Annotated in this window: 388 protein-coding genes, 12 tRNA genes, 7 pseudogenes and 2 riboswitches (2 of these 409 only partly in view); of the genes and pseudogenes, 239 read left to right on the forward strand and 168 right to left on the reverse strand. The window is 69.6% G+C overall.

Annotated features, from left to right (window positions below; genetic code table 11):
* Positions 1-8: the final stretch of a glutathione-disulfide reductase gene (gene gorA, locus WFQ05_RS00260; protein ID WP_130534763.1), read on the forward strand. Its footprint begins 1357 nt before the window's first position; the window shows 8 of its 1365 coding nt (coding positions 1358-1365); its start codon lies beyond the left edge, outside the window; the stop codon is at positions 6-8.
* Between the two features lie 12 nt (positions 9-20).
* Here the strand turns inward: gorA and WFQ05_RS00265 are convergent, their stop codons facing one another.
* Positions 21-896 (reverse strand): LysR family transcriptional regulator, encoded by an 876-nt coding sequence (locus tag WFQ05_RS00265; RefSeq protein ID WP_337052156.1) that lies wholly within the window; start codon positions 894-896, stop codon positions 21-23.
* A 218-nt stretch (positions 897-1114) separates the two neighbouring features.
* Here WFQ05_RS00265 and WFQ05_RS00270 point away from each other — a divergent pair, with 218 nt between their 5' ends.
* Positions 1115-1987 carry an alpha/beta hydrolase gene (locus WFQ05_RS00270; RefSeq protein WP_337052157.1) on the forward strand — a complete coding sequence of 291 codons (873 nt, stop codon included), beginning with the start codon at positions 1115-1117 and terminating at the stop codon, positions 1985-1987.
* A gap of 193 nt (positions 1988-2180) precedes the next feature.
* Here the strand turns inward: WFQ05_RS00270 and WFQ05_RS00275 are convergent, their stop codons facing one another.
* From WFQ05_RS00275 to ccsA, 5 genes are all read right to left on the reverse strand, one after another.
* On the reverse strand, positions 2181-3770 hold the full coding sequence (locus WFQ05_RS00275; RefSeq protein ID WP_130519042.1) for a DHA2 family efflux MFS transporter permease subunit: 1590 nt from the start codon (positions 3768-3770) through the stop codon (positions 2181-2183).
* A gap of 10 nt (positions 3771-3780) precedes the next feature.
* Complete coding sequence (locus tag WFQ05_RS00280) at positions 3781-4977, reverse strand: efflux RND transporter periplasmic adaptor subunit (RefSeq protein WP_130519040.1); 1197 nt, start codon at positions 4975-4977, stop codon at positions 3781-3783.
* Entirely contained in the window at positions 4974-6458 is a 1485-nt protein-coding gene (locus WFQ05_RS00285) for an efflux transporter outer membrane subunit (protein WP_337052158.1), read from the reverse strand. The genes WFQ05_RS00280 and WFQ05_RS00285 overlap by 4 nt, the downstream gene beginning before the upstream one ends.
* A gap of 2 nt (positions 6459-6460) precedes the next feature.
* Complete coding sequence (locus WFQ05_RS00290) at positions 6461-6922, reverse strand: MarR family transcriptional regulator (protein ID WP_130519036.1); 462 nt, start codon at positions 6920-6922, stop codon at positions 6461-6463.
* A gap of 99 nt (positions 6923-7021) precedes the next feature.
* Positions 7022-7813, reverse strand: coding sequence for a cytochrome c biogenesis protein CcsA (ccsA, locus tag WFQ05_RS00295; protein ID WP_130523671.1), 792 nt, complete (start codon positions 7811-7813; stop codon positions 7022-7024).
* Between the two features lie 190 nt (positions 7814-8003).
* On the opposite strand from ccsA, the gene ffh reads away from it, so the two are divergent.
* The 10 genes from ffh (at position 8004) to WFQ05_RS00345 (ending at position 14725) form a co-directional block, all read left to right on the forward strand.
* Complete coding sequence (gene ffh, locus WFQ05_RS00300) at positions 8004-9386, forward strand: signal recognition particle protein (RefSeq protein WP_130529504.1); 1383 nt, start codon at positions 8004-8006, stop codon at positions 9384-9386.
* A 7-nt stretch (positions 9387-9393) separates the two neighbouring features.
* Positions 9394-10464 (forward strand): nitronate monooxygenase, encoded by a 1071-nt coding sequence (locus WFQ05_RS00305; protein WP_337052162.1) that lies wholly within the window; start codon positions 9394-9396, stop codon positions 10462-10464.
* Positions 10461-11267, forward strand: a complete 807-nt coding sequence (locus tag WFQ05_RS00310; protein WP_337052164.1) for an aminotransferase class IV — start codon at positions 10461-10463, stop codon at positions 11265-11267. The genes WFQ05_RS00305 and WFQ05_RS00310 overlap by 4 nt, the downstream gene beginning before the upstream one ends.
* Positions 11268-11368: 101 nt before the next feature.
* Complete coding sequence (rpsP, locus tag WFQ05_RS00315; RefSeq protein ID WP_130519026.1) at positions 11369-11632, forward strand: 30S ribosomal protein S16; 264 nt, start codon at positions 11369-11371, stop codon at positions 11630-11632.
* Positions 11633-11672: 40 nt separating this feature from the next.
* Entirely contained in the window at positions 11673-12188 is a 516-nt protein-coding gene (rimM, locus tag WFQ05_RS00320; protein WP_130519024.1) for a ribosome maturation factor RimM, read from the forward strand.
* A 79-nt stretch (positions 12189-12267) separates the two neighbouring features.
* Positions 12268-13029 carry a tRNA (guanosine(37)-N1)-methyltransferase TrmD gene (gene trmD, locus WFQ05_RS00325; protein WP_337052165.1) on the forward strand — a complete coding sequence of 254 codons (762 nt, stop codon included), beginning with the start codon at positions 12268-12270 and terminating at the stop codon, positions 13027-13029.
* A 160-nt stretch (positions 13030-13189) separates the two neighbouring features.
* The gene (gene rplS / locus WFQ05_RS00330; protein ID WP_130519020.1) at positions 13190-13594 is read left to right on the forward strand and encodes a 50S ribosomal protein L19; all 405 of its coding nucleotides are present in this window, start codon (positions 13190-13192) and stop codon (positions 13592-13594) included.
* Between the two features lie 122 nt (positions 13595-13716).
* Positions 13717-14001: a hypothetical protein gene (locus tag WFQ05_RS00335; RefSeq protein ID WP_306992620.1), complete on the forward strand. Its 285-nt coding sequence runs from the start codon at positions 13717-13719 to the stop codon at positions 13999-14001.
* Positions 14002-14064: 63 nt separating this feature from the next.
* The gene (locus tag WFQ05_RS00340) at positions 14065-14328 is read left to right on the forward strand and encodes a hypothetical protein (RefSeq protein ID WP_337052168.1); all 264 of its coding nucleotides are present in this window, start codon (positions 14065-14067) and stop codon (positions 14326-14328) included.
* Positions 14321-14725: an RNA-binding S4 domain-containing protein gene (locus WFQ05_RS00345; RefSeq protein ID WP_306992616.1), complete on the forward strand. Its 405-nt coding sequence runs from the start codon at positions 14321-14323 to the stop codon at positions 14723-14725. The genes WFQ05_RS00340 and WFQ05_RS00345 overlap by 8 nt, the downstream gene beginning before the upstream one ends.
* A gap of 15 nt (positions 14726-14740) precedes the next feature.
* Here WFQ05_RS00345 and WFQ05_RS00350 read toward each other — a convergent pair whose 3' ends face one another.
* The 6 genes from WFQ05_RS00350 to WFQ05_RS00375 form a co-directional block, all read right to left on the reverse strand.
* Positions 14741-16228 (reverse strand): MATE family efflux transporter, encoded by a 1488-nt coding sequence (locus tag WFQ05_RS00350; protein ID WP_337052170.1) that lies wholly within the window; start codon positions 16226-16228, stop codon positions 14741-14743.
* Positions 16229-16286: 58 nt separating this feature from the next.
* A complete protein-coding gene (gene pnuC / locus WFQ05_RS00355) occupies positions 16287-16868 on the reverse strand; it encodes a nicotinamide riboside transporter PnuC (RefSeq protein WP_337052171.1) in 582 nt (193 codons plus the stop codon).
* On the reverse strand, positions 16865-19039 hold the full coding sequence (locus tag WFQ05_RS00360; RefSeq protein ID WP_337052172.1) for a TonB-dependent siderophore receptor: 2175 nt from the start codon (positions 19037-19039) through the stop codon (positions 16865-16867). Before WFQ05_RS00360 ends, pnuC begins: the two co-directional genes overlap by 4 nt.
* Positions 19040-19112: 73 nt before the next feature.
* Positions 19113-19208, reverse strand: a riboswitch (TPP riboswitch).
* A gap of 43 nt (positions 19209-19251) precedes the next feature.
* Positions 19252-20391 (reverse strand): phosphotransferase, encoded by a 1140-nt coding sequence (locus WFQ05_RS00365; protein ID WP_337052173.1) that lies wholly within the window; start codon positions 20389-20391, stop codon positions 19252-19254.
* A gap of 244 nt (positions 20392-20635) precedes the next feature.
* A complete protein-coding gene (gene katG, locus WFQ05_RS00370) occupies positions 20636-22831 on the reverse strand; it encodes a catalase/peroxidase HPI (protein ID WP_337052174.1) in 2196 nt (731 codons plus the stop codon).
* Between the two features lie 160 nt (positions 22832-22991).
* Positions 22992-23618: a DUF937 domain-containing protein gene (locus WFQ05_RS00375; protein ID WP_337052175.1), complete on the reverse strand. Its 627-nt coding sequence runs from the start codon at positions 23616-23618 to the stop codon at positions 22992-22994.
* Positions 23619-23729: 111 nt separating this feature from the next.
* Here WFQ05_RS00375 and WFQ05_RS00380 point away from each other — a divergent pair, with 111 nt between their 5' ends.
* Positions 23730-24425, forward strand: coding sequence for a YafY family protein (locus WFQ05_RS00380; RefSeq protein WP_337052176.1), 696 nt, complete (start codon positions 23730-23732; stop codon positions 24423-24425).
* Positions 24426-24619: 194 nt separating this feature from the next.
* On the opposite strand, the gene WFQ05_RS00385 is transcribed toward WFQ05_RS00380, so the two are convergent.
* Positions 24620-25327, reverse strand: coding sequence for a superoxide dismutase (locus WFQ05_RS00385; RefSeq protein ID WP_337052178.1), 708 nt, complete (start codon positions 25325-25327; stop codon positions 24620-24622).
* A 398-nt stretch (positions 25328-25725) separates the two neighbouring features.
* Between WFQ05_RS00385 and WFQ05_RS00390 the strand changes: the two genes are divergently transcribed.
* Positions 25726-26373: a glutathione S-transferase family protein gene (locus WFQ05_RS00390; RefSeq protein ID WP_337052181.1), complete on the forward strand. Its 648-nt coding sequence runs from the start codon at positions 25726-25728 to the stop codon at positions 26371-26373.
* A 172-nt stretch (positions 26374-26545) separates the two neighbouring features.
* Here the strand turns inward: WFQ05_RS00390 and mutS are convergent, their stop codons facing one another.
* Both mutS and WFQ05_RS00400 read right to left on the reverse strand, forming a co-directional pair.
* Positions 26546-29209, reverse strand: a complete 2664-nt coding sequence (mutS, locus tag WFQ05_RS00395) for a DNA mismatch repair protein MutS (RefSeq protein ID WP_337052182.1) — start codon at positions 29207-29209, stop codon at positions 26546-26548.
* A 276-nt stretch (positions 29210-29485) separates the two neighbouring features.
* A complete protein-coding gene (locus WFQ05_RS00400; RefSeq protein ID WP_337052730.1) occupies positions 29486-30487 on the reverse strand; it encodes an NAD-dependent epimerase/dehydratase family protein in 1002 nt (333 codons plus the stop codon).
* A 104-nt stretch (positions 30488-30591) separates the two neighbouring features.
* Between WFQ05_RS00400 and WFQ05_RS00405 the strand changes: the two genes are divergently transcribed.
* From WFQ05_RS00405 to WFQ05_RS00415, 3 genes are all read left to right on the forward strand, one after another.
* A complete protein-coding gene (locus tag WFQ05_RS00405) occupies positions 30592-31518 on the forward strand; it encodes a LysR family transcriptional regulator (protein WP_337052184.1) in 927 nt (308 codons plus the stop codon).
* A gap of 117 nt (positions 31519-31635) precedes the next feature.
* Positions 31636-32025 (forward strand): OsmC family protein, encoded by a 390-nt coding sequence (locus WFQ05_RS00410; RefSeq protein ID WP_337052185.1) that lies wholly within the window; start codon positions 31636-31638, stop codon positions 32023-32025.
* 155 nt (positions 32026-32180) lie between these two features.
* Positions 32181-33017 carry an aldo/keto reductase gene (locus WFQ05_RS00415; protein ID WP_337052186.1) on the forward strand — a complete coding sequence of 279 codons (837 nt, stop codon included), beginning with the start codon at positions 32181-32183 and terminating at the stop codon, positions 33015-33017.
* Positions 33018-33084: 67 nt separating this feature from the next.
* Here WFQ05_RS00415 and WFQ05_RS00420 read toward each other — a convergent pair whose 3' ends face one another.
* Positions 33085-34155 carry a transporter gene (locus WFQ05_RS00420; RefSeq protein ID WP_337052187.1) on the reverse strand — a complete coding sequence of 357 codons (1071 nt, stop codon included), beginning with the start codon at positions 34153-34155 and terminating at the stop codon, positions 33085-33087.
* Positions 34156-34229: 74 nt separating this feature from the next.
* The gene (locus tag WFQ05_RS00425; RefSeq protein ID WP_337052188.1) at positions 34230-36521 is read right to left on the reverse strand and encodes a glycoside hydrolase family 3 N-terminal domain-containing protein; all 2292 of its coding nucleotides are present in this window, start codon (positions 36519-36521) and stop codon (positions 34230-34232) included.
* Positions 36522-36694: 173 nt separating this feature from the next.
* On the opposite strand from WFQ05_RS00425, the gene WFQ05_RS00430 reads away from it, so the two are divergent.
* The 8 genes from WFQ05_RS00430 (at position 36695) to WFQ05_RS00465 (ending at position 44900) form a co-directional block, all read left to right on the forward strand.
* Positions 36695-37186, forward strand: a complete 492-nt coding sequence (locus tag WFQ05_RS00430) for a nicotinamide-nucleotide amidohydrolase family protein (protein WP_130518983.1) — start codon at positions 36695-36697, stop codon at positions 37184-37186.
* 17 nt (positions 37187-37203) lie between these two features.
* A complete protein-coding gene (locus WFQ05_RS00435) occupies positions 37204-38871 on the forward strand; it encodes an AarF/UbiB family protein (RefSeq protein WP_130519312.1) in 1668 nt (555 codons plus the stop codon).
* Between the two features lie 202 nt (positions 38872-39073).
* Positions 39074-39721 carry a transcriptional repressor LexA gene (gene lexA / locus WFQ05_RS00440; RefSeq protein WP_130522173.1) on the forward strand — a complete coding sequence of 216 codons (648 nt, stop codon included), beginning with the start codon at positions 39074-39076 and terminating at the stop codon, positions 39719-39721.
* A 173-nt stretch (positions 39722-39894) separates the two neighbouring features.
* Entirely contained in the window at positions 39895-40929 is a 1035-nt protein-coding gene (recA, locus tag WFQ05_RS00445) for a recombinase RecA (RefSeq protein WP_130518973.1), read from the forward strand.
* Positions 40930-41093: 164 nt separating this feature from the next.
* Positions 41094-41615: a recombination regulator RecX gene (recX, locus tag WFQ05_RS00450; RefSeq protein WP_286577321.1), complete on the forward strand. Its 522-nt coding sequence runs from the start codon at positions 41094-41096 to the stop codon at positions 41613-41615.
* 115 nt (positions 41616-41730) lie between these two features.
* The gene (gene alaS / locus WFQ05_RS00455) at positions 41731-44379 is read left to right on the forward strand and encodes an alanine--tRNA ligase (RefSeq protein WP_337052190.1); all 2649 of its coding nucleotides are present in this window, start codon (positions 41731-41733) and stop codon (positions 44377-44379) included.
* Between the two features lie 143 nt (positions 44380-44522).
* A complete protein-coding gene (gene csrA / locus WFQ05_RS00460) occupies positions 44523-44732 on the forward strand; it encodes a carbon storage regulator CsrA (RefSeq protein ID WP_130518967.1) in 210 nt (69 codons plus the stop codon).
* Between the two features lie 75 nt (positions 44733-44807).
* A tRNA-Ser gene (locus WFQ05_RS00465) sits at positions 44808-44900 on the forward strand.
* A gap of 419 nt (positions 44901-45319) precedes the next feature.
* Here the strand turns inward: WFQ05_RS00465 and WFQ05_RS00470 are convergent.
* From WFQ05_RS00470 to WFQ05_RS00500, 7 genes are all read right to left on the reverse strand, one after another.
* Positions 45320-45396: transfer RNA gene (locus WFQ05_RS00470), tRNA-Arg, on the reverse strand.
* Positions 45397-45539: 143 nt separating this feature from the next.
* Positions 45540-46547 (reverse strand): NAD-dependent epimerase, encoded by a 1008-nt coding sequence (locus WFQ05_RS00475; RefSeq protein WP_337052191.1) that lies wholly within the window; start codon positions 46545-46547, stop codon positions 45540-45542.
* 34 nt (positions 46548-46581) lie between these two features.
* Complete coding sequence (locus WFQ05_RS00480; RefSeq protein WP_337052192.1) at positions 46582-47865, reverse strand: nucleotide sugar dehydrogenase; 1284 nt, start codon at positions 47863-47865, stop codon at positions 46582-46584.
* A gap of 69 nt (positions 47866-47934) precedes the next feature.
* Entirely contained in the window at positions 47935-48783 is an 849-nt protein-coding gene (locus tag WFQ05_RS00485; protein WP_337052193.1) for an alpha/beta hydrolase, read from the reverse strand.
* A 60-nt stretch (positions 48784-48843) separates the two neighbouring features.
* A complete protein-coding gene (locus WFQ05_RS00490) occupies positions 48844-50247 on the reverse strand; it encodes a PhoH family protein (protein WP_130518959.1) in 1404 nt (467 codons plus the stop codon).
* 82 nt (positions 50248-50329) lie between these two features.
* Positions 50330-50812: a peroxiredoxin gene (locus tag WFQ05_RS00495; protein WP_130518957.1), complete on the reverse strand. Its 483-nt coding sequence runs from the start codon at positions 50810-50812 to the stop codon at positions 50330-50332.
* Between the two features lie 2 nt (positions 50813-50814).
* Positions 50815-51390, reverse strand: coding sequence for a glycine cleavage system protein R (locus WFQ05_RS00500; protein ID WP_130518955.1), 576 nt, complete (start codon positions 51388-51390; stop codon positions 50815-50817).
* Between the two features lie 135 nt (positions 51391-51525).
* Here WFQ05_RS00500 and dapA point away from each other — a divergent pair, with 135 nt between their 5' ends.
* Positions 51526-52434 (forward strand): 4-hydroxy-tetrahydrodipicolinate synthase, encoded by a 909-nt coding sequence (gene dapA / locus WFQ05_RS00505; protein WP_337052194.1) that lies wholly within the window; start codon positions 51526-51528, stop codon positions 52432-52434.
* Between the two features lie 22 nt (positions 52435-52456).
* Positions 52457-52978 carry a hypothetical protein gene (locus WFQ05_RS00510; protein WP_337052195.1) on the forward strand — a complete coding sequence of 174 codons (522 nt, stop codon included), beginning with the start codon at positions 52457-52459 and terminating at the stop codon, positions 52976-52978.
* A 92-nt stretch (positions 52979-53070) separates the two neighbouring features.
* Here WFQ05_RS00510 and fdxA read toward each other — a convergent pair whose 3' ends face one another.
* The gene (gene fdxA, locus WFQ05_RS00515) at positions 53071-53394 is read right to left on the reverse strand and encodes a ferredoxin FdxA (protein ID WP_130518949.1); all 324 of its coding nucleotides are present in this window, start codon (positions 53392-53394) and stop codon (positions 53071-53073) included.
* 137 nt (positions 53395-53531) lie between these two features.
* A tRNA-Glu gene (locus WFQ05_RS00520) sits at positions 53532-53606 on the reverse strand.
* A 56-nt stretch (positions 53607-53662) separates the two neighbouring features.
* Between WFQ05_RS00520 and pcnB the strand changes: the two genes are divergently transcribed.
* The 6 genes from pcnB to pgi all read left to right on the forward strand — a co-directional run bounded on the left by pcnB (position 53663) and on the right by pgi (position 59204).
* Positions 53663-55036 (forward strand): polynucleotide adenylyltransferase PcnB, encoded by a 1374-nt coding sequence (gene pcnB, locus WFQ05_RS00525; protein ID WP_235871729.1) that lies wholly within the window; start codon positions 53663-53665, stop codon positions 55034-55036.
* Positions 55033-55524: a 2-amino-4-hydroxy-6-hydroxymethyldihydropteridine diphosphokinase gene (gene folK / locus WFQ05_RS00530; protein WP_337052196.1), complete on the forward strand. Its 492-nt coding sequence runs from the start codon at positions 55033-55035 to the stop codon at positions 55522-55524. Before pcnB ends, folK begins: the two co-directional genes overlap by 4 nt.
* Before the next feature lie 17 nt (positions 55525-55541).
* Positions 55542-56354, forward strand: a complete 813-nt coding sequence (gene panB, locus WFQ05_RS00535; RefSeq protein ID WP_131660811.1) for a 3-methyl-2-oxobutanoate hydroxymethyltransferase — start codon at positions 55542-55544, stop codon at positions 56352-56354.
* A 44-nt stretch (positions 56355-56398) separates the two neighbouring features.
* Positions 56399-57241, forward strand: a complete 843-nt coding sequence (panC, locus tag WFQ05_RS00540; RefSeq protein ID WP_337052197.1) for a pantoate--beta-alanine ligase — start codon at positions 56399-56401, stop codon at positions 57239-57241.
* A gap of 80 nt (positions 57242-57321) precedes the next feature.
* Positions 57322-57702 carry an aspartate 1-decarboxylase gene (gene panD, locus WFQ05_RS00545; protein WP_130518939.1) on the forward strand — a complete coding sequence of 127 codons (381 nt, stop codon included), beginning with the start codon at positions 57322-57324 and terminating at the stop codon, positions 57700-57702.
* Positions 57702-59204, forward strand: a complete 1503-nt coding sequence (gene pgi, locus WFQ05_RS00550; protein ID WP_337052199.1) for a glucose-6-phosphate isomerase — start codon at positions 57702-57704, stop codon at positions 59202-59204. Before panD ends, pgi begins: the two co-directional genes overlap by 1 nt.
* Before the next feature lie 161 nt (positions 59205-59365).
* On the opposite strand, the gene queG is transcribed toward pgi, so the two are convergent.
* Complete coding sequence (gene queG, locus WFQ05_RS00555) at positions 59366-60436, reverse strand: tRNA epoxyqueuosine(34) reductase QueG (protein ID WP_337052200.1); 1071 nt, start codon at positions 60434-60436, stop codon at positions 59366-59368.
* Positions 60437-60461: 25 nt separating this feature from the next.
* On the opposite strand from queG, the gene WFQ05_RS00560 reads away from it, so the two are divergent.
* The 6 genes from WFQ05_RS00560 to WFQ05_RS00585 all read left to right on the forward strand — a co-directional run bounded on the left by WFQ05_RS00560 (position 60462) and on the right by WFQ05_RS00585 (position 67909).
* Entirely contained in the window at positions 60462-61949 is a 1488-nt protein-coding gene (locus WFQ05_RS00560) for an NAD(P)H-hydrate dehydratase (RefSeq protein WP_337052201.1), read from the forward strand.
* Positions 61946-62404: a tRNA (adenosine(37)-N6)-threonylcarbamoyltransferase complex ATPase subunit type 1 TsaE gene (gene tsaE, locus WFQ05_RS00565; RefSeq protein ID WP_337052731.1), complete on the forward strand. Its 459-nt coding sequence runs from the start codon at positions 61946-61948 to the stop codon at positions 62402-62404. The genes WFQ05_RS00560 and tsaE overlap by 4 nt, the downstream gene beginning before the upstream one ends.
* Before the next feature lie 112 nt (positions 62405-62516).
* Positions 62517-64082 (forward strand): N-acetylmuramoyl-L-alanine amidase, encoded by a 1566-nt coding sequence (locus WFQ05_RS00570; RefSeq protein WP_337052202.1) that lies wholly within the window; start codon positions 62517-62519, stop codon positions 64080-64082.
* A gap of 124 nt (positions 64083-64206) precedes the next feature.
* Positions 64207-66042, forward strand: a complete 1836-nt coding sequence (gene mutL, locus WFQ05_RS00575; protein ID WP_337052203.1) for a DNA mismatch repair endonuclease MutL — start codon at positions 64207-64209, stop codon at positions 66040-66042.
* Between the two features lie 8 nt (positions 66043-66050).
* A complete protein-coding gene (locus WFQ05_RS00580) occupies positions 66051-67001 on the forward strand; it encodes a DUF1684 domain-containing protein (RefSeq protein ID WP_337052204.1) in 951 nt (316 codons plus the stop codon).
* Positions 67001-67909 (forward strand): TraB/GumN family protein, encoded by a 909-nt coding sequence (locus WFQ05_RS00585; RefSeq protein WP_130522191.1) that lies wholly within the window; start codon positions 67001-67003, stop codon positions 67907-67909. The genes WFQ05_RS00580 and WFQ05_RS00585 overlap by 1 nt, the downstream gene beginning before the upstream one ends.
* 29 nt (positions 67910-67938) lie before the next feature.
* Here the strand turns inward: WFQ05_RS00585 and rnfB are convergent, their stop codons facing one another.
* The 6 genes from rnfB to WFQ05_RS00615 all read right to left on the reverse strand — a co-directional run bounded on the left by rnfB (position 67939) and on the right by WFQ05_RS00615 (position 74590).
* Positions 67939-68358, reverse strand: coding sequence for an Rnf electron transport complex subunit RnfB (gene rnfB / locus WFQ05_RS00590; RefSeq protein WP_130522192.1), 420 nt, complete (start codon positions 68356-68358; stop codon positions 67939-67941).
* Positions 68359-68395: 37 nt separating this feature from the next.
* A complete protein-coding gene (locus tag WFQ05_RS00595) occupies positions 68396-68986 on the reverse strand; it encodes an HAD-IB family hydrolase (RefSeq protein WP_131660802.1) in 591 nt (196 codons plus the stop codon).
* Between the two features lie 21 nt (positions 68987-69007).
* Positions 69008-70255, reverse strand: coding sequence for an arsenic transporter (locus tag WFQ05_RS00600; protein ID WP_337052205.1), 1248 nt, complete (start codon positions 70253-70255; stop codon positions 69008-69010).
* Positions 70252-71490 carry an MFS transporter gene (locus tag WFQ05_RS00605; protein ID WP_337052206.1) on the reverse strand — a complete coding sequence of 413 codons (1239 nt, stop codon included), beginning with the start codon at positions 71488-71490 and terminating at the stop codon, positions 70252-70254. The genes WFQ05_RS00600 and WFQ05_RS00605 overlap by 4 nt, the downstream gene beginning before the upstream one ends.
* Positions 71491-71573: 83 nt before the next feature.
* Complete coding sequence (gene metG / locus WFQ05_RS00610) at positions 71574-73652, reverse strand: methionine--tRNA ligase (RefSeq protein ID WP_337052207.1); 2079 nt, start codon at positions 73650-73652, stop codon at positions 71574-71576.
* A 497-nt stretch (positions 73653-74149) separates the two neighbouring features.
* Positions 74150-74590 (reverse strand): DUF2147 domain-containing protein, encoded by a 441-nt coding sequence (locus WFQ05_RS00615; RefSeq protein WP_337052208.1) that lies wholly within the window; start codon positions 74588-74590, stop codon positions 74150-74152.
* A gap of 391 nt (positions 74591-74981) precedes the next feature.
* Here WFQ05_RS00615 and WFQ05_RS00620 point away from each other — a divergent pair, with 391 nt between their 5' ends.
* On the forward strand, positions 74982-78020 hold the full coding sequence (locus WFQ05_RS00620; RefSeq protein ID WP_337052209.1) for a carboxypeptidase regulatory-like domain-containing protein: 3039 nt from the start codon (positions 74982-74984) through the stop codon (positions 78018-78020).
* Positions 78021-78134: 114 nt separating this feature from the next.
* Here the strand turns inward: WFQ05_RS00620 and WFQ05_RS00625 are convergent, their stop codons facing one another.
* Together WFQ05_RS00625 and WFQ05_RS00630 are read right to left on the reverse strand one after the other, a co-directional pair.
* Positions 78135-79733 carry a sulfotransferase gene (locus WFQ05_RS00625; protein ID WP_337052210.1) on the reverse strand — a complete coding sequence of 533 codons (1599 nt, stop codon included), beginning with the start codon at positions 79731-79733 and terminating at the stop codon, positions 78135-78137.
* 68 nt (positions 79734-79801) lie between these two features.
* The gene (locus WFQ05_RS00630; protein ID WP_337052211.1) at positions 79802-82576 is read right to left on the reverse strand and encodes a TonB-dependent receptor; all 2775 of its coding nucleotides are present in this window, start codon (positions 82574-82576) and stop codon (positions 79802-79804) included.
* Between the two features lie 298 nt (positions 82577-82874).
* Between WFQ05_RS00630 and apbC the strand changes: the two genes are divergently transcribed.
* Both apbC and dcd read left to right on the forward strand, forming a co-directional pair.
* Positions 82875-83714 (forward strand): iron-sulfur cluster carrier protein ApbC, encoded by an 840-nt coding sequence (gene apbC / locus WFQ05_RS00635; RefSeq protein ID WP_286577353.1) that lies wholly within the window; start codon positions 82875-82877, stop codon positions 83712-83714.
* A gap of 64 nt (positions 83715-83778) precedes the next feature.
* Positions 83779-84354 (forward strand): dCTP deaminase, encoded by a 576-nt coding sequence (gene dcd, locus WFQ05_RS00640; RefSeq protein WP_130518903.1) that lies wholly within the window; start codon positions 83779-83781, stop codon positions 84352-84354.
* A gap of 714 nt (positions 84355-85068) precedes the next feature.
* Here dcd and WFQ05_RS00645 read toward each other — a convergent pair.
* From WFQ05_RS00645 to WFQ05_RS00655, 3 genes are all read right to left on the reverse strand, one after another.
* The gene (locus WFQ05_RS00645) at positions 85069-85263 is read right to left on the reverse strand and encodes a DUF5668 domain-containing protein (protein ID WP_337052213.1); all 195 of its coding nucleotides are present in this window, start codon (positions 85261-85263) and stop codon (positions 85069-85071) included.
* Between the two features lie 224 nt (positions 85264-85487).
* A complete protein-coding gene (locus WFQ05_RS00650) occupies positions 85488-85904 on the reverse strand; it encodes an HIT family protein (RefSeq protein WP_337052214.1) in 417 nt (138 codons plus the stop codon).
* Positions 85901-86572, reverse strand: coding sequence for a dienelactone hydrolase family protein (locus tag WFQ05_RS00655; RefSeq protein WP_337052215.1), 672 nt, complete (start codon positions 86570-86572; stop codon positions 85901-85903). The genes WFQ05_RS00650 and WFQ05_RS00655 overlap by 4 nt, the downstream gene beginning before the upstream one ends.
* 166 nt (positions 86573-86738) lie before the next feature.
* Between WFQ05_RS00655 and rimO the strand changes: the two genes are divergently transcribed.
* Positions 86739-88112 carry a 30S ribosomal protein S12 methylthiotransferase RimO gene (gene rimO, locus WFQ05_RS00660; RefSeq protein ID WP_337052216.1) on the forward strand — a complete coding sequence of 458 codons (1374 nt, stop codon included), beginning with the start codon at positions 86739-86741 and terminating at the stop codon, positions 88110-88112.
* A gap of 182 nt (positions 88113-88294) precedes the next feature.
* On the opposite strand, the gene greB is transcribed toward rimO, so the two are convergent.
* The 3 genes from greB to WFQ05_RS00675 form a co-directional block, all read right to left on the reverse strand.
* Positions 88295-88801: a transcription elongation factor GreB gene (greB, locus tag WFQ05_RS00665; protein WP_337052217.1), complete on the reverse strand. Its 507-nt coding sequence runs from the start codon at positions 88799-88801 to the stop codon at positions 88295-88297.
* A gap of 51 nt (positions 88802-88852) precedes the next feature.
* Positions 88853-89284, reverse strand: a complete 432-nt coding sequence (locus WFQ05_RS00670) for a hypothetical protein (RefSeq protein ID WP_337052218.1) — start codon at positions 89282-89284, stop codon at positions 88853-88855.
* 95 nt (positions 89285-89379) lie between these two features.
* Complete coding sequence (locus WFQ05_RS00675) at positions 89380-90969, reverse strand: helicase HerA-like domain-containing protein (protein WP_337052219.1); 1590 nt, start codon at positions 90967-90969, stop codon at positions 89380-89382.
* Between the two features lie 90 nt (positions 90970-91059).
* On the opposite strand from WFQ05_RS00675, the gene WFQ05_RS00680 reads away from it, so the two are divergent.
* The 5 genes from WFQ05_RS00680 to WFQ05_RS00700 all read left to right on the forward strand — a co-directional run bounded on the left by WFQ05_RS00680 (position 91060) and on the right by WFQ05_RS00700 (position 101167).
* Positions 91060-92649, forward strand: coding sequence for a transglycosylase SLT domain-containing protein (locus WFQ05_RS00680; protein WP_131660792.1), 1590 nt, complete (start codon positions 91060-91062; stop codon positions 92647-92649).
* Between the two features lie 208 nt (positions 92650-92857).
* Entirely contained in the window at positions 92858-94084 is a 1227-nt protein-coding gene (locus WFQ05_RS00685) for an efflux RND transporter periplasmic adaptor subunit (protein ID WP_130522207.1), read from the forward strand.
* A 72-nt stretch (positions 94085-94156) separates the two neighbouring features.
* Positions 94157-97390 (forward strand): efflux RND transporter permease subunit, encoded by a 3234-nt coding sequence (locus tag WFQ05_RS00690; RefSeq protein WP_130522208.1) that lies wholly within the window; start codon positions 94157-94159, stop codon positions 97388-97390.
* Between the two features lie 39 nt (positions 97391-97429).
* On the forward strand, positions 97430-100576 hold the full coding sequence (locus WFQ05_RS00695) for an efflux RND transporter permease subunit (protein ID WP_337052221.1): 3147 nt from the start codon (positions 97430-97432) through the stop codon (positions 100574-100576).
* Positions 100577-100819: 243 nt separating this feature from the next.
* Positions 100820-101167 carry a hypothetical protein gene (locus WFQ05_RS00700; protein ID WP_337052222.1) on the forward strand — a complete coding sequence of 116 codons (348 nt, stop codon included), beginning with the start codon at positions 100820-100822 and terminating at the stop codon, positions 101165-101167.
* 203 nt (positions 101168-101370) lie between these two features.
* On the opposite strand, the gene asd is transcribed toward WFQ05_RS00700, so the two are convergent.
* Together asd and WFQ05_RS00710 are read right to left on the reverse strand one after the other, a co-directional pair.
* Positions 101371-102219, reverse strand: coding sequence for an archaetidylserine decarboxylase (asd, locus tag WFQ05_RS00705; RefSeq protein WP_337052223.1), 849 nt, complete (start codon positions 102217-102219; stop codon positions 101371-101373).
* Positions 102216-102872, reverse strand: coding sequence for an SCO family protein (locus WFQ05_RS00710; protein ID WP_130534076.1), 657 nt, complete (start codon positions 102870-102872; stop codon positions 102216-102218). The genes asd and WFQ05_RS00710 overlap by 4 nt, the downstream gene beginning before the upstream one ends.
* Before the next feature lie 85 nt (positions 102873-102957).
* Here WFQ05_RS00710 and prmB point away from each other — a divergent pair, with 85 nt between their 5' ends.
* The 9 genes from prmB (at position 102958) to WFQ05_RS00755 (ending at position 113112) form a co-directional block, all read left to right on the forward strand.
* A complete protein-coding gene (gene prmB, locus WFQ05_RS00715; protein ID WP_286577371.1) occupies positions 102958-103887 on the forward strand; it encodes a 50S ribosomal protein L3 N(5)-glutamine methyltransferase in 930 nt (309 codons plus the stop codon).
* 80 nt (positions 103888-103967) lie between these two features.
* A complete protein-coding gene (locus WFQ05_RS00720) occupies positions 103968-104258 on the forward strand; it encodes a GIY-YIG nuclease family protein (protein ID WP_165394477.1) in 291 nt (96 codons plus the stop codon).
* A gap of 74 nt (positions 104259-104332) precedes the next feature.
* Complete coding sequence (gene aroC, locus WFQ05_RS00725) at positions 104333-105430, forward strand: chorismate synthase (RefSeq protein ID WP_337052224.1); 1098 nt, start codon at positions 104333-104335, stop codon at positions 105428-105430.
* Positions 105423-106475, forward strand: a complete 1053-nt coding sequence (locus tag WFQ05_RS00730) for a D-glycerate dehydrogenase (protein WP_337052225.1) — start codon at positions 105423-105425, stop codon at positions 106473-106475. The genes aroC and WFQ05_RS00730 overlap by 8 nt, the downstream gene beginning before the upstream one ends.
* A 103-nt stretch (positions 106476-106578) precedes the next feature.
* Positions 106579-107604: an aspartate-semialdehyde dehydrogenase gene (locus WFQ05_RS00735; protein WP_130529623.1), complete on the forward strand. Its 1026-nt coding sequence runs from the start codon at positions 106579-106581 to the stop codon at positions 107602-107604.
* A 150-nt stretch (positions 107605-107754) separates the two neighbouring features.
* On the forward strand, positions 107755-109689 hold the full coding sequence (locus tag WFQ05_RS00740) for a FimV/HubP family polar landmark protein (RefSeq protein WP_337052226.1): 1935 nt from the start codon (positions 107755-107757) through the stop codon (positions 109687-109689).
* A gap of 26 nt (positions 109690-109715) precedes the next feature.
* On the forward strand, positions 109716-110510 hold the full coding sequence (gene truA / locus WFQ05_RS00745) for a tRNA pseudouridine(38-40) synthase TruA (RefSeq protein WP_337052227.1): 795 nt from the start codon (positions 109716-109718) through the stop codon (positions 110508-110510).
* Positions 110511-110590: 80 nt separating this feature from the next.
* Positions 110591-111226, forward strand: coding sequence for a phosphoribosylanthranilate isomerase (locus WFQ05_RS00750; protein WP_337052228.1), 636 nt, complete (start codon positions 110591-110593; stop codon positions 111224-111226).
* Positions 111227-111342: 116 nt separating this feature from the next.
* Positions 111343-113112 (forward strand): glucan ABC transporter ATP-binding protein/ permease, encoded by a 1770-nt coding sequence (locus tag WFQ05_RS00755; RefSeq protein WP_130518849.1) that lies wholly within the window; start codon positions 111343-111345, stop codon positions 113110-113112.
* A 10-nt stretch (positions 113113-113122) separates the two neighbouring features.
* Here the strand turns inward: WFQ05_RS00755 and WFQ05_RS00760 are convergent, their stop codons facing one another.
* A complete protein-coding gene (locus WFQ05_RS00760) occupies positions 113123-114022 on the reverse strand; it encodes a LysR family transcriptional regulator (RefSeq protein ID WP_337052230.1) in 900 nt (299 codons plus the stop codon).
* Positions 114023-114118: 96 nt separating this feature from the next.
* On the opposite strand from WFQ05_RS00760, the gene trpB reads away from it, so the two are divergent.
* The 6 genes from trpB (at position 114119) to WFQ05_RS00790 (ending at position 119955) form a co-directional block, all read left to right on the forward strand.
* Positions 114119-115336, forward strand: a complete 1218-nt coding sequence (trpB, locus tag WFQ05_RS00765; RefSeq protein ID WP_337052231.1) for a tryptophan synthase subunit beta — start codon at positions 114119-114121, stop codon at positions 115334-115336.
* Positions 115337-115384: 48 nt separating this feature from the next.
* Positions 115385-115759 (forward strand): DUF3144 domain-containing protein, encoded by a 375-nt coding sequence (locus tag WFQ05_RS00770; RefSeq protein WP_337052232.1) that lies wholly within the window; start codon positions 115385-115387, stop codon positions 115757-115759.
* Positions 115756-116568 (forward strand): tryptophan synthase subunit alpha, encoded by an 813-nt coding sequence (gene trpA / locus WFQ05_RS00775; protein WP_130518841.1) that lies wholly within the window; start codon positions 115756-115758, stop codon positions 116566-116568. Before WFQ05_RS00770 ends, trpA begins: the two co-directional genes overlap by 4 nt.
* 57 nt (positions 116569-116625) lie before the next feature.
* A complete protein-coding gene (accD, locus tag WFQ05_RS00780; protein ID WP_130518839.1) occupies positions 116626-117513 on the forward strand; it encodes an acetyl-CoA carboxylase, carboxyltransferase subunit beta in 888 nt (295 codons plus the stop codon).
* A complete protein-coding gene (glmM, locus tag WFQ05_RS00785; RefSeq protein WP_337052233.1) occupies positions 117513-118877 on the forward strand; it encodes a phosphoglucosamine mutase in 1365 nt (454 codons plus the stop codon). Before accD ends, glmM begins: the two co-directional genes overlap by 1 nt.
* A gap of 124 nt (positions 118878-119001) precedes the next feature.
* On the forward strand, positions 119002-119955 hold the full coding sequence (locus WFQ05_RS00790) for a 2-oxoglutarate and iron-dependent oxygenase domain-containing protein (RefSeq protein ID WP_130522225.1): 954 nt from the start codon (positions 119002-119004) through the stop codon (positions 119953-119955).
* Between the two features lie 450 nt (positions 119956-120405).
* Here WFQ05_RS00790 and WFQ05_RS00795 read toward each other — a convergent pair whose 3' ends face one another.
* Positions 120406-121224 carry an SDR family oxidoreductase gene (locus tag WFQ05_RS00795; RefSeq protein WP_337052234.1) on the reverse strand — a complete coding sequence of 273 codons (819 nt, stop codon included), beginning with the start codon at positions 121222-121224 and terminating at the stop codon, positions 120406-120408.
* Between the two features lie 168 nt (positions 121225-121392).
* On the opposite strand from WFQ05_RS00795, the gene tpiA reads away from it, so the two are divergent.
* The 26 genes and pseudogenes from tpiA (at position 121393) to WFQ05_RS00925 (ending at position 149901) form a co-directional block, all read left to right on the forward strand.
* Positions 121393-122145 (forward strand): triose-phosphate isomerase, encoded by a 753-nt coding sequence (tpiA, locus tag WFQ05_RS00800; protein WP_337052236.1) that lies wholly within the window; start codon positions 121393-121395, stop codon positions 122143-122145.
* Between the two features lie 68 nt (positions 122146-122213).
* Entirely contained in the window at positions 122214-122618 is a 405-nt protein-coding gene (gene secG / locus WFQ05_RS00805) for a preprotein translocase subunit SecG (protein WP_130519306.1), read from the forward strand.
* A gap of 46 nt (positions 122619-122664) precedes the next feature.
* A tRNA-Leu gene (locus tag WFQ05_RS00810) sits at positions 122665-122749 on the forward strand.
* 963 nt (positions 122750-123712) lie between these two features.
* A complete protein-coding gene (locus tag WFQ05_RS00815) occupies positions 123713-124069 on the forward strand; it encodes an NADH-quinone oxidoreductase subunit A (RefSeq protein WP_130521787.1) in 357 nt (118 codons plus the stop codon).
* Positions 124060-124614: an NADH-quinone oxidoreductase subunit B gene (locus WFQ05_RS00820; protein ID WP_130521786.1), complete on the forward strand. Its 555-nt coding sequence runs from the start codon at positions 124060-124062 to the stop codon at positions 124612-124614. The genes WFQ05_RS00815 and WFQ05_RS00820 overlap by 10 nt, the downstream gene beginning before the upstream one ends.
* Positions 124615-124644: 30 nt before the next feature.
* The gene (locus WFQ05_RS00825; protein WP_130521785.1) at positions 124645-125397 is read left to right on the forward strand and encodes an NADH-quinone oxidoreductase subunit C; all 753 of its coding nucleotides are present in this window, start codon (positions 124645-124647) and stop codon (positions 125395-125397) included.
* Positions 125394-126719, forward strand: a complete 1326-nt coding sequence (locus WFQ05_RS00830) for an NADH-quinone oxidoreductase subunit D (protein WP_130529639.1) — start codon at positions 125394-125396, stop codon at positions 126717-126719. The genes WFQ05_RS00825 and WFQ05_RS00830 overlap by 4 nt, the downstream gene beginning before the upstream one ends.
* Positions 126716-127243 (forward strand): NADH-quinone oxidoreductase subunit NuoE, encoded by a 528-nt coding sequence (gene nuoE / locus WFQ05_RS00835; protein ID WP_130521783.1) that lies wholly within the window; start codon positions 126716-126718, stop codon positions 127241-127243. Before WFQ05_RS00830 ends, nuoE begins: the two co-directional genes overlap by 4 nt.
* Positions 127244-127247: 4 nt before the next feature.
* Positions 127248-128585 (forward strand): NADH-quinone oxidoreductase subunit NuoF, encoded by a 1338-nt coding sequence (nuoF, locus tag WFQ05_RS00840; protein ID WP_130521782.1) that lies wholly within the window; start codon positions 127248-127250, stop codon positions 128583-128585.
* The gene (gene nuoG / locus WFQ05_RS00845; RefSeq protein ID WP_337052241.1) at positions 128582-130828 is read left to right on the forward strand and encodes an NADH-quinone oxidoreductase subunit NuoG; all 2247 of its coding nucleotides are present in this window, start codon (positions 128582-128584) and stop codon (positions 130826-130828) included. Before nuoF ends, nuoG begins: the two co-directional genes overlap by 4 nt.
* Positions 130825-131916, forward strand: a complete 1092-nt coding sequence (gene nuoH / locus WFQ05_RS00850; protein WP_130521780.1) for an NADH-quinone oxidoreductase subunit NuoH — start codon at positions 130825-130827, stop codon at positions 131914-131916. The genes nuoG and nuoH overlap by 4 nt, the downstream gene beginning before the upstream one ends.
* Positions 131917-131921: 5 nt before the next feature.
* On the forward strand, positions 131922-132410 hold the full coding sequence (gene nuoI / locus WFQ05_RS00855; RefSeq protein ID WP_130521779.1) for an NADH-quinone oxidoreductase subunit NuoI: 489 nt from the start codon (positions 131922-131924) through the stop codon (positions 132408-132410).
* Positions 132411-132417: 7 nt separating this feature from the next.
* Positions 132418-133077, forward strand: a complete 660-nt coding sequence (locus WFQ05_RS00860; protein ID WP_130529645.1) for an NADH-quinone oxidoreductase subunit J — start codon at positions 132418-132420, stop codon at positions 133075-133077.
* Positions 133074-133379 carry an NADH-quinone oxidoreductase subunit NuoK gene (nuoK, locus tag WFQ05_RS00865; RefSeq protein ID WP_130521777.1) on the forward strand — a complete coding sequence of 102 codons (306 nt, stop codon included), beginning with the start codon at positions 133074-133076 and terminating at the stop codon, positions 133377-133379. The genes WFQ05_RS00860 and nuoK overlap by 4 nt, the downstream gene beginning before the upstream one ends.
* Before the next feature lie 7 nt (positions 133380-133386).
* Positions 133387-135582 carry an NADH-quinone oxidoreductase subunit L gene (nuoL, locus tag WFQ05_RS00870; protein WP_337052242.1) on the forward strand — a complete coding sequence of 732 codons (2196 nt, stop codon included), beginning with the start codon at positions 133387-133389 and terminating at the stop codon, positions 135580-135582.
* Between the two features lie 19 nt (positions 135583-135601).
* Positions 135602-137122, forward strand: a complete 1521-nt coding sequence (locus tag WFQ05_RS00875) for an NADH-quinone oxidoreductase subunit M (RefSeq protein ID WP_130521775.1) — start codon at positions 135602-135604, stop codon at positions 137120-137122.
* Between the two features lie 12 nt (positions 137123-137134).
* Positions 137135-138604, forward strand: a complete 1470-nt coding sequence (nuoN, locus tag WFQ05_RS00880; RefSeq protein WP_306992481.1) for an NADH-quinone oxidoreductase subunit NuoN — start codon at positions 137135-137137, stop codon at positions 138602-138604.
* A 60-nt stretch (positions 138605-138664) separates the two neighbouring features.
* Positions 138665-138741 (forward strand) — tRNA-Met (locus tag WFQ05_RS00885).
* 149 nt (positions 138742-138890) lie between these two features.
* Positions 138891-139385, forward strand: a pseudogene (gene rimP / locus WFQ05_RS00890) (ribosome maturation factor RimP); the annotation flags it as partial.
* A gap of 118 nt (positions 139386-139503) precedes the next feature.
* Positions 139504-141015, forward strand: a complete 1512-nt coding sequence (gene nusA / locus WFQ05_RS00895; RefSeq protein ID WP_130529651.1) for a transcription termination factor NusA — start codon at positions 139504-139506, stop codon at positions 141013-141015.
* A gap of 95 nt (positions 141016-141110) precedes the next feature.
* Entirely contained in the window at positions 141111-143819 is a 2709-nt protein-coding gene (gene infB, locus WFQ05_RS00900) for a translation initiation factor IF-2 (RefSeq protein ID WP_165394487.1), read from the forward strand.
* An 81-nt stretch (positions 143820-143900) separates the two neighbouring features.
* The gene (rbfA, locus tag WFQ05_RS00905) at positions 143901-144275 is read left to right on the forward strand and encodes a 30S ribosome-binding factor RbfA (protein ID WP_165402894.1); all 375 of its coding nucleotides are present in this window, start codon (positions 143901-143903) and stop codon (positions 144273-144275) included.
* A complete protein-coding gene (truB, locus tag WFQ05_RS00910; RefSeq protein WP_337052243.1) occupies positions 144275-145321 on the forward strand; it encodes a tRNA pseudouridine(55) synthase TruB in 1047 nt (348 codons plus the stop codon). The genes rbfA and truB overlap by 1 nt, the downstream gene beginning before the upstream one ends.
* A gap of 160 nt (positions 145322-145481) precedes the next feature.
* A complete protein-coding gene (gene rpsO, locus WFQ05_RS00915; protein ID WP_130519451.1) occupies positions 145482-145742 on the forward strand; it encodes a 30S ribosomal protein S15 in 261 nt (86 codons plus the stop codon).
* A 157-nt stretch (positions 145743-145899) separates the two neighbouring features.
* Positions 145900-148005, forward strand: a complete 2106-nt coding sequence (gene pnp, locus WFQ05_RS00920) for a polyribonucleotide nucleotidyltransferase (RefSeq protein ID WP_130519453.1) — start codon at positions 145900-145902, stop codon at positions 148003-148005.
* Between the two features lie 792 nt (positions 148006-148797).
* The gene (locus WFQ05_RS00925; protein ID WP_337052246.1) at positions 148798-149901 is read left to right on the forward strand and encodes a DUF5671 domain-containing protein; all 1104 of its coding nucleotides are present in this window, start codon (positions 148798-148800) and stop codon (positions 149899-149901) included.
* A gap of 40 nt (positions 149902-149941) precedes the next feature.
* On the opposite strand, the gene WFQ05_RS00930 is transcribed toward WFQ05_RS00925, so the two are convergent.
* Positions 149942-151294, reverse strand: a complete 1353-nt coding sequence (locus WFQ05_RS00930; RefSeq protein WP_337052247.1) for a HAMP domain-containing sensor histidine kinase — start codon at positions 151292-151294, stop codon at positions 149942-149944.
* Positions 151291-151995: a response regulator gene (locus WFQ05_RS00935; RefSeq protein ID WP_337052248.1), complete on the reverse strand. Its 705-nt coding sequence runs from the start codon at positions 151993-151995 to the stop codon at positions 151291-151293. Before WFQ05_RS00935 ends, WFQ05_RS00930 begins: the two co-directional genes overlap by 4 nt.
* 142 nt (positions 151996-152137) lie before the next feature.
* Here WFQ05_RS00935 and WFQ05_RS00940 point away from each other — a divergent pair, with 142 nt between their 5' ends.
* Complete coding sequence (locus tag WFQ05_RS00940; RefSeq protein WP_337052249.1) at positions 152138-153454, forward strand: hypothetical protein; 1317 nt, start codon at positions 152138-152140, stop codon at positions 153452-153454.
* On the opposite strand, the gene WFQ05_RS00945 is transcribed toward WFQ05_RS00940, so the two are convergent.
* Positions 153438-154835, reverse strand: a complete 1398-nt coding sequence (locus WFQ05_RS00945; protein ID WP_337052250.1) for a GntP family permease — start codon at positions 154833-154835, stop codon at positions 153438-153440. The genes WFQ05_RS00940 and WFQ05_RS00945 overlap by 17 nt on opposite strands.
* Positions 154836-155011: 176 nt before the next feature.
* Here WFQ05_RS00945 and WFQ05_RS00950 point away from each other — a divergent pair, with 176 nt between their 5' ends.
* The 3 genes from WFQ05_RS00950 (at position 155012) to WFQ05_RS00960 (ending at position 161275) form a co-directional block, all read left to right on the forward strand.
* Positions 155012-157228, forward strand: a complete 2217-nt coding sequence (locus WFQ05_RS00950; protein ID WP_337052251.1) for a TonB-dependent receptor — start codon at positions 155012-155014, stop codon at positions 157226-157228.
* Between the two features lie 164 nt (positions 157229-157392).
* Positions 157393-160686 (forward strand): PAS-domain containing protein, encoded by a 3294-nt coding sequence (locus WFQ05_RS00955; protein WP_337052252.1) that lies wholly within the window; start codon positions 157393-157395, stop codon positions 160684-160686.
* A gap of 100 nt (positions 160687-160786) precedes the next feature.
* Positions 160787-161275, forward strand: a complete 489-nt coding sequence (locus tag WFQ05_RS00960; RefSeq protein ID WP_130519463.1) for an 8-oxo-dGTP diphosphatase — start codon at positions 160787-160789, stop codon at positions 161273-161275.
* 204 nt (positions 161276-161479) lie between these two features.
* On the opposite strand, the gene WFQ05_RS00965 is transcribed toward WFQ05_RS00960, so the two are convergent.
* Entirely contained in the window at positions 161480-162145 is a 666-nt protein-coding gene (locus tag WFQ05_RS00965; RefSeq protein ID WP_337052253.1) for a response regulator transcription factor, read from the reverse strand.
* A 212-nt stretch (positions 162146-162357) separates the two neighbouring features.
* Here WFQ05_RS00965 and WFQ05_RS00970 point away from each other — a divergent pair, with 212 nt between their 5' ends.
* Both WFQ05_RS00970 and WFQ05_RS00975 read left to right on the forward strand, forming a co-directional pair.
* Positions 162358-164100 carry a 3-hydroxybutyrate oligomer hydrolase family protein gene (locus WFQ05_RS00970; protein ID WP_337052254.1) on the forward strand — a complete coding sequence of 581 codons (1743 nt, stop codon included), beginning with the start codon at positions 162358-162360 and terminating at the stop codon, positions 164098-164100.
* A gap of 199 nt (positions 164101-164299) precedes the next feature.
* On the forward strand, positions 164300-164575 hold the full coding sequence (locus tag WFQ05_RS00975; protein ID WP_337052255.1) for a hypothetical protein: 276 nt from the start codon (positions 164300-164302) through the stop codon (positions 164573-164575).
* A 26-nt stretch (positions 164576-164601) separates the two neighbouring features.
* Here WFQ05_RS00975 and WFQ05_RS00980 read toward each other — a convergent pair whose 3' ends face one another.
* Both WFQ05_RS00980 and WFQ05_RS00985 read right to left on the reverse strand, forming a co-directional pair.
* The gene (locus WFQ05_RS00980) at positions 164602-165837 is read right to left on the reverse strand and encodes a beta-ketoacyl-[acyl-carrier-protein] synthase family protein (RefSeq protein WP_337052256.1); all 1236 of its coding nucleotides are present in this window, start codon (positions 165835-165837) and stop codon (positions 164602-164604) included.
* Positions 165838-165843: 6 nt separating this feature from the next.
* Positions 165844-166116 (reverse strand): acyl carrier protein, encoded by a 273-nt coding sequence (locus WFQ05_RS00985; RefSeq protein ID WP_130522312.1) that lies wholly within the window; start codon positions 166114-166116, stop codon positions 165844-165846.
* A gap of 651 nt (positions 166117-166767) precedes the next feature.
* On the opposite strand from WFQ05_RS00985, the gene pssA reads away from it, so the two are divergent.
* The 5 genes from pssA (at position 166768) to WFQ05_RS01010 (ending at position 170807) form a co-directional block, all read left to right on the forward strand.
* Positions 166768-167388: a CDP-diacylglycerol--serine O-phosphatidyltransferase gene (pssA, locus tag WFQ05_RS00990; RefSeq protein ID WP_130519473.1), complete on the forward strand. Its 621-nt coding sequence runs from the start codon at positions 166768-166770 to the stop codon at positions 167386-167388.
* A 92-nt stretch (positions 167389-167480) separates the two neighbouring features.
* Positions 167481-168608, forward strand: a complete 1128-nt coding sequence (locus WFQ05_RS00995; protein WP_337052257.1) for a poly(R)-hydroxyalkanoic acid synthase subunit PhaE — start codon at positions 167481-167483, stop codon at positions 168606-168608.
* Positions 168605-169672, forward strand: coding sequence for a class III poly(R)-hydroxyalkanoic acid synthase subunit PhaC (locus WFQ05_RS01000; protein WP_337052258.1), 1068 nt, complete (start codon positions 168605-168607; stop codon positions 169670-169672). Before WFQ05_RS00995 ends, WFQ05_RS01000 begins: the two co-directional genes overlap by 4 nt.
* Before the next feature lie 458 nt (positions 169673-170130).
* Positions 170131-170337 (forward strand): PspC domain-containing protein, encoded by a 207-nt coding sequence (locus WFQ05_RS01005; RefSeq protein WP_130519479.1) that lies wholly within the window; start codon positions 170131-170133, stop codon positions 170335-170337.
* On the forward strand, positions 170334-170807 hold the full coding sequence (locus WFQ05_RS01010) for a hypothetical protein (RefSeq protein WP_337052260.1): 474 nt from the start codon (positions 170334-170336) through the stop codon (positions 170805-170807). The genes WFQ05_RS01005 and WFQ05_RS01010 overlap by 4 nt, the downstream gene beginning before the upstream one ends.
* A gap of 7 nt (positions 170808-170814) precedes the next feature.
* On the opposite strand, the gene WFQ05_RS01015 is transcribed toward WFQ05_RS01010, so the two are convergent.
* Positions 170815-171438 (reverse strand): TetR/AcrR family transcriptional regulator, encoded by a 624-nt coding sequence (locus WFQ05_RS01015; protein WP_337052261.1) that lies wholly within the window; start codon positions 171436-171438, stop codon positions 170815-170817.
* 191 nt (positions 171439-171629) lie between these two features.
* On the opposite strand from WFQ05_RS01015, the gene WFQ05_RS01020 reads away from it, so the two are divergent.
* A tRNA-Leu gene (locus tag WFQ05_RS01020) sits at positions 171630-171712 on the forward strand.
* A gap of 251 nt (positions 171713-171963) precedes the next feature.
* Here WFQ05_RS01020 and WFQ05_RS01025 read toward each other — a convergent pair.
* Positions 171964-172971, reverse strand: a complete 1008-nt coding sequence (locus WFQ05_RS01025) for a LacI family DNA-binding transcriptional regulator (RefSeq protein WP_130519491.1) — start codon at positions 172969-172971, stop codon at positions 171964-171966.
* Between the two features lie 110 nt (positions 172972-173081).
* Between WFQ05_RS01025 and WFQ05_RS01030 the strand changes: the two genes are divergently transcribed.
* Together WFQ05_RS01030 and WFQ05_RS01035 are read left to right on the forward strand one after the other, a co-directional pair.
* Entirely contained in the window at positions 173082-175643 is a 2562-nt protein-coding gene (locus WFQ05_RS01030; RefSeq protein WP_337052262.1) for a glycoside hydrolase family 3 N-terminal domain-containing protein, read from the forward strand.
* Between the two features lie 519 nt (positions 175644-176162).
* A complete protein-coding gene (locus WFQ05_RS01035) occupies positions 176163-179261 on the forward strand; it encodes a TonB-dependent receptor (RefSeq protein ID WP_337052263.1) in 3099 nt (1032 codons plus the stop codon).
* Positions 179262-179605: 344 nt separating this feature from the next.
* Here the strand turns inward: WFQ05_RS01035 and WFQ05_RS01040 are convergent, their stop codons facing one another.
* The 12 genes from WFQ05_RS01040 to WFQ05_RS01095 all read right to left on the reverse strand — a co-directional run bounded on the left by WFQ05_RS01040 (position 179606) and on the right by WFQ05_RS01095 (position 189062).
* Positions 179606-180721 carry a homoserine O-acetyltransferase gene (locus tag WFQ05_RS01040; protein ID WP_337052265.1) on the reverse strand — a complete coding sequence of 372 codons (1116 nt, stop codon included), beginning with the start codon at positions 180719-180721 and terminating at the stop codon, positions 179606-179608.
* Positions 180722-180810: 89 nt separating this feature from the next.
* Positions 180811-181830, reverse strand: a complete 1020-nt coding sequence (locus WFQ05_RS01045) for a cytochrome C biogenesis protein (RefSeq protein WP_337052266.1) — start codon at positions 181828-181830, stop codon at positions 180811-180813.
* Complete coding sequence (locus tag WFQ05_RS01050) at positions 181830-182261, reverse strand: cytochrome c-type biogenesis protein (protein ID WP_286577705.1); 432 nt, start codon at positions 182259-182261, stop codon at positions 181830-181832. Before WFQ05_RS01050 ends, WFQ05_RS01045 begins: the two co-directional genes overlap by 1 nt.
* A 5-nt stretch (positions 182262-182266) precedes the next feature.
* A complete protein-coding gene (locus WFQ05_RS01055) occupies positions 182267-182842 on the reverse strand; it encodes a DsbE family thiol:disulfide interchange protein (protein WP_337052268.1) in 576 nt (191 codons plus the stop codon).
* The gene (locus tag WFQ05_RS01060) at positions 182839-184758 is read right to left on the reverse strand and encodes a heme lyase CcmF/NrfE family subunit (RefSeq protein WP_337052269.1); all 1920 of its coding nucleotides are present in this window, start codon (positions 184756-184758) and stop codon (positions 182839-182841) included. The genes WFQ05_RS01055 and WFQ05_RS01060 overlap by 4 nt, the downstream gene beginning before the upstream one ends.
* A 186-nt stretch (positions 184759-184944) precedes the next feature.
* Positions 184945-185388 (reverse strand): cytochrome c maturation protein CcmE, encoded by a 444-nt coding sequence (ccmE, locus tag WFQ05_RS01065; RefSeq protein ID WP_337052271.1) that lies wholly within the window; start codon positions 185386-185388, stop codon positions 184945-184947.
* The gene (locus tag WFQ05_RS01070; RefSeq protein ID WP_325052717.1) at positions 185385-185495 is read right to left on the reverse strand and encodes a hypothetical protein; all 111 of its coding nucleotides are present in this window, start codon (positions 185493-185495) and stop codon (positions 185385-185387) included. The genes ccmE and WFQ05_RS01070 overlap by 4 nt, the downstream gene beginning before the upstream one ends.
* Before the next feature lie 62 nt (positions 185496-185557).
* Positions 185558-186316: a heme ABC transporter permease CcmC gene (gene ccmC, locus WFQ05_RS01075; RefSeq protein ID WP_130522327.1), complete on the reverse strand. Its 759-nt coding sequence runs from the start codon at positions 186314-186316 to the stop codon at positions 185558-185560.
* Positions 186317-186506: 190 nt separating this feature from the next.
* Positions 186507-186965 (reverse strand): azurin, encoded by a 459-nt coding sequence (gene azu, locus WFQ05_RS01080; RefSeq protein ID WP_286577417.1) that lies wholly within the window; start codon positions 186963-186965, stop codon positions 186507-186509.
* 199 nt (positions 186966-187164) lie between these two features.
* Positions 187165-187848, reverse strand: a complete 684-nt coding sequence (gene ccmB / locus WFQ05_RS01085; protein ID WP_337052273.1) for a heme exporter protein CcmB — start codon at positions 187846-187848, stop codon at positions 187165-187167.
* Positions 187845-188498 (reverse strand): heme ABC exporter ATP-binding protein CcmA, encoded by a 654-nt coding sequence (gene ccmA / locus WFQ05_RS01090; protein WP_337052274.1) that lies wholly within the window; start codon positions 188496-188498, stop codon positions 187845-187847. The genes ccmB and ccmA overlap by 4 nt, the downstream gene beginning before the upstream one ends.
* A 72-nt stretch (positions 188499-188570) precedes the next feature.
* Positions 188571-189062, reverse strand: coding sequence for a DUF3293 domain-containing protein (locus tag WFQ05_RS01095; RefSeq protein ID WP_337052732.1), 492 nt, complete (start codon positions 189060-189062; stop codon positions 188571-188573).
* A 127-nt stretch (positions 189063-189189) separates the two neighbouring features.
* Between WFQ05_RS01095 and WFQ05_RS01100 the strand changes: the two genes are divergently transcribed.
* The 3 genes from WFQ05_RS01100 (at position 189190) to hemN (ending at position 193202) form a co-directional block, all read left to right on the forward strand.
* Entirely contained in the window at positions 189190-190338 is a 1149-nt protein-coding gene (locus WFQ05_RS01100) for a pyridoxal phosphate-dependent aminotransferase (RefSeq protein ID WP_337052275.1), read from the forward strand.
* 415 nt (positions 190339-190753) lie between these two features.
* A complete protein-coding gene (locus WFQ05_RS01105) occupies positions 190754-191551 on the forward strand; it encodes an amidohydrolase (RefSeq protein ID WP_130519524.1) in 798 nt (265 codons plus the stop codon).
* Between the two features lie 241 nt (positions 191552-191792).
* On the forward strand, positions 191793-193202 hold the full coding sequence (gene hemN, locus WFQ05_RS01110) for an oxygen-independent coproporphyrinogen III oxidase (protein WP_337052277.1): 1410 nt from the start codon (positions 191793-191795) through the stop codon (positions 193200-193202).
* Positions 193203-193269: 67 nt separating this feature from the next.
* On the opposite strand, the gene WFQ05_RS01115 is transcribed toward hemN, so the two are convergent.
* The 6 genes from WFQ05_RS01115 to WFQ05_RS01140 form a co-directional block, all read right to left on the reverse strand.
* Positions 193270-193764 (reverse strand): GNAT family N-acetyltransferase, encoded by a 495-nt coding sequence (locus tag WFQ05_RS01115; protein ID WP_337052278.1) that lies wholly within the window; start codon positions 193762-193764, stop codon positions 193270-193272.
* A complete protein-coding gene (locus WFQ05_RS01120; protein ID WP_235871755.1) occupies positions 193761-194177 on the reverse strand; it encodes a hypothetical protein in 417 nt (138 codons plus the stop codon). The genes WFQ05_RS01115 and WFQ05_RS01120 overlap by 4 nt, the downstream gene beginning before the upstream one ends.
* Before the next feature lie 23 nt (positions 194178-194200).
* Positions 194201-196066, reverse strand: coding sequence for an ABC transporter ATP-binding protein (locus tag WFQ05_RS01125; protein WP_337052280.1), 1866 nt, complete (start codon positions 196064-196066; stop codon positions 194201-194203).
* A 110-nt stretch (positions 196067-196176) separates the two neighbouring features.
* Positions 196177-196659 (reverse strand): peptidylprolyl isomerase, encoded by a 483-nt coding sequence (locus WFQ05_RS01130; RefSeq protein WP_130519530.1) that lies wholly within the window; start codon positions 196657-196659, stop codon positions 196177-196179.
* Positions 196660-196771: 112 nt separating this feature from the next.
* Positions 196772-197509 (reverse strand): DUF6491 family protein, encoded by a 738-nt coding sequence (locus tag WFQ05_RS01135; protein ID WP_337052281.1) that lies wholly within the window; start codon positions 197507-197509, stop codon positions 196772-196774.
* Between the two features lie 49 nt (positions 197510-197558).
* Entirely contained in the window at positions 197559-198512 is a 954-nt protein-coding gene (locus WFQ05_RS01140) for a cation diffusion facilitator family transporter (protein WP_130519534.1), read from the reverse strand.
* 165 nt (positions 198513-198677) lie between these two features.
* On the opposite strand from WFQ05_RS01140, the gene WFQ05_RS01145 reads away from it, so the two are divergent.
* Complete coding sequence (locus tag WFQ05_RS01145; protein WP_337052282.1) at positions 198678-199016, forward strand: zinc ribbon domain-containing protein YjdM; 339 nt, start codon at positions 198678-198680, stop codon at positions 199014-199016.
* Positions 199017-199375: 359 nt separating this feature from the next.
* On the opposite strand, the gene WFQ05_RS01150 is transcribed toward WFQ05_RS01145, so the two are convergent.
* Positions 199376-199558 carry a hypothetical protein gene (locus tag WFQ05_RS01150; protein ID WP_130519540.1) on the reverse strand — a complete coding sequence of 61 codons (183 nt, stop codon included), beginning with the start codon at positions 199556-199558 and terminating at the stop codon, positions 199376-199378.
* Positions 199559-199933: 375 nt separating this feature from the next.
* On the opposite strand from WFQ05_RS01150, the gene WFQ05_RS01155 reads away from it, so the two are divergent.
* Positions 199934-200275 carry a RidA family protein gene (locus WFQ05_RS01155; RefSeq protein ID WP_130531080.1) on the forward strand — a complete coding sequence of 114 codons (342 nt, stop codon included), beginning with the start codon at positions 199934-199936 and terminating at the stop codon, positions 200273-200275.
* A 48-nt stretch (positions 200276-200323) separates the two neighbouring features.
* On the forward strand, positions 200324-200881 hold the full coding sequence (locus tag WFQ05_RS01160; protein WP_337052283.1) for a 2'-5' RNA ligase family protein: 558 nt from the start codon (positions 200324-200326) through the stop codon (positions 200879-200881).
* Here WFQ05_RS01160 and WFQ05_RS01165 read toward each other — a convergent pair whose 3' ends face one another.
* Entirely contained in the window at positions 200882-202114 is a 1233-nt protein-coding gene (locus WFQ05_RS01165; protein ID WP_337052284.1) for a TCR/Tet family MFS transporter, read from the reverse strand.
* Positions 202115-202400: 286 nt separating this feature from the next.
* Between WFQ05_RS01165 and WFQ05_RS01170 the strand changes: the two are divergent.
* From WFQ05_RS01170 to WFQ05_RS01225, 12 genes and pseudogenes are all read left to right on the forward strand, one after another.
* Positions 202401-204739: pseudogene (locus WFQ05_RS01170) on the forward strand (DNA internalization-related competence protein ComEC/Rec2); the annotation flags it as partial.
* A gap of 37 nt (positions 204740-204776) precedes the next feature.
* Positions 204777-205400, forward strand: coding sequence for a MotA/TolQ/ExbB proton channel family protein (locus tag WFQ05_RS01175; RefSeq protein ID WP_130519548.1), 624 nt, complete (start codon positions 204777-204779; stop codon positions 205398-205400).
* A 12-nt stretch (positions 205401-205412) separates the two neighbouring features.
* Positions 205413-205841: a biopolymer transporter ExbD gene (locus WFQ05_RS01180; protein WP_130519550.1), complete on the forward strand. Its 429-nt coding sequence runs from the start codon at positions 205413-205415 to the stop codon at positions 205839-205841.
* Positions 205838-207595 carry a lipid A export permease/ATP-binding protein MsbA gene (gene msbA, locus WFQ05_RS01185; protein ID WP_286577707.1) on the forward strand — a complete coding sequence of 586 codons (1758 nt, stop codon included), beginning with the start codon at positions 205838-205840 and terminating at the stop codon, positions 207593-207595. Before WFQ05_RS01180 ends, msbA begins: the two co-directional genes overlap by 4 nt.
* Positions 207592-208602, forward strand: a complete 1011-nt coding sequence (gene lpxK, locus WFQ05_RS01190; protein ID WP_130534023.1) for a tetraacyldisaccharide 4'-kinase — start codon at positions 207592-207594, stop codon at positions 208600-208602. The genes msbA and lpxK overlap by 4 nt, the downstream gene beginning before the upstream one ends.
* Positions 208603-208730: 128 nt before the next feature.
* Positions 208731-209510: a 3-deoxy-manno-octulosonate cytidylyltransferase gene (gene kdsB, locus WFQ05_RS01195; RefSeq protein ID WP_337052285.1), complete on the forward strand. Its 780-nt coding sequence runs from the start codon at positions 208731-208733 to the stop codon at positions 209508-209510.
* 88 nt (positions 209511-209598) lie between these two features.
* Complete coding sequence (locus WFQ05_RS01200) at positions 209599-211017, forward strand: hypothetical protein (protein ID WP_337052286.1); 1419 nt, start codon at positions 209599-209601, stop codon at positions 211015-211017.
* The gene (gene uvrC / locus WFQ05_RS01205) at positions 211014-212966 is read left to right on the forward strand and encodes an excinuclease ABC subunit UvrC (RefSeq protein WP_337052287.1); all 1953 of its coding nucleotides are present in this window, start codon (positions 211014-211016) and stop codon (positions 212964-212966) included. The genes WFQ05_RS01200 and uvrC overlap by 4 nt, the downstream gene beginning before the upstream one ends.
* Complete coding sequence (gene pgsA, locus WFQ05_RS01210; protein WP_130519560.1) at positions 212963-213607, forward strand: CDP-diacylglycerol--glycerol-3-phosphate 3-phosphatidyltransferase; 645 nt, start codon at positions 212963-212965, stop codon at positions 213605-213607. Before uvrC ends, pgsA begins: the two co-directional genes overlap by 4 nt.
* A tRNA-Gly gene (locus tag WFQ05_RS01215) sits at positions 213598-213673 on the forward strand. Before pgsA ends, WFQ05_RS01215 begins: the two co-directional genes overlap by 10 nt.
* Before the next feature lie 108 nt (positions 213674-213781).
* Positions 213782-213855, forward strand: a tRNA-Cys gene (locus WFQ05_RS01220).
* A 47-nt stretch (positions 213856-213902) separates the two neighbouring features.
* Positions 213903-213978 (forward strand) — tRNA-Gly (locus tag WFQ05_RS01225).
* 190 nt (positions 213979-214168) lie between these two features.
* Here WFQ05_RS01225 and WFQ05_RS01230 read toward each other — a convergent pair.
* The 3 genes from WFQ05_RS01230 to WFQ05_RS01240 are packed head-to-tail and all read right to left on the reverse strand — an operon-like array spanning position 214169 to position 215651.
* On the reverse strand, positions 214169-214501 hold the full coding sequence (locus tag WFQ05_RS01230; protein WP_130534019.1) for a putative quinol monooxygenase: 333 nt from the start codon (positions 214499-214501) through the stop codon (positions 214169-214171).
* Positions 214498-215292, reverse strand: coding sequence for an alpha/beta hydrolase (locus WFQ05_RS01235; protein WP_337052288.1), 795 nt, complete (start codon positions 215290-215292; stop codon positions 214498-214500). Before WFQ05_RS01235 ends, WFQ05_RS01230 begins: the two co-directional genes overlap by 4 nt.
* Positions 215289-215651, reverse strand: a complete 363-nt coding sequence (locus tag WFQ05_RS01240) for a nuclear transport factor 2 family protein (protein WP_337052289.1) — start codon at positions 215649-215651, stop codon at positions 215289-215291. The genes WFQ05_RS01235 and WFQ05_RS01240 overlap by 4 nt, the downstream gene beginning before the upstream one ends.
* Positions 215652-215757: 106 nt before the next feature.
* On the opposite strand from WFQ05_RS01240, the gene WFQ05_RS01245 reads away from it, so the two are divergent.
* Complete coding sequence (locus tag WFQ05_RS01245; RefSeq protein WP_337052290.1) at positions 215758-216552, forward strand: helix-turn-helix transcriptional regulator; 795 nt, start codon at positions 215758-215760, stop codon at positions 216550-216552.
* Here WFQ05_RS01245 and WFQ05_RS01250 read toward each other — a convergent pair.
* The gene (locus WFQ05_RS01250; RefSeq protein WP_337052291.1) at positions 216533-217237 is read right to left on the reverse strand and encodes a hypothetical protein; all 705 of its coding nucleotides are present in this window, start codon (positions 217235-217237) and stop codon (positions 216533-216535) included. The genes WFQ05_RS01245 and WFQ05_RS01250 overlap by 20 nt on opposite strands.
* Positions 217238-217367: 130 nt before the next feature.
* Here WFQ05_RS01250 and WFQ05_RS01255 point away from each other — a divergent pair, with 130 nt between their 5' ends.
* The 8 genes from WFQ05_RS01255 (at position 217368) to WFQ05_RS01290 (ending at position 224356) form a co-directional block, all read left to right on the forward strand.
* Positions 217368-217985, forward strand: a complete 618-nt coding sequence (locus tag WFQ05_RS01255; RefSeq protein ID WP_337052292.1) for a M23 family metallopeptidase — start codon at positions 217368-217370, stop codon at positions 217983-217985.
* A gap of 128 nt (positions 217986-218113) precedes the next feature.
* Positions 218114-218200: transfer RNA gene (locus tag WFQ05_RS01260), tRNA-Leu, on the forward strand.
* Positions 218201-218617: 417 nt separating this feature from the next.
* Positions 218618-219016, forward strand: a complete 399-nt coding sequence (locus WFQ05_RS01265; protein WP_130519573.1) for a low affinity iron permease family protein — start codon at positions 218618-218620, stop codon at positions 219014-219016.
* Positions 219017-219305: 289 nt separating this feature from the next.
* Positions 219306-219623: a hypothetical protein gene (locus tag WFQ05_RS01270; protein WP_235871764.1), complete on the forward strand. Its 318-nt coding sequence runs from the start codon at positions 219306-219308 to the stop codon at positions 219621-219623.
* A gap of 324 nt (positions 219624-219947) precedes the next feature.
* Positions 219948-220598, forward strand: a complete 651-nt coding sequence (gene paoA, locus WFQ05_RS01275) for an aldehyde dehydrogenase iron-sulfur subunit PaoA (protein WP_130531111.1) — start codon at positions 219948-219950, stop codon at positions 220596-220598.
* Positions 220595-221545 (forward strand): xanthine dehydrogenase family protein subunit M, encoded by a 951-nt coding sequence (locus WFQ05_RS01280; RefSeq protein WP_337052293.1) that lies wholly within the window; start codon positions 220595-220597, stop codon positions 221543-221545. The genes paoA and WFQ05_RS01280 overlap by 4 nt, the downstream gene beginning before the upstream one ends.
* Positions 221546-221547: 2 nt before the next feature.
* Positions 221548-223755 (forward strand): aldehyde oxidoreductase molybdenum-binding subunit PaoC, encoded by a 2208-nt coding sequence (paoC, locus tag WFQ05_RS01285; protein ID WP_337052294.1) that lies wholly within the window; start codon positions 221548-221550, stop codon positions 223753-223755.
* Between the two features lie 526 nt (positions 223756-224281).
* A tRNA-Val gene (locus WFQ05_RS01290) sits at positions 224282-224356 on the forward strand.
* A 91-nt stretch (positions 224357-224447) separates the two neighbouring features.
* Here WFQ05_RS01290 and WFQ05_RS01295 read toward each other — a convergent pair.
* On the reverse strand, positions 224448-225458 hold the full coding sequence (locus tag WFQ05_RS01295) for a LysR substrate-binding domain-containing protein (protein ID WP_337052295.1): 1011 nt from the start codon (positions 225456-225458) through the stop codon (positions 224448-224450).
* A 130-nt stretch (positions 225459-225588) separates the two neighbouring features.
* Between WFQ05_RS01295 and WFQ05_RS01300 the strand changes: the two genes are divergently transcribed.
* From WFQ05_RS01300 to WFQ05_RS01325, 6 genes are all read left to right on the forward strand, one after another.
* Positions 225589-225804: a hypothetical protein gene (locus WFQ05_RS01300; RefSeq protein WP_130522355.1), complete on the forward strand. Its 216-nt coding sequence runs from the start codon at positions 225589-225591 to the stop codon at positions 225802-225804.
* On the forward strand, positions 225801-226604 hold the full coding sequence (locus tag WFQ05_RS01305; protein ID WP_337052296.1) for an SDR family oxidoreductase: 804 nt from the start codon (positions 225801-225803) through the stop codon (positions 226602-226604). Before WFQ05_RS01300 ends, WFQ05_RS01305 begins: the two co-directional genes overlap by 4 nt.
* A 49-nt stretch (positions 226605-226653) precedes the next feature.
* Entirely contained in the window at positions 226654-227871 is a 1218-nt protein-coding gene (locus WFQ05_RS01310; protein ID WP_337052297.1) for an efflux RND transporter periplasmic adaptor subunit, read from the forward strand.
* A 174-nt stretch (positions 227872-228045) separates the two neighbouring features.
* Positions 228046-231228: a multidrug efflux RND transporter permease subunit gene (locus WFQ05_RS01315; protein ID WP_337052298.1), complete on the forward strand. Its 3183-nt coding sequence runs from the start codon at positions 228046-228048 to the stop codon at positions 231226-231228.
* A gap of 39 nt (positions 231229-231267) precedes the next feature.
* Entirely contained in the window at positions 231268-232014 is a 747-nt protein-coding gene (locus tag WFQ05_RS01320) for an SDR family oxidoreductase (protein ID WP_130522358.1), read from the forward strand.
* A complete protein-coding gene (locus WFQ05_RS01325; RefSeq protein ID WP_337052299.1) occupies positions 232011-233501 on the forward strand; it encodes an efflux transporter outer membrane subunit in 1491 nt (496 codons plus the stop codon). The genes WFQ05_RS01320 and WFQ05_RS01325 overlap by 4 nt, the downstream gene beginning before the upstream one ends.
* Before the next feature lie 545 nt (positions 233502-234046).
* Here WFQ05_RS01325 and wrbA read toward each other — a convergent pair.
* The 4 genes from wrbA to WFQ05_RS01345 all read right to left on the reverse strand — a co-directional run bounded on the left by wrbA (position 234047) and on the right by WFQ05_RS01345 (position 236224).
* Positions 234047-234646: an NAD(P)H:quinone oxidoreductase gene (wrbA, locus tag WFQ05_RS01330; RefSeq protein ID WP_130531127.1), complete on the reverse strand. Its 600-nt coding sequence runs from the start codon at positions 234644-234646 to the stop codon at positions 234047-234049.
* A gap of 62 nt (positions 234647-234708) precedes the next feature.
* Positions 234709-234993 (reverse strand): acyl-CoA-binding protein, encoded by a 285-nt coding sequence (locus tag WFQ05_RS01335; protein ID WP_130519598.1) that lies wholly within the window; start codon positions 234991-234993, stop codon positions 234709-234711.
* Between the two features lie 84 nt (positions 234994-235077).
* Positions 235078-235470, reverse strand: coding sequence for a DUF3037 domain-containing protein (locus WFQ05_RS01340; RefSeq protein WP_130522361.1), 393 nt, complete (start codon positions 235468-235470; stop codon positions 235078-235080).
* A complete protein-coding gene (locus WFQ05_RS01345) occupies positions 235448-236224 on the reverse strand; it encodes a HipA family kinase (RefSeq protein ID WP_337052733.1) in 777 nt (258 codons plus the stop codon). Before WFQ05_RS01345 ends, WFQ05_RS01340 begins: the two co-directional genes overlap by 23 nt.
* A gap of 190 nt (positions 236225-236414) precedes the next feature.
* Here WFQ05_RS01345 and WFQ05_RS01350 point away from each other — a divergent pair, with 190 nt between their 5' ends.
* Positions 236415-238895 carry a prolyl oligopeptidase family serine peptidase gene (locus WFQ05_RS01350; RefSeq protein WP_337052300.1) on the forward strand — a complete coding sequence of 827 codons (2481 nt, stop codon included), beginning with the start codon at positions 236415-236417 and terminating at the stop codon, positions 238893-238895.
* Positions 238896-239785: 890 nt separating this feature from the next.
* Here the strand turns inward: WFQ05_RS01350 and WFQ05_RS01355 are convergent.
* Together WFQ05_RS01355 and WFQ05_RS01360 are read right to left on the reverse strand one after the other, a co-directional pair.
* Entirely contained in the window at positions 239786-241444 is a 1659-nt protein-coding gene (locus WFQ05_RS01355) for a DUF3300 domain-containing protein (RefSeq protein ID WP_337052301.1), read from the reverse strand.
* Positions 241445-241580: 136 nt separating this feature from the next.
* Positions 241581-241988 carry a RidA family protein gene (locus WFQ05_RS01360; protein ID WP_337052302.1) on the reverse strand — a complete coding sequence of 136 codons (408 nt, stop codon included), beginning with the start codon at positions 241986-241988 and terminating at the stop codon, positions 241581-241583.
* Between the two features lie 131 nt (positions 241989-242119).
* Here WFQ05_RS01360 and WFQ05_RS01365 point away from each other — a divergent pair, with 131 nt between their 5' ends.
* Positions 242120-243043: a LysR family transcriptional regulator gene (locus WFQ05_RS01365; protein ID WP_337052303.1), complete on the forward strand. Its 924-nt coding sequence runs from the start codon at positions 242120-242122 to the stop codon at positions 243041-243043.
* A 128-nt stretch (positions 243044-243171) separates the two neighbouring features.
* Positions 243172-244338 (forward strand): SGNH/GDSL hydrolase family protein, encoded by a 1167-nt coding sequence (locus WFQ05_RS01370; protein WP_337052305.1) that lies wholly within the window; start codon positions 243172-243174, stop codon positions 244336-244338.
* 12 nt (positions 244339-244350) lie between these two features.
* On the opposite strand, the gene WFQ05_RS01375 is transcribed toward WFQ05_RS01370, so the two are convergent.
* On the reverse strand, positions 244351-246492 hold the full coding sequence (locus tag WFQ05_RS01375; RefSeq protein WP_337052306.1) for a TonB-dependent receptor: 2142 nt from the start codon (positions 246490-246492) through the stop codon (positions 244351-244353).
* A 366-nt stretch (positions 246493-246858) separates the two neighbouring features.
* Between WFQ05_RS01375 and zigA the strand changes: the two genes are divergently transcribed.
* The 4 genes from zigA to WFQ05_RS01395 all read left to right on the forward strand — a co-directional run bounded on the left by zigA (position 246859) and on the right by WFQ05_RS01395 (position 252444).
* Entirely contained in the window at positions 246859-248079 is a 1221-nt protein-coding gene (gene zigA / locus WFQ05_RS01380; protein WP_337052308.1) for a zinc metallochaperone GTPase ZigA, read from the forward strand.
* A gap of 62 nt (positions 248080-248141) precedes the next feature.
* Entirely contained in the window at positions 248142-249056 is a 915-nt protein-coding gene (gene folE2, locus WFQ05_RS01385) for a GTP cyclohydrolase FolE2 (protein WP_337052310.1), read from the forward strand.
* Positions 249053-250189 (forward strand): GTP-binding protein, encoded by a 1137-nt coding sequence (locus WFQ05_RS01390; protein WP_337052311.1) that lies wholly within the window; start codon positions 249053-249055, stop codon positions 250187-250189. Before folE2 ends, WFQ05_RS01390 begins: the two co-directional genes overlap by 4 nt.
* A 92-nt stretch (positions 250190-250281) precedes the next feature.
* Entirely contained in the window at positions 250282-252444 is a 2163-nt protein-coding gene (locus WFQ05_RS01395; protein ID WP_337052312.1) for a S46 family peptidase, read from the forward strand.
* An 87-nt stretch (positions 252445-252531) separates the two neighbouring features.
* Here WFQ05_RS01395 and WFQ05_RS01400 read toward each other — a convergent pair whose 3' ends face one another.
* From WFQ05_RS01400 to hutI, 5 genes and pseudogenes are all read right to left on the reverse strand, one after another.
* Entirely contained in the window at positions 252532-252798 is a 267-nt protein-coding gene (locus WFQ05_RS01400) for a hypothetical protein (RefSeq protein WP_130519626.1), read from the reverse strand.
* 219 nt (positions 252799-253017) lie between these two features.
* On the reverse strand, positions 253018-254685 hold the full coding sequence (gene hutU / locus WFQ05_RS01405; protein WP_337052314.1) for a urocanate hydratase: 1668 nt from the start codon (positions 254683-254685) through the stop codon (positions 253018-253020).
* A gap of 19 nt (positions 254686-254704) precedes the next feature.
* Positions 254705-255563, reverse strand: a pseudogene (gene hutG / locus WFQ05_RS01410) (N-formylglutamate deformylase); the annotation flags it as partial.
* Positions 255564-255666: 103 nt separating this feature from the next.
* The gene (hutH, locus tag WFQ05_RS01415; RefSeq protein ID WP_337052315.1) at positions 255667-257217 is read right to left on the reverse strand and encodes a histidine ammonia-lyase; all 1551 of its coding nucleotides are present in this window, start codon (positions 257215-257217) and stop codon (positions 255667-255669) included.
* 40 nt (positions 257218-257257) lie between these two features.
* Positions 257258-258463, reverse strand: coding sequence for an imidazolonepropionase (gene hutI / locus WFQ05_RS01420; protein WP_337052735.1), 1206 nt, complete (start codon positions 258461-258463; stop codon positions 257258-257260).
* 79 nt (positions 258464-258542) lie between these two features.
* Between hutI and WFQ05_RS01425 the strand changes: the two genes are divergently transcribed.
* Together WFQ05_RS01425 and hutC are read left to right on the forward strand one after the other, a co-directional pair.
* Complete coding sequence (locus tag WFQ05_RS01425; protein WP_337052316.1) at positions 258543-259907, forward strand: formimidoylglutamate deiminase; 1365 nt, start codon at positions 258543-258545, stop codon at positions 259905-259907.
* Positions 259904-260647 (forward strand): histidine utilization repressor, encoded by a 744-nt coding sequence (hutC, locus tag WFQ05_RS01430; RefSeq protein WP_337052317.1) that lies wholly within the window; start codon positions 259904-259906, stop codon positions 260645-260647. Before WFQ05_RS01425 ends, hutC begins: the two co-directional genes overlap by 4 nt.
* A 550-nt stretch (positions 260648-261197) precedes the next feature.
* Here hutC and WFQ05_RS01435 read toward each other — a convergent pair.
* From WFQ05_RS01435 to WFQ05_RS01445, 3 genes are all read right to left on the reverse strand, one after another.
* On the reverse strand, positions 261198-262211 hold the full coding sequence (locus tag WFQ05_RS01435) for a restriction endonuclease (RefSeq protein WP_337052320.1): 1014 nt from the start codon (positions 262209-262211) through the stop codon (positions 261198-261200).
* A 133-nt stretch (positions 262212-262344) separates the two neighbouring features.
* Positions 262345-262920: a phasin family protein gene (locus WFQ05_RS01440; protein ID WP_337052321.1), complete on the reverse strand. Its 576-nt coding sequence runs from the start codon at positions 262918-262920 to the stop codon at positions 262345-262347.
* A gap of 87 nt (positions 262921-263007) precedes the next feature.
* On the reverse strand, positions 263008-263283 hold the full coding sequence (locus WFQ05_RS01445; protein ID WP_130519643.1) for a polyhydroxyalkanoic acid system family protein: 276 nt from the start codon (positions 263281-263283) through the stop codon (positions 263008-263010).
* 441 nt (positions 263284-263724) lie between these two features.
* Between WFQ05_RS01445 and WFQ05_RS01450 the strand changes: the two are divergent.
* Positions 263725-263940 (forward strand): annotated as a pseudogene (locus WFQ05_RS01450) (FHA domain-containing protein); the annotation flags it as partial.
* 139 nt (positions 263941-264079) lie between these two features.
* Here the strand turns inward: WFQ05_RS01450 and msrQ are convergent.
* Positions 264080-264790 (reverse strand): protein-methionine-sulfoxide reductase heme-binding subunit MsrQ, encoded by a 711-nt coding sequence (gene msrQ, locus WFQ05_RS01455; protein WP_337052322.1) that lies wholly within the window; start codon positions 264788-264790, stop codon positions 264080-264082.
* 419 nt (positions 264791-265209) lie between these two features.
* Positions 265210-266178: a protein-methionine-sulfoxide reductase catalytic subunit MsrP gene (gene msrP, locus WFQ05_RS01460; RefSeq protein ID WP_337052323.1), complete on the reverse strand. Its 969-nt coding sequence runs from the start codon at positions 266176-266178 to the stop codon at positions 265210-265212.
* Positions 266179-266378: 200 nt separating this feature from the next.
* Between msrP and serC the strand changes: the two genes are divergently transcribed.
* The 4 genes from serC to WFQ05_RS01480 all read left to right on the forward strand — a co-directional run bounded on the left by serC (position 266379) and on the right by WFQ05_RS01480 (position 271339).
* Positions 266379-267464 (forward strand): phosphoserine transaminase, encoded by a 1086-nt coding sequence (gene serC / locus WFQ05_RS01465; protein ID WP_337052324.1) that lies wholly within the window; start codon positions 266379-266381, stop codon positions 267462-267464.
* 140 nt (positions 267465-267604) lie between these two features.
* On the forward strand, positions 267605-268813 hold the full coding sequence (gene pheA / locus WFQ05_RS01470) for a prephenate dehydratase (protein ID WP_337052325.1): 1209 nt from the start codon (positions 267605-267607) through the stop codon (positions 268811-268813).
* Between the two features lie 454 nt (positions 268814-269267).
* Positions 269268-270578, forward strand: coding sequence for a 3-phosphoshikimate 1-carboxyvinyltransferase (aroA, locus tag WFQ05_RS01475; RefSeq protein WP_337052736.1), 1311 nt, complete (start codon positions 269268-269270; stop codon positions 270576-270578).
* Between the two features lie 119 nt (positions 270579-270697).
* Positions 270698-271339 (forward strand): hypothetical protein, encoded by a 642-nt coding sequence (locus WFQ05_RS01480; RefSeq protein WP_130531170.1) that lies wholly within the window; start codon positions 270698-270700, stop codon positions 271337-271339.
* 15 nt (positions 271340-271354) lie between these two features.
* On the opposite strand, the gene WFQ05_RS01485 is transcribed toward WFQ05_RS01480, so the two are convergent.
* The gene (locus WFQ05_RS01485) at positions 271355-272956 is read right to left on the reverse strand and encodes an alkaline phosphatase D family protein (RefSeq protein ID WP_337052326.1); all 1602 of its coding nucleotides are present in this window, start codon (positions 272954-272956) and stop codon (positions 271355-271357) included.
* Between the two features lie 7 nt (positions 272957-272963).
* Positions 272964-275756, reverse strand: coding sequence for a TonB-dependent receptor (locus WFQ05_RS01490; protein WP_337052327.1), 2793 nt, complete (start codon positions 275754-275756; stop codon positions 272964-272966).
* Between the two features lie 382 nt (positions 275757-276138).
* On the opposite strand from WFQ05_RS01490, the gene WFQ05_RS01495 reads away from it, so the two are divergent.
* From WFQ05_RS01495 to WFQ05_RS01510, 4 genes are read left to right on the forward strand one after another with little or no spacing between them, the layout of a single operon-like run.
* Positions 276139-277143 (forward strand): acyl-CoA dehydrogenase family protein, encoded by a 1005-nt coding sequence (locus WFQ05_RS01495; RefSeq protein WP_337052328.1) that lies wholly within the window; start codon positions 276139-276141, stop codon positions 277141-277143.
* Positions 277131-277889: a PIG-L family deacetylase gene (locus tag WFQ05_RS01500; protein ID WP_337052329.1), complete on the forward strand. Its 759-nt coding sequence runs from the start codon at positions 277131-277133 to the stop codon at positions 277887-277889. Before WFQ05_RS01495 ends, WFQ05_RS01500 begins: the two co-directional genes overlap by 13 nt.
* Complete coding sequence (locus WFQ05_RS01505) at positions 277886-278488, forward strand: class I SAM-dependent methyltransferase (protein ID WP_130519665.1); 603 nt, start codon at positions 277886-277888, stop codon at positions 278486-278488. The genes WFQ05_RS01500 and WFQ05_RS01505 overlap by 4 nt, the downstream gene beginning before the upstream one ends.
* The gene (locus WFQ05_RS01510; protein ID WP_337052330.1) at positions 278485-279213 is read left to right on the forward strand and encodes a glycosyltransferase; all 729 of its coding nucleotides are present in this window, start codon (positions 278485-278487) and stop codon (positions 279211-279213) included. Before WFQ05_RS01505 ends, WFQ05_RS01510 begins: the two co-directional genes overlap by 4 nt.
* 105 nt (positions 279214-279318) lie before the next feature.
* Here WFQ05_RS01510 and WFQ05_RS01515 read toward each other — a convergent pair whose 3' ends face one another.
* Positions 279319-279570: a hypothetical protein gene (locus WFQ05_RS01515; protein ID WP_337052331.1), complete on the reverse strand. Its 252-nt coding sequence runs from the start codon at positions 279568-279570 to the stop codon at positions 279319-279321.
* A 451-nt stretch (positions 279571-280021) separates the two neighbouring features.
* Positions 280022-280540 (reverse strand): phenolic acid decarboxylase, encoded by a 519-nt coding sequence (locus tag WFQ05_RS01520; protein WP_337052332.1) that lies wholly within the window; start codon positions 280538-280540, stop codon positions 280022-280024.
* A gap of 110 nt (positions 280541-280650) precedes the next feature.
* Here WFQ05_RS01520 and WFQ05_RS01525 point away from each other — a divergent pair, with 110 nt between their 5' ends.
* Complete coding sequence (locus WFQ05_RS01525) at positions 280651-281523, forward strand: LysR family transcriptional regulator (RefSeq protein ID WP_337052333.1); 873 nt, start codon at positions 280651-280653, stop codon at positions 281521-281523.
* A 110-nt stretch (positions 281524-281633) separates the two neighbouring features.
* Here WFQ05_RS01525 and WFQ05_RS01530 read toward each other — a convergent pair.
* Positions 281634-281710, reverse strand: a tRNA-Pro gene (locus WFQ05_RS01530).
* A 153-nt stretch (positions 281711-281863) separates the two neighbouring features.
* Here WFQ05_RS01530 and hisS point away from each other — a divergent pair.
* Positions 281864-283246 carry a histidine--tRNA ligase gene (gene hisS / locus WFQ05_RS01535; protein WP_130536161.1) on the forward strand — a complete coding sequence of 461 codons (1383 nt, stop codon included), beginning with the start codon at positions 281864-281866 and terminating at the stop codon, positions 283244-283246.
* A gap of 362 nt (positions 283247-283608) precedes the next feature.
* Here the strand turns inward: hisS and WFQ05_RS01540 are convergent, their stop codons facing one another.
* The gene (locus WFQ05_RS01540; protein ID WP_337052334.1) at positions 283609-284877 is read right to left on the reverse strand and encodes a hypothetical protein; all 1269 of its coding nucleotides are present in this window, start codon (positions 284875-284877) and stop codon (positions 283609-283611) included.
* 156 nt (positions 284878-285033) lie between these two features.
* On the opposite strand from WFQ05_RS01540, the gene WFQ05_RS01545 reads away from it, so the two are divergent.
* The 10 genes and pseudogenes from WFQ05_RS01545 (at position 285034) to WFQ05_RS01590 (ending at position 294644) form a co-directional block, all read left to right on the forward strand.
* Positions 285034-285357 (forward strand): YerC/YecD family TrpR-related protein, encoded by a 324-nt coding sequence (locus WFQ05_RS01545; protein WP_130519675.1) that lies wholly within the window; start codon positions 285034-285036, stop codon positions 285355-285357.
* A gap of 11 nt (positions 285358-285368) precedes the next feature.
* On the forward strand, positions 285369-286283 hold the full coding sequence (gene hisG, locus WFQ05_RS01550) for an ATP phosphoribosyltransferase (RefSeq protein WP_337052335.1): 915 nt from the start codon (positions 285369-285371) through the stop codon (positions 286281-286283).
* Positions 286280-287611 carry a histidinol dehydrogenase gene (gene hisD, locus WFQ05_RS01555; protein WP_337052337.1) on the forward strand — a complete coding sequence of 444 codons (1332 nt, stop codon included), beginning with the start codon at positions 286280-286282 and terminating at the stop codon, positions 287609-287611. The genes hisG and hisD overlap by 4 nt, the downstream gene beginning before the upstream one ends.
* Entirely contained in the window at positions 287608-288711 is a 1104-nt protein-coding gene (gene hisC, locus WFQ05_RS01560) for a histidinol-phosphate transaminase (RefSeq protein WP_337052338.1), read from the forward strand. Before hisD ends, hisC begins: the two co-directional genes overlap by 4 nt.
* Positions 288708-289784, forward strand: coding sequence for a bifunctional histidinol-phosphatase/imidazoleglycerol-phosphate dehydratase HisB (gene hisB / locus WFQ05_RS01565; protein WP_337052339.1), 1077 nt, complete (start codon positions 288708-288710; stop codon positions 289782-289784). Before hisC ends, hisB begins: the two co-directional genes overlap by 4 nt.
* Positions 289781-290383, forward strand: coding sequence for an imidazole glycerol phosphate synthase subunit HisH (gene hisH / locus WFQ05_RS01570; RefSeq protein WP_337052340.1), 603 nt, complete (start codon positions 289781-289783; stop codon positions 290381-290383). Before hisB ends, hisH begins: the two co-directional genes overlap by 4 nt.
* A gap of 23 nt (positions 290384-290406) precedes the next feature.
* On the forward strand, positions 290407-291165 hold the full coding sequence (gene hisA, locus WFQ05_RS01575; RefSeq protein WP_337052341.1) for a 1-(5-phosphoribosyl)-5-[(5-phosphoribosylamino)methylideneamino]imidazole-4-carboxamide isomerase: 759 nt from the start codon (positions 290407-290409) through the stop codon (positions 291163-291165).
* On the forward strand, positions 291159-291935 hold the full coding sequence (gene hisF / locus WFQ05_RS01580) for an imidazole glycerol phosphate synthase subunit HisF (protein WP_337052343.1): 777 nt from the start codon (positions 291159-291161) through the stop codon (positions 291933-291935). Before hisA ends, hisF begins: the two co-directional genes overlap by 7 nt.
* Before the next feature lie 41 nt (positions 291936-291976).
* Positions 291977-292666, forward strand: a pseudogene (gene hisIE, locus WFQ05_RS01585) (bifunctional phosphoribosyl-AMP cyclohydrolase/phosphoribosyl-ATP diphosphatase HisIE); the annotation flags it as partial.
* Between the two features lie 610 nt (positions 292667-293276).
* Positions 293277-294644 (forward strand): carbohydrate-binding protein, encoded by a 1368-nt coding sequence (locus tag WFQ05_RS01590; protein ID WP_337052344.1) that lies wholly within the window; start codon positions 293277-293279, stop codon positions 294642-294644.
* 280 nt (positions 294645-294924) lie between these two features.
* On the opposite strand, the gene uraD is transcribed toward WFQ05_RS01590, so the two are convergent.
* The 7 genes from uraD to WFQ05_RS01625 form a co-directional block, all read right to left on the reverse strand.
* Positions 294925-295434 carry a 2-oxo-4-hydroxy-4-carboxy-5-ureidoimidazoline decarboxylase gene (uraD, locus tag WFQ05_RS01595; RefSeq protein WP_337052345.1) on the reverse strand — a complete coding sequence of 170 codons (510 nt, stop codon included), beginning with the start codon at positions 295432-295434 and terminating at the stop codon, positions 294925-294927.
* Positions 295431-296369: an allantoinase PuuE gene (gene puuE / locus WFQ05_RS01600; RefSeq protein WP_337052346.1), complete on the reverse strand. Its 939-nt coding sequence runs from the start codon at positions 296367-296369 to the stop codon at positions 295431-295433. The genes uraD and puuE overlap by 4 nt, the downstream gene beginning before the upstream one ends.
* Before the next feature lie 73 nt (positions 296370-296442).
* Complete coding sequence (locus WFQ05_RS01605) at positions 296443-297171, reverse strand: PA1136 family autoinducer-binding transcriptional regulator (RefSeq protein ID WP_337052347.1); 729 nt, start codon at positions 297169-297171, stop codon at positions 296443-296445.
* Entirely contained in the window at positions 297168-298037 is an 870-nt protein-coding gene (gene hchA, locus WFQ05_RS01610; protein ID WP_337052348.1) for a glyoxalase III HchA, read from the reverse strand. Before hchA ends, WFQ05_RS01605 begins: the two co-directional genes overlap by 4 nt.
* A gap of 108 nt (positions 298038-298145) precedes the next feature.
* Entirely contained in the window at positions 298146-298640 is a 495-nt protein-coding gene (locus WFQ05_RS01615; protein ID WP_337052349.1) for a GNAT family N-acetyltransferase, read from the reverse strand.
* On the reverse strand, positions 298640-299992 hold the full coding sequence (locus WFQ05_RS01620; protein ID WP_337052350.1) for a nucleobase:cation symporter-2 family protein: 1353 nt from the start codon (positions 299990-299992) through the stop codon (positions 298640-298642). Before WFQ05_RS01620 ends, WFQ05_RS01615 begins: the two co-directional genes overlap by 1 nt.
* A 176-nt stretch (positions 299993-300168) precedes the next feature.
* Positions 300169-301122, reverse strand: coding sequence for a LysR family transcriptional regulator (locus WFQ05_RS01625; RefSeq protein WP_337052351.1), 954 nt, complete (start codon positions 301120-301122; stop codon positions 300169-300171).
* A 121-nt stretch (positions 301123-301243) separates the two neighbouring features.
* On the opposite strand from WFQ05_RS01625, the gene WFQ05_RS01630 reads away from it, so the two are divergent.
* From WFQ05_RS01630 to WFQ05_RS01680, 11 genes are all read left to right on the forward strand, one after another.
* A complete protein-coding gene (locus tag WFQ05_RS01630) occupies positions 301244-302305 on the forward strand; it encodes an aromatic ring-hydroxylating dioxygenase subunit alpha (protein WP_337052352.1) in 1062 nt (353 codons plus the stop codon).
* The gene (locus WFQ05_RS01635) at positions 302305-303270 is read left to right on the forward strand and encodes a PDR/VanB family oxidoreductase (protein WP_337052353.1); all 966 of its coding nucleotides are present in this window, start codon (positions 302305-302307) and stop codon (positions 303268-303270) included. The genes WFQ05_RS01630 and WFQ05_RS01635 overlap by 1 nt, the downstream gene beginning before the upstream one ends.
* A gap of 5 nt (positions 303271-303275) precedes the next feature.
* A complete protein-coding gene (locus tag WFQ05_RS01640) occupies positions 303276-304658 on the forward strand; it encodes an AtzE family amidohydrolase (RefSeq protein ID WP_337052354.1) in 1383 nt (460 codons plus the stop codon).
* Complete coding sequence (locus WFQ05_RS01645; RefSeq protein WP_337052355.1) at positions 304658-306238, forward strand: gamma-glutamyltransferase family protein; 1581 nt, start codon at positions 304658-304660, stop codon at positions 306236-306238. The genes WFQ05_RS01640 and WFQ05_RS01645 overlap by 1 nt, the downstream gene beginning before the upstream one ends.
* Positions 306235-307233, forward strand: coding sequence for a nucleoside hydrolase (locus tag WFQ05_RS01650; RefSeq protein ID WP_337052356.1), 999 nt, complete (start codon positions 306235-306237; stop codon positions 307231-307233). The genes WFQ05_RS01645 and WFQ05_RS01650 overlap by 4 nt, the downstream gene beginning before the upstream one ends.
* 38 nt (positions 307234-307271) lie before the next feature.
* Positions 307272-308495: an allantoate amidohydrolase gene (locus WFQ05_RS01655; protein ID WP_337052739.1), complete on the forward strand. Its 1224-nt coding sequence runs from the start codon at positions 307272-307274 to the stop codon at positions 308493-308495.
* A gap of 37 nt (positions 308496-308532) precedes the next feature.
* Positions 308533-309726 carry an alanine--glyoxylate aminotransferase family protein gene (locus tag WFQ05_RS01660; RefSeq protein ID WP_337052740.1) on the forward strand — a complete coding sequence of 398 codons (1194 nt, stop codon included), beginning with the start codon at positions 308533-308535 and terminating at the stop codon, positions 309724-309726.
* A complete protein-coding gene (gene hpxZ, locus WFQ05_RS01665; RefSeq protein ID WP_337052357.1) occupies positions 309723-310121 on the forward strand; it encodes an oxalurate catabolism protein HpxZ in 399 nt (132 codons plus the stop codon). The genes WFQ05_RS01660 and hpxZ overlap by 4 nt, the downstream gene beginning before the upstream one ends.
* The gene (locus tag WFQ05_RS01670; RefSeq protein WP_337052358.1) at positions 310118-311539 is read left to right on the forward strand and encodes an NAD(P)/FAD-dependent oxidoreductase; all 1422 of its coding nucleotides are present in this window, start codon (positions 310118-310120) and stop codon (positions 311537-311539) included. Before hpxZ ends, WFQ05_RS01670 begins: the two co-directional genes overlap by 4 nt.
* Positions 311536-311871, forward strand: a complete 336-nt coding sequence (gene uraH / locus WFQ05_RS01675) for a hydroxyisourate hydrolase (protein ID WP_337052360.1) — start codon at positions 311536-311538, stop codon at positions 311869-311871. Before WFQ05_RS01670 ends, uraH begins: the two co-directional genes overlap by 4 nt.
* Positions 311872-311949: 78 nt before the next feature.
* Positions 311950-312462 carry a hypothetical protein gene (locus WFQ05_RS01680; protein ID WP_337052361.1) on the forward strand — a complete coding sequence of 171 codons (513 nt, stop codon included), beginning with the start codon at positions 311950-311952 and terminating at the stop codon, positions 312460-312462.
* A gap of 367 nt (positions 312463-312829) precedes the next feature.
* Here WFQ05_RS01680 and mtnC read toward each other — a convergent pair whose 3' ends face one another.
* From mtnC to WFQ05_RS01705, 5 genes and pseudogenes are all read right to left on the reverse strand, one after another.
* Positions 312830-313534 (reverse strand): acireductone synthase, encoded by a 705-nt coding sequence (gene mtnC, locus WFQ05_RS01685; protein WP_337052363.1) that lies wholly within the window; start codon positions 313532-313534, stop codon positions 312830-312832.
* Positions 313534-314091 carry an acireductone dioxygenase gene (locus WFQ05_RS01690; protein WP_130519736.1) on the reverse strand — a complete coding sequence of 186 codons (558 nt, stop codon included), beginning with the start codon at positions 314089-314091 and terminating at the stop codon, positions 313534-313536. Before WFQ05_RS01690 ends, mtnC begins: the two co-directional genes overlap by 1 nt.
* 93 nt (positions 314092-314184) lie before the next feature.
* Positions 314185-314826, reverse strand: coding sequence for a methylthioribulose 1-phosphate dehydratase (locus WFQ05_RS01695; RefSeq protein ID WP_337052364.1), 642 nt, complete (start codon positions 314824-314826; stop codon positions 314185-314187).
* Between the two features lie 36 nt (positions 314827-314862).
* A pseudogene (locus WFQ05_RS01700) lies at positions 314863-316215 on the reverse strand (amino acid permease); the annotation flags it as partial.
* Between the two features lie 161 nt (positions 316216-316376).
* Entirely contained in the window at positions 316377-317894 is a 1518-nt protein-coding gene (locus WFQ05_RS01705) for an amino acid permease (protein WP_337052365.1), read from the reverse strand.
* A gap of 163 nt (positions 317895-318057) precedes the next feature.
* On the opposite strand from WFQ05_RS01705, the gene WFQ05_RS01710 reads away from it, so the two are divergent.
* Entirely contained in the window at positions 318058-318609 is a 552-nt protein-coding gene (locus WFQ05_RS01710) for an NUDIX hydrolase (protein WP_337052366.1), read from the forward strand.
* Positions 318610-318827: 218 nt separating this feature from the next.
* On the opposite strand, the gene serA is transcribed toward WFQ05_RS01710, so the two are convergent.
* Complete coding sequence (gene serA / locus WFQ05_RS01715; RefSeq protein ID WP_130519746.1) at positions 318828-320066, reverse strand: phosphoglycerate dehydrogenase; 1239 nt, start codon at positions 320064-320066, stop codon at positions 318828-318830.
* Between the two features lie 142 nt (positions 320067-320208).
* Here serA and WFQ05_RS01720 point away from each other — a divergent pair, with 142 nt between their 5' ends.
* The 3 genes from WFQ05_RS01720 (at position 320209) to WFQ05_RS01730 (ending at position 323866) form a co-directional block, all read left to right on the forward strand.
* Positions 320209-321597, forward strand: coding sequence for an FAD-binding oxidoreductase (locus WFQ05_RS01720; RefSeq protein WP_337052367.1), 1389 nt, complete (start codon positions 320209-320211; stop codon positions 321595-321597).
* A gap of 95 nt (positions 321598-321692) precedes the next feature.
* The gene (locus tag WFQ05_RS01725; RefSeq protein ID WP_130519749.1) at positions 321693-322004 is read left to right on the forward strand and encodes a DUF2388 domain-containing protein; all 312 of its coding nucleotides are present in this window, start codon (positions 321693-321695) and stop codon (positions 322002-322004) included.
* Positions 322005-322036: 32 nt separating this feature from the next.
* Positions 322037-323866, forward strand: a complete 1830-nt coding sequence (locus tag WFQ05_RS01730; protein ID WP_337052741.1) for a DUF4105 domain-containing protein — start codon at positions 322037-322039, stop codon at positions 323864-323866.
* Between the two features lie 42 nt (positions 323867-323908).
* Here WFQ05_RS01730 and yeiP read toward each other — a convergent pair whose 3' ends face one another.
* The 3 genes from yeiP to WFQ05_RS01745 form a co-directional block, all read right to left on the reverse strand.
* The gene (gene yeiP / locus WFQ05_RS01735) at positions 323909-324475 is read right to left on the reverse strand and encodes an elongation factor P-like protein YeiP (protein WP_130519751.1); all 567 of its coding nucleotides are present in this window, start codon (positions 324473-324475) and stop codon (positions 323909-323911) included.
* 119 nt (positions 324476-324594) lie between these two features.
* Positions 324595-325365: an SDR family NAD(P)-dependent oxidoreductase gene (locus tag WFQ05_RS01740; RefSeq protein ID WP_337052368.1), complete on the reverse strand. Its 771-nt coding sequence runs from the start codon at positions 325363-325365 to the stop codon at positions 324595-324597.
* Positions 325366-325446: 81 nt separating this feature from the next.
* Positions 325447-325935 carry a GNAT family N-acetyltransferase gene (locus tag WFQ05_RS01745; protein ID WP_130533006.1) on the reverse strand — a complete coding sequence of 163 codons (489 nt, stop codon included), beginning with the start codon at positions 325933-325935 and terminating at the stop codon, positions 325447-325449.
* Between the two features lie 140 nt (positions 325936-326075).
* Here WFQ05_RS01745 and WFQ05_RS01750 point away from each other — a divergent pair, with 140 nt between their 5' ends.
* Genes WFQ05_RS01750 through WFQ05_RS01760 form a run of 3 tightly spaced genes read left to right on the forward strand, consistent with a single transcriptional unit; the run spans position 326076 to position 328440 of the window.
* Positions 326076-326327, forward strand: coding sequence for a FeoA family protein (locus tag WFQ05_RS01750; RefSeq protein ID WP_130519757.1), 252 nt, complete (start codon positions 326076-326078; stop codon positions 326325-326327).
* Entirely contained in the window at positions 326324-328183 is a 1860-nt protein-coding gene (gene feoB / locus WFQ05_RS01755) for a ferrous iron transport protein B (protein WP_130522429.1), read from the forward strand. Before WFQ05_RS01750 ends, feoB begins: the two co-directional genes overlap by 4 nt.
* On the forward strand, positions 328183-328440 hold the full coding sequence (locus WFQ05_RS01760; protein ID WP_337052369.1) for a DUF6587 family protein: 258 nt from the start codon (positions 328183-328185) through the stop codon (positions 328438-328440). Before feoB ends, WFQ05_RS01760 begins: the two co-directional genes overlap by 1 nt.
* A gap of 43 nt (positions 328441-328483) precedes the next feature.
* On the opposite strand, the gene WFQ05_RS01765 is transcribed toward WFQ05_RS01760, so the two are convergent.
* The 5 genes from WFQ05_RS01765 to WFQ05_RS01785 form a co-directional block, all read right to left on the reverse strand.
* Positions 328484-328867 (reverse strand): hypothetical protein, encoded by a 384-nt coding sequence (locus tag WFQ05_RS01765; protein WP_130531268.1) that lies wholly within the window; start codon positions 328865-328867, stop codon positions 328484-328486.
* Positions 328864-329376: a polymer-forming cytoskeletal protein gene (locus WFQ05_RS01770; protein ID WP_337052370.1), complete on the reverse strand. Its 513-nt coding sequence runs from the start codon at positions 329374-329376 to the stop codon at positions 328864-328866. The genes WFQ05_RS01765 and WFQ05_RS01770 overlap by 4 nt, the downstream gene beginning before the upstream one ends.
* Positions 329377-330180: 804 nt before the next feature.
* A complete protein-coding gene (locus WFQ05_RS01775; RefSeq protein ID WP_130518719.1) occupies positions 330181-330555 on the reverse strand; it encodes a hypothetical protein in 375 nt (124 codons plus the stop codon).
* Positions 330556-331055: 500 nt separating this feature from the next.
* Positions 331056-331406 (reverse strand): hypothetical protein, encoded by a 351-nt coding sequence (locus WFQ05_RS01780; RefSeq protein ID WP_130518717.1) that lies wholly within the window; start codon positions 331404-331406, stop codon positions 331056-331058.
* A 137-nt stretch (positions 331407-331543) separates the two neighbouring features.
* Positions 331544-332719 carry a thiolase family protein gene (locus WFQ05_RS01785; RefSeq protein WP_337052371.1) on the reverse strand — a complete coding sequence of 392 codons (1176 nt, stop codon included), beginning with the start codon at positions 332717-332719 and terminating at the stop codon, positions 331544-331546.
* Between the two features lie 261 nt (positions 332720-332980).
* Between WFQ05_RS01785 and WFQ05_RS01790 the strand changes: the two genes are divergently transcribed.
* Complete coding sequence (locus WFQ05_RS01790) at positions 332981-335746, forward strand: S8 family serine peptidase (RefSeq protein ID WP_337052372.1); 2766 nt, start codon at positions 332981-332983, stop codon at positions 335744-335746.
* 102 nt (positions 335747-335848) lie between these two features.
* Here the strand turns inward: WFQ05_RS01790 and WFQ05_RS01795 are convergent, their stop codons facing one another.
* From WFQ05_RS01795 to WFQ05_RS01810, 4 genes are all read right to left on the reverse strand, one after another.
* Positions 335849-336949, reverse strand: coding sequence for a Glu/Leu/Phe/Val dehydrogenase dimerization domain-containing protein (locus WFQ05_RS01795; protein ID WP_337052373.1), 1101 nt, complete (start codon positions 336947-336949; stop codon positions 335849-335851).
* Between the two features lie 203 nt (positions 336950-337152).
* Positions 337153-337362 carry a hypothetical protein gene (locus WFQ05_RS01800; RefSeq protein WP_130522435.1) on the reverse strand — a complete coding sequence of 70 codons (210 nt, stop codon included), beginning with the start codon at positions 337360-337362 and terminating at the stop codon, positions 337153-337155.
* Positions 337363-337494: 132 nt separating this feature from the next.
* Positions 337495-337986 carry a pyridoxamine 5'-phosphate oxidase family protein gene (locus WFQ05_RS01805; protein WP_337052375.1) on the reverse strand — a complete coding sequence of 164 codons (492 nt, stop codon included), beginning with the start codon at positions 337984-337986 and terminating at the stop codon, positions 337495-337497.
* A 46-nt stretch (positions 337987-338032) separates the two neighbouring features.
* Positions 338033-339301, reverse strand: a complete 1269-nt coding sequence (locus WFQ05_RS01810) for an MFS transporter (RefSeq protein WP_337052377.1) — start codon at positions 339299-339301, stop codon at positions 338033-338035.
* 140 nt (positions 339302-339441) lie between these two features.
* On the opposite strand from WFQ05_RS01810, the gene WFQ05_RS01815 reads away from it, so the two are divergent.
* On the forward strand, positions 339442-340347 hold the full coding sequence (locus WFQ05_RS01815) for a LysR substrate-binding domain-containing protein (protein ID WP_306992229.1): 906 nt from the start codon (positions 339442-339444) through the stop codon (positions 340345-340347).
* Between the two features lie 155 nt (positions 340348-340502).
* Here the strand turns inward: WFQ05_RS01815 and WFQ05_RS01820 are convergent, their stop codons facing one another.
* Together WFQ05_RS01820 and WFQ05_RS01825 are read right to left on the reverse strand one after the other, a co-directional pair.
* Positions 340503-340940, reverse strand: coding sequence for an energy transducer TonB (locus WFQ05_RS01820; protein ID WP_337052380.1), 438 nt, complete (start codon positions 340938-340940; stop codon positions 340503-340505).
* Complete coding sequence (locus tag WFQ05_RS01825; RefSeq protein WP_130518700.1) at positions 340937-341284, reverse strand: 4a-hydroxytetrahydrobiopterin dehydratase; 348 nt, start codon at positions 341282-341284, stop codon at positions 340937-340939. The genes WFQ05_RS01820 and WFQ05_RS01825 overlap by 4 nt, the downstream gene beginning before the upstream one ends.
* Positions 341285-341379: 95 nt before the next feature.
* On the opposite strand from WFQ05_RS01825, the gene WFQ05_RS01830 reads away from it, so the two are divergent.
* Positions 341380-341973 (forward strand): NfuA family Fe-S biogenesis protein, encoded by a 594-nt coding sequence (locus tag WFQ05_RS01830; protein WP_337052381.1) that lies wholly within the window; start codon positions 341380-341382, stop codon positions 341971-341973.
* Positions 341974-341987: 14 nt separating this feature from the next.
* The gene (locus WFQ05_RS01835; RefSeq protein ID WP_337052382.1) at positions 341988-343772 is read left to right on the forward strand and encodes a transmembrane repetitive protein; all 1785 of its coding nucleotides are present in this window, start codon (positions 341988-341990) and stop codon (positions 343770-343772) included.
* A 575-nt stretch (positions 343773-344347) separates the two neighbouring features.
* Here the strand turns inward: WFQ05_RS01835 and WFQ05_RS01840 are convergent.
* Together WFQ05_RS01840 and WFQ05_RS01845 are read right to left on the reverse strand one after the other, a co-directional pair.
* Positions 344348-344800, reverse strand: coding sequence for a cytochrome c (locus tag WFQ05_RS01840; RefSeq protein ID WP_130518693.1), 453 nt, complete (start codon positions 344798-344800; stop codon positions 344348-344350).
* A gap of 7 nt (positions 344801-344807) precedes the next feature.
* Positions 344808-345194 carry a cytochrome c gene (locus WFQ05_RS01845; protein ID WP_130531287.1) on the reverse strand — a complete coding sequence of 129 codons (387 nt, stop codon included), beginning with the start codon at positions 345192-345194 and terminating at the stop codon, positions 344808-344810.
* 272 nt (positions 345195-345466) lie between these two features.
* Here WFQ05_RS01845 and WFQ05_RS01850 point away from each other — a divergent pair, with 272 nt between their 5' ends.
* The 4 genes and pseudogenes from WFQ05_RS01850 (at position 345467) to WFQ05_RS01865 (ending at position 354239) form a co-directional block, all read left to right on the forward strand.
* Positions 345467-346612 (forward strand): efflux RND transporter periplasmic adaptor subunit, encoded by a 1146-nt coding sequence (locus tag WFQ05_RS01850; RefSeq protein WP_337052383.1) that lies wholly within the window; start codon positions 345467-345469, stop codon positions 346610-346612.
* A 10-nt stretch (positions 346613-346622) separates the two neighbouring features.
* Positions 346623-350027: pseudogene (locus WFQ05_RS01855) on the forward strand (efflux RND transporter permease subunit); the annotation flags it as partial.
* A 122-nt stretch (positions 350028-350149) separates the two neighbouring features.
* Positions 350150-351076 (forward strand): aspartyl protease family protein, encoded by a 927-nt coding sequence (locus WFQ05_RS01860; RefSeq protein WP_337052384.1) that lies wholly within the window; start codon positions 350150-350152, stop codon positions 351074-351076.
* Positions 351077-351158: 82 nt separating this feature from the next.
* Positions 351159-354239: an efflux RND transporter permease subunit gene (locus tag WFQ05_RS01865; protein WP_337052385.1), complete on the forward strand. Its 3081-nt coding sequence runs from the start codon at positions 351159-351161 to the stop codon at positions 354237-354239.
* A gap of 37 nt (positions 354240-354276) precedes the next feature.
* Here WFQ05_RS01865 and WFQ05_RS01870 read toward each other — a convergent pair whose 3' ends face one another.
* From WFQ05_RS01870 to ykgO, 6 genes are all read right to left on the reverse strand, one after another.
* A complete protein-coding gene (locus WFQ05_RS01870; RefSeq protein WP_337052386.1) occupies positions 354277-355509 on the reverse strand; it encodes a TraB/GumN family protein in 1233 nt (410 codons plus the stop codon).
* A gap of 3 nt (positions 355510-355512) precedes the next feature.
* A complete protein-coding gene (locus WFQ05_RS01875; protein ID WP_337052387.1) occupies positions 355513-356052 on the reverse strand; it encodes an N-acetyltransferase family protein in 540 nt (179 codons plus the stop codon).
* A gap of 22 nt (positions 356053-356074) precedes the next feature.
* A complete protein-coding gene (locus tag WFQ05_RS01880) occupies positions 356075-356959 on the reverse strand; it encodes a carbon-nitrogen hydrolase (protein WP_130531300.1) in 885 nt (294 codons plus the stop codon).
* 110 nt (positions 356960-357069) lie between these two features.
* Positions 357070-358101: an agmatine deiminase family protein gene (locus WFQ05_RS01885; RefSeq protein WP_337052388.1), complete on the reverse strand. Its 1032-nt coding sequence runs from the start codon at positions 358099-358101 to the stop codon at positions 357070-357072.
* A gap of 122 nt (positions 358102-358223) precedes the next feature.
* The gene (locus tag WFQ05_RS01890) at positions 358224-358550 is read right to left on the reverse strand and encodes a hypothetical protein (protein WP_130531304.1); all 327 of its coding nucleotides are present in this window, start codon (positions 358548-358550) and stop codon (positions 358224-358226) included.
* A 101-nt stretch (positions 358551-358651) separates the two neighbouring features.
* Positions 358652-358777 carry a type B 50S ribosomal protein L36 gene (gene ykgO, locus WFQ05_RS01895; protein WP_010342887.1) on the reverse strand — a complete coding sequence of 42 codons (126 nt, stop codon included), beginning with the start codon at positions 358775-358777 and terminating at the stop codon, positions 358652-358654.
* Positions 358778-358954: 177 nt separating this feature from the next.
* Between ykgO and cmk the strand changes: the two genes are divergently transcribed.
* From cmk to galU, 8 genes are all read left to right on the forward strand, one after another.
* The gene (gene cmk, locus WFQ05_RS01900) at positions 358955-359635 is read left to right on the forward strand and encodes a (d)CMP kinase (protein ID WP_337052742.1); all 681 of its coding nucleotides are present in this window, start codon (positions 358955-358957) and stop codon (positions 359633-359635) included.
* 162 nt (positions 359636-359797) lie between these two features.
* Positions 359798-361489, forward strand: coding sequence for a 30S ribosomal protein S1 (gene rpsA / locus WFQ05_RS01905; RefSeq protein ID WP_131659981.1), 1692 nt, complete (start codon positions 359798-359800; stop codon positions 361487-361489).
* A gap of 81 nt (positions 361490-361570) precedes the next feature.
* On the forward strand, positions 361571-361879 hold the full coding sequence (locus WFQ05_RS01910; protein WP_130518672.1) for an integration host factor subunit beta: 309 nt from the start codon (positions 361571-361573) through the stop codon (positions 361877-361879).
* Positions 361880-361988: 109 nt separating this feature from the next.
* A complete protein-coding gene (locus WFQ05_RS01915; protein ID WP_337052400.1) occupies positions 361989-362270 on the forward strand; it encodes a LapA family protein in 282 nt (93 codons plus the stop codon).
* 6 nt (positions 362271-362276) lie between these two features.
* The gene (lapB, locus tag WFQ05_RS01920) at positions 362277-363455 is read left to right on the forward strand and encodes a lipopolysaccharide assembly protein LapB (protein ID WP_130518668.1); all 1179 of its coding nucleotides are present in this window, start codon (positions 362277-362279) and stop codon (positions 363453-363455) included.
* Positions 363455-364426 (forward strand): glycosyltransferase family 4 protein, encoded by a 972-nt coding sequence (locus tag WFQ05_RS01925; protein ID WP_337052401.1) that lies wholly within the window; start codon positions 363455-363457, stop codon positions 364424-364426. The genes lapB and WFQ05_RS01925 overlap by 1 nt, the downstream gene beginning before the upstream one ends.
* A gap of 7 nt (positions 364427-364433) precedes the next feature.
* Positions 364434-366344, forward strand: coding sequence for a nucleoside-diphosphate sugar epimerase/dehydratase (locus WFQ05_RS01930; RefSeq protein ID WP_130522451.1), 1911 nt, complete (start codon positions 364434-364436; stop codon positions 366342-366344).
* A complete protein-coding gene (galU, locus tag WFQ05_RS01935; RefSeq protein ID WP_130518664.1) occupies positions 366341-367240 on the forward strand; it encodes a UTP--glucose-1-phosphate uridylyltransferase GalU in 900 nt (299 codons plus the stop codon). The genes WFQ05_RS01930 and galU overlap by 4 nt, the downstream gene beginning before the upstream one ends.
* 276 nt (positions 367241-367516) lie before the next feature.
* Here the strand turns inward: galU and WFQ05_RS01940 are convergent, their stop codons facing one another.
* From WFQ05_RS01940 to WFQ05_RS01950, 3 genes are all read right to left on the reverse strand, one after another.
* Positions 367517-368725: an acetyl-CoA C-acyltransferase gene (locus WFQ05_RS01940; protein WP_337052402.1), complete on the reverse strand. Its 1209-nt coding sequence runs from the start codon at positions 368723-368725 to the stop codon at positions 367517-367519.
* Positions 368726-368889: 164 nt separating this feature from the next.
* A complete protein-coding gene (locus tag WFQ05_RS01945; protein ID WP_337052403.1) occupies positions 368890-371310 on the reverse strand; it encodes a 3-hydroxyacyl-CoA dehydrogenase/enoyl-CoA hydratase family protein in 2421 nt (806 codons plus the stop codon).
* A 28-nt stretch (positions 371311-371338) separates the two neighbouring features.
* Positions 371339-371971: a TetR family transcriptional regulator gene (locus tag WFQ05_RS01950; RefSeq protein WP_130518658.1), complete on the reverse strand. Its 633-nt coding sequence runs from the start codon at positions 371969-371971 to the stop codon at positions 371339-371341.
* A 217-nt stretch (positions 371972-372188) separates the two neighbouring features.
* Here WFQ05_RS01950 and ndk point away from each other — a divergent pair, with 217 nt between their 5' ends.
* From ndk to WFQ05_RS02035, 17 genes are all read left to right on the forward strand, one after another.
* On the forward strand, positions 372189-372614 hold the full coding sequence (gene ndk, locus WFQ05_RS01955) for a nucleoside-diphosphate kinase (RefSeq protein WP_130518656.1): 426 nt from the start codon (positions 372189-372191) through the stop codon (positions 372612-372614).
* Between the two features lie 7 nt (positions 372615-372621).
* On the forward strand, positions 372622-373833 hold the full coding sequence (rlmN, locus tag WFQ05_RS01960; protein ID WP_130518654.1) for a 23S rRNA (adenine(2503)-C(2))-methyltransferase RlmN: 1212 nt from the start codon (positions 372622-372624) through the stop codon (positions 373831-373833).
* Positions 373820-374638: a type IV pilus biogenesis/stability protein PilW gene (gene pilW, locus WFQ05_RS01965; RefSeq protein ID WP_130531312.1), complete on the forward strand. Its 819-nt coding sequence runs from the start codon at positions 373820-373822 to the stop codon at positions 374636-374638. The genes rlmN and pilW overlap by 14 nt, the downstream gene beginning before the upstream one ends.
* The gene (locus tag WFQ05_RS01970) at positions 374638-375504 is read left to right on the forward strand and encodes a RodZ domain-containing protein (RefSeq protein ID WP_337052404.1); all 867 of its coding nucleotides are present in this window, start codon (positions 374638-374640) and stop codon (positions 375502-375504) included. Before pilW ends, WFQ05_RS01970 begins: the two co-directional genes overlap by 1 nt.
* Before the next feature lie 61 nt (positions 375505-375565).
* Positions 375566-376207 (forward strand): tetratricopeptide repeat protein, encoded by a 642-nt coding sequence (locus WFQ05_RS01975; RefSeq protein WP_337052405.1) that lies wholly within the window; start codon positions 375566-375568, stop codon positions 376205-376207.
* Entirely contained in the window at positions 376207-377394 is a 1188-nt protein-coding gene (bamB, locus tag WFQ05_RS01980; protein ID WP_130522458.1) for an outer membrane protein assembly factor BamB, read from the forward strand. Before WFQ05_RS01975 ends, bamB begins: the two co-directional genes overlap by 1 nt.
* 163 nt (positions 377395-377557) lie before the next feature.
* Positions 377558-378958, forward strand: a complete 1401-nt coding sequence (gene der / locus WFQ05_RS01985) for a ribosome biogenesis GTPase Der (protein ID WP_130518646.1) — start codon at positions 377558-377560, stop codon at positions 378956-378958.
* Between the two features lie 4 nt (positions 378959-378962).
* A complete protein-coding gene (gene glp / locus WFQ05_RS01990; RefSeq protein WP_337052406.1) occupies positions 378963-380177 on the forward strand; it encodes a gephyrin-like molybdotransferase Glp in 1215 nt (404 codons plus the stop codon).
* Between the two features lie 213 nt (positions 380178-380390).
* A complete protein-coding gene (moeB, locus tag WFQ05_RS01995) occupies positions 380391-381485 on the forward strand; it encodes a molybdopterin-synthase adenylyltransferase MoeB (RefSeq protein ID WP_337052407.1) in 1095 nt (364 codons plus the stop codon).
* A gap of 82 nt (positions 381486-381567) precedes the next feature.
* Positions 381568-381831 carry a hypothetical protein gene (locus WFQ05_RS02000; RefSeq protein ID WP_337052408.1) on the forward strand — a complete coding sequence of 88 codons (264 nt, stop codon included), beginning with the start codon at positions 381568-381570 and terminating at the stop codon, positions 381829-381831.
* A complete protein-coding gene (locus WFQ05_RS02005) occupies positions 381828-383048 on the forward strand; it encodes a low temperature requirement protein A (protein WP_307184011.1) in 1221 nt (406 codons plus the stop codon). The genes WFQ05_RS02000 and WFQ05_RS02005 overlap by 4 nt, the downstream gene beginning before the upstream one ends.
* 50 nt (positions 383049-383098) lie before the next feature.
* Positions 383099-384925 carry a monovalent cation:proton antiporter-2 (CPA2) family protein gene (locus WFQ05_RS02010; RefSeq protein ID WP_130518636.1) on the forward strand — a complete coding sequence of 609 codons (1827 nt, stop codon included), beginning with the start codon at positions 383099-383101 and terminating at the stop codon, positions 384923-384925.
* A 127-nt stretch (positions 384926-385052) separates the two neighbouring features.
* Positions 385053-386438 (forward strand): FAD/NAD(P)-binding protein, encoded by a 1386-nt coding sequence (locus tag WFQ05_RS02015; protein WP_337052409.1) that lies wholly within the window; start codon positions 385053-385055, stop codon positions 386436-386438.
* A 539-nt stretch (positions 386439-386977) separates the two neighbouring features.
* A protein-coding gene (gene prfB / locus WFQ05_RS02020; protein WP_130518632.1) for a peptide chain release factor 2 occupies positions 386978-388103 on the forward strand; the annotation gives its coding sequence in 2 pieces (ribosomal slippage) (positions 386978-387052 and positions 387054-388103; 1125 coding nt in all).
* A gap of 125 nt (positions 388104-388228) precedes the next feature.
* Positions 388229-389746, forward strand: a complete 1518-nt coding sequence (gene lysS, locus WFQ05_RS02025; RefSeq protein WP_337052410.1) for a lysine--tRNA ligase — start codon at positions 388229-388231, stop codon at positions 389744-389746.
* Between the two features lie 303 nt (positions 389747-390049).
* A complete protein-coding gene (locus tag WFQ05_RS02030; protein WP_130518628.1) occupies positions 390050-391189 on the forward strand; it encodes a two-component system response regulator in 1140 nt (379 codons plus the stop codon).
* Positions 391190-391193: 4 nt separating this feature from the next.
* Complete coding sequence (locus WFQ05_RS02035) at positions 391194-393413, forward strand: ATP-binding protein (protein WP_337052411.1); 2220 nt, start codon at positions 391194-391196, stop codon at positions 393411-393413.
* Positions 393414-393509: 96 nt separating this feature from the next.
* Here the strand turns inward: WFQ05_RS02035 and WFQ05_RS02040 are convergent, their stop codons facing one another.
* The 3 genes from WFQ05_RS02040 to acnA form a co-directional block, all read right to left on the reverse strand.
* Positions 393510-394385, reverse strand: coding sequence for a crotonase/enoyl-CoA hydratase family protein (locus tag WFQ05_RS02040; protein ID WP_337052412.1), 876 nt, complete (start codon positions 394383-394385; stop codon positions 393510-393512).
* A gap of 272 nt (positions 394386-394657) precedes the next feature.
* The gene (locus WFQ05_RS02045) at positions 394658-396343 is read right to left on the reverse strand and encodes an AMP-binding protein (RefSeq protein WP_337052414.1); all 1686 of its coding nucleotides are present in this window, start codon (positions 396341-396343) and stop codon (positions 394658-394660) included.
* Between the two features lie 487 nt (positions 396344-396830).
* Complete coding sequence (gene acnA / locus WFQ05_RS02050; protein WP_337052415.1) at positions 396831-399599, reverse strand: aconitate hydratase AcnA; 2769 nt, start codon at positions 399597-399599, stop codon at positions 396831-396833.
* A 207-nt stretch (positions 399600-399806) separates the two neighbouring features.
* Between acnA and WFQ05_RS02055 the strand changes: the two genes are divergently transcribed.
* The 3 genes from WFQ05_RS02055 to WFQ05_RS02065 are packed head-to-tail and all read left to right on the forward strand — an operon-like array spanning position 399807 to position 403074.
* Positions 399807-400037: an AbrB/MazE/SpoVT family DNA-binding domain-containing protein gene (locus tag WFQ05_RS02055; protein WP_130518617.1), complete on the forward strand. Its 231-nt coding sequence runs from the start codon at positions 399807-399809 to the stop codon at positions 400035-400037.
* Positions 400038-400047: 10 nt separating this feature from the next.
* Positions 400048-400446: a type II toxin-antitoxin system VapC family toxin gene (locus WFQ05_RS02060; RefSeq protein WP_130518614.1), complete on the forward strand. Its 399-nt coding sequence runs from the start codon at positions 400048-400050 to the stop codon at positions 400444-400446.
* A 39-nt stretch (positions 400447-400485) separates the two neighbouring features.
* Complete coding sequence (locus WFQ05_RS02065; protein WP_337052416.1) at positions 400486-403074, forward strand: bifunctional aconitate hydratase 2/2-methylisocitrate dehydratase; 2589 nt, start codon at positions 400486-400488, stop codon at positions 403072-403074.
* A gap of 53 nt (positions 403075-403127) precedes the next feature.
* On the opposite strand, the gene WFQ05_RS02070 is transcribed toward WFQ05_RS02065, so the two are convergent.
* Entirely contained in the window at positions 403128-404102 is a 975-nt protein-coding gene (locus WFQ05_RS02070; RefSeq protein WP_337052417.1) for an alpha/beta hydrolase, read from the reverse strand.
* Between the two features lie 134 nt (positions 404103-404236).
* Here WFQ05_RS02070 and WFQ05_RS02075 point away from each other — a divergent pair, with 134 nt between their 5' ends.
* From WFQ05_RS02075 to WFQ05_RS02090, 4 genes are all read left to right on the forward strand, one after another.
* On the forward strand, positions 404237-405127 hold the full coding sequence (locus WFQ05_RS02075) for an AraC family transcriptional regulator (protein WP_337052418.1): 891 nt from the start codon (positions 404237-404239) through the stop codon (positions 405125-405127).
* Between the two features lie 448 nt (positions 405128-405575).
* Positions 405576-406586, forward strand: a complete 1011-nt coding sequence (locus WFQ05_RS02080; RefSeq protein WP_337052419.1) for a helix-turn-helix domain-containing protein — start codon at positions 405576-405578, stop codon at positions 406584-406586.
* A 404-nt stretch (positions 406587-406990) separates the two neighbouring features.
* The gene (locus WFQ05_RS02085; RefSeq protein WP_337052420.1) at positions 406991-411055 is read left to right on the forward strand and encodes a YadA-like family protein; all 4065 of its coding nucleotides are present in this window, start codon (positions 406991-406993) and stop codon (positions 411053-411055) included.
* A 203-nt stretch (positions 411056-411258) separates the two neighbouring features.
* Entirely contained in the window at positions 411259-411927 is a 669-nt protein-coding gene (locus WFQ05_RS02090) for an OmpA family protein (RefSeq protein ID WP_337052421.1), read from the forward strand.
* A gap of 34 nt (positions 411928-411961) precedes the next feature.
* On the opposite strand, the gene hflD is transcribed toward WFQ05_RS02090, so the two are convergent.
* From hflD to WFQ05_RS02105, 3 genes are read right to left on the reverse strand one after another with little or no spacing between them, the layout of a single operon-like run.
* The gene (gene hflD, locus WFQ05_RS02095; RefSeq protein WP_130522478.1) at positions 411962-412576 is read right to left on the reverse strand and encodes a high frequency lysogenization protein HflD; all 615 of its coding nucleotides are present in this window, start codon (positions 412574-412576) and stop codon (positions 411962-411964) included.
* On the reverse strand, positions 412573-413715 hold the full coding sequence (gene mnmA, locus WFQ05_RS02100; RefSeq protein WP_337052422.1) for a tRNA 2-thiouridine(34) synthase MnmA: 1143 nt from the start codon (positions 413713-413715) through the stop codon (positions 412573-412575). The genes hflD and mnmA overlap by 4 nt, the downstream gene beginning before the upstream one ends.
* Positions 413712-414173: an NUDIX hydrolase gene (locus WFQ05_RS02105; RefSeq protein WP_130518582.1), complete on the reverse strand. Its 462-nt coding sequence runs from the start codon at positions 414171-414173 to the stop codon at positions 413712-413714. Before WFQ05_RS02105 ends, mnmA begins: the two co-directional genes overlap by 4 nt.
* A 145-nt stretch (positions 414174-414318) precedes the next feature.
* On the opposite strand from WFQ05_RS02105, the gene clpS reads away from it, so the two are divergent.
* Together clpS and clpA are read left to right on the forward strand one after the other, a co-directional pair.
* Positions 414319-414639, forward strand: a complete 321-nt coding sequence (gene clpS, locus WFQ05_RS02110; RefSeq protein WP_130522480.1) for an ATP-dependent Clp protease adapter ClpS — start codon at positions 414319-414321, stop codon at positions 414637-414639.
* A 109-nt stretch (positions 414640-414748) separates the two neighbouring features.
* Entirely contained in the window at positions 414749-417034 is a 2286-nt protein-coding gene (gene clpA, locus WFQ05_RS02115; RefSeq protein WP_130518578.1) for an ATP-dependent Clp protease ATP-binding subunit ClpA, read from the forward strand.
* A 692-nt stretch (positions 417035-417726) separates the two neighbouring features.
* Here clpA and infA read toward each other — a convergent pair.
* The 5 genes from infA to trxB all read right to left on the reverse strand — a co-directional run bounded on the left by infA (position 417727) and on the right by trxB (position 421807).
* Positions 417727-417945 carry a translation initiation factor IF-1 gene (infA, locus tag WFQ05_RS02120; protein WP_130518576.1) on the reverse strand — a complete coding sequence of 73 codons (219 nt, stop codon included), beginning with the start codon at positions 417943-417945 and terminating at the stop codon, positions 417727-417729.
* 88 nt (positions 417946-418033) lie between these two features.
* Complete coding sequence (gene aat / locus WFQ05_RS02125) at positions 418034-418774, reverse strand: leucyl/phenylalanyl-tRNA--protein transferase (protein ID WP_337052424.1); 741 nt, start codon at positions 418772-418774, stop codon at positions 418034-418036.
* A 4-nt stretch (positions 418775-418778) separates the two neighbouring features.
* Positions 418779-419912, reverse strand: coding sequence for a GNAT family N-acetyltransferase (locus WFQ05_RS02130; protein ID WP_337052425.1), 1134 nt, complete (start codon positions 419910-419912; stop codon positions 418779-418781).
* Between the two features lie 12 nt (positions 419913-419924).
* A complete protein-coding gene (locus tag WFQ05_RS02135; RefSeq protein WP_337052426.1) occupies positions 419925-420824 on the reverse strand; it encodes a metallophosphoesterase in 900 nt (299 codons plus the stop codon).
* Positions 420825-420853: 29 nt separating this feature from the next.
* A complete protein-coding gene (gene trxB, locus WFQ05_RS02140; protein WP_130518568.1) occupies positions 420854-421807 on the reverse strand; it encodes a thioredoxin-disulfide reductase in 954 nt (317 codons plus the stop codon).
* A gap of 256 nt (positions 421808-422063) precedes the next feature.
* Here trxB and WFQ05_RS02145 point away from each other — a divergent pair, with 256 nt between their 5' ends.
* The 4 genes from WFQ05_RS02145 (at position 422064) to crcB (ending at position 427257) form a co-directional block, all read left to right on the forward strand.
* Positions 422064-424427, forward strand: coding sequence for a DNA translocase FtsK (locus WFQ05_RS02145; protein ID WP_130531358.1), 2364 nt, complete (start codon positions 422064-422066; stop codon positions 424425-424427).
* A gap of 186 nt (positions 424428-424613) precedes the next feature.
* Positions 424614-425243: an outer membrane lipoprotein chaperone LolA gene (lolA, locus tag WFQ05_RS02150; protein ID WP_130522485.1), complete on the forward strand. Its 630-nt coding sequence runs from the start codon at positions 424614-424616 to the stop codon at positions 425241-425243.
* 129 nt (positions 425244-425372) lie between these two features.
* On the forward strand, positions 425373-426650 hold the full coding sequence (locus WFQ05_RS02155; RefSeq protein WP_337052743.1) for a replication-associated recombination protein A: 1278 nt from the start codon (positions 425373-425375) through the stop codon (positions 426648-426650).
* 14 nt (positions 426651-426664) lie between these two features.
* Positions 426665-426738: riboswitch (Fluoride riboswitch) on the forward strand.
* Positions 426739-426852: 114 nt separating this feature from the next.
* Positions 426853-427257, forward strand: coding sequence for a fluoride efflux transporter CrcB (gene crcB / locus WFQ05_RS02160; RefSeq protein ID WP_337052427.1), 405 nt, complete (start codon positions 426853-426855; stop codon positions 427255-427257).
* A 15-nt stretch (positions 427258-427272) separates the two neighbouring features.
* On the opposite strand, the gene dbpA is transcribed toward crcB, so the two are convergent.
* The 4 genes from dbpA to WFQ05_RS02180 all read right to left on the reverse strand — a co-directional run bounded on the left by dbpA (position 427273) and on the right by WFQ05_RS02180 (position 431526).
* Positions 427273-428649 carry an ATP-dependent RNA helicase DbpA gene (dbpA, locus tag WFQ05_RS02165; protein WP_337052428.1) on the reverse strand — a complete coding sequence of 459 codons (1377 nt, stop codon included), beginning with the start codon at positions 428647-428649 and terminating at the stop codon, positions 427273-427275.
* 87 nt (positions 428650-428736) lie between these two features.
* Entirely contained in the window at positions 428737-429171 is a 435-nt protein-coding gene (locus WFQ05_RS02170; protein ID WP_130522489.1) for a barstar family protein, read from the reverse strand.
* Entirely contained in the window at positions 429168-429560 is a 393-nt protein-coding gene (locus WFQ05_RS02175; RefSeq protein ID WP_337052429.1) for a ribonuclease domain-containing protein, read from the reverse strand. The genes WFQ05_RS02170 and WFQ05_RS02175 overlap by 4 nt, the downstream gene beginning before the upstream one ends.
* 193 nt (positions 429561-429753) lie before the next feature.
* Positions 429754-431526, reverse strand: coding sequence for a M14 family metallopeptidase (locus tag WFQ05_RS02180; protein WP_337052430.1), 1773 nt, complete (start codon positions 431524-431526; stop codon positions 429754-429756).
* A gap of 157 nt (positions 431527-431683) precedes the next feature.
* Here WFQ05_RS02180 and WFQ05_RS02185 point away from each other — a divergent pair, with 157 nt between their 5' ends.
* Genes WFQ05_RS02185 through gpmA form a run of 3 tightly spaced genes read left to right on the forward strand, consistent with a single transcriptional unit; the run spans position 431684 to position 434708 of the window.
* Positions 431684-433258 carry an oligopeptide:H+ symporter gene (locus tag WFQ05_RS02185; RefSeq protein ID WP_337052431.1) on the forward strand — a complete coding sequence of 525 codons (1575 nt, stop codon included), beginning with the start codon at positions 431684-431686 and terminating at the stop codon, positions 433256-433258.
* 35 nt (positions 433259-433293) lie between these two features.
* Entirely contained in the window at positions 433294-433899 is a 606-nt protein-coding gene (locus WFQ05_RS02190) for a rhomboid family intramembrane serine protease (RefSeq protein WP_130518548.1), read from the forward strand.
* A 59-nt stretch (positions 433900-433958) separates the two neighbouring features.
* Positions 433959-434708, forward strand: a complete 750-nt coding sequence (gene gpmA / locus WFQ05_RS02195; RefSeq protein WP_130518546.1) for a 2,3-diphosphoglycerate-dependent phosphoglycerate mutase — start codon at positions 433959-433961, stop codon at positions 434706-434708.
* A 715-nt stretch (positions 434709-435423) separates the two neighbouring features.
* On the opposite strand, the gene WFQ05_RS02200 is transcribed toward gpmA, so the two are convergent.
* Positions 435424-435636, reverse strand: coding sequence for a hypothetical protein (locus WFQ05_RS02200; RefSeq protein ID WP_130522494.1), 213 nt, complete (start codon positions 435634-435636; stop codon positions 435424-435426).
* Between the two features lie 212 nt (positions 435637-435848).
* Between WFQ05_RS02200 and WFQ05_RS02205 the strand changes: the two genes are divergently transcribed.
* Complete coding sequence (locus tag WFQ05_RS02205) at positions 435849-436121, forward strand: GNAT family N-acetyltransferase (protein ID WP_337052432.1); 273 nt, start codon at positions 435849-435851, stop codon at positions 436119-436121.
* Positions 436122-436187: 66 nt separating this feature from the next.
* Positions 436188-437024 (forward strand): DUF4163 domain-containing protein, encoded by an 837-nt coding sequence (locus WFQ05_RS02210; protein ID WP_337052433.1) that lies wholly within the window; start codon positions 436188-436190, stop codon positions 437022-437024.
* A gap of 46 nt (positions 437025-437070) precedes the next feature.
* Here WFQ05_RS02210 and WFQ05_RS02215 read toward each other — a convergent pair whose 3' ends face one another.
* Positions 437071-437406, reverse strand: a complete 336-nt coding sequence (locus tag WFQ05_RS02215; protein ID WP_130518538.1) for a DUF3175 domain-containing protein — start codon at positions 437404-437406, stop codon at positions 437071-437073.
* 236 nt (positions 437407-437642) lie between these two features.
* Between WFQ05_RS02215 and WFQ05_RS02220 the strand changes: the two genes are divergently transcribed.
* Positions 437643-442151 carry a DEAD/DEAH box helicase gene (locus WFQ05_RS02220; protein WP_337052434.1) on the forward strand — a complete coding sequence of 1503 codons (4509 nt, stop codon included), beginning with the start codon at positions 437643-437645 and terminating at the stop codon, positions 442149-442151.
* Between the two features lie 65 nt (positions 442152-442216).
* On the opposite strand, the gene WFQ05_RS02225 is transcribed toward WFQ05_RS02220, so the two are convergent.
* From WFQ05_RS02225 to WFQ05_RS02250, 6 genes are all read right to left on the reverse strand, one after another.
* Positions 442217-442666, reverse strand: coding sequence for a GNAT family N-acetyltransferase (locus tag WFQ05_RS02225; protein WP_337052436.1), 450 nt, complete (start codon positions 442664-442666; stop codon positions 442217-442219).
* Between the two features lie 663 nt (positions 442667-443329).
* Positions 443330-443872, reverse strand: a complete 543-nt coding sequence (locus tag WFQ05_RS02230) for a hypothetical protein (RefSeq protein WP_337052437.1) — start codon at positions 443870-443872, stop codon at positions 443330-443332.
* A gap of 324 nt (positions 443873-444196) precedes the next feature.
* A complete protein-coding gene (locus tag WFQ05_RS02235) occupies positions 444197-445252 on the reverse strand; it encodes a RelA/SpoT domain-containing protein (RefSeq protein WP_337052438.1) in 1056 nt (351 codons plus the stop codon).
* A gap of 79 nt (positions 445253-445331) precedes the next feature.
* Positions 445332-446657 carry a hypothetical protein gene (locus tag WFQ05_RS02240; RefSeq protein ID WP_337052439.1) on the reverse strand — a complete coding sequence of 442 codons (1326 nt, stop codon included), beginning with the start codon at positions 446655-446657 and terminating at the stop codon, positions 445332-445334.
* 503 nt (positions 446658-447160) lie between these two features.
* Positions 447161-450652 carry a transcription-repair coupling factor gene (mfd, locus tag WFQ05_RS02245; protein ID WP_337052440.1) on the reverse strand — a complete coding sequence of 1164 codons (3492 nt, stop codon included), beginning with the start codon at positions 450650-450652 and terminating at the stop codon, positions 447161-447163.
* An 83-nt stretch (positions 450653-450735) separates the two neighbouring features.
* Positions 450736-451317, reverse strand: a complete 582-nt coding sequence (locus WFQ05_RS02250; RefSeq protein ID WP_130531402.1) for a GNAT family N-acetyltransferase — start codon at positions 451315-451317, stop codon at positions 450736-450738.
* 602 nt (positions 451318-451919) lie between these two features.
* Between WFQ05_RS02250 and WFQ05_RS02255 the strand changes: the two genes are divergently transcribed.
* On the forward strand, positions 451920-454211 hold the full coding sequence (locus WFQ05_RS02255; protein WP_337052441.1) for a TonB-dependent receptor: 2292 nt from the start codon (positions 451920-451922) through the stop codon (positions 454209-454211).
* A 3-nt stretch (positions 454212-454214) separates the two neighbouring features.
* Here WFQ05_RS02255 and rlmJ read toward each other — a convergent pair whose 3' ends face one another.
* Complete coding sequence (gene rlmJ / locus WFQ05_RS02260; RefSeq protein ID WP_130533070.1) at positions 454215-455072, reverse strand: 23S rRNA (adenine(2030)-N(6))-methyltransferase RlmJ; 858 nt, start codon at positions 455070-455072, stop codon at positions 454215-454217.
* Between the two features lie 35 nt (positions 455073-455107).
* Here rlmJ and creB point away from each other — a divergent pair, with 35 nt between their 5' ends.
* Together creB and creC are read left to right on the forward strand one after the other, a co-directional pair.
* Positions 455108-455791, forward strand: coding sequence for a two-component system response regulator CreB (gene creB, locus WFQ05_RS02265; protein WP_337052442.1), 684 nt, complete (start codon positions 455108-455110; stop codon positions 455789-455791).
* 3 nt (positions 455792-455794) lie between these two features.
* Positions 455795-457234, forward strand: coding sequence for a two-component system sensor histidine kinase CreC (creC, locus tag WFQ05_RS02270; protein WP_337052443.1), 1440 nt, complete (start codon positions 455795-455797; stop codon positions 457232-457234).
* A 133-nt stretch (positions 457235-457367) separates the two neighbouring features.
* Here the strand turns inward: creC and WFQ05_RS02275 are convergent, their stop codons facing one another.
* From WFQ05_RS02275 to WFQ05_RS02290, 4 genes are all read right to left on the reverse strand, one after another.
* A complete protein-coding gene (locus WFQ05_RS02275; RefSeq protein ID WP_130522508.1) occupies positions 457368-458447 on the reverse strand; it encodes a cyclopropane-fatty-acyl-phospholipid synthase family protein in 1080 nt (359 codons plus the stop codon).
* A gap of 253 nt (positions 458448-458700) precedes the next feature.
* Positions 458701-459483, reverse strand: coding sequence for a DUF1295 domain-containing protein (locus tag WFQ05_RS02280; RefSeq protein ID WP_337052444.1), 783 nt, complete (start codon positions 459481-459483; stop codon positions 458701-458703).
* Entirely contained in the window at positions 459480-460775 is a 1296-nt protein-coding gene (locus WFQ05_RS02285; RefSeq protein WP_337052445.1) for a cyclopropane-fatty-acyl-phospholipid synthase family protein, read from the reverse strand. Before WFQ05_RS02285 ends, WFQ05_RS02280 begins: the two co-directional genes overlap by 4 nt.
* On the reverse strand, positions 460772-461373 hold the 3' portion of the coding sequence (locus WFQ05_RS02290; protein ID WP_337052446.1) for a DUF1365 domain-containing protein. Its footprint extends 202 nt past the window's final position; the window shows 602 of its 804 coding nt (coding positions 203-804); its start codon lies off the right edge, out of view; its stop codon occupies positions 460772-460774. Before WFQ05_RS02290 ends, WFQ05_RS02285 begins: the two co-directional genes overlap by 4 nt.

A 461373-nucleotide genomic window follows, 5' to 3' on the forward strand; every position in this document is an offset into this window, starting at 1 on the left:
TGCGCTAGGCGGGCGCGCTGCTACGGTCCGGGCAGCTGCGCCTGCAGCCATCTTCTGAAGCTCGTCATCGCCGGAGTGAGCGGACGACGCTTCAACATGGTCAGCCAGTACGCGCCGGCGCTGACCACAACGGGGAACGGCTGGACCAGGCGCCCGCTTTCGAGGTCGCGCTCGAACATGCACGGCGGCACCAGGGCCACGCCATGTCCGTCGATCGCCGCGTGCGCCATCAGCGTCGAGGCATCGAAGACGGGGCCACGCAGCGGGATCGGCGCGCAGCCGGCGGCCTGGAACCAGGCCGGCCAGTCCTGCGGCCGGTAGGAACGCAGCAGCGGCACGTCCTTCAGGTCCGCCGGCGTCTGCAGGCGCGCCGCGGTCGCCGGCGAGCACAGCGGCGAGAGCGGCGCGTCCAGCAGGCATTCGGCCTGCAGCCCGTGCCAGGCGCCGTCGCCGAAGCGGATGGCGAAGTCCAGGCTCTCGCCGGCCACGTCCACGCGGTTGTTGTTGGTCAGCAGGCGCAGGTCGATCAACGGATGCTGCGCCTCGAAGTCGCGCAGGCGCGGCAACAGCCACCCCATCGCGAAGGTGCCCACGACGCTGACGGTCAACACCTCGCGCCGATGGCCGTGCTCGAACTGCTCCAGCAGCCGGCCCACGCGGGCGAAGGTATCGCTCAACGTCGGCACCAGGGCCAGGCCCTCGTCGGTGATGACCAGGCCCTTGGAAGTCCGCCGGAACAGGCGCACCCCGAGCCGATCCTCGAGCGACTTGACCTGGTGGCTGATGGCCGCGGGCGTGACCGAGAGTTCGTCGGCGGCCAGGGTGAAGGACAGATGCCGCGCCGCGCTTTCGAAGGCCTTGAGCGCGTTCAACGACACCGACGGCCCCATGGGCACATGAGATCTTCTTGAAGCTGCCAAGAGATAACATCCTTTGCGCGCGTACGGGGCGGATCAGACTATAGCGCCGACCTTTTTTCTCAGTCGGAAGGCGTCGGAACATGCATCGGATCGTGTATGGCGTGGTATGCGCAGCGGTTGTCTTTGGCTTGTCCGGCCGTGCGGCATTGGCCGCGCCGGCCGATCCTTCTTCGAAAGAAGTCGCACGTGTCGAGGTGTGGCAGGCGCCCGCAGGCACGACGCAGCTGCCGATCTGGCCGCATGCCGCGCCGGATCCGGAAGAGACCACGCGCAAGCCCGAGCGCGTGCTGACCAAGCGCACGCCGGATGCGCTCGGCGGCGATGTGTCGCAGGGCGTGTTCGATGTCAGCGTCCCCACCATGACGGTCTACCCGCCGAAAGGACGCAACACGGGCGCGGCCGTGGTGGTCTTTCCCGGCGGCGGCTTCGTGATGCTGGCCATCACCCTGGAAGGCACCGAGATCTGCGACTGGATCACCGCGCACGGCATGACCTGCATCCTGTCCAAGTACCGCGTGCCCGGCGGCAACCACCACTACGACAAGGACTGCGATTGCGAGATCACGCCCAAGACGCCGTTCGCCCTGCAGGACGCACAGCGCACCATCCGCTTGGTACGCGCGCACGCGGCGCAGTGGCACATCGATCCGGCCAAGGTCGGGGTGATCGGCTTCTCCGCCGGCGGCTATCTGGTGGCGCAGACCAGCAACATCTTCACTTCGACCTATGCGCCGGTGGACGCGGCCGACAAGCTCAGCAGCAGGCCGGACTTCGCGATCGCGGCCTATCCCGGGCACCTGTGCCGCGAGGGCAAGTTCGCGCCGGGCTTCAAGGTCACCGCGCGGACGACGCCGACCTTCCTGCTGCAGGACTGGGACGACCCGGTCGACGACATCTGCAACAGCACCGTCTACGCGCGCGCGCTGGAGCAGGCCGGCGTGCCGGCCGAGGTGCACCTATTCGCCAAGGGCGGCCATGCCTTCGGGCTGCGCCCGTCCAAGCATCCGGTGGTGAAGATGTGGCCGGTGCTGCTGGAGCAGTGGCTGAAGGAGATCGGGATCCTGTAAGCGCGGGGCGGGACGGCTGGGAACGGCCCGTCATTCCCGCGAACGCGGGAATCCAGTGCCTTGGCTGCCTGAGTGCGAAAATCGCTGGGTTCCCGCGTTCGCGGGAACGACGATGTGTGGCGGTTGGCAGTGACGCCAAAAGCAAAGGGCCGCATCGCTGCGGCCCTTTGTCTTTGCGCGGAAGGCGTAGACCTCAGTGGCCACCGGCCGCCGCGCCGCCGCCGGCCTTGGCCGCGAACGGCGGTTTGGCGAACCACACCACCACGATGATCGACAGGAAGACGATGCCCAGCAGGTGGAAGATCTCGTTGAAGCCGATCTGCGCGGCCTGCTGGCCGATCATCTGGTTCAACGCCACCGCGCCGGTCTGCAGATCGCCGCGGCCGAGCTGGTTCACGGTCTGCTGCATGGCCGGATCGTAGGCGTTGATGTGCTCGGTCAGCTGCGCATGGTGCACGGTGGTGCGCTGGTTCCAGGCCCAGGTGGTCAGCGAGGCGGCGAAGCTGCCGCCCAGCGTGCGCACGAAGGTGGCCAGGCCCGAGCCGGCGGCGATCTCATGCGGCTCCAGGTCCGAGAGCAGGATGGTCAGCACCGGCATGAAGAACAGCGCCACGCCCAGGCCCTGGATCAGCTGCACCTCGGCCACGCGGCCGAAGTTGACGTCCAGGTTGAAGCCCGAGCGCAGGAAGCTGGTGGAGGCCATGACGAAGAACGCGAAGCTGGCCAGCAGACGCAGGTCGAAGCGCGAGGCGTACTTGCCCACGAACGGCGTCAGCAGCACCGGCAGCACGCCCAGCGGTGCCGAGGCCAGGCCCGCCCACAGCGCGGTATAGCCCAGGTTGCGCTGCAGCCAAAGCGGCACCAGCAGGCCGATGGAGAAGAACGCCGCATAGCCCAGCACCATCGCCAGCGTGCCGGCGGTGAAGTTGCGGTGGCGGAACAGGCGCAGGTTGACGATCGGATCCTTCTCGGTCAGTTCCCAGATGACGAACACCGTCAGGGCGAGCACCGCCACGATGGTCAGCCATACGATCTTGGTCGAGTTGAACCAGTCCTCGTCGTTGCCCAGGTCCAGCATGATCTGCAGCGCGCCCACGCCCAGGATCAGCGTGGCCAGGCCGATGTAGTCCATCTTCGGCGACTGCAGCTGTTCGGGCCGCCCCTTCATCTGCCGGCCGACCACGAAGCTGGCGAAGATGCCGATGGGAATGTTGATGAAGAAGATCCATTCCCAGCTGTAGTTGTCGGTGATCCAGCCGCCCAGGATGGGGCCGGCGATCGGCGCGACCACCGTGACCATCGCCAGCAGGGCGATGGCCTGGCCGCGCTTGTGCGGCGGATAGATCGAGATCAGCAGCGCCTGGGTCACCGGATACATCGGGCCGGCGACGAAGCCCTGCAGCGCGCGGGCCACCACCAGCAGGCCCATCGAGTTGGCGATGCCGCACAGGAAGGAGGCGACCACGAAGGCCAGCGTGGCCAGGGTGAACAGCCGCACCTCGCCGTACTTGCGGGTCAGAAAGCCGGTCAGCGGCAGCGCGATGGCGTTGCTCACCGCGAACGAGGTGATGACCCAGGTGGCCTGGTTGGCGCTGGCGCCCAGGTTGCCCGAGATGGTGGGCAGGGAGACGTTGGCGATGGTCGTGTCCAGCACCTGCATGAACGATGCAAGCGCCAGGCCGATCGTGGTCAGCGCCATGTTCGGCGGGCGGAACGGCTGGGCCGCCGGCTTGGGGGCGGCCGGCGCGCCGCCGCCGCCCGCGTCTTCGGCGATGGTGGACATCAGTGCGCGCTCAGTTGGTCTTGGCCGACTCGGGCAGGTTCTGCTCGATGATCGAGGTGATCAGCTGGTTGGCGTCGGCCAACTGCTTGTTGTAGGCGGCCGTGGTCATCAGCGGCTTGGCATCGGCCGGGCGGGCCGGCGCCAGGACCGGGCCGTTCTGGTCCTTCAGGCTCACGTTGACGTCCGTGCTCAGGCCGATGCGCAGCGGATGGGACTGCAGCTGCTTGGGATCGAGCACGATCTTGACCGGCAGGCGCTGGACGATCTTGATCCAGTTGCCGCTGGCGTTCTGCGCCGGCAGCAGCGAGAACGCACTGCCGGTGCCCAGGCCCAGGCTGTCGACCTTGCCCTGGTAGGTGACGTCGTCGCCGTACAGGTCGGCATGCACCTCAACCGGCTGGCCGATGCGCATCTTGCCCAGCTGGGTTTCCTTGAAGTTGGCCTCGATCCACACCTGGTCGATCGGCACGATCGTCATCAGCGTGGTGCCCGGCTGGACCTGCTGGCCCAGCTGCACGCGGCGCTGGGCCACGTAGCCCGAGACCGGCGCGAGGATCGCGGTGCGCTGCAGGTTGAGATAGGCCTGGCGCAGCTGCGAGGACGCGGCCTGCACCTGCGGGGTCTTGGACACGGTGGTGGCATCGACCAGCGCGCGGGTGCGCTGCAGGTTGCCGCGCGCGCCGCCCAGGGCGGCCTCGGCCGAGGCCAGGATGTCGCGGGCGTGGGCCAGTTCCTCGCGCGAGACCGCGCCGGTGGCGACCAGGCCTTCGCGGCGCTTGACGTCGGCGCGCGCCTGATCGACGGCGACCTGGCGGGCGCGCAGGTCCGATTCGCTGGACTCCACGCTGCTGTACAGGCCGCGCACCTGGCGCACGGTGCCGGCCAGGTTGGCCACGGCCTGGTCGTAGCTGACCTGGGCATCGTTGGGATCCAGGTGCACCAGCGGCTGGCCCGCCTCGACCTTCATGCCGTTGTCGGCGTCGATGCTGACCACCGTGCCCATGGTCTGCGGCACGATCGAGACGATGTTGCCGGCGACGTAGGCGTCGTCGGTGCTCTGGTGCCAGCGGCCGTACAGCAGCTCGTAGGCGATCCAGCCCACGCCGGCCACGACGATCACCAGGAGCAGGATGAGCAGGGAACGCTTGCGGTTGCTCTTCTTCGGCGGCTGTGCGCCGGCCTGAGCGTTGGGAGTCTGCGAGTTCATGGCGTGGAGGTATCGGCGGTATTGGTGGAAGAGGGAGTCGGCGCGGTCAGCGGCAGGCCGCCGCCCAGGGCCTGGTCGAGATCGACCACGGCGACGTAGCGGCGGGCGTGGAGATCGGCCAGCTGCTGTTCCAGCTGCAGCAGCGGTCGCTGCGCGGAGAGCACGTCCAGCTGGGTGCCCAGACCCGCGTCGTAGCGGTTGGAGGCCAGGTCGTAGGCCTTCTGCGCCGCATCGCGCGCCGCGGTCAGCGAGGCGACCTGCGCATCGAGCGAGCGCGCCGACTGGACCGCATCGGCGACCTCGTGCATGGCACCGACCAAGGCACCGTTGTAGCTGGCCACGGCCAGGTCGTACTGGGCGTCGGCGTTGTCCAGGTTGGCGCGCAGACGGCCGCCATCGAAGATCGGCAGGCTGATCGCCGGCCCGCCCAGGCCCAGCACCGCGTCGCTGTCGAACAGGTCCGACAGGTTGGCCGAGGCCAGGCCGACGATGGCCGACAGGTTCACGCTCGGCTTGAAGGCGGCCTTGCGCGCGTCGATGCCGCGGTTGGCGGCCTCCACGCGCCAGCGCGCGGCGACCACGTCGGCGCGATGGCCGAGCAGTTCGCTGGGCAGCACGCCGGGCACCGACGGCGCGGGCGCGGCGAGCAGCTTGGGCTGGGCGATGGCCAGGCCGCGGTCCGGGCCCTTGCCGAGCAGGGCGGCCAGCGCGTTGCGCAGGGCGTCGATCTGCTGCTGGGCGGCCTGTTCCTGCTGGCGCGCGCTGGCGATGGTGCTCTCGGCCTGCCGCAGCTGCAGGTTGTTGTCCAGGCCGGCGTCGACGCGCTGCTGGCTCAGGTCGCGCAGGCGGCCCGAACGCTGCTGCTCGCGGCGCGCCACGTCCAGCGCCTCGTAGGCCTGCGACAGCGAGATGTAGGTGCGGGCGATGTTGGCCGACAAGGTCAGGCGGGCGGCCTGGGCGTCGACTTCGGCGGCGCGCGCCTGGCCGACGGCGGCCTCGTAGGCGGCGCGCTGGCCGCCCCACAGGTCCGGCGCCCACTTGAAGTCGAGCATCAGCACGTTGGCCCACATCACATCGCCGCCGATCTCCGGGCCGGCCAGGCCCTTGGGCAGCTGCACGCCGCTGTATTCGCCGGTGGCGTCGAGCGTGGGCTTGCGTTGTGCGTCGGCCAGGCCGGCCTGGGCCTTGGCCTGGCGCAGGCGCGCGTCGGCCGCGGCCAGCGACGGATTGCCCTGCAGGGCCTCGCGGATCAGGCCGTCCAGCTGCGGGTCGCCCAGCGCGTTCCACCAGTCCTGACGCGGGAAGGCGGCGGCGCTGAAGGCATCCGCGCCCAGGACCTGGCGCGCGCCGAGGGTGTCTGCGTCGAGCGGCTGGCCGCTGGTGGTCAGGCCGCGGCTGCTGGCGCAGCCGGCCAGCACCAGCGCGCAGGCCAGCGCCGCGGCGAGCCTGCCGTGCAGGCGTGGGGGAACGGACGTGGACATGGTCAATCGGTCTCGGAGGTGAGGTTGTCGCGCGCCTGCTCGAGCAGGCGCATCAGTTCGCTGGATTCGGCCTCGGACATGCCGCGCGTCGCGCGCTGCAGCACGCGCTGGCCGCACAGGTTGATGTCCTGCCAGATGGCGGTGCCGGCCTCGGTCAGGTGGATGTGCAGGGCGCGGCGATCGCCCGGATCGGCCTTGCGCGTGACCAGGCCGCGCGCCTCGAGGCGATCGAGCAGGCGCGTCATCGCGCCGGGGTGGACCTCGGCGGCGCGCGCCAGGTCGGTCACGCTGGCGATGCCGTCGGCCAGCTTCTTGATGGTGACGAACTGGCTGAAGGTCAGGTCGTGGCCGGCGGCGATCAGTTCGCGCTCCATCGCTTCCCAGATCGCGTCACGCGTCTGGCGGATCAGCAGGCCGAGCGAGGACCCGCTCGCGGGCGGGCAGATGGACGCAGGGGAGTTCATGGCGCGGCATGATCCGCGCGGGTGGGATATTTGTCAATGCAAATATTGTTTCAGCAATGGAATGCCGCGTCGCGGCATTCTGCTGACAGAACGGTCAGCTCATAAGGTGCGTTTCAGGATCAACTCCAGCACCGCCTTGCTGCCGAAAAACGCGAGCAGCAGCAGCGCCATGGCCACCAAGGTCCAGCGCACCGCGGTTGTGCCGCGCCAGCCGCGCCGCCAGCGGCCCAGCAGCAGGCCGCCGAAGACCAGCCAGGACAGCACGCTCAGCACGGTCTTGTGCACTAGGTGCTGGGCGAACAGGTTCTCCACGAACATCATTCCGGTCAGCAGCGTGGCGGTCAGCAGGGCGAAACCCACCGCGATTGTGCGGAACAGCAGCGTCTCCAGCTCGGTCAGCGGCGGCAGCGCGCGCAGCCAGGCGTGGAACTCGCGCCGGCGCAGGGCGCGCTCCTGCACCCACAGCATGATCGCCAGCAGCGCCGCCACCGCCAGCGTGGCGTAGGACAGCAGCGCCAGCCAGGCATGCAGCTGCAGGCGCCAGTCCAGGCCGGAGGAGGGCCGGTGGCCGTAACCGTGATAGACGGCCAGCAGCAGCGCGGCCAGCGGGAAGGACACCACGCCCACCGCCGCCATGCGGCCGCGCGCGACCAGAGCGGTCATCGCCGCCATGCCCAGGCTGACCAGCGACAGGGCCGCGAAGAAATGCATGTCCGGCCCGCCCGGCGTGCGCCAGGCCACCCACAGGTGGTAGCCGCCGTGCAGGGCGATGGCCAGCAGGGCCGGCAGGCGCCAGGCGCGGGTCGGCCCGGCGGCGTCGGGCGCGACGGCGCGCACCAGCAACAGGGTCGCCAGCAGGTACAGGACACAGGAAGGAAGGACGAACCCCATGGCGCGCAGTGTCGCATGCGGCTCCGCTTTTCGAGAACCATTCTTGTTGGATGGGCGGTGGGATGGGACCGCGCGCGGAGCGGCACAAGCCGCGCTGAGAAGGCTCAGCTCGCTCCTTATTCCCGCCCGGCCGCAAAACCCACCCGGATATACTGCGCGCCCGCTTCGCGTCCGCTTTCCGGTTGCCCCCATGTTCGAATCCCTGACCCAGCGCCTGTCCGGCACCATCGAGCGCCTGCGCGGCCGCGGCCGCCTGACCGAGGACAACATCCGCGAGGCCACACGCGAGGTGCGCATCGCCCTGCTGGAAGCCGACGTCGCCCTGCCGGTGGTCCAGGCCCTGGTCGAGCGCATCAAGGTGCGCGCGGTCGGCCAGGAGGTGCTGAAGTCGCTGACCCCCGGCCAGGCGCTGATCAAGGTCGTGCGCGACGAGCTGACCGCGGTGATGGGCTCCACCGCCCAGGACCTCAACCTCAACGTGCCGGCGCCTGCGGTGATCCTGATGGCCGGCCTGCAGGGCGCGGGCAAGACCACCACCGTGGGCAAGCTCGCCAAGCACCTGAAGGAGAAGCGCAAGAAGAAGGTCATGGTGGTCTCGGCCGACGTCTACCGCCCGGCCGCCATCGAGCAGCTCAAGGCGCTGGCCCAGCAGGTCGACGTGCCGTTCTTCCCCTCCGATGCCTCGCAGAAGCCCGAGGCCATCGTCCGCGCCGCGATCGAGGACGCGCGCAAGTCCTTCACCGATGTGCTGATCGTCGATACCGCCGGTCGCCTGGCCATCGACGAGGCGATGATGGCCGAGATCAAGGCGCTGCACGCCGCGGTCAAGCCGGTCGAGACGCTGTTCGTGGTCGATTCGATGACCGGCCAGGACGCGGCGACCACTGCCAAGGCCTTCTCCGAGGCGCTGCCGCTGACCGGCGTGGTGCTGACCAAGACCGACGGCGATGCCCGCGGCGGCGCGGCGCTGTCGGTGCGCTACATCACCGGCAAGCCGATCAAGTTCATCGGCGTGGGCGAGAAGCCCGACGGCCTGGACGTGTTCCATCCCGAGCGCGTGGCCAGCCGCATCCTGGACATGGGCGACGTGCTGTCGCTGGTGGAGCAGGTCGAGAGCCAGGTCGACAAGGACAAGGCGCAGAAGCTCGCCGAGAAGGTCGCCAAGGGCAAGAAGTTCGACCTCAACGACATGCGCGACCAGCTCGAGCAGATGCAGAACATGGGCGGCATCGGCGCGCTGATGGACAAGCTGCCTGGCCTGGGCCAGGTGCCCGAGCACCTCAAGGCGCAGGTCGCCGGCAACAAGGAAGTGCCGCGCATGATCGCGATCATCAATTCGATGACCAAGAAGGAGCGCCGCAACCCGGCGCTGCTCAACGGCTCGCGCCGCGCGCGCATCGCCAAGGGCTCGGGCACCCAGCCGGCCGACGTGAACAAGCTGATGAAGCAGTTCACGCAGATGGAAAAGATGATGGGCAAGCTCGGCCGCGGCGGCATGAAGGGCATGATGCGCGGCATGCGCGGCATGATGGGCGCCATGGGCGGTGGCCGCGGCGGCATGCCGTTCCGCTGATCGGCTGATGGCCTCGGCCGCGCGCCAGCGATCCGACGACTTCTGCGCGCGCTTCGGCGTGCGCGTGCCGATCCTGCTGGCGCCGATGGCCGGCGCCTGCCCGGTGCCGCTGTCGGCGGCGCTGGCCGACGCCGGCAGCCTGGGCGCGATGGGCGCGGTGCTGTCCACGCCGCAGGAGATCGGCGCGTGGATGGACGAGTTTCGTGCGCTTTCCAGCGGACCCGCACAGGTCAATCTGTGGGTGCCGGACGCGCCGCCTGCGCGCGATGCGCAGGCCGAAGCCGCCGTGCGTGCGTTGCTGGCGCAGTGGGGCCCCGAAGTGCCCGCCAGCGCGGGCGATGCGGTCCCCGCGGATTTCGACGCGCAGTTCGACGCCGTGCTGGCGGCGCGGCCGCAGGTGCTGTCCACGATCATGGGTGTGCTGCAACCGGCCCAGGTGCAGGCGCTGGGCCGCGCCGGCATCGCCTGGTTCGCCACCGCGACCACGCTGGCCGAAGCGCAGTGCGCGCAGGACGCCGGCGCCGATGCGGTGATCGCGCAGGGCTTCGAGGCCGGTGGGCATCGCGGGGCGTTCGATCCGGATGCCGCCGAGCGCCAGCTGGTCGGCCTGTTCGCGCTGGTGCCGCGCCTGGCCGATGCGCTGTCGGTGCCGGTGATCGCCGCCGGCGGCATCGCCGATGGCCGCGGGGTGGCCGCCGCGCTGATGCTGGGCGCGAGTGCGGCGATGGTCGGCACCGCCTTCCTGCGCACGCCGGAGGCCGCCATCGCGCCGGCCTGGGCGCAGGCCCTGGCCGGGACCGAGCCGCAGGACACCTGGCCGACGCGTGCGTTCTCCGGCCGGCTCGGGCGTTCGATCGCCACGGCCTATGTCCGCGCGGCCGCGAATCCTGAAGCGCCATCGCCCGCGCCGTATCCGGTGCAGCGCGGCCTGACCGCCGCGATGCGCAAGCAAGCCGTAGTCGAGGACCGGCTCGATGCGATGCAGGCCTGGGCCGGGCAATCGGCCTGGGCCGCGCAGGCCAGGCCCGCCGCCGCGCTGCTGCGGGACTGGTGGGCGCAGGCCGACGCCCTGCTGTGAGCGCGCCCCGCCTGAGCATCGCCGGCCGGCCCGCCACGCTCGACGACCTGCGTCCGCTGGCGCAGTCCAACTACGGCCACTTCACCGCCTTCCGCACGCGCGGCGGCGCGGTGCAGGGGCTCGATCTGCATCTGGCGCGGCTGCGCGAGGGTCATGCGTCGCTGTTCGACGGCCCGTTCGACGAGTCCACGCTGCTGGTGGAGCTGCGGCAGGCGCTGCACGGGGTGGAGGACGCGTCGGTGCGGATCACCGGCTTCGCGCGCGACTTCGACTATCGCGATCCGCTCAAGCCGGTGACGCCGCAATGGCTGATCTCCGTGGCGGATGCGCGGCCGGCGGCGCCGGCCGGGCCGTTGGCCCTGAAGTCCTACGCATTCGTGCGGCCGCTGCCGCAGATCAAGCACATCGCCACGCTGCCGCTGTTCCACTACCGGCGCCAGGCGCGGCTGGCCGGCGCCGACGACGCGCTATTCGTCGAAGCGGCGGGGCAGGGCGCGCGCGTGGTGGAAGGCTCGGTCTGGAACATCGGGTTCTGGGGCGGCGGCGAGGTGCTCTGGCCGCAGGGGCCGGCGCTGCGCGGCACCTGCGAGGCGCTGCTGCAGCGGGGGCTGGACGCGTTGGGCGTGCCGCAGCGGCACGAGGACGTCACGCTGGAACAGGCAGGCGCATTGGCCGCCTTCACCGCCAACGCGAACGGCTGCACGCCGGTGTCCGGGATCGATGGCAGACCTCTGCCGGCCGCGCCGGAACTGCCCGCCCTGCTGGCCCGGGCGCTGGACACGCAGCCCTGGGATCGCCCCTGAGCCCAGGCGGGAGAGTGGGGGCGGGTTTGCGTGGCGCGCGCGGCCAGCTATAATCGCCGGCTTACCTCGCCATCCTGGCGACTGGGCAACACGAGAGCACCATGGTCAAGATCCGCCTTACCCGCGGTGGCGCCAAGAAGCGCCCCTTCTACCACATCATCGTCACCGACGTGCGCAGCGCGCGCGACGGCCGCAACATCGAGCGTCTGGGTTACTACAACCCGGTCGCCCAGGGCGCCGAGCCGCGCGTGGTGCTGGACACCGCCCGCGTCGACCACTGGGTGAGCAACGGCGCCCAGCTGACCGACAAGGTCCGCAACCTGTACAAGGAAGCGGCCAAGGCCAACGCCCAGGCTTCGGCCTGATCGCGCTGCGGCCGCGCCTGGCGCGGCCGGTCTTCTCGCAATGAGTGAGAACGCAACGCGCCGCATCCTGCTGGGCAGGGTGGTCGGCGCGTTCGGCGTGCGTGGCCAGGTCAAGATCGAGTCCTGGACCGAGCCGCGCGAAGCCATCTTCCGCTACCAGCCCTGGACCCTGCGCGATGCGGCCGGCCGCGAGCGCGAGCTGTCCGGCGTGCGCGGCAAGCCTTCGGGCAAGCACCTGATCGCCAGCTTCCCCGGCGTCGAGGACCGCGATGCGGTCGAGGCGATGGTCGGGCTGGAGATCGCCGTGCCGCGCAGCGCGCTGCCGCCGCCCCAGCCCGACGAGTACTACTGGGTCGACCTGGAAGGGCTGCGCGTGATCAACGCCGACGGCCGCGACTTCGGCACGGTCTCGCACCTGTTCTCCACCGGCGCCAACGACGTGCTGGTGGCGCGGGGCGACAAGGACCGGCTGATCCCGTTCATCCAGCCGGACTTCGTGACGCGCGTGGACTTCGAGGCCGGCGTGGTGGGCGTGGACTGGGACCCGGAGTTCTAGGAACGAGTGGAGAGGAGTGAGGAATAAGCGTAGTGCTCTACTAGGCGCCATCCCACTCGTCTTGGCTCACTGCTCGCCCATGCGTATCGACGTCGTCAGCCTGTTTCCCGAGTTCATCGACCAGAGCGCCGGTTACGGTGTGGTCGGTCGTGCGCGCGAGCGTGGGCTGCTGGCCTTGCAGGGCTGGAATCCGCGCGACTATGCCGCCGGCAACTACCGCCGCGTGGACGACCGTCCGTTCGGCGGCGGTCCCGGCATGGTGATGCTGATCGAGCCGCTGCGCGCCTGCCTGGACGAGGTCCGTCAGGCCGATCCGGCGCCGGCGCCGGTGATCTACCTGAGCCCGCAGGGCCGGCCGCTGACTCAGGCACGCGTGCGCGAACTGGCCGCGTTGCCGCGGCTGGTGCTGCTGTGCGGCCGCTACGAGGGCGTGGACGAGCGCTTCCTGGCGCACGAGGTCGACGAAGAGATCTCCATCGGCGACTACGTGCTCTCCGGAGGTGAGCTGGCCGCGGCGGTGCTGATCGACGCGGTCACCCGCCTGCAGGACGGGGCGCTCAACGACGCCGAGTCCGCCGCCCAGGACAGCTTCGAAGGCGAGGCCGGGTTGCTGGACTGCCCGCACTACACGCACCCGGCCAGCCACGCCTGGGGCGAGGTGCCCGAGGTGCTGCGGTCGGGCAACCATGCCGCCATCGCGCGCTGGCGCCGGCAGCAGTCGCTGGGCCGGACCTGGCTGCGGCGGCCCGACCTGCTGGACGAGGCCGCGCTGTCCAAGGCCGATCGCAAGCTGCTGGAGGCCTTCCGGGCCGAGCACGCCGCCGAAGGCGAGGGGCCCTAGCCACGCGCCGGAAATCTCGTCTACAATGCGCAGTTCCCGCGGGCCGCTCGGCCTGGGCGGGCCGCAAGATCACGATAAACGTGCAGCGACTTCTCGCGACTGCATCAGCCCTTGTTGTCGAGACCCGACACACCCACCCGAACATTGAATCGGTGCCACCATGAGCAAGTTGAACAAGTCCATCATCGCGGAGTTCGAGTCCGCCCAGATTTCCCGCGAGCTGCCGCAGTTCAGCCAGGGTGACACCGTCGTCGTCAATGTGAAGGTGAAGGAAGGCAACCGCGAGCGCGTGCAGGCCTACGAAGGCGTGGTCATCGCCAAGAAGAACGCCGGCCTGAACTCCGCCTTCACCGTGCGCAAGATCTCGCACGGCTACGGCGTCGAGCGCGTGTTCCAGACCCACAGCGCGACCATCGACTCGGTTGAAGTCAAGCGCCGCGGCAAGGTCCGCGCCGGCAAGCTGTACTACCTGCGCGGTCTGCAGGGCAAGGCCGCCCGCATCAAGGAAGACCTGGCCGCCGCTGCCGCCGCCAAGGCTGCCCGCCAGGCTGCCGCTGCCGAGTAAGCCTTCGGCACATTCGCCCGGCTTGTGCCGCGCTAAGCTTGAAACCCGGCCCTCGTGCCGGGTTTCTTGTTTTCAGCGCCACGCACCCGTGCGACCCGGCGCGCCCACGGAAGGAGGATGGGATGTCACGCAGTCTCAATACCAAGTGGATCGCCGGCGTTGGCCTGGCGCTGGGGTTGGCCGGCTGCGCCAGCACCAACGGCCTGGACGGCCCGAACATCGCCTACGAATGCCAGCTGCAGGCGCGCGACGCCGCCAACCAGCCGCCGTTCCCGGACAAGATCCGCGACGGCAAGCATGGCCAGGCGTTCGAGCAGGGCGTGCGCGATGCGCATATGACGCAGGCCTGCCAGCGCGACACCGAATCGCACGCCGAGATTCGCTTTGGCAACAAGCCGGGCACGTGAGCTTCACGCACCGCGTCGCCCACTGGCACTTGGAAGAGCACACGCATGCACAGGAACACGAAGATGAAACTGCAGGGAACCTCGCTGGCCGCCGCGCTGTTGCTGCTGTCGGCCTGCGCCAGCCACCAGGCGCGCGACGACGCGACCGCGCTGCGTCCGGCCGACCGGCCCGAATGCCAGGTCGCCTCGTCCTCGGCGGCCGACACGCTGGCGCGATCCTCGGCGGGCACGATGGTGCGCGATCCCTGCCATCCGCAGGCCTGGGACGAGCCCGGCCCGCGCGTGAGCCAGCCGATCAAGCCGGACTTCTCGGGAAAGCATGACTGAGCCCGTCGTCCCGCAGGCGGTGCGCCTGGACGTGTGGCTGTGGGCCGCGCGCTTCTTCAAGACCCGCGCCCTGGCCAAGGACGCGGTAGGCCTGGGCAAGGTGGAGATCGGCGGACAGCGCGCCAAGCCCTCGCGCACGGTGCGGGTGGGCGATGCGCTGCGCGTGCAGCGCGGCGAGGAATGCTTCGAGATCGCCGTATGCGGACTGTCCGACCAGCGCGGCCCGGCGCCGGTGGCGCAGGCGCTGTATCAGGAAACCGAAGCATCGCGCCAGCGGCGCGTCGAGGCGCGCGCGCTGCGCGCGGCCGAGCGCAGCGGCTATCGGCCGCCGGAGAGCAAGCCGGACAAGCGCGCGCGCCGGCTGATTCAGGCGCTGGGCGACATCGACGCGCTCTGAGCGCGCGCGAGGCGATCAGGATTTCTGCAGGACATCGTCCGGCGCGCGGTCCGGATCGGCCGGATCGGCCACCGGCGAGGGCGGGCTCGCCGGTACCTCCGAGGGCACGGCGATGGTGCGCGTATCGGCCGCGCCCATGCGCGCCTTGCGCCAGCCGCCCCAGCGGTAATAGGCGATGGACATCAGCATCGAGCACAGCGAACTGGTCGGGAAGCTCCACCACACCGCATCGGCACCCAGCGTGGGCTGCAGCAGCTTGGCGAACGGCACGCGGATGCCCCACAGCGAGATCACCAGCATGATCAGCGGCGGGATCACCGCGCCGGTCGAGCGCACCACGCCGGACAGCACGAACATCACCCCGAAGAACAGGAACGACCAGATCGCGATGTGGTTGAGATGGCGCGCCGTGTCGAAGGCGGCGCTGCCCGGCGCCAGGAACAGGCCGAAGGTCCAGTGGTCGAGCAGGATCAGCGGCGCGATCAGCGCGCCGGTCATCAGGAAGTTGAACAGCACGCCGGTGCGCGCGATCGCCGAGACGCGGTCCCAGCGCTGCGCGCCCACGTTCTGCGCGGCCATCGAGGACACCGCCGCGGCGATGGCCATGGCCGGCATCTGCACATAGGCCCAGGTCTGCAGCGCCGCGCCGTAGGCGGCGGCCGTGTCGGTGCCGAAGCGGTTGACCAGGGTCATCATGGCGATCATCGCCAGCGACACCAGCACCATCTGCAGGCCCATCGGCACGCCCTTGGTGACCAGCGACTTGAGGATGGCCGGGTCGATGCGGAACAGGCCCAGATCCTTGCGCCCGAGCCACAGCACATGGCGCCGGCGGCGCAACGCGATCAGCATGGCCAGCAGCGCGATGGCCTGGGTGATCAGCGTCGACCAGGCCGCGCCGGCGATGCCCAGCTTCGGGAACGGCCCCAGGCCGAGCATCAGCACCGGGTCCAGCGCGCAGTCCAGCGCCACGGCCAGCAGCAGATAGCGGAACGGCGTCTTGGCATCGCCCGCGCCGCGCAGCGCCGCCGAGAGGAAGGCGAAGGCGTAGATCAGCGGTATCGCCAGGAAGATCACGCGCAGATAGCTTTCGGCCAGCGGCAGCGAATCGGCCGGCGTGCCCATCGCCGCCAGCAGATGGCGCGCGGTCCACACGCCGGTACAGGCGATCAGCACCGACAGGCCAATGAAGAAGCTCGCGCTGGTGCCGAACACCTGGCGCGCGCGGGCGATGTTGCCCGCGCCGATCGCCTGGCCGATCAGGATGGTGGCGGCCATGCCGATGCCGAACACCGAGCCGATCAGGAAGAACAGGATGCTGTTGGCGTTGGCCGTGGCGGTCAGCGCCGATTCGCCCAGGAACTTGCCGATCCACACCGCGTTGACCGAGCCGTTCAAGGACTGGGCCACGTTGCCGCCCAGGATCGGCAGCGAGAACAGCCACAGGTTGCGGCCGATCGGGCCTTCGGTCAGCGAACGCGGGGGGGCGGCAGGGGCGGGCATGGAGAAAGCGGGGCCGGCGAGGGTCCGGCACCCTACCATCGCCTGACCGTCGCGTCAGTCAAGCCGCCGGCAGCGGCGCGGCCTGGGCCGCCCGGCGCCACTGGCGCAGGCCCATCACCGCCAGGCCGACGAAGCCCAGGTACAGCGCCGCGGTCACCTCGAGCGACTTGAACAGGTACAGCCCGACGTAGATCAGATCCAGCACGATCCACAGCCACCACGCGGCCACGTGGCGGCGGCCCTGCCACCACTGCGCCACCAGGCTGAAGGCGGTCAGCGCCGCGTCCAGCCACGGCAGCGCCGCGTCGGTGTAGCGATGCATGCAAAAGCCCAGCAGCAGCGCGCCGAGCGCGCCCAGCCCCAGGTCGCGCAGCGCCGCGCCCGGCGCGAGCGCGGCCACGCGCACCAGGCCGTCATCGTCCAGGTTGGCCTTCCAGCGCCGCCAGCCGTAGACGATGAAGCCGGCGAAGGCGACCTGCAGCAGCGCATCGGAGTACAGCCGGGCATCGACGAACACCAGCGCATACAGCGCCACCGAGGCCAGGCCCACAGGCCAGCCCAGCATGTGGCGGCGCGCGGCCAGCCAGACCGCGGCCACGCTGACCACCGCGCCGATCCATTCCAGCGCGTCGATGTTCACAGCGCCCAGGTCACTGTCAGGCGCGCCAGCCGCGGCGCGCCGGGGAACAGGTAGTAGTCGCCGCCGCTGCTGCCCGTGTCGCGCCAGTAGAACTTGTCGAACACGTTGTCCACCGACAGCCGCCAGGTCAGCGCCTGGCCGCCGATCCGGCTGCGCAGGCGCAGCCCGGCGTCGAACACGTGATAGGCCGGCACGCGCAGCGCGCCATCGGGCGTGGCGACGTTGGCGGCGGCATAGCGCCAGCCGGCGTTGAGGCTCAGGGCGGGCAGCGACTGCAGCTGGTAGTCGAGGAATACGCTGGCACGCGCCTTGGGCACGTTGATCAGCTGATGGCCGTCGACCGCGGGCGTGCCGCTGTCGTCGGCGCGCGCGCGCAGCACGCTGGCGCTGGCGACGATGCGCAGCCGGTCGGTCAGCCTGCCGTTGGCGGTGAGCTCCAGGCCGGTGTGCACCTGCTGGCCGCGCTGAACGAAGGTGTAGCCGGCCTCGCTGGCGTCGGGCATCGCGTACTGGAACGGCTGGCGGATGCGGAACAGCGCCGCGCCCAGGTCCAGCGCATCGCTGGCGGCGAACTTCACGCCGGTCTCCCATTGGCGCGACTGCAGCGGCGGCAGGAAGCTGTCGGCGTTGGAGGTCCAGTACGGCGCCTCCTGGCCCAGCGACAGGCCTTCGCTGTAGCTGGCGTAGGCGTTGAGCCGCGGCGTGGCCTGCCACAGCAACGCGGTCTGCGGCAGGAAGGTGCTCAGCCGGGTGCGGCGCTCGCGCACGCCTTCGCTGTCGTTGGCCGTCTCGGTGAGCCGGACCCAGCGCCCGCCGGCCAGCCACTGCCAGCCCTCGCCCAGCGTGATGCGGTCCAGCGCGAACAGCGCGCGCTGCTTGTCGTCCAGCCGGCGCGCGGACGGGCCGGGCATGTTGGGCGAGGGCGCGAACACCGGCGTGTCCTCATCGATGTTGGCCGTGCCGACGTAGTCGTACACGTCCTGGCGGCGATCGACCGTGCGCCGATAGCCGTCCACGCCGACGGTCAGCTGATGCTGCAGCGCGCCGGTCTGGAACTTGCCCTGCAGCTGCGCGCGCAGCTGCTGGTTGTGGCGCGTGTCGTCCGGGCTGCGATAGTCGTAGACGTCGTAGTCGCCGTTGGGCGCGAAGTAGTTGCCGGGCACGCTGCCATCGGCGCACTGCGGCGCATAGAAGCAGCCGTAGGCGAAGGCCACGTTGTCGTCGATCACGCTGCGGCTGCTGCCGAGCGCCACGCTGCCTTGCCAGTCGGCGTTGAACTGGTAGCGATAGCGGGCGGTGAGATTGGTGGCCTGGATCGCCACCGGCTGCGCCCAGGGCTGGTAGCCGAGCAGCTTGGTCGCGCTGGGGTGCGGGGGCAGGGCATCGCCGCCCAGCAGCTGGTAGCCCGAGGCCGAGCGCTGCGAGCCGGTCTGGTAGTTGCCGTCCAGCTCCAGCTTGCCCTTGTCGCCGATCAGCCAGTCGGCGGCCAGCGAATAGAAATTGCGCCGGCCATCGAGGTGCTCGATATAGGAATGGGTGTCTTCCCAGGCCGCGTTGAAGCGCAGGCCGAAGCTCGGCGTCAGCCAGCGGCCCCAGTCCACGGCGGTGTAGCGCGAGCCATGCGAATCGGTGCCTAGGGTGAGCTCCTGCACGCGCTCGGGGCGCTTGGCCACGAAGTTGAGGATGCCGCCGGGCGCCATGATCCCGGCGGTCAGGCCGGCCTCGCCCTTGAGGATCTCCACCTGGGCGATGTTCTCCAGCGCCAGGCGCTGCTCGCCGGCGATGGACAGGTCGTTGAAGCGCAGGCCGGTGGCCAGATCCAGCGCGAAGCCACGGATCGACACGTCCTGGTAGTAGCCGGCCGCCGCGTAGCTGTCGCCCAGCGAGGCGTCGTTGTGCGCCAGCTCGCTCAGGCTGCGCGGCTGGCGCGCGTCGATCAGGGCGCGGGTCAGCACGTTGATCGACGCCGGTGTGTCGCGCCAGCTGCCGGGGCCGAAGCTGTTGGACTGGCTGGTCGGCGTGGCCTGGGTCTGGCCCTTGACCTGCACGGTCGCAAGGTCGGTGGCCTTGGCGGCGGAAGCGGATTCATCGGTCTGCTGTTGCGCGTGCAGCGGCAGCGCGGCGGAGGACAGCAGGCAGGACAGCAGCAGGGTGGAGCGTGGGCGGTTCATCGGTTCGTCACCAGGCAAGGGCTCAAGGACGAAGCGACGGCGCGCGCGGCGCACGCCGTTGCCGGGCGTGCCTGCCGTGCTGCTCAAAGCTCCCTACGCCGGTGCAAACCGGATCAGGTTCCAAGGGACTCTCTCAGCCCGGCAACGCCGGGCACCCCCGCTTCAGAGTGCGCATTGGACACCATTCGGCGTCGATTTGCACACCCTGCGTCTCAGGCGGCCGCGCGCAGCGCCTGCAGCAGGGCCTGGCCCGCCGCGCTGGCGAACCAGTCCGCATGGCCGAGCAGGAAGGTCGCGTAGGCCACCTGCGCGTTGTCGGGGGCGTGGGTGATGGCGTGGAAGTACTCGACCTCGGACAGGGCGAAATCCAGGTGCACCAGCGGCAGCAGATCGGCCAGCAAGCGCACCCGATCCGGCGCCAGGGGCGCCACCGTGCGATAGCCGGCGAGCAGGGCCAGCGCGGTGTCCACGTGCGCGGCGTCCAGGCCGTCTTCCAGCGACAGCCAGGCGATGGCGTTGCGTTCGATCGCGGTGGCTAGGTCGAACAGCGCGCCGGTCGGCGAGGCCAGGCCGAAGTCGAGCACGCTGCTGATGCGCGGCGCATCGGCCTGGCTCTGCCAGAGCAGATTGGAGACGTGCAGGTCGTTGTGCGCCCACAGGCGCGGCTCCCCGCGCAGGGCTTCGGCAAGGCCGGCATGCCAGGGCAGCAGGTGGCGTTCGAAGTCGGCCTGCCAGTGGCGTGTGCGCAGCCATTCGGCCAGCGCCGGGCGCTGTGCGAGCTGCGCCTGCAGCGCGGCGACCGGATCATCCGCGCGGATCAGGTCGTCGCGTGCGACCAGCAGATGCGTGCTGCGCTGGGGTGCGGTGTAGTCGGCCGCGGCCCGATGCAGCCGTGCGAGCATCGCGCCCAGCTGTCGCGCCTGTGCCAGGTCGGTCAGCGGCGTCCACGAGGTGGTCTCGCGATACAGGTCCGCGCCGATGCCGGCGCGGTGCACTTCATAGGTCCAGTCGCCGTGCGCATGCGCGGTGCGGCCGTGCGCGTCGGCGAACACCTCGACCACCGGCTGCCCGCGGTCGCGCAGATGCGCCATGAAGCGATGTTCCTCCTCCAGGCCATCGGCGCTGCGCACGCTGCGATGGTGTCGCTTGATGAAGAGTGGGCCGTGCGCGGTCTCCACCAGGGCGGCGGCCGACAGGGGACGCGGGCTATGCCAGGTGATGCGATGCGGGCCTGCGGCCAGCGGCGGGTAGGCGGCCAGGACGGTGTCGACTTCGTCGGCGCGCAGCGGCGGCCAGTCCGGCGCGGCGTCTTCGGGGCCCACGCCATGCACGCGGTGGGAGGCATCACTCATGGCGGGAACGGGCGCGTGGCATCGGCCCGGTATTGTGCGGCAAGGCGGGGAGTGTGCTGGTCGTTGTGGCTTGAGGCGCGTGGCGGCGGTGTCGCACCCGTGCGGCGAGAGAAATTTCGAGGTCGGGGGGATTCCCGCGAAGAGCACCCCCTCCCGGCCTCCCCCTTGCGCGTTGCGCAAAGGGGAGGGGCGAGGCGTGCGGGTACGCGCCGCGCAACGCGCGGCAGGTCCCGGCGCGCGACGCTTACTTCTTCAGGTCGAAGCGGTCCAGCTCCATCACCTTGGTCCACGCCGCCACGAAGTCGTGCACGAACTTCTGCCTGGCATCGTCGCTGGCATAGACCTCGGCCAGGGCGCGCAGCACGGCGTTGGAACCGAACACCAGGTCGGCGCGGCTGGCCGTCCACTGGATCTCGCCGGTGGCGCGGTCGCGGCCCTCGTAGGTCTCCTTGGAGGTCGGCTTCCACTCGGTGCCCATGTCCAGCAGGTGGACGAAGAAGTCGTTGCTCAGCACGCCGACCCGATCGGTCAGCACGCCGTGCGCGCAGTCGTCCACGTTGGCGCCCAGCACGCGCAGGCCACCGATCAGCACGGTCAGCTCCGGCGCGGTCAGGGTCAGCTGCTGGGCCTTGTCGATCAGCAGCGTCTCGGTGGTCGGGCCGCCGGGCAGGCGCCGGTAGTTGCGGAAGCCATCGGCGATGGGCTCCATCGCCTCGAAGGACGCCACGTCGGTCTGGTCCTGGCGCGCATCGACGCGGCCGGGGGTGAAGGGCACTTCGATCTGGACGCCGGCCGCGGCCGCCGCCTTCTCGATGCCGACCACGCCGGCCAGCACGATCACATCGGCCAGCGAGGCCTTGCCGGAGGCCTGCTGGATCGCCTGCAGGGTAGGCAGCGCGGCCACGGCGCCGGCGTTGACCGCCCAGACCTTCTGCGGGGCCAGGGCCAGACGCGCGCCGTTGGCGCCGCCGCGCTTGTCGCCGCCGCGGAAGGTCGAGGCCGAGGCCCAGGCCACCGACACCAACTCGCTCACCGACAGCCCGGACTGGGCGATCTGGTCCTTCAGCGCGGCGATGTCGGCCGCGCCGGGCTGGTGCACCGGCGCCGGCAGCGGGTCCTGCCAGATCAGGTCTTCGGCCGGCACTTCCGGGCCGAGGTAGCGCGCCTTCGGGCCCATGTCGCGGTGGGTCAGCTTGAACCAGGCGCGGGCGAAGGCTTCGTTGAAGGCCTGCGGATCGCCCAGGAAGCGGCGCGAGATCTTCTCGAACTCCGGATCGAAGCGCAGGGTCAGGTCGGTGACCAGCATGGTCGGCTTGCGCTTCTTCGACGGATCGAACGGGTCGGGAATCAGCGCGTCCGCGTCCTTGGCCTCGAACTGGATCGCCCCGGCCGGGCTGCGGGTCTGCACCCAGTCGAACTTGAACAGGTTCTCGAAGAAGTGGTTGCTCCACTGGGTCGGGGTCTGTGACCACACCACCTCCAGGCCGGAGGTGATCGCATCGGCGCCCACGCCGCTGCCGAACTTGCTGTGCCAGCCCAGGCCCTGGGCCTCCAGGTCGGCCGCTTCCGGGTCCAGGCCGACGTGGTCGGCGGCGCCGGCGCCGTGGGTCTTGCCCAGGGTGTGGCCGCCGGCGATCAGGGCGACGATCTCCTCATCGTCCATGGCCATGTTGCCGAAGGTGGCGCGGATGGCGGCCGCGGCCGAGGCCGGATCGCCGCTGGCGTTGGGGCCTTCGGGATTGACGTAGATCAGTCCCATCTCGGTGGCGGCCAGCGGGTTGCGCGCCAGGCTCTCGGGGTCGCGGTGGGCCAGCCAGGTGGTCTCATCGCCCCAGTTCACGTCCAGGTCCGGCTCCCACACGTCCTCGCGCCCGGCGCCGAAGCCGAAGGTGCGGAAGCTGCTGCTCTCCAGCGCGACGTTGCCGGCCAACACCATCAGGTCGGCCCAGGAAATCTGCTGGCCGTACTTGCGCTTGACCGGCCACAGCAGGCGCCGGGCCTTGTCCAGGCTGACGTTGTCCGGCCAGCTGTTGAGCGGGGCGAAGCGCTGCTGTCCGCGCCCGGCGCCGCCGCGGCCATCGACCATGCGATAGGTGCCGGCGCTATGCCAGGCCATGCGGATGAACAGGCCGGCGTAGGTGCCCCAGTCGGCCGGCCACCAGGCCTGCGAATCGGTCAGCACGCGGCGGATGTCGGCCTTGAGCGCGCTGTAGTCCAGCTTGGCGAACTCGGCGCGGTAGTCGAACGTCTCGCCCAGCGGGTTGGAGCGGTTGGAGTGCTGGTTGAGCAGGTCCACGCGCAGCTGCTTGGGCCACCAGTCGCGGTTGCCGGTGCCGCCGCCGGCCACCTGCAACGGCGCCTCGTGGAAGGGGCACTTGGCCGGAGCGGGGGTCGGGGCCTCGACCGGGGCGGGGGTGGCGTTGTCGCTGGGCGTGCTCATGGGCGCTGGCTCGTTGCGTGGAAGATGCGGCAACGGTATCGGCCCTTGATGACTATGAATAGTCAATAGATCTGAACCTTACGATAGGCAGTCGCTATCGTAAGAGCGCCGCGCGCTCGCCACGCGCGGCGCCTACCGGCTCAACGCCGGGTGCGTGCCCTCAGCGCGAGCCGCCGAACAGGCCGCCGCCGAGCTTCATCAGATCGCCCAGGTCCAGCTGGCCGTTGCCGTCCTGGTCGAGCACCTTGCCCAGCAGACCGCCGGCCAGGCCGCCGGACTGCTGCACCTGCGCGTGCTCCTGGCCCAGCGCCTGGCCCAGCTGCGAGGCGTCGCCCTGGCCGTTGCCGAGGAAACGCTGGGCCAGGTAGGACATCACGATCGGCGCCAGCAGCGCCAGCAGCTGGCTGGCCTTCTCGCCGCCCAGGCCGGTCGCCTGGCCCAGCCCGCTGGCCGCCGTCGGCGCGCTGCCGCCGAAGATGTGGCCGAGGATGCCGGCACCGTCGGTCTGCGGACCGGCGCCGCCGAGCACCGAGCCGAGCAGTCCGCCCAGGTCGAAGCCCGAGGCCGCCCCGGCGTGGTCGCGCTGCAGCGCGCCGAGCAGCGCTTCGGCGCCCTGCGGCTGCTGGGCGTTGCGGCCCAGCGCGCCGAGCAGCAGCGGCAGCGCGGTGGCGATGGCGCTCTGGGTCTGGGCCGGTGCGGTCCCCAGCTGCGCGGAGATCTGCTGCACGGGCGCGCCCTGCAGCTGCTGGAACAAGGCCTCGGCCATGCCGGAAAGGGAAGAGGTCATCGTGCGGCTCCGCCGTCAGGGATTGGGGCGTGGACGTTAGCCCAAAGCGGATTGCGCCGGGGTTAACGCGCGCGGCTGCCGGCGCGCGTGCCAGCCATCTATGCTGATGGGATGACCGCCCGCGCCACGCGCCTGCTGCACCTGCTCGACGCCCTCGGCGGCCGGCGCCACCCGGTGGCCGGCGCGCGCCTGGCCGAGCAGCTCGGCGTCAGCCTGCGCACGCTGTATCGCGACATCGCCACCCTGCGCGACCAGGGCGCCGACATCGCCGGCGACCCGGGCGTTGGCTATCTGCTGCGGCCCGGCTTCCTGCTGCCGCCGCTGAACTTCGGCGAGGAAGAACTCGAGGCGCTGGTGCTGGGCGCGCGCTGGGTCGCCGCGCATGCCGACCCGGAGCTGGCCGCCGCCGCGCAGCGCGCGATGGAGCGGGTCACCCGCGTGCTGCCGGCGCGACTGCGGCTGGAGGTGGAGACCAGCGGCCTGTTCGCCCCGGAGTGGACGCCGCCGCCGCCGGAGCCGTGGCTGCCGGCGCTGCGCCTGGCCATCCGCGCCGGGCATGCGGTGCGCGTGTGCTATCGCGACGGCGAGGGACGCGACAGCGAGCGCACGCTGTGGCCGTTCGCGATGGCCTTCCTCGACGACAGGCGTCTGCTGGCGGCCTGGTGCGAACTGCGCGGCGACTTCCGCCATTTCCGCGCCGACCGCATGCAGTGGCTGGTGGACACCGGTCAGCGCTATCCCGCCCAGCGCCACGCGCTGATCAAGCGCTGGCGTGCCCAGCTCAAGCCGGCGCCGGCTACGGGTTGATCGCCACGGACTGCGGCCGGCGAAGCTGACGGCGCATCGTAAATGTCCAGCAAGCGCGTGGCTTGGCGTGCTTCATCGTGGAGCAGCGCGTCGCAATCGCCCATGCGGAACGCCAGCAGGTCCGGATACTCGAGTCCGCGCGAACCGTGGCGCGTGCGGCGCGACCGCGGAAGGCCGCGCCGCATCGGACGGGGTCACTGCTCGTGCGTGGCTGCCTCGAAGCGCGCGTTCACCTGGGCCCAGTTGACCAGCGGCCACCAGGCCTTGATGTAGTCGGCGCGCTTGTTCTGGTACTTCAGGTAGTAGGCGTGTTCCCACACGTCCAGCGCCAGCAGCGGCGTGCCGCGTTCGGCCACCACGTCCATCAGCGGATTGTCCTGGTTCGCGGTGGTGGTGATCGCCAGCGCACCGTCAGGTTTGACGATCAGCCAGGCCCAGCCGGAGCCGAACAACTTCGTCGCCGCTTCCGTGAACTTGGCCTGGAACGCCTGCTCCGAGCCGAAGCTCTGGATCAGTTTGGCCTTGAGCGCGGGCGAGGGGCTGCCGCCCTTGCCGGCCGGCGCCATCAGGGTCCAGAACAGGCTGTGGTTGTAATGGCCGCCTGCGTTGTTGCGCACGGCCGCGTCGTAGCGCGAGACCTGCGCCTGGATGTCCTCCAGCGAGGTCGTGGCCAGCGCGGGGAAGTCCTTGACCTTGGCGTTGAGGTTGTCGACGTAGGCCTTGTGGTGGCGGTCGTGATGGATCTCCATCGTGCGCGCATCGATGGCCGGCTCGAGCGCATCGTTCGCGTAGGGCAGCGCCGGCAGCGAGAACGGCGGCTTGTCGGTCTGGCCTGCGCAGACGACGCTGGCCGCGGTCAGCAGGGCGGCCATGCAGAGGGTTTTCAAGGCGAAGCGTTTCATCTGTCCATACCTCCAGCGATGGGGAGCATGCTCCCGGGGTGCCCATGAGGGGGCGGTAATCCTTGCGATTCCTCACTGAGGGACGGGTCGAACGCGCGCCGCTACCACCCTGTGCCGACACGCGACGCCGACGATCGGCGCCCACGGGCGGGCGATGCGGTGCAGGAACTCGTCCTCGTCCATCGAGTCTGCGGACGATAAGCCTGAATCTGGTCGCGGCCGAGCGTATGCAAGTGCCCGTGCATGCGGCGGTTGGCGGCTGGTGGATGCCGGCCAGCGCTATCCGGCGCGGCGCCACGCGCTGTTCAAGCCGGAGCCCGCCAGCGCCGATCGCTGCTGACAGTGGCTGTCAGCAGGGGCTGAGGACACTGGCGGCTCATCCACAGCGGAGCGCCGTCATGCAAGAACCCCTGATCCTCTACACCCATCCGATGTCCCGTGGCCGCGTGGCGCGCTGGATGATCGAGGAGACCGGCCTGCCGTACGAAGCGAAGATCATCGACTTCGGCGCGCCGATGAAGTCGCCCGAATACCTGGCGATCAACCCGATGGGCAAGGTGCCGGCGCTGCGCCATGGCGAGGCCATCGTCACCGAGAACGCGGCCATCTGCGCCTACCTGGCCGAGCTGGTGCCCGAGCGCCGCCTGGCACCGCCGGAAGACTCGCCCGAACGCGCGGCCTACCTGCGCTGGCTGTTCTTCATGGCCGGTCCGTTCGAGGCCTTCCTGACCGCCAAGCACAGCGGGACGCTGGCGTCGGCGTTCGATGCCGGCTATGGCGAGGAGAGCGCGCTGCTGGACACGCTGGAGCAGGCCGTGGAGGGCCGCACCCACCTGGCGGGCGACCGCTTCACCGCGGCCGATCTGTATGTGGCCGCTTGCCTGGGTTACTACCTGCGCACCGGCGAGCTGGAGTCGCGCCCGGCCTTCGTCGCCTTCGCCAAGGCCCATACCGGGCGCCCGGCGGCGCTGCGCGCAGGCGAGCTCGACAACGCGCTCATCCCCCAGCATCCCAATCCGAACATGCCCGCGAGCGCGGCGGCCTGATCGGTTGTTGCCTGGTGGAGCCGCCATGTTCTTCGTGGCGGTCTAGCTTTCCAGGCAACTTCATTCCCTGTGGGAGCCGCCATGGCGGCGATGGGGCTTTACCGGGAAAGCCCATCGCCGCCATGGCGGCTCCCACCAAGCTGCTTTCCAAGCGGCTTTCGGTGTTCGCTCGCTACAGCAGCGCCTTCAGCCGGTACAGCGCCTCCAGCGCCTGCTTGGGGCTGAGTTCGTCCGGGTCGAGCGCGGCCAGGGCTTCCTGCGCCGCCGAGGGCGCGGCGGCGAACAGGCCGAACTGCTGCGGCGCGTCCAGCGCCTGCGGCGCCATCTTCGATGCGTGGGTGTCGCTGCCGCGCCGTTCCAGTTCGGCCAGGCGGCGGCGCGCCTGGTTCAACGTGCTGCGCGGCAGGCCGGCCAGCGCGGCGACCTGCAGGCCGAAGCTGCGGTTGGCCGCGCCGTCCTTGACCGCATGCATGAACACCAGCGATTCGCCGTGCTCGATCGCATCCAGATGCACGTTGGCGATGCCGCTGGGCCCGCCTTCCACGCTCTCGTCGGCCAGCGCGGTCAGCTCGAAGTAGTGCGTGGCGAACAGCGTGTAGCAGCGGTTGACCGCGGCCAGATGGCGCGCGACCGCATCGGCCAGCGCCAGGCCGTCGTAGGTCGAGGTGCCGCGGCCGATCTCGTCCATCAGCACCAGCGAGTGGCGCGTGGCGTGGTGCAGGATGTAGCTGGTCTCGGCCATTTCCACCATGAAGGTCGACTGGCCGCGGGCCAGGTCGTCGCCGGCGCCGATGCGGGTGAGGATGCGGTCGATCGGCCCGATCTGCGCGCGGCTGGCCGGCACGAAGCTGCCGATATGCGCCAGCAGCACGATCAGCGCGTTCTGGCGCATGTAGGTGCTCTTGCCGCCCATGTTCGGGCCGGTGATCACCAGCATCCGCCGCGCGGCGGCGGTGTCGCTGCCGTCCAGGCGCAGGTCGTTGGGCTCGAACGGCTCGTTGCGCACGGCCTCGACCACCGGATGGCGGCCGCGTTCGATCAGCAGGCAGGGCGCCTCGAGCAGTTCGGGTCGGGTCCAGTCCAGCGCCTGGGCGCGCTCGGCGAAGGCGCACAGCACGTCCAGTTCGCTCAGCGCCGCCGCGCAGCGCTTGAGCGGCTCGAGCACCTCGCCCAGCGCATCCAGCAGCTGTTCGTACAGCACCCGCTCGCGGGCCAGCGCGCGTTCGCGCGCGGACAGCACCTTGTCCTCGAAGGCCTTGAGTTCCTCGGTGATGTAGCGCTCGGCGTTGGTCAGGGTCTGGCGGCGGGTGTAGTGCACCGGCGCCTTGTCGGCCTGGCCCTTGCTGATCTCGATGTAGTAGCCGTGGACGCGGTTGTAGCCGACCTTCAGCGTGGCGATGCCGCTGGAGGCGCGTTCGCGCGCCTCCAGGTCGATCAGGAACTGGTCGGCGTTGGTCGACAGCTGGCGCAGTTCGTCCAGTTCGGCGTCGAAGCCTTCGGCCAGCACGCCGCCATCGGTGAGCTTGAGCGGCGGCTGCTCGGCCACGGCGCTGACCAGCAGATGCGCGGTGGCGTCGTGTTCGCCCATGGCCGCGGCCAGCGCCGCCAGGCGCGGCGAATCCAGCGGCGCGAGCAGTTCGCGCAGGCGCGGCAGCAGCGCCAGGCTGTTGCGCAGCGTGGACAGGTCGCGCGGGCGCGCCGAGCGCAGCGCCACGCGGGTGAGGATGCGTTCGACATCGCCGAAGGCGCGGAAGGCCTCGCGCAGCGCCTGGCCGACGCTGGTCGTGGGGTCGTTCGCGGTGCCGCGCTCGATCAGGGTCTCCACGGCGTGGTGGCGCTGGTTCAGCACGTCGTGCGCGCGCAGCGGGCGATGCAGCCAGCGGCGCAGCAGGCGCCCGCCCATCGGCGTGACCGTGCTGTCCAGGATGCCCAGCAGGGTGTGGCGCACATCGCCGTCCACGCGCGTGTCCAGCTCCAGGTGGCGGCGCGTGGCGGCGTTCATGGCGATCGCCTCGGCCGAGGGCTCCAGCGCGATGGCGCTCAGATGCGGCAGCTGCGACTTCTGCGTCTCCTCGACATAGCCCAGCAGCGCGCCGGCGGCGGCGATGGCCTGCGGCCGGTCCTGGATGCCGAAGCCGGTCAGGTCGTGCAGCTTGAAGAACTGCAGCAGCTGGCGCCGGCCGCTGTCGGCATCGAACAGCCACGGCGCGCGCCGGCGCACGCCGCTGCGCCCGGCCAGGAACGTCGGCCAGCCCTCCTCGTCGGGGACCAGCAGTTCGGCCGGCTCCAGGCGCGCCAGCTCGGCCTCCAGCGCGTCATCGGATTCGACCTCGTTGACCAGGAAGCGCCCGCCGGCCAGATCCGCCCACGCCAGCCCGTAGCCGGCCTTGCCGCGCGAGAGCGCCATCAGCAGCGTGTCGCGGCGCTCGTTGAGCAGCGCCTCGTCGGTGACCGTGCCCGGGGTGACGATGCGCACCACCTTGCGTTCGACCAGGCCCTTGGCCAGGGCCGGGTCGCCGATCTGCTCGCAGATCGCCACCGACTCGCCCAGCGCCACCAGCCGCGCCAGATAGCCCTCGTAGGCGTGCACCGGCACGCCGGCCATCGGGATCGGCGCGCCGCCCGAGCTGCCGCGCTGGGTCAGGGTGATGTCCAGCAGCCTCGCGGCCTTGCGCGCGTCGTCGTAGAACAGCTCGTAGAAGTCGCCCATGCGGAAGAACAGCAGCAGGTCCGGATACTCGGACTTGGCCGCGAAGAACTGCTTCATCAGGGGCGTGTGCTCGACGGCGCCCTTGCTGTTGCTCGGTTTGGCTGCTGAATCGGTGGACTGCAACATCGGGTTCTCGGTGGGGGAGCGGTCAGGCTGGGCGCGAGGCGAGGCGGCGGCTGGGGGCTGAGGCGCCCTTGGCATCAGGCGATGCGCCTGTCGCGGCGCCCGGCGTCGGCGGACACGCCGGGCGCCAAGTTTAGAACGGCTGACCGCACCCGTCCTTCCCCGCTGGGTGGGAACCGGGTGTCTGTGGGGGCTGATGTCGGCGCAGCGCTGCGTCTGGATTTGCGCGAGGGCTTCTTATGGGGCCGCTGCGCGGAGGACGAGCGGCAGGCATGTACATCAGCCGGCACGCGCCGACGCCGGCGACGCGCCCGTGCGGGGGATGCAGCCCATTCCGGCCAGCGTCGCCTCCACCGCGTCTTGCAGTGGCGTGTGCGGCTCCTCGCCCAGGACGGCCGCGAGGTGTCGGCCGTCCAGACGCACCGGCGCGTTCCAGAGGTACCGCATTTCCCGCAGCTCGCGCAGGGTCGGGACGAACGGCGCCAGCGCCCAGGTCAGCCACCAGGGGAAGGCCGCCACGGCCGGGTCCTGTCCGTGCTTGCGGGCGACGGTGCGGATCGCCTGTGCCATCCGGGTTCCATCCGCATCCCAGTGCCCGGCCATGTGGAAGCGGGCGAACGGCGCCAGGGTCTGGCCGCGACCGAGCAGCGACACCATCGTCCGCGCCACATCGGGCAAGTAAGCCCACTGGTGCCCGACGCCAGGTCTTCCGGGCAGCAGGATCTTCTTCACCGGCTGGCCCGGCTTGACCAGGCCCTGCGAGAACCAGCTGTTGCCCGCGCGCGGCCCGAAGAAGTCACCGGCGCGCACCACGATCACGCGCGCGCCCCGCGTGGTGGCAGCGTGCAGGCGGTCCTCCATCTCCACGCGGATGCCGCCCTTGCGGCTGGTCGGATGCTGCGGGGCGTCCTCGGCGATCAGGGGAAACGCGTCGGGGCCGTAGTTGTAGACCGTGCCTGGCAGGACGATCGTGGCGCGTTCGGCGATGGCGGCGGCGATGGTGTTGTCCACCATCGGCAGGACGCGCTGCGCCCAGTGGCGATAGCCCGGCGGATTGACCGCATGGACGATGGCCCGGCAGCCGCGCGCGGCGCTCATGACATCGTCGCGGTTCATCGCGTCGCCGCGCTGCCAAGTGATGCCATCGCGCTGCTCGGCCACCGTGTCCAGGCCGCGCTTGAGGGCCCGGACGCGCCAGCCCGCATCGCGCAGCTGGCGGGCGACTTCGCCGCCGATGCCGCCGCTGGCGCCCAGGACCAGCGCTTGTTTGTTCGAAGAGATATCCATGGAGCTGCTTCCTTCCTGCCGATGGGAGGCAGGAAGCGTCGGCCAGATCCGGATGGCTGTGAATTGCCGATCGCCATCGATCCGCTATACATTTTCGTATGGCCGAAAAGATCGGATGGGAGCACTACCGCAGCCTGCTGTCCGTCCTGACGGAAGGTTCGCTGTCCGGCGCCGCGCGTGCCCTGGGCATCACCCAGCCGACCGTCGGCCGACACATCACCGCCCTGGAAACCGCCTTCGGGCAGACCCTGTTCACCCGCACGCAGGCCGGCCTGGTGCCGACCGATGCCGCCGTCGCGCTGCGGGGGCATGCCGAGGCCATGCGCAACACCGCCGCCGCCCTGGAACGCGAAGCCCTCAGCCAGGGCGAGGGCATCCGCGGCACCGTGCGCATCTCGGCCAGCGAGGTCATCGGCATCGAAGTGCTGCCGCAGGCGCTGGCGCGCCTGCGCAACGAGCACCCCCTGCTGAAGATCGAACTGGTGCCGACCAATCGCGTGCAGGACCTGCTGCAGCGCGAGGCCGATATCGCCATCCGCATGACCCCGCCCCGGCAGCAGGCCCTGGTCGCACGCCGGATCGGCAGCATCGAGCTGGGGCTGTTCGCCCACACCGACTACCTGGCCCGGCACGGCACACCGTCCACGCTCGCCGATCTAAAGGGGCACGCCTTGATCGGCTTCGATCGCGAGACGCCGTTCCTGCGTGCCGCCACGGCGCGCTTCCCGTTCCTGGACCGCGACGCCTTCGCGCTGTGCAGCGACAGCGATGTGGCGCAGCTGGCCATGATCCGCGCAGGCTGCGGCATCGGCGCCTGCCAGGCGGCGCTGGCCGCGCGCGATGCCGACCTGGTCCGCGTGTTGCCCGACGCGTTCTCGTTTCCGCTCGAGGCCTGGGTCACGATGCACGGCGACCTGCGCGGCAGCCGGCGCTGCAAGGCGGTGTTCGACGCCCTGGTGGCCTGCATGGAGGCGCATGTCGCGTTGTCGCGTCCGCTTTCCGCTTCCGGCGGTGCCGGGCGATGAGCGGCGGGGATCAACGAGGGCGCACCGCAGCCAGCACGACCCGCATCGGCTCGCCCGTCCCGTTTGGCGGCGCGCTGGCACAGTCTTCCACCAGGCGATGAACCACAGGAGCGCCGCATGTCCCACGTCCGCATCCAGTCCACCGGCACCGACTACGCCCACCGCATTTCCACCGCGCACCACACGCTGGTCGCCGACGAGCCGGCCGCGCTGGGCGGGCAGGATCAGGGCATGGCGCCGTTCGACCTGTATCTGGCTTCGCTGGCCGCCTGCACCGCCATCACGCTGCGCATGTACGCGCAGAAGAAGGGCTGGGACCTGGGCGAATTCAGCGCTGAGCTGTCCTCCGAGCGCGACGCCGACGGCAAGCTGCACGTGCATCGCAAGCTGCACGCCTCGGCGGCGCTGAGCGATGCGCAGTGGGAACGTCTGCTCGACGTGGTCGCGCGCACGCCGGTCACCCTGGTGATGCGCGAGGGCGCCACCATCACCAGCGAGCGCGCTTGAGATTTACGCCCTGTCTGCCCTCGTGATGCTGCAGGGCGAGGGATGCATGTTCGCTGCTACACATATTGTCCGCGTGCCACTCACGCTTCGCTGAGCGCTCGAGCGTTACGTTCGCCCGCACGGCAAGTCTCGTCGTGCAGCGCAGGTGCTCCGCCATGTCCCCCATCCCCACCACCCGACTCGGCGGCCAGGAGGTCCCGGTTCTCGGCCAGGGCACCTGGAACATGGGCGACGATCCGGCGCGGCGCAAGGCGGAGATCGAAGCCCTGCAGCGCGGCATCGACCTGGGCCTGCGCCTGATCGATACGGCCGAGATGTACGGCGAAGGCGCGTCCGAGCGCCTGGTCGGCGAGGCGATCCAGGGCCGGCGCGACGACGTGTTCGTGGTCAGCAAGGCCTACCCCCAGAACGCCTCGCGCAGTCGCCTGCCGCAGGCCTGCGAGCGCAGCCTGCGCCACCTGGGCACCGATCATATCGACCTGTACCTGCTGCACTGGCGCGGCGCGGTGCCGCTGGCCGAGACCGTCGAGGCGATGCAGGCGTTGCGCCAGGCGGGCAAGATCCGCCACTGGGGCGTGAGCAACCTCGACGTGGACGACATGGAGGAACTCATCGACGCCGGCGGCACGCACTGCGCGACCGACCAGATCCTCTACAACCTCACCCGGCGCGGGCCCGAATACGACCTGCTGCCGTGGCTGGAAGAGCGTCAGATCGCGGCGATGGCCTACAGCCCGGTGGAGCAGGGCCGGCTCAAGGGCCACGCGGCGCTGCAGAAGGTCGCCCGGCGCCACAGCGCCAGCGACCTCCAGGTCGCGCTGGCCTGGGTGTTGCGCCGCCAGGGCGTCATCGCCATCCCCAAGGCCGCCAGCCGCGCGCATGTGGAGGACAACGCCGGCGCACTGTCGCTCACGCTGACCGACGAGGACCTGGCCGATCTGGACCGCGCCTTCCCGCCGCCAAGGGCCAAGCGCGCGCTGGAGATGCTCTGAGGCGGCTGGCCGCGCACCTTGAGTTCGTCGTCGAATTCCGTCGCTGTCAGCGAATCGTGGCGAACGCCTAATCCGCGCGCCGACCGAAGGCCAGCCAGGCCAGCACCGCGGTCAGCAGCACCAGGCCGGTCACCACCACGGCGAAGCCGTGCGCCGAGCTGGCCAGCGGCATGCCGCCCACGTTCATGCCGAACAGGCCGGCAATCAGGTTGACCGGCAGCGCCAATACGGTGACCACGGTCAGGATGAACAGCGTGCGGCTGCTCTGCTCGTTGACCAGTGCGGCCAGCTCTTCCTGGATCAGCTTGACCCGCTCGACCAGCGAGGCCGAATCGCCCACGGCCGTAGAGAACTCCTCGGCGGCCTGCTGCAGGTCGATCACGTCCTCGCGGCTGATCCAGGCCGGCGGCCGGTTCAACAGCCGGAACAGGGCGGTGGGCTCGGGCGCCAGCAGGCGCTGCAGCCGCACCAGCGAGCGGCGCAGCGCGCCCAGCTCCTTGCGGTCGGTGGCCACGCGGTTGTCCAGCAGCCGGTCCTCGATCTGGTCCACGCGCGCGGTCGACTTGCGCACGATGTCGCCCAGCACGCTGGCCTGGTCGCGCAGCAGATGCGCCAGCAGGTCCACCGGCGAGCGGAAGTCCTGGCCGTTGCGCACCGCCGTGCGCAGCTGCTCGACCGAACGCAGCGGCCGCAGCCGCGCGCTGACCACCAGCCGCGGTGCGATGCTCAGCGTGGTGGTGCCGACCTCGGACGCATCGAAGGTGGAGTCGAACAGCACGTCGTGGACCACCGCCACCAGCGCGCCCTCGTCCAGCTCCAGCCGGGTCGAGCCCACGCCGCTGCCGAGCGAATCGTGGAAGGCTTCCGGCAGGGTCAGGCGGTTGGCCAGGAAGCGCCGCGAGGCCTGGTTGGCCAGCGAAAAGTGCAGCCACAGGAACTCGCCGCGCGCACTGGCCTGCGGATCGGCCAGGAAGGCATCGACGGCCTCGCTGCCGAACGCCTCGGCCGGCTGGCCGGGCACGAACCGGTAGCCCCAGATCAAGCCGTCTTCGTTGGAACCGTAGTGCTCGAGTTGAGGCATGCGCGCGGGCGAGGGCAGGCGGAAAGGCCAAGCGTAGCCCAGCGAACCGATTCGCATGCGACAGCGCCAGCACACCCGCACCGGCTTTGTGGGAGCCGCCATGGCGGCTCCCACGAAAAGCGTCGGCCCGATCAGCCCAGCAGTTCGAACGTCCCGTGCAGCCCGTCCACCTCGGCCGACGGCGCCACCCAGACATCGAAGAGGCCCGGCTCGACCGTGGGCTTGAGGTCCTGGCCGATGAACAGCAGGTCGGCGCGGCGCAGGGTGAACTCGACCTGCGCGCTGGCGCCGGGCTCCAGGCGGATCTTGCGGAAGTCCTTCAGCTCCTGCACCGGCCGGGTGATGCTGGCCACGCGGTCGTGCACGTACAGCTGCACCACTTCCTCGGCCGCGCGGCTGCCGCGGTTGCTGATCGTGGCGCGCACGGTCAGCGCGCCGTCGGCCGGCAGCCGGCCATCGCCGATGTCCAGCCCGCCGTATTCGATCCGCCCGTAGGTCAGCCCATGGCCGAATGGGAACAGCGCCGAGTTGGGCGCGGTCATGTAGCGCGTCTTGAACGGGCTGAGCTTCTCCGGCTCCGGATCGGGCCGGCCGGTGGTCTTGTGGTCGTAGTAGTACGGCACCTGGCCGGACTCGCGCGGGAAGCTGACCGGCAGGCGCGCCGACGGCCCGTGCGCGCCGAACAGCACATCGCACAGCCCCAGGCCCGAACGCGAGCCCAGGTACCAGCCCACCAGCACCGCCTGCGCCTTGGGCGCCAGCTTGCCCAGCGCCAGCGCGCGGCCGTTGCCCAGCACCACCACCACCGGCTTGCCGGTGGCCGCGACCGCGTCGAGCAGGTCCTGCTGCACCTGGGGCACGGTGATCGAGGTGCGCGAACGCGCCTCGCCCGAGTCGTCGCGCGACTCGCCGATGGCCATCACCACCACGTCGGCCGCGCGCGCGGCGGCCACCGCCTCCTGCACGCCGCCGGCCAGCGGCTTCTGGTAGCCGCAGCCGGCCACCACCTGCAGCAGGGAAGGATCGGCCAGCGTCTGCTTCATGCCGGTGGCCAGGTCGCTGCCCGTATCGTCGCCCTCGAACAGCGTCCACGGGCCCTTGGTGCTGTCCCAGTCCTGCGCCAGCGGGCCGATCAGGGCGATGCGCTGGCCGCTGGTGCGCAGCGGCAGCACATCGTCCTCGTTCTTCAGCAGCACTACCGACTTGCGCGCGGCCTCGCGCGCCAGCTCCAGCGTCTCGGGCAGGCGCTGGCGCGAGGGCGCCGACGGCTTGATCCGGCGGCACGGATCGTCGAACAGGCCCAGCTGCGCCTTGAGCTGCAGCACGCGCCGCACCGAACGGTCGACCACCGCCAGCGGCACCTCGCCGCTTTCCACCAGCGAGGGCAGGTGCTTGAGGTAGAGCCCGCTCTGCATGCTCATGTCCACGCCGGCCAGGATCGCCAGCCGCGCCGCATCGCGCCCGTCGCGGGCGAAGCCATGGGCGATCAGTTCCTCATCGCCGGTGTAGTCGGAGACGACCACGCCGGTGAAGTCCCATTCCCCGCGCAGCACATCGTCGAGCAGCCAATGGTTGGCCGTGGCCGGGATGCCGGAGATCTCGTTGAACGAGGCCATCGTGGTCATGGCGCCGGCGTCGAAGCCGGCCTGGAACGGCGGGAAATAGGTCTGCCGCAGCACGCGTTCGGACACGTCGGTGGTGTTGTAGTCCAGGCCGCCCTCGGCCGCGCCGTAGGCGCAGAAGTGCTTGGGGCAGGCGACCACGGCCTCGGGGTCGGCCAGGCCGCGCTCGCCCTGGAAGCCGTGCACGCGCGCGGCCGCCATGCGCCGGCCCAGCAGCACGTCCTCGCCGCTGCCTTCCACGCCGCGGCCCCAGCGCGCGTCGCGGGCGATGTCCACCATCGGCGCGAAGGTCCAGTCGATGCCGACCGCCGATGCTTCCATCGCCGCCGCGCGCGCGGTGCGCCGGGCCAGCTCCGGTTCGAAGCTGGCCGCCTCGCCCAGCGGCACCGGGAACACCGTGGTGAAGCCATGGATGACATCGGCGGCGAACAGCATCGGGATCTTCAGCCGACTCTGCATGGCGGCCTTCTGCAGGCGCTCGTGCCAGAGCACGTTGGAGCTGTTGAACACGCCGGTCAGCTGGCCGGCCTTGACCGCGGCCACCTGCGCCGACACCGCCGAGGTGTTGCTGATCGGGTTGGCCGCCGCGGCCGCACCGTTCTGGCTGGCCGAGGCCATCAGGGTCAGCTGGCCGGCCTTCTCGACCAGGCTCATGCGGCCGATCAGGTCGTCGATGAAGGCCGGTGTCTTCGCGCCGTCGCGCGCGCGGCCCAGCGCAAGGCCCATCGGCAGCTGCGAGAGCAGGGTGGCCGCGCCCGCGGCGGTAAGCAGCTGTCGCCGCGTGATTCGGTGTTGGGTCATACCGCTCCCTCCAGGGCAGAGCGTGTTCGGGCCACTTGGGGTGGCGGGGTCAGGTGGTGAAATGTAATCGTTTACACGGAAAACGCACGCGGCATCGCACGATGCCGCGCCCGATCGGGCCGGGTCCGACGATCTGGGATACTGGAACGGACCTGCCTGACCCTGGACGCCCCATGCCGCCTTCCGATGCCGAACTGACCCAACTGGCCACCGCGGTCGGCCAGCGCCTGCACGAGCAGCGCGACCGCCTGGTCACCGCCGAGAGCTGCACCGGCGGCTGGATCGCCAAGGCCATGACCGACATCGCCGGCTCCTCGGCCTGGTTCGACTGCGGCATGGCCGCCTATAGCTACGAGGCCAAGCAGGCGATGCTGGGCGTGCGCCCGCAGACCCTGGAGACCTTCGGCGCGGTCAGCCGCGAGACGGTGATCGAGATGGTCTCCGGCGCGCTGGTCAATTCCGGCGCCAGCGTGGCCGTGGCGGTGACCGGCATCGCCGGCCCCGGCGGCGGCAGCGAGGACAAGCCGGTGGGCACGGTGTGGATCGGCTGGAAACGGCGCGGCGGCTACGCCCGCGCCCAGGTGTTCCACTTCGACGGCGACCGCGACGCGGTGCGCCGCCAGACCGTGGCCGCGGCGTTGAGCGGGCTGGGTCAGGCGCTGTGAACAAGCCCCACGGCGCGCTGTGGGAGACCCTGTCCACCGTGCGCGACCTGGGGCGCATCCAGGAGATCGCCACTGTGCTGGTGCGCTACGGCTTCGGCGACGTGGCCCGGCGTATCGGCATGACCGGCGCGCTGGAGAAGGCCGGCCGCCTGCTGCGCCTGGAGCACGCCGAGGAATACCTGACCATGTCCACGCCCGAGCGCCTGCGCCGGGCGCTGCAGGAGCTAGGACCGACCTTCATCAAGCTGGGCCAGATCCTGGCCACGCGCGTGGACCTGCTGGGGCCGGAGTTCCTGCGCGAGCTGGGCCAGCTGCAGAACAACGTGCCGGCGCTGGACTTCGAGCTGATCCGCGCGCAGGTGCGCGAGGACCTGGGCGCCGAGCCCGAGGCGGTGTTCGCCCGCATCGACACCACCGCGCTGGCCGCCGCCTCGCTGGCCCAGACCCACCGCGCCTGGCTCGCCGATGGCACCGCGGTGATCCTCAAGATCCGCCGGCCCGGCATCCGCGAGACGATCGAGGCCGACCTGCGCCTGCTGGCGCGGCTGGCCGAGATCGTCCAGGCGCGCGCGCCGGAGCTGCGCCGCTACCGCCCGCGCGAGATGGTGCGGCAGTTCACCGCCTCCCTGCGCAACGAGCTGGACTTCGCGGCCGAATGCCATAACGCCGAGCGCATCGCGGCCAACTTCGCCGGCCACCCGGAGATGGTCGTGCCCAAGGTCTACTGGGCCTGGACCAGCGAGCGGCTGAACGTGCAGGCCTTCGTCGAGGGCATCCCCGGCGCGGACATCGCCGGGGTGGAGGCCGCCGGCCTGGACCGGCGCGGCCTGGCCCAGGCCGGGGCGGACATCGTGATGAAGATGGTGCTGGAGGACGGCCTGTTCCACGCCGACCCGCACCCGGGCAACCTGTTCTATCTGCCCGACGGGCGCATCGCGGTGATCGACTTCGGCATGGTCGGTCACGTCAGCGCCCCGCGCCGGGCGCAGATCGCGCGGCTGCTCTACGGCATGGTGGCCCAGCAGCCGCAGGACGTGGCCGACATCCTGATCGACTGGGCCGGCGATGCCGAGGTGGACGAGGAACGCCTGCAGGCCGACATCGACGAGATGATCGACCAGTACCGCGGCCTGCCGCTCAAGGACCTGCGCATGGGCCGGATGCTGCTGGGCATCTCGGCGCTACTGCGCGAACATGGCCTGGTGCTGCCGGGCGACCTGGCGCTGATGGTCAAGGCCTTCCTGACCCTGGAGGGCCTGGGCCGCCTGCTGGACCCCGAATTCGACATGGCCGGCCAGGCGCGGCCGTTCCTGGAGCGGGCGATGCTGCGGCGCTATGCGCCGCGCCGGCTCGCCCGCCGCGGTCAGCGCGCCCTGGCCGGATCGCTGGACCTGCTCGAGGACCTGCCGCGCGAACTGCGCCGGCTGCTGCGCCGCTACGGCCGCGGCAACATCCAGCTGGAAGTCACAAGCCTGCGCCCGTTCGGCAACCAGTTCGCCCATGCGGTCAACCGGCTGACCATGGGCATCATCACCGCCGCGCTGATCGTGGGCTCCTCGATCGTGATCGACAGCGGTGGCGTGCCCAGCCGCTTCCGCACCGCCCTGGGACTGGCCGGCTTCATCGGCGCGGGCCTGTGCGGCGTGGTGTTGCTGGTGTGGACGGTGCGCAGCGGACGGCGCTGAAAGCGCGCCGAATCAAGCGCTGCACGAGGCAGGCCGAGTTCGACAAGGCGCGGGTGCCGGCGTGGCCTGGTTTGAGCGGGGCAGTAGCGATGGCGCAGGGGCCCACTGTCGGGTATGCGCCTGGCTCGTCTGCGCCACGCCGCCATCATCGGAGCGACCGCGCGCTTGCAAGGGTGATTTGTTAGTAGTATTACTACTAACCATGGAGCTCACCGACACCCAGCAGACCATCCTGGCCTTGATCGCCGAGCGGCTCGAGGCCGATGGCATGCCGCCCTCGCAGACCGAGATCGCCCGCGCGCTGGGCTTCAAGGGCGTGCGCGCCGCGCAGTATCACCTGGAGGCCCTGGAGGCCGCCGGTGCCATCGAGCGCATCCCCGGCCGGGCACGCGGCATCCGCCTGCTGCACGCGCCGCAGCCGGCCCAGGCCGCGATGCAGTTCGCGCCGGCCAACGACGATGCCTCCGCCTTGCGCTTGCCGGTGCTGGGCCGGGTCGCGGCCGGCGCGCCGATCGGCGCCGACGCCGACCATCACGACTACGTGGTGCTGGACCGGGTGTTCTTCTCGCCCTCGCCGGACTACCTGCTCAAGGTCAAGGGCGATTCGATGCGCGATGAGGGCATCTTCGACGGCGACTTGATCGGCGTGCACCGCACCGGCGAGGCGCGCAGCGGCCAGATCGTGGTGGCGCGCATCGATGAGGAGATCACCGTCAAGCTGCTGAAGATCGGCCGCGACTCGATCCGCCTGCTGCCGCGCAACCCGGACTACTCGCCCATCGACGTGCGCCCGGACCAGGACTTCGCCATCGAAGGCCTGTACTGCGGCCTGGTGCGGCCGAACCGGTGATGTCCCACGTTTCGGTCCGGACTTTTCCGACCCGCGACGGCGGCATCGCCCGCTGCCCCCGGCCAGGCGCACGGCGCACCGTTGCAGCACGGCTCGCCGATGTCTCAATCCGTGCGATCCACCTGCTCTAGATTGCTCCCATCACCTCACCACACCTTCCAAGGACACTGACAATGGACGAGAACAAGAAGCGCGCCCTGGCCGCGGCCCTGACCCAGATCGAGCGCCAGTTCGGCAAGGGCTCGGTGATGCGCATGGGCGACCGCGTCATCGAGGCCACCGAGGTGATCCCGACCGGGTCGCTGATGCTGGACATCGCGCTGGGCATCGGCGGCCTGCCCAAGGGCCGCGTGGTCGAGATCTACGGGCCCGAGTCCTCCGGCAAGACCACCCTGACCCTGCAGGCCATCGCCGAGTGCCAGAAGCAGGGCGGCACGGCCGCCTTCATCGACGCCGAGCACGCGCTGGACCCGATCTATGCCGGCAAGCTGGGCGTCAACGTCGACGACCTGCTGCTGTCCCAGCCCGACACCGGCGAGCAGGCGCTGGAAATCGCCGACATGCTGGTGCGCTCGAATTCGGTGGACATCGTGGTCATCGACTCGGTCGCCGCGCTGACGCCCAAGGCCGAAATCGAAGGCGAGATGGGCGACCAGCTGCCTGGCCTGCAGGCCCGCCTGATGAGCCAGGCCCTGCGCAAGCTGACCGGCAACATCAAGCGCTCCAACACCTTGGTGATCTTCATCAACCAGCTGCGCATGAAGATCGGCGTGATGATGCCCGGCCAGAGCCCGGAAACCACCACCGGCGGCAACGCCCTGAAGTTCTACGCCTCGGTGCGCCTGGACATCCGCCGCATCGGCGCGATCAAGAAGGGCGACGAGATCATCGGCAACCAGACCCGCATCAAGGTCGTCAAGAACAAGATGGCCCCGCCGTTCAAGCAGGTCGTCACCGAGATCCTGTACGGCGAGGGCATCAGCCGCGAGGGCGAGCTGATCGACATGGGCGTGGAGGCCAAGATCGTGGACAAGGCCGGCGCCTGGTACAGCTACGGCTCCGAGCGCATCGGCCAGGGCAAGGACAACTCGCGCACCTACCTGCGCGAGAACCCCGAGGTGGCCGCCAAGCTGGAAGCCGAGCTGCGCGAGAAGTTCCAGCCGGCCGAGGTGGCCGGTCGTGAGAACGACGAAGGCGATGACGCCTGATTGCATCCGTTCCTCGCAGGTCGGCGCTGCTGTCAGTGGCGGCGCCGGCCTGCGCGGGGCGACCTTTCAAGACCGAGTACGACGGCGGCGCCCTCGCGGGCGGCGCCGTTCTGCGTTCGGGTTGGGACGGATCGGCCCCGACGCCGGCGTCCGGGTGTCCGGCCATGGATGAGCACGACGCGCCCGATGTGTCCGACGCGGCCGCGGCAGAGCAGGGCACCAGGCCGCGCCGTCGCCGGCCCGAGCCCACGCCGGTCCAGCGCGCCCTGTCGCTGCTGGTCCGCCGCGAGCACTCGCGCAAGGAGCTGACCCGCAAGCTGACCGCGCGCGGCGTCCAGGCCGAGGAGGCCAGGGCTGCCGTCGAGCGCCTGGCCGGGGAGGGCTGGCAGGACGACGCCCGGTTCGCCGAGTCCCTGGTCCGCAGCCGCGTAGCCGCCGGCTACGGCCCGCGCTACATCCAGGTCGAGCTGGAAACCCATGGCCTGGACGCGGCCCAGGTGGACAAGGCCCTGGCCAGTTTCGAGGGCGACTGGCGCGAGCTGGCCCGCGACCTGGTCGCCCGGCGCTTCGGCCCCGAGCGGCTGGAAGACCTGTCCGCCCAGCGCAAGGCGGCCGACCTGCTGCTGCGGCGCGGCTTCGACGGCGAGGCGGTGCGTGCGGTCCTGCGCGGGCTGCCGGAGGACTGAGCCGCCCGGCTTTGTTACCCTTTGCGGTTCAAGGTTGTCTCAAGGGCAGGTCGCATCCATCTAGAGGGGATCCGCGGCCTGTTTTGCCAGCCGCTCGCCCATTGCCCGCGCCCACATGACCGCCCCCACTTTCAGCAGCAGCCAGGTCCGTCAGGACTTCCTCGATTTCTTCCGCGCCAAGGGCCACACCATCGTGCCCTCGGCTCCGCTGGTGCCGGGCAACGACCCGACCCTGCTGTTCACCAATTCGGGCATGGTCCAGTTCAAGGACGTGTTCCTCGGCGCGGAGAAGCGCAGCTACGTGCGCGCGGCCGACGTCCAGCGCTGCCTGCGCGCCGGCGGCAAGCACAACGACCTGGATTCGGTCGGCTATACCGCGCGCCACCACACCTTCTTCGAAATGCTGGGCAACTGGTCCTTCGGCGACTACTTCAAGAAGGAGGCCATCGCCTGGGCCTGGGAGCTGCTGACCCAGGTCTGGAAGCTGCCGGCCGAGCGCCTGCTGGTCACCGTCTACCACACCGACGATGAGGCCTACGGCCTGTGGCACGACGTGATCGGCGTGCCCGCCGAGCGCATCGTCCGTATCGGCGACAACAAGGGCGCGCCCTACGCCTCGGATAACTTCTGGCAGATGGCCGACACCGGCCCGTGCGGGCCGTGCACCGAGATCTTCTACGACCACGGCGCGCACATCGCCGGCGGCCCGCCGGGCTCGCCGGACGAGGACGGCGACCGCTTCATCGAGATCTGGAACCTGGTGTTCATGCAGTTCGACCGCCAGCCCGACGGCACCCTGGTGCCGCTGCCGGCCCCGTGCGTGGACACCGGCATGGGCCTGGAGCGGCTGGTGGCGGTGCTGCAGCACGTGCACAGCAACTACGAGATCGACCTGTTCCAGACGCTGATTCGCAAGGCCGCCGAGCTCACCGGCACCGCCGACCTGGAGAACAAGTCGCTGCGCGTGATCGCCGATCACATCCGCGCCTGTTCGTTCCTGATCGTGGACGGCGTGCTGCCCTCCAACGAAGGCCGCGGCTACGTGCTGCGCCGGATCATCCGCCGCGCCCTGCGCCATGGCTGGATGCTGGGCGTGCGCCAGCCGTTCTTCAGCCAGCTGGTGCCGACCCTGGTGGCGCTGATGGGCGAGGCTTACCCGGAGTTGGCGCAGAAGCAGGACTTCGTCGAGCGCGCGCTGCGCGCCGAGGAAGAGCGCTTCGCCGAGACCCTCGACGCCGGCATGCGCATCTTCGAGGACGTGGCCGCGCGCGCGCAGGGCAGCATTCCCGGCGCCGACGCGTTCCGCCTGTACGACACCTACGGCTTCCCGGTCGACCTGACCGCCGACATCGCCCGCGAGCGCGGCATGGACGTGGACATGGCCGGCTTCGAGGCGGCCATGGAGCAGCAGCGCCAGACCGCGCGCGCGGCCGGCAAGTTCTCCGGCGGCACCGCGCTGCCGGCCGAACTGGTCGCACAGCTTACGCCGACCGAGTTCCTGGGCTACGAGCAGCTGCAGGCTGATGACCTGAAGATCGTGGCCCTCCTGCACGACGGTCGCCCGGTGCAGCGCCTGGAGGCCGGCCAGTCCGGTCTGGTGCTGCTGGATCGCACCCCGTTCTACGCCGAGTCCGGCGGCCAGGTCGGCGACACCGGCCGGCTGCAGGGCGCCGGTGGCGCGTTCGCGGTCAGCGACACGCTCAAGCTGGCCGGCCAGTTCCACGGTCACCTGGGCCAGGTCGAGCACGGCGCGCTGGCGGTCGGCGATGTCGTCGCCGGCGAGATCGACGCCCAGCGCCGCGGCGCGACCATCCTCAACCATTCGGCCACCCACCTGCTGCACGCCGCGCTGCGCTCGCTGCTGGGCACCCACGTGCAGCAGAAGGGCTCGCTGGTGGCGCCGGACCGGCTGCGCTTCGACTTCTCTCACTTCCAGCCGGTGAGCCCGGCGGAGCTGGCCGAGATCGAACGCCGGGTCAACGCCGAGGTCCGCGCCAACCACCAGGCCGAGATCCACAACATGGGCATGCAGGAGGCCCTGGACTTCGGCGCGATGGCGCTGTTCGGCGAGAAGTACGGCGAGCGCGTGCGCGTGCTGCGCATGGGCGATACCTCGACCGAGCTGTGCGGCGGCACCCATGTGCAGCGCACCGGCGACATCGGCTTGTTCAAGATCGTCAGCGAAAGCGGCGTGTCCGCCGGCGTGCGCCGCATCGAGGCGGTGACCGGGCAGGGCGCGCTGGACTATGTCGATGGCGAGGAGCGTCGCCTGAGCGAGGCCGCCGGCCTGCTCGGCGGCAGCGCGGCCGAGGTGGTCGAGCGCATCCGCCAGCTCACCGAGCGCCAGCGCAAGCTGGAGCGCGAGCTGGAAAGCCTCAAGGCCAAGGCCGCTTCCGGCGCCACCGCGGACCTGGCCGGCCAGGCGGTCGAGGTGGACGGCATCAAGGTCCTGGCGGCGCGTCTGGAAGGCTTCGACGCCAAGGCCCTGCGCGATGCAGTGGACCGCCTCAAGCAGCAGTTGGGCGACACCGTGATCCTGCTGGCCGGCACCGAGGGCGGCAAGGCGGCCCTGGTGGCCGGCGTGAACGGTGCCGCAATGGGCCGGGTCAAGGCGGGGGAACTGCTGGGTCACGTCGCCGGTCTGATTGGCGGCAAGGGCGGCGGTCGCCCGGACCTGGCCCAGGGTGGTGGCGAGGACGGGCCCGCCCTTGCTTCTGCGCTGGCTGGGGTCACTTCTTGGGTGGCGCAGCGCCTGGCGGCATAAGCCCGACGCCTTTTCCCTTGCGGCTGGAGGTGACCGGCCGCTACCATGTTTCACGTCCATGAACTTATCTGGAAGCGTTTTTGGCACTACGCGGGCCAAATGCTTCCACCGGCTATACGCTAGCCGGCCTACGGAGAATTGAAATGCTGATCTTGACTCGCCGTGTCGGCGAAACCCTGATGATCGGAGATTCGGTCTCAGTCACCGTCCTCGGCGTGAAAGGCAACCAGGTGCGCATCGGGATCACCGCGCCAAAGGACGTTGCCGTGCATCGCGAGGAGATCTACCAGCGCATCCAGCGTGGCGATGAGGCCGGCGCCGACGATCGCGTAGAAGGCAACAGCTCCAACTGACAGAATGTTTGCCGTGGAGGCGCTCAGCCGGTATCCTTGCCGGCCGTCGCGCAATGCCACGGCACGATGTTGTTCGGAGTGATGCCCGAGAGGCCGAAGGGGCTCCCCTGCTAAGGGAGTATAGGGTCAAAAGCTCTATCGAGGGTTCGAATCCCTCTCACTCCGCCAGTCCTTGAAACCCGCCTTCCGGCGGGTTTTTCGTATGCGCGATTCGATCGCCGAAGTGCGGAATCGAATGCATGCCTGGCCTTCCATTGCCGCGCGTGTGGCGCGCATTCGCGCCTAAGCGCGGCGTGCGATCGCGATGGCATTCGGCGTGCGCCGTGCGAGGGGCCAGGCGCATGCGCCTCGACGATTCACCGTGAGGGCTCCTGTAGTGCAATGGCGTAAGTAGCGACTACTGGACCACGCAAAGCGCAGCGACTCGGCTATCGCAACGACGCGCACAGACGGTCCGCGCGTTGTGCCGTGACATCGGCTCGGAAGTGCCGAAGAGAAGCCGGGGTGCCCCGGAACCGCGCCATGGATCGGCGGAAAACAGGCAACAAAAAAGCCAGTGGAGTCCACTGGCTTTCTTGTCTTTGTAGTGGCGCGCCCGGAGAGATTCGAACTCCCGACCGCCTGGTTCGTAGCCAGGTACTCTATCCAGCTGAGCTACGGGCGCGCTGCGAAGGAGCGAGATTATTCGGGTTTCGGGCCATCGCGTCAACACCTTTTCTCAACTTTTGTAGCGTGCCGCCGCCGATGCTGTCTCGGCGCCGTCGCCAGGCGGGCTGCATGCAGTCGGTGCGCGCGATCCGCCGCGCTTTAGACCCCGTAATACGCCCGGTACCACGCCACGAACGCGGCGATGCCGGTCTGGATGGTCGTGGACGGCGCGTAGCCCACGTCGCGCTGCAGGGCGCTGACGTCGGCGAAGGTATCGGGCACATCGCCAGGCTGCAGCGGCAGCAGCTTGCGCACGGCCTTGACGCCGAGCGCGCGCTCCAGGGTGTCGATGTAGTCCAGCAGCTGCACCGGCGCGCTGTTGCCGATGTTGTAGACCCGGTACGGCGCATCCGAGGTGGCGGGGTTGGGCTGCAGCGGGTCGTAGTGCGGATCGGGCCCGGGAACATGATCGAGCGTGCGGATCACGCCTTCGACGATGTCGTCGATGTAGGTGAAGTCGCGCGTGTGCTGGCCGTTGTTGAACAGCTCGATCGGCTCACCGGCCAGGATGCGCCGGGTGAACTGGAACAGCGCCATGTCCGGCCGACCCCAGGGGCCGTAGACGGTGAAGAAGCGCAGGCCCGTGGTCGGCAGGCGATACAGATGGCTGTAGGTGTGCGCCATCAGCTCGTTGGCCTTCTTGCTGGCCGCGTACAGGCTCAAGGGATGATCGACGCTGTCCTCCACGGCGAACGGCAGCTTGCGGTTGCCGCCGTAGACCGAACTGGACGAGGCGTAGACCAGGTGCCCGACCTCGCGATGGCGGCAGGCCTCCAGGATGTTCATGAAGCCGACCAGATTGCTTTCCACATAGGCGTGCGGATTGACCAGCGAATAGCGCACGCCGGCCTGCGCGGCGAGGTTGACCACCCGCTCGGGCTTGAACGCGTCGAACGCCGCCTCCAGCGCCGGCCTGTCTTCCAGCGCGCCATGGACAAACTCGAAACCCGGCTGCCCGGTCAGGCGCGCCAGGCGCGCCTGCTTGAGCGTGGGGTCGTAGTAGTCGTTGAGGTTGTCGTAGCCCAGCACGCTGTCGCCGCGCGCCAGCAGGCGCTCGCTCAGGCGCGCGCCGATGAAACCGGCCGCGCCGGTGACCAGGATCTTCATAGTGTGGATCTCGTCTTCGAAATCATGGGAAGCGTCACAGGCGCGCATCGACCAGGCTGCGGTCCAGCACGCGCTGCACGTCGAACAGCACGCCGTCCTGGCGCAGCAGCGCGCGGATGCCGGCGGCGCCCAGGGCGATGAACTCGCGGTGCGCCACGGCCAGGATCACCGCGTCGTAGTGCGCCGCCGCAGGTGCGTCCAGCAGGGTCAGGCCGTATTCGTGGCGCGCCTGCTGCGCACCGACCCAGGGATCGTGGATGTCAGGCGCGATGCCGAACTGGCCCAGCTCGGCCACGATGTCCACCACGCGCGTGTTGCGCAGGTCCGGGCAGTCCTGCTTGAACGCCAGGCCCAGCACCAGCACCCGCGCGCCGGCCACGGCCAGGCCGCGTTGGGCCATCAGCTTGATCGTGCGCTGGGCCACGTGCGCGCCCATGCCGTCGTTGATGCGGCGTCCGGCCAGGATCACTTCCGGGTGATGGCCGACCTGCTGCGCCTTGTGGGTGAGGTAGTACGGGTCCACGCCGATGCAGTGGCCGCCGACCAGGCCGGGCTTGAAGCCGAGGAAGTTCCACTTGGTGCCGGCCGCGGCCAGCACGTCGCCGGTATCGATCCCCAAGCGATGGAACAGCAGGGCCAGTTCGTTGACCAAGGCGATGTTGACGTCGCGCTGGGTGTTCTCGATCACCTTGGCCGCCTCGGCCACGCGGATGCTCGGCGCGCAGTGCGTTCCGGCCGGCACGATCGCGCGGTAGAGCGCGTCCACGCGCGCGGCCGCCTCCGGGGTCGAGCCGGAGGTCACCTTGACGATGGTCTCCAGCCGATGGGCGCGGTCGCCCGGGTTGATGCGCTCGGGGCTGTAGCCGGCATGGAAGTCGCGGTTGAACACCAGGCCCGATTCGGCCTCGATGATCGGCACGCAGATCTCTTCGGTCGCGCCGGGGTAGACGGTGGATTCGAAGATCGCCAGACCTCCGCGGCGGATCGCGCGTCCCACCGTGCGGCTGGCCGCCTCCAAGGCGCTCATGTCGGGGCGCTTGTAAGCATCGACCGGCGTGGGCACGGTGACGATGAAGACCTCGCAGCCGGCCAGGTCGGCCGCATCGTCGCTGCAGCGCAGGCCGGTGGCCGCGCGCAGCGCCTCGCTCGAGGTCTCCAGCGTGCGGTCGTGGCCCGTCTGCAGTTCGGCCACGCGCGTGGCATCCAGGTCGTAGCCGATCGTGGCGGTCTGCCTGCCGAAGGCCACCGCCAGCGGCAGGCCGACATAGCCCAGGCCGATGATGGCGATCTTCGGTGCCGGGGAAAGCGTGAGGGACATGCGCGTGTCGTTGGAAGGGGTCCGGCGCATAGCATCGCATCGCGCCGCCATCGGCGCGACGGACGCAGCTCAGTCGAGCGAAGCCGCCAGTCGCTGCGCGACCGGATCCGGTTTGCGCATCCAGGCGAAGTGATCGGGCGTGGTCCCAAGCGCCTGACGGTCCAGCACGTCCACGCTGCGTGGACTGGCGTGCGTGAACTTCTCCATCAGTGCGCGCAGCGAGGCCGGCGGCCCCAGCCAGTCCTGCGCGAACAGCAGTCCGGTCATCGGGATCGTGCATGCGGCCATGGCGGCGTCAATGTCCATGTCCATGCCTTGACCGGCGTAGCGCCCGCCCAGGCCCACGCGGCTCCAGTCCTCGATCAGGCCGCGCGCCTCGTTGCCGCCGAAGCCGATGCGATGGCCGGGCAGGGCGCCGCGACGGCGCGCAAGCCAAGGCAGGAACCGGTACGCCAGCGGCAGCAACGGTCCGCGCGGCAGCGGGAAGGTGCGCCAGTACGGCGTGCCGCTGGCGACCAGCCACAGCGCGTCGAAGGGCGTGTCGGTCAGTGCCGCGTGGCAGCCGGCCAGTTGTCCGCCCAGGCTGTGGCCGCCGATCAGGCACGGCAGGCCGGGCTGGGCCTCGCGCATCGCCTGCGCGCTGACGGGGAGATCGAGCGTCAGCAGCTGGCGATAGCCCCAGTCCACCTCGCGCGAGGCACGCCAGCTGCTGCTGCCATGGCCGCGCGCCTCATGCAGGAACACGGAGATGCCGCGTTCGGCCAGGGCCTCGGCCAGCGGCACATAGTGGCGTGCCGCCACGCCCAGCGCCGGCAGCCACAGCAGGCTGGCCCGCGGCTGGGCCGGGACGCGGCGCAGCAGCGTCCAGCGATGGCCGTCGCTGGCCTGCAGCGGCAGGCCCTCGTGCGCCTCAGCCATGGCCCCGCGCCTCGTGCCGCCTGCGCCGTGGCCCAGACCGGCGCGCGCCGGCCGCTATCGTCACAGCACTTCCGAGGCGAAGTCGGCCAGGCGCGAGCGCTCGCCGCGACGCAGGGTGATGTGCGCGCTGTGCGCCCAGCCCTTGAAGCGGTCCACCGCGTAGGTCAGGCCCGAGGTGGTCTCGGTCAGGTACGGGGTGTCGATCTGCTCGACGTTGCCCAGGCACACGATCTTGGTGCCAGGACCTGCGCGGGTGATCAGCGTCTTCATCTGCTTGGGCGTGAGGTTCTGCGCCTCGTCGATGATCAGGTAGCGGCTGAGGAAGGTGCGGCCGCGCATGAAGTTCATCGAACGGATCTTGATGCGGCTGGCGAGCAGGTCGTTGGTCGCCTGCCGGCCCCAGGCGCCGCCTTCCTGGTTATGCGTGAGCACTTCCAGGTTGTCGGTCAGCGCGCCCATCCACGGCGTCATCTTTTCTTCCTCGGTGCCGGGCAGGAAGCCGATGTCCTCGCCCACGCTGACCGTGGCGCGGGTCATGATGATCTCGCGGTAGCGCTGCTGGTCCATGGTCTGGGCCAGGCCCGCGGCCAGCGCCAACAGCGTCTTGCCGGTGCCGGCGGTGCCGAGCAGGCTGACGAAATCGATCTCCGGGTCCATCAGCGCGTTGAGCGCGAAGTTCTGCTCGCGGTTGCGCGCGCTGATGCCCCATACCGCATGCTGGCCGCCGCGGAAGTCGTCGACCAGCGTCAGCGTGGCCTTGCCGTCCGGGTTGACCTTGACCACGCGCAGCTCGACTTCGTCCTCGCCCGGCAGGTAGAGGTACTGGTTGGGGAACCAGTCCTCCTCATCGGCCATGGTCACCTCGTAGCTGGTGCGCCCGCCCTTGTCGCTCCAGGACTTCAGGTCGCCCTGGTGGCGATGCCAGAAGTCCTCCGGCAGCTGCGTGGCGCCGGTGTAGAGCAGGCTGAAGTCGTCCAGCGCGCGGTCGTTCTCGTAGTCCTCGGCGACCAGGCCGCTGATCGAGGCCTTGATGCGCAGGTTGATGTCCTTGGACACCAGGATCACCGGCGTGCCCGGATGCTCCTCGCGCAGCTGCAGCACCGCGGCCAGGATCTTGTTGTCCGGCGCGATGGTGCCGAAGGTGCGGCCCGGGTCGACCGGCTTGAGCTGGAAGTGCAGCTGGCCGATCTGCGAGGGCTGGCGCAGGCTCAGGCCCTGCGGATGGACCAGCGTGATGCCCAGCTGGATCTGCTGGGCGTCGGCGCCGACGATGAGCTCATTGAGGAAGCGGCTGACCTGGCGCGCGTTGCGGCTGACTTCGGACATGCCCTTCTTGGCATTGTCCAGTTCCTCGATCACCTGCATGGGCAGGAACACATCGTGTTCCTCGAACTTGAACAGCGCGGTCGGGTCGTGCATCAAGACGTTGGTGTCCAGCACGTAGATGCGCTTGCTTCGGGTCATCGGCGGTTCCTGTTGGACGGACAGCAGCAGGCCACCACGGCCCGCGGGGCGGGGTGGTGGGGGTAAAGGAAAACAGTGGGGGTCACTGGGATCGGGCGGCCTTGAGCGCGTCGAGCACGGCCTGGGCGTGGCCGGCGACCTTGACCTTGCGCCATGCCTGCACGATGCGCGCGTCGGGCGAGATCAGAAAGGTGCTGCGTTCGATCCCCAGCACCTGGCGGCCGTACATGTTCTTCTCGCGGATCACGTCGAAGGCCTTGCACAGTGCCTCGTCGGCATCGCTGACCAGCGGGAAGTCGAATCCCTGCTTGGCGCAGAAGTTGTCGTGCGACTTGACCGAATCGCGCGAGACGCCCAGCACCGTGGCGTCCAGCTGCCGGAACTGCGGCAGCAGCGCGTTGAACTCCAGCCCCTCGGTGGTGCAGCCCGGCGTGCTGTCTTTCGGATAGAAGTACAGCACCAGCCAGTGGCCGGCGAAATCGGCAAGCGTGGTGGAGGTGCCGCCGGACAGGGCGAGCGGCAGTTTCAGGGTGGACTTGGACAGGGCCTGGGCGGCAGGTGCCATCGTCAGAACTTCATGGGGTCCATGATCGCGTCCAGGTTCAGATGGTCGCAGAATTCGAGGAAATCGTCGCGCAGCGCGGCGATGTGCATGTTGGCCGGCACGCCGATGGTGACCTGCGCCGAGAACATCTCCGCACCGGTCTGCATCGCGCGATAGCGCGTGGACTGCAGGTTCTCGATGGTGATGCCTTGGCGGTCGAAGAAATCGGCCAGCTGGAACAGGATGCCCGGCTTGTCGGCGGCCACCACCTCGACGATGTAGGGCAGCAGGTTGGACTGCACGACCTTGGCGGCGGTGCGGTACCAGATCAGCTTGAGGCCTTCCTCGCGCTCGAGGCGGGTCAGCATGGCCTCCAGCTTGGCTACCGCGTCCCAGGAACCGGTGGCCAGCGCCGTCACCGACACGTCCCGCCCGACCGTGGACAGCCGCGCATCGACCAGGTTGCAGCCCGAATCGGCGATCCGACGCGTCACACCCAGCAGGGGCGACTCCGGATGCGTCGTGTAGGCGTTGATCAGGAGGTGGTTTTCGTTCGGCGAAGGCCGGGGCGTGGTGTCAGTCAAAGGGGCTTCCGGCATTGCAACGAGTCTGAATGGCGCCCGGGAGGGGCCGGTGAAGCGCGGCCAGCATACTTGCCCGTCCTTTCGCGCCGCAAGTAACATCGCTGCCCGTGCGCGGCGTTCCGTGCGTATCACTCCCTACAGGCGAAGCGCTTGTTCCTTTCCGGTTGTATCACCGCCCTGGCCACGCCGTTTTCCGGCGCCGGCGACCTCGATCTGGATGCCTGGCGCGCGCTGCTTTCCCAGCAGCTGCGCGGCGGCGTGCAGGGCGTGGTGGTGGCGGGCTCGACCGGCGAGGCGGCCACGCTGTCCGAAGATGAATACGCCCAGCTGATCCGCGCGGCGGTCGAGCAGATCGGCGATCAGGTCCCGGTCCTGGCCGGCACCGGCCAGTCCGGCACCGCCAGAACCATCGCCCAGACCCGCCTGGCGGCCGCGGCCGGCGCGCACGCCGCGCTGGTGGTGACCCCGCCGTATGTGCGCCCGACCCAGGCCGGCCTGGTCGCCCATTACCGCGCGGTGGCCGAGCAGGGCGGGCTGCCGGTGGTGCTCTACAACGTCCCCGGCCGCACTGGCTGCGACCTGTTGCCCGAGACCGTGGCCGAGCTGGCCGCTCACCCGGGCATCATCGGCATCAAGGAGGCGGTGGCCGACCCGACGCGCATGCAGGCACTGCTGCCGCTGCGCACCGAGGCGTTCGCCGTCCTCGGCGGCGACGACGCCAGCGCCTGCCGCGCGCTGCTGGCCGGCGCCGACGGGCTGATCTCGGTCGGCGCCAACGCGCTGCCCGGCGCCTATCGCCGCCTGTGCGATCTGGCGCGCGCCGGCGACGCCGCCCGGGCCGACGCCTGGGACGCGCAACTGGCAGAATTCCATGCCTTCTTCGGCATCGAGTCCAATCCGATCCCGGTCAAGGCGCTGCTGCAGCGCGCCGGCATCGGCCAGGGCCTGCGCCTGCCGCTGCTGCCGCTGTCGGCCGCCCACACCGGGTTGGCCGATCGTCTGGCCGCACGGCGGGCCGTGCTCGAAGAACAATCCAGCCGCGAACCGCTCGCGGCCTGAATCAACAACGGAGAGTCATTCAATGCGTGTTTCCCGTCTTTCGCGTGTGGTCGTGCCGGTGGTGCTGGCGATGTCGATCGCCGGCCTGTCCGGCTGCAAGTGGTTCCACAAGGGGCCCAAGGGCGACTACGCGCTGAGCGAGCAGGCCCGCCCGCTGGAGGTCCCGCCGGACCTCAACCTGCCCAACACCGCCGGCGCCATGCAGGTGCCGACCGTGGCCAGCGGCAGCGCCGAGGGCCGTGGCCAGCAGGCCGCCCCGGCGGCCAGCAACACCTCCGGCTTCAACGTCCCCGGCAAGCGCGACGAGGTGTTCGCCAAGGTCGGCGACGCGCTGGGCACGGTCGATGGCCTGACCATCGCCAGCCGCGCGCAGCTGCTGGGCAGCTTCGATGTGACCTACCAGGGCGCCAGCTTCCTGGTGCGCGTGGCCGAGACCAGCTCGGGCGTGTACGTCTCGGCGGTGGATCCGCGCGGCCTGCCGGCCAACGGCCCGGAGGCCACGCGCCTGATGGCCGAGCTGAAGAACAAGCTGGGCGGCACCTGATCCTCGGGTCCATGCGGTCCACGAAAAAGGCGCCTTGCGGCGCCTTTTTTGTTGGCTGGGTCGCGCCGGGCCTGGACGGCAGCGCGGCGTCCTCAGCGCTGCAGCAGCGGCAGCTTGTCCGGCTTGCCTTCCCAGTCGCCCGCGTCGGGCAGCGGCTCCTTGCGCACGGTGATCACCGGCCAGGCCTTGGCCAGCTCGGCGTTGAGCGCCACGAAGCCTTCCTGCCCGGCCGGCACGTCGTCCTCGGGGTAGATGGCGTTGATCGGGCATTCCGGCTCGCACAGCGTGCAGTCGATGCACTCGTCCGGGTCGATCACTAGGAAGTTGGGGCCTTCATGGAAACAGTCCACCGGGCACACCTCCACGCAGTCGGTGTACTTGCACTTGATGCAGTTCTCGGTGACGACGAAGGGCATGGGCGTTTCCGGTATGACGTACGAGGAAGGCTGCGCATTCTATAGGAATGCGCTTCCATCCCCGCCTGCACGCCAGGGCGGCACAAACGAAAAGACCCGGCATCGGCCGGGTCTGATCGGGTCTCGCATTGCCACGGTGGCGCTCCCTAGGGGACTCGAACCCCTGTTTTAGCCTTGAGAGGGCCACGTCCTAACCACTAGACGAAGGGAGCGTTTTGGCCGTGACGGCTTGAGCTGGTTAGTATATTCGCAGCTTGGGCTCCCGGCAATCGGGTCAGCCGCCACATCAACGGACGCCGCAATCATCACCTCCGAACTTCAGCCCACCGTCATCCCGCGCGAAGCACACACCATCTCGCGCCGGGACATCAGCCCCAACGCTTTGCGCGTGCTCTACCGCCTGCGTGATGCGGGTTTTTCGGCCTATCTGGTCGGCGGCGCCGTGCGCGACCTGCTGGTCGGACATCACCCGAAGGACTTCGACGTGGCCACCGACGCCACGCCCGAGCAGGTCAAGCAGCAGTTCCGCAACTGCCGCCTGATCGGCCGCCGCTTCCGGCTGGCGCACGTGGTCTTCGGCCGCGAGATCATCGAGGTCGCCACCTTCCGCGCCAACAGCGACGACGGCAGCGGCGACCGCGAGCTGCACGAGGACGGCCGCCTGCTGCGCGACAACGTCTATGGCACCATCGAGGACGACGCGGTCCGCCGCGACTTCACCGCCAACGCGCTGTACTACGCCATCGAGGACTTCTCGGTGCGCGACTACTGCGGCGGCTTCGAGGACGTGCAGGCGCGCCGGCTGAGGCTGATCGGCGATCCGGAGCAGCGCTATCGCGAGGACCCGGTGCGCATGCTGCGCGCGGTGCGCCTGGCGGCCAAGCTGGGCTTCACCATCGACGGGCCGACCGCCGCGCCGATCCCCGAGCTGGCCCCGCTGCTGGCCGAGGCCGCGCCGGCGCGGCTGTTCGAGGAAGTGCTCAAGCTGTTCCTGTCCGGCCATGCCGTGGCCAGCTTCGAGGGCCTGGAGCGCACCGGCCTTTTGACCGTGCTGCTGCCCGAGAGCGCGGCGGCGCTGAAGTCCAACCGCAGCGGCGCGCTGCGCGCCATGGTGCTCGAAGGCCTGGCAGGCACCGATGCGCGCGTGGCGGCCGATGAGCCGGTCTCGCCGGCCTTCCTGTTCGCCCTGCTGCTGTGGCCGGCCTACTGCCGCGCCCTGATCGGCCTGCAGGCGCAGGGCACGCATCCGGAAGAGGCCGCGCGTCGCGCCGCCGACCGGGTCACCCTGCACCAGCTGACCACCATCGCGCTGCCGCGTCGATTCTCCCTGCCGATGCAGGAGATCTGGCTGCTGCAGTCGCGCTTCTCCCAGCGCCAGCGCAAGCGCGTGGTGCGCCTGCTGAGCCATCCGCGCTTCCGCGCGGCGTTCGACTTCCTGGTGCTGCGCCAGTCGGCCTCGCCCGAGCACGCCGCCGATGTCGCCTTCTGGACCCAGGCCCAGACCCAGTCCAACGAGGAACTGTCGGCCAGCCTGGGCCTGGAGCCGGCCATCGACAGCTATACCGACGAGGACGCGCCGCCGTCCAAGCGTCGCCGTCGCCGGCGTCGGCGCAGCGGCGCGGCCGGCGCCAGCGGGGAATGACCGCCCCGGTCACCGCCTGCATCGGCCTGGGTGCCAACCTGGGCGATGCGGCGGGCACGCTGCGCGCGGCCTTCGCGGCGATCGGCGCGCTGCCGGAGACCGTGCTGGTGGCGGCCTCGCCGCTGTACGTGACGCCGGCCTGGGGCGTGGAAGACCAGCCGGACTTCGTCAACGCTGCCGCGCGCGTGACCACCACGCTGCCGGCGCCGGCCCTGCTGGCGGCGCTGCTGGAGATCGAGCGCCGCTTCGGCCGCGACCGCAGCCGCGAACAGCGCTGGGGCCCGCGCACGCTGGACCTGGATCTGCTGCTCTATGGCGACGCGGTGATCGATGTGCCTGGTCTGCAGGTGCCGCATCCGCGCCTGCACGAGCGCGCCTTCGCCCTGGTGCCGCTGGCCGATGTGGCCCCGGAGCTGCGCATCGCCGGCCACGGCAGCGTGCGGGAAGCAGCTTTCCGCATCGACCGTGGCGCTATCGCGGCGTTATGAGTGGATAATGATCGGCTATGAGTACGCATGCCGACAGCAAGCCCTGGACCGTTCCCGCCCTGCGCCAGGCCAAGCAGGCCGGGCAGAAGCTGGTGATGCTGACCTGCTACGACTACGGTTTCGCCCGCACGCTCGACGCGGCGGGCGTGGACCTGGTGCTGATTGGCGACTCGCTGGGCATGGTGGTGCAGGGGCATGACTCGACCCTGCCGGTGACCGTGGAGGACATGGTCTACCACACGCGCATCGTCGCCCGCGGGCTGCAGCGCGCGCTGCTGGTGTCCGATTTGTCCTTCCAGTCCGACGCCACGCCAGAGCGCGCGCTCGAGGCGGCGACGCGCCTGCTGCAGGCCGGCGCGGAGATGGTCAAGCTGGAGGGCGCCGGCCACAAGCTGGAGGTCATCGCCTTCCTGAGCGAGCGCGATATCCCCGTGTGCTCGCACCTGGGGCTGACGCCGCAGTCGGTGCTGTCCTTCGGCGGCTACAAGGTGCAGGGGCGCGAGGACGCCGCGGCCGAGAAGCTGCTGGCCGACGCCATCGCGGTGGCCCAGGCCGGCGCCAGCCTGCTGGTGCTCGAATGCGTGCCCTCCACGCTGGCCGCGCGCATCACCGCGGCGGTGGACATCCCGACCATCGGCATCGGCGCCGGCGCGCAGTGCGACGGCCAGGTGCTGGTGCTGCACGACCTGCTGGGCCTGGAGATGGGCCACCGCCGGCCGAAGTTCGTCAAGGACTTCCTGGAGCAGGGCGGCTCGATCGCCGGCGCGGTGCGCGCCTATGCCGACGCCGTGCGCGAAGGCCAATTTCCCGATGCCGCCCATGCGTACTGACGCACGTCTGACCCCATCGACTCCGACGCGCGGGTAGGGCGCACATGATCGAAACCATCACTGAACTCGACGCACTGCGCGCACGCGTGGCCGGCTGGAAGCGCCAGGGCCTGAAGGTGGGCTTCGTGCCGACCATGGGCAACCTGCACGCCGGACACTATTCGCTGGTGATGCTGGCGCGCCAGTACGCCGACCGCGTGGTGTCCAGCGTGTTCGTCAACCCGACCCAGTTCGGCCCCAACGAGGACTACACGCGCTATCCGCGCACGCCCGATGCGGACACCACCGGGCTGGAAGGCGCTGGCTGCGACGTGCTGTGGCTGCCCACGGTCGAGTCGATGTATCCGTTCGGCATCGAGCTGGCCGCCAAGGTTCACGTGCCCGGCGTCAGCGGGGTGCTGGAAGGCGAGTGCCGGCCCGGCCACTTCGACGGCGTGTGCACGGTGGTCAGCCGCCTGTTCAACCAGGTCACCCCGGACCTGGCCGCCTTCGGCAAGAAGGACTACCAGCAGCTGGCGGTGATCCGGCAGATGGTCACCGACCTGGCCTTCCCGGTGGAGATCCTGGGCGGCAGCATCGTGCGCGAGGCCGACGGCCTGGCGATGAGCTCGCGCAACCAGTACCTCTCCGACGAGCAGCGCCCCATCGCGGCCGAGATCCGCCGCACCCTGCTGCAGATGCGCGACGACCTGACCGCCGGCGCCCCGCGCGCCCAGGTCGAACAGGCCGCCGCGACGCGCCTGGCGCAGGTCGGCTACGTGGTGGACTACACCGTGGTGCGCCGCCCGGACCTGTCCGAGCCGGTCGACGGCGAGACGGGCCCCAAGGTGGCGCTGATCGCCGCCCGCCTGGGTACCACCCGGCTGATCGACAACCTGGAATTCTGAAAGTCGCGCAGGTTGGCCGATCGGACACGCCGTGCGCTGCTAGACTCGCCGGCCTGCTTTCCTGTCGCTGTCCTACGCCGATGCACCTGAGCCTGCTCAAGACCAAGATCCACCGCGCCACCGTCACCCATTCCGAGCTGAACTACGAAGGCTCGATCGCCATCGACGGCGACCTGCTCGACGCCAGCGGCATCCGCGAGTTCGAGCAGGTGCACATCTGGGACGTCACCAACGGTGCGCGCTTCAGCACCTATGCCCTGCGCGCCGACGAAGGCAGCGGCATCATCTCGCTCAATGGCGGCGCCGCGCGCCATGTGCAGGTGGGCGACATCATCATCATCGCCGCCTTTGCGAGCATGTCCGAAGCCGAGGCCGACGCGTTCAAGCCCACGCTGATCTACGTGGACGGGCAGAACCGCATCACCCACACCAACCAATCGATTCCCAAGCAGGCCGCCTGATGACGAACTTCGACGCGTTGCAGTCCCACGCCAACCGCCTGCGCGGCACCCGCGCGCCGGCCTTGCTGGAACAGGATCCTGCCCGCGCGTCGGAGCTGGCGCTGCGGGTCGGGCCGGTGTACGCCAGCTTCGCCCGCCAGGGCTACGACCGCCAGGCGCTGGACGCGCTGCATGCGCTGGCCTCGGACCTCGATCTCAAGGCGGCCTACCAGCGCCTGTTCCGCGGCGAGATCGTCAACCCGACCGAGGGCCGCTCGGCCCTGCACACCGCGCTGCGCAGCAACCTGACCGACGCCAAGGTCGCCCAGGACGCCTATGCCGAGGCGGCCGGCGTGCGCGAGCGCATGGGCAAGCTGGTGGCCGAGCTGGAGGCCAGCGAGGTCACTGACATCGTCAGCGTCGGCATCGGCGGCTCGGACCTGGGGCCGCGCCACGTCTCCGATGCGCTGCGCCCGCTGCAGCCGAAGTTGCGCGTGCACTTCCTGTCCAACGTCGACGGCGCCGCGGCGCAGCGCGTGCTGGCCGGCCTGAACCCGGCGACCACCGCCGCGATCCTGATCTCCAAGACCTTCGGCACCCAGGAGACGCTGCTCAACGGCAAGATCCTGGCCGACTGGCTGGGCGGCAGCGAGCGCCTGTACGCGGTCAGCGCCAATCCCGAGCGCGCCGCCAAGACCTTCGACATCCCCGATGCGCGCGTGCTGCCGATGTGGGACTGGGTGGGCGGGCGGTACTCGCTATGGTCGGCGGTGGGCTTCCCGATCGCCCTGGCGATCGGCTTCGACAACTTCTGCGCGCTGCTCGACGGTGCCGCGCTGATGGACCAGCACGTGCTGGAGACCCCGGCCGAGTCCAACCTGGCCATCCGCCACGCGCTGACCGCCATCTGGAACCGCAACGTGCTCGGCCACGCCGCGCACGGCGTGATGACCTACGACCAGCGCCTGGCGCTGCTGCCCAACTATCTGCAGCAGCTGGTGATGGAGAGCCTGGGCAAGTCGGTGCGCATCAACGGCACGCCGGTGGACTGCGAGACCGTGCCGGTGTGGTGGGGCGGGGCGGGCACCGATGTGCAGCACAGCTTCTTCCAGGCGCTGCACCAGGGCACGCAGATCGTGCCGCTGGATTTCGTCGGCACCATCCACAACGACGACCCCTACGCCGAGAACCACATCGCGCTGCTGTCCAATCTGCTGGCGCAGTCCGAGGCGCTGGCCAACGGCCAGTCCAGCGACGACCCGCACCGCAGTTACGCCGGCGGCCGGCCGAGCACGATGATCCTGCTCGACGCGCTCACCCCGCAGTCGCTGGGCGCGCTGATCGCCATGTACGAGCACAGCGTGTACGCGCAGTCGCTGGCCTGGGGCATCAACGCCTTCGACCAGTTCGGCGTCGAGCTGGGCAAGCAGCTGGCCAACGGCCTGCTGCCGGCGCTCAAGGGCCAGGCCCAGGCCGACGATCCGGTCACCCAGGCGCTGCTGGAGCAGATCCGCACGCGCTGAAAAGCTAAGGTGGGTTTTTGCGCATATGTAGAGCGGAGCTTGCTCCGCTGAGGCTTTACATGTGCGCTGTCCGAAGAGCAGCGGAGCGAGCTCCGCTCTACACAATGCGGCTTGTTCGAAGAGCAGCGGAGCAAGCTCCGCTCTACCGGCTTCCGACGCCTTCAGGCGCCGTGCTGCGCCAAGGCCCAGCCGACATGCTCGCGCACCAGCGCGGAAGGCGCGTCGCGGCGCGAGGCCAGGGCGTCGAGGATCTCCGGCGTGGTCGGCGCATTGCCTAACGCCACGGCGATGTTGCGCAGCCAGCGCTCGTAGCCGCTGCGGCGGATCGCCGAGCCCTCGGTGCGGCGCAGGAATTCGTCCTCGTCCCAGGCGAACAGCTGCGGCAGCGTGGCCGTATCCAGGTCGTTGCGCGCACGGAAGTCCGGCTCGTCGGTGCGCTTGGCGAACTTGTTCCAGGGGCAGACCAGCTGGCAGTCGTCGCAGCCGAAGATGCGGTTGCCGATTGGCTTGCGTAGTTCGATCGGAATCGCGCCGTCGTGCTCGATGGTCAGATAGGCGATGCAGCGCCGCGCATCGAGCCGGTGCGGGGCGACGATGGCCTGGGTGGGGCAGACCTCGATGCAGCGCACGCAGGTGCCGCAGTGCGCGCTGGCCGGTGCGTCGATGGGCAGCGGGATGTCGACATAGATCTCGCCGAGGAAGAACCACGAGCCGCCCTGCTTGTCGATCAGACAGGTGTGCTTGCCGATCCAGCCCAGCCCGGCGTTGCGCGCCAGCGCGCGCTCGAGCACCGGTGCCGAATCGACGAAGACGCGATGGCCGAACGCGCCCACTTCCTCCTGCAGCTTCAGCGCCAGCTTCTGCAGGCGGTTGCGCATGAGCTTGTGGTAGTCGCGCCCCAGTGCGTAGCGCGCCACATAGGCGCGCGTGCCATCGCCCAGCGTGGTCCACGCGTCGTCGCTGTCGTTGCGCCCGTAGTCCAGGCCGACCGAGATCACGCGCAGGGTGCCGGGAATCAGCTCGGCGGGCCGCGCGCGCAGCTGGCCGTGCCGCGCCATCCAGTCCATCGAGCCGTACAGGCCTTCGGCCAGCCAGCTGCGCAGGTGGTCTTCGTCCTGGCCCAGCTCGATGCCGGCGATGCCGCAGCGCTGGAAACCGGCCGCGCGCGCCAGCGCACGGATCCGCGCGGCCAGCGCGTGCGGATCGGGCGATGTCGCAGACGAAGCAGTCATGGACGCAAGTATAGAATCGCGCGCCATGACGGCCCTTCTCCCCTTGTTCGGCACCGCCGCGGCACGTGCCCTGGACCAGCAAGCCAGCGCGCGCCTGGCAGGCGGCGCGTTCGCACTGATGCAGCAGGCGGGGCAGGGCGCGTGGCGGGTGCTGGAACGCGACTGGCCCCGCGCCGAGCGCATCACGGTGGTGTGCGGGCCGGGCAACAACGGCGGCGACGGCTACGTGCTGGCCCTGTGCGCGCTGCGCGCGCGACGGCAGGTGGTGGTGCTGCATCTGGAAGACCACACGCCGCGCACCGACTTGGCCCAGCGCGCATGTACCGATTACATCGCCGCCGGTGGACAGGTGGCCCTGTTCCCCGAGCAGTTCCCGCCGGCCGACGTGGTGGTCGATGCGCTGTTCGGCATCGGCCTGGCGCGCGCGCCGGAAGGCCAGGCGCAGGCGCTGATCGAGGCGATCAATGCGCAGCCGGCGCCGGTGTTCGCGCTCGATGTGCCCAGCGGCATCGATACGGGGCAGGGGACCGCGCCGGGCGCGGCGGTGCGCGCGCGGCGCACGCTGCAGTTCATCGTGCGCCACCACGGCCTGCACACCGGCGCCGGGCTCGAACATGCCGGCGAACTGCTGCTCGATCCGCTCGAGGTCCCTGACGAATTGCTGCGCATGACCGCCCCCAAGGCGCAACTGCTGCAGGCCGAGCATCTGGCGACCTGGCTCAAGCCGCGCCGCCTGGACACGCACAAGGGCGAGAACGGCCGCGTGCTGTGCATCGGCGGCGATCTGGGCCACGGCGGTTCGATCATGATGACCACCGAGGCCGCGCTGCGCAGCGGTGCGGGCCTGGTCACGGTGGCCACGCGCCAGGCGCATGTCGGCGCGCTGCTGACGCGGCGCCCGGAGGCGATGGTGCACGCGGTGGAATCCGGCAGCGATCTGCAGCCGCTGCTCGAGGCGGCCGACGTCATCGCCATCGGCCCCGGGCTGGGCCAGGGCGGCTGGGGCCGCGCGCTGCTGCGGCTGGCGCTGGAAGCCGGCAAGCCGCTGGTGCTCGACGCCGACGCGCTCAATCTGATCGCACAGCAGCCGCGCGCGCTGGGCGACGCCATCCTGACCCCGCATCCGGGCGAAGCCGGGCGCCTGCTCGGGCGTTCGACCGCCGAGATCCAGGCCGACCGGTTCGGCGCGGCGGCCGAGCTGGCGGCACGCTGGCAGGCCACGGTCGTGCTCAAGGGCGCGGGCACGCTGATCGCGCAGGACGGCCAGTTGCCGCGCGTGATCACCACCGGCAATCCGGGCATGGCCACCGGTGGCATGGGCGATGTGCTCACCGGCGTGATCGCCGGGCTGCGCGGGCAACGGCTGGATGCGTTCGCCGCGGCCAGCGCGGGTGCGCTGCTGCACGGGCTGGCCGGCGATGCGGCGGCCGCGCGCCGCGGCCAGCGCGGCCTGCTGGCCAGCGATCTGTTCGACTGCCTGCCGACGCTGGCCAATCCGCAGGTGGCCGGCTGATGCGGCTGCACCTGGCGCAGGTCGAGGACACCGCGCGGTTGGGTAGCGCGCTGGCGTCCACCAGGCCGCTTCAGGCGGCCGTGCATCTGCATGGCGACCTGGGCGCCGGCAAGTCCACCCTGGCGCGCGCGCTGCTGCGCGGGCTGGGCGTGACCGGTTCGGTGCGCAGCCCCACCTACACGCTGATCGAGCGTTACCCCGTCGACGGCGGCGAGGCCTGGCACCTGGACCTGTATCGGCTGGGCGATGCCGGCGAGCTGGATTTCCTCGGCCTGGACGAGGCCGTGGCCACGCTGTGGCTGATCGAATGGCCGGAAAAGGGCCGCGGCGGGCTGCCGCGCGCGGACCTGGAGATCTTCCTGGAGATCTCGGGCCAGGGCCGGGACGCGCGCCTGGTAGCGGGGACCGAGACCGGGCAGGCCTGGCTGGCCCGTCTGGCGGAAATCGTCAGTTAGGGGCGACTTATGCCGGGCGAGGCGAGAAAGTTTCGGCAGGTCACGGATTATTAAGGGAAAAGGGGTTGCCTTTACGCTTGGGCAGTGCTTGAATCGCCGCATGCCGAAGGGGATGACCGCATTTGCGATCGCATGGGGGGGCGCCGCGCTTCTGGCCAGCGTCATGCCTGTTGCCCATGCCGGCGAAGTGCGCGCCATCGACCTGGTCAACGGCCCGACCGGCACCCGCGCCGAGATCCAGCTGCAGGGCGCGGGCAGCTACAAGACCATTTCCCTGACCAATCCCAACCGCCTGGTCGTCGACCTGCCGGCCTCCACCGCGCTGAAATCCCTCAAGCTGCCCGCGCCCAGTGGCGTGGTCACCGCCGTGCGCACCGGGCAGCCGGTGCCGGGGACGTTCCGCGTGGTGTTCGACCTGGCCGGGCCGATCACGGCCGTCAATCCGCACATGGAAGGCGCCGGCGCGCTGTCGCGGCTGGTGATCGAGTGGCCCGGCGACGGCCCGGCGACCGCCAGTGCTCCCGCGCCCACGCCCAGCGCGACGGCGGCCGCCGTGCCGGCCAGCGTCGCCGCCGCGCAGGCCACCTCCGCGCTGGTCGCCCAGGCCACGCGCCCGATGCCCGCCACCCCGGCGCCCGTCGTCCAGGCGCCCGTGACCACGCCCGCCCCGTCGGCGCCTTCGCCGCAGCAGCAGGCGCCCGTCACGCCGGCGTCCAGCACGCTGTCGCCGGCGGCGATCCTGGCCGGCCAGCCCGTGCCCGGCGTCGTGGTGCCCACGCCGGCCGCGACGAACGTGCCGGAGACCATCGCGCCCGGCGTGACCATCGCCACCGGTCGCCCCGCGCCGGTCGAACCCAAGTCCGTCGTCGCCGACGCCCCGGCCACGGTGCTGCCGCAGCCCAAGCTGGCCATGCGCGCCGGCATGCGTCCGCTGGTGATCGCCATCGATGCTGGCCACGGCGGCCAGGACTCCGGCGCTATCGGCCCGACCGGCAAGTATGAGAAGAACGTCACCCTGGCCATCGCCCGCCAGCTGGCCAGGCAGATCGACGCCACGCCGGGCCTGAAGTCCTACCTGACCCGCGACGGCGATTACTTCATCCCGCTCAACCAGCGCGCGGTCAAGGCGCGCGCGGCGCATGCGGACATGTTCATTTCCATCCACGCCGACGCCGCCGAGAACCGCAGCGCCAGCGGCTCGTCGGTCTATGTGCTCTCGCTCAAGGGCGCGACCTCGCAGCGCGCGCGCTGGCTGGCCGACAAGGAAAACGCCTCAGACCTGATCGGCGGCGTCAAGCTGCAGACCGTGGACAGTACGCTCGGCTCGGTCCTGATCGACCTGGCCCAGAGCGGCCACATGAAGGCCTCCGAGAACGCCGCCGGCCACGTGCTGGCCGGGCTGAAGGACGTGGGCAACGCGCACAAGGCCACGCTGGAAAAGGCCAACTTCGCCGTGCTGCGCACCTCGGACATGCCGGCGATGCTGGTGGAGACCGCCTTCATCTCCAACTACACCGAAGAGAAGCAGCTGACCGATCCGGCCTTCCAGGCCCAGATCGCCGGCGCGATCCTGCAGGGCGTGGAGACCTATTTCAGCCGCGAGCCGCCGCCGGGCACGCTGTTCGCCGCGCGCGCGCAGGCCGCTGCGGGCGGCAGTTCGGGCGGCGGGGCGCCTTGAGCCGGGAGTGAGTGGGGCGCAGTGAGGCGTGGGCAAAGCAAGCGCGGCTCGGTGATTTAGACTGACCGCGGATTTGCTTCTGCCTTTCCGCACTCCTCACTTCTTTCGCGCTCATTCCTCGCCCGTGCCCATTCGCCAGCTTCCTGACACCCTGATCAACCAGATCGCCGCCGGCGAGGTGGTCGAACGGCCTGCCTCGGTCGTCAAGGAACTGGTCGAGAACGCGCTGGACGCCGGCGCGCAGCGGGTGGACATCGACCTGGAGGAGGGCGGCATCCGCCTGATCCGCATCCGCGACGACGGCGGTGGCATCGCGCCGGAGGAGCTGCCGCTGGCCGTCTCGCGCCATGCCACCAGCAAGATCGCCTCGCTGGACGATCTGGAGACCGTGGCCACGCTCGGTTTCCGCGGCGAGGCGCTGCCCTCGATCGCCTCGGTCAGCCGCTTCAGCCTCAGCTCGCGGCGCGCGCACGATGCGCACGGCGCCTGCCTGCAGGTGGACGGCGGGCGCGTGGGCGAGGTCACGCCGCGCCAGCATGCGCAGGGCACCACGGTCGAGGTGCGCGAGCTGTTCTACAACGTGCCGGCGCGGCGCAAGTTCCTGCGCGCCGAGCGTACCGAGTTGGGTCACATCGAGGAGTGGCTGCGTTCGCTGGCGCTGGCGCGCCCGGACGTGGAGCTGCGCGTGTCGCACAACGGCCGGCCGTCGCGCCGCTACAAGGGCGGCGGTCAGCTGGAGCCCAGCCTGCGCCTGCACGAGACGCTGGGCGAGGAATTCGCCCGGCACGCGCTGCGCATCGATCACAGCGGCGCCGGCCTGCGCCTGCACGGCTGGATCGCGCAGCCGGCGTATTCGCGCGCCAGCGCCGACCAGCAATACCTCTACGTCAACGGCCGCGCCGTGCGCGACCGCAACATCGCCCATGCGGTGAAGCTCGCCTACCAGGACGTGATGTATCACGGCCGCCAGCCGGCCTACGTGCTGTTCCTGGAGCTGGATCCGGCGCGGGTGGACGTCAACGTGCATCCGGCCAAGCACGAGGTGCGCTTCCGCGAATCGCGGATGATCCATGACTTCGTCTTCCGCACCCTGCAGGAGGCGCTGGCCGGCACGCGCGCGGGCGTGGCCGCCGACGGTGCCGGCGAGATGGCCGCCGTGCCGATGCCGATGGCGCAGGCCGCCTACGGCGCCCCCGGGCTGGCAGCGGGGCAGGTGCCGCAGCACCTGCAGTGGACCGGCGCGCAGCAGTCGCCGCTGGGGCTGCGCGTGGCCGATGCGCCGGGGGCCTATGCGGCGCTGTACAGCAGCCCGTCGATCCGCAGTCCGCAGCCAAGCCCGGCCATGCCGCTGCCCGCCAACGACGCGCAGGATGTCATTCCTCCGCTGGGCTATGCCATCGCCCAGCTGCACGGCATCTACATCCTGGCCGAGAACGCCGACGGCCTGATCGTGGTGGACATGCACGCCGCGCACGAGCGCATCGGCTATGAGCGCCTGAAGACCGCGCACGACGGCATCGGCCTGACCGCCCAGCCGCTGCTGGTGCCGATGACGCTGGCGGTGGCCGAGCGCGAGGCCGACGTGGCCGAGCGCGAGGCCGCCACCCTGACCGAGCTGGGATTCGATGTGACCCGCAGCGGCCCGCAGAGCCTGAGCGTGCGCAGCGTGCCGGCCCTGCTGGCCCATGCCGAACCCGGCGCGCTGCTGCGCGACGTGCTGGCCGACCTGCGCGAACACGGCCAGAGCCGGCGCGTGGCCGCCGCGCGCGACGAGCTGCTGTCGACCATGGCCTGCCACGGCGCGGTCCGCGCCAACCGCCGGCTCACGATCCCGGAAATGAACGCTCTGCTGCGCGACATGGAGATCACCGAGCGCTCGGGGCAGTGCAACCACGGACGCCCGACCTGGGCGCATTTCAATCTGGCCGAGATCGACAAATGGTTCCTGCGCGGGCGTTGAGGCAGTCGATGGGCAAGACCGGGGCGTTTTTCGGGTGTCTGGCGCTGGCGTCGCTGCTGACGGCCTGCAGCGACCGCGCGGGGGCGCCGCAGGCCGGTCCGGCGGTGACCTCGGACACCACCTTCCTCGCCGACAACGCGATCTGGCGCACCGAGCGCCGTCAGGCGCTGCTGGCGCCCGACGGCTGGACCAGCCTGGTCGGGCTGCACTGGCTCACGCTCAAGGCGCATTACATCGGCCGCAGCGAGGCCAGCGGCATCAAGCTGGAAGTCGGTCCGCCCAAGCTGGGCCTGGTCCAGGTGGACGGCGACAAGGTGTTCTTCACCCCCGAGCGTGGCGTGGCGGTGACCGCCGACGGCCAGCCGCTGAAAGGGCGCATCCGCCTGGTCGACGACCAGTCCGGGCCGGCGACGGTGATCGGCTTCGACGACGGCGCCGACCGGATGACCCTGATCCACCGTGGCCCGCGTTACGGTCTGCGCTTCAAGAGCGCCAACGCGCCGGCGCGCGTGGGCTTCACCGAGCTCGAGTACTGGACGCCCGATCCGGCCTGGCGCATCGAGGGCAGGTTCGTGCCGGGTCCGGCCGGCGCCACGCTGACCTATGCCGACATGGTCGGCAACACCATCGCCGCGCCCAGCCCGGGCAAGGTGGAGTTCGAACGCGACGGCAAGCGCTACGCGCTCACCGCGATGGAAGGCGACAACGGCGGGCTGTTCCTGGTGCTGGCCGACCGCACCAGCGGGCATGGCTCGTATCCGGCCGGCCGCTTCATCGACACCGACGCGCCCGACGCGCAGGGCCGCGTGGTGGTGGACTTCAACCGCGCCTACAATCCGCCCTGCGTGTTCACCGTCTATGCGACCTGTCCGCTGCCGCCGGCGGAGAACCGGCTGGATCTGCTGGTCGATGCTGGCGAGAAGATGTACACCGGGCCGGTCGGCGGCGGCACGCACTGATGTCGGCGCTGCGCCGCCTCCTGCTGGCCGCGCTGCTGCTGGTCGTGGCCGCACCGGCCTGGGCCGCGCCGCCCGTGCCGCTGCTGTGGAAGGTCAGCAAGGGCGAGCACACGCTTTACCTGCTGGGCTCGTTCCATCTGCTCACAGCGCAGGACTATCCGCTCTCGCCGGACGTCGATGCGGCCTTCGCCGATGCCGAGCAAGTGGTGCTGGAACTCTCCGGCGATGAGCTGCAATCGCCGGCGCTGGGTCAGGCGATGCTGGCCGCCGCGCAGCTGCCCGCCGGGCAGACCCTGCAGCAGCGCATCGATGCCAAGACCTGGGCGAAGCTGCAGGCCTATGCGCGGGCGCACAACCTGCCTATCGACCTGTTCGCGCATCTGGAACCGTGGCTGGTGGCGACCACCCTCAGCGTGCAGGAAATGACCGCGCAGGGACTGGACCCGCAGCTGGGCCTGGACCTGCACTTCATCCAGCTGGCCCGCCAGGCCGGCAAGCCGGTCAGCGGGCTGGAGCGCGGGCAGGATCAGGTCGCCATGCTCGATGGCATGAGCGCCGAGGAGCAGCGCCAGTACCTGGCCGAGACCCTCGACGATGCCGGTGCCACCGGCGAGCGCGAAGCCCAGCGCCTGCATGCCGCCTGGCGCGCCGGCGACGTGCAGACGCTGCGCGACGGACTGGCCGCGGACATGAAGCGCGAGTACCCCGCGCTGTACCAGCGCATCAACGTGGCGCGCAACGACGCCTGGCTGCCCAAGCTCGAGGCGCGTCTGCAGGGCCCGGGCGGAGACGACACGCTGGTGGTGGTCGGCGCGCTGCACCTGCTCGGGCCCGACGGCGTGGTCGAGAAACTGCGCGCCAAGGGCTATGCGGTGGAGCGCGTCTGCAGCGCGTGCGCCGCGCACTGAGGCAGCCCTGACGGGTTAGGCGTGCGGCTTTAAGCCGCCGGCTCCATCACGATGCAGTCCACCGGACACGGCGGCACGCACAGCGCGCAGCCGGTGCACAGGTCCTCCAGCACGGTATGCATGAACTTGGCTCCGCCGACGATTGCATCGACCGGACAGGCCTGGATGCACTTGGTGCAGCCGATGCAGTCGGCCTCGACGATCAGCGCCACGCGCGGCGGCAGATGCGCACCGCGGCTGCGATCGAACGGCTGCGCCGGCACGCCCAGCACCTGCGCCAGTGCCCGCGCACCTGCATCGCCGCCGGGTGGGCAGCGCTCGACCCCGGCCTCGCCGCGCGCCATCGCCTGCGCGTAGGGGCGACAGCCGTCGAACCCGCACTGCCCGCACTGGGTCTGCGGCAGCAGGCGGTCGAGGCGTTCGATGAGGGAAGGGGAAAGATCGGTCATGCGTGGCGGTTGGGCTGCGCGGGGGTGTGCGGATCGGTCAGGAGCAGGGCCGGCCGCGGTACCAGCGTGCGTGGGCCAGGGCGAGCATCGGCTTGTCTTCGCCGCTGTCGCCGTAGGCGTGGATGCGTTCGAAGCTGGCCATATCGTACTCGGCCGTGATGCGCGCCACCTTGTGCCGGCCCACGTCGCGCCCGGCATAGCGGCCGGTGCAGCGGCCGTCGACGTGCTCGAGCGCATTGCAGATCAGCGCCACGCCCTGGGCCTGGCACCACGGGCGCAGGTAAGCATCGAGCGAGGCGGAGACCACGACCACGGTATGCCCACGCGCCAGGTGCTGGTCGAAGCGCTGATACATGTCCGCCCGCAGCACGCCGGGCAGGACGTCGCGCGCGTAGTGTTCGCCGGCTGCCAGCACCTCGTCATGCGGCCGTCCTTCGAACGCGATCCGGGTCACGCGCGCCCGCAGCGCGCCGGCCGACACCAGCCGCGCTCGGTATGCCAGCAGCCACGGCGCGATGTTCCAGCGCGCCCGCGCCAACTGCTCGGGCGTGGCGATGCGGCGCAGGAACCCGGCATAGGTGTCCCGCGTGGTCAGCGTGTGGTCGAAGTCGAACAGCGCCAGCTGCATCGGATGGCCCGGTCGTCGCCTTCAGCCCAGCGCCAGCCGCAGCGCGATCGCCGCGGCCAGGGCGGGCAGGGTCACCACCAGGCCCAGGCGCAGGAACTGGAAGAAGCCGACGTGCTCGCCCTCGCGGCGCAGGATCGACAGCCACAGCAGCGTCGCCAGCGAACCGCTGACGGCGATGTTGGGCCCCAGGTCCACCCCGATCAGCGCGGCATCGCGCACCACTTCCGGTGGCGCGGCCTGGGCCAGCGTGGCGCTGGTCAGCAGCCCCACCGGCAGGTTGTTGGCGACGTTGCCCGCCACCGTCGTGGCGGCGGCCACCACCCAGGTGGCCTGAACCGTGCCGGCCTGCAGCTGGTCGCGCAGCAGGCCTGCCAGGGTCGCGACCAGGCCGGTCTGGCGCAGCGCCTCGACCAGCACGAACAGCCCGGCCACCAGCGGCAGCACGCCCCAGTTCACGCCGGCCAGCACCGGCCACGGCGCGCTGCGTCCGCGCAGCGAGACGGCCAGCACGGCCAGCGCCGCCATCACCGCCGTCGGCCAGCCCAGCGACCAGTCCTGCCACGAGGCCAGCATCAGCACCAGCGCGGTCGCGGCCAGGGCGAACAGCGTCAGCCGGGCATGGGCGTTGATCGGCGTCATCGGCACTTCGGCGGACACCGCGCCGGCCAGCGCGCGTCGCTGGCTCCAGGCCAGCACCGCATAGGTCAGCAAGATGGCTGCCAGCGACGGCAGCCCGAACCGCGCCAGCCACTGCGGCAAGGGCGGCATATGCGTGCCGAACATCACCAGGTTGGCCGGGTTGGAGATCGGCAGCACGAAGCTGGCCGCATTGGCGACGAAGGCGCAGGCAAACAGCAGCGGCAGCATCGGCGCGCGCGCCTTGCGCGCCACCGCGATCACCGCCGGGGTCAGCACCACGGCGGTGGCATCGTTGGACAGGAAGGTGGTCACCACCACGCCGGTGGCGAACACTAGCGCGAACAGGCGCCGCCCCGAGCCGCGCGCATGCTGCGCGGCCAGCTGTGCGACCCAGTCGAACAGGCCTTCGCGGCGCGCCAGCTCGGACAGCAGCAGCATGCCGGCCAGGAACAGATACACGTCCAGGCCTTCGCCCACTGCATGGCCCACGCCCGCCCAGGGCAGGGCGCCGGACAGCGCCACGACCAGCGCGCCGGCCACGGCGTAGACCCATTCGGGCAGGCGCCCCGGGCGCGTCACCACGCACACCACTGTCGCCGCGGTCGTGGCCCACACCAGCCAGGGCGTCATGCGATCGCGTCTCGCACAGCGGCCCGCCGGCCGTGCAGCAGCCAGGGGACCAGGGACAGCACGGCCACGCTGCCGAGTGCGAGGAATGCGATGCGATAGCTCCAGTGCTGCGCGATCCAGCCGCCCAGCGCCGGGCTGAGCGAGGCGCCCACGCCCTGCAACGTCATCACCAGGCCCTGCGCGGCGTTGGTGCGCCCGGTGCCGTGCATCAGGCTGGCGACCGTGGCCGGCACCGCCACGCTCTGCAGGCCGGCGCCGATGCCGTCCAGCGCCTGCACCGGCAGCACGCCCCAGAGCGAGCCCAGCGTGCCGGCCGCGACCAGTCCACGCAGCGGCAGGGCGACAAAGGTCAACAGCAACACCCACCAATGCCCATAGCGTGGCAGCAGCCGCATCGCCGCCAGCGCGGCCAGCACCATCACCAGCTGCGCGATGATCACCGTGGCGGCGGTGAACACCGCCGGATTGGCCGCATGCGTGGCCACCGCCGCCTGGCCGTACAGCGGCAGCATGGCGGCATTGCCCAGGTGGAAGAACAGCAGCGCCATGCCCAGCAACAGCAGCGGACGCTGCCGCAGCAGATCGCGCCAGCGCACCGCCTGCGCGGGCGGCGCCGTGTCGCTGCCCGGCTCGCTGCCGCGCGCGGCCTGGTGGTCGATCTGGCGCGGGTCGATCCGCCACAGGCTGGCGGTGGCCAGCAGGGCAAAGCCGCCCAGCAGCGCGAACACCGCCACCAGCCCGAACTTCCAGCCCAGATAGCCGGCCGCGGCGGCCGCCACGACGTTGCCGGCATGATTCGCCACCTGGTTGCGCGCCATCTGCCGCTCGAACCCGGCCTGCCGCACCAGGCCCAGCGTCAGCCCGGTCAGCGCCGGGCCGATGATCGCTCCGCACAGGCCGCTGGCCACCTGCGAGGCGACCACCACGGGGAAGGCGTGCGAGGCCAGCACCAGGCAACTGCTCGCCACCGTGAGCAGGCAGGCGAGCGCCACGACCGCGCGCTTGCGCCGGGTCGCGTCCACCAGCGCACCGGCCGGGACGGTGCCGAGCAGGCCGGCGATGCCGCCGGCGGTCATCGCCAGACCGATGGCGCCGGCCTGCCAGCCGAGCGACTGCAGTTGGACGCCCAGGAACGGGCCAAGCCCGTCCTGCACATCGGCGACGAAGAAGTTCAGCCCGGTCAGGGCGCGTCGGGAGCGCGGGCTGGCGTCGGGAGTCGGAGGCGCTGGGGACATGGACGCGGGGCGCGATGTGCTCGGCCGACTGTACGCGGTTCGCGCCCGGCCGAGATGTGAAGGAACGTGCCGCAGTGTGGCGGTCAGCGCACCGGCATGCCGGGCTGCGCGCCCGCGTCGGCATCCAGCAGCGCCAGCGCGCCGCCGTCGAAGCCGGCCGACAGGATCATTCCCTCGCTGACGCCGAAGCGCATCTTGCGCGGCGCCAGGTTGGCGATGAACACCACGCTGCGGCCGACCAGCTGGTCCGGCTCGCCGTAGCTGGCGCGGATGCCGGAGAAGATCTGCCGGGTGCCCAGTTCGCCGGCATCGAGTTCGAAGCGCAGCAGCTTGTCCGAGCCTTCGACGAACGCGCAGGCGGTCACCTTGCCGATGCGCAGGTCGAGCTTGGCGAAGTCGTCGATGCTGATGAGGCCGGGATTGGGGAGTGGGGATTCGGGAGTCGTGGGCGCCTTCGTTTCGGTTTTGGCGGGCGCGGGCTTGGTCGCGGCGGGTGCGGCGGGTGCGGCGGCCAGGGTGTCCTTGGAGGCGTCGGTCATGGCGTCGATGCGCTTGGGGTCGATTCGGGTGAACAGTGGGGTGTAGGGCTGGATGACGTGCGCGGTCAGCGGCTGGGCCAGTTCCTCCCAGCCCAGCACCGGCGCGGACAGGAAGGCCTCGGCCTCGGCCGCGGTGCGCGGCAGCACCGGCTTGAGGCCGGCGGCCAGCACGCGGAACAGGTTCAGCCCCTGCGTGCAGACCGACTGCAGCTGGGCATCGGCGCCCTCCTGCTTGGCGATGACCCAGGGCTTGGTCTCGTCGACGTACTTGTTGGCTTCGTCGGCCAGCGCCATCACCTGACGGATCGCCGCGGCCGGGTCGTTGCGCTCGTAGGCCTCGCGCACCGGACCCAGCGCCTCGACGAAGCGCTGGTACTGCGCCGCGTCCGGCAGCGCATCGGCCAGCCGGCCCTCGAAGCGCTTGTTGATGAAGCCGGCGCAGCGGCTGGCCAGGTTGACGAACTTGCCGACCAGGTCCGCGTTGACCCGCGCGACGAAGTCGCCCAGGTTGAGGTCCAGGTCGTCCACGCCGCCGGAGGACTTGGCCGCGAAGTAGTAGCGCAGCGCCTCCGGCTCCAGGCCGACGTCCAGGTAGGTGCGCGCCATGATGAAGGTGCCGCGCGACTTGGACATCTTGGCGCCATCGACGGTCAGGTAGCCGTTGACGTGCAGGCGCGTGGGCGCGCGATGGCCGGTACCGTGCAGCACCGCCGGCCAGAACAGGCCGTGGAAGTTGACGATGTCCTTGCCGATGAAGTGGTGCAGCTCGGTCTGGGTGCCGGCGGCCAGGTGCGGCGCGAAGTCCTCGCCCAGGCGCGCACACAGGTTCTGGAAGCTGGACAGGTAGCCGATCGGCGCGTCCAGCCAGACGTAGAAGTACTTGCCCGGCTGGCCGGGGATCTGGAAGCCGAAGTAGGGCGCATCGCGCGAGATGTCCCACGCGCGCAGGCCGCCTTCGGCATCCAGCCATTCGCGCAGCTTGGCTTTGACGCCGGGCAGGGCGACATCGCCGGCCAGCCACTCGCGCAGGAAGCCGTCGAAGTGGCCGACCTCAAAGAAGAAATGCTCCGAGTCGCGCAGCTCCGGCGTGGCGCCGGAGATCACCGACTTGGGTTCCTTCAGGTCGGTCGGCGAGTACGTGGCGCCGCAGACCTCGCAGTTGTCGCCATACTGGTCCGGGCTGCCGCAGTTGGGGCAGATGCCCTTGATGTAGCGGTCCGGCAGGAACATGCCCTTGGCCGGGTCGTAGAACTGGGCGACGTTGCGCCGGCTGATGTGGCCGGCCTGTTCCAACGCCACGTAGAACTGCTCCGTCAGCGCGCGGTTGGCGTCGCTGTTGGTCGAGTCATAGTGGTCGAAGGCCACGCCGAAGGCGGCGAAGTCGCGCTCGTGGCTGGCCTGGATGTTGGCGATGAAGGCCTCGGGCGTGACCCCGGCCTTCTCGGCCGCCAGCATGATCGGCGTGCCATGGGTGTCGTCGGCGCAGACGTAGAATACGTTGTCGCCGCGCATGCGCCGCGCCCGCACCCAGATGTCGGCCTGGATGTAGCCCACCAGGTGGCCCAGGTGCAGGGGGCCGTTGGCGTAGGGCAGGGCGTTGGAGACGAGCGCGGTGCGGGTCATGGCGATGGCGGACCAGAGGGGTCGGCGATTATCGCATGGCCGTCCGGTTGGGCTTTGGACTCCTGGAAAGGGTCTTCTCCCGATCCAGGGAACGTGGTCTTGGGCGTTGTGGCTTCGGGTGGGCAGCGGTCCGGCGGGCGGTGTCCGCTTGTCCCTCGATCAGGGCATCCTGCCCTGATTCGGGCGCTCGGCTTTCTGCCTCGCTCGTCACGCTATTCGATTCCGGGTCGAACGAAGTTCTGATCCAACTGTCGAAGTGCCCAACTCGGCTGGGGCTACCGAGAGCGGCCCACGGGGCTGCAGCGACAAGCCAGTGATGGATGGCTGATTTACCCGAGAACCCGCACCGAGTGGATCGAGGCGAGCGCGCGACGTGTGCGCATCGATACGGCAGGCAAGTCGCTGACAGGCCCCGTCCCTGCATGCTGGAGAAGGGCCACAAAAAAAGCCCGGCGCGATGCCGGGCTGGTCGGGTGTTGGCGGAGGCGCGACTGGCGCTACTCGCGCAGCCAGGTCTGCGCGCGGCAGATGAAGGCGATGCAGCCGGAGACGTCGAGCTTCTTGCCGCCCGGCTGCAGCTCCATCTTGGACTTGTAGGTCTTGCCGTTGGCCGGATCGAGGATGGTGCCGCCGGCCCACTCGTTGGCGCCATCGGGCTTGAGGTCCCACAGGATGGTCATGCCCTTGATCGGCTTGTTCTTGCGCTCGCCCGAGCAGCCGTCGCAGACCGGGTTGGGGCCCTTGTCCGACTTGAGGATCTCCACGACCTTGCCGGTCAGGCTGCCGTTGGCCGCCTCGCTGATCTCGACGATGGATTTCACTTCGCCGGTGTTGTCGTCGATGGTCTTCCAGCGTCCCACCGCCCCGTCGGCCGCCATCGCGCTGGACGCGGCGCCGGCCAGCACGGCCAGGGACAACATCAGGATCGTCTTGTGCATCGCTCCCCTCCCAGGGATGTGGTCTTGCGCCCTTATACCGTACTGCGGCGTGTGGTGGGGGAGCCGGTCGCTCTTGGTCGTGATGTGTCGTGTGTGACAACAAAGTCATCCGATGGTCGTGTCGTCCGTGTGCGTAGGCAGGACAACGGGTCCGCAACCCCCGTTCATCACGCAGAAGCGAACTTTTACGCACTTGTAATTTTTGTCAGCTTGCGACAAATAAAACGCGAGTTAATCTCGGGTCAACCTTCCGTTAAGCCACTGATGGCGCCAAGTCGCGACGTGTACGACTCTGTCACGTATCGACACATCCGGTGCGCGCCATCGGCGGAGGGGACTACTTCTGGCGGGGCCGCCACCGGCCTGCGTCGCACTTATCTGAGAGAGAGATATGGCAACTCGTGGAGTTCGTGGAAGGCTGTCCAGCAACATCCGGCGCAGCGCGCTCAGCGTGGCGCTGGGCATGTGCGTGGCCGGCGGCGTGCAGGCGCAGAGCGCCGTGGGTTCGATCTTCGGCAGCAGTCAGCCGGGCAGCACCATCACCATCCAGAGCCCGCAGACGGGCTTTACCCGCTCCATCGTCGCCGACGGCTCGGGCCGTTTCACCTTCAGCCAGCTGCCGCCGGGCAACTACGCGATCACGGCCGATGGCCAGACGCGCGATGTCGTGGTCAAGGTCGGTAGCGGTTCGCAGGTGACCTTCGGTGGCGACGCCACCACGCTGGACTCGGTGACCGTGGTCGGCGCGCGTGCCTACAACCCCATCGACGTGTCCTCGGTCGAGTCGACCTCGGTCTTCACCGCCGACCAGATCGCCGCGCTGCCGGTGTCCAGCGACGTGACCTCCGTCGCGCTGCTCGCGCCGGGCACCGTGCGCGGCGATACCGGCTTCGGCAACCTTGCCTCGTTCGGCGGCTCCTCGGTCGCCGAGAACGGCTACTACATCAACGGCTTCGACGTCACCAACATGCGCAACATGCTGTCCTTCGCGCGCATGCCGTTCCAGGCCATCGCGCAGCAGCAGGTCAAGACCGGCGGCTACAGCGCCGAGTACGGCCGCTCGCTGGGTGGCATCGTGAGCATCGTGACCAAGTCCGGCTCCAACGACTGGCACTTCGGCGGCAGCGTCGAGTGGGAGCCGGAGTGGGGCAAGGCCTCGGGCAAGGACGTCTGGGAGCGCGATCCGGATGCCGCCGATCCGCTCTACCAGTATCGCAGCGACAACACCTCGAGCAGCCTGATCTATTCGGCCTACGCGAGCGGCCCGATCATCAAGGATCGGCTGTTCTTCTTCGCCCTGGCCGAAGGGCGTGACAACCAGACCGACGACTACTACTCGTTGAACAGCCGCAAGACCAGCGATACCACCCCGCAGGGCTTCCTGAAGCTGGACTGGTACATCACCGACAACAACCTGCTGGAGTTCACCGGGCTCTACAACAAGCGCAAGACCAAGTACCACACCTACGATTACAACCTCACCGCCGACGGCGAGAACCGCTACAACGTCGGTCGCCACGAGGCGCCGATCGAGCAGTACGAGATCGAGAACGGCGGCAAGCTGGGTATCCTGAAGTACACCGGCTATGTCACCGACAACTTCACCCTGTCGGCCCAGTACGGCTACCTCAGCAACCTGATCGACTCGCGCCTGCCCGCCAACCCGCCTGGCAGCGAGTGCCCCTGGGCCTACAGCTTCGGCCTGACCACCAGCGTCGTCGACCGCTACATCGGTTGCAATCCGGGCACGATCAGCACGATCGCCGACCCGGATGTGGCGCCGGACGAGGATGTGCGCAAGGCCTACCGCGTCGACGCGGAGTGGATCCTGGGCGATCACAAGCTGCGTTTCGGCGTGGACCAGGAAAAGTACGACTCCAGCCACCGCGGCACCACCTATGCCGGCGGCATCAACTGGGCGTACTACACCGTGCCCGGCAACGCGGTCGCGACCGGCGCCTACGCCGGGCAGCCGGGCCGCACCGTCAATGGCCAGCTCGTCCCGCGTGGCGCGGTCTATGCCCGCTCGCGCGTGCGTGAGACCAGCAGCGCCAGCTACGAGAACGTCAACAGCGCGATCTACCTGGAAGACAACTGGCAGATCACCGATAACTTCATGGTGCAGTTGGGTGTGCGTGGCGAGAAGTTCGAGAACGAGAACGGCGACGGCATCGCCTGGGTCGAGTCCGACTACAAGATCGCGCCGCGTCTGGGCTTCTCCTGGGACGTGGTGGGCGACGCCAGCCTGAAGTTCTTCGGTACCGCCGGTCGTTACTACATCCCCGTCGCCAGCAATTCGAGCATCCGCGCCACCGGCTCTGAGTACACCGAATTCAACTGGTACTACGTCAACGGCTGGAACGAAGCCGACGGCCGGCCCGTCGGCCAGGGTGCCCAGATCGGCCCGACCCAGGTCAACGGTTCGCGCGAGGCGCCCAATCCGGCCTCCGTCGCCTCGACCAGCCTGACCCCGATGTACCAGGACGAAGTCATCCTGGGCGCGCAGGTGCAGCTGACCGACGCCTGGATGGTCGGCACGCGCCTGACCTATCGCGAGGTGAAGTCCGGTATGGACGACACCTGCACGACCAACCCGTGGATCGACTGGGCCGCCGACAACGGCTACGACGATTTCGACTACACCTCGGTGCCCAACTGCTACTTCCTGAACCCGGGCGACGACGTGACCATCAACGTCGATCTCAACGGCGACGGCGAAGTCGAACTGGCCACGCTGCCGGCGTCCTACCTGGGCCTGCCCAAGTACAAGCGCAAGTACAGCGGTCTGGAGCTGTTCTTCGAGCGCACCGGCGAGAAGCTCAACCTGCAGGGTTCCTACACCTACGCCAAGAGCAAGGGCAACATCGAAGGCTACGTCAACTCGACGCTGGAGCAGGGCGATCCTGGCCTGACCCAGGACTTCGACCACAGGCTGTTCATGGACGGCAGCTACGGCTTCCTGCCCAACGATCGCCGCCATACGTTGAAGGTGTTCGGCGTGTATTCGCTGACCCCGGAGTGGCAGTTCGGCGGTAATCTGATCGTGCAATCCGGCCGTCCGGTCAACTGCCAGGGTTACATCCCGCTGGAAGGCATCGCCCAGCCCGACGCCGGCACGCTCAACGCCTACAGCGGGTCGAGCTTCTACTGCCTCAACGACGATGGCACGCGCGAATTGCGCCAGCGCGGCGACGCCGGTCGCACGCCGTGGTCCTGGACGCTGGACATGTCGGCCGCCTATGTGCCGTCGTGGGCGGACAACAAGCTGAAGTTCAAGATCGACGTGTTCAACGTGTTCAACAACGGCAAGGTCACCGAGTACAACGAGTTCAAGGAAGCCTCGCGCGACGTGATCAGCCCGAACTACCTCAACGATGTGAACTACCAGACGCCGCGGTCGCTCCGTTTCACGGTCCGCTACGACTACTGATCGATTCGATCGGGTTCGATGCAACAGGAGGGCCGGTCCGAAAGGACCGGCCCTTTGCTTTGGGTGTTCTTCATTCCTCGCGTACACAACCGAGTCGGCGCGCGGCTTGTTGTTTCAGCTGTGCTCGACGCGGTTGCGCGGGCCGTTCATCAGGCCTGCTTGAGCCAGGAGTTCGCGAAGCGGGGCCAATGCCTCGCCATAGCGTTTCGAGCGTCCCAGCGAACTGCGGTAGATCGGCGAGCGCACCTGCACCGCGCTCGCCGTCGACACCGGCGCGGTGTTGCGCTCGAACGACAGGCACGCGTCCTCCCAGTCCAGTCCGCAGAATGCGAGCAGCCTGCGCGTGCTGTCCGCCTGGTGCTCGACGATGTCCTCGTAGTCGATTTCCAGGATGCGACCCGGCAGCAGACGGTTCCAGTGCGCCATGAGCCGGTCGAATCCGATGTAGTAACGGCCTACATCAAGAAGGTCGAACGAGTAGTTGTACTGCGGGGTCGGTGCGAACAGCTGCCGGAAGTTGGCAACGCAGGTGTCCATGGGATCGCGTCGCAGGCAGACGACCTTCGCTTCGGGCAAGGCCTGGGCGATCCAGCCGACGTAGAGGAAGTTTTGCGGCAGCTTGTCGATGAAGAACGCCTTGCTTCCCGCGACCGAGCGTGCCATCTGCAGGTAATCCTCTCCCAGGGCGCGCCAGTTGATGCGCTGTGCTGCAGCCAGCGTCTCGGGATCCAGAATCCAGGGAGAGAGAATGCCGGTGGCCTTCTTGAACGCCACCGGGAAGTGTTGAAGCTCGCCGGCCGAGTGGACCAGGGAATGGGAGGACAGGATGCGTTCGACCAGGGTCGTGCCGCTTCTGGGCATCCCGACGATGAAAATGGGCTTCGGTGGCGCGCCGCGGTAGCCTGAGCAAGCCGAATTAAGGACCTGGCTGGCCTGCTCGATGGCTTGGAAGACGGAGGCATCGCTCGGCCCGGACCGATTCAGCTGCGGCCGCCACGCCGCCTTGCCGGCGATCAGATGGGCCATGGCGCGCTGCGGCTCGCCCAGGTCATCGAGCTCCTTCTCCAGCGCAAGATTGAGGTGGAGCTGCGCCGAAGGGGTGGCGTGCTGGGCGAGCAGTTCCTGCAGGCGTTCGACGTGATTGTGCTCGGGTGTCTGCCTGGAAAGTTGCGCCAAAGTGAGATGCGCGCGCCAGTAGTCCGGCTGCAGACGGATGCAGGCCTCGCATGCCTCGGTGGCGCCCGCGAGATCCCCTATCGCCGTCAGCGCGGTGGCCAGGTTGAAATGCAGGCTCGCCTCTTGCGGGGCCTGCTCGACCGCGGCCTTGAAAGCGTTCGCAGCACGCGCATGCGCGCCGCAGCGGGTCAACACCACCGCCAAGGTATTGAGCGTCATCGGGTCGGAGGGCTGCAGCGCCATCGCCCGTTCTGCTTGTGCCAGCGCATCGCCTGGCTGCTGGCATTCCAGCAGGAGCCGCGCAAACTGCGCCGCGTAGTCGGGGCGCTGCGGGTTGAGTTGGGTTGCCATTACCAGATGACGGAATGCGTCCTTCCAGGTGCCCTGTTCCAGCGCGGCCACGCCAATGACGAAATGCAGGCCGGCGTGATCAGGCCAGTGCTGCAACAACGGCTCGCCCAGTTGTCTGGCCTGGGTCCATGCCCGACGATTCAGGGCATCCACGGCCGTGGCGTATTGGCGTTGGAGCTTCTCCATCGTCTCTCCTGCAACGAAAAAGGAAGCCCCCTTGCGGGGGCCTCCAGACAGCATGCCTCAGACGCGGCTTACCTGCCGAAGTCGTAGCGCATCTGAGCGTACACCGCGCGACCGTAGACGCTATACAGATAGTTGTTGTACGGCGTGGTGGACGTGCCGGGATAGTTGTAGGCCTGTCCGTCGGGCAGCTTGTTGCCGATGTTGTTGACCTGCAGCGACAGCCGCAGATTGTCTTCCACCTGATAGTCCACGCCCAGGTTGAACGTGGTGTAGGTGCCCCACTTGCCGGCCTTGGCACCGGCCGAGTTGGTGTAGTCCATGCTGCCCGAGGCGTAGGCCAGATAGTTGGGCGTCGCGCCCAGCATGTTGGCGTACAGCGTCGTGGTCCACTTGGAGATCGCCCAGCCCACGGACGCGTCGGCCTTCCACTTCGGGCCTGCGTCGTAGGTCCAGTTGGCGGTCGGGTCGCTGATCAGGTTGAGGTAGGGCTGGGTCTGGTCGGACTGCAGCTCATGCTTGCGCTTGTTGGTGTAGTTGGCGGCGAACATCAGCTCGCCGAAGCGGCCGATGTCCTGCAGGTACTTGCTGTTGACGGTGAACAGCTCCAGCTTCTGCCGCGACACGTTGATGCGCGGGGTGTAGACCTCCTGGAGCGTACCGTCCTGGCCGCGCGTCACCCAGGCGTAGGCCTGGTCGCAGGACACGATTCCGGCACCGGCCTGGTTGTTGCGGCAGTAGTACTCCTGCAGGAGGATCTGGTCGCTGTCCAGCTGCGCGACCTCATTCTTGATGTCCCAGCTGTAGTAGTCCACGCCCAGCGAGAAGCGCGCGGTCGGTGCCCACACCGCGCCGACGCTCCAGGTGTCGGCCGTGATCGGCTCCAGATCCTTGTTGCCTTCCTTGGTGCCGAAGTACTGGGCATTGGAATAGCGCGTCGAGCAGCCCTCGGTGTCGTCCGGGCTGTAGCCTTCAAGTCCGCAGTTGTAGTAGTCCGTCGCATAGGAGTACGAACCGCTCAACCCCTGGAACTGGTCGGGTAGCGTCGGCGACTTGAACGCGGTGCCGTACTTGCCGCGGATCAGCAGGCTTTCGATCGGACGGAATTCCAGGCTGCCGCTCCAGGTGGCCTTGTCGATCTTCTTGCCGTATGCGTCGTAGGCGTCATAGCGACCGGACAGCGACGCCGTGAGCATGTCCACGATCGGCAGGCGCAACTCGGCCATGGCGGCGTATTTGGTGCGATGACCCGCGCCGGCCACGTCGGTCAGGCCCCAGACCGCGCCGTCCATGATTCCCGGGATCGGCTCATAGTTCCAGCCTTCGTTGCCGGCTTCCACCGCGAAAGCCAGACCGGCCGAGCCGCCCGGCAGCGCGAACAGATCCGTATTGGTCAACTGGGCACGGAAGGTGTCGTCCCAGGTCTTGGCCCGCGCCGTGCCATAGCCGGTGAAGCTGGCGAAATCCTGAGACGGCATGACGGTGTAGAACGCCGCATAGTCCGGACGGAAGACCGGATAGGCACCGAAATAGGGATCCACCCCAAGCTGCGGACCCAGGATCTTGTCCTCGAAGTAGGCGTTGATCTTGTCGGCCCAGCGCACGAAGGTGCGCGAGTCCAGTCGGGTCTCGTTGCGGGTGAAGCCCACATCGTAGTCCCAGGCCTCACCGAAGGAGCCGTTGCCGCCCAGCGTGATGGTGTAGCTCTTGGTGGTGTCCTTGTTCATGATGTTCTTGTAGCTGCCGCCGACGTCCTCGGGCGAGAACGCGCGCTGCAGGTTCAGCAGGCTGTCGTAGTCCGGGTCGTAGTAGTACCCGTACTTCACGCCCGTGCCCCACCAGGTGTAGTTGCTGCCGGAGGCGAACTCGGCCGCGTCATGGCTGTAAAGCACTTCGCCATAGAGATCGAAGTGGTCGTTGACGTTGAACGTGGTGCGGTTGTAGAGCTGCAGCGAGTCCTTGCCGTTCTTGATGGTGCGATAGCCCGGGGCGTAGTTGGAGCCGCAGTAGCTGCCGTAGCCCGCGCGCGTCTGGAAGCCTTCGGTGCCCGCGAACTGCGATGTGACCGCCGAGCAGTCCACGCCGTCGGGGAACAGATAGCCGTTGCTGCCGAGGCCGTTCTGGCTGATCTGGCGGTAGCCGTAGACCAGGTAGTCGCGCGAAGCAGGCGAGGCGCTGTAGCCCTTGGTGTTGGTCGAGTCGGTGAGATCGCGCTGGTATCCCCAGATCGGATCGGAGGTCTCGTACTGGAGCGAGGTCACCGAATGCAGCCGGCCATCGAACGCGTTGAAGCCGTTGGTCAGGCTGAAGCGGACCGAGTTGCCGCCGCCTTCGGTATAGGTGCCGCCGCGCACGTTCAGCGTGGTGCCTTCGTAGTCCTTCTTGAGGATGAAGTTGATCACGCCGGCCAGGGCGTCCGAGCCGTAAAGCGACGAGGCGCCGCCCGGCAGGATCTCCACGCGCTCGATCGCGTCGATCGGAATGCCGCTGACGCTGTTGAAGGCGTCGGTGCCGTTATACAGGGCCGGGTAATTGCCCATCGGCCGGCCGTTGATCAGGAACTTGGTATAGGACGGCTTGAGGCCGAACATGCTCACCGTTTCGGCGCCCTGGGTGAAGCTGCCGGAGGTCTCGCCGCCCTGGACGCCGCCGCTGGCGAAGCTGCTGGAACGCAGGATGTCGATCACGCTGTTGAAGCCGCGCGCATGGATGTCCTCTGCGCTGATGGTAATGACCTGGGTGGCAGTCTCGATCTGCGACTGCGGGATCAACGAGCCCGTGACAGTCACCTTGTCCAGATTGGTGGCGCTCTGGCCGTCCTGTGCGTACGCAACGGCGGTTGGCATCAGCAAAGCGGAGAAGACAGCGGCAGTCAGGCGACTGCGCGAGAGTGGCTTGCAAGTCATAGTGGGGTTCCCAAAAAAAGAGGCATGTACGCGCTGGAGGCCTTCCTGGCCATCGCACATGCGTTGATTCTTCCTTTCAACGGAAACCTAACATGGCGGAGTTTGGCGTCACCGCCGAAATTTGCGAGAAGCCGTGACGAAACCATCAGGATTTGGGTATTCCGGGTGAATTCTTGGACGATTTCTCGCCAAGTGAAGCCGCTTCGCCCGTGTCGCGCTGCTCGGCGACAATAGGCACATGACCATTCCCGCACATCGGCCCCAGGGCGGCCTGCAGCCCCATCCCCGCGTCCGCAACGTCATCGCCGTGGCTTCCGGCAAGGGCGGGGTGGGCAAGTCGACCACGGCAGTGAACCTAGCGCTGGCCCTGGCGGCCGGCGGGGCCAAGGTGGGCGTGCTGGACGCGGACATCTACGGGCCGAGCGTGCCGGCGATGCTGGGGCTGTCGGGCCGGCCGGAGAGCCCGGACAACAAGTCGATCGAGCCGATGCGCGCGTTCGGCCTGGAGGCGATGTCGATCGGGTTGCTGATCGAGGCCGACACGCCGATGGTGTGGCGTGGGCCGATGGCCACAGGGGCGCTGACCCAGCTGTTCAACGACACGCTCTGGGGCGACCTGGACTATCTGCTGGTCGACCTGCCGCCGGGGACGGGCGATATCCAGCTCACGCTGTCGCAGAAGATCCCGGTCGCCGGCGCGGTGATCGTGACTACGCCGCAGGACATCGCGACGCTGGACGCGCGCAAGGCGCTGAAGATGTTCGAGAAGGTCGAGATCGCCGTGCTCGGTGTCGTGGAGAACATGGCCCAGCACGTGTGCAGCCAGTGCGGCCACGTCGAGCATCTGTTCGGCCAGGGGGGCGGTGCGGCGATGGCGGCGCACTATGGCGTGCCGCTGCTGGGCTCGCTGCCGCTGGACGTGCGCATCCGCGAGCAGGGCGATCTGGGCACGCCGGTGGTGGTGGCAGCGCCGGATTCGCCGGTGGCCCAGGCCTACCGCCAGGTGGCCGAGGCGCTGGTGGCGGCGCTGGACCAGCGTCCGCGCGCCAGCATGTCCATCGCCTCCTCGCTGGTCTAACAGCATCCTGCCGCTGGCCTACAATGCGGCCTCCCGCACGCCGCCTTTCAGGAACACGCCCCGCATGAGCATCAAGTCCGACCGCTGGATCAAGCGCATGGCCGAGCAGCACGGCATGATCGAGCCGTTCGAGCCGGGCCAGGTCAAGCAGGACGCCGGTGGCCATCGCATCGTCAGCTATGGCACCTCCAGCTACGGCTACGACGTGCGCTGCTCGCGCGAGTTCAAGGTGTTCACCAACATCAACTCGACCATCGTCGACCCGAAGCACTTCGACAGCGGCAGCTTCGTGGATATCGAGTCGGACGTGTGCATCATCCCGCCCAACAGCTTCGCGCTGGCGCGCACGGTCGAGTACTTCCGCATCCCGCGCGACACGCTGGTGGTGTGCCTGGGCAAGAGCACCTATGCGCGCTGCGGGATCATCGTCAACGTCACGCCCCTCGAGCCGGAATGGGAAGGCCATGTGACGCTGGAGTTCTCCAACACCACGCCGCTGCCGGCGCGCATCTACGCCAACGAGGGCGTGGCGCAGATGCTGTTCTTCCAGGCCGATGCGGACGATGTGTGCGAGACCTCGTATCGCGACCGCGGCGGCAAGTATCAGGGACAGACCGGCGTGACCCTGCCGCGCACCTGAGGTCGGTGGGCCGGCCTTGTCCGGCCGCCATCAGCGCACGAAAGCCGCACTTCGGGTGCGGCTTTTTTTGTGGTTCTTCCTGATCGAGGGCTCTGGGCGTGCGCAGTGCTGCTTCGGAATGGCCGCTGTGCGGCGGCCGCTTTTTTTCTCGGTCAGGGCATCCTGCCCGCCTCAAGGCGCTCGGCTTCCTGACTCGCCAGGCGCGGCCACTGCCCGCCGAACCGGTGCCTCGCGGGTTGAGCTAATCGGCTTCGGCTCTGAACAAATTCCGATCCATCCGCAACGGGGTCTCCACCGGTCGGGTGCGCGCCTATTGCGTGGAAGCAACTCTCCTCAAACCCGGCAGCCGCACGTCTGTAGCGCGGAGCTTGTGGCAATCCCCTTGGGGACTCGGCTGCGCTTCGTTCGGTCCGTGGGGAAGGCCCCAGCGGAGCGAGCTCCGCTCTACAGGTGGGATCCGCCCTTGTGGCCTTTTTGGCCAATGGCGGCGATGAGGCTTTACCGGGAAGGCTCCATCGCCGCCATGGCGGCTCCTACAGAATCATGAAACGTCGTCGGTTCATTCCCGTCCCAGAAGCCGCCGTGGATGCCTGCCGAGCTGAAGCGCGTGCTCAATCGGGTCGAGGGTAGGCGGCGAAGTGAGCTCGCCGGCCTGCGGGCACTCGTTAACAGGCTTACGCTCCCGCGCTCCGGCGGAGCCTGCCTCTGTTGGGGTCAGGAAACGTCGCGGCAGCGCGCCTGCTGGCCGCTGGCGCGGCGCAGCAGCAGGTTGATGCCGCCCAGGATCAGCAGCAGTGGCCACCAGGTGGAGATGAGTTCGCGCACGTCCAAGCCAGGGAAGCCCAGGTTGTCCAGCAGGAACAGCGTGCCCAGCACGATCAGGATCAGGGCGGGGATCAGGTGGCGCATGGTGGGGCATCCGTTCGGAAGGTGAGGCCATCGTGCGCCTGCGACCGCGCCGGATCAGGTGCCACAAGTCAACTTTCGTCGTGCCAGAAGGCATGCGATGTCTAGGACTTCTCTGCTAGGTTCATTCCTGCGGCTGTCGAGCCATTGATGCAATGATCGGGATCGCAGGGCGCCATGTGCTTCACGGCCGCTGCAGTAGAGCCTGGCCGGTCACGCCAACATGGCTACCCCAGCAGCCTGCGCCAGTATGCGATACGCGCCTGCAGTGTGTCGGGCGCATGGCGCTGGGCGGGGCCGCTGCCCCAGACCGGGCCGGGCCAGGCGGCGTCGCCTTCGTGGCGGCCGACCAGGTGCACGTGCAGCTGGCGCACGATATTGCCCAGCGCGCCGATATTGAGTTTGGTCACGCCCGGCTCGGCGCGCACGCAGGCGCCGGCGCGGTTGACTTCGGCCAGGAGCAGGCGTTGCTGGCCGCCGTCCAGTTCGATCCATTCGCTGGCGCCGGCGACGCGCGGCACAAGCAGCAGCCAGGGGAAGCGCGTGTCGTCCATCAGGCGAACCTGCGAGAGCGGGCCGTCGGCGATGAAGGCGCTGTCGGCCGCAAGACGCGGGTCCAGCGCGAAGGTGTACGTCGCGCTCAACCGATGTTTTCCTGCAGGAACGCCACCGCGCGGCCGAAGGCCTGCTTCGCGCTGGCCTCGTCGTACACCGCCGGGCTGGCCTCGCGGTTGAAGCCGTGGTCGGCCGGGTAGGTGAACACGTCCATGTCGGGCCAGGCCTGGCGCTGGGCCTCCACGACCTCGGCGGTGATGTGCTTGTCGCGCTCGCCGAAGTGGAACTGCACCGGCGCCTTGAGCGGCTGGTCCAGGAACTGCGCGTTGCGCCCGCCGTAGTAGCTCACGCTGGGCAGGCCCAGGCGCTGGGCGCAGAGCAGGGCGACGGTGCCGCCCCAGCAGTAGCCGACGGTGGCGACCTTCTCGTTGGCCGCGGCAGTGCGCGCGGCGTGGGCGGCGATCTCCACCACGTCCACGGCGGCGTCCAGGCCGATGGCGCCGACTAGTTCCAGGCCACGCTTGGTGCCGTCCTGGTCGTAGGGCAGCTCCAGGCCGGGTTCGACCAGGTCGAAGAACGCCGGCGCGATCGCCAGGTAGCCCTGCGCGGCGTACTGCTCGGCCACGCCGCGGATGTGTTCGTTCACGCCGAAGATCTCCTGGATCACGATCACGCTGCCGCGCGTAGCGCCGGCCGGTTCGGCCTGCCAGGCAGCGACCGGCCCCTTGGAAGTGGAAAGCGTGATCCATTGGCCCATGGCGGGAACTCCTGTCTGGCGAGGGGGAGGGCCAGTCTAGGCGCTGCCGCGTTCAGGAAAGGCAAGCCCGCCGGTCCGCACCGTTGCCGCCGTGGTGTTGCAGCGGCGCGGCGGGCGGACCCGGTGCGCGGCGTATAATCGCCGGCCGCTCATCCCTGTGTCGCCCATGCCAGCTGCCGCCCCCAAGGTCGGCTTCGTCAGCCTCGGCTGCCCGAAAGCCCTCGTCGATTCCGAACGCATCCTCACCCAGCTGCGCGTGGAGGGCTATCAGCTGTCCGGCAGCTACGACGATGCCGACGTGGTGGTGGTCAACACCTGCGGCTTCATCGACGCGGCCGTGACCGAGTCGCTGGAGGCCATCGGCGAGGCCATGGCCGAGAACGGCAAGGTCATCGTCACCGGCTGCCTGGGCAAGCGCGCGGACATGATCCGGCAGGCGCACCCGGGCGTGCTGTCCATCAGCGGCCCGGCCGACTACGGCAGCGTGATGTCGGCCGTGCACACCGCCGTGCCGCCGCAGCACAATCCTTATCTGGACCTGATCCCGGCCCCGCGCCTGACCGGCGAGGACTTCGCCGCCGGGGTCAAGCTCACCCCCAAGCACTACGCCTATCTGAAGATCTCCGAGGGCTGCAACCACCGCTGCAGCTTCTGCATCATTCCCTCGATGCGCGGCGATCTGGTCTCGCGGCCGGTGGACGAGGTGCTGCGCGAGGCCGAGAAGCTGGTCAAGGGCGGGGTCAAGGAGCTGCTGGTGGTCTCGCAGGACACCAGCGCCTACGGCGTGGACCTGAAGTACGCCGCGCGCACCTGGCAAGGCCGCGAGTACCAGACCCGCATGAAGGCCTTGTGCGAGGGCCTGGGCGAGCTGGACGCCTGGAGCCGCCTGCACTACGTCTACCCGTATCCGCACGTGGACGAGATCATTCCGCTAATGGCCCAGGGCAAGGTGCTGCCGTATCTGGACATCCCGCTGCAGCACGCCAGCCCGCGCATCCTCAGGCTGATGAAGCGCCCGGGCGCGATCGACAAGACCCGCGAGCGCATCGCCCGCTGGCGTGAGCTGTGTCCGGACATCACCCTGCGCAGCACCTTCATCGTCGGCTTCCCGGGCGAGACGGAGGCCGAGTTCGAAGACCTGCTGGACTTCCTGCGCGAGGCGCGGCTGGACCGCGTCGGCGCGTTCGCCTATTCGCCGGTGGACGGCGCCGGTGCCAACGCGCTGCCCGATCCGGTGCCGGAAGAGGTCAAGCAGGAGCGCCTGGCGCGCTTCATGGCAGTCCAGGCGGAGATCTCGGCCGAGAAGCTGGAGGCCAAGATCGGCAGCGTGCAGCGCTGCCTGGTCGACCTGATCGAGGACGGCATCGCGGTGGCGCGCTCGGCCGCCGACGCGCCGGAGATCGACGGCCTGGTGCATATCCAGGATGGCGAGCAGGCCGGCCTCAAGCCCGGCCAGTTCGTCGATGTGAGCATCGTGGACAGCGACGAGCACGACCTGTTCGCCGAAGTCCTGCGACGCGAGTTGCCGGTCCTGTCCTGATCGGCGGGATTTCAAGGTGGGGCGCCTCCTCCTGTAGAGCGGAGCTTGCTCTGCTGGGGCCTGCCGAAGATCCGGCCGGAAGGCAGCGGAGTCCCCAAGAGGGGATTGCCACAAGCTCCGCTCTACAGGTAAGACGCGATGTGATCGGAAGCGACTGCTGCTTCCACCGTGCGCTTGAGGCCTCAGCCTGCGCCGTAATCCACATCCACGATCACATAGCGCTGCATGCCGCCGGGCAGCTGCGCCTCGAACTCGTCGTCCATCCGCTTCTTCAGCATCGCCCGCGCCAGCGGCGAGTCGATGCTGATATGGCCAAGCGCCGCGTCGGTCTCGTCCGGGCCGACGATGCGGTAGCGCGCCGTTTCGCCGGTGGCGACGTGCTCGACCTCGATGCGCGCGCCGAAGAACACCGCCTGCGGATCGCTGGGCCGGGTGTCGACCACGCGCAGCGCTTCCAGTCGCTTGCTCAGATAGCGCACGCGCCGGTCGATCTCGCCCAGCTGCTTCTTGCGATAGGTGTACTCGGCGTTCTCCGAGCGGTCGCCTTCGGCGGCCGCCGCGGCCAGCGCCTTGACCACCTCGGGCCGGCGCACGCGCCACAACTCGTCCAGCTCGGCCTTCAGGCGCGCATGGCCTTCGGGCGTGATCAGGGCGGTGCTCTTCTCGGCGGGCGGACGCCAGCGGCTCATGCGGACAATGCGGTCATGCGGCGGCGCGGCGACGGCGCGCCGCGCGGGCGGTCAGTGGACGCGCTTGAAGACATAGGCGCCGTCCTGGCTGCGCAGCTCGTCGGCGCTGATCACGTCGAAACGCACGGCCTGGGCGGCCTTGTCGGTGGGCGTCAGCAGCATCACGCCGGTGCCGGCGGGCGACCAGGTGCCGCTGCTGGTCAGCTCGGCGCCGCCGGCCTTGAGGGTCTGCCGGTATTCGCCGTCGGCGTCGATCACCAGGGTCGAGGCGTTGCCCTCGAAATCCCCGGCCAGGGCGCTCGCAGCGATGACCACGCCTTGCTTGTCGCTGATCTCCGCCGGGGCGCCGGTGGCAGGCGGCGCCATCTGGACCGGCGGCGTGGACGCCGGCGCGGGCGTGGTGGCCTGCGGGGTCTGCGCGGGCTTGCAGGCGGCGAGCCCCACGGCGAGAAGGGCACAGCACAGCAGGCGCGATCGTGTCATGGCAATTCCTGAGGTCTTCTTGGGGCAGGCGGAGCCTGCGCAGGGGCGAGCTTGGCAAAAAGCGACGGCGAGTTGAAGCGCGCGGCCGCGCGCGTTCAGCGCCGACGGCCGCCGAACAGGCCGCCCAGCACGCCGCGCAGGATCTGCCGGCCGACCTGATTGCCCACGGTGCGGGCGGTCTGCTTGGCCATGGCCTCGACCACGCCCTGGCGGCGGCCGGTGCCGAACAGGATGTCCTTGGCCATCTGGCCGAAGCCGCCGCCGTCCTCGTCCTTGGCGCCGGCCTTGCCCACCGGCGGCGCCTGGGCCTGTTCGGCCGCGGTCTGCGCGCGCTGGAGCAACAGCTCGGCGGCCGATTCGCGGTTGACGGCGGTGTCGTACTTCATGCCGACCGGGCTGCCGGCGCGGACCTGGCTGCGCTCGGCCTCGCTGATGGCGCCCATGCGGCAGCGTGGCGGGGCGATCAGGGTCTGCTCGACCGGCATCGGCACGCCCTTGTCCTGCAGCGTGGACACCAGGGCCTCGCCGGTGCCCAGTGAGGACAGGGTGCGCGCCACGTCCAGCTTGGGATTGGGCACGAAGGTCTCGGCCGCGGTCTTGACCGCCTTCTGGTCGCGCGGGGTGAAGGCGCGCAGCGCGTGCTGCACGCGGTTGCCCAGCTGGCCCAGGATGTTGTCTGGCACGTCGTCGGGGAACTGCGAGCAGAAGTACACGCCCACGCCCTTGGAGCGGATCAGCCGGACCACCTGTTCGATGCGCTGCTGCAGCGCCGGCGGCGCGTCGTCGAACAGCAGGTGCGCCTCGTCGAACACGAACACCAGCTTGGGCTTGTCCAGATCGCCCACCTCGGGCAGGGTCTCGAACAGCTCGCTCAGCAGCCACAGCAGGAAGGACGAATACAGCCGCGGCTTGAGCACGAGCTGGTTGGCGGCCAGGATGCCGATCACGCCGCGGCCATCGGGCCCCACGCGCATTAGGTCGGACAGCTCCAGCGCCGGCTCGCCGAAGAAGCCGTCGCCGCCGTCCTGCTCCAGGCGCAGCAGGGCGCGCTGGATCGCCGCCACCGAGGTCGCGCTGACCAGGCCGTACTGGGTGGAGACCGCGCTGCGCTCCTCGACCACCAGGTTGAGCAGGGCGCGCAGGTCGGGCAGGTCGAGCAGCAGCAGGCCGCGGTCGTCGGCCAGCTTGAACACGATGTCCAGCACGCCGGACTGGGTGTCGTTGAGCTCCAGGATGCGGCCGAGCAGGGTCGGTCCCATCTCGCTCACCGTGGTGCGCACCGGATGGCCGAGCTTGCCGTACAGGTCCCAGAAAATGGTCGGCGAGGCTGCCGGTGCGTAGCCGGGTACGCCGATCTGCGCGGCGCGGGAGGCGACCTTCTCGTTGCCGTCGCCGGCCACGGCCAGCCCGGCCACATCGCCCTTCACGTCGGCCATGAACACCGGCACGCCCAGGCGCGAGAAGCCCTCGGCCAGCGTCATCAGGGTCACGGTCTTGCCTGTGCCTGTGGCGCCGGCGACCAGGCCATGGCGGTTGCCGAACTTCGGCAGCAGGTGGACGGGGATGTCGTCGGTGAGGCCCTTGCCCAGCAGGATCGGATCCATGGATGTTCTCGCGTCAGGTGCCGCTGATTTTAGGCACAAGCCAAGCCCGGCTCGCGAACGCGCGCGAGCGCCTGCATGCATGGCGGCCAACGCGGTGCCGCGCGCGACCTTGCCGCTGCGGCGCGCGCGCGGCTACCCTGCCGGGCCGCTTTTCGCCCGTTCGTGTGCCTGATGCCCTTCCTGTCCCGCGTGGTGCCGCTGTCGTTCCTGTTGCTGCCGCTGCTGGCGGCGCCCGCGCAGGCGCGCGTGTCGGCCCGCGACCAGGCCGCCGCCGACGCGCTGACCCAGCGCATGGCGGCCGCCGAGAAGCGCTACACCGACGCGCTGGTGCTGACCGCCAACGCCGATCCCAAGGGCCAGGCCCAGGGCGACGCGGCGCTGGAGGACATGGAGGACGTGCTGGACGCCTGCACCAAGCAGAAGGGCTGCCAGATGCACACGCTGCTGGCCACCTACAAGCGCCTGCTCAAGGCCCAGGTGGATGCGCGGGGCGAGGACGACAGCGATGACCTGGTCGGCGAGGCCGGCAGCAACGATCCGCTCGACGACGGCACCGACCACAGCGCGCCGGCCAGCGCCGATGTGCCCGATTCGACCCGCACCGCGCGTCTGCTCGACGACGAGCGCCATCCCTTCGACAGCATGGTCGAGTACAACCCGGCCGTGCAGGCGGGCATCCGTCGCTGGCTGACGGACATGCGCGGGCCGCTGATCGATAGCTACGAGAACTACATGAATCTGCGCTCGCAGATGCTGCCGGCCTGGCAGATCACCGGTCTGCCCGAGGCGCTGCTGTTCGGGATCATGGCCAAGGAGTCCTACGGTCGGGTGCACGTGTCCTCGCGCGCGGGCGCGGCCGGGCTGCTGCAGTTCATGCCGGCCACGGGCAGCCGCTTCGGGCTGGGCATGGACGGTTCGGGCTTCGATACGCGCTTCGACCCGTACGCGGCGACCGAGGCGGCCGCCGCGTACATGAACGAGCGCATGGGCGAGCTGGGCCGCAACATCGAATTCGCGCTGGCCGCCTACAACGGCGGGGAAGGGCGCGCGGTGCGCATCTACCGCGAGCATCCGGGCAGTTTCTGGAACGCGGCGGCCTACAACCAGTTCCCGGCCGAGACCCAGGACTACGTGCCGATGGTGATCGCCGCGGCCTGGCTGTTCCTGCATCCCAAGCAGTACGGGCTGCAGTTCCCCAAGGTCGATGCGACCCCGGCGCCGCTGAAGCTGCAGCGCACCGCCTCGATCTACGAGCTGACCATCTGTCTGGGCACCGGCCGCACGCGCGAGGGCTTCATGCGTGCCCTGCGCAACCTCAATCCGCGCTACCAAGCCGAGACCTGGATCCCGGCCGGCACCGTGATCAACGCCAACCAGCACATGGTGAGCCTGTACAACCGCCTGTGCGTCAAGGGGCCGACCGCCGAGCTGGCGCACACGCTGGTGACCGCCACGGTCGATTCGGCGATCAAGTACGACGGCCCGCGCAGCACGCGTGTGGCGGTGGGAGATGTCAGCGGCGTGGCGGTGGAGGCGCCGGCCGGCGTGCCGACCACCGTGGCCACCGGCAGCCCCAGGCCGGCCAAGCCCAAGGCCCGGCAGGTGCGCAGCTACAAGGTGGCCCGCGGCGACACGCTGGGCAAGGTGGCCGGCAAGTTCCAGTGCGAGCTGGGCGATCTGGCCAAGGCCAACAAGCTGCGTGCGCCGGCCTACGCGCTCAAGCCGGGACAGACCATCCAGCTGGTCGGCTGCGACCGCTGAGCCCGGCCCGATGGCCGCGCCGCTCGACCTGGTCGGGAGGCGGGCGGGCATGTCCGCTGGATGACATCCAGCCTGCTGGTGGCTGAACGAAGCCGCCTGCGGGCGTGCTGCCCCTGTCATCAGTCATGCAGGCACGCGCGTTACCAACCGCTAACCTTGCATGTCGTAGGCGGGGAACACGCCGTCCCCCATCCCGGAGAATCGTTGCATGTCGCGTAAATGGAAGATCGTCCTGTGGACGGTCGTGGTGGTGGTCGTGGTGGTGTTGGGCCTGCGCGCCTGCGGCAAGCGGGGTTCGGGCGATGCGGAGATGCGCCAGGGCGGCCAGGACAGCGACAAACCGGTCCCGGTGACGGTCGAGCCGGTCACCACCCAGGACGTGCCGGTCTACCGCAGCACCACGGGGACCGTGACCGCCCTCAACACGGTGACGATCAATCCGCAGACCGGCGGGCGCCTGATGAGCCTGGACTTCACCGAAGGCCAGCCGGTCAAGAAGGGCCAGCTGCTGGCGCGCATCGACCCGCGCGAGCTGCAGGCGACCTACGACCAGGCCGCGGCCTCGCGCAAGCAGAACCTGGCCCAGCTGCAGACCGCGCGCGACACCAATGCGCGCCTGACCGATCCCAAGTACAGCCAGTACGTGGCACGCACCGACCTGGACACCCAGAAGAACCTGGTCGCCCAGTACACAGCCGGCGTGGCCGCGGCCGAGGCGCAGATGCAGGCGGCCGCGGTGCAGCTGGGCTATACCCGCATCGTCTCGCCGATCGACGGCATCGCCGGCATCCGCGGTGTGGACGTGGGCAATGTGGTGACCACCAGCTCCTCGATCGTGACCATCACCCAGGTCGAGCCGATCTACGCCTCCTTCAGCCTTCCGGCGCAGGACCTGGACGTGGTGCGCGCGGCCCAGGCGCGCGGCAATGCCCCGGTCGCCGCGCTGGATGCCACCGACCAGCATGTGATCGTCGCCGATGGCGTGCTGGACGTGGTCGACAACCAGGTCAGCGCCGACAGCAACACCTTCCGCCTGCGCGCGCGCTTCCCCAACGCCGACCACGTGCTGTGGCCGGGCCAGTTCGTCAACGTGCGCCTGCAGGTGGACACGCTCAAGCAGGGCATGGTCGTGCCGACCCAGGCCGTGCAGCGTGGTCCGGACGGCGACTACGTCTATGCGCTGGACAGCGACAATACGGTCAAGATGACGCCGGTCACCACCGGGGTGGAGGTCGGCTCGACCCACATCGTGGTGACCAAGGGCCTGACCGCCGGGCAGCGCGTGGTGACCGAGGGCCAGTTCCGCCTCAAGCCCAACGCCAAGGTCAATCCGCTCAAGCCCGGCCAGGCGCCGCCCGAGCCCACCGCCGCCGAGTTGCAGCAGGCCATGCAGGGCCAGCGCGGCGGCGGCCGCCGCGGCCCGCCCGGTCGCTGATCCAATCGATCCACGGCCCGCGCAGCTCCACGCGCGGGCCGCCGCACGACGCTTCGACAGGACGGACTTCCCTTGGGCTTCTCCAGCATCTTCATCCGCCGCCCCATCGCCACCACGCTGCTGATGATCGGCGTGATGCTGCTGGGCATCATGGGCTACCGCAGCCTGCCGGTGTCGGCGCTGCCCGAGATCGATTCGCCCAGCCTGGTGGTGACCACGCAGTACCCCGGCGCCAGCGCGGCGACGATGGCCGCGCTGGTGACCACGCCGCTGGAGCGCCAGCTGGGCCAGATCTCCGGCCTGGACATGATGACCTCCGACTCCTCGGCCGGCCTGTCCACGATCGTGCTGCAGTTCGCGATGGACCGCGACATCGACGTGGCCTCGCAGGACGTGCAGTCGGCCTTGCGCCAGGCCACGCTGCCCAGCGGCCTGCCGTACCAGCCCACCTACAACCGGGTGAACCCGGCCGATGCGGCCATCGTCACCCTCAAGCTGACCTCCGACACACTGCCGCTGCGCGAGGTCAACCGCTACGCCGACTCCATCCTGGCCCAGCGCCTGTCGCAGGTGCCGGGCGTGGGCCTGGTCTCCATCGCCGGCAACGTGCGCCCGGCCGTGCGCATCCAGGTCAATCCGGCGCAGCTGTCCAACATGGGCATGACCCTGGAGACGCTGCGCAGCGCGCTGACCCAGGCCAACGTCAACGCGCCCAAGGGCTCGCTCAACGGCGCCACCCAGACCTACAGCATCGGCACCAACGACCAGATCGACGACGCCCAGGGCTACAACGACACCATCATCAGCTACAAGAACGGCGCCCCGGTGCGCTTGGGCGATGTGGCCAAGGTGGTGGACGGGGTCGAGAACGACCAGCTCTCGGCGTGGGCCGACGGCAAGCAGGCGGTGCTGCTGGAGATCCGCCGCCAGCCCGGCGCCAACATCGTCCAGACCGTGGCCGCCATCCGCGCGCTGCTGCCGCAGCTGCGCACGGTGCTGCCCTCGGAAGTGAAGCTGGACGTGTTCTCCGATCGCACCGAGACCATTCGGGCCTCGGTGCACGAGGTGCAGTTCACCCTGGTGCTGACCATCGGCCTGGTGGTGGCGGTGATCTTCGTGTTCCTGCGCCGGCTGTGGGCCACGGTGATCCCCTCGGTGGCGGTACCGCTGTCGCTGGTGGGCACCTTCGGCGTGATGGCCTTCGCCGGGATGTCGCTGGACAACCTGTCGCTGATGGCGCTGGTGGTGGCCACCGGCTTCGTGGTGGACGACGCGATCGTGATGATCGAGAACATCGTGCGCTACATCGAGCAAGGCCGAAGCGGTCCGGAGGCGGCCGAGGAGGGCGCGCGCGAGATCGGCTTCACCGTGCTGTCGCTGACCATCTCGCTGGTGGCCGTGTTCCTGCCGCTGCTGCTGATGCCGGGCGTGACCGGGCGGCTGTTCCACGAGTTCGCCTGGGTGCTGTCCATCGCGGTGGTCATCTCGATGCTGGTGTCGCTGACGCTGACGCCGATGATGTGCGCCTACCTGCTCAAGCCCGACGCGCTGCCCGAGGGCGACGACGCGCACGAGCGCGCCGCGGCCGCCGGCAAACGCAACCTGTGGACGCGCACGGTCGGCCTGTACGAGCGCACCCTGGACTGGGTGCTGGCGCGGCAGAAGCTCACCCTGATCGTGGCCCTGGCCACGGTGGTGGTGACTGTGCTGCTGTACATCGCCATCCCCAAGGGGCTGCTGCCCGAGCAGGACACCGGTCTGATCACCGGTGTGGTCGAGGCCGACCAGACCGTGGCCTTCGAGCAGATGCAGGCACGCGTCCAGGCCGTGGCCGAGGCGCTGCGCCGCGATCCGGCGGTGACCGGCGTGGCCGCCTTCATCGGCACCGGCACCATGAACCCGACCCTCAACCAGGGCCAGGTCAGCATCGTGCTCAAGGAGCGCGGCCAGCGCGAAGCGCTGGAGACCGTCGTGCCGCGCCTGCAGAAGGCCGTGGCCGCCATTCCCGGCGTGGCCCTGTACCTGAAGCCGGTGCAGGACGTGACCCTGGACACGCGCGTGGCCGCCACCGAGTACCAGTTCTCCCTGTCCGATGTGGACACCGCCGAACTGCAGACCCAGGCCGACCGCATGACCGCCGCGCTGCGCCAGCGGCCGGAGCTGTCGGATGTGGGCAACAACGCGGCCAACGCCGGCCGCGCGCTGCTGGTGGACGTCAACCGCGACACCGCCAGCGCCCTGGGCGTGCCGATGCAGAGCATCGACGACACCTTGTACGACGCCTACGGCCAGCGCCAGATCTCCACCATCTTTACCTCGCTCAACCAGTACCGCGTGGTGCTGGAGGTCGCACCGGAGTTCCGCACCCAGGACGCGCTGATGAACAAGCTGGCCATCGCCAGCAACGGCAGTGGCGCGCTGACCGGCACCAACGCGACCGTGCTGGGCCAGGTGACCTCGTCCAACTCGGCCACCGCCACCGGCATCGGCAACGCCAACACCGGCATCACCGTGGGCAGCGGCGGGGCGATCCCGCTCTCGGCCCTGGCCACCGCCAAGGTCGGCACCACGCCGCTGGTGATCAGCCACCAGCAGCAGCTGCCGGCTACCACGATCTCCTTCAACGTCAGCCCCGGCTATTCGCTGTCGCAGGCGGTGGCGGCGATCAACGAGGTGCGCGATCAGCTGGACCTGCCGCAGACCATCCGCACCGAGTTCATCGGCAAGGCGGCCGAGTACTCGACCAGCCAGTCCGACGTGGTCTGGCTGCTGATCGCCGCGGTGGTGGTGATCTACATCGTGCTGGGCGTGCTCTACGAGAGCTACATCCACCCGCTGACCATCATCTCCACGCTGCCGCCGGCCGGCGTCGGCGCGCTGCTGGCGCTGTGGCTGTGCGGCTTCAGCCTGTCGGTGGACGGCATCGTCGGCATCGTGCTGCTGATCGGCATCGTCAAGAAGAACGCGATCATGATGATCGACTTCGCCATCGAGGCCCGGCGCACGGGCCTGAGCGCGCACGATGCGATCCGCCGCGCCTGCCTGCTGCGCTTCCGTCCGATCATGATGACCACCGCCTGCGCGCTGCTGGGCGCGCTGCCGCTGGCGCTGGGCGACGGCATCGGCTCGGAGCTGCGCAAGCCGCTGGGCGTGTCGATCGTCGGCGGCCTGCTGCTGTCGCAGCTGGTGACGCTGTACACCACGCCGGTGATCTACCTGTACATGGAACGCGCCTCCGAGCGCGTCCAGCGCTGGCGCGATGCGCGCGCCGCGCGTCATGGCGCCCCGGCGCCGGAGGCCGGCTGACGCTCGCCGCAAGGCGATCGTCCGTCGAGTAGCGCGCCCATGGTCCGTCGCGTCAGCCTGTCCTCCATCTTCATCCGCCGCCCGATCGGCACCTCGCTGCTGGCCGCAGGCGTGTTCGTCATCGGCCTGATGTGCTACCTGCGTCTGGGCGTGGCGGCGCTGCCGTCGTTGAGCATTCCGGTGGTGTTCGTCGGCGCCAGCCAGTCCGGCGCCGATGCCAGCACGATGGCCTCCACGGTGACCGCGCCGCTGGAGCGGCGCCTGGGCCAGGTGCCCGGCGTGGACACGATGCGTTCGAACAGCTCGGAAGGGCGCTCGAACATCTTCCTGAGCTTCAATTCGAGCCGCGATATCGATTCGGCCGCGCAGGACGTGGCCGCCGCGCTCAGCGCCGCCAGCGCGGACCTGCCCTCGGGCATGGGCACGCCCGGCTACCAGAAGGCCAATCCCAACAACGATCCGCTGATCGCCATCGCGCTGGTCTCCAGCACCCAGTCCACGGCCGAGCTGTACAACCTGGCCGACTCGCTGCTGGCCCAGCGCCTGCGCCAGATCACCGGCGTGGCCTCGGTGGACATCGCCGGCGCATCCACCCCGGCGGTGCGCGTGGACGTCAACCTGCGCGCGCTGAACGCGCTGGGACTGACACCGGACAGCCTGCGCAACGCCATGCGCGCGGCCAACGTGGTCTCGCCCACGGGCTTCCTGTCCGACGGCAAGCAGACCGTGGCGATCATCGTCAACGACTCGGTGCGCAAGGCCGCCGACTTCGCCAACCTGGCCATCGCCAACCAGAATGGCGTGATCGTGCGCCTCAAGGACGTGGCCCGGGTCTACGACGGCCAGCAGGACGCCTACCAGGCGGCCTGGTTCAACAAGCAGCCGGCGGTGGTGATGTATGCGCAGATCCGCAGCGGCGCCAACACGGTCGAGACGGTGGACCGCATCCGCGCGCAGATTCCGCTGCTGCGCGAGTACCTGCCGCCCGGCACGACGCTGACCCCGTACTACGACCGCACCCCGACCATCCGCTCCTCGCTGCACGAGGTGGAGATCACCCTGCTGATCAGCCTGGCGATGGTGGTGCTGGTCATGGCGCTGTTCATGCGCCGCCTGGCGCCGACCCTGATCGCCACCATCACCGTGCCGCTTTCGCTGGCCGGCGCGGCGGTGGTGATGTATGTGCTGGGCTATACGCTCAACAACCTGAGCCTGCTGGCGCTGGTGATCGCGATCGGCTTCGTCGTCGACGATGCGATCGTGGTGATCGAGAACATCATGCGCCACCTCGATGCGGGCATGTCGCGCATGGAGGCGGCGGTCACCGGCGCGCGCGAGATCGGCTTCACCATCGTCTCGATCACCGCTTCACTGATCGCGGTGTTCATCCCGGTCATGTTCGCCCCGGGGATGATGGGCGCGTTCTTCCGCGAGTTCACCGTCACCCTGGTGGCGGCCATCGGCGTATCGGCCATCGTCTCGCTGACCCTGACCCCGACCCTGTGCAGCCGCTTCCTGTCGGCCCACCCGGTCGAGGAGAAGCCCTCGCGGCTGGGCCGCACCATCGAGGCCGGGCATGCGCTGATGCTGCGCATCTACGTCAAGTGCCTGGACTTCAGCCTGCGCCACGCGCTGCTGCTGGCGCTGACGCCGCTGATCCTGATCGGCCTGACGATCTTCCTGTTCGGCAAGGTCAAGTCCGGCAGCTTCCCGCCGCAGGACACCGGCCTGATCTGGGGCCGCGCCAGCTCCAGCGCCACGGTGTCCTTCGCCGACATGAAGGAACGCCAGGCGCGCATCACCGACATGCTGATGGACGACCCGGCGGTGAAGATCGTCGGCGTGCGCCTGGGCAGCGGCTGGTCCGGCCAGCGCGCGCAGTTCAACATCGAGCTCAAGACCCGCGCCGAAGGCCGCAAGGACACCACTGCCCAGGTGCTGGCGCGGCTGAGCCTGAAGGCCGACAGGTACCCCGACCTGGACCTGCGTCTGCGCGCGGTGCAGGACCTGCCCAGCGATGGCGGCGGCACCGGCAACCAAGGCGCGCAGTACCAGAAATCGCTGCAGGGCAACGACCAGGCCGAGCTGGCGCTGTGGCTGCCCCGCGTGGTGGCCGAGCTGAAGAAGAACCCCAAGTTCCGCGACGTCTCCAGCGACGTGGACGAGGGCGGCCTGCGCCAGAACATCGTGATCGACCGCGCCCAGGCCGCGCGTCTGGGCATCACCATCGGCGCCATCGACGGCGCGCTGTATGGCGCCTTCGGCCAGCGCTCGGTGTCGACCATCTATTCCGAGCTCAACCAGTACTCGGTGGTGGTCAACGCGCTGCCCAACCAGACCGACACGCCGGCGCAGCTGGACACGGTCAAGCTCAAGGCGCGCGACGGGCAGATGGTGCCGCTGAGCGCGCTGGCCAAGCAGGTCGATGGCCTGGCGCCGGCGCAGATCACCCATCTGAACCAGTACACGGTGATGGACCTCAGCTACAACCTCGCCCCGGGCGTGAGCAGCGGCGAGGCCGATGCGATCTTCAAGTCGGTGGTGGAGGGCATGCGCATGCCCGGCGACATCAAGATCGCCGAGGACAGCGGCTGGCAGATCGCCATGCAGCCCAACTCGATGCTGATGCTGGTGTTCGCCGCCATCCTCACGGTCTACATCGTGCTGGGCATGCTCTACGAGAACCTGGTCCACCCGGTGACCATTCTGTCCACGCTGCCGGCCGCGGGCGTGGGCGCGCTGCTGGCGCTGGTGGCGACCAACACCGAGCTGTCGGTGATCTCGATGATCGCGCTGGTGCTGCTGATCGGCATCGTCAAGAAGAACGCGATCATGATGATCGACTTCGCCCTGGTGGCCCAGCGCGAGCATGGGCTGACCCCGGCCCAGGCCGCGCGCGAGGCTTCGATCGTGCGCTTCCGCCCGATCATGATGACCACCATGGTCGCGCTGCTGGCCGCGGTGCCGATCGCGATAGGCCTGGGTGAGGGCTCCGAGCTGCGCCGGCCGCTGGGCATCGCGATGATCGGCGGCCTGCTGTTCTCGCAGAGCCTGACCCTGCTGAGCACGCCGGCGCTGTACGTGATCTTCTCCTGCCTGCAGCAGCACTGGCGCAACTGGCGCGCGCGCCGTCGCGAGAAGAAGCTGGCGCGCCGCCGCCAGCGCCTGGCGCAGCAGGCGGGCTGAGCGCGTGGGCGCAGAGGCGGGCGATCCCGCCTCTCTTGCTCCGGCAAGCCCGTCGCTCACGCATCGAGGGCGCGCGGCGATGTCCGCGCCAGCCGGGTCTGTTGCGCGACCGCAGCGCCTGCCCGCTGAAAACGCTTCAAGCGTGAACCACGCCGCGCTTTGCGCTTTTCGCGCGGCGAGCTTCAAGCGACTGCAATCTGCGGCGCGCACAGTGGCTCGCACAGGGCGCACGAGGAGCCAGCCATGCAGACGATTCCATGCGGCAGCCGCCTGCCGCGGATCTTCATCGATCTCCAGGCCGAGCAGGCGTACTGGCAGGACTGGTACCTCAACCTGCCGCGCGCCGGCGACGCGCGCGATTTCGCCGGCTACTGGCCGGTGATCGGCGCGGTCTACGACATTTATCTCGACGCTCCCGGCTGGGACTCGGATCGCGCGCAGGCGCGCTATGCGCGCTGCGCGGCCGTGCAGCGGCGCGGCCTGAGCGAGCGCGAGGCCAGTGAGGTGTTCTCGCAGGTGTGGGGCCGCATCAGCGGCGAGCGCCTGGGCCGCGCGGCGCTGGATCGCGGCGCCCGCCGCTACGCGGGCTAGCGGGCGCGATCATTGAAGCTGGCGGTGTACCGCAGGGCGGCTCCCGCTTGTAGAGCGGAGCTTGCTCCGCTGCTCTTCGTTCGGTTCGTGGGGAAGGCCCCAGCGGAGCAAGCTCCGCTCTACAGGCGGGCGGCTGCTGGATTTGAGGAGATCGTCGCTCCCCCCAAGCGAGCGTGTCTCTTGGACGGGCGCGCCGCCTTGAATCAGGGGCCTGTCCGCCTGGCCAGCGCCTGTCCCAGCCGTACCGGCGTCTCGGCGCCCAGGTTGGGCGCCAGTTCGGCCACGCCCGGCGGCAGCAGCACGATCACGGTCGAGCCGTAGTTGAAGCGCGCCATCTCGCCGAAGCGCTCCAGCACGATGCCGCGGCCGCGCCAGTCCTTGCGCGTGATCGAGGTGGCGTACTCGGGGATCTCCACGCCGCTCCACACCGTTTCCACGCCCGAGACCAGCATCGCGCCGACCATCACGCAGGCCATCGGCCCGAAGTCGGTGTCGAAGTGGCACACCAGCCGCTCGTTGCGCGCGAACAGGCCCTGCACCCTGGCCACCGCATCGGTGCCGACGCTGAACAGGCGGCCGGGCACGTGCACCGTCTCGCGCAGTGTGCCGGTCCAGGGCATGTGCACGCGGTGGTAGTCGCGTGGGGACAGGTAGACGGTGGCGTAGCGGCCGTGTTCGAACGGGGCCGCGTCGGCCTCGCTGCCCAGCAGCGCGGCGGCGGTGAAGTGCCGGCCCTTGGCCTGGAAGATGCGGCCCGATTCGATCGGTCCGCACTGGCTGATGTGGCCGTCGGCCGGCATCAGCAGGCTGCGCGGATCCGGATCGGGCGTGCGCGCGCCGGGCTTCAGGGCGCGGGTGAAGAAGGCATTGAAGGTGGGGTAGGCGGTCGGGTCGGGCTGCGCGGCCTCGGCCAGATTCACGTTGAACCTGGCGACCACCGTGTCGATCAGCCGCTGCTTGATCGCCGGGTTGTCCGAATACGCCAGCTTGCGCGCGGCCGAGGACAGCAGCCGGTGCGGCAGCGCGTAGGTGAGGGTGGTGACCAGGCTCACGGGGTCATGGCCCGGGTCAGCTTGAGCATGTCCGCGGCGATCGGCGCGGGGGCGAACGGCGGCTGGATGATGCCGGCCATGCGGGCCTGCGGGTCGAGCACGACGATCTGTGCGGAATGGTCCATCGAATAGTCCTGCGGGTTGTCCTTGTAGTGTTCGCCCGGCACCTTGACGAACAACAGGCTCAGCGACTTGGCGAAGGCCTCCAGCGTGGGCACGTCGGCGGTCGCGGCCAGGGTGTCCTTGTGGAAGGCGTGGGCATATTCGCCGGTCTTGATCGGCGTGTCGCGCTCGGGATCGACCGAGACGAACAGCACGCGCGGCCGCGTACTCTCCGGCAGGCCGGCCCACTGCTTCTGCGCCTGCGCCAGCTGGGCCAGCGTGGTCGGGCAGACGTCGGGGCAGAAGGTGAATCCCAGGAACACCAGAGTCCAATGACCGCGCAGCTCGCCCTGGGTCAGCTGGGTGCCGTCGGACTGGCGCAGCGAGAACTCCGGCAGCGGCCGCGGCGTGGGCAGCAGGGTCACCGCCTGCGTGGCCGGCCATTGCGCATTGCCGGCGGTGGAGGGCCCCAACAGCTTGTTGGCCGCCAGCACGCCGAGCACGCCGGCCACCACGATCAACACCAGGACGCCGAAGCTGCGTTTGGACATCTCGATACGTTTCCCGTGCAACGAAGGGGCATGATACCGGGCCGGCCGCCTTATAATCGGCGACCGCCTTCAGCCGTTGTTGTCCATGACTGCCAGCGCAGCCGACGCCCTGCATACCATCATCGACCTGATCCGCTACGGCGCCAGCCGGTTCAACGCGGCCGGGTTGACCTTCGGGCATAGCCACGACAACGCGCTGGACGAGGCCACCGCGCTGGTCCTGCACACCCTGCACCTGCCGCCCGACCTGGGCCCGGCCTATGGCCAGGCGCGGCTGCTGCCGGAGGAGAAGCAGGCCATCCTGGCGCTGATCGAGCGCCGCGTGGTCGAGCGCGTGCCGGTGGCTTACCTGACCGGCGAGGCCTGGTTCGCGGGCCTGAGCTTCAAGACCGATGCGCGCGCGCTGGTGCCGCGCTCGCCAATCGCCGAGCTGATCGAGTCGGGCTTCGAGCCTTGGCTGGCCGGGCGCGAAGTGCAGCGCGCGCTGGACCTGTGCACCGGCTCGGGCTGCATCGCCATCGCCATGGCCCACTACAACCCGGACTGGCAGGTCGACGGCGTGGACATCAGCGACGACGCGCTGGCGCTGGCCGCCGAGAACAAGGCGCGCCTGCTCGCCGACAACGTGACCCTGCTCAAGTCCGACCTGTTCGCCGGCCTGTCCGGGCGCCATTACGACCTGATCGTCACCAATCCGCCCTATGTCACCAACGCCGAGACCGACGCGCTGCCGCGCGAGTACGGCTACGAGCCCGAGCTGGGCCTGCGCGCCGGCGACGACGGCCTGGACCTGGTGCTGAAGATCCTGCGCGACGCGCCGATCCACCTGTCCGAGGACGGCCTGCTGATCTGCGAGGTCGGCGAGTCCGAGCAGCACCTGGTCCGGCTGCTGCCGGAGGTGGACTTCGCGTGGATCGAGTTCAAGGTCGGCCAGATGGGCATCTTCGCGGTCGAGTGCCGCGAGCTGATCGCGCACAGCGCCCGCATCACCGAGCTTGCAGCCAGCCGCCCATGAGCGCCATTCGTGCTCGTCATTCCCGCGAAGGCGGGGCTTTCCACAGCCGAATGGCTGGTCATCCATGCCGATGAAGGCCGGTGAAGCAGCCTGCCGTCTATCTCATGGCAAGCGAGCGCAATGGCACGTTGTACGTGGGCGTCACCAGCAACTTGGTGGCGCGGGTTTGGCAACATCGCAACCATGTGGTGGAGGGATTCACCGATCGATACGACATCGGCATGCTGGTCTGGTATGAACTGCATGGGACGATGGAGTCGGCGATTTTGCGCGAGAAGCAGATCAAGAAGTGGAACCGGGCCTGGAAGCTCCGGTTGATTCAGGAAGGGAATCCGCAGTGGTTGGACTTGTGGGATTCGATTGTCGGATAGCGGTCCGGCATGGATTCCCGCCTTCGCGGGAATGACGGCAACAAAGCACATCACAGACATCGGCAACACATTCAGTGAACACCTTCGGACAGCTGTTACGCGTCACCACCTTCGGCGAATCGCACGGGCCGGCGATCGGCTGCGTGGTCGATGGCTGCCCGCCGGGGCTGGAGCTCGGCGCCGAGGAGTTCGCCCACGACCTGCAGCGCCGCGCCACCGGCAAGAGCCGGCACACCTCGGCGCGGCACGAGGCCGACCAGGTCGAGATCCTCTCCGGCGTGTACGAGGGCCGCACCACCGGCACGCCGATCGGCCTGCTGATCCGCAACACCGACCAGCGCAGCAAGGACTACGCGAACATCGCCGCGCAGTTCCGCCCCGGTCATGCCGACTACAGCTACTGGCAGAAGTACGGCATCCGCGATCCGCGCGGCGGCGGGCGCTCGTCCGCGCGCGAGACGACCATGCGCGTGGCCGCCGGCGTGATCGCCAAGAAGTGGCTCAGGCAGCGCTACGGCGTGACCGTGCGCGGCTTCCTTTCGCAGCTGGGCGAGATCAGGCCGGCGGGCTTCGACTGGAGCGCGGTGGAGGACAACCCGTTCTTCTGGCCGCATGCGCCGCAGGTCGCCGAGCTGGAGGCCTACATGGACGCGCTGCGCAAGTCCGGCGATTCGGTCGGCGCGCGCGTGGACGTGGTGGCCGACGGCGTGCCGCCGGGCTGGGGCGAGCCGATCTACGGCAAGCTCGACGGCGACCTGGCCGCCGCGCTGATGAGCATCAACGCGGTCAAGGGCGTGGAGATCGGCGACGGTTTCGCCGCCGCCGCGCAGAAGGGCACGCAGCACCGCGACCTGATCACCCCGCAGGGCTTCCTGAGCAACCATGCCGGCGGCATCCTCGGCGGCATCTCCACCGGCCAGCCGGTGACCGCCTCGATCGTGCTGAAGCCGACTTCCAGCCTGCGCCTGCCGGGCCAGACGGTGGACGTGAATGGCGAGTCGGTCGAGGTCATCACCACCGGCCGCCACGATCCCTGCGTGGGCATCCGCGCCACGCCCATCGCCGAGGCGATGGTGGCCCTGGTGCTGATGGACCAGGCACTGCGGCATCGCGCGCAATGCGGCGATGTGGGCGAGGTCTCGCCGCGCGTGCCCGGGCAGGTCGATGGCTGAGTCGCGGCCCCGCGTCTGGGTGAGCCAGCCGCTGTTCGACGACCTCGTCGATCAGCTGCGGGCGCATTGCGACGTGGAGACCACCCAGGCCGTGACGACCTACACGTCCGAGCAGCTGGCGCAGAAGCTGGCGCCGCTGGACGGTGCGCTGATCACGCTCAACGAGCGCATCGGCGCCGCCGAGATCGCCCAGGCGCCGCGACTGCGCGCGCTGGCCAATGTCGCGGTCGGTTACAACAATCTGGACATCGCCGCGCTCAGTGCCGCCGGCGTCGCGGTCACCAACACGCCCGACGTGCTGACCGAGACCACCGCCGACCTGGGCTTCGCCCTGCTGATGGCCACCGCGCGCCGCATCACCGAGGCCGAGGCCTTGCTGCGCGAGGGCAGGTGGGGCAAGTGGTCCTTCACCACGCTGCTCGGCGCGGACCTGCACGGCAGCACGCTGGGCATCCTCGGCATGGGCCGCATCGGCCAGGCCATCGCCCGGCGCGCGCGCGGCTTCGGCATGCGCGTGCTGTATCACAACCGTTCGCGCCTGGCGGCCGAGGTCGAGACCGATGTCGGCGCGTCCTACGTGCCCTTCGACGACCTGCTGCGCAGCAGCGATCACCTGGTGCTGGTGCTGCCGTACACGCCGGCCTCGCACCACCTGATCGACGCCGCCGCGCTGGCGAAGATGAAATCGACCGCCACCCTGGTCAACATCGCCCGTGGCGGCATCGTCGACGAGCTCGCGCTGGCCGACGCGCTGGCCCACGGCCGCCTGGCCGGTGCCGGGCTGGACGTGTTCGAAGGCGAGCCGACGGTGCGCCCGGAACTGCTGGCGCTGAAGAACGTCGTGCTGACCCCGCATATCGGCAGCGCCAGCCTGGCCACGCGCCGGGCGATGGTGCAGCTGGCGGTGCACAACCTGCTCGCCGCGCTGGGCTTCGGGCCCGATGCCGGCAACCCGCCCAGCCTGATCAACGCCGACGCGCTCAAAGCCGCCAAAACCGGCGGCGCGATCGTGGGCGCGACCACCATCACCGCGACCAAACGATAGGGAACCTTCCGCGCATGCAACGCCGGTGAGGTTCCCCGAACCCAAGGCTCTTCGTCTGTCGCGTTCGTCCTTCCCCTATCCATCCTCTTCAAGAAGACACCCCATGAGCAATGCAACCCGCAGCTTCACCGTCGCCGTCGTGGGCGCCACCGGCGCCGTCGGCGAGACCATGCTGTCCATCCTGGCCGAGCGCGACTTCCCGGTCGGCAAGCTGATCGCGCTGGCCTCCGAGCGCTCGGCCGGCGGCCAGATCGACTACCGCGGCGGCAAGGTCACCGTGCAGGACCTGGCAACTTTCGACCCGACCGGCGTGGACATCGCGCTGTTCTCGGCCGGCGGCAGCATCTCCAAGGAATACGCGCCCAAGTTCGCCGCGGCCGGCGCGGTGGTGATCGACAACTCCTCGGCCTTCCGCTACGACGACGACGTGCCGCTGGTGGTGTCCGAGGTGAACCCGGAAGCCGCCAAGGACCGCCCGCGCGGCATCATCGCCAACCCCAACTGCTCGACCATGCAGCTGATGCCGGTGCTGGCGCCGATCCACAAGGAATACGGCATCGAGCGCGTCAACATCGCCACCTACCAGTCGGTGTCCGGCGGCGGCCGCTCGGCGCTGGAGGAACTGGGCAAGCAGACCGCGCAGCTGCTGGCGTTCCAGGAGATCGATCCGCAGCGCTTCCCGGTGCAGATCGCCTTCAACCTGATCCCGCACATCGACGACTTCCAGCCCAACGGCTACACCAAGGAAGAGATGAAGCTGGTCTGGGAGACGCAGAAGATCCTGGGCGACAAGTCCATCCAGGTGAACCCGACCGCGGTGCGCGTGCCGGTGTTCTACGGCCACTCCGAGGCGGTCAACATCGAGACCAGGAAGAAGATCACCCCGGAGGCCGCGCGCGAACTGCTGGCCAGCGCGCCGGGCGTGGAAGTGGTCGACAGGCACGAGGCCGGCGGCTATCCGACCCCGGTGACCCATGCCTCGGGCAAGGACCCGGTGTTCGTCGGCCGCATCCGCGAGGACTTCTCGCATCCGCGCGGCCTCAACCTGTGGGTCGTCGCCGACAACATCCGCAAGGGCGCGGCGCTGAACGCCGTGCAGCTGGCCGAACTGGTTGCGGCCGGCGGCTGAGAGGCCGGCAGTGGGCGAGGAACGAGATGGCCCGTTGCGGGCCTTCTCGCTCTTGGTTCTCGCTTGCTCCTCTGCGCTTGGCCGACCCGGGCAGGGGCAAGCGCGGGCCAAACGCTCTATAGTCGCGGCGGTGTTCCACAGGGGATGTCCTTGAAACAGGCCTTCTTCAAACCCGCCGCACGCAGTGCGCTGGCGCTGGCCCTGCTGGCCGCCAGCCATGCGGCCTGCGCATTGGGCCTGGGCGAGATCCGGGTCATGTCGCAACCCGGCCAGCCGCTGCTGGCCGAGATTCCGGTCATTTCCAGCGAGCCCGGCGAGCTGGAGCAGCTGCGCGCGCGCCTGGCCTCGCCGGTCATCTTCGAACGCGTCGGCTTGGCGCGCCCGAGCGGGCTGGTCAGCCAGCTCGACTTCGCCGTGGCGATGTCCAGCGATGGCAAGCCGGTCATCCGCGTGACCAGCGCCGCGCCGGTCGACATGCCGGCGGTGAACTTCCTGATCGAGGTGGACTGGGGCCAGGGCCGCCTGGTGCGCGAGTACTCGGCGCTGGTCGGCGCCCCCGGCGCGGTCGCCGCCGCCGGACAGCCGCAGATCCAGGCGCCGGCCCCGGTGCCGTCGGACCGGATCGCGCCGCCCCCGTCGCGGGCCGAGCAGCTGCCGGCCGAGGTCGCCCAGGCCCCGGCCGCGCCCGAGCCGCAGGCCGAAACCGCGCCATCGCCAGCCGTGGCCGCAGCGCCGGCTCCGCCGCCGCCGGAGCCCGCGCCGCAGCCGGTCGCGGTGCCGCGCGCCGAGCCGACGATCGCCGCGCCGCAGGCTGCCGCGTCCGGCACGGTCACCGTCGCCCGCGGGCAGACCCTGTCGCAGATCGCGCGCGAACTGCAGCAGTCCGGCACGCTGGACCAGACCATGATCGCGCTGCTGCAGGCCAACCCCGAGGCCTTCATCGGCAACAACATCAACCGCCTGCGCGCCGGCGCCACGCTGCGCATGCCCAGCGCCGAGGAGACCGCCGCGCTGGCCGCCGCGGAGGCCTCGGCGATGGTGCGCCGGCAGATCTCGGACTGGCGCCAGGTGCGCGCGCCGGTGCCGCAGCCGGCCAGCAACGCACCTACCGCGCCGCTGGCCGCCGGCGCCGCCAAGCCGGCGCGCGCGGCCGACGCACGACTGGAAATCGCCCCGCCCGTGGCCAACGCCACGCGGCGCGCGGGCACCACATCCGGCACCCAGGCCGGAGGCGAGGGAGACATGCTGGCAGAACAACAGCTTCGGCAGACCCGCGAGGACCTGGCCGCGCGCAGCGCCGAGGTCGATGAACTCAAGACCCGCGTGGCCGACCTGGAGAAGCTCAAGGATCAGCAGGCCAAGCTGATCGTGATGAAGGACAGCGACCTGGCCGCCGCGCAGAAGCGCCTGGCCGACAGCCAGGGCGCGGCCGCCGCCGGCGCGCCGGCCTGGTGGTGGATCGGCCTGGCGCTGGTCGTGGGCGGGCTGCTGGCCTGGGTCGGCCTGCGCGGTCGCCGCGCGCCGCGTCCGGCGCCGGTCTACCGCGGTCCGCTCGACGCCCCGGCGCCGGATCCCGCTCCGCCCGAGCCGGTGGCTGAAGTAGACCTGGCACCGCAGGCGCCGCCGGTCCAGGCGCCGGCCCCCGAGCCCGAATCCGAACCCGCCGCGCCTCGCTACACACCGGTCTATGTCGGTGGCCAATCCCGCCCAGGTCCGGTGGACACGCCCCAGCCGGCGCCGTCCTCGCCGGCCTGGCTGAGCGCCACCGCCAAGCCGACCTGGCACACCGTCGACGGCCCGCATCCGACCGCCACGCGCGTGCCGTCCACCGTGGTGCCGATCTCCACCGCCACCCAGCCGCGCCCGGTGGCCCGGCCGACGCCGGTGCCCGCGCCGGCACCGTCCGAGCCGGTCGTGCCGATCGCGCCGCCGGCCGCCAGCGGGCGCGAGCGCCTGGAGCTGGCCATCGCCTATCTGGACCTGGGCGACACCGAGGCGGCGCGTGCGCTGCTGCAGCAGGTCAGCGCCAGCGACGATCCGCACGCCCGCGAGGAAGCCGGCCGCCTGCTGCGCGCGCTGGGCTGATCGACGCGCAAGGCGGACTGCAGGCGATGCGCTACGCGCTTGGCGTCGAATACGACGGCGGCGACTTCCAGGGCTGGCAGCGGCTGGAGAAGCCCGGCGCGCCCGTGCACACGCCCAGCGTGCAGTCCGCCCTGGAGGCGGCGCTGGCGGCCGTGGCCAACGCGCCCATCGACACGGTCTGCGCCGGCCGCACCGACGCCGGCGTGCACGGCCAGTGCCAGGTGGTGCACTTCGACACCGAGGTGGTGCGCACACCGCGCGGCTGGACGCTGGGCGCCACGGCCAACCTGCCGCCATCGATCTGCGTGCGCTGGTGCGTGCCGGTGGCCGAGGACTTCCACGCCCGCTTCTCGGCGCGCGCGCGCCGCTATCGCTATGTGCTGTTGAACCGCGCGGTGCGTCCGGCGCTGGGCCGCCAGCTGCTGTCCTGGGAGCGCCTGCCGCTGGACGCGGTGGCCATGCATCGCGCCGCGCAGGCGCTGCTGGGCGAGAACGACTTCTCCGCCTTCCGCACCGTGCACTGCCAGGCCCGCCACCCGATGCGCGAGCTGCAGTCCATCGCGGTCACCCGGCAGGGCGAGCAGGTGATCGTGGAGGTGCAGGCCAATGCGTTCCTGCATCACATGGTGCGCAACATCGTCGGCTCGCTGCTGCTGGTCGGCCGCGGCGAACAGCCCGAGGGCTGGATCGCCGAGCTGCTGGCCGGACGCGACCGCACCCTGGCCGGCCCGACCGCGCCGCCGCAGGGCCTGGTGTTCGTCGGCCCGCTGTATCCGGCCGGCTGGGGCCTGCCGGATGAAGTGACCTTGCGCGAGGCGTGAGCGATGAGCGGCCGCCCCAGGCGTGCCGTATCCTGCCGAGCCACGCCCACGCCTCACTTCGCTCCGCTCACTCTTCGCCCATGCGTACCCGCATCAAGCTCTGCGGCATGACCCGCCCCCAGGACGTGCGCCTGGCGGTGGAGCTGGGCGTGGACTACATCGGCTTCATCTACGGCGGCGGTCCGCGCCAGCTGACGCTCGAACAAGGTGCCGCGCTGCGTGCGCTGGTGCCGGCCGAAGTGGCCGCGGTGGTCCTGGTGCGCGATGCGCCGCGCGCGCAGGTCGAGGCGATCATCGACGCGGTGGCGCCGGACGTGCTGCAGTTCCATGGCGGCGAGGACGACGCCTTCTGTGCGTCCTTCGGGCTTCCGTTCCTCAAGGCCGTGGCAATGACCGGCGTGACCGAGGCCTGGCAGGCGCGCGCCGCGCTGCAGGCCTGGCCGTCCGCGGCGGGCTTCGTGCTCGACAGCCATGCGCCAGGGCAGGGTGGCGGCACCGGCAAGTCCTTCGACTGGACGCTGTGGCCGGGCGATGTGGGCACGCCGTGTCTGCTGGCCGGCGGCCTCAACGCCGACAACGTCGCCGAGGCGGTGCGTCGCGTGCGGCCCTGGGGCGTGGACGTGTCCAGCGGCATCGAGTCGGCGCCGGGCATCAAGGATGCCGAGGCGATGCGGCGTTTCGTCGCGCAGGTGCGCGGCGCCAGCACCGCGGCGTAGCCCGGGCTTCGAACCGTTCGCATCGCGCGCCTTGAGCGCGCGATCGCGACAGCATTGATGGACCCTGCACGCGGGCCGCCCCTACACTGGGCGTGAGACCGACCGGAGAACTGCGCATGTCGTTGTGGCGTGTCTATCTGCGCGTGCTGCAGTTGCTCGCGCCCGAGAAACGGCTCGCCGTGACCCTGGTCCTGGCCAATCTGGCCCTGTCCGGCGTGGCCTTCCTGGAGCCGGTGCTGTTCGGCAAGGTCATCGATGCGCTGGCCGCGCAGGGCAAGGGACGCAGCGCCTGGCACTACATCGCCATGTGGGCCGGCGTGGGCTTCGGCGGCATCGCCGCCGGTGTGTTCGTCTCGCTGTTCGCCGACCGCCTGGCGCATCGACGCCGGCTGGCGGTGATCGCCCAGTACTTCGAGCACGCCATCGCGCTGCCGCTGTCGTATCACGGCCAGCACCACACCGGCCGGCTGCTGCGCATCATGCATACCGGCAGCAACAACCTGTTCGGCCTGTGGCTGGGGTTCTTCCGCGACCACCTGACCACGCTGCTGTCGATCCTGCTGATGATCCCCTGGTCGCTGTACGTCAACTGGAAGCTCGGCCTGCTGATGGTCGGGCTGATGGTGACCTTCGCCACCTTCAACGCCATCGCCATGCGCCGCACGCATCGCGCGCAGGGCCAGATCGAGCAGCTGCACAGCGCCATCTCCGAGCGCGCCGGCGACGTGCTGGGCAACGTGCCGGTGGTGCAGGTCTATACGCGCCTGCAGGCCGAGGTCGAGGCGATTCGTGAAATGTCCCGGCGCGCGCTGGACGCGCAGTACCCGGTGCTGCGCGGCTGGGCCTGGCTGTCGGTGGCCAACCGCGCGGCCTCCACGCTGACCATCGTGGCGATCTTCGCCCTCGGCGCGCAGCTCAACGCCAAGGGCGAGGTGACCGTCGGCGGCATCGTCACCTTCGTCAACTTCGCGCTGCTGCAGATCGGGCGGCTGGAGGCCTTCGCCGGCTTCATCTCCAACCTGTTCTTCCAGACGCCGTCGCTGAGCGACTTCTTCGCCGTGCTCGATACCGATGCCACGGTCAAGGAGGATCCCAAGGCGCCGCCGCTGCCGGACAAGGTGCGCGGCGAGGTGCGCTTCGAGGACGTGTCCTTCGGGTACGACGCCTCGCACCCGGCGCTGCGCGCGCTGAACTTCACCGCCGCCGCCGGCAGCACCGTGGCCCTGGTCGGGCCGACCGGGGCGGGCAAGTCGACCGCGCTGAGCCTGCTATATCGCGCCTACGACCCGGATCGCGGCCGGATCACCATCGACGGCATCGACATCCGCACGGTCAAGCTGACCTCGCTGCGCGAGCACATCGCCGTGGTGTTCCAGGACCCGGGCCTGCTGTACCGCTCGGTGGCCGACAACCTGCGCGTGGGCAAGCCAGACGCCAGCGCGCTGGAGATGGAGGAGGCCGCGCGCGCGGCCGAGGCGCACAACTTCGTGGTGGTCAAGCCGGAGGGCTATTCGACCCTGGTGGCCGAGCGCGGCGTGTCGCTGTCCGGCGGCGAGCGCCAGCGCCTGTCCATCGCCCGGGCGATGCTGAAGAACGCGCCGATCCTGATCCTGGACGAGGCCACCAGCGCGCTGGACAACGCCACCGAGGCGCGCATCCAGCGCGCCCTCAACCGGCTCACGCGCGATCGCACCACCTTCGTTATCGCCCACCGCCTGAGCACCGTGCGCAATGCCGATCTGATCCTGGTGATGAAGGACGGGGAGATCGTGGAGCAGGGCCGCTTCGACGCGCTGGTCGCCCAGGGCGGGCTGTTCGCCCAGCTGGAGGCGGGCGGGCAGTTCGTGGCCGATGCCGAAGAGGAAGTGGTGGCGGTGGCCGAGTAAAACCGGCGGCTCAGCTAGGCTCGGCAGCGCCGAGTTCCGCGTGCAGCCAGCCCGCCAGCCGGGTCAGGCGTGGATCGCTGCGGCCGCCCGCCGAGCACAGCGCCCAGCGCCCGGGCGTGGGCGCGAACCCCCACGGCGCCAGCAGCCGGCCGCTGGCCAGGTCCGCTTCCACCAGCGGCCGTGGCGCGATGGCCACGCCGAGGCCAGAGGCGGCCGCCTCGAGCAGGTAGTACAGGTGTGGGAAGCCTTCGCCGTACTGCAGCGCCTGCGGATCCAGCCCGTGCGCGGCGGCCCACTGCGGCCAGGCCTGCGGGCGCGAGGCGGTGTGCAGCAGGCGCTCGCCCAGCAGCGCCGTCGGCGGCTGGGCCTGCAGCGCCGGCAGGCCGGGATAGCGCGCGCCCACGACCGGCCCGATCGTCTCGCCGGCCAGTTCGGCCACCTGCCAGCCGGCCGGCCAGGGTGCCTGGCCGAGCAGCAGCAGGGCGTCGACCTCGCCCAGGGCGCGATCCGGCGATTCCTGCGCGGAGAAGTGCAGCGACACGCCGGGCAGCGCCTGCTGCATGCGTTCCAGCCGGGGAATCACCCAGCGCGCCAGGACGCTGGCCGAACAGCCCAGCACCAGCGTGTCGCCGGCCGGCCCGCGCCGCAGTTCGCGCCAGGCCTGGCCCAGCTGGGTGAAGGCCTGGCCGCAGGCGTCGCGCAGCCGGCGGCCGGCGGGGGTCAGCACCAGGCCGCGCCCGACGCGGTCGAACAGCGGCTGGCCCAGCGCGTCCTCCAGCGCCCGGATCTGCCGGCTGACCGCACCGTGGGTCACATGCAGCTCGTCGGCGGCGCGGCTGACGCTTTCCAGCCGGGCCGCGGCCTCGAAGGCGCGCAGCGCGCCCAGCGGGGGCAGGGCAGGGGAGGCCATGTGTGAGATTTCCTGACAGGTCGCGGCGATCTTATCGCTATTGCCACCCGTCCCGCTGGGCTAGGATGGCGGCCTTCGTTCAATGCCGGTGCCCCCATGTCCGCTCCCGCCATCCGTGACTTCCACGCCTATCCCGACGCCGCCGGACACTTCGGCCGCCACGGCGGGCGCTTCGTCGCCGAGACCCTGATCGGGCCGCTGCAGGAACTGGCCGCCGCCTACGACACGGCCCGCGCCGATCCGGCCTTCACCGACGCGTTCTACGACGACCTCAAGCACTACGTGGGCCGCCCCAGCCCGATCTACCACGCCCGGCGCCTGAGCCGCGAGGTGGGCGGCGCGCAGATCCTGCTCAAGCGCGAGGACCTCAACCACACCGGCGCGCACAAGATCAACAACGCCATCGGCCAGGCCCTGCTGGCCAGCCGCATGGGCAAGACCCGGATCATCGCCGAGACCGGCGCCGGCCAGCACGGCGTGGCCAGCGCCACCGTGGCCGCGCGCCTGGGGCTGGAATGCGTGGTCTACATGGGCTCCACCGACATCGAGCGGCAGAAGGCCAACGTCTACCGCATGCGCCTGCTCGGCGCCACGGTGGTGCCGGTCACCAGTGGCTCGGCCACGCTCAAGGACGCGCTCAACGAGGCCATGCGCGACTGGGTGACCAACGTGACCGACACCTTCTACATCATCGGCACCGTGGCCGGCCCCGACCCGTATCCGCGCATGGTGCGCGACTTCAACGCCATCGTCGGCCGCGAGGCGCGCGCGCAGATGCTCAAACAGTTCGGCCGCCTGCCCGATGCGATCACCGCCTGCGTCGGCGGCGGCAGCAACGCCATCGGCATCTTCCACGCCTTCCTCAACGATGCGAACGTGCGCCTCTACGGCGCCGAGCCGGCCGGCGATGGCCTGGAGACCGGCCGCCACGCGGCCTCCATCGCCGGCGGGCGGGTCGGCGTGCTGCACGGCAACCGCACCTATGTGCTGTGCGACGACGACGGCCAGATCATCGAGACCCATTCGATCTCCGCCGGCCTGGACTACCCGGGCGTGGGCCCGGAGCACGCCTTCCTGGCCGATTCGGGCCGTGCCACGTACCTGGGCATCACCGACGAGGAGGCGCTGGCCGCGTTCCACACCCTGGCGCGCACCGAGGGCATCCTGGCGGCGCTGGAATCCAGCCATGCCGTGGCCCAGGCGATCAAGCTGGCGCGCGATCTGCCCTCCGACCAGCTGGTGCTGTGCAACCTCTCCGGCCGCGGCGACAAGGATGTGCACACCATCGCCGCGCGCGAGAACATCCAGATCTGACGGCGCCCGCGCCGCGCTTTCCCTCTACGCAATCGCTAAGGAATCCTCATGGCCGACGACACCCAGGCGCCGCCGAGCATCGACGCTCCGCTGGACCCGCAGTTCTTCGATGTGGTCAACAAGTTCGTGCAGCTGGCCAACCGCCAGGGCGGCATCCACGGCAGCAAGCGCACCAGCTTCGCCGCGCTCTACGGCGTGGCCCGCTACAACGCACACGTCTACCTGACGGTCGAGCCGACCCCGGCCGAGTCGCGCCAGGGCTTCCTGGACTACATGACCGGCCTGTACCGGCGCATGCTCAACGAGCACCTGGACATCCTCGGCGCCGAGCGCGGCGTGGACGTGGGCGCCTCGGAGCTGGCCGCCGCCTATGCCGCCGCCCAGCAGGCCGAGCAGGCCTCGCGCGACAGCCAGCCCGAATGAACCGCCTGGACACCGCGCTGGCCGCGCGCAAGGCCGAGGGGCGCAAGGCGCTGGTCCCGTTCATCACCGCCGGCGATCCCTCGCTGGAGGCGACCGTGCCGGTCATGCACGCGCTGGTCGCCGCCGGCGCCGACGTGATCGAGCTGGGCGTGCCGTTCTCCGATCCGATGGCCGATGGCCCGACCATCCAACGCAGTTCCGAGCGCGCGCTGGGGCGCGGGGCCGGCCTGCGCTTCGTGCTCGAGGTGGTGCGCGCGTTCCGCCAGACCGATGCGACCACGCCGGTGGTGCTGATGGGCTACCTCAACCCGGTCGAGATCCACGGCGCCGAGCGCTTCGCGCGCGAGGCCACCGAGGCCGGCGTGGACGGCGCGCTGCTGGTCGACCTGCCGCCGGAAGAGGCGGCCCAGACCCGCGCCACCTTCAATGCCTACGGCCTGCAGTTGATCGCCCTGGCGGCGCCGACCACCAGCCCCGAGCGCATGGCGCTGCTGTGCGAGCAGGGCCAGGGCTATCTGTACTACGTCAGCTTCGCCGGCGTGACCGGCGCCTCGGACCGGCTGGACACCCAGGCCGCCGGCGAGCGCCTGCGCACCCTGCGTGCGGCCGCCAGCGTGCCGGTGGTGGTGGGCTTCGGCATCAAGGACGCGGCCAGCGCGGCGGCCATGGCGCCGGCGGCCGACGGGGTCGTGGTCGGCAGCGCCCTGGTCGAGGCCATTGCTGCGGCGCAAAACCCGGCGCAGGCGGCTGAACTGGCCGGAACCTTCCTGCGGCCGCTGCGTGAGGCGCTGGATCAGGCGCTGGGCTAAACTGCCGCGCTTGATCCCGCGCCCCCGGGGCGCGCCGTACCAGGTTTCCAAACACGCATGAGCTGGCTGAGCAAACTGATGCCCTCGGGCATCCGCACCGACGCGGCGACCCGCAAACCCAAGCGCAGCGTCCCCGAGGGGCTCTGGGAGAAGTGCGACAACTGCGGCGCGGTGCTGTACCGGCCCGAGCTCGAGGAAAACCTCGAGGTCTGCCCCAAGTGCGGCCACCACATGGCCATCCGCGCCCGCGCGCGACTGGCGGCGCTGTTCGACGCCGGCAGCACCACCGAGCTGGGCGCCGCGCTGGGCCCGACCGACGTGCTCAAGTTCCGCGACCAGAAGAAGTACTCCGACCGGATCAAGGCCGCGCAGAAGGCCACCGGCGAGCGCGACGCGCTGATCACCCTGCAGGGCCAGGTCAAGGGCCGCGCGCTGGTCGCCAGCGCCTTCGATTTCGCCTACATGGGCGGCTCGATGGGTTCGGTGGTGGGCGAGCGCTTCACCCTGGGCGCGGAGAAGGCGCTGGAGCTGGGCTGCCCGTTCGTGTGCTTCTCGGCCTCGGGCGGCGCGCGCATGCAGGAGAGCCTGTTCTCGCTGCTGCAGATGGCCAAGACCTCGGCCGCGCTGGGGCGCCTGCGCGCGGCCGGCCTGCCGTACATCTCGGTGCTGACCCATCCCACCACCGGCGGCGTGTCGGCCAGCTTCGCCATGCTGGGCGACATCAACATCGCCGAGCCCAAGGCGCTGATCGGCTTCGCCGGTCCGCGCGTGATCGAGCAGACCGTGCGCGAGACGCTGCCGGAGGGCTTCCAGCGCTCCGAGTTCTTGCTCGACCACGGCGCCATCGACCAGATCTGCGACCGCCGCGAACTGCGCGACCGCCTGGCCGACCTGTGCGCGCTGATGATGAAGCAGACCCGGCCGGTCGAACCCGAGGTCGCCTGATGGTCGCCAGCCGGAAGTACTTCGGCACCGACGGGATCCGCGGGCGCGTCGGCCAGGGGCCGATCTCGGCCGACTTCATGCTGCGCCTGGGCAATGCCTATGGCCATGCCCTGGCCGCGCGCGTGCGCCGCGCCGGCGCGGGCAAGCCGGTGGTGATCATCGGCAAGGACACGCGCATCTCCAACTACATGTTCGAGGCCGCGCTCGAGGCCGGGCTGGTCGCCGCCGGCGTGGACGTGCAGCTGATGGGGCCGATGCCCACGCCGGCCGTCTCACACCTGACCCGTGCGCTGCGCGCCTCCGGCGGCATCGTCATCTCCGCCTCGCACAACCCGCATTACGACAACGGCATCAAGTTCTTCTCTGCCGAGGGCGAGAAGCTCGACGACGCCACTGAGCTGGCGATCGAGGCCGCGCTGGACCAGCCGTTCCGCACCGTCGCCTCCGAGGCGCTGGGCAAGGCCGTGCGCACCCGCGACGCGGTCGGCCGCTACGTGGAAAGCTGCAAGAACTCGGTCCCGCGCGAGTTCGACCTGACCGGCATGAAGATCGTGGTCGACTGCGCCAACGGTGCCACCTACCAGGTCGCACCGATCGTGCTGCGCGAACTCGGCGCGCGCGTGGAGGTCATCGGCGATGCGCCCAACGGCCTGAACATCAACGACGGCGTCGGCTCGACCCATCCCGAGGGCCTGGCCCGGCGCGTGGTGCTGTCCGGCGCCGACCTGGGCATCGCCTTCGACGGCGACGGCGATCGCGTGCTGTTCGTCGATGGCCATGGCCGCGTGATCGATGGCGACGGCCTGCTGTACGTGCTGGCCAGCGACTGGAAGCGGTCCGGGCGCCTGCATGGCGCGGTGGTCGGCACGCTGATGACCAACTACGGGCTGGAGCGGGCGCTGGGCGAGCAGGGCATCGCCTTCACCCGCGCCAAGGTCGGCGACCGCTACGTACACCAGGCCCTGGTCGATGGCGGCGGCGTGCTCGGCGGCGAAGCTTCCGGTCACATCCTGTGCCTGGACCGGGCCAACACCGGCGATGGCATCGTCAGCGCGCTGCAGGTGCTGGAAGTCCTGCACCGCACCGGCCGCCGCCTGGACCAGGCCCTGGCCGGCCTGACCATGCTGCCGCAGCGCACCACCAACGTGCGCCTGGACGGCGTGGCCGCCAAAGCCGTGGTCGAGGCGCAGACCGTTCAGACCGCGCTCCACCAGGCCCAGGCCGCCGTGGCCGGGCGCGGGCGCGCGTTCCTGCGCCCGTCCGGCACCGAGCCGGTGGTGCGCGTGACGGTGGAAGCCGACGACGACGCGCTGATGCAGGCCACGCTCGACACCCTGGCCGGGGCGGTGCGTGCCGCGGCATGAGAAAGTGCTGATCGCCCTGGGCGTGGCCGTCGTCAAGGCGCTCACGCTCTGGGCCCTGTACCTGCTGCTGCGTTAGGGCCCGAGGCGATAAACTGGAAGGCCACGTTCACCTTCCGGTTTGCCCATGAGCAGCGCCATTCCCACCCTCGACATCGCCCGCTTCATCTCGCCCGTCAGCGCCGCCGACCGCGAGGCGTTCGTGGCCGAACTGGGCGCCGCCTATCGCGAGTGGGGCTTCGCCGGCATCCGCAACCACGGCATCCCGCAGGCCGACATCGACGCGGCCTACGAGGTGTTCAAGAACTTCTTCGCGCTGCCGGACGAGGCCAAGCTAAAGTACCGCGTGCCCGGCATCGGCGGCGCGCGCGGCTACACCGCCTTCGGCGTGGAGACGGCGAAGGATTCCAAGCATTTCGACCTGAAGGAGTTCTGGCACGTCGGCCGCGAACTCCCCGCCGACTCCAAGTACGCCGGCGTCATGCCCGCCAACCTGTGGCCGGACGAGGTGCCCAACTTCCGCGAGCACGCCTACGGCCTGTACCGGCAGCTCGATGCGCTGGGCAGCCACGTGCTGGCCGCGCTGGCGCTGCACATCGGCCTGCCGGAGGACTACTTCGCCGACAAGACCGATGCGGGCAACTCGATCCTGCGCCCGATCCACTATCCGCCGATCACCAGCGACGACATCCCGAACGTGCGCGCCGGCGCGCACGAGGACATCAACCTGATCACGCTGCTGGTCGGCGCCAGCGCCGCCGGCCTGGAAGTGAAGTCGCGCGAGGGCCAGTGGGTGCCCTTCACCAGCGACGCGGACACCATCGTGGTCAACATCGGCGACATGCTGCAGCGCCTGACCAACCATGTGTATCCCTCCACCACGCACCGGGTCACCAACCCGCCGGGCGAGGAGGCGCGCAAGCCGCGCTATTCGGTGCCGTTCTTCCTGCACCCCAATCCGGACTTCCTGATCGACGTGCTGCCTTCGACGATCACTCCGGACAACCCCAAGCGCTATCCCCAGGCCATCACCGCCCAGGACTACCTGGACGAGCGCCTGCGCGAGATCAAGCTGAAGTAAGCCGCGTCGCCGACGCGCACGGCTCCTGGGCTCGTCAGCCCTAACCGGTTGACGCTCAGTTGGGACAGCGCGTCACGCTTCTGTGGGAGCGACTCTCTCCCCGCCACGTCGCGGCCATTTTTGTAGAGCGGAGCTTGTGGCAATCCCCTTTTGGGGACTCCGCTGCGTTTGGGCCGGATCATTGGGAAAGCCCCAGCGGAGCAAGCTCCGCTCTACAGGTGGAGGCCTTCAGGCGCTACGTGCGAGGCGGCGGGCCGGCGGGCGGTGGTCGCGACGAGCGAGGCAGCAAGCCGAGTGCCTTAAGGCAGGGCAGGATGCCCTGACCGAGGGAAAAGCGGGTACCGCCCGCCGGACCGCAGCCCCTCCGAAGCCGGAGCGCTCCCGCTCGAGCGCCGGAACGCACGAGCCGCTGTGAGAAGCGCTTGAAGTGAGGCCGGGTGCGCGAAAGCCTCAAACCTGCGCACGCACCTTGCGCGAGCTGCGCGCCATCAGCGCCAGCAGCCACGATTGCGGCAGGTGGCGCACCACGTGGTACAGCAGCCGCCAGCGCCAGCCCGGGATCACCAGCACCTGGCCGCGCTCCACCCCCGCGATGCCCTCGCGCACGACCTCCTCGGCGCTCAGCCAGATCCACCGTGGCAGGCGCGACATCTGCTCGCGCGTGCCCGTGACATCGTGGAACTCCGACCAGGTGAAGCCCGGGCACAGCGCGCAGACCCGCACGCCGCGGTCGGCATACTCCAGCGACAGCGACTGACTCATCGCCACCAGCCAGGCCTTGGCCGGCGCATACAGCGTCTGCCCGTCGGCCCCGGGCACCAGTGCGGCGAACGAGGCCACATTGATGATCCGCCCCGATCCACTGGCGGCGATCTGCGGCAACAGGCGCCAGGTCAGCTCGCACAGCGCAGTCACCATCAGCTGGATGAAACGCGCATGCACGCTCCAGTCGCGCGTGAGGTAGCGGCCCGGCACCCCGTAGCCCGCGTTGTTGACGAGCATCTGGACCCGCAGCCCGCGCCGCGCGATCTCCTCGGCGATCCGGGCGGGCGCGGCCGGATCCTCCAGATCGGCGGCGATCACCTGCACGTCCACCTGCGCCCCCAGTGCAGTGGCCAGCGCCTGCAGCCGTTCGGCGCGGCGCGCGGTGAGGATCAGCGGCACGCCGCGCGCGGCGTACTGACGGGCGAATTCGGCCCCGATGCCGGCCGAGGCGCCCGTGATCAGTGCATAGCCGGGGTGTTGCGCAGGAACGGCGGTCGAGGACATGGCGGGCGCGAGACGGGAAGAGGGCGCCAGTGTGCATCCCCGGGCAGCGCCCGCGCACGGACGCCGCAAGGGCAGGGCGGCCGCCCGCGGGTGTGTGGGGCGGCTTCGTCAGCGAGCCACCACGGACGAGGCGGTATGCTGCCCCGCCTGATGTTCATAGGAGTTGTCATGCGCCGCAGGATCGTCGCCGGAAACTGGAAGCTGCACGGCAGCCGCGATTTCGCCACGGCTCTGGTCGGAGAACTGGCAGAAGCCCTGCCCGTGCCGGGTGTCGAAGTGGTGGTGCTGCCGCCGCTGCCTTACCTGGGCGATCTGATCGAGGACTTCGAGGGCAGGCCCATCGCCTTCGGCGCGCAGGACGTCAGCGCCAACGAGAAGGGCGCCTACACCGGCGAGGTCTCCGCCGCGATGCTGGTCGATGTCGGCGCCACCTACGGCCTGGTCGGGCATTCCGAGCGCCGCCAGTACCACCACGAGAGCAGCCAGCTGGTCGCGCGCAAGTTCATGGCCGCGCGCAATGCCGGCCTGGTGCCGGTGCTGTGCGTGGGCGAGACCCTGGAGCAGCGCGAGGCCGGCCAGACCGAGCAGGTCATCGCCGCCCAGCTCGAGCCCGTGCTGGCGCTGGCCGGCAGCGCCGGCTTCGACGGTGCGGTGGTGGCCTACGAGCCGGTCTGGGCGATCGGCACCGGCCGCACCGCGACCCCGCAGCAGGCCCAGGACGTCCACGCCTTCATCCGTGGCGTGGTGGCGCGCGTGGATGCTAGAATCGCCGATTCGTTGCCCCTGCTGTACGGCGGCAGCGTCAAGCCCGACAACGCCGCCGAGCTGTTCGCCCAGCCCGATGTCGACGGCGGGCTGGTCGGAGGCGCCTCGCTGGTGGCCGCCGACTTCCTGGCCATCGCCCGCGCGGCGGCCGAGTAGACACAGACTTCATGGCGCCGTCGCTGCCAAGCGGCGGGGCCTTTCAACGAGAAACACGATCCATGTCGATGTTGATGCTGATCCTCAATGTGGTCTACGTGCTGGTGGCGGTGGCCATCATCGGCCTGGTGCTGATGCAGCGCGGGACCGGCGCCCAGGCCGGGTCCGGCTTCGGTGCGGGCGCTTCGGGCACCGTGTTCGGTGCGCGCGGCGCGTCCAACTTCCTGTCCAAGAGCACCAAGTGGCTGGCCGTGGCGTTCTTCGCCATCAGCCTGTTCATGGCCTGGAGCGCCTCGCGCACCGCGCACACCGGCAGCGCGCAGCAGGATCTGGGCATCATGTCGCAGCAGCCGGTCGCCCCGGCGCCGGCCGACACGGTCGCGCCCGCCGCTTCCGCGCCGGCCGCCCAGCCCGCGCCTTCGGCCCCGGCGCAGCCCGAGGCCACCAAGCCGGCTCCCACTCCGGCCCAGTGACACGTACAATGCCGGCCCGCGCGATGCGAGCCGGCAGGCAAGCTTTGCCCAGGTGGCGGAATTGGTAGACGCACTACCTTGAGGTGGTAGCGGCGAAAGTCGTAGGGGTTCGAGTCCCCTCTTGGGCACCACACAACGCGGTAAACGAAAAGGGCCTTGTCGGGCCCTTTTTCGTTGGATGCCTTCCGATCAAGAGCTGCGTTGCCTTCGCGCTCTGGCTTCGACAGGGGCAGCGGTCCGGCGGGCAGTGGTCGCTTTTCCCTCGGTCAGGGCATCCTGCCCCGCCCTAAGGCGCTCGGCATCCTGCCTCGCTAGGCGCGGCCACCGCCCGCCGGCCGCTGCCTCGCGCGTCAGGTCACAGGGCTTCGGTTTGAGCCCCCTCCCTTGCGCGCAGCGCAGGGGAGGGATGGGGAGGGGTCGGGGCTTTACCGGAAGCCACCGAAGCGAAGAGCAAAAGCATGCCGCCCCGGCCCTCCCCTTCGCCTGCGGCGAAAGGGAGGGGGCAAAGCGCTTGCTCGACGCCTTTGAGTTGGAAGATTCGCCGCAGAGCCTCGACCCGGTCGGGCGCGCGGAGAGCCGGCCTTAGGATGACCCGCGACGGCAAGTCCACCGTCGAGGGCGGACCGAGCCAAGGAGTCGCGCCCGGCGGGGTCGAGGCTGGGCGGCGGAGTGCGCTTTTCGCCGTCGAAGCGCGTCATGAGCCGCTTCGCGTCCCCGTGCTCTGATGAAGAGCCCTTCCGTCGCCGTCGCCGCGGGAGCGCCGGCCAGGCGCTGCGGGCCTGTCGCGGCGCCGGCAAGGATGGCGAATTCGCGGCACGATCCAAAACCGCGAAATCGTTTACTCGGCAGTTCAGTGACCGCTACAATTGTCAGGTTCGCAGCAGTGTCCGGTACGAGAAGCGGAAGGACACGCGGCGAAGCGCCCGGCCATGCCGGGCCGGATCGGGATGGCAGGGCACTGCCGAGGTCCCGCGCCCGGCCCGTCAACACGGTGGATCCGCAAGGCTGGACCCGTCAGCGACCTCTGCACGCTTCTGCCGCACTGCGGCAGTAGACTGTGCCCCGGTCGCGGGAATTAAAAGAGAGAACTGCGAGTGCTGGCCAATTACCTGCCGAACCTGCTTTTCCTGATCGTCGCCACCGGCATCGGCATCGCGCTGATGATCATCGGTCGCCTCATCGGCCCGCGTCGCCCCGACGCCGAGAAACTCTCCCCCTACGAATGCGGCTTCGAGGCATTCGAGGACGCGCGCATGAAGTTCGATGTGCGCTACTACCTGATCGCCATCCAGTTCATCGTCTTCGACCTGGAAATCATCTTCATCGTGCCGTGGACCCAGGTGTTCATGGACATCGGTGCGCGCTCCCTGGTCACCATGGGCCTGTTCGTGGGCATGCTGTTCCTGGGCTTCATTTACGTCTGGAAGAAGGGAGCGCTCGAATGGGAGTGATCCAAACCATCGACAAGCTGATGACCAACCCGATCCCGGAAGGGCGGGTGGACGACATCCTGCGGCCGGAAGGCGACAACCCGCTGCTGGAAAAAGGCTATGTCACCACCAGCGTCGACGCGCTGATGAACTGGGCCCGCACCGGCTCGATGTGGCCGATGACCTTCGGCCTGGCCTGCTGCGCGGTGGAGATGATGCATGCCGGCGCCGCGCGCCTGGACCTGGACCGCTACGGGGTCGTGTTCCGCCCCAGCCCGCGCCAGTCCGACGTGATGATCGTGGCCGGCACCCTGGTCAACAAGATGGCCCCGGCGCTGCGCAAGGTCTACGACCAGATGCCGGACCCGAAGTGGGTCATCTCGATGGGCAGCTGCGCCAACGGCGGCGGCTACTACCACTATTCCTACTCGGTGGTGCGCGGCTGCGACCGCATCGTGCCGGTCGACGTCTATGTGCCGGGCTGCCCGCCCACGGCCGAGGCGCTGGTCTACGGCATCCTGCAGCTGCAGAAGAAGATCTGGCGCACCCAGACCATCGCCCGCTGATCCACTCCTTTCAGAGCACGCAAAGCCCCCATGGCAGAGCAAGCCCTTTATACCGACACGCTGCGCGCCCGTTTCCCGGACGCGGCCGTGACCGTTTCGCCCTCGGGCGAGACCACCATCGAGGTTCCGCACGCGCTGTGGCACGAGCTGTGCCTGGCGCTGCGCGACGACTTCGGCTTCGAGCAGCTCACCGACCTGTGCGGCGTGGACTACCTCGGCTACGGCAGCGATGAGTGGGATACCTCGGACGTTTCCTCGCAGGGCTTCTCGCGCGGCGTGGAAGGCAAGGCCGTCGGCCGCTTCGCCTGGGGCGAGTTCCCCACCCGCGAGAACGGCAACGCCGGCGGCATCGGTGAGGTGCCGGTGCCGACCAACCGCTTCGCCGCGGTGGCGCACCTGATCTCCTACCAGCACAACCGCCGCGTGCGCCTGCGCTGCTTCGCGCCCAACGACGACGTGCCGGTGGTGGCCTCGGTCACCGACATCTGGCCGGGCGCCAACTGGTTCGAGCGCGAGGCCTTCGACCTGTTCGGCATCGTCTTCTCCGGCCATCCGGACCTGCGCCGCATCCTCACCGACTACGGCTTCGTGGGCCATCCGTTCCGCAAGGATTTCCCGCTGATCGGCAACGTCGAGGTGCGCTACGACGAAGAGCGCAAGCGCGTGGTCTACGAGCCGGTGACCTCGGTCGAGCCGCGCGTGGGCGTGCCGCGCGTGATCCGTGAGGACGCGCGCTACCAGACCGCCGCCGGCGAAGCCGCGGCGCGGGAGTCGAAGTCATGAGCGCACAGATCCAGCCATCGCACGTCAACCAGGCCCATGCGCCTTTCGCGAGCAATCCCGCCGAGGCCCGGCAGGAGATCCGCAACTACACGATGAACTTCGGTCCGCAGCATCCTGCGGCCCACGGCGTGCTGCGCCTGATCCTGGAAATGGACGGCGAGACGGTGGTGCGCGCCGATCCGCATATCGGCCTGCTGCACCGGGGCACCGAGAAGCTGGCCGAGTCCAAGCCATTCAACCAGTCGATCGGCTACATGGATCGCCTGGACTACGTGTCGATGATGTGCAACGAGCACGCCTACGTGCGCGCCATCGAGACCCTGATGGGCATCGAGGCGCCGGTGCGTGCGCAGTACATCCGCACGATGTTCGACGAGATCACGCGCATCCTGAACCACCTGATGTGGGTCGGTTCCAACGCGCTGGACCTCGGCGCGATGGCGGTGATGCTGTACGCCTTCCGCGAGCGCGAGGAGCTGATGGACTGCTACGAGGCGGTCTCCGGCGCGCGCATGCACGCGACCTACTACCGTCCGGGCGGCGTCTACCGCGACCTGCCGGGGCAGATGCCCAAGTACAAGGAGTCGCCCTGGCACAAGGGTCAGGCGCTCAAGCACCTCAACGCCGCGCGCGAGGGTTCGCTGCTGGACTTCCTGGAGGAGTTCACCAAGACCTTCCCCTCGCGCGTGGACGAATACGAGACCCTGCTGACCGACAACCGCATCTGGAAGCAGCGCACCGTCGGCATCGGCGTGATCTCGCCCGAGCAGGCGCGCGCCTGGGGCATGACCGGCGTGATGCTGCGCGGCTCGGGCATCGAGTGGGACCTGCGCAAGAAGCAGCCCTACGCCAAGTACGACGCGGTGGATTTCGATATCCCGATCGGCCTCAACGGCGACTGCTACGACCGTTACCTGGTGCGCATCGCCGAGATGCGCGAGTCCAACCGCATCATCGCCCAGTGCGTGAAGTGGCTGAAGGCCAACCCGGGCCCGGTGATGATCGAGAACTTCAAGGTCGCCCCGCCCAGCCGCGAGTCCATGAAGGACGACATGGAAGCGCTGATCCACCACTTCAAGCTGTTCTCCGAAGGCTATTGCGTGCCGGCCGGCGAGACCTACAGCGCGGTGGAAGCGCCCAAGGGCGAATTCGGCTGCTACCTGGTCTCCGACGGCGCCAACAAGCCCTTCCGCGTGCACCTGCGCGCGCCAGGCTTCGTGCACCTTTCTTCGATGGACGCGATCGTGGTCGGGCACATGCTGCCCGACGTGGTGGCGATGATCGGTACCTATGATCTTGTCTTTGGTGAGGTGGACCGATGAGGGCCACAGGTAATTTCGAGAACGCGCGCCACGTCGACCCGATGGTCGTGCTGAGCGACGCCACGCGCGCCCACATCGACCACTGGTTGACCAAGTTCCCGCCGGATCGCAAGCGCTCGGCCGTGCTGCAGGGCCTGCACGCCGCGCAGGAGCAGAACGGCGGCTGGCTGACCGACGAGCTGATCGCCGGCGTGGCCAAGTACCTGGAGCTGCCGCCGGTGTGGGCCTACGAGGTCGCCAGCTTCTATTCGATGTTCGAGCTGGAGAAGGTCGGCCGCCACAACGTCGCCTTCTGCACCAACATCAGCTGCTGGCTCAATGGCGGTGAGGAACTGGCGCAGTACGCCGAGAAGAAGCTCGGCTGCAAGCGCGGCCAGTCCACCGCCGACGGCCGCATCTTCCTCAAGCGCGAGGAGGAGTGCCTGGCCGCATGTTCGGCCGCGCCGATGATGGTGATCAACGGCCACTACCACGAGCACCTCACGCCCGAAAAGGTCGATGAGCTGCTGGACGGCCTGGAGTAAGCGCATGGCACATTCCCACCCAGCTTCCACTGGCCCGGTCGGTCCCGCCCCGCAGCCGCATCAGGTGTGCCTGACCACGCTGCACTACGACACCCCGTGGTCGTACGAGAACTACCTCAAGACCGGCGGCTACGCCGCGCTGCGCAAGATCCTCGAAGAGAAGATCAGCCCGGCCGACGTGGTCGAGATGGTCAAGGCCTCCAACCTGCGCGGCCGCGGCGGCGCCGGCTTCCCGACCGGCCTGAAGTGGTCCTTCATGCCCAAGGGCGACATGCAGAAGTACATCCTCTGCAACTCGGACGAGTCCGAGCCGGGCACCTGCAAGGATCGCGACATCCTGCGTTACAACCCGCACTCGGTGGTGGAGGGCATGGCCATCGCCTGCTACGCCACCGGTTCGACCGTGGGCTACAACTATCTGCGCGGCGAGTTCCACCACGAGCCCTTCGAGCATTTCGAGCAGGCCCTGGCCGATGCCTACAAGCACGGCTGGCTGGGCAAGAACGTGCTCGGCTCGGGCGTGGACATCGACATCTACGCCGCGCTGGGCGCCGGCGCCTACATCTGCGGTGAGGAAACCGCGCTGATGGAGTCGCTGGAAGGCAAGAAGGGCCAGCCGCGCTACAAGCCGCCGTTCCCGGCCAACTTCGGCCTGTACGGCAAGCCCTCGACGATCAACAACACCGAGACCTACGCCTCGGTGCCGGCGATCATCCGCAACGGTCCGGAATGGTTCCTGGGCCTGTCCAAGACCAAGAACGGCGGTCCGAAGATCTTCTCGGTGTCCGGCTGCGTGGCCAAGGGCGGCAACTTCGAGGTGCCGCTGGGCACCACGTTCGATGAGCTGCTGGAAATGGCCGGCGGTCTCAAGCCGGGCCGCAAGCTCAAGGCCGCCGTCCCCGGCGGCGTGTCGATGCCGGTGCTCAAGGCCGACCAGCTCAAGGGCCTGCAGATGGACTACGACACGCTGCGCGCGCTGGGCACCGGCCTGGGCTCGGGCGCCATCGTGGTGCTGGACGACAGCGTGTGCTGCGTGCGCTTCGCCTGCCGCATCAGCCAGTTCTTCCACAAGGAATCCTGCGGCCAGTGCACGCCGTGCCGCGAAGGCACCGGCTGGATGCACCGGGTGCTGGAGCGCATCGTCGCCGGCAAGGGCACGATGGAAGACCTGCACCAGCTCAAGGCCGTGGCCGGCCAGATCGAAGGCCACACCATCTGCGCGTTCGGCGAGGCGGCGGCGTGGCCCATCCAGGGCTTCCTGCGCCAGTTCTGGGACGAGTTCGAGTACTACATCGTCAACGGTCGCTCGATCGTCGACGTCCAGCTGGAGGCCGCCGCATGAGCGCCCAACCGGTCGATCCCAACGTCCCGCCCGATCACGTCACCATCGAGATCGATGGCCGCGTCCTGTACGCGCCCAAGGGCTCGATGATCATCCAGGCCGCCGACAAGGCCGGCATCCCGATCCCGCGCTTCTGCTATCACGACAAGCTGTCCATCGCGGCCAACTGCCGCATGTGCCTGGTCGATACCGAAGTCGGCGGCCGCCCCGCGCCCAAGCCTTCGCCGGCCTGCGCCACGCCGGTCGGCGACGGGCTCAAGGTGTTCACGCGCAACGAGAAGGCGCTCAAGTACCAGCGCAGCGTGATGGAGTTCCTGCTGATCAACCATCCGCTGGACTGCCCGATCTGCGATCAGGGCGGCGAGTGCGAACTGCAGGACGTCTCGCTGGGCTATGGCCGCTCGGTCAGCCGCTTCAACGAACGCAAGCGCGTGGTGCCCGACGAGGACATCGGTCCGCTGGTCGCCACCGAGATGACCCGCTGCATCCAGTGCACGCGCTGCGTGCGCTTCACCGCGGAAGTGGCCGGCACCTACGAGCTGGGCGGCATGTACCGCGGCGAGAACCTGCAGATCGGCACCTACGACGGCAAGCCGCTGACCACCGAGCTGTCGGGCAATGTGGTCGACGTGTGCCCGGTCGGCGCGCTGACCAACAAGGTGTTCCAGTTCCGCGCCCGTCCGTGGGAGCTGCAGGCGCGCGAGTCGCTGGGCTTCCACGACGCGATGGGTTCCAACCTGTACGTGCACGTGCGTCGCGGCGAAGTGCTGCGCACCGTGCCGCGCGACAACGAGGCGGTCAACGAGTGCTGGCTGTCCGACCGCGACCGCTATTCGCACCAGGGCCTGTACGCCGCCGACCGCGCGGTCAAGCCGCTGCAGAAGGTCGATGGCGAGTGGAAGGAAGTGAGCTGGGCCGAGGGCCTGGCCGCCGCCGCCGAGATCCTCAAGGCCCACGCCGGCGATGAGCTCGGCGTGCTGGTCCACCCGGCCACCTCGAACGAGGAGGGCGGCCTGGTGGCGCGCCTGGCCGCGGGCCTGGGCAGCGGCAACCTCGACCATCGCATCTTGGCCAACGACCTGTCCGATGCCGCCGTCGCGCAGCCGTTCGGGCTGCCGCTGGCGCAGATCGAGAAGGCCGGGGCGATCGTGGTGTTCGGCAGCAATGTGCGCCACGAGCTGCCGCTGCTGCACCAGCGCATCCGCAAGGCGGTGCGCAACGGCGCCAAGGTGCACCTGGTCAATCCGGTGGACTTCGACTTCACCTTCAGCGCGGCCAGCAAGACCATCGTGCCGCCGTCGCAGCTGGCCGATGCGCTGGGCGCTTCGGCGCTGCGCGAGGCGGTGCAGGGCGCCAGCTCGGCGGTGGTGATCGTCGGTGCGCTGGCCGAGAACCATCCGCAGGCCGCCGCGCTGCGCAAGGCCGCCGCCGACTTCGCCGCGGCGACCGGCGCGGCGCTGTGCCGCATCCCGCAGGGCGCCAACGCCGTGGGCCTGGCCCGCGCCGGCGTGCTGCCGAGCGCGCGCGACGCGGCCGACATGGTCGCCCAGCCGCGCGCCGCCTATGTGATCTACGGCATCGAGCCGGGCCTGGATTTCGCCCATGGCTTCGCCACGCAGAAGGCGCTGACCGCGGCCAAGGTCGTGGCGTTCAGCCACTTCGCCTGCGCCTCCACCCGGCGCATGGCCGATGTGATCCTGCCGATCGGCGCGCTGCCGGAAATCGAGGCCACGCTGACCAATCTCGATGGCATCGAGCAGCGCACCCAGGCCGGCGGCAAGCTGCCGGGCGAGGCGCGCGAGGGCTGGAAGGTGCTGCGCGCCCTGGGCGGCGTGCTGGGTCTGCCGGGCTTCGACTTCACCGATCTGGCCGGCGCGCGCGCCAGCCTGGCCAACCCGGCCGCGGTGACGCCCAAGGCCTCGGCCGCGCCGTCGCTGGCCGGCGAGGGGCTGGAGGTGGTCGCCACCTGCGGCATCTACCGCACCGATGGCTTCGTGCGCCGCGCGCAAGCGCTGCAGGCCCACCCGCTCAACACCGCGCCCGGCATCAGCCTGCATCCGCAGGATGCGCAGGCGCTGGGGCTGGGCGAAGGGCAGGTGGCCAAGGTGCAGGCCGCCGATGGAACGGCCACCTTGCCGGTGGCGATCAATGACCGTGTCGCGCCGGGGTCGGCGTGGATCGAGTCGGGCCACGGCGCCACCGCGCCGATCGGCGCCGGCCGGGTGAAGGTGGTGGCTGCATGAACGAGCTGTTGATCAATGGCGTCAGCCCCCTGCGCGACTGGCTGCTCAGCCTGGGCGCGGGCGGCCTGATCGTATGGATCGTGCTGAAGATCCTGGTGATCACCATGCCGGTGATCATCACGGTGGCCTTCTACGTGGTCTGGGAGCGCAAGCTGATCGGCTGGATGCACGTGCGCCACGGGCCGATGTACGTGGGCATGGGCATCCTCCAGGCCTTCGCCGACGTGTTCAAGCTGCTGTTCAAGGAGATCATCCAGCCGGCCAGCGCGCAGAAGACGATCTACGTCCTGGCGCCGCTGATCACGCTGGCGCCGGCCTTCGCGGCCTGGGCGGTGATTCCCTTCGACGCGCAGCTGGTGCTGTCCAACGCCAACGCCGGCCTGCTGTACCTGCTGGCGATGACCTCGCTGGGTGTGTACGGCATCATCCTGGCCGGCTGGGCGTCCAACTCCAAGTACGCCTTCCTGGGCGCGCTGCGTTCGGCCGCGCAGGTGGTCAGCTACGAGATCGCGATGGGCTTCGCCCTGGTCGGCGTGATGATCGCGGCCGGCAGTCTCAACCTGTCCAGCATCGTCGAGGCCCAGCGCGGCAACGCCGGCTTGTTCGAGTGGTACTGGCTGCCGCTGTTCCCGTTGTTCATTGTGTACTGGGTGTCCGGCGTGGCCGAGACCAACCGCGCGCCGTTCGACGTGGTGGAAGGCGAATCGGAAATCGTCGCCGGCCACATGGTGGAGTACTCCGGCTCGGCGTTCGCGCTGTTCTTCCTGGCCGAATACGCCAACATGATCCTGGTCAGCTTCCTGGTCTCGATCTTCTTCATGGGCGGCTGGCTGAGCCCGATCCAGGGCTGGGTCACCGCCGATGTCTCGCCGTGGATCGACTGGGTCTGGAAGGGCGGCTGGCCGTGGCTGTTCGCCAAGGTCGTGTTCTTCATGAGCGCCTACATCTGGTTCCGCGCCAGCTTCCCGCGCTACCGCTATGACCAGATCATGCGGCTGGGCTGGAAGATCTTCATTCCCCTGACCATCGTGTGGATCGCCGTGACCGCGCTGATGGTGTTCTACGGCGTCATCCAGCGAGGCGCCTGACCGACATGAACAAGATCACCCATTACTTCAAGAGCCTGCTGCTGCTCGAACTGCTGCAGGGCCTGTGGCTGACGTTCAAGTACACGTTCAAGCCCAAGTACACGATGATGTACCCGATGGAGAAGTTCCCGCAGTCGCCGCGGTTCCGCGGGCTGCACGCGCTGCGCCGCTATCCCAACGGGGAAGAGCGCTGCATCGCCTGCAAGCTGTGCGAGGCGGTCTGCCCGGCGCTGGCCATCACCATCGATTCGACCAAGCGCGAGGACGGCACCCGCCGCACCACGCGCTACGACATCGACCTGTTCAAGTGCATCTACTGCGGCTTCTGCGAGGAAAGCTGCCCGGTGGACTCCATCGTGGAAACCCACGTGCTGGAGTACCACTTCGAGAACCGTGGCGAGAACGTCGTCACCAAGCCGCAGCTGCTGGCCATCGGCGACCGACTCGAGTCGGAAATCGCCGAACGCCGCGCCGCCGACGCCGCTTTCCGCTGAGGACGAGATGGACTGGATCAACATCAGCTTCTGGATCTTCGCCGCCGTCGCCGCTGTCTCGGGCGCCGCGGTGATCAGCGTGCGCAACCCCGTGCACGCGGTCCTGTTCCTCATCCTGACCTTCTTCAGCGTCGCCTGCGTCTGGCTGCTGGTCGGCGCCGAGTTCCTCGGCGTGGCCTTGATCCTGGTGTACGTCGGCGCGGTGATGGTGCTGTTCCTGTTCGTGGTGATGATGCTGGACATCGACGTGGCCCAGCTGCGCCAGGGCTGGGTCAGGTTCCTGCCGGTGGGCCTGCTGGTGGCCGTGGTCATGCTGGTGCAGATGCTGGTGCTGATCGGGGTCAAGGCCAAGGCCGGCGCCGCGCTGCCGGACAACGCCGCCGCCGCGGCCGCCGAGACCTCCAACATCACCTGGCTGGCGCGCTCGCTATTCACCGAGTTCCTGCTGCCGTTCGAGTTCGCCGCGGTGATCCTGACCGTGGCGGTGATCGCCGCGGTGATGCTGACCCTGCGCAAGCGCGAGGGCGTCAAGACGCAGGACCCGTCCGAACAGACCCGGGTCAAGGCGCGCGACCGCTTCCGCATGGTGCGCATGGAACCCGTGCGCCCGGTGGCGCCGGTCGTCGAAACCCCGGCCCAAGACGGTGCCCAGGAGGCCAAGTCGTGATCACCCTCGGACACCTGCTTGCGCTCGGCGCGGTGCTGTTCTGCATCTCGCTGGCCGGCATCTTCCTCAACCGCAAGAACGTGATCGTGCTGCTGATGTCGATCGAGCTGATGCTGCTGTCGGTCAACATCAACTTCGTGGCCTTCTCGCGCCAGCTGGGCGACACGGCCGGCCAGCTGTTCGTGTTCTTCATCCTCACCGTGGCCGCGGCCGAGGCCGCGATCGGCCTGGCGATCCTGGTCGCGCTGTTCCGCAGCCGGCGCACGATCAACGTGGCCGAAGTCGACTCCCTCAAGGGCTGATGTACTGATGACGGGCCAACTTCTCCTTTCCAAGTCCGTGCTGCTGGCCGTGGTGCTCGCGCCATTGCTGGGCAGCATCATCGCCGGCCTGTTCGGGCGGCAGGTCGGCCGTGCCGGCGCGCATACCGTCACCATTCTGGGCGTGGCCGTCAGCTGCGCGCTGTCGTGCTGGACGCTGTACCAGCTGGTGTGGGGCGGGGCGTCGCCGTTCAACGAGAACCTGTACACCTTCTTCGACGTCGGCAGCTTCCAGGGCCATGTCGGCTTCATGGTCGACCGCCTGACCGCGATGATGATGGTGGTGGTGACCTTCGTCTCCCTGCTGGTGCACGTCTACACCATCGGCTACATGGCCGACGATCCGGGCTACCAGCGCTTCTTCAGCTACATCTCGCTGTTCACCTTCTCGATGTTGATGCTCGTGATGAGCAACAACTTCCTGCAGCTGTTCTTCGGCTGGGAAGCGGTGGGCCTGGTCTCCTACCTGCTGATCGGCTTCTGGTTCAAGCGCCCCACGGCCGTGTTCGCCAACCTCAAGGCCTTCCTGGTCAACCGCGTGGGCGACTTCGGCTTCCTGCTCGGCATCGCCGCGGTGCTGATGGCCTTCCGCACGCTGGACTACGCCACCGTGTTCTCCTACGCGCCGCTGGCCGCCAACGCCAAGCTCGCCCAGGTCTGGCCGCAGGTCGAAGGCCTGCAGCAGGCGTTCGAGTGGATCGGCGGCTGGTCGCTGATGACGGTCATCTGCATCGGGCTGTTCATCGGCGCGATGGGCAAGTCGGCCCAGGTGCCGCTGCACGTGTGGCTGCCTGATTCGATGGAAGGCCCGACCCCGATCTCGGCGCTGATCCACGCCGCGACGATGGTCACCGCGGGCATCTTCATGGTGGCGCGCATGTCGCCGCTGTTCGAGCTGTCGCAGACCGCGCTGAACTTCATCCTGTTCATCGGTGCGACCACGGCCTTCTTCACCGGCCTGATCGGCATCGTGCAGAACGACATCAAGCGCGTGGTCGCGTATTCCACGCTGTCCCAGCTGGGCTACATGACCGTGGCCCTGGGCGTGTCGGCCTACAGCGCCGGCGTGTTCCACCTGATGACCCACGCCTTCTTCAAGGCGCTGCTGTTCCTGGGCGCCGGCTCGGTGATCATCGGCATGCACCACGAGCAGGACATGCGCAAGATGGGCGGCCTGCGCAAGTACATGCCGATCACCTACGTGACCATGATCATCGGCACGCTGGCCCTGGTCGGGACGCCGTTCTTCTCCGGCTTCTATTCCAAGGACACCATCATCGAGGCCGCCGCGCACCACGCGCATGTCTCGCACAACTGGATCGCCACCTACGGCTACTGGGCGGTGCTGGGCGGCGTGCTGATCACCAGCTTCTACAGCTTCCGTCTGCTGTTCCTGACCTTCCACGGCGCCGAGCGCTTCCGCGATGTGGCGCACGACGATCACGGCCATGGCCATGACCACGCGCATCACGACGCGCACGGCGATGCCGAGCACACCGATGCCGAGGCCCAGGTCCACGGTCATGACGATCACGGCCACCACGGTCCGCACATCCCGCACGAGTCGCCCTGGGTGGTGACCTTGCCGCTGATCCTGCTGGCCATCCCCTCGGTGCTGATCGGCTTCTTCACCATCGGGCCGATGCTGTTCGGCACCGACTGGGCCGGCCACCACGCCGAAGGCGGCGTGCCGGGCCAGGCCGTGAAGTTCTTCACCGGCATCATCGATTTCTACGATCCCGCGCGCGACACCGTCGGCGCCCTGGCCGAGGAGTTCCATGGTCCGGTGGCCTTCGCGCTGCACGGCTTCCTGGGCGTGCCGTTCTGGCTGACCCTGGCCGGCTTCGCCCTGGCCGCGGTGCTGTACCTGGTGCTCTCGCCGGAATGGCCGGCCAAGCTGCGCCAGCGCTTCTCCGGTCTGGTCAAGATCCTGGAGGCCAAGTACGGCTTCGACATCCTGTGGATCGACGGCTTCGCCGGCGGCGGTCTGCAGCTGGGCAGGATCTCGCGCTGGATCGACACCCGCATCATCGATGGCGTCTTCGTCAACGGCAGCGCTCGCGTGGTCGAGCTGGCCTCGCAGCTGCTGCGCCGCACCCAATCCGGTTTCCTCTACCACTATGCGTTCGCCATGATCATCGGCCTGGTTGCACTGCTGGCCGTCGTGTCTTGGGCCTGGCGCTGATCTGTACGGATACGAACACGTGTCGAACTTGCTGAGCATTCTGATCTGGCTGCCGATCCTCGGCGGTGCCCTGGCACTGGCGATGGGCACCGGCCGCGCCCAGGCCGCCCGCTGGCTGGCGCTGGTCGTGGCCCTGCTGACCTTCCTGGCGAGCCTGCCGCTGCTGATCCACTTCCAGTGGGGCAGTGCGGACATGCAGTTCGTCGAGAAGCACGCCTGGGTGCCGGCCTTCGACATCTGGTACGCGCTGGGCGCCGACGGCATCTCGGTCTCGCTGATCGTGCTGACCACGCTGACCACGGTGCTGGCGCTGATCGGCGCCTGGACGGCGGTGGACAAGCGCGTCAACCAGTACGTGGCCGCCTTCCTGATGCTCGAGGGCATGATGGTCGGCGTGTTCTGCGCCACCGACGCGATGCTGTTCTACGTGTTCTTCGAGGCGATGCTGATCCCGATGTTCCTGATCATCGGTGTCTGGGGCGGCCCGCGCCGCATCTACGCCTCGGTCAAGTTCTTCCTGTACACCTTCCTCGGCTCGGTGCTGATGCTGGTCGGCCTGGTCTACCTGTACATCAAGGGTGGCCAGCTGGGTCATGCCAGCTTCCAGTTCGCCGACCTGTACGTGCTGCCGCTGACCGCCAAGGAGCAGACCTGGTTGTTCTTCGCCTTCCTGATCGCCTTCGCGGTCAAGGTGCCGATGTTCCCGGTCCACACCTGGCTGCCGGACGCGCACGTGGAAGCGCCGACCGCCGGCTCGGTGATCCTGGCGGCGATCATGCTGAAAATCGGTGGCTACGGCTTCCTGCGCTTCTCGCTGCCCATCACGCCCGATGCGGCGCACGAGTGGGGCACGCTGGTCATCGTGCTGTCGCTGATCGGCGTGGTCTACGTCGGCCTGGTGGCGCTGGTCCAGGAGGACATGAAGAAGCTGATCGCCTATTCGTCGGTCTCGCACATGGGCTTCGTGACCCTGGGCACCTTCATCGCCTCGGGCCTGCTGCGCGACTATGACAACGTCGATGCGGCGCGCCTGGGCCTGCAGGGCGCGATGGTGCAGATGATCTCGCACGGCTTCGTCTCCGGCGCGATGTTCTCCTGCGTGGGCGTGGTCTACGACCGCATGCACACGCGCATGATCAAGGACTACGGCGGCGTGGCCAATGTGATGCCGTGGTTCGCGGTGTTCTTTGTGTTCTTCGGCATGGCCAACTCCGGCCTGCCGGGCACCAGCGGCTTCGTCGGCGAGTTCATGGTCATCCTGGCCAGCTTCCAGAAGCACCCCTACATCGCCTTCATCGCCGCGCTGACCCTGATCATCGGCGCCGGCTACACGCTGTGGCTGGTCAAGCGCGTGCTGTACGGAGAGGTCGCCAACAGCCACGTGGCCGAGCTGACCGACATCAACTGGCGCGAGGCGCTGGTGCTGGGGGTGTTCGCGGCCGGCACGCTGGCGCTGGGTGTCTATCCCAAGCCGCTGACCGACCTGCTGGAACCCTCGATCGCGCAACTGGCGATGCAGCTCGCCACCAGCAAGCTGTAAGGACTTCACGCCATGGCCGCTCCAATGCTTCCTTCCGCCCCCGTCACCGACCTGTTGCCGATCATCCCGGAACTGGTCGTCGTCGCCGGCGCCTTCGCGCTGCTGATCCTGGACGTGTTCCTGGACGCGCGCCGCCGCGCCATCACCCATGGCCTGACGCTGCTGGTGCTGGCGGTGACCTTCGTCCTGCTGGTCAGCCACACCGGCGTGGACCTCTCGCAGGGCCCGGCCCACGTCTTCCACGACATGTTCGTGCGCGATGCTCTGGCCGATGTGACCAAGGCCGCGATCGTGCTGGTCTCGGGCCTGTCGCTGATCTACGGCTGGCCTTACCTGCGCGAGCGCAATCTCTATCCGGGCGAGCTGCCGGTGCTGGTGCTGTTCGCCACCGCCGGCATGATGATGCTGGTCTCGGCCGGCAGCCTGGTCATGGTCTACCTGGGCCTGGAGCTGCTGTCGCTGTGCTCGTACGCGATGGTCGGCATGAACCGCGACAACGGCCTGTCCACCGAAGCGGCGATGAAGTACATCGTGCTCGGCTCGATCGCCTCGGGTCTGCTGCTGTACGGCATGTCGCTGGTGTACGGCGCCACCGGTTCGCTGGACCTGGCCCAGATCAACGGCGCGATCGCCGGCATCACCGATCGCCCGATGCTGCTGACCGGCATGGTGTTCATGGTCTGCGGCATCGCTTTCAAGCTGGGCGCCGCGCCGTTCCACATGTGGCTGCCGGACGTCTACCAGGGCGCGCCGACCCCGATCACGCTGTTCATCAGCTCCGGTCCCAAGCTGGCGGCCTTCGCCATGGCCTACCGCGTGCTGGAGCAGGGCGTCGGCCCGACCCAGCCGCAGTGGCATCTGCTAATGGCCGCCCTGGCGACGCTGTCGCTGGTGATCGGCAACGTGGTGGCCATCGCCCAGACCAACCTCAAGCGCATGCTGGCGTATTCGACCGTGTCGCACGTGGGCTTCCTGATCCTGGGCCTGGCCGGCGGCGGCGCGGAAGGCTATGCGGCGGCGCTGTTCTACGGCATCGCTTATGCGCTGATGTCGGCGGCCTCGTTCGGCGCGATCCTGGTGCTCTCGCGCGCCGGCTTCGAGGCCGACACGATCGACGACTTCAAGGGCCTGAGCGCGCGCAGTCCGTGGATGGCCGGCATGGTGCTGTGCGTGATGGCCTCGCTGGCCGGCGTGCCGCCGTTCCTGGGCTTCTGGGCCAAGCTGGTGGTGCTGCGCGCCGCGGTCAACGGCGACCTGATGTGGCTGGCGCTGGTGGGCGTGGTGTGCGCGGTGATCGGCGCGTTCTACTACCTGCGCGTGATCAAGGTGATGTATTTCGATGAGCCGGTGGGTTCCCTTCCGGTGCCGCGTTCAGGTAAACTGGTCCCCGTGGTGTTTGGTGTCAATGCACTGGGTCTGCTGGTGCTGGGAATCGCCTGGAATCCGGTGATGACCTGGTGCAAAGCCGCTTTCGGCATTTGATACAAAAGAAGTTTCAGGGCTTGCATAAATCCCGCTGATTCTTCATAATTCCGCTTCTGCTGCGGGGTGGAGCAGTCTGGCAGCTCGTCGGGCTCATAACCCGAAGGTCGCAGGTTCAAATCCTGCCCCCGCTACCAAGTTTCCGGCATCGAAGTCCGCTTCGATCGCCAGGAGCCTGGGCTCGTAGAAACGCTTGTTCCCGTTTCTACATCCAGCGTCATCGGAAAAGGGCCCATTGGGCCCTTTTCCGTTTCTGAAAAACGCATTACGACGAGACTTCCGCCACGTGAGCGACAAGGCCACCGAGATCGCACAGCTGCTGCAGCCCACCGTTCAGGCCTTGGGTCTCGAGCTGCTGGGCGTGGAATACCTGCCGGCCACCGGCAACGCCACGCTGCGCCTGTACATCGACGTGCTCGAGGCCGAGCGCGAGACGCGCGTGGTCAACATCGACGACTGCGAGGCGGTCAGCCGCGAGGTCTCGGCCCAGCTGGACGTGGAGGATCCGATCAGCGGTAACTACACGCTGGAAGTGTCCTCGCCCGGCGTGGACCGTCCGCTGTTCACCGCGGCGCAGTTCGCGCGCTTCATCGGCGAGGAGGCCAAGGTCGTGCTGAAGCTGCCGCAGGACGGACGCCGCCGGCTGCAGGGCCGCATCGTGTCGGTCGAGGGCGAGGCGATCACGCTGGCCTTCGACAACCAGCAGCTGACCATCGCCGGCGACAACCTGGACAAGGCCCGGCTGATGCCCGACTGGGTCGCGCTGGGCCTGGCGCCGCAGCCGAAGAAGAAAGACGTGGGTGCCGGCAAGGGCAAGAAGAAGCCCGCCGCGCCCAAGCAAGTGCATTGATACCAACCCAACCCAACGACGGCCCGCGTGGTCGCGCTCGGAGTGATAGATGAGTAAGGAATTGTTGCTGGTGGTGGATGCGGTCGCCAACGAAAAAGGCGTGCCGCGTGAGGTGATCTTCGAGGCCATCGAGGCCGCGTTGGCGTCCGCCGCCAAGAAGCGCTATCCCGACCAGGACGTGCTGGTCCGCGTGTCCATCGACCAGAAGGACGGCACCTACGAGACCTTCCGCCGCTGGGAAGTGGTGGCCGACGACGTGGTCATGGAGTCGCCCGATCGCCAGATCCGCCTGATGGACGCGGTCGACGAGGCCGAAGGCGTCGAGGTGGGCGACTACATCGAAGAGCAGATCGAGAACCCCGATTTCGGCCGCATCGCCGCCCAGGCCGCCAAGCAGGTCATCGTGCAGCGCGTGCGCGAGGCCGAGCGCGCCCAGGTGGTCGATGCGTGGAAGGATCGCGTCGGCGAGCTGGTCACCGGCATCGTCAAGCGCGCCGAGCGCGGCAACATCTACGTGGACCTGGGCGGCAACGCCGAGGCCTTCATCGCCAAGGACAAGGGCATCCCGCGCGACGTGCTGCGCGCCGGCGACCGTGTGCGCGGCTACCTGTTCGATGTGCGTTCCGAGCCGCGTGGCCCGCAGCTGTTCATCAGCCGCGCCGCGCCGGAATTCATGATGGAGCTGTTCAAGCTGGAAGTGCCGGAAGTGGGCCAGGGCCTGGTCGAGATCAAGGCCTGCGCGCGCGATCCGGGCGACCGCGCCAAGATCGCCGTGCTGGCCCACGACACCCGCACCGATCCGATCGGCGCGTGCATCGGCATGCGCGGTTCGCGCGTGCAGGCGGTGAGCAACGAGCTCAACGGCGAGCGCGTGGACATCGTGCTGTGGAACGACAACCCGGCCAACTTCGTCATCAACGCGATGGCGCCGGCCGAGGTGCAGTCGATCATCGTCGACGAGGACCGCCATTCGATGGATCTGGCCGTGGCCGAGGACCGCCTGGCCCAGGCCATCGGCAAGGGCGGGCAGAACGTGCGCCTGGCCAGCCGCCTGACCGGCTGGCAGCTCAACGTGATGACCCAGGACCAGGTCGCGGCCAAGTCCGAGGCCGAGCAGGGCGTGGCCCGCCAGCTGTTCATGGACAAGCTGGAAGTGGACGAGGAGATCGCGCAGATCCTGGTCGCCGAAGGGTTCAGCACGGTCGAGGAGATCGCCTACGTCCCGGTCGGCGAGCTGCTGGCCGTGGAAGGCTTCGACGAGGACATCGTCGAGGAATTGCGCGCCCGCGCCCGCGACGCGCTGCTCAACGAGGCGCTGGCCGCCGAGGAGAGCGCCGAGGGCGACGGCCCGTCCGCCGACCTGCTGGCCCTGGACGGCATGGACGAGGCCACCGCCTACGCCCTGGCCTCGCACGGAGTGCGGACCAGCGAGGACCTGTCGGACCTGGCGGCCGACGAGGTGATGGAGTTCGGCATCGATGGGCTAGACGAGGCCCACGCCGCCGCGCTGATCCTGGCCGCCCGCGCCGAGGAGATCGCCCGCCTGGAGCGTGGCGAATGAGCCGGCCATGAACATCGCCCTGAATCCTTCAGGGTTTAGAATTCGCGTTTCCCTTGCTCTGGGCGAGGGGGCGCCAACCAGATCATAGGATCCGAATGTCGCAGCAAACCACCATCCGCAAGCTCGCCGAACTGGTCAACACGCCGGTCGACAAACTGATCGAACAGCTGGCCGAGGCCGGCATGAAGTTCAGTGGCCCCGACCAGGAAGTGTCCAGCACCGAAAAGATGAAGCTGCTCGGCTTCCTGCGTCGCACCCACGGCAAGGCCGACGGTGAGACCGAGGAGGCCGCGGCCTCGCGGAAGATCACCCTGGCACGCCGCAAGGTGCAGGAAGTGACGGTCAAGTCCGGCCGCAGCAACTCCACCGTGGCCGTGGAGGTGCGTCAGAAGCGCACCTACGTCAAGCCGACCGAGGCCCAGGCCAGCGAGGCGCGCCGCGCCGGCAGCGCCGCGGCCGCCAACGGCGGCGACGAGCGCGCCGAGATCCTGCGCAAGCTGGAAGAATCGCGCCAGCGCAACCTGGCCGAACAGCAGCGCCTGGCCGAGGTCGACCGCGCGCGCGCCGAGGAAATCGAGCGCAAGCGCCAGGAAGAGCTCGCCGCGCGCGCCGCCGCCGAGGCCGAGGCCCGCGCCGAGGCGCAGTCCGAGGACGAGGAGGCGGTCGCCGAGGAACCGGCGGCGCCGTCGGCCCCGCCGGCGCGCACGCCCATCGACGAGCGCAACGGCCCGATCGCCGGCATGTCCTCGATCCGCGTCCCGGCCAAGCCCGCCGCCCCGCGCAGCACGCCGGCCCCCGCGCGCAAGGAGCCCGAGCGTGGCGCCGGCGCGGCCGCGGCCAAGCACAAGACCCGCGGCTCGCACGCGATGGTCGCCGGCGTCGAGGACGACGACAGCACCCAGCGCTTCGCCGGGCAGCTGCACCTGTCGGCCGCCGACCGCGCCCGTCGTGGCGCCGCGCGCGGCAAGCCCAAGGCGCGTCGCCAGCTCGAGCAGAGCCGCGGCGGTTCGGGCAGCCACCAGTTCGAGCGCCCGACCGCGCCGGTCGTGCGCGAAGTGGCCATCGGCGATGCGATCAGCGTGGGCGACCTGGCGCAGAAGCTCGCGCTCAAGGGCGGCGATGTGGTCAAGGCGCTGTTCAAGATGGGCGTGATGGCCACCATCACCCAGACCATCGACCACGACACCGCCGCGCTGGTCACCGAGGAACTGGGCCACAAGGTGGTCAAGGCCAATACCGATTCGGCCGAGGACGCGCTGCTGGCCCACACCGAGGAAGTGCAGGGCGATCAGGCCCCGCGTCCGCCGGTGGTCACCATCATGGGCCACGTCGACCACGGCAAGACCTCGCTGCTGGACTACATCCGCCGCACCAAGGTCGCCACCGGCGAGGCCGGCGGCATCACCCAGCACATCGGCGCCTACCACGTCGAAACCGCCAACGGCGTCATCAGCTTCCTGGATACCCCGGGCCATGCGGCGTTCACCGCCATGCGTGCGCGCGGCGCCAAGCTGACCGACATCGTGGTCCTGGTCGTGGCCGCCGACGATGGCGTGATGCCGCAGACGATCGAGTCGGTACAGCAGGCCAAGGCGGCCGGCGTGCCGCTGATCGTGGCGATCAACAAGATGGACAAGTCCGACGCCGACCCGCTGCGCGTGAAGAACGAGCTGCTGGCCCACGACGTGGTCGCCGAGGAATTCGGCGGCGACACCCAGTTCATCGAGCTGTCGGCCAAGACCGGCCAGGGCGTGGATGCGCTGCTGGACGCGATCAGCCTGCAGGCCGAGGTGCTGGAACTGCGCGCCGTGCCCGAGGGCCGCGCCACCGGTACGGTCATCGAGTCCTCGCTGGACAAGGGCCGTGGCCCGGTCGCCACCGTGCTGGTCCAGCAGGGCCTGCTCAAGAAGGGCGATTACCTGGTCTGCGGCATCCAGTACGGCCGCGTGCGCGCGCTGTTCGACGAGACCGGCGGCCAGCCGGCCTCGGCCGGCCCGTCGATCCCGGTGCAGGTCCTGGGCCTGTCCGGCGTGCCCGATGCGGGCGACGACTTCGTGGTCGTCGACGACGAGCGCCTGGCCAAGGACGTGGCCCAGCAGCGCGATGCCAAGCGCCGCGAGTCGCGCCTGGTGGCCTCGGCCGGCAGCCGCATGGAAGACATCATGGCCCAGCTGGGCAAGGGCGAGGGCCAGCTGAGCCTCAACTTGATCGTCAAGGCCGACGTGCAGGGCTCGGTGGAAGCGCTGCGCCACTCGCTGGTGGCGCTGTCCAACGAAGACATCCGCATCAACATCATCAGCTCCGGCGTGGGCGGCATCACCGAGTCGGACGCCAACTCGGCGGTCGCCTCCAAGGCCACGATCATCGGCTTCAACGTGCGTGCCGACGCCTCGGCCCGCCGCATCGTCGAAGCCAATGGCGTGGACATGCGCTACTTCTCGATCATCTATGACGTGATCGACCAGGTGAAGCAGGTGGCGTCCGGTCTGCTGGGCGTGGAGATCCGCGAGGAGATCATCGGTATCGCCCAGGTGCGCGACGTGTTCCGCAGCTCCAAGTTCGGCGCGGTGGCCGGCTGTATGGTCATCGAGGGCGTGGTCAAGCGCTCCAAGCCGATCCGCGTGCTGCGCGACAACACGGTCATCTTCGAGGGCGAGCTGGAATCGCTGCGCCGCTTCAAGGAGAACGTGGACGAAGTGCGCAACGGCACCGAGTGCGGCATCGGCGTGAAGGCCTACAACGACGTCAAGGCCGGCGACCAGATCGAGTGCTTCGAGCGCATCGAGGTGCAGCGCACGCTGTGATCGCGCCCGTCTGCGCCGCGGCGGTTCCTTCAGGAATCGCCGCCGGCGCAGGCGCCGTGATCGCCGCATCGCTCGATTGCCATGCCGACCAAATCCTTCCATCGCACCGACCGCGTCTCCGCCCAGCTCCGCCGTGAGTTGGGCACGCTGGTGCACGAAGCCGTGCGCGAGCACGGCCTGCCGTCGGTCAGCGTGTCCGACGTCGAGGTCACCCGCGACCTGGCCCACGCCAAGGTGTTCGTCACCGCCCTGATGCCCGAGCGCTCCACCGAGGCGGTCAAGGGCCTGAAGGAACTAGCGCCGCAGATCCGCTACGCCCTGGCGCGTGCGGTGAAGATGCGCCACGTGCCTGAACTGCATTTCCACTACGACGATTCGGTGGACCGTGGCGAGCGCATCGAGACGCTGCTGCGCGAGAATCCGCTGCCGCCCGAATCCGGGTCCGACCAGGACTGATGACCGCCACCGACGCCGCCGCGATGCCGGACGCCGACGGTGCCGGACGCGGCGGTTCGGCGCGCGCCGACCAGCCGCGCGGAAAGCGCCCGCAGCGCCCGCGCACCAAGTTCCGCCGCGTCGACGGCATCCTGCTGCTGGACAAGCCCGGCGGCATGAGCTCCAACCAGGCCCTGCAGCGGGCCCGGCACCTGTTCGGCGCGGAGAAGGGCGGCCATACCGGCGCGCTCGATCCGCTGGCCACCGGCCTGCTGCCGCTGTGCTTCGGCGAGGCGACCAAGATCGCCGGCAGCCTGCTGGGCTCCGCCAAGGCCTACGACACCGTGGCCCGGCTGGGCCAGGTCACCGACACCGACGATGCCGAGGGCCAGGTGCTGCGCGAGCGGCCGGTCAAGGCCTATCCGATCGACCGCCTCGATGCGGCCCTGCGCGCGCTGACCGGGCACCTGCAGCAGCGCCCGCCGATCTATTCGGCGCTCAAGCGCGGCGGTGAGCCGCTGTACGCCAAGGCCCGGCGCGGCGAGGTGGTGGAGGTCGAGACTCGCCCGGTCTACGTGCGCGCCTTCGAACTGCAGTCGGCCGCCGACCTGCTCGACGCCGGCCAGCCGCTGCTGCGTCTGCATGTCGAATGCGGCTCGGGCACGTATGTGCGCAGCCTGGTGCGCGACCTCGGCGAGGCGCTGGGCTGCGGCGCGCACGTGGCCCAGCTGCGCCGGCTGTGGGTCGACCCGTTCCGCGAGCCGCGCATGTGGACCCTGGAGCAGCTCGAGGCCCTGGCCGAGCGCGACCCGCGCAGCCTGCAGGCCTGCCTGCTGCCGGTCGAGGCCGGCATGGTCGGCCTGCCGCGCATCGACCTGACCGACGAAGCCGCCGCGCGCCTGCGGCAGGGCCAGCGCCTGACCGGCGTGCCCGGCCCGGCCGGGACCGTGGCCGTGTTCGCCGAGTCCGGCCAGGTGCTGGGAATGGGACAGCTGTCCAAGGATGGGCTGCTTTCGCCCCAGCGGCTGTTCAACTGGCCGACCGGCGGCGCGGTGTCACCGGCCTGAAACCTTGTGCCACCGGGTGCTGGCCCCTACAATACCGCGGCCTTTTCAGGCCCTTGGCCGATCCCGGCCTTCACTCACCATTGCAAGCGGCGGACCAGGCGGTGCGCGCGGAGGACAGCCCGCGTTCCTGCAGGTCGCGCATCAACCAAGAGAAATCGACATGTCCATCGACACCCAGAAAGTCATTGAAGACAACAAGCGCGGCGCCAACGACACCGGCTCGCCGGAAGTCCAGGTCGCCCTGCTGACCGCCCGCATCGAGATGCTGACCGAGCACTTCAAGACCCACAAGAAGGATCACCACAGCCGTCGCGGCCTGCTGCAGCTGGTCAACCGCCGCCGCAGCCTGCTCGACTACCTGCACCGCAAGGATGCCCCGCGTTACAAGGCCCTGATCGAGAAGCTGGGCCTGCGTCGCTAAAACCAGATGACCGACCGCGGCGCAGTGATGCGCCGCGGTTCGTTTTTTCCGGCGTCGGAAAAAGATGCACTGCAACATGGCCGCATACGGTGGCCGCCCGGGCACGGCAGGGGCCGTCGCCCGGGACAACCAGATTCGAGACTCTTAGGAAACCCACGTGGCAAAAATCACCAAGACCTTCCAGTACGGCAAACACACCGTCACCCTCGAGACCGGCGAGATCGCCCGTCAGGCCAGCGGTGCCGTCATCGTCAAGATGGACGACACCGTACTGCTGGTCAGCGCCGTCGCCGCCAAGAGCGCGCGCGAGGGCCAGGACTTCTTCCCGCTGACGGTGGACTACCAGGAGAAGTTCTACGCCGGCGGCCGCATCCCCGGTGGCTTCTTCAAGCGCGAAGGCCGCGCCACGGAGAAGGAGACGCTGATCTCGCGCCTGATCGACCGGCCGATCCGTCCGCTGTTCCCCGAGGACTACAAGAACGAAGTCCAGATCATCGCCACGGTGATGTCGCTGAACCCGGAGATCGACGGCGACATCGCCGCCCTGATCGGCGCCTCGGCCGCGCTGTCGCTGGCCGGTACCCCGTTCAAGGGCCCGATCGGCGCCGCCAAGGTCGGCTACAAGAACGGCGAGTACATCCTCAACCCGACCGTGTCGGAGCTGAAGGACTCGCAGCTGGAGCTGGTCGTGGCCGGTACCGCCAACGCGGTGCTGATGGTCGAGTCCGAGGCCGCGCTGCTGTCCGAGGAAGTGATGCTGGGCGCGGTGACCTTCGGCCATCGCGAGATGCAGAAGGTGATCAACGCGATCAACGAGCTGACCGTCGAAGCCGGCACCAAGCCCTCCAGCTGGGTCGCCCCGGCCAAGAACGAGGCGCTGATCTCGGCGCTGAAGGAAGCCGTGGGCAGCAAGCTGGCCGAGGCCTTCCAGGTGCGCGACAAGCTGCAGCGCCGCGACGCCATCGCCGCGATCAAGAAGGACGTCATCGAAGCCCTGGCCGGTCGTGTCGAGGCCGAAGGCTGGGACAAGGCCGAGCTGTCCAAGGAGTTCGGCGAGCTCGAGTACCGCACCATGCGCGACTCGGTGCTGGACACCAAGATCCGCATCGACGGCCGTGCGCTGGATACGGTGCGCCCGATCTCCGTGCAGGCCGGCGTGCTGCCGCGCACCCACGGCTCGGCGCTGTTCACCCGCGGCGAGACCCAGGCGATCGTGGTCACCACGCTGGGCACCGCGCGCGATGGCCAGGTGATCGACGCGGTCAGCGGCGAGTACAAGGACAACTTCCTGTTCCATTACAACTTCCCGCCGTACTCGGTGGGTGAGTGCGGCCGCTTCGGCGCGCCGAAGCGTCGCGAGATCGGCCACGGCCGTCTGGCCAAGCGCGGCGTGCTGGCCGTGATGCCGACCCTGGAAGAGTTCCCGTACACCATCCGCGTGGTCTCGGAGATCACCGAGTCCAACGGCTCCTCGTCGATGGCCTCGGTGTGCGGCTCGTCGCTGGCGCTGATGGACGCCGGCGTGCCGGTCAAGGCGCCGGTCGCCGGTATCGCGATGGGCCTGGTGAAGGAGGACGACCGCTTCGTGGTGCTGTCCGACATCCTGGGCGACGAGGATCACCTGGGCGACATGGACTTCAAGGTCGCCGGTACCTCCGAGGGCGTGTCCGCGCTGCAGATGGACATCAAGATCGAAGGCATCACCGAAGAGATCATGAAGCAGGCGCTGGAGCAGGCCAAGGCCGGCCGTCTGCACATCCTCGGCGAGATGTCCAAGGCCCTGACCAGCCCGCGCGCCGAGCTGTCGGACTACGCGCCGCGCCTGATCACCATCAAGATCCACCCCGACAAGATCCGCGAAGTGATCGGCAAGGGCGGCTCGGTGATCCAGGCGATCACCAAGGAGACCGGCACGCAGATCGACATCCAGGACGACGGCACGATCACCATCGCCTCGGTCAACGGCGCTGCCGGCCAGGCCGCCAAGTCGCGCATCGAGCAGATCACCTCGGACATCGAGCCGGGCCGCATCTACGAGGGCAAGGTCGCCAAGCTGATGGACTTCGGCGCGTTCGTGACCATCGCCCCGGGCAAGGACGGTCTGGTGCACGTCTCGCAGATTTCCTCCGAGCGCGTGGAGAAGGTCTCCGACAAGCTCAAGGAAGGTGACGTGGTCAAGGTCAAGGTGCTGGAAGTGGACAAGCAGGGCCGCATCCGCCTGTCCATGAAGGCCGTGGAAGAAGGCGAGGGCGTGACCGAGTAATCGGTTGGCTATCGCTTGATTAGAAAAAGGCGGGCTTTGGCCCGCCTTTTTCTTTGGAGGTGTTTCCCGCTTGATCGAGGGATCACGGCGCGCGGGCGGTCATGGGCTTCGGAGGGGCAGCGTTTCGGCGGACGGGGGCCGCTTTTCCCTCAATCAGGGCATCCTGCCCTGATTTAAGGCGCTCGGCTTCCTGCCTCGCGAGGCGCGGCCCCCGCCCGCCGGAACGCTGCCTCACGCGTCAGGTCACAGGACTTCGGTTTGAGCCCCCTCCCTTGCGCGCAGCGCAGGGGAGGGATGGGGAGGGGTCGGGGCTTTACCGGTCAAGCCACCTAAGCAAGAGCAACAGCACCCCACCCCGGCCCTCCCCTTCGCCTGCGGCGAAAGGGAGGGGGCAAAGCGCTGCTCGATGCCTTCGAGTGGGAAGAAGTCCTGATCTATTCGCCGCAGCGCCTCGACCCGGGCGGGCGCGCGGAGATCGGGCCAGGGATGGCTCGCGGTGGTGAGTCCGTAGATGGCGGACCGAGCCGAGGAGCCACGCCTGGCCGGGTCGAGGCTGGTTGGCGAAGTCAGCGCACCGCCGCCGCACGCATGTCTCAACTGGTTCACGCACCCCCGCACCGCCGCACTCCGCACTCCGCACTCCGTACCCACACCCACACCCACACCCACACCCACACCCACACCCACATCCACATCCACATCCACATCCACATCCAAGCGAAGCGCTTTTTTGTGGGCGCAGGACGCCCTGCTAGAGTGCGGCGACATTCGCGCAGGGAAGGGAGGAGCGTCGTGGGGACATCGACCGATCTGGATCGCTTCGTGCGCGATGCGCTGTTGGCGGGGCAGTCGCGGCAGGCCATCCGCGCGGTGCTGCTGCAGGCGGGCTGGTCGCCCGAGCAGCTGGCCAATGTGCTGGACGACTATGCCGAGGTCGATTTCCCCGTGCCGGTGCCGCGCCCGCGGGCGTCGCTGTCGGCGCGCGACGCCTTCATGTATCTGGTGCTGTTCTCGCTGCTGTATTTCCTCTGCTATCACCTGGGCAGCCTGCTGTTCGACATGATCAATGCCGCGTTGCCGGATCCGGCCGACGACGGGGCGCGCCTGGATTTCTTCGCGTGCACGCGCTTTTCGACTGCTGCGCTGCTGATCGCCTTCCCGGCCTTCGCCTGGCTGGCCGGGCGGCTGCACCGCGAGATCCGCCAGGCGCCGATCAAGCGGCTCTCGCCGGTGCGGCGCTGGCTGACCTATCTGACCTTGTTCGTCAGCACGCTGACCCTGATCGGCGACATGACGGCCCTGGTCTACAACCTGCTGTCGGGTGAGATCACCTGGCGCTTCCTGCTGAAGGTGCTGGTGGTGGCGGCGATCGCGGGCAGCGTGTTCGGCTACTACCTGCGCGATCTGCGCAGCGACGAGGCCAGCGCCGCATCGGCGCTGCCGCTGGGGCGTCGCCTGCTGCTGATCGGCGGCCTGCTGGCGATCGGCGCGGTGGTCGGGGGTTTCGTCCTGACCGGCGGTCCGGTGCATCAGCGCGCTCTACGCATGGATCAGCGCCGGGTGAGCGATCTGCAGGACATCGTCACCGCCGTCCAGGCCTATGCGACGGAACATCGCCGCTTGCCGGCCAGCCTGGCTGACATGGCGGCGCAGCCTGGCGTCGGGCTCGCCACCCAGGATCCAGTGAGTGCCGCGCCCTACAGCTATACCACGCTGGGGCCGAAGCGCGTGCGCCTCTGCGCGGCGTTCGAGACCGATACCGCCGGCAAGCGCCCGCGTCGGCCCTGGATGATCGAGGCGCAGTGGGCGCACGGCGTGGGCCGCACCTGCTTCGAGCGCGACATCGAACTGCCCAAGCCCGAGGACGCGCAAGGCCAGGCAGCGGCGCAGCCGTAGCGCCCGATGGTGGCGACGGACGCGACGGCGTGTCCGGGCTTCACCGCAGCGGCAGGCTGAGCGTGGCGCGCAATCCCTTTGGGTGGCGGTTGGCCAGGAGCAGCCGGCCGCCGTGCGCTTCGGCGATGCGCTCGGCGATGGCCAGGCCAAGGCCGGCGCCGCCGGTTGCGCGGCTGCGTGAGCTTTCCAGGCGCTTGAACGGGGTGGTGATGCCGGCCAGCTGGTCTTCCGGGATGCCGGGGCCTTCGTCGTCGATGTGCAGGTCGATCCGGTCGACGTGCGCTTCGATGCTAAGGCGCGCGCTGCCGGCGAAGCGCAGCGCGTTGTCGAGCAGGTTGTCTATGGCGCGGTGCAGGGTGGTGGGGTCGGCCTGGAGGCGTGTATCCCGGTTCGCCGGGACGGAGGCGACGGCCTGACCCAGCGAGACCCGGTCCGCCGCGATGCCCGCGACCAGGGCGTCGAGATCGACCGGCTGCAGCCGCGCCGGCTGCGCCTGGGCATGCGCGTAGGCGAGCATCTGCTCGATCATGGCGGCCATGCGGTCCAGGTCGCCGATCATGCGCTGGCGGTCGGCGCCGGGGACGAGCTCGGCGCGGATGCGCAGGCCGGTCAGCGGCGTGCGCAGGTCGTGGGCGATGGCGGCGAAGGCCTGCAGGCGTTCGCCGGCATGCCGGGCCAGGCGGGCGTGCATGGCGTTCATCGCCTCGCCGACCGCGCGCAGCTCCGGGGGGCCGTCGAGCGGGAAGCCCGCGCCACTGTCCAGGTCGCTGATCGCCGCCGCCCGCGCCAGGCGCTGGATCGGCCGGGAGAGCCGCCTGGCCGCGAACCACACCGGCAGCGCCAGCAGCGCCATCGCCACGCCGAACGCCGCCGTCATCCGCAGCCGCCAGCCCGCCAGCCGCTGGTCGATGGGCGTCAGCGTGCGCCAGCGTCCGTCGCTGCCCTGTATCGCCGCGGTGAAGGCGGGCAGCGAGGTGTCCATGCCGACCCGCGCATCGGCGTCGTAGCGCATCTGGAAGCCGCGCGCGTCGCTGTCCACCAGCAGGGTGCGGTCGCCGATCAGGACCACGCTCTGCCCGTTGCCGCTGGCCTTGCCCGCGCCCGCCGCGTCCAGCCAGCACGCCCGTACGCGCCCCGGCTGGGTACGTGCGGCCTGCGCCAGCGTCGCCTCCACCGGCGCGACGCGGGGACAGCCGGGCGGCGCAGCAAGCGGCTCGATCCTGAAGCGGCCGCCGTGCTGCCCTTCGAGGGCGGCCGCGGCCTCGCGCACGCTCATGCGGATGGGCGCGGGCGTGGGCGTGGCCAGGACGATGCCGAAGCACAGGGCGAAGGCCAGCAGCAGGGTGACCAGCGCCAGCGCCGCCACCTGCACCAGGATGGGTGGCGGCCTCATCCCCGCGTCACCGGTGCCTGGAAGCGATAGCCGAGGCTGCGCACGGTCTCGATCAGGGCAGCGCCCCCGGCCGCGGCCAGGCGCCGGCGCAGGCGGCTGACGGCCAGGTCGATCGCGCGGTCGAACGGCCCTTCCGCCGCCTCGTGGGTCAGGTCCAGCAGCCGGTCGCGGCTGAGTACGCGGCTGGGATGCCGGACGAAGGCCAGCAGCATCCGGGATTCCCCGGCGGTCAGTGCGAGCGTCGCGCCGTCGGGCGTGGTCAGGCGGTGGGCATCGGCCTCGAACACCCATCCGGAGAACAGATAGGGACTGGTCGGCGGAGCGGCGCGCGGCGCCTGCCGGCGCAGGATGGCGCGCACCCGGGCCAGCAGTTCGCGCGGGTCGAAGGGCTTGCCGAGGTAGTCGAACGCGCCGACCTCCAGGCCGACGACGCGGTCGGTCACCTCGACCAGCGCGCTGAGCAGCAGGACCGGTGGGCCGTCCTGGCTCAGGCGCCGGCAGATCGACAGCCCGTCCTCGCCCGGCAGCATGATGTCCAGGATCACCAGATCGGCCGGCTGGCGCTGAAGCAGCGCGTCCAGGCCGGCGGCATCGTCGGTGCCGCGCACCTCGAAGCCATGCCGGCCCAGGTAGGCGACGATGGCCTCGCGCACGCTGTCGTCGTCCTCGACCACGACGATCCGGTTGTCCTTGCCTGCCATGCGCCTTTCATAAAGCGGAGACGTATCGGGATTGTGTCGCCATCGGCGCTGGCGATACAGGCCGGGCATCGAGGCGATACGGCGCGGCGCTGGAATGGCGGCCTTGTCCACTTCCCTGGAGTCACCGATGCATCTGCGTGCGATGTTCCGTTCCCTTTGCTGGCTGGGCGTTGGCGGCGTTGGCGGCGTCTTCCCCGTACAGGCGTTGCCGATCACCGCGGACGGTCATGACGATCCGGCAGCGACCGCCGCGGCGGCCATCGCCGAATACCGGGTGCTGTGCCAGCGCGACCATGCGCGGCTGTGGGGCCAGAACCTGTGCGGCCCGATCATGCTGGTCGAGCGCGACACGCGCACGCTGTTCGTGGACCGCGATGTGCCCGGGCAGGGCCTGCAGCGGCGGCGCGGCGTGTTCGTGGGCCAGTTGCCGGCGGACATCGGCATCGCCAACACCGCGACCGACTGGGCCGGGCAGCGCTGGACGATGCTGCAGCTGCCGCTCCCGCAGGACCGGCAGGCCCGGGCCGAACTGCTGATGCACGAGGCGTTCCATCGCATCCAGCCCGCGCGCCTGCCACCGCCCGTCGCGCCGCTGCCCGAGCACCTGGACCAGTTCGACGGGCGCGTCGGCCTGCGGCTGGAATGGCGCGCGCTGGCGCAGGCGCTGCGCAGCCGCAGCGCGCAGCGCCAGGCGGCCATCGCCGATGCGCTGGCGTTCCGCGCCTGGCGGCGGCAACGCTTCCAGGACGCGGCCTTGCGCGAGAACGCGCTGGAGATCAACGAGGGGCTGGCCGAATACACCGGCCGCCGCCTCGGCGACGCGGACGATCCCGCCGTGTCGGCCATCGCCACGCTGGACGACTACGACCACCGGCGCGGCTATGTGCGCAGCTTCGCCTATGCGTCCGGGCCGGCCTATGGCCTGCTGCTGGACGCGCTGGCGCCGGGCTGGCGCCAGGGCCTGCGGCCCGACAGCGACCTGGGAACCCTGCTGCAGCACGCCGCCGGTGACCCGCCGCTGCCCGATCCCACCGTGGCCGGCCGGCGCTACGGTGAGGAGGCGATCCGCCGCGAGGAAACCACGATCCGCGAGGCGCACGACCAGCAGGCCGCGCAGTGGCGCGCGCAGCTGGTGGACGGCCCGCTGCTGCGGCTGCCGCTGGTGCACATGAGCATCGAGTTCGACCCGCGCACCGTGTTCCCCCTGCCGCCGCAGGGCACGGTCTATCCGCACGCGATCATCCGCGACGACTGGGGCACGCTGACGGTCGAGCGCGGCGTGCTGCTCGCCGGCGACTGGAAGTCCGCGACGGTGGCCGGACCGGCCAGCGCGGTGGACGGCCGCAACCAGGGGCCGGGCTGGACGCTGGAGCTGGCGGCGGACTGGGTGCTGGCCGACGGGGTGGTACGTCGTCGATCCGAGGCGCAGCCGCCGGCGCCGGCTACACCCAGCCGGTGAGGTAATACGCGGCGATCACCACGAACACCGCCAGCGTCTTGACCAGGGTGATGGCGAACACGTCCTTGTAGGACTGGCGGTGGCTCAGGCCGGTGACCGCCAGCAGGGTGATCACCGCGCCGTTGTGCGGCAGGGTGTCCATGCCGCCGGAGGCCATCGCGGCCACGCGGTGCAGCACCTCCATCGAGATGCCGGCCGCCTGCGCGTTGGCGATGAAGCTGTCGGCCATTGCCGCCAGGGCGATGCTCATGCCGCCGCTGGCCGAGCCGGTGATGCCGGCCAGCGCGGTGACCGAGACGGCCTCGTTGACCAGCGGGTTGGGGATCGCGCCCAGCCCGTGGGCCACCACCAGGAAGCCCGGCAGCGCCGCGATCACCGCGCCGAAGCCGTATTCGGATGCGGTGTTCATCGAGGCCAGCAGCGCGCCGCCGATCGCCGAGCGGGTGCCCTCGGCGAAGCTGGCCAGCACCGGCCTCCAGGCGAAGGCGATCACGCAGGCGATGCCGCACAGCAGCGCGGCCTGCACGGCCCAGATCGCGGCGACCTTGGAGACCTCCTGCACCACCGGCGCCGGGTTGCCGATCACCGCCGGCACGAACGAGGCGCTGCTGCCGTACCACTGCGGGATCCAGCGGGTGAAGGCGAAGTTGGCCACGCCCACCACCAGCAGCGGCAGGATCGCCAGCAGGGGGTGGGCCAGGCGATCGCCCCTGAAGGGTTCGGGTTCGTTGCGCAGTTCGCCGCCGTAGCCCTCGCCGGCGCGCGCGGCGGCGCGGCGGCGCCATTCCAGATAGCTCATGCCCAGCACCAGGATGAACACCGCGCCCAGCGTGCCCAGCACCGGCGCGGCCCAGGCCGTGGTGCCGAAGAACGCGGTGGGGATGATGTTCTGGATCTGCGGCGTGCCGGGCAGCGCGTCCATGGTGAAGGTGAAGGCGCCCAGCGCGATGGTGCCGGGGATCAGCCGCTTGGGGATGTCGCTCTGGCGGAACAGCTCGGCGGCGAAGGGATACACGGCGAACACCACCACGAACAGCGACACCCCGCCGTAGGTCAGCAGCGCGCACACCAGCACGATCGACAGCATTGCCCGCTGCGCGCCGACCACGCGGATGGTGGCCGCCACGATCGACTTGGAGAAGCCGGAGATCTCGATCAGCTTGCCGAACACCGCGCCCAGCAGGAACACCGGAAAGTACAGCTTGAGGAAACCGACCATCTTCTCCATGAACAGGCCGGTGAACATCGGCGCCACCAACGAGGCGTCGGTGAGCAGCACCGCGCCGAGCGCGGCCACCGGTGCGAACAGGATGACGCTGTAGCCGCGGTAGGCCACGAACATCAGAAAGCACAGCGCGGCCAGCACGATCAGGAACGACATGGCACCACTCTCCAGCCGCCAGGACACGGCTTGCGCGGGGCGAGTATCGGCAGCGGCCGCATGGACGCGCTCCTGTACCAAGGTACAAGTGATGGCCCTGCGGCCGGTGCCTAGAGTTGCGCCCAACTTGCGGCGATCCCGCCGCGAGGTCGTACCCGGGGAGGAGGGGAATGACCATGAAGCGCAAGCACCTGTGCCTGGCGATCGCCGGCTTGTTGATGACGCCGGCCAGCGGCGCGTGGGCCCAGCAAACCGAACCTGGCCAGGCGAGCGAGGGCGCCAAGGCCACCACGCTCGACGCGGTCACCGTCACCGCGCGCAAGCGCGAGGAGACCCTGCAGGAAGTGCCGGTGGCGGTGACCGCCTTCACCCCGCAGGCGCTGGACAAGCTCAACATCCAGGACATCGGCGATCTCGATGCGCAGGTGCCCAACCTGACCATCTATGCCGCGCGCGGTTCCACCAGCACCGCGACCGTGTACATCCGCGGCGTGGGTCAGGCCGATCCGCTGTGGGGCGTGGATCCGGGCGTGGGCATCTACCTGGACGATGTCTACATCGCCCGACCGCAGGGCGCGCTGCTGGACGTGTTCGACGTCGGCCGCATCGAGGTGCTGCGCGGCCCGCAGGGCACGCTCTACGGCAAGAACACCATCGGCGGCGCCATCAAGTACATCAGCCGCGAGCTGCCCAAGCAGCTGGACGGCTACGCCCAGCTGACCGTGGGCAACTACGACCAGCTCGACTTCAAGGGCGGCATCGGCGGCCCGATCGGCGGCAGCGAGGCGCTGCGCGCGCGGCTGTCGGTGGCCAGCATGAACCGCGACGGCTTCGGCAAGAACCTCGTCAACGACCAGGAGGTCAGCGACAAGGAGATCAACGCCGCGCGCTTCCAGCTGGGCGCCTTCGCCAACGAGCAGTTCGATGCGCAGTTCGCGGTGGACTGGCTGGACGACCAGTCCGGCGTGCGCGGCGCCAAGCTGCTCAAGGCCAATCCGCTGGCGCCGGCCTATCCGCCGCTGTCCGGCCGCTACGACATCCGCAGCGGCATGCCCAACGTCAACGACACCACGGTCAAGGGCGCCTCGGCCACGCTCAACTGGCGGCCCAGCGCCGACTGGGCGGTCAAGTACGTGATCGCCAAGCGCGAGTCGGATACCGATACCAATATCGACTTCGACGAGACCCCGCTGAAGCTGGTCGACGTGCATGCCGACTATTACGACCAGCAGGTCAGCCACGAGCTGCAGGCCAACTACGATGGCGGCGGTCGCGCGCGTGGGGTCATGGGCCTGTACTACTTCGACGGCGAGGCCGGTGGCCAGGTCCGCAACTACTTCTCCAATCCCTACCTGCCCAGGTCGCTGACCAATCCGCTGTTCGGCGACACCCAGGGCAAGGTGCTGACCAAGAGCGTGGCGCTGTATGCGGACTGGACCTTCGATCTGACCGACAAGCTCAAGCTGGACGTCGGCGCGCGCTACACCGACGAGGACAAGCACGCCATCGCCCTCAACCGCTTCTACACCAGCGACAGCTACACCACCTCCTGGGGCACGGCGGCCAACTTCGACAAGACGGTCAACTTCAAGAACGTCTCGCCCAAGCTGTCGGTCGATTACCAGTTCACGCCCGACCTGATGGCTTACGTGTCGGCCTCGCGCGGCTTCAAGTCCGGCGGCTACAACATTCGCGCCAACACCACCGCAGTGCCGCGCTCGGGCCAGCCCTTCGACGACGAGCAGGTGGACAGCTACGAGATCGGCAGCAAGATGGGGCTGCTGGACGGCCGCGCCTTCCTCAACCTGGCCTACTTCTACAACAAGTACAAGGATATCCAGCTCTCGGTCTTCACCCAGTACCAGTTGCCCAACGGCAGCTATAGCTTCTTCGGCGACTTCACCAACGCCGGCAAGGGCACGGTGCAGGGCGTGGAGGTGGAGTACCAGTTCCTGCCGACCCGGCACTGGCTGATCAGCGGCAACCTGGCCTGGCTGGATGCCAAGTACGACGAGTTCATGAGCGGCGGCGTCAACATCGCCAAGACCCAGTACTTCACCAACGCGCCCAAGTACTCCGGCGCGCTGAACGTGGAGTGGCGCACCGATCTGGCCGGCGGCGGCAACCTGTCCGCGCGCGCCACCTACAGCTACCAGAGCGAGGTCTGGCCCACCACCGACCTGTCCAAGGAGATCCGCCAGGATGGTTACGGCCTGCTGTCGGCCGGCGTGATCTGGAAGCTCGACGACGCCTGGAGCCTGTCGCTGCAGGGCACCAACCTGACCGACAAGGCCTACCGCACCACCGGCTACAACATCGCCGCCTACGGCGTGCTGACCGGCTTCTATGGCGCGCCCCGCCAGGTGCAGGCCAGCGTGCGCTACGACTTCTGACCGCCGCGTGGTCAGGGTCGAACGACGGGCCCGGCGCAAGCCGGGCCTCGTCCATCCGGGGCAGGGCGCTGGCGGTATGCTCGGCCAATGGGGAGGCAGGACACATCGCAGGCGCGCGCCGCACGGCGCTGGTGCGGGCAGGGTGCGTCGGCTGAGCGGTGCCCATGCGCCTGGGTGAGGCGCCCATGCTGAGCATGTGGATGGTCGCGCTGGCCGGGCTGGCGTGGCTGGCGCTGATGTTCGGCACCGCACTTTATGGAGAGCGCCATCCGGCGGTGCTGGCGCGGCGCTGGCGCCACGTCTACGCGCTGTCGCTGGCCGTGCATTGCACCTCGTGGACGTTCTACGGCACGGTGACCCAGGCCGCGCGCTACGGTTGGCCGCTGCCGCCGACCTTCCTCGGGGCGATCCTGCTGTACGCGCTGGCGGTGGCCTTCATGGTGCGCCTGGTGCGGCTGGCGCGCGAGACCAATGCCACCTCGCTGGCCGATCTGATCGCCACCCGCCTGGGCAAGGATGCGTGGCTGGCGGCGGTCGTGACCGGCGTGGCCGTGCTCGGGCTGGTGCCCTACGTGGCCCTGCAGCTGCGCGCGGTGACGATGAGCGTGTCCACGCTCACCGGCAATGTGGCCCATGCCGACCAGGTGCCCGCGCCGCTGCGCGACGGCGCCCTGTACGTGGCGCTGGCGATGGCGGTGTTCGCGATGCTGTTCGGCACGCGCCGGGCGAATGCGGCCGAGCACAACCGCGGACTGGTGCTGGCGATGGCGTTCGAGTCGCTGTTCAAGCTGGCGGCGATGCTGGCCCTGGGCGCGTTCGTCTGGCTGGGGCTGGACGTGGACTGGACGCGTGCGGCCAGCGCCGCACCGGTGCCGGCTGCCGATGGCTTCGTGCCGCTGGTGCTGCTGGGCGCACTGGCCATGTTCATCCTGCCGCACCAGTTCCATGTGGCGGTGGTCGAATGCCGCGACGAGCGCGACGTGGCCACCGCGCGCTGGCTGTTCCCGCTGTACCTGCTGCTGATCGCGCTGCCGGCGCTGCCGCTGGCGCGCGCCGGCAGCCTGCTGCTGGGCGGGCATGTGCCCTCGGACATGTACGCGCTGGCGCTGCCGTTCGCGGCCGGGCACGCGGGCCTGGGGCTGTTCGCCTTCCTGGGCGGGCTGAGCGCCGCGACCGGCATGGTGGTGATCAGCACGCTGACCTTGAGTCTGATGATCGGCAACCATTGGTTCGCGCCCGGCCTGCTGCGCGGCGCCTGGCTGCGCGGGCAGGGCGAGGATCGCCGCGGCGAACTGCTGACCCTGCGCCGGCTGGGCATCGTGGCGATCATGCTGCTGGCCTGGGCCTACAACCGGCTGATCGGCGGCAACGACGCGCTGGCCGACGTGGGCGCGGTGTCCTTCTCCGCGCTGGCCACCCTGGTGCCGGCGCTGTGCTTCGCGGTGTGGCGCCCGCAGACGCCGCCGCGCGCGGCGCTGCTGGGCCTGCTGGCGGCGTTCGCCACCTGGGCGTGGGTGATGCTGGTGCCGATGCTGTGGCCGGTGGAGGCGCCGCTCTGGCGGCATGTGCCGCGCGTGCTCGCTCCGGCCGGGCTGTTCGGCCTGACCGGCTGGAGCGCGCTGGGCCGCGCGGTCGGCGCCAGCCTGTTCCTGGGCGCGCTGGTCACGCTTGCGGCGACCGGCTGGCGCCAGGCGCCGCGCGGCAGCGCGCGCCGGCTGGACCGCGCCGCGCTGCGCGAGGCCGGGCGGCGCTTCCTCGGCCACGAGCGCATCGAACACCTGCTCGCCGGCGCGCCCGACGCCGGGCCGGTGCGGCTGGCCACCGAGCAGCGCATCGAACGCGAGCTCTCCGCGGTGTTGGGCTCGGCCTCCACGCGCCTGCTGCTCAACGCCGCGCGCAGCCAGGCCGGCGAGCTGGACACCGTGGCGGCCATCGTCGGCGAGGCCTCGGCCGACCTGCGCTTCAACCAGCAGGTGCTGGAGGCGGCGCTGCGCAACATGAGCCAGGGCATCAGCGTGGTCGATCGCGAACAGCGGCTGGTGGCCTGGAACCCGCGCTATGCGCAGCTGTTCGGCTTCCCGCCGGAGCTGCTCCAGGTCGGCCGGCCGATCGCCGATCTCACCGCCTGGGCCTTGCAGCGCATGCCCCACCGCAACAGCGCCGAGCATGCGCTGGACCGGCGTCTGGCGTTCATGCGCGCCGGCACCGCGCACCTGACCGAGCGCGTGTTCCCCGACGGCACCATCGTCGAGATCCGCGGCAACCCGATGCCCGGCGGCGGCTTCGTGGCCACCTACACCGATGTGACCGACTCGCGCCGCGCCGAGGCCGGGCTCAAGCGTGCCAACGAGACCCTGGAGCAGCGCGTGGCCGAGCGCACCGCGCTGCTGGAGCGCGCCAAGGCCGAGGCCGAGCATGCCAACGATGCCAAGAGCCGCTTCCTGGCCGCCATCGGCCACGACCTGATGCAGCCGCTGCACGCCGCGCAGCTGTTCACCGACGCACTGGCCCAGCGCACGCCCGCGCAGGACCACGACACGCTGCGCCAGTTGGCCGGCTCGCTGGAATCCACCCACGACCTGCTCAGCGGCCTGCTGGACATGTCGCGGCTGGAGGCCGGCGGCCTGGTGCCGGCGCCGCGCGATTTCCCGCTGTCCGAACTGCTCGATCCGCTGGCCGCGCAGGTGCGCGCGATGGCGGCCGAGAAGGGCCTGCGCTTCGGCTATGTGCCCAGCCGCGCCTGGGTGCGCAGCGACCCGCAGCTGCTGCGTCGGATCGTGCAGAACTTCCTGGTCAACGCGGTGCGCTACACCGCGCGCGGCGGGGTGCTGCTGGGCACGCGGCGCGTCGGCGCGCGGCTGCGCATCGTGGTGTACGACAGCGGGCCGGGCATCGCGCCGGAGCAGCAGCGGCTGATCTTCGAGGAGTTCCGGCGCGGCCAGGACGCCGGCGGCCAGGGCCTGGGGCTGGGCCTGGCCATCGCCGAACGCATCGCCGGGCTGCTGGACACGCCGCTCTCGCTGCGCAGCGCGCCGGGCCGCGGCACCGCCTTCGGCGTCGAACTTGCGCGTCTGCCGGCGCCGCGCGCCGCACGCGCCGCGGTGCGCGGACAGGGCGCCCTGCCGCTGGCCGGCCTGCGCGTGCTGGCGGTGGACAACGACGAGGCCGCGCTGGCCGCCCTGGCGGCGTTGCTGCAGGGCTGGGGCTGCGAAGTGGCCACCGCCGCCGACGAGGCGCAGGCGCTTGCGGCGTTGGCGCATGCGCCGGCCGCGCTGTGGCTGTTCGACTATCACCTGGATCGGGGCGACACGGGTGTGGCCCTGCATGCGCGCCTGTCCGATGCATTCGGCGCGCGCCCGTGCGTGCTGCTCTCGGCCGACGCCTCCGGCGCGGTGCGCGACGCCGCGCGCGCGGCCGACCTGCCGCTGCTGGCCAAGCCGCTGCGGCCGCGGCGCTGAAGTCCGTGCTCGACCGGCTGCTGGCCGCGCGCGCGGGTTGAACACCGCGGCGCCGGTGCGGGGGCGACTACAATGGGCGTTTGACCGCCACGCCCTCGCCATGCCCTATACCCCGATCACCGGAACGCTCGGCTACGTGCTTTCGCCCGACGGCACGCAGGTGCTGATGATCCACCGCAACGCGCGGCCCGAGGACGAGCACCTGGGCAAGTACAACGGGCTGGGCGGCAAGCTGGAGAACGACGAGGACATCGCCGCCGGCATGGTGCGCGAGATCGCCGAGGAGGCCGGCATCGAATGCACGGCGATGGAGCTGCGCGGCACCATCAGCTGGCCCGGCTTCGGCCGCAATGGCGAGGACTGGCTGTGCTTCATCTTCCTCATCACCGCCTGGACCGGTACACCGCTGACCTCCAACCCGGAGGGCACGCTGGAGTGGGCGCCGATCGAGCGCCTGGGCGAGCTGCCCATGTGGGAGGGCGACCGCCACTTCCTGCCGCTGGTGTTCGATGGCGATCCGAGGCCGTTCCACGGTGTGATGCCGTATCGCAATGGGCGCATGGTGTCGTGGAGCTTCAGCCGCTTCTGAAGCGGGCGGTGCGCCCGGCGGCGGAGGTGGTTGAAGCGTCGTGCTAGCGGCTGAGGGGGAGGGGTGCTCTTCGTGGGGAAGTCAAAAGCAAAAGCACCTCCTCCCAGCCTCCTCCTTCGCAGCGCGAAAGGGGAGGGGCCGTATTCCGCCTTCGTGGAGGCGGCGGTGTGATCAGCTTGGTCGGCGGCGCTTGGCTGGCGCCGCTCAGCCCTCGAGCTGGCGCGCGGGGTCGGTGAGTTCCAGTTCGCGCAGGATCACTCCGGCCTGGGTGCGGTTGCGCACGCCCAGGCGCTCGAAGATCGAGGACACGTGCGCCTTGACCGTGCGCTCCTGCACGTCCAGGCGGTCGGCGATCTGTTTGTTGAGCAGCCCCTGGGCGACATAGCCCAGCACGCGGAACTGCTGCGGCGACAGGCTGGCCAGGCGCGCGGCCAGCGCCGTGTCGTGCGCGGAGGATTGCGCGCGCGTCACCGCCGTGCGCAGCGAGGCCGGCAGCCACTGTTCGCAGGCCAGCACGCAGCGGATGGCCTCGCGCAGTTCCTCCAGCCCGGCGCTCTTGGGCAGGTAGCCGGCCGCGCCGTGGTCCAGCGCGCGCCGGACCACACGCGGGTCGTCGTTGGCCGAGACCACGACCACCGCCACCGCCGGGAACTGCGCGCGGATCGCGGCCAGCCCGGCCAGGCCGTGGTTGCCGGGCATGTGCAGGTCCAACAGCACCAGATCGATCTCCGGATGCGTTTCCAGCGCCTGCAGCACCGCGTCGAGCGAATCGGCTTCCAGCATCTCCAAGGCGGCCACCGCATCGGCCGCCGCGCCGCGCAACGCGGCGCGGAACAGGGGATGGTCGTCGGCGATCAGCAGGGTGGGCATGGCGGCGGCGGTCGGTGGGTGACGAGGGCTAACGTTAGCAAGCCGCGTCCGCCGGCGGCTGGTACCAAAGTACGATGCGGCCGGCCTGCAGCCGCAGGTAGCGTGGCGCCATGCATGGAACCCGATCCGCCAGCCGCCTGTCGGCATTGCTCTTATCCGGCGCGCTTGCCGCGTGCGCCACGCCGCAGGCCCGCCCGCACGCGGAGGCCGGCGTGACCGGAGCCCTGCAGGTCACGGTGCACCGCAACGGCGATGATCTGCTGACCGCCGGTCTCGGGCTGGCCGGGCTGCAGGCTCCGACGCCGCCGGCCTTCGCCAGGCCCGACGCGCCCACGCCGACCGAACTGCGCAGGCGTGCGATCTGGTCCAACTGGCGCGGCATCGCCGATCTCTCGCCCACCGGCGGCTACGGCACGCTGTACGGCAGCGTGGCGCGCGTGCCGGGCCGCGAGTACGCCGCGCTGGCCACGGTGCCCGGCGCGCGCCAACCGCATCGCGTGCTGGTCCAGGTGCCCGACGCTTTCGATCAGCGGCGGCGCTGCGTCGTGGTGGCGCCGTCGTCGGGCTCGCGCGGGGTGTATGGCGCCATCGCCGTGGGCGGCGCCTGGGCACTGCCGCGTGGCTGCGCGGTGGCCTATACGGACAAGGGCACCGGCACCGACTATTTCGATCTGGATGCCGGGCGCGGCTTTGCGCTGGACGGCAGCTCGGCCGCGCCGGACGAACAGGCGTTGGCCTTCGCTCCCCAGCCCGCGGCCGGGGCGGGCGGCGTGGCGTTCAAGCACGCGCATTCGCAGGACAACCCGGAAGCCGACTGGGGCCGGCACGTGCAGCAGGCCGCGCGCTTCGCGCTGCAGGCGCTGGATGCGGCGTTCCCGCAGGCGGCGCCGTTCACTGCGGACAATACGCGCGTGATCGCGGTCGGCATCTCCAACGGCGGCGGCGCGGTGCTGCGCGCGGCCGAACTGGACGACGCGCTCATCGATGCCGTCGTCGCCGGCGAACCCAACGTCTACGTCGAAGGCGCACCCGGCGCGCGTGCGCTGTACGACTTCGCCAGCGAGGCGGCGCTGCTGATGCCTTGCGCCTTGCTCGACCTGCCGTCGGCGGCGCTGCCGCAGCCGCCGCTGCGCGCCCAGGTCGAACCGCTGTGGACCGCGCGCTGCGCCGCGCTCCAGGCGCAGGGGCTGGTCGAGGGCGCTACGCCTGCGGCGCAGGCCGCCTCGGCCCACGCGCAGCTGCGGGCCAGCGGCTGGAGCGAAGCGGCGTTGGCCTCCGGCGCGGCCAGCGTAGGTTTCGACCTGTGGCGCGCGATCCTGGCGACCTACGCCTCGGCCTACGGCCGCTATGCGCCGGGCGAGCACCCGTGCGGCTATCGCTGGTCGGCGCAGAACGCGGACCTCTCCCCGCGCGCGGCCACGGCCGTCGAACGCGCGGCGTGGTGGTCCGACGCCAGCGGCATCCCGCCCGGCAACGGCGTAGGCCTGATCGATGCCAGGCTGGCCGCGCCCGACCCGACGCTGCCGGGGCTGCTGTGCCTGCGCGCGCTGTGGGACGGGCAGGGCCCGGACGCCCAACGCGTGCGCGCCGGCATCGCGGGCACCCATGCCGGACTGCCGCGGGCCGGGCTGCCGGTGCTGGTGGTGCATGGCACCGACGACGGCCTGATCCCGCCGGCGTTCACCAGCGCGCCCTATGTCGCCGCCGCACGCGCGGCCGGCCGACCGGTGCGCTACTGGCAGGTGCGCAACGGCGAGCACTTCGACGCCTTCCTCGCCCTGCCGGCGTACGGCGCGCGCTACACGCCGATGCTGCCGCACGTCTATGCCGCATTGGATCGCGTGGCCGATGTGCTCGATGGCAAGGCCGCGCTGCCGGCCGATGCGACGATCGAGGCGCGCGGCCGCGGCACCGGTGCGGTGGAGGCCGCGCAGTTCGGCGCGGCGGTGAAGTAAGGCAGCTGGCAGCAGGCGTGATCCACGCGAAAGCGGGGTCAGCGCCTTGGCCATTCAAGAACGAAGGTCAACGGGCCTGGCCTTCGCGGGGCGACGGCGCTGGTGCGGCAGGGGGGCTTCAACCAGGTTGCGTGACGCGCATCGCCCGCCCGGATTGCTGGAGGCGACACGCTGTCGCCGTAGAGCCAGGCGGAGTGCCGTGGAACCGTGCCGTTGGCGGCCGATGCGACCTGCGCGGTTCTCCACAGCCGGTGTGGATGAGTGCTGGGGCAAGCATGTGGATAAGCCGCGCGCGCCCAGTCGTGGCAAGGCGGCGCGCGAAGATGGCGAAAAGATGACCAGCGCGCGGCAGTTCATCCACAGGACCTGTGGATGGAAGCTGGACAAGGATGTGGATAAGCGCGTGAGCGCGTTGCAGAGCGGGCGTGTCAAGCGGATTGGCACAAAAATGACCAGGCCGCATCGCGCCGCATGACGCGCTGCGTGGAACCTTGCGAGGCTTCAATCCGCCGCGCGCAGCGCGATCACCGCATTGAGTCCGCCGAAGGCGAAGGAGTTGCTCAGCACCGCGCGCACCGGGCGGGCACGCGCCTGGTTGGGCACGTAGTCCAGGTCGCATTCCGGATCGGGATCGAGGAAGTTGGCGGTCGGCGGCACCACCTGCTCGCGCAGTGCGCCGATCGCGGCCACCAGTTCCAGCGCACCGGCCGCGCCGAGCGCGTGGCCGTGCACGGCCTTGGTCGAGCTCACCGCCAGCGCCTCGGCGTGCGCGCCGAACACCTGCCGCAGCGCCCGGGTCTCGCAGCGATCGTTGGCCTGGGTGCCGGTGCCATGGGCGTTGACGTAGTCGATCTGTTCCGGCGAAAGGCCCGCGTCCTGCAGCGCCTGGCGCATGGCCGCGGCCGCACCGTCGATGCTGGGCGCGACGATGTCGCCGGCGTCGGCGCTCATGCCGAATCCGGCCAGCTCGGCCAGCGGCCGCGCGCCGCGGGCGGCGGCGTGTTCGGCGCTTTCCAGCACGAACAACCCGGCGCCTTCGCCCAGCACCAGGCCGCTGCGCTGTGCGCAGAACGGCCTGCAGGTATCGTCGCTGACCACGCGCATCGCTTCCCAGGCGCGGATCAGGGCCAGGCTCAGGCAGGCCTCGCTGCCGCCGGCGATGGCCACGTCGGCCAGGCCGTGGCGCACCATCAGCGCGGCCTGGGCCAGCGCGTGATTGGCCGAGGCGCAGGCGCTGGAGACGGCGAAGGCCGGCCCGCGCAGGCCGAAGGCGATGCTGATCTGGCTGGCCGCGGCGTTGTTCATGCTGCGCACGATGGTCAGCGGGTGCAGGCGCTCGGCCTGGTCGCGGTAGAGCCGGCGCGACTGCTCGTCGCGGCTGAGCTCGGCGCCCACGCCGGTGCCGACCACCACCGCGCAGCGCGCGCCGAGCGCGGACTCTGCGCTCAGGCCGGCCTGGGTCATCGCCTCCTGGGCGGCGACCAGCGCCATCTGGGTCATGCGGTCGAGCTGGCCGGGGGCGATGCCGCCGGTCTGCGTCGCGTCCGGGGCGAACCCGGGCAGGGTCGCCGCCATCCGCATCTTCAGCGTGCTGTGCGGATCGGGCGAGGCCAGGGGCGCGATGCCGCTGCGACCGTCGCGCATCGCGCTCCACAGCGCCGGCGCGCCCAGTCCGAGCGCGCTGACCGCGCCCATGCCGGTGATCACCACGCGCCGCGCCTGCACGGAGGCGTCCATGGCGCGTCAGTGCGCCGGCTGCGCTGCGGTGGCCGCCTTGGTCGCCAGCGCGTCCTCGACGGCCAGGACCAGCTTGCCGAGCGAGCCGTCGTCCAGCTTCGGATCGCGCTGCGGGAAGGTGATGTCAAAGTGCTCTTCGATGTCGAACAGGATCTCGATGGCCTCGAGCGAATCCACGCCCAGCTCCTGCAGCTTGGTGTCCGGGGTCAAGGTGGCGGGGTCGATCTCGGCGTGCTGGGCGACGATGGTCTGGATCTGCGATTCGATGGACGGGGTCATGGCAGTGCTCCGCGAGTGAGAGGCCACCGCACGGCACCGGCCGCCGGTGGAGCGCACGCTGCAGCCTCGGCCGCAGCAGCCAGGCGCCACGCTAGACCGCCAATCTTCCAGAGGCCTTTCGTCAAGCCGGTCCAGGCGCGGGCCTTCAGCGGCGGTCCAGCGCCCACCGCGGGGGTGTCCCGCCTCGTCCGCTGGCGCCGGGACGGGCAGGTCGGCTGCCGTGGAACCGCGCCCGCCGGTGTGCCGAGCCGCCGTCGCGGTTCTCCACAGCCGGTGTGGATGAGTGCTGGGGCAAGCATGTGGATAAGCCACGCGCGCCCAGCAACGGCGCGGCCTCGCTCGAAGATGGCGAAAAAATGACCGGCGCGCGTAAGTTCGTCCACAGGGGCTGTGGATGGCGCGCGGACAAAGGTGTGGATAAGCGCGCGAGCGCCTTGCAGGGCAGGCGTGTCAAGCGAATTGGCACAAAAATGACTAGGCGGAATCGCGGCGCGTCGGGCCTGCGCGTGGAACATCGCGGCCCGCTACGCGGCTGGCCGCGTGGCGCTGACAGGTGCCATCTATTCGAGCCCTATGGCCCGGCCTTGATTGCCGCGCGACGCCGCCCTTGGCAGGCTGGCGGCCCGTTCTTCCGTCGCGAGCGCGCGCACCATGTCACGACCCCGCCATTTCTCGATGCTGCGCGACTTCCAGCTGGCCGACTGGTTCACCCTGGGCAACGCCTTCTGCGGCAGCGGCGCGGTGTTCGCCGCGCTGCACTACATGCAGCAGGGCCGGGTGGGGGTGCTGCTGGCCGGCATGGCGCTGATCCCGCTGGCCTTCATCTTCGACGCCCTGGACGGCCGGGTGGCGCGCTGGCGCAAGTCGGCCTCCACCCTGGGGCGCGAGCTGGATTCGCTGGCCGACGTGATCTCCTTCGGCGTGGCGCCGGCGGCGCTGGCCTACGCCTGCGGCCTGCAGGGCGGCTGGGACTGGCTGATCCTGAGCTACTTCGTGTGCTGCGGCGTCAGCCGGCTGGCGCGCTACAACGTCACCGCCGAGGCGCTCTCGGGCGATGAGGGCAAGGTGACCTACTTCGAGGGCACGCCCATCCCGACCAGCCTGGCGCTGGTGGTGCTGCTGGCGGTGGCGGCGGTGCAGGGCCGCCTCGGTGCGCAGGTGTGGTGGGGCCAGTGGCAGCTGGGGCCGTGGCAGCTGCATCCGCTGGTGCTGCTGTTCGCGCTGTCCGGCTCACTGATGATCAGCAAGACACTGCATATTCCCAAGCCGTAGGGCAGCTGCCGGCAGGTTGCTATCATCCAGACGCAAGTCGGGAGCGCGTAATGTCGGGTGCACAAGGCGGGTGGGGCGAAGGGGCGGACGCGATGGCGCGCCAGGTCTGGGAGACCTGGGGCGAGGCGCTGCGCAAGTTCGCCTCGGTGCCGCTGGAGACCGCCGCGCCGGCCTGGCAGCAGGTGCCTGGCGGCTGGCCGGGCTGGACGCCGCCCAAGGGCGGGGCGCCGGGCGATGTGATGGAGCGCTTCGACGGGCTGGCCCGGCACTGGTTCGGGCGCATGCAGCACGTGGCCGCCCAGTTCGCCGACCGCGACAACACCCCGGCCGACATCGTCGCCGCCTGGCGCCAGGCGCTGGGCGCGACCGAGGCCAATCCATATCCGGACCTGTTCGGCAGCCTGTTCGGTCAGGCCACCGGGCTGGACGATCTGGGCGAGCAGTGGCTGCCCTGGCTGGAATCGCTGCGCGGGCCGCTGGAGGAATGGTCCAGGACGCCGGCCTTCGGCCCTGCGCGCGAGCACCAGCAGCGCTGGAAGGGCCTGTTGCAGGCCCAGCATGCGCTGCGCGAGGCGGCCGAGGCCTACCGCACCCTGCTGGAGGACGCCTCGCGCCAGGCCTATGCGATGTTCGAGGAGAAATTGAACCAGCGCGCGGGCGAGGGCAGTGCGCTGGACAGCGCGCGGGCCCTGTTCGACGAGTGGATCGACGCGGCCGAGGATGCCTACGCGCGCATGGCGCTGTCCGAGGAGTTCAGCGAGGTCTACGGTGCGCTGGCCAACGCGCAGATGCGCATGCGCGCCGGCGTGCAGCGCGAGGTCGAGCAGCTCGGCAGCCTGCTGGGTCTGCCCACGCGCACCGAAGTCGATGCCGCGCACCGCAAGATCGCCGAACTCGAGCGCATCCTGCGCCGCATGATGCGCGGCCAAGCCGCCGAGCGGCCCGCGGCCGCGCCTGAAACGCCTCGCCAGGCCCCGTCGCCAGCGCGACCGGTCAAGGCGGCGAAGAAGACCGCCGCTTCGAAGCCTTCCGCGGCGTCGAAGGCGCCGACGAAGAAGTCGGCCAAGACCGCAGCGAAGAAGATCGGCGAGAAGCCGACGGCGAAGAAGGCAGCAGCGAAGAAAGCCACAGCGAAGAAGGCCGGCCGCACCAACGCGCCCACCGAGCCCGTCTCGAAGACCTCCGCCAGGCGCACCACACGCGGCAAGGCGCCGGCATGAGCAGCAGCCCGTTCCGCGCCACCGCCGATGCGCTGGCCGCCGAAGCGATCGCCCTGCAGGAGAAGCTGGGCGCCGGCCTGCGCACGCTGCCCGAGGTCGGCGATGTGCATTACGGCGTGACCCCGCGCGAGGAAGTCTGGCGCGATGGCAAGGTGGTGCTGTATCGCTTCATCGGCGACACCGCGCCCACCGCCAAGGTGCCGCTGCTCATCACCTATGCGCTGGTCAACCGGCCCTACATGGTCGACCTGCAGGAAGACCGTTCGCTGGTCCGTGGCCTGCTGGCGCAGGGCCAGGACGTCTACCTGATCGACTGGGGTTATCCGGATCGCTCGGACCGTTTCGCGCTGCTGGACGATTACGTCAACCGCTACATCGACGGCGCCGTCGACCATCTGCGCCAGACCAGCGGCGAGGACGCGATCAACGTACTCGGCATCTGCCAGGGTGGCGCGCTCTCGCTGTGCCATGCCGCGCTGCATCCGGCCAAGCTGCGCAACCTGATCACGATGGTCACCCCGGTGGACTTCCACACCCCGGACAACATGCTGTCCAACTGGATCCGCATGGTCGATGTGGATCTGCTGGTGGACACGCTGGGCAACGTGCCGGCCGACCTGATGAATCTGAGCTACCTCATGCTCAAGCCGTTCCGCCTGAACGTGCAGAAGTATGTCGGCCTGCTCGACATCCTGGACGACCGGCGCGCGGTGCAGGACTTCCTGCGCATGGAGAAGTGGATCTTCGACTCGCCCGACCAGGTGGGCGAGGCCTTCCGCCAGTTCGCCAAGCAGTTCTACCAGGCCAACGGCTTCGTCGAAGGCGGCATCGCCCTGGACGGCGAAGCGGTGGACCTGTCGCGCCTGCAGATGCCGATCCTCAACATCTACGCCGAGCAGGATCACCTGGTGCCCCCAGATGCCTCCAAGGCGCTGCGTGGGCTGGTCGGCAGCCAGGACTATTCCGAACTGAGCTTCCGCGGCGGCCATATCGGCATCTACGTCTCCAGCCGCGCCCAGCGCGAAGTCCCCAGCGCCATCGCAGGCTGGCTGTCGGCGCGCTGATCGGGTCTGCCGGCCCCGCTGTTTGGCGACTTGGTCCAAGCGCCGCCAACCGCCCCGCCAAACTGACCGTCTCCACATGATCCGCCCCCTCCCTTGCGCGCAGCGCAGGGAAGGGCTGGGGAGGGGTGCTTTTCGCGGCCAACTAAGAAGCGAAAGCAGCGGCAACGGCGAGCCTTAGAAGCAACAGCAACAGCAACAGCAACTGCAACAGCAACTGCAACAGCAACTGCCAACCCCTCCCCAACCCTCCCCTGCGCTGCGCGCAAGGGAGGGGGCAGATCACCTGCGCTCGTGCTTCCTGCGATCCCGAATCCCGAATCCCCAATCCCGGATCCCCAATCCCGGATCCCCAATCCCGGATCCCCAATCCCGAATCCCCAATCCCCAATCCCCAACCCGCCCTTGACCCCCACACCGCTAGACTCCCCACCATCCACCGCCGCTCGCAGAGTGCCGCCATGAACACGCCCACCGCTCCCCGTCCGCTGGCCCGCTCGCTGGACGACCGCATGATCGCCGGCGTCATGGGCGGCATCGCCCGTCGCTTCGGCTGGAACGCCACGCTGGTGCGGGTGGTGTTCGTCATCGTCTCGCTGGCCTCGGCCGCGTTCCCCGGCATCCTGGTCTACCTGCTGCTGTGGCTGCTGATGCCCAACGAGGCGTGAGCGATCGCGCCCGCGTGCGCGCGCCGCATCCGTTGCTGCTGGCGCTGGGGGCGCTGTGGACTTCGCCCAATACGCTGATCGGTCTGCTGCTCGGCGCGGCCGGCCTGCTGCGCGGCGCGCGGGTGCACCTGAGCACGCGCGAGCACGCGCTGGTGTTCGCGCGCTGGCCCTGGGGACCGGGCGGGGCGATCACCTTCGGCAACACCATTCTGCACACTGGGGCCGACCTGGACGTCGCCTGCCACACCTACGGCCATCGGGCAGGGCACTGCATCGACGCGCCGATCCGCCTGGGCGATCACGAACGCGCGCACGTGCTGCAGTACATGGCGCTGGGGCCGCTGTTCCTGCCGCTCTATCTGCTGTGTGGCGGGATCAGCGTGCGCAACCGCTTCGAGCGCGCCGCCGATCGCTATGCGTTGACAGGGGCAGGCTGGTGGCCGTTCGCCAGCCCGCGTTCGCTGCGATGAAGCGGCTTCAGCGCGGCAGCGCGCCGTGCAGGAACTGCTCGACCGAGGTGTCCACGTAGGCCGCCAGCTCCTCCGGATCGGAGTTGGCCATGTAGCCGCAGGCGGTGCGGATGGTCAGCTCGCCGAACAGCATCATGAAGAACTGGCCCGCCGCCTGATAGGGCGTGGTATGCAGCACCAGCCTGCCGGCGGCGACCTGCTGTTCGAAGTAATGGCCCAGGCAGCCGCGCGTGTCGGCGATGGCGTTGTCGAAGAAGAAGTCGCGCAGCTGCGGGAAGGCGCGGCCTTCGCCGATCACGATGCGGTTGACCAGCAGCGCATCGGGCGTGGTCAGGCTGGCTGCGATCTCGCGGCCGGCCTTGCGCAGCGCCTCTTGCGGCGGCAAGCCGTCCAGTTCCATCGCGCGCAGCCGGTCGGCCATGTCCTGCAGGCGGCGCTCGATGATGGCGAAGGCCAGGCCTTCCTTGTCGCCGAAGGCCCGGTACAGCGTGGCCAGCGATCCGCCGGCGCGCGCCACGATCTCGCTCAGGCGGGCCTGCTGGTAGCCCTTCTCGGCGAACACCTCGGCGGCCGCGTCGAGGAACTTCTCCACGCGCAGTTCGCCGCGGCGGCACAGTTCGACCTGGGGCATCGGCCGCACGCTCGGGAGGCGCGGTCTGGAAGCGAGCATGGGCATGGGGGGAATCGGAGCTGGCCTGTTTCCGCCAATCTAGCAAGGAATATCGCCAGACGAGTGATGCACCGCGGGAGAGCGCCATGCGCGCAACGCCGCGCGCCGCAGGCTTACCGGCACCGCCCCGGGCCGCTATACTGCGCGGCCGCGCCGAAGTGGCGGAATGGTAGACGCAGCGGACTCAAAATCCGCCGCCCTTAAAAGCGTGTGGGTTCGAGTCCCACCTTCGGCATGATGGGAAGGCAAAGGCCGGCATTGCCGGCCTTTGTGCCGTCTGGGGAATGACAAGCCCGCCAGATTGATGCGGCGCAGAATGCCAAGGCGGGGTCGGGCTTCGTATGGTGACAGCGCTGTCACCGGACGGGGTCGTGGGTGGTGGCGCTTCCTTGCCTTGTTGCCCGGCTTGTCTCCCTTATGCGCCTGCCTGACCTGCGTTTCGTCCATGCACTGCGGGGCCGCCCTGGCGCGGCGCGCATGCGTGCGTCAGGTCGAGGGGGCCGCGGTCGACTCGCGCAGCTGCAGGGCGTAGGGCATCTGCACCATCGCACCGCTGTCGGGGGTGTGGATGGTCTTGATCAGTTCGAGTGTCGCGGTGCGGCCCATGTCGCGCGTGGGCTGCCGCACGGTAGTGAGCGAGGGGAAGATGTGGCGCGAGATCGGCGTGTCGTCGAAGCCGCAGACCGAGAGCTGCTGCGGGATGCGCAGGCCGCGCTCGCCGGCCACGCGGATCACACCGGCGGCCATGTCGTCGTTGCCGGCGAAGATGGCGGTGGGCGGCTCGGGCAGGTCGAGCAACTGGTTGGCCGCGGCCACGCCCGATTCGAAGGTGAACTCGCCCTTGGCCACCAGCGCCGGGTCGTAGGCGATGCCGGCCTCGCGCAGGGTCTCGCGGTAGCCGGCGTGTCGCCACTCGGCCGCGCCGTGGGTCGGCGGCCCCTTGATGTGGCCGATGCGGCGATGGCCGAGCGCGAGCAGGTGGTGCATCAGCTCGCACACCGCGGCGTGTTCGTCCACGGTCACGCCGATGCGGCCACGATGCGTGCGTGGGGCGATGCTGGCGAAGGGCAGGGCCGCATCGTCCAGAAAGCCGAGCAGCTCCATGTCGTCGGTCAGCGGCGGGGTGAGCACGAAACCGTCCACGCCGTGCTGGTTGGCCAGTTCGCGCAGTTCGGCGATCGCGCGGCCCTCGCCGTAGGTCACCGGCGCCAGCACCAGGGTGTAGTGGCGCTCGCGGCAGGCCTCGAGCACGCCGCCCTGGATCTGCATGAGGTAGTTGCGCGAGGGGTTGTCGTAGGCCAGCGCGACCACGAAGGTGCGCCTGCTGGCCAGGCTGCGCGCGGAGAGGTTGGGCTTGTAGTGCAGCCGGTCGACCACTTCCTGCACGCGGCGGCGGGTCTGTTCGCTCACGCGCGGCTCCTGGTTGAGCACGCGCGAGACCGTCTTCATCGATACGCCGGCCGCCTCGGCCACGTCCTCCAGTCTCACCCGCATCGTCTGCCATCCCCTGTCGCCGTCGCCGCATCTTGCCAAAACCCGCGGCCGACGCCTGCTGCAACCGCAGCACACCCGGCGCGCGCATCCCTTTCCCAGGAGTTCTCTGCATGAAGCAACGTCCTTTCCGCGCCGCCCGTGGCCCCCTTTCCCTCACGCTGCTGGCGACGCTGTCGGCCGGCGTGCTGAGCGGCGGCGCGGCCATCGCGCTCGACCAACAGGCGGGCACCGCGCATCCGGCGCTGTGGCCGCAGCTGCGCTCGCCGCTCAAGCCCGATCCCAAGCTGGAGGCGCGCATCGATGCGCTGCTGGCCAGGATGTCGCCGGAAGAGAAGGTCGGACAGGTGGTCCAGGCCGACATCGCCAGCGTCACCCCGGATGATCTGAAGACCTACCGCCTGGGCTCGATCCTGGCCGGCGGCAGCTCGGACCCGGGCGGCCAGTACAACGCGCCGGCCAGCGCCTGGCTGGCGTTGGCCGATGACTTCTACGCCGCCTCGATCGACACCAGCGGCGGCAAGTACAACGCCATCCCGGTGATCTTCGGCGTCGATGCCGTGCACGGCCACAACAACGTGGTGGGCGCGACGCTGTTCCCGCACAACATCGGCCTGGGTGCGACCCACGACCCGGCGCTGATGGGCCAGATCGCGCAGGCCACCGCCGCGGAGATGCGTGCCACCGGCATCGACTGGACCTTCGCCCCGACCCTGGCGGTGCCGCAGGACGATCGCTGGGGCCGCACCTACGAGGGCTATTCGGAGAATCCGGACGTGGTGCGCGCCTATGCCGGTCCGCTGATCCAGGGCCTGCAGGGCAAGCCGGGCAGCAAGGACTTCCTCAAGGGCGCGCACGTGGTGGCCACCGCCAAGCACTTCCTGGCCGATGGCGGCACCTTCGAAGGCCGCGACCAGGGCGATGCGCGCATCGACGAGGCCACGCTGCGCGACGTGCACGGCGCCGGCTATCCGCCGGCGCTGAAGGCCGGCGTGCAGGCGGCGATGGTGTCGTTCTCCAGCTGGAACGGGGTCAAGATGAGCGGCAACGCCTCGCTGCTGGATGCGGTGCTGAAGCAGCGCATGGGCTTCGATGGCTTCGTGGTCAGCGACTGGAACGGCCATGCCGGCGTGCCCGGCGGCAGTCGCGAGAACTGCGTGCCGGCCTTCGTCGCCGGCGTGGACATGATCATGGCGCCGGACACCTGGAAGGGCTGCTACGAGCATCTGCTGGCGGCCGAGAAGGGCCATGCGCTGCCGGCCGGGCGCCTGGACGAGGCGGTGCGCCGCATCCTGCGGGTCAAGTTCCGCGCCGGCATGTTCGAGGCCGGCAAGCCCTCCACGCGCGGGGTGGCGGGCCGGTTCGACCTGCTGGGCAGCGCCGAGCATCGCGCCATCGCGCGCCGCGCGGTGCGCGAGTCGCTGGTGCTGCTGAAGAACAACGGCGGCGTGCTGCCGCTGGATCCGCGCGCGAAGCTGCTGGTGGCCGGCGACGGCGCCGACGACATGATGATGCAGTCCGGCGGCTGGACCCTGAGCTGGCAGGGCACCGGCCTGAAGCCGGAGGACTTCCCGCATGCGCAGACCATCGCCGCGGCCCTGCGCGAGCAGGTGGCGCGCGCCGGCGGCCAGGTCGAGCTGGCCGCCGACGGCCACTACACGCACAAGCCCGACGCGGCGGTGGTGGTGTTCGGCGAGACGCCGTACGCCGAGTTCCAGGGCGACCTGAAGGTGCTGGCCTATCGCCCGGGCGACGACCGCGACCTGAAGCTGCTGCGCAAGCTCAAGGCGGAAGGCATCCCGGTCGTGGCGGTGTTCCTGTCCGGCCGTCCGCTGTGGATGAATCGTGAGATCAACTCGGCCGACGCCTTCGTGGCCGCCTGGCTGCCGGGTTCGGAAGGTGGCGGCGTGGCTGATGTGCTGTTGCGCGATGCTGCGGGCAAGGTGCAGCACGATTTCCGCGGCACGCTGTCCTATTCGTGGCCGCGCACCGCGGTGCAGACGCCCTTGAACGTCGGCCAGCCCGGTTACGACCCGCAGTTCGCCTACGGCTACGGCCTGACCTACGCCAAGCCGGCATCCGTGCCGGCGCTGTCCGAGGATGCGGGCATGGACCTGGCCTCGCTGGGCGCGCAGACCTTCTTCGAGCGCGGAACGCCGGCCACCGGCTGGACGCTGCGCGTGCAGTCGGTAGTGGGCAAGCCGCGCACGCTGTCCCAGCCTTCCGGCCAGCGCGACGCGCCGGACGTGGCGATCGCGCCGGTGGACTACAAGGCGCAGGAAGACGCGTGGAAGATCACCTGGAAGCAGGCCGGCGAGATCGCGCTGCTCGCACCGCGCCCACTGGACCTGGTGCGCGAGACCAACGGCAACGTGATGCTGCGCGTCACCCTTCGCGTGGACGCCGCGCCGTCGCAGCCGGGCGCCGAACTGTTCCTGGAATGCGGCCCGGGCTGCAGCGCGTCCCTGCCGATCGACACCGCGCTGGCCCAGGCGCCGCGCGGCACCTGGGGCACGCTGGGCATCCCGTTGAAATGCTTCGCCGCGCGCAACGCGCAGATGGGCCAGGTCACCGCGCCGCTGGGCTGGCGTATGCCGGCCGGCACGGTGCTGTCGGTCCACGAAGTCGGCCTGGGCACCGAGGCGCAGCACGTGCTCGATTGCGCGGCGAAATGAGGGCGGGCGGGCCCTGCCTCGGTCAAGAGGACAGCGGCCCGCCTTGACACCTTGGGCGGACACGAGGCCGGCGGTGGTGACATCGCCGGCCTCGCTTTTGTGCGTCTGACGCGCTCGGCCTGGTTGCTTGGATGGACATGGCGCGTTGGTCGCTTTGAGCGCAGTCGAGGCGTCGGCAGACTGCGGCAGAGAACGTCCTCCGTGCCCTCAGTGGACTTCAAGAGGAGAGGGTCAATAAGGGGAACGGTCGGTGTCGAATGGGCCAGATGCCGTCATCCAGGACAAATGAAACCATGTCGATTGCATGACGCGACTTATCCGACAAATTCTTGAAAAACACTGTCAAATGTAGCTAAAACAGGCACAAAAAAAAGATGACCAATTTGTAATTTTTTGTGAGTTTCTCGTTACTCTCGTGTTGCGGAGGTTGTCCCAAGACCCACGCATTCCCGGCTGGGGAGCAGTACGAAAGACAGCCGGATGGCCTTGCTCCTACCTGTCAACCAGAGAGATCTTTCGATGAAATTCGCCAAGACCATGAAGCGCACGGCGTTGAGTGCGGCGCTGGGTATGTGCTTTGCCGGCGTCGTCCACGCGCAGAGCACCAGCGGCAGCATCCGCGGCACCGTGCAGCCGGGTTCCACCGTGACCATCAGCAACAACAGCGGCTTCAGTCGCACGGTCACGGCCGATGCCGATGGCCGTTACAGCCTGAGCTCGCTCCCGGTGGGGTCCTACACCGTGACCTCGCAGGAGGGCGGCAGCAAGTCGGTGATCGTTACGGTCGGCAGTGCGGTCGACGCGTCCTTCGGCGGCAACGCCGCGACGCTGCAAACGGTCCGGGTCACCGGCGCGTCGGCGCCGAAGATCGACGTGACCGCCACCGATACCCATACGGTGATCACCGCCGAGCAGCTCAAGCGCCTGCCGATCCCGCGTTCGGCCGAGGCCATCGCGCTGCTGGCGCCGGGGACCGCGTCGGGCAACGGCTACTACTTCGGCAACAGCGTGTCCTTTGGCGGCGCGTCGGTGGCGGAGAACGCCTACTACATCAACGGCTTCTTCACCGGCAACCCGATGACCAATGTCGGTGGCTATACGCTGCCCTATGGGTCGATCGCCCAGCAGGAGACCTACACCGGTGGCTACAGCGCCAAGTACGGTCGTTCCGACGGCGGCGTGATCAACGGCATCGGCATGAGCGGCAGCAACGATCTGCATTTCGGCGGCCAGATCACGTTCTCGCCCAAGGGCCTGCGCTCCAACAATCCGGATCGCTACTACCCGAACATGGATTTCAGCGCGGCCAATGCCAATCCGAACATCCCGGTCAATCCCGACACCGGCAAGCCCTATCAGTACGGCTACGAATCGCCGCAGCTGGCGGGCACGATCTACGACAAGGGCAATCAGCACGAGCGCTGGGAGAGCACCTACAGCGGCTACGTCAGCGGTCCGCTGATCCGCGACACCTTGTTCGGCTTCATTTCCGCAGAAACCGACAAGGTCGACACCGCGACCGGGTCGCCCAGCCAGGCCGCGCCGGCGACCTACGAGCGCTACAGCAGCACCAATCCCAAGCTGTACGCCAAGTTGAACTGGAACATCAACGACAGCAACCTGCTCGAATACACCTATCTGCACGAGAAGACCAACGAGCGCGGCACCGATTACGGCTACGACTTCGATACCCAGGCCATCGGCAACGTGCTCAATTCGATCACGCCGACCTACCTGACCAACGACCTGTCGGTGCTCAAGTACACCGGCTATCTCACCGACAGCCTGACCTTCGACGCCACCTACGGCCGCACGCGCCAGGCCTACAAGGCGATCAATCCGCAGGTGTCGGCCGGCATCGACATGGTCACCGCCTCGCAGGCCACGGTGAATCCGGCCGTGGGCGACATCAGCGGCGTCACCATTCCCAACACGCTCACCGCCGGCGGTACCAACGCCATCGATCGCAGCCACGGCCTGCGCGCCGACCTGCAGTGGGTGGTGGGCGACCACACCCTGACCCTGGGCGTGGACAACATGAAGTTCTCGTCGGACAACGAGGGCATCACCCAGTACGTCAACAACTGGCGTTACTCCCACACCAACAACATGGGCGCGCTGGCCGCCTACGGTATTCCCAGTCTGGCCGCGTCCAATGGCTACTACGTCAGCAACACGTTCTACACCGACGCCAGCAGCATGTCCCTCAAGCAGGACGCCTTTTACCTGGAAGACAAGTGGCAGGTCGTGGACAACCTGCTGCTGACCGTGGGTCTGCGCAACGACAAGTTCACCAACTACAACAACGTCGGCAAGCCCTACGTGGACAGCGGTAACCAGTGGGCACCGCGGATCGGTGCGGCATGGGATGTGTTCGGGGATTCTTCGTTCAAGCTGTTCGCCAACGCGGGTCGCTACTTCCTGGCGCTGCCCAATGCGGTGGCGCTGCGTGGCGCTTCGCCCTCCACCTTCACCCGCCAGTACTTCACCTACACCGGCATCAATCCCAACACCGGCGCCCCGGTGACCGATCAGGCCAGTACGGTGCTGGTGCTCAACGGTGAGGACGGCAAGCCCGTCGATCCCAATACGATCGCGCCCACCAACCTCAAGAGCGAGTACCAGGACGAATACATCCTGGGCTTCGAGAAGACGCTCGGTGCGTCCTGGGCCTTCGGCGCCAAGGTCACCTATCGCGACCTGAAGTCGGCCGTGGACGACATCTGCGATCCGGGCACGATGTACAACAAGCTCGCCGCGACCCAGGGCCAGAGCGTGGCCGATGGCGTCGACATCCCGGGCTGCTTCCTGGGCAACCCCAGCGCCAGCAACACCTTCAACCTGCAGAACATCGACGCCAACGGCAATCCCACCGGCACCTACACCAAGCTGACCATGAACCCCAGCGACTGGGGCTGGCCGTCGCCGATGAAGCGCACCTACAAGGCCATCGATCTGTTCCTGGAGCATCCGTTCGACGGCAAGTGGGAGTTCCGCGTGGACTACACCTACTCCAAGCTGCAGGGCAACACCGAGGGTCCGGCCAATTCGGATACCGGGCAGGGCAGCGACAGCCACGACAATGGTGTGTCCACGTCGGAGAACTGGGATATCGCGGCGATCATGAAGTACGCCGATGGCTATCTGGCCAACGACCATCGCCATCAGATCAAGCTGCATGGCAGCTACGCCTTCAACGACGACTGGTCGGTGGGCGTCAGTGCGCGCCTGATGGCGGGTGCGCCGGCCAACTGCTTCGGCTACTACAACCCGGATGGCAGCATCGACGAGAACGATAATGCCGACGGCGGTCCAGCAGATCCGGCGGGCAACTATGGCGCGGCCTACCATACCTGCTTCGGCAAGTCGGCTTCTCCCGGCACCAAGTTCCTGCCGTGGACGCACGATTGGGATCTGGGCGTGGTGTATGCGCCGGGCTACTTCGATCACAAGCTGCGCCTGGGTCTGAACGCGTTCAACGTGTTCAATTCCCACGGCATCACCTCGCAGGGCTGGACCTCGGAAACGGCGGCCTACACCGTTTCCAACACCTACGGCCTGCCGTACGCGTTCCAGTCCCCGCGCTACGTGCAGTTCTCGGCGGCCTACGACTGGTAAGCCGACGCGACTGCGGCAGCTGCACCAAGAGCCGGCTCCGTGAGGAGCCGGTTTTCTTTTGGGCTCTTCACAGGCGTGCGGATTCGGTGAGCGGACTTCGCCAACCAGCCTCGACCCGGCCGGACGCTGCGCTTCGTGTCCGTCCGCCCTGTAGAGCGGAGCTTGCTCCGCTGGGGCTTAACCCACGAACCAAACCAAGAGCAGCGGAGCAAGCTCCGCTCTACGAGGAGGTCGCGACGTGAGGGGAAGAACCAGTTCCTCCCATCGGGATCATCCGCAAGGACTGATTGCAACTGCCGCCGCAGCGGGCCGTCCTTTCCTCAAGCGTGCGTTTCCCGTCCGGCTCACAGCCCCGCCAGAAACCCCCGCACCGCCGGGTCGAAGCGGGCGAAGTCGACCAGAAAGGCGTCGTGGCCCTGCGGCGAGGGCAGGGGGACGAAGCTGCTGTCGGCGCCGCCGGCGCGCAGGCCCGAGGCGATCTGTTCCTGCTGCTGCAGCGGGAACAGGATGTCGGTGGTGGCGCCGATGGCCATCGCCTTGTCCAGCTCGATGGTGGCCAGCGCCTGCAGGACGTCGCCGCCCGCGGCGTATTCGGCCAGGTCGAACCAGTCCATCGAGCGGCTCAGATACAGATAGCAGTTGGGGTCGAAGCGGCGCACGAAGCGGCGCGCGTGGCCTTCTAGATAGCTTTCCACCTGGAATTCCAGGCCGAACGGCTCCTCGTCCGGGCGGTCGGATTCCAGCCGCACCCGGCCGAAGCGGCCGTCCCACTCCAGCGCCGAGCGGTAGGTGATCACGCCCAGCTTGCGCGCCATGCGCATGCCGCTTTCCGGATAGGCGTGCTCGCTGTAGTCGCCGCCATTCCACAGCGGGTCCAGGCGGATCGCCTCGCGCTGCAGCGAGCGGATGGCGATGGAGAAGGGCAGGGCCTGCGCGCTGCCGGAGATGTTGATATGGCTGCGCGCGATACCGGGGTTGGCGTGCAGCAGGGCCAGGGCGGTCATGCCGCCCATCGAGTTGCCGACCACGCAGGCCAGCCGCTCGATGCCGAGCGCCCGCACCACTTCCACGGCAGCGGCCGCGCCGTCCTCGATCGACAGGTCGGGGAAGGTGAGGCGATACGGCTGGCCGGTGGCCGGGTCGATCGACGCAGGTCCGGTCGAGCCCTTGCAGCTGCCCAGCGAGTTGACGCACACCACGAACCAGCGCGTGGTGTCGATCGCCTTGCCCGGGCCGAGCATCGCCTCCCACCAGCCCGGCGTGTCGTCCAACGCGCTGGAGGCGGCATGCGCATCGGGCGAGAGGCCGGTGACGATCAGGATGGCATTGTCGCGCGCCAGCGACAGCGTGCCCCAGGTCTCGTAGGCGATGCGCGCGCTGTGCAGGGCGCCGCCGCGCTTCATCGGGAAGGGCGAGAACAGCGCGTGCCAGCGCGTGCCGGGGGGGATGAATTCGGTCATCGCGTCAGTGTAGCCGGTGGGCAAATCGCGACGCGTCGCGCCGGTTGCGTCGATCTGGCGACGCAGCGTACCGATGATCCAGGGCGCCTTCAGCGCGCGCCGCTGCCGATCACCAGCGTCACTGGCGCCTGGGCCGGCAGGCGCACGCGCACCGGCGCCGATTCCAGATCGCCTGCGCTGCGTTGGGCATTGCCGCTGGCCGAGACGCGGGCGATGAGTTCGACCTCGCGCAGTGCGGAGAGCTTCTGCGTGGGCATTGGGCTGTCCGCATCGCTCAGGCGGATCTCCAGCGGCAGCTGGCCGAGCCTGTGTTTCTGTACGGCCACCGGCATCGGCGGGCCATCCGGGATGCGCGCGATTACGAACACCGTGGCGTCGGCCGGCGGGCGTGCGGCGGCCGGAAGCGCGGGGTCCAGCGTTACCCGCACGCGCACCGCGTTGGCCTCGTCCGCGGCGGCAGGCGCGCTCGTCGGGGCGGTCAGCGGCGGCTGGCCGGCCTCGGCGCGGGCCGCGTTGATCTGCTCGCGCAGGCTGTTGGCCGTGGCGGTGTCGACCTGGGCCAGCAGCGGCTCCCAGGTGGCGGCGGCCTGCGCGGCGGCGCCGCGCTGGCGCTGGGCCACGCCGAGGAACCAGCGCGCGCGCTGCTGCGTCGGATCGATGCGCAGCGCATGCTCGAGCATCGCCACGGCCTGATCGTCCAGGCGCCGCTGCGGATCGGCCAGGCTGCGCGACTGCGCAGCTTCGACCAGCGCGTTGGCATCCTCGGGCAGCAGCGCCGCGGCGCGGGCGAAGGCCTCGCGCGCTTCGACGGCCTTGCCCTGCGCGGCCAGCGTGCGGCCCAGCAGCTGCCAGCCTTCGGCGGCCTGCGGGTCGCGCCGCAGCTGCTCCTTGAGTAGGGCGATGGCGTCCTCCATCGTCGTCGGCGCCTGGCTGGCCTGCGGCACCAGGGCGGCGGGCGTGCCGAGCAGCCGGTACAGCGCGAACGCGCACACGCCCAGGGCGACCACCAGCCCGGTGGCCAGCTTCGGCGCGCCGCGCCACAGCGGCCACAGCGCGCCGCCCAGCACAAGCAGGGTCAGCACGGCGGCGGCGATCACGAAGCCGGCCATCACCACTCCTGCCCGTCGTCAGCCGGCGGCGGGCCGCTCGCGCTGCGCCGGCGCACTACGCGCACGACGATCAGCATGCCGACCACCAGCAGCAGCAAGGGCCCGAACCACAGCGGCCATGTGCTGCGTTCGACCTGCGGGCGATACAGCACGAACTCGCCGTAGCGCGAGACCAGATAAGTCTTGATCTGCGCATCGCTCTGGCCGGCGTTCATCAGCTGCAGCACTTCGCGGCGCAGGTCGTGGGCGATCTGCGCATTGGAATCGGCCAGCGACTGGTTCTGGCACATCACGCAGCGCAGCTCGTGGGTGAGCGCGTTGAAGCGCGCCTCCTGCGCCGGATCGCGGAACTGCAGCGGCGTGGGATCGCTGACCTGGGCCCAGGCCAGCAGCGGCGCGGCCAGGACGATCAGCAGCAGGGCGCGCAGCAGGGCCTTCATCGCGCCCGCTCCGCGGCGGCCAGCGCCGGCAGCAGTTCGCGCTCGACGATGGTCTGGTCGAGCGGGCCGACATGCTTCCAGCGCACGATGCCGCCGGCGTCGACCAGAAAGGTCTCCGGCGCGCCGTAGATGCCCCAGTTCAGCGAGGCCTTGCCTTCCACGTCGCTGACCACGGCCTCGTAGGGGTTGCCGAACTGCTGCAGCCAGCGCAGCGAATCGGCCGGATCATCCTTCAACGCATAGCCGATCACGCGCACCTTGCCCGAGCGCGCCAGCGCGCTGACGGTGGGGTGTTCGACCCGGCACTCCGGGCACCAGCTGCCCCAGACGTTGAGCACGTAGGGCCGGCCGCGCAGCGTGGCCAGATCCAGGGTGCTGCCCGGCGCGTGCAGCAGCGGCAGCACCGTGGCCGGCGCCGGGCGGCCGATCAGCGCCGAGGGCAAGGCCTGGCGGTCGGGGCGGTCGGAGCGCTGCACGGCCACCAGCAGCAGCGCGAACAGCGCGGCCAGGCACAGCGCGCCGATGATCAGCGCGCCGCGCGAGATGCCGCGACGCTCGGCCGATGCGCTCACGGCGTGGCCTCCGGACGGCGACGGAAGCGGCGATCGCTGGCGCTGACCAGCCCCCCCAAGGCCATCAACACCGCGCCGGCCCAGATCCAGCGCACCATCGGCTTGACCTGGATGCGCACCGCCCAGGCGCCGTTGCCCAGCGGTTCGCCCAGCGCCACGTACACATCGCCCAGCACGCCAGGACGCACGGCCGATTCGGTCATGACCTGACCGCCGCTGGCATAGGCGCGCTTCTCCGGATGCAGGGTCTGCAGCGGCGTATCGCGCCGGGTCAGCTGCAGCGTGCCGCGGTCGGCGACATAGTTGGGGCCGCGGCTTTCCTGCACGCCTTCGAAGGTGAAGCCGTAGTGGCCGACCTCGACCGTCTGGCCGGGGCGTAGCGCCACTTCGCGCTGCACGTTGAGCGCCTCGACCAGCAGCGCGCCGACCAGGAAGACCGCGATGCCCAGATGCGCCAGGCTCATGCCGAGCATCTCGGCGGTCAGCCGCCCCTGCGCGCGCAGCCGCTGCCAGACGAAGCGCAGCGTGCCGGCGGCCACCCACAGCGCCCCGGCGATGCCGGCGGCGGTCTTCCACTGGCCCTGCGGCGCGATGAAGTACGCGATGCCGCCGCCGATCAACGCCAGCACCGCCCACGGCGCCAGCAGCGCGGCCACGCGCGAGGCCTGCTCGCGCTGCCATTTGAACAACGGCCCAAACGGCAGCAGCAGCACCAGCGGCGCCATCAGCAGCAGGAACAGCAGGCTGAAGTAGGGCGGGCCGACCGAGATCTTGCCCAGGTCCAGCGCATCGGCCAGCAGCGGATACAGCGTGCCCAGCGCGACCATCGCGCAGGCGCAGGCCAGCAGCACGTTGTTGGCCAGCAGCAGGGTCTCGCGCGAGCTGGCCGCGAACGGCTTGCCGTCGCCCATCTGCGGCGCGCGCAGCGCGTACAGCAGCAGCGAGCCGCCGAGCACGATGCCAAGGAATACCAGCACGAACAGCCCGCGCGTGGGATCGGCCGCGAACGCATGCACGCTGGTCAGCACGCCCGAGCGCACCAGGAAGGTGCCCAGCAGCGACAGCGAGAACGCGGCGATGGCCAGCAGCAGCGTCCAGCCGCGGAAAGACCCGCGCTTCTCGGTCACCGCCTGCGAATGGATCAGCGCCGCGCCGGCCAGCCAGGGCATGAAGCTGGCGTTCTCCACCGGGTCCCAGAACCACCAGCCGCCCCAGCCCAGCTCCGAATACGCCCACCAGCTGCCCAGCGCGATGCCGCCGGTCAGGAACGCCCAGGCCACATTGGTCCACGGCCGCGTCCAGCGCAGCCAGCGTGCATCCAGCGTGCCGTCCAGCAGCGCGGCCACGGCGAAGGCGAAGGGCACCGCGAAGCCCACATAGCCCATGTAGAGCATCGGCGGATGGATGATCATCCCCGGGTCCTGCAGCAGCGGATTGAGATCGCGCCCCTCGCCGGGCGAGGGCAGCAGCCGCACGAAGGGATCGGAGGTGAGCAGCAGGAAGGACAAAAAGCCCACCGCCACCACGCCCATCACCGCCAGCACGCGCGCCACCACCACCTGCGGCAGATGCGTGGAGAAGCAGGCCACCGCCGCGCTCCAGCCGGCCAGCACCAGCGCCCACAGCAGCAGCGAGCCTTCGTGCGAGCCCCACACGGCGGTGTAGCGATAGACCAGCGGCAGCAGCGAATTGGAGTTCTCGGCCACGTAGCGCACCGAGAAGTCCTGCTGCACGAACGCGGCGGTGAGCGCCGCGAACGCGATGAACACCGCGGCCAGCTGCGCGATCGCCGCCGGCCGCGCGATCGCCATCCACGCCACGCGACCGCGCTGCGCCCCCAGCGCCGGCAGCACCGCCTGCACGAGGGCCACCAGCAGCGCGAGGATGAGGGCGAACTGGCCGAGCTCAGGAAGCATGGTGGAGCCGGGACCGGGAACCCGGGACCCGGGCCCCGGAAAAAGAGAAGGGCGAAAGCTCGATGCCGTGTGGACGCATCGAAGCGCGCAACCGCGATCGCTCAGGGCGCGCAGCCGCTTCAGACCTTGGGATGCCGCTTTCCCGGGTCCCGGGTCCCCGGTCCCCGGTCCCGCACCTGCCAGACCTCACTGCTTCACCTGATGCTTCTGATGCGCCTTGCCCATCTTGTCGGCGACTTCCTTGGGCATGTAGGTCTCATCGTGCTTGGCCAGCACCTCGGTGGCGACGAACTGGCCGCCCTGCATCGAGCCGGTGGCGACCACCGCCTGATCCTCGCGGAACAGGTCCGGCAGGATGCCGGTATAGACCACCGGCAGCTGCGCATCGCCGTCGGTGACGCGGAAATGCGCCTCCATCGAGCCCTGCGCGCGCTTGAACGAGCCGCGCTCGACCATCCCGCCCAGGCGGAAGCGCGCATGCTCACCGGCCTGGCCGGAGAGCACCTCGGCCGGGGTGAACAGATAGTTGGCATTGCGCGACAGCGCCGCGGCGACCAGGGCGGTGGCCAGGCCCGCGGCCACCAGCAGCGCGCAGACCAGCAGCAGACGGCGACGGCGGACCGGATTCATCGCGGCAGCTCGGTCTGCGCGGGCGCGGCCACGCGCCGGGCCTGGGCGCGGGCCTGGCGCTGGCGCGCGCTGCGCAGCAGCTGACGCAGCTGCAGGCGCGGCAGCAGGAAGTCCCAGGCCAGCACGATCACGAACACCGCATAGGCGCCGATGACGTAGGGCAGATAGCTCACGGACGTGCCTCCGCCAGCCGCAGCACCCAGTCCTTGCCGGCCTCGCGGCGCAGGTTGTCCAGGCGCGCGCGCTGCAGCAGCGAGCCGGCGAACCAGGCCTTGGTCGCCAGCACCATGATCCACAGTGGCGTGATCATGCTGGCGTCCATGTGCGAGGGGCCCATCAGGCTGATGGTCTGGCCCTGGTGCAGCGAGTTCCACCACACCACCGAATAGCGGATCACCGGCAGCAGCGCCACCCCGACGATGGCCAGCAGCCCGGCGGCGCGGGCGGCGGCGCGGCGGTCCTCGATGGCCCCGTACAGGCCCATCACGCCCAGGTAGAGGAACAGCAGGATCAGCTCGGTGGTCAGGCGCGGGTCCCAGTCCCACCAGGTGCCCCACATCGGCTTGCCCCAGATCGAGCCGGTGGCCAGGGTGATGACGGTGAAGGCCGCGCCGATCGGCGCGCAGGCCATGGCCAGGATCTCGCACAGCTTGATGCGCCAGATCAGGGCGATGGCCGCGTACAGCGCCATCAGCCCGAACACGAACAGGCTCATCCACGCGGCGGGCACGTGGATGTAGAGGATGCGGAAGCTGTCGCCCTGCTGGTAGTCGGCCGGCACCACGAACAAGGCCTGCCACAGCCCCACCAGCATGGCGACCAGGCCGATGCCGAAGCACCACGGCGCCCAGCGCGCGGCGAAGCGATCGAACACCGGCGGCGAACCGAGCCGATGGAACCACAGCACTAGCGCATTCTTCTGGGACATCGAGACTCGTGGGGCTTGCGGAAAGACGCCAGCTGGCACCCGTCGGGCGAAGGCAATGCCGAGGCCGCGCCAGGCAGGGTGGGCGGCGCGGCGGTGCCCGGATTGTCCACCAAAAGCAAGGACGGCCGCCACGCTGCGCCGCACACCGCGGCCGCCTCGGCCCGGGGACGCCCGGGCCGCGCGCGCCGGCTTACTTGACCGTCAGCGTGCCCTTCATCAGGGTCGAGTGGCCGGGGAAGCTGCAGAAGAACGAATACGGGCCGCCGCTGGCGATCTTGGCCACCGGGAAGCTGACCGAGGTGCTCTCGCCGCCGCCGATCAGCTTGCTGTGGGCCACCACGCGCGCATCGCCCGCCTTGACGTAGTCCGCCGGCGCGCCGGCCTTCATGCCGTCGCTGTCGATGCCGGCCATGTCGGCCGTCTTGCCGATTACCACGTTGTGACCCATCACGGTCTTGGCCAGCTTGCCGGTGTGCTTGAGGTTGATGGTGAAGTTGGCGCAGCTCTTGGGCACATCGATATTGGTCAGGCTGTACTTCATCATGTCGTTGCCTTCCAGGTCGGCCGAGCAGGTGGCGGCGCGCGCGCCGAAGGACGCACAGGACGCGGACGCGGCGAGGATGGCGGCGGCGATCAGGTAGGGACGCATGTTTCGAACTCCGGTGAGGGTTGGGACGTGGAAGCGGGCGAAGGCTTGAGGGCTGGACCGCGCGAGGCGCCGTGCAGGTGTGGGGCACAGGATCGCGCGATCACTGTAATGGGTGGAACTGGCCGATGGTCTGACAGTCGGGGCCGGAAAGGGAAGCGCCGCGGCGGGTGGGGCGCGCTCGGGCAGGTGGAAGCGAGGCCTACTCGGTGGCGATGCGCAGCGCCGCGGCCGCCGCCAGCGGCGCCAGCACGATGGCCAGCGCCAGGCCGGCCGCCAGCATCAGCAGGGCGAAGCCCGGGTCCAGCCCTTCCGCGGCCCGGGCCACCGCGCCGGCGCCGAACACCAGCACCGGCACGTACAGCGGCAGCGCCAGCAGGGCCAGCAGCACCCCGGCCCGGCGCATGCCCACGGTCAGCGCGGCCACCACCGCGCCGAGCAGGCTCAGCAGCGGCGTGCCCAGGGCCAGCGAGGCCATCAGCACCGGCAGCAGCGGGCGCGGCAGGTACAGCAGTTCGGCCAGCAGCGGGGTGGCGATCAGCACCGGGCCGGCGGTCGCCAGCCAGTGCGCCAGCACCCGCACCGCCACCAGCCAGGCCAGCGGCACCGGCGCCAGGATCCACTGCTCCAGCGAGCCGTCCTCGGCATCGCCGCGGAACAGGCTGTCCAGGGTCAGCAGCCCGGCCAGCAGCGCGGCCAGCCACAGCACCGCCGCCGCGACCCGCGCCAGCAGCTGCGGGTTGGCGCCCAGCGCCAGGGCGAACAGCACCACCACCAGCAGCGCGAACAGGGCCGGCTGCAGGGCGTCGCCGCGCCGGCGCCACAGCAGGCGCAGGTCGCGGCGCAGCAGCGCGGCGGCGGTGCCGGGCAGGGTGGGCGGACTCACGCGGCGACCTGCTCGCGCCCGGCGAGCAGCAGCTGCCGGGTGCGCACCGGCGGGGCGGCGTAGGCGCCGTGGGTGGTGACCAGGGCCGCGCCGCCCTGCGCCAGATGCGCCGAGATCATCCGGTTGACCAGGGTGATGCCGTCCAGGTCGAGGTTGGCGTAGGGCTCGTCGAGCAGCCATAAGGGCGCCGGGGAGAGCCACAGCCGGGCCAGCGACAGGCGCTTCTTCTGCCCGGCCGACAGCTGCCGGGCCAGGGTGTCCTCGTAGCCGGCCAGGCCGGTGGCGGCCATCGCCTGGGCCGGGCTGAGCGTGGCGCGGCGGCCGTGCAGGCCGCACAGGAACTCCAGGTTCTCCAGCGCGCCCAGGTCGCCCTTCAGCGCCGGCAGGTGCCCCAGGTAGGCCATCGCCAGCGAACGCGCGTGCGCATCGGCGCTGCGCCCTTCCAGCGCGATGGTCCCGGCGTCGGCGCGCAGCAGGCCGGCCAGCACGCGCAGCAGCGTGGTCTTGCCGGCGCCGTTGCCGCCCTGGACCAGCAGCGCCTCGCCGGCGTCGAGCTGGAACGCCAGCGGCCCGAATACCGGCTCCTCGTTGCGGCTGAAGGCCAGCGCCTGGACGGACAGCAGGGGCGGGCGCGGGGCATCGGACGTCATCGGCCGCATTCTAGGGGAGGTCGTCGATCGCGGCCTGCCGGGGAACTTGGGACCGTGGGGCGCGCGCGCCGCTCAGCCCGTCCAGTCGGTGAACATGTCGTCGGGCGCATCGTGCGGGCGCGGGGCCTGCATGCGCAGGCGCACCGGTTCGCCGGCCAGCCAGTACAGCGTGCCGGCCTGGCCGAAGTCGCGCGCCAGCGCGTCGGCCTGGTCCCAGCCCACGTCCAGCACCAGCCAGCCGTGCTCGACCGCGCCGCCCTGCGCATTGCAGCCCAGGGCGCGGTGGATGCTCAGGCTGGTCTCGCGCAGGCGCTGTTCCAGGACCTGGGCGGCCTCCAGGTTGCGCGCCTCGCCGGCCGGGCAGGAGCGCGGATTCCAGGCGGTGACGAACTGGTAGCTGCGCGCGCCGAGCTGGCGCTCCACGTCGGCGGCCGACTGGCCGACCTGGAACAGCCATTCCTTGCGCCCCACCACCACGAAGTAGTGCGCGGCGGCATACAGCCGGGCCAGGTCGCCCAGCGCCGGTGGTGTCTGTTCCAGTTCCCCGTCCATGGCGCGGATCATGGGCACGGCGCGGCGCCGGCGCCAGTCAGACCAAGGTCGTGGGGGCCCCGGCCCGGGCCGGGTCACCGGCGTGCCCGACGCCATTGCGTACACTTGCGGCCCCCACCGACCGCCCTCTTCCGGACCGATGCAGCCGCAGACCAAGTTGCCCCGCGTGGGCACCACCATCTTCACCGTGATGTCGCAGCTGGCCGCCGAGCACGGCGCGGTCAACCTCGGCCAGGGCTTCCCTGATTTCCCGGTCCCGCAGCGGCTGGTGGACGAGCTGGACCGCGCCATGCGCGCCGGCCACAACCAGTACCCGCCGATGACCGGCGTGGCGCCGCTGCGCCAGGCCATCGCCGCCAAGGTGCTGCGCTGCTACGGCGCCCAGGTGAACGCGGACACCGAGATCACCGTGACCAGCGGCGCCACCGAGGCGCTGTTCAACGCCATCCACGCGGTGGTGCGCCCGGGCGAGGAGGTGATCGTGCTCGACCCGGCCTACGACAGCTACGAGCCGGCGATCGAACTGGCCGGCGCGCGCGCCGTGCACGTGGCGCTGGACCCGCAGACCTTCGCGGTGGACTGGGACCAGGTGCGCGCGGCGATCACGCCGGCCACGCGCCTGATCATGGTCAACAGCCCGCACAACCCCTCCGGCGCCATGTTCGGCAAGGCCGACCTGCAGGCCTTGAGCGACCTGCTGGAAGGCACCGACATCTTCCTGGTGTCCGACGAGGTCTACGAGCACATCGTCTTCGACGGCCGCGTGCATGAGTCCGTGCTGCGCTGGCCGCAGCTGGCGCGGCGCGCCTTCGTGGTGTCCAGCTTCGGCAAGACCTACCACTGCACCGGCTGGAAGATCGGCTACGCCATCGCCCCGCCGGCGCTGACCGCCGAGTTCCGCAAGGTCCACCAGTACAACACCTTCACCAGCTTCGCCCCGGCCCAGCACGCCTTCGCCGCGATGCTGCAGGCCGAGCCGGAACACGATGAGCAGCTCGGCGCGTTCTACCAGGCCAAGCGCGACCGTTTCCGCGAGCAGCTGCTGGGCACCCGGCTCAAGCCGCTGCCGGTGCCGGGCGGGTATTTCCAGCTGGTGGACTATTCGGCGGTCAGCGACCTGCCGGACATCGAGTTCGTGAAATGGCTGACGATCGAGCACGGCGTCACCGCGATCCCGCTGTCGCCGTTCTACGAGACCCCGCCGGCCGGCCAGCGCCTGGCGCGGCTGTGCTTCGCCAAGAACGCCGCCACGCTGGATGCGGCGATCGAGCGGCTGGTGAAGCTCTGAGGGCAGGGACGGCGCACTCGTCGTCTCCGTTCTTCCAGAAGTGTGGAGACGGCTCCTCCCCTTTCGCGAAGCGAAGGGGGAGGTTGGGAGGGGGTGCTTTTTGCTTTTGCCTTTGCTTTGGCCTTCCCCGCGAAGAGCGACCCCTCCCCAGCCCTCCCCTTGGCCTGCGGCCAAAGGGAGGGGGCAAAGGCGGGCGCCGCCTCGGGAACGCCTCAACCATCGTTCCCGAGCAGGTGGAAACCCAGGGGCTTTCGGGCAAGCGTCCCGGACGCTGGATTCTCGCGTTCGCGGGAATGACGGGGGAGGAATTCTTGAACGGTGAGGCATCGAAGCGGTCGACGCGTGATCGCGTCGTCCGGGTTGAGCGTAATCTTCAGGTCCAGACTCCCAAGCCCCCGTTCCGAAGAGCACGCCCATGCAAGACCTCCGCATTGCCCTGGTCCAGGGCGCGACCCGCTGGCACGACCCGGCCGGCAACCGCAGCTACTACGGCGAGCTGATCGCGCCGGCGGCCGGCAAGGCCGACCTGGTGATCCTGCCGGAGACCTTCACCAGCGGCTTCTCCAACGACGCCATCGATCGCGCCGAAGGCATGGACGGGCCGACCGTGGCCTGGATCGTCGAGCAGGCGCGGCAGCTCGACGCGGCGGTCACCGGCAGCGTGCAGCTGCGCACCGAGGAGGGCGTGTTCAACCGCCTGCTGTGGGCCACGCCCGATGGCGGGCTGTCCTGGTACGACAAGCGCCACCTGTTCCGCTATGCCGGCGAGCATCAGCGCTATGCGCCGGGCCGCGATCGCCTGAGCGTGGAATGGAAGGGCTGGCGGATCAATCCGCAGGTCTGCTACGACCTGCGCTTCCCGGTGTTCTGCCGCAACCGCTTCGATGTCGAGCGCCCGGGGCAGCTGGACTTCGACCTGCAGCTGTTCGTCGCCAACTGGCCCTCGCCGCGCCGCTATGCGTGGCAGACGCTGCTGCGCGCGCGGGCGATCGAGAACCTGTGCGTGGTGGCCGCGGTCAACCGCGTCGGCACCGACGGCAACAACCTCAGCTACGCCGGCGACAGCGTGGTGCTCGATGCCCTGGGCCAGCCGCTGGCCGAGGCCGACGCCGCCGAGGGGCTGACCTACGCCGCGGTCTCGGCGCAGGCGCTGTTGGCGCACCGTGCGCATTTCCCGGCGATGCTCGACGCGGACCGCTTCGAGCTGGCTTGAGGTGTGGGTTGTCCTTCGCCTGCGGGCAGTTCGGTAGATCGAAGCGACAACCCAGCGCGCGTTGCCTTGCCCGCAAGCGCGGTTCGATTTCATCGCCCGACCGCGTAAGGAGATCCACTTCTGCACGCGTCCGCATCCTGAGTTCGGGTAGGAGCGGCGACCTGCCAGGTTTGAGGCACAACCCCGAACCGGGTTGATCCAAGTCAAGGCGGCCCGCGCGCCGGGCCGCGACCATGGGCGCATGTATCCCGCCCTTCCCGAATCCGGCGACTGGTCCTTCGACGCCGACCTGCTGCGGCGCTACGGCGTCAATGGCCCGCGCTACACCTCCTATCCCAGTGCGCTGCAGTTCGATGCGGCGTTCGGGCCGACGCAGTTCGCCGAGCAGGCGCGGCAGAGCAACGTGGGCCACTACTCGCGGCAGCTCTCGCTGTACGTGCACGTGCCGTTCTGCGCCAGTCCGTGCTTCTACTGCGGCTGCAACCGGGTGATCACGCGCAGCCCGCTGGCCGGCGATCGCTACGTGCGCCACCTGGAGCGCGAGATCGCGCAGGTGGCGGCGCTGTTCGAGCCCGACCGCGAGGTGGTGCAGCTGCACTTCGGCGGCGGCACGCCCAACTTCCTCGACGCGGCGCAGCTGACGCGCGTGGTGGACGGCCTGCGCCGCCATTTCCGCTTCAGCCAGGCGCCCGACCGCGACATCTCCATCGAGCTGGACCCGCGCACCACCACGCCGGCGCATCTGGCCGCGCTGGGCGCCTGCGGCTTCACCCGCGCCAGCCTGGGCGTGCAGGACTTCTCGCCCGGCGTGCAGCACGCGATCAACCGCGTGCAGAGTTTCGAGCAGACCTATGCGGTGGTCGCCGGCTGCCGCGCCCACGGCATCGGGTCGATCAATCTGGACCTGGTCTACGGCCTGCCGCACCAGACCTTGGAGGGCTTCGCCCGCACGCTGGACCAGACCCTGGAACTGCGTCCGGATCGGCTGGCGGTGTACGGCTATGCGCACATGCCCGCGCTGTTCCGCGCGCAGCGGCAGATCGACGAGGACGCGCTGCCCGATGCCGAAGGCCGGCTGGCGCTGCTGGAACTGGCGGTGCGCAGGCTGCGCGCGGCCGGTTACGAATACATCGGCCTGGACCACTTCGCCCTGCCCAGCGATGCGCTGTCGGTGGCGCTGCGCTGCGGCAGCCTGCACCGCAACTTCATGGGCTATACCACCCATGCGCAGACCGATCTGCTGGGCTTCGGCGTCAGCGCCATCAGCCATGTCGGCGACAGCTACAGCCAGAATCCGCGCGAGCTGCCGGCCTGGGAGGCGGCGCTGGATGCGGGCCGGCTGCCGACGATGCGCGGCGTGCTGCTGGACGAGGACGACGCCATCCGCGCCGATGTGATCCAGCGGCTGATGTGTGGCGGGCGGGTGGAGGCAGAACAGGTCGAGCGCGCCTGGAGCATCCGCTTCGACGACTACTTCCGCGACGAGATCGATGCGCTGGCGCCGCTGGTGCGCGACGGCCTGGTGCAGGTCGCACCCGAGGCCATCCAGGTCACCGCGCGCGGGCGCGGTCTGCTGCGCCTGGTGGCGATGCGCTTCGACCGCTACCTGGCCCAGGGTGGCCTGGAGGGGCGGCACTCGCGCGCGGTGTGAGGCCGGGCAGGGCGGTCTTCAACGCCGCCCGCACCGTTGTCCAGCGGCAACCTGCGCGCGACGTAATTCAGGTCGCTTCGGACGGCGCGCGCGTCACCACGAAGCACTTCTGCACGATGCCCGCCGGTTCCCGATAGGTGCGGAACCCCATGGCCTCGTAGTAGCGCAGGCCCGCGGGATTGTCGGCGCCGATGTAGGCATCGATCTTCTCCAGCCCTGCCGCGATGGCCGCCTGCCGGCTGGCTGCGAACAGCGCCTTGCCGATCCCGAGCCGATGCGCCCGGGGGCTGATATGCGTGCCGATGATGCCCCAGCCCTCAGGGACGTCGTACGGATTGCCCGCCGTGGCCCGGATCAGCGACTGGAAGCCGAGCACGCGCCCCTGCGCGTCCTGCGCGAGGCTGCACTGGAGGCGCGCCGGGTGCTGGATGTAGCGGGCCAGCACCGTCTCCCGGTCGCTCGGACGCTCGCGGTCGGTGACGGCGATGATCTGCCGCAGCACCGCGCTCATGGCCTCGGCGTCCTCGACGCGCGCAGGCCGGATGCGCACCGGATCGGTCACGGCGTGAAGCTGAGCTCGAAGGACACGAAGAACGGTGCGCGCGGCGGGGCCAGCAGCACGCGTCCGCGCAGGAAGCGGTCCAGGCAGATCGCCAGCGGCGTATCGCCCTTGCGCCAGGTGCGGGCTATGCCGCCGCGCGCATCCAGCCGGGCGACGATCACGAACGGGGTGGTGTCGGCCTTCGGCGAGGCGCAGGCGGCGACGCCGCGTTCGAGCGTGTCCTGCTGCGCCGCGCGCATGGCCTGGCTCAGAGCGGGCGGCAGCGAGGCCTCGTCGCGATCGGCCTGGGCCTTGGCCTGGGCGATGTCGGCGGGGTTCCAGCCCTCGCTGCCCGGCGCCGGGGTCTGCGCCAGGGCGGGCAGGCACAGCAGGCAGGCCAGCAGGGCGGCGGTGCGGACGATGGTGGGTTGCATGGAAAACTCCTCGAGCCAGGCGATCAACGATAGCCGGCGGCCTGCAGCTCGAACAGCTCTGCGTAGCGACCGCCCTCGGCCAGCAGGCTCTCGTGGGTGCCGACCGCCTCGATCCGGCCCAGGTGCAGCACCAGGATGCGGTCGGCCATGCGCACCGAGGAGAAGCGATGCGAGATCAGCACCGCGGTGCGCTGCTCGGACAGTTCGCGGAAGCGCTGGAACACCTCGAACTCGCTGCGCGCATCCAGCGCGGCGGTGGGCTCGTCCAGGATCATCACCTGCGCCTGGCGCATGTAGGCCCGGGCGATGGCGATCTTCTGCCACTGGCCGCCGGACAGGTCCACGCCGGTCTTGAAGCGCCGCCCGATCAGCTGCTCGTAGCCGCCCGGCAGGCCTTCGATCACCTGGTCGGCCAGCGCGCTGTGCGCGGCGGCGCGGATGCGCGGGGCATCGTCCATCGCCTCGATCCGGCCCACGCCGATGTTCTCGCTGGCGGTGAGGTAGTAGCGCACGAAGTCCTGGAAGATCACCCCGACATTGGCGCGCAGTTCGTCCAGGTCGTACTCGCGCAGGTCGCGCCCGTCCAGCAGGATGCGGCCCTCGTCCGGGTCGTATAGCCGCGCCAGCAGCTTGACCAGGGTGGTCTTGCCCGCGCCGTTCTCACCGACCAGGGCCAGCACCTCGCCGACCTTTAGTTCGAAATCCAGATGCCGCACCGCCCAGTGCTGCGCGTCCGGGTAGCGGAAGCCGACGTTCTCGAACACGAAGCCCTGACGGATCGGCTGCGGGAACGGCACCGGCTCGGCCGGCGAGGTGATCTCCGGCTGGATGGCGAAGAAGGAGAACAGATCGTCCAGGTACAGCGCCTGGCCTGCGACCTGCGAGAAGCCCACCAGCAGGCCCTCCAGCAGCTGGCGCAGGCGCAGGAAGCTGCCGGCCAGGAAGGTCAGGTCGCCGATCGAGAAATCGCCCTTGACCGTGCGCCAGGCGATGTAGGCATAGGCCGCGTAGTAGCCCAGCGACCCCAGCGCCGCCAGCGCCGTGCCCCACAGGGCGCGCCGACGCGCCAGCGCGCGGTTGGCGGCGAACAGGCTCTGCGCCAGGCTACGGTAGCGTTCGATCAGGAAGCGGTGGAGGTTGAAGATCTTCACCTCCTTGGCGGTCTCGACGCTGGCGCCGGTCTGGCGCACGTATTCGAGCTGGCGGCGCTCGGGCGTCCACTGGAAGTTGAGCGAATAGCCCACCGCGTTGAAGTGCGACTCGCCGACGAAGGCCGGCACCAGCGCCACCACCAGCAGCGCGATCAGCCATGGCGCATAGGCCAGCAGGCCGATGGCGAAGCTGATCACGGTGACGGTGTCCTGGACCTGGCCGAACAGCTGGCTGAGCAGGTTCATGCGGCCCATGGTCTGGCGCCGCGCGCGATCCAGCTTGTCCTGCAGCTCGGGGTCTTCGAAGTCCTCCAGATCCAGCGTGGCCGCGTGCTCCATCAGCCGGATGCTGGTGGCGTTGGTGAACAGCTCGGAGAGCAGCGTGTCGGCGTAGCTGATCGCCCGGCCTAGCAGGTCCGAGCCGATCGCCAGGACGAATTCCAGCGCCAGCAGTTCCATCAGCCGGGTGAGCCGGCCGCTGGACAGCGCATCGGCCAGCGAATCCAGCGGAATGCCCGCGCCGACCAGGCGCACGGCCTCGTCGATGATCAGCTTGCCCACGTACAGCGCGGCGATCGGCAGCAGCGCCTTGATCAGACGCAGGCCCAGGCTGCCCACGGTCAGCCACGGACTGGTCGCCCAGACCATGCGCAGGAAGGGCGGCACGTTGCGCATCGCGGCGAAGCGCTCGCGCAGGCTGGGGCGGGGGCTGGGCGAGACGGAGGCGGCAGGCGGCATGGCGCCATTGTGGCGCCGTGGCGATCACGACGACGAGAACCCCGCAAACGCCGACACCCCGGCGCGAGGGCCGGGGTGTCGGGATGCAGCGCGCCGCGATGGCGGATGGATCAGTGGTGCGCGCCGCCCGGGCCGTGCACGTGGCCGTGGCTGAGTTCCTCGGCCGTGGGCTCGCGCACGTCGGTGACCTCGACCGCGAAGTGCAGGGTCTTGCCGGCCAGCGGATGGTTGCCGTCGACGGTGACCTCGTCCGGGCCGACCTGGACCACGGTCACCACCAGCGGGCCGTGCTCGCCATGGGCCTCGAACTGCATGCCCGGGATGATGTTGGCGCCGGTCGGGAACGCGCCCAGCGGCACCACCTGCTGCAGCTGCTCGTGGCGCGGGCCGTAGCCCAGCTCGGGCGGCACGTCGACCTGGACCTTGTCGCCGACCTGCTTGCCGGTGAGCGCGCTCTCCAGGCCCGGCACGATGTTGCTGGCGCCATGCAGATAGCTCAGCGGCGTATCCGGCGCGGACTGGTCGATGACGCTGCCGTCGTCGCCGGTGAGGGTGTAGTGGATCGTGGCCACGCGGCCATCCTGGATTTCCATGAAAAACATCCGTGAACGGGTGAGGGGAGCACGTCGGTGGCTTCACGACGCGAAGGAGAAGGACACGCCACTACCCTAGGCAAAAGCCGGCGCTGACACAACCGCAGCCCGTTCATTTATGCATGTCGACCGGATAGACCGTGGCGATGCCGCAGCCGCCCGCGCGCAGCGGCTGCGCGAAGCCTTGCGGGCGCGCATCGCCCAGCACCACATCGCCGGGATTGCCGCAGATCATGCCCAGGTCCAGACCCGAGCGGAACGCGAGCGCCGGACTGCGCTGCAGCATCGGACAGCTGCCGGTGAGCTCGACCCGATACCAGCGATGCCCGCCCGGATGACGGCGCGAGACCTCCACCAGCAACCCGTCCGGATCGCTCGACCAGGACCGCAGGTAGCGCGGCGCGAAGCAATAGCTCGGCGAGCCTCGGAAGCCGGCGCCGCGCTGCGGGCCGATCACCTTGACCGTATCGAGCGTGGCCATGGCGTCCCGATCGGCCTGCTGCATCAGCCGCGCATAGGCCTTGGCGTCCAGCGGCTCGACGGCGGCGACCGCACAGCGTCGCCCGTCGACCTGCACATAGGCCGGTGCGCCGTTGCAGATCCAACCCTCAGCGCCGAACAGGCGCGCGTCGGCCGCGGCATCCACGCCGGGGCAGTCGGACTGCAGCCCGAGCCGGTAGGGCCGGCCGTCGTGCGCGACGATGGCCAGCGTGCGTGCATCGACCTGACGCACCTCGGTCATTCGGCGCGCATTCAGGCAGTCAGGCGCCGGTGGCATGCGTGCGACCTCGGCAGCGTGCGCGGCGCAGAAAGGCAGGCTCAGCAGCCACGCCAGCAGGGTCGGGCGCATTGCATCGGTCCTTCATGGACGCGTAAGAGGCGGGCGCCGCCGTTTTACCTCATTGCGCGGCAGGGGCCAATGCGGCGCGGCGCGCGCGGTAGACCGCCTCGGTCTGCGGCTTGATGAACAGCGCCACCAGCTCCGGATAGCGTGCCTTGACCGCCGCCTCGATGCGGGTCACGCAGGCCTCGATCTGCTCGGTCGTGCGCGTGTCCTCGAACTCGGCGCTGAGCGTGGCCAGCACCTGGTTGGGCCCCATCTGGATGGTGGTCACGCCGTTTGCGTTGCCCACCTCGGGGTCGGCGTTGGCGATCTCCAGGATGCTCTTGCCGATGCCGGGCTGGGCCGGCTCGCCGATCAGCAGGCCCTTGGTCTCACGCGCCAGCATGAAGGCGGCCACCGCCAGTACCGCGGCGATGCACAGCGAGGCCACCCCGTCGAGCACGGGCATGTCCAGCACCTGCGCGGCGACCAGGCCCACCAGCGCGAAGCCCAGCCCCAGCAGCGCGGCGCTGTCTTCCAGCAGCACGGTGAAGGTGGACGGATCCTTGCTGCGGCGGAAGGCTTCGAAATAGCCCAGCTCGCCCTTGGTCGCGCGGAACTCGCGCAGCGCCACCCACCACGAGCCGCCCTCGAACAGCATCGACACACCCAGCACGATGTAGCTCACCAGATGGTTGCTGGCCGGCTCGGGCTGGCGGATATGCGCGATGCCTTCGTAGGCCGACACGCCGGCGCCGGCGGCGAACACCAGCAGCGCCACGATGAAGCTCCAGAAGTACAGCTCGCGCCCGTAGCCGAACGGGTGGGTGGGATCGGCCTGCTTCTCCGCGCGGTGCAGGCCGTAGAGCAGCAGCACCTCGTTGATGGTGTCCACCAGCGAGTGCACGCCCTCGCTGAGCATGGCCGAGCTGCCCGACAGCCACGCCGCGATGAACTTGGCCACGGCGATGGCCAGATTGCCGGCCAGCGCGGCATAGACGACAAGACGGGAGCCGGAGGGCTTGGCCATGGGCGGCGGTGCGATGCGGGTGGGGCTTGCATGTTGGTCATCTCCGCGTCCCCTGCGCGTGAGCGCACGAGTGCAGGGCGGCGTCTGGCAGGGGATGCGGGTGCGGGGGAGTGCGGCCCAGGTCGTACAATGGCGCTTTCTCCTTCTTTGCTGGTTCTGCGCCTCATGCCCACCGCCCCCGCCTGTCCGCAATGCACCCTGGACAACACCTACGTCGATGGTGCGCAGTGGATCTGTGCCGACTGCGGCTATGAGTGGTCGGCCGAGGCCGTCACCGCCGATCAGGCCTTGGTGGTGCGCGATGTCAACGGCAACGTGTTGGCCGCCGGCGACACGGTCACGGTGATCAAGGACCTCAAGGTCAAGGGTTCCAGCATCCCGCTCAAGCAGGGCACGGTGATCCGCAACATCCGCCTGGTCGAGGACGATGCCGAACACATCGAAGGACACTCGGACAAGATCAAGGGCCTGGTGCTGAAGACCTGCTTCCTGCGCAAGGCCTGAGCGCGCGTTCGCACGTTGCGTGCCTGGCGCGCTCGGCAAGGCACCGCTGCGGAACCCCCTCCACCGTCGTTCCCGCGAAAGCGGGAACCCATGGACGTTCGCGCGGAAGCCTCATAAGGCGCTGGATGGTTAGACATGCGTCTGCCGAGAAGCACTTCCCGCGTTGGCGGAAAAGACCGAGTTCTTCGGGGAACGATGGATTCATCGATCTCTCGAGGCGCGATGCGCGAGGCGCAACCCGCCGACGCATTTGCCCGCCTCGCGCCGCAGCTACGAGAAGCACTCTTTTCCGGTTTCCAGCATCGCAAAAAACAACAGGCCGCTTGCGCGGCCTGTCGGATCATCCGGGATGCTGCCCGTCAGGTGCCGTCTTCGGGCACTTCCACCTTGGTCAGCACGCGGGTGTTGCCGAGTTTCTCGATGCGGCCGCCGGCCTTGCGGAAGGCGGCCAGGTCGGCCTGGATGCGCTCGTGGGTCAGCGGCGCGCTCTTGTCGGAGGCGCGGGGCTTGCTGGCGGCGATCTTGGAACTGGTGCGGGGCATGAAGCTCTCCTTCGTCGTGGAGCGGCGGGGGCGCTGCGACCCGCCCTCGTGGCGAGAGGATCGGCCGCAGTGCGCGGGTGCAGGTGTCGAATCCGATATGCGGCCAGTCGCCGGTCAAGGCAAGGTGAGCCGCAGGGGGACAGGCCGAAGCCGGACAGGGACTGCGTCGGGAGGGCCGGGAGCGGGGCGTACCCGGCCGGTCGCAGGCGCCGGTGGGCGGGGAAGCACAGTCCGGTGCGTGCGATTCGTGGAACACGGGTAGTGTACCACACTTTGTGTTCCACGGCTCTGGCGCCGCCTGAAGGCCTGCGGCGGCTTGGCAGCGCGATGATGGCCGGGTAGCGTGGCGCGCCCCCTCTGCGATGAGCATTCACGATGATCCAGCGTTTCGATACCGGTCCGCGCATGTCCGAGATGACCGTGCACAACGGCGTGGCCTACTTGGCCGGGCAGATCGCAGAGGGCGGCGGCGACATCGCCGCGCAGACCGGCGAAGTGCTGGCCGCCATCGACGCGCTGTTGGCGCGCGCCGGCACCGACAAGTCCAAGATCCTGCGCGCCGAGATCTTCATGGCCGACCTGGCCGAGTTCGCCGGCATGAACGCGGTCTGGGAAACCTGGGTCGTGCCCGGCCACACGCCGGCCCGCGCCACCGTGCAGGCGCGGCTGGCCGATCCGGCGTGGAAGGTCGAGATCGTCGTCACCGCCGCGGTCTGAGGCATGCACGGCCTCGCGCCGGCAGCCGATCCTAAGACCTAGCCCACGATGCAGGACGACCTTTTCGCCCGACCGGCCGCGCCGCCGCCGAGCCTGTTCTTCGCGCTGCTGCCCGCGGCCGGCGACCAGGCGCCGCTGGAGGCGGCGCTGCAGGCGCATGCGCCGCGCTTCGAGGGCTTCAAGCCGATGCGCGCGGCCAAGCGCCACGTGACCCTGCTGTACCTGGGCGAACCGTTCGACGAGCAGATCCCCGGCCTGGTCGAGGGCGCACAGCGCGCGGTGGCCGGCGTGCAGGGGCAGGCCTTCGTGCTGAGCCTGGACCGGCTGGCGGTGTTCGGCCGCAACGCGGTGGTGCTGGCCGCCTCGCAGACGCCGCCGGCGCTGGCCGCGCTGGAATCGGCGCTGCGCGCGGCGGCCACGCGCCAGCGCATCGTGCTGGCCAAGTCGCCGCCGCTGCATCCGCATCTGACCCTGGGCCACAACGACGGCAAGCGCCTCGCGCCGGAAGCCTGCGCGCCGGTGCGTCTGGCCTTCGATGCCTTCGTGCTGCTGCGTGGCGGCCAGCGCGAGGCCTACGTCGAACTCGGCCGCTGGGTGCTGGGCTGATCAGCCCGCCGGCGCGCGCTGGCGCCGGGCCACCGCGATCCCGGTCAGCGCGGCCGCAGCCAGCACGCCGGCGGCGATCAGGAACGGTGTGCCGATGAAGGGCAGGGCCGCCTCGGGCCCCACCGACCGGGAATACACCCAGCCGAAGAACACTGGCGAGACCACGCCTGCGATCGCGCCGACGCTGTTGTTGGCGCCCTGCAGCTGACCCTGTTCGGACTCGGACACGCGCTGGGTCATCAGCGACTGGATGGTCGGCATCGCCAATCCCCACAGCGCGTTGGGCAGCATCGCGGCGACGAACAGCCAGCCGGTCGGCGCCAGCCCCATGCAGGCGATGCCCAGCGCGCCGAAGCACAGGCCGATGATCATCGTGCGGCGATCGCCGAAGCGGCGCACCGCCGGGCCGGTCAGCGTGCCCTGCACCAACATGTCCAGGGCCCCGACCATGGCCAGCAGCAGACCCACCTGCCAGGCGCCCCAGCCGTAGCGGTCGGCCGCGTACAGCACGAACACCGCCGAGAACACGTGGTGGGCGAAGTACAGCAGGAAATTCACCACCGCCAGGCCGGTCAGCTCCTGGTGCGAGCGCAGCAGGCGCAGCGCGCCCAGCGGATTGGCGCGCGACCAGGAGAAGGCCATGCGCTTTTCCGGCGCCAGCGATTCGGGCAGCACGAACGCGCCGTAGGCGAAGGCCAGCGTGCTCATCGCCGCCGCCGCCCAGAACGGCGCGCGCGGCGACCATTCGCCCAGCACGCCGCCCAGCAGCGGGCCGGCGACGAAGCCGGCGCTGAAGGCCGCGCCGATCAGGCCGTAGCCGCGCGCGCGGTTCTCCGGCGTGGTGATGTCGGCCATGTAGGCATAGACGGTGGTGAAGCTGGCCGTGGTGATGCCCGAGACGATGCGCCCGGCCGCCAGCCACCACAGGTTGGGCGCCAGGGCCATCAGCAGGTAGTCGATCGCCAGGCCCGCGGTGGACAGCAGGATCACCGGACGGCGGCCGTAGCGGTCCGACAGCGAGCCCACGATCGGCGAGACCAGGAACTGCATCAGCGCCCACAGCGCCACGAACACGCCATTGATCAGCCCGGCGCGCGCATTGGAGCCGGAGAACTGCTCGATCAGATGCGGCAGCACCGGGATGATGATGCCCATGGCCACGATGTCGAGCATCGCGGTGACCAGGATGAAGGCGACGGCGGCCTTGCCGGCACGGAAGGCGGGAAGCGGCATCGGGAAGGCTCGCGTGGTGCGCCGCGGGGCGGAAGGACGGGCGGCGGGCGGCGCGATGGTAACCCGCCGAGATGGCCGCGGTGCCACGCGGGCTATGCGCTGGGGGGGCTTCCTGCGCGCTGGGACTTTTCCCACGCAGGGGCGCGGCGCCCGGCGATGGTGCGCCGCACCCGCTCGACGCACGCTGACGCCAAGGACTCAGGCAGGACGCCAGCCGATGCAATGGACGCAGGCCACGACCAACGCGCGCGCAGGATGGAGCCGATGCGCGGCCGCACTCGGCCGCATGCCCGTGCCGGCCTTCGGCGGCGGCGTGGCGATCTGCATGCTGCTGGGCGTCTGTACCTGTCTGCTGCTGCCGGTCCTGCCGGCGCGCGGCTGGCTGCTCGCGGCCCTGGCGCTCGGTGTGGCCTGCTGGGCGCGGGGTGGGGCGGGACGGCTGGCGGGTTCATTGCTGTTCGGCGTCGGCTGGGCCGGTCTGCAGGCCGGCTGGGCGCTGTCGGCGCAGCTGCCGGCGCGCGCCCAGGCGCGCGACTGGCGGATCGAAGGCCGCGTGATCGGCCTGCCGCAGGTCGAGGCCCGGCGCACGCGCTTCGACTTCCTGGCCGACGGCTGTCCGGCCGGTCCCGAGGTGCCGTGTGGCCGGCGCCTGCAGCTGGCCTGGTACGACGAGACCGACGCCATCGCGCCGGGCCCGCGCGCCCGTCTGCAGGCCGGGCAGCGCTGGCAGCTGCTGGTGCGGTTACGCGCGCCGCGCGGGCTGGTCAATCCCGGCGGGTTCGATAGCGAGCGCTACGCGCTGGCGCGGCGCGTGGCGGCCACCGGCTATGTGCGTGCTGCACCGTTGGCGCACGCGCTGGGGCCGCCGGCCGGGATCGACGCATGGCGCGCGCGGATGGCGGCGCGCATCGCCGCGCACGCCCCGGTCGGGGCGCAGCGCTTCGTGCGCGCCCTGGCGCTGGGCGATACCGGCGGCCTGGACGATGCCGACTGGGCCACGCTGCGCGCCGCCGGGCTGACCCATCTGATCGCGATCTCCGGCTTCCACGTCGGGCTGGTCGCCGGCTTCGGCGCGCTGCTCGCGTCAGGCCTGTGGCGCCTGCTGCCGCGCCTGGGCCGGTGGCTGCCGCGGCAGGTGGCGGCCGGCGTGGCGGCCACGCTGTTCGCCTGCGGCTACGCGCTGCTGTCCGGCGGCGCGCTGCCGACAGTGCGCACGGTGCTGATGATCGCCGTGGTGGCGCTGGCGCGCTGCGGTCGGCGGCCCGCAGGGGCGGTGGCCGCGCTGGCGTTGGCGACGCTGGCGGTGCTGCTGGTCGATCCGCTGGCGCCGCTGGTGGCGGGCTTCTGGCTGAGCTTCGCCGGCGTGGCCTGGCTGGTGTGGTGCCTGCCCACGCATGGCCTGCCGGCTTGGCGGGCGTTCCTCTCGGCGCAGGGCGTGGCCACGCTGGGGCTGCTGCCGCTGACCGTGGCTCTGTTCGGTCAGGCCTCGCTGGTCGGGCCGCTGGCCAACCTGCTGGCGATCCCGTGGTGGAGCCTGGTGGTGGTGCCGGCCTGCCTGCTCGGTGTGGCCGCCGAGACCCTGCACACCGGCTGGGGCACCCCGGCCTGGTGGCTGGCCGGGCAGGCGTTCGAACCGAGCTGGCGGCTGTTCGCCTGGCTGGCGCAGGGCCGCTTCGCGCTGTGGTGGCTGCCGGAAGGCGCGTGGTTCGCGCTGCCCCTGGCGGTGCTGGGCGCGTTCTGGCTGCTGCTGCCGCGCGGCGTGCCCGGCAAGCCGCTGGCGGCGCTGCTGTGGCTGCCACTACTGCTGCCCGACCTGGACCTGCCGCGCGAAGGCGAGGCCACCGTGACCACGCTCGATGTCGGCCAGGGCCTGTCGGTGCTGGTGCGCACGCGCGGCCATGCGCTGCTGTTCGATACCGGGCCGGCGGTGGCCGACGGCTTCGATGCCGGCGAGCGCGTGGTGGTGCCTGCGCTGCACGCGCTGGGCGTGCACCGACTGGACCGGATCATGGTCAGCCACGGCGACGCCGACCACGCCGGCGGCCTGGACGCGGTGCGACGCCAGATGCCAGCGCTGGAAGTGCTGGGGCCGGCCGGCGCGCCGATTCCGCTGCAGACCGCCTGCCGCGCGGGACAGGCCTGGGCCTGGGACGGGGTGCGCTTCGAGGTGCTGCATCCCGCGCGCGGCTTTCCCTACCTGCGCAACGAATCCAGCTGCGTGCTGCGCGTGGATACCGCGCACGGCGCGGTCCTGCTCACCGGCGACATCGGCCAGGTGATCGAACGCGGGCTGCTGCGCACGCGGCCGGCGGCGCTGAAGGCGCAGGTGGTCCTGGTGGCCCATCACGGCAGCAGCGAGTCGTCGGACCCGGGCTTCGTCCGGGCCACGGGCGCGCGCCTGGCGCTGGTCTCGGCCGGTGCGGACAACCGTTTCGGCCATCCGCAGCGGCAGGTGGTGCGGCGCTGGCAAGCGGAGGGTGCGGAAGTGCTGAACACCGCCGACAGCGGTGCGCTGAGCGTCTGGCTGCGCGCGGAAGGGCTGTCGGTGCGCGAGCGTCGGCGCTGGCGCGCGCGCCTGTGGGACGCGGTCCGGGCGCGCGAGGCGTCTGGGCTATCCTATCGGTCTGTTCTCACACGGCCGGCTGCGCCGTAAGGATTCAACGTGCTGGAACTGGTCAAGGCGGGCGGCTGGCCCATGATCCCGCTGCTGCTGCTCGCCGTGCTGGCCCTGGCCATCGTGGTGGAACGCTTCTGGAGCCTGCGCCGCAAGGAGATCCTGCCGCCGGGCCTGGGCGAGGAGGTGCGCCGCTGGGCGACCTCGTCCCATCTGGAGGCCTCGCACATCGAATCGCTGCGCCGCACCTCGCCGCTGGGCGCGCTGCTGGCCGCCGCCCTCGACGTGCGCCACCGCTCGCGCGATGTGATCCGCGAGCGCATCGAGGACACCGGCCGCCACCTGGTCCATCGCATGGAGCGCTACCTCAACACGCTGGGCACCATCGCCGCGGCCGGCCCGCTGCTGGGCCTGCTGGGCACGGTGGTGGGCATGATCCAGATGTTCTTGGGCATCCTCGACCACGGCCTGGGCGATGTGAACCAGCTGGCCGGCGGCATCGGCAAGGCGCTGGTGTGCACCGCCACCGGCATGCTGGTGGCGATTCCGGCGCTGATCTTTCATCGCTATTTCCGCGGCCGCATCGCCGGCTACGTGATCGAGATGGAGCAGCAGGCCATGGCCCTGTCCGATGCGCTGGAAGCGCCGCACGCCGCCGCGCGCGTCGACTGAAGGCCGCGCCCGATGCGTATCCGCGACGACCGCGCGCACGACGAGCCGGAGATCAACCTGGTCCCGCTGATCGACGTGATCCTGGTGCTGATCATCTTCTTCGTGATCACCACGACCTTCGATGCGCGCTCGACCCTGCAGCTGCAGCTGCCGTCGGCCTCGCAGCAGCCGGCCGACGCGCCGGCCAAGGCGCTGAACATCCTCATCAACGCCGAGGGCCGCTACTTCGTCGGCGACAGCGAGGTGCTGCGCACCGACGCCGACGCGCTCAAGCAGGCCATCGCCCAGTCCGCCGGCAAGGACCACACGCGCCCCGTGCTGCTGCGCGCCGACGCGCGCACGCCGCACCAGGCGGTGGTGACCGCACTGGACGCGCTGGCCCAGCTGGGCTTCAAGCGCATCTCGATCGCCACCGCCCCCGAACAGGAGCCGCGCCGGTGAGCGCGGCCGTCCCCGGATCGGCCTGGCAGACCTACCGCCGGCTGCTGACCTTCGCCAGGCCGTATCGCGGCCTGCTGCTGCTGGCGTTCGTGGCCGCGCTGGTCGAGGCGGCCGGGACGGGCGCCTTCACCCGGCTGATGGAGCCCATCACCAACCGCACCTTCCTCAACCAGGGGCCGCCGCAGGCGCTGTGGGTGATGCCGGCGCTGATCCTGGTGATCTTCCTGGTGCGCGGCGTGGCCGGCTACATCACCGACATGTCGATGGGGCGCGCGGCGCGCAGCATCGCCCGCGACCTGCGGGTCAAGGTGCTCGGCAAGTACCTGTCCCTGCCGGGCGCGCGTTTCGATGCCGAGCCCGTCCCCTCGATGCTGATACGGCTGGGATCCGATTCGGACCAGGTCGCGCAGGCGGCGGTCGACGCGCTCAAGACCATGATCCAGCAGGCGCTGCAGGCCATCGTGCTGCTGATCGTGATGCTGGGCGCCAGCTGGCAGGTGACCCTGTCCATCCTGGTGCTGGTGCCGCCGCTGGCGTTCGTGATGAACAAGGTCGCCAAGCGCTACCGCCGGGTCAGCCACCGCATCCAGGAGAGCGGGGCGCAGCTGCTGCAGGCCGCCGACCAGACCTTGTCCAACCATCAGGAGGTCAAGGTCTACGGCGCACAGCAGTCCGAGCTGGAGCGCTATCACGCGCTCGCCGACCACAACCTGCGCCTGGCGATGAAGGTCGAGTCCACCCGCGGCATCTCCACCGCCACGGTGCAGATGATGGGCGCCATCGGCCTGGCGGCGCTGCTGCTGATCGCCGGCCACGAGGCCGCCGCCGGCCGGCTCAGCGCGGGCGGTTTCTTCAGTCTGCTGCTGGCCATGGCCGGCATCATCCCGGCCCTGAAGAACCTCACCAACGTGCAGAACGTCCTGCAGCGGGGCGTGGCCTCGGCCGAGCGCCTGTTCTCGGTGCTCGATGCACCGGACGAGGTCGACGCCGGCACCCGTCCGCTGCTGCGCGCGCAGGGCACGATCGAGTTCCGCGACGTCACCGCGCGCTATCCGGGCCAGCTGCGGCCGGCGCTGGAGCACATCAGCTTCATCGCGCGCCCCGGCACGGTCACGGCCATCGTCGGCCGCTCGGGCAGCGGCAAGTCCAGCCTGATCAAGCTGATCCCGCGCTTCTACGACGTCGAGTCCGGCCAGATCCTGATCGACGGCGCGCCGGTGCAGGACTACCGCCTGGCCGACCTGCGCCGCCAGATCGCACTGGTCGGCCAGCAGGTGATGCTGTTCGACGGCACCGTCGAGGCCAACGTGGCCTATGGCGAGATGCGCTCGGCCGAGCCGCAGGCGCTGGACAAGGCGCTGCGCGACGCGCACGCGATGGAGTTCGTCGAACAGCTCGAGCACGGCAAGGACACCGCGATCGGGGTCAAGGGCGGCAAGCTCTCCGGCGGCCAGCGCCAGCGCCTGGCGATCGCCCGGGCGATGCTGAAGGATGCGCCGATCCTGATCCTGGACGAGGCCACCGCCGCGCTGGACAACGAGTCCGAACGCCTGGTGCAGGATGCGCTGACCCAGCTGATGCCCCACCGCACCACGCTGGTCATCGCCCATCGCCTGTCCACCATCGAGCACGCCGACCAGGTGCTGGTGCTCGACCACGGCCGTCTGGTGGAGCAGGGCACCCACGCCGAACTGCTGGCGCGCGGCGGCCTGTACGCGCAACTGCACGGCGCCCAGTTCCGCGAGGCCGAATGAGCGCCTCGCGCGGCGCGCCGAAGTACTGGTTCGACGGCGCACCGGTGCCGCTGCTGCCGCGCCTGCTCGAACCGGTCTTCCGCGGCGCGCTGCGCCTGCGCGCCACCCTCTACCGCATCGGCCTGCTGCGCCGCCGGCGCGTGCCGGTGCCGGTGGTGGTGGTGGGCAACCTGACCGTCGGCGGCACCGGCAAGACGCCGCTGACCATCGCCCTGGTCCAGCGCCTGCGCGAGGCGGGCTGGACGCCGGGCGTGGCCAGCCGTGGCTACGGCCGCCAGGACCCGGGCAAGCCGCGCTGGGTCGAGGCGGACACCACGCCGGCCGAAGGCGGCGACGAGCCGGTGCTGATCGCGCGCCGCACCGGCGCCAAGGTGCGCGTGGACCGCGACCGCGTCGCCGCCGCGCGCGCGCTGGCGGCGGCCGGCTGCGACATCGTGGTCTGCGACGACGGCCTGCAGCACATCCGCCTGCGCCGCGATGTGGAGATCGAGGTCATCGACGGCCGCCGCCGCTACGGCAACGGCCGCGTGCTGCCGGCCGGGCCGCTGCGCGAGCCGGCCGAGCGCAGCGCCCAGGTCGATTTCCGCGTGGTCAACGGCGGCAGCGCCGGCTTCGGCGAATGGGCGATGACGCTGCGCTCAGGCCTGGCCCTGCCGCTGGCCGGCGGGAAGCCGACCACGCTGGCGGCCTTCGGCGGCCATCGCGTGCACGCCGTGGCGGGCATCGGCCACCCCGGCCGCTTCTTCGACCTGCTGCGCGGCTACGGCATCGGCGTAGTGCCGCATGCCTTCGACGATCACCACGCCTACAGCGCAGACGATCTGCGCTTCGGCAGCGAGCTGCCGGTGCTGATGACCGAGAAGGACGCGGTCAAGTGCGCCGCCTTCGCCGGGCCGTGGGCCTACAGCGTGCCGGTCGAGGCCGAGCTGCCCGAGGCGTTCTGGGTGGCGGTGCTGGGCCGCGTCGCGGCGCTGCGGACGTTGGGGCCGTTGGGCCACAAGGGCTGAACGCCCGTGGCCGCGCGGTCCTCGGGTCGGCCGGGCCGGCGCGGGGCAGCGGCTAGAATGGCCTCATCTCCCCACCCCCACGCCCGGCAGGGTGCGCCCCCGACCGGGCGCGCTCGAAAGACCTTCGCATGACCGACCTGCAAGAACCCTTCGTCGTCGCCATTCCCGCCCGCCATGACGCCACGCGTCTGCCCGGCAAGCCGCTGCGCCTGCTCGGCGGCCAGCCGCTGGTGCTGCACGTGGCGCAGCGCGCGCTGGCCGCCGGCGCGCGCGAGGTGTGGGTGGCCACCGACGACGAGCGCGTGGCGCGCGCGCTGGACGGCAGCGGCGTGCAGGTGGCGATGACCGCCGCCAGCCATGCCTCGGGCAGCGACCGCCTGGCCGAATGCGCCGGTATCGCCGGCTGGGACGATCGGACCCTGGTGGTCAACCTGCAGGGCGATGAGCCCTTCGCTCCGCCATCCGGCATCCGCGCCGTGGCCGCCGCGCTGTCGGCCAGCGGCCACCCGATGGCGACCCTGGCCACGCCGATCGACGAGGCCGAGCAGGTGTTCGACACGAACGCGGTCAAGGTGGTGCTGGCCGACAACGGCGATGCGCTGTACTTCAGCCGCGCGCCGCTGCCCTGGCACCGCGATGGCTTCGCCCGCAGCCGCCAGGTGCTGGCCGACGCGCCGGCGCCGTTCCTGCGCCATATCGGCATCTATGCCTACCGCGCCGGCTTCCTGCGCACCTTCGCCGCGCTGCCGCCAGGCCGGCTGGAGCGCACCGAATCGCTGGAGCAGCTGCGCGCCCTGGAGGCCGGCTTCCGCATCGCCGTGGCGCTGACGCCCGAGGCCTTCCCGCCGGGCGTGGACACTCCCGAAGACCTGGCGCGCGCCCAGCGCCATCTGGACGGCATGCGGTGAGGCCTGGCCGTGCGCCGCCGCTCCCGCGCGTGAAGCGCGCCGGCGCGCACGGCTTGAAGCCGGCCGCCTGCGGCATCATTCAGTATTCATGAATCCCGTCCACGCTCCCGACTTCCCGCACGGTCTGCTGTGGCTCAACGCCGCGCCGACCGCGCTGCAGTCGCTGCGTGGCAGTGCGGTGGCGCTGGCCTTCGTCGACCCGGCCTCGAGCTGGTGCCTGCAGCGGCTGGCCGACCTGGCGCTGCTGCAGCGCCGCTTCGGCGCGCGCCTGCAGGTGCGGGTGATCGCCGTGCCGCGTTTCGACGTGCACCGCGATCCGCAGGCCGCGCTCAAGCGCCTGCGCCGCTTCGGGGTCAGTTTCCCGATCGCGCACGATCTGGACTGGCACGCCTGGCAGCGCTTCGGCATCGAGGCCTGGCCGACCGTCGTGCTGATCGACGCGCAGGGCATGGTGGTCGACCACATCGTCGGCACGCCCGGCGTCGGCGCGCTGGAGAATCAGCTCACCGCGCTGTGCGAGCCGCTGGACGAGCCCCTGGTCGACACGCGTCCGGTCGAGACCCATCCCGAGCCTCGCCTGCCGCTGTGTTTCCCCACCGGCCTTGCGGTCAATGCCGAGCGCCTGTACGTGGCCGACACCGGCCATCACCAGATCGTCGAATGCACCCACGCCGGGCGTGTGATGCGGCGCTTCGGCAACGGCAACGCCGACGCGCTGGACGGCGACATGGAGATCGCCAGCTTCCGCAGCCCCACCCACGTGGCACTGCTGCGCAACGAGCTCTACGTGGCCGACACCGGCAACCACCTGATCCGCCGCATCCACCTGGGTACCGGCGCGGTGCAGACCCTGCTGGGCACGGGCAAGGCCGGGGTGCCGGCCGAGGGCCCGATCCACGCGCCCGGCGATGTCGCGCTGGCCTCGCCGGCTGGGCTGGTGGCGACCAACAGCCATCTGCACTTCGCCCTGTCCGGCGACAACCGGGTATGGAGCTGGGACCTGGGCAACCGCATGCTCGAATGCCGCGCCGGCTCGGGCCAGCTGGGGCAGCGCGACGGCGCCGGCATCCTGGCCAGCTTCGCCCAGCCGACCGGCCTGGCGCTGGTGCAGCAGGCGCTGTACGTGTGCGACACGCTGGGCGCCTCGCTGCGCGCGGTGCAGCTGGGCGGCGATTTCGCCAAGACGCTGGTGGGCGGGCAGGGGCCGTGGGAATTCGGCGATGCCGACGGCCAGCGCCAGCAGGCGCGCCTGCAGGCGCCGGAGGACGTGACGCTGGATCCCGACGCGCCGGTGCTGTGGATCGCCGACACCGGCAACGGCCGCATCCGCAGCCTGCGCCTGGGCGGCGGCGCGGTGACCTCGCTGGACCTGGGGCGGCGCCTGGCGCAGCCGGCCGGCCTGGCCGCCTTTGGCGGCAAGCTGTGGATCGCCGAGACCGACGCGCACGCGGTGCTGTGCGTGGACCTGGCCAGCGGCGCCGTCTCGCAGGTGCCGATCGAAGCATGAGCCGTCGCAGTCCCCCGGGCCAGCCGTTCGACGGCAAGGCCTTCGCCGCTTCGTTGAGCACCGCGCCGGGCGTGTACCGCATGTACGCGGCCGACGACACGCTACTGTACGTGGGCAAGGCGCGCGCGCTGCGCAACCGCGTGGGCAGCTATTTCAACAACGCGCCGCGCAACCCGCGCACCCTGGCAATGATCTCGCAGATCGCGCGCATGGACGTCACGGTCACCCGCACCGAGGCCGAGGCGCTGCTGCTGGAAAACCAGCTGATCAAGTCGCTCAGCCCGCGCTACAACGTGGCGCTGCGCGACGACAAGAGCTATCCCTACGTCCTGCTGACCAGCGAGGAATTCCCGCGCATCGCCTTCCATCGCGGCCCGCGCGCGATCGCCGGGCGCTATTTCGGCCCCTACGCCAGCGCCGGCGCGGTGCGCGACACGCTGAACCTGATGCAGAAGCTGTTCCGCATCCGCAACTGCGAGGACAGCGTCTTCCGCAACCGCACCCGGCCGTGCCTGCAGTACCAGATCGGCCGCTGCACCGCGCCGTGCGTGGAGCTGGTCGGCCAGGCCGAGTACGACCAGTCGGTGCATCGCGCCAGCTTGTTCCTGGGCGGGCGCAGCGATGAGCTGTCCGACGAGCTGACCGCCGAGATGGAGCGCGCCGCCGAGAAGCTGGACTTCGAGGAGGCCGCGCGCCTGCGCGACCTGCTCAAGCGCCTGCGCGGCATGCAGTCGCGCCAGTACGTGGACGGCCACGCCGCCGACCTGGATGCGCTGGCCTGCGCGATGCAGGGCAGCACCGCCTGCGTGCTGCTGCTGGCCTTCCGCGACGGCCGCAACCTGGGCACGCGCGCCTTCTATCCGCGCACCAACGGCGAGGAGAGCGCCGAGGAAGTGCTGGCCGCCTTCGTCTCGCAGTACTACGCCGAGCAGGTGCCGCCGCGCGAGCTGCTGCTGGACCGCGAGATCCCCGACGCCGAGCTGATCGAGGCGGCGCTGTCCAGCGCGGCCGGCCGCAAGGTCCAGCTGAAGTGGAGCGTGCGCGGCGAGCGCGCCGGCTACCTCGACCTGGCCCGGCGCAACGCGCAGATCACCCTGGCCACCGAGATGACCAGCCGCAACGCCCAGGCCGCGCGCAGCCAGGCGCTGGCCGAGTTGCTGGGCCTGGCCGAGCCGGCCCAGCGCATCGAGTGCTTCGACATCAGCCACACCATGGGCGAGGCGACGGTGGCCTCGTGCGTGGTGTTCGACGAGAAGGGCGCGGTGCGCTCGCAGTACCGGCGCTTCAATATCAGCGGCATCGAGCCGGGCGACGACTACGCGGCCATGCGCCAGGCGATCGAGCGTCGCTTCCGGCGCGCGATGGAGGAGGGCGAGGAAGCGCGTTTGCGAGCCACTGGCTCGCGCGCTGACGAGCGCCCTCGTGCCCGGCACGAGGGCCGGGATCTCGATCTGCCCATATTCCCCGACGTGCTGCTGATCGACGGCGGCGCCGGCCAGCTGCGCCAGGCGCGCGAGGTCCTGGCCGACCTGGGCGTGGACGGCGTGGCCCTGGTCGGTGTGGCCAAGGGCGTGGAACGCCGCGCCGGGCACGAGACCCTGATCCTGGACGACGGCCGCGAGGTCAGCCCCGGCGCGGCCTCGCCGGCGCTGCAGCTGATCCAGCAGGTGCGCGACGAGGCGCACCGCTTCGCCGTCACCGGCCACCGCGGCAAGCGCCAGAAGGCGCGCACCACCAGCAAGCTGGAGGACATCGCCGGCATCGGCCCGCGTCGGCGCGCCAGTCTGCTCAAGCATTTCGGCGGCCTGTCCGGGCTCAAGGCCGCCGGCGTGGAGGAGATCGCGCGCGTGGAAGGGGTCAATCACGCGCTGGCCCAGCGCATCTACGCTAACCTGCACGGGTTGCCGGAACCGGCGGCGCCCCCAACGCCCGGCCCAGATCGCCCATGAAGTTGACCGTTCCCACTTGGCTGACCCTGCTGCGGATCGTGCTGATCCCGGTGCTGGTGGTGGTCTTCTACCTGCCGTACGCGTGGACCAGCGTGGCCGCCGCGGCGGTGTTCGTGATCGCCGCGGTCACCGACTGGCTGGATGGCTGGATCGCGCGGCGCTGGCACCAGTATTCAGCTTTCGGCGCGTTCCTGGATCCGGTCGCCGACAAGCTGATGGTGGCCGTGGCGCTGTTCCTGATCGTGCAGGGTCATCCCACGCCGTGGATGGCGTTCTGGGCCGCGGTCATCGTCGGCCGCGAGATCGCCGTGTCGGCTCTGCGCGAGTGGATGGCCGAGATCGGCCAGCGCGGCAAGGTCAAGGTCGCCTGGATCGGCAAGGTCAAGACCACCGTGCAGATGATCGCGCTGGGCTGCCTGCTGTACTCGGTGCGCCCGGCCGGCCATTCGCTGAGCGATGTGTGGATGAGCGTGCCCGTGTTCCACATCGGCGACTGGCTGCTGGCCGTGGCCGCGCTGCTGACCCTGTACTCGGGCTACCAGTATCTGCGCGCCGCCTGGCCGAGCCTGCGCGAAGATGAGCAGGCAGCCGTTGACACGCGCAAGAAAGGCACTACAATTTCGCCTCTCTCGCGGGATTAGCTCAGTTGGTAGAGCACGACCTTGCCAAGGTCGGGGTCGAGAGTTCGAGTCTCTTATCCCGCTCCAAGTTTCAAGGCGCAGTTGAAGTGGAGTTGCTTCAACGGCGTTGACGAAACCCCGGCCCATCGGGGTTTTGTTTTGTCGGAAGGCTCTTGCGGCCAACCGCGCGTCACCGGCCTGGTGGCAGAGTGGTTATGCAGCGGACTGCAAATCCGTGCACGCCGGTTCGATTCCGACCCAGGCCTCCACAACTCGAAGAAGCGAAGGTAAACTTTCGCTTTACGTAACACAAAACGCGGGATTAGCTCAGTTGGTAGAGCACGACCTTGCCAAGGTCGGGGTCGAGAGTTCGAGTCTCTTATCCCGCTCCAATTTTCACTAGCGTTTCGCGCTAGTTTGAACGGCCCTACGGGGCCGTTCTTGTTTTCCGGGATCGGCTCACGCCGGGCGAACTGGTCCGGGCATCCCGGACATCGGTGGAAAGCCTCCCGCGCGCCACCTTTCCCAACGCGGCGTCGCTCCATGGCGACGCATCGAGCCGCACGACCTGCTCGTCCGGCGTCAATCGGCCCGCACGAGCGTCCAGATCGCGATCTGCCTGGGCTCGGCCAGCAGCGCGTCCAATGCGGCGTGCCACGCCTGTCGGTAGGGCCGGTGCAGCTGGACGTTGAGGACATCGTCGCGATCGGTCCAGGTCTCGTGGAGCTGGAAGACGTGCGGCCGCTCCGGATCGACGTGCAGCGCGGCGCGCACGAAGCTCGTCTCATGGCGCATCGCATCCAGCACAGGACCCAGCAGGGCGAGGAAGCGCGCCACCTGGTCCGCCTTGACGTGGAAGGTGATGACGTAGGTTTCGGGCGCCGACCGCGGCGCCTGGGCGACAGGCGCGCTCATGGGCTGGCCCGCCGGGCGATGTCGCCGGCAAGCCGCGGTGCGTGCGTCACCATCACCCCGTGCGCCACGCCTTCGTAGACGACCAGTTCCGCGCCGGGGATCGTCGCGGCGTAGACCCGGCCGCTGCTGTCCAGCGGCGCGGACACGTCGCGGTCGCCATGCAGCACGGCGACCGGCAGGTCGAGCGCGGCGGCTTCCGCCGACAGGTCGCTCAGGGCGATCGTGCGCTGGAACGCGACGACGGCGCGACGCGAGCAGTCCAGCACCATGCTCGCCATCCACGCGTTGATGCGCTCCGGCGTGCCGGGGGCGAAGGGCGCGAGGTTGGCGTCGATCCAGGCCGACAGGTCGAAGGCGAGCTGCGCGCACAGCGCATCCACCATGACGGGTGTGACGCCATCGGTGCCGATGACCCGCGGACCCGTGGCGCCGACCAGGATCAGCCTGGCGATGCGCGCGCGGCCGTGGCGCGACAGGTAACGGATCGCTTCGCCGCCCGCCCCGGAGTGCGCGACCAGCGTGACCCCGGTCAGGTCGAGCGCCTCCAGCACGGCGGCGGGATCGTCGGCGAGGTCGTCGTAGTCGTAGCCCGGCCGATCCGTCGATCGCCCATGGCCATTGCGGTCGTAGGCGATGGTGCGCAGGCCGGCGGCGTTGAGATGCAGCATGACCTCGCCCCAGATCCGTCCATCCATCGCCCAGCCCGCCAGCAGGACCACGGGCGCTCCCTCGCCCCAGTCGCGGACGAACAGCGCGTGGCCGTCGCCGCGCGGGATGAAGGCCGCGCTCATGCGACCTCCCGGTCGAGAAAGCCGATCACCTCGGCGATACGGCCATCCGGCGCGATGCGGACCACGTCGGTCCCGCCGGCCACCGGCGCCCCGTGCGGCGCCGCCAACGTCCAGGAGAAGCGCACGAACGGGCCATGCGCATCGGGCATGCCGCGAAGGGCGAAGGCGCACCCGGGGAACTGCGCGCGCGCGGCGGCGATCATGGCGGCGATGCCGCCGTGGCCTTCACCTGCCATCATCGGATCGGTGTAGCGGGCATCGGCGGTCCAGCCTTCCGCCAGGCGACGATCGCGCGCTGCGGCGTCGGCTTCGTTCCACAAGGCGAGATAGGCGCGGGCCAGGGTGTTGGGGTCAGTCATCCTCGTTCTCCTCATCGTCGATGCGCCGAGGATGCCCAGGCCGCACAGAGCCTGCGATTACCCCGCAGGTAATGGCAGCGCTGCCGCCTTTCGCTAGGATGCGGCCATGGCCACAGACGCGATCACCGTTGGCGACTTGCTGCGCGAGTGGCGGGCCCGGCGTCGGCTGAGCCAGCTCGATCTGGCCGGCGAGGCGCAGGTGTCGACGCGCCATCTGAGCTTTGTCGAAAGCGGGCGCGCGGCGCCCAGCCGCGAACTGCTGCTGCGCCTGGCCGAACCGCTGGCGATGCCGCTCAGGGAGCGCAACCGCCTGTTGCTCGCGGCGGGGTATGCGCCGATCCATGGCGAACGCGCGCTCGAGGCGCCCGACATGGCGGCCGCGCTGGCCGCGGTCGAAGCCGTGCTAAACGCGCACGCGCCATTCCCGGCGCTGGCGGTGGACCGCCACTGGAACCTGGTGCGCGCCAACGAGGCGGCGGCCGCGCTGTTGGACGGCGTCGATCCGGCGCTTCTGGCGCCCCCCATCAACGTGCTGCGCGCGACGCTGCATCCGAAAGGGCTCGCGCCCAGCATCGTCAACCTGGCGCAATGGCGGCACCATCTGCTGGCGCGGCTGCGCCTGGACATCGCGCATTCGGCCGATCCGGCGCTCGACGCACTCCATGCCGAACTCAGCGGCTTCCCGTGTCCGGAAGGTGAGCGCGCTGCGCAGTCCGTCGCGCGCATCGCGGTGCCGCTCGCGATCCGCAGCGGACCAGGCGGGGGCGTGCTGTCGTTCCTGTCCACCACGACCGTGTTCGGCACCGCGATCGACGTGACCCTGGCGGAGCTGACGCTGGAATGCTTCTATCCGGCCGACGAACAGACCCGGCGCGCGCTGCTCACCGGCTCAGGTCCGTGATCGATCGGGTGACATGGCCCTGATCGTCGAGAAAATCGATCGTGGCGCGGCCGTCCGCCGCGACCTTCAGCTCCAGACGCTTGCGGCCGTCGGTGTCGCGCAGCGCCAGCACCGACGCCTTGTCCGAGGTCCGACCGAGAAACGCGCGCGGCGCGACGACCGCACCGGCGGCGCGGATGGCGGCTTCGCGTTCGGCGCTGGGGGGCTGGCGCATCAAGCGGGCGACGGTCGGGAAATCGACCGGCTGGTCCGGGCGGTCGTTGATCGCCAGGCCCGCCTGCCGGTCCTCGCCGTCCTCGCTGCTGCTCAGCGCCACGGTCTGGTCCTGGCGCCAGCGGTCGAAGGACAGTGCGCCGAGATTGGTCGGCTTGCCGTCCTTCAGTGCGCCGGAGAACACCAGCCCGCCGTTCTCCGTGCCTTCGTCGTTGTAGAAGATCATGCCTGCCTGGGGACGGTCCGGATGCGGCGTCTCGTGGCCGGCGACGATGATGCCCGGCATCCGGTCGCGCGAAGCGATCGTCATGCGCAGGGTGCCGTCGGGCTCGCGGATATTGATGCGCTGCACATCGATCGTCTCGAACCTCGTGCCCGTCGGGCTGGCATTGGCACCGAACATCATCCAGACCATGGCGACAGTCATGACCGCCGCATAGGCCCCGACCGCGCGCGAGGCATCAATCTTCATGACCTGCTCTCCTGATATCGGCGCCGCTCGACACAGGCGGCGAGGGCGATGCGAATTGAATCACCTTAGACCCCCGTGCCGCCATCCGGCTTGCGCCGGGAACGCCTATCCCTGAACACGTAGAGGAGCGATGGAGATGTGGTTCATGCTTGCCGCACTGCTTGCCGCCATGCCTGGTCCGCCGCCCAAGGCCGTGATGCCGAAGGGCGAGATCGAACAGATCACGCTTGCGCCGATGTTTCGCTATCGGTTCATGTGTTCCGAGCATCCCGTTGGCGAGCTGGACTACGCCGGTGATGCGCTCGGCACCGATTGCCTGGTCTTCGGCGGCATGGACGGGGACAGCGGCTTCGCCAGGCTCTATCGACGCGATGGACATGCCAATGCGGACTGGTACGGCTGGCATGCCGAGGTGCTGGCGCCGGTCGACGGCGTCATCGCGTTCGTCTACGACAATCCCCGGGTCAACACGCCCGGCACGCTGGGGCCGCCTCCGGCGGGCACCGTCCGCATCCGCACCCCGGACGGGGCGATCGTGACGATGGGGCACCTGGCCGAGCTGCGGGTGCACGTCGGCGAGACGGTCGAGGCAGGTCATGTGCTGGGCCTCGATGGCAACAACGGCAATGCGCGCGCGCCGCATATCCATGTCGGCGCGTATCGCGAGGCGGACAATGCGCCGCTCCAGATCCGCTGGGATCTGCGGGCTTTGGCCAGGACCCAGCCGTTCCGCGAGCCGGGCGACTGAGGCGATGCAAGGTTCGGTGCGGGAGACGACCGCTGGCCCAGCCGGCAGACGTAGCGCCCGCGCGCGGCGTCGAACCGCGTGCGGAGCAGGCGTGCTTTTTGCTAGCCTGCGTACACCGCCCCATCCATGCCCGGATGGCGAAACTGGTAGACGCATCGGACTTAAAATCCGCCGGGAGCAATCCCTTGCCGGTTCGATTCCGGCTCCGGGCACCAAGTGGCATGCACAGGTGAAAAGCCCCGAGAGATCGGGGCTTTGTCGTTTGAGCGCGCATCGCGAAGGCGAGCCCATGCGGTGCAGGCCTGCTCGAGCTTCATGCGGCGTGGCTTCGCTGTCTCATGATCCGATGTTGACGATCGGAGGGCTAGGTTGGCTTGTGTTCCTGGCATCTGGAGCGCCCCGATGAGCGCGATGCGCTTGTGCTGCTGCCGTATCGCGCGAGCGGCGCCGAGCTACCGTCGGAAAAGGACGGAAACGCGAGCGTCGAGACGGTTCAGCTCACCGCGAGCGGCCAGGGCACTCGGCCCGGTGTGCAAGGGAACTGGGTTCCGTCTGCCGCGGGTGAGGAACTCCTCCTCGCAATCCGAAACCGGTGGCTGCGCCAATTCCGAGACGGACATTAGGAGAACGCGATGAGCATGAAAACCAGGTTCAACGCCATGGCCAAGAAGGCGGCCTACGCCGCGGGCACGCCCTGGGCCTTCGGGACTGCGGCGCTGGCGGTGGTGCTCTGGGGCTGCAGCGGTCCGGTGTTCGGATTCAACGACACCTGGCAACTGGTCATCAATACCAGCACCACGATCATCACCTTTCTAATGGTGTTCCTGATCCAGCACACCCAGAACGCCGATACGGCGGCGATGCAGATCAAGATCGATGAGCTGATCAATGCGACGCGCGGCGCGAACAATGCCCTGCTGGATCTTGAGGAACTGGACGAGCAGGCGCTGGAAGAGCTGCGCAAGAAGTACGAGGAGTTGGCCAGAGAGGCGCGGGATCGAATGGGTCGGACCCGCTCGGATACGACCTGAGCGTCGATGTCTCTTCGAGTGCCTATAGCGCCTTGACTAGGTGCGGTGCAATTTTCGCGACGCTGTTAAAAGCAGCTCAGCGTTTCCACTACATTCCCGCGCCAATCCGTAACGCGCCCGGGTCCAGGGTGGATTCGACCTGCCCCGATGCGCACGATGCCGAACAGGCGTCGTCAACCTTCGGCCTGACCGCGTTCGATACAAGCCGAGATCAGGGACGCTCAAAGGCGCGCTGGGCAATTCCGCACCGACCGGCGCTCGTTCTGCGCCCTGCTTCAGGAGTGACGCCATGATATCCCGCACCGCCGACGACAAGCCCCACACCGATCTGAAGAACCCGGACGCCAAGCACGACGAGGCGCTGGAGGAAACCTTTCCGGCAAGCGACCCGATCTCGCCCTTCGTGCCGGCGGTGAGAGACGAGGGCAACGAGGAACATCGCGACGTCTCCAATGCGCACAGCGACCATGCCAAGGGCCACACGCCGGACAAGGTGCTCAACGACGAAGAGGCGCTGCGCAAGCACCACGACAAGCCGGAGGATCCCAAGCAGTCCCCGGTCGACCCCGAGCATGACTATTCCGACCCCAGCGGGCAGCGTGACTGACCGCGTCTGGTCGAGCCGCCCGATCAAGGGCGGTTCTTGTAACGCTCCGGCGCGATCGCGCCGGGGCGAGGGGAGCCCCACCGCTGACCGCAGTCTTAACCGCAGCGCCGAGCGCCACCGTGTGTGAAGCGCACACCATCTCGCGCTAGTCTTCTGACCGACCTGTCACCCCGTGACGCGCACGAACACGTGGTCTGGACATCGGCATCACGCGCCGTGGCCGGGGATCGGGCGAGGCTAGGGGTCAGCTTCGATTGTCGAACGGGCGGCCACGCCGTCCGTCTCGCGTCCGCCATCCCACCCAGCTGGAAGGAACAGCCAGGCATGAATCCCTCATTCGACGTGAAACTCACGCGCCGCGATCTGCTGATCACCGGCGCCGTCTCGACGGCCGGCGCCGCCTCGGCCAGTCTGCCGTCCACCGCGCAGGCGATGGCCGCGCCGGCCGCGCCGGAGAAGATCAGCAAGCAGCGGGTCGCCTTCGAGGTCAACGGCAAGCCGGTCACGCTCGAAGTCGATACGCGCACCACGCTGCTGGACGCGCTGCGCGAGCATCTCAAGCTGACCGGCACCAAGAAGGGCTGCGACCACGGCCAGTGCGGCGCCTGCACGGCGCTGGTGGACGGGCGCCGCATCAATACCTGCCTGAGCTTCGCCGTGATGCACGAGGGCAGCAAGGTCACCACCATCGAAGGCCTGGGCCAGCCGGGCAACCTGCATCCGATGCAGGCCGCCTTCGTCAAGCACGATGGCTATCAGTGCGGCTATTGCACGCCTGGGCAGATCTGCTCGGCGGTGGCGGTGCTGGACGAGATCAAGCAGGGTGTACCCAGCCATGTCACCGGCGATCTTGAGGCCAGGCCCAAGTTCACGGTCGACGAGGTGCGCGAGCGCATGAGCGGCAACATCTGCCGCTGTGGTGCGTATTCGAACATCGTCGAGGCGATGAGCGACGTGGCGGGAGAGCGCGCATGAAGGCCTTTTCCTACGAGCGTGCGGGATCGCCCAAGGACGCCGCCGCCGCGCTGCTGAAGACGCCCAACGCCAAGTTCATCGCCGGCGGCACCAACCTGATCGACCTGATGAAGCTGCAGATCGAGACGCCCACCCACCTGGTGGACGTCAACGGCGTCGGGCTGGATCGCATCGAGGCCACCGACGAGGGCGGCCTGCGCATCGGCGCGCTGGTGCGCAACACGGACCTGGCCGCCGACAAGGTCGTGCGTCGCGACTACCCGCTGCTGTCGCGCGCCCTGGTGTCGGGCGCCTCCGGCCAGCTGCGCAACAAGGCGACCACGGCCGGCAACCTGCTGCAGCGCACGCGCTGCCCGTACTTCTACGACACCGCCCAGGCCTGTAACAAGCGCATGCCCGGCAGCGGCTGCGCGGCGATCGAGGGCTTCAACCGAACCCTCGCCGTCGTTGGCGCCAGCCCGGCCTGCATCGCCACCCACCCGAGCGACATGGCCGTGGCCATGCGCGCGCTGGACGCGACGGTGGAGACCACCAACGCCGAGGGCAAGACCCGGCGCATTCCGCTGGATCTTCTGTATCGCGCGCCCGGCACCACACCGCATCTGGAAACCACGCTGGAGCGCGGCGAGTTCATCACCGCCGTGACCCTGCCCAAGCCGGTCGGCGGCACGCAGGTCTATCACAAGGTGCGCGACCGCGCGTCCTACGCCTTCGCGCTGGTGTCGGTGGCGGCGATCGTGCAGCGCGACGGCAGTGGCGCGGTCGCCCTGGGCGGCGTGGCGCACAAGCCCTGGCGCAAGCCGGAGGCCGACGCGGCCATGCCGCAGGGGGCCAAGGCCGTGGCCGATCAGCTGCTGGCCGGCGCCAAAACATCCGAACACAACGCCTTCAAGCTGCCGCTGGTCGAGCGGGCACTGGGCGCGATCCTGGCCGAAGCGAGGGCCTGAGCATGAAATTCGATACCCCCGCCACCACCAATCCGATCGACCAGGGCAAGGTCGTCGGCCGCGCCCAGGACCGCATCGACGGGCCGCTCAAGACTACTGGCACCGCGCCTTATGCCTATGAGCATCATGACGTGGCGCCCGGCCAGGTCTATGGCTATCCGGTATGCGCCACCATCGCCAAGGGCCGCATCCGCTCGATCGACACCGAGGCGGCCAAGGCCGCACCCGGCGTCCTCGGCATCGTCACCGCGGCCAATGCCGGCAAGCTGGGCAAGGGCAAGATGAATACCGCGCACCTGCTCGGCGGCCCGGAGATCCAGCACTACCACCAGGCCGTCGCGCTGGTGGTCGCCGAGACCTTCGAGCAGGCGCGCGCCGCCGCGCATCTGATCAAGGTCGACTACACCCGCAGCGATGGCGCCTTTGACCTGGCCAAGGCCAAGGGCCAGGCGAAGATGCCGAGCGATTCGCAGGACAACAAGGACACCGCGCACGGCGACTTCGCCGGCGCCTTCGCCAGCGCGCCGGTCAAGCTGGATGCCACCTACACCACGCCCGACCACAGCCACGCGATGATGGAGCCGCACGCCTCCATCGCGCAGTGGGAGGGAGATCAGCTGACGCTGTGGACGTCCAACCAGATGATCGCCTGGAGCGTGGGTGACGTAGCGCTGACCCTGGGTATCCCCAAGGAGAAGGTGCGCCTGGTGTCGCCGTATATCGGCGGCGGCTTCGGCGGGAAGCTGTTCGTGCGCTCCGATGCGGTGCTGGCGGCGCTGGGCGCCAAGGCGGTGGGGCGGCCGGTCAAGGTGACCCTGCCGCGGCCGCTGATCATCAACAACACCACCCATCGCCCGGCCACGCTGCAGCGCATCCGCCTGGGCGCCACGCGCGAGGGCAAGATCACCGCGTTCGGCCACGAGAGCTGGTCGGGCGATCTGGAAGGTGGCCAGCCGGAGACCGCCGTCTCGCAGAGCCAGCTGCTCTACGCGGGCGAGAACCGTATGACCGCCATGCGCCTGGCCGTGCTCGACCTGCCCGAAGGCAACGCCATGCGCGCTCCGGGCGAGGCCTCGGGGATGATGGCGCTGGAAGTGGCCATGGACGAGCTGGCCGAGAAGCTGGCCATGGACCCGGTCGAACTGCGCATCGTCAACGACACCCAGGTCGATCCCAACCATCCCGAGCGCCCGTTCTCGCAGCGGCACATGGTCCAGTGCCTGCGCATGGGCGCGGACAAGTTCGGCTGGAACCAGCGCAGCGCCAAGCCCGGCACCCGCCGCGAAGGGCGCTGGCTGATCGGCATGGGCATGGCCACCGCCTTCCGCAACAACCTCAACATGAAGTCCGCCGCGCGCGTGCGCCTGGGCGCGGACGGCGTGGTTACGGTGCAGACCGACATGACCGACATCGGCACCGGCACTTACACCATCCTCGCCCAGACCGCCGCGGAGATGATGGGCGTGCCGCTGGAGCGGGTGAAGGTGGAGCTGGGCGATTCGTCCTTCCCGGTCTCGGCCGGTTCGGGCGGGCAATGGGGCGCCAACAGCTCTACGGCCGGGGTGTATGCGGCCTGCGTCAAGCTGCGCGAGGCCGTGGCCGGCAAGTTCGGCATGGACGCGAATAGCGCCCGCTTCGAGGACGGCATGGTCGTGGCCGGCGGCCAGCGCAAGAAGCTGGCCGATGCGGCGGCCGATGGCGAACTGGTGGCCGAGGACAAGATGGAATACGGTGATCTGGCCAAGAAGTACCAGCAGTCCACCTTCGGCGGCCACTTCGTCGAAGTCGCGGTGGACAGCGCCACCGCCGAGATCCGCATCCGCCGCATGCTCGCGGTGTGCTCGGCCGGCCGCATCCTCAACCCCAAGTCCGCGCGCAGCCAGGTGATCGGCGCGATGACCATGGGCGCCGGCGCGGCGCTGATGGAGGAGCTGGTGGTGGACAAGCGCCTGGGCTTCTTCGTCAACCACGACCTGGCCGGCTACGAGGTGCCGGTGCATGCCGACATCCCGCACCAGGAAGTGATCTTCCTGGAGGAGACCGACCCGATCGTCTCGCCGATGAAGGCTAAAGGCGTGGGCGAGCTGGGCATCTGCGGTGTGGCCGCGGCGATCGCCAACGCGGTCTACAACGCCACCGGCGTGCGCGTGCGCGACTACCCGGTGACGCTGGACAAGTTGCTCAAGGAGATGCCAGCGCTGACAGCCTGAACGTCGTGGCCGGGCCGGGCATTGTCCCGGATCGACTCCCGCTTCATGGTTCGGTGGAAGCCAAGCTTCCGATCACATCGCGACCTGCTTGTAGAGCGGAGCTTGCTCCGCTGCATTTCGGCCGGATCGTAGAGAAGGTCCAGCGGAGCAAGCTTCGCTTCATTTCGGTCGGATCAATGGGAAGGCCCAGCGGAGCAAGCTCCGCTGCGTTTCGGCCGGATCGTCGGGAAGGCCTAGCGGAGCAAGCTCCGCTCTACGGGTGGGGTCGCCCTTGGCCAAAAAAGCCACCGGGCGGCTCGCATGGGATCGGGTCGGCATTCCGCGAGGACTTGTCGCACTTGGCGCCGCCGCGAACGTTACTGTCCGGCGCGCTGCCACGCCCGTCCGGACCGATGCCGCTCTGAGGCAAAGAACCGCTCACACGCCGCAATCCCCTGCCCGGGAGAGGATCCAAAAAAACGGTTTGACCGATCCGGGAAGTGCCATTACTATTTGCGCCCCGATCGGCCCCAAGGGCTCGCATCGAGGGCGGTTAGCTCAGCGGTAGAGCATTGCCTTCACACGGCAAGGGTCGCAGGTTCGATCCCTGCACCGCCCACCAAGTCACACGAAAAAGCCGGCCTTGCGCCGGCTTTTTCGTGTCTGTTGCGCGAAGCCGGCGCAACAGCTGCGCCGGCCCGCCACCTGTCGCCTCAGCTCAGCACTTCCTCCAGGATGCGCTTGCCGTCGTGGCGCGCATCGTGCTCGGTGTCCTGTTCCTGCTCGGCCTGCGCCTTCATCAGCGGGCAGTGCGCGCTCATGTAGTCGATCTCCAGGTTGAGGCGTTCGAGCAGGAAGTCGACGAAGGCACGCACCTTGGGTGACTGCACATGGCCGCGCGGGAAGACCGCGTTGAGCTCGTACTCGCCACCCATCCAGCCGGCCAGCACGCGCTGGACCAGACCATGCTCGACGAACGGCTTGACCATCACGTCGGCCGAAAGCAGCAGACCCTCGCCGCACAGCAGCGCACCCTTGAGCGCGGACGGATCGTTGGCCACCAGGATCGGATTGATCGCGAACTCCCGCGCGCCGTTGCCATCGTTCAGCGACCAGCTGTAGCTGTGGCCCTGGCGGTGCTTGGTCATGGCGAAGGTGCGGTGGTACTGCAGATCGTCCGGGTGCAGCGGCTCGCCGTGCCGGGCGATATAGCTGTTGGCGGCGAACACCTGCGTGTACAGCACGCCCAGCTTGCGTGCGATCAGGTTGGAGTCGGGCAGGTTGCCCAGGCGCAAGGCCACATCGACCTCGCCACCGATCAGGTCCATCGGCTCGTTGCTCAGCAGCATCTCCACCCGCACCTCCGGATGGCGCGCATGGAACTCGCCGAGCAGCGGGGCGATCTTGTCGATGCCGATGGAGTAGGGCGCGGTGACGCGCAGCCAGCCGCGCGGGCCGGCGTGCAGCTGGCCGACGGCGCTCTCGGCCTCGGCCAGTTCGCGCGCGATGCGCTGGCAGTGTTCGTAGTAGACGTTGCCGGCTTCGGTCAGGCCGAGCTTGCGCGTGGTGCGGTGCAGGAGCTGCGCGCCCAGGCGCGTTTCCAGCTCCTGGACCTTGCGGCTGACCGTGGTCTTGGGCAGCCGCAGTGCGCTGGCGGCGCCGACGAAGCTGCCCTTCTCGACCACCTTGACGAAGATCAGGGTGTCGTTGAGATCGTGGGACATTGGAGTCCTCCTTGGCGGGGGAAGAGGGATTGGACCGGGAGCGGGATGATTATTCCCCTAAATCTGGACTAATCAAGTCCTGCATGCAGGCCTAAGGTGGCGACCTGTCCTGATCACTTGGCCCACCGCCATGTCCCTGCTGACCCGCCTGCGCCGCTTCCTGGCCCCCGAGAACCGCCGGAAAATGGAGATTTCACCGGTCTCCACCTTGCTGCGCGCCCGCCAGGACGCGGGTTTCCGCGACTTTGCCCCGAGCCGCCGCAATCAGCTGGGTGCGGCCCGGGTCACCGGTCGGCTGGGTCGCGATTTCGGGATTATCCCGATGGCGGGAGGAAAACTCCCATGAGTGGGATGATCAGGCCCGCCACCCCGTTGGCCGCCTCGCTGGTGCTAGGCGCCGATGGCGCGGCCGGTGCCGGCGTGGTCGCCGCGCTGATCGAGGCCGGCAGCCCGGTCGTGGCGGTGGGCGCGCCGGGCGAGATGATGGACGCGCTGGCCCAGGCCCATGGCGAAGAGCCCGGCCTGCACCTGCTGCGCCAGCCGCTGCCGCTGGACGAGGCGGCCGCCGCCGCGCTGGCGGAGCAGCTGCGGGCCCATGGCGTGCGCCTGCATGCCGTGTTCGCGCATCTGTTCGCCCCCTCGACCAGCGGGCGCCTGCTGGACCAGCCCGCCGCCCGCCTGGAGCAGCGCCTGTCGCACGACGTGGTCGCGCACCTGGCGCTGGCGCGCCATCTGCTGCCGCTGCTGCAGGACCAGGACGGCACCCGCCACTACGTGATCCTGGGCGGGCCGGCCACCGAATGCGGCTGGGCCGGACACGGCCACGCCTCGGTCGGCTCGGCCGCCCTGCACATGCTGGCCAAGGTGCTGCACGAGGAAGCCGTCCCGCTGGGCGTGCGCGTGCAGCTGCTGGCCGTGGCCCACCCGCTGTCCACGCCGAAGAACCGCGCCCATGCCTGCGCCGGCTGGCCCGATGCGCTGAGCGTGGGCCGCAGGGCGGTCGAACTGCTGCGCCCGGCCGCTTCCGGCCGCGTGCGCGCCGTCGTGCCCTTCGATGCGGCGTGGGTGCCGCCGCCGGTACGCACCCTGTTCGACGCGCTGCCCAGCGCGCCCACTGTCTCTTCGCTTGACCTCAACCGTGGTTGAGGTCGCAACCTCGCCGCGCCTTTTCGTTTTCCCCACCAGAGTCTTCGTCATGAATCCTTCCCGCACCGACTCCTTCTTCCGCTTCCGCGCCCGTCGCCTGTCCTCCTTCGCGCTGCTGGCCTTGTCGGTGGCGGTGATCGCCGGCTGCAACAGCGACGCCGCCGAGACCGCCGTCCCGCCGCCGCCCGCGGTGAGCGTCGCCCCGGTGCTGATCAAGCCCATCCGCCAGTGGGACGAATTCAGCGGCCGCATCGAAGCGGTGCAGACCGTGCAGCTGCGTCCGCGCGTGTCCGGCTACATCGAGTCGGTCAATTACCGCGAGGGCGATGAGGTCAAGGCGGGCACGGTGCTGTTTACCATCGACGCGCGCAGCTACCGCGCCGCGCTGGCCCAGGCCCAGGCCCAGCTGGCCCGCGCGCGCAGCGCCGCCAGCCAGGCCACCGGCGAGGCCGACCGTGCCCGCAAGCTGGCCGATCAGCAGGCCATGTCCACCGAGCTGTACGAACAGCGCCGCGCCACGTCCAACGAGGCCGCCGCCGAGGTGCAGGCCGCGCAGGCCGCGGTGGACGCCGCGCGCCTGGACCTGGAATGGACCAAGGTGCGCGCGCCCATCGACGGCCGCGCCGGCCGTGCGCTGGTCACCGCCGGCAACCTGGTCGGCGCCGGCGATGCGGCCAGCGTGCTGACCACGGTGGTGTCCGACCAGGTGCAGGTGCACTTCGACGCGGACGAGACCACCTTCCTGCGCTATGCCGAACTGGCGCGCAAGGGCCAGCGGCCCAGCGGCCGCGAGGGCGGCCTGCCGGTGCAGGTGGCGCTGGTCGGCGAGGACGGCTATCCGCACGCGGGACAGGTGGACTTCGTCGACAACCAGCTCTCGCCCGGCACCGGCACCATCCGCGTGCGTGCGCTGATGGACAACGCCGACCGCAGCCTGGTGCCCGGCCTGTATGCGCGCGTGCGCCTGCCGGGCAGCGGCGAGTTCAAGGCGATGCTGGTCGACGATGCGGCCATCCTCACCGACCAGGACCGCAAGTACGTCTACGTGGTCGACGCGCAGGGCAAGGCGCAGCGCCGCGACGTGCAGCTCGGCCGCCTGGCCGACGGGCTGCGCATCGTCAACGGCGGCCTGCAGGCCGGCGACAAGGTCGTGGTCGAGGGCGTGCAGAAGATCTTCATGCCCGGCATGCCGGTGCAGGCCAAGACGGTGGTGATGCAGCCGCCGGCGGCCAAGCCGGCAGAGCAGCGCACCACCGCGATGAACTAGCGCGGCCGGGTGGGGTTGGAGCCGCCATGGCGGCGATGGGCATTCCCTGAAAAGCCCTATCGCCGCCATGGCGGCTCCCACCTCCACCCCACAGGCAGGAATGCAACACGCAATGAAGCCTCGCTCCGGGAAAGGAGCGAGGGCGGCGTCGCTCACTTTCAGGAACACCACCCCATGAACATTTCCAGATTCTTCATCGACCGGCCGATCTTCGCCGCCGTGTTGTCCATCGTGATCTTCGCCGCGGGCCTGATCGCGCTGCCGCTGCTGCCCACCGGCGAATACCCCGAAGTGGTGCCGCCGTCGGTGGTGGTGCGCACGGTGTACCCGGGCGCCAACCCCAAGGTCATCGCCGAGACCGTGGCCACGCCGCTGGAGGAGCAGATCAACGGCGTTGAGAACATGATGTATCTCAAGTCGGTGGCCGGCTCGGACGGCGTGCTGCAGATGACCGTCACCTTCCGCCCCGGCACCGACGCCGACGATGCGGCGGTCAAGGTGCAGAACCGCGTGGCCCAGGCCAATGCGCGCCTGCCCGAGGACGTGCGCCGCCAGGGCGTGACGGTGCAGAAGCAGTCGCCGACCTTCCTGATGGTGGTGCACCTGACCTCGCCCAAGGGCAAGTACGACAGCCTGTATCTGCGCAACTACGCGCGCCTGCACGTCAAGGACGCGCTGGCGCGCATCCAGGGCGTGGGCGATGCGCAGGTGTTCGGCGGCGGCGATTACGCCATGCGTGCCTGGCTCGATCCCGAGCGCATCGCCGCGCTGGGCCTGAACGCCAGCGACGTGGTCGGCGCCATGCGCGAGCAGAACGTGCAGGTCTCCGCCGGCCAGCTCGGCGCCGAGCCGATGCCGGGCAGCAAGTTCCTGACCCTGATCAACGCCCAGGGCCGCCTGCGCACCGAGCAGGAGTTCGGCGACATCGTGCTCAAGACCGGCAGCGACGGCCAGGTGGTGCGTCTGCGCGACGTGGCGCGGCTGGAGCTGGGCGCCGGCGACTACACGCTGCGCTCGCAGCTGGACGGCAAGAACGCGGTCGGCATCGGCATCTTCCAGGCGCCGGGCGCCAATGCGCTGCAGATCCGCGATGAGGTCATCGCGACCATGGACGAGCTGACCAAGCAGTTCCCCGAGGACGTCAAGTACGAGGCGGTCTACGACACCACGATCTTCGTGCGCGATTCGATCAGCGCGGTGGTGCACACCCTGCTGGAGGCCGTGCTGCTGGTGGTGCTGGTGGTGATCCTGTTCCTGCAGACCTGGCGCGCCTCGATCATCCCGCTGATCGCCGTGCCGGTGTCGGTGGTGGGCACCTTCGCCGCGCTGTACCTGCTGGGCTTCTCGATCAACACCCTGACCCTGTTCGGCCTGGTGCTGGCGATCGGCATCGTGGTGGACGATGCGATCGTGGTGGTGGAGAACGTCGAGCGCAACATCGAGGAAGGCCTGACCCCGCTGGCCGCCGCGCACCAGGCCATGAAGGAGGTCTCCGGGCCGATCATCGCCATCGCGCTGGTGCTGTGCGCGGTGTTCGTGCCGATGGCCTTCCTGTCCGGCGTGACCGGCCAGTTCTACAAGCAGTTCGCGGTGACCATCGCCATCTCCACGGTGATCTCGGCGATCAACTCGCTGACCCTGTCGCCGGCGCTGGCCGCGCGCCTGCTCAAGGGCCACGACGCGCCCAAGGACGCGCTGTCGCGCGGCATGGAGCGGGTGTTCGGCCGCTGGGTGTTCCGCCCGTTCAACCGCTTCTTCAACCGCAGCTCGTCGCGCTACCAGGGCACGGTCTCGCGCATCCTGGGCCGCCGCGGCATCGTGTTCGGGATCTACATCGTCCTGCTGCTGGCCACCGGCGTGATGTTCAAGGCGGTGCCGGCCGGCTTCATCCCGACCCAGGACAAGATGTACCTGATCGCCGGCGTGAAGCTGCCCGAAGGCGCCTCGATCGAGCGCACCGACGCGCTGCTGCGCAAGGTCTCTGACATCGCCATGCACACCGAGGGCGTGTCGCACTCGATCTCCTTCCCCGGCCTCAACGCGCTGCAGTTCACCAACACGCCCAATACCGGCGTGGTGTTCCTGACGCTCAAGCCGTTTGCCGAGCGCCATCGCAGCGCGCTGGAGATCAATGCCGAGATCAACCGCAAGATCTCCTCGCTGGGCGAGGGCCTGACCTTCTCGATGATGCCGCCGCCGATCCTGGGTCTGGGCAACGGCAACGGCTACCAGATGTTCATCGAGGACCGCGGCAACCTGGGCTACGGCGCGCTGCAGAACGCGGTCAGCCAGTTCCAGGGCGCGGTGTCGCAGGTGCCGGGCATGAGCTTCCCGATCGGCACCTACCAGGCCAATGTGCCGCAGCTGGATGCGCAGGTGGACCGCACCAAGGCCAAGGCCCAGGGCGTGGCGCTGACCGACCTGTTCGACACCTTGCAGACCTATCTGGGCTCGGCCTACGTCAACGACTTCAACCAGTTCGGCCGCACCTGGCAGGTGATCGCCCAGGCCGATGCGCCGTACCGCGAGACGGTCGAGGACATCGCCCGCCTGAAGGTGCGCAACGCCGCCGGGCAGATGGTGCCGGTGGGCTCGATGGTGGACATCAAGCAGACCTACGGCCCCGACCCGGTGCTGCGCTACAACGGTTATCCGGCCGCCGACCTGGCCGGCGAGGCGGACGCACGTGTGCTGTCCTCGGCCGAGGCGATGCAGAAGCTGACCGACCTGGCCGCCCAGGTGCTGCCCAACGGCATGCATATCGAATGGACCGACCTGAGCTACCAGCAGGCCAGCCAGGGCAAGGCGGCGATGGTGGTGTTCCCGCTGGCGGTGATGCTGGCCTTCCTGGTGCTGGCCGCGCTGTACGAAAGCTGGACCCTGCCGCTGGCGGTGATCCTGATCGTGCCGATGACGCTGCTGTCCGCGCTGTTCGGCGTGTGGCTCAGCGGCGGCGACAACAACGTGTTCGTGCAGGTCGGCCTGGTGGTGCTGATGGGCCTGGCGTGCAAGAACGCGATCCTGATCGTCGAATTCGCCCGCGAGCTGGAGCTGGGCGGCAAGGGCATCGTCGAATCCGCCCTGGAAGCCTGCCGCCTGCGTCTGCGCCCGATCGTGATGACCTCCATCGCCTTCATCGCCGGCACGGTGCCGCTGGTGTTCTCGCACGGCGCCGGCGCCGAGGTGCGCGCGGCCACGGGCGTGACGGTGTTCGCTGGCATGCTGGGCGTGACCCTGTTCGGCCTGTTCCTGACCCCGGTGTTCTACGTGGCCCTGCGCAAGCTGTCCGGCCGTCAGCTGGTCCATCACGACGCGGCCCCGGCTCTGGCGCAGACCCATCCGCAAACCGCGCACTGAGCGCGTCCTTCCTTCTCGTTCCCAACACGGAGCTATGACATGAACACTTCCAAGAAGATCGCGCTGGTCACCGGCGCCACCCGCGGCATCGGCGCCGAGACCGTGCGCCAGCTGGCCCAGGCCGGCGTGCACGTGATCCTGGCCGGCCGCAGTCAGCAGGCTGCCGAGCAGGTCGCGCAGACGCTGCAGGCCGAGGGCCTGTCGGTTGAGGCGCTGCAGCTGGACGTCACCGACACGGCCAGCATCACCGCCGCGGTGCAGGCCGTGCAGGGCCGCCACGGCAAGCTGGACATCCTGATCAACAACGCCGGCATCGTCGCCGACGAGAGCGACAAGCTGCCCTCCGAGCAGTCGCTGCAGACCTGGCGCAAGACCTTCGACACCAACCTGTTCGGCCTGGTCGAGACCACCCAGGCGTTCCTGCCGCTGATCAAGGCCGCCGAGGCCGGGCGCATCGTCAACGTGTCCAGCGCGCTGGGCTCGCTGACCCTGCACAGCGACCCGGACTCGTTCATCTACCACTTCAAGATCCCGGCCTACGACGTGTCCAAGAGCGCGGTCAACGCCTGGACCATCCACCTGGCCTATGAGCTGCGCGACACGCCGGTCAAGGTCAACACCATCCATCCGGGCTACGTGAAGACCGAGATGAATTACAGCGACGGCGAGCAGCGCGGCGAGATCGACGTGCCGGAAGGCGCAAAGACCAGCGTGCAGATGGCGCTGATCGGCGCCGACGGCCCGACCGGAAGTTTCACTTACCTGGGACAGGTGCTGCCATGGTGAGGCATGTATTGGGCATCGGCGTCGCCTCGGCGCTGCTGGCCGCCTGCACGGTCGGGCCGGACTACGTGCGTGCCGATGCGCCGCGCGCGGAGACCTTCGTGCAGGCGCCGGTGACCGCGCAGGTCGCCGGCAGCGAGAGCACGGCCGAGCGCGAGTTCTGGCGGGCCTTTAATGATCCGCAGCTGTCCTCCCTGGTCGAACGCGCGCTGCTGCAGAACCACGATGTGCGTATCGCCCTGGCGCGCTACGACCAGGCCCGCGCGCTGTCCCGCGACGCCGGCTACGCGCGGCTGCCGCAGCTGGACGCCAATGCGCAGGCCGAGCGCGTGCGCAGCAGCGCCGACCAGGCGCCGGGCGTGGATCGCGATGGGCGCGACACGCACAACTACGTCGGCGGGCTGGGCGTGAGCTGGGAGCTGGATCTGTTCGGCCGCCTGCGGCGCGCCAGCGAAGCCAGCCGCGCCGATGCGCAGGCGGCCTCGGCCGACCTGGCCGCCATGCAGGTGGCCATCGCCGCCAGCGTGGCGCAGGGCTGGTTCGAACTGCGCGGCCTGCAGTCGCAGCTGGACATCGCCCGCGAGAACGCCGCCACGCAGGAGCGCACGCTCAAGCTGCTGCAGGCGCGCACGGAGGCCGGCTTCAGCGATGCCTTCGACGTGGACCGCGGCCGCGCGCAGCTGGAAGCCACGCTGGCGCGCATTCCCTCGCTGGAAGCGGCCGAGGCCGTGGCGGCCAACCGCATCGCGGTGCTGGTGGGCGCCACGCCGGAGTCGATGGCGGCCGAGCTGATGACCAGCGGCGCGTTGCCGACCCTGCCGGCGGCGCCGCTGCCGGGCACGCCGTCGGACCTGCTGCGCCGCCGTCCGGACGTGGCGGCGGCCGAGCGTCGGGTGGCCGCGGCCACCGCGCGCGTCGGCGTGGCCACGGCGGATCTGTTCCCGCGCTTCAGCCTGGGGGCCTTGTTCGGCACGCAGGCGCTGGGCAGCGGCGCGTTGTTCGCGCGCGACAGCGAGACGCGCGTGCTGTCGCTGGGCCTGGACGGCGGTTTCCTCAACGTGGGCCGCGTGCGTGCGCGCATTGCGGCGGCGAACGCGCAGACCGCGCAGGAACTGGCCGCCTATCAGCAGACCGTCCTGCGCGCGCTGGAGGACACCGAGAACGCGCTGGTGCGGGTGGATCGCAGCCGGACCGAATCGGCCCATCTGGACCAGGCCGCGCAGGCCGGCACGCGCGCCGCGCAGGTGGCACGCCTGCGGCTGGACAACGGCGCGATCGACACGCTGGACATGCTTGAGGCCGAGCGCACGCGCCTGGACAGCCAGGACGCGGCGATCCAGGGCCGCGTGCGCAGCGGCGTGGCGATGGTGCAGCTGTACGCCGCGCTGGCCGGCGGCTGGCCCGAGTACGTCGCGGCCGAAAGCCGGCCGCCGCCGTCGCCGGGCGCGGCGGCTGCGGAGCGGGCGGTGGCGCTGCAGGAGGTGCGGTGATTGGGCCTTGGTGGCGGTGACGAAGCTATCGCCACCGCACGGCCTTGAGGCGTTTTGCCTTGCGCTAGCGCGCGTGCAGGTTTGAAGGCCGAGGCACGCATGCGGTCCGGAGGCCGAGGAGGGCGCCGGCATCATGAGGGAGCCGCCATGGCGGCGAGTGGCTTTACCGGTAGCGCCTCATCGCCGCCATGGCGGCTCCCACGTGTAGAGCGGAGCTTGCTCCGCTGGGGCCTTCCCATGATCCGGCCGAAAAGCAGCGGAGCAAGCTCCGCTCTACAGGCAGGCCGCTGAGATTTGAGGAGACAGTTGCTCCCACTACAGCAGAAGGCGCTGAGTGGCCGAAACGCGCGGTGCTATCGCCGAGCCGAGAAATGGCGCCTCCCCTTTCGCGCAGCGAAGGGGGAGGTTGGGAGGGGGTGCTTTTGTTTTTGCTTTTGCCGTTGCCATTGCCGCTGCCCTTCCCGCGAAAAGCGAACCTTCCGCTAAAACGCTAGCCGCGACTTCAAGCTCCCCTTGGCCTGCGGCCAAAGGGAAGGGCAAATCACTCAGCCATGCAGCTTGATCGCCGTCTGCGCCACGCGCTGGCCCTGGTAGCGGGCGCCGTCCAGGTCGATCCTGGAGGGCTGGCGCGCGCCGTCGCCGCCGGCCAGGGTGGTGGCGCCGTAGGGCGCGCCGCCGGCGACCTCGTCCAGCGTCATCATCTCCTTGAAGCCGTAGTCCAGGCCCACGACCACCATGCCGAAGTGCAGCAGGTTGGTGATGATCGAGAACAGCGTGGTCTCCTGGCCGCCGTGCTGGGTGGCGGTGGAGGTGAAGGCCGCGCCGACCTTGCCGTGCAGGGCGCCCTTGGCCCACAGGCCGCCGGCCTGGTCGAGGAAGTTGGCCATCTGCGAGGCCATGCGGCCGAAGCGCGTGCCCACGCCGATCACGATGGCGTCGTAGTCGGCCAGCTCGTCGATCCTGGCGATCGGCGCGGCCTGGTCGAGCTTGTAATGCGAGGCCTTGGCGACCTCCTCGGGCACCAGCTCGGGCACGCGCTTGATGTCCACCTGCGCGCCGGCGCTGCGCGCGCCTTCGGCGACGGCCTGGGCCATCGCTTCGATGTGCCCGTAGGCGGAGTAGTACAGGACGAGGACCTTGGCCATGGCACGCGACTCGCTTTCTCGAAGGGAGCGCGGACCGTAGCAGGGCCTGGCGTCAGGTCACGTCATCGCCGCGTCGCGCCGCCGGCCTCGTCGAGCAGTTCGCGTACCAGCGTCACATAACGGCGCTGCGCGATCTCCTGCGCGGTGCCGCGCAGGCGTTCCCAGGCCTCGTACTTGGCGCTGCCGACGTAGTCGAAGAAGCCCGGCTTGTTGCCGTGCACATCGCCCTCGGTGCCTTGCTTGTACAGGCCGTACAGGCGCAGCAAGGTGTCGTTGTCGGGCCGTTCGGGCAGGGTCTGGACGTCCAGCGTGGCCTGTTCGAATTCGGTGGCGGCGATCTGGGCCATGGCGCCCGGTTCCAAGGTGGGGAGCGCGCGATCTGAGCACGCCGGCCCGCGCCGGTCACGTTGCGCTGCACAGCGCCGCGCGCTTCAGCGCGGCACGCGCACCATGCGCTGCAGCAGGTGCTCGACGATGTTTTCGGGCTGGCGGGTGCGGCCCACGTGGGTAGGCGAGACCTGGACGATGGCGCTGCGCCGGGCGGTGAGGAAGTGGAAGCGCGCGCGTGGCGGCAGCTGCGCCACCGGGCCGGCGCCCGCATCGCCGCGGCACACCGCCACCAGCGCGTCCAGCCAGGCGCGCGTGGTCTCCAGATCCAGGGCCGGGGCGAAGGCGCGCAGACGCGGTTCGTCGATCTCCACCGCGGCCTGCAGCTGGCGCGCGCCGGGGCAGGAGACGATCACACCGACATTGATGAACTCCTCGCGCTCCACCCGCGGCACCACGCGGATGACCGCATAGTCATACGTGTGCAGCGTGGGCATCGATGGCCTCCTGCACGAAGGCGGCGCGCGCGTCGCGGCGCCGCTTGAGGTAGTCGACATAGGCCTGGCGATGCGCGGCCACGTCCGCGAAGAACGGCTCGCCCTCCAGCCAGGCGTCGGGCACGGCCGCGGCGATGCGCTCGATCAGCGCGTCGGTCAGCCGCGGCGCCAGCTCCGCATCGGCCTGGGCGATATGGTCGGCGAAGGGCAGCAGCACGTGATCGCGGATCAGCACGAACGGGCGCTCGCAGGCCTGGCCGGCATGCTCCCAGTCGTGGTGGAAGTACAACGCCGCGCCGTGATCGATCAGCCAGGGCCGGCGATGCCAGACCATCAGGTTGGGATTGCGCGCGGTGCGGTCGACGTTGCTGATGAAGGCGTCGAACCAGACGATGCGCGAGGCCAGCTGCGCCTCGACCGCCATCGCCGCCGGGTCGTAGTTGAGCGCGCCGGGCAGATAGTCCAGGCCCAGGTTGAGGCCTTCGCTGGCGCGGATCAGGTCCTGGATCTCCGGATCGGGCTCGGTGCGGGCGAACTCGCGATCCAGCTCGACCAGGGCGATCTCCGGCACCGGCAGCTCCAGCGCACGCGCCAGCTCGCCGGCGATCAGCTCGGCGACCAGCGCCTTGGGCCCTTGCCCGGCGCCGCGGAACTTGAGCACATACAGTCCGTCGTCGTCGGCTTCCACCACGGCCGGCAGCGAGCCGCCTTCGCGCAGCGGCGTGACATAGCGCGTGGCCTGGACGGTCTTCAGTGGCAGGGCGGCGGGCGACATGGCCGGCAAGCCTAGCCGATGGACCGCGATTCGGGGGAAAGCCGCACGCCGCGGCGAGGTCACCGGCCCTGACTTTCGGCCCAGAGAAGGCGCGCTAGGCCGGTGCTAGAGTCGGGCGGCTGCGTGGCATCGATGCGCGGCAGCGCCCTTTTCGCCCTCGGGGAATGACATGCAGCTTCAAGGAAAGTGCTGGTCGACGGCGCTGGCCGCCGGCCTGATCGGCCTCTGCGCCACCGGCCCGGCCCTGGCCGGCTACGACGCGCCGCCCGAACACCTGCTCAAGGTGCTCAAGGCGCCGCCGCCGCCCACGCCCAGCGTCGATCCCACCGGCCAGCGCCTGTTGCTGACCACCGCGCAGACCTATCCGTCCATCGAGCGCGTCGCGCGGCCGTACTACAAGCTGGCCGGCGTGCGTCTGGAGCCGGCCAACCGCAGCCGCCACGACACCCAGGCCGGCTATGGCATTCCCGCCTGCGTGGCCGACTTCACCCTGGTGGACATCGCCAGCGGCCAGACGCGCAAGGTCGCGCTGCCCGCCGGTGCGTGCCCGGGCGCGGCGATGTGGTCGCCGGACGGCACCCAGTTCGCCTTCCAGAACGTCACCCCGACCTCGGTCGAGCTGTGGCTGGGCGATGCGCGCAGCGGCCAGGCGCACCCGGTGCCGGGCGTGGCGCTCAACCCGATCTTCAACAGCGCCGTGCAGTGGCTGGACGGCAGCAAGACCCTGCTGGTCAAGCGCGTGCCCGCCGGCCAGGGCGCCGCGCCGGTCGACGACGGCGCCTCCGGCCCGGACATCCAGCAGTCGCTGGGCGGGCAGGGCGAGAGCAGCACCTACGAGGCGCGCGACACGCTCAAGAGCCCGCTGGACGAAGCGCGCTTCGTCTACTACGGCACCTCGCAGCTGGCGGTGGTCGATGCGGCCAGCGGCCAGGTGCGCGATGTCGGCGCCCCGGCGATCTACGACGACGTCGACGGCGCGCCCGATGGCGTGCATGTGCGCACCGAGGCGATCCAGGCGCCGTACTCGCATGCGGTGACCTATCAGCGCTTCGCCCGCGACGTGGCGGTGCTGGACGTGTCCAGCGGCAAGTCCACGCTGATCGCGCGGCTGCCGCTGGCCGACCGCGTGCCGGTGCACGGCGTGCCCGAAGGCCCGCGCGAGTTCGGCTGGCGCGCCACCGAGCCGGCCACGCTGCTCTATGCCGAGGCCCTGGACAAGGGCGACTGGAACGTCACCGTGCCGCATCGCGACCGCGTGCTGATGCGCAAGGCGCCGTTCACCGCCGCGCCGGTGGAAGTCACGCGCACGGCGCAGCGCTTCGCCGGCTATGCCTTCACCGCGCAGCCGGGCGTGTCGTTCCAGTTCGAGTCCGACGAGAACCGCCACTGGCAGACCACGCGCATCGTGGACATCGACAAGCCGGGCGATCCGGGCCGCGTGCTGTGGGACATGTCCAGCGACGAGCTGTACAAGGACCCGGGCATGTTCGTGTACCGGCGCCTGCCCAACGGCGCGGTCGTGGTGCGCCAGGACGGCAACCGCGTGTTCCTGCGCGGGCAGGGCGCCTCGCCCCAGGGCGACCGGCCGTTCCTGGACCGGCTGGACCTGGATTCGCTGAAGAGCGAGCGCCTGTTCCGCAGCGGCACCGACGACTACGACCAGTTCCTCGGCTTCACCGCCGCCTCGGGCCAGTTCCTGACCTGGCACCAGTCGCTGATGGATCCGCCCAACGCCTACCTGCGCACGCTGGGCCAGCCGCTGGCCGACGCGGCCGAAGGCGAGGCGCAGTTCGCCTCGCAGGGCAGCGCGCTGACCCATCTGCCCGACCCGACGCCGGAAGTGCGCCAGATCAAGAAGCGCCTGGTCACCTACAAGCGCGCCGACGGGCTGGACCTGTCCTTCACCCTCTACACCCCGCCCGGCTACAAGGAAGGCACGCGCCTGCCGGCGGTGCTGTACGCGTATCCGGCCGACTTCGCCTCCAGCGCGCAGGCCGGGCAGGTGAGCGGGTCGCAGAACACCTTCACCCGCCTGCCGTACTACCGCCTGCTGCTGCTGGCCGGCTACGCGATCATCGACAACGCCAGCTTCCCCATCGTCGGCGATCCCAAGACCGCCTACGACACCTACCTGGAGCAGCTCACCGCCGACGCCAAGGCGGCGGTGGACAAGGCGGTGGAACTGGGCGTGGTCGACCGCGATCGTATCGGCGTCACCGGCCACAGCCATGGCGCGCTGATGACGGCCAACCTGATCGCGCACACCGACCTGTTCCGCGCCGGCATGGCCACCAGCGGCTCGTACAACAAGACCTTCACCCCGTTCGGCTTCCAGAATGAGCGCCGCTCGCTGTGGCAGGCGCGCGATGTGTACCTGAAGGCCTCGCCGTACTTCTATGCCGACAAGATCAAGCTCCCGTTGCTGCTGATGCACGGCGAGGACGACGCCAACCCCGGCACCGAGCCGTTCCAGTCGATCAAGCTCTACCAGGCCATCCGCGGCAACGGCGGCACCACCCGTCTGGTCATGCTGCCGCACGAACCGCACTGGTACACCGCCCTGGAGTCCAACGCCCAGGAGGTCTACGAGATGCTCAACTGGTTCGACACCTACGTGAAGCCAGCCAAGCCGGTAAAGCCGGCGAAGTAGGAGGCGGCTTAGGGAGCGTTGAGACGAGGGCGGCATCGGACGATGCCGCCTTCGTTGTTTTTGACTCTTCGTTGAAGCGCGGCTTGGGGGCACGGACTTCGCCAACCAGCCTCGACCCGGCCGGGCACGGCTCCTCGGCTCGATCCGCCATCCAGGGCCGCCTCTGAGATGGGGTGGATTGACCGCGCTTCATGCTGCGGTGGGAGCAACTGTCTCCTCAACTCCAGCAGCCGCACTTCTGTAGAGCGGAGCTCGCTCCGCTGGGGCCTTCCCCACGAACCGAACGAAGAGCAGCGGAGCGAGCTCCGCTCTACAGCTGGGAGCCGCCATGGCGGCGATGAGGCGCGGCCGGGGGAGCCCCATCGCCGCCCGGGGGGCTCCCACAGGGATTGGACATTCGCAAGGCTGATCGCACCTGCTGCTGCGACGAACCGTCCAGGCTCTCGCTCTCTGCCTAACCGGCCAGATCGAGGCTGCGGCTGATGGATCAGAACGCCTTTCGACTTTCGATCCGAAGTCCTCGGCGTGATGCGCGCAGCAGCGGTCCGGCGGGCGTGGGCCGCGCCTAGCGAGGCAGGAAGCCGAGCGCCCGAATCAGGGCAGGATGCCCTGATTGAGGGAAAAGCGGCCCCCGCCCGCCGGACCGCTGCCCTTCCGAAGCCAAGACGCTCAACTGCAACGCGACCTCAGGATCGCGAGGAGAGCCTGCTTTCGGTGCACCGACCGAAAGTCCCTGGATTCCCGCGTTCGCGGGAACGACGAGGGGGGGTATTTAGGCGGGGCAGATGCTCTGACCGAGGGAAAAGCAGCCTCCGCCCTTCGGACCGCTGCGCCTCCGAAGTCTAGGCGCGCAGACGCCGCGATCCCTCGATCAGAAGAGGAGCCTGCGCTCAGCCATGCTCGTGATGCCGCTTGTTGTCGTGCGGCGGAGCGGGGCGGTTGCTGGCGCGGTCGTTGCCGTGCTGCGGCGGGCGCGGCATCTGGGCCGGGAACGGCCGTTCGCTCTGGCGGCTGACCCAGGCCGGGGGCGGCATGCGCATCGCCTGTGCGGGACGCGGCTCGGCGCGCGGCGGCGCAGGACGCGCATTCTCCCAGTGCGGCATCGGCGCCGTCGCACGCGCGCTGGCGGCCATGGGCGCGAACGCCGCCGGCGCCTCGTGCCGCGCATGCCGGTCGTCGCCCGGCCCCGGACCGTTCATTGATGCCGCGCGCGCCATGTCCATCCGCGCTGGTTGAGGCGCAGGGGTATTCATCGCGAACGCACGCGGCGCCGGCATGGGCGCATGCGGCGGCGGGTTGCCATGGAACCCCGCCACACGTTCGCCCGCGGGAACGGGCGGCATCAGCGCCGCCGGACGCGGCGCGCTGAGCCTGGCCGGCAGCGCCTGCGCCATCCCGGACATGGGCGGCGGCGCATGCACCGGCTGCCCGGCCTGCCACATGGCGCGGTTGAAGTGCGGCATCGCCATGGCCGTCCCGGGCGCAGGCGCACCGAAATGCTGCGGCGCGCTGACCAGCGTGCCGTTGTTGTTGATCACCGTGGCATGGCCATGCAGGTCGTAGCTGATGTTCTGCACCGTCGTGCGCTGGTTGATGCGCTGGACCACCACCGGCGGCGGCGCGAAGCGCTGCTGCTGGTAGGCGACATAAGGCGGAATGCCCGGCGGCGCATGCCAGGCCACGCCCCAGGCCTGCCAGCCCCAGGGCGGCGGCGGGGGCGGCGGCGGACCGCCCCAGCCGCCGTGGAAGCTGCTCCCGACCAGCACGCCCAGCCCGAAGGACACCACCCCGGTGGCCAGCAGATCGCCCGTGCTCCAGGCCGGCGGCGGCCGGTAGCCGTAGACGCGGTGGACATAAAGCGGTTCGCCATAGACCACATCCGGATCGTAGCGCGGCACGTAGACCCGCTCGGGCTGGGCTGGCTCGATGATGATGGTGGTCGCCGGCGCGGGCACGACGGTCGCGACCGCACTGGCCGGGGCGGCCTCACTGCGCACCACGCTGACCCGCTGCTGGGCCGTGTCGCGCAGGTGGCCCGAGGCCTGCGCGCGCTGGCGCATGACCTGCACCGCATTGAGCACATCGCCCGGTTCGGCCGCGTAGGCCTGGCCCAGCGCCGTGGTCCAGGGCAGGTTGCCGGCCAGCTGATCCATCACGTCGGGGAACTGGGTCAGCGCCTTGACGCCCGGGTCCCAGGGCTGCGCGTTGGCCGCCTGCATCCTGGCTTCAGGCGACAGGCCTGACTGGTCGTGCAGCCACTGGTCGGCCTGGGTGACCTGGACCGGGTAGACCGACGCGGCCAGGGTCTGGGCGACCAGGCGATCGGGGAACAGCGCGATCGGCGCGACCAGGCGATACAGATCCTGCGCATCGGGCAGCGGCGCGGCCGGAGCCGGCGCCGCGGCGGGAGGCAGCGCGGCCTGCGCCGGCGGTGCCGGGGCGGCGGTCTGGGTCTGCGGACAGCCGCTCAGGGTGGCGGCCACCGCAAGCGCCAGCAAGGCGGGGGCGCGCGGCACGCGCGCGAGGGAGGTAGGACGGACGGCACGCATGATGCAGCTCCGGGCAGGTTGGATCGCGGCGGCGAGCATGGGCCCGCCTAGCTGTCGGCAACCTTTCTGTTTCCGCGTCCTCCGCCTCGATCTACGAGGGCGTGAAGCGGCGGTTCAGCGCGCTCGGGAGGCCGGGTCAGACCGGATCCGCCGCGCCGGGAAGGCGGGCGATCACCTTGATCTCGAAGTCGAAACCCGACAGCCAGGTCACACCCACCGCCGTCCAGGTGGGATAGGGCGGCTGCGGGAAGACCTCGTCCTTGATCGCCAGGACCGTCTCGAGCTGGCGCTCGGGATCGGTGTGGAAGGTGGTGACATCGAGCACGTCGTCCAGCCCGCAGCCAGCGGCTTTCAGCGTCGCCTGCAGCTGCGCGAACGCCTGCCGGACCTGGTCGGCGAAGTCCGGCTCGGGCGAGCCGTCCTCGCGGCTGCCGACCTGCCCGGCCACGAACAGCAGCCCACCGCTGCGCACGGCCGGTGCGTAGCGGTGCTGCGTGTAGAGCGCCTGCCGGCCTTCAGGGAAGACCACGTCGCGCGTATGCATGTTGTTCGTCTCGGGAGCGGCCATCTGGGCCGGGAGGAGGCACTCTAGGGGCCGGCCATCGCGCGAAAAACCGGGCGATTGCGGTATCACTATTCGCGCAGCGCAAACAATGCGCGACCGGAGGACGCAGGATGGACCGACTCGAGGCGATGCGCGTGTTCGCCAGCGTGGTCGAAGCGAGCAGCTTCACCAAGGCGGCGGCCGCGTTGCGCATCAGCAAGACCAGCGCGACACAGCTCGTGCAGCAGCTGGAGGCGCACCTGCAGGTCAAGCTGCTCAACCGCACCACGCGCCGGGTCAGCCCGACCGCGGACGGGCTGACCTATTACGCGCAGGTGGTGCGCGTGCTGGCCGACATCGAAGATGCGGAAGACAGCCTGGCGGCCGCGGCGACGGCGCCGCGTGGCCGCCTGCGCGTGGATGTCCCCAGCCCCTGGGCGCGCTTCGTGCTGCTGCCGGCGCTGCCGGATTTCCTGGCGCGTTATCCGGACATCCGCTTCGACATCGGCGTCAGCGATCGCGCAGTCGATCTGATCGGCGAACAGGTGGACTGCGTGGTGCGCGCGGGCGTGATCACCGATCCCTCGCTCGTCGCGCGGCATGTGGGCCAGCTGGAGATTGGCCTCTACGCCGCACCGTCCTATCTGGCGCGCCATGGCACGCCCACCCATCCCGACGCGCTGACCCAGGCGGCGCACCGGGTCGTGGGGTTTCGTTCCCCGCGCACCGGCAAGGTGCTGGAACTGGCCCTGCACAAGGGCGACGAACACCTGGTGCCGCGTATCCGCCCGGCCGTCACCCTGGACGATGGCAATGCCTGCCTGGCCGCGGGAACCGCCGGGCTCGGCCTGCTCTGTCTGCCGCAGTACATGACCCGCGAGGCGCTGGCCTCGGGCGCGCTGGTGCGGCTGCTCGACGACTGGCGGCTGGAGCCGATGCCGCTCTCGATCGCCTACCGGGCCAACCGCCATCCCAACCGCAAGCTGCGGGCGTTCATCGATTGGGTGGTGGAACTGGTCGACGCGCGCGACGCGAGTGCCGTCCTTCCACGTTGAAGCACGGCGAACACGCCGGATCGGCCCATGTGCCCGTAAGGCATTTGTCGAACGCGCGAGCGCGTGCAGGCCCCGCCGTGGTCCGGGCCATACACTGGGCGCGATGCTACGTCCCTGAAGTTGTTCGCATGACCTCGCTTCCCATCACCACACCCATCACCGCCGCGCTGCTGCAGGGCGCGGTCGAGATCTCATCCACCGCGCTGGGCGTGGTGCCGCACCGGCTGCCGGCATGGGCCCGCGCACAGTGCGGCGATCCGCAGCTGGCGATGGCCGAGGCCCAACCCTCGGGCGTGCGGCTGGTGTTCCGCACCCGCGCCACGGCCGTCGCACTGCAGGCCTTGCGCACGCGGCGCGTCTATGCCGGCCTGCCGGCGCGGCTCGACGGGGTCTACGTCCTGATGCTGGGCGAGCAGGTGCTGGCACAGGCGTCGCTGCCCGGCGGTCACACGCTGACGATCGACATGGCCGCCGGCAGCGCTGTGCGTGAGCACGGCGAGCCGGGTGTGTTGCGTTTCGACGATCTGCCCGAGGGCGACAAGACGCTGACGCTGTGGCTGCCGCACGACGAAGCGGCCGAGCTGATCGCGCTGCACAGCGATGCGCCGCTGCAGCCCGCCGCCGCGGACATGCGGCGGCGCTGGGTGCATCACGGCAGTTCGATCAGCCACGGCAGCAACGCCACGGCGCCGCATGCGATCTGGCCGGCGATCGCGGCGGCACGCGGCGGCGTGGCGCTGACCAACCTTGGCTTCGGCGGCAGCGCGCTGCTGGATCCGTTCGTGGCGCGCACGATCCGCGACCTGCGGGCCGACCTGATCAGCCTCAAGCTCGGCATCAACCTGGTGAACACCGATTTGATGCGCCTGCGTGCGCTGGGGCCGGCGGTCCATGGCTTTCTCGACACCATCCGCGAGGGCCACCCCGACACGCCGCTGCTGCTGATCTCGCCGATCCTGTGCCCGATGCACGAGACCACGCCGGGCCCCACGCTGCCCGACACCGCCGCGCTCGCCCGCGGCGAATGGCGCTTGCTGGCCTCCGGCGATCCGGCCGAGGTCGCGCGCGGCAAGCTGGCCCTGCAGGTGATCCGCCGCACGCTGTCCGACCTGGTGGCCCAGCGCCGCGCGCAGGATCCGAACCTGCATTACCTCGATGGCCTGGCCCTGTACGGGCAGGCCGACGCCGAGGCGCTGCCACTGCCCGACGGCCTGCATCCGGACACGTCCACGCACCGGCTGATCGGCGAGCGCTTCGCCGCGCGGGCCTTCGTCGAAGGCGTGTTCGGCCGCTGAGCGGCCTGCGCTTCAGTCGAAGCGCAGCCGCAGCCCCGCATAGACGCCGAAGCCTTCGCCCGGCGTCGAGCGCGCCGCATCGCCGCCGGCATCGTCGTAGCCCGGCGTGACCGTGGCCGCGTAGTGCCGGTCGCCGAGATTGCGGGCCTCGACCCAGGTCTGCCAGCGCCCGCCCGGCGCGTCCAGGCCGATGCGCGCGCCGAAGATCACGTGGGAATCGGCCCAGAAGCTGTTGGCGTAATCCACCGCCATCTTCGAGGCGTATTCGGCGTTGAGCGCGGCATAGGCGCCGGAAGGATGGTCGTAGCGCAGCTCGCCCTGGTAGAAGTGCCGCGGCAGGCCGGGCAGGCGGTTGTCGCCGAAGCGCGCGTCGTAGCGATAGCGGAAATCGCTGAAGGTATAGGCCTGGCGCAGCGACAGGCGGCCGGCGTCGGCCTGCCACAGCGTGCTGTCCAGCCCGGCCTCCAGGCCGCGGTGGCGGGTCGGGCTGGCGTTGGATTCGGCCACCACCAGGTTGGGCACCGGCTGGATCTCCACGCTCAGCAGTTCGTGCCGCACCTGCGCGTCGTAGGCAGTCAGCTCCCAGCGACCCAGCGCGCTCTCGCCGCGCGCGCCCAGCTCCAGCGTGGTCGCGGTCTGGTTGCGCAGCGGCACCGGCGTGCTCTGCCGGCCGGTGGCCGGGCCGCTGCCGGCGGGGAAGTAGAACGGCGAACCCCAGATCATCGACCACGGGTGCGGCGGTTCCACCGAGCGGCTCAGGTTGCCGAACAGCTGCAACTGCGGGCTGGCCTGCCAGGTGAAGCCCAGGCGCGGCGCGCTGTCCCAGTCGTGCGCGCTCAGGCGCCCGCCGCTGGCCGGCCAGGTCACCGCGACCTCGCGGTTGGTATGCACCGCCGCCAGGCCGGTGATCAGGTGCAGCGCCGGCGTCAGCGCCAGGTCGTTGCCGACATGCAGTACCGCATCGGTGCCCAGGTGTTCGAAGCGCCGGGTCAGCGTGCCGGCCGGATACCCGTTGCGGGCGAAGCGCAGGGTCTCGCGCACGTTCGCGTCCAGGTCGTGGATGACGCGCAGGCCGACGGTGGTCACGCTGTCGCGGCCGAACAGGCGGTGGCGGTGGGTGTAGTCCAGCGTGGCGCCCAGGTCGCTGTAGTCCAGCTGCTGGCGGTACAGGCTCTCGTTGAGGTCCATCGGGAAGCGGTGATAGACCAGCCCGGCCTGCAGGGTCGAGGCCTCGTCGATGCGCAGCGTGGTGACGTTGCCGATCCAGGTGCTGCCCGGCTGCGGGCGGCGCGCGTCGATGGCCAGGTTGGCCGGATTGGCCTGGCGCGGATCGTCGCGCAGCTGCGCGCGGGTCAGGCGGCCGGGCGTGTCGTGCTCGGTCTCGCGGTAGCGCAGGATCAGGCGCGTGCTGAGGTCCGGGCCGAGCTGCCAGCCGAAGTTGGCCATCGCGCCCTTGCCGCTGCCGCTGGCGTGCGCCTGGTAGCCGTCGGTGCGGCTGTCGACCAGGTTGAGGTAGTAGTCGAAGTCGCCCGCGACGCTGCCCACGCCCAGGCTGGCATTGCGGTAGCCGAAGCTGCCGCCTTCGAGCCGCAGCTCGGTGCCGGGCGAATCCAGGCCGCTGCGGCTGACGTAGTCGATCGCCCCGCCCAGGGTCAGCGCACCGCGGTCGAAGCCGTTGGCCCCGCGCAGCACCTCGACCCGGCTCATCCACAGCGGCTCGATCAGCTCATACGGCGTGCCGCCAGAGAAGGTCAGCGGCAGCCCGTCCAGCGAGACCGACACGCCCGAGGCGTGCGCGCCCGGCGCGCGGTTGATGCCCGAGCCGCGGATCGACACCTTGACCCCTTCGTTGCCCGGCGATTGCGCGTAGATCCCGGGCTGGTAGGCCAGCACGTCGGCGGTGCCGGCCACGCGGCCATCGCCCACCTGGGTCAGGTCGATCACATTGCCCGCGCCGGGGACGCGGGCCAGCGCCTGGCGCGCCTGTTCGAGGGCTTCATTGCGCTTCGCCGCGACCCGCACCGTGTCCAGCGTGGTGGCCTGGTCGGGCGGGACGTCCTCGGCGTGGGCGGGGAGCGCGCCCAGGCCGGAGGTGGCGGCGGCGAGCGCGAGGAGGCGGGGAAGGCGGGGGGAGCGCAGCGTGATCTGGGTCATCGAATGGATCGCAAGGAGCAGGGCGCGCGCCTGCGCCCGGGCGGCGATGAGGCCGCCGTCGCGCGGGACGGGCAGGAGAAGGCGACGGGTCAGCGGCGCCGGACGGGGCGCATCTTTGCTGTGAACCTAAATTAAGTCAATCAGGTTGACAGACGCATTGGGCTGCGAAGTCGACTCGCGACCCGGAGCGCGTTGAGCTGCTGCGCCGCTGCGTGCGCGATGCGTTTCCAGGATTTGGACGCCTCTCTGTAAATGTTATAAAGTAACAAAAAGACCTCCGGTCCCCGTCCGGTCTCAGCCCCTTCTCATTCGCCCAAGGGGGGCACGCCGCTGCGGCGCGCCGGGCTTCCCCACCAAGCCATCGCCATGTCCCTCTCCCCCGATTCCCACGCTTCCAAGCTGCCCGTCACCGTGCTGTCCGGCTTTCTCGGCGCCGGCAAGACGACCCTGCTCAACCACATCCTCAACAACCGCGAAGGCCGGCGCGTGGCGGTGATCGTCAACGACATGTCCGAGGTCAACGTCGATGCCGACCTGGTGCGCCAGGGCGGGGCCGAGCTCTCGCGTACCAACGAGAAGCTGGTGGAGATGAGCAACGGCTGCATCTGCTGCACGCTGCGCGAGGACCTGCTGGTCGAGGTCGACCGGCTGGCGCGCGCCGGCCGCTTCGACCAGCTGGTGATCGAATCGACCGGCATCTCCGAGCCGCTGCCGGTGGCCGAGACCTTCACTTTCGAGGGCGCCGACGGCCGCAGCCTGGGCGAGGTCGCGCGGCTGGACACGATGGTCACCGTGGTGGACGCGTTCAATTTCCTGCGCGACTACGGCTCGCGCGACAGCCTGCAGCGGCGTGGCGAATCGCTGGGCGAACAGGACGCGCGCACGGTGGTGGACCTGCTGGTGGAGCAGATCGAGTTCTGCGATGTGATCGTGCTCAACAAGCTCGACCTGGTCGATGCCGAGCAGCGCCAGCGGCTGATGGCGATCCTGCGCGGGCTCAACCCGCGCGCGCGGATCGAGCCGGCGCAGTTCGGCGTGGTGCCGCTGGAGCGCGTGCTGGACACCGGCCTGTTCGACTTCGACCAGGCCGCCACCGCGCCGGGCTGGCTCAAGGAGCTGCGCGGCGAGCACGTGCCGGAGAGCGAGGAATACGGCATCGACAGCTTCGTCTACCGCGCGCGCCGGCCGTTCCACCCGCAGCGCTTCCACGCCTGGGTCAACAGCGAATGGCCCGGCGTGCTGCGTTCGAAGGGCCACTTCTGGCTGGCCAGCCATCCGACCCTGGCCGGCGAGTGGTCGCAGGCCGGCGCCGTGGCCCGGCACAAGGCCGCCGGCTACTGGTGGGCAGCCGTGCCGCCGGAGCGCTGGCCGGACGATCCGGACCATGTGCGCACGATCCGCGCGCACTGGGTCGAGGGCGTCGGCGATGCGCGCCAGGAACTGGTGCTGATCGGCATGGACATGGACCGCGACGCCCTGTGCGCGCGCTTCGATGCCTGCCTGCTGACCGACGCGGAGATGGCCCGCGGCGTCCACGCCTGGCTGCAGTGGCCCAATCCCTTCGCCGGCTGGCCGGCCGCGGACTGATGTTCCTCCGACACGTCGGTTTGCGCCGCGTGCCCCTCTTTTCTTCTTCGTTCTTAAGGTCCATGTCGCTGCCGTTGCCCGATGTCTGTCTCGATGAATCGCCGTCCCAGCCGGCGCCGCTGTCCTGGGTCGGCATGGGCGGCATCGACTTGCCGCTGCGGTTGGACGAACCCGGCTGCCAGCGCCTGCTCGACGCGCGCGTGGACGCGCAGGTCGACTTGCCGGACGCGCGCGCCAAGGGCATCCACATGTCGCGGCTGCATCGTCAGCTGGACCACCTCGGCGTGGAGGCGCCGCTGAGCCCCGCGCGGGTGCAGGCCCTGCTCAGCGCCATGATCCACAGCCATGCCGACTGCGGCAGCCGCCGCGCGCGTGTGCAGCTGGGCCTGGCGCTGCCCGTGCGCCGGCCCGCGCTGCGCACGCCCGGGCTGGCCGGCTGGAAGACCTATCCGGTGCGGATCGCGGCCAGGCTGGATGGCGGTGGCCTGGCGCTGCGCGTGCAGGTCGCGGTGACGTATTCGTCCACCTGTCCGTGCTCGGCGGCGCTGGCGCGGGCGGTGGTGGCCGATGCCTTCCTGCGCGATTTCCAGGCGCGGGCCTCGGTGGACACGCAGGAGGTAACGCGCTGGCTGAGCGCCAACGCCAGCCTGGCCACGCCGCACAGCCAGCGCAGCGTGGCGCAGGTGGCCATCGACGTGCCGGCTGAGGTGGCGGGCTTCGGCCTGCTGGCCTTGATCGACCGGGTCGAGGCCGCGCTGGGTACGCCGGTGCAGACGGCGGTCAAGCGCGAAGACGAGCAGGCCTTCGCCATCGCCAACGGCGCCAACCTGATGTTCGTCGAGGATGCGGCGCGGCGCATCCTCGCGGCGCTGGAAGGCCGCTACGCGCGGCCCGGCGTGCAGGTCACCCATGCCGAGAGCCTGCATGCGCACGACGCAGTGGCCTGGGCCGGCGCGCCGCTGGAGCAGGCGGCATGAGCGCGGTGCGCGAGCCGGAGCAGATTCCGGTCACGCTGCTGACCGGCTTCCTGGGCAGCGGCAAGACCACGCTGCTCAACCAGCTGGTGCGCCAGCCGGAGCTGGCCGACGCGCTGGTGATCGTCAACGAGTTCGGCGAGATGGCGCTGGACCATCTGCTGATGGTCCACAGCCGCGAGCAGACCGTGCTGGAGCTGGGCGGCGGCTGCCTGTGCTGCAACGTGCGCACCGACCTGGTGGAGGTGCTGCGCGATGCGCCGTGGCGCTTCGCGCGCCAGGGCCGGCGCCAGTTCCGGCGCGTGGTCATCGAGACCACCGGCCTGGCCGATCCGGTGCCGATCGTGCACACGCTGCTGGGCCATCCCGACGTGGCCGGCCGCTATGCGCTGGACGGCGTGGTGACCACCGTCGATCTGGCCACGGCCCAGGCCAGCCTGGACCTGCACGAGGAAGCGGTGCGCCAGGTGGCCATCGCCGATGTGCTGCTGCTGACCAAGGACGATCTGGTGGAGGACGCCGCGCGCGCGGCGTTGGAGCAGCGCCTGCGCCGGCTCAATCCGGCCGCGCCGCGCCATCGCGTGCGTCACGGGCAGGTCCCGGCGGCGGCGCTGCTTGGACTGGGCCTGTTCTCGGTGGAGGGCAAGCAGCCGGACGTGGTCGCCTGGTTGAACGAGGAGGCCTATCTGCCGCTGCCGGCGGCGCCGGCCTTCGCCTTCCAGCTCGGCATGCGCCAGCTCGAAGCGCAGGCCGCGGCGCCGGACCCCAATCGCCACGACGACCATGTGCAGGCCTTCTGCTTCCGCATCGAGGAGCCCATCGCCGAGCAGGTGCTGGGCCTGTGGCTGGACACGCTGGTCGGCATGCTCGGCCCGGCCCTGCTGCGGATCAAGGGCATCGTCCACGTGCAGGGGCAGGCGGGGCCGCTGGTCGTGCATGCGGTCCAGCAGCTGTTCCATCCGGCGCAGGCCCTGCCGGCCTGGCCCGATGACGATCGCGACTCGCGCCTGGTCTTCATCACCCGCGACGTGGAGCCGGCGCTGATCACCCAGACCTTCGAGGCGTTCCGCACTTCGGCGGCGCTGCGTCCGGTGTCCTCGGGTGTCTGGCCGCCACAGGCGCGGGGGCCTGCCTGACAGGAATGTCGGGAGCGGCAGTGACCAACGGCACATGGGTTCGTGCGCGGCGCAGGCTAGTGTTACTAGATAACAATTCGGAAAGGTTTCTCATGCGTCGTCTCCTGCTGTCGGCCGCCATCGCCGCCACCTGCATTCCCTCAGCCCTGGCCGTCGAAGGCATGTGGCAGCCGGCCCAGCTGCCCAAGATCGCCGGCGATCTCAAGGCGCACGGGCTCAAGCTCGATCCGGCCGCGCTGACCGACCTGACCGGTTACCCGATGGGCGCCATCGTCAGCCTGGGCGGCTGCACGGCCTCCTTCGTCAGCCCGCAGGGCCTGGTGGTCACCAACCACCACTGCGCCTACGGCGCGCTGCAGTACAACTCCACGCCGCAGAAGAACCTGATCGAGGACGGCTTCCTGGCCAGGAGCGTCGGCGAGGAACTGCCCGGTTCGCCCGACATGCGCGTATTCGTGACCGAGGAGATCCGCGACGTCACCAAGGAGATCACCGGCGGCCTGCGCGATGACATGGCGCCGCTGGATCGCTACAAGGCGATCGAGCAGGCGATCAAGGCGCAGGTCAAGGGCTGCGAGCGCGACGGCTACCGCTGCGACGTCTACACCTTCCACGGCGGCTACAGCTATCAGCTGATCCGCCAGCTGGAGATCAAGGACGTGCGCCTGGTCTACGCGCCGCCCGAGTCGATCGGCAAGTTCGGCGGCGACATCGACAACTGGATGTGGCCGCGCCACACCGGCGATTTCAGCTATCTGCGCGCCTACGTGTCCAAGGACGGCAAGTCCGCCGAATACTCCAAGGACAACGTGCCCTACCAGCCCAAGCACGTGCTCAAGGTCAATCCGCAGGGCCTGGAGGAGGGCGACTACGTGATGGTAGTCGGCTATCCGGGCCGCACCAACCGCTATCGCCTGGCGCAGGAAGTGCAGGCGGCCATCGACTGGCAGTACCCGACCCAGATCAAGATCTACCAGGACAGCCTGGCCATCATCGATGCCGCGTCCAAGGCCAACCCGGAAATCGGGGTGAAGTACGCCAACACCGTGGCCGGCCTCAACAACTATCTGAAGAACTTCGGCGGCCAGCTCGAAGGCCTGCGCCGCGCCGACGCGGTGGCGGTCAAGCAGCAGCAGGAAGCGCAGCTGGACGCCTGGCTGGCCGCGCGCAAGGACGGCGATGCCAAGGCCCTGGCCGGCGACATCGCCCAGCTCAAGCAGGTGCTGGCCGGCACCGCCGCCACGCGCGATCGCGACCTGGACCTGAGCCTGCTGCAGCGCTCGGCGCTGTTCTCCACCGGCCTGCGCCTGACCCGCCTGGCCGGTGAGCGCGCCAAGCCGGACATGGAACGCGAGCCGGGCTACCAGCAGCGCGACGAGGCGCGCATCGAGGGCGCGCTCAAGCAGATGGACCGTCGCTACGACGCCGGCGTGGACCAGCAGTTCCTGACCTATGCGCTGCTGCGCTACGTCAAGCTGCCGCAGGCCCAGCGCCTGCCGGCGCTGGACGCCTGGCTGGGTGGGGCGCGCGACGAGGCGGCGATCAAGGCCAAGGTGGCCGCGCTGTACGCCGGCAGCAAGCTGGGCGACGGCCAGGCCCGCCTGGCCTATTTCAAGGACGATGCCAAGACGCTGGCCGCGCAGGACGACAGCATGCTCAAGCTGGCCGCGGCCCTGCTGCCGCAGCTGAAGACCCTGGAAGACGAGGCCGACACGCGCGATGGCGTGCTGTCCAAGCTGCGCCCGCGCTACATGCAGGCGATGATCGCCTGGAAGGATTCGCAGAAGCTGCCGGTCTACCCGGATGCCAACAGCTCGCTGCGCGTGACCTACGGCAACGTGCAGGGCGTGGCGCCGCGCGATGCGGTGAGCTACGCGCCGTTCACCCACGCCGAGGGCATCGTCGAGAAGGCCACCGGCGAGGTGCCGTTCAACGCCCCCAAGGCGGAGCTGGACGCGATCAAGGCCAGGGACTTCGGTCCGTATGCCTCGAAGAAGCAGGGCACGCTGCCGGTGGACTTCCTGGCCGACCTGGACATCACCGGTGGCAACTCCGGTTCGCCGGCGCTGGACGGCAACGGCCAGCTGGTCGGCCTGGCCTTCGACGGCAACTGGGAGTCGGTGAGCGGCGACTGGCTGTTCAATCCCAAGCTCAACCGCTCCATCCAGGTCGACGTGCGCTACATGCTGTGGGTCATGGACCACCTGGACCACGCCGACAACCTGCTGCAGGAAATGGGCGTGGGCAAGCGCTGATCCGACGCATCGCGGTGTAAATGCAACGGCCCGGTCGCAAGACCGGGCCGTCGTCGTTTCAGGCGGCGCTGGCGGTTTGGTGAGGCGTCAGGGCTGCAGTTCGCTGCGCAGGCCCTCGGCCAGCAGCGCATCGTCCACGTCGCGATACCAGTCCTCCGGGCCGGCGGCCACGGCTTCGACGTACAGCCCCTGCGCATCCTGCAGCGGTGGGCGGCGCAGGTGGACGATCGACACACCGCGCGCGTCCAGCGAGAGCAGCACGCGCTGCGCGGTGCGCATCAGCTCGGCCGAGCTGGTGTGTTCGTCGGTCGGCCGCAGGGCCAGGCGGTAGGTGTGGGAGGTGGACGGGGACATACGGCGGGGAGGAAGGCGGCGGGGCAGGGTAGCCCAGTGCGCGTGCGGCAGGTGTCGCCGCACGGACCGCAGGCCATAGCGGCTGACAGGCTGCCGACAGTGTTGCCGCGATAACGGTCGGCCCAATGGGGCCTGAGCTCGTCGTTCCCGCGAAAGCGGGAATCCATGGACGTCCGCGCGCAGCGACGACATTGCGCTGCGCTCAACCCGCCTTAGCGCTCACCCCAGAATGCCCGGCAGATCCAGGCCCTTCTCCCGCGCGCAGTCGATGGCGATGTCGTAGCCGGCGTCGGCATGGCGCATCACGCCGCTGGCCGGGTCGTTCCACAGCACGCGGGCGATGCGCCTGGCCGCGGCGTCGGTGCCGTCGCAGACGATGACCATGCCGGCGTGCTGGGAGAAGCCCATGCCCACGCCGCCGCCGTGATGCAGCGAGACCCAGGTCGCACCGGAGGCGGTGTTGAGCAGGGCGTTGAGCAGGGGCCAGTCCGAGACCGCGTCCGAGCCGTCGGCCATGGCCTCGGTCTCGCGGTTGGGCGAGGCCACGCTGCCGCTGTCCAGATGGTCGCGGCCGATCACCACCGGCGCCTTGAGCTCGCCCTTGGCGACCATCTCGTTGAAGGCCAGGCCCAGGCGATCGCGGTCGCCCAGGCCGACCCAGCAGATCCGCGCCGGCAGGCCCTGGAACTTGATCTTCTCGGCGGCCATGTCCAGCCAGCGGTGCAGGTGCGGATTGTCGGGAATCAGCTCCTTGACCTTGGCGTCAGTCCTGGCGATGTCCTCCGGGTCGCCGCTCAGCGCGGCCCAGCGGAACGGGCCGACGCCGCGGCAGAACAGCGGGCGGATGTAGGCGGGGACGAAGCCTGGGAAGTCGAAGGCGTTGGCCACGCCTTCCTCCAGCGCCATCTGTCGCAGGTTGTTGCCGTAGTCCACGGTCGGCACGCCCAGGGCATGGAAGCCGAGCATGGCGCGGATGTGGTGGGCCATGGAGGCGCGCGCGGCCCGTTCGACTTCCTTAGGTGCGGACACGCGCTTCTCGTCCCACTGCACGACAGTCCAGCCCTGCGGCAGGTAGCCGTTGACCGGGTCGTGGGCGGAGGTCTGGTCGGTGAGCAGGTCCGGCTTGACGCCGCGTGCCAGCAGCTCGGTCAGCACATCGGCGACGTTGCCGAGCAGGCCGACCGACAGCGGCTTCCGGGCCTGACAGGAATCCTCGATCAGGCGCAGCGCCTCGTCCAGCGAGTCGGTCCAGGTGTCCAGATAGCCGGTGCGCAGGCGCATGTCGATGCTGCTCTTGCGGCATTCCACCGCCAGGCAGGAGGCGCCGGCCATCACCGCGGCCAGCGGCTGCGCGCCGCCCATGCCGCCCAGGCCGCCGGTGAACAGCCAGCGCCCGGACAGGTCGCCGCCGTAGTGCTGCCGGCCCATCTCCACGAAGGTCTCGTAGGTGCCCTGCACGATGCCCTGGGCGCCGATGTAGATCCAGCTGCCGGCGGTCATCTGGCCGTACATGGCCAGGCCCTTGCGGTCCAGCTCGTTGAAGTGGTCCCAGTTGGCCCAGCGCGGCACCAGGTTGGAGTTGGCGATCAGCACGCGCGGCGCATCGGCATGGGTGCGGAACACGCCGACCGGCTTGCCCGACTGCACCAGCAGGGTCTGGTCGTCGTCCAGGCGCTTGAGCGTCTCGATGATGGTGTCGAAGCTCTCCCAGTCGCGCGCGGCGCGGCCGATGCCGCCGTAGACCACCAGTTCCTCCGGGCGCTCGGCCACGTCGGGATGCAGGTTGTTCTGCAGCATGCGCAGCGGTGCCTCGGTCAGCCAGCTCTTGGCGGTGAGCGAGGGGCCGGTCGGGGCCTGGATGCGGCGGGACGGATCGCGACGGGTCATGGTGAGTCCTGATGATGGGACGGTGCGCCCATGGCGGGCGCGTGGTGGGCGAGGGGATGGGTGCCGGCGAAGTCCAGGCAGGCGGCGAGCACCTCGCGCAGCGTGTCCTGCACGGCCTGCGCGCGGGCCTGCGAGAACGGCGTGGGCCAGTTCCCGGGGGTGACCGGATCGGGTTCGTCCATGTAGCCGCGGCAGGCCAGCTCCATCTGGATCGCATGCACGCCGCGCCGCGGCCGGGCGTGATGGCGCGTGATCCAGCCGCCCTTGAAGCGGCCATTGCGCACATGGCTCAGGCCGCTGGCGGCGCAGACGCGCTCGACCGCGTCGGTCAGCGCCGCGTCGCAGGCGGCATCGCCGTTGCTGCCGATGTTGAACTGCGGCAGCTCGCCCTCGAACAGGTGCGGGATGCGCGAGCGGATCGAATGGGCGTCGTAGACCACGATGCAGCCGTGGCGCGCGCGCAGGCGTTCGATCTCAGCGGCCAGCGCATCGTGGTACGGCGCGAACCAGGTCTCCCGCCGGCGCGTGATCTCCGCCTCGTCCGGCGCCAGCCCCTGCCGGTAGAGCGGCTGGTCGTCGAAGGTGGTGGTCGGGCACAGGCCGGTGGTGTTCTGGCCCGGATACAGCGAGGCGCCGGACGGGTCGCGGTTGACGTCGATCACCGAGCGACTGATCGCGGTGCGCAGCGTGGTGGCGCCGAGCGCGCGGGCGAAGGCGTAGAGCTGGTGCACATGCCAGTCGGCATCGCGCCTTGCCAGCCAGGGCGAGACGAAGTCGCCCTCGAGCCCGGCCGGGAGCTCGGTCCCGGTATGCGGAAAGCTGACGATCAGCGGCGCCTGGCCGCGATGAAGTTCCAGCCACTCGGGAAGGTCGCTCATCCGCGCATGTCTCCCACAGTCCGACGAATACTCAGCCCGTCATCCCCGCGAACGCGGGGATCCAGGGACTTGCGTGCCATGCCGGAACCTCGCGGCAGCGCGCTCACGCCGCCCGATCCACGCCCGGCAGCCCCGGACCGTCCGCGCCGACCGCCTCGACCAGCGCGCCCCCGCGCACCAGCGCCGTCGCGACCACCATGTCCGGATGAAAATAGCGGTCCTCCTGCAGCGTCGGCACCTGCGCGCGCAGCAGCGCCCGCACCGACTCCAGCGCGGCGCTGGACGCCAGCGGCGCATGGAAATCGCAGCCCTGCGCGGCGGCGAGCAGCTCGATGCCGACCACGTTGGCGGCGTTGCGCGCCATGTCCAGCAGCCGGCGCGCGCCGTGCGCGGCCATCGAGACGTGGTCTTCCTGGTTGGCCGAGGTCGGGATGGAATCCACACTGGCCGGCATCGCGCGCTGCTTGTTCTCCGACACCAGCGCCGCGGCGGTGACCTGCGGGATCATGAAGCCGGAGTTGAGGCCCGGCCGCGGCGTCAGGAACGCCGGCAGCCCCGACAGCGCCGGGTCGACCAGCATGGCGATGCGGCGCTCGCTGATCGAGCCGATCTCGCACACGGCCATGGCCAGCATGTCGGCGGCGAAGGCCACCGGCTCGGCGTGGAAGTTGCCGCCGCTGAGCGCCTCGCCGGTGTCGGTGAACACCAGCGGGTTGTCGGACACGCCGTTGGCCTCGATCTCCAGCGTGCGCGCCGCCGCGCCCATCACGTCCAGCGCCGCGCCCATCACCTGCGGCTGGCAGCGCAGGCAGTAGGGGTCCTGCACGCGCACGTCGTTCTCGCGGTGCGATTCGCGGATGGCGCTGCCGGCCATCAGCGCGCGCAGCGCGTCGGCCACGGCGATCTGCCCGGGCTGGCCGCGCAGGGCGTGGATGCGCGGGTCGAACGGCGTGTCCGAACCCTTGGCCGCCTCGGTGGACAAGGCGCCTGTGACCAGCGCCGCCTGGAACACGGTCTGGATCTCGAACAGCCCCGCCAGCGCGTAAGCGGTCGAATACTGGGTGCCGTTGAGCAGGGCCAGGCCCTCTTTGGCGCCCAGCACGCACGGCGCCAGGCCGGCCCGCGCCAGCGCATCGCTCGCCGGCAGGCGCTGGCCTTCGAAGAACGCCTCGCCCGTGCCGATCATCACCGCGGCCATGTGCGACAGCGGCGCCAGGTCGCCGGAGGCGCCGACCGAGCCCTGGCAGGGCACCAGCGGCAGCACGTCGCGCTGGAGCATGGCTTCCAGCAGCGCCAGCGTGGCCGGCTGCACGCCGGAGGCGCCCTGCGCCAGGCTCGCCAGCTTCAGCGCCAGCATCAGCCGCACCACCGGCGCAGGCATCGGCTCGCCGACGCCGGCGGCGTGCGAGAGCACGATGTTGCGCTGGAGCGTGGCCAGGTCCGCATCGGCGATGCGCACCGTGGCCAGCTTGCCGAAGCCGGTGTTGATGCCGTACACCGGCGCGCCGGTGTCGACGATGGCCTGCACGGTCTGCGCGCTGCGCGCGACCGCGTCGTGGCAGGCGGGATCGAGCTGCACGGCCGCGCCGCGATAGACGGCGCGCCATTGCGCCAGGCTGACGGCGCCGGGGCGCAGCACAAGAGAGTCGGTCACGCGGAATACTCCGGTCGTTCGGGTTGTACGAAAAACGGCCTCATGCCGGCTGCCCGCGCCACACGCGCGCATGCAGCGGGTTGAAGCCCATGCGGTAGACCAGGTCGGCCGGCGCGTCGATGTCCCAGATCGCCAGGTCGCAGTCCAAGCCCGCGCGCAGCCGGCCCAGCCGGTCCTGTCGCCCCAGCGCCCGCGCGGCATGCCGGGTGAAGCCGGCGATGCACTCGTCCACGGTCATGCGGAACAGCGTGGCGGCCAGGTTCATCGCCAGCAGCGGACTGGTCAGCGGACTGGTGCCGGGATTGCAGTCGGTGGCCAGCGCCAGCGGCACGCCGGCCGCGCGCAGCGCCTCGATCGGCGGCATCAGCGTGTCGCGGGTGAAGTAGAACGCGCCCGGCAGCAGCACGGCCACGGTGCCGGCCGCAGCCATCGCCGCGACGCCGTCGGCGTCCAGATGTTCGATATGGTCGGCCGAGAGCGCGCCGTACTGCGCGGCCAGCGCGGCGCCGTGCTGGTTGCTGAGCTGCTCGGCGTGGATCTTGAGCTTCAGGCCATGCGCGCGCGCGGCCTCGAACACCTGCCGCGCGTGCGCCGGCGAGAAGGCGATGTCCTCGCAGAACACGTCCACCGCCTCGGCCAGGCCCTGCGCCGCGACCGCCGGGATCATCGTTCCGCAGACCTCATCGATGTAGGCCTGCGCCTCGACGCCGGGCGGCACCGCGTGCGCGCCCAGGAAGGTCGGCACGATCTCCACCCGGCGCAGTTCGCCCAGGCGCCGGGCCACGCGCAACTGCTTGCGTTCATGCTCCAGGTCCAGGCCGTAGCCGGACTTGATCTCCAGCGTGGTCACGCCTTCGCCCAGCATCGCGTCCAGGCGCGGCAGGCTGGCGGCGATCAGCGCGTCGTCATCGGCCGCGCGCGTGGCGCGCACGGTGGAGACGATGCCGCCGCCGGCGCGGGCGATGTCGGCATAGCTGGCGCCGGCCAGGCGCTGCTCGAACTCGCCGGCGCGGTTGCCGGCGTAGACCAGATGGGTGTGGCAGTCGATCAGGCCCGGCGTGATCCAGCGGCCCTGGCAGTCGATGCGCGTGGCCGCGTCGAAGTCCGGCGCCCGATCGGCCGGGCCGACATGCACGATGCGGCCCTCGCGCGCGGCGATCACGCCGTCCCGCAGCATGCCCAGGGTGCCGTCGTCGGCATCGAGCGTGGCCAGGTGGGCGTGGTGCCAGAGCGTGTCGCAGCGCAGGGGCATGGCATCTCGTCAGGAGCGCATTTGTCTATACAATAAGACCGGCCTTTGCAGCCTGTCCAGTCGAGGAACCCCGATGGCGCCAGCCGCTTGCTTCTGGATCGATCACGCCCTGCTGGACGAGGGCTGGGCGCGTGCGGTGCGCGTGTGCACGCAGGGCGGGCGCATCGCCTCGGTGCAGGCGGGCAGCGCCGCGCAGCCCGGCGATGTGCGCCTGGGCGTGGCGGTGCCCGGCCTGGGCAATCTGCACAGCCACGCCTTCCAGCGCGGCATGGCGGGCCTGACGGAAGTCGGTGGCGCGGCCGGCGACAGCTTCTGGAGCTGGCGCGAGCTGATGTACCGCTTCGTGCAGCGGCTGGACCCCGACAGCCTGCAGGTCATCGCCGAGCAGGCCTATGTGGAGATGCTGGAGGCCGGCTTCACCCGCGTGGGCGAGTTCCACTACCTGCACCACGGCCCCGAGGGTCGGCCCTATGCCGATCCCGGCGAGATGGCCACGCGCATCGCCGCGGCCGCGCAGGCCAGCGGCATCGGCCTGACCCTGCTGCCGGTGTTCTATGCCCATGCCGACTTCGGCGGTGCGCCGCCCAGTCCCGCGCAGGCGCGGCTGATCCATACCGTGGACGGGTTCGCCCGCCTGCTGGAGGCCAGTGCCACGGCGATCGCGCCGCTGGGCGATGCCGTGCTCGGCCTGGCCCCGCACAGCCTGCGCGCGGTCACGCCCGAGGAGCTGACCGCGCTGCTGCCGCTGACCCGCGGTCCGGTGCATCTGCACATCGCCGAACAGACGCGCGAGGTGGAGGCCTGCCTGGCCTGGTCGGGCCAGCGCCCGGTGCGGTGGCTGCTGGATCACGCGCCGGTGGACGCGCGCTGGTGCCTGGTGCACGCCACCCACGTCGAAGCGGACGAAGTGCAGGGCATGGTCGAGGCCGGCGCCGTGGTCGGCCTGTGCCCGATCACCGAGGCCAACCTGGGCGACGGCCTGTTCCCGATGCGCGACTTCGCCCGCGCCGGCGGCCGCTTCGGCGTGGGCTCGGATTCCAACGTGCTGATCGATGCGGCCGAGGAGCTGCGCCTGCTCGAATACGGCCAGCGCCTGGTCGCGCGCGGGCGCAACGTGCTGGCGCAGGGGCAGGGCGTGTCCAGCGGGCGCTGGCTGTTCGAGCAGGCCCTGCACGGCGCCGCGCAGGCGCTGGGCGTGGAGGCGGGCCTGCGGGTCGGCGCCGCCGCGGACCTGGTGGAGCTGGATCCCGACCATCCGGCGCTGCGCGCGCGCCAAGGCGATGCCTGGCTGGACAGCTGGCTGTTCGCCGCCCGCCGCGGCGCGGTGCGCCAGGTCTGGCGTCAGGGCCGGCTGGTCGTGCGCGACGGCCGCCATGTCGACGCCGCGGCGGTGGCCGACCGCTACGCCGCCGCGCTGGATCGGGTCCTGCGCGCATGAGCGCTCCACAGGCCTCGCCCGCGCCGCCGCGTTCGCTGCACCAGCGCATCCGCGACGACATCGAGGGCCGCATCCACAGCGGCGAATGGCCTCCGGGCCACCGCATCCCCTCCGAGCACGCGCTGATGGCGCAGTACGGCTGCGCGCGCATGACCGTGAGCAAGGTGCTAAGCCTGCTGGCCGACGCCGGCATGATCGAGCGCCGCCGCCGCGCCGGCTCGTTCGTTGCGCGCCCGCATCCGCATATCGAACAGGTGGCGCTGGACATCCCGGACATCCCGTTCGAGGTCGCCGCACGCGGCCACCGCTACCAGTTCCAGCTGCTGGCCCGGCAGCTGCGCAAGCCGCGCCGCGGCGACGCGCGCGAGGCCGAGCTGGCCGGCCAGGCGCGCGTGCTCGCGCTGCAGTGCCTGCACCTGGCCGACGACCGGCCGCTGGCGCTGGAGGACCGCCTGATCAACCCGGCCGCCGCGCCGCAGGCGGTGGACGTGGACTTCTCGCAGACCGTCCCGGGCAGCTGGCTGCTGCAGCACGTCAGCTGGACCCGCGCCGAGCACCGCATCAGCGCCATCGGCGTGGACGCCGCCCGCGCGCGCCTGCTGCAGGTGCCCACCGGCACCGCCTGCCTGGTGATCGAGCGCCGCACCTGGCGCGGCGAACAGCCGGTGACCTGCGTGACCCAGGTCTTCCTGGGCGACTCCTACGACCTGGTGGCGCGGTTCTCGCCCGGCGGGCGCTGAGCGGGCGTGCGTGGCGAGCGAAGGCGTCCTGCGTCTTGGACGCCGTGTCTAACTCCCTGACTAGTCAGACATGCGGCTGCCGAACAGCGCTTCCCGCCTACGCGGGAATGACGAGGGTAGGGCTGCGGCAGAGGATCAGACCGCAGATGAGGCAATCGTAAGACGCAATCCAGCCCCCTCCCTTTCGCCGAAGGCGAAGGGGAGGATTGGGGAGGGGTGAGCTTTTGACTTTGCTGTTGCTCCTGCGCTGCGCAAAAGCAACCGAAATACCCATTCGCGCTTCAAGGACGTCGAAGAACCTCAAAGGTCCTGCTTAGGTGGGAACCGAGGGTCTTCGATGGTTTCCGAGAAAGTCGCTGGATTCCCGCATTCGCGGGAATGACGTTCTTCGGCTATCAGGCGGCTATCAGGGGATTCCGGAGCGCTGTATGAAAGTCCCTGGATAGCCACGCATGCGTCCGCCGAACAGCACTTTCCCGCATTCGCGGGAATGACGATCGTTGGGAATGACGACCGGTGCTGTTGTCCGGGAGCGCTGCGCGGGCGCCGCTTAACGTGCCGGTGTCGGTGTCGGTGTCGGTGTCGGTGTCTGGGCCGGAGTAGGCGCGCTCATCGTGGCTTCGCACTGCCGCCAGCGCACGCGTTCGTCGCTGTCGGGGCGCGGGTTGAGCTGGATGCGCGAGAGCGCCAGGTCCGGGTACTTGGCCAGTTCGGCGCAGACCGTCGGCATCACCATGGCCTCGTCGGCCAGCATGTCCACCGACAGCGTCGAGCCGGAGATCCAGGCCGGCTGTCGCAGGCCACCGGCCTTGGCCAGGGCCTTGGCGACCTCGCCGCGCTGGCGGGCCAGCTCGGCGTCGGTCGGCGGTTCCAGCGACTGGGTCGGCGTACTGGCGGCGGGCACCGCGGGAGCCGAATGCGCCGGAGCGGAAACGGGCGCAGGCGCGACGCTCTCGGGCGGCGGCTCGGAATCGAGCAGGGCAGGCAGCCCGCTGACCAGCACGCCGAGCAGCAGCGCGGCAATCCAGCTCAGCCCGATGCGGCGGCGCGCGCGCAGGTTGGCCTGGCCGCTGATGCCCTGGACGGTCGCGCTGTCCACCATCGGCTTGACCTCGGCCCACAGCTTGGCGCCGTCCAGGATCTCGACATTGGAGCGCTGCGCCTTCTCGTGGCCGCCGGCGTCGACCAGACCCTGGGTAGCCAGGATGCTGTGCTGGGCGCCGCGCAGGCGCGCCTCGGAGGCCAGCTCGTCGATCGCCACCGAGCCGATGCGATAGGCGGTGCCGTGCTTGCAGCTCAGCAGCCAGTGCTTGCCCTCGGCGTCGCCCAGCAGCAGGCTCGGGTGCTGGTTGCGCACATCCTCGGGCTCGAAGGACAGGCGTTCCAGGCCGCGCAGCTGCAGCGCCGAGAGCACCAGGCGCGAGAAGTCGCGCCAACGCATCGCCGCCAGCGCCTGCAGGCCGGCCTGGGTTTCGTCGAGGCGGCGGCGGACCAGCCACAGGTAGGCGGTGGCGACCACGCCCACCAGCAGGGCCACGAGGGTCCCGATCAACCAGAACGGCATGAGGCGTACATCCGCTGAAACAGGGGGGGCATTCTACGGGCAACCGTGCTGGCGACCAGTCCGCGTTCGAAAGGCGTCGGCAAAGAGGATGGCGGGCCTGCGGGCAAGCAGCACACCGGAGGGCGCGGGCGGCTTAGTCGCTCGACTCGCCGGGCGCGGCAGGATCCGCGGGCGCCGGTCGAGGCGCGGCGCGCGGCTTGCGCACCGGCCGGTCCTCGGTGGCCTGGGGCGGAACCGGCGCGGGACCGGGCGGGGTGGAACGGGCCGCCGCCCTGCGCGCCCGCGCGCCGGCGGTGGGCCGCTCGTTGTGCGCGCGCAGCTTCTGGTTGAGCGCGTCGATGCGGTCGGCCAGCGCGCCCAGCTCGCGCCGGGTCGGCACCTCGAGCGCCTTCAGCGCCTCGCCGACGCGGGCGCGGAAGACCTGGTCCACGCGTCCCAGCGTCTCGCCGGCGCGGCTGCGCACTTCCTCGACGCCGTCGGCCAGGCCGGCGCGCGCGTCGCGGGTGCGGGCCTCGACCTTGCTGCCTTCGCGCACCAGCGTGTCGAACAGCTTGCTGCCCTCGGCCTGGGCGCGGCTGAAGGCGCCCAGCCCGGCCAGCCAGATCTGCTGGGCCGATTCGCCCAGCGACGCCTGCAGGCGCTCGGCCTGCTCATGCAGCGAGGGTTCGAAGTCGGACGGGCGCTGGCGCTCGGTTTTTCTGGTGGCCATGGATCACTCCGATGCGGTCGGGACGATGCCTGGCAGTGTCCGCAGCGGCCGGTGAGCGCCGTGTCGAAGATGGGCCGACCAGGGCGTTTAGGCGAAGCGCTCGCCCAGCACCCGGCGGATCTCCGACTCGATCGGCCCCTTCATCGCCGACAGCAGGAAGCCCAGCTCGGCGGTGACATGCAGCGCGCCGGGCTGCATGGCGATGCGCCCGTCCACCCCGGATCCGTTGAACGCCAGCGTGTCGCCGTCCCAGTGATGGCTCACCCCGAAGCGCGCGTGCAGCTTGCCGGCCACCTCTTCCAGGGCCTGGCGGGTCTGCTCGGGCGACTTGTGGTGGGGATGCTGCAGTTCGATGCGGGACATGGCGCTGGGCTGGCGAAGGACAAGCGCGCATTGTCGCCCAACCGCGCATCGCCTGTGGAAGGCGCGTGCCGCGCCGGGGCTTGCGAAGCCCGAACCCGTGGGCCTGCGTGCTAGTCTCCCGGCCGCGTGCAGAACCTCAGTCTCCATTTTCCCCAAGGCCGGACGGCCGACCGTGCCCTGGGCACGGGTATACACCGCATCGTGCGCGAAGCCAGCGGCACCATCGGCGTGGGCGATGCGGTGCCCGGCGCGTTGCTGGTGCAGTTCAGCCTGGACCGGCGCGGCCTGTGGCTGCAGGTGCCGCCGGGCATGCGCGGCATCCATGTCAACGGCCGCCCGGTGCGGCGCATGGCCATGCTGCGTCCGGGCGATGCGGTGTACGCCGATGGTGTGGAAGTGCTGGTGCGCGGCCAGGCACCGCGTCCGGCCTCCTCGGCGCCGATGGCCCAGGCCGAGCCGGATCCGCGCGTGGTCCTGCGCGGCATCGGCGGGCGTCACCACGGCCGCGCCTTCACCATCGGCAGCGGCTGCAGCGTCGGCGCCGGCCGCGAGGCCGACATCGTGCTGGATGCGCCGCACCTGTCCGGCCTGCACGCCGTGCTGGGCCGCGTCTCCGGCGGCGTGCTGCTGCGTCATCTGCAGGGCGGGGTCACCAGCGTGGTCAACGGCGTGCCCGTGCACGAGGCCGTACTGAACGCCGGCGACCAGGTCGCCTTCGACCCGCAGTCGCGCTTCGTGGTGGAGATCCCCTGGAGCCAGCCCGATCCGTCCGACCCGGCGGCCTCCGAGACGACCGTCAGCGCTCCGACGCCGGCGGCGGTGGCGCCACGGGCTTCGCTGAAGCGCTGGCCCTGGCTGCTGCTGGCCGCGGCGGTGCTGGCCGGCGTGCTGGCGCTGCTGCTGCTGTTCGCGCCCGCCTGATCGCCTTCCAGGCGCGCCAGCCCAGCAGCAGGGCGAGCAGGCCGGCGTAGAGCGCCGGCTCGCGGATGTCGGACTTCACCAGCCACCAGAAGTGCAGCACCGCCAGCACGCCGATGGCGTAGATGGCCTTGTGCAGCTGGCCCCAGCGCCGCTTGAGCCGGCGCATCCAGCCCTGGGTGGAGGTGATCGCCAACGGCACCAGCAGCAGCCAAGCGGCGAAGCCCACAGTGATGTAGGGCCGCTTGACGATCTCGGCGAAGATCTGGGTCCAGTAGCCGCCCAGGTCCAGGCCCAGATAGGCGGCCAGGTGCACGGTGGCATAGGCGAAGGCATACAGCCCCAGCATGCGGCGGAAGCGCAGCAGCACCGCCTGGCCGGTGAGCTGGCGCAGCGGGGTGATGGCCAGGGTGAAGATCAGAAAGCGCAGCGCCCACAGCCCGGTGAAGTGCTCGATCTGCGCGATCGGATCGGCGCCCAGCGCATCGCTGCCGTTGCGCCACACGTCCCAGAAGCGCCAGCCCAGCAGCGCCAGCGGCGCCAGGCAGAGCAGGTGGACGACGAGCTTGGCGAGGGTGAGGGGTTTCATTTTTTGGGGATTGGGGATTGGGGATTGGGGATTGGGGATTGGGGATTGGGGATTGGGGATTGGGGATTGGGGATTGGGGATTGGGGATTGGGGAGGAAAGCGTCTGCGTCAGTGCGCTGCTTCTGCCCCCTCCCTTGCGCGTAGCGCAGGGGAGGGCTGGGGAGGGGTTAGCCGTTGCTGTTGCTGTTGTTGCTTCCCTCTCGGGCTAATCGCGAAAAGCACCCCTCCCCCTCAGTCGCTAACGCGACTTCGAGCTCCCCTGCGCTTCGCGCAAGGGAGGGGGCGGGTCATGCGGCTCACGCTAGCGTCGCTTGGTTCCCGGCTCTTCGCCTTGATCACAAGTTCCTCTTGCCTACTTCTGCCAGTGCTCCTAGCTTCGCTCGAATCCCGAATCCCGAATCCCGAATCCCGAATCCCGCTCAAAACCACTTCCGCAAATCCATCCCCGCATACATCGAAGCGACCTGATCGGCATAGCCGTTGAAGGGGCGGGTAGGGATGCGCTCGGCGAAGAGTTTGCTGGCGTTGCCGGCGATGCGGCGTTCGGTCTTCTGGCTCCAGCGCGGGTGGTCCACGTCCGGATTGACGTTGGAGAAGAAGCCGTACTCGTTGGGCTGCAGGTCGTTCCAGGCGGTCGGCGGCATCTTCTCGACGAAGCGGATCTCCACGATCGACTTGATGCTCTTGAAGCCGTACTTCCACGGCACCACCAGCCGCAGCGGCGCGCCGTTCTGCTGCGGCAGCGGCTTGCCGTAGACGCCGGTGGCCAGGAAGGTCAGCGGATGCATCGCCTCGTCCATGCGCAGGCCCTCGCGGTAGGGCCAGTCGATCGAGCGGTAGGCGATGCCCGGCATCTGGCGCGGGTCGGCCAGGGTGGTGAAGGCCACGTACTTGGCCTTGGCCGTGGGCGCGAAGCGCTTGAGCACCGCCGCCAGCGGGATGCCGTCCCACGGGATCACCATCGACCAGCCCTCCACGCAGCGCAGGCGGTAGATGCGCTCCTCGCTCGGCGCGGACTTGAGCAGGTCCTCCAGCGCCAGCGTGCCGGGCTTCTCGCACTCGCCGGAGACCTTGACCGACCACGGCGAGGTGCGCAGCGTCTTGGTCGCGCTCGACGGATCGGTCTTGCCGGTGCCGAACTCGTAGAAGTTGTTGTAGCTGGTCACGTCCTCGTAGCGGGTCAGCGTCTCGCTGGTGCGGAAGCCGGCCTTGGCCTGCTCGGGCGTGACGACGGTCTTGGGCGCGTCGGGCGGATCGGCGTCGGCGCAGCCGGCCAGGGCCAGCGCCGGCAGCGCGGCGGCCAGCTTGAACAGGTCGCGACGGCCGCGGTAGACGGCTTCGTCGGTGACCTGGTGATCCTTGAGGGTGAGGGCGTCGCGTAGGGACACGGTGCATCTCCTGCGAAAAGTCACATGGGCAACCAATGGGACGCGCCAGCAGGCGAAAAATTCCCGCCCTTGCACGCGTTTGCGCCGGGCGATGGATTCGCCTGCAACCACCTTACGCGGATCGCGGCAGGACGGATGCAAAGGCGGCCGTTGGGCGATTCAGCCTGCGGCATACTATGTGCCCCCTGATCGAGGCCGCCATGTCCCGCGTCCACAACTTCAGCGCCGGCCCCGCGGCGCTGCCCGAAGCCGTCCTGCGCCACGCGCAGTCCGAAATGCTGGAATGGAACGGCGTGGGCGCCTCGATCGTGGAGATCAGTCACCGCAGCGCCGAGTTCATGGAGGTCGCCGCACGCGCCGAGGCCGATCTGCGCACGCTGCTGACCATTCCCGACGACTACGGCGTGCTGTTCCTGCCCGGCGGCGCCACCACCCAGCAGGCGCTGCTGGCGCTGAACTTCGCCAGCCCCGGCCAGACGGTGGACTACGTGGTCACCGGGCACTGGAGCAAGACCGCGATCAAGCAGGTCAAGGACTACGTCGACGTGCATGTGGCCGCCAGCAGCGAGGCCGAGGGCTTCACCGACATCCCGCCGCGCGCGGACTGGCGGCTCTCGCCCGATGCGGCCTATGTGCACATCACCGCCAACGAAACCATCCATGGCGTGGAGTTCCGGCACACGCCCGAGGTGGGGCAGGTGCCGTTGTTCGCCGACTTCTCCTCCTCGATCGCCTCCGAGCCGATCGACGTGTCGCGCTACGGCGTGATCTATGCCGGCGCGCAGAAGAACCTGGGGCCGGTGGGCGTGGCGGTGGTGATCGTGCGCCGCGACCTGTTCGAACGCGCCGGACAGCCGCGCGCGGACATCTTCAACTACGCCTCGCATCTGGCGCGCGACTCGATGCTCAACACGCCGCCGACCTGGAACTGGTACCTGGCCGGGCTGATGTTCCGCTGGATGCTGGACCAGGGCGGCGTGGAGGAGTTCGCGCGGCGCAGCGCGGCCAAGTCGCAGCTGGTGTACGGCGCCATCGATGCCTCCGGCGGCTTCTACCGCAACACCGTGCATCCGGCGGCGCGCTCGCGCATGAACATCCCCTTCTTCCTGGCCGACGAGGCGCTGACCGCGCGCTTCGTGGCCGAATCCAAGGCCGCCGGGCTGATCGGCCTGAAGGGCCACAAGGCGGTCGGCGGCCTGCGCGCCTCGCTGTACAACGCCTTGCCGGTGGCCAGCGCCCAGGTGCTGGTGGACTTCATGCACGACTTCCAGCGGCGCAATGGCTGAGCCACTGCGCTTGGCTGTCGTGGGAGCCGGCCTGGCGGGAGCCGCCATGGCGGCGATGAGGCTTTATCGGTGAAGCCCCATCGCCGCCGTGGCGGCTCCCACAGAGCAGCCGCCAAATTCCGCTTTACGGATGACCTCGAATGACCAAGAAAATCCCCAAACCCGCAAGCGCGCCGAGCAAGTCGCCGGCCAAGGCGGCCAAGCCCGGCAAGTCGGCCAAGGTGGCCAAGGCATCCGCCAAGGACGCCAGCGCCTCGCCTGCCGAGCCCGAGTTCGACCTGGCGCAGGTGCGGTCGCGCATCGACCATATCGACCGCGAGATCCAGGCGCTGATCGCAGAGCGCGCCGGCTATTCGCTGCAGGTCGGCAAGGCCAAGGGCAAGCTCGCCGCCGCGGTGGACTATTACCGCCCCGAGCGCGAGGCGCAGGTGCTGCGCATGGTGGTGGACCGCAACCAGGGCCCGCTGTCCGACGAAGTGCTGGTGCACGTGTTCCGCGAGATCATGTCCTCCAGCCTGGCGCTGCAGGAGCCGCTGAAGATCGGCTACCTGGGCCCGGAAGGCACCTTCAGCCAGCAGGCCGTGCTCAAGCACTTCGGCCGCTCGGCCCTGGGGCTGCCCATGGCCAGCATCGAGGAGGTCTTCCAGGAAGTGGAAAGCGGCAGCGCCGACTTCGGCGTGGTGCCGGTGGAGAACTCCGGGCAGGGCACGATCCAGATCACGCTGGACATGTTCCTGACCTCCGACCTGAAGATCTGCGGCGAGGTCGAGCTGCGCGTGCAGCAGTTCCTGATGTCGCGCAGCGGGCGCATCGCCGACATCGAGCGCATCTACGCGCACCCGCAGTCGTTCATGCAGACCGCCGGCTGGCTGCGCTCCAACCTGCCCAAGGCCGAGAAGGTGCCGGTGTCGAGCAATGCCGAGGGCGCGCGGCGCGCGCGCAACGCGGACGATGCGGCGGCGATCGGCGGCGAGAGCGCGGTGCACGCCTATGGCCTGAAGAAGGTCGTGATGAGCCCGATCCAGGACGACAAGGACAACACCACGCGCTTCCTGGTGGTGGGCCGCAGGATCTTCCCGCCGTCCGGTCACGACCGCACCTCGGTGTTGGTGTTCATCCACGACAAGCCCGGCGCGCTGTTCGACGTGCTCAGCCCGTTCGCGCGTCATGGCATCAGCATGAACCGCATCGAGTCGCGGCCCAGCCACCACGCCAAGTGGGAATACGGCTTCTTCATCGATTTGGCCGGGCACGTGGAGGACGAGGCGATGAAGCAGGCGTTGGCCGAGCTGGAAGCGCATTCGGCGCAGATCAAGGTGCTGGGTTCGTATCCGGTGGCGGTGCCTTGATGCCGGGTGCGGCTTGAGGCAAAAGCTTTCGTACCTCTTCGAGGCACGAGTTACTTTTCTTTGCTCGTGCAAAGAAAAGTAACCAAAAGAAAACACGCTCGTCCTCGCGCCCTGCGCTGCACGCAGGGTCCGCGCCACCAGCGGAATTCCCGGACGCGGCATCCTGCCGCGACCGGGAACGACGCACATCCATGTGCGTCGCCCCTGCGGGGTTTGCCCGCTGGTGGCGCCGCTGCGGATGAGGGGGCAAAGCGGGAGCAGCAACAGCAGCAACAACAGCAACAGCAGCAACAACAGCAACAGCAACAGCAACAGCAACAGCAACAGCAACAGCAACAGCAACAGCAACAGCAACAGCAACAGCAACAGCAACAGTTTTAGTGGTAGCTGCGGCGAAACAAGCAGCAAGACTTTGAAGCACAACGCGGCGTGGGCCGCTGGACTGGACAAGACGATGACCTCGCAATCCTGGATCGCTCAACCTGGCTCGGCGCTGCATGGCGCGCTGGCCATCCCTGGTGACAAGTCGGTCTCGCACCGGGCGGTGATGTTCGCGGCGCTGGCCGATGGCACTTCGCGCGTGGAAGGCTTCCTGGAAGGCGAGGACACGCGCGCCACGGCGGCGATCTTCGAACGCCTCGGCGTGCGCATCGAGACGCCGTCGCCGTCCACGCGCATCGTGCACGGCGTGGGCGTGGATGGACTGCAGGCGCCGACCGGCGAGCTGGACTGCGGCAATGCCGGCACCGGCATGCGCCTGCTCGCCGGCCTACTGGCCGCGCAGCCCTTCGACAGCGTGCTCATCGGCGATGAATCGCTGTCCAGGCGGCCGATGCGCCGCGTCACTGCGCCGCTGGCGCAGATGGGCGCCAGGATCGAAACGCGCGAGGACGGCACGCCGCCGCTGCGCATCCACGGCGGCCAGGCGCTGCACGGGATCGACTACGCCTCGCCGGTGGCCAGCGCGCAGATCAAGTCCTGCCTGCTGCTGGCCGGCCTGTACGCCGACGGCGACACCACCGTGCGCGAGCCGCATCCCACGCGCGACTACACCGAGCGCATGCTCTCGGCCTTCGGCGTGGACATCGACTTCTCGCCGGGCTACGCGCGCCTGCGTGGCGGCCAGCGCCTGCGTGCGACCGATATCGCGGTGCCGGCGGACTTCTCCTCGGCGGCGTTCTTCCTGGTCGCCGCCAGCATCATTCCCGGTTCGGATGTGACGCTGAAGGCGGTGGGCCTCAATCCACGCCGCACCGGCCTGCTCGAGGCGCTGCGCCTGATGGGCGCCGACATCGAGGTGCACGACGCGCGCGAACACGGCGGCGAGCCGGTCGCCGACCTGCGCGTGCGCTACGCCGCGCTGAAGGGCGCGCGCATTCCCGAAAGCGGGGTGCCGGACATGATCGACGAGTTCCCGGCGCTGTTCGTGGCCGCGGCCGCCGCGCAGGGCCAGACCATCGTCAGCGGCGCGGCCGAACTGCGCGTCAAGGAATCCGATCGTCTGGCGGCCATGGCCACCGGCCTGCGCACGCTGGGCGTGCGAGTGGACGAGACGCCCGACGGCGCGACCATCCACGGCGGCCCCATCGGCGGCGGCACCATCGAGAGCCACGGCGACCACCGCATCGCCATGGCCTTCTGCATCGCCGGCCAGCTGTCGTCCGGCGAGGTGCTGGTGCGCGACATCGCCAACGTGGCGACCTCGTTCCCCGGCTTCGACACCCTGGCGGTGGGCGCGGGATTCGGGCTGACGCCGGCGCGCTGAATCCAGCGGCCGGACGAGGCGTCGAAACTGTGACGCCGTCGTCCTTCGGGAGCCCTTGGGCACATTGTCCGTGACCGGCCAGGCCTGCATGCTGGCCCCCTTGAAACAGGGGGAATGCCATGGATGCGTGCATGGGGCTGGGCTGCCAGACCTGGCCGCCGCAGGTCTGGGCGGCGTGGGTGCAGGCGCTGCTGTCGATCGCCGCGATCGTCGGCGTGCTGCTGGTGGTACGGCGCGAACAGCGCGCGCGGCAGCGCGCCGAGCGCGAGGCCGAACGCCTCAAGGCGCGCAGCCTGGCCCTGCTGGCCGGCGCGGCCTGTGATGAGATCACCGCTGGCCTGACCGCCGCGCTCGGCCTGCGCGCGGTCGGCGCCGATGCCGCCCTGCTGGGCGCCTCGGGCCGTCAGGCCGCGGCGGTTCCCGAAGCGCTGCGCCAGCTGATTCCCGAGTTGTATCGCCTGGGCGAGAGTGGGGCGCTGCTGCAGGATCTGGTGCTGACTCTGCAGGGCATCGCCTCGCTGCAGCGGCGGTTCGACCAGCAGGTCGAACGCGATCCCTCGGGCGCGGCCGTGCTGCTGCCGTTCGTGGCCGAACAGTTCGAACTGGCGCTGCTGCTCAGCGAAGAGGCCGGCCTGCGCCTGGCCAACCTGTTCGAGGTCAACCCGTTGCATGCGCGCGACTTCGATGCGCCGGGCGCGCTGTCGCCCTCGCGACCGCGCATCGGCGACGACCACCGGGCGGATTTCCACCACCCGCGCTGAGGCCACGCCGCCGGCTCAGGCCGGCTGCAGGCCGGGCTTGCCGTGTTCGATCGCCAGGCGCGCGAAGCGTTCCAGCTTCGCGCCCGGCACCATCACGCGGTCCACCGTCTTCAGATCGCCCACGCAGGCGTCGCGCTCGACGGTGCACAGCACATAGCCGCGCTTGTCGGTGGTGACCTTCAGGTGCGGGTTGTGGGCCAGCGTGTCGCGCGCCTCCTGGTCCACGCCCAGGCCATCGGAGCCGGAGGTGATGGAGGTGGCCAGGAACTCGCTGGAGATCACGCCGGATTCGGCGTTGTCCTGCACCAGATCGCTGGCGTAATGGCGGTGCGCATCGCCGCAGACGGTGACCACGTTGCGATGTCCGGCCTGGTCGATATGGCCCAGCAGCCGGCGGCGGCTGGACAGATAGCCGGACCACTGGTCGTCGGATTCCACCAGCTGGCCTTTCCTCTCGAGCGTGTAGTCGCCCAGCGCCACCTGGTGGGCGATCACCTGCCAGCGCGGCGCCGGGTCGGCCAGCCCGTCGAACAGCCAACGTTCCTGCGCCTGGCCCGTGATCGTGCGCTGCGGGGACTCGACCACGGCGCGGTCGGCCATGTCGGCCGGCTGCTTGCTGCGGTATTGCCGGGTGTCGAGGAAGTGCACGTCCAGCAGCCTGCCCCAGCGCGCGCGCCGGTACAGCTGCAGGTGCCCGTCGCGCGGAAAGGCGCTGCGGCGCAGCGGCATGTTCTCGTAATAGGCCTGGAAGCCCTGCGCACGCCGCAGCAGGAACAGCTCGCTCGGCGTGCCGTCCTGGTCGTCGACACTGGCCCAGTTGTTGTCGATCTCGTGATCGTCGAAGGTCACGAACCATGGCGCCGCCGCATGCGCGGCCTGCAGATCCTGATCGGTCTTGTACTGCGCATAGCGGCGGCGGTAATCGTCCAGCGTGTAGAGCTCGGGACCGACGTGGTTGCGCAGGTTGGTGAAGGGCCGGCCGTTGACCTTGCGGCTGGCGGTGGTGTTGGTCGCGCCTTCGTAGATGTAGTCGCCGTAGTGGAAGACGAAGTCCAGCGGCTCGTCGGCGATGTGGCGCCAGGCGGTGTAGTGGCCTTCCTCGTACTGCTGGCAGCCGGCCACGGCGAAGCGCACGCGCGCAAGATCCGCGTCGGCCGCCGGCAGCGTGGCGGTGCGGCCGATCGCGCTGGTATAGCCGGCGATGTTGAAGCGGTACCAGTAGGGCCGCGCCGGTGCGAGGCCCTCCAGCTCGACATGCACCGCGTGCCCCAGCTCGGGATGGGCCAGCGTGGTTCCGCTGCGCAGGATCCTGCGGAAGTCCTCGTCCTCGGCAAGCTCCCAGCCCACCACCATCGGCCGGGTCGGCATGCCGCCGCCGTACTCCAGCGGCTCGGTCGCCAGGCGCGTCCACAGCACCATGCCATCGGGGGCGGGGTCGCCCGAGGCCACGCCCACGGTGAAGGGCGTGGTGTCGAACTTCGGCGACTTGAGCAGGTTGCGCAGGCTCAGGCCGGCGGCGTCCTGCTCGGCGGCCAGCACCGAGGCGGTGCCCACCCAGGCGCCGAGCGCCGACAGGCCGGAGAGCTGAAGAAAGCGGCGACGATCGATGCCCGGCATGTTGGCCTCACTGATAGATGATGTGGAAGTAGAAGAAGCGCCCGTAGTCGTCGATCTCTGTGCGGTACCTGCCGCCCGGGCCCATGCTGTAGGTGGGCTGGGTATTGAAGAGGTTCTTGGCCTCGTACTTGAACGAGACGTGCTTGGAGACCCGGTGGCTGAAGCCCAGGTTGAAGGTCATGTACGGGTCGTAATACGAATCGAGCCAGGCCGTATCGCCGAAGTCCACCAGCATCTTGGAGCGGTAGTTGCCCGACACGCGCAGCTGCGCGTTGCGCCAGGGCATGCGCCAGATCGCCGAGCCGTTGAGCGACCAGTCCGGCTGGTAGAGCAGGCGGTCCAGCGCACGCGGCTGGCCATCGCTGGTGACGTATTCGGTCTTGCCGAACAGCCTCGTCGCGTTGAAGTACAGGTCGAAGCGCTGATCGCCCCAGCGCAGTGAGCGGTTGGCCAGCGCCAGTTCGGCGCCGTGCAGCGTCGACTCGTCGGTGTTCATCGGCTGGGTCACCTTGTAGGTGACATCGTCGAGGACCTGGTAGGTGGTCAGGGTGTAGATGTCGTCCTTGATGATCTTGTCGAACAGCGCCAGCGAGACGATGCCGTTGTTGCCGTTGAAGTACAGGTCCCAGGCCAGGTCCAGATTGGTCGACTTGCGCGGATGCAGCTGGGGATTGCCACGCCTGATCGTGCAGTAGCCGCCGCCGTCCTCGTCCTCGGCGCAGCTGGTGCTGCTTGCCTGGGCGACATTGCCCGGCGTGGGCCGGCCCAGGGTCTGGCTGACCGAGAAGCGCAGGCGCTGGCGCTCGCCGAGCTTGAACAGCGCGTTCAACGAGGGCAGCAGGTTGCTGTAGCCGCCCTTGGATTTCCTGAAATCGGCCGTGTAGGTGGTGCCGCCGTCATCGCTGTACGGGCTGAAGGCATCGAATCGGGTGTGGTCGTAGCGCAGGCCGCCGAGCAGCAGCGCCCGTTCCCAGGCGTACTGGGCCGAGACGTAGGCATCGGCGATGTCCTCGACGTACTTGTAGTCGCTGCTGGAGTCGGCGTTGCGATAGGCCTTGTCGTTATTGGCCAGCCTGGGCACCAGGCCATCGGTGAGCTTGGCGTTGTCGATCAATGGAAAGCCCGGCACCGTGCCCACCAGCGTCGCGCCGGGATAGAGGTAGGCGTTGAGCGTGTCCTTGGTGGTGTAGTAGGTGAAGTCCACGTCCTGCCAGATGTTCAGGTGCCGATACTCGGCGCCGCTGGCCAGGCCGAAGCCGCGCGCCTCATCGCCGGTGTTGTGGGTGAAGTCCAGCCGCACGTGTTCGATCCGCTCCTGCGCGTCGCGCGGCGAGACGTAGGCCTGGGCCGGGTTGAGCTTGTAGGCCGAGCCGAGCAGCAGCCGCGGGTCGGACACCGCGATCGCGTTGGGGAAGCCGTGGTCGTCGTTGGCATAGTCCACGAACAGCCCGGTCGGATAGGCGCGCACGCCCCAGTACACCTGGGTGTTGTCGAAGGTCTCCTGCGTGTGTCCGGCGCGCAGGCTCAGGCGCGAGGCTTCGTCGATGTCCCAGTCGAAGCTGGCGATCGCGCCGAAGTTGGCGCGGTCCCAGCGATCGTGCCGGTTCTTGATGTAAATGCTGTTGATCTGCGTGGTGCCGCCGTCGGCGGTCTGGTCCTGGATGTCGAACTTGGCGTTCGAATACAGGTCGGTCTTGTTCATGGTGGAGTTTTCGTAGAACCGGTACCCGTACATCAGCAGTGAGGCGAGGTAGGGCGCATCGACAGGTCGCCACTCCAGCTTGAGCGAGCCGCCGAAGTTGGTGATGTAGTTGGTATAGGTGCCGGTACTGAAGTTGCCCGGCGCGCGCAGGCCGTTCCAGCCAGGCAGCGTGTCCGGCCCGGTGCTGCCGTCGGTCAGGTAATTGCCGGCCGCATCGAAGAAGTAGTTGCTCTCCACCCAGCGCTTGACGCTGTTGCGCGAGCGCTGCTGGTAGCGGCCGACCGCCACGATGCCGAACTGATCGTCCGCGCCGAAGGTGTCGGAGAACACCAGCTTGGCGCTCTTGCCGTAATGCCCGAGCGTCTTGTGGTTGCCGCCGGCGCTGCGCTGGACATCGGTCGAGGCGGTGGAATAGATGCCGGCCGCGTCGGCGAAGACATAGCGCCCGGCGCGGTCGAACGCGCTGCGACTGACGATGTCGATGATGCCGCCGATCGCATCGGGCGCCTGCTGCGCGCCGAAGGTCTTGTAGATGTCCGTGCGCGTGCCGATGTCGCTGGGGATCAGCTGCAGATTGGTCATGCGCTCGCCCGAGCCGCTGTTGCCGACGCTGGCGATGGCGATGCCGTCCAGGCTGGTGAAGTTGAGATTGGGCTGGATGCCGCGGATGGTGACGAAGCGCGGCTCGCCGGCGTCCTCCACCGCGCTGATGCCGGGCGCGGCCATCAGGCTCTCGGCCAGGGTCTCGTCGCCATAGCTGTCCATCTCGTCGTAGATCACCGAATCCTTGACCACCGCCGCGCGCTTCTTCTGCTCGATCACCTCGTGCGCGGCGATGGCCTTGACCGTCTCCAGTGTGTTAGGACCCTTTTCGGCTCCGGCGGCGACAGCGACTCCAGCGTCGGCATCGGTGAGATTGCTGCTGGCAGCTGCTGCCGCGGCAGTGTCATCTGGCCTGCGAGTGACGTCGGCAGGTGGGACGGGCGAGCGATCCACCGCCAGCGCGGCCGACGATGCGCCCAGTGCGGTGCAGACCAGACAGGCACCCAGGGCGCGACGGCGTCGCGCCTTCGGACAGGCAGGAGCGGCATCAGGCATCGAAAGCGGTCCAGGTGTGCAAAGCCCGACAGCGTGCGCAGCGCCTATTGCGCCTTCGTGACCACGACCACGCGCAGTCCGTCAGCGGCGACATGCGTCACAGTCGAGCTGCCGCGCTCGATCCGTCGATCCGCAACCCGGCGCGTCGCATCGCCGCATGTGGACCATCAGGTCGGATGTGCTGCGCGGCAGTGGGCGGAGCATCCCCCGTGCAGCCGACAGCGCGTTAGCGAAACCACACAAGCTGGATATTCACGCGTGGGGATGAAAACGCGCTGGGCACGCCTCACACGGACCTATGCGCGCAAAGCGTTAGCCTCCGATGAGCCGTGCCGCTGGCGAATCACGCGCGATATACAAGTGCCCACCTAGTTTCAGATTTATGTCAGGTGCCAACACTTCCCACGCGACGGCGTTGCATGTCGCGTCCTTTGACACTTCCGGATCGGAATGGCTCGCCTCGCGCGTGCGGCGCCAGATCAGCGAGACGCCCGACCTGCCCAGGCCGGGTGGCGGCGAAACGCTGGAGCGTTGGCGTGCGCTTGCCGGGTTCGGCGCCGAGAGCCTGCCGCTGGTCAAGGTGCTGGAAGCGCACTACGACGCGTTGGCGATCCTCGCCGAGGCCGGCGAACCGCGCCCACCTGCGGACACCCTCTGGGCGGTCTGGGCCGCCGGCGGCCCGACCGAAACCGTCCGCTATGACGCGCACGCCGGCCGCGTCAGCGGGATCAAGCCCTGGTGCAGCGGCCCGCAGGGCTTGATCAGCCACGCACTGGTGACCGTCGTCCACGACGATCGCCGCCCATTGGCTGCCATCACCTTGGCACCGGGCACGTTCCGCCTCGATGCCAGTCAGTGGTCGGGCCCGGGCATGGTCGGCGTTCCCACCGGTGAGGGACACTTCTCGGCAGCTGCCGCCCGCCTGGTAAGTACGCCGGAGTTCTATCTGGAGCGGCCCGGCTTCTGGCACGGCGGTGCGGGCATCGCGGCGTGCTGGTTCGGCGCGGCGACCGCGATCGCCGAGCGCGTGCGCCGCTCGCCTGGCGTGTCGAAGAATCCGTTCTGCGCCGCCCACCTCGGCGCGATCGATGCGCAGCTGACCGCCGCGCAGCTGATGCTCCGCCAGCTCGCGCGCGACATCGACCGCCAGCCACAGGACAGCCACCGGTATGCGGTCACCCGGGTGCGCTGCTTCGTGGACCGGGTCTGCCGCGATGTCATGGAGCGCGCGGCGCTGGCGCTGGGACCGGCCTCGCTGTGCACCGATGCCGAGCACGCCCAGCGCTGCGCGGATCTGCAGGCCTTCATCCGCCAATGTCACGGACAGCGCGACGAGCAGTGGCTCGGGGAGGCGTTGCACCAGGCGGAGGGCGCATGGACGCTCTGAGCACGGTGCAGATCGCGGGGCAGGGGCTCAGCGAACGACAGTGGGCGAGCTCACCCGCACTGGCAGCGCTCGCATCCATCACGCCTGAAGAACTCTTCCAGGGCGCCGAGCGTCTTGTCGTGGTCGCACCGCATCCGGACGACGAAGTCCTGGGTTGTGGCGGCGCCATGGCCCTGGCCCGCAGCAGTGGCATGGAGGTCCTGGTGGTCTCGGTGACCGATGGCGAGGCGGCCTATCCGAGCGAGCCGGCGTGGCGCCCCGAGCGCCTGTCGCAGGTGCGTCAGCGCGAGCTGGTCGAAGCCCTGGGCAGGCTGGATGTCGCGCCGGCCAGCGTCGTCCGGATGAACGTCGGCGACGGCAGGATCGGCGCCAGCGTGTCGCAGGTCGCCGACCGGCTCGCCGATCTGCTTTCGCCCAGGGACCTGGTGCTGGTCACCTACGCGCACGACGGCCACCCGGACCACGAGGCCTGCGCGCAGGCCGCGGTCCAGGCGTGCGCTGCGCGCGACGCGCGACTCGTGCAGTACCCGGTCTGGGCCTGGCACTGGGACGGCCCGGCGCCCAGTGTCTTCCTGCGTCATGCCGTGCGGATGCCGCTTCCTGCCAACGTCCTGCAGGCCAAGTGCCACGCCATCGAAGCCTTCGCATCGCAGATCGGCGCGGTCAGCCCGCCGGTCGCGGATCCCATTCTGCCAGACTGGGCCTTGGCCCGGTTCCAGCGCCCCTTCGAGGTCTTCATCCCATGAGTGCCCAGGCACGCGCGCACTATTTCGACACCCTCTATCAGCATCTGGATCCGTTCGGCTACCGGACCCGCTGGTACGAGGCCCGCAAGCGCGAGATCCTGATGGCCACGCTGCCGCGGGCCCGCTTCGCGCGTGGCTGGGAGCTGGGCTGCTCCAACGGCGAGACGACCCACTGCCTGGCGCAGCGTTGCGAACAGCTGCTGGCCACCGACATGGCGGCCGAGGCGGTCGAGCAGGCCAGGCAGCGCGTCGCCGATTGCGCCAACGTGGAGGTCATCCAGGCCTGCCATCCGCGCGATTGCCCGCGCGGCAGCTTCGATCTCATCGTCGTGAGCGAGGTCGGCTACTACCTGCAGCCGGAAGAGCTGAAGGATCTGGTCGAACAGACCCAGGACGCGCTCACCCCCGATGGCCTGCTGGTGGCCTGTCACTGGCGGCACCCGTTCGAGGAAGCCTGCCAGGACGGGACCGAGGTGCATCGCTGCATCGGCCAGCTGCTGTCCCTGCCGCTGGCCTATCGCTACGAGGACAGCGACTTTCTGCTCGAGGCCTGGGCGGGCCGGCCGCTTTCAGTGGCTCAGCAGGAAGGATTGCGGTGATCGCGGTCCTGATCCCCGCGCATGACGAGGCCGAGGTGATCGGCCGTTGCCTGGCGTCGGTCCGCCATGCGGCGAACCACCCGGAGCTCGACGAAGCGGTCATCGTGGTCGTGGCATCGGATCGGTGCACGGACGCGACGGCCGACATCGCGGCGTCCTTCGGCGCCTGCGTGATTCAGGTGCCCATGCCCGGCGGCGTCGGGCTGGCGCGCGCCACGGCCGCCGAACGCGCCATCGCGCTGGGCGCGGACTGGCTGGCCATCACCGATGCGGACTCCGAGGTGCCGAGCGACTGGCTGTTCCAGCAGCGCGCCCTGCAGACAGACGCCTTCTGCGGCGTGGTCGAAGTCAGCGACTGGCAGGATTACGCGCCAGGAACCGCCTGCGCCTTCGAGGCCTCCGAGCCGGTGGGCGTGGATCATGGCCGCATCCATGGCGCCAACATGGGTGTGAGCGTCGCCAGCTATCTGCGCTGCGGCGGATTCTCCGACGCGACCAGCAGCGAGGACGTCGCCCTGGTCAAGGCCCTGCAGGCCTTCGGCACCCGCATCGCCTGGTCGCCGTACCCGGTCGTGCGCACCAGCGCCAGGCGCCAGGCCAAGGCGAGCGGCGGCTTCTCCCAGTTCCTGCAGCGGCTCGAGTTGTCCCTGATGCAGGCCCAGGCCAAGCCTTTGGCTCCCATGCACGGACAGCCTGTGCCCAACGCGACCGAGGCCGAAGGGTAGCGCCGCGCTGCCACCGATTCGATTTGGCTTCTTGCAGGTGCGTGATCGAGCTTGCAGTGCCATCGCGCCGAGAGAACTGACGAGGAGCGCGGAAAACTCGAGGCCTTACGTGGTGTAAGGCGAGCACTTCAGCCCGTGCCGCGCCAGCAGCGCATCGGCATGGGTCTGCCAGCCCGGCGGGCCGGCGACGTCGGCGATGACCAGACCGCCTTCGCCATCCGACGCGGCACGGATGCCACGGGCCAGCAGCTCGATGCCCGCGCCGTCGATCTCCAGCTCGGTCAGGGCCCTGATGACCCGCATGACCAGTGAATCGTGGGTGGGTCGCCCCTGGCTGCGAAACACGAAGGCCGTCATGCGTTGCTCCTGCAGGGATCCCCGAGGCCTGACGCCGCATCGTCCATCGCGCCAATCGCCGAGAAGGCGGCCTGGCAAGAGGCGAGCAGGGCAGCGGGAAAGATCGACCAGCGTGCGCGCCTTGCGTCGCACATCCTGAGACAGAGGGTCAATCAACAGGTTCAGTTGCGCCCTCGGACGCTAGCAAGCGCCTTAAGGCGGCTCCGTATGCTCATGTGCCGCGCGCGTACCGAGCGGGTGCGCTTGACTGGCATGGACGAGCGCGCCCATCTCGTCGAACTGGGCGCGTTTGATCGGGGCACGCACGCGCTTGGCGCCCCCGGCATAGCGGGGCAGGAGAGTCGGTGAGGTGCGCGCCGGCGCGAGGCCGCCCGGCGCTGTGAGCACGGCGCCAACGAGGAGTCGCACGGCAAAGCGCGTGAGCGACTCCTCGATGGGGCGCGTCGGTGCCTCAGTTGCGTCGCGCCGCGTAGCCGGGCGGCAGTTCGGACGGCGGACAGGCGATGACGCTTTCGTCGTGGGCGCCGCGGTTCTCGGTAAAGGTCAGCGTGGCGAACTCGTCCACCACCAGCTTCGGATAGGTCGGGCCGGCATCGCGGTAGGCGCGCATCTCGCCGAGATGTTCGTTCTGGAAGCACACGGTCTTTTCCGGCGCCTGCGCCACCCATTGCGGGAAGAAGATCACCCCGTGCAGCTTGCGCGCCTTGAGGTTGACCGAAACGCTGACGCAGGTGCCGGTGGGTTCGTCCCAGGAAATCTTGTAGACCTCGGGCGAGAGCCTGACGATGTGCGCGGCCTGGTCGCGCACCCAGCGCCCGCCGACCATGCCGCTATGGATGCGATAGTCCACGGTGCGCTCGTCCTTGACGTACAGCTCGTACTGCCAGCCGTTGTCGTAGGTGTAGATCATGTGGGTGCCGATGAAGTCGACGAGTTCTTCGGGCTTGGTGGATTCGAAGGGATCGGACATGGCGAATTCCTGAGGAGTTGAGAACACGCCATAGTCTGTGTTCGGATTATTCGACGTTCAAACGCTTATTTCGGCGCAGAAAGATCGATTAATCCGATAGGATCAGCGCCATGACCGCCATGCCTCGTTCGACGCTCGAGCAATGGGCCGTGCTGCGCGCGATCGTGCGCGAGGGCGGCTTCGCCGCGGCCGCCGTGGCGCTCAACCGCAGCCAGTCCTCGGTGAGCTACGCCGTGGCGCGCTTGCGCGAGGCCCTCGGCGTGGACTTGCTGACGCTGGAGGGACGCCGCGCCGTGCTCACGCCCGCGGGCGAGGCGTTGCTGGCCGAAGCCACCCCGCTGATCGACGCGCTTGAACAGGTCGAGCGTCGGGGCCGCGGCATCGCCGGCGGCGAGCCCGTGCGCGTGCGCCTGCTGGTGGATGTGCTGTTCCCGCGCGCGCGTCTGTTCGATGCCCTGGCCGCCTTCACCGCGCGCCATCCCGGCATCGACATCCATCTGGTGCAGACCGTCCGCCAGTGGCCGGATGAGGACCTGCTGGCGCGCCACGAAGTGGCCGTGCTGCCGGCGCCGGGCGACCAGATCGGGGACGCGACCATCGTCAGCGTCGAACTGCTCGCCGTCGCCGCGCCGGGCCATCCGCTCGCCAAGGCGCGCGCGCCGGGCAGGCAGCGGCTCAGGCATGTGCTGGCCGAAATCCGCGGCGCGCAGTTCGAGTCGGTGCGGCCGCCGAATCAGCGCGTCTGGCTGATGAACACCGTCGAAGGCGCAGCCGACGCCGTTCGACGCGGCCTGTGCTTCGGCTGGCTGCCAACCGACCTCATTCACGAGGATCTGGCCACCGGCGCGCTGGTGCCGCTGACCCTGGGCGCCGGCAGCCGGCGCGCCATTCCGCTCAATCTGTGGAAAGGAAGCAGCGAGGCCGCCGCCTCGCAGGCGGTTGCCGCACTGGCCGACCTGATCCGGAACGGACCTGCGGTCTGACGGCCGCGCGCGTCGCTTGTCGATCGATGCGCATGCGGCGCGCACCTCTTGGCTGAGGCCAGACATGAAAAAACCGCCTCATGGGCGGCTTGATCAAGACCACTTGCAAATGGTCGGGGAGACAGGATTCGAACCTGCGACCTCTACGTCCCGAACGTAGCGCTCTACCAGACTGAGCTACACCCCGAAGGAGCCGCGCATTCTAGGCAAAGGCGGGCGGGTCGGCAAGAGGGGAAGTGCACCGATCTGCATCGATGGGGGTTTCGCGCGTGGCGGGCGCTGCCGCGAGCCGCGCCGGCGCATAGAATATGCGGCCCCACGTTCCGCCGGAGTCACCCGCTTGATCAAGCCGCGCACGCCGCCTGGCGTCATGGAGCTGCTGCCCCGTGACCAGATCGCCTTCCAGCGCATGCTGGACACGATCCGCCGCAACTACGAGCGCTTCGGCTTCCTGCCGGTGGAGACGCCGGTGTTCGAGCTGTCCGAGGTGCTGCTGACCAAATCCGGCGGCGAGACCGAGCGGCAGGTGTATTTCGCCCAGTCCACCGGCGCGCTGGCCCAGGCCAACGAGGGCCTGCCCGAGCTGGCGCTGCGCTTCGACCTGACGGTGCCGCTGGCGCGCTACGTGGCCGAGCACGAGCACGAGCTGGCCTTCCCGTTCCGGCGCTACCAGATGCAGCGCGTGTATCGCGGCGAGCGCGCCCAGCGCGGCCGGTTCCGCGAGTTCTACCAGTGCGACATCGACGTGATCGGCAAGGACGAGCTGAGCATCCGCTTCGATGCCGAGGTGCTGGCGGTGATCCACGCGGTCTTCTCCGAGCTGCAGATCGGCGCGTTCACCGTGCAGCTCAACAACCGCAAGCTGATGCGCGGCTTCTTCGAGAACCTGGGCGTGGCCGACGGCCAGGCGCAGATGCTGGTCCTGCGCGAGGTCGACAAGCTGGACAAGCGCGGCGCCGACTACGTGCGCGAGACGCTGACCGGCGAAGGCTTCGGCCTGTCGGGTGAGGTGGTCGAACAGATCCTGGCCTTCGTCGCCGTGCGCTCCACCGGCCACGACGATGCGCTGGCGCAGCTGGACCGCCTGGGGCAGGGCAGCGCGGTGTTCAACGAAGGCATCGCCGAGCTGCGCGAGGTGCTGACCCTGGTCAAGGCGCTGGGCGTGCCGGAAAGCGCGTACTGCCTGAACTTCTCCATCGCCCGCGGCCTGGACTACTACACCGGCACGGTCTACGAGACCCAGCTGGACGCCTATCCGCAGATCGGCTCGATCTGCTCGGGCGGACGCTACGAGAACCTGGCCAGCCACTACAGCAAGTCCAAGCTGCCGGGCGTGGGCATCTCGATCGGACTGACACGCCTGTTCTGGCAGCTGCGCGAGGCCGGGCTGATCCAGGAAGCCGACGTCAGCAGCGTGCAGGCCCTGGTGGCGCTGATGGACGAGGCGCAGCTGCCCGATTCGCTGGACATCGCCCAGCGCCTGCGCGCCGGCGGCATCAACACCGAAGTGCAGATGGAGCCGAAGAAGCTTGGCAAGCAGTTCCAGTACGCCTCGCGCGCCGGCATCCGCTTCGTCGCCCTGGCCGGCGAGGACGAACTGGCCCGCGGCGTGGTCACTGTGAAGGACCTGGTGCGCGAGCTGCAGTTCGAGGTCCCGCGCGAGGAGCTGGCCACTACGCTGCGCGTGGAACTGGCGCAGGTGAGCGCGCTGGCGGGGCGCTGATCGCGCACTGCGGTGGGCCAGGCCGGCGCTGGTTGCGGGCATCGGCTGAAGCTGGAACAAGAAAAGGGCGCCGTCGGCGCCCTTTTCCTTTAGCGAAGCGGTCGCGCTCGGTGGGACCAACGGTCTCTCAGATCAAGCCGCAGCCTCCTTGTAGAGCGGAGCTTGCTCCGCTGGGGCTTTCCTACGAACTGAACGAAACGCAGCGGAGCAAGCTCCGCTCTACAGGTAGGAGCCGCCCTTGTGGCCTTCTCGGCCAATGGCGGCGACAGGGCTCTACCGAAGAAGTGTCAGCATCAGGATGAGGCCTCGCCGGGAAAGCCTCATCGCCGCCATGGCGGCTCCCAAAGGCGCATCGGGCGCGATCAGTTCTTCGCCGCCGTCGGCGGCATCAGCCCATGGCGGCGCAGCATCTCGATCAGCGCGAGGCGTCTGTCGGGGACATTCCGGAACGCACCACTGGCTTGGTCCACGACCTTGCCGTCCCGGACGATGGCATAGGTCGGCATGCGCCAGGCGGGCAAGAGCGTCCAGTCGCTGCGCTGGGTGATGAGGTACATCGGTGTGCCGGGGAACCTCGCATTCCAGGCCTTCCAGGCGTCGAGGTCTTCCACGCCCGGCGGCTGGCCGAGCCAATGCGCATGCCTGGCGAAGACCGGGCCCAGCTCGGGATCGGCCGCGATGTCCTGCGCCGCATCCACGGAGAAGTGGCAGCCGGCGAGGACCAGGATCTGCGTCTGGGCCAGGTCGGCGGATTCGGCGTCCATGCGGGTCGCATCGGCGGACAGGCGCCACCAACGTGGGCCGGTGGGCAGGGCATCGGCGGGCGTGCCGATGGCGGGGATCGAGGCCAAGGGGATGGCGGGATGCTGCGTGGCCAGCGCGCGTGCATCGTCGAGCTTCCCTGAGGTCAGCAAGGCGCGCTGCGCATCCTGAATCAACGAACCGCGTTCCATCCCGCGCTGCTCGAGCAGGACCAGCAGCGCGAGCAGATCCTGGGTCACCGACTGATCGCTGCCGCTCCCGGCGGCGTTGGCCGCGGCGCGGGCGAGCAGCAGGAGGTCTGGATCGGTCAGCTTGTCGGCCTGCTCGACCAGCGTCTTGGGAAACAGTTGGCGATAAAGGGCGTCCATGTGCCGCGCACGCGTCAACGCATCGCCTTCCGCAACAGCGCCGGTCATCTCGATGTACTGCGTGTAGCGCCGATCGATGTCGCTCAGGGTTTTGCGATCCCCGCGCCACGCGGGCGGGACGGGATCGGTCTTGAGCGTCGTGGCGATCGGGTCGTCGCCCAGGCCGAGAAGGGTGAGCACCGCCTGGGCCTGCGCCTGATCCAGCTCCCAGGTCAGGTCCTCGAACGGCAGGGACACGACGCCGCGTTCCCCGTACCCCAGTCCCGCCAGGAAGCGTTGCCGGCCGCCGGCGCTGAACGCGTCCAGCGGGCTGGGTTTGCCTCGGTTGGCCCTGAGCCAGGCATCGAGCTTGGCGCGGCTGTCCAGAGGCGGCCGCACGTCCGCCGGTGCCTCGGGCGCAGCCGCGACGCTGGGCTCGGGCATGTGGGCGGATGCCCCGAGACTGCACAGGACGCCGGCCACCAGCGCGGCGGCAAGGGCGGCGGAGCGAAGGACGGGCATGGCGGACTCCTTGTCGCGAATCGGCCGGGTGGGCCGGGTTCCCGGACCAGATCCTAGCGCGGCCGGGGAGGGGGTTCATCGTACGGCCGGGCGGCGGGTTGTCCTGATCCGTGCGAATGTGCTAATGTGATAGCGCGTTAATACATTGAGACATCCATGAAGCGCCGCACCGAGACCGACGAGAAGACCACCAGCCTGGCCCAGCAGTCGCTGGCGCGCGCGCTGGCGGGTCTGACCAAGCCGGAGGAAGTGCGCGCGTTCCTGGTCGATCTGTGCACGCCCGCCGAGCTGGAAGCCATGGCCGATCGTTGGCGCGTGGTGCCGCTGCTGCTCAAGGGCGTGCCCTACCGCGAGATCCACGAGCTGACCGAGGTCAGCGTCACTACCATCGGGCGCGTGGCGCGCACGCTGGAAACCGGCACCGGCGGCTATGCCGCCGCCCTGCGCCGCCAGCAGTCGCGCACCACCGCCTCTCACTGAAGTTCTCTGCCATGCCTCCCATCGTTGCCAACGCGACGCGCGACCGTCTGCGCATCGCCATCCAGAAATCCGGCCGCCTGGCCGACCCGGCACGCAGCCTGCTGGCCGCCTGCGGCCTGAGCTGGCGCGAGAGCCGCGACAAGCTGTTCTGCTACGGCGAATCCCTGCCCGTGGACCTGCTGCTGGTGCGCGATGACGACATCCCCGGCCTGATCGCCGATGGGGTGTGCGACTACGGCATCGTCGGCCGCAACGAGCTGGACGAGCAGGCCAATGCGCGCCTGGAGATCGGCCTGTCGCCCGCGTATCGCGAGGTGCGTCCGCTGGGCTTCGGCGGCTGCCGGCTGATGCTGGCCATCCCGGAGAGCTGGGAATGGCAGGGCGCCCAGCAGCTGCAGGGCCTGCGCATCGCCACCAGCTATCCGGCGATCCTGCGCCAGTGGCTGTCCGCGCGCGGCGTGGAGGCCGCGGTGGTCGAGCTGTCCGGCTCGGTCGAGATCGCGCCCAAGCTCGATACCGCCGACCTGATCTGCGACCTGGTCTCCAGCGGCGCGACGCTGAAGGCCAACCAGCTCAAGCCGGTGGAGACCCTGCTGGAAAGCGAGGCCGTGCTGGCCGGGCCGGTGCGCGGCTTCAACGATGCGCGCGCCGACCTGTCGGCGATGCTGCTGCGGCGCATTGACGGCGTGCTCAAGCTCAAGGACAGCAAGCTGCTGATGTTCCGCGCCGCGCCCGACACCGTGCCCGCGCTGAGCCGCCTGCTGGCCGATGCCGAGCCGCTGGTGCAGCTGCCCGGCGAACACGCCGAGGGCATTTCGCTGCAGACCATGTGCCACACGGCCATCAGCTGGCAGCAGCTGGAGGAACTCGAACGCGCCGGCGCGCGCGGCCTGATGGTGCTGTCGGTGGAGCGCTCGCTGGCATGAACGCGAATCTCCGCCCCGAATCCCCCAACGCACAGCGCATCGTCTGGAACGCGCTGGATGCCCAGGCCCAGGCGCAGACCCTGGAGCGCCCGGCGCAGACCGTGGCCGAGCAGACCCGCCGCACCGTCGCCGCGCTGATCGACGAGGTGCGCAGCGGTGGCCTGGAAGCGCTGCGCGCGATCACCCAGCGCTTCGACGGCGCCGCGCCGGCTTCCTTCGAGGTCGGCGAGGACCAATTCGCCGCTGCCGAAGCCACCATCGACCCAACGCTGAAGCAGGCCATGGTCGAAGCCGCCGCGCGCATCACCGCCTTCCACAAGGCCGGCATGGCCCAGCCGTATGCGGTGGAGACCGCGCCGGGCGTGGTCTGCGAACGCGTGATCCGCCCGATCGGCCGGGTCGGCCTGTATGTGCCGGCCGGCAGCGCGCCGCTGCCCTCGACCGCGCTGATGCTCGGCGTGCCTGCCCAGCTTGCCGGCTGCCGCGAGGTGGTGCTGTGCACGCCGCCGCGCAAGGACGGCACCGCCGATCCGGCCGTGCTGGTCGCCGCGCGCCTGACCGGCGTAAGCCGGGTGTTCGTGCTCGGCGGCGCCCAGGCCATCGCCGCGATGGCCTATGGCGCGGGCCCGGTGCCGGCCTGCGACAAGCTGTTCGGCCCGGGCAACAGCTACGTCACCGAGGCCAAGCAGCAGGTCGCGCAGAGCGGTGCGGCCGCCATCGACATGCCGGCCGGCCCGTCGGAGGTGCTGGTGATCGCCGATGCAGGCGCCAATGCCGACTTCGTCGCCGCCGACCTGCTGTCGCAGGCCGAGCACGGCCCGGATTCGCAGGTGCTGCTGCTGTCCGACGACGCCGGTCTGCTGGATCGCGTCGAGGCCGCGCTGGCCACGCAGCTGGCCGCGCTGCCGCGGGCGGACATCGCGCGTCGCGCGCTGTCGGCCTCGCGCCTGGTCCAGGTGCGGACGTTGGAGGAGGCCTTCGCCATCAGCAACCGCTACGCGCCCGAGCACCTGATCCTGGCCCTGCGCGAACCGCGCGTGTGGCTGCCCAGGGTCGAGGCGGCCGGTTCGGTCTTCCTGGGCGACTACACGCCCGAGGCGCTGGGCGACTACTGCAGCGGCACCAACCACGTGCTGCCCACCAGCGGCGCGGCGCGCGCCTATAGCGGCGTGTCGGTCGCCAGCTTCCAGAACTTCGTCAGCGTGCAGTCGGCCAGCGCCGCGGGCATCCTGGCGATCGGGCCCTCCGCGGTGACCCTGGCCGAGGCCGAGAGCCTGGAGGCCCACGCCAACGCCGTGCGCCTGCGCCTGGCGGAGGCGGCCCGATGAGCGCGCCCGATCCGATGCCCCGCGAACCGCTCGACCTGGTCCGCCCGGACCTGCGCGGATTCGGCGGCTACAAGTCCGCCCGCACCGAAGCCCTGCGCGGCGATGTCTGGCTCAACGCCAACGAGAGCGCATGGAGCAATCCGGCCGACGCCAGCGCGACCTCGCGCCGCTATCCCGATCCGCAGCCGGCCGCGCTGAAGGCCGCGCTGTCCGGCCTGTACGGCTGTGCGCCGGAGGAACTGCTGATCGGCCGCGGCAGCGACGAGGCCATCGATCTGCTGGTGCGCACGCTGTGCGTGGCCGGGCGCGATGCGGTGGTCGTCACCCCGCCGGTGTTCGGCATGTACGCGGTCAGCGCGCGCCTGCAGGATGCGCGGCTGATCGAGGCGCCGCTGGTCGACGGGCCGGACGGCTTCGCGCCGGATTTCGACGCGATCGCGCAGGCGGTGCTGGAGCAGGGCGCCAAGCTCGTGTTCCTGTGCTCGCCGGCCAACCCGACCGGCGCGTCGATCCCGCTGGCCCAGATCGAGGCGCTGCTGCAGCGCCTGCAGGGCCGCGCGCTGGTGGTGGTCGATGAGGCTTACGGCGAGTTCTCGGAAGTGCCCTCGGCGCTGACCCTGCGCGCGCGCTATCCGGAAGTGGCCGTGCTGCGCACGCTGTCCAAGGCCCACGCCCTGGCCGCCGCGCGCGTGGGCGTGGTGATCGCCGATGCGCGCCTGGTGGCCGTGCTGCGCGCCTGCCAGGCGCCGTATCCGGTGCCCACGCCGTGCGCGGAGCTGGCCGTGGCCGGGCTGTCGCCGTCCGCCCTGGCGGCCACGCGCGCGCGCATCGCCACGGTGATCGAGGAGCGCGCGCGGCTGGCCGCGGCGCTGTCGGTCCTGCCCGGCGTGCGCCGCGTGTACGCCTCCGACGCCAACTTCCTCCTGGTGCGCTTCGACGATGCGCAAGGCGCGTTCGGCGCGCTGCTGGCCGCCGGCATCGTGGTGCGCGACCAGCGCGCCGCGCCGCAGCTGGGCGATGCGCTGCGCATCACCATCGGCGCGCCCGAGCAGAACGCCCGCGTCCTGGCCGCGCTCAATGCGCAGGCGGTGGCCACATGAGCCAGAAGATCCTCTTCGTCGACCGCGACGGCACCCTGATCGAGGAGCCGGCCGACTTCCAGATCGACGCCTACGAGAAGCTGCGCTTCGTCAAGGGCGTGATCCCGGCGCTGCTGAAGCTGCGCGATGCCGGCTTCCAGTTCGTTATCGTCACCAACCAGGACGGGCTGGGCAGCGAAGCCTATCCGCGCGAACGTTTCGACGGCCCCAACGATCTGATGCTGCAGATCTTCGAAAGCCAGGGCATCACCTTCCGCGAGGTGCTGGTGGACTGCAGCTGGCCGGCCGACAACGCGCCCACGCGCAAGCCCGGCCTGGGCCTGGTGATGCACTACCTGCGCGATCGCGGCACCGACCTGGACGGCTCGGCCATGGTCGGCGATCGCGAGACCGACATCCGCTTCGCCGAGAACCTGGGCATCCGCGGCTTCCAGCTCAAGACCGCGCAGTTCGGCGGGGAGTGGGACTGGGCCGGCATCGCCCATGCCCTGGCCGACAAGCCGCGCACGGCGCGTGTGCGGCGCAAGACCAAGGAGACCGACATCCTGGTCGAGCTCGACCTGGACAAGGTGGCCGAGCCGAAGATCCACACCGGCCTGCCGTTCTTCGACCACATGCTCGAGCAGATCGGCAAGCACGGCGGCTTCGCGCTGCAGATCCAGACCACCGGCGATCTGCACATCGACGAGCACCACACCATCGAGGACACCGCGCTGGCGCTGGGCGAGGCCCTGAAGCAGGCGCTGGGCGACAAGCGCGGCATCGGCCGCTACGGCTTCACCCTGCCGATGGACGAATGCCTGGTCAGCGCGGCGCTGGACTTCTCCGGGCGGCCGTATCTGGTCTTCGACGGTGCGTTCAAGCGCGAGCGCGTGGGCGACATGCCGACCGAGCTGGTGCCGCATTTCTTCCGCTCGCTGTGCGATGCGGCCGGGCTCAACCTCAACCTGCAGGTGCGCGGCGACAACGACCACCACCAGGTCGAGGGCTGCTTCAAGGCGTTGGCGCGCGCGCTGCGCCAGGCGATCCGGCGCGAAGGCTCCGAGCTGCCCTCGACCAAGGGGGCGCTGTGACCATGCTGGCCCTGATCGATGCCGGCGGCGCCAACATCGGCTCGGTGCGCTATGCACTGGGCCGGCTGGGCGTGGAGGCGCAGCTGACCACCGATGCGCAGGTGATCCGCAGCGCGCAGCGCGTGATCCTGCCCGGCGTCGGTGCGGCGGCGCAGGTGATGGCGCGGCTGCGCGGACTGGACCTGATCGACACCTTGCGCTCGCTGGAGGCGCCGCTGCTGGGCGTGTGCGTGGGCATGCAGGTGCTGTTCGAACATTCCGAAGAGGACGACACCCCGTGCCTGGGCCTGCTGGCCGGCCGCGTCGGCAAGCTGCCCGTGGCCGACGGCATCCGCGTGCCGCACATGGGCTGGAACACGCTCACCCCGACGCGCGCGGCCTCGCTGACCGCGGGCATCGGTGCGCAGGACCAGGCCTATTTCGTGCACAGCTACGCCGCGCCGGTCGGCGAGGACTGCCTGAGCACGACCACGCACGGCCAGGCCTTCGCGGCGGTGGTGCAGCGCGGCCGCGTGGCCGGCGCACAGTTCCATCCCGAGCGCTCGGCCGCCACCGGCGCGCGCCTGCTGCATAACTTCATCGAATACGGCCTGGCCTGATGCCTGCGCCCGCACCTTGGCTCATGACCTCCGACTCTTCCTTCAAGCTCTATCCCGCCATCGACGTGCGCGGCGGGCGCGTGGTGCGCCTGGCCCAGGGCGACTACGACCGCGAAACGACCTACGGCGACGACCCCTTGGCCGCCGCGAGAGGCTACGCCGACCAGGGCGCGCGCTGGCTGCATCTGGTCGATCTGGATGCGGCGCGCGCCGGCGGCTACACCCTGGCGCCGCTGCTGCGGGCGCTGCGCCAGACCACTGGCCTGCAGGTGCAGACCGGCGGCGGCGTGCGCGGGCGCAGCGATGTGCTCGCACTGCTGGAGGCGGGTGCGACACGCGTGGTGATTGGCTCGCTGGCGGTGCGCGCACCGCTGGAGGTGCTGAGCTGGCTGGCCGAGTTCGGCCCCGAGCGCATCACCGTGGCGCTGGACGCGCGTCAGGACGCGGCGGGCGTGTGGCAGCTGCCGATCCACGGCTGGACCGAGGGCTCGGGCGTGGCCCTGGACGAACTCGCCGTGCGCTATGCCGACGCCGGCCTGCAGCAGCTGCTGTGCACCGACATCGCCCGCGACGGCATGCTGAGCGGCCCCAACTTCGCCCTCTACCGGCACCTGGTCGCGCTGCTGCCCGGCGTGCAGGTGCAGGCCTCCGGCGGCGTGCATGCGGTCGGCGACGTGCGCGAGGCCAAGCTCGCCGGCTGCGGCGGCATCGTGCTGGGCCGCGCGCTGCTGGAAGGCCGCTTCACGCTGGAACAGGCCTTTGCGGAGGCCGCCTCATGCTGAGCCGGCGCATCGTGCCCTGCCTGGACGTGCGCGGCGGACGCGTGGTCAAGGGCGTGAAATTCCGCGACCACATCGACATGGGCGACATCGCCGAACTGGCGCTGCGCTATCGCGACGCCGGTGCCGACGAACTGGTGTTCTACGACATCGGCGCCAGCCCGGAAGGCCGCTCGGTCGATTACGGCTGGGTGGAGAAGGTCTCGCGCCTGCTCGACATTCCGTTCTGCGTGGCCGGCGGCATCCGCAGCGTGGAGACCGCGCGCGCGGTGCTGCATGCCGGCGCTGACAAGGTCTCGATCAACACCCCGGCGCTGGAGCGGCCGGCGCTGATCGGCGAGCTGGCCACGGCCTTCGGCGTGCAGTGCGTGGTGGTGGGCATCGATTCGGTGCGCGAGGCGGACGGGCAGTGGCGGGTGCGCAGCTACACGGGCGACCCGAGCAAGACGCGCGCCGAGGGCCTGCGCACGCTGGACTGGATCGTGCAGGCCCAGGAGCTGGGCGCCGGCGAGATCGTGCTCAACTGCATGGACAGCGACGGCGTGCGCCGCGGCTACGACATCGAACAGCTCAAGGCCGCCCGCGCGCTGTGCCATGTGCCGCTGGTCGCCTCGGGCGGCGCCGGCGCGCCGGAGCACTTCGTGAGCGCCTTCCAGGACGCCGATGTGGACGCGGCGCTGGCCGCCAGCGTGTTCCACAGCGGCGCCATCGCCATCCCCGACCTCAAGCGCACGCTGGCCGATGCCGGCATCGCCGTGCGCCCGGCCGCGTGAGCGGCCTTCCAATGGATTCCGAACCGATGGGTACGACCGACACACTGGACTGGGCCAAGGGCGAGGGCCTGCTGCCCGCCGTGGTGCAGGACGCCGACACGCTGCGCGTGCTGATGCTGGGCTACATGAATGCGGAAGCCCTGCGGGTCACGCGCGAGTGCGGCCACGTCACCTTCTTCAGCCGCAGCAAGCAGCGCCTGTGGACCAAGGGCGAGACCTCCGGGCACTTCCTGGACCTGGTCGACATCCAGGCCGACTGCGACAACGACACGCTGCTGGTGCTGGCGCGCCCGCACGGGCACACCTGCCACCTGCAGCGGCCCAGCTGCTTTGCCGAGGCGCCGGCCTTGGTGGGCGTGGGAGCCGCCATGGCGGCGAAAGAGCCTTTCCGGGAAAGCCCCATCGCCGCCGTTGGCCAAGAGGCCACAAGGGCGGTTCCCACCGATGGCGTCGAGTTCCTGGGGGAGCTCGATGCGCTGATCGCCCAGCGGCATGCACAGCGCCCGGCAGGCAGCTATACCACGCGCCTGTTCGAGGGCGGCACCCGCCGCATCGCGCAGAAGGTGGGCGAGGAGGGCGTGGAAACCGCGCTGGCCGGCGTCGCCCAGGGCGATGCCGAGCTGCTCGGCGAAAGCGCCGATCTGCTCTATCACCTCACCGTCCTGTTGCGGGCCCGCGGCCTGTCGCTGGCCGACGCGGTCGCGGTGTTGCGGCAGCGCCACGCCGGCTAGAAACCGGTTCCTCACGCGACGCGGCGCAGCAAGCTGCGTCTTCATCGCTGGTGCAACGCGCCGAGAAAACGTTGCCAGCACGGCGTTCGCTTGTCCGCGATCGGACAACGGCGCACGACATCGCCGCTTGTCCGCAACGGACACGGCAGGCGCCGACGCGACAACACGCGCCGATCAGCTCCGGGGCATAGCCGTCGCAATGCCTGCGAGGCGCGGAAGTCCTGCGGCGACGCGGTCGGCGTGACCGCTGTCCCGATGCGCGGCGGTAGCGGACCGATAAGTTGTTTCGACCTGGCTTCGCCCAATGCGTGCAGCGGCCAGCGCATGACGTGGCGATGCAATTCCATGGCCTGATTTCGACAAGCGAGCGTCACCCGCAGGCCAAATTTCCATCGATCAGCGCGCGCGAAGAAGCCATTGCGACCGCGGCCACAGAACCGAACATCATCCGTTGACAACGTTGTCTTCGGCAAAGCACGTTCGGTTTGCGGCACATGTCAAAAACGCCATATGCCGCAGTCGCAGCCGGCGCCTGCCGTCAGGGGGAGGCGGGCCAACAACGCCCAGGCGCGGTTTCGAGCAACCGCGCCATCCACTGGAGAGAGACATGATGTCCACCCGCAAATCGACGTTGTGGTCGTTGATCAGTGCAAGCGCCACCACCGGCATCCTCGGATCGCTGGCTTCGGCGGCCGTCGTTACCTTCGTTCCGATGCAGTCGGCGCAGGCTCAGACCGCATGCGCGGCGGCATGGAGCGCCTCGTCCGTCTATACCGGCGGCAATACCGCCAGCAAGAGCGGCATCAACTACGTGGCCAACTGGTGGACCCAAGGCGACGACCCGACCACCCATAACGGCGGCGCCGGGTCGGGCCAGCCCTGGACCTCGCAAGGCGCCTGTTCGTCCACCGGCGGTGGCGGCGGTGGTGGAAGCGGCGGCGGGGGAGGTGGTGGCGGTGGTGGCGGTGGTGGCGGTGGTGGCGGTGGTGGGGGCGGTGGCGGGACGCCGACCAACCCGACCTATCCCAGCTTCGTGTTCAGTCCCTACAAGGACGTCACGATCAACCTCAACTGGAACACCAACGTGATGCAGTCCAAGGTTACCGGCACCGCCTTGCCGGTGGCGGGCGCGGGCAGCCTGATCTCCACGCAGGTGCCGAACCTGCAGGCGGTGACGCTGGCCTTCGCGACCGGCACCTGCGGCAGCGAGACCTGGGGCGGCGTGTCGGCCGATGCCTTCAAGAACGCCAATATTCCGGTGCTCAACAATGCTGGCGTGAACTACATCGTCTCCACCGGCGGCGCCTCGGGCACCTTCACCTGCGGCAGCGCGACGGGCCTGGCCAACTTCATCGCCCGCTACTACACCCCGCACATGATCGGCGTGGACTTCGACATCGAAGGCGGCCAGACCCAGGCCCAGACCGACGCGCTGGTGGCCGCGGCCAAGGTGGTCGAGAGCCAGTATCCCGGCATCCGCTTCTCCTTCACCCTGGCCACGCTGGCCGCGTCCGACGGCAGCTACGGCGGCGTCAACGCGCTCGGCAACCAGGTGATCCAGGCGGTGCTGGCCTCCGGCCTGCAGCACTACACGATCAACCTGATGGTGATGGACTTCGGTCGCGCCCAGGCGTCCAACTGCGTGCTCAAGAGCGGCGGGCTGTGCGACATGGGGGCCTCGACCATCAAGGCCGTGGAGAACCTGCGCCACACCTACGGCATCGCGCCGCAGCACATCGAGGTGACCCCGATGCTGGGTCGCAACGATACGGCCGACGAGATCTTCACCCTGGCCGACGTCGACACCGTGGCGCTGTATGCCGCGCAGAACGGCCTGGCCGGCGTCCACCACTGGTCGCTGGATCGCGATACGCCGTGCGCGGCGCCGTCGGACTACGCCTCGCCGATCTGCAACTCCTACACCGGCCCGGGCGTGCTGGCCTACACCAAGCGCTTCCTGACCGATCTGGGGTTCTGAGTGGGGTTGGCTGCCAGGGAAGGCGGTCCTTTTGTTTTAGTCGCTCGGTGGGGTGGGAACATCTGTTTCCCCGACTCTAGCGGCTGCCCGTCTGTAGAGCGGAGCTTGTGGCAATCCCCTTTGGGGACTCCGCTGCTCTTCGTTCGGTTCGTGGGGAAGGCCCCAGCGGAGCAAGCTCCGCTCTACAGGGGGGAGCCGCCATGGCGGCGATGGGGCTTTATTGGTAGGGCCCATCGCCGCCATGGCGGCTCCCACAGGGAGCAAGTGTTGCTTCAAGCCATCAATCGACCACCAGATCGTCCAGGCGCAGCCTGGCGATCTTCTCGATCTGCGTCAGGCAGGTGGCGATCTCCGCCTCGGTCGGCTGCTCCACGCGCTCGCGCAGCGCGGCGATGATGCTGGCGCGCGTGTGGCCGCGCACGGCCAGGATGAAGGGAAAGCCGTGTCGTTCGCGATAGCGGCGGTTGAGCTCCACCAGTTCGGCGTACTCGGCGGGCGTGCACTGATCCAGGCCGGCGCCGCGCTGCTCGCTGGCCGAATGCGCGGTCAGTTCGCCGGCGATGGCGGCCTTGCCGGCCAGCTCGGGATGGGCGCGGATCAGGCCGAGCTGCGCCTCGACGCCGGCTTCGCGCACCACCTGGCACATGGCCGCGTGCAGCGCCTCGCGCGAGGGGTAGGGCCGCGTCGCCGCAGCGCCGGCCGGCACCCAGGGCGAGTGTTCGAAGATGCCCGCCAGCGCGCCGATGAAGGCATCGCGCGGCAGGGCGTTGAGTTCTGCCAGGGCGATCATGCGGCCACCACGAACGGATGCCGCTGCTGCCAGTGGCGCGCGATGTCGATGCGCCGGCACACCCACACCTTGTCGTGCCGGGCGATGTGGTCCAGGAAGCGCTGCAGCGCGATCAAGCGGCCCGGCCGCCCCAGCAGCCGGCAGTGCATGCCCACAGAGAGCATCTTCGGCGCGTCCTCGCCCTCGGCGTAGAGTACGTCGAAGCTGTCGCGCAGGTAGTCGAAGAACTGGGTGGCGGTGTTGAAGCCCTGCGGGGTGGCGAAGCGCATGTCGTTGGCGTCCAGCGTGTAGGGCACCACCAGATGCGGCTTGCGCGCGCCGTCGGCGGTCTCGACCTGGGTCCAGAACGGCAGCTCGTCGCCGTAGTAGTCCGCGTCGTAGGCGAAGCCACCGTGCTCGACCACCAGACGCCGCGTGTTGGGGCTGTCGCGCCCGGTGTACCAGCCCAGCGGCGCACTGCCGGTCAGGCGCGTGTGCAGCTCGACCGCGCGCTGCAGGTGTTCGCGCTCGGTGGCCGGGTCCATGTCCTGGTAGTGGATCCAGCGCCAGCCGTGGCTGGCCACTTCATGGCCCAGCTCGACGAAGGCCGCGGTGGCCTCGGGGTGGCGCGCCATCGCCATGGCCACGCCGAACACCGTCAGCGGCAGGCCGCGCCGTTCGAACTCGCGCAGGATCCGCCACACGCCCACACGCGAGCCGTACTCATAGATCGACTCCATGCTCATGTGCCGCGCCGGATACGAGGCCGCGCCGACGATCTCGCTGAGGAACTGCTCCGAGCCGGCGTCGCCGTGCAGGACGTTGTTCTCGCCGCCTTCCTCGTAATTGAGCACGAACTGCACCGCGATCCGCGCACCGCCCGGCCAGTCGGCATGCGGCGCATCGCGGCCGTAACCGATCAGGTCGCGGGGGTAGTCGGAGCTGGTATCGGACATCGCGGCACTCGTGGAGCGTTGGAAGCCTTGCACTTTAGGAACAAGGCCGCGATGGCACAACGCATGGGTGCCGCTACGGCTCTGGTCCTTCCAGATCACCGTGACGCAGCGCGATGCGGATGGCCTGCGCGGTGGTGCTGGCCCCCAGTCGCTTGCGGATGCGGCGCAGGTGGTGCTCGACCGTGCGCGCCGACAGGCCCAGCGTCGCGGCGATGTCGGCCTGGCGACGGCCGGCGGCGGTCCAGGACAGGATCTCGCGCTCGCGGGCGCTGAGCGAACCGGGCGCGGCGGCTTCGGGGGCTTCCAGCAAGCGACGCGCGATGCGGAACGCGGCGGTGCCGACCATCGCCAGCGACAGTCTGGCTTGCGCCGAGGCGTCGATGCGTGCGCCGCCCAGGCTAAGCGCGCCTTCCAGTCCGAGCGGCCCGAAGACCGGGATCTGCAGCCCGTGCACCCCAGGTCCGCGTGGCACGCGCACCACGCGGTAGCGCTCTCCGGTGGGCGCCTGGGTCTTGGTCCAGAAGAACGGCATGCTCGCCCGCACCACGTGCCGCGTCACCGGGCAGTGGCGCACATAGGTCTCCGCATCGACCTGCGTGCCCGTGCCGAACCAGTCGCCATGGATCCAGTAGATCCGCTCGAGCAGGTCTTCCTGCGCCATCGACGCGGCGAACACCACGACCCGGTCGTAGCCCAGCGTCGCGGCGAAGCGGCCGAATTCCTTTCGCAGCGCAGGCAGCGCGGTGCTGGCCTCCATCGCCAGCGTCGCATCGAACGCCGCCTGCGCCGCGCCCTCGCTCATCGCCGTGCCACGTCGTCCAGCAGCGTGCGCGCCGCGAGCTTGCCAAGCTCGTTGGCGGCCAGCGGGCTGTCGCCGGTCAGCACGCGCCGGTCGCGATGGACCATGCCCGACATGTCGGCGTTGACGATCTTGACGCCGGCCTGGGTCAGGCGTTCGCCCAGCAGCCAGGGCATCGGGCCAGGCAGATAGCCGATCTCGACGTTGGCGCCGGCATCCAGACTGTCCGGGAACACGCACATCTCATAGCCGCGGAACGGGAAATCGGCCGCCTCCTTGCCCAGGCCCGCGGCCAGCAGCCCGGCCGGACCGTGACACAGGCTGATGACGTAGCGCTCGTTGGCCATCGCCCACTCCAGCACCTTGCCGACCTCCTTGCTGAAGGGCAGCCCGTTGAGCGCGCCATGGCCGCCGGGGATGAACACGCCCAGATAGTGGCCGCCCTCCAGATCGTCGACCAGGTCGGAGAGCTTCTTCGGCGTCCTGAAGCGCTGCAGATACTTGGCATAGGTCGCCTTGACCGCCTCGTCCTGATGCGGGAACGCCCAGTGCTCCAGCTTCACCAGATCGCCGGAGATCGTGGCGACCTCGATTTCGAAGCCGGCCCTGTCCAGGTGCAGCATCGGCAGCAGCGTCTCGACCGGATGGTTGCCGGTGGAGAAGAACTTGCCGTTGCCCATCAGCAGATAGCGCTCCTGGGTGGCGATCATCAACACCTTCCACTTGCCGCCGGTGTAGGCGTCGGGATAGTCGGCGCCGTCGAAATCGGTCTTCGGCGAGGTGTATTGCGAGAGCGAGTAGGGCGAGGGGAAGAAGGCGTCGTGCTCGGCCGCGTCGGGCGCGGGCGCGCGGTCGTTCTGCTCGGTCATGGCGTGCTCCAGGTTCGGTCGAATCGATGGAGTGTCAGGCTAGGACCGTGACAGGGGCGCGGCAATGCGGGTTTTCCCCTAACGTCGCGTCGAGCGCACGCGCGCGTCTCAGCGATCCAGACGGCGCACGTAGAAACGCGAGTCCACCGCCATCAGCGGGAACCGCGGCGGCAGGGCCTCGCGCGCGATCGGTGCGAAGCCATGCTTCTCGTAGAAGCGGTGCGCGGCGAGGAAGCGGTCGGTGGTGCCCAGGTAGATCGCGCGCAGCCCGCGGGCCTGCGCATGCGCCAGCAGCGTGGCCAGCAGGCGCGGCGCCACGCCATGCGCGTGGCCGCGATGCGTGGCCGCCACGAACATCTTGCGTAGCGCGGCCTCGCCCTCGCCGATGTCGCGCAGGCCGATGCAGCCCACGATCCGGCCCGCGTCCTCGGCGACCCAGAAGCCGCCTTGGCACTGGCCGTAGAAGCCTTCCACATCGATCAGGTCCGGCTGCGCGGCCAGGTCGATGTCCAGGCCGAACTCGCCGCGCTGGATGCCGACGATCAGCGCGCCCACCGCATCGCGGTCGGCCGGCTGCCAGGGGCGGATCGCAGGGGTGGACATCAGGCGTGCGGCGGCTCGGGCGACAGCGGTTCGGAGGATCGCGCGCCGCCCAGGCCGTTGAACCACAGATTCAGCGCCACGCAGGCCAGCGTGGCCAGGGCGATGCCACTGTGCAGCAGCGGCGCCAGCGCCTTGGGCAACTGGTCGAACACCGCCGGCGCGGCCACCGGCGCCATCGCCAGGCCCACGCCCACCGCGACGATCAGCAGGTTGTGCCGGCGCCCCTGGAAGTCCACCAGCCCCAGCACGCGGATGCCGTTGGCGGTGACCATGCCGAACATCACCAGCCCCGCGCCGCCCAGCACGGCCGGCGGCACCGAGGCCACCAGCACCGCGAGCTTGGGCACCAGCCCCAGCACGATCAGGATCGCCCCGGCCAGCACGCACACCCAGCGGCTGCGCACGCCGGTCAGCGCCACCAGGCCGATGTTCTGCGAGTACGAGGTATCGGGGAAGGCGTTGAACACCCCGCCCAGCAGCGTGGCCAGCCCGTCCACGCGCAGCCCGCGCACCAGCGCCGGGCGATCCACCGGGCGCTGCACGATGTCGCCCAGCGCCAGGAACATGCCGGTGGACTCGACGAACACGATGAACAACACCACGCACATGGTCACGCAGGACCACAGCTCGAACTTGGGCGCGCCGAAGTGGAACGGGACCACCGGCGCCAGCCACGCCGCCTCGCGCAGGCCGCTCACATCCACGCGCCCGGCCAGGGCAGCGATGACCATGCCGCCGGCCAGCCCCAGCAGCACGCCGATATTGGCGATAAAGCCGCGCCCATGCCGCAGCAGCGCCAGCACGCCCAGCAGCACCACCGCGGCCAGGCCCAGATTGATCGGCGCGCCGTAGTCGGCCGCGCCCACGCCGCCGGCGGCCCAGTTCACCGCCACCCCGACCAGGGTCAGCCCGATCACGGTGATGACCGTGCCGGTGACCACCGGCGGGAACAGCCGCAGCAGCCGCCCGATCAGCGGCGCGGCCAGGATGCCGACCATCCCGGCGACCAGGTTGGCGCCGAACACATAGGGCAGGCCCAGCGCCGGATTGCCGCCGATGGCGATCATCGGCCCCACGCTGGCGAAGGTGGCCGCCATCACCACCGGCAGGCGGATGCCGAAGCCGCCGAGCCCCAGCGACTGCACCAGCGTCGCCAGCCCGCAGCAGAACAGGTCCGCACTCACCAGGAAGGCCGTGTCCTCGCGCGACAGATGCAGCGCCCCGGCCACGATCAGCGGCACCGCTACCGCCCCGGCATACATCACCAGCACATGCTGGATCGCCAGCAGCCACAGCGGCCCTGCCGGCGGCACGGCATCGATCGGCGAAGGCGAGGGCAGGGCGCGGGACATCGGCAGGCTCGATGGGGGCGAGCGCTGAACTTAGCCTGCAGGTGGTGCGGCGCACAATCCGCTTCCAGGCGTCAGTGGGTCCGTACTGCAGCGATGGAATTGGAAGGCAAGACGCCCAGAAGACGCGCGAAGACACGACCCGGCCGCCCCTCAGCTCCGCATCGCCAACTCGTCGTTCAGCGCGTCTTCTTCGGTGACGCGGCGGCGCTCGGCGGCATGCCCAGCCGCGCCGGCAATCCCTGCACCGCGCTCACCACGCGCGCCAGCACCAGCTGGGCGGCGCGGCTGGGCTGGCGGCGGGGGGCGGTGCAGACGGCCAGCTGCAGGGGGCGGGCCTGCCAGCCGTGCAGGGGGACGAAGGCCAGAGTGCCGCGTTCCAGGTCGGCGGCCACGTCGATCAGGCTCAGTACGCCCACGCCGCCGCCGTCGCGGATCAGCGAGCGGATCAGGCGGGTGTCGTTGCAGGTGGTGACCCGGCGCGGGTCCACGCCGTGGCGCACGTAAAGGCTGCGGGTGCGTTCCTCGATCACCAGCGGCGCGGCGGGCACCAGCAGGCGTTCGTCCAGCAGCCGGCTCATCGCCAGGCTCTTTTCATCGGCCAGGGCGTGGCCGGGCGGCAGCACGGCGCCGACGGGGATGTCGATGGCGGTGCGCACCTCTAGGTTGCCGTGTTCGACCGGGTCCAGCAGCACGCCGAAGTCCACTTCCGCCGCGGCCACCAGTTCGCTGGCCACGCGGTTGCCCATCACGCGCAGGTCGAAGGAGAAGCCGGGGTACTCGCGGGTCAGTTCGGCCAGCAGCTGGGGCACGAAGCCTTCGCTCAGCGCGTCGATCAGCGCGATGCTGACGTGGCCGCGGCGCAGGCCGCGCAGGTCGCCGACGCGCTCGAGGGTGCGGGTGTGCTCCTTGCGCCAGCGCTTGAGATCGCCCAGCAGCAGCTCGCCGGCGGCGGTGAGCTTCATGCCGGTGGGCAGGCGTTCGAACAGCTCGGTCTCCAGCTGCTGCTCGGCGCCCTGGATCTGGCGGTGGATGGCCGAAGGCGAGACGTGCAGCACCTCGGCGGCCTTGCGCAGGTTGCCCTGGGCGGCGACCTCGATGAAGTAGCTGGCGAAGCGGGAGAAGGGCAGCACCGGGCGCACCTGTTCTGTTTTTTGCAACGCATGATTGAAAAATCTTGGATGGACTGCAACACGTGCGCCGCCGCAAGGTAGGGGCGCACCCCGCAACCGCCCCCGCCAGGTCGCCCGCCTCATGTCCGCCATCGCGTCCGCCCATCCGGCCAATCCCTACAGCCCGCTGCCGCCGGGCAGCACCTTCACCGAGCACGACTGGCGGCTGCTAGCGCGCCAGTGGCACCCGGTGGCCAACAGCAGCGAGGTCACCGGCGCGCCGCTGCAGGCGGTGCTGCTGGACGAGGCGCTGGTGGTCTATCGCGTGCACGGCGAGGTGGTGGTGGCGCGCGATGTCTGCCCGCACCGCGGCGTGCCGCTGAGCATGGGCAGCAACGACGGCGAGGGCGTAGTCTGCCCCTATCACGGCTTGCGCTTCGGCGCGGGCGGGCGCTGCAACCGCATTCCCTCCAGCCCTGGCCAGGCGATCCCGGCCAAGCTGCACCTGGCGACGTATCCCACGGTCGAGCGCTACGGCCTGGTCTGGGTGTGCCTGGCGCCGGATGCGGACAACCCGGCGCCGCTGCCGGTGATGCCGCACTGGGACCAGGCGGGCTTCCAGCAGATCAACTGCCCGCCGTTCGACATCAACGGCTTCGCCGGGCGGCAGGTGGAAGGCTTTCTGGATGTGGCGCATTTCGCCTGGATCCATACCGGCACCTTCGCCGACCCGGCCAACCAGCTGGTGCCGGACTACGTGCCGGTGGAGACGCCGACCGGCTTCACCGTGGACTACGTCAGCAACGTCAGCAACTACGGCGTGGGCTTTCATCACCTGGCCCCGCCGGACTATCCCTGGCTGCGCCACTTCGAGGTGCACCTGCCGTTCTGCGCCTCGCTGACCATCCACTTCCCGGGCGATGAGCGGCTGGTGATCTTCAACTGCGCCTCTCCGGTGTCGGCGCGCAGGACGCGGCTGTTCGTGCCGATCGCGCGCAACTTCAATCTGGACCAGCCGGTGGAGGAGGTGCACGCCTTCAACCTGCGCGTGTTCGAGGAGGACCGGGCCATGGTCGAGCTGCAGAAGCCCGAGCGCCTGCCGCTGGACATGACGCTGGAGGCGCACATCCCGGCCGACCGCAGTTCCATCGCCTACCGTCGCGGCCTGAAGAAGATGGGCTTCGGCGAGTTCTTCCTCGCCTGATGGATACGATCGAAGTCGTCATCGACGCGATGAGCCGGCAGGGCGCCGGCAATCTGGCCGTCGAACTGGTGCGCGCCGATGGCCAGGCGCTGCCGGCGTTCGAGGCCGGCGCGCACGTGGACGTGCACCTGCCCGGTGGGCTGGTGCGCCAGTACTCGATCGCCAGCACGCCGGCCGACACCTCGCGCTATGTGCTGTGCGTGCGCCGCGAGGCCGCCTCGCGCGGCGGTTCGGCCAGCGTGCATGAGCGCCTGCGCGTGGGCCAGCCGCTGACCATTTCGGCGCCGCGCAATCTGTTCGCCCTGCGCGCGGGCAGTCACCACGTGCTGGTGGCCGGCGGCATCGGGATCACGCCGCTGCTGGCGATGGCGCACCAGCTGCAGGCCGGCGGCGCCTCGTTCGAGTTGCATTACTACGTGCGCAGCCGCGGCGAGATCGCCTTCCTGCGCCAGCTGCAGGGCGAGTTCGGCGCACGCGCGCATCTGCACAGCGCCGAGGAAGGCCGCGACGCGCGGCAGGTGCTGCCCGCGGCGCTGGACGGGGCGGGCGAGGATCACCAGCTCTATCTGTGCGGGCCGGGACCGTTCATGGCGCATCTGCGCGAGGCCGCGCTGGCGCGCGGCTGGGACGCGGCACGCATCCACAGCGAGGCCTTCGCGCCGGTCGCGCCGCTGGCCTCGGCCGAGGCCGGCGCGGACACGGCCTTCGAGGTGGCGCTGGCCTCGAGCGGGCAGGTGTTCACCGTCGCGCCCGAGCGCACCATCGCCGCGGTGCTGGCCGAGGCCGGCGTACCGGTCAGCCTGTCATGCGAGATGGGCCTGTGCGGCGCCTGCCTGACCGATGTGGTCGAAGGCATACCCGATCACCGCGACACCGTGCAGAGCGAGGCGGAGAAGGCCAGCAACCGGCAGATCACCCTGTGCTGCTCGCGCAGCCGCAGCCCTCGGCTTACATTGGCGCTGTGACCACGATGGACTCTTCCACGCGCCCGGGCGTGCAGCAGAACCTCGACCTGCTCGGCGGCTATGCCGCTGCGCTTGCGGATTTCCAGCCGCCATCCTCGGCGCCCGCCGAAGCGGGCGATGCGGTCAATGTGCGTGTGGCCATGCCCGAGCTGCTGCGGACGCTGCATGCGCGCAATCCGGCGCTGGTGGCCTTCACCCGCATCTTCGAGGCCGGGCTGACGGCGAACACGGACGCGAACGCGCCGCTGGCGGGCCTGCCCTTCGCGGTCAAGGATCTGTTCGACGTGCGGGGCCTGACCACCACCGCCGGTGCGGCCATGCGCCTTGCGGCGCCGCCTGTCACGCGCGATGCGCAGGTGGTGCGCCGGCTCAAGCGCGCCGGCGCGGTGCTGGTGGGCACGACCAATATGGACGAGTTCGCCTACGGCTTCGCCACGGTCAATGCGCACTTCGGCACCACGCGCAATCCGCATGATCTGGAACGCCTGGCGGGTGGTTCTTCCGGCGGCTCGGCGGCGGCGGTGGCGGCGGGGCTGGTGCCGTTCGCGCTGGGTTCGGATACCAATGGCTCGATCCGCGTGCCCGCAGCGCTGTGCGGCATCTATGGTTTGCGCAGCACGCATGGGCAGGTGCCGCTGGAGGGTGTTTTCCCGTTCGTCGAGGCGCTGGACGTGGCCGGGCCGTTCGCGCGGTCGCTGGACGTGCTGCAGGCGGTGCATGAAGTGATGGCCGATGCGACGCTGGCGCCGGTGGATGTGGATGCCTTGCGCATCGCGCGGCTGGGCGGCTGGTTCGATGCCAACCTCGATCCCGGACTGCGCGCCGGGCTCGAAGCGATCTGCGCGGCCTTGGGTGCGGGCGCGAGCGCCGAGCTGCCGCAGGCCAGGACCTCGCGCATGGCGGCCTTCGTCATGACGGCCATCGAGGGCGCTTACCTGCATCGCCAGGCACTGCAGGCGCGGCCCGATGCCTTCGATCCGGCCGTGCGCGATCGCCTGCTCGCCGGGCAGCTGCAGCCGGCGCGGGCGCTGCTGGATGTGCAGCGCTTCGCGGCGTGGTTCGCTGAGGCGATGGCGCAGCTGTGGCGCACGGTCGATGTGCTGATCGCGCCGGCCGTGCCCTGCGTGGCGCCGCGTATCGACCAGGCCACCATCGAGATCGACGGCGCGCCGGTGTCGGCGCGCGCCAACCTGGGGCTGTTCACCCAGCCGCTGGGGCTGGCCGGCTGCCCGGTGCTGGCCGCGCCGCTGCGGCGGCCGGGCCAGCTGCCGCTGGGCGTGCAGCTGATCGCCGCCCCGGGGCGCGAGGACCGGCTGTTCGCCGTGGCGCGCGCGCTGGAAGCCAGCGGGCTCACCGGCGCGCATGCGCCCAGCGGGGCGTCGAGCTGATGTTGCACACCTTGCGCGCCCGCCGCGGCCTGGCCGTGGCCCCGCATCATCTGGCCGCGCAGGCCGGTCGCGACGTGCTGCGCGATGGCGGCACCGCGGTGGAGGCCTGTGTGGCCATCGCCGCGACGCTGGCGGTGGTGTATCCGCACATGACCGGGATCGGCGGCGATGGCTTCTGGCTGATCCGCGAACCCGACGGCCGCGTGCATGCCATCGATGCCTGCGGCCGCAGCGCGCAGGCGGCGACGCTGGATTTCTACGCGGGCCTGTCGGTCATCCCGTGGCGCGGGCCGGGCGCGGCCAACACCGTGGCCGGCACCGTCTCGGGCTGGGCGCAGGCGCTGACGGGGCAGGGCAACCGCCTGCCGCTGGCGCGCCTGCTCGAAGATGCGATCCATCACGCCCGGGCCGGCGTGCCGGTCACGGCGGGCGGGGCGCAGATCGCCTTGGCTAAGGGCGCGGAGCTGCGCGTCCAGCCCGGCGCCTGGGCCGCCACGTTCGAACCCGACGGCGTGCCGCTGCGCGAAGGCGAACTGCTGCGCCAGCCCGCGCTGGCCGCGACCCTGCAGCGCCTGGCCGACGCCGGCCTGGACGACTACTACCGCGGCGAACTGGCGCGCAGCATCGCCGCGGACCTGGCCGCGCTGGGCAGCCCGCTCGCGCTGGCCGACCTGCAAACGCATCGCGCGCAGGCCAGCACGCCGCTGCACGTGCGCGTGCGCGACGCCACGCTCTACAACCATGCCCCGCCGACGCAGGGGCTGGCCTCGCTGCTGATCCTGGCGCTGTTCGACCGGCTGGAGGTCGCGCAGGGCGAGAGCTTCGCCCACGTGCACGGGCTGGTGGAAGCGACCAAGCAGGCCTTCCTGGTGCGCGATGCGCACGTCGGCGATCCGGACTGGATGACGCTGGATGCGCAGGCGCTGCTGGGCGATGCGGCCGCGCTCGACGCGATGGCCGCGCGCATCGATCCAGCCCAGGCGCTCCCCTGGCCGCAGCCCTCGCAGGCCGGGGACACGTGCTGGTTCGGCGCGCTCGATGCGCGCGGCCAGGCGGTCAGCTGCATCCAGTCGACCTATTTCGAATTCGGCTCAGGGCTGGTGCTGCCGGGCAGCGGCATCACCTGGCAGAACCGCGGCTGCAGCTTCCGCCTGGCCAGCGATGGCTGGAACGCGCTCAAGCCCGGCCGCAAGCCCTTCCACACCCTCAATCCCGCGCTGGCGGTGTTCGACGATGGCAGCGTCATGAGTTACGGGACCATGGGCGGCGAAGGCCAGCCGCAGACCCAGGCGGCGGTGTTCAGCCGCTATGCGCGCTTCGGCATGCCCCTGCAGCAGGCGGTCAGCGCGCCGCGCTGGCTGCTGGGCCGCACCTGGGGCGAGGACAGCACCTCGCTGAAGCTGGAGGACCGGTTCGACCCGGCGTTGATCGACGCGCTGCGCGCGGCCGGGCATGCGGTCGAACTGCTGCCGGCCTACACCTCGGTGATGGGCCATGCCGGCGCGCTGGTGCGCGAGGCCAACGGGACCTTGAGTGGCGCGGTCGATCCGCGCAGCGACGGGGTGGTGGCCGGATGGTGAGTGCCCTGCTGCGCGCGCGCTGCGCCCTCGCCATGCTCGCCTGCCTGATGGTGCCGGCCGCGCAGGCGGCCACGCCGCATGCGCAGGAAGCGCCGATCCCGGTGATCGTGGACAACGACTTCGGCACCGATATCGACGACGGCTTCGCCCTGTCGCTGGTGCTGGCCTCGCCGCGCCTGCGGCCGCTGCTGGTGACCACGACCTATGGCGACACCCGGTTGCGCGCACAGCTGGTGGCGCAGCTGCTGCAGGACACCGGCCATAGCCGGGTGCCGGTTGCCGCCGGCCCCGCGGTCGGCACGCGCGAGGGCGAGATCGGGCAGGCCGGCTGGCTGCGCGATGCCGATCGGCCGGTCCGCGCCGATGGCGTCGAGGCGATGCTGCGCGTGCTGCGCCAGCGGCCGGCCGGGCAGGTGACGCTGCTGGCGCTGGGGCCGCTGACCACGGTGCAGGCCGCGCTCAAGCGCGATCCGGTGGCCTTCGCCCGGCTCAGGCGTGTGGTGCTGATGGGCGGCTCGCTGCGGCGCGGCTACGGGCCGGTGGCCGGCACCAACAGCGACACGCCCAGCGCCGAATACAACATCAAGCTGGCCCCGCAGGCGCTGCGCGACCTGCTGGCCAGCGGCTTGCCGGTGGAGGTGCAGCCGCTGGATTCGACCGAGATCGCGCTGCCGGCCGACCTGCAGGCGCGCATCTTCGCCGCGCCCACGCCCTACGCCGGTCCGCTGTCCAAACTCTATGCGCTGTGGGCCGCGCGCAGCCCCTGGGGCACGACGCCGACGCTGTTCGACGTGGTCCCCGTGTCGCGCTTGCTGGACCCGGCGGTGTGTACGCCGGTGCCGCTGCACGTCACGGTGGACGACGACGGCATGACCCGCGAAGGGCAGGGCGCGCCCAATGCCAGCGCTTGCCTGGACGTGGACAAGGCGCGCGTGCTGGCGCTGGTGGCCGCGGCGTTGGCGCCGGCGGCCAAGGCCGCGCAGGTGCAGCCGTGAACGCCCCGGCGCTGCATGGTGCCGCCGGCGAGCGCGCCATCGCCCGCTGCGATGCGCTGGGCGTGGCGCCGTACAGCGACGCGGACAGCGGCCTGTATCGCGCCTGGCTCACGCCGGCGCATCGCCAAGCGCAGGGCGTGGTGGCCGAGTGGATGGGCCAGGCCGGCATGGCCACGCGTCTGGACGCGGCCAGCAACCTGATCGGTCGCTACGAAGGCGAGCACCGCGATGCGCCGGCGCTGCTGATCGGCAGCCACCTGGACAGCGTGCGCGATGCCGGCCGCTACGACGGGCCGCTGGGCATCATGCTCGGCATCGAATGCGTGGCCGCGCTGCACGCGCGCGGCGAGCGCATGCCGTTCGCCATCGAGGTGATCGCCTTCGGCGACGAGGAAGGCTCGCGTTTCCCGGCTTCGATGTTCACCAGTCGCGCGGTGGCCGGCACCTTGGCGCCCGGTGCCCTCGATGGCGTGGTCGATGCGGCCGGCGTGTCGGTGGCGCAGGCACTGGATGGCTGGGGCCTGGCGGCGGCGCAGTTCCATCAGGCCGCGCGTCGCCCCGACGAAGTCATCGGCTACCTCGAAACGCATATCGAACAAGGCCCGGTGCTGGAGGCCGAGGGCCTGGCGCTGGGCGTGGTCACCGGCATCGCCGCGCAGCTGCGCTACGAGGTCAGCGTGCGCGGGCGTGCCGGCCACGCGGGCACCAGCCCGATGCCGCTGCGCGCCGATGCGCTCACCGCCGCCGCTGACTGCGTGCTGGCGGTCGAGGCCGTCGCCCGAGAGGCGGCGAGCGACCTGGTCGCCACCGTGGGCCGCATGCAGGTGCTGCCCGGCGCGACCAATGTGATTCCCGGCCGGGTGAGCTTCTCGCTGGATGTGCGCGCCGGCGACAACGCGCGGCGCGATGCCGGTGCGGCGCAGATCCTGCGCCGCTTCGAGGCCATCGCCGCCGCGCGCGGCGTGCAGGTCGAGGCCGTGCAGGTGCAGGACCTGGCCGCCAGCCCGTGCGATACGCACCTGGTCGAACTGCTGGCCCAGGCCGTGGAGACGCAGGACATCGCGCCGCGCCGGCTGGTCTCCGGTGCCGGCCACGATGCGATGGTGATGCGCGCGCTGTGCCCGACGGCGATGCTGTTCGTGCGCTGCGACGGCGGCATCTCGCACAACCCGGCCGAGCGCGCCAGCGCGGCCGACGCCGGCCTGGCCGTGGCGGCCATGCTGGATTTCATCGAACGTTTGGGAGCGATACGTGGCAATTGAAGTCTTTGGCGAGATCGATCCGCCGCAGCGCCTGCTGATGGGCCCGGGCCCGGTCAATGCGCATCCGCGCGTGTTGCGCGCTATGTCGGCCGACCTGCTGGGGCAGTTCGACCCGGAAATGACCGCCTACATGAACGAGGTCATGGCGCTGTACCGCCCGATCTTCGGCACCGATAACCGGTGGACCTTCCTGGTCGACGGCACCGCGCGCGCCGGCATCGAGGCCGCGCTGGTGTCGCTGGTGGCGCCGGGCGAGACGGTGCTGGTGGTCAACTTCGGCCGCTTCGGCCTGCTGCTGACCGAGATCCTCGGCCGCATCGGCGCCAGGATCGAAACCGTCGAGGCCCCGTGGGGCCAGGTGGTGCCGCTGGACGCCATCGAGGACGCGCTCAAGCGCGTGCGCCCGACGCTGGTGGCGACCATCCACGGCGACACCTCCACCACCATGGCGCAGCCGCTGGAAGGCTTCGGCGCGCTGTGCCGGCGCTACGGCGCGCTGTCGTACGTGGATGCCACGGCCACCATCGGCGGCATGGAACTGGCCGCCGACCGCTGGCAGGTGGACATCGTCACCGGCGGGCTGCAGAAGTGCCTGGGCGGGCCGTCGGGTTCGGCGCCGATCACCGTCTCCGAGGCGGCGGCCGAGCGCATCTTCGCCCGCCGCCATGTCGAGCGCGGCATCGCGCGCGAGGACATCGACGATGGCGATGGCCCACGCATCGGCTCCAACTACTTCGACCTGGCCATGGTCATGGACTACTGGTCGGACAAGCGCCTGAACCACCACACCGAAGCCACCACCATGCTCTACGGCGCCCGCGAATGCGCGCGCATCGCGCTGCAGGAAGGCCTGGCGCGGCGCTACGCCCGCCATCGCGCCGCCGGCCGCGCCGTGACCGCCGGCGCGCGCGCGCTGGGGCTGGGGGTGTTCGGCGACGACGCGCACCGCATGAGCAACGTCACCGGCCTGGTGATCCCCGCGGGTGTCGATGGCGAGGCGGTGCGCCGCGCCATGCGCGAAGACTTCGAGATCGAGATCGGCACCGCCTTCGGCCCGCTGCAGGGCAAGGTCTGGCGCATCGGCGCGATGGGCTACAACGCGGCCAAGCACAAGGTGCTGATCACGCTGGGCGCGCTGGAGACCGTGCTGCGCCTGCAGGGCTTCGCCTGCACGCCCGGCGCCGCCATCGACGCCGCGCTGGCGGCGTGGAATGCGGATGTGGCCGCATGAGCGCAGGCGGCGAGCCGACGCTCAACGATCCGGCCGTGGTGGCCGAGGTGCGCGCGGCCTTCGAGGCCTACGAACGGGCGCTGATGGCCGACGACATCGCCACGCTCGATCGCCTGTTCCATGCCGCGCCCAGCACCGTGCGCTACGGCGTGGGCGAGGTGCTGTACGGCATCGAGGAGATCCGGGAGTTCCGCATCGGCCGCGGCGGCTCGCCGCAGCGCCGGCTGGGGCGGGTGGAGATCGCGACCTTCGGCGCTGATTTCGCCACGGCCAATGCCGAGTTCTTCCGCGAAGGCGCCGCCCGGCGCGGCCGCCAGAGCCAGAGCTGGGTGCGCTTCGCCGACGGCTGGAAGGTCGTCGCGGCGCATGTCTCGCTGGAGGGCACGCACGCGTGAGCCTGGCCGATCTGGAAACCCGCGTGGCCCACGACCTGGCCTGCCTGGACCACGGCAAGCCGGACTGGACGCGGCCGCGCACGCACGACCAGGGCCATGTATTCGATGTGGTGATCGTCGGCGGCGGGCAGAGCGGACTGGGCGCGGCCTTCGCGCTGCTGCGCGAGCGGGTCTCCAACCTGCTGGTGATCGACGAATGTCCGGAAGGGCGCGAAGGGCCGTGGCTCAGCTATGCGCGCATGGTCACGCTGCGCACGCCCAAGCAGATCACCTCGATCGACTTGGGGCTCCCCTCGCTGACCTTCCACGCCTGGTGGGAGGCCCAGCACGGCGCGGCCGGCTGGGAGGCGCTGGACAAGATTCCGCGCGAGGACTGGATGGCTTACCTGCGCTGGTACCGCGGCGTGCTGCGCCTGCCGGTGCGCAACGACACGCGGCTGGTCCAACTCGAACCTCTGCCGGAGCAGGGCCTGCATCGCCTGCACCTGCACGATGGCGGCACGCTGCTGGCGCGCAAGGTGATCCTGGCCACCGGCATCCAGGGCGGCGGCCAGTGGGTGGTGCCCAAGTTCGTCTCCGACCACCTGCCGCCCACGCGCTATGCGCACACCTCCGGGCCGCTGGACTACGCCGCGCTGGCCGGCAAGCGCATCGCCATCCTCGGCGGCGGCGCGTCGGCGTTCGACAACGCGCAGTACGCGCTGCAGCGCGGGGTGCGCGAGGCGCATGTGTTCGTGCGTCGCGCGCAGCTGCCGCGGGTCAATCCGATCCGGCACATGGAGCAGGCCGGCATCATCGCGCGCTTCCCGGCGCTGCCCGATGCCGACAAGTACGCGCTGATGGCCAGCTTCTTCGCCCGCAACCAGCCGCCGACCAACGATACCTTCGCCCGCGCGGTGGCCATGCCGGGCTTCCACCTGCATCTGGGCGCACCGTGGCTGTCGGTGGCCGAGCGCGATGGCCAGGCGGTGGTGACCACGCCGCAGGGCGCGCAGGCCTTCGATTTCCTCGCCATCGCCACCGGCCTGGTGACCGATCCGGACCTGCGCCCCGAGCTGGCCGCGCTGGCGCCGGCCATCGCGCGCTGGCGCGACCGCTACGTGCCGCCGGCCGGTGCCGCCAATGCGCTGCTCGACGCGCATCCCTACCTGGGCCCGGGCTTCGAACTGCAGCCGCGCACGGCCGAGGATGCGGCCAGGCTGCACGGCCTGTTCGCGTTCAACTACTCGGCGCTGATCAACCTGGGGCTGTCGGCCGCCGCACTGTCGGGCCTGAAGTACGCACTGCCGCGCCTGGCGCAGGCGGTGGCCAATCAGCTCTTCGTCGATGATCGCGCCGCGGTGGTGCGCGACTTCCTGGCCTTCGACGAGGAGGAATTCACCGGCCAGTGGCCGCTGCCGCAGGAGTCCGCCGCATGACCACGCTCTCCACCCACGTGCTGGACACCAGCCGCGGCGGTCCGGCCACGGGCGTGGCGGTGCAGCTGTTCGACGCCGACGGCGCGCTGCGCTGGCAGGGCGTCACCGATGCCGACGGGCGCTGCCCGACGCTGCGCGAACAGGGGCTGGAAGCCGGGCGCTATCGGCTGGTGTTCGCGGTCGCGGCGTACTTCCGCGCGGCCGGCGTGGCGCTGCCGGAGCCGCCGTTCCTGGACGTGATCCCGCTGGATTTCGGCGTCGCGGGGCAGGGGCATTACCACGTGCCGCTGCTGGTCTCGCCGTTCGGCTATTCGACCTATCGCGGCAGCTGAGCGGCGCGACGCGGCTACACTGACTGCCCGCGTCCGGCGTTGCGCACGGCGCTTTGCCCGTTCGCTTCCGGTCTACGCATGCCCAGCCTGCACGAGGTCTCCCCGCTGATCGCCTGGATGGTCTCGGCCATGGGGCTGCTGGCCGCGGCGCTGCTGGTCTGGTTCGCGCTGCGCTGGCGGCGCGGTCGCCACACCTGGGGCCTGCCGCTGATCGCCGTGCTGCTGGTGCTGGCCGCATCGCTTGCCCTGAAGCTGGCCTCGCGCGCCGCGCAGGACAAGGCCGAGCGGGCGCAGGCCATGGCCCGCCCGCTGTCGCCGCAGGAGCAGGCGGTGTGGAGCATCGTGCAGACCCGCTGCCAGGCCTGCCATTCCGACCACGCCACGGTCATGCCCTGGGCCGCCTACGGCCTGAGCCTGGACGACATGGGCGATGTCGAGCGCAACGCCGCCGCCATCCAGCTTCAGGTGGTCCAACTGCAGGCCATGCCGATGCGCAACACCACGCAGATGACGCCGCAGGAACGCGAGGTCATCGCGCGCTGGTACGCCGAGCGCGCGACGTCAGCGCACGGCACCAAGAAAGGCGACTAAGACCCGAACACGTCAGTCCCGCGAACGCGGGAACCCAGTGATGCTCGCCCAAAGCGCCAGAGGCGCTGGATTCCCGCGTTCGCGGGAACGACGTTAGGAGGATTGCCGCGGTCTCCAACGACCAAGAATCCCGCATCCAATCCGCGCGGCAGAGCAAACCGCTCCAATCCCGAATCCCGAATCCCAAAAACACCAAACGCCCCAAACGGGGCGTCCTGAAACGGTCGGCTGGCTGGCGAAAGCGGGCGGGCGGTGACCGGTGCACGTCGTCGCTGGCGGGAGCGGGCTGACGGCGCGGACGGAAGTCTAGCCAGCGCGCGAAAGTGATGGCGAAATGCGAATCGTTCTTGAAAAGCGAGGGGTCCGCTCAGGCCGCCGGCTCGATCTGGGCGAACGAGGTCACCCGCGCATGCCCGTTGCAGGCGGCCGCATCGCGCGGGGTCGGATAGTCCTCCAAGCGGTCCAGCAGCACGGTCTGCAGGCCGGCCTCGCGCGCGGCGTCCAGCTCGGCCACCACGTCGGACAGGAACAGCACCTCGCGCGGCGCCACGCCGATGCGCTCGACGATGCGCGCATAGCTGTCGCGCTCGCGCTTGCCGCCGATCTCGGTATCGAACCAGCCCGACACCAGCGGCGTCAGGTCGCCAGCATCGCTATGGCCGAAGAACAGCTTCTGCGCCGGCACCGAGCCGGACGAATAGACGTACAGCGCCAGGCCCTCGCCATACCAGTCCTGCAGCGCCTGGGCCGCGTCCGGATACATGTGCGCGGTGAAGTCCGCATCGCGGTAGCCGGCCTCCCAGACCATGCCCTGCAGCGCCTTGAGCGCGGTGTGCTTGCGGTCGGCGTCGATCCAGTCCTGCAGCACCGCCACGCGCGCGGCATCCTCCTGCGCCTGCGGCGCATCCGCGCTGACCGCATCCAGCCAGCGGCGCACGTCCGGGTCGTCGCCGTGGGCGGCGACGAAGCCCGGCAGCGCACGCCGCGCATACGGAAACAGCACGTCCTTGACGAAGGAAATGCTGCTGGTCGTGCCCTCGATATCGGTGAGCACCGCCTGCACAACGCCCATCAGGAAGCCCGCTCCGGGGTGTAGCGCGGGAAGCTGGCGGCGATGGTCTCGCCGGTGAAGTGGCCGACCCAGCCGTCCGGCTCGGTGAAGAAGCGGATCGCCACGAAGCTGGGCGACTCGCCCATGTCGAACCAGTGCTTGGTCCCGTCCGGCACGGCGATCAGGTCGTCCTTGACACACTCGATCTCGTAGACCTTGTCGTCCACATGCAGGGTGAACAATCCCGAGCCGGCGACGAAGAAGCGCACCTCGTCCTCCTTGTGGAAGTGCTCGTCCAGGAACTTGGTGCGCATCTCGGCGCGCGCCGGGTGATCGGGCGCGATGCTGACCACGTCCACCGACTTGAAGCCGCGCTCGGCGACCAGGCGGTCGATGTCGGCGCGATAGGCGTCCATCACCGCCTCGGGCGAGGCGCCGGGCTCGATCGGCTTGGAGGCCTGCCAGCGCTCGAACAGCACCCCGATCTTCTCGAGCTCGGTGGCGATGAAATCCGGGTCGTAGCTGGCGAACAGCGGCGTGGACGGATCGGCGTGGTCGAAGATGCGAAGACGGCTCATGGCGGGCTCCTGGCAGGGGGCGAAGGCCGGGCGGAAAAGGGTAGCAGCGGCGGCGCGGGGCAGCGTCGCCGCCATGCAACGCAGCAGTGCGATTCAGCCGCGCGCGCCGAGCTTGCGCAGCTCCAGCTCGCAGTGGAACAGGAACTCGAACGCCTCCAGGTGGCGGCGCGCCTCGGCCATGGTGCGGCCCCAGGCGTACAGGCCGTGGCCGTCGATCAGATAGCCCCACAGCGGGCCCTGGTCCAGCAGCGCATCCACCTGCGCGGCCAGCACGGTCATGTCCTGGGTGTTGGGCAGCACCGGCACGTCGATGGCCATCTCGTGGGTGCTGTTGCCGTGGAAGGCCTTAAGCAGCTCGTAGCCTTCCAGGCGGATATGGCCGGCGCCGGCGTACAGGCGCGAGGCGATGGTCTGCACCAGCGAGTGGGTGTGCAGCACGCAGCCCACCTCCGGGAAGCGCCGGTAGAGCTGGGTGTGCAGCAGGGTCTCGGCCGAGGGACGCTTGTCGGTGGCCACCGGCCGGCCGTCGAGGTCCACGACCATGATGTGCTCGCGGCCCATGCGGCCCTTGTCCGCGCCGGAGACGGTGATCGCGGCATGGCGATCGTCCAGGCGCTCGGAGAAGTTGCTGCTGGTGGCCGGGGTCCAGCCCAGGCGCGCCAGCTCGGCCACGTTGTGGGTGATGTCGTCGGCCAGCACGGCCAGGCGCGCGGCATCGAAGGGGAGGCTGTTCATGCCGCCATTTTACCGCGCCGGCTTGACCGATCGACGTCAGCCCTGGCCGCGCAGCCGGCTGTGGCGGTAACCGTAGGCGGCGTAGATGACGAAGCCGATCACCGTCCAGATCACCATCAGCATCCAGTTGTGCGCGGTCATGGTCGACAGCAGCAGCAGGCAGCTGCCGATGCCGGCTAGGCAGATCGCCCAGGCGAAGGGGATGCGGAAGGGGCGCGGCAGCTGGGGCTGGGTGCGGCGCAGGATCAGCACGCCGGCGCAGACCGAGGCGAAGGCGATCAGCGTGCCCATCGAGGTCAGCTCGCCGAGCACGTCCAGCGGGAACACCGCCGCCAGCACCGCGATGCCGATGCCGGTGATCACCGTGTTGATGTGCGGGGTGCGGTACTTGGGATGGATGCGGGTGAACACCGTCGGCAGCAGGCCGTCGCGGGCCATGATCATGAAGATGCGCGGCTGGCCGATGATCATCACCAGCACCACCGAGGACAGGCCGATCAGCGCGCCGATCTCCACCACCAGGCGCAGCCAGCCCAGCTCGGGATGCGCGGCCACGGCGGTGACCACCGGCTCGTCGGTGCCGAGCATGGAATAGGGCACCAGGCCGGTCATGACCGCGGCCATGGCGATGTAGAGCACGGTGCAGATCACCAGCGAGGCGAGCATGCCCACCGGCAGGTCGCGCTGCGGCTTGGTCGATTCCTGCGCGGCCACCGACACCGCCTCGAAACCGATATAGGCGAAGAACACGATCGCCGCCCCGCGCACCACGCCGTCCCAGCCAAACTTGCCCGGGCCCTGCGCCTCGGGGATGAAGGGATGCCAGTTGGCCGGGTCCACGTACTTCCAGCCGGCGAAGATGACCAGCAGGATCAGACAGGTCTTCAGCACCACCATGGCCATGTTCATGGCCGAGGACTTGCGGATGCCGACATAACACAGCCAGGTCAGCAGCAGCACGATGGCCGCGGCCGGCAGGTTGGCGATGGCGCCGGTGGGCTGCAGCTTGCCGTCCAGCGGCGCGCTGACCAGCGCCGCCGGCAGGTGGATGCCGAACTGGTCGAGCAGGCTGAGGAAATAGCCGGTCCAGCTCACCGCCACGGCCGAAGCCGACACGCCGTACTCGAGCACCAGCATCCAGCCGATGAACCAGGCCGCCGCCTCGCCCAGCGTGGCGTAGGTGTAGGTATAGGCCGAGCCGGATACCGGCACCATCGCGGCGAACTCGGCATAGGCCAGCGCGCAGAAGGTGCAGCACAGCGCGGCCAGCACGAAGGACAGCATGATCGCCGGCCCCGCATGCTGCGCGGCGGCCTGGCCGGTGATGACGAAGATGCCGCCGCCGATGACCGCGCCGATGCCCAGCGCGGTCAGGCCCCACGGTCCCAGCGTGCGATGCAGCTGCAGGTCCTGCGCATCCTGGGTGAGCTGGCCGGGATGTTTGATGCGGAGCAGCTGCTTCATGGAGGGATCCGGTGCGGGGAGTGGAAGAAACAACGGCCGTCTAGCGGCCGTTGTCGGGGTGCGTCGTACGAAGCGGCGCGATCTGCTTAGTGCTGCTCGTTGCCAGGCGCCAGATGGCTGCGCTTGCGGCTGTAGAGCGTGTAGATGATCAGGCCCAGCACCGCCCAGCCGGCGAACACGCCCTTGGCGACCATGCTCAGGTTGACGAACAGCAGCAGACAGCCGGCCACCGCCAGCGGGCACACGACCCAGGCGAACGGCGTGCGGAACGGGCGCGGACGGTCGGGCTGCTGCTTGCGCAGCACCAGCACGCCGATGGACACCATGGCGAAGGCCAGCAGGGTGCCGGAGTTGGAGGTGTCGGCCAGCTTGCCCACCGGGAACAGCGCGCCGCAGAAGGCCACCACCAGGCCGGTGGCCAGGGTGATCACGTGCGGGGTGTGGAAGCGCGGATGCACGCGCGAGAGACGCTCGGGCAGCAGGCCATCGCGCGACATGGTGAAGAAGATGCGGGTCTGGCCGAACATCATCATCAGGATCACCGACGGCAGCGCCAGGATGGCGGCCACGCCGATCCAGTTGCCCAGGTTCGGCCAGCCGATCAGGCGCAGCACGTGGGCCAGCGGCTCATGGCTGCAGACCAGCGCCTCGGAGCCCTTGCAGGCCGCGGCGAAGGCCTGGCTGCCCGGCTCCAGCGGCACGCCGTCGGCGCCCATGATCGGCTGCGCGCCGACCGCGCCGACCGCGGCATAGCCCACCAGCAGATAGAAGATGGTGCACACCGCCAGCGAGGCGATCAGGCCGATGGGGATGTTGCGGTTGGGGTTCTTGGTTTCCTCGGCCGCGGTGGAGATCGCATCGAAGCCCACGTAGGCGAAGAAGATCGACGCGGCCGCGCCGAGCACACCGATGCCGCCCAGCGGGCTGCCCCAGCCACCGGGCAGGAACGGGGTGAAGTTGGCCGTGTGCGAGGTCGCCACCGGCAGCGCCATGACGATGAACAGGGTTAGCGCGATGATCTTGATCGCCACCAGCACCGAGTTGACCTTGGCGCTCTTGGAGGTGCCGATCACCAGCAGCCAGGTCACCAGCAGCGCGATGCCGAAGGCCAGGATGTTGAAGCTGCCGCCGGCGAACAGGCCGGTCTGCAGCGCGGGCGGCAGCGCCAGCGCGCCGGGCTGTACCAGGCCGAACAGGGTCGTGTTGGCGAGCAGGCCGTTCATGTAGCCCGACCAGCCCACGGTCACCACCGCCGCGCCGATGCCGTATTCCAGGCCCAGCGCCCAGCCCACGATCCAGGCGATCAGCTCGCCGAGCACGCCGTAGGTGTAGGTGTAGGCCGAGCCGGAGACCGGCACCATCGAGGCCAGTTCGGAATAGGCCAGCGCGGCCAGGCCGCAGACCACCGCGGCGATCACGAAGGCGATCATCATGCCCGGGCCGGCCTTCTGGCCCGCTTCGGCGGTCAGCACGAAGATGCCGGTACCGATCACCGCGCCGATGCCCAGCATGGTCAGCTGGAAGGCACCGAGCTGGCGCGTCAGCGCTTTCTTCTCGGCGGTTTCAAGAATCTTGTCGAGCGGCTTGACGCGCCAGAACAGCATCGCGGAATTCCCCAGGGTCGGTAAAGGCGAAAGGGATCCGCTGCCCCCTTGGCGCGCGGATGGGATCGCCGAACCTTACCCGTCATACTGTCCGTTGCACAAGTTACCTTGTGCCCTTGCCGCGGCCCGACGGGCCGCCGGCCCGGGCATGGGGCGAGGTCCTATGTCCGACGATTCCCGCGCCGCGCTGACGGCGCAACTTCAGGCCTACCAGGCGCGCTGGCCGGCTGAACACGAGGCGGTCGCCAACTTCCTGGCGCTGCTCTCGCACCCGGACGCGTTCGTGCGGGCGCGGCTGGGGTCCCATTTCACGGCCTCGGCCTGGCTGGTCAGCGCCGACGGCACGCGCGCGGCGCTGATGCACCACGCCAAGCTGCGGCGCTGGCTGCAGCCCGGCGGCCACGCCGACGGCGACGAGGCGCTGCCGACGGTCGCGCTGAAGGAGGCGCAGGAGGAGACCGGCCTGACCGACCTGGTCGTGGACGCGGCGGCGATCTTCGATCTGGATCGTCACTGGATCCCCGAGCGTGGCGAGGTGCAGGGGCACTGGCACTTCGACGTGCGCTACGTGGTGCGCGCCCTGGGCAGCGAGGCCTTCGTCGGCAACGAGGAATCCCTGGCCCTGGCCTGGCGGCCAATCGCCGAGGTCGCCGCCGATCCGGACCCTTCGCTCAGCCGCATGGCGCGCAAGTGGCTGGCCTCAGCCGCCACCTGACCGCGCCTTGATTTTTGTGGGAGCCACTGTCTCCCGGATCAGGCCGCGGTCTCCTTGTAGAGCGGAGCTTGTGGCAATCCCCTTTTGGGGACTCCGCTGGGGCCTTCCCCCACGAACCGAACGAAGAGCAGCGGAGCAAGCTCCGCTCTACAGGTGGAAGCCGCCCTTGTGGCCTTTTTGACCAATGGCGGCTCCCACACATCAGGTTTCGTCGAGGATCAGTACAGCACCCGCACCCGCAGCGTGCCCTCGATCGCGGCCATCGCGTCCTTCAGCACCGCCGCCTGTTCCTCCGAGGCAGTGACATCGATCACCACATAGCCGACCTGCGGGTCGGTGCGCAGGAACTGGCCGTCGATGTTGACGCCCTGGTTGCGGAACACGTCGTTGATCTGCGACAGCACGCCCGGCACGTTGCGGTGGATGTGCAGGATGCGGCGGCTGCCTTCGTGGCCGGGCAGGGTAACCTCGGGGAAGTTCACCGCCGACAGGGTGCTGCCGTTGTCGCTGTAGCGCACCAGCTTGGCGGCCACCTCGACGCCGATGTTGTCCTGCGCCTCCAGCGTGCTGCCACCCACGTGCGGGGTCAGGATCACCTGGTCCAGGCCGGCCAGCGGCGAGACGAAGGCATCGCCATTGCCCTTGGGCTCGACCGGGAACACGTCCACCGCCGCGCCGCCGACCTGGCCGGCGCGCAGCGCCTCGGCCAGCGCGTCGATGTCCACCACCGTGCCGCGCGAGGCGTTGATCAGGTGCGCGCCGCGCTTCATGCCGGCGATCTGCGCCGGGCCGAACATGTCCTTGGTGGCCGGCGTTTCAGGCACGTGCAGGGTCACCACGTCGGCGCGCTCCAGCAGGTCCTCCAGGCTCAGCGCCGGGGCGGCGTTGCCCAGCGAGAGCTTGGTCTCGATGTCGTGGAAGATGACCTTCATGCCCATCGCCTCGGCCAGCACGCCGACCTGGGTGCCGATATGGCCGTAGCCGACGATGCCCAGGGTCTTGCCGCGCACCTCGTGGCTGCCCGCGGCCGACTTGGACCAGCCGCCGCGATGGCATTCGGCCGACTTCTGCGGGATGCCGCGCATCAGCATGATCGCCTGGGCGATCACCAGCTCGGCCACGCTGCGGGTGTTGGAGTAGGGCGCGTTGAACACCGGGATGCCGGCCAGCTCGGCCGCCTCCACGTCGACCTGATTGGTGCCGATGCAGAAGCAGCCCACCGCGATCAGTCGCCGCGCGTGGCCGAGCACCTCGGCGGTCAGCTGCGTGCGCGAGCGGATGCCGATGATGTGGGCCTCGGCGATGCGGGCCTTCAGCTCGTCCTCGGGCAGCGACTTGGAATGGAGCTCGATCTGGCTGTAGCCGGCCGCCTTGAAGGTCTCCACCGCGGTCTGGCTGACGCCCTCCAGCAGCAATACGCGGATGTCTTCCTTCGGGAACGAGGTCTTCTTCGACATGGGGGGAGCGGGTGGGGAGCGAAGCGGGGCGCCACTATGCCAGATTGCGCCCGGGCCACGCCGTCGCGCCATCTGGACGTGGCGTTGCAGGGCTGGCACGCTGGCGCACCCTTGAAAACAAGCCGTTTCGCGCGCAACCGTCATGACCGATTCCCTGCTTGATTCGCTGCGCGTGGCGGTGCCCGACCTGCGCCTGAAGACCGACGCCGGCGACCTGGAACACTACGGCCGCGACTGGACCCGGCGCTGGACGCCCAATCCCCTGGCCATCGCCCTGCCGGGCAGCGTCGAGGAAGTGCAGGCGGTGATGCGCTGGGCCGCGCAGCGCCAGGTCAAGGTGGTGCCCTCGGGCGGCCGCACCGGCCTGTCCGGCGGCGCGGTGGCGGCCGATGGCGAGCTGGTCCTGAGCCTTGAGCGCATGAACAAGGCGCTGGCCTTCGATCGCGTCGACCGCACCCTGACCGTGCAGGCCGGCATGCCGCTGGAAGCCGTGCACAACGCCGCGCGCGAGCATGGGCTGGAATATCCGGTGGACTTCGCCGCGCGCGGTTCGTGCTCGATCGGCGGCAACATCGCCACCAACGCCGGCGGCATCCGCGTGATCCGCTACGGCAACACGCGCGAATGGATCGCCGGGCTGAAGGTGGTCACCGCGCAGGGCGAGCTGCTCGATCTCAACCGCGCGCTGGTCAAGAACTCCTCCGGCTACGACCTGCGCCAGCTGATGATCGGCTCGGAAGGCACGCTGGGCATCGTGGTCGAGGCGACGCTGCGCCTGACCGATCCGCCGCCGCCGACCAATGTGATGCTGCTGGCGCTGACCAGCTTCGAGGGGCTGATGGAGGTGTTCGCCGCGTTCCGCGAGCGGCTGCGGCTGGAGGCCTTCGAGTTCTTCACCGACATCGCGCTCAGGCACGTGCTGGCGCATGGCGCGGTCAAGCCCTTCGACGAGGTCTATCCGTATTACGTGGTGACCGAGTTCGCCGTGGGCGACGAGGACAGCGAGGCGGCGGCGATGGCGGCCTTCGAGGCCTGCATGGAGGCCGGCTGGGTCGCCGATGGCGTCATCAGCCAGTCCGACGCGCAGGCCCAGCAGCTGTGGCGCCTGCGCGAGGGGATCACCGAGTCGCTGGCGCCCTATGTGCCGTACAAGAACGATGTGTCGGTGCGGATCTCGCAGATGCCGGCCTTCCTGGAGCAGACCCAGGCGCTGCTGGGCCAGGCCTATCCGCATTTCGAGGTGGTGTGGTTCGGCCATATCGGCGACGGCAATCTGCACATCAACGTGCTCAAGCCTGAGCAGATGGCGCAGGCGGACTTCGTGCGCGACTGCGAGCAGGTGACCAAACTGCTGGCGCAGGCGCTGAAGGCCCATGGCGGCAGCATCTCGGCCGAGCACGGCATCGGCCTGGTCAAGAAGCCCTATCTGGACAGCACGCGCGGGCCGGCCGAGATCGCGCTGATGCGCGGCATCCGCAAGGCGCTCGACCCGCAGGGCCTGCTGAACCCGGGCAAGCTGTTCGATCCCTAAGCGCCTGCGGAGCGGTGGTGCGCCCGGCCGCGGCTGCGGTAGCCTTGCGCGTCGCGGGCGCCATCGGCGCCCCGTTCAATGCGTGGAGTGGATCGATGCGTCAGTGGATCGTAGTGGGCCTGCTGCTGGGAATGGCCGCGCCGGCCTGGGCGATGAGTTCGGCGGCCGGTGCCGCCGGCGGCACCTCGAGCGCGGGCAGCGCCGGGTCTTCGGCGTCCTCGGACAGCTCTTCGGACAACGACAAGCTGGTACTCGATGCGCGGGTGGACGCGGCCAGCTTCGTGGCCAGCGACGGCGCGATCCGCGGCGCTCGCCTGGAGGCGGCCCTGCGCAGCCTGCGCGAACGCGACGCGGACGCGCGCCAGCGTTCCGACCTGCAGCTCGCGCAGGCGATCCTGGCCCTGTGAACCCGCCTGACCGGCCGCCGCGTTCGCGGTGGCTGGGCGCTCGGCTGCTGGCGATCTGCCTGTTCGGATGCGGCCTGCCGCAGATCGCGCAGGCGGCGTTGCATCTGCAGCTGGATACTGCCGCGCTGGATGCCGACGAGCGGGCGGCATCGCAGGCCTTGTTCGATGACGTGCAGGCGCGGCTGCCGGACGCGTGGCGCCAGGCGCTGGAGACCGTGCCGGTGCAGTGGCGCGACGATCTGCCCGCGGCCGTGCATGGCCGCGCGACCGGTGCCGGAAAGGTGCTGCTTCCGCGCAGCCTGCTGCGCGACTGGATGCGGGCCAGCGACGAGGCCGCGCGTACGCCGGCGCGCGCCGCCCTGGTCCACGAACTGGCGCACCTGCTGGATCGCAGCGCGGCCGGCGGCTTCTCGCGCGATCCGCGTCTGCTCGATCTGGCCGGCTGGCAGATCGGCAGCTGGCCGCGCCTGAAGCTGCGCCTGCGCCACAACGCGTTCACCGACCGCACGCCCGATGCGTACGAGCTGTTCTCGCCGCAGGAATACGTGGCGGTCAATCTGGAGCATCGGATCCTCGATGCCGACTATGCCTGCCGTCGCCCGCTGCTGGACGCGTATTTCGCCCAGCGGCTGGGCTCGATGCCGCAGGCCGGCCGGGACTGCGCGCCGGGCGTCGCGTTCTTCGAGGACCGGCCGGCAGCGCCGCTGCTGGCGCTGGACCCCGAACGCGTCTACGCCGTCGACTATCTGCTGGCCGACGGCAACGACGCGCCGATGAGCCGCTGGGGCCACAGCATGCTGCGCCTGGTGATCTGCGCGCCGGGCCGCCCGCGCGGGCCGGACTGCCGGCTGGACCTGCAGTACCAGCGCGTGCTCTCGTTCCGCGCCTTCATCGACGATGTGCAGATCTCGAGCTGGGGCGGCCTGACCGGGCGCTATCCCTCGCGCCTGTACCTGCTGCCCATGCTGCAGGTGATCGACGACTACACCCAGGGCCAGCTGCGCGGCCTGCGCTCGGTGCCGCTGACGCTGTCGCGCGCGCAGATCGCCGCGCTGCTGCAGCGCGCCGCGCAGGTGCACTGGAGCTACGACGGCGGCTACCGCTTCGCCTCCAACAACTGCGCGTTCGAGACCTACAAGCTGCTGCGCGACGGGGTGCCCACGCTGGATGCGGGCGGGCAGCTGTCGGGCATCACGCCCAACGGCCTGCTGCGCCGCCTTGAACAAGCGCGCATCGCCGATGGCCAGCCGCTGGCTGACCTGGAGCAGGCCGGCCGCGCCGGCTATTACTTCGCACCGGCCAGCGCGCAATACCAGGCGATGCTGGACATCGCCCGCGCGCGCCTGGGGCTGCCCGCGCAGTCGGTCGAGGACTGGCTGTCGCAGCCGCCGCAGCGGCGCGCGCCATGGATCGAACGCGCCGATCTGCGCGCCAGCGCCGCACTGCTGGTGCTGGAACAGGCCGCGCGCCGTCGCCAGGACCTGCTGGCGCGCGATGCGCTCAAGCGTCGCTTCCTGCACGGGGGAGGCGATGCCGACCTGGATGCCGGCCGCACCCGCCTGCGCGACCTCCTGGAGCACGAGGGGCTGTTCGCCCAGCCCGCGCTGCTGCTGCAGGGCCAGCCCGGCTACGGCCTGCCGCAACAGGCCGAGCGCGACTTCCTGCAGGCGAAGGGCAGTGCGTTGCTCGGCCGGCAGCACGCCGCGCGCGATACGCTGGAACACGACGCGCGCCTGCTGTTGCCGCAGGAGCTGCGCGATCAGATCGACGGCACCGACGCCAACCTGGCCGCGCTGGGGCAGCGTCTGCGCACGCTTGAGCGCGACACTGGCGTGCCCAGCCTGCGCGGGCTCGCGCCCTGAGGCGTCGCGCCGGCACGCTCGCGGGCGCCGGCGCGGCGAGGATCAGTCCGCCCGACCGCCGAACTCGCCGGTGGTGGTGTTGATCAGGATGCGCTCGCCGGTGGTGATGTACTCGGGCACCATGATCTCGATGCCGGTGGACAGCTTGGCCGGCTTGGGACGCTTGGTCGCGGTGCCGCCCTTGAGCTCGGGCGGGGTCTCGATGACTTCCAGCGTGACGTGCTGCGGCAGCTGCAGCGCCACCGGCTGCTCGTCGATCACCTGCACATAGCAGCCGGTCAGGCCGTCGGTGATGTAGCCGGCGTCGTCGCCCAGCACGTCCGCGTCCAGGGTGTAGGGGGTGTAGTCCTCGTCGTCGAGGAACACGAAGGCCTCGCCGTCCTTGTAGGAGAAGGTGGCCTGGCGGCGCAGCAGTTCGACCTCGCTCAGGTTGTCGTCGGCATCGAAGCTGGCGTCGAGCTTGTTGCCGCCCGGCACGCTGTACATGATGAAACGGAAGCGCACGTTGCCGCCGCGGCCCTGCGGCGAGGAGCGCTCGATGTCGCGGATCTGGTAGACGCCGTTGTTGTATTCGACGACGTTGCCCTTCTTGATGTCACCAGCTTTCATGGATCGAAGACCTGATTGAAGAAATGAGTGTGGGAGGAGGGGGAGCGTTGAGCGGCGAGGGGTGAGCGAAGGCGGGCGCGTTGCAGAGGCTTTCCGCGCGCGCCTGGCTCACGCCCGCCTTACTTGGGGGCCAGGCGCGTGGCGCCATCCAGCCGGATGGTCTCGCCGTTGAGGTAGCGCGCCTGCAGGATGTAGGCGACGGTGTCGGCGTATTCGGCCGGCTGGCCCAGGCGCGAAGGGAAGGGGATCGACGCGGCCAGCGACTGCTGCACCGCCTCAGGCATGCCGTCGACCATCGGCGTCCAGAACACGCCCGGCGCGATGGTCACCACGCGCACGCCGAAACGCGCCAGTTCGCGCGCCATCGGCAGGGTCATGCCGACCACGCCGGCCTTGGACGCGGCGTAGGCCGCCTGGCCGATCTGGCCTTCGTAGGCGGCCACGCTGGCGGTGTTGACGATCACCCCGCGCTCGCCGTCCTCGCCGGGCGCGTTGTCCTGCATCGCCTCGGCGGCGGCCTTGGCCACGTTGAAACTGCCCACCAGGTTGACCAGCACCGTGTTGCGGAAGGTGGACAGCGCCATCGGCCCGTCCTTGCCCAGCACGCGGCCGGCGCCGAGGATGCCGGCGCAGTTGACCGCCACGTTCAGCCCGCCCAGGAAGGCGCGCGCCTCGGCGATGCTGGCCGACACCACGCCCTCGTCGGTGACGTCGGTGCGTAGATAGCGCGCGTTGGCGCGGCCCAGCGCCTGCACGGCCGCCTCGCCCTTCTCGTCGTTGACGTCCAGCAGGACCACCTTGCCGCCGGCGGCGACCAGGCGCTGGGCGGTGGCCAGGCCAAGGCCGGACACGCCGCCGGTGATCACGGCGCGGGATTCGTACAGCTGCATGCAAGGCTCCTGCGGAACGCGTAAAGGCGACAAGTCTAATGGCATGCGCCGGCGCGCCCTTGCGCGCCGCGGCAGCGCCGCTCAGAGCGCGAGCGCGTACCAGCGGTCGCAGCCGCCGTGGCCGGTGGCGCCCAGCGGGGCGGGCAGCGGCGTGAAACCGCTCTTCTCATACAGGCGCATGGCCGCCTCCATGCTGCGCAGGGTCTCGATGTAGCACTGGCTGAAGCCGAAGCCACGCGCGGCCTCCAGGCATTGGCGCATCATCGCCGCGCCGGCGCCCAGCCCGCGCGCCTGGGGCAGGAAGTACATCTTGCGCAGCTCGCAGGTCCCGGCCGGGCCGCCCTCCAGCGGCGCCACGCCGCCGCCGCCCAGCACCTGGCCGGCCACCTCGACCACGAAGTAGGCGCTGCGCGGCTGCGCATAGGCGCGGCTGAGCCAGTCCACCTCCGGATCGTTGATCGCAAAGCCCGGCCCGCAGGCCCCGAAGTCCGGCATGACGGCGCGGATGATCGCCGCCATCGCGGCGTCATCGGTGGGCTGGATGGGCCGGATCAGGAACGGTGCGGACATCGGCGGTGAACGCGCGGGATGAGGGGTGCGCATCGTACGCCGGGCTGGCCCGCAGCGTCCTGTCCGGTGACCCGGCAGACAGCCTCACGTCTTGATCACGGTGGTACTATTGAGAACTGTTTTCATTTGAGCCCGCTCGCGTGATGTTGTCCGATCTGCCCCAGCGCACCCAGGCCATCGTCGATTCGGTGGAAGACCGCGGCCCCAACGACACCATCGCCCGGCGTCTGCGCGAGCTGGGCTTCGTCGCCGGCGAGCAGGTGGAGATCGTGGCGCAGGGGCCGATCGGCGCCGATCCGCTGCTGGTGCAGGTGGGCTTCACCCGCTTCGCGCTGCGCCGGACCGAGGCCGCGCGCGTGCGTCTGCGCGTCGAGCGCGGAGCAGGGGCATGAACACGGCCGCCGCGCCGCAGCGCTTGGCGCTGATCGGCAACCCCAACTGCGGCAAGACCGCGCTGTTCAACCTGCTGACGGGCAGCCGGCAGAAGGTGGCCAACTACGCCGGCGTGACCGTCGAGCGCAAGGAAGGCCGCTTCACCGGCGTCAACGGCCAGACCTATGCGCTGCTGGACCTGCCCGGCGCCTACAGCCTCAACGCCGCCAGCCTGGACGAGGCGATCACCCGCGACCTGTGCCGCGGCTTCCTGCCCGGCGAGCCGCGTCCGGACGCACTGGTGTGCGTGGTCGATGCGACCAATCTGCGCCTCAACCTGCGCTTCGTGCTGGAGGTGCTGCGCCTGGGCCTGCCGGTGATCCTGGCGATCAACATGGCCGACGCCGCGCGCCGGCGCGGCATCCAGATCGACCTGGACGTGCTGCAGCGCGAGCTGGGCATCCCGGTGGTGGAGACCGTGGCGGTCAAGTCCAACGGCGCGCGGGCGCTGCTGGAGCAGATCGACCGGATGGCCGCCCAGCCGCAGCTGCCCAGCCACGTGCTGCCCGAGGACGCCGACCTGCATGCCGAGACGCGCCGCCTGCTGTCGCTGGCGGTGAGCATGCCCACCCGCACCGCGCGCGTGGACGACACGCTGGACCGCTGGCTGCTGCATCCGGTGTTCGGGCTGCTGGCGCTGGCGGTGGTGATGTTCCTGATCTTCCAGGCGGTCTATGCCTGGGCCGCGCCGCTGATGGACGCCATCGATGCCGGCACCGCCTGGCTGGGCGGGTGGGTCGGCGGCGCGCTGCCGGAAGGCCCGCTCAACAGCCTGCTCACCGACGGCATCATCGCCGGCCTGGGCGGGGTGATCGTGTTCCTGCCGCAGATCCTGATCCTGTTCGCCTTCATCCTGGCGCTGGAGGAATCCGGCTACCTGCCGCGCGCGGCCTTCCTGCTGGACCGGCTGATGTCCAAGGCCGGCCTGTCCGGGCGCTCGTTCATTCCCTTGCTGTCCTCCTTCGCCTGCGCCATCCCCGGGATCATGGCGACGCGCTCGATCCAGGATCCGCGTGATCGCCTGGCCACCATCCTGGTGGCGCCGCTGATGACCTGCTCGGCGCGGCTGCCGGTGTACGCGCTGCTGATCGGCGCCTTCATCCCGCAGCGGCAGGTCGGCGGCGTGTTCAACCTGCAGGGGCTGGTGCTGTTCGGCCTGTACGTGGCGGCCATCGTCAGCGCGCTGGTGGTGGCCTGGGTGATGAAGCGCTGGCGCCGCGACAAGAGCGAGCACCCGCTGCTGCTGGAGCTGCCGTCCTACCGCATTCCGCACCTGCGCGATCTGGCCCTGGGCCTGTACGAGCGCGCGATGATCTTCCTCAAGCGCGTGGGCGGCATCATCCTGGCCCTCACCGTGCTGCTGTGGTTCCTGCTGTCCTTCCCCGGCGCGCCGGCCGATGCCACGCTGCCGCCGATCGACTACAGCTTCGCCGGGCGCATCGGCCATGCGCTGAGCTATGTGTTCGCCCCATTGGGCTTCAACTGGCAGATCTGCATCGCGCTGATCCCGGGCCTGGCCGCGCGCGAGGTCGCCGTGTCCTCGCTGGCCACCGTCTATGCGCTGTCGGCCGGCGATGACGATGCCAAGGCGCAGGCGCTGGCGCCGCTGATCCACGACGGCTGGTCGCTGGCCACAGCGCTGTCGCTGCTGGTCTGGTACATCTACGCGCCGATGTGCCTGTCCACGCTGGCCACCATCAAGCGCGAGACCAATTCGTGGAAGCGCATGGCGGTGTCGGCCGGTTATCTGTTCGCGCTGGCCTACATCGCCTCGCTGCTGACCTACCAGGTCGCGGTCATGCTGGGGGCGGGCTGATGGCACCGGCGCTGGCGCTGCAGTACCTGGTGATCGCGCTGGCCGTGCTGGTCAGTGCCTGGGTCGTGGCGCACAAGCAGTTCCCCAACGCGACACGCCGCGCGCGCACCGCGCTGGCCCTGCCGCTGCTGCGGGACGGGCGCCCGCCGTGGATGCAGCGGCTGGGCAGGGCGCTGGCGCCGCCGGTCAGGGCGGTCGATGCCGCCTGCGGCGGCTGCAGCAGCTGTGGGCCGCAGAAGCCGGCCACGCGCAAGTAAGGCTTGGCCGCACGCGTCGCGCGTGCCGCCGGACGCAGGACCTTCAGGACAGGCGGCGCTTCCCGCGCGGCGCCTGGCCGCCGCTATGCGGGAACATCTCCACCGCCAGCGAGAAGGTGCGCTGTTCGCCCGGCCGCAGGGCGCCGACGCCGACCACGTGGCGGTCGATCTCCCGGCCCTGTTCGTCGCTGATCACCATCACCGCGGTGTATTCGTAGGCCGTGGCGGCGTCGGCCGGATGGTTGACCGTGCCCTGGACCATCAGCGGCACCACGCGCTGCACCTCGCGCCGGGCTACGGTGGCCGAGTCGTCGAAGCGCAGGTGATGCTTGCACGACGGGCATACGGCCGCGGTCTCCAGGATCATCGCCTTGCAATGCGGGCAGGCGCGGGTGGCGCCTGCCGTGCCGGGGCGCTGGGTGCTCACGCCGCGTCGTGCTGCTTCTCGCTGCCGTCCCAGCCGAAGTCGGCCTGGCCGCGCATGCGGGCGCCGGCGGCCACGGTCATCGTGCCGCACTTGACGTCGCCGGTCAGGGCGCCGGAGGCCAGCAGTTCGACGTGCTTGGCCGCCTCGATATTGCCTTCCAGCTCGCCGGCGATGGTGATCTTGCTGGCCTTGACGCCGCCGGACAGCTTGGCGCCGTGTTCGATGGTCAGGTCGCCCTGGACATTGACGTCGCCCTTGAAGCGACCGGCGATGCGCACGTGGCCGCTGCCCTCGATCTTGCCCTCGATGGTCAGGTCCGAGGCGATCAGCGACTCCTTGCGTTCGCGGCCGGCCGACTGGGCGGTGGGCGCCGAGGCGGGGCTCGGGGCGCTGGTCAGCGGGGTGGGCGCGATGGGCTCGGCGCTGGCCACCGGCGGCGGGGACGGCTCGATGACCGGGGCCGGCGGGGCGTCCTTCTTGCTGGACAGCGGATCTTTCCACATGGACATGTCGCAAGGTCTCCTGTCGGGGGAAACGCGACTATCGCGGCTTGCGCCGCACAGGCGCTGTGACTGGTCTCACCAAACCGCCCGTCGGACGGTCGTGCCGGAGCGTTGCATGTCCTGGCTGTCGGGGCAAATGCAAGGAGCGGCGATCTGTCTGTCAGCAACGCACAAGCGATTCGGAAACTGCGGGTGGGGCGCTTCCAGGTCGACTCGGCCCGCTGGGACGTAGCAAGAGGAAGCCGTTCTCCCGATTGGAGGATTGCGGCGGTCGAGCGTGCGGCTTCGGTTTGGGCAGCGGTCCGGCGGGCGGTGGCCGCTTCTCCCTCAATCAGGGCATCCTGCCCTGATTCGGGCGCTCGGCGTCCTGCCTCGCTAGGCGCGGCCACCGCCCGCCGGCCCGCTGCCTCGAGCGTTAAGTCACAAGGCTCCGGGTTGCGTGGTTGTTCGAGCCGCTCTTCCTGGCGCACACCGCGATCAGCTACGGGAAGTTATCGACTTGAGACCCCCTCCCTTGCGCGCAGCGCAGGGGAGGGAGGGGGAGGGGTCGGGGCTTTACCGGTAGAGCCATAAAAGCAAAAGCAGAGCACCCCACCCCGGCCCTCCCCTTCGCCTGCGGCGAAAGGGAGGGGGCAGAGCGCTGCTGGACGCCTTTCCGCCGTCGATAGCGGACTGGGCCGAGGAGCCACGCCGGCTGGGTCGAGGCTGGTGGGCGCAGCGCCGTTCACCGGCTCGGCACTTCGGCGAACAACCAAAGAAAGAGGCCCGCTCGCGCGGGCCTCTTCGGGTACTGCAGCGTGCAGAAGCGGCTTACTTCTTGGAAGCCTCGCGCGCGTCCTTGGAGACCTCGGCCGCCTTGTCGGCGGTGGCGTTGGCGCCTTCGGACACGGCGGCGGCGGCATCGGCCGCAGCGGCCTGCGTCGCGTTCTCGGCCTTCTCGGCAGCGTTGCTGGCCGCGGCCGCGGCATTGTCGGCGGCAACGGCGGCCTTGTCGGCAGCGGCGTCGGTGGCGGCGGCGGCCTTGTCGGCGGCGTTGTCGGCCGCGGCAGCAGCCTTGTCCGCGGCAGCCGAGGCATCGGCCGCGGCGCTGTCGGCGGTGGCGGCGGCGCGGTCCTGGGTCTGCTGCGAGCAGGCGCCCAGCGCCAGGACGGAAGCGATCAGCACGATGTTGAACTTGTTGGTCATGGCGTTCCCCTCAACGAAAGAAGATGGATGGTGTGGCGCGAAGTCTGCGGGTGTCACGGACACCGGCATTCACGACGCGGCGAGCCTACGAAGGCGCATGTCAACGCCATGTAGGGCCGTTCCTTACAAAAATGTTCTTTTTCTTGATCGAGGGATCCTGGCGCTCGGGGTTGCTGGGTCGGAGGGCAGCGATCAGAGTCGCGGTGTCGGCCTTCCCCTCGATCGGCGCACCCTGCAATGACTTGAAGCGCGGCGTATCGCGTCGCTCGTCGTGGTCGCCGACCGCTGTGCCGTTGCCTGGCGTGTCGAGCCGGTCGACTTGATGTCGAAAGCAGTCCTGATCGATCAGCGCAGAACCTCGACCAGGCTGGGGACAGGCCGCCGCGAAGTATGTTCACCGCTCTGTTCCGCAATTTCATCGAGCACAAAAAAAGACCGCCGGTTGCCCGGCGGTCTTCTCGAATCCGATTGCCGATGGCGAACCATCGGCGAAGCGCGGATTACTTCTTCTCGGCGTCCTGACCGGCGGACTTCGCAGCGTCAGCGGCGTCCTGCGCGGTGTCCTTGGCAGCCTCGGCGGCGTCGGCAGCAGCGTCGGCAGCCTTGTCCGTGGTCGCGGCGCCAGCGTTGGCGGCAGCGTCAGCGGCGGTGTTGGCGGCGGTCGCGGCGGTGTCGGCAGCAGCCTGGGCAGCGTCGGCGGTCGGGGTCGAAGCGGCGGTGTCGGCGGCAGCCTGGGCCTCGGTGGCAGCCTGCTGCGCGTCGGTGGCGGCGTCGGCAGCCTGTTCCGGCTTCGAGCAAGCAGCCAGGGCCAGGCCCATTGCCAGCGCGATCAGCGTCTTGTTGATGCTCATTGGTAAATCCTCGTCGATTAGTTTGGCAACGCGCAGTTGCGCGCCGGGCGACATCATGACAATCCGTTTTCCACTGTCAAGCATTCGCGGGCGTATGGCTCAGATTCGTCAACTTGGCGTTAAAACAGAAAACGTCTTCAGAGCAGTTCGACCGCGATGGCCGTGGCTTCGCCGCCGCCGATGCACAGCGTGGCAATTCCACGGCGCATACCCTGCACGCGCAGAGCGTTGAGCAGTGTGACGACCAGGCGAGCGCCCGAAGCGCCGATCGGATGGCCCAGCGCGCAGGCGCCGCCATGCACATTGACCTTGCTGTGGGGGATGCCCAGTTCCTTGATCGGCACCATCGCCACGACGGCGAAGGCTTCGTTGATCTCGAACAGATCCACGTCCTGGACCGACCAGCCCGCCTTCTCCAGCACCTTCTGGATCGCGCCGACCGGCGCGGTGGTGAACCACTCCGGCTGCTGCGAGAACGTGGCATGCGCGACGATGCGCGCCAGCGGGTGCAGGCCGCGCTGGGCGGCGTCCTCGGCGCTCAACACCACGGTGGCGGCCGCGCCGTCGGAGATGCTCGACGAACTGGCGGCGGTGACCGTGCCGTCCTTCTTGAAGGCCGGCTTGAGCGAGGGGATCTTGCCGATGTCCGACTTGCCCGGCTGCTCGTCGCTGCTCACGGTCACCTCGCCTTTGCGCGTGGCGATCTTGAACGGCACGATCTCCGCATCGAAGGCGCCGGAGGCCTGCGCGGCCTGCGCGCGCTTGACCGATTCGATCGCGAAGGCGTCCTGCTCCTCGCGGCTGAAGCCATACTTTTCCACGGTGGCCTCAGCGAATACGCCCATCGCCTGACCGTCATAGGCATTGGTCAGACCGTCCCACGCCATGTGGTCGATCGCCTTGAAATCGCCGAAGCGGTTACCGGTGCGCGAATTGGGAATCATGTGCGGGGCGTTGCTCATCGACTCCATGCCGCCGGCCACGACCACGCGCGCCGAGCCGGCCTTGACCAGATCGTGCGCCAGCATGATCGCCTTCATGCCCGAGCCGCACACCTTGTTGATGGTGGTCGCGCCGGTGGACTGCGGGATGCCGGCCGCCAGCGCCGCCTGGCGCGCCGGCGCCTGGCCCAGGTTGGCCGGCAGCACGCAGCCCATGATGACTTCGTCCACGTCCTGCGCGGGCACGCCGGCCTGCTCGAGCGCCGCGGCGATGACGCTGGCGCCCAGCTGCGGCGTGGGCGTGCCGGTGAACTGGCCGAGGAAAGAACCGATGCCGGTGCGCTTGGCGGCGGCGATGACGATGTCGCTCATGGAGAGCCTGTCCTGGGGAACCAAAGAGTTCCCCATTATCCTCCCGGGCGCTCGCGTCGGCACACCCCGACCATTGGCCGCTTGCCTCAGGCGCCGAGGTGCCGTGTGGGGTATCAAAGTGAACGTGCGTTCTGCAGACGCAAGCCCACCTGCGCCGCCGCGGTTGCGCTAGATTGCGCCGGACGGGCGCAGGGGTGCGCCATTCGGGGAGCGGGTGCGATGCGGGGACAGGGAGCGAGGTCGGGGCGGCCTGCGGGCCGGATGCTGGTGCTGAACGTGCTGGCGTGCGCGGTGATGAGCGCCTGCGGCGGCAAGGGCGGGGGCGTCAAGTCGAATCCGCCATCGACGACACCACCGCCCGCCACGACCCCCGCGCCGGTGGTGACCACGCCGGATCCGACCTATTCCAAGCATCTGAGCCTTACCCATGCCGACGCCGCGCACGCCGCAGGCTTCACCGGCACCGGTGTGGTGATCGGCATCGTCGATACCGGCGTCAACCGCAGCCATCCGGCGCTCTCGCCACGGGTCACCGCCAACCTCACTTATGTCAGCGGCTCGTCCAACGATCTGACCAAGGACGACGTGGTCGGCCACGGCACGGCCGTGGCGCAGATCGCCGCCGGCCGGGCCTTCGGCGCGTGGCCGGGCGGCATCGCACCGGGGGCGAGCATCGTCTCGGCGCGGATCATCTCGGACAAGGAGCCGACCGACGACGGCTCGGGCAACGGCAATTCGACCAGCGGCGCGCTGGGCCTGGCCCAGGTGCACCAGGACCTGATCGCGCGCGGGGTCAAGGTGATGAACAACTCCTGGGGCGGGGTGTACTGGACCGACCTGACCGCCACAGCACCGATCGCCGCCGAGTACCGGCCCTTCGTCGTGCAGAACGGCGGCATCGTGGTGTTCGCCACCGGCAACGACGGCAAGGCCCAGCCGACCGACACGGCCGCCATGCCGAGCAAGCCCGGCCCGAACAACACACTGCCGGCGGCCGATCTGGAGATCGGCTGGCTGGCGGTGGCGGCGCTGGACACCGACAACCCGACCCAGCTGGCCTCGTACTCCAACGCCTGCGGCGTGGCCATGCATTACTGTCTGGTCGCGCCGGGCAAGGTGATCACCACCGGCACCAACGATGGCCCGACCGCGCCCAGCTACTGGGAGTGGACCGGCACCTCGCTGTCCACCCCGCAGGTCTCCGGCGCGGCGGCCCTGGTGTGGCAGGCCTTTCCTTATTTCTCCAACGACCTGGTCCGGCAGACCCTGCTGGGCACGGCCACCGACCTGGGCGCGGCGGGGGTGGACCCGGTGTTCGGCTACGGCCTGTTGAATGTCGGCAAGGCGGTCAACGGGCCGGCGCGGCTGGACTGGGGCGATGTGGCGGTGTCCTTCGACGGCACCTCGACCTGGTCCAACGCGATCAGCGGCGACGGCGGCATCACCAAGTCCGGCGCCGGCACGCTCAACCTGAGCGGCCAGAACAGCTACCTGGGCCAGACCCGCGTCAGCCAGGGCGCGTTGCTGTCCAGCGGCGCGATCCCGGGCAGCGCCAGCGTGGCCGCAGGCGCGCGCCTGAACACCGGCGGCGGCGTGGGCGGCGCGCTGCGCAACGACGGCACGGTCGCCTTCACCGGCGCGGCGGGCGCGCGGCGGATCGAGGGCGACTTCACCCAGTCCTCCGGCGCCACGCTGGAGTTCCAGATCGGCACGCCGCTGCAGGTCGATGGCACCGCCAACCTGGGCGGCATGCTCAAGGTGATGGGCATGGCCAGCGGCTACGTGCGCAGCGCGCGCGAGACGGTGGTCGACGCCAGCGCCATCAACGGCACCTTCTCCGGGCTGAGCTCAGCCTCGAACGTGTTCCTGCAGGCGTCGCTGGGCTTCAGCAGCACCCAGGCGTACCTGGACATCACTCGGCTGGACATCACCGCCACCGCCAGCGCGATGGGCATGAGCGCCGCGTCGGTCGGCGCCGCCCAGCGCGTGGACGCGGCGCTGACCCAGCTCGACGCGCAGCCGCAGGCCCAGAGCGGCGCGATGGCGTCGCTGGCCGGGGATTTCCTGCGCACCTCGTCCAGCGCGGCCGCCGCGCGTTCGCTGGAGAGCCTGTCCGGCCGCGCGCATGCGGCGGCCGACGGCGTCACCCTGGATCTGCTCGATCTACGCCGGCGTGCGCTGGCCGCGCACGTGGCGCAGGACGGGGCCAGCGCGGACGGCTGGTACCAGGCGTTCGACGGGCGTCAGGCCTCGGGCCTGGGCGCGACCGCCGGGCTGGACCTGTCGGGCTGGATCGCCGGCCAGGACGTGACCCTGGCGCCGGGCTGGACCTCGGGCCTGGCCGTGGGCCAGATGGACACCAACAGCGTGCGCGACACGCTCGGCGACGCCGGCCAAGACCGCCAGACCCATGTGCAGGCCTATCTGGCCCATCGCGGGCAGGCCGGCTATGCGCTGGCGCAGTTCGGCGTGGGCCAGTTCCGCCGCGACCTGCGCCGCTCGGTCTATCTGGGCGACGCGGCCTACGGCGTCGATGCGCGCTACGACGGTGAGATGCGCTTCGCCAGCATGGAAGCCGGCGTGCCGCTGCGCACCGGCCTGGGCACGCTCACCCCGTACCTGGGGGCGGACTACGCCAGCCTGGCGCGGGATGCCTTCAGTGAGCAGGGCGCGGCCGGCTTCGGCCTGGCTGCGGCGGCCAGCCATGCCAGCCGCGCCCAGGCCATCGCCGGGCTGCGCCTGGAGCGGGCGCTGTCGCTGGCGTCGATGGACCTGTCGCTGTCGGGCCATCTGGAATGGCAGTCGGTGCTGTCGGCCAGCGGGTTCTCGCGGCAGGCGCGCTTCGTCGGCATCGACGCCTGGGGCGCGATCCCGGGCGGCGACGCGGCGGCCTCGGGCGGCTGGGCCGGCTTCTCGCTGGAGGCCGCGCTGCGCGCCAACCAGCGCCTGTCCTTCGGCCTGGACCAGCGCTTCGGCGCGCGCGGGAGCGAGTCGGTGGGATCGGTGCGGTACAGCGTGGGGTTCTGAGTCGCCGCCAGGGGCCCTGTGGTCATGACGAGCTTCCAAGTGTCACGCAAAGCAGAACGGGCGCCCGATGGCGCCCGTTCTCGTTCTCGCCCCTGGTGCGGCTCAGTGGTCGCCGCGCAGCTGGCCCATGTAGCGCGGGGCGGTGCGGCCGAGCGGCAGCTTGAGCTTGCCGATCGAGGCGATGCGCGCCTCGGCGATGCGGTCGGCGGCGTACTGCGGGGCGATCCGCTCCTTCTCGGCCAGGTCGAAGACGCGCCCGACGTTGTGATAGATGTTGCGCATCAGGCGCATGGCGCGCTCGCGGTTGTAGCCGTCGATCTCCAGCGAGACGTTCATCACCCCGCCGGCGTTGACCGCATAGTCGGGCGCGTACAGGATCCCGCGGCGCATGGCTTCCTCGCCGACCACGTGCGACATCTGGTTGTTGGCCGTGCCGCAGATGATCTTGGCGCGCAGGCGCGGCAGGGTCTCGTGGTTGATCGACCCTTCCAGCGCGCACGGCGAGAACACGTCGGCGGGAATGTCGTAGATCTCGTTGGGCGCCACCGCCTCGGCGCCGTATTCCTCGACCGCGCGCGCCACCAGCGCCGGATTGAGGTCGGTGACGAACAGCTTGGCGCCACGCTCCTTGAGCAGCTTCACGAACTCCATGCCGATGTGCCCCAGGCCCTGCACGGCATAGCTGTACTTGCCGATCTCCTCGTTGCCGAACCGGCGGTTGAGCGCGGCCATCAGCCCCTGCATCGCGCCGTAGGCGGTGAACGGCGCCGGGTCGCCCGAGCCGCGGTGCACCTGGTGCACGCCGACCACGTATTCGGTCTCGCGGTAGACATGCTCCATGTCGTTGACGTCGGTGCCCACGTCCTCGGCGGTGATGTAGCGCCCGCCCAGCGAATCGACATAGCGGCCGAACATGCGGAACAGCGCCTCGGCCTTGTCCTGACTCGGATCGCCGATGATTACCGCCTTGCCGCCACCGACATTCAGGCCGGCCAGGGCGTTCTTGTAGGTCATCGTGCGGCTCAGCCGCAGCGCGTCGGTCAGGGCCGTCTCGGTGTCGGGGTAGGGTCGCATGCGCACTCCGCCCAGCGCCGGACCCAGCACCGTGCTGTGGACGGCGATGATTGCCTTCAGCCCGATATCGGGGTTGTGGCAGAACACGACCTGTTCGTGACCGGAGGTGTCGAGGGTTTCGAAAATCATGGGGAAGGGCTCCAATCCGCGCAGGCCAAGACTTCGACCAATCCTTGCGAAACGTATCCTAGACGATTGTTTTATAAACCAAAAAAAGACGCCGCCCTGAGGCGGGCGGCGATGTTGCATTGCCACAGTTTACCCAGTCGCGTGCGGCGCGCACATGCGCCCCCTGAGCGCCGCGATGGCGCGCTGCGGCTGGATCGGACCGGCTAGCGCGGCGCGGCGGCCGGCTTGGGATCGGTGTCGGCGTGGCTGACCTGCGCCGGACGCGGCTTGGCGGTCTCGCGCACGGGGCGCGGCGCATCCGGATCCAGCGTGCGGGTGATGGTGTGTTCTTCGCCATTGCTGATGGCGCGCGAAAGCGGGATACCGATGGCGAGCAGGACGACGGCGGCGAGCAGAGCGATCACGGCTTTCATGCGGATCTCCGGAGGCGGGCGGGCGGCTGGCGAAGCAGGACCGGCGCGGTCCTGGTTCAGCCGACTATCCGCCCGCCCCGAAGACGGGTCACGACGCGACGCAGCATCGGCCGCGGCGCGTCGCGCGGGTCATCAGGCCAGATTGACCTTGGCGACCTTGTCGGCGTAGTCGCGCTTGGGGTCGCGCCCCAGCAGCAGCTTCAGCCCGGCCAGCAGGCTGGAGCCGTTCTTCCAGATCTCGGCCTGGTCCGGATCCAGGCGCAGCAGGGCCAGCTTGGGATCGTCCTTGCCGCCTTCGTACCAGGCGGCGATGAAGGGGTTCCACAGGCGATCGACGACCGCGCGGTCGGTGTCCAGCACCAGCGTGCCGCGCACGCTGGCGAACAGGTCGTGGTCCTTGGCGGCGAAGGCGGCGATGGCGCGGTGGCCCGAGCCCAGCTGCTGCACCATTGCATTGTCGACGGAGGTGAAGAACCAGACCGGGCCGCCTTCGTCGCCCTCGATCATCGCGGTCATCGGCCGGGTATGGCCGTCTTCGATGCCCTCCAGCCCCAGCATCACGGTGCGATCGGACTTGAGGGCCTTCCAGAAGGCGGCTTCGAGCTCTTGCGGCGAGGTGGACATGCGGGTCTCCAGGAGGGGTGTGTCCTCAGCCTGCCGCGCGCGATGCTCATGCTTCGTGGTGAAGCGGCGGCGCGGCGTTGACGTGCGCGCAACGTCCGGCCGCCGCCGCGTCGCGGTGCGCGCCGAGCCGGATCGCCAGCGCCAGCAACGAGGTCAGCACCGCCAGGCCCAGCACGCCCGGCCAGCCCAGGTGCTGCATCAGCACGCTGCCCAGGGCCGCACCGCTGGCCATGCCGATGAACATGCCGGTGAAGAACACCGCGTTGAGCCGGCTGCGCGCCCCAGGATCGATGCCGTAGACGATGGTCTGGTGAGAGACCAGCGTGGCCTGCACGCCCAGGTCGAAGCCGATCGTGCCCACCACCAGCAGGGCCAGCTGGCCGTGCATCGGCAGCAGTGGCCCGGCCAGCATCAGCGCGAACGCGCCCGCCGCCAGCCCGGCGCCGAGGCGGGTGACCAGCCCCGGGCCGCGCCGGTCGGCGATGCGGCCGGCAATCGGCGCCATCAGCGCGCCGGCCGCACCGGCCAGGCCGAACGCGCCGGCCACCGCGCTGCCCAGGTGGAAGGGCGCGTCCTGCAGCATCACCGCCAGCGTCGACCAGAACGCGCTGAAGCCGACCGCCAGGGTCGCCTGCGCCCAGGTGGCGCGGCGCAGCGCCGGGTGCGCGCGCCATAGCGGCACCAGGCTGGCCAGCAGCGCGCCATAGCCCACCGTGGTGGTCGGCTCGAAGCGCGGCACCCAGCGCGCCGAGGCCAGCCCGACCAGGACCATGCCCACGGCGGCGATGAGGTAGACCGCGCGCCAGCCCCAGATTCCGGCGATCAGGCCGCTGCCCACGCGCGAAAGCAGGATGCCCAGCAGCAGGCCGGTCATGACCGTGCCGACGATGCGGCCACGGTGTTCGATCCGCGCCAGCGTGGCGGCGGCGGGCACGAAGTCCTGCGCCACCGTGGCGGTCAGGCCGATCGCCAGGCTCGCGCAGAGCAGGGTGGTCATGCCCGGCGCCAGGCCGCCGACGGCCAGCGCCAGCGCCAGCAGGCCGCACTTGGCCAGGATCACCCGGCGGCGGTCGTAACGATCGCCCAGCGGCGCGCACAGCAGGATGCCCAGCGCATAGCCGAGCTGGTTGAGCGTGGGGACCAGGCCGGCGGTCTGGGCACTGGCGTGCAGGTCGCCGGCCAGCACGCCGAGCATGGGCTGGCTGTAGTAGAGCGAGGCCACGCTCATGCCGGCGCCGATCGCCAGCAGCAGCACCAGCCGGCGCGGCAGGCCGGTGTGGCCTGGGGCTTCATGCGGATATTGAATGTGAGTCATGGCGTCGAGCGGCTGCAAGGTGGGGTGCGCGCTATTTTCCGGGCCGTCCGGCGCGCGTGGTAGCCTGCGCGCCGACACAATGCCTATGCGTCGGGCGTATGCAAGAGCCGATTTCCACAGGAACCGACCGCCTCGAACTGATGCAGACCTTCGTCCGCATCGTCGAGGCCGGCAGCCTGTCGGCCGCCGCCGCGCAGCTCGGCGCCAGCCAGCCCACCGTCAGCCGACGGCTGCAGGCGCTCGAACGCCTGCTCGGGCTCAAGCTGCTGCGCCGTTCGACCCACGCCATGACGCTGACCGAAGACGGCGCGCGCTGCTACGACAAGGCCCGCGACCTGCTGCAGGACTGGCAGGCGCTGGAAGACGACCTGCGCGGAGCCGGCCAAGCCCCGCAGGGCCTGCTGCGCGTGGTGGTGCCGCACGCCTTCGGCCAGCGCCAGCTGATGGAACCGATGGCCGACTACCTGCGCCGCTATCCGCAGGTCTCGGTGGACTGGCTGCTGCACGAGCGCGAGCCGGACTTCGTCGCCGACAACATCGACTGCGCCATCCACGTCGGCACGGTGATGGATCCCTCGGTGGTGGCGGTGCAGATCGCCGAGGTGCCACGCATCGTGGTCGGCGCGCCGGAACTGTTGGAAGGGCGCGAGGCACCCGATGCGATCGAGACCCTGCGCGCGCTGCCCTGGCTGGCGATCAACCTGTTCTACCGCAACGACATCAGCCTGACCCATCGCCAGGACGGGCGGCAGTGCCATTTCCCGATCCGGCCCAGGCTGAGCACCGACAGCCTGCACGCGCTGCGCACCGCGGCGCTGGCCGGGCTGGGGGCGTGCATCGCCTCGGCCTGGCTGGTGGCCGAGGACGTCGCCGCCGGCCGGCTGCTGCACCTGGCCCCGGACTGGCGCGCCACCCCGCTGCCGGTGCACCTGGTCTATCCGCCGGCGCGGCATCAGCCGGCCAAGCTGCAGCGCTTCATCGAGCTGATGCGGCTGGCCGGGGCCAATATGACCGGAGTCGAGCCGCTGCGCGGCCGTGCGGGCTGAGTGCCGCTGGGAAGCTTCTATCGTCGTTCCCGCGAAGGCGGGAACCCAGCGACGCTCACGCGGGACGCTAAAAGGAGTAACGCGTTCCGGCGTCTGCAGCGTCAACGCCGCTCGAAACCCGATTCATCCGGTACGCGATGCCGGGCGCCGGTCGCTCACTGCGCCGGGGTCTTGGCCTTCTCGTCCAGCGAGAAACAGGCGTCCGGGCGCACTTGCGGGGCGGGGAAGTTCACCGGCACGTTGAGGGTCTGCGCCACCGGCTGGCCGCCGCGCGTGGCCGGCTTGAAGGTCCATTGCTTGACCGCAGCCACCGCCGCATCGTCCAGCGCCGCGTTGCCGCTGCCCTTGGCCACCACCACCTCGGTCGGCGTGCCGGCGGTGCCGACGGTGACCTTGAGCGTGGAGACGCCGCCGTGGCCGCTGCACGCGGCCTCCAGCGGGTATTGCGGCGGCGGGGTCTGCAGCGCGGTCAGCTCGGTGGCGGCCGGGGCGGTGGCCTCGGGCGCGGCCTGCTCGCCGCAGGCGGCGGCCAGCACGGCGAAACACGACAGCGCCAGCAGGCGCAGGGGGCGGGAAACGGTGCGGGTGTTCATGCGTCGGGTTCCAGTGCCTGCGCCTTGGCGGCGCAGATGAAGTCGTTCTCGCTCAGGCCGCCCACGTCGTGGGTGGAGAAACGCACCACCACCCGGTCGTAGTGCACGCCCAGGTCCGGATGATGGTCCTCGGCGTGGGCGATGTAGGCCAGCGCGTTGACGAAGGCCAGCGTGCGGTAATAGTCGGGAAAGCGGAAGGTGCGCACCAGCGCCTTGTCCTGTTCGGCCAGCTCCCAGCCGGGCAGCTGCGGCAGCAGCTCGGCGATGCGCGCCTGGCTGAGGCGGTGCTCGCTGCCGCTGCGGGGCAGGCAGTGCGCGGCGGCCAGGGGGACGAGGTCGGACATCGGTGGCTCCTGCAGGTGGCGCGGGGAACGTAGCATTCCCGCGCGTGACCATTCCGTTCTGACCGGTGCGCGGGCAGACCGCTAGAATACGCCGCATGATCCAGATCTCCGAGACCGCCCAGCACCATTTCCGCAAGCTGATCGAGCGCGAGGCCTCGCCCGGCCTGGGCGTGCGGCTCAGTGCGGTCGAACCGGGCACCCCGCGCGCCGACGCGCGGCTGGAGTTCGCCGAACCGCGCGAACTGGCCGGCGACGAGTGGGCCGTGGACTGCGAAGGCTTCACCCTGTACGTGGACGCGGCCAGCGTGCCGTGGCTGGACGATGCCGAGATCGACTTCGTCACCCAGGGCGCCGGCAGCCAGCTGACGATCAAGGCCCCGCACATCAAGGGCAAGGCGCCGGCAGAGGGCGCCTCGCTGGTCGAGCGCGTGCGCTGGGTGGTCGAGCACGAGGTCAACCCGCAGCTGGCCTCGCACGGCGGCCGCGTGGCGGTGGAGGAAGTGACGGGCGAGGGCGTGGTGTTCCTGCGCTTCGGCGGCGGCTGCCACGGCTGCGGCATGGCCGATGTCACCCTGAAGCAGGGCATCGAGAAGACCTTGCTGACGCGCGTGCCGGGCGTGACCGCGGTGCGTGACGCCACCGACCACGACAGCGGCCAGGCGCCGTACATGCCGCGCGACGCGGCCTGATCCGTCCGCATCCGGTGACGACTGCCACCGAGATCATCGCCGCCCTCCTGCAGCGCAGGCCGGCGCCCATTCTGGAAAAACGCACCGGCCTGCCGCACGGCTGGGGCATCTGGCTGCGCAACCGGCCGGCGCAGGCCGGTCAGCTGAGCCTGGCCCCGGTCGAGGCGCTGGTGGCCGCCGCGGCCGCGCGCCCGCGCATGGCGCCAGTGGCGCGGCCGATGAACCGCTGGCAGGCCGCGTGGTCGCTGCACTGGCAGCATGGCGAGGCGCCGCCGCGCGAGGAGCGCTGGATCCGCTGGGTCGGGCGGCTGGGGAGTCTGCTGCTGCACCTGGCGTTCCTGGCGCTGCTGATCTTCGTCAGCCTGATGGCGCTGCCGCCCACGCCGACCGAGGAAGACGGCAGCCGCGTGCAGCTGACCTTCATCGGGCGCGGCACGCCGGGCGAGGGCGGTGGCTCGGGGCCGCAACCGCCCACGCCCGGCGCGCAGCAGGCCGCCCCCGCCGCGCCGCGTGGCGCGAGCCGGCCCGCGCCTGCGGCGGCGACGCCCGAGGCCGCCGCGCCGGCCCCCGCGCAGCCCGCGCCGGCGCAGGCGGCCCCGTCCCCGCCCACGCCCACGCCGCCGCAGGTGGCCGAGCAGCCGGCCACCCCGCCGCAGCCCGAAACCCCAGCGCCGTCGACGCCGCCGGTCGAACAGCCGCTGCAGGTGACCGAGACCGCGCAGCCGACCCAGACCTTCGTCCTGCCGCCGACCACGCCGCCGCAGGTGCAGTTGCCCGCGCCCCAGGTGCAGTGGCAGCCGCCGGCCGCGCGCGTGCGCGAGGTGGAGACGTTGCAGACCCAGCAGCCGGTGGCCGTGCAACAGGTCGCCCCGCGCGCGGTCGACCTGCCGGCGCCGGCCGCGCCGCCCACGCAGGTGCGCCAGCGCGAGATCCCCAATCCCGAGCCGGTGCCCCAGGTGCAGGCGCCGGCGCTGCAGGCCCTGCGCAGCCCCGAGCCGGCGCCGGTGCAACTGCCGGCCTCGACTCCGGCCCAGGCCCGCGTGCGCGAGATCCCGATGCCGGCGGCCCCCGCACCGGCCGCGCCGGCCCAGTCCGTTGCGGAGGCCGCATCCAGCGCGGCCAACGCCGGCAGCCCGCAGGCCCAGCAGGGCCAGGCCGAGCGCGCCAGCCAAACGGCGGCCGAGACCGGCCAGCAAGCCTCCAACACGGCCACCAACAGCGGCGCGCCGCCGTCGCCGGTGCAGGGCGGCCAGACCGCCGGCAGTCAGGCCAGCAGCCCAGGCGCGGGTGCACGTGCCGCGGACGAGTGGGGCACGCCGGGCCAGACGCGCGCCGACGACTGGGGCGCCTCGCGCAACGCGCAGGCCGGCAATCAGGGCAGCGCGGGGCAGGGCCTGCAGGGGCTATTCAACGCAGACGGCAGCGTCAAGGTGCCGGATGCGTCAGGCAGCGGGCGCTCGGACCGCCCCGGCGCGCCGGGCTCGCGCCAGCAGGCCAGGATCGATGCGAACAACGCCGGCACCTGGCTGGACCGTCCGGCGTTCGGCTATGAGCCGACGATGTTCGACAAGTACTGGATGCCCGGCGGCACCCTGCTGCAGGACTGGGTCCGCGCCGGCATCCAGGACCTGGAGATCCCGATCCCCGGCACGTCCAAGCGCATCAAGTGCGTGGTGTCGATCCTGCAGGCCGGCGGCGCCTGCGGCGTCTACGACCCCAACCTCAACGACCACCCCGCCACGGCGCGGCCGCCGCCGGACATCCCGGTCAAGCGCAATCCGATTCCGGTGGGGAGTTGAGGGGCGGGGCGCCTAAAGGCGGTCGCTCTCGCGAAAGATCTCGTCGCTCGAAGCTGCTGGCTTCCTCGTTCTCGGGGGCAGAGATGGTGCCTGATGGCTGAGCGTTGATCGGGAAAGCCCCGACCCCTCCCCCTCAATCGCTAGCCGCGATTTCGAGCTCCCCTGCGCTTCGCGCAAGGGAAGGGGCACCAGGTCGCGAGCTGTCGCACGGCTTGTCACGGAGCGGAGTTCCTTAGTCAAGCGCGCATGGCGCGTGGAACCACAGCGCCAAGCGCTTCTGCCCCCTCCCTTTCGCCGAAGGCGAAGGGGAGGGCTGGGGAGGGGTGCTGTTGCTTCTCGCTTCCGATGAAGCGGCCCGGCGCAAAGCCTTTATCCCGCGAGGCGAGCCACAGGTGGTTGGCGCTTCGGCGCGAAAGCCACTGGGTTCCCGCCTTCGCGGGAACGACGGTAGAAGGGTGGTCGGCTGCGTTTAGACCAAAGGTCAGGCGATTTGAAAGCGGCTTGCGCCCGTCGTGACGCGGGCTGACGGCAATCGTTCGGTGAGAAGCGGCTTAACCGGCCGGGCTGCCGAGCTCTCAATCCAACCCGTGCAAGTCCCGCAGCTCACCCTTGCGCGAGGAGAAGTAGGCGGCCAGGTTGGCGATGTCCTGATCGCTCAGGTCCTTGGCCTGCGGCGTCATCAGCGCGTGCTGGCGGTCGCCGGCGCGGTAGGCCTGCAGGGCGTGGGCCAGGTAGTCGGCGTACTGGCCGGCCAGATGCGGGTAGGTGGCCGCGATCGGCTTGTCGCCTTCGGCGCCATGGCAGTCGATGCAGCTCTGGCCGGTGGCCTTGCCCTTTTCCTGAGACTTCTTCTCGCCGGCGGCGATGTTGCCCGGCGGCAGGCCGGCCGAGGAGGCGCTGCCGTGCTCGCCGCTGGCATGGCCAGGATCGGCCGCGGCGGTGTCGGTGGACTCGAGCTTGGTGCAGGCGCCCAGCGCCAGGGCGGCGGCCAGGGCGAAGGTCAGACGCGTAGCGAAGGCGGTGCGCATGGTCGGCTTACTTCAGGCTGGACAGGTAGGCGGCCAGGTCTGCGATGTCCTGGTCGGAGAAGCTCTGGGCCTGGGCCTGCATCGTCGGATGCTTGCGCTTGCCCGCCTTGTACTCGGTCAGGGCCTGGGCCAGGTACTCGGCCGACTGCCCGCCGATGCGCGGCACGTGGTAGTTGGGGTAGGCGTTCTTGTAGCCGATGACGCCGTGGCAGCCCTGGCAGGTATAGGACAGCTGCTTGCCGGCGGCGGCGTTGCCGCGCGGGGCGGCGACGGCGGCGGGTGCGGGAGTCGGGGCAGCGGCCGGGGCCGGGGCGTCCTGGCGGGCCTGGCCCGTGCCGGACACGCCGGCGTACAGCAGGGCAAAACAGGCGGCGAGCAACAACGATCGCGTCATGTCGTGTTCCGGGATTCGCGCGCGCCCCGTCCCATCCGCGGCGCTTGGCTTGTGGCGAGTATAGCCTGCCGTTCAGCGTCTCCGGCAAGCGCGCGACAGCGGAAAAAATGCCGCAGCGCAACAACTTACGCGCGATCCGCGCAGTGCCGTGCTGTCGGCGCGCGTGCGGTGGGATGGGCGATCAAGGACACAGGTCACCATGACCTTCGGCGCATGGCGAGTTGTTGTTTTGGTGGTGTAGTTGCCTACAACACCAACAGCGACGCATTGCCATGTCCAAGTCCGCCCATGCCCGTTCCGCCACCGTCCTGGGGGCCGCCGCCCTCGCGCTGGCGCTGATCACCGCCTTGCCCGGCTGCGGCAGCGCGCAGGGCGCCGACCCCAAGGCCGACGACGCCAAGGCCGACAAGAGCAAGGACAAGGACAAGGAAAAAGCGGCCGACGCGGTGCCGGTGGAAGCGGTCAAGGCCACCCATCGCGCCGTGGCCGCCAGCTACGCCGGCACCACCACGCTGGAGCCGCGCGCCGAGTCGCAGGTCATCGCCAAGACCTCCGGCGTGGCCCTGGCGGTGCTGGTGGAGGAGGGTCAGGAGGTCCGGGCGGGCCAGCCGCTGGTGCGTCTGGACGCCGACCGCGCGCGGCTGTCGGTGGCGCAGACCGAGGCGCAGATGCGCAAGCTGGAGAACAACTACCAGCGCGCCCTGAAGCTGGTCGACCAGCAGATGATCAGCGCCAACGACGTCGACCAGCTGCGCTACGACCTGGAGAACATGCGCGCGCAGAACCGCCTGGCGCGGCTGGAGCTGTCCTACACCACGGTGGTGGCGCCGATCTCCGGCGTGGTCGCCTCGCGCTCGATCAAGCCGGGCAACTTCGTGCAGATCAACACGCCGATCATCCGCCTGGTGGATCGCTCGCGGCTGGAGGCCACGCTCAACGTGCCCGAGCGCGAACTGGCCACACTGCGCGCCGGCCAGCCGGTGACCCTGCAGGCCGATGCGTTGCCGGGCAAGGCGTTCACCGGCAAGGTCGATCGCGTCGCGCCGGTGGTGGACGCCGGCAGCGGCACCTTCCGCGTGGTGTGCGCGTTCGAAGGCGGCACCCAGCTGCAGGCCGGCATGTTCGGCCGGCTGCGGATCGAATACGACCACCGTGCCGACGCGCTGGTGATCCCGCGCGCGGCGCTGCTGGACGATGGCGATCCGGCGGTCTATCTGGTGCGTGCCGGCAAGGCGGTGCGCACCGCGGTCGAGCCTGGCTATGTCGATGGCGCCTGGGTCGAGATCCGCAAGGGGCTCAAGGTGGGCGATGCGGTGGTGACCGCCGGCAAGGTCGCCCTGCGCGACGGCAGCGCGGTCACGGTGATCGAGGCGCCGCCGGCGCCGGCGACGCAGGTCGCGCTGGCCGGCAAGCGCTGAGGACGTCGCGATGCACACGGGGAATGGGGAGCACGCGCACGGCGAGACCGGCGCCGGTGGCGGCCTGGTCGCCCTGGCGGTGCGGCGCCGGGTGACGGTGGCGATGGTGACGGTGACGCTGCTGCTGTTCGGCTTCATCGCGCTGCGCAGCCTGAAGGTCAACCTGCTGCCGGACCTGAGCTATCCGACGCTGACCGTGCGCACCGAGTACGCCGGCGCGGCGCCGGCCGAGATCGAGACGCTGCTGTCCGAGCCGGTCGAGGAATCGGTGGGCGTGGTCAAGAACCTGCGCCGGCTGACCTCGGTCTCGCGCACCGGGCAGAGCGATGTGGTGCTGCAGTTCGCCTGGGGCACCAACATGGACCAGGCCGGGCTGGAGGTGCGCGACAAGCTGGAGGCGCTGCAGCTGCCGCTGGAGGCCAGCGCGCCGGTGCTGCTGCGTTTCGATCCGTCCACCGAGCCGATCATGCGCCTGGCGCTGTCGGCCAAAGTGCCGGCCGATGACGCGCTGGCCGCGCAGCGGCAGCTGGTGGCGCTGCGTCGCTTCGCCGACGAGGACCTGAAGAAGAAGCTGGAGCCGGTCAGCGGCGTGGCCGCGGTCAAGGTCGGCGGCGGCCTGGAGGACGAGGTGCAGGTCGACATCGACCAGCAGAAGCTCGCCCAGCTGCACATGCCGCTGTCCACCGTGATCGAGCGGCTCAAGGCCGAGAACGTCAACCTGTCCGGCGGTCGCCTGGAGCAGGGCACGCAGCGCTATCTGGTGCGCACGGTCAACCAGTTCGGCAACGTGGAGGAGATCGGCGACCTGCTGCTGACCACGCGCAGCGGCGGTGACAACGCCGCGGCCAACGCGGCCGCGCAGATGGCCGCCATCGCCGCCTCCAGCGGCTCGGCCGAAGTGCTCGCCGCCGCTGCCTCGGTGCAGAGCGCTTCCTCTTCCAGCAGCACCGCCGTCGCCGCCGGCATGCCGGTGCGGCTGCGCGATGTGGCCACGGTGCGCCAGGGCTACAAGGAACGCGAGGCGGTGATCCGCCTGGCCGGGCGCGAGGCGGTGGAGCTGGCCATCTACAAGGAGGGCGACGCCAACACCGTGGCCACCGCCAAGGCGCTGTCGCAGCGGCTGGAGCGCCTGCGTGCGCAGCTGCCGGCCGATGTCTCCCTGGACACGCTGGACGACCAGTCGCGCTTCATCGAACACGCCATCGGCGAGGTCAAGCGCGACGCGGTGATCGGCGGCCTGCTGGCGATCCTGGTGATCTTCCTGTTCCTGCGCGATGGCTGGAGCACCTTCGTGATCGGCCTGTCGCTGCCGGTATCGATCGTGGCCACGTTCTTCTTCATGGACCGGCTGGGGCTGAGCCTCAACGTGATGTCGCTGGGTGGCCTGGCGCTGGCCACCGGCCTGGTGGTGGACGACTCGATCGTGGTGCTGGAGAGCATCGCCAAGGCGCGCGAGCGGGGCTTGGGGATCGTGCAGGCGGCGATCGCCGGCACGCGCGAGGTGAGCATGGCGGTGGTCGCCTCGACGCTGACCACGATCGCGGTGTTCCTGCCGCTGGTGTTCGTCGACGGCATCGCCGGCCAGCTGTTCCGCGACCAGGCGCTGACCGTGGCGATCGCGATCGCGATCTCGCTGGTGGTGGCGATGACGCTGATCCCGATGCTGAGCTCGCTGCGCGGGCGCGCACCGCTGGGCTTCGCCACCGAGGCACCGCATCCGCGCTGGCAGCCGGAGGCGCGCTGGCAGAAGCCGTTCGCCCTGGGCGGGCGCGGCATCGGCGCGGCGGTGCGCGGCGCGGTGTTCGGGCTGGCTTGGTTGCTGGTCAGGCTGTGGCGGGGCGCGGTGTTTCTGATCGCACCGCTGATGCGCCGGCTTAGCACGGTGGCGATGAAGCCCTACGGCTGGCTGGAGCGCGGCTACCTGCGCCTGCTGCCGGCCGCGCTGGCCCGCCCGTGGCGCGTGCTGGGCCTGGCCGCGCTGGCGCTGGTCGGCACCGCGGCGCTGGTGCCGACCCTGGGCACCGACCTGATCCCGCAGCTGGCGCAAGACCGCTTCGAGATGACGGTCAAGCTGCCGCCGGGCACGCCGCTGCGCGACACCGACGCGGTGCTGCGCACGCTGCAGGAACAGCACGTCAAGGATGCCGGCGTGGCCGCCATCTTCGGCGTCAGCGGTAGCGGCACGCGGCTGGACGCCAACCCGACCGAGAGCGGCGAGAACATCGGCAAGCTGACCGTGGTCATGGCCGATGGCGGCAATCCGCAGATCGAGGCGCGCGAGACCGAGGCGCTGCGTGCGTCGATGCAGGCCTGGCCCGGCGCGCAGGTCGATTTCGCGCGGCCGGCGCTGTTCAGCCTGTCCACGCCGTTGGAAGTGGAGCTGCGCGGCCAGGATCTGGCCACGCTGAAGGTCGCCGGTCAGCGCCTGGCCCAGCTGCTGCGCGGCAATGCGCACTACACCGATGTGCGTTCGACGGTGGAGCAGGGCTTCCCCGAGATCCAGATCCGCTTCGACCAGGAGCGCGCCGGCGCACTGGGCCTGACCACGCGCCAGGTCGCCGATGCGGTGGTGCAGAAGGTGCGCGGCGAGGTGGCCACGCGCTACAGCTTCCGCGATCGCAAGATCGACGTGCTGGTACGCGCCCAGGCGTCTGACCGCGCCTCGGTCGAGGACGTGCGCCGGCTGATCGTCAATCCCTCCAGCAGCCGGCCGGTCACCCTGGACGCGGTGGCCGACGTCATCGCCACCACCGGCCCCAGCGAGATCCATCGCGCCGACCAGGGCCGCGTGGCGATCGTCTCGGCCGGCCTCAAGGACATCGACCTGGGCGGTGCGGTGCGCGAGGTGCAGGCGCTGGCCGCCGCGCATCCGCTGGGCGCCGGCGTGTCGATGCATATCGGCGGGCAGGGCGAGGAGCTGGGCGATTCGGTGCGCTCGCTGCTGTTCGCCTTCGGGCTGGCGGTGTTCCTGGTGTATCTGGTGATGGCCTCGCAGTTCGAGTCGCTGCTGCATCCCTTCGTCATCCTGTTCACCATCCCGCTGGCGCTGGTCGGCGCGGTGCTGGCGCTGAAGCTGAGCGGCTCGCCGGTGTCGGTGGTGGTGTTCATCGGCCTGATCCTGCTGGTCGGCCTGGTGACCAAGAACGCGATCATCCTGATCGACTCGGTCAACCAGCTGCGCGCGGCCGGCATGGCCAAGCGGCGGGCGCTGGTGGAAGGCGCGCGCTCGCGCCTGCGGCCGATCGTGATGACCACCCTGTGCACGCTGCTGGGCTTCCTGCCGCTGGCGCTGGCTTCCGGCGAGGGCGCCGAGGTGCGCGCGCCGATGGCCATCACCGTGATCGGCGGCCTGCTGGTGTCCACGCTGCTGACGCTGCTGGTGATCCCGGTGGTCTACGACCTGCTGGACCGGCGCGGCGCGGTGCGCACGGTGGACGAGCCGGGCGCGGAAGCGGCGGCCGTGGCGTCCTGAGCTCGTCTCGCCATCGCCGATCGCTGCCGCGCCTGATCCCCCATCCCCATCCTTGGAGTCACAGCATGTCCAGAGCTTCCCGAGCGCCGCGCCACTGGTCCCGTTTCAGCACGCTTCCGCTGTTGGCCGGGCTGATGATCCTCAGCGGTGCGGGATGGGCACAGCTGCCTGCGGGCAAGGGCGATCCCTGTCCTTCGCTGGCCTCTGCCGCCCGCAACCAGCTGCTGGTCCATGTGCCCTTCGAAACGGTGGACGGGCGCATCTATGTCCGCGCCAAGGTCAACGGCCGCTCGGGCTATCGCTTCGCCGTCGACACCGGCGCCAGCGGCCTGGCGCGGGCCGATGCGCGCCTGACGGAAAGCCTGCATCTGCTCGCCGCGGGCCAGTCCGGGAATTCGGACGGCGTGCAGACCGCGGTGGCGCAGACGGTTCGTATCGACACGCTCGAGCTGGACGGCCTGCGCCGCGAACACATCGAGGCGATCACGCGCGACTATCGCGCTAAACTAAAGGACGAAGCCGCCTTCGACGGCATCCTCGCGCGCGAGTTCTTCGCCGACGGCCTGCTGATCATCGACTACCCGGCGCGGATGCTGTCCTTCAGCCGCACCTTATCGCTGCCCGGCGATCGGGCGGACGTGCTGCCCTACACCCGGCCCTTCCGCGTCCCCGTGCGGATCGGCGAGCGCCAGCTGGAGGGCAATCTGGATACCGGCGCCAACGTGGCGCTGGTGCTGCCCAAGGCGCTCTACGATCAGATCGAGGCCGGTCCCCTGGCCGAGGCCGGTTCGGGCCAGCTGAGCCACACCGCGATCGAACTCGGCAAGGCGACCGTGCACGGGCCGGTCCAGGTCGGTGGACTGGTCCTGCGCGATCTCGACGCCCGGGTGTCCGATCGCTATCCGGAGCTGCTGGTCGGCGCACTGGCCCTGAAGGACAGCGTGCTGATGATCGACCAGCGCACGATGCGCGTGGCGGTGTGCACGCCATGATGCCGCGCGCTCGCCTGTCTCCAGGCCTGCCTGGACGCCCCGGTCCCGCGCGGGGACCCCACGCCTGTGCCCGAGGTGAAGGATGAGCATCGCTGCGCTGAGCATCCGCCGGCCTGTGACCACGGTGATGTGCTTCGTCTCGCTGCTGGTGATCGGCGCGATCGCGGCGGTGCGGCTGCCGCTGGAGGCCTTCCCGGACATCTCCGCGCCGTTCCTGTTCGTGCAGCTGCCGTATCCGGGCTCCACGCCGGAAGAGGTCGAACGCAACATCCTGCGCCCGGCCGAGGAGGCGCTGGCGATCATGCCGGGCATCAAGCGTCTGCGCGGCACCGCCACCGCCGATGCGGCCAGCATCTTCATCGAGTTCAGCGACTGGGACCGCGACATCGCCATCGCCGCCTCCGACGCGCGCGTGCGCCTGGACGCGATCCGCGGCGACCTGCCGGACGATCTGAAGCGCTATTCGGTGTTCAAGTGGTCCAGCAGCGACCAGCCGATCCTGCGCGTGCGCCTGGCCGGCGACCGCGACATGACCGCCTCGTACGACATGATCGAACGCGAGTTCAAGCGTCGGCTGGAGCGCATCCCCGGCGTGGCGCGCGTGGAGATCTCCGGCGCGGCGCCCAACGAGGTGGAGGTGGCGATCGCGCCGGACCGCCTGAGCGCGCACGGCCTCAACCTCAACGACCTGACCACGCGCCTGCAGGCGGCGAACTTCTCGATCTCCGCCGGCCAGATCGACGACCACGGCCAGCGCCTGCGCGTGCAGCCGATGGGCGAGGTCGCCGACCTGCAGCAGCTGCGCGAGCTGGTGATCGCCGACAGCGGCCTGCGCCTGGGCGACATCGCCAGCGTGCAGCTCAAGCCCTCGCGCATGGACTACGGCCGCCGCCTGGACGGCAAGCCGGCCGTGGGCATGGACATCTACAAGGAGCGCAGCGCCAACCTGGTGCAGGTCTCGCGCGACGCGCTGGCCGAGGTGGAGGCGATCCGCGCCCAGCCCGAGCTGTCCGACGTGCAGATCAAGGTGATGGAGAACCAGGGCGAGAACGTCACCTCCTCGCTGCTGGAACTGGCCGAGGCCGGCGCGATCGGCCTGCTGCTGTCCATCGCCGTGCTGTTCTTCTTCCTGCGCCACTGGCCGTCCACGCTGATGGTGACCCTGGCCATCCCGATCTGCTTCGTGATGACCCTGGGCTTCATGTACTTCGCCGGGGTCACGCTCAACATCCTGACGATGATGGGCCTGCTGCTGGCGGTCGGCATGCTGGTCGACAACGCCGTGGTGGTGGTGGAGAGCATCTTCCAGGAGCGCGAGAAGATGCCGGGCGAACCGGTCAAGGCCGCCTTGCTCGGGACCAGGCATGTGGCCATCGCGCTGTCGGCCGGCACGCTGTGCCACTGCATCGTGTTCGTGCCCAACCTGTTCGGTGAGACCAACCAGATCAGCATCTTCATGGCGCAGATCGCGGTGACCATCTCGGTCTCGCTGCTGGCTTCCTGGCTGGTGGCGATCAGTCTGATCCCCATGCTGTCGGCGCGGATGAAGACTCCGCCGCTGCTGCGCTCCGAGCGCGGCCTGATCCCGTGGCTGCAGCGCCGCTATGCGCGCCTGCTGCGCTGGACGCTGGAGCACCGCGGCTGGAGCGTGCTGGGCATCGTGCTGATCGTGGCCGCCAGCCTGGTGCCGATGAAGCTGACCGAGATGGACATGTTCGGCGGCGGGCAGGCCGGCGAGACCTCGGTGCTGTACCAGTTCCGCGGCTCCTACACGCGCGATCAGATGTCGGCCGAAGTCGCGCGCGCCGAGCAGTACCTGGAAAGTCAGCGCAAGGCCTTGGGCATTACCCAGATCTATTCGTGGTTCAGCGAGAGCGAAGGCGCCTCGAGCTCGGTCAAGTTCGACACTACCGATCCGGACGAGACCAAGCGCCGCGTCGAGCTGCTGCGCAAGGGCATGCCCAAGTCGGCGCGCGCCGAGATCGTAATGGGCAGCGGCAATGGCAACGGCGGGAGCAACAAGAACGGCGTGCAGGTGCAGCTGACCGGCGACTCGACCGCCGTGCTGCAGGAGATCGCCCGCGATGTGCTGCCGGCGCTGGCCAGCCGCCCCGAGCTGCGCGATGTGCGCATCGACGCGGGCGACCAGAGCAGCGAGCTGAAGGTGCACGTGGATCGCGAACGCGCCGCCGCATTCGGCTTCTCGGCCCAGGACGTGGCGAGCTTCGTCAACATCGCCCTGCGCGGCGGCAAGCTGCGCGAGCTGCGCCGCGGCGACACCGAGGTGCCGGTGACCCTGCGCTTCGCCGGCGCCGAGCAGTCGACCATCGCCGACCTGGAGGGCTTCATGGTGCGCGCCAAGGACGGGCGCAGCGTACCGCTGATGTCGATGGTCAGCATCGACATGGCGCCGTCGGCCTCGCAGATCTCGCGCAGCAACCGCCAGACCACGCTGGCCATCACCGCCAACCTGGCCGAGCAGGTCACCGCGCCCAAAGGCCGCGAGGCGATGGAGGCGGTGCTCAAGTCGATGGCCTTCCCGGCCGGCTACCACTACACCTTCGACGGCGGCGATTACCAGGACGACGGCGAGGCCATGCAGCAGATGCTGTTCAACATGGTCATCGCGCTGCTGATGATCTACCTGGTGATGGCCGCGGTGTTCGAGTCGCTGCTGTTCCCGGCGGCGATCATGTCCGGCGTGGTGTTCTCGATCTTCGGCGTGTTCTGGCTGTTCTGGCTCACCGGCACCGCCTTCGGCGTGATGTCCTTCATCGGCATCCTGGTGCTGATGGGCGTGGTGGTGAACAACGGCATCGTGATGATCGAGCACATCAACACGCTGCGCCGCGGCGGCCTGAGCCGCACCGACGCGCTGGTGGAAGGCAGCCGCGAGCGCCTGCGCCCGATCATGATGACCATGGGCACGGCGATCCTGGCGATGGTGCCCATCGCCATGGGCGGCACGCAGATGGGCGGCGACGGACCGCCGTATTTCCCGATGGCCCGCGCCATCGCCGGCGGCCTGGCGTTCTCGACCGTGGTCAGCCTGCTGTTCCTGCCCACGATCTACGCGATCCTGGACGACCTGCGCGCCGGCATGGGCCGGCTGGTGCGCCGCGCCCGCGGCGTGCCGCAGGCGGCGGCGGTCGGCACGGCCTGAGCGCCGTGCCGGTCGGCGTCCGTCGCCGGGCCGCGCCTCAGCCCAGCAGCTTGCGCGCCACCAGCACGCCGGTGATCCAGAAGCCGGCCATGCTGCCCAGGTTGGTCAGCATGAAGGTCAGCACCACGCGGCAGACGCGGTTGCGGTACCAGCCCTTGAGCGTCTGCGCATCGTCGCGCAGCGCCAGGAAGTCGCCGTAGGCCGGCTTGCGCAGGTGCACCTCGACCAGTGCGCTGAAGGCGCCGGCCGGCAGGCCGGGGCGGAACGGCTTGAGCGGCGCGGCGACGATCGCCGCCAGGATGCTCAGCGGATGGCCGGCCGCGGCCAGGCAGCCCAGCCCGGCCAGGCCGCCGGTCAGCAGCAGCCACTGCACCAGCAGCGTGCTGCCGACCTTCAGCCCGCCGCTGTAGAAGCCCCAGACGATGCCGCCCAGCACCAGCACGCTCAGCAGCATCATGATCCAGGGCAGCTTGCGCTTGGGCTGGACGAATTCCAGTTCGCTGCGCACCACGACCGGGTCGGCCTGGTCCTCGGCCAGATGCCTGGCCAGGCCCTGCAGATGGCCGGCGCCGACCACGGCCAGCACTTCGCGCGCGCCGCCGGCCTGCTCGCGCAGGCTGGCGGCCATGTAGCGGTCGCGCTCGGCGATCACCGCCTCGTACAGGGCCGGACTCTCCTTGGCGAACTCGCCGAAGCTGGCCTCGAGCATGTCGCCCTGCTTGAGCTGTTCGATCTCCGCTTCGCCCACCTCGTCGGAGGCGAACAGGCCGCCGAGCAGGCCGGCGCCCAGCTTGAGCTTGCCGAACAGGCCCAGCTTGGCCGAGGCGCGCTTGAAGGTCAGGCCGACCTCGCGATCGATCAGGTGCACGGCCAGCCCGCGCGCGCGCGCCACGTCCACCGCGCGCTTGAGCTCGGCGCCGGGCTCGATGCCCAACTGCTCGGCCAGGCGCCGCTGATAGGCGGCCAGCGCCAGGTTGGCGGCGAACAGCGCCACGCGGCCCTTGCGGATCACCTGCACCAGGTCCAGCTTGGCCAGCGCGTCCGGATCGCTCAAGGCCTGCAGGCGCTGGGCGTCCAGTTCGACCGCCACCGCGTCGTAGGCGCCGCTGTCGATGGCCTGCTGCACGGCCTCCACGCTGGCCTTGGACACGTGCGCGGTGCCCAGCAGCGTGTAGCGCACGCCATCGCGTTGCACCACGCGCTGCGGCTGTTCGGCCGTCTCCTCGTGCGCGGGCGTGGCGGGCAGGGCGGTGGAATCGGAATCGGTCATGGATTACTCGTCGAAAGGAGCGCCAGCAGCGCCTTCACCCAGCGCGCGCTGCATCTGAAGCAGGTCGAGCCAGCGGCCGTGCTTGCGGCCGATGCCCTGGAAGACGCCCACGGTGCGGAAGCCGGCGCGCTCGTGCAAGCGCACCGAGGCGGCGTTGGCCGAGTCGCCGATCACCGCGATCATCTGGCGGAAGCCGCGCGCGGTGCAGTCCTCGATCAGCGCCTGCAGCAACGCGCTGCCGATGCGCCGGCCGTGCAAGGCCGCATCCACGTAGACCGTGTTCTCCACGGTGAAGCGGTAGGCACTGCGGGCGCGGTAGCTGCCGGCGTAGGCGTAGCCGGCGACGCGACCGTCGCACTCGGCCACCAGATACGGATAGCCCTGATCCAGCAGCGCCTGCATGCGGCGCCGCATCTCGTCGACGTCCGGCGGGTCGTATTCGTAGGTGGCCACGCCGCCGTCGACCTGCGCGGCGTAGATCGCCGTGATCGCCGGCATGTCCTCGACGCGCACGGGTCGGATGCGCGGCAGCGCGGCGTTCATGCGGACGGCGCGCGCTGGGCCATCAATCGATGTAACGGCGGGTTAGATCGCCGTAGGCGTCGATGCGGCGATCGCGCAGGAACGGCCAGATGCGGCGCACGTGCTCGCTGCGCTGCAGGTCGACCTCGACGCTGAGGATCTCCGCCTCGCCGCCGGCTTCGGCCAGGAACTCGCCCTGCGGCCCCAGCACATGGCTGTTGCCCCAGAAGTCGATCCCCGAGGCGCCCAGCGGCGAGGCCTCGTGGCCGACGCGGTTGCAGCTGAGCACCGGCAGGCCGTTGGCCACGGCGTGGCCGCGGTGGCTCAGCACCCAGGCATCGCGCTGGCGGGTCTTCTCGTCCTGCGCATCGTCCGGATCCCAGCCGATGGCGGTGGGGTAGAGCAGCAGGTCGGCGCCGGCCAGCGCCATCAGCCGCGCGCCTTCCGGATACCACTGGTCCCAGCACACCAGCACGCCGAGGCGGCCGACCGAGGTGTCGATCGGCTTGAAACCCAGATCGCCCGGGGTGAAGTAGAACTTTTCGTAGAAGCCCGGGTCGTCCGGGATATGCATCTTGCGGTACTTGCCCGCCGTGCTGCCGTCGGCGTCGAACACCACCGCGGTGTTGTGGTACAGCCCGGCGGCGCGCCGTTCGAACAGCGAGCTCACCAGCACCACCTTGTGCTGTTTGGCCAGCTCGGCCAAGCGCGCGGTGCTCGGGCCCGGGATCGGCTCGGCCAGGTCGAACTCGTGCACCGACTCGTGCTGGCAGAAATAGGCGCCGTTATGCAGCTCCTGCAGCAGCACCAGTTTGGCGCCGCGCTTGGCGGCCTCGGCCACGCGCTGCTCGATCACCGTCAGATTGGCATCGGCGTCGCCGTGGTTCTTTTCCTGGATCAGGGCAACGGGCAGGGTGCGACGGGTCATGGCAGCAGTGCGACAGCAGGGGAGAAGGAATGGTAACGCGGATGTGTGGGACGCCCTGCGTCCGCGCAAGGCCGCTCACGCTGCCGGGCGCGATGCCGCACGGCGCAGATTCACGCGGCCAGCAGGCCTTCGGGCAGCTGCATGGTCACGCAGTGCAGGCTGCCGTTCTGCCAGATCAGCGGACGGCAGGGGATCTGCACGATCTCCCGGCCGGGATAGGCCTTGGCCAGCACCTCGGCGGCCGGGCCATCGGCCGGATCGCCGTAGGCAGGCATCAGCACCGCGCCGTTGAGGATCAGGTAATTGGCGTAGCTGGCGGCCAGGCGACGGCCCTCGTCCAGGATCGGCTGCGCCCACGGCAGCGGATACAGCGTGTACGGCGCGCCATCGGGCGTGCGCAGCGCGGCCAGTTCTTCGCCCATGGCGGTCAGCTCGGCGTGGTGCGCGTCGCCGGCGTCGTCGCAGGCCTGGTAGACGATGGCATCGCCCGGTGCGAAGCGGGCCAGGGTATCGATGTGGGCGTCGGTGTCGTCGCCTTCCAGATAGCCATGGTCCAGCCACAGCACGCGCTCTTGCTGCAGCGAGGTCTTCAGCGTGTCGGTGATCTGCCCGCGCGTGGCATCGGGATGGCGCTCGTGCAGGCAGCGCCAGGTGGTCAGCAGGGTGCCGGCGCCATCGGTCTCGATGCCGCCGCCCTCCAGCGCGAAGTCCACGCGCTGCACGTAGGCATCGCGGAACACGCCGGCCCCGGCCAGCGTGCCGACCAGCAGGTCGTCCAGCGAGGCCTCGTACTTGCCGCCCCAGCCGGTGAAGCGGAAGTCCATCAGCTTGAAGCCCTCGCTGCTGCGCAGGCTGATCGGGCCGGAATCCCGCAGCCAGGTGTCGTCGTATGGCGCCTCGACGAAGCGCACGCGGTCCATGTCCACACGCGCCGAGCGCAGGCGCGCCTCGGCGTAGACCTGCAGGTCCGCGTCGGCCACGCAGATCACCACCGGCTCGAAGCGGGTGATGCCCGCCACCAGGGCGATATAGGTCTCCTCGACCGATTCCAGGCGCGCGGCCCAGTCGGTGCCGGCATGCGGCCACGCGATGAGGATCGCGGATTGGGGTTCCCACTCCGCGGGGAAACGGACATTGGTCATCGGGTTTTCCATCAGCTGCGCCGGGATCGCACACCGGCAGGTCTTGCTTGATTATGCGGTGCTCGCGTCGGTGCGATGACCGCGAGCCGGCCTGCGCATCGCAGGCCGCGCGTGAACCGGCTTCAGCGGATCGGCGGCTTGGGGCCGATCTCGCTGGGGCTGGCCTTGTTGGTCACCACGTCGATCACCTTGTTCTTCTCGAAGTACACGGTGAAGTTGGGGTAGACCCAGCGGTTGATCGTCGGCCACTGGCGCTTCTGCCCGCCGCGCGGGTCCAGGCGCTGCTGCGGCGCGCCGAACCTGGCTTCCACCTGGCCGGTGGTCAGCCCGCGCACGGGCAGGTTGGAGGCCGGATCGCGCGCCCGGTCGACCAGCAGGGTCTCCGCGCCGGACGGGCCGGCCAGCGCAGCCAGGGCAATCAGGGACAGCAGGCGCATGCGAGGCTTCATCACGAGGTTCCCCTAGGTAAGGTCGTCTTTATAGCAGAGCGACCGCAACAAAAAACCGCCCGGCGAAGGGCGGTTTCCGGTGCACCGTACAGCGCTGGAACTCAGCGCTGGCGGGCCTTGAAGCGCGGGTTGGACTTGCAGATCACGAAGACCTTGCCACGACGGCGGACCACCTTGCAGTCGCGGTGACGGGCCTTCGCCGACTTCAGGGAGGACAGGACCTTCATGACGTAAAACCTCGGCGTGGAATGGGATGGAACCTACTAAGCCCGCCATTCTAGCCTGGCTTTCCGAGTCGATTCAAGCAGTTGGCCGGAAATTTCTTCGCATCCGGTCCGGAGGGTGCCGGCGAGGGCGCGCGCGTCGGCGATAATGCGGCGTTTCCCCTGCCGAGCCGCCCCATGATGACAGCCTCCGTTCCCGTTCTCACCATCGATGGTCCGTCCGGGGCGGGCAAGGGCACCGTCAGCCGCCTGGCCGCGACCCGGCTGGGCTGGCACTACCTGGATTCGGGCGCGCTGTACCGGGCGGTCGGCGTGGCGGCCAGCTGGGCCGACCTGGACCTGTCCGACGCCGCCGCGCTGGTGCGCTGCACCTTCGACACTCACGTCAGCTTCCGCGACCAGGACGGCGCAGAGATGCGGGTGCTGGTCAACGGCGTGGACGCCACCGACGAGCTGCGCCTGGAGACCACCGGCACGGTGGCCTCGGCGATCGCCGCGATCCCCGAGGTGCGCTCGGCGCTGAAGGAGCGCCAGCGGGCGTTCCGCACCGCGCCCGGCCTGGTCGCCGACGGCCGCGACATGGGCACGGTCATCTTCCCGGACGCCCCCTACAAGGTGTTCCTGACCGCCAGCGCCGAGGAGCGGGCCGAGCGTCGCTATAAGCAGTTGAAAGACAAGGGGGTTTCAGTCACAATCGACGGTCTGCTGCGCGAGATCCTCGCGCGCGACGCCCGCGATGCCCAGCGCACGGTGGCGCCGCTGCGGCCGGCGCAAGACGCCGTCCTCATCGACACCACCGGCCTGGACATCGAGACCGTCGTGACGCGGGTGCTGGCCCTGTTGCCATCGCCCGCCGCCTGAGTCGATCGCGGCAGACATCAACCCCACCTCGTCCATGTCGGCCGGGGTGGTCATCCAACCAACCAACACACGGCAGCCGACCTTGGTGCCGCAACGGGTGGACAGGGGCGAGGCCGCGCAGGCGGTGAGCACCTGTCCGTGTGTCCAACTGAGTAATCAACAATGACCGAATCATTTGCAGAACTGTTCGAGCAGAGCCAGACCCATCTGGCCAAGCTGAAGCCGGGCGCCATCGTCGTCGGCACCGTGGTCGAGGTGCGCAACGACGTGGTGGTGATCAACGCCGGCCTGAAGTCCGAAGGCATCGTGCCGATCGAACAGTTCCGTAACGACGCCGGCGAGATCGACGTGGGTGTGGGCGACCAGGTGAAGGTCGCGCTCGACTCGCTCGAGAACGGCTTTGGCGAAACCGTCCTGTCGCGCGAGAAGGCCAAGCGCGCCATGGTGTGGGACGAGCTGGAAGAAGCCCTGGAGAAGAACGAGACCATCACCGGCCGCATCAGCGGCAAGGTCAAGGGCGGCTTCACCGTCGACATCAAGGACGTGCGCGCGTTCCTGCCCGGTTCGCTGGTCGATGTGCGCCCCGTGCGCGATCCCGGCTACCTGGAAGGCAAGGAGCTGGAGTTCAAGCTCATCAAGCTGGACCGCAAGCGCAATAACGTGGTCGTTTCCCGCCGCGCCGTCGTCGAGTCCGAGCACTCCGAGGAGCGCGAGGCCCTGATGGACAAGCTGCAGGAAGGCGTGGTGCTGAAGGGTGTGGTCAAGAACCTCACCGACTACGGCGCGTTCGTCGACCTGGGCGGCATCGATGGCCTGCTGCACATCACCGACATGGCCTGGAAGCGCGTGCGCCATCCGTCCGAGGTGGTGGAAGTCGGCCAGGAGCTGGAAGTGCGCGTGCTCAAGTACGACCGCGAGCGCAACCGCGTCAGCCTGGGCCTGAAGCAGCTGGGCGAGGATCCGTGGGACAACATCGCCCGCCGCTATCCGTCCAACAGCCGCGTGTTCGGCAAGGTCTCCAACGTCACCGATTACGGCGCGTTCGTCGAGATCGAGCCGGGCGTGGAAGGCCTGGTGCACGTGTCCGAGATGGACTGGACCAACAAGAACGTCAACCCGTCCAAGGTCGTGCAGGTCGGTGACGAGGTGGAAGTCATGGTCCTGGACGTGGACGAGGAGCGCCGCCGCATCTCGCTGGGCATGAAGCAGGTCGCCGCCAATCCGTGGGAGACCTTCGCGGCCATCCACAAGAAGGGCGACAAGGTGTCCGGTCAGATCAAGTCGATCACCGACTTTGGCATCTTCATCGGCCTGGACGGCGGCATCGACGGCCTGATCCACCTGTCGGACATCAGCTGGAACTCGACCGGCGAGGACATCGCCCGCAACTTCAAGAAGGGCGACACGCTGGACGCCGTGGTGCTGGCCGTCGATCCGGAGCGCGAGCGCATCAGCCTGGGCGTCAAGCAGCTGGAGCAGGATCCGTTTGGTCAGTACATGGCCTCGCATCCGAAGGGCTCCAAGGTCGAAGGCACCGTCAAGGAAGTCGATTCCAAGGGCGCCACGATCGAGCTGGCCGACGGGATCGAGGGCTATGTCTCGGCCCGCGACATCAGCTACGAGCGCGTGGACGATGCCAGCCAGCACCTGAAGGTCGGCGACAAGGTCGAGGCCAAGTTCATCGGTATGGACCGCAAGGGCCGCACGATGCAGCTGTCGATCAAGGCCAAGGACGAGGCGGAAACCGCCGAGGCGCTGGCCGAGTACAACAAGACCGCCGCCGAGGCCGCCACCGGTACCACCAGCCTGGGTGCGCTGCTGCGCGCGCAGCTGGACGGCGGCAAGTCCGAGTAATCCCGCAACACGCTTGAAAACCATGCCGGCCCGGTTCGTCCGGGCCGGCCATGGTCATGCCCAACGCGCACCCCGCAGCCGATGACGAAATCCGAACTGATCGAGATTCTGACCCGCCGACAGCCGCACCTGAAGCCGGACGACGTCGACCTGGCGGTCAAGTCGCTGCTGGAGATGATGGGAAGCGCGCTGACCCGCGGCGAGCGTATCGAGATCCGTGGCTTCGGCAGTTTTTCCCTGCATTACCGTCCGCCGCGCATGGGGCGCAACCCCAAGACCGGCGACGCCGTGGCCCTGCCGGCCAAGCATGTCCCGCATTTCAAGCCGGGCAAGGAGCTGCGCGAACGCGTCAGCACCGTGGCCCCGATCGAAGAAATCGGCAGCGACTAGCGCGCCACTCGCGCCGTAGCGTCGCTTCCGCAACAAGGGCTTACGCCCAGCCTTCCCCAGCTGGCTGCCTCGGCTAAGCTAGGCGCCATTCGCCTCCCGGAGGGATCCCATGAATATCGTTCGCCTGATCATTGCCCTGGTCTGTCTGGCCATCGGGCTCATCATCGGCATCCTCAATACCCAGCCCATCACGCTCAACCTGCTGGTCACGCAGATCTCCACCGGCTCGGGCGCGGCCATCATCGTCTCGCTGCTGGCCGGCGTGTGCATCGGCGCGCTGATCGTGCTGGCCACCGTGGCCTGGCCGCTGTACGCACGCCTGCGCAAGGCCGGTCGCGTCAGCGCCCCTGCCGCGCGTAACGACGCGGTGCCGCCGGGTCCGGGAGTCTGACGCCCGATGGAATTTCTCGACCAGTGGTTCTGGTTCATCCTGTTCGTGCCGCTGGCGGCACTGGTGGGCTGGGTGATCGGCCGTCGTGGCGGCCAGCGCCACAACGTCACCCAGGTCAGCCACCTGTCCAGCACCTACTTCCGCGGCCTGAACTATCTGCTCAACGAGCAAAACGACAAGGCCATCGAGCTGTTCCTGCATGTTGCCGAGCTGGACAAGGAGACCTTCGAGACGCAGGTCGCCCTGGGCCATCTGTTCCGCCGCCGCGGTGAGGTCGATCGCGCCATCCGCCTGCACCAGGGGCTGGTCCAGCGCAACGACCTGACCGACGCCCAGCGCGTGCAGGCCCTGCTGGCGCTGGGCGAGGACTACATGCGCTCGGGCCTGCTCGACCGCGCCGAGACGGTATTCACCGACCTGGCGCGCATCGACCAGCGCGCCCCGCAGGCGCTGCGTCACCTGATCAGCATCTACCAGGCCGAACGCGACTGGGAGAAGGCGATCGACAATGCCACGCGCTATGAGGAAGTCACCGGCGAGCCGATGGGCAAGCTGGTGGCGATGTTCCAGTGCGAGCTGGCCGAGCGCTATCGCACGGCCAACGATGTCGAGGCCGCGCGCGCCGCCGTCGCGCGCGCCTATCAGGCCGACGCCAAGAGCGTGCGCGCCGGTATCCTGGAAGGGCGCCTGGAGGTCGAGGCCGGCCACCCGGAGGCCGCGATCCGCGCCTTCGAGCGCGCCGCGCGTCACGACCCGGACTACCTGCCCGAAATCCTGCCCGGGCTGCTGGCCAGCTACGAGCAGGTGGGCGACGTGCCGGGCGCGCGCGCCTTCCTGTCGGAGATGTGCGAGCACTATCGCGGCATCGCGCCGGTGCTGGCGCTGACCCGGCTGGTCGAGCGCCACGATGGCCTGCACCAGGCGCGCGTCTACCTGGCGCGCCAGCTGAAGGACCGGCCTTCGGTGCGCGGCGAGGCGGCGCTGATCGACCTGACCCTGTCCGAGGGCACCGATGCGGACGCCACCCTGCACGACCTCAAGCACATCACCGACCAGCTGCTGGTGCGCAATCCCAGCTATCGCTGCACGCGCTGCGGCTTCGGCGCGCGTACCCACCACTGGCAATGCCCGAGCTGCAAGGAGTGGGGCACGGTCAAGCCGCTGCTGAACTACGCCGTCGTCTGATGCCGGTCCTGGTCTATGGCGTGGGTCTGACCGCGCTTGCCGCGCTACTGACCTGGTTGACGCGCCTCTACGCGCTGCGGCGTGGGCTGATGGATGCGCCGGGCGAGCGGCGCAGTCATCAGATCGCCACCCCACGCGGCGGCGGGATCGCCATCGTGGCGGTCGTGCTGCTGGGCTGCGTCTGGCAGGCCTGGAACGCGGACGCAGGGCAGGGCACACCCATCGTCTTGTTCGCGGTGGGCTTCGCCCTGGTCGCCGGCATCGGCTGGCTGGACGACCATCGCCCGCTTTCGGCGCGGCTGCGCTTCTCCATCCACCTGATCGCGGCCGCGCTGCTGGCGATCGCGCTGTGGCGGCTGGGGTATGCAATTTGGCTGGTCGTGGCCGGCTTCGTCCTGGCCGCCAGCCTGATCAACATCTGGAATTTCATGGACGGCATCAACGGGCTGGCGGCGAGCCAGGCCGCGATCGCCGCGGCCGGGTTCGCGCTGGTGCTGCCTTCGGGCTGGTCCCTGCTGGCGCTGACGCTGTGCGCAGGCTGTCTAGGTTTTCTCCCGTTCAACTTTCCGCGGGCCCGCATTTTCCTGGGAGATGTCGGCAGCGGCGCCTTGGGATACGCCTTGGCAGCGCTTACAGCGGTGGCAGCCGCGCAGGCTGCATCGCCGATCCTGGTGCTGCTGCCGCTGACCATGTTCAGCGTTGACGCGGGTTTCACCCTTTCACGTCGTGTACTGTCTCGCGAGCCGTGGTGGCAGCCGCATACCACGCACGCCTACCAGCGCACCGCCCGTCGTCTGGGGCATACCAGGGTGACAGCCGCTTGTGCCATCTTCACGCTGACCGCTACGATCATGATGGTGATGTCATGGCACTGGGACGGATGGTCCGCCCTGGTGATCGCAGCAACTTGCTTTGCCTTCGCCTCATGGACTTGGGTGCGGCTGCAGGCCAGGACCGAATTCCAGGGATGAGGACTGCATGAAGAATTGGCGCTCGCGCCTCTCGGTCGCCGTGCCGCGCGTGGCGATCGTGTGCCACGACCTGCTGATGGTGTGGCTGTGCTGGCACGGACTGCATTGGCTGCGCTACGCCATGGTGCCGGGCGCGCCGCCGCTGCCGTGGTGGTCCACCGAAAGCGCCATCGTCCTGATCGCGCAGGGCATCGTGTTCTGGCGCGTCGGCCTGTATCGCGGCCTGTGGCGCTTCGCCAGCGTCCCTGACCTGGCCAACATCTTCAAGGCGGGCCTGATCGGCCTGCTCGCCATAGCCATCTGCCTGGTGATCTACAACCGCATCGACGCGGTCTCGCGCGCGGCGCTGCTGCTGTACCCGTTCGGACTTGTCGGCCTGCTCGGCCTGCCGCGGCTGCTCTATCGGGCCTGGAAGGACCATCAGGTCGCCGACGCGGTCGATGTGCGCGCCAAGCGCGTGCTGATCCTGGGCGCGGGCCGCGCCGCCGAGGCGCTGCTGCGCGACCTGCGCCGTAGTGGCGCCTGGGAGCCGGTCGGCCTGCTGGACGACGACGAGAAGCTGCAGGGCACCAAGCTGCGTGGCGTGCCGGTGCTGGGCAAGTTGGACGATGCCGCCAACATCGCGCGCGAAACCGCCGCGCGCCTGGTGGTGATCGCCATGCCCTCGCTGGACGCCTCGCAGATGCAGCGTGTGGTCGGCATCTGCGAGAACGCCGGGCTGCCGTTCCGCACAGTGCCGCGTCTGGTCGACATCCTGGAAGGCCGCTCGATGCCGGGCGAGCTGAAGGAGGTCGCGATCGACGACCTGCTCGGCCGCAAGCCGGTGACCCCGGACTGGAAGCTGATCCGCGGCTGGCTGGGTGGCCGCACGGTGCTGGTGACCGGCGCCGGTGGTTCGATCGGCTCGGAGCTGTGCCGGCAGTGCGCGCGCCACGGGGCCGCCCGCATCGCGCTGATGGAAATCAGCGAATGGGCGCTGATCCGCTCGCACCAGGCGCTGACCAAGGCCTTCCCCGATCTGGAAGTGATCCCGTTCCTGGGCAACTGCGGCGATCCGGCGGCCATCCGCCGCGCGCTGGCCATCGTCCAGCCCGACGCGGTCTTCCACGCGGCCGCCTACAAGCATGTGCCGCTGCTCGAAGGCCAGCTGCGCGAGGCGATCCGCAACAACGTGCTGGTGACCGAGACCATGGCGCGGGCCTGCCGCGAGGCCAAGGTCGGCACCTTCGTCTTCATTTCCACCGACAAGGCGGTAGACCCGGCCAACGTGCTGGGCGCCAGCAAGCGCCTGGCGGAGATGACCTGCCAGAGCCTGGACGAACGGGGTGGCGGCACGCGTTTCACCACGGTGCGCTTCGGCAACGTGCTGGACTCGGCCGGTTCGGTGGTGCCGCTGTTCCGCGAGCAGATCCGCACCGGCGGCCCGGTCACGGTGACCCACCCGGACGTCACCCGTTACTTCATGACCATCCCCGAGGCCTGCCAGCTGATCGTGCAGGCAGCCGCCAGCGCCGCGCACGCCTCGATCTACACACTGGACATGGGCGAGCCGATCCCGATCCGCATCCTGGCCGAGCAGATGATCCGCCTGGCGGGCAAGCAGCCAGGGCGCGATATCGCCATCACCTATACCGGCCTGCGTCCCGGCGAGAAGCTGCACGAGACGCTGTTCCATGCCGAGGAGCTGTACCGGCCGACCGCGCATTCGAAGATCCTCGAGGCCCGCGCCCGCGACGTCTCGCTCGAGGCTGTCACGCGGGCATTGCAACAGCTGCGTCAAGCTGTCGCCGATTACGATGATGAAACCATGCGCCGCGTGCTGCATGCGGCGATTCCGGAGTTCATCCCGGCGCCGGAGCACGAGGCCATGAACACCGTCGTCCAATTCCCCACTCGAGAGGCCAGGAACCACCGATGACCCAACGTATTCGCAAGGCAGTCTTCCCCGTCGCCGGACTTGGCACGCGCTTTCTGCCGGCCACCAAGACCGTGCCGAAGGAGATGCTGCCGATCATCGACCGGCCGTTGATCCAGTACGCCGTCGATGAGGCGGTCGAGGCCGGTTGCGATACGTTGATCTTCGTCACCAACCGCTACAAGCACGCCATCGGCGATTACTTCGACAAGGCCTACGAGCTCGAGCACCGCCTGGAGCAGTCCGGCAAGCACGAGCTGCTGGAGAAAGTGCGCAAGCCGCTACCCGATGGCGTGCGCGCGATCTTCGTCACCCAGCCCGAGGCGCTGGGCCTGGGCCATGCGGTGCTGTGCGCCAAGCCGATCGTGGGCGAGGAGCCGTTCGCGGTGATGCTGCCGGACGATCTCATCGTCAACCGCAGCGGCGCCGGCGCGCTCAAGCAGATGGCCGATGCCCATGAGGCCACCGGCGCCAGCCAGATCGCGGTGCAGGACGTCGCCCCGGACAAGACCGACAGCTACGGCATCGTCGCCACCGAGGCGTTCAACGACCGCAGCGGCAAGATCACCGCCATGGTGGAGAAGCCCAAGCCGGCCGATGCGCCGAGCAACCTGGGCGTGGTCGGCCGTTACGTGCTCGACGGCAGCATCTTCAAGCTGCTGGAAGCCACCAAGCCGGGCGCCGGCGGCGAGATCCAGCTGACCGATGCGATCGCCACGCTGCTCCAGCAGAAGCCGGTGCATGCGTATCGCTTCAAGGGCACGCGCTTCGACTGCGGCGCGCACATCGGCCTGGTCGAGGCGACCATCAGCTACGCCCTGCACAGCGAGAAGATCGGCGAAGCGGCGGCCAAGGCGATGCGCGAAGCGCTCAAGGAACTGGGTGTGCGCGAGGACTGAGTCCGTTCGCGCGCGGGCTAGCTCCGACCACGAAAAAGGCGGCCATGGGCCGCCTTCTTCGTTTCCAGGCCCGGACGCCTCAGGCGAGGCTCGGGCCGACGATCTCACCGGCGCAACGTTCGCTGCGAACTGATGCCGTGGGAGCCGCCATGGCGGCTCCCACAACAACACCGAACTCCATCACCGCCGCTGATCACTATTGCTGATCTTCCACGCACGGCTGCCACTAGCGCCTACGGCGGTGTGGTCGGACGGGGTGTACCCCAACGCCCAGTCTCAAAGCGCTTCGAAGATGCCCGCCGCGCCCATGCCGGTACCGATGCACATGGTCACCATGCCGTACTTCTGCTGGCGGCGGCGCAGGCCGTGGACGATGGTCGCGGTGCGGATCGCGCCGGTCGCGCCCAGCGGGTGGCCCAGGGCGATGGCGCCGCCCAGCGGATTGACCTTGGACGGGTCGAGCTCGCTGTCGCGGATCACCGCCAGCGACTGCGCGGCGAAAGCCTCGTTGAGCTCGATCCAGTCCAGCTGGTCCTTGGTCAGGCCGGCCTGCTTGAGCGCCTTGGGGATCGCCGCGATCGGGCCGATGCCCATCACTTCCGGGCGTACGCCGGCCACGGAGAAGCTGACGAAGCGCGCCAGCGGGGTCAGCCCGTAGTCCTTGATCGCCTGCTCGGAGGCCAGCAGCACCGCACCGGCGCCGTCGCTCATCTGCGAGGAGTTGCCGGCCGTGACGCTGCCGCCGAACTGGCCGTTGCGGAACACCGGGCGCAGCTTGGCCAGGCCTTCCAGCGAACTGTCCGGGCGCGGACCTTCGTCGTGTTCCACCCGCAGCTTGCGCAGGGCGATGGTGTTGCCGTCGGCGAGATTGGGCTGGTAGGAGTGGATCTCGTACGGGGTGATCTCCGCGGCGAACTCGCCGGCCTGGATCGCGGCGATGGCCTTCTGGTGCGAGGCCAGGGCGAAGGCGTCCTGCTCCTCGCGCGAGACCTTCCATTCCTCGGCCACCTTCTCGGCGGTGATGCCCATGCCGTAGGCGATGGCGACGTGGTCGTCCTTGAACACGGACGGCGACAGGGCGATCTTGTTGCCCATCATCGGCACCATCGACATCGATTCGGTGCCGCCGGCCAGCATCAGGTCGGCATTGCCCAGGCGGATCTGGTCGGCCGCCAGCGCCACGGCCTGCAGGCCGGAGGAGCAGAAGCGGTTGATGGTCTGGCCGGCCACGGTGTTGGGCAGGCCGGCCAGCAGCACGCCGATGCGCGCCACGTTCATGCCTTGCTCGCCCTCGGGCATGGCGCAGCCTATGATGGCGTCGTCGATGCGGCCCAGGTCGATGCCCGGAGCCTGTGCGACCACGGCCTTGAGCACGTGGGCGAGCATGTCGTCGGGACGGGTGTTGCGGAACATGCCCTTGGGCGCCTTGCCGACCGGCGTGCGGGTGGCGGCGACGATGTAGGCGTCCTGGATCTGCTTGGTCATTTGGCTTTCTCCGAGAGCCGGGATTGGGGATTCGGGAGTGGGGATTCGTTGGAGCGGATCCTGGTGTCCGAATGCATCTGCCCGGCGGATGAATTTGTTGGAGGCGAGAGTGGTAGTGGGAAGGAGATCCGCTTTTACGAATCCCCAATCCCAAATCCCCAATCTCAGTTCCTAAGCGGCTTACCCGTCTTGAGCATGTGCCCAATCCGCGCCTGGGTCTTTTCCTGTTGGGCCAGTTCGACGAAGTGGCGACGCTCCAGCCTGAGCAGCCAGTCCTCGTCCACCACCGCGCCACGATCCACTTCGCCGCCGCACAGCACGGTGGCGATGCGGGTGGCGATCTCGTAGTCGTACTCGCTGATGAAGCGGCCTTCCAGCATGTTGACCAGCATCATCTTGAAGGTGGCGATGCCGACGTCGCCGGCGACCTGGATGCGGCGCGCGGGCAGGGGCGGGCGATAGCCGGACTCGGCCAGCGCCGCCGCCTCCTGCTTGGCGATGTACAGCGACTCGTAGGCGTTGAACACGATCTTGTCGGTCGGACGCAGCAGGCCCAGCTCCTGGGCATTGACGGCCGAATTGGAGACCTTGGCCATGGCGATGGTCTCGAAGGTCTTCTTCAGCTCGGCGAACACATCGCCGCCAGGCCCCGCGGCCGCCGAGGCGCGCGCGGCCAGTTCCTTCAGGCCGCCGCCGGCGGGCAGCAGGCCCACGCCGGCCTCGACCAGGCCGATATAGCTCTCCAGACCGGCCACGGTCTTGGCGCTGTGCATCTGGAACTCGCAGCCACCGCCCAGGGCCAGGCCGCGCACGGCGGCCACGACCGGCACCAGCGAATACTTGATGCGCTGACTGGTGGCCTGGAAGTTGGCGACCATCGCCTCGAACTCGGCGATCTTGCCCGCCTGCAGCGCGCCCAGGGCACCGGCCAGATCGGCGCCGGCGGAGAAGGGCTCCTTGGGCTGCCAGATCACCAGGCTCTTGAAGTCGCGCTCGGCGCGGCCGACGGCTTCCTGCAGCCCGTCCAGCACCTGGTCCGAGACGGTGTGCATCTTGGTCTTGAAGCTGACCACGGCCACCTCGTCGCCGTCGTGCCACAGGCGTACGCCGTCGTTCTCGTAGACCGTCTCGCCCTGCGGGTACTGCTCGCCCAGTACCGGATCGGGGAAGCGCTGGCGCTTGTAGACCGGCAGCGCCGAGCGCGGCAGCTTGGCGTCCTTGGCCGGGCTGTAGGAGCCTTCCGCGCCGTGCACGCCGTCGCGGCCGTCGAACACCCAGTTCGGCAGCGGCGCGCTGCTCATGCTCTTGCCGGCGGCGATGTCGTCGGCGATCCACTGCGCCACCTGCTTCCAGCCGGCGGCCTGCCAGGTCTCGAACGGGCCCAGCGACCAGCCGTAGCCCCAGCGGATGGCCAGGTCCACATCGCGCGCAGTCTCGGCGATATCGGCCAGGTGGTAGGCGCTGTAGTGGAACAGGTCGCGGAAGGTCGCCCACAGGAACTGGGCCTGCGGGTGCTGGCTCTCGCGCAGCTTGGCGAACTTCTCGGCCGGGTTCTTGATCTTCAGGATCTCGACCACTTCCGGCGCGGCGCCACGGTCGGCCGTGCGGTAGGCACCTGCGGATCCCTCCGCAGAAGCCTGGCCATCCTTGGCCAGACTCTTCAATTGCTCCAGGTCCAGCACCACGATGTCCTTGCCGACCTTGCGGAAGATGCCCGCGCCGGTCTTCTGGCCCAGCGCGCCCTTGGCGATCAGGGCCTCCAGCCACTTGGGCGACTTGAAGAACGCATGCCACGGGTCGTCGGGCAGGGTGTCGGCCATGGTCTTGATGACATGGGCCATGGTGTCCAGGCCGACCACGTCGGAGGTGCGGTAGGTGGCCGACTTCGGCCGGCCGACCAGCGGACCGGTCAGGCCGTCGACCTCGTCGAAGCCCAGGCCGAATTCCTGGGTGTGGTGGATGGTGGACAGGATCGAGAACACGCCGATGCGGTTGCCGATGAAGTTCGGCGTGTCCTTGGCATAGACCACGCCCTTGCCCAGCGTGGTGACCAGGAAGCTCTCCAGGCCCTCGAGCACCGCCTTGTCGGTGCCCTTGGCCGGGATCAGCTCGGCCAGATGCATGTAGCGCGGCGGGTTGAAGAAGTGCACGCCACAGAAGCGGTGGCGCAGCTGCTCGGGCAGCACCTCGGCCAGCTTGTTGATGCCCAGGCCCGAGGTGTTGGAGGCCAGCACGGCGTGATCGGCCACGTACGGGGCGATCTTGGCGTAGAGGTCCTGCTTCCAGTCCATGCGCTCGGCGATGGCCTCGATGATCAGGTCGCAGCCGCGCAGCAGGCCCAGGTCGCTGCCGTAGTTGGCCGGGGTGATGGCCTCGGCCAGGCCCTTGGCCGCCAGCGGGGCGGGGGAGAGCTTGCCCAGGTTGGCGATGGCCTTGAGCACGATGCCGCTGGCCGGCCCCTCTTTGGCGGGCAGGTCGAACAGGATCGTGTCCACGCCCGCATTGGTCAGGTGGGCCGCGATCTGCGCGCCCATCACGCCGGCGCCGAGCACGGCGGCGCGGCGTACAAGCAGTTTCTCAGACATATTCAACAAACCTTTGTTTTGATTGAAATTACGCTTGGACGCTGCCGGCGCGGAAGCCGGCCTCGGCGAAGCGGATGAGTTCACGGGCGGCCAGTTCACGATGCGCCGCTTCGGTGACGCCGGCGGGACGCTTGATCAGGCCGAAGTCGGCCATGGCATAGGTCAGGGCGCCGGCCAGGAAGTCCAGGCGCCAGTACAGCTCCTGCTTGCTCAGGCCCGGCAGGCAGGCGGCGATGGCCTTGGCGAATTCGCGCAGGACATGGCCGTAGTGGTCGGAGAGGAACTTGCGCAGGTTGTCGTTCTTCTCGGCGTAGGCGCGGGCGATCACGCGCACGAAGGCGCCGCCGCCCTGGCCGTCCTGGGCCATGGCCAGGGCCGGTTCGACGAAGGCGGCCAGGATGGGCTCCAGCTCGCCGGGCCGCTTGAGGGCCTGTTCCAGCTGGCCCAGGCGTGCGGCGGTCATCACGTCCATGCGCCGGCGGAAGACCTCGTTGACCAGGTTCTCCTTGGAGCCGAAGTGATAGTTGACCGCGGCGATGTTGACGTCGGCCCGGGTGGTGACCTGGCGCAGGGAGGTGCCGGCGAAGCCATGCAGGGCGAACAGCTCCTCGGCGGCGCCGAGAATGCGGTCCTTGGTCGAGAACTGGGTGCCGGTGACCATGCGAACGGGGGCTCTGAATCAAACGCTTGTTTGAGTTTGCGCCGAGCCCGATCCCGATGTCATGTTGCACTGCGTCAAAGCTGCCCGCTGACAGATGCAAGTGGCATTGCAATCCGTTAGAATTGCCGCAGAAATCAAATTCAAGCCCGCGTTTCCACGCGGGTTTTTTCTTAAGCCAACTTGGGTCGACCCTGGCCCCGAACTTCGGAGAACTCTCATGGCGCTGGAGCGCACCCTGTCCATCATCAAGCCCGACGCCGTCGCCAAGAACGTCATCGGCGAGATCTACGCCCGTTTCGAGAAGGCCGGCCTGAAGATCGTGGCCGCCAAGTACAAGCAGCTGTCGCGCCGCGAGGCCGAGGGCTTCTACGCCGTGCACAAGGACCGCCCGTTCTTCAACGCGCTGGTCGAGTTCATGATCTCCGGCCCGGTGATGATCCAGGCGCTGGAAGGCGAGAACGCCGTGGCCGCGCACCGCGAGCTGCTGGGCGCCACCAATCCGAAGGACGCCGCGCCGGGCACCATCCGCGCCGACTTCGCCGACTCGATCGACGCCAACGCCGCCCACGGTTCGGACTCGCTGGAGAACGCGGCGATCGAAGTGGCGTACTGGTTCGCCGCCACCGAAGTGGTCTCGCGCTGAGCCTTCGATGAGCCAGATCGCGCCGATTCCCAGCGTGACCACCACCGGCGAGCCGCTCGCCGGTGCGCCGGCGCGCAAGCAGAATCTGCTCGACCTGGACCGGGCCGGCCTGGAGCGCTTCTTCGAGGAGACCCTCGGCGAGAAGCGCTACCGCGCCCACCAGGTGATGAAGTGGATCCATCACCGCTACGTCACCGACTTCGACGGCATGACCGACCTGGGCAAGCCGCTGCGCGCCAAGCTGCAGCAGCACGCCGAGGTGGTGGTGCCGAACGTGGTGTTCGACAAGCCCTCCGCCGACGGCACGCACAAGTGGCTGCTGTCGATGGGCGCCGATGGCAAGAACGCCATCGAGACGGTCTACATCCCGGACAAGACCCGCGGCACGCTGTGCGTGTCCTCGCAGGTCGGTTGCGCGCTGAACTGCCAGTTCTGCTCGACCGCCACGCAGGGCTTCAACCGCAACCTGTCCACGGCCGAGATCATCGGCCAGGTCTGGGTGGCCGCGCGCCACCTGGGCAACGTGCCGGCGCAGATCCGCCGCCTCACCAACGTGGTGATGATGGGCATGGGCGAGCCGCTGGCCAATTTCGACAACGTCGTGCGTGCCATGAGCATCATGCGCGACGACCTGGGCTACGGCCTGGCCAGCAAGCGCGTGACGCTGTCCACCGCCGGCATGGTGCCGATGATCGACCGCCTCTCCACCGAGAGCGACGTGTCGCTGGCGGTCTCCCTGCATGCGGCGCAGGACGAGCTGCGCAGCCAGCTGGTGCCGCTCAACAAGAAGTACCCGGTCGAGCAGCTGATGGCCGCCTGTGCCCGCTATCTCAAGGCCAGCCCCAAGCGCGACTCGATCACCTTCGAGTACACCCTGATGAAGGGCGTCAATGACCAGCCCGAGCACGCCCGTTCGCTGGCGCGGCTGATGCGCCAGTTCGGCAACCAGATGCAGTCGCGTGAAGCGGGCAAGGTCAATCTGATCCCGTTCAATCCCTTCCCGGGCACGCGCTACGAGCGCTCGGACGAGGCGCAGATCCGCGCGTTCCAGAAGATCCTGCTCGATGCGCAGGTGCTGACGATGGTGCGCCGCACCCGCGGCGACGACATCGATGCGGCCTGCGGCCAGCTCAAGGGGCAGGTCATGGACCGCACCCGGCGCCAGGCCGAGTTCAACCGCCAGCTGCGCGAGCAGGGCCTGGGCGATGCGGCCGCATAACCTCCTGCTCGCCGGGCTGCTCGTGGCCGTGGCCGCGACCGGCTGCTCGCGGCTGACCTTCGTGCGGCCCAAGGGCGGGGTCAAGCCGGTGCAGACGCCGGCCAGCGACTACCACGTTAGCGACGACAAGGCCACGCGCAAGCGGATCGAGGAGAGCGAATCGCTGGGCATGGCCGAGCAGCGCCTGCGCGTGGGCGACCTGGACACCGCCGAGCGCGAGTCGAACAAGGTGCTGCGCGCCAACCCGAAGTCCGCCGCGGCCCATACCATCCTGGCCATCGTCGACGGCGCGCGCGGCGACACCAAGGGCGCCGGCGAGCACTACCGTCAGGCGGCCGAACTGGCGCCGCAGGACGGCGGCATGATGAACAACTACGGCGCCTGGCTGTGCGCCAACGGCTATCCGGCCGAGGCGCTGGTCTGGTTCGACCGCGCCATCGCCGCGCCGGGCTATCCGACCCCGGCCGCGGCCCTGGCCAACGCCGGCGGCTGTGCCCTGCAGACCGGCCAGTACGAGCGGGTCGAGCGCGACCTGCGCAAGGCGCTGGCGCTGGACCCGAACAATGCCTATGCGCTGCTGTCGATGGCGCGCAACGAACACCGTATCGGCCACGACATGGACGCGCGCGCCTTCATCGAGCGGCGCATCGCGGCTGCACCCGTTGACGCAAGCGTGTTACAACTTGCGGCTGACATTGAGAACAGGCTTGGCGACAAGGCTGCCGCCGAGAGATATCGACAGCGTCTGCGGGCGGAGTTCCCACAAGCCGCTGCGGCAAGTCCCGGGGATAGTGCAAGACCATGATGGATCGCAACACGACCCAACCCGCATCCGGCGAAGCGCAGCAGGCGCAGATCGCCTCGCTGCTGCGCCAGGCGCGCGAGCAGCAGGGCATGACCGTCGCCCAGGCGGGCACCAGGCTCAAGGTGCCGGCCAGGGTGGTCGAGATTCTCGAATCCGGCCAGTGGGAGGCGCTGGGCGCCCCGGTCTTCGTCCGCGGCCACGTGCGCAGCTACGCCCGCGCCCTGGGCGTGGACATCGGCGCCTACCTGGACCAGTCGCTGCTGCAGGCCGTGCGCCCGGTGGAGCTGGTCAGCCGCACCCACACCCCGCGCTATCAGCGCGTGCTGGAGTCCACCGCGCGCCGCGCGGTGTATGTGGTGATCACGGTGTGCTTCTTCGCCGTGCCGTTCTGGCTGGTGGTCTCCAACAATTCTGGCAAGCCGGCACTGAAGACCGCCTCGCTGGACGAAGTGCCCAAGGCGATGGCGCCGCTGGCGCCCTCCAACGTCACCGCCGCCGCGCCCGTGGCCGCCCCGGCGCCCGCGCCGCAGGTCGAGCCGGACAACGCCCCGATCACCGCCTCGATGGCACCGCGCCTGACCCGTGAGACCCCGCCGGCCGCCGCCGCGCTGACGCTCACCTTCAGCGGCGACAGCTGGGTCGACGTGCAGGGCCCCGATGGCCAGAGTCTGGAGCGCGGCCTGCTCAAGGCCGGCCAGACGCGCAGCTTCCAGGCCGGGCAGGTGGCCCGGGTCAAACTGGGCAATGCGAACGCGGTTCAGGTTCAGCGAGCCGGGAGTACGGTGGACCTGACGCCGTATCAGCGGGCCAACGTGGCACGCTTTGCGGTATCCTCCGACGGATCACTCGCGCCGGTTCAGGACTGACCCGCGAGGGTCCACCTGTCGCAATTAGATGACCCCGCGCAATGGCGGGGCGAGAGTACGCATGGCAATCGATGACCTGCTGGACGAGCACGAGCAGAGTGAGCGCGTCCGCAATTGGCTCAAGAACAACGGCGCCGGGATTATCGGCGGTATCGCGCTGGGGCTGGCGCTGATCTTCGGATGGAAGTGGTACGGCCAGCACCGCGAGCAGCAGTCGCAGGCCGGCTATGCCAGCTACGCCGAGGCGGTCAAGGCCATCGGCGGCGCCGATCTGAAGGCCGCGCAGGACAAGGTCGCCGCGCTGCAGAAGCACGACGCCGATTCGATCTACACCGAGCTGGCGCTGCTGCAGCTGGCCCAGGCGCAGGTCAAGGCCAAGCAGAACGACGCCGCGCTGGCGACGCTCAAGGCGGTCAAGGCCGATTCGCCGGTCAAGCCGTACGCCGACCTGCACGCCGCGCGCCTGCTCAATGCCGCGGGCAAGCAGGACGAGGCGATCAAGCTGCTGGCCTCCTACGACAGCGCCTCGGCGCTGGAAGTGCGCGGCGATGCGCTGTTCCTGGCGGGCAAGCGCGACCAGGCCCGCGAGACCTATCTGAAAGCCTTGACCAGCCTGGACGTGGCCTCGCCGCAGCGCCAGATGGTCGAAATCAAGCTCACCAACGCCGGCGGCACGCCGCCCGGGTCCGCGGAGTCGATCTGATGAAAGTGGTTGTGAACATGAAGCGTGCGGCCGCCGTGGTCGCGCTGGTGGCGGTCCTGTCCGGTTGCAGCACGGTCAAGGGCTGGTTCACCGACGACAAGAAGGCCGCCGAGAAGGCCGCCACCGAGCCGGTCAAGCTGGAGAAGTTCGAGCCCAGCATCCAGATCGACAAGCTCTGGTCCACCAGCGTGGGCAAGGGCGAGAAGCTGCTCGGCGTGCGCGAGGGCCCGGCCGTGGCCGACGGCCACGTCTACGCCGCGGCGATCGAGGGCGGGGTCAAGGCGCTGGATCTGCAGACCGGCAAGGAGCTGTGGCACCACAAGATGAAGGACGAGCGCGTCTCGGCCGTCGGCGCCGGCGACGGGCTGGTGGTGGTCGGCACGCTGTCGGGCAAGCTCTTCGCGCTGGACCCGGCCACGGGCGAGGAGAAGTGGACCGCCAAAGCCAGCAACGAGATCATCGCCCCGCCGACCATCGGCCAGGGCAACGTGCTGGTGCACGCCAACGACGGCCAGGTGCTGTGCTTCCAGGTGACCGACGGCGTGCGCCGCTGGTTCTGGAACCGCGAGCAGCCGGCGCTGACCGTGCGCGGCAACGGCCCGGTCACGCTGGGCCCGGGCCTGGTGTTCGTGGGCAACGACGACGGCACCATGACCGCGCTGGCGCTCAACGACGGCCATGCGCTGTGGGACCAGACCGTGGGCCAGCCCGAGGGCCGCACCGAGCTGGACCGCATGGCCGACGTGGACGGGCCGCCGGTGATCGACGGCACCACGCTCTACGCCTCCAGCTACAAGAACGCGACCCTGGCCATCGACGGTCCCAGCGGCCGCCCGATGTGGAGCCGCGACAAGGGCGGCGTCGCCGGCCTCGGCCTGGCCCCGTCCAGCGTCGTGCTGTCGGACAAGGGCGGCGTGGTGTGGGCCCTGGACAAGACCAGCGGCGGTTCGCTGTGGTCCAACCAGAAGCTGCTGCGCCGCGCGCTGACCGCGCCGGCGGTGCAGGGCGACTACGCGGTGGTCGGCGATTACGACGGCTACGTGCACTGGCTGCGCCTGGACAACGGCGAGCTGGCCGCGCGCGAACGCGCGGGCGGCGACCCGATCCGCGCCACCCCGGTGGTCGCCGATGGCGTGCTGCTGGTCCAGAACATCGACGGCAAGCTGACCGCGTTCCGCATCAAGTAAGCCTTCCACGCAAGACCCACGGGGAGCCGGAACATGCGTCCGGCTCCCCGTTTTCGTATCCTGTGCCGCCTTCGCCGCGTGCCCATGGCCGCGCCGCCGGGTCCGCGCGGCGGGCCGCCGGCACCGGCCCCGCTCGTTTTTCGCCTTCCAGGTCTGGTTTCCAATGCTGCCTCTCGTCGCCCTGGTGGGCCGCCCCAACGTGGGCAAGTCCACGCTGTTCAATGCGCTCACGCGCACCCGCGACGCGCTGGTGCACGACCAGCCCGGCGTGACCCGCGACCGCAACTACGGCGTGTGCCGGCTGCAGCCCGAGACCCCGTTCGTGCTGGTCGACACCGGCGGCATCGCCGGCGACGAGGAGGGCCTGGCCGGCGCCACCGCGCGCCAGTCGCGCGCCGCCGCGGCCGAGGCCGACCTGGTGCTGTTTATCGTCGATGCGCGCGAAGGCGCCTCGGCGCTGGATGACGAGATCCTGGCCTGGCTGCGCAAGACCGCGCGGCCGACCCTGCTGGTGCTCAACAAGATCGACGGTGTGGACGAGGAGGCCGCCCGCGCCGACTTCGCCCGCTACGGCTTCGCCGATGTGCTGACCCTGTCGGCCGCGCATCGCCAGGGCGTGGACGAACTGGTCGAGGAAGTGCTCGAACGCGTCCCGGCCGAGGGCGCCGGCGAACTGCTGGACGAAGACCCCCAGCGCATGCGCATCGCCTTCGTCGGCCGGCCCAACGTGGGCAAGTCCACGCTGGTCAACCGCCTGCTGGGCGAGGAGCGCATGATCGCCTCGGAGGTGCCGGGCACCACGCGCGACTCCATCGCGGTGGACCTGGAGCGCGAGGGCCGCCTGTACCGGCTGGTCGACACCGCCGGCCTGCGCCGCAAGGGCCGCGTGGACGAGGTGGTGGAGAAGTTCTCCATCGTCAAGACGCTGCAGGCCATCGAACAATGCCAGGTCGCGGTGCTGCTGCTGGACGCCAGCGAAGGCGTGACCGACCAGGACGCCAGCGTGCTGGGCGCGATCCTCGACGCCGGCCGCGCCCTGGTGGTGGCGGTCAACAAGTGGGACGGGCTGACCGACTACCAGCGCCAGCAGGCCGAACAGCTGCTCTCGCGCAAGCTGGGCTTCGTCGAATGGGCCGAGGCCGTGCGCATCTCGGCCAAGCACGGCTCGGGCCTGCGCGAGCTGTTCCGCGCCATCCACCGCGCGCATGCCTCGGCCACCAAGACCTTCAGCACCAGCGAGGTCAACACCGCGCTGGAGATCGCCTACGAATCCAACCCGCCGCCGAGCATCCGCGGCCATGTCTCCAAGCTGCGCTACGTGCATCCGGGCGGCGAGAACCCGCCGACGTTCATCGTCCACGGCACGCGCCTGAAGGTGCTGCCCGAATCCTACAAGCGCTACCTGGAGAATTTCTTCCGCAAGCGCTTCAAGCTGGTGGGGACGCCGGTGCGCTTCCTGTTCCGCGAGGGCGCCAACCCTTACGAGGGCAAGAAGAACGTGCTGACCGAGCGCCAGATCGCCAAGAAGAAGCGCCTGATCCGCCACGTCAAGCGCGGCAAGTAAGCCCATGACGTTCCCCACGCGCATCGACTACACGCAGGCGCTGGAGATCGTGGCGCGGATCGGTGCGCAGCATCGCGCGCCGCCGCAGCGGCTGGCGATCCAACGTGTCGATGGCCGTGTGCTGGCGCAGGCGATCGGCGCGGAGTTCCCGCTGCCGCCGTTCGACAACAGCCGCATGGACGGCTTCGCGGTGCGCAGCGCCGACCTCTCGCCTGAGTCGCCGACCACACTGACGCTGGCCGGCGAGCAGTTCGCGGGTCCCGAGGCCGGCCTGGTGCTGCAGCCCGGCCAGTGCGCGCGCATCACCACCGGCGCGCCGCTGCCGGGCGGCGCCGATGCGGTGGTCATGAAGGAGCGGGTCCAGGTCGATGGCGCGCGCGTCACGGTGCCGGCGGGCATCCAGGCGGGCCACGACATCCGCCGCGCCGGCGAGGACGTGCAGGCCGGCACGCAGGTGCTGGAGGCCGGCCAGGTGCTGACCCCGGCGCGCGTGTCGCTGGCCGCCGCGCTCGGCCATGCCGACCTGGCGGTCTTTCCGAAGCCGACCGTGGCCGTGTTCTCCACCGGCGACGAGCTGGTCGAGCCGGGCATGCCGCTGGCGCCGGGGCAGATCTACGACAGCAACCGCGACCTGCTCATGGGCCTGCTGCGCCAGCTCGGCCTGGAGCCGGTCGCCTGGCCGCGCCTGCCCGACGATCCGCAGCGGGTGGAGACCGCGCTGCGCGATGCGGCCAGCGCGTTCGACCTGGTGATCACCGCCGGCGGGGTCTCGGCCGGCGAGCGCGATCTGCTGCCCGGGTTGCTGCAGGCGCAGGGCCAGGTGCATTTCTGGAAGGTGCGGATCAAGCCCGGCATGCCGGTGCTGTTCGGCGCGCTGGAGCGGGCCTTGATGCTCGGTCTGCCGGGCAATCCGGTCTCGGTGCTGGCGACCTTCCTGGCGCTGGGGCGGCCGCTGATCGATGCGCTGCAGGGCAGGGCGGAGCCGCGCCCGCGGTTCACCGCCTGCCTGGCCAGCGGCTGGCGCAAGACGCACGATCGGCTGGAGTTCCTGCGCGGGCGGCTGCGCAGCGGCGAGACGGGCATGCTGCTGGTCGAACCCAATCCGGCCGAGGCCTCGCACCAGCTGCGCGGGGCGGCCGACAGCGATGCGCTGATCGTGCTGGAGGCCGGCGAGCGAGATTACGCGGCGGGGACGCCGGTGACGGTGCTGCCCTACTGACCGCTGGGGCGGCCCTATCTGTAGAGCGGAGCTTGCTCCGCTGGGGCTTTCCCATGAACCGGACGAAGAGCAGCGGAGCAAGCTCCGCTCTACAGGGAGGGCGCGATGTGATCGGAGGAGACGGCAGCGCCCACCGAGCATCGAGCAGACGTGCGATCTACGCGCTCGGGGCGCCGATGCCGGCATGACACGGCGTGGACGATAATCCTGGGGATGAAGATCGAACTGCTCACGCCTGCGCAGGCGCGCGCGCGCCAGGCCACCGGCGCGGTGCTGGTCGATGTGCGCGAGGTGCACGAACGCGCGCAGGGCCAGGCCGAAGGCGCGCTGGGCATCGAACGCGCCGTCCTGGAGGCTGCGCCGCAGACGCACCTGCCCGATCTGTCGCGCGAGGTCCTGCTGATCTGCCAGAGCGGGGCGCGCTCGCTCGCCGCCGCGCAGGCGTTGCTGGAGCGCGGCTATCTGCGCGTGGCCTCGGTCGAGGGCGGCACCACGCGCTGGATCGCCGACGGTCTGCCCCTGGTCATGCCGCTCGTTGACGCCGAGCAGGCGCGCTTCGCAGAGCGTTACTCGCGCCATCTGCTGTTGCCGGAAGTCGGCCCGGCCGGCCAGCAGCGTCTGCGCGATGCGCGCGTGCTGATCGTCGGCGCCGGCGGGCTGGGATCGCCGGCCGCCTACTATCTGGCGGCGGCCGGGGTGGGCCGGCTGCGCATCGCCGACGACGATGTGGTCGAGCGCAGCAACCTGCAGCGCCAGATCCTGCACGGCGAGGACCGCATCGGCCAGCCCAAGGTGAGCTCGGCGGCGCAGACGCTGCAGGCGCTCAATCCGGACATCGCCATCGACGCGGTGGCCGCACGCGTCACGGCCGACAACGTCGAGGCGCTGCTCGACGGCGTGGACGTGGTGATCGACGGCGCCGACAACTTCGCCACGCGCTATCTGCTCAACGACGCCTGCGTGCGCCAGGCCAGGCCGCTGGTGTACGGGGCGGTGCAGCGCTTCGAAGGGCAGGTGAGCGTGTTCGACGCCGGACGCCGGCGGGGCCAGGTGCCGTGCTACCGCTGCCTGTTCCCCGCGCCGCCGCCGCCCGCGCTGGCGCCCAACTGCGCGCAGGCCGGCGTGCTCGGCGTGCTGCCCGGCGTGATCGGCCTGCTGCAGGCGACCGAGGCGATCAAGCTGGTGCTGGGCCTGGGCGAATCGCTGGCCGGTCGGCTGCTGGGCTTCGACGCGCTGGGCATGCGTTTCCACGAGCTGGCCTTGCCGCCGGACCCCGACTGTCCGGTGTGCGGCGTCGCGGCATCCTGAGGCGGCCGGCGAAGAGGTGCGGCGTGCGCCCGCCTTGCGCTAACGTGCCAGCCATCCTCCTGCCTGAGACGCGCCGCACCCCATGCGTACCCTGATCCTGATCGTGGCCGGGCTGCTGATCGCGCTCGGCATCGTGCTGCGCATGCCGGCGCGCCTGCGCCGCCAGGGCGCGATCGGCTTCACCGTGCTGTGGCTGCTGGCGGTGCTGTGGAATCTGCGCACCGGCCTGGCGCACGGCTACACGCTGGAAGAAGAGGCGCCGATCCAGGCGCTGATCTTCCTCGTGCCGGTCGCGCTGGCCTGGGTGCTGGCGCTCAAGCTGCCGCGTCGCGGCGTCTCGCCATGAGCCACGGGCACGCGCCCGTGCGCGACGTCCCGGCCGCGACCACGCCGCATCCGCTGCTGCGCGTGCGCGATGGCAGCGAGGCCAAGGTCAGCTACGCCGAACTGTTCTTCGACCTGGTCTACGTGTTCGCCGTCACCCAGGTCTCGCACTTCCTGCTCGGGCATCTGACCGTGCTGGGGGCGGCCCAGGCGCTGCTGCTATGGTTCGCGGTCTGGCTGGGCTGGCAGTACACCTGCTGGATGACCAACTGGTTCGACCCGGAGACCCGGCCGATCCGGGTGATGCTGTTCGCGCTGATGGGCGTGGGGCTGCTGTTCGCCGCCGCGCTGCCGGAGGCCTTCGGCGAGCGCGCTCTGCTGTTCGCCGGCTGCTATGCGGTCATGCAGGTGGGGCGCGCGCTGTTCCTGCGCCTGCAGCTGGGCGACCATCCCCTGGGGCCGAACTTCAGCCGCATCCTGGCCTGGGCCGTCCTGTGCGCGGCGCTGTGGATCGGCGGCGGCCTGGCCGAGCCGGGCTGGAGGCTGCTGCTGTGGGGCCTGGCGGTGGCGTGCGAGTACATCTCGCCGATGTTCGGCTTCCCCGTGCCCGGCCTGGGCCGGTCGGACAGCGCGCGCGAGTGGACCATCGAGGGAGGCCACCTGGTCGAGCGCTGCGCGCTGTTCGTGATCGTGGCCCTGGGCGAATCGATCCTGATCACCGGCGCCACGCTGGCCCATGCGCCGGCCTGGGACGCGGCGGAGATGATCGCCTTCGCCACGGCCTTCGTCGGCAGCCTGGCCATGTGGTGGCTGTACTTCAACATCGCCGTGCGCGATGCGACCGAGGTCATCGTCCAGGCCGACGATCCGGGCCGCTACGGCGCTCTGTTCCACTACCTGCACGTGGCCATCGTCGGCAGCGTCATCGTCACCGCGGTCGGCAACGATCTGATGATCGCCCACCCGCATGGCCACATGACGCTGGCCTTCGTGCTGGTGATGCTGGCCGGGCCCGGACTGTTCCTGGCGGGCAACGGGCTGTACAAGCGCGCGGTCTATGGGCGCTTTCCGCTCTCGCATCTGATCGGGCTTGCGTTGCTGCTGCCGCTGGCGTGCCTGGCGCAGTCGCTGGGGCTGCTGTGGTTGAACGCGCTGACCACGGTGGTGCTGATCGTCACGGCGTCGCTGGAAACCGCCGCGCGTGGCGGCCCGCCTGACAAGCAGGTCAGCACACACTGATCCGCGACGGCGCACATTGCAGCGCTGACATGCGCCGTTAGACTCGGTGCATGAGCGTCGAATCCGAATCCAGCCAACTGGTCAACGTGGTCGCCCTGCTGGGCGCGGCGGTGGTCGCTGTCCCGCTGTTCCGCCGTCTGGGCCTGGGCTCGGTGCTGGGCTATCTGGCCGCCGGCCTGGTCATCGGCCCGTTCGGGCTGGGCTGGTTCAACGATCCGCAGTCCATCCTGCACGTGGCCGAGCTGGGCGTGGTGCTGTTCCTGTTCGTGATCGGGCTGGAGATGCGGCCCTCGCATCTGTGGGGCTTGCGCAGACAGATCTTCGGTCTCGGGTCGCTGCAGATCGCGCTGTGCACCGCGGCGCTGACCGGTGTGGGTGTGCTGTTCGGCCTGCATGGGGCGGTGGCCTTCGTCGGCGCGGCCGGCTTCGTGCTCACTTCCACCGCGATCGTCATGCAGCTGCTCGGCGAGCGCGGCGATATCGCGCTGCCGCATGGGCAGAAGATCGTCGCGGTGCTGCTGTTCGAGGATCTGCTGATCGTGCCGCTGCTGGCGCTGGTGGCATTCCTCTCGCCGTTGCCGGCCGAGAGCGGGGGGCATTCGCGCGGGATGTCCATCGGCATCAGCGTGGCCTGCCTGGCCGGGCTGATCGCCGCCGGGCTGTGGCTGCTCAATCCGCTGTTCCGGCTGCTGGCGCGGGCCAAGGCGCGCGAGGTGATGACCGCCGCCGCCCTGCTGGTGGTGCTGGGCGCGGCGCTGCTGATGCAGCTGGGCGGCCTGTCGATGGCGATGGGCGCGTTCCTGGCCGGCGTGCTGCTGTCCGAGTCCACGTTCCGCCATCAGATCGAGGCGGACATCGAGCCGTTCCGCGGCCTGCTGCTGGGCCTGTTCTTCCTCTCGGTCGGCATGTCGCTGGACCTGTCGGTGGTGGCCAACAATGCGCTGGTCGTCGCCGGGCTGGTGGTGGCGATGATGGTGACCAAGGCGCTGTGCATCTATGTGGTCGCGCGCCTGACCCACAGCAGCCATGGCGAGGCGCTCGACCGCGCGGTGCTGATGGCGCAGGGCGGCGAGTTCGCCTTCGTCCTCTATGCCGCCGCGCTGGCCGCCGGCCTGATCGACCCCACCATCAGCGCGACGATGACCGCGGTGGTGGTGCTGTCGATGGTGCTCACCCCGCTGGTGGTGCTCGTCGCGCGCCGCTTCATGCCGCAGGCGACCGCCTCGATGGAGGGCATCGAGGCGGTGCACGACCAGAGCGGCAGCGTGCTGATCATCGGCTTCGGCCGCTTCGGCCAGGTTATGAGCCAGTCGCTGCTGGCGCGCGACATCGATGTGACCATCATCGACAGCGACATCGACATGATCCGCAGCGCCGAGGAGTTCGGCTTCAAGGTGTTCTTCGGCGACGGCACGCGCCTGGACGTGCTGCGTGCCTCCGGTGCGTCCACCGCGCGCCTGATCGCCATCTGCACCGACAGGCCGGAGACCACCAGCCTGATCGTCGAACTGGCCCAGCAGGAATTCACCCAGGCCAGAGTGCTGGCGCGCTCCTTCGACCGCGAGCATTCGCTCAAGCTGGTCGCGGCCGGAGTGGATTTCCAGATCCGCGAAACCTTCGAATCGGCGGTGCGCTTCGGCCAGGCCGCGCTGGAGGCCATGGGCGTGGACGAGGACGTGGCGGCGCGCACGGCCAGCGAAGTGCGCCGGCTGGACGCCGAGCGCTTCGACCTGGAGGTCGCCGCCGGCGATGTCCGTGCCGGCATTCCGCTGCTGATCGGCAACACCGCGCCGGCCACGCCGACCCCGTTCACCGCGCCGCGCCGCGAGAGCCGGCGTCTGGATGCCGGCGGCGAAGCCGAAGACTCCAGCGCGTGATAACGACGCGGCATGTGCTCATGCCGAGTCGGCAGAAAGCGTTTCCACGCTTCTAACCCCTCCTTTACACCGGGCGCATCGGGCTGCGGTCAGATGGGCGTTCCGCTAGGAGACAGGAAGGATCGCCATGCACATCACCCTGATCGGGGCAGGCTTCTGTGGAAGCGCACTCGCGGCGGAGCTGCTGCGCCAGGGCGGGCCCCAGGCCCGCGTCACGCTGGTCGGTCAGCCGGAGACCTTCGGCCGCGGCGTGGCCTATGGTGCCGCGCGGCCCGAGCACCTGCTCAATGCGCGCGCTAAGGACCTGGGCCTGGTCGCCGACGCGCCGACCGGGTTCGCCGACGCACTGGCGCTGGGCGAGGGCGGGCGGCTGGGGTTCCTGCCTAGGCTGGCGTACGGCGACTATCTGCAGGACCAGCTGCACCAGGCCACGGCGCAGGCCCGGAACTTCGCCCGCATCGAGGAAGAAGTCATTGCGGTGGACCGCGTGCCCGGCGGCTTCCGCGTGCTGCTGGGCAATGGTGAGGACTTCCTCAGCGACCGCGTGGTGCTGTGCGTGGGCGCGCTTCCGCCGCAGCGCCTGGCCGGCGTCGGTCCGCGCCTGGCGGTGGACCGGCGCTACATCGGCTGGCCGTGGCAGGACGGGGCGATCGACGCCATCGCGCCGAACGCGCGACTGCTGATCGTCGGCACCGGACTGACCATGGCCGATGTGGTGGTGACGCTGCGCCAGCGCGACCATCGCGGGCCGATCACGGTGCTCTCGCGCCACGGCCTGATGCCGCTGCCCCATCTGGAGGCGCCCGGGGCGCCGCTCGAGCTGCCGCCGAGCGTGCAGCAGAGCCTGCGCGACCACGATCTGCGCGGGCTGGTGCGCACGCTGCGCCAGCTCTCCGCGGTGGTGGACGACTGGCGGCGCCTGATCGATGCGCTGCGCCCGCACCTGCAGCCGTTCTGGCGTGGACTGGAACAGGCCGATCGCGCCCGGTTTCTGCGCCACCTGCGCTCGCACTGGGAGGCGCTGCGCCATCGGGTGGCGCCCAAGGTCGCCGAGCAGCTGCAGGCCCTGCAGGATCGCGGCCAGCTGCGGGTGCTGGCCGGGCGTCTGCTGCGCGCGCGGCTGGGCGCGCACGAGGTCGAGGTGCTGGTCCGGCCGCGTGGCGCGACCAGCGCCTGGGTGGGTCACTTCGACGTACTGATCCGGGCGACGGGACTGGATACCGACATCGAGCGCACCAGCCATCCGCTGGTGGCCACCCTGCGCGACGCAGGCCTGCTGGGTGCGGACCCGCTTGGCCTGGGCGTGGACGTGGACGAGCGTCTGCAGGTGCGCGATCGTTCCGGCAGTGCGGTGCCGGGCCTGTACTGCCTGGGCCCGCTGCTGCGGGGCCAGCTGTGGGAGATCACCGCCGTGCCCGAACTGCGCGCCGCCGCCCGCACCCTGGCCACGCGGCTACTGGCGCAGCCGGTCGACTCGGACGCAGGACAGCCGGCGCTGCGCGCGGCGGTCTGAGCGAGGGCCAGCAAAGCTGCGCCAGTGCAAGCCGCGACGAAATATGCGTGTGACCGTCCAGGCGACGCCTTCGGGTTGCTGATGAGGGGGCTTCTCTCCTGATCAGATGCCGCCACGGGTGAGTGTCTCGACTTCGGAAAGGCAGCGGTCCGGCGGGCGGCGTCCGCTTTTCCCTCAATCAGGGCATCCTGCCCTGATTCGGGCGCTCGGCTCCTGCCTCGCTCGTCGCGGCCACCGCCCGCCGGACCGCTGCCTCGCGCGTCATGCTCTAACGCTTCGGGTCGAAAGAAGTTCTGCGCTATCCGTCGCAGGGCCTCGACCCGGCCGGGCGCGCGGAGAGCGGGCCAGGGATGGCCCGCGGCGGCGAGTCCGCCATGGATGGCGGACCGAGCCGAGGAGCCGCGCCCGGCCGGGTCGAGGCTGGGCACCGAAGTCTGTTCACTGGGCCCCGAACTGCTGCGAAGACCCGAAAAAAGGGGCCTCTCGGGCAGTCTTGCTAGAATGGCGGGCTATCCATTGCCACGCATCGCATCGCTCCCATGATCGAACTCAATCCCGTCCGCCAGCGCATCGCCGACCTGACCGAGCGGCTGGGCTCGCTCAGGGGGTATCTTTGACTACGACGCCAAGCGCGAGCGTCTGGAAGAAGTCGAGCGCGAGCTCGAAAACCCCGATATCTGGAACGACCCCGAGCGCGCCCAGAACCTGGGCCGCGAGCGTGCCCAGCTGGACCGCACGGTCAACGGCATCCGCGACCTGACCGAAGGCCTCAACGGCGCCAGCGAGCTGCTGGAACTGGCCGAGATGGAATCCGACGAGGACACCGCCAACGCCGTGGTCGCCGACGTCGAACGCTTCGCCCGCGACGTGGACAAGCTGGAATTCCAGCGCATGTTCTCCGGCGAGATGGACGCCACCAACGCCTTCGTCGACATCCAGGCCGGTGCCGGCGGCACCGAGGCCCAGGACTGGGCCGAGATCCTGCTGCGCATGTACCTGCGCTGGGCCGAGGGCCGCGGCTGGAAGGTCGAGCTGATGGAGGCATCGGCCGGCGAAGTGGCCGGCATCAAGTCGGCGACCTTCCGCGTGGAGGGCGACTATGCCTACGGCTGGCTCAAGACCGAGATCGGCGTGCACCGGCTGGTGCGCAAGTCGCCGTTCGACTCGGACAACCGGCGCCACACCAGCTTCACCAGCGTGTTCGTCTCGCCCGAGGTCGACGACAACATCGACATCGAGATCAACCCGGCCGATCTGAAGACCGACGTCTACCGCTCCTCCGGCGCCGGCGGCCAGCACGTCAACAAGACCGAGTCGGCCGTGCGCATCACCCACGTGCCGTCCGGCGTGGTGGTGGCCTGCCAGACCGAGCGCAGCCAGCACGCCAACCGCGACCGCGCCATGAAGATGCTCAAGGCCAAGCTCTACGAGATCGAGATCCAGAAGCGCAACGCCGAGAAGAACGCGCTGGAAGCCACCAAGTCCGACATCGGCTGGGGCAGCCAGATCCGCAACTACGTGCTCGACCAGAGCCGCATCAAGGACCTGCGCACCGGCGTGGAGCGCTCGGACACGCAGAAGGTGCTCGACGGCGACCTGGACGAATTCCTCGAGGCCAGCCTCAAGTCCGGCCTGGATGCGGGCGCCAAGCGCGTCGACGCCTGAAGGCAGGAGCGCCTGGAGGGGCGTGAGACGTGAGTCGAGGCGGGCCGTGCCTGCCGCCGCACTCGCCGTCTCCTTCTCTCGCTCGCTTCTTACTTCTCACTTCTCCCAACCTTAGTCCCCACCCCATGACCGACCAGCCCACCACCACGCCCCCCGACGAGAACAGCCTCATCGCCGAGCGCCGCGGCAAGCTCACCGCGCTGCGCGGGCAGGGCATCGCCTATCCCAACGACTTCAAGCGCGAGGTCTATGCCGGCGATCTGCAGGCCGAGTTCGCCGACGCGGAGACCTTCACCGCCGAGGTGCTCGAAGGCCTGGATCGCCAGGTCAAGCTGGCCGGCCGGCTGATGGCCAAGCGGGTGATGGGCAAGGCCAGCTTCGCCCAGGTGCAGGACGAGTCCGGGCGCATCCAGCTATTCCTGCAGGGCAATACGCTGGGCGAGGCCTACACCGCGTTCAAGGGCTGGGACGTGGGCGACATCATCGCCGTGGAAGGCACGCTGACCCGCACCAAGACCGGCGAGCTGTCGATCAAGGCCACCACGATCCGCCTGCTGACCAAGTCGCTGCGTCCGCTGCCGGACAAGTGGCACGGCCTGAGCGATGTCGAGCAGCGCTATCGCCAGCGCTATGTCGACCTGATCGTGACGCCCGAGTCGCGCGAGGTGTTCATCAAGCGCAGCAAGATCATCCGCGCCATCCGCGCCTGGCTCGACGCGCGCCGCTTCCTGGAAGTGGAAACGCCGATGATGCATTACATCCCCGGCGGCGCCACGGCCAAGCCGTTCACTACGCATCACAACGCGCTGGACCTGCAGCTGTACCTGCGCGTGGCGCCGGAGCTCTATCTCAAGCGTCTGGTCGTCGGCGGCCTGGAGCGCGTGTACGAGATCAACCGCAACTTCCGCAACGAAGGCGTCTCCACGCGCCACAACCCCGAATTCACCATGCTCGAGCTGTATGAGGCCTACGCCACGTACCACGAGGTGATGGACCTGACCGAAGGCGTGATCCGCGACACCGCCCAGACCGTGCTCGGCACCACGCAGGTGGAATGGGACGGCGCACAGATCGACCTGGGCCCGGCGTTCCGCCGCTGGCGCATGGACGAGGCCGTGCGCCACCACAACCCGGAGATCACCGCCGCCGACTGCACCGACCGCGACGCCCTGCGGCGCCACTGCGAGCGGCTCGGGATCAAGGTCAAGCCGTCCTGGGGCTGGGGCAAGCTGCTGCTGGAAATCTTCGAGGCCACCGTCGAGCACACCCTGGTGCAGCCGACCTTCATCACCGACCACCCGGTCGAGGTCTCACCGCTGGCTCGCGCCAGCGATACCGAGGCCGGCTACACCGATCGCTTCGAGCTGTTCATCAACGGCAAGGAGATCGCCAACGGCTTCTCCGAGCTCAACGATCCGGAAGACCAGGCCGCGCGCTTCCGCGCCCAGGTCGAGGCCAAGGACAGCGGCGACGACGAGGCCATGCACTTCGATGCCGACTACATCCGCGCCCTGGAGTACGGCATGGCGCCGACCGGCGGCCTGGGCATCGGCATCGACCGTCTGGTGATGCTGCTGACCGGCACCTCCTCGATCCGCGACGTGCTGCTGTTCCCCTACATGCGGCCCGAGACCCAGGGTTGAAAAGTGACGCAGCCGGGCAGGCCAACCTGCTCGGCTCTCAATTGGTTGCATAGGAAACTTTTTGCGCGCGGACCAAACGCCTCGAAACGGCTGCATTTGGCCCCTTTCCACCGGGTTGGACGTCTTTCCATCAGGGATTGACGGTTTTTTGCCGAAAGATCCGACTCGGGTTCGGTGGCATGCTTCATGCTTGACAGTAGGTCTCGATCCGTGGCGTGCGCCGCGATTCGAGGCGGGAATCCCGATGCGGCGGGGTTCCTTCACATTCTGGCAGCCTCGTAATCCCCCGAGAGGTGGTGTTTCATGCTTACCCCGAGCCGCGTGTTCACTGCGGTGTCCTCCCCGACGGACCAGCAACGCTGGCCCAATGGCGCAGGTAGCGAATTGAACATCGTCATCATCGACGACCAGGCGTCCGCGCGGACCATGCTGCGCCACGTGATCGAGGACATCGCCACCGAGCTGGCGGTGCACGACTTCGGCGACCCGCAGGTGGCGCTGGAGTGGTGCAGCCAGCACCGCACCGACCTGCTGCTGCTGGACTACCGCATGCCGGGCATGGACGGGCTGGAGTTCGCCCGCCGCTTCCGCCGCCTGCCCATGCACCGCGACATCCCGGTGATCCTGATCACTGTGGTCGGCGACGAGCCGATCCGCCAGGCCGCGCTGGAGGCCGGCGTCATCGATTTCCTGGTCAAGCCGGTGCGCCCGCGCGAGCTGCGCGCCCGCTGTCGCAACCTGCTGCAGCTGCGCCAGCAGTCGGAGAACGTCAAGCAGCGCGCGCTGTCGCTGGAGCAGCGCCTGCTGTCGAGCATGCACGAGGTCGAGGAGCGCGAGCGCGAGACGCTCTCGCGCCTGGCCCGCGCCATCGAGTACCGCGACAGCGGCACCAGCGCCTTCCTGGAACGCATGGCGCGCATCGCCGCGCTGGTGGCCGAGCAGCTAGGCATGGGCGAGGAGGACGTGCGCGCCATCGAGCTGGCCGCGCCCCTGCACGACATGGGCAAGATCGCCATCCCCGACGCGGTGCTGATGAAGCCCGGCCCGCTGGACGCCGAGGAGCTGGCGGTCATGCGCCGGCATCCGAAGATCGGCCATGAGCTGCTCAGCGGCAGCCAGAACCGGCTGATCCAGACCGGCGCGATCATCGCCCTGCGCCATCACGAGCGCTTCGACGGCAGCGGCTATCCCGACGGCCTGCGCGGTGAGCAGATCCCGATCGAGGCGCGCATCGTGGCGGTGGCCGACGTGTTCGACGCGCTGATCTCCGCACGCCCCTACAAGCCGGCATGGACGCGCGATGCGGCGCTGGCCTATCTCTACGCGCAGCGCGGGCGGTTGTTCGACCCGGCCTGCGTGGACGCGCTGTTCCGCGGCCGCGAGCGGCTGGACCAGATCTGCGACCGTTATTCGACGCTGCAAGCACGCCCCGGATTGGAGTAGTCCCATGGCCGCCCTGCTGCAACAGTTCAAAGAGCGCCTGCCGGCGCGTCGCGACAACGAACACGGCCAGGCCCTGGTCCGGATTGCGCTGATCAGCCTGATCCTGATGTACGTGCTGCTGCCGCCGGTGCGCGCGCAGCTGCCGGCCGCACAGTACGAAGGCGTGCTGGCCATCGTGCTCAGCGGCCTGACCCTGGGCTGCATCCTGCTGGGCTGGATGTGGCTGCGTCCGGAGCGCTCGGACACGCGCCGGATCATCGGCATGCTCGCCGACTACGGCCTGATGGCCGCCGGCATGATCCAGATGGGCGAGCCGCTGGGCTGGGTATATGTGGTGGTGATGTGGGTCACCGTCGGCAACGGCATGCGCTACGGCAACAACTATCTGTACCTGGCCGTGGCCATGGCGATGGTCAGCTTCACCACCACGGTCCTGATGACCGACTACTGGTTGTCCAATCTGAAGCTGGGCATCGGGCTGATCGGCGGCCTGGCCGCGGTGCCGCTGTACTTCTCCAACCTGCTGCGCAAGCTGACCCGTGCCAGCGCCGACGCGCGCCGCGCCAGCGAGGCCAAGAGCCGCTTCCTGGCCAATATGAGCCATGAGTTCCGCACGCCGCTCAACGGCCTGTCGGGCATGACCGAGGTGCTGGCCACCACGCGCCTGGACGCCGAGCAGCGCGAATGCCTGAACACCATCCAGGCCTCGGCCCGCAGCCTGCTGGCGCTGGTGGAAGAAGTGCTGGACATCTCGGCGATCGAGGCCGGCAAGCTGCGCCTGGACATCAGCGAGTTCGCCCCGCGCGAGCTGGTCAAGCATGTGGGCTTCATCATGCTGCCGCAGGCCAAGGCCAAGAAGCTGGACTACACCGTCCACTTCGCCGACGACGTGCCGGCCACGCTGATGGGCGATGCGCGCCACCTGCGTCAGGTGCTGATCAATCTGGTCGGCAACGCGGTCAAGTTCACCGACCGCGGCGGCGTGCGCATCCAGGTCGTCACCGTGCCCTCGATCGATGCGCGCGTGCGCCTGCGCTTCACGGTGATCGACACCGGCGTGGGCATCCCGCCGCGGCTGCAGGACCGGCTGTTCGAGGCCTTCGAGCAGGCCGATGTCAGCCTGAGCCGTCGCTACGGAGGCACCGGCCTGGGCGCGGCCATCGCCAAGGGCCTGACCGAGGCCATGGGCGGGGCCATCGGCTTCGAGAGTGAAGTCGGTCTGGGCAGCACCTTCTGGGTCGAAGTGCCGTTCGACGGCGTGGTGCCCAGCGAGACGCCGATGGTGCCGGCGCTGGCCGAGGACATCGACGAGGTCGAGGACTGGGCCGAGGCAGGCGCCGCGCAGGAGGTCCGCGCGGAGAATGTCATCGCCTTCTCCGACCCCTTCCTGCGTCATCGTGCGCGCGTGCGCAGCATGCAGATCCTGGTGGCCGACGACCACGAGGCCAACCGCATGGTGCTGCAGCGCCTGCTGCAGAAGGCCGGCCACCGCGTGGTCTGCGTCAACGGCGGCGAGGAGGTGCTCGATGCCCTGGCGGTGACCGACTACGACGCGGCCATCATCGATCTGCACATGCCCGGCATGAGCGGGCTGGACCTGCTCAAGGAACTGCGCGTGATGCAGGCCGGCGGCGGGCCGCGCACGCCGGTGCTGGTGCTCAGTGCCGATGTCACCCCGCAATCGATCAGCAGCTGCGAGCAGGCCGGCGCCTACGCCTTCCTGGCCAAGCCGGTGGTGGCAAGCAAGCTGCTGGATGCGCTCAACGACATCGCCAGCAACAGTGGCCTGCGGCAGACGGCTGCCAAGCCTGGCGTGGCGCGGGGCAATGAGGCGTCCGGCGCGAGCCAGGCCGAGGTGTTCGATCCGCACGTGCTGGACGAACTGCTGCAGCTGGGCATGGGCGAGGCCTTCGAACAGGAATTCGTCCAGCAATGCCTCAACGACGCCGAGGCCTGTTTCCACGGCATGCTGCGCGCCGGCGAGCAGCCGGACTGGGAACGCATGCGCGAATACGCACATGCGCTGAAAGGTGTCGCCGGCAACCTGGGCATGTCGCGTCTGGCCGAGGAGAGCGGTCAGTTCATGCGCATGGCCGACTGGCAGATGCTGGCCGAATGGCGCCAGCGCATGCATCAGCTCGATGGCCACTTCCGCATGGGGCGTGAGGCGCTGGCGGCGCGTGCACAGCAGCGCCGCAAGGCGCGCGATGGCGGCGAGCGTTGATCATCCCGCGCCCGAAACAACGGGCGCGCAGTGTCTTTCAGGTTTGATGGAATGACCAACCCGGCCGGCGGCCGGGTTGGAATCCATTCCCGCTGATCAGGCCACCACGTCCAGGCTGGCGCGGCGGGTCTGTGCCTTGACCAGGCGGTCCATGGTGCGCAGCGACTTGTCGCCCAGGGCCAGCGCGGTCTCGACCCACACCTTGGTGATCTCCAGCAGTTCGTCGTAGCTGACGGCCTGGGCCAGGTTGCGGGCCGAGTTCATCGCAAGATAGGAATGCGGAATGCGGCGCTGGGTGCGGATCAGATCCTCGGCGGCCGCCACGCCCTGGCCCTTGGGCACCAGAATGTCGACCACGCCCAGCTTGTACATCTCCTCGCTGCTGTAGACGCGGCCTTCCAGGATGATCTTCTCGGCCACCTGCGGCGCCACGCGACGGCATAGGAACGAGTAGGCGCCCATGCCCGGGAACAGGCCGAACAGCACTTCCGGCAGGCCCATGCCGCAGCCTTCCTCGGCCACGATGGTGTGGCAGGCCAGCGCCATCTCCAGGCCGCCGCCCAGCGCGTCGCCCTGGATCAGCGCGATGCTGCGCACGTCGCCGCCGAAGCCCACGTGCAGGTGGTGCACACCTTCCACGCAGCGCTGGGCATAGGCCAGCAGTTGGTCGCGGTTGCCTTCGCGGATCAGCTGGGTGAACAGGTTCAGATCGCCGCCCAGGTTGTAGGCGGCCGCGTCCGAGGCCAGCACGAAGTGGCGCAGCGCGCCGCTGGCGCGTTGCGAGGGGGGCAGGGTGATCTGGTTGATCACCGCCCACATCTCGTCGAGCATGTCCTTGCGGCAGCAGGGGCGCACGCCGGTGGCGGCGTCGGCATGCATGTACAGCCAGTGCGCGTTGCCCTCGTGGGTCGTTTCGGTGCGGATGGTGGAGTAGGTGCGCTGACGCGGCTGGAGCTTTTCGATCAGGTTCATGGCGGCGATCTCTTGAAGGGCGTGAGAGAGAAGGGGGTCGTCGCCGCGTCGGGGGCCGCGGCGACGCCGATCCTACACCTGAACCAAGTGTTAAATGCGTCAAAAAAAGCCTGTGACTCAATGACTTAGAGTAACCCGGGCGAAAGTCCGTTTTTAGTGTGATAGACATCACCAAAGCGCGCAGAGGCCCTCGCCGACGGCCTGCGGCGGGCGCACACTTCCCGAAATGTGTGGGGCGCCGACGCGAGGTCGGCGACCGCCTGCCGCCGCATTCAGCGCGCGGCTTTCTCCTGCTGGCGCAGTTCCTTGCGCAGGATCTTGCCCACGTTGCTCTTGGGCAGTTCGTCCCTGAATTCGATCCGGCGCGGCTGTTTGTAGCCGGTGAGGTTCTCGCGGCAGAACGCCTTGACGTCGGCCTCGCTCAGGGCCGGGTCCTTGCGCACGATGAAGACCTTGACCACCTCGCCGGAGTGCTCGTCCGGCACGCCGACCGCGGCCACTTCCAGCACCCCGGGCATGCCGGCGATTACGTCCTCGATCTCGTTGGGATACACGTTGAAGCCGGACACCAGGATCATGTCCTTCTTGCGGTCGACGATGTAGAAGAAGCCGCGCGCGTCCATCCGCGCCATGTCGCCGGTGTGCAGCCAGCCCTCCTCATCGATGACCTTGGCGGTCTCGTCGGGACGGTTCCAGTAGCCCTTCATGACCTGCGGGCCCTTGATGCACAGCTCGCCGACCGTGTCGTCGCCGCCGGGCAGGGTCTTGCCGTCGTCGTCCTTGAGGCAGCAGTCGGTCGAGGGCACCGGCAGGCCGATGGCGCCGTTGTAGTCGGCCAGGTCCATCGGGTTGATGCACGCCGCCGGCGAGGTCTCGGTCAGGCCGTAGGCCTCGATCAGGGTCACGCCGGTGACCTGTTTCCAGCGCTCGGCCACGCTGCGCTGCACCGCCATGCCGCCGCCCAGGGTCAGGCGCAGATGGCTGAAGTCGATCTGGTCGAAGCCCGGCGTGTTCAGCAGGCCGTTGAACAAGGTGTTGACGCCGGTCATCGCGGTGAACGGCGCCTTGGAGAGCTCCTTGACGAAGCCCTTCATGTCGCGCGGGTTGGTGATCAGGTGGTTGAGGCCGCCGCACTTCATGAAGACCAGGCAGTTCGCCGTCAGGGCGAAGATGTGGTACAGCGGCAGCGCGGTGATGATGTACTCCTCGCCCGGTCGCGTCTTGATGCCGACCCAGGTCGAGGCCTGCTGCATGTTGGCCACCAGGTTACGGTGGGTCAGCATCGCGCCCTTGGCCACGCCGGTGGTGCCGCCGGTGTACTGCAGGAAGGCGATGTCGTCGGGCTGGATGTCCAGCTGGGGCAGCGGCTTGCTGCCCTGGCGCAGCACGTCCTTGAAGCGCACGGCGCCGGCGATCTCGTAATCGGGCACCATCTTCTTGAGGTACTTCAGGACGAAGTTGACCAGCGGGCCCTTGGGGAAGCCCAGCATGTCGCCCAGTGCGGTGGTGATGACGTGGCGCACGCCGCTGCCTTCCAGCGCCTTCTGCGCGGTGACGCCGAAGTTGTCGACCACGATCAGGGTCGACACGCCGGCGTCGTGCAGCTGGTGGTGCAGCTCGCGGTCGGTATAGAGCGGGTTGACGTTCACCACCGTCAGCCCGGCGCGCAGGATGCCGAAGATCGAGATCGGGTACTGCAGGCAGTTGGGCATCATCACCGCGACGCGGTCGCCGCGCTTGAGCTTGAGCTCATGCAGCAGGTAGCTGGCCATCTGCTGGCTGAGGCGGTCGATGTCGGCGTAGGTCAGCACCTTGCCGAAGTTGGAGAACGCCGGCTTGTCGCGGTAGGTGGCGATGGCCGTGTCCAGCACATCGACGATCGAGCGGTACTCATCGACGTCGATCTCGTGCGGAACTCCTGCGGGATAGCTGGCAAACCAGGGCCGTTCCTGCGTCATCGTGTCAAGCCCCTCCCAGGGTGCTAGGGTCGAGGCGCGGCCGGCCGATCCGGCGTTTCCCCCGAAAAATCGCGATGAGCATACCGGCAGTCGCCGCAAACCGGAATCTTTCCATACCTTTCCGAATGGTCAGGGCGGAGGGATCAGGCGCGGAGGGCTGAAGGGACCCTCGATGGCGCGCGGTTTCGACCGGTCTTGCGCAGAAGAAGGTCCAGGGCTTGCGCAGCATTGGCGCGCCGGCCGCGGTCGTTTCAAGGGCGACCGGCCACATCCGGATTCCCGCGCACGCGCAAATCCGGTGCCGTTGACTGTCTGTGCGGAAGTCCATGGCTTCCCGCGTTCGCGGGAACGACGATGGAGTGCTTGCCGATGTCTGATGGGCCACCGGCGCCATGCATGTCATGAACGGGCGGCCGCGGCGCAGAGGGTTGCGCGGATTCGAACGCTCCCGCGCGGCTGCGCGGGAGCGGGTGCATCGATGCCGAGGTCAGGCCGCCTGCTTGGCGGCGAGCTGGCGCAGGACGTAGTGCAGCAGGCCGCCGTGACGGAAGTACTCGACTTCCTTCGGCGTCAGCAGCAGCACGCGCACCTCGAACTTGACCTCGCTGCCGTCGGCCTTCTTCGCCACGACCTGCGCGGTCTTGGACGTGCCGTCGTCCAGGCCAGTGATGTCGATCACCTCCGAGCCGTCCAGTCCCAGGGTCTGCGCGTTCTCGCCGTTCTTGAACTGCAGCGGCAGCACGCCCATGCCGACCAGATTGGAGCGGTGGATGCGCTCGAAGCTCTCGGCGATCACGGCCTTGATGCCGAGCAGGTTGGTGCCCTTGGCCGCCCAGTCGCGCGAGGAACCGGTGCCGTATTCCTTGCCGGCCAGGACCACCAGCGGTACGCCATCGGCCTTGTACTTCATCGCCGCGTCATAGATCGCCAGCTTTTCCGGCGTGCCGCCGGCCTTGGGGTAGTACAGCGCGTTGCCGCCTTCCTCGCCGCCGAACACCAGGTTCTTGATGCGGATATTGGCGAAGGTGCCGCGCACCATCACATCGTCGTTGCCGCGGCGGCTGCCGTAGCTGTTGAAGTCGGCCGGCTGCACGCCGCGCTCCTGCAGGAAGCGGCCCGCCGGCGAGTCCTTCTTGATGTTGCCGGCCGGCGAGATGTGGTCGGTGGTGATCGAGTCGCCGAAGATGCCCATCACGCGGGCGCCGTGCACATCGTCGATGGTGCCCGACTGCGCCGACATGCCGTCGAAGTAGGGCGGGTTCTTGATGTAGGTCGACTTGGCGTCCCACTGGTACAGGCCGCCGTCGGGCGAGGCGATGTTGTTCCAGCGGCTGTCGCCCTTGAATACGTCGGCGTAGTTCTTCTTGAACATCTCCGGACCGATGGTCTTGGCGATGAAGTCGCCGATCTCCTTGTTGGTCGGCCAGATGTCCTTGAGGTACACGTCCTGGCCGTCGCTGCCCTTGCCCAGCGGCTGGGTGGTCAGGTCGATGTCGGTCGTGCCGGCGATCGCGTAGGCCACCACCAGCGGCGGGGAGGCCAGGTAGTTCATCTTCACTTCCGGATGCACGCGGCCTTCGAAGTTGCGGTTGCCCGACAGCACCGAGGTCACCACCAGGTCGCCCTTGGCGATGGCGGCCGAGACGTCTTCGGGCAGCGGGCCGGAGTTGCCGATGCAGGTGGTGCAGCCGTAGCCGACCAGGTAGAAGCCGAGCTTCTCCAGGTCGTCCATGACGCCGGCCTTCTTCAGGTAGTCGGTGACCACCAGCGAGCCCGGGCCCAGCGAGGTCTTGACCCACGGCGCGGACTTGAGGCCCTTGGCCACCGCGTTGCGGGCGAGCAGGCCGGCGCCGAGCATCACCGCCGGATTGGAGGTGTTGGTGCAGGAGGTGATCGCGGCGATCACCACCGCGCCGTCCTTCAGCTCCCAGCCCGCGCCGCTGCTGGCGGTCGGTTCGCTGACCGACTCGTGCGCGCCGACGGCGGTGCCGCCGCCGCCCTCGTTGGCCAGCCGATCGACTTGGCGCGCGTCGCTGGCGCGCTTCTTCTCGCGCGCCTCGGCGAACGGCGCCAGGCTGTCGCGGTAGTTCTTCTGCATGTCGCTGAGCAGGACGCGGTCCTGCGGGCGCTTGGGGCCGGCCAGCGAGGGCTTCACCTCGCCCATGTCCAGGTGCAGGGTGGCGCTGTACTGGGCATGCGGGCTGCTGGCGTCGTGCCACAGGCCCTGGGCCTTGGCGTAGGCCTCGACCAGGGCGATATGGTCCTCGCTGCGGCCGGACAGGCGCAGGTAGTTCAGCGATTCGGCATCGACCGGGAAGATGCCGCAGGTCGCGCCGTACTCGGGCGCCATGTTGCCGATGGTGGCGCGGTCGGCCAGCGGCAGGTGCTGCAGGCCTTCGCCGTAGAACTCGACGAACTTGCCCACCACGCCCAGCTTGCGCAGCATCTGGGTGACGGTCAGCACCAGGTCGGTCGCGGTGGCGCCCTCGGGCAGCTTGCCGGTCAGCTCGAAGCCCACTACCTGCGGGATCAGCATCGAGGACGGCTGGCCCAGCATCGCGGCCTCGGCCTCGATGCCACCCACGCCCCAGCCCAGCACGCCGATACCGTTGATCATCGTGGTGTGCGAGTCGGTGCCGAACACCGTATCCGGATAGGCGTAGCTGACCCCGTCCTTGTCGGCGGTCATGACCACGCGCGCCAGGTGCTCCAGGTTGACCTGGTGGACGATGCCGGTATTGGGCGGCACCACCTTGAAGTCGTTGAAGGCTTTCTGGCCCCAGCGCAGGAAGCTGTAGCGCTCGGCATTGCGCTGGAATTCGATCTTGCCGTTGAGGTCCAGCGCATCGGGCTTGCCGAACACGTCCACCTGCACCGAATGGTCGATCACCAGTTCGGAAGGGATCTGTGGGTTGATCTGCTCGGCCTTGCCGCCCAGCTTGACCACCGCATCGCGCATGGCGGCCAGGTCGACCACGCAGGGCACGCCGGTGAAGTCCTGCAGCACCACGCGCGCGGGCATGAAGGCGATCTCGGTGTCCGGCTCGGCCTTGGCGTCCCACTTGGCCACCGCCTCGATGTGCTCGGGCGTGACGCTGACCCCGTCCTCGCCGCGCAGCAGGTTCTCCAGCAGGATCTTCATGGAGTAGGGCAGGCGGGCGATGTCGAAGCGCTCGCCGAGCTTGGGAAGGCTGAAGTAGGTATAGGAGGTTCCCGCCACGTCCAGCGTGCTGCGGGTCTTGAAGGTATCGCTCATGCTCGGGCTCCTGTTCGAGGTGACTTGCGCCATGACCTGGTGGCCCGGCGCTGGCTGTTCGATGACGGCCTCGCTGTTCAGTATCGGCCTTCCGGCGTGACTGGGGAGTGTCCGGATGGCCTGCTATGTGCCTGCCGGCGCACGATTCCGCTATCGGTATGGAGATCCAAGTATGTATAATCCGTGCATACTTCAAGAGGTGCACTCATGGAAGCCACCGTTGCCGAACGCGGCCAGATCACCCTGCCCAAGGCGGTGCGCGATGCCCTGGGGCTGACCAAGGGCACGCTGCTGAAGGTGGAGCTGGACGGCAGCCGCATCGTGCTGCGCAAGAGCGTGGACGATGCGATCTCCAAGGCCCGCGGGCGCTTCGCGCTGGATGGCTTCGACTCGCCCGAGGCCGCCGTGCGCGCCGCCCGCGAGCCGGCCAAGCGCTGATCCTGCGCCTGTGATCGCCATCGATTCGCCCGTCCTGGTGGACCTGCTGACCGACGGCCCGCAGGCCGATGCGGCCGAGGCCTGCCTGCGCCAGTGCCTGGCCAGTGGCCGGGTCGTGGTCTGCGACATCGCCCTGGCCGAGGTCTGCAGCGCCCTGCGCAACGGCGCCGAGGCGCTGACGGTGCTGGAGGAGATGGGCATCCATTTCAGCGCGCTGGAATCCAAGTCGGCCCTGCGCGCCGGCGAGATGCAGCGCCGCTACCGCCAGCGCGGCGGCGGGCCGCATGCGCTGCCCGATTTCCTCATCGGGGCCCACGCGCTGCTGCAGTGCGATGCGCTGATCACCCACAACCACGCCTTTTACCGCGACTACTTCAAGGGATTGAAGCTGATCGCGCCGCGGGTCTGACCGCTCCCTCTTCACACACGTTACGTACCGGAGTCGCACATGTTGGAAGCCTATCGCCACCACGTTGCCGAGCGCGCCGCGCTGGGCATCCCGCCGCTGCCGCTGACTGCCCAGCAGACCGCGCAGGTCATCGAACTGCTGAAGAACCCGCCGGCGGGCGAGGCCGACTTCCTGGTCGACCTGATCACCCACCGCGTGCCGGCCGGCGTGGACGATGCCGCCAAGGTCAAGGCCAGCTATCTGGCCGCGCTGGCCTTCGGCAGCGAGCAGAACCCGCTGATCAGCCGCGAGCGCGCCACCGAACTGCTGGGCACCATGCTCGGCGGCTACAACGTGCACCCGCTGATCGAGCTGCTGGACGATGCCACCGTCGGCGCCATCGCCGCCGACGGCCTGAAGCAGACCCTGCTGGTGTTCGACGCCTTCCACGACGTCAAGGAAAAGGCCGACGCCGGCAACGCCAATGCCGTGGCCGTGCTGCGCAGCTGGGCCGAGGCCGAGTGGTTCACCAGCAAGCCGGAAGTGCCGGCGTCCATGACCCTGACCGTGTTCAAGGTGCCGGGCGAGACCAATACCGACGACCTCTCGCCGGCCCCGGACGCCACCACGCGCCCGGACATCCCGATGCACGCGCTGGCGATGCTGAAGAACAAGCGCGAGGGCGCGCCGTTCGTGCCGGAGGAGGACGGCAAGCGCGGCCCGATCCAGGCCATCCTGGATCTCAAGGACAAGGGCCATCTGGTCGCCTACGTCGGCGACGTGGTCGGCACCGGCTCCTCGCGCAAGTCCGCGACCAACAGCGTGCTGTGGTGGACCGGGCAGGACATTCCCTACATCCCCAACAAGCGCTTCGGCGGTGTGTGCCTGGGCTCCAAGATCGCCCCGATCTTCTACAACACCATGGAAGACGCAGGCGCGTTGCCGATCGAGCTGGACGTGTCGCAGATGGAGCAGGGCGATGTGATCGAGCTGCGCCCGTACGAGGGCAAGGCGCTGAAGAACGGCCAGGTCATCGCCGAGTTCAAGGTGAAGTCCGAGGTGCTGTTCGACGAGGTGCGCGCCGGTGGCCGCATCCCGCTGATCGTCGGCCGCGGCCTGACCGCCAAGGCGCGTGAGGCGCTGGGCCTGCCGGCCACCGACCTGTTCCGCCTGCCGCAGCAGCCGGCCGATACCGGCAAGGGCTTCTCGCTGGCGCAGAAGATGGTCGGCCGCGCGATCGGCCTGCCGGAAGGCCAGGGCGTGCGCCCGGGCACCTACTGCGAGCCCAAGATGACCTCGGTCGGCTCGCAGGACACCACCGGCCCGATGACCCGCGACGAGCTCAAGGACCTGGCCTGCCTGGGCTTCTCGGCCGATCTGGTCATGCAGTCGTTCTGCCACACCGCCGCGTACCCGAAGCCGGTGGACGTCAAGACCCACCACACCCTGCCGGAGTTCATCTCCACCCGTGGCGGCATCTCGCTGCGCCCGGGCGACGGCGTGATCCACAGCTGGCTCAACCGCATGCTGCTGCCCGACACCGTGGGCACCGGCGGCGACTCGCACACGCGCTTCCCGGTGGGCATCTCGTTTCCGGCCGGCTCGGGCCTGGTCGCCTTCGCCGCGGCCACCGGCGTGATGCCGCTGGACATGCCCGAGTCGGTGCTGGTGCGCTTCAAGGGCAAGCTGCAGCCGGGCGTGACCCTGCGCGACCTGGTCAACGCCATCCCGCTGTATGCGATCAAGCAGGGCCTGCTGACCGTGGCCAAGCAGGGCAAGAAGAACATCTTCTCCGGCCGCATCTTGGAGATCGAGGGCTTGCCGGACCTGAAGGTCGAACAGGCCTTCGAGCTGTCCGATGCCTCGGCCGAGCGCTCGGCCGCCGGCTGCACCGTGCACCTCAACAAGGAGCCGATCATCGAGTACATCAACAGCAACATCACCTTGCTGGGCTGGATGATCGAACAGGGCTACAAGGATCCGCGCAGCCTGCAGCGCCGCATCGACAAGATGAAGGCCTGGCTGGCCGATCCGCAGCTGCTCAAGGCCGACGCCGACGCCGAGTACGCCGCGGTGATCGAGATCGACCTGGCCGACGTGCACGAGCCGATCCTGGCCTGCCCGAACGATCCGGACGACGTGAAGACCCTGTCCGAAGTGGCCGGCGCCAAGATCGATGAAGTGTTCATCGGCTCGTGCATGACCAACATCGGCCACTTCCGCGCGGCCTCCAAGCTGCTGGAAGGCAAGCGCGACATCCCGACCAAGCTGTGGGTCGCCCCGCCGACCAAGATGGATGCCGCCGAGCTGACCAAGGAAGGCCATTACGGCACCTTCGGCACCGCCGGTGCGCGCATGGAGATGCCGGGCTGCTCGCTGTGCATGGGCAACCAGGCGCAGGTGAAGGAGGGCGCGACGGTGTTCTCCACCTCCACCCGCAACTTCCCAAACCGCCTGGGGCGCAACTCCAACGTGTATCTGGGTTCGGCGGAACTGGCCGCCATCTGCTCGCGCCTGGGCCGCATCCCGACCAAGGCCGAGTACATGGCCGACATCGGCGTGCTCGACGCCAATGCCGCGGACATCTACCGCTACATGAACTTCGACCAGATCGAGGATTACCAGGTCGGCGAGAAGACCGCCGCCTGATCCGCTGCGAAGTGCGACATCAGAAAGCCCGGCATCCGCCGGGCTTTCTGTTTTCAGGGAGCATCCGCGCGATAGCCCACCGTGGGCAGGAAGTCGTGGACCTGCTGGAACCAGGCGTCGGGCTGCTCCAGCCAGGCGAAGTGTCCGGCATTGGGAATCAGGATCAGCTTGGAATGGGCCAGGCCACGGTGCAGGCTCAGCGTCTGCTGCCAGGGCACTTCGACATCGTCCGCGCCGGCGACCACCAGGGCCGGCACCTGGATGCGCGGCAGCGCCGGCGCCAGGTCGGTGCGCACGCCGGCGACGAAGCGTTGGAAGGCCACCAGGGAGAAGCGCACCTGTTCGAAGGCGTCCTTGCCGTTGACCGCCTTGGACATGTCGTACATCTCGATCGGCACCGTCGCCAGGATCTGCGCCTTGAACTCGGCATCCGTGGTGGGCGACGGATCGCCCTTGAACGCCTTCAGCGCGGTCTCGAAACCGGGGCGGCCGCGGCGCGACTCGACCTGCTGCATGACCTGACGTTCCACCTCAGCCTGGCGCGCCGCGTCCGGCGCGTTGTTGGTGATCGCCGCCGCCAGCAGCAGCAAGCCGCGCACGTGCTGCGGATGGCGCAGGCTGTACTCGAGGATCTGCGTGCCGCCCATGGAGTGGCCGATGAACCAGGGCTGGTCCAGCTTCAGATGGCGGCGCAGATTGTCCAGGTCGCCTACGAAGTCCTCCATCGTGACGGCCTCGGCCGCCGGGACCTGCGAGCGGCCGGTGGCGCGGGTGTCCAGATAGACGATGGTGAAGTCGCGTTCCAGCGGCTGCAGCGAGAGGAACAGATACTCCGCGCTGGGCCCCCAGCCGGGCGTGGGCAGCAGCGCCACCGGTCCGTGGCCGGACACCTTGTACCAGAGGCGCACGCCGTTGGAGACGAAGTTGTGGTCGCCAGGGGCGAGCGGGCCGGGCACGGCGGCCGCGGCGGGAAGGGCGCTCGACACCAGGAGGAAACCTAGGCTCAGCAACATCAGCAGGCGTTTCATCGGCGCGCTCTCGGTCAAGGGCAGGGCTGTGTGCGGTCGGTTCGCGGTCGCCCAGGAGACTAGCGTGTCGCCGGCTTCGCCAGCTTCGAAATCTTGCTAAGTTGGGCGCGCTCCCGCCGGCTAGGAAGCGTCCCATGCATGCCGCCAACCCCGAACTGCGCAAGGTGCCACCCTGGCTGAGCCACACGGTGTCGGCGCGGGCGTCGTGGTCGTGGTGCGCGATGGAACAGTCCTGCTTCGGCCCTGTGCAGCTGGATGCGCCGGCGCTGCCGTTCCACCATCTCACGCTCCCCCTGGACCGTGGCGCGCTGCGCATGGGCATGTGCGTGGACGGCCACCGCCACATCGCGCGCATGGGGCAGGACGAGATCGGGATCATCGCTGCCGGCGACGGTGGACGCTTCTGGTGGGACCGACCCGTGGACTCGGCCTGCCTGTACTTCACCGACGCCGCGCTGGGCGAGATCGTGGGGCATGAGGTCACCGACCGATCGCATGGCCTGCGCTCCACCTTGCAGCTGCGTGCACCGGCCATCGCCGGGCTGCTGCGCGTGCTGCGCACCGATGCCGCCACCGGCCAGCCGCATGGCGCGCTGGTCGGCGATGCGGTGTTCATGGCGCTGATCCCGCAGCTGATGCCCATGGCGCGCGTGCCGCCCGGGCCTCGTGCAGCGGACTGGCGGGTAGGGCGCGCGTTGGCCTACATCCATGCGCATCTGAGCGAGCCGCTGGATCTGGCATCGATCGCGCGCGCGGCGGCCAGCAGCCCATTCCACCTGGCGCGCGCGTTCCGGGCGCGCATGGGCTGCACGCTCTGGCGGTACGTGCTGCGCGAACGCGCGCGCAGTGCATGCTGGCGTCTGCGCGACGAGCGTCTGAGTCTGGCCGCGGTGGCGCAGGCGGCTGGCTTTGTCAGCTATGCGGGTTTCATTGCGGCCATGCGGCATGAGTTCGGCCAGTCACCCCAGCAGCTGCGCCAAGCCCTGTCGGCGGGCAAGCATCCGACGAAGAACGCGCCTGATTAGCCTTGAGCTTGTGCAGCGTCGCCAACACCTGTTGTGCGGGCTTGTCGCTGTTTCCGACAGTGCTGCGTTCTGCGCTTGCGCCATTGATCCAACAACCAGGGCGAAGCACCGATCAAACGCAGTGAAGACCAGCGTGACCTGGGTCCCAGGACATCACCGCGAATCATTGCAGGTGGGTCAGGCCCTGACTTTCTACACGCCAACAACACGGCCAGCGTGCCTAAGGTTGTGGACGAGGTGTGAAGGCGCAGACCGTGCGGACGCTAGACCGGGCGGCGCGGGAACCAAAGCATCCAAGCGTTTGCAGGTCAGTAGAGCGGCACGTGGTGAGCGCGCGTGGCAACACGCGCCAAGACGAATGCATAGTGGGACATCGCGCTTGCTTGGCTTGCATAGAATGCGCGCGGCCTCGGGATGTTTCGAGGGCCGGTTCAAAGGGGGGACAGGGATGGACGAAGCGCGACCGAAACGGCATTCCAAGCCGGATCAGGCGGGAGGACCGCCGTTGGATCTGGCCGCGTTGGCCGGCCTGCTCAAGGTCTGCGATCTGGACGTGGTGCTGCTGGACCGGCAAGGCGCGTGCCCGGGCGTGGCGACCTCCGTCGATGAGGACGCGCTGATCTATTCGATCACGAACGCATTCACTTTCAGGGGGCGCTTCACGCTGCCGCCGGACTGGTGCCTGTTCGGCTATGTCCACCACACCGATCCGAGCGCCAGTTGGTGTCATGGGGTCAGCATGGACACCGGGATGGTCGTCACCGTGCTGCCAGGGGCGAGCAGCGAGTTCGTCCTCAGCGCCGGCTCCAGGCTGACGCTGGTCCTGATCCCGCTAAGCGCCTTGAAACAGCGCCTCTCCGAACTCGGGCTGGGGGCCTCGTTGCCGACGATCGGACAGTACGTGCGGCTGTTCCGGCCATCGGGCGACGCGACCGCGCGCAGGCTGGAGCAGCTCGCCACACGGCTGGCCCAATGGTCGCGCGAATCGGGTCCGCAGGAGACCAGCGATCGCCTGGAAGGCGCCAGCGCCTACGTGCGCGCCCACTTGATGGCCAAGTTCTCCGCGACGCCGGACGACCGCCCGCGGTGCTCGCGCGGCCGGCTCATGCATTATCGGATCCTGCGCCGTGCGGAGGATTTCATGCGCCTGCACATGCACAGAAATGTTTATATGCAAGAAATATGTAACACAGTTGGCGTCAGCGAGAGAACGCTGCGCTATGCCTTCGATGAGCTGCTGGGAATATCCCCAAACCGTTATCTGTCCATGCTGCGGCTGTGCACCGCAAATCGCAGCCTGTCGGCCAGCGACGCCAGCCGCAACTCGGTCAAGTCGATCGCCTTGAACTGCGGTCTCTGGGACCTTTCCAAATTCGCCGGGAAATATCGGCGAATCTTCGGCGAGTTGCCCAGCGATACGCTGCTGCGTAGTCCTCCGGTCGGGATCTGGCGCATGTGAGGAAAGGGGTGTCTAGTCATTTTCCCCCTTTTTCCACTGGAAAAATCGTCAAATCGAGAGTCTTCGCGACCGGTTTTGGTCGCGAGGCTTGACGCGATCGGGTTTCGTCCAACGGACGTGTGGGTGAGTTGACGCCCTTTAGGAAGGGTGAGCGCGCGGCTGAGTATTGCATTGCGTCACGTAGCGCTGCGATGAATCTCGGCCGGGAGTTGAGCGGCACGTATTCAGTCGCGTAGATCTCCTGTTAATCGTCTGGTTTTTGCCGAAATCGAATATTCGATGCCCGGTATTTCCCATAGTCGTTCCGGAATGGCGCACCGGCCTGCGGCTGGCTCGGTCTCTAATCCCCGCAACCGCGCTGTAACAAAAAAGTTACAGCGGACCGACAGGACAGGGGGTGGCGAATGAATCGCGTCTATCGTTTGGTATGGAATTCCGCGCTCGGCGCACCGGTGGTGGTCTCGGAACTGGCTCGGTCGAGACGAAGCACGTCTCGGAGCGTCAACACGCGCGGTGGCGTCGCGACAAGCCGCCTGGCCGGCGCCTGCGTGGCGGCGCTGCTGCTCTTGCCCTGTGCCGGTGTCCAGGCCCAGCAGGTCGATCCCAGACTGGACGAGCTGCGCGCCCTGGCGGACAAGTACACCCTGGTCGAAGACGCCGAGACGTCGGAACCCGCGTCCACTCCGCCCGCGAGCCCGTCGACCGTGTCCTCCGTTCCGATGACGGCGCCGGATGACCCACGCCAACGCCCCGGCTCGATCGCAGGCAAGCGCCGCATCGTGGTCGAACGCGCACCCAAGCCGGACGCGGCGTCCCCGTCCGATTCGACCACCGCCGGCGCCAAGGTCGCTGCGTCCGATGAGTCCATCAAGCCGACCGGCAGCGCGCGCCTGCAGGCATCCCCCTCGGCGCTGGTGTCGACCCAGGCCGCCGGCGCATCCAATCTGGTCGGGACATCGAGCGTCGCTGCGCGCGGTTCGGCCGCGACCACGCTGACGGCCGCATCGCCTGCATCGTCCGCTTCGCCGACCAGCAGCGCGAGCCTGCGCGCGTCCACCTCGGCGCTCGTTTCCGCCCAGGCCACCAGCGCGCCCAACCTGACCGGCGCGCCGACCGGCACCGTAGTAGGCAATGGCGGTCTGGTGGGCGGGGTCGTGCAACTGCTCGATCCGACCCTGTCCAGCGCGCTCGGCGGCGATGGCTGGGTCATCAACGGCAGCACGGCGCTCAACGCCGACAACGTCCAGAAGGCCTATACCAGCGTCAACGTCCTGGGTCTGCCTGTTGTCTCGCTCAGTCCCGTGGGCGCGCTGCTGGGCTCCTTGGGCGGTGCGACGACGGGCGGCAACTCGCACCTGACCCTGATCGGCGGTGTGGTCTCCAACAGCTATCTGACCAACGTCAACAGCGGCAATCCAGGCGGCCTGTTGGGCCTGTTGCTGCCTGACGGCTCGCCGGCCTACGCTACCAATTGCGTCAACGTGCTCGGCGTGATCACCGCCGAATGCTGGGCGGTCAACGCCGCCCAGGACTACCAGACCCTGGTCGGCCAGGGCGCGACCGCGAACGGGTCCAAGGAAGTGGTGATCGGCTCCAACGCCAGCCACACGCTGCCGAGCGTGGATGCGAGGACGCTGTACGCCGAGGGCTTCGTCGACGCCAACTACGACGCCAGACTCGGCCACTCGGTGGTGGTCGGCGACAGCGCCTCGGGTTCGGCCAACGGGCAGACCATCCTGGGTGCCAATGCCACCTCCGATCAGGCCAACAGCGTGGCCCTGGGCTACCGCTCCAATGCCAGCCGTGGCGCGGCCAGCGGCTACACCGCTTACGGGATGACGACGGCGCAGACCTCGGCCGGCGAAGTGGCGATCGGCGCCGCCGGCAGCGAACGGCAGCTCACCCACGTCGCGGCCGGCAATGAGGACACCGACGCGGTCAACGTCGCGCAGCTGCGCGGTGCGGTGTCCCAGATCCAGGCGGTCGGCGATACCGCGGTGATGTACGACGTGGATGCCGGCGGCGTCGTGCTCGACCACGTCACGCTGGGCGCGACCGGTTCGGGCGCGGCGGTCGGCATCTCCAACGTGGCCGCCGGCGTGGCGCAGAACGATGCGGTGAACGTCGGCCAGCTGGCGCCGGCCGTGGCCGCGCTGGGCGGCGGTGCGGCGATCGATTCGACCACCGGTGCGGTCACCGGACCGGTGTATTCGCTGGACGATGGCACCGGGACCGGGACGCGCGCCAACTACACCGATGTCGGCACCGCGTTGGAGAACCTGGACGGCCGCACGACGAGCAACACCACCAACATCACCAACCTGCTCGAAGGCACGGCCGGCCTGGTGCGTCAGGACCCGACCTCGCTCACGGTGACCGTGGCCGGGCAGACCGGCGGCACGGGCGTGAACTTCCGCAACGCCTCCGGCCAGGCGCGCACGCTCGGCGGTGTCGCGGCGGCCCAGCAGGACGATGAGGCGGTCAACCTGGCCCAGCTGCGCTCGGTGAGCGGAGACGTGGACAACCTCGGCGCACGGATGGTGCAGTACGACGTGGATGCCGGCGGCGCGGTGCTGAACCACGTCACGCTTGGGGCGGTGGGCTCCAGCGCGCCGGCCGGTATCTCCAACCTGGCCGCCGGCGTGGCGCAGAACGATGCGGTGAACGTGGGCCAGCTGGCGCCGGCAGTCGCCGCGCTGGGCGGCGGGGCAGGGATCGATGCAACCACCGGCGCGGTCTCAGGGCCGGTGTACTCGCTGGACGACGGCACCAATTCCGGCACGCGGGCCAGCTACACCAATGTCGGCACCGCGCTGGAGAACCTGGACGGCCGCACGACGAGCAACACCACCAACATCAACAATCTGCTCGAAGGCGCCGCCGGCCTGGTGCGGCAGGATCCGAACTCGCTGACGGTGACCGTGGCCGGGCAGACCGGCGGCACGGGCGTGAGCTTCCGCAATGCCTCCGGCCAGGCGCGCACGCTCAGCGGCGTGGCGGCGGGCCAGCAGGACGAGGATGCGGTCAACATGGCCCAGCTGCGCTCGGTGAGCGGGGAGATGGACAACCTCAACGCGCGGGCGGTGCAGTACGACGTGGATGCCAACGGCGCGGTGCAGGATCACGTCACCCTGGGCGCGAGCGGATCGGGCGCCCCGGTCGGCCTCTCCAACCTGGCCGCAGGCGCGGTGAACGCGACCAGCAGCGATGCGGTCAACGGCGCCCAGCTGTTCGCCACGCATGGCGCCATCGCGCAGTTCTTCGGCGGCAGCACCCAGTACGACAGCAGCACCGGCACCTGGACTGGGCCGACTTTCAACATCACTCAGATCGACGGGAAGGGCGGCACGGCCGGCAGCAGTTTCACCAACGTCACCGATGCCTTTGGGGCGGTCAGCAACTCGCTGGTCAACCTCAACAACCGGATCGGCCAGCTGCAGTCGGCCACCTACAGCTCGAAGTACCTGGCCGTGCAGTCCACCCGCGCCGCCGCTACGGCCACCGGTACCGATGGCGTCGCGGTCGGCCCGGAGGCCGCGGCCTCTGGCACCGGCAGCGTGGCGGTCGGCGCCGGGGCCAGTGCCAACCAGGACAACAGCGTGGCGCTGGGCGCCGGTTCGACCACCTCGGTCGGCGCGCAAAGCGGCTACGACGGCGCCTATGTCCAGGCCGGCAGCAGCAGCTCGGCCGGCGAGGTGTCGGTGGGCAGCACCGGTGGCGAGCGCAAGGTCACCCATGTGGCCGACGGTTCGGACCGCTACGACGCGGTCAACGTCGGCCAGCTGCAGGGCGGGGTGAACTACGCCATCGACCGGGCCAACGCCTATACCGATCAGCAGCTGCAGAACATCCAGGTGGAGTCGGGCGGCATGTTCCGCGCCAACGATACCGCCGGGCTGGGCCAGCCCTCCGCCAGCGGCGACAACGCCACTGCCGGCGGCGCCGGTGCGGTGGCCTCGGGCAGCGGCAGCACCGCGATCGGCAGCGGCGCGCAGGCCACCGCCGACCGGTCGGTGGCCCTGGGCGCGGGCTCGGTCGCCGACCGCGTCGGCACGGTCTCGGTCGGCAGCAGCGGTGCGCAGCGGCAGATCACCAACGTGGCCGCCGGCACCGCCGACGGCGATGCGGTCAACATGGCGCAGTTCAACCGCGGCCTGACCGGGGTGCAGGACTGGTCGCGCAACTATGTCGACCAGCGCTACCAGGAGACCCGGCGCGATCTGCAACGCGTGGACAACCGCGCCATGGCCGGCGTGGCCTCGGCGATGGCGGTCGCCGGCCTGCCGCAGCCCTACGAGGCGGGCCGCAGCATGGCCTCGATGGCGGTCAGCGGTTACGACGGCGAGGCCGGCGTCGCCCTGGGCGTCTCGGCGATCTCCGAGGGCGGGCGCTGGATCTATCGACTCAGCGGGACGACCAACACGCGCGGCGATGCGGGCGTGACGGTCGGCGCGGGCATCCAGTGGTGAGCGGCGTGGACCGGTCGCGGGGGCAGGGGACCATGGACAGGACAGCGGGCCGCGTCGGGCCCTGGGTCGGGTGGTTGGCGTTCCTCGCGCTGGCGCTTGCAGGCTGCGCCGGCACTTCGCCGCCCCGCGACGCGGGGCCGGCGAGCGCCGAGGAATCCGCGTTCCCCGATCCCGCTCGCGCCCGCCCGCGCGGCGGCACCTTCGTGAACGTCGACAACCTGCGCCACTACGCGCCGGGCCTGAGCAAGGAGCAGCTCTACGCGCTGCTCGGTCCGCCGCACTTCAGCGAGGGCATGTGGGGCGTGCGCGAGTGGAACTACCTGTTCAACTTCCGCTCGGCCCGCGGCCAGGAACCGTTCCAGTGCCAGTTCATGGTGATCTTCGACCGCGAAGGCATCGCGCAGCAGGCGCACTGGAAGCCGCAGAGCTGCAGCGCCGTGCTCGATCCGCCCGCCGCCAGGCCCAGGCCGGAAGCGGCGGCTGCCCTGCCGGCGCAGCCGCTGCGGCTGTCCGCCGACGCGCTATTCGGCTTCGACAGCGCCACGGTCACGGCCGGGGGGAGAGCGCGGATCGAGCGCCTGCTGCAGCAGGTGCGCGAGGCCAGCCAGGTGCAGGACATCCTGGTGGTCGGCTATGCCGATCGTCTCGGCGATGCCGCCCACAACCTGAAGCTCTCCCAGCGCAGGGCCGAGGCGGTGCGGCAGGTGCTGATCGAAGGCGGCGTGGCGCCCGCGGCCATCCGCGCCGAAGGACGCGGCAGCACGCAGCCGCTCGCCGACTGCGCCAAGGTCAAGGCGCGCGCCGCGCTGATCGCCTGCCTGGCGCCGGACCGGCGCGTGGAAATCAGCGCCAGCGCGGACAGGCGCGGCTAGTCCGCGCGCCTGCCGCCCTGGCTGAAGCGCCGCTTCAGGCCTTGAGCCAGTCCCGCGCGGCGCTGACCATCGCCTTGCGGGCGAACACGAAGTCCCACAGGCTGCCGCCGAGCTGCCGCCACAGCACGGCCGCACGGACGGCGGCCAGCAGGATGGCGCGGATCTCGGATACCACGCCCGGCTGGGCCAGGTAATGCGGATTGCCCTGGACCATGACCCGCGGGCGCAGGTGGCTGATGGTGTCGGCGTAGAGCGTGCCCAGCGCCATCAGCACGTCTGGATGGGTGCTGCCGCGCTCGCCGGCCTGCGGGGCGATCTCCTCGAGGCCGCCGCTGACCGCGGCCACGGTCTCGGATTCGCGCACGAAGCGGCGCTCGACCTGCATCACCGCCAGCGCCAGGCGCGGCAGCGACTCGTCCTTGTTCTCGCCGCTGAAGTAGTCGCGCACCAGGCGCAGGCCGGGTCCGAGATTGGCGGCGCGCTCGTAGACCGCCTCGGTCGACGCGGCGTCCATGCGGAACACGCTGTCCAGCACCACGCCGGTCGCGCCGTTGTCCGAATGACCGGTCTCGGCGATGCGGCGCACCTGGGCCAGCGACTGGGCCAGCGCGGCCAGGGCCAGCACGCGTTCGGGCAGGGGCGCACTCATGCGGCGCGCTCCCGCAGACGCAGTTCCAGCGGCGCGTCGGTGCGGTCGATCACCGCGCCGCCCAGGCAATTGTCGCCGTCGTAAAGCACCACCGACTGGCCGGGCGTCACGGCCCGCTGCGGGTGGGCGAATTGGATATCCAGCGTTCCATCCTCCAATACATGGACCGTGCAGGCCTGCGCGGCCTGACGGTAACGGGTCTGTGCGAGGCAGTCGAAGCGCGCGGCGGGCGGACTTCCCGCCACCCAGTGCATCGCCTCGCTGCGCAGCCGCGTGGACTGCAGATACGGGCTGGCGCTGTCCTGGTCGACATACAGCACGTTGCTGGCCACATCCTTGCCGACGACATACCAGGGTGCCGCCGCGCGGCCGCGAACGCCGCCGATGTTCAGGCCTTCGCGCTGGCCAAGGGTAAAGAAGAACACGCCCGGATGCTGACCGATGACGACACCGTCAGGGTCGCGCATCTCGCCGGTCCTGGCCGGCAGGTACTGGCCCAGGAACTGGCGGAAATCGCGCTCGCCGATGAAGCAGATGCCGGTGGAGTCCTTCTTGTCGTGCACCGGCAGGCCGGCCAGGCGCGCCAGGCCGCGCAGGTCCGGCTTTTGCAGATGGCCCACCGGGAAGAGGGTGGCCGAGAGCTGCTCCTGCCCAAGCTGGTGCAGGAAGTAGCTCTGGTCCTTGGCCGTGTCCACGCCGCGCAGCAGGTGCCAGCGGCGGTCGCGCTGCTCGACGCGCGCGTAGTGGCCGGTGGCGATCTTCTCCGCGCCCAGCGCGCGCGCCGCGTCGATGAAATGCTTGAACTTGACCTCGCGGTTGCACAGCACGTCCGGGTTGGGCGTGCGCCCGGCGGCGTACTCGGCCAGGAAGTGTGCGAACACGCCGTCCCAGTATTCCCTGGAGAAATCGCGGAAATGGAAGGGGATGCCCAGCCGCCCGCACACCGCCACCGCGTCGCGGCGATCCTCCTCGGCCCGGCAGCCACCCGCGCTGTCCTGCGCCTGGCCCGCGTCGTCGTCGGCCCAGTTCTGCATGAACAAGCCGGCCACCGGCTCGCCGGCCTGGACCAGCTGCAGCGCGGCCACCGACGAATCCACGCCGCCGGACACGCCCACCACCACGCGCGGGGTCGCGCTCACGCCAGCCGGCTCACGGCCGACAGCGGGAAGCGGCGACCGGCCAGGTAGTCGGCGGCCACCTTCCACACCAGCGGGCTGCGGTGGCGCGGGGCGGCCTGGCGCAGTTCGTCGGGGGTCATCCACAGCGCGCGCACGATGCCCTCGTCCAGGGCGCGCTCGGCGTGGTGGGTCAGCGCCTCGCCGGCGAAGGCCAGGCGCAGGTACTGGCGGCCGGTCTCGGCCTTCCACTGGTAGGCGCCGACGAAGTGGGTCAGGCGCACGGTCCAGGCGCTTTCCTCCAGGGTCTCGCGCACGGCGGCGTCGAACAGGTGCTCGTCCGGCTCCAGGTGGCCGGCGGGCTGGTTGAGCACCAGCCGCCCCTCGGCGTACTCCTCGACCATCAGCAGGCGGCCCTCGCGCACCACCACGGTGGCCACGGTGGTGTCCGGCTGCCAGATACGGTCTTCGGCGACGCTCACGGGGGAGAGATTCCTTGCAGGGAGGATTGGCCCGATATCGGGACAGTTGCGAACAAATCCAGGCCGGTGCCGGGCTTGAAACGCGCGCGGGGTGCGCAAATTGTGCGTGCGCAGACGCACCTCGTCCAATCCGTATAATTGCCCCATGCCCCGTTCCCCCCAACACGAGCATGATCACGGCGTCCTGGTCGAGACCGGCAAGCCCGAGGTCGCGCCGCCGCCGCTGTACCAGGTCCTGCTGCTCAACGACGACTACACGCCGATGGATTTCGTCATCTCGGTGTTGCAGCAGTTCTTCAACATGGACCTGGAAAAGGCCACCCAGGTGATGCTGCACGTCCACACCCGCGGGCGTGGCGTGTGTGGCGTCTACACGCGCGAGGTGGCAGAGTCCAAGGTGGCCCAGGTCAACGAGTATTCCCGGATGAGCCAGCACCCTTTGCTGTGCACCATGGAACAGTCCTGATCCGGCGCGGATCGGTTCCCATCGCCGGCTGAACACCCAGTTCCAAAGGGGCTGTGGAAATCCCCACGACAGGCCGCATATTGTTGGCAACAGCAGTTGGGAGCCATCCATGTTCAGCAAAGACCTCGAGCAGACCATCGGCCAGTGCTACAAGCGCGCCCGCGAGGCACGCCATGAGTTCATGACCGTGGAGCACCTGCTGCTCGCCCTTCTCGATAACCCCTCCGCGCAGGCCGTCCTCAAGGCGACCGGGGCGGACACCGTGCGTCTGCGCACCGACCTGGACCAGGCGGTCGAGGCCTCGGTCTCGCGCCTGGCCGAGGACGACGGTCGCGACACCCAGCCCACGCTGGGGTTCCAGCGTGTCCTGCAGCGCGCGGTCTACCACGTGCAGTCCTCGGGCAAGAAGGAGGTCACCGGCGCCAACGTGCTGGTGGCGATCTTCGGCGAGAAGGACTCCCATGCCGTCTACTTCCTTAACCAGCAGGACGTGACCCGGCTGGACGTCGTCAACTACCTCTCCCACGGCATCGCCAAGCAGGGCGATGGCGAGGCCGCGCCGTCCGGCGAGCCGGGCGAGGGCGGCAAGGCCGAGGCGGGCGAGGGCGAGGCCAAGGGCGACGCCCTGGCCGAGTACGCCAGCAACCTCAACGAGGCCGCGCGCAACGGCAAGATCGACCCGCTGGTCGGCCGCGCCGAGGAGATCGAGCGCACCATCCAGGTCCTGTGCCGCCGCCGCAAGAACAACCCGCTGTACGTGGGCGAGGCCGGCGTGGGCAAGACCGCCCTGGCCGAGGGGCTGGCCAAGCGCATCGTCGATGGCGATGTGCCCGAGGTGCTGGAGGACGCGGTCATCTATTCGCTGGACCTCGGCGCCCTGGTGGCCGGCACCAAGTACCGCGGCGACTTCGAGAAGCGCCTCAAGGCGGTGCTGAGCGCGCTGAAGAAGGTGCCCAACGCGGTGCTGTTCATCGACGAGATCCACACCATCATCGGTGCCGGCTCGGCCTCGGGCGGCACCATGGACGCCTCCAACCTGATCAAGCCGGCCCTGGCCTCCGGCGAGCTGCGCTGCATCGGCTCGACGACCTTCCAGGAATACCGCGGCATCTTCGAGAAGGACCGCGCGCTGGCGCGGCGCTTCCAGAAGATCGACGTGGTCGAGCCGACCATTGCCGAGTCCTACGAGATCCTGCAGGGCCTCAAGCCCAAGTACGAGGCCCACCACAACGTCAGCTACGCCGACGAGGCGCTGCAGGCGGCGGTGGACCTGTCGGTCAAGCACATCGGCGACCGCCTGCTGCCGGACAAGGCCATCGACGTCATCGACGAGGCCGGCGCCCGCCAGCGCCTGCTGCCCGAGGACCAGCGCAAGCAGCTGATCGACATCGAGGAGATCGAGACGATCGTGGCCAAGATGGCGCGCATCCCGGCCAAGCAGGTCAGCGCGACCGACAAGGACGTGCTGCAGCACCTGGAGCGCAACCTGAAGATGGTCATCTTCGGCCAGGATCCGGCGATCGAGTCGCTGGCCTCGGCCATCAAGCTGGCGCGCTCGGGTCTGGGCAATCCGGAGAAGCCGATCGGCAACTTCCTGTTCGCCGGCCCGACCGGCGTGGGCAAGACCGAGGTCACCCGGCAGCTGGCCATGCAGCTGGGCATCGAGCTGGTGCGCTTCGACATGTCCGAGTACATGGAGCCGCACTCGATCAGCCGCCTGATCGGCGCGCCTCCGGGCTATGTCGGCTTCGACCAGGGCGGCCTGCTGACCGAGAAGATCGTCAAGACGCCGCACTGCGTGCTGCTGCTGGACGAGGTGGAGAAGGCGCATCCGGACATCTTCAACATCCTGCTGCAGGTCATGGACCGCGGCGTGCTGACCGATACCAACGGGCGCGAGGCGAACTTCAAGAACGTGATCCTGGTGATGACCACCAACGCCGGCGCGGCCCAGGCCTCGCGTCGTTCGATCGGCTTCACCAAGCAGGACCACTCCACCGATGCGATGGAGGTGATCCGGCGCGGGTTCACGCCCGAGTTCCGCAACCGCCTCGATGCGATCGTGCAGTTCCAGGCGCTGGGCTTCGACCACATCCTGCGCGTGGTCGACAAGTTCCTGATCGAGCTGGAGCTGCTGCTGCACGAAAAGCACGTGACGCTCTCGGCCACCCCGGCCGCGCGCGACTGGCTGGCCCAGCATGGCTTCGACCCGCAGATGGGCGCCCGCCCGATGGCGCGCGTGATCCAGGACAAGATCAAGCGTCCGCTGGCCGACGAACTGCTGTTCGGCAAGCTCATCGACGGCGGCAAGGTCAGCATCGACGTGGTCGAGGACGAACTGGTCGTCACCAGCCAGTCCGAGCCCGAGCGCCTGCTGCCGGCGACGGTCGAGTAAGCGCCCTCCGGCGTGCCAGAACGAGAGAGCGGCCTTCGGGCCGCTTTCTTTTTGGTCTCCTGGCGGTCAATGGATCTTCTTGGCGCGTGCGTGTTTCGGCTTCGGGAGGCAGCGGTCCAGCGGGTGTTTCCGGCTTTTCTCTGATTCGGGCGCTCGGCATCCTGCCTCGCGCGTCGAGGCCACGGGCTTCGAGTCGAAGACGTCGTGGCCTTTTCACTCACCAGGCCTCGAGTCGGCCGGGCATGGGGCAGATCAGCCGGGATGGCCGGCGACTGCGCGCGGCGACGTGCGGCCCTCGCGGAGGGCCGACGCAATTCCCGTGGGAGCAACTGTCTCCTCAAATCCCGCAACGTCCCCTGTAGAGCGGAGCTTGCTCCGCTGCTCTTCGTTCGGATCTTGGGAGAAGGCCCCGGCGGAGCGAGCTCCGCTCTACAGGTGGGAGCCGCGAGCTTGGGTCAATTCAAGCGTTTGGCCATGGAGGCTGGCTGAGCTGGCTGTAAATCAGCGCTCAGCCGGTTCCAGGCTGGTTGGCGAAGTGGCGCACCCAGCCTCGCACGTCTGTCATCGACGGATTGACGCCACCGCACGCCGGCGGAGCGCTTTTCGACCCGAGCTGGGCGCATCCCCGAATCGCGCCCAAACGAAAAGGCAGCCTGCGGGAGGCTGCCTTTGGCGCAAACCGCCGGGGCGGTTTACTTCATGCGGTAGGTGATGCGGCCCTTGGTCAGGTCGTAGGGCGTCATTTCGACCTTGACCTTGTCGCCGGTCAGGATGCGGATGTAGTTCTTGCGCATGCGGCCGGAGATGTGGGCGATGATCTCGTGGCCGTTTTCCAGGCGCACGCGGAACATGGTGTTGGGCAGCGTCTCGGTGACGGCGCCTTCGAATTCGATTGAATCGTCTTTCGACATGGAAGCCTGCTGAGAGTGCGGGAGCGGACATGCTGGCCCGCGAAGCCGCGTATTGTACCCCGCGCGGCCGCCTGTCGCAAAATTCCCGTTAAATGCCTGCCAGATCAGCGACCTGCAGCGCGCCGACGCGATCGGTCCACGGGCCTGGCGCCTCGGGCAGGGCGACCTGGTGCGCGGCTTCGGCCAGGAAGGCGGCGCGCGGCATGCTGGTGGCGCCCATGCGCAGCAGGTGGTCGTTCTCGACCTGGGCATCGATCAGCGGCCAGCCCCAGCCGCGCAGCACGTGCGCCAGCCCGGCGAGCGCGGCCTTGGAGCCGCCGGAGACCGCGCTGAACATGCTCTCGCCGAAGAACATCCGCCCGATCGCCACGCCATAAATGCCGCCGGCGAGCCGCGGACCGTCCCAGACCTCCAGGCTGTGCGCATGGCCGAGCCGGTGCAGGGCCAGATAGGCCGCCTGCATCTGCGCCGTGATCCAGGTGCCGTCCTGGCCCGGGCGCGGGGCCTGCGCGCAGGCCGCGATGACCTCGGCGAAGGTGGTGTCGGCGCGCAGCACCCAGCCACTGCCGCGCAGCTGCCGGCGCAGGCGCTTGGACAGGTGCACGCCGTCGGTGCGGAACACGGTGCGCGGATCGGGCGACCACCACAGCAGCGGCTGGCCTTCCGAATACCAGGGGAAGACCCCGGCGCGATAGGCGCTGAGCAGGCGCGCCGGGTGCAGGTCGCCGCCGACGGCCAGCAGCCCGTCCGGCTCGCGCAGGGCCAGGGCCGGGTCGGGGAAGGGCGCGCCCGGATCGGCGTCGAGCAGGAACGGCAGGCGGCGGGTCACCGGCTCAGTCCGCGTCCGGGGCGCGGAACGGCGAGCGTGCGGCCAGGACGCGGGCGTGCTCGTGCACCGCGGCGTCTTCCTCGCGGCACCAGCGCGCCAGCGCCTCGCGGAAGTCGGGATCGGCGATCCAGTGCCGGCTGCGCACGAAGCTGGGCAGAAAGCCGCGCGCGATCTTGTGCACACCCTGCGCGCCGGGCTCGAACCGGGTCAGCCCCTCGCGCAGGCAGTAGTCGATGCCCTGGTAGTAGCAGGTTTCGAAATGCAGCCCGGCCAGGGTCGCATCGGCGCCCCAGTAGCGGCCATACAGCGTGTCGCCGCCGCGCAGGCACAGCGCGCCGGCGACCGGGCGGTCCTCGTGCTGGGCCAGGAAGATCACCAGCGCGCGCGGCATCGTCGCCGCCAGGTGCCGCAGGAATTCCAGGGTCAGCGCCGGCGAGTTGCCGTATTCGTGGAAGGTCTGCAGGTAGAAGCCATACATCGCCTCCAGGTCGTCCTCGCTGGCCTCGTCGCCATGGACCACACGGAAGCGCACGCCGGCGCGCGCGACCTTGGCGCGCTCCTGGCGGATGTTCTTGCGGTGCTTGTGGTCCATCGCGCCCAGGAAGGCGTCGAAATCGCGCCAGCCGGCCGTGTTGTGCCACTGGTACTGGACGTCGGTCCGCCCCAGCCAGGTCTCGTCGAAGGCCGCGTCCTCGGCCTCGGTGTGGAAGTTCACATGCGCCGAGGACAGCGCGTTGCGGGCGACATAGCCGCAGATGGCGGTCAGCAGCGCCTGGCGCGCCGCGCCATCGCGGGCGAGCAGGCGCGGGCCGGTCACCGGCGAGTAGGGCGCCGCGCACAGCCACTTGGGGTAGTACTCCTGGCCGTAGCGCGCGTAGGCGTTGGCCCAGGCATGATCGAACACGAACTCGCCGTGCGAATTGGTCTTCAGATAGCCCGGCGCGGCGGCGACCAGGGCGTCGCCGTCCCACAGCGTGAGGTGGTGCGGGGTCCAGCCCCAGTCGCTGCGCAGGCAGCCGGTCTGCTCCAGTCCGGACAGGAAGGCGTGGCGCACGAAGGGGTTGCGGCCGTCGTACAGCGCGTCCCAGGTGGCGGGCGGAATCGACGACAGCGAAGGCAGCGCACGAAGCTTGAGCATGAAGCGCTGATGCTACGGGCTCAGCTCCAGCAGGTCGATGGTGGGCGGGTTGAACAGCCGCAGCGGCAGCCCGCTCTCACCGACGCCGCCGGTGGTGTAGACGCGGATGCGACCCTGTGGGCCGGCGTAGGTCTGTTCGCCCTGGTCGAAGCCGTGCTCGACCGGCAGCACGCGCCGGTACAGCCACGGGATCCGCACCTGCCCGCCGTGCGTATGCCCGGCCAGCACCAGCAGATGCGGGCGGCTGCGCAGCCGGTCGGCGCTGTCGGGATTGTGGGCAAGGACCAGCAGCGGCCGGTCGGCGGGCAGGGCATCGAGAAAGCGCGCATCGTCCTTGCCCGCCCAGCGATCGCCCAGGCCGGCCAGGGTGAAGCCCTTGAACGGCAACGCGCGGCCTTCGATCACCTGCACGCCATGGCGCGCCAGCGCCTGGCGTAGCGCGCGGTCGATGTCCGGGCCGGGCTTGCCTTGGTCGTGGTTGCCCAGCACGGCGTAGGTCTGGGCCTCGAGGCGGGCCAACGGCGCCAGCAGCGCGTCGAGCGACTGGCCCTGCGGCTGGTAGGTGAGGTCGCCGGCGATCAGGACCGCGTCGGGATGTTCGGCGTTGGTGCGCTCGACCACGCGCTGGAGGAAGTCGGCGCCCTTGAACAGGCCGACATGCGGGTCGCCGATCAGCGCGATGCGGGCGCTGGCGCCGGTCCCCGATAGCGCGGTGTGGCGCACCCGCAGCAGATTCGGCTCGGCGAAGCGCGCCCAGGCGAACAGCAGATCGCCGGCGAGCAGCACGGCCAACCCCAGGCGCACGCCAAGGCGGCGCGCTCGCCACAGGCCCCACAGCACGACGGCGGCGACCGGCAGGGCCAGCCAACCGCCGTCGAGCACCCAGGCCCTCAGCAGGCCGTGGGCGTCCATTCCCAGCGAGACCGCCGCCTGGGCAGGGATCAGGCGCCCTTGTCCAGGTAGCGCTCCGCATCCAGGGCGGCCATGCAGCCGAAGCCGGCCGAGGTGATCGCCTGGCGGTAGTGCTGGTCGGCCACGTCGCCGGCGGCGAACACGCCCGGCACCGTGGTCTGGGTCGCGTTGCCGTCCAGGCCGGACTGGATGGTCAGGTAGCCGTTGTTCATGCCCAGCTGGCCCTCGAACAGGCTGGTGTTGGGCGTGTGGCCGATGGCCACGAAGAAGCCGTGCACCTTCAGGTCCTGCGTGCTGCCGTCCAGCACCGACTTGACCCGCAGGCCGGTGACGCCGGCCTCGTCGCCCAGCACCTCGTCCACCACGTGGTGCCAGACCGGCACGATCTTGCCGGCATCGATCTTGGCCTGCAGCTTGTCCTGCATGATCTTCTCCGCGCGCAAGGTGTCGCGGCGGTGGACCAGGTAGACCTTGTTGGCGATGTTGGACAGGTACAGCGCCTCTTCCACGGCGGTGTTGCCGCCGCCGACCACGGCCACGTCCTGCTCGCGGTAGAAGAACCCGTCGCAGGTCGCACAGGCCGACACGCCCCGGCCCTTGAAGGCCTCCTCCGATTCCAGCCCCAGGTACTTGGCCGTGGCGCCGGTGGCGATGATCAGCGCGTCGCAGGTGTATTCGTGGCTGTCGCCGGACAGCTTGAACGGGCGCTGGGACAGGTCGGCGGTGTGGATGTGGTCGAAGATGACCTCGGTCTCGAAGCGCTCGGCATGGGCCTGCATGCGCGCCATCAGGTCCGGGCCCATCAGCCCATGGGCGTCGCCCGGCCAGTTGTCCACTTCGGTGGTGGTCATCAGCTGGCCGCCCTGCTGCAGGCCGGTCACGACCACGGGCTTGAGATTGGCGCGCGCGGCGTAGACCGCGGCCGTCCAGCCTGCCGGGCCGGAGCCCAGGATCAGCAGGCGGCTGTGCTTGGAAGTGCTCATGTATACTCGAAAAAGTGGGCTGAAAAGCGCGCAAGCCGGTGTCATCGGGCGTGCTGCGGACCACGCATAGGGTGACGGCGGGGCGGGGGCGAATCAAGGCGCGCCGGTGGAATGCACCAGGGCCGCGGCCCCTTCGGATGCCTGCGGGCGCCGATCCGGGCGCCAGGGCTGCCGCGCTCAGAGGCGGCGCTGAATTCCGGATTCGATTCGTTTAGTATCAAGCACTAACACGATATTTCTGAGGTCGGATCCCAAGGTGGCAAAAGCGCTCCCGGAACGCGGCAAATCCAAAGGCGCACCCGCGGCGCGTCGCACCAAGCCGTCCACGCCGCCCAATCCCCGTCGTCAGCGCCTGTGGCGCGACCTGGCGCTGATCGTGATCGCGCCGGTGCTGCTGTACCTGCTGGCCTGCCTGTTCACCTATTCGCCCAGCGACCCCAGCTGGACCCAGTCGGTCAGCGTGACCGGGCAGGTCCACAACGTCGGCGGCCGGGTCGGCGCGACCGTGGCCGACCTGCTGCTGGGCTTCTTCGGCTATGTGGCTTTCCTGCTGCCGATCATCCTGGGCGCGATCGCCTGGATCGCGCTGTTCGGCATGGACAAGGACGGCGACGGCGAGTCTGACCTGGGCCCGGCGCTGCGCCTGGTGGGCATGGTCGGGTTCCTGATCTCGGCCTCGGGCCTGCTGTACGTGCGCCACATCTCGGCGGTGGACATCGCCAACGGGCCCGGCGGCATCCTCGGGCGCCTGGTCGGGCGCTCGCTGGAGATGCTGTTCGGCGCGCTGGGCGGCAACCTGTTCCTGCTGGTGCTGTTCCTGGTCTCGGTGACCCTGGCGACCGGGCTGTCGTGGTTCGCGGTGATGGAGCGGATCGGGCAGGGCGTCTCGGCGCTGCCGGACCTGCTGCGCCGGGGCAGCAAGCAGGCCGAGGACTGGCAGCAGACCCGCACCCTGCGCGAGCAGCGCCAGGAAGTGCGCAAGGCCGACGCCGAGGTGCGCGCCAAGCGCGAGCCGGTCAAGATCGAGCCGCCGGCCGCGCCGGTGGTGGAGAAGAGCGAACGCGCCAAGCGCGAGACCCAGATCCCGCTGTTCCACGGCACCGGTGGCACGGCCGACGGCCTGCCGCCGCTGGCCCTGCTGGACGATCCCAAGCCGCAGGCCAAGGGCTATTCGGAAGAGACGCTGGAAGTGCTCTCGCGGCAGATCGAGTTCAAGCTCAAGGACTTCCGCATCGACGTGCAGGTGGTCGGCGCCTATCCGGGCCCGGTGATCACCCGCTTCGAGCTGGAGCCGGCGCCGGGGGTGAAGGTCAGCCAGATCTCCTCGCTGGACAAGGACATCGCCCGCGGCCTCTCGGTCAAGGCGGTGCGCGTGGTCGACGTGATCCCGGGCAAGTCGGTGATCGGCCTGGAGATCCCCAACACCAGCCGCGAGATGATCTATCTCTCCGAGCTGCTGCGCTCCAAGGAATACGACAAGTCGGCCAGCCCGCTGACCCTGGCCCTGGGCAAGGGCATCGCCGGCCAGCCGACCGTGGCCGACCTGGCGCGCATGCCGCACCTGCTGGTGGCCGGCACCACCGGCTCGGGCAAGTCGGTGGCGGTCAACGCCATGGTGCTGAGCCTGCTCTACAAGGCCAGCCCGAAAGAGCTGCGCATGCTGATGATCGACCCGAAGATGCTGGAACTGAGCGTCTACGAGGGCATCCCGCACCTGCTGGCGCCGGTGGTCACCGACATGAAGGAGGCCGCCAACGGCCTGCGCTGGTGCGTGGCCGAGATGGAGCGCCGCTACAAGCTGATGAGCGCAGTGGGCGTGCGCAACCTGGCCGGCTTCAACAAGAAGGTCAAGGACGCCCAGGACGCCGGCCAGCCGCTGATGGATCCGCTGTTCAAGCCCAATCCGGACCTGGACGAGATGCCGCGGCAGCTGGACACGCTGCCGTTCATCGTGATCTTCATCGACGAATTCGCCGACATGATGATGATCGTCGGCAAGAAGGTCGAGGAACTCATCGCCCGCCTGGCGCAGAAGGCGCGCGCGGCCGGCATCCACCTGATCCTGGCCACCCAGCGCCCCTCGGTGGACGTGATCACCGGCCTGATCAAGGCCAACATCCCGACCCGCATCGCCTTCCAGGTCAGCTCCAAGATCGACTCGCGCACCATCCTGGACCAGTCCGGCGCCGAGACCCTGCTGGGCCATGGCGACATGCTCTACCTGCCGCCGGGCACGGCCATGCCGGACCGCGTGCACGGCGCCTTCGTCTCCGACGAGGAGGTGCACCGCGTGGTCGAGCACCTCAAGGCCAGCGGCCCGGTGGACTACATCGAAGGCGTGCTGGAAGAGGTGCAGACCATGGGCGATGGCGTGGTGGTCGGCGCGACCGGCCTGCCCGAATCGGCCGGCAGCGACGATCCGGAGGCCGATCCGCTCTACGACCAGGCCGTGCAGATCGTCACCGAGACGCGCCGCGCCTCCATCTCCGGCGTGCAGCGTCGCCTGAAGATCGGCTACAACCGCGCCGCCCGCCTGGTCGAGGCGATGGAAGCAGCGGGCGTGGTCAGCGCGCCCGAGCACAACGGCGACCGCAGCGTCCTGGCGCCGCCGCCGCGCTGAAGCGGCGGGGAACCTCGCTGAGCGGCGTAACGCCGCACGGCCATCCTTCGGTGGATCGTCGAGGCTGCCTCGCCTGCCGCGCGCGGGCCTGCAGCCGGATCCCGCCTGTTCGCCGCAGCCGCCATGGCCCGCCGATTCAGATTGGACGCGTCACACTTGCCGCATCACGACATCAGGGGTGTTTGCATGATCCGCATGCTGAAAATGGCCGTGCTGGGCACGGCGCTGCTGGCCGGCACCGCGCTGGCCGACGCGCGCGCCGAGCTGGTCGCCTTCACCAACGGCCTCAAGGGCCTGGACGGGCAGTTCAGCCAGACCGTCTACAACGCCAACGGCGCGGTGAAGGAGCGCTCCAGCGGCCGCGTGGCGCTGTCCACGCCGGACCTGTTCCGCTGGGAGTACGCCAAGCCTTACGAGCAGCTGATCGTGGCCGACGGCAGGAAGGTCTGGATCTACGAACCGGACCTGCAGCAGGCCACGGTGCGCGACCAGGGCAGCGAGGCGCAGAGCAGCCCGCTGGCCGCGCTGCTCAAGCCCAAGGAGCTGGACGCCAAGTTCGACGTCTCCCAGGCCCCGGCCGCGCAAGGCCTGGAATGGATGACGCTGACGCCCAAGCGGGATGACGCGACCAGCGGCTTCGAAGTGGCCGAACTGGGCTTCGCCAACGGCCAGCTCAAGCGCATGAAGGTGACCGACGCGGTAGGCCAGCGCACCGAGGTGGAGTTCAGCGGCTGGAAGCGCAACCCGGCCTTCGCCGCGGGCACCTTCAGCTACAAGCCGGCCGCCGGCGTGGACGTGGTCGGCGCGGCGCAGTAAGCCCGCCGCGACGACGCCTGGGCGCGCACCGCCTACAATGGCGGTGTGGCCCGCACCCGCACTTCCCAGCCTCCCACCGACGATCTGCTGAGCGTCGATCGCAGCGCGCTGCAGCCGCTGGCCGAGCGCATGCGCCCGCGCACGCTCGACGAGATGGTCGGCCAGCGCCGCCTGCTCGCGCCGGGCACGGCGCTGCGCCGCGCGGTCGAGTCCGGACGCGTGCATTCGATGATCCTGTGGGGGCCGCCGGGCTGCGGCAAGACCACGCTGTCGCTGCTGCTGGCGCAGTACGCCGATGCGGAGTTCAAGGCGATCTCCGCGGTGCTCTCCGGACTGCCGGAGGTGCGCCAGGTGCTGGCCGAGGCCGCGCACCGCTTCGCCCAGGGGCGGCGCACGGTGCTGTTCGTCGACGAGGTGCACCGCTTCAACAAGGGCCAGCAGGATGCGTTCCTGCCGCATATCGAGCGCGGCACGATCCTGTTCGTCGGGGCGACCACCGAGAACCCGTCCTTCGAGCTGAACTCGGCGCTGCTCTCGCGCTGCCGCGTGCACGTGATGGAGGCGGTCTCGCCAGCCGACATCGCCCAGGCGCTGCGCCATGCGCTCCAGGACAGCGAGCGCGGGCTGGGCGGGCAGGGACTGGAGGTCTCCGATGAGGCGCTGATGCAGATCGCCGGGGCGGCCGATGGCGACGTGCGCCGCGCGCTGACCCTGCTGGAGATCGCCGCCGAGCTGGCGGTGGACGAGGGCGGCCAGGTCACCGAGGCCACCCTGGTGCAGGTGCTGGCCGACCGCACGCGGCGTTTCGACAAGGGCGGCGAGCAGTTCTACGACCAGATCTCGGCGCTGCACAAGTCGGTGCGCAGCTCCAATCCGGATTCGGCCCTGTACTGGCTCACGCGCATGCTCGATGGCGGCTGCGACCGGGCCTATCTGGCGCGCCGGCTCACGCGCATGGCCATCGAAGACATCGGCCTGGCCGATCCACGCGCCCAGCAGATGGCGCTGGAGGCCTGGGACATCTACGAGCGCCTGGGCAGCCCGGAAGGGGAGCTCGCCCTGGCCCAGCTGGTGCTGTATCTGGCCTCGACGGCCAAGTCCAACGCCGGCTATGCCGCCTTCAACCAGGCCAAGGCCGAGGTCCGCGAGACCGGCACCCAGGAGGTGCCCATGCACCTGCGTAACGCGCCGACCAAGCTGATGAAGGGCCTGGGCTACGGCCAGGGCTATCAGTACGACCACGACGCCGAGGGCGGCATCGCGCTGGACCAGACCGGCTTCCCCGATGCGATGGGCGAGCGCATCTACTACCAGCCGGTCGAGCGCGGACTGGAGATCAAGCTCAAGCAGAAGCTCGATGCCTTGCGCGCGGCGCGCGCCCAGGCGCGGGCTGACAAGGCGGGCTGAAGCGGCTATCGTCGCGGCCCACAGGAGATGGCATTCCTCCTCGAACCGCCGGCGGCGCCACCGTCGTGCTGATGATGCCTGCCCAACCCCACGCCGGGGTGGCAGGTGCGTGCCCCGGCATCGATCCTTCGGAGACCGTCATGCCGCAACACGCCTTACTGCCCTGTCTTGTCCTGTCGATGCGCACCTCGCGAGGTGCGGCATGAGCCCGTCCCTGTGGTGGCAGCAGCTGGCACTGGTGATGGGCGGCGGTGCGCTGGGCGCGGGACTGCGTTTCTGGATCGGCGGTCAGATGCTGCGCCAGTTCGGCAGCGGCTTTCCCTACGGCACACTAGCCGCCAACTTCATCGGCTCGCTGGTCGGCGGTTTCCTGCTGGTATGGCTGGAGAACCGCGGGCCCTCGGCGCTGTACCTGCGCGCGTTCCTGGTGGTCGGCATCCTGGGCGGGCTGACCACCTTTTCCTCGCTGATGATGGAAAGCCTGATGCTGGCGCGCGCGGGGCGCGGCATGGTGGCCTTCGCCAATCTCGGGGTCAGCCTGGCCGGTGGGCTGGTGCTGGTCGCGCTGGGCGCCTGGATCGCGCTGCAGCTGCGGCCGACGCCCTGAGCGCCGGCCCCATGCTCAAAGCTTGCGCACGCGGAAGCTGCGGCCCTTGATCTTGCCGGCCGACAGGCGCGCCACGGCCTTGTCGGCCTGACCTGCCTGCACGGCGACATAGCTGCGCACCGGGCCGATGATGATCTTGCCAATCGCGCTGCCGGGCAGGCCGGCGTCGCCGGTCAGGGCGCCGAGCAGATCGCCAGGACGCAGCTTGTCCTTCTTGCCGCCGTCCACGCGCAGGGTGGCGAACGGCGCGCGCGGCGGCTGCGCCGGGCGGCCGGTGGCCAGCGGGGTCTTCATCCATTCCAGCGGCGCGCCGGTGAGTTCCTCGAGCATCCGCGCCCGGGGCAGTTCGCGCGGGGCGACCAGGCTGAAGGCCAGGCCGCTGCGACCGGCGCGGGCGGTGCGGCCGATGCGGTGGGTGTAGGTGTCGGTGTCGGTGGGCAGTTCGTAGTTGAACACCGCGGCCACGTCTTCCACGTCCAGGCCGCGCGCGGCCACATCGCTGGCCACCAGCACGTTGCAGCTGCCGCCGGCGAAGCGCACCAGCACCTCCTCGCGATCGCGCTGCTCCAGGTCGCCGTGCAGGGCCAGCGCCGAGAAGCCGTAGCCCTGCAGCGAGTTGGCCACCTCGTCCACGTCCTTGCGCGTATTGCAGAACACCACGGCAGGCTCCACGCGCTGGGCCAGCAGCAGGCCGGCCAGGGCCTTCTGCCGCAGGGCGGGTTCGATCTCGCAGAAGCGCTGCAGGATGTCCGGCGCGGCGGCGGCGGTCTGGCCTGCGGCCACTTCGAGCGGCTCGCGCAGCATGTCCTGGGCGATGCCGCGGATCGCCTCGGGCCAGGTGGCCGAGAACAGCAGGCTCTGCCGGGTCTTGGGCGTGCGACCGACGATCTCGCGGATCTGGTCCTCGAAGCCCATGTCCAGCATGCGGTCGCCCTCGTCCAGCACCAGCACGCGCACGCCGTTCAGATGCAGGGCTTTCTTGCGCATCAGCTCCTGCACGCGGCCGGGCGTGCCGACCACCACGTGCGGGTCGTGCTCGAGCGAGGCCAGCTGCGGCTCCAGCGCCATGCCGCCGCACAGCAGCGAGACCTTCAGGTTGGGCAGGCCGACGGCCAGGCGGCGCACGGCGCGGGCGACCTGGTCGGCCAGCTCGCGCGTGGGGCACAGCACCAGCGCCTGGGTCTTGACCAGGCCGGTGTCCACCCGCGCCAGCAGCCCCAAGGCGAAGGCGGCGGTCTTGCCGCTGCCGGTCGGCGCCTGGGCGATGAGGTCGCGCCCGTCGAGAACGGCCGGCAGCGCGCGCGCCTGGATTTCGGTGGGGCGGGTGTAGCCGGCGGCGTCGAGGCCGCGCCGCAGCGCGTCGCTCAGCGGCAGTGTCGAGAAATCATCCATGCACCATGATCGCATGGCGCACCGTGCGGCTCGCGCTTCTGGCGGCGCTCCGAGGGCTTGGCCCTCCAGCGCAGCGCATCGCCCGCGCTAATCCTCGAGCGCGTCCATGTCCTTGTCGCGCAGCGCCAGGAACGCCCAGAACGGCAGGCCGCGTTCGCGCCAGGCCAGCTGCGCCTGGTCCAGCACCGAGACCAGCGTGTCGAAGTCGGCCTCGTTGCGCGCGTGCAGCTCACCGGCGCTTTCCAGCAGCAGCACGTAGCCGGCGCCGGGCAGCCAGCTCAGGTCGCGCAGGCCGTCCAGCAGGCCATCCCAGTTGCGCCCGGTGCCCAGGGGGAAGTCCAGCGCCACGGCGATGCGCAGCAGCAGGGTCTGCTTATCGCGCACGCCGAGCAGGTCGATCCGCCGCAGCACCAGGCGCGCGCTGAAGGCGTAGGCGGCCAGCACGTCCAGGTCCTGCATGCCGACGAAATACACGCCGGCGCGGCTGGCGTCCTCCAGATGCGGATCCTGATCGGCGTTCATGGACGCGGCACCTGGAACGAGCGGAAGCTCTCGTAATGGTCGGCGGTGTACCAGTACGCGCGCGGCGGTGTGCCACCGGTGATGATCCGGCGCGCGCCGCGGTTTGGCGCGCCGGGCGTGCGCACCGTGTACTCGTGGTACCAGCCGCGCGGCTGGCCGGGCAGGCGTCCTTCGTAGTTTCCGAAGACCGTGCCGTCCTGCGGATACGGGAAGGGCCCGCCGCGGGCGATCAGCGCCAGGGTGTCGCGCGCCTCGGGTGGCAGGAAGGCGGGCAGGGCATCGGCCTGCGCCGCCGCGCCGGAGGCTGTGGTGGCGACCGGCGCCGGTGTGCTTTCGGTGGCAGGCCGCGGCGCGCGCGTGGCCTGCCAGGCGACCGCGGCGATCGCCACAGCGACCAGCAGCAGCCGTCCACGTCCCTGCCAGAATCCTTGTGGGCGCGGTCCCCGACCCGACATGCCCTTCCCCATTCAGCTTGGAGCCGGCAGTTTGGTCGCAGCGCCCCGGCTTGTAAACCAAGGCGGCGTCTGGCCACGGATATTCACGTCTTCGCGGCGGCCGCCGAGCTGGCCGCGCGGCGCCCGGTCAGCGCGGCGTCTGGTCGGTGCGCAGCACCGGATACAGGCCGTAGCGCGTATCCCAGGACGGGTGCCGGCGGGCGAAGAACTCCAACCGCGCGCGCGGGCTGGCGGCGAAGGCCGCATCGTCCTTCAGCCGTTGCTCGAAGGCCGCCTTGACCTGCGGATCGCGCAGCATCTGCCGCGCCACGTCCTCGGCGACGTAGCTCTCCATGTATTCCTTGCGCTCGAACGCGGCGTTGAACAGGCCCCACTGCAGCAGCGAGTCCGGCGCGTCCGGGTCCAGCAGCGCCACCACCAGCCGCGCGCGCGGCTGGGCGATGGGCACGAACAGGCTGCCGGCCGGCAGCTGCGCGGATTCGTCGGCCCAGGCGCCGGCGAGCTTGAGGCGCTGGTGGCCTTCGGTGGAGGTCTTGTCGAAGTCGATGCGCGTGGCGCGGTAGGCCTGCGCCGGCGCATCCAGCGCTGCATCGAGGCGGCGGTACTGCAGCCCGTGCGCGCGCAGGCGCGGCTCGACCATCGGCGCCCAGGCGACCGGCACCAGGTAGCCGGCGCGCGGCGCGGTGGTGGTCACCGCCGGCTCCATGGTGTCGCGCAGCGGGATGTGCCAGACCTGCGGGGTGGCTTCGTCGTAGCGCGTCATCAGCCCGCCGGAGACCTCCGAGGGCGTGCGCGTATAGGCATAGCCGAGGAAGTCGATCATGCGCGGGGTGTCGTTGGCCTTCCAGTCCAGCACCTGCGACTGGCCGCCGAGCCGGGTGGCCGCCTCATCGGCCGCGGCCGCATCGCCGCGCCAGGCCGCGCCGTGCGCGGCGGCCTGCTGCAGCACGGCGACGATGGCGTTGCCGATGATCGCCACGCGCTGCGGATAGCGCAGCCAGGAGTGCGTCTCCACCAGCACGCCGAAGCGGTTGCGCAGTTGGAAGTAGCCGTGCGAGAAGCGCGGCGGATAGATCTCGTCGGTGAACCCGGCCGCCGGATTGTCGTTCTCGGCCAGCGAGGGATAGAACGGCAGGGCGTGCGAGCCCTGGCGGTCCAGCTGCGCGATCATCGCCGCGCGCAGTGCCTGGCCGTCGCGCTGCAGGGTGGCATCGCCCTCGTGCGAGGGCTCGACCTGCACCGAGATGTCGTGGCGGAACTTGGCCCCGTCGGTGACATGCAGGTCCATGGCGATCAGCGGGTCCCAGGCATCGACCAGGGCCAGCATCGCCTGCATCTCCGGCGCGTCGGCCTTCATGTAGTCGCGGTTGAGGTTGAGGTTCTGCGCGGTGGCGCGGAAGCCCATTTCTTCCGGGCCGCGCTGGTTGGGACGGTTCCAGGGGCCGAAGCGCTCGTGCCCGTCGGCGTTGAACACCGGTACGAACAGCCAGACCACCTTGTCCAGCGTGCCCTTGGCGCGCTTGCCCTCCAGCAGCTGGCGGGCGACAAGGAAGCCGGCGTCCTTGCCATCGATCTCGCCGGGATGGATGCCGCCCTGGATCAGCACCACCGGCAGGCCGCGGGCGCGGGCCGCGGCGGGATCGAGCGCGCCGCTGGTGGAGATGGCCATGGCGTGCAGCGGCCGGCCTTCGGGCGTGGTGCCGAAGTCGAAGCAGCGCACCGCCTGCGGCCAGCGCGCGGCGAAGGCGGCGCACAGGCGGGCGACTTCCTCGTAGCGGCCGGTCCTGGTGAAGCCCGAGGCCTCGGAAGCGCTGACCAGCGTCGCCTCGCTGGACGCGGCGGCGACCGGCGCCAGAGGACTCAACAGCAGACAGGCGAGCAGGGCGGGGCACAGGCGCATCGGGACGGGCACGGTTGGTGTAAGGGGCGGCCATCATGCCAGCGACCCCGCGCGCGCCGGCCCGCGCGTGCGGGTGGGGAAGGTCTGACAGGGTGGTCAGCCAAGCGCGCCGGGGCGCTCGCTAAGCTGGCGCACGATTTTTTGCCGTCGAGTTCCCATGCACGCCACCTCGTCCGCGGCCCGCCTGCCGCGCCAGATCCCCTTCATCATCGGCAACGAAGGCTGCGAGCGCTTCAGCTTCTACGGGATGCGCAACATCCTGACCTCGTTCCTGGTCGGCACCCTGCTGCTGCATGCGCCGGAGGCCGATCGCGCGGCGATGGCCAAGGACGTGTTCCACAGCTTCGTGATCGGGGTGTACTTCTTCCCGCTGCTGGGCGGCTGGCTGGCCGACCGCTATTTCGGCAAGTACAACACCGTGCTGTGGTTCTCGCTGATCTATTGCGCCGGCCACGCGTGCCTGGCGATCTTCGAGCACGACCGGCAGGGCTTCTATACCGGGCTGTTCCTGATCGCGCTGGGCTCGGGCGGGATCAAGCCGCTGGTGGTGTCCTTCGTCGGCGACCAGTTCGACCAGTCCAACAAGCATCTGGCGCGCAAGGTGTTCGACGCCTTCTACTGGATCATCAACTTCGGCTCGTTCTTCGCCTCGCTGCTGACGCCGATCCTGCTGCGCAGCCATGGGCCGGCGGTGGCCTTCGGCGTGCCGGGGGCGCTGATGCTGATCGCCACGCTCGTGTTCTGGCTGGGCCGGCACCGCTACGTGCACGTGCCGCCGGCGGCGTCCGACCCGCACGCCTTCCTCAAGGTGGTGCGCAGCGCGCTGTTGGCGCGCGCGCCGGGGCAGGGCCGGCCCGGGCTGGCCCTGGCGGTGCTGGGCGCGGTGCTGGCCGTGGGCGCGCTGGCGGCCACGCCGGTGCTGGGCTTCGTGGCGGCCGCGTGCCTGGCGCTGGGGCTGGTGATCGCCTTCGGCGGGGCCGGGGCCTCGCTGCAGCTGGAGCGTGCGCGGGGCATTCGCCCCGATGCGGCGGTCGACGGCGTGCGCGCGGTGCTGCGCATCCTGATCGTGTTCGCGCTGACCACGCCGTTCTTCTCGCTGTTCGACCAGAAGGCCTCGACCTGGGTGCTGCAGGGCCAGGCCATGCAGATCCCGCATCACCTGGCGTGGTGGCCGAGCTGGCTGGTCAAGGACGCCGCGCAGATGCAGGCGCTCAATCCGCTGCTGGTGATGCTGCTGATCCCGCTCAATGCGCTGGTGCTGTATCCGCTGCTGCGCCGGATCGGCATCGACCCCACGCCGCTGCGGCGCATGGGCGCGGGCATCGCCCTGGCCGGCGTGGCCTGGGTGGTGGCCGGCCTGCTGCAGCTGGCGCTGGACGGCGGCCACCCGGTGTCGCTGGCCTGGCAGACGCTGCCCTATGCGCTGCTGACCCTGGGCGAGGTGCTGGTCTCGGCCACGGCGCTGGAGTTCGCCTACAGCCAGGCGCCGGTGGCGATGAAGGGCGTGATCATGGCCTTCTGGTACCTGGCCACCACCTTCGGCAGCCTGTGGGTGCTGCTGACCAACGCCGGCGTGCGCAACGCCACGGTGACGGCGCACATCGGCGATACGGGCCTGAGCGAGGCGGCCTTCCTGATGTTCTTCTTCGCCGGCTTCGCCTTCCTGGCGGCGTTGGCCTTCGCCGGCTACGCACGGCGCTATCCGATGCAGGACAATTACCGGGCCGCCTGACCCGCGCGCGCCTTCGTCCCGCTCACAGGAACCGCATGATCACCCTGATCCTCATCGCCATCACCGTGGTCGTCTCGCTGCTGGCCTTGAACAACCGCCGCGTCGCCGACCGCCTGATCCTGTGGCCGCCGGCCATCGACAAGCTTCACCAGTACGACCGGCTGATCACGCATGGCTTCATCCATGCCGACTTCATGCACCTGTTCTTCAACATGCTCACGCTGTTCTTCTTCGGTCGGCAGATCGAGGGCTTCATGGAACAGCAGACCGGCACCTGGTGGGCGTATCCGCTGTTCTATCTGTCGGCGCTGGTGATGGCGATCCTGCCGACCTATCTGAAGCACCAGAAGGACCCCAACTACTTCAGCCTGGGCGCCTCGGGCGCGGTGTCGGCGGTGCTGTTCGCCTTCATCCTGCTGGCGCCGTGGTCGCAGATCCTGGTGTTCGTGATCCCGATGCCGGCCATCCTGTTCGCCGTGCTCTACGTGGTCTACAGCATCTGGATGGACCGCCGCGGCGGCGATCGGGTCAACCACAGTGCGCATCTGGCCGGGGCGGCCTACGGGATCATGTTCATGCTGATCATGGAGCCGCAGGTGCTGCAGCACTTCCTGGCCGAGCTGAGCCGCCCGCGCCTGTAGCCGCCCTGCGCTGGCCGTACAATCGGCGCCCCCCTGACAGCTTCGCGGAGAACGACCCAGTGAGCCGAACCCTAGTCCTGCTGCGCCACGGCCAGAGCGAGTGGAACCTGTCCAACCGGTTCACCGGCTGGGTCGACGTGGATCTGACCGAGCAGGGCCGCGCCGAGGCGGCCGCGGCCGGCAAGCTGATGAAGGACGAGGGCCTGAAGTTCGACGTGGCCTACACCTCGGTGCTCAAGCGTGCGATCCACACGCTGCAGGGCGCGCTGAAGGAGATGGATCAGGACTGGCTGCCGGTGCACAAGAGCTGGCGCCTGAACGAGCGTCACTACGGTGCGCTGCAGGGCCTGGACAAGGCCGAGACGGCGGCCAAGCACGGCGAGGAGCAGGTCAAGATCTGGCGCCGCTCCTACGACATCCCGCCGCCGCCGATGGAGGCGGCCGATCCGGGCCATCCGGCGCAGGACCGGCGTTACGCCATGCTCGACCGCAATGCGCTGCCGGCGACCGAGTCGCTGGCCACCACGCTGGAGCGGGTGCTGCCGTACTGGCACGACGCCATCGCGCCGGCGCTCAAGGACGGCAAGACGGTGCTGGTGACCGCGCACGGCAACTCGCTGCGCGCGCTGTACAAGTACCTCAACCACGTGAGCAAGGAAGAGATCCTGGAGCTCAACATCCCCACCGGCATCCCGCTGCTGTTCGAGCTGGACGACCAGCTGCAGGTCAAGTCCTTCCGCTATCTGGGCGACCCGGAGGCGGCCAAGCGTGCCGCCGAGGCGGTGGCCAATCAGGGCAAGGCCAAGTAATAGCGAGCGCGCCGCTGAGGCGGTAACCCAGGGTAAGGCCGGTAGTAGCGGTCCAGGGTGGGGCAGGTGGCAGCGGGGGCGACTTGGGTTGGCGACGCGGTCGTAAGCCAGGTTCTCCAGCAGGGTCTCTCCGCTTGATGCGGGGCGCGGCGGTTGCGCTTCGTGGCTTCGGAGGGGCAGCGGTCCGGCGGGCGGCGTCCGCTTTTCCCTCGGTCAGGGCATCCTGCCCTGACTCGGGCGCTCGGCTTCCTGCCTCGCTCGTCGCTGCCACCCCCCGCCGGCCCGCTGCCGCGCGCGTCGAGTGCAGGGGCTTCGTGTTGAAGAAGTCCTGATCTTTCGGGTCGCAGGTCTTGTTCGGCAGGGCGTCCACTTGTAGAGCGGAGCTTGCTCCGCTGCTTTTCGACCGGATCATCGGCAAGCCCCAGCGGAGCAAGCTCCGCTCTACAAGGATGCGCGGCTTGATCTGAGAGACAGTTGCTCCCACAGAAGCAGGGTTTCAGCGAAGGAGGCTCCCGCTGAGGCGCGAGCCTCGGGCCATCCCAAGAATCGGCCAGGGGGCTAGCAGAGGGTCAGCACTCAGCTGGGTCGAGGCGGTTGGGGAAGCCTGTTCAGACGCGTGCTGACCGGCCACGCGCTCTGGCGAAGCACAAAAAAAAACGGGCAACCCCCGTTGCCCGTTTCCAATGGTGAAACGCGAATCCGGTGGCGCGGCTGGTCAGGACCCTGCCAGCGCGCTCTTGCTTTGATCGAACGGAACATCGTCGCTGCCATAGGACGAGAGCAGGCGCTCGTACACGGCGTTGTTGAGCCGCTCGAACTCCCAGTCCTGGGTATTGCCATTCACGGAAAGCTGGTACAGGCCTTCGAGCAGGGTGAAATCGCTGGACGACACGCCCGCCACGCTGCCCGCCTCTTCGATCTGACTCATCGTACGTCCCCCTAGCTGATTCGTCGCTTGGTTCGTGGGGACTGCATATGCAGCTTCCGTGCCAAAATTCGACGCCGCGTGGCGGGGCGTCACGGGGCGGCATCCGCCTTCCAGGCGGCGCGAAAGTGACGCGCTGGGTCAGACCCTGCCATGCGCCGGTCTCACGCCGGGCGTGGCAGGCTGTGCATCCTCTCAGCCAAGGTCAGCGCCCCGTGCCCGACGTCCAACATGATCCCGCCGCCGGCAAGTTCTTCCTGGACAAGGACGGCCAGCAGGCCGCGTTGGAGTACCGCCGCCACGGGGCGCAGATGGTCATTACCCACACCTTCGTACCCGACGCGCTGCGCAATCGCGGCCTGGCCAGCGAGCTGGTGCGCGCGGCGCTGGACCTGGCCCGGAACGAGGGCCTGAAGGTCGTCCCGGTGTGCAGCTACAGCGCTGACTTCCTGCAGCGCCATCCCGAGTACGCCGATCTCCGGGCCTGAAGGCCCGCCCTGCAGGCCCGCGCGCCGCTACACTCCTGCCGTTTTTTGCAAGAAGGAATGACTTCCATGGGTACAGGAAAGACCATTGTCCCCGCACTGCTGGTGGCGGGCCTGCTGGCCGCATGCAGCCCGTCGTCGACACCGCCCCAGGCCAGCGCGCCGGCCAACGGCACGACACCCGCCAGCACCGCGCCTGCCGCGTCGGCACCGCCGGCCCAGGCCGCGCTGGCCGACGTAGCCGAATCCGACCCGCGCTATGTCATCGGCATCAGCTATCCGCCGCAGATCAACCAGTATCCGGGCCTGGCCAAGGCCGTCGGCGATTACGCCGGTGCCGCGCGCCAGGGGCTGATGGAGGCGGTGAAGGACCTCGGTCAGGAGAAGCCGACCGCGCCGTACGAGCTGTCGCTGGCCTTCGACATGGTCGCCAACACGCCCGAGGTGGTGGCGGTGTCTGGCAACGGCAGCCGCTACACCGGCGGGGCGCACGGCGAGCCGCTGGTGGCGCGCTTCACCTGGCTGCCGCAGCGGCAGACGCTGCTCACCACCCAGTCGCTGCTGACCCAGGGCAAGGGCCTGGAGGCGGTCAGCAGCTATGTACGCGAACAGCTGCACACCGCCGCCTCGCTGCGCAACGACGATCCCGGCATGTCGCCGGAGGACCGCGCCAGCCTGCTGCAGTCGGCCACCCAGATGATCGACGAGGGCACCGCGCCCAAGCTGGAGAACTTCAGCCTGTTCCAGCCGGTGATGAATGCGGACGGCAAGATCACCGCGCTGCGGTTCGTCTTCCCGCCGTATCAGGTCGGGCCGTACTCGGACGGCACCCAGACCGTGGACGTGCCCGGGCAGGTGCTCGCGCCCTATCTGGCGCCGGAAGACGCGGGGCTGTTCGTCAAGTAAGGGGGAGGGCGGGCGCCGCGCTGCGGATCGCCCGCGCCGTTTGGGATCAGGCGGCCGCCTTGCGCGGCTTGCCGTAGAGCGCCCGCAGTTCGTCCTTGGCGCGCTCCAGGATGTCCAGCCGCTGCCGCGGCAGGGTGCTGCCGGCGCGGTTGATGTAGAAGACCAGCATCGACATGGCCGAGCGGAAGGGCGGCGCCTTGCGCCGGGTGCTGGCCTCGGCCGCACGCTTCAGCGCGTGGGCGATGTCCTTGGGGTCGTCCTGCTCGAAGACGCCGGGCTTGAGGTCCAGCGAATGGCTGGTTTCGGTGACGTGCTGTGACCAGCGGGGGTCCTGGTGATGCTCTTCTTCCTGGGATGGGTGGGCGTGTTTCAGCGTCATCATCGTCTTGCTCCTGTTCGCGCTCAGTCGGGGGATGCCGGGGCGCCGCAAATAGGACGCTATCGATGAGGACCTAAAGAAAATGCAAACTGACTGTTGCGAAAGTCTTTGCATTGCGTGGGGTTCCGAGGCACCGGTCCCATTTCGCGTTCTGCATCGCATCACAGGCCGGCATTCCGGGCGTGTTGACCGCGGCCCCGGACATCCCCATCTTGGGTTCACTCTTCCGTGCGAACGCCATGCCCGCCTTGTCCTTCCATCCCGCCGTCCAACGCTGGTTCGCCGGGGCGTTCCCGTCGCCGACGGAAGCCCAGGTCCAGGCGTGGCCGGCGATCCAGTCCGGCCGGCACACGCTGGTGGCCGCGCCGACCGGGTCGGGCAAGACGCTGACCGCCTTCCTGGCGGCGCTGGATGCGCTGGTGCGCGAGGGCGTGGCGGCCGGCGGCGCGCTGCCGGACGAAACCCGGGTGCTGTACGTCTCGCCGCTCAAGGCGCTGTCCAACGACATCCATCTGAATCTGGAAGCGCCGCTGGCCGGCATCCGCGCCGAACTGCACGCGCTGGCGCTGCCCGACGTGGCCATCCGCACCGCCGTGCGCACCGGCGACACCCCGCAACGCGAGCGCGCCGCCGCACGCAAGCTGCCGCCGCATGTGCTGGTGACCACGCCCGAGTCGCTGTACGTGCTGCTGGGCAGCGAATCGGGCCGCGCCTCCCTGCGCCACGTGCGCACCGTCATCGTCGACGAGATCCACGCGGTTGCCGCCAGCAAGCGCGGCAGCCACCTGGCGCTGTCGCTGGAGCGCCTGGCCCACCTGTGCCAGTCCCCACCGGTGCGCGTGGGCCTGTCGGCCACGCAGAAGCCGATCGAGGAAGTCGCGCGCTTCCTGGTCGGCAGCCGCCATGTGCACGGCGACACGCCGGACTGCGCCATCGTCGATATCGGCTACACGCGCCGGCGCGATCTGGCGCTGGAGCTGCCGCCCACGCCGCTGTCGGTGGTGCTGTCCGGCGACCAGCTGCAGCAGATCCACGAGCGCATCGCCGCCCTGGTGCGGGAGCACCGCACCACGCTGGTGTTCGTCAACACCCGGCGCATGGCCGAGCGCGTGACCCGGCATCTGGGCGAGCTGCTGGGCAAGGACGCGGTGGCCGCGCACCACGGCAGCCTGGCGCGCGAGGCGCGGCTGCTGGCCGAACAGCGCCTCAAGGCCGGCCAGCTGCAGGTGCTGGTGGCCACCGCCTCGCTGGAGCTGGGTCTGGATATCGGCGATGTGGACCTGGTCTGTCAGATCGGCTCGCCGCGCTCCATCGCCACCTTCCTGCAGCGCGCCGGGCGCTCCGGCCATGCGGTCGGCGGCACGCCCAAGGCGCGGCTGTTCCCGCAGTCGCGCGATGAGCTGGTCGAATGCGCCGCGCTGCTCGATGCCGTGCGGCGCGGCGAACTGGACGCACTCCGCCTGCTCGAGGCGCCGCGCGACGTGCTGGCCCAGCAGATCGTGGCGGAGACCGCCACCCAGGACTGGGACGAGGACGCCTTGTTCGACCTGGTGCGTGGCGCCTGGCCGTATGCGCGGCTGACGCGGGAGGCCTTCGACGCGGTGGTGCGCATGCTCTCCGAGGGCTTCGCCACCCGCAACGGCCAGCGCGCCGGCTACGTGCACCGCGATGCGGTCAACGGCCGCCTGCGCCAGCGCCGCGGCGCGCGCATGACGGCCCTGACCAGCGGCGGCACCATCCCCGAGACCGGCGACTACAGCGTGCTGCTGGAACCGCAGGCGCAGACCATCGGCACGGTCAACGAGGACTTCGCGGTCGAGAGCCTGGCCGGCGACGTGTTCCAGCTGGGCAACACCAGCTATCGCATCCTGCGCGTCGAGCCGGGCCGGGTGCGGGTGGAGGATGCGCGCGGCGCCGCGCCCAACATCCCGTTCTGGCTGGGCGAGGCGCCTGGCCGCACCGACGAACTGTCGCAGGCGGTCTCGCGCCTGCGCGCGGAGGTGGGCGAAGCGGCCGAGCAGGGCGGGCGCGAGGCCGTGCTCGCGCTGCTGCGCACGCAGCTGCGGCTCGACGCCGAGGCCGCGCGGCAGATCGCCGATTACCTGGTCGCCGCGGCGACCGCGCTGGGCGCGCTGCCGACCCAGCAGCAGCTGGTGATGGAGCGCTTCTTCGACGGCAGCGGCGGCACCCAGCTGGTCATCCACAGCCCCTACGGCAGTCGGCTCAACCGCGCCTGGGGCCTGGCGCTGCGCAAGCGCTTCTGCCGCACCTTCAACTTCGAGCTGCAGGCGGCCGCGACCGAGGACGCCATCGTGCTGTCCCTGTCCACCAGCCACAGCTTCCCGCTGGAGGAGGTCTGGCACTACCTCAAGTCCGGCAGCGCGCTGGAGGTGCTGGTGCAGGCCCTGCTGGATGCGCCGCTGTTCGGCGTGCGCTGGCGCTGGAATGCGACCAACGCCCTGGCGCTGCCGCGCTTCACCGGCGGCCGCCGGACCGCGCCGCAGCTGCAGCGCATGAAGTCCGAGGATCTGCTGGCCACGGTCTTCCCCGACCAGGTCGCCTGCCTGGAGAACATCGTCGGCGAACGCGAAGTCCCCGACCATCCGCTGGTCGCGCAGACGCTGGAGGATTGCCTGCACGAGGCGATGGACGCGCAAGGCTGGCTGGCGCTGCTGCGGCGCATGGAAAGCGGCCAGGTGCGCCTGCTGGCGCGCGATCTGACCGGCCCCTCGCCGCTGGCGGCCGAGGCGCTCAACGCGCGGCCCTACGCCTTCCTGGATGACGCGCCGCTGGAGGAGCGCCGCACCCAGGCCGTGCAGTCGCGCCGCTACGGCGACCCGGAGACGGCCGACGACCTCGGCCGGCTCGATCCCGAAGCCATCGCCGCCGTGCGCGCCGAGGCCTGGCCGCAGGCGCGCGACGCCGACGAACTGCACGAGGCCTTGAGCGGCCTGGGCGTGCTGACGCCAGCGGAAATCCAGGCCAACCCCGGCTGGACCGGCTGGCTGCAGCAGCTGACGCAGGCCGGCCGCGCCGCGCTGCTGGTCGATGCGCAGGGCGCGCCGGGGCTGTGGATCGCCGCCGAGCGCCTGGCCCAGTTCGGCCCGCTCTACGCCGGCGCGGTTCCCGAGCCGGCCATCGCCGCGCCGCGCGGCTACGAAGTGGAGGACTGGCAGCCCGAGCCGGCCTTGCGCGAGCTGCTGCGCGCACGCCTGTCCGGATTCGGCCCGCTGCCGGCGGCCGTGATCGCGGCGGACCTGCAGCTGCCGCTGACCGAGGTGCAGGCCGGCCTGCTGGCCCTGCAGTCCGATGGCTTCGTCATCGCCGGTCGCTTCACGCCCGGTGCCGCGCAGGACGAGTGGTGCGAGCGCCACCTGCTGGCGCGCATCCATCGCTACACGCTGGGTCGACTGCGGCGCGAGATCGAGCCCGTCCCGGCGCGCGACTACGCGCGCTTCCTGTTCCGCTGGCAGCATCTGGATGCCGAATCGCGCGTGGCCGGCCCCGAGGCCCTGGCCGGCGTCCTGGCGCAGCTGGAAGGCTACGAGGCGCAGGCCGCGGTTTGGGAGCACGAACTGCTCACGGCGCGGGTGCGCGACTACGCGCCCTCGTGGCTGGACGAACTGTGCAGCGCCGGCCGCACCCTGTGGACGCGGCTGCGTCCGGCGCCTGGGGTGCTGTCGTCCGAGACCTCGTCCTCTGTCGGTTCGTCATCCCCGCGAAGGCGGGGATCCAGCGCCTTGCGCGCGAATGCGGGCAAGGCGCAAAGGCCGGCGACCGGCACCAGTCCGTCGCTGCGCGCCACACCCATCCTGCTGCTGCCGCGCCGCACCGCCGCCCATTGGACGCGGCTGGCGCCGCACGGCGAGGGCGAGGCCGCGCTGGGCTCGCGGGCGCAGCGGGTGGCCGACTATCTGGCGATGCACGGTGCCTCGTTCTTCGACGAGATCGCCGAGGGCACGCGGCTGCTGTCCACCGAACTGGAAGACGCACTGTCCGAACTGGTCGCCCGCGGCCGCGCGCACTGCGACAGCTTCGGCGGCCTGCGCGCCCTGCTGGTGCCGGCCTCCAAGCGCCCGTCCGCACTGTCGCGCAAGCGCCGGCGCGTGCCGCTGTTCGGCATCCAGGACGCGGGCCGCTGGGCGCTGGTGCGCAGCGCGCCGGAGGCCGAGGCCGACGATGCGCAGGCCCGCGCCCTGCAGGCCGAGGCCCGCACGTCCTCGGTCGAACACATCGCCCGCGTGCTGCTGCAGCGCTATGGCGTGGTCGCCTGGCGCCTGCTCGAACGCGAGGCCACCTGGCTGCCGCCCTGGCGCGAACTGTCCCGCGTCTACCAGCGCCTGGAAGCGCGTGGCGAGATCCGCGGCGGCCGCTTCATCGAAGGCCTGAGCGGCGAACAGTTCGCCCTGCCCGAAGCGATCGGCCTGCTGCGCGACACCCGCCGCCGCCCGCACGAGGGCAGCTTGCTGGCCCTCTCGGCCTGCGACCCCGCCAACCTGCTCGGCATCGTCCTGCCCGGCGAACGCATCCCGCGCGTGCCCGGCAACCGCGTGGTCTACCGCGACGGCGTGCCGATCGCGACCTGGGCCAGCGAGCGCTTCGAGGCGCTGGTCGAACTGGACGCCGATGCGCGCGCTGCGGCGCTGGCGCTGATGACCGGCACGGGTTCTGCGATTCAAAGCGGGAGATCTGGCGTAGCAGAAGGAGAGGTCGGATCGCTTCTCTCGATGCTCAACAAGCGAACCTGACCTCGCCTGTAGCGCCCACATCCCCGGCCTGAAACCGAGCCGCGAAGCGACGGCGGTTCGAGCGGCTATGCGGCGCTCCGGCTGGCCTCCTCCAGATGCAACAACGGGAATGGCAACCCTTGGGCATCCAAGGGGGAGCGGCCAGAGACGACAAACCCATTGGAGAGGTAAAACGCGACCGCGCGGGGATTCTGCTCGTTGACGTCTACCTTCAGGGCGCCTTTCAGTTTTCTCGCATGCTCAAGCATGACCTTTCCGCCACCCCGACGAAAGCTGGTGGGAGCAATAAACAATGCCTCCACCTTGTTATCGTCCAACCCCATGAAGCCGATCGGCGATGACGCCTCGTCGCACAGGATCCAGACTTCAAGACCCGGCAAGGCATGATCGCGCACGAGGGGAAGCAGCGATTGGATGTCTTGCTCCGACAGGAAGTCGTGCGACGCGCGCACCGATTCTTCCCAGATGCCAAGGAGCGATGGATGGTCTTCTGGCTGCGCTTTACGGATGTTCAATTTCGTAATGCCTTTTACGTACGGCAGGATCTCATCTAAAGGCTAACACTTGAGTGAGTCGTGCCGCGAAGCGGCGCCGGCTTGAATGAGTGGCGAGGCGAGTCCGGCAGTTGACCTGTGCCATATTTGCCGCTAGTTTGTGAAACTAGGTGCTCAACACACCTTATCCGCTAGCAGTGCCCGCGACTGAAACGCGGTTTTTTTGCGTCCATAGTTTCTATGGCCGAGTAGCGTCCAGTCATACAAGACCCGGCTTGCCGGGGAAAGCTGGGGGCCGTCTAGCGGCGGTGTTGAAGTACTCGGTCGCCCTCTCAACAAGGGCATTAATCAACGAACCGCTAGGAGGCCATCATGGCTGCTTTTACTCGTATCCTTCCCGCTCACCGTTTGCTGACGGTCGGTTACAGTCCCTACGCGCTCAAGCGCGATCACAGGCCGCCGCCACCCGCTGTTCCGTATCTGCGACTGCGAGGTCACTGGCTACGACAAGCGGGTTTTGCTGTGGGCCAAAAGGTGATGCTCCACATTGCTGATGGATGCATAACGATCATTCCAATCTCGTAAAAATGATCTGCAATGGCGGGTGGGCGAAGTATGCCTTGTCCATCCGCTTAGCGTGTGAGTTAAGTCGTGCCGCGAGGGGGCATCGGCTTGAGCGAATAGTCAGGCACCTCTAGCCTCTGCCGCTATAAGCGACCTAAGCTCCTCACACGCTCTCTCCAATTCGAGCTGCGCACTGGTGAATGGCGCGAGGTACACGTGCCCCGCATTTCCAGCGAGATAAGCAGCCTTATGATCGGAAATGACCATATTTACGTTCTCTCTGGCGGAAATGCAGCTTTGGTACGCGTCTCTAAGTCGGTGGCCGTAAACATTGACAATCATTTCGATGCGGCTAAAGTCCAAGCCAGATGCCTTGCCGTTTGAAATCACAGCGTCCAGGTACTGGTTGTAGTCAGTCCGTCCTTTCATGACAAGCGACAAATGAAGATTGTTGGAAAACATTGCCTGCAACCAATGACTGACAAGAATGTACAGCTCCTCTAGCCGCTCTTTAGCCTGCCTCTGTTGCTGGATCTGTCTCTCATGATCGATTTTAATCTTGAGTTGTTTGGTGTTTGAGCGGTTCGTTAGCCAAACACCAAACGTAGTGAGAAGCGAACCGAACAGAACGCCAAACAAGCCTACCCACGCTTCGGTGGGCACCTGCCTCGCCAGTTGTAGAACACTCGCCATGAGCTGCCTAACGCCCCAAATAAGCCGACTGGCGAAGCCAGTTCGGCTTGATTGAGTTCTTAGGCCAGAAGTGCCCAACGCAGGTCGCCGGCTGGGTGTGCGAGCTGATAGTTTGACTGCCTTGTGCTGAGTTCGATCCAGGGCTTGCCATTTTGTCCTTCCGTTGAGTTGACCTGCCAAGTGTCAGCTGGCGCGATGGTGGGTGCAATCGAGAGCGCCAAGCCACTTAACAAGACGCACGTCTAACACCAAAATTAAGCCGACCCGCGAAGCGGGTTTGGCTTGAATGAATTATTAGCTCTTTGCACTCAATTTGTGTCCATCAATGAGGCGTTGCAGTTGTCTCACAAATACCTGCGTGTCCAGGAAATAGTTTGGATAGGCCTTCCGGAGCGACTCAACAGGACCAGCCGAAACAAGCACAGCTTCAATCGGCTCGCCAGCCTTCGTTCTAGCTTCGATTGCTGCGTAGGCTACGTTTGCTTCCTCCAACCTCGCTACAGGAAATGGTCTGATTGTTACGGTGCGCTTGGTCGAGTCTAGCGTAATTAGATGATAGCCACCTTGACCACGCTCCGTGGTGATTCTGTCCGCCGCGATTGCGAAGCCGCTGAGCTTCTCAAGCACACGCAAGCGCTTCTCCGATTCGCGCAATCGCTGATGAATCTGGTGAGCAGAGCAGCTCTCAAAACCCGGGACTGGAGTCGTTTTCTCCAGGTCTGCCAATGCGGCGCCCGCAATGGAAAAGAACTCACGCCATTGATCTTCGCCCTGGCCAGACTTCAGTGCTTGGCCGAGAAAGGTGCCCATTGTTTCGACCGCTGTCGCCCAGGCATGTTGCATTCGAGTGCGAATCTGCAGTTCCAAGGAGAGCCCGTCGTAGTCTGGAACATTCGGGTTTGCGTACTTGTAGATCAGGTGAATGCCGCGATACCCATCGGCCTTTGGATCGGCAAGGTAATCCTTTGAGGAGACAAGCTCATGTAGAAACTTTGAATCCCTGTATGAATTTTCAAGCTTTCGTACGCGTGAGACGGACGACACAACCGCTCGAAGCCCGCCTATGTCTTGCATTCGGGCAAGCTTCATTCCCTCGAAGCGTCTAAGCTTCAAGACAATTGAAGGGGTTCGCTTAAGTCGCTGTGCCACAATGGCCTTTTCGTCAATGCCTTTCAATTTGGCTCGCAGCGTAGCTTGAAAGGTGTTGATCGGATATCCATGTGCAGCTCGGAAATTCGTAAGAGCCTCGTCGGCAAAGTGTCGTTCGCTGACAGAGGCAGAGTCCGATATCAGGATCTCTCCCGCTCTGTTGATCTGCTTCTTCGAATACTTCGGCTTTACAAACGACACGGGATTTTTCCTGATAAGCTAACGCTTGAATTAAGACGCAAAGCGAAGCGGCGCCGGCTTGAATGAATTGTTCGCCTTCTTACGCTGTGAAGTGGTCATACCAGGCTTTGACACCACTCGGAACGCTCGCAGGGTCAATCATTTGCAGAGCTTGTTTGAGCCGCTGCCGACATGAAGGAAGGTTGGCGACACGGCGGCCAAGGACCGATTGATTCGAGGATGCCAGTCTAACCATTGTAGCGACCTCCCTCGGAGAGAACGACTGGATAAGCTTTTCATAAGTTGCGGCAGCAGCCCACGAAACGCCATAGCCGTTACCAACGTAGCAGCAGGATATGGTTTGGACGAAGTGTTCCTGGACCGTCTCAGGAACCGCCCCTTGTTGAGAAATTTCGTAGAGGCGCTCTGCGAAGGGCGGCTCGTTGTAGAAATTGTTCATTCCGTTATGGGAATTCCACAGTCGCTCGGTGGCGCGAAAAAAAACAGCATGTTGCTCCGACTCGTTAAGGAGTGCGAGTAATCCGAGCTTTTCGAAGAATTGAACCGATGCAGTGTGCCGAGGCTCATCGCCCTTCGCTGCGTACTCACTATGCCTATTGACTAGATCGGAGCGTGTGGCTGCATTGAATGAGGTCTTTAGGTTCTCGCAGATGTCAAGCGAATTCAGCCTTGATGGCTCGGAAGCATTCGGGTCGCAATAAATCCCATGAACCATGCCCACAAGCAGTTGGCGTTGGGCGTCATGTGTTTCTTTGAGGCGCTGTACCCAGACTCCAAACTGGGTGGTCGTGAACCTTGCGCCTTTTATAGCCGCAATAAATGCACCGATATCTACGCCACGCGGTGAAGACGTGTCAGCAAGCGCATAACGCACACATCTATTTAAGAAGGTAACGAATTCCCTATCGTTAACCGAGCCAATCGTAGGATGAGCGGCAGAGTAGTTGTTTCTGACGTCGCGGCACTGATCGAGAAAGAAAAAGCCGTCCTCAGTAGTAAGGTTGAGCTTGAGGCAGAGATCGAGTAGTCGACTGTCCTGAAGTTCTAGCAGGTGCTTCTCTTCGAAGTCAGTTTGCAAGATCTGTGCAACTATGGGTAACCCAAAATTCTTGACCTTGTTTCTCAACTGAATTATTGCTGCATTCCAGGCATAGTTGATTGCACCGTCGAACAACCCGGTGCTGACTGCTACACACATGCGAGCAACTAGCGCATCGCGAAGCTCCGCTGGTATCTCACGAAGCTCTCGCGGTAGATCCCGCCATGCGTACGCGATCTCCTCGTCACTTGCCAGAACCGTTCTCGGGATGCCAAGCGAAGCCGTAAGTGCCGCTATTGCAGGTAGAACTGTCGCAGGCAGTGCCGGCAGTACTGGCTCATTTGGGCTTGGAATCATTGCCGACATGCATGGATCTCCAGAAGAAGGCTAACCATTTAATACGCCCCAATTCGGAGCATAAGCCGGATTCTGTGGTGGCAAGGCGCGGCTCGTCAATAATCGAATTTTCCGGCCGTCCAATCGCTTATCCGGGCGCTTCCTTTCAGGAGGAGGGGCGGGGAAGAGAAATAGGGGGCGGATAGACCCAAATCTATCTTAGAGCGGCGCGGAGAGCATGATATCCGGAAGGCATGCGATGCTTACAGGTGGCCGAGATATGCAGGGCGTTGGGCGCTTCGGCAGCGCACTGCCGGGAAAATGCGGGCCGATTCCATGGTGCGCGCGTCTGTTGGCCCGCGCATCCAGGCGCCGCCACAAATGTCTTGGCGCAGGGCAACGGGGCGGGGCGCGTTCTTATAAGCCGGCAAATACCCCACGCCCTATAGGGGCGCTAGAGTTTGGCTGGAGTTCGCATCGCTAGCTGTGGGCGGGTGTCCGCCCGGCGAGATGACACAGCCGCTGGTGCCGCGTCACCCCGCCGGCGCCAGCGCCGCCATCAGCCCCTTGGCCGCATTGAACCGGTCGGCCGGCTCGGGTAGGGGCAGCTTGATCTTCAGCTTGTCCGGGCCGTCCATGGCGTAGATGCGGGGCTGCTTCTGGATCAGCTGGATGACGGTCATCGGGTCGACCTTGGGCTTGGCCTCGAACACGATGCGCCCGCCGGCTTCGCCCAGTTCCAGCTTGCGGATGCCGAGCGCGTCGGCGCTGAGCTTGAGCTCGGCGGTGGCGAACAGATGCTTGACCGGGTCGGGCAGCAGGCCGAAGCGGTCGATCATCTCGACCTGCAGCTCGCGTAGTTCGTCCACGTCGCGGGCGCTGGAGATGCGCTTGTACAGGGTCAGGCGGGTGTGCACGTCGGGCAGGTAGTCCTCGGGGATCAGCGCCGGCACGTGCAGGCCGATCTCGGCGCCGCGGGCCTCTTCGCCCACGTCCACGTCGGGCAGGTGGCCGCGGCGGATCGAACGCACGGCGCGGTCCAGCAGCTCGGTGTACAGGCTGAAGCCGATTTCGGCCATCTGGCCGCTCTGGTCCTCGCCCAGCAGTTCGCCGGCGCCGCGGATCTCCAGGTCGTGGGTGGAGAGCATGAAGCCAGCGCCCAGTTCGTCCATCGAGGAGATCGCCTCCAACCGGCGCCGCGCGTCGTCGGTCAGCGCACGCGTTTCCGGCGCCACCAGATAGGCGTAGGAGCGGTGGTGCGAGCGGCCGACGCGGCCGCGCAGCTGGTGCAGCTGGGCCAGGCCGAAGCGGTCGGCGCGGTTGATGATGATGGTGTTGGCGTTGGGGATGTCGATGCCCGACTCGATGATGGTCGAGCACAGCAGCACGTTGAAGCGCTGCTTCTGGAAGCCCAGCATCACCTGCTCCAGCTCACGCTCGGGCATCTGGCCGTGGGCCACGCCGATGCGCGCCTCGGGCACCAGCGCCTGCAGGTCGCGCTGCATGCGGCCGATGCTCTCCACGTCGTTGTGCAGGAAGTACACCTGGCCGCCGCGGGCGAGCTCGCGCTGGAAGGCCTCGCGCAGCAGCGCCTCGTCCCAGACGGTGACGAAGGTCTGCACCGCCATGCGGTTGGCCGGCGGGGTGGCGATGATCGACAGGTCGCGCAGGCCGGCCATGGCCATGTTGAGCGTGCGCGGGATCGGCGTGGCGGTCAGGGTGAGCAGGTGCACGTTGGCGCGCATGGCCTTGAGCGCCTCCTTCTGTCGCACGCCGAAGCGCTGCTCCTCATCGACGATCACAAGCCCCAAGTCCTTGAACTTGACGTCGGCCTGCAGCAGGCGATGGGTGCCGACGATCACGTCCAGCTGGCCCTCGGCCACCTTGGCCAGTTCGGCCTTGATCTCCTTGGTCGACTTGAAGCGCGAAAGCACTTCCACGCGCAGCGGCCAGTCGGCGAAGCGGTCGCGGAAGTTGCGGTAGTGCTGCTCGGCCAGCAGCGTGGTCGGCACCAGCACGGCCACCTGCTTGCCCGCGCTGGCCGCGGCGAAGGCCGCGCGCACGGCGACCTCGGTCTTGCCGAAGCCCACATCGCCGCAGACCACCCGGTCCATCGGCTGGCTGCTGGCCAGATCGCGCAGCACGGCCTCGATGGCCGCGTGCTGGTCCGGCGTCTCCTCGAAGGGGAAGGTCGCGGCGAACGGCTCGTACATGGACCGGTCCACGTCCAGCGCCAGGCCGGCGCGGGCCTGGCGGCGGGCCTGGATCTCCAGCAATTCGGCGGCCACGTCGCGCACCTTCTCCGCGGCGCGGCGCTTGGCCTTGGTCCAGGCCTCGCCGCCGAGCGAATGCAGCGGCGCGGTCTCCACCGAGGCGCCGGAGTAGCGGCTGATCAGGTGCAGCTGGGCCACCGGCACGTACAGGCGGTCGCCCTTGGCGTATTCGATCTCGACGTATTCGGCCGGCATGCCGCCGGCCTCCAGCGTGACCAGGCCGCGGTAGCGGCCCACGCCGTGGTCCTCGTGCACGATCGGCGCGCCCTCGGACAGCTCGCCCAGGTCGCGGATGATCGCCTCGGGCTCCTTGCCGCTGCGGCGCCGGCGATGCGGCTGGTTGGCGCGCTCGGGGAATAGCTGGCGCTCGGTCAGCACCGCGATGCGCGGGGCCTCCAGGGCGAAGCCGTCTTCCAGCGGCGACACGGCGATGGCGAACTTCAGCGGCGCGGCCTCGCCGTCGCTGGCAGCGCGTCCGCCGAGGAAGGCGGTGAAGTCGGGCACCACCTGTGGCTTGAGGCCGGCCGACTGCATCACCTCCAGCAGCGCCTCGCGGCGGCCGGCCGAGTCGGCCGCCACCAGCACGCCGCCTGGGTAGCCTTCGATGAACTGGCGCAGCGCATGGCCGGCGGGCGCGTCGCGCGGGGCCAGGGGCAGCGGCGGCAGTGTGACGTCGCCCAGCGGCGCGGCGTCCTCCACGCGCGGATGGTTCGGCCCGCACAGCTCCACGCGCGGGCGCTGGTTGAGCAGTTCGCGCAGCGGGTTGGGCGCCAGGTACAGCTCCTCGGGCGGCAGCACCGGGTGCTCGACGTCGTGCCGGCGCTGCTCGTAGCGCGACTGCGCCTGCAGCCAGAACGCGTCGGCGTTGGCCAGCGCGGCATCGGCCAGCACCGGCAGCGCCTTGTCGCCCACGTAGTCGAACAGGGTGGCGGTCTGCTCGTAGAACAGCGGCAGGTAGTACTCGATGCCGGCCGGCGCCAGGCCGGACTTGAGGTCCTGGTAGAGGCTGCTGCGGCGCGTGTCCACGTCGAAGCGCTCGCGCAGGGCGTTCATCGCCTTCTCCACGCTGCGCGGGTCCAGCGGCACCTCGCGCCCGGGCAGGATGCGGATCGCCTCGGTCTTCTCCAGCGAGCGCTGGGTCTCCGGATCGAAGGCGCGGATGGTGTCGATGCTCTCGTCGAACAGCTCGATGCGCAGCGGCGCCTTGGCGCCCATCGGATAGACGTCCAGCAGGCCGCCGCGCACGGCGAAGTCGCCCGGATCCTGCACCTGCGGCACGTTGCGGTAGCTGGCCGCTTCCAGCCGGCGCTTCTCGGTGTCGAAGTCCAGCTTCTCGCCGACCCTGTAGTCGAAGCTGCTGCCGGACATGCGCGCCACCGGCGCCAGGCGCTGCATCAGGGTCTGCACCGGCACCACCACAATGCCGCGCCCTAGGGTGGGCAGGCGGTTCAGCGCGGCCAGGCGCTGGGAGACGATGTCCGGATGCGGGCTGAAACGGTCGTAGGGCAGGGTTTCCCAGTCCGGGAACGGCAGCACCGGCAGTGCGACGTCGGGGCCGAGCAGGGTGTGCAGGTCCGATTCGATCTGGTGCGCGGCGTGGTTGTCCGCGGCGATGGCCAGCAGCGGGCCCTCGTGGGCGCGCGCGGCCTGGATCAGGTACCAGGCCAGAGCGGTCGGGGAGGCGGGAGCGCGCCACCAGGCGCGCGCGTGGCCGGCGCGAGGCAGCGGCGGGGAGGGGACGGGCTTGCTCATCAGCCCACCATTTTAACGTGGCCGGCAAGCCCGGCCGCGTGAGGCGGCCGGTACGCTCGGAGCGCTCGGCGGGGCGAGGCGCTTCAGGCCGGGCTGATGGTCTCGGCGGGCAGGCGCCCGTCGGCGGTGTCCAGGTCCAGCACCACGCGCACCAGCCCCTGGGCCGGGCGCTCGGGCAGGACGCGGAAGCCGAGCGAGCGCACCAGCTGCAGCATGGGCTGGTTGTCGTGCTGCACATCGCCGAGCAGCTGCCGCAGATTGCGGCCGCGCGCCCATTTGACCAGCCTGCGCATCAGGTGACGGCCCACGCCCTGGCCGGCGATGAAGCGGCTGACCAGTACGGCGTATTCGGCCTGCTGGCCGTCGGGCAGCACCCGGGCCCTGGCCACGGCGCCCACCAGCGCCTCGCCGGGAGGCAAGGGCTCGGCCGCCACCAGGGCGAATTCGGTTCTTGGGTCCGGGCTGCACAGGCGCGCGGCCTGGTCCGCCGGAAGTTCGGCCATGGTCGTGAGAAAGCGCTGGCGGATCTCGATCGGTTCCAGCAGCTCGAATGCACCACGGATCGGCGCCGCATCCTCTTGCCGGATGGGGCGGATCAGCAGTTCCCGGCCGTCACGCAACCGGAAGTTCTCATGCCACGGCGGCAGTCGCTTTTGCCCGCTCATGGAACCGATGCTGGCACGGGCCGGGTGAAGTCCGGATTGACATGGGTGATGACAGTGCGGACAGGGTAGGGCGCATGGAAAGCGGGGGCGGTGCGTGTCGGTGACATGGCTTGGACACGGGGTGGTCGCCTGGCTGAAACCCGAGTGCCGGTCAGACTCAGGGCCTTGGGCTGTTCGCGCGAACGTCCATGGGTTCGCGCGTTCGCGGGAACGACGAGGGTGGGGTTCGAAGCTCGATGACCGGGGTGAGCTTCCGATCTTGATGGTTATGGTGAGCTTTCAGGCTTGATGGGCGTGGCCAGGCAAGCTTGATGACCGTTGCGCGACGTGACCGACGCTGACACGGCATAGACGCAGTTTCGCCGCTGCCGTCATCTGCCGCGGCCACGACAACGACGGCAGCGACAACCCCGACCGTCATTCCCGCGAACGCGGGAATCCATGGACGTTCAAGCGTCGCCTCAGCTGCGTTCGCCTATCGCCGCGCGCCGCTGAACCTGCCGCACCGACATGTCACCCACAGCGGACTGTCATCTGCCCGTCGTATTGCTGCAGCGCAGCGCCGATATGTTCGCTGGCCCCTGCATCTGCCCCATCTCCCCATGACATCACGCCTCGCGCTCGCCTCGCGGCTGCCGGTGGTCCTGACCGTGCTGGCCGCGCCGCTGCACGCCCAGACCACCGACGGCGCCGCCGCCACCGACCCTTCCAAGCCCGCCGAGCTGTCGCAGATCGTGGTGTACGGCGATGGCGCCGTGCGCGCCGAGCAGACGGTCTCGGCCCAGGCCATCGACCTGCTGGCGCCGGGCAGTTCGCCGCTGAAGGCCATCGCCCGGCTGCCGGGCGTGGCGCTGCAGTCCTCCGATCCGTTCGGCACCTACGAGCTGGGCACGCGCCTGTCGGTGCGCGGCTTCAACCAGAGCCAGATGGGCTACACCCTGGACGGCGTGCCGCTGGGCGACATGTTCTACAACACCTGGAACGGCCTGCACATCAGCCGCGCCATCGCCGCCGAGAACATCGACCGGGTGGTGTTCGCCCAGGGCGCGGGCGGGCTGGGCGTGGCCTCGACCAGCAACCTGGGCGGCAGCCTGCAGTTCTATTCGCGGCCGCTGGAGGACAAGGCCGGCGGCGAGGTGGCCGCGACCTATGGCAGCGATGCGACCACGCACGTCTTCGCCCGCGCCGAGACCGGCCAGCTGTCCACCGGCACGCGCCTGTCCATCTCCGGCGTGTACCACGACGCGGACAAGTGGAAGGGCAGCGGCACCCAGCCCGACCGCAAGCTCAACACCAAGTGGGAGCAGGAGATCGGCCGCGCCACGCTGACCACCTGGGTCAACTACTCGCTGCACCGCGAGCGCAACTACGCCGACCTCTCGCCGGCCACGCTGCGCACCATCGGCTACGACCTGGACTTCCTGGCGCCGGACTACGCCACGGCCATCCTGCTCTCGCAGGTCGATGCCAACCGCAAGGCCGCCGCCGCGCGCAAGCCGCTGCCGTTCCCGTCGGCCGGCACGCAGTTCCCGGCGCCGTACAAGACCGTCAACGACACCTATTACGACAGCGGCGGCATCCGCCGCGACTGGCTGGGCGCCAGCACGCTGGAAGTGCCGGTGGGCGACTGGCTCAACCTGAAGGGCACCTACTACCGCCACACCGACAAGGGCTCGGGCGGCATCTATACGCCGGCGGTGTTTAGCCCCGACGGCTTCCCGCTGTCGGTGCGCACCACCGAGTACGGCGTGGACCGCGATGGCGCGCTGCTGGAGGCCACCGCCACGCTGGGCGCGCACAGCCTGCAGGCGACCTACTGGTACGAGGACAACCGCGGTTCGACCGATCGCAATTACTACGCGGCCAGTCTGACTCACCGCCCGGACGTGACCGACTTCCTGTCCAATCCGTTCCGCAGCGACTTCCTCACCGACCTCACCACCATCACCAACCAGGTCTCGCTGAGCGATCGCTGGTCGGTCAACGATCGGCTGACCATCGACGCCGGCTTCAAGGGCGCCAAGGTGCGCAACGGCATCGTCACCCGGGCCGGCACGCCGTTCATCAACGGCCATATCGAGGCCAAGGACTGGTTCCAGCCGCAGGTGGGCGCGGCCTGGCGCGTGGGCGGCAGCGAGTTCTTCGCCAACTACGCCGAGAACATGCGCGCCTTCCAGAGCTCGTTCCGCGGGCCGTTCGGCACCACCCAGGCCGGGTTCGAGGCGATCCGCGGCACGCTCAAGCCGGAGACTTCGCGCACGGTGGAAGGCGGCTGGCGCTTCGATGCGGACGCGCTGCGCGGCTCGCTGACGCTGTACCACGTCAAGTTCGAGAACCGCCTGCTGGCGGCCTTCAGCTCGGCCAACATCCTGGGCAATCCCAGCGTGCTGCAGAACGTGGGCAGCGTGACCAGCCAGGGCGTGGAGGCCGGCCTGACCTGGCGCATCGACCCGGCGCTGTCGCTGATCGGCTCCTATTCCTACAACGACAGCCAGTACGACGACGACACCGTCAACGGCACCACCACGGTGCCCACGCACGGCGTGCGGCCGGTCGATACGCCGGAGCAGCTGGCCAAGCTGGAGCTCAACTACGACGACGGCACGCTGTTCGGCAACCTGTCCGGCGCCTACACCTCCAAGCGCAACGTGACCTATACCGGCGATGTCACCACGCCGGGCTACACCCTGGTCGATGCGACGCTGGGCTACCGCCTCGCAGGCGGGATCTGGGACAACAGCGAGATCCAGCTCAACGCCACCAACCTGCTGGACAAGCGCTACATCGCCGCGCTGGGCTCGGGGCAGTTCTTCAACACCGCCGCCTCGCTCAACAACACCATGCAGGCCGGCGCGCCGCGGCAGGTGTTCGTGACCCTGCGCAAGAAGTTCTAGGCTTCAGTCCGGCTGCCGCAGCCATTCCAGCCGGGTGGTCGCGCCGGCCTCGCCCAGGGCCTGCTGCAGCTGCGGCAGGGCCGGGGCGATGGCCTGCTCGAACTGCCACGGGGCGTTGATCATCAGCATGCCGCTGCCGGCCAGGCGCAGCGGCGAATCATCGGCGCGCACCTGCAGCTCGGCCAGCCAGACCGAGCGCGCCGGCAGCGCCGCGGCCTTGCGCAGGAAGGGCTGCAGCGTGCGCCGCTGCTTGATCGGGTACCAGACCGCGAAGCTGGCGCCGGGCCAGCGGGTCAGGCCCTCGCGCACGGCGGCGATGATCTGCGGGTACTCGGCGTCCTGCGCCTCGTAGGGCGGGTCGATCAGCACCAGGCCGCGGCCGTACTTGACCTGGCCGATGCGCGGCGGCAGCAGGGCCTTGATCGCGCCGTAGCCGTCGCGCGCATGCACCGCCACGCGCGCGTCGCGGTGGAACAGCTCGCGCAGGGCCTGGGCCTCCTCGGGCTGCAGTTCGCAGGCGGCGAGGCGGTCGCCCTCGCGCAGGTGCTGGGCCACCAGCAGCGGCGAGCCGGGGTAGGCCACCAGCGCGCCGACCGGGTTGTGCGCCTGGACCGCGCGCAGATAGGCCTCGATGCTGGGGTGCAGCTGCGGCTGGCCGAACAGCTTGAACACCCCGTGCTCGGCCTCGGAGGTCTTGCGCGCCTCCGGCGAGGCCAACAGGTAGTGGCCGCGTCCGGCGTGGGTGTCGAGCACGAAGTAGGGGCTGTCCTTGCGGTTCAGCGCCTCCAGCAGGTTGACCAGCACCATGTGCTTGAGCACGTCGGCATGGTTGCCGGCGTGGAAGGCGTGTCGATAGTTCATGCGCGCAAGGATAGAGCGCGCGGCAGGGCGCGGCTATGCTGCGCGGCATGCCCAAGGTCCTGGTCGTGGAAGACGAGCCCGCCATCGCCGACGCGGTGCTCTATGCGCTGCGCAGCGAAGGCCTGCAGGCCGAGCACGTGGCGCTGGCGCGCGAGGTGGTGCCGCGCGTGCGCGGCGGCGGCATCGACGTGCTGGTGCTGGACGTGGGCCTGCCCGACGGCAGCGGCTTCGAGGTGTGCCGGCAGCTGCGCGCCTTCAGCCAGGTGCCGGTGCTGTTCCTGACCGCGCGCAACGACGAGATCGACCGCGTGTTGGGTCTGGAGCTGGGCGCGGACGACTACGTGGCCAAGCCGTTCTCCCCGCGCGAGCTGGTCGCGCGCGTACGCGCCCGCCTGCGCCGGCCGGCCAGCGCGGCGCCGGCCGAGCGCGCGCAAGGGGCGTTCAGCATCGACGACGAAGGCCATCGCATCCGCTTCCGCGACCAGCCGCTGGACCTGACCCGCTACGAATACGCGCTGCTGGCCGCGCTGCTGCAGCGTCCCGGCGCGATCCTCAGCCGCGCCCAGCTGATGGACCGCGGCTGGGACCGCGATGCCGACAGCCCCGACCGCACCGTGGACACGCATATCAAGACCCTGCGCGCCAAGCTGCGCGCGGCCGGCGCGCAGCCCGATCCGGTGCGCACGCATCGCGGGCTGGGCTATTCGCTGGAGCTGTAGCCGATGAAGCTGGGCCTGCGGCTGTTCCTCGGCTTCTTCCTGATCACCGGCCTGGCGGCGTTCTTCGTCATGCGCGTGTTCGTGGCCGAGGTCAAGCCGGGCGTGCGCCAGGCGATGGAGTCCACGCTGGTGGACACGGCCAACGTGCTGGCGGTGATGGCCGCCGACGACCTGGCCGCCGGGCGCATCGGCACGGGGCGGTTCGCGCGTGAGATGGACACCGCCTTCCAGCGCGAGGTCGATGCGCACATCTGGCAGATCCCGAAGAAGCGCATCGACTACCGGGTCAGCATCACTGACGCGCGCGGGGTGGTGGTGTTCGACTCGCGTGGACAGGACCTGGGCCGCGACAACTCGCGCTGGAACGATGTCTACCGCACGCTGCGCGGCCAGTACGGCGCGCGCTCCAGCCCCGAGACGCCGGGCGATCAGGTGAATACGGTGATGCACGTGGCCGCGCCGATCTATGCGCCGGGCGATGCGTCGCGGCGGCTGATCGGCGTGCTCACGCTGTCCCAGCCCAACCGCACCTTCGAGCCGTTCATCGCCGCCAGCCAGCGCAGCATCCTGCGCCGCGGCGGCTGGCTGGTGGGCCTGTCGGTGCTGATCGGCGTGCTGATGACCTGGTGGCTGGCGCGCGGCATCGGCCGGCTCAACCACTATGCGCAGGCAGTCAGCGCCGGCCTGCCGGTGCCCCCGCCCAAGCCGCGGCGCGATGAGATCGGCGACCTGGGCCAGGCGCTGGAAACCATGCGCCGCAAGCTGGAGGGCAAGGACTACGTCGAGCAGTACGTGCAGTCGCTGACCCACGAGATGAAGAGCCCGCTGGCCGGCATCCGCGGTGCGGCCGAGCTGCTGCAGGAGCCGCTGCCGGAGGCCGAGCGCCAGCGCTTCGCGCGCAACATCCTGGACCAGCAGCAGCGCCTGACCGAGACCATCGACAAGCTGCTGGCACTGGCCGAGGTCGAACAGCATGGCTGGCTGCAGACCCGGGCGCCGGTGGCGGTGGCCGAGCTGTTGGCGCAGGTGGCCGCGGCCATGGCGCCGCGCCTGCAGGCCGCGGAGGTGGCGCTGGAGGTGCAGGCCGAGGCGGGGCTGGTGGTGCAGGGCGATGCCTTCCTGCTGCGCCAGGCGCTGGCCAATCTGCTGGACAACGCGCTGGCGTTCTCGCCGCGTGGCGCGCGCATCGTGCTGTCGGCGCGTTCTGGCGAGGGCCTGGTGGTGCTGCGCGTGCGCGATGCCGGGCCGGGCGTGCCGGACTATGCGCTGGCGCGGGTGTTCGAGCGGTTCTATTCGCTGCCCGCGCCGGCCAGCGGGCGCCGTGGCACCGGGCTGGGGCTGCCGTTCGTGCGCGAGGTGGTGCGGCTGCACGGGGGGCGGGTGGCGCTGTGCAACGGTGAAGAGGGTGGGGCGGTGGCGACGGTGGAGTTGCCTGTCGCTTGAGAGAACGTTGAGCGGCGGCTGAGGGGGCTTCGCGAAGAGCACCCCCTCCCGGCCTCCCCCTTGCGCTTCGCGCAAAGGGGAGGGGCAGGTCGCTTGCGCTGGTCGCGCGAAGGGGAGGGGCGAGGCGATCGCGTCAGGCGGGCTTGCGGAAGCGATAGTGGCCGACCATCCACTCGCTGCCGCCGGCGTAGCCGAACAGCTCGGCGCAGGCCATCCAGAACATGCGCCAGCGCTGGTACCAGCGCGCCGCCTCTGCCACGCCGTAGGTCTGGCGCATCAGGCCCATGATCTGGTCGCGGTGCGCGTCCTGGTTGGCCAGCCAGGCGTTGGCGGTCTTCTCGTAATGGGTGCCGGGCAGCAGCCAGCGCTCTTCCAGGGTCAGCGCCTCCTGGAACTGCAGCAGCGTGTCGGCCGCCGGCATCAGCCCGCCGGTGAAGAAGTGCCGGCCCATCCAGTTGTCCTCGCCCTCGGTCTGGAACAGGTAGGCCAGCTCGCGATGGCAGAAGATGTGCACGAACAGCTTGCCGCCTGGCTTGAGCCAGCCGGCCACGCGCCCCATCAGCGTCTGGTAGTTGCGCATGTGCTCGAACATCTCGATCGACACCACGCGGTCGAACATGCCCTGCGGCAGCTGTAGCGTGTTGACGTCGCAGGTGATGACCTCGACGTTGAAGATCGCCCGCTCACGGCAGCGCGCCTCGATGAACTCCTTCTGCGGGCGCGAGTTGGACACCGCGGTGATCATGGTCTTCGGATAGCGCTCGGCCATCCACAGTGTCAGCGACCCCCAGCCGCAGCCGAGCTCCAGGATGCGGCTGGCGTTGGCCAGGTCGGCACGCTCGCCGTACAGGCGCAGCATCTTCTCCTCGGCCTGGGTCAGCTCGGTGGTGTGCTCGTCCCACAGACAGCTGCTGTACTTCAGGTGCTTGCCCAGGCACAGGCGGAAGAACTCCGGCGGGAGCTCGTAGTGCTGACGGTTGGCGGCCTGGGTCTCCACCGCGATGGCGTCCAGGCGCAGCGCGTCGAGCAGCGCCTGTTGGCGCTGGCGCACGGCCTCGGGGCCGCCGCGGCGTTCTTCCTTCAGGCGCTGCGCGCACTGGCGGCGGATGCCCAGGCGCAGCAGCGGATCGGGCAGGCGGCCGGATTCGGCCAGGCGCGTGGCGAGGCTTTCGCGCGAGGCATCGTGTTCGGGCAGGGGGCGGGCGGCGGACATCGGCAACTCCAGGGGGATTCAATGCGTGTGATGGGATCTGTAGCGAATGCGGGGCGCTAGGAAGCGCTGGTCTGCGTTGGTCGCCTTCTCCAAGCGGAGTGACCTTTCCAGCCGCGAACAAACCCAGCTACCGTCATTCCCGCGCACGCGGGAATCCAGGGACTTTCTGGCGAGCAAGCAAGGTCCATGGGTTCCCGCTGTCGCGGGAACGACGAGGTGTGGTTGGCAGCACTCATCCCGAAGTCCATGACGCCTAAGCCTTCGGCGGACGCGGGAAAAAAGCGCTGACCCGGCGCTGATAGCGCGCATAGTCCTCGCCGCGACTGCGCAGCGACTGGGCCTCGGTGAAGGGAATGCCGGTGAGCCGATAGAGAAAGGCCAGCATCAGCACCGGGCCGCTGAAGGCGGTCAGCACCCAGCCCCACGGCAGACCGATGGCCAGCAGTACGTAGGCGAACCAGTGCACCCATTCGAAGAAGTAGTTGGGATGGCGCGACCAGGCCCACAGGCCGGCGTCGCAGGTGCGGCCCTTGTGCGCGGGATCGCGCTTCCACGCGGCCAGCTGGCGATCGGCCAGGCTTTCGCCGGCCAACGCCACCAGCCACACCGCGATCCCGGCCGCGGTCCAGGCCGAGAACGCGGCGCTGGGGTTGTGCGCCACGATCCAGAACGGCAGCGACAGCAGCACGATCATCAGCGCCTGGGCCAGGAAGAACAGCAGGAACTTGCCCTGATGGTCGTGCCAGTGCTCGCGCAGGTACGCATAGCGGCCGTCCTCATGCGCATCGCCGAACACGCGCCGACCCAGATGCCAGGCCAGGCGCAGTCCCCAGGCCCCGCCCAGCAGCGCGACCAGCGTGCGCGGCAAGGCCGCACCGTTCGCCGCAAGGGCGTAGTACACCGCGCTGCCCGCCATGCCCGCGGACCAGACCACGTCGACCACTCCGGCGTTGCGCGTGCGGCGCTGCCACAGCCAGGCCAGCAGCATCACCGCCGCCGCCACCAGCAGCACATGCAGGATCAGCCAGCCGTTCATGCGCCTGCCAACGCATAGGGGTACTGCACGGCGCGCGCGCCGGGCCGCGTCAGCCACAGCTGTACATCGCCGATGGAGCGCTCCAGGAAGCCGGCCTCGCAATAGGCCAGGTAGAACACCCACATGCGGATGAAGCGCGCGTCGTAGCCCAGGGCGCGGACCTCGTCGAGCCGGCTGGTGAAGCGCGCACGCCAGGCGCGCAGGGTCAGCGCGTAGCTGGGGCCGATGTCTTCCAGGTTGAACAGGCGCAGGTCGCTGGCTTTGGCCATCGCCCCGGTCATCGCCGCGACCGAAGGGATGAAGCTGCCCGGGAAGATATGCCGCTTAATGAAGTCCACCGAATCGCGCGCCTGCGCATAGCGATGGTCCTCGATGGTGATGGCCTGGATCAGCGCCTGGCCATCGTGGGCCAGCAGGTCGCCGACCTTGGCGAAGTAGGTCTCCAGGTACTGATGGCCGATCGCCTCGATCATCTCGATCGAGACCAGCCGGTCGAAGCGGCCCTCCAGGTCGCGGTAGTCGCGCATCAGCAGGGTGATGCGGTCCTGCAGCCCGGCCTGCGCGATGCGCTGCGCGGACAGGTCGTGCTGCTCGCGCGAGATCGTGGTGGTGGTGACATGGCAGCCGTAGCGCCCGGCCGCATGCAGGGCAAAGCCGCCCCAGCCGGTGCCGATCTCCACCACCCGGTGCTGCGGCCCCAGCTGCAGCTTCTGGCAGATGCGGTCGAGCTTGCGGGTGGCGGCGACCTCCAGCGACTCGTCCTGATCCTCGTAGATGGCCGAGGAGTACATCAGGTTCTCGTCCAGGAACAGCGCGAACAGCGCATTGCCCAGGTCGTAGTGCGCAGCGATGTTGCGCCGGCTGCCGCGGCGAGTGTTGCGCGTGCAGGCATGCAGCAGCTTCATCGCCGCACCGCCCAGGCGCGCGGTGCCGCTGTCCATGGCGTCGAGCAGGTCGCGGTTGCGCACCAGCAGGCGCATCAGCGCGACCAGGTCGTCGCAGTCCCACAGCCCTTCCATCCAGGCTTCGCCCGCGCCGACGCTGCCGTTCAACGCGGCCATGCGCCAGAACGCCGGGTCGTGGACGCGCAGGTGCGCGCTCAGCGGCGCGGGCTCGTCGACCTCGCAGTGGCCGAGCACGTGCATCTGGCCGGCCTCCTCGAGCACCAGCCGACCGCCGCGCAGCTGGCCCAGGGTGTCGAGCAGGCGGCGGCGCAGCAGGCGTTCGACGAAGGAGCCGGAATCGGCCGGCGCGTTGGCGGCGGGCGTGGTGGACGCGTCGAGGCGGGTCATGGGGCGGCCCTCTTGTCGGGATGGTCGTGGACGGGATTGCCGCGCAGCCACAGGCGCAGCGCATGCCAATGGATGCCGACGATCACCTGCAGGGTCATCAGCGGATAGCGCAGCAGCGCCGCGGCCATGTGCCGGCCGCTCATCGGCCGGCGCCGCAGGCTCAGGGTGGCGTCGAAGCGACGCGCGTGGCCGCCCTGCGGATCCGGCGGGCACAGCACATCCATATGCACGCGCAGCGCATGTCCGGGCACATCGAAGCGCCAGCGGTAGTCGTGTTCCATCGCCATGAAGGGCGAGACATGGAAGCGCTTGTCGAAGCGCCACTGCAGGAAGTCGCCATCGACCATGGCCTGCGCCACCGGCAGCACATAGGCATGGCGCTGCTTCCAAGGCGTATTGGTGATCTGTGCCACCAGCGTCTCCAGCGTGCGGCCGTCGGCGGCGAAGCAGTAATAAAACGTCACCGGATTGAAGCTGTAGCCGAAGGTGCGCAGGTGGGTGAGCATGCGGATCGGGCCGCGCGGCCGCTGGCCGGTGCGCGCCTTCACCAGGTCGCGCACCGCCTCATCCAGCGGCACGGCGGCATCGCCGAGGAAGT

Source organism: Pseudoxanthomonas sp. USHLN014, from assembly GCF_037153335.1.
Classification (GTDB): domain Bacteria; phylum Pseudomonadota; class Gammaproteobacteria; order Xanthomonadales; family Xanthomonadaceae; genus Pseudoxanthomonas_A; species Pseudoxanthomonas_A winnipegensis.

Coding starts and splice junctions, on each gene's coding strand:
- WFQ05_RS00275 (WP_130519042.1), bottom strand. CDS start 3,770: ATGTCCACCATCGCCGAAGACGCGGGCGGCGGCGGCGCGCCGGCCGCC.
- WFQ05_RS00280 (WP_130519040.1), bottom strand. CDS start 4,977: ATGAACTCGCAGACTCCCAACGCTCAGGCCGGCGCACAGCCGCCGAAG.
- WFQ05_RS00285 (WP_337052158.1), bottom strand. CDS start 6,458: ATGTCCACGTCCGTTCCCCCACGCCTGCACGGCAGGCTCGCCGCGGCG.
- WFQ05_RS00290 (WP_130519036.1), bottom strand. CDS start 6,922: ATGAACTCCCCTGCGTCCATCTGCCCGCCCGCGAGCGGGTCCTCGCTC.
- ccsA (WP_130523671.1), bottom strand. CDS start 7,813: ATGGGGTTCGTCCTTCCTTCCTGTGTCCTGTACCTGCTGGCGACCCTG.
- ffh (WP_130529504.1), top strand. CDS start 8,004: ATGTTCGAATCCCTGACCCAGCGCCTGTCCGGCACCATCGAGCGCCTG.
- WFQ05_RS00305 (WP_337052162.1), top strand. CDS start 9,394: ATGGCCTCGGCCGCGCGCCAGCGATCCGACGACTTCTGCGCGCGCTTC.
- rpsP (WP_130519026.1), top strand. CDS start 11,369: ATGGTCAAGATCCGCCTTACCCGCGGTGGCGCCAAGAAGCGCCCCTTC.
- rimM (WP_130519024.1), top strand. CDS start 11,673: ATGAGTGAGAACGCAACGCGCCGCATCCTGCTGGGCAGGGTGGTCGGC.
- trmD (WP_337052165.1), top strand. CDS start 12,268: ATGCGTATCGACGTCGTCAGCCTGTTTCCCGAGTTCATCGACCAGAGC.
- rplS (WP_130519020.1), top strand. CDS start 13,190: ATGAGCAAGTTGAACAAGTCCATCATCGCGGAGTTCGAGTCCGCCCAG.
- WFQ05_RS00335 (WP_306992620.1), top strand. CDS start 13,717: ATGTCACGCAGTCTCAATACCAAGTGGATCGCCGGCGTTGGCCTGGCG.
- WFQ05_RS00340 (WP_337052168.1), top strand. CDS start 14,065: ATGAAACTGCAGGGAACCTCGCTGGCCGCCGCGCTGTTGCTGCTGTCG.
- WFQ05_RS00345 (WP_306992616.1), top strand. CDS start 14,321: ATGACTGAGCCCGTCGTCCCGCAGGCGGTGCGCCTGGACGTGTGGCTG.
- WFQ05_RS00350 (WP_337052170.1), bottom strand. CDS start 16,228: ATGCCCGCCCCTGCCGCCCCCCCGCGTTCGCTGACCGAAGGCCCGATC.
- WFQ05_RS00360 (WP_337052172.1), bottom strand. CDS start 19,039: ATGAACCGCCCACGCTCCACCCTGCTGCTGTCCTGCCTGCTGTCCTCC.
- WFQ05_RS00365 (WP_337052173.1), bottom strand. CDS start 20,391: ATGAGTGATGCCTCCCACCGCGTGCATGGCGTGGGCCCCGAAGACGCC.
- katG (WP_337052174.1), bottom strand. CDS start 22,831: ATGAGCACGCCCAGCGACAACGCCACCCCCGCCCCGGTCGAGGCCCCG.
- WFQ05_RS00375 (WP_337052175.1), bottom strand. CDS start 23,618: ATGACCTCTTCCCTTTCCGGCATGGCCGAGGCCTTGTTCCAGCAGCTG.
- WFQ05_RS00380 (WP_337052176.1), top strand. CDS start 23,730: ATGACCGCCCGCGCCACGCGCCTGCTGCACCTGCTCGACGCCCTCGGC.
- WFQ05_RS00385 (WP_337052178.1), bottom strand. CDS start 25,327: ATGAAACGCTTCGCCTTGAAAACCCTCTGCATGGCCGCCCTGCTGACC.
- WFQ05_RS00390 (WP_337052181.1), top strand. CDS start 25,726: ATGCAAGAACCCCTGATCCTCTACACCCATCCGATGTCCCGTGGCCGC.
- mutS (WP_337052182.1), bottom strand. CDS start 29,209: ATGTTGCAGTCCACCGATTCAGCAGCCAAACCGAGCAACAGCAAGGGC.
- WFQ05_RS00405 (WP_337052184.1), top strand. CDS start 30,592: ATGGCCGAAAAGATCGGATGGGAGCACTACCGCAGCCTGCTGTCCGTC.
- WFQ05_RS00410 (WP_337052185.1), top strand. CDS start 31,636: ATGTCCCACGTCCGCATCCAGTCCACCGGCACCGACTACGCCCACCGC.
- WFQ05_RS00415 (WP_337052186.1), top strand. CDS start 32,181: ATGTCCCCCATCCCCACCACCCGACTCGGCGGCCAGGAGGTCCCGGTT.
- WFQ05_RS00420 (WP_337052187.1), bottom strand. CDS start 34,155: ATGCGAATCGGTTCGCTGGGCTACGCTTGGCCTTTCCGCCTGCCCTCG.
- WFQ05_RS00425 (WP_337052188.1), bottom strand. CDS start 36,521: ATGACCCAACACCGAATCACGCGGCGACAGCTGCTTACCGCCGCGGGC.
- WFQ05_RS00430 (WP_130518983.1), top strand. CDS start 36,695: ATGCCGCCTTCCGATGCCGAACTGACCCAACTGGCCACCGCGGTCGGC.
- lexA (WP_130522173.1), top strand. CDS start 39,074: ATGGAGCTCACCGACACCCAGCAGACCATCCTGGCCTTGATCGCCGAG.
- recA (WP_130518973.1), top strand. CDS start 39,895: ATGGACGAGAACAAGAAGCGCGCCCTGGCCGCGGCCCTGACCCAGATC.
- recX (WP_286577321.1), top strand. CDS start 41,094: ATGGATGAGCACGACGCGCCCGATGTGTCCGACGCGGCCGCGGCAGAG.
- alaS (WP_337052190.1), top strand. CDS start 41,731: ATGACCGCCCCCACTTTCAGCAGCAGCCAGGTCCGTCAGGACTTCCTC.
- csrA (WP_130518967.1), top strand. CDS start 44,523: ATGCTGATCTTGACTCGCCGTGTCGGCGAAACCCTGATGATCGGAGAT.
- WFQ05_RS00475 (WP_337052191.1), bottom strand. CDS start 46,547: ATGAAGATCCTGGTCACCGGCGCGGCCGGTTTCATCGGCGCGCGCCTG.
- WFQ05_RS00480 (WP_337052192.1), bottom strand. CDS start 47,865: ATGTCCCTCACGCTTTCCCCGGCACCGAAGATCGCCATCATCGGCCTG.
- WFQ05_RS00485 (WP_337052193.1), bottom strand. CDS start 48,783: ATGGCTGAGGCGCACGAGGGCCTGCCGCTGCAGGCCAGCGACGGCCAT.
- WFQ05_RS00490 (WP_130518959.1), bottom strand. CDS start 50,247: ATGACCCGAAGCAAGCGCATCTACGTGCTGGACACCAACGTCTTGATG.
- WFQ05_RS00495 (WP_130518957.1), bottom strand. CDS start 50,812: ATGGCACCTGCCGCCCAGGCCCTGTCCAAGTCCACCCTGAAACTGCCG.
- WFQ05_RS00500 (WP_130518955.1), bottom strand. CDS start 51,390: ATGCCGGAAGCCCCTTTGACTGACACCACGCCCCGGCCTTCGCCGAAC.
- WFQ05_RS00510 (WP_337052195.1), top strand. CDS start 52,457: ATGCGTGTTTCCCGTCTTTCGCGTGTGGTCGTGCCGGTGGTGCTGGCG.
- fdxA (WP_130518949.1), bottom strand. CDS start 53,394: ATGCCCTTCGTCGTCACCGAGAACTGCATCAAGTGCAAGTACACCGAC.
- folK (WP_337052196.1), top strand. CDS start 55,033: ATGACCGCCCCGGTCACCGCCTGCATCGGCCTGGGTGCCAACCTGGGC.
- panB (WP_131660811.1), top strand. CDS start 55,542: ATGAGTACGCATGCCGACAGCAAGCCCTGGACCGTTCCCGCCCTGCGC.
- panC (WP_337052197.1), top strand. CDS start 56,399: ATGATCGAAACCATCACTGAACTCGACGCACTGCGCGCACGCGTGGCC.
- panD (WP_130518939.1), top strand. CDS start 57,322: ATGCACCTGAGCCTGCTCAAGACCAAGATCCACCGCGCCACCGTCACC.
- pgi (WP_337052199.1), top strand. CDS start 57,702: ATGACGAACTTCGACGCGTTGCAGTCCCACGCCAACCGCCTGCGCGGC.
- queG (WP_337052200.1), bottom strand. CDS start 60,436: ATGACTGCTTCGTCTGCGACATCGCCCGATCCGCACGCGCTGGCCGCG.
- WFQ05_RS00560 (WP_337052201.1), top strand. CDS start 60,462: ATGACGGCCCTTCTCCCCTTGTTCGGCACCGCCGCGGCACGTGCCCTG.
- WFQ05_RS00570 (WP_337052202.1), top strand. CDS start 62,517: ATGACCGCATTTGCGATCGCATGGGGGGGCGCCGCGCTTCTGGCCAGC.
- WFQ05_RS00580 (WP_337052204.1), top strand. CDS start 66,051: ATGGGCAAGACCGGGGCGTTTTTCGGGTGTCTGGCGCTGGCGTCGCTG.
- WFQ05_RS00585 (WP_130522191.1), top strand. CDS start 67,001: ATGTCGGCGCTGCGCCGCCTCCTGCTGGCCGCGCTGCTGCTGGTCGTG.
- rnfB (WP_130522192.1), bottom strand. CDS start 68,358: ATGACCGATCTTTCCCCTTCCCTCATCGAACGCCTCGACCGCCTGCTG.
- WFQ05_RS00595 (WP_131660802.1), bottom strand. CDS start 68,986: ATGCAGCTGGCGCTGTTCGACTTCGACCACACGCTGACCACGCGGGAC.
- WFQ05_RS00600 (WP_337052205.1), bottom strand. CDS start 70,255: ATGACGCCCTGGCTGGTGTGGGCCACGACCGCGGCGACAGTGGTGTGC.
- WFQ05_RS00605 (WP_337052206.1), bottom strand. CDS start 71,490: ATGTCCCCAGCGCCTCCGACTCCCGACGCCAGCCCGCGCTCCCGACGC.
- metG (WP_337052207.1), bottom strand. CDS start 73,652: ATGACCCGCACCGCGCTCGTCTCCAACGCCCTGCCCTACGCCAACGGC.
- WFQ05_RS00615 (WP_337052208.1), bottom strand. CDS start 74,590: ATGCACAAGACGATCCTGATGTTGTCCCTGGCCGTGCTGGCCGGCGCC.
- WFQ05_RS00620 (WP_337052209.1), top strand. CDS start 74,982: ATGGCAACTCGTGGAGTTCGTGGAAGGCTGTCCAGCAACATCCGGCGC.
- WFQ05_RS00625 (WP_337052210.1), bottom strand. CDS start 79,733: ATGGAGAAGCTCCAACGCCAATACGCCACGGCCGTGGATGCCCTGAAT.
- WFQ05_RS00630 (WP_337052211.1), bottom strand. CDS start 82,576: ATGCCAACCGCCGTTGCGTACGCACAGGACGGCCAGAGCGCCACCAAT.
- apbC (WP_286577353.1), top strand. CDS start 82,875: ATGACCATTCCCGCACATCGGCCCCAGGGCGGCCTGCAGCCCCATCCC.
- dcd (WP_130518903.1), top strand. CDS start 83,779: ATGAGCATCAAGTCCGACCGCTGGATCAAGCGCATGGCCGAGCAGCAC.
- WFQ05_RS00645 (WP_337052213.1), bottom strand. CDS start 85,263: ATGCGCCACCTGATCCCCGCCCTGATCCTGATCGTGCTGGGCACGCTG.
- WFQ05_RS00655 (WP_337052215.1), bottom strand. CDS start 86,572: ATGGGCCAATGGATCACGCTTTCCACTTCCAAGGGGCCGGTCGCTGCC.
- rimO (WP_337052216.1), top strand. CDS start 86,739: ATGCCAGCTGCCGCCCCCAAGGTCGGCTTCGTCAGCCTCGGCTGCCCG.
- greB (WP_337052217.1), bottom strand. CDS start 88,801: ATGAGCCGCTGGCGTCCGCCCGCCGAGAAGAGCACCGCCCTGATCACG.
- WFQ05_RS00670 (WP_337052218.1), bottom strand. CDS start 89,284: ATGACACGATCGCGCCTGCTGTGCTGTGCCCTTCTCGCCGTGGGGCTC.
- WFQ05_RS00675 (WP_337052219.1), bottom strand. CDS start 90,969: ATGCATGCAGGCGCTCGCGCGCGTTCGCGAGCCGGGCTTGGCTTGTGC.
- WFQ05_RS00680 (WP_131660792.1), top strand. CDS start 91,060: ATGCCCTTCCTGTCCCGCGTGGTGCCGCTGTCGTTCCTGTTGCTGCCG.
- WFQ05_RS00685 (WP_130522207.1), top strand. CDS start 92,858: ATGTCGCGTAAATGGAAGATCGTCCTGTGGACGGTCGTGGTGGTGGTC.
- WFQ05_RS00695 (WP_337052221.1), top strand. CDS start 97,430: ATGGTCCGTCGCGTCAGCCTGTCCTCCATCTTCATCCGCCGCCCGATC.
- WFQ05_RS00700 (WP_337052222.1), top strand. CDS start 100,820: ATGCAGACGATTCCATGCGGCAGCCGCCTGCCGCGGATCTTCATCGAT.
- WFQ05_RS00710 (WP_130534076.1), bottom strand. CDS start 102,872: ATGTCCAAACGCAGCTTCGGCGTCCTGGTGTTGATCGTGGTGGCCGGC.
- prmB (WP_286577371.1), top strand. CDS start 102,958: ATGACTGCCAGCGCAGCCGACGCCCTGCATACCATCATCGACCTGATC.
- WFQ05_RS00730 (WP_337052225.1), top strand. CDS start 105,423: ATGGCTGAGTCGCGGCCCCGCGTCTGGGTGAGCCAGCCGCTGTTCGAC.
- WFQ05_RS00735 (WP_130529623.1), top strand. CDS start 106,579: ATGAGCAATGCAACCCGCAGCTTCACCGTCGCCGTCGTGGGCGCCACC.
- truA (WP_337052227.1), top strand. CDS start 109,716: ATGCGCTACGCGCTTGGCGTCGAATACGACGGCGGCGACTTCCAGGGC.
- WFQ05_RS00750 (WP_337052228.1), top strand. CDS start 110,591: ATGCGTACCCGCATCAAGCTCTGCGGCATGACCCGCCCCCAGGACGTG.
- WFQ05_RS00755 (WP_130518849.1), top strand. CDS start 111,343: ATGTCGTTGTGGCGTGTCTATCTGCGCGTGCTGCAGTTGCTCGCGCCC.
- WFQ05_RS00760 (WP_337052230.1), bottom strand. CDS start 114,022: ATGGCCTCCCCTGCCCTGCCCCCGCTGGGCGCGCTGCGCGCCTTCGAG.
- trpB (WP_337052231.1), top strand. CDS start 114,119: ATGTCCGCTCCCGCCATCCGTGACTTCCACGCCTATCCCGACGCCGCC.
- WFQ05_RS00770 (WP_337052232.1), top strand. CDS start 115,385: ATGGCCGACGACACCCAGGCGCCGCCGAGCATCGACGCTCCGCTGGAC.
- trpA (WP_130518841.1), top strand. CDS start 115,756: ATGAACCGCCTGGACACCGCGCTGGCCGCGCGCAAGGCCGAGGGGCGC.
- accD (WP_130518839.1), top strand. CDS start 116,626: ATGAGCTGGCTGAGCAAACTGATGCCCTCGGGCATCCGCACCGACGCG.
- glmM (WP_337052233.1), top strand. CDS start 117,513: ATGGTCGCCAGCCGGAAGTACTTCGGCACCGACGGGATCCGCGGGCGC.
- WFQ05_RS00790 (WP_130522225.1), top strand. CDS start 119,002: ATGAGCAGCGCCATTCCCACCCTCGACATCGCCCGCTTCATCTCGCCC.
- WFQ05_RS00795 (WP_337052234.1), bottom strand. CDS start 121,224: ATGTCCTCGACCGCCGTTCCTGCGCAACACCCCGGCTATGCACTGATC.
- tpiA (WP_337052236.1), top strand. CDS start 121,393: ATGCGCCGCAGGATCGTCGCCGGAAACTGGAAGCTGCACGGCAGCCGC.
- secG (WP_130519306.1), top strand. CDS start 122,214: ATGTTGATGCTGATCCTCAATGTGGTCTACGTGCTGGTGGCGGTGGCC.
- WFQ05_RS00820 (WP_130521786.1), top strand. CDS start 124,060: ATGGGAGTGATCCAAACCATCGACAAGCTGATGACCAACCCGATCCCG.
- WFQ05_RS00825 (WP_130521785.1), top strand. CDS start 124,645: ATGGCAGAGCAAGCCCTTTATACCGACACGCTGCGCGCCCGTTTCCCG.
- WFQ05_RS00830 (WP_130529639.1), top strand. CDS start 125,394: ATGAGCGCACAGATCCAGCCATCGCACGTCAACCAGGCCCATGCGCCT.
- nuoE (WP_130521783.1), top strand. CDS start 126,716: ATGAGGGCCACAGGTAATTTCGAGAACGCGCGCCACGTCGACCCGATG.
- nuoF (WP_130521782.1), top strand. CDS start 127,248: ATGGCACATTCCCACCCAGCTTCCACTGGCCCGGTCGGTCCCGCCCCG.
- nuoG (WP_337052241.1), top strand. CDS start 128,582: ATGAGCGCCCAACCGGTCGATCCCAACGTCCCGCCCGATCACGTCACC.
- nuoH (WP_130521780.1), top strand. CDS start 130,825: ATGAACGAGCTGTTGATCAATGGCGTCAGCCCCCTGCGCGACTGGCTG.
- nuoI (WP_130521779.1), top strand. CDS start 131,922: ATGAACAAGATCACCCATTACTTCAAGAGCCTGCTGCTGCTCGAACTG.
- WFQ05_RS00860 (WP_130529645.1), top strand. CDS start 132,418: ATGGACTGGATCAACATCAGCTTCTGGATCTTCGCCGCCGTCGCCGCT.
- nuoL (WP_337052242.1), top strand. CDS start 133,387: ATGACGGGCCAACTTCTCCTTTCCAAGTCCGTGCTGCTGGCCGTGGTG.
- nuoN (WP_306992481.1), top strand. CDS start 137,135: ATGGCCGCTCCAATGCTTCCTTCCGCCCCCGTCACCGACCTGTTGCCG.
- nusA (WP_130529651.1), top strand. CDS start 139,504: ATGAGTAAGGAATTGTTGCTGGTGGTGGATGCGGTCGCCAACGAAAAA.
- infB (WP_165394487.1), top strand. CDS start 141,111: ATGTCGCAGCAAACCACCATCCGCAAGCTCGCCGAACTGGTCAACACG.
- rbfA (WP_165402894.1), top strand. CDS start 143,901: ATGCCGACCAAATCCTTCCATCGCACCGACCGCGTCTCCGCCCAGCTC.
- truB (WP_337052243.1), top strand. CDS start 144,275: ATGACCGCCACCGACGCCGCCGCGATGCCGGACGCCGACGGTGCCGGA.
- rpsO (WP_130519451.1), top strand. CDS start 145,482: ATGTCCATCGACACCCAGAAAGTCATTGAAGACAACAAGCGCGGCGCC.
- WFQ05_RS00930 (WP_337052247.1), bottom strand. CDS start 151,294: ATGAGGCCGCCACCCATCCTGGTGCAGGTGGCGGCGCTGGCGCTGGTC.
- WFQ05_RS00935 (WP_337052248.1), bottom strand. CDS start 151,995: ATGGCAGGCAAGGACAACCGGATCGTCGTGGTCGAGGACGACGACAGC.
- WFQ05_RS00940 (WP_337052249.1), top strand. CDS start 152,138: ATGTTCCGTTCCCTTTGCTGGCTGGGCGTTGGCGGCGTTGGCGGCGTC.
- WFQ05_RS00945 (WP_337052250.1), bottom strand. CDS start 154,835: ATGTCGTTCCTGATCGTGCTGGCCGCGCTGTGCTTTCTGATGTTCGTG.
- WFQ05_RS00950 (WP_337052251.1), top strand. CDS start 155,012: ATGAAGCGCAAGCACCTGTGCCTGGCGATCGCCGGCTTGTTGATGACG.
- WFQ05_RS00955 (WP_337052252.1), top strand. CDS start 157,393: ATGCGCCTGGGTGAGGCGCCCATGCTGAGCATGTGGATGGTCGCGCTG.
- WFQ05_RS00960 (WP_130519463.1), top strand. CDS start 160,787: ATGCCCTATACCCCGATCACCGGAACGCTCGGCTACGTGCTTTCGCCC.
- WFQ05_RS00965 (WP_337052253.1), bottom strand. CDS start 162,145: ATGCCCACCCTGCTGATCGCCGACGACCATCCCCTGTTCCGCGCCGCG.
- WFQ05_RS00980 (WP_337052256.1), bottom strand. CDS start 165,837: ATGGACGCCTCCGTGCAGGCGCGGCGCGTGGTGATCACCGGCATGGGC.
- WFQ05_RS00985 (WP_130522312.1), bottom strand. CDS start 166,116: ATGACCCCGTCCATCGAATCGCAGATCCAGACCATCGTCGCCCAGCAC.
- pssA (WP_130519473.1), top strand. CDS start 166,768: ATGTCACGACCCCGCCATTTCTCGATGCTGCGCGACTTCCAGCTGGCC.
- WFQ05_RS00995 (WP_337052257.1), top strand. CDS start 167,481: ATGGCGCGCCAGGTCTGGGAGACCTGGGGCGAGGCGCTGCGCAAGTTC.
- WFQ05_RS01000 (WP_337052258.1), top strand. CDS start 168,605: ATGAGCAGCAGCCCGTTCCGCGCCACCGCCGATGCGCTGGCCGCCGAA.
- WFQ05_RS01005 (WP_130519479.1), top strand. CDS start 170,131: ATGAACACGCCCACCGCTCCCCGTCCGCTGGCCCGCTCGCTGGACGAC.
- WFQ05_RS01015 (WP_337052261.1), bottom strand. CDS start 171,438: ATGCCCCAGGTCGAACTGTGCCGCCGCGGCGAACTGCGCGTGGAGAAG.
- WFQ05_RS01025 (WP_130519491.1), bottom strand. CDS start 172,971: ATGCGGGTGAGACTGGAGGACGTGGCCGAGGCGGCCGGCGTATCGATG.
- WFQ05_RS01030 (WP_337052262.1), top strand. CDS start 173,082: ATGAAGCAACGTCCTTTCCGCGCCGCCCGTGGCCCCCTTTCCCTCACG.
- WFQ05_RS01035 (WP_337052263.1), top strand. CDS start 176,163: ATGAAATTCGCCAAGACCATGAAGCGCACGGCGTTGAGTGCGGCGCTG.
- WFQ05_RS01040 (WP_337052265.1), bottom strand. CDS start 180,721: ATGACCGAATTCATCCCCCCCGGCACGCGCTGGCACGCGCTGTTCTCG.
- WFQ05_RS01045 (WP_337052266.1), bottom strand. CDS start 181,830: ATGGCCGGCTTCGTGATCGCCGCCGCCGTGCTGACCCTGCTTGTGCTG.
- WFQ05_RS01060 (WP_337052269.1), bottom strand. CDS start 184,758: ATGCTTCCTGAGCTCGGCCAGTTCGCCCTCATCCTCGCGCTGCTGGTG.
- ccmE (WP_337052271.1), bottom strand. CDS start 185,388: ATGAATCCGGTCCGCCGTCGCCGTCTGCTGCTGGTCTGCGCGCTGCTG.
- ccmC (WP_130522327.1), bottom strand. CDS start 186,316: ATGTCCCAGAAGAATGCGCTAGTGCTGTGGTTCCATCGGCTCGGTTCG.
- azu (WP_286577417.1), bottom strand. CDS start 186,965: ATGCGTCCCTACCTGATCGCCGCCGCCATCCTCGCCGCGTCCGCGTCC.
- ccmA (WP_337052274.1), bottom strand. CDS start 188,498: ATGACGTCCGATGCCCCGCGCCCGCCCCTGCTGTCCGTCCAGGCGCTG.
- WFQ05_RS01095 (WP_337052732.1), bottom strand. CDS start 189,062: ATGATCCGCGCCATGGACGGGGAACTGGAACAGACACCACCGGCGCTG.
- WFQ05_RS01100 (WP_337052275.1), top strand. CDS start 189,190: ATGCAGCCGCAGACCAAGTTGCCCCGCGTGGGCACCACCATCTTCACC.
- WFQ05_RS01105 (WP_130519524.1), top strand. CDS start 190,754: ATGCAAGACCTCCGCATTGCCCTGGTCCAGGGCGCGACCCGCTGGCAC.
- hemN (WP_337052277.1), top strand. CDS start 191,793: ATGTATCCCGCCCTTCCCGAATCCGGCGACTGGTCCTTCGACGCCGAC.
- WFQ05_RS01120 (WP_235871755.1), bottom strand. CDS start 194,177: ATGCAACCCACCATCGTCCGCACCGCCGCCCTGCTGGCCTGCCTGCTG.
- WFQ05_RS01125 (WP_337052280.1), bottom strand. CDS start 196,066: ATGCCGCCTGCCGCCTCCGTCTCGCCCAGCCCCCGCCCCAGCCTGCGC.
- WFQ05_RS01130 (WP_130519530.1), bottom strand. CDS start 196,659: ATGGAAATCCAGGATGGCCGCGTGGCCACGATCCACTACACCCTCACC.
- WFQ05_RS01135 (WP_337052281.1), bottom strand. CDS start 197,509: ATGCGCCCGACCCTGCTGGCGTGGCTGCTGAGCCTGCCTTTCTGCGCC.
- WFQ05_RS01140 (WP_130519534.1), bottom strand. CDS start 198,512: ATGGCCAAGCCCTCCGGCTCCCGTCTTGTCGTCTATGCCGCGCTGGCC.
- WFQ05_RS01145 (WP_337052282.1), top strand. CDS start 198,678: ATGCCCACCGCCCCCGCCTGTCCGCAATGCACCCTGGACAACACCTAC.
- WFQ05_RS01150 (WP_130519540.1), bottom strand. CDS start 199,558: ATGCCCCGCACCAGTTCCAAGATCGCCGCCAGCAAGCCCCGCGCCTCC.
- WFQ05_RS01155 (WP_130531080.1), top strand. CDS start 199,934: ATGATCCAGCGTTTCGATACCGGTCCGCGCATGTCCGAGATGACCGTG.
- WFQ05_RS01160 (WP_337052283.1), top strand. CDS start 200,324: ATGCAGGACGACCTTTTCGCCCGACCGGCCGCGCCGCCGCCGAGCCTG.
- WFQ05_RS01165 (WP_337052284.1), bottom strand. CDS start 202,114: ATGCCGCTTCCCGCCTTCCGTGCCGGCAAGGCCGCCGTCGCCTTCATC.
- WFQ05_RS01180 (WP_130519550.1), top strand. CDS start 205,413: ATGCGTATCCGCGACGACCGCGCGCACGACGAGCCGGAGATCAACCTG.
- lpxK (WP_130534023.1), top strand. CDS start 207,592: ATGAGCGCCTCGCGCGGCGCGCCGAAGTACTGGTTCGACGGCGCACCG.
- kdsB (WP_337052285.1), top strand. CDS start 208,731: ATGACCGACCTGCAAGAACCCTTCGTCGTCGCCATTCCCGCCCGCCAT.
- WFQ05_RS01200 (WP_337052286.1), top strand. CDS start 209,599: ATGAATCCCGTCCACGCTCCCGACTTCCCGCACGGTCTGCTGTGGCTC.
- uvrC (WP_337052287.1), top strand. CDS start 211,014: ATGAGCCGTCGCAGTCCCCCGGGCCAGCCGTTCGACGGCAAGGCCTTC.
- pgsA (WP_130519560.1), top strand. CDS start 212,963: ATGAAGTTGACCGTTCCCACTTGGCTGACCCTGCTGCGGATCGTGCTG.
- WFQ05_RS01230 (WP_130534019.1), bottom strand. CDS start 214,501: ATGAGCGCGCCTGTCGCCCAGGCGCCGCGGTCGGCGCCCGAAACCTAC.
- WFQ05_RS01235 (WP_337052288.1), bottom strand. CDS start 215,292: ATGAGCGCGGCCTTCATCCCGCGCGGCGACGGCCACGCGCTGTTCGTC.
- WFQ05_RS01240 (WP_337052289.1), bottom strand. CDS start 215,651: ATGACTGACCCCAACACCCTGGCCCGCGCCTATCTCGCCTTGTGGAAC.
- WFQ05_RS01245 (WP_337052290.1), top strand. CDS start 215,758: ATGGCCACAGACGCGATCACCGTTGGCGACTTGCTGCGCGAGTGGCGG.
- WFQ05_RS01250 (WP_337052291.1), bottom strand. CDS start 217,237: ATGAAGATTGATGCCTCGCGCGCGGTCGGGGCCTATGCGGCGGTCATG.
- WFQ05_RS01255 (WP_337052292.1), top strand. CDS start 217,368: ATGGAGATGTGGTTCATGCTTGCCGCACTGCTTGCCGCCATGCCTGGT.
- WFQ05_RS01265 (WP_130519573.1), top strand. CDS start 218,618: ATGAGCATGAAAACCAGGTTCAACGCCATGGCCAAGAAGGCGGCCTAC.
- WFQ05_RS01270 (WP_235871764.1), top strand. CDS start 219,306: ATGATATCCCGCACCGCCGACGACAAGCCCCACACCGATCTGAAGAAC.
- paoA (WP_130531111.1), top strand. CDS start 219,948: ATGAATCCCTCATTCGACGTGAAACTCACGCGCCGCGATCTGCTGATC.
- WFQ05_RS01280 (WP_337052293.1), top strand. CDS start 220,595: ATGAAGGCCTTTTCCTACGAGCGTGCGGGATCGCCCAAGGACGCCGCC.
- paoC (WP_337052294.1), top strand. CDS start 221,548: ATGAAATTCGATACCCCCGCCACCACCAATCCGATCGACCAGGGCAAG.
- WFQ05_RS01295 (WP_337052295.1), bottom strand. CDS start 225,458: ATGTCCCACGATCTCAACGACACCCTGATCTTCGTCAAGGTGGTCGAG.
- WFQ05_RS01300 (WP_130522355.1), top strand. CDS start 225,589: ATGTCCCTGCTGACCCGCCTGCGCCGCTTCCTGGCCCCCGAGAACCGC.
- WFQ05_RS01305 (WP_337052296.1), top strand. CDS start 225,801: ATGAGTGGGATGATCAGGCCCGCCACCCCGTTGGCCGCCTCGCTGGTG.
- WFQ05_RS01310 (WP_337052297.1), top strand. CDS start 226,654: ATGAATCCTTCCCGCACCGACTCCTTCTTCCGCTTCCGCGCCCGTCGC.
- WFQ05_RS01315 (WP_337052298.1), top strand. CDS start 228,046: ATGAACATTTCCAGATTCTTCATCGACCGGCCGATCTTCGCCGCCGTG.
- WFQ05_RS01320 (WP_130522358.1), top strand. CDS start 231,268: ATGAACACTTCCAAGAAGATCGCGCTGGTCACCGGCGCCACCCGCGGC.
- wrbA (WP_130531127.1), bottom strand. CDS start 234,646: ATGGCCAAGGTCCTCGTCCTGTACTACTCCGCCTACGGGCACATCGAA.
- WFQ05_RS01335 (WP_130519598.1), bottom strand. CDS start 234,993: ATGGCCCAGATCGCCGCCACCGAATTCGAACAGGCCACGCTGGACGTC.
- WFQ05_RS01340 (WP_130522361.1), bottom strand. CDS start 235,470: ATGCCCACGCTGCACACGTATGACTATGCGGTCATCCGCGTGGTGCCG.
- WFQ05_RS01350 (WP_337052300.1), top strand. CDS start 236,415: ATGCAGCTTCAAGGAAAGTGCTGGTCGACGGCGCTGGCCGCCGGCCTG.
- WFQ05_RS01355 (WP_337052301.1), bottom strand. CDS start 241,444: ATGCGTGCCGTCCGTCCTACCTCCCTCGCGCGCGTGCCGCGCGCCCCC.
- WFQ05_RS01360 (WP_337052302.1), bottom strand. CDS start 241,988: ATGCATACGCGCGACGTGGTCTTCCCTGAAGGCCGGCAGGCGCTCTAC.
- WFQ05_RS01365 (WP_337052303.1), top strand. CDS start 242,120: ATGGACCGACTCGAGGCGATGCGCGTGTTCGCCAGCGTGGTCGAAGCG.
- WFQ05_RS01370 (WP_337052305.1), top strand. CDS start 243,172: ATGACCTCGCTTCCCATCACCACACCCATCACCGCCGCGCTGCTGCAG.
- WFQ05_RS01375 (WP_337052306.1), bottom strand. CDS start 246,492: ATGACCCAGATCACGCTGCGCTCCCCCCGCCTTCCCCGCCTCCTCGCG.
- zigA (WP_337052308.1), top strand. CDS start 246,859: ATGTCCCTCTCCCCCGATTCCCACGCTTCCAAGCTGCCCGTCACCGTG.
- folE2 (WP_337052310.1), top strand. CDS start 248,142: ATGTCGCTGCCGTTGCCCGATGTCTGTCTCGATGAATCGCCGTCCCAG.
- WFQ05_RS01390 (WP_337052311.1), top strand. CDS start 249,053: ATGAGCGCGGTGCGCGAGCCGGAGCAGATTCCGGTCACGCTGCTGACC.
- WFQ05_RS01395 (WP_337052312.1), top strand. CDS start 250,282: ATGCGTCGTCTCCTGCTGTCGGCCGCCATCGCCGCCACCTGCATTCCC.
- WFQ05_RS01400 (WP_130519626.1), bottom strand. CDS start 252,798: ATGTCCCCGTCCACCTCCCACACCTACCGCCTGGCCCTGCGGCCGACC.
- hutU (WP_337052314.1), bottom strand. CDS start 254,685: ATGACCCGTCGCGATCCGTCCCGCCGCATCCAGGCCCCGACCGGCCCC.
- WFQ05_RS01425 (WP_337052316.1), top strand. CDS start 258,543: ATGGCGCCAGCCGCTTGCTTCTGGATCGATCACGCCCTGCTGGACGAG.
- hutC (WP_337052317.1), top strand. CDS start 259,904: ATGAGCGCTCCACAGGCCTCGCCCGCGCCGCCGCGTTCGCTGCACCAG.
- WFQ05_RS01435 (WP_337052320.1), bottom strand. CDS start 262,211: ATGCCGTTCTGGTTGATCGGGACCCTCGTGGCCCTGCTGGTGGGCGTG.
- WFQ05_RS01440 (WP_337052321.1), bottom strand. CDS start 262,920: ATGGCCACCAGAAAAACCGAGCGCCAGCGCCCGTCCGACTTCGAACCC.
- WFQ05_RS01445 (WP_130519643.1), bottom strand. CDS start 263,283: ATGTCCCGCATCGAACTGCAGCATCCCCACCACAAGTCGCCCGAGCAG.
- msrQ (WP_337052322.1), bottom strand. CDS start 264,790: ATGAAACCCCTCACCCTCGCCAAGCTCGTCGTCCACCTGCTCTGCCTG.
- serC (WP_337052324.1), top strand. CDS start 266,379: ATGTCCCGCGTCCACAACTTCAGCGCCGGCCCCGCGGCGCTGCCCGAA.
- pheA (WP_337052325.1), top strand. CDS start 267,605: ATGACCAAGAAAATCCCCAAACCCGCAAGCGCGCCGAGCAAGTCGCCG.
- aroA (WP_337052736.1), top strand. CDS start 269,268: ATGACCTCGCAATCCTGGATCGCTCAACCTGGCTCGGCGCTGCATGGC.
- WFQ05_RS01480 (WP_130531170.1), top strand. CDS start 270,698: ATGGATGCGTGCATGGGGCTGGGCTGCCAGACCTGGCCGCCGCAGGTC.
- WFQ05_RS01485 (WP_337052326.1), bottom strand. CDS start 272,956: ATGCCGGGCATCGATCGTCGCCGCTTTCTTCAGCTCTCCGGCCTGTCG.
- WFQ05_RS01490 (WP_337052327.1), bottom strand. CDS start 275,756: ATGCCTGATGCCGCTCCTGCCTGTCCGAAGGCGCGACGCCGTCGCGCC.
- WFQ05_RS01495 (WP_337052328.1), top strand. CDS start 276,139: ATGTCAGGTGCCAACACTTCCCACGCGACGGCGTTGCATGTCGCGTCC.
- WFQ05_RS01500 (WP_337052329.1), top strand. CDS start 277,131: ATGGACGCTCTGAGCACGGTGCAGATCGCGGGGCAGGGGCTCAGCGAA.
- WFQ05_RS01505 (WP_130519665.1), top strand. CDS start 277,886: ATGAGTGCCCAGGCACGCGCGCACTATTTCGACACCCTCTATCAGCAT.
- WFQ05_RS01515 (WP_337052331.1), bottom strand. CDS start 279,570: ATGACGGCCTTCGTGTTTCGCAGCCAGGGGCGACCCACCCACGATTCA.
- WFQ05_RS01520 (WP_337052332.1), bottom strand. CDS start 280,540: ATGTCCGATCCCTTCGAATCCACCAAGCCCGAAGAACTCGTCGACTTC.
- WFQ05_RS01525 (WP_337052333.1), top strand. CDS start 280,651: ATGACCGCCATGCCTCGTTCGACGCTCGAGCAATGGGCCGTGCTGCGC.
- WFQ05_RS01540 (WP_337052334.1), bottom strand. CDS start 284,877: ATGCCCGTCCTTCGCTCCGCCGCCCTTGCCGCCGCGCTGGTGGCCGGC.
- WFQ05_RS01545 (WP_130519675.1), top strand. CDS start 285,034: ATGAAGCGCCGCACCGAGACCGACGAGAAGACCACCAGCCTGGCCCAG.
- hisG (WP_337052335.1), top strand. CDS start 285,369: ATGCCTCCCATCGTTGCCAACGCGACGCGCGACCGTCTGCGCATCGCC.
- hisD (WP_337052337.1), top strand. CDS start 286,280: ATGAACGCGAATCTCCGCCCCGAATCCCCCAACGCACAGCGCATCGTC.
- hisC (WP_337052338.1), top strand. CDS start 287,608: ATGAGCGCGCCCGATCCGATGCCCCGCGAACCGCTCGACCTGGTCCGC.
- hisB (WP_337052339.1), top strand. CDS start 288,708: ATGAGCCAGAAGATCCTCTTCGTCGACCGCGACGGCACCCTGATCGAG.
- hisA (WP_337052341.1), top strand. CDS start 290,407: ATGACCTCCGACTCTTCCTTCAAGCTCTATCCCGCCATCGACGTGCGC.
- hisF (WP_337052343.1), top strand. CDS start 291,159: ATGCTGAGCCGGCGCATCGTGCCCTGCCTGGACGTGCGCGGCGGACGC.
- WFQ05_RS01590 (WP_337052344.1), top strand. CDS start 293,277: ATGTCCACCCGCAAATCGACGTTGTGGTCGTTGATCAGTGCAAGCGCC.
- uraD (WP_337052345.1), bottom strand. CDS start 295,434: ATGATCGCCCTGGCAGAACTCAACGCCCTGCCGCGCGATGCCTTCATC.
- puuE (WP_337052346.1), bottom strand. CDS start 296,369: ATGTCCGATACCAGCTCCGACTACCCCCGCGACCTGATCGGTTACGGC.
- WFQ05_RS01605 (WP_337052347.1), bottom strand. CDS start 297,171: ATGAGCGAGGGCGCGGCGCAGGCGGCGTTCGATGCGACGCTGGCGATG.
- hchA (WP_337052348.1), bottom strand. CDS start 298,037: ATGACCGAGCAGAACGACCGCGCGCCCGCGCCCGACGCGGCCGAGCAC.
- WFQ05_RS01615 (WP_337052349.1), bottom strand. CDS start 298,640: ATGTCCACCCCTGCGATCCGCCCCTGGCAGCCGGCCGACCGCGATGCG.
- WFQ05_RS01620 (WP_337052350.1), bottom strand. CDS start 299,992: ATGTCCCGCGCCCTGCCCTCGCCTTCGCCGATCGATGCCGTGCCGCCG.
- WFQ05_RS01630 (WP_337052352.1), top strand. CDS start 301,244: ATGTCCGCCATCGCGTCCGCCCATCCGGCCAATCCCTACAGCCCGCTG.
- WFQ05_RS01635 (WP_337052353.1), top strand. CDS start 302,305: ATGGATACGATCGAAGTCGTCATCGACGCGATGAGCCGGCAGGGCGCC.
- WFQ05_RS01640 (WP_337052354.1), top strand. CDS start 303,276: ATGGACTCTTCCACGCGCCCGGGCGTGCAGCAGAACCTCGACCTGCTC.
- WFQ05_RS01645 (WP_337052355.1), top strand. CDS start 304,658: ATGTTGCACACCTTGCGCGCCCGCCGCGGCCTGGCCGTGGCCCCGCAT.
- WFQ05_RS01660 (WP_337052740.1), top strand. CDS start 308,533: ATGGGCCCGGGCCCGGTCAATGCGCATCCGCGCGTGTTGCGCGCTATG.
- hpxZ (WP_337052357.1), top strand. CDS start 309,723: ATGAGCGCAGGCGGCGAGCCGACGCTCAACGATCCGGCCGTGGTGGCC.
- uraH (WP_337052360.1), top strand. CDS start 311,536: ATGACCACGCTCTCCACCCACGTGCTGGACACCAGCCGCGGCGGTCCG.
- WFQ05_RS01680 (WP_337052361.1), top strand. CDS start 311,950: ATGCCCAGCCTGCACGAGGTCTCCCCGCTGATCGCCTGGATGGTCTCG.
- mtnC (WP_337052363.1), bottom strand. CDS start 313,534: ATGGGCGTTGTGCAGGCGGTGCTCACCGATATCGAGGGCACGACCAGC.
- WFQ05_RS01690 (WP_130519736.1), bottom strand. CDS start 314,091: ATGAGCCGTCTTCGCATCTTCGACCACGCCGATCCGTCCACGCCGCTG.
- WFQ05_RS01695 (WP_337052364.1), bottom strand. CDS start 314,826: ATGAACAGCCTCCCCTTCGATGCCGCGCGCCTGGCCGTGCTGGCCGAC.
- WFQ05_RS01705 (WP_337052365.1), bottom strand. CDS start 317,894: ATGCTGTTCTGGCGCGTCAAGCCGCTCGACAAGATTCTTGAAACCGCC.
- WFQ05_RS01710 (WP_337052366.1), top strand. CDS start 318,058: ATGTCCGACGATTCCCGCGCCGCGCTGACGGCGCAACTTCAGGCCTAC.
- serA (WP_130519746.1), bottom strand. CDS start 320,066: ATGTCGAAGAAGACCTCGTTCCCGAAGGAAGACATCCGCGTATTGCTG.
- WFQ05_RS01720 (WP_337052367.1), top strand. CDS start 320,209: ATGACCGATTCCCTGCTTGATTCGCTGCGCGTGGCGGTGCCCGACCTG.
- WFQ05_RS01725 (WP_130519749.1), top strand. CDS start 321,693: ATGCGTCAGTGGATCGTAGTGGGCCTGCTGCTGGGAATGGCCGCGCCG.
- yeiP (WP_130519751.1), bottom strand. CDS start 324,475: ATGAAAGCTGGTGACATCAAGAAGGGCAACGTCGTCGAATACAACAAC.
- WFQ05_RS01740 (WP_337052368.1), bottom strand. CDS start 325,365: ATGCAGCTGTACGAATCCCGCGCCGTGATCACCGGCGGCGTGTCCGGC.
- WFQ05_RS01745 (WP_130533006.1), bottom strand. CDS start 325,935: ATGTCCGCACCGTTCCTGATCCGGCCCATCCAGCCCACCGATGACGCC.
- feoB (WP_130522429.1), top strand. CDS start 326,324: ATGAACACGGCCGCCGCGCCGCAGCGCTTGGCGCTGATCGGCAACCCC.
- WFQ05_RS01760 (WP_337052369.1), top strand. CDS start 328,183: ATGGCACCGGCGCTGGCGCTGCAGTACCTGGTGATCGCGCTGGCCGTG.
- WFQ05_RS01770 (WP_337052370.1), bottom strand. CDS start 329,376: ATGTCCATGTGGAAAGATCCGCTGTCCAGCAAGAAGGACGCCCCGCCG.
- WFQ05_RS01775 (WP_130518719.1), bottom strand. CDS start 330,555: ATGACCAACAAGTTCAACATCGTGCTGATCGCTTCCGTCCTGGCGCTG.
- WFQ05_RS01780 (WP_130518717.1), bottom strand. CDS start 331,406: ATGAGCATCAACAAGACGCTGATCGCGCTGGCAATGGGCCTGGCCCTG.
- WFQ05_RS01785 (WP_337052371.1), bottom strand. CDS start 332,719: ATGAGCGACATCGTCATCGCCGCCGCCAAGCGCACCGGCATCGGTTCT.
- WFQ05_RS01790 (WP_337052372.1), top strand. CDS start 332,981: ATGCTGGTGCTGAACGTGCTGGCGTGCGCGGTGATGAGCGCCTGCGGC.
- WFQ05_RS01795 (WP_337052373.1), bottom strand. CDS start 336,949: ATGATTTTCGAAACCCTCGACACCTCCGGTCACGAACAGGTCGTGTTC.
- WFQ05_RS01800 (WP_130522435.1), bottom strand. CDS start 337,362: ATGAAAGCCGTGATCGCTCTGCTCGCCGCCGTCGTCCTGCTCGCCATC.
- WFQ05_RS01805 (WP_337052375.1), bottom strand. CDS start 337,986: ATGTCCACCTCGCCGCAAGAGCTCGAAGCCGCCTTCTGGAAGGCCCTC.
- WFQ05_RS01810 (WP_337052377.1), bottom strand. CDS start 339,301: ATGACTCACATTCAATATCCGCATGAAGCCCCAGGCCACACCGGCCTG.
- WFQ05_RS01815 (WP_306992229.1), top strand. CDS start 339,442: ATGCAGACCTTCGTCCGCATCGTCGAGGCCGGCAGCCTGTCGGCCGCC.
- WFQ05_RS01820 (WP_337052380.1), bottom strand. CDS start 340,940: ATGAACACCCGCACCGTTTCCCGCCCCCTGCGCCTGCTGGCGCTGTCG.
- WFQ05_RS01825 (WP_130518700.1), bottom strand. CDS start 341,284: ATGTCCGACCTCGTCCCCCTGGCCGCCGCGCACTGCCTGCCCCGCAGC.
- WFQ05_RS01830 (WP_337052381.1), top strand. CDS start 341,380: ATGATCCAGATCTCCGAGACCGCCCAGCACCATTTCCGCAAGCTGATC.
- WFQ05_RS01840 (WP_130518693.1), bottom strand. CDS start 344,800: ATGCGCACCGCCTTCGCTACGCGTCTGACCTTCGCCCTGGCCGCCGCC.
- WFQ05_RS01845 (WP_130531287.1), bottom strand. CDS start 345,194: ATGACGCGATCGTTGTTGCTCGCCGCCTGTTTTGCCCTGCTGTACGCC.
- WFQ05_RS01850 (WP_337052383.1), top strand. CDS start 345,467: ATGTCCAAGTCCGCCCATGCCCGTTCCGCCACCGTCCTGGGGGCCGCC.
- WFQ05_RS01860 (WP_337052384.1), top strand. CDS start 350,150: ATGTCCAGAGCTTCCCGAGCGCCGCGCCACTGGTCCCGTTTCAGCACG.
- WFQ05_RS01865 (WP_337052385.1), top strand. CDS start 351,159: ATGAGCATCGCTGCGCTGAGCATCCGCCGGCCTGTGACCACGGTGATG.
- WFQ05_RS01870 (WP_337052386.1), bottom strand. CDS start 355,509: ATGACCGATTCCGATTCCACCGCCCTGCCCGCCACGCCCGCGCACGAG.
- WFQ05_RS01875 (WP_337052387.1), bottom strand. CDS start 356,052: ATGAACGCCGCGCTGCCGCGCATCCGACCCGTGCGCGTCGAGGACATG.
- WFQ05_RS01880 (WP_130531300.1), bottom strand. CDS start 356,959: ATGACCCGTCGCACCCTGCCCGTTGCCCTGATCCAGGAAAAGAACCAC.
- WFQ05_RS01885 (WP_337052388.1), bottom strand. CDS start 358,101: ATGACCAATGTCCGTTTCCCCGCGGAGTGGGAACCCCAATCCGCGATC.
- WFQ05_RS01890 (WP_130531304.1), bottom strand. CDS start 358,550: ATGAAGCCTCGCATGCGCCTGCTGTCCCTGATTGCCCTGGCTGCGCTG.
- ykgO (WP_010342887.1), bottom strand. CDS start 358,777: ATGAAGGTCCTGTCCTCCCTGAAGTCGGCGAAGGCCCGTCACCGCGAC.
- cmk (WP_337052742.1), top strand. CDS start 358,955: ATGACAGCCTCCGTTCCCGTTCTCACCATCGATGGTCCGTCCGGGGCG.
- rpsA (WP_131659981.1), top strand. CDS start 359,798: ATGACCGAATCATTTGCAGAACTGTTCGAGCAGAGCCAGACCCATCTG.
- WFQ05_RS01910 (WP_130518672.1), top strand. CDS start 361,571: ATGACGAAATCCGAACTGATCGAGATTCTGACCCGCCGACAGCCGCAC.
- WFQ05_RS01915 (WP_337052400.1), top strand. CDS start 361,989: ATGAATATCGTTCGCCTGATCATTGCCCTGGTCTGTCTGGCCATCGGG.
- lapB (WP_130518668.1), top strand. CDS start 362,277: ATGGAATTTCTCGACCAGTGGTTCTGGTTCATCCTGTTCGTGCCGCTG.
- WFQ05_RS01925 (WP_337052401.1), top strand. CDS start 363,455: ATGCCGGTCCTGGTCTATGGCGTGGGTCTGACCGCGCTTGCCGCGCTA.
- WFQ05_RS01930 (WP_130522451.1), top strand. CDS start 364,434: ATGAAGAATTGGCGCTCGCGCCTCTCGGTCGCCGTGCCGCGCGTGGCG.
- galU (WP_130518664.1), top strand. CDS start 366,341: ATGACCCAACGTATTCGCAAGGCAGTCTTCCCCGTCGCCGGACTTGGC.
- WFQ05_RS01940 (WP_337052402.1), bottom strand. CDS start 368,725: ATGACCAAGCAGATCCAGGACGCCTACATCGTCGCCGCCACCCGCACG.
- WFQ05_RS01945 (WP_337052403.1), bottom strand. CDS start 371,310: ATGTCTGAGAAACTGCTTGTACGCCGCGCCGCCGTGCTCGGCGCCGGC.
- WFQ05_RS01950 (WP_130518658.1), bottom strand. CDS start 371,971: ATGGTCACCGGCACCCAGTTCTCGACCAAGGACCGCATTCTCGGCGCC.
- ndk (WP_130518656.1), top strand. CDS start 372,189: ATGGCGCTGGAGCGCACCCTGTCCATCATCAAGCCCGACGCCGTCGCC.
- rlmN (WP_130518654.1), top strand. CDS start 372,622: ATGAGCCAGATCGCGCCGATTCCCAGCGTGACCACCACCGGCGAGCCG.
- pilW (WP_130531312.1), top strand. CDS start 373,820: ATGCGGCCGCATAACCTCCTGCTCGCCGGGCTGCTCGTGGCCGTGGCC.
- WFQ05_RS01970 (WP_337052404.1), top strand. CDS start 374,638: ATGGATCGCAACACGACCCAACCCGCATCCGGCGAAGCGCAGCAGGCG.
- WFQ05_RS01975 (WP_337052405.1), top strand. CDS start 375,566: ATGGCAATCGATGACCTGCTGGACGAGCACGAGCAGAGTGAGCGCGTC.
- bamB (WP_130522458.1), top strand. CDS start 376,207: ATGAAAGTGGTTGTGAACATGAAGCGTGCGGCCGCCGTGGTCGCGCTG.
- der (WP_130518646.1), top strand. CDS start 377,558: ATGCTGCCTCTCGTCGCCCTGGTGGGCCGCCCCAACGTGGGCAAGTCC.
- glp (WP_337052406.1), top strand. CDS start 378,963: ATGACGTTCCCCACGCGCATCGACTACACGCAGGCGCTGGAGATCGTG.
- moeB (WP_337052407.1), top strand. CDS start 380,391: ATGAAGATCGAACTGCTCACGCCTGCGCAGGCGCGCGCGCGCCAGGCC.
- WFQ05_RS02000 (WP_337052408.1), top strand. CDS start 381,568: ATGCGTACCCTGATCCTGATCGTGGCCGGGCTGCTGATCGCGCTCGGC.
- WFQ05_RS02005 (WP_307184011.1), top strand. CDS start 381,828: ATGAGCCACGGGCACGCGCCCGTGCGCGACGTCCCGGCCGCGACCACG.
- WFQ05_RS02010 (WP_130518636.1), top strand. CDS start 383,099: ATGAGCGTCGAATCCGAATCCAGCCAACTGGTCAACGTGGTCGCCCTG.
- WFQ05_RS02015 (WP_337052409.1), top strand. CDS start 385,053: ATGCACATCACCCTGATCGGGGCAGGCTTCTGTGGAAGCGCACTCGCG.
- lysS (WP_337052410.1), top strand. CDS start 388,229: ATGACCGACCAGCCCACCACCACGCCCCCCGACGAGAACAGCCTCATC.
- WFQ05_RS02030 (WP_130518628.1), top strand. CDS start 390,050: ATGCTTACCCCGAGCCGCGTGTTCACTGCGGTGTCCTCCCCGACGGAC.
- WFQ05_RS02035 (WP_337052411.1), top strand. CDS start 391,194: ATGGCCGCCCTGCTGCAACAGTTCAAAGAGCGCCTGCCGGCGCGTCGC.
- WFQ05_RS02040 (WP_337052412.1), bottom strand. CDS start 394,385: ATGAACCTGATCGAAAAGCTCCAGCCGCGTCAGCGCACCTACTCCACC.
- WFQ05_RS02045 (WP_337052414.1), bottom strand. CDS start 396,343: ATGACGCAGGAACGGCCCTGGTTTGCCAGCTATCCCGCAGGAGTTCCG.
- acnA (WP_337052415.1), bottom strand. CDS start 399,599: ATGAGCGATACCTTCAAGACCCGCAGCACGCTGGACGTGGCGGGAACC.
- WFQ05_RS02055 (WP_130518617.1), top strand. CDS start 399,807: ATGGAAGCCACCGTTGCCGAACGCGGCCAGATCACCCTGCCCAAGGCG.
- WFQ05_RS02065 (WP_337052416.1), top strand. CDS start 400,486: ATGTTGGAAGCCTATCGCCACCACGTTGCCGAGCGCGCCGCGCTGGGC.
- WFQ05_RS02070 (WP_337052417.1), bottom strand. CDS start 404,102: ATGAAACGCCTGCTGATGTTGCTGAGCCTAGGTTTCCTCCTGGTGTCG.
- WFQ05_RS02075 (WP_337052418.1), top strand. CDS start 404,237: ATGCATGCCGCCAACCCCGAACTGCGCAAGGTGCCACCCTGGCTGAGC.
- WFQ05_RS02080 (WP_337052419.1), top strand. CDS start 405,576: ATGGACGAAGCGCGACCGAAACGGCATTCCAAGCCGGATCAGGCGGGA.
- WFQ05_RS02085 (WP_337052420.1), top strand. CDS start 406,991: ATGAATCGCGTCTATCGTTTGGTATGGAATTCCGCGCTCGGCGCACCG.
- hflD (WP_130522478.1), bottom strand. CDS start 412,576: ATGAGTGCGCCCCTGCCCGAACGCGTGCTGGCCCTGGCCGCGCTGGCC.
- clpS (WP_130522480.1), top strand. CDS start 414,319: ATGCCCCGTTCCCCCCAACACGAGCATGATCACGGCGTCCTGGTCGAG.
- clpA (WP_130518578.1), top strand. CDS start 414,749: ATGTTCAGCAAAGACCTCGAGCAGACCATCGGCCAGTGCTACAAGCGC.
- infA (WP_130518576.1), bottom strand. CDS start 417,945: ATGTCGAAAGACGATTCAATCGAATTCGAAGGCGCCGTCACCGAGACG.
- WFQ05_RS02130 (WP_337052425.1), bottom strand. CDS start 419,912: ATGCTCAAGCTTCGTGCGCTGCCTTCGCTGTCGTCGATTCCGCCCGCC.
- WFQ05_RS02135 (WP_337052426.1), bottom strand. CDS start 420,824: ATGGACGCCCACGGCCTGCTGAGGGCCTGGGTGCTCGACGGCGGTTGG.
- trxB (WP_130518568.1), bottom strand. CDS start 421,807: ATGAGCACTTCCAAGCACAGCCGCCTGCTGATCCTGGGCTCCGGCCCG.
- lolA (WP_130522485.1), top strand. CDS start 424,614: ATGATCCGCATGCTGAAAATGGCCGTGCTGGGCACGGCGCTGCTGGCC.
- WFQ05_RS02155 (WP_337052743.1), top strand. CDS start 425,373: ATGCGCCCGCGCACGCTCGACGAGATGGTCGGCCAGCGCCGCCTGCTC.
- crcB (WP_337052427.1), top strand. CDS start 426,853: ATGAGCCCGTCCCTGTGGTGGCAGCAGCTGGCACTGGTGATGGGCGGC.
- dbpA (WP_337052428.1), bottom strand. CDS start 428,649: ATGGATGATTTCTCGACACTGCCGCTGAGCGACGCGCTGCGGCGCGGC.
- WFQ05_RS02170 (WP_130522489.1), bottom strand. CDS start 429,171: ATGAACGCCGATCAGGATCCGCATCTGGAGGACGCCAGCCGCGCCGGC.
- WFQ05_RS02180 (WP_337052430.1), bottom strand. CDS start 431,526: ATGCGCCTGTGCCCCGCCCTGCTCGCCTGTCTGCTGTTGAGTCCTCTG.
- WFQ05_RS02185 (WP_337052431.1), top strand. CDS start 431,684: ATGCACGCCACCTCGTCCGCGGCCCGCCTGCCGCGCCAGATCCCCTTC.
- WFQ05_RS02190 (WP_130518548.1), top strand. CDS start 433,294: ATGATCACCCTGATCCTCATCGCCATCACCGTGGTCGTCTCGCTGCTG.
- WFQ05_RS02200 (WP_130522494.1), bottom strand. CDS start 435,636: ATGAGTCAGATCGAAGAGGCGGGCAGCGTGGCGGGCGTGTCGTCCAGC.
- WFQ05_RS02210 (WP_337052433.1), top strand. CDS start 436,188: ATGGGTACAGGAAAGACCATTGTCCCCGCACTGCTGGTGGCGGGCCTG.
- WFQ05_RS02215 (WP_130518538.1), bottom strand. CDS start 437,406: ATGATGACGCTGAAACACGCCCACCCATCCCAGGAAGAAGAGCATCAC.
- WFQ05_RS02220 (WP_337052434.1), top strand. CDS start 437,643: ATGCCCGCCTTGTCCTTCCATCCCGCCGTCCAACGCTGGTTCGCCGGG.
- WFQ05_RS02240 (WP_337052439.1), bottom strand. CDS start 446,657: ATGTCGGCAATGATTCCAAGCCCAAATGAGCCAGTACTGCCGGCACTG.
- mfd (WP_337052440.1), bottom strand. CDS start 450,652: ATGAGCAAGCCCGTCCCCTCCCCGCCGCTGCCTCGCGCCGGCCACGCG.
- WFQ05_RS02250 (WP_130531402.1), bottom strand. CDS start 451,317: ATGAGCGGGCAAAAGCGACTGCCGCCGTGGCATGAGAACTTCCGGTTG.
- WFQ05_RS02255 (WP_337052441.1), top strand. CDS start 451,920: ATGACATCACGCCTCGCGCTCGCCTCGCGGCTGCCGGTGGTCCTGACC.
- rlmJ (WP_130533070.1), bottom strand. CDS start 455,072: ATGAACTATCGACACGCCTTCCACGCCGGCAACCATGCCGACGTGCTC.
- creB (WP_337052442.1), top strand. CDS start 455,108: ATGCTGCGCGGCATGCCCAAGGTCCTGGTCGTGGAAGACGAGCCCGCC.
- creC (WP_337052443.1), top strand. CDS start 455,795: ATGAAGCTGGGCCTGCGGCTGTTCCTCGGCTTCTTCCTGATCACCGGC.
- WFQ05_RS02275 (WP_130522508.1), bottom strand. CDS start 458,447: ATGTCCGCCGCCCGCCCCCTGCCCGAACACGATGCCTCGCGCGAAAGC.
- WFQ05_RS02280 (WP_337052444.1), bottom strand. CDS start 459,483: ATGAACGGCTGGCTGATCCTGCATGTGCTGCTGGTGGCGGCGGCGGTG.
- WFQ05_RS02285 (WP_337052445.1), bottom strand. CDS start 460,775: ATGACCCGCCTCGACGCGTCCACCACGCCCGCCGCCAACGCGCCGGCC.